General features: G+C 61.6%; 394 protein-coding genes, 11 tRNA genes, 3 pseudogenes and 2 riboswitches (2 of these 410 only partly in view). Of the genes and pseudogenes, 152 read left to right on the top strand and 256 right to left on the bottom strand.

Annotated features, from left to right (window positions below; all coding sequences use genetic code 11):
- The 3 genes from O9Z63_RS13505 to O9Z63_RS13515 form a co-directional block, all read right to left on the bottom strand.
- Positions 1–476 carry the 5' portion of a hypothetical protein gene (locus O9Z63_RS13505; RefSeq protein WP_270125791.1) on the bottom strand. 223 nt of this gene lie to the left of the window's left edge, so only the first 476 of its 699 coding nucleotides appear in the window; the start codon lies at positions 474–476; its stop codon lies beyond the left edge, outside the window.
- A gap of 74 nt (positions 477–550) precedes the next feature.
- Complete coding sequence (locus tag O9Z63_RS13510) at positions 551–1,783, bottom strand: acyl-CoA dehydrogenase family protein (RefSeq protein WP_044016198.1); 1,233 nt, start codon at positions 1,781–1,783, stop codon at positions 551–553.
- A 191-nt stretch (positions 1,784–1,974) separates the two neighbouring features.
- Positions 1,975–4,470: a TonB-dependent receptor gene (locus O9Z63_RS13515; protein ID WP_270125792.1), complete on the bottom strand. Its 2,496-nt coding sequence runs from the start codon at positions 4,468–4,470 to the stop codon at positions 1,975–1,977.
- A gap of 59 nt (positions 4,471–4,529) precedes the next feature.
- A riboswitch (TPP riboswitch) is annotated at positions 4,530–4,636 on the bottom strand.
- 265 nt (positions 4,637–4,901) lie between these two features.
- Between O9Z63_RS13515 and O9Z63_RS13520 the strand changes: the two genes are divergently transcribed.
- Positions 4,902–5,147, top strand: a complete 246-nt coding sequence (locus tag O9Z63_RS13520; protein WP_044016194.1) for a hypothetical protein — start codon at positions 4,902–4,904, stop codon at positions 5,145–5,147.
- 220 nt (positions 5,148–5,367) lie between these two features.
- On the opposite strand, the gene O9Z63_RS13525 is transcribed toward O9Z63_RS13520, so the two are convergent.
- The 4 genes from O9Z63_RS13525 to pnuC form a co-directional block, all read right to left on the bottom strand.
- Positions 5,368–5,784, bottom strand: a complete 417-nt coding sequence (locus O9Z63_RS13525) for a GNAT family N-acetyltransferase (RefSeq protein WP_270125793.1) — start codon at positions 5,782–5,784, stop codon at positions 5,368–5,370.
- A 2-nt stretch (positions 5,785–5,786) separates the two neighbouring features.
- Complete coding sequence (locus tag O9Z63_RS13530; RefSeq protein WP_270125794.1) at positions 5,787–6,662, bottom strand: aldose 1-epimerase family protein; 876 nt, start codon at positions 6,660–6,662, stop codon at positions 5,787–5,789.
- A 150-nt stretch (positions 6,663–6,812) separates the two neighbouring features.
- Complete coding sequence (locus O9Z63_RS13535; protein ID WP_044016190.1) at positions 6,813–7,346, bottom strand: AAA family ATPase; 534 nt, start codon at positions 7,344–7,346, stop codon at positions 6,813–6,815.
- A 68-nt stretch (positions 7,347–7,414) separates the two neighbouring features.
- Positions 7,415–8,050, bottom strand: a complete 636-nt coding sequence (gene pnuC / locus O9Z63_RS13540; RefSeq protein ID WP_270125795.1) for a nicotinamide riboside transporter PnuC — start codon at positions 8,048–8,050, stop codon at positions 7,415–7,417.
- A gap of 117 nt (positions 8,051–8,167) precedes the next feature.
- Between pnuC and O9Z63_RS13545 the strand changes: the two genes are divergently transcribed.
- From O9Z63_RS13545 to O9Z63_RS13555, 3 genes are all read left to right on the top strand, one after another.
- Positions 8,168–8,491, top strand: coding sequence for a rhodanese-like domain-containing protein (locus O9Z63_RS13545; RefSeq protein WP_044016188.1), 324 nt, complete (start codon positions 8,168–8,170; stop codon positions 8,489–8,491).
- Positions 8,492–8,601: 110 nt separating this feature from the next.
- Positions 8,602–11,277, top strand: coding sequence for an ATP-dependent helicase HrpB (gene hrpB / locus O9Z63_RS13550; protein ID WP_270125797.1), 2,676 nt, complete (start codon positions 8,602–8,604; stop codon positions 11,275–11,277).
- Between the two features lie 98 nt (positions 11,278–11,375).
- Entirely contained in the window at positions 11,376–12,170 is a 795-nt protein-coding gene (locus tag O9Z63_RS13555; protein WP_270125799.1) for a DUF2490 domain-containing protein, read from the top strand.
- 48 nt (positions 12,171–12,218) lie between these two features.
- Here O9Z63_RS13555 and O9Z63_RS13560 read toward each other — a convergent pair whose 3' ends face one another.
- Both O9Z63_RS13560 and O9Z63_RS13565 read right to left on the bottom strand, forming a co-directional pair.
- Entirely contained in the window at positions 12,219–13,058 is an 840-nt protein-coding gene (locus tag O9Z63_RS13560; RefSeq protein ID WP_270125800.1) for an FRG domain-containing protein, read from the bottom strand.
- 199 nt (positions 13,059–13,257) lie between these two features.
- Positions 13,258–14,103 (bottom strand): oxidoreductase, encoded by an 846-nt coding sequence (locus tag O9Z63_RS13565; protein WP_269558577.1) that lies wholly within the window; start codon positions 14,101–14,103, stop codon positions 13,258–13,260.
- Positions 14,104–14,382: 279 nt separating this feature from the next.
- Here O9Z63_RS13565 and guaB point away from each other — a divergent pair, with 279 nt between their 5' ends.
- The 8 genes from guaB (at position 14,383) to O9Z63_RS13605 (ending at position 24,802) form a co-directional block, all read left to right on the top strand.
- Positions 14,383–15,855: an IMP dehydrogenase gene (guaB, locus tag O9Z63_RS13570; protein WP_270125801.1), complete on the top strand. Its 1,473-nt coding sequence runs from the start codon at positions 14,383–14,385 to the stop codon at positions 15,853–15,855.
- A 202-nt stretch (positions 15,856–16,057) separates the two neighbouring features.
- Positions 16,058–18,160 carry a PP2C family protein-serine/threonine phosphatase gene (locus O9Z63_RS13575; protein WP_270125802.1) on the top strand — a complete coding sequence of 701 codons (2,103 nt, stop codon included), beginning with the start codon at positions 16,058–16,060 and terminating at the stop codon, positions 18,158–18,160.
- Positions 18,161–18,174: 14 nt separating this feature from the next.
- Complete coding sequence (locus O9Z63_RS13580; protein WP_270125803.1) at positions 18,175–18,504, top strand: STAS domain-containing protein; 330 nt, start codon at positions 18,175–18,177, stop codon at positions 18,502–18,504.
- Between the two features lie 29 nt (positions 18,505–18,533).
- Complete coding sequence (locus O9Z63_RS13585) at positions 18,534–18,950, top strand: ATP-binding protein (protein ID WP_270125805.1); 417 nt, start codon at positions 18,534–18,536, stop codon at positions 18,948–18,950.
- 247 nt (positions 18,951–19,197) lie between these two features.
- Positions 19,198–21,510 (top strand): peptidylprolyl isomerase, encoded by a 2,313-nt coding sequence (locus O9Z63_RS13590; protein ID WP_270125807.1) that lies wholly within the window; start codon positions 19,198–19,200, stop codon positions 21,508–21,510.
- A gap of 289 nt (positions 21,511–21,799) precedes the next feature.
- Complete coding sequence (locus O9Z63_RS13595) at positions 21,800–23,188, top strand: peptidylprolyl isomerase (RefSeq protein ID WP_270125808.1); 1,389 nt, start codon at positions 21,800–21,802, stop codon at positions 23,186–23,188.
- A gap of 120 nt (positions 23,189–23,308) precedes the next feature.
- Complete coding sequence (locus O9Z63_RS13600) at positions 23,309–24,280, top strand: AAA family ATPase (RefSeq protein WP_408613547.1); 972 nt, start codon at positions 23,309–23,311, stop codon at positions 24,278–24,280.
- Between the two features lie 81 nt (positions 24,281–24,361).
- Positions 24,362–24,802, top strand: coding sequence for a hypothetical protein (locus O9Z63_RS13605; RefSeq protein WP_270125809.1), 441 nt, complete (start codon positions 24,362–24,364; stop codon positions 24,800–24,802).
- Positions 24,803–25,044: 242 nt separating this feature from the next.
- Here O9Z63_RS13605 and O9Z63_RS13610 read toward each other — a convergent pair whose 3' ends face one another.
- Entirely contained in the window at positions 25,045–25,938 is an 894-nt protein-coding gene (locus tag O9Z63_RS13610; RefSeq protein ID WP_270125810.1) for an SDR family NAD(P)-dependent oxidoreductase, read from the bottom strand.
- Between the two features lie 222 nt (positions 25,939–26,160).
- On the opposite strand from O9Z63_RS13610, the gene O9Z63_RS13615 reads away from it, so the two are divergent.
- Complete coding sequence (locus O9Z63_RS13615) at positions 26,161–26,733, top strand: GNAT family N-acetyltransferase (protein WP_270125812.1); 573 nt, start codon at positions 26,161–26,163, stop codon at positions 26,731–26,733.
- A gap of 5 nt (positions 26,734–26,738) precedes the next feature.
- On the opposite strand, the gene O9Z63_RS13620 is transcribed toward O9Z63_RS13615, so the two are convergent.
- Entirely contained in the window at positions 26,739–27,890 is a 1,152-nt protein-coding gene (locus tag O9Z63_RS13620) for a hypothetical protein (RefSeq protein ID WP_270125814.1), read from the bottom strand.
- 255 nt (positions 27,891–28,145) lie between these two features.
- Between O9Z63_RS13620 and recA the strand changes: the two genes are divergently transcribed.
- From recA to O9Z63_RS13645, 5 genes are all read left to right on the top strand, one after another.
- The gene (gene recA, locus O9Z63_RS13625) at positions 28,146–29,228 is read left to right on the top strand and encodes a recombinase RecA (RefSeq protein ID WP_270125816.1); all 1,083 of its coding nucleotides are present in this window, start codon (positions 28,146–28,148) and stop codon (positions 29,226–29,228) included.
- Between the two features lie 189 nt (positions 29,229–29,417).
- Complete coding sequence (locus tag O9Z63_RS13630; RefSeq protein ID WP_270125817.1) at positions 29,418–30,215, top strand: DUF3108 domain-containing protein; 798 nt, start codon at positions 29,418–29,420, stop codon at positions 30,213–30,215.
- A gap of 136 nt (positions 30,216–30,351) precedes the next feature.
- Entirely contained in the window at positions 30,352–31,053 is a 702-nt protein-coding gene (locus tag O9Z63_RS13635; protein WP_044016169.1) for a response regulator transcription factor, read from the top strand.
- A gap of 97 nt (positions 31,054–31,150) precedes the next feature.
- On the top strand, positions 31,151–32,254 hold the full coding sequence (locus O9Z63_RS13640) for a sensor histidine kinase (RefSeq protein ID WP_270125820.1): 1,104 nt from the start codon (positions 31,151–31,153) through the stop codon (positions 32,252–32,254).
- 72 nt (positions 32,255–32,326) lie between these two features.
- Positions 32,327–33,040 (top strand): RluA family pseudouridine synthase, encoded by a 714-nt coding sequence (locus tag O9Z63_RS13645; RefSeq protein WP_270125822.1) that lies wholly within the window; start codon positions 32,327–32,329, stop codon positions 33,038–33,040.
- A gap of 102 nt (positions 33,041–33,142) precedes the next feature.
- Here the strand turns inward: O9Z63_RS13645 and O9Z63_RS13650 are convergent, their stop codons facing one another.
- On the bottom strand, positions 33,143–34,585 hold the full coding sequence (locus tag O9Z63_RS13650) for a hypothetical protein (protein ID WP_270125823.1): 1,443 nt from the start codon (positions 34,583–34,585) through the stop codon (positions 33,143–33,145).
- Positions 34,586–34,744: 159 nt separating this feature from the next.
- Here O9Z63_RS13650 and rplM point away from each other — a divergent pair, with 159 nt between their 5' ends.
- The 4 genes from rplM to tsf all read left to right on the top strand — a co-directional run bounded on the left by rplM (position 34,745) and on the right by tsf (position 37,378).
- A complete protein-coding gene (gene rplM, locus O9Z63_RS13655) occupies positions 34,745–35,197 on the top strand; it encodes a 50S ribosomal protein L13 (protein ID WP_044016164.1) in 453 nt (150 codons plus the stop codon).
- A 39-nt stretch (positions 35,198–35,236) separates the two neighbouring features.
- A complete protein-coding gene (gene rpsI, locus O9Z63_RS13660) occupies positions 35,237–35,623 on the top strand; it encodes a 30S ribosomal protein S9 (RefSeq protein WP_044016163.1) in 387 nt (128 codons plus the stop codon).
- Positions 35,624–35,641: 18 nt separating this feature from the next.
- Complete coding sequence (gene rpsB / locus O9Z63_RS13665) at positions 35,642–36,409, top strand: 30S ribosomal protein S2 (RefSeq protein WP_270125825.1); 768 nt, start codon at positions 35,642–35,644, stop codon at positions 36,407–36,409.
- Positions 36,410–36,541: 132 nt separating this feature from the next.
- Positions 36,542–37,378, top strand: coding sequence for a translation elongation factor Ts (gene tsf, locus O9Z63_RS13670; RefSeq protein WP_270125826.1), 837 nt, complete (start codon positions 36,542–36,544; stop codon positions 37,376–37,378).
- A 72-nt stretch (positions 37,379–37,450) separates the two neighbouring features.
- Here the strand turns inward: tsf and O9Z63_RS13675 are convergent, their stop codons facing one another.
- The 8 genes from O9Z63_RS13675 to O9Z63_RS13710 form a co-directional block, all read right to left on the bottom strand.
- Positions 37,451–37,990: a DUF6624 domain-containing protein gene (locus O9Z63_RS13675; RefSeq protein WP_270125828.1), complete on the bottom strand. Its 540-nt coding sequence runs from the start codon at positions 37,988–37,990 to the stop codon at positions 37,451–37,453.
- Positions 37,991–38,143: 153 nt separating this feature from the next.
- Positions 38,144–38,299 carry a hypothetical protein gene (locus O9Z63_RS13680; RefSeq protein ID WP_270125829.1) on the bottom strand — a complete coding sequence of 52 codons (156 nt, stop codon included), beginning with the start codon at positions 38,297–38,299 and terminating at the stop codon, positions 38,144–38,146.
- An 8-nt stretch (positions 38,300–38,307) separates the two neighbouring features.
- A complete protein-coding gene (locus O9Z63_RS13685) occupies positions 38,308–39,351 on the bottom strand; it encodes a DUF3089 domain-containing protein (protein WP_270125830.1) in 1,044 nt (347 codons plus the stop codon).
- 94 nt (positions 39,352–39,445) lie between these two features.
- Positions 39,446–40,582, bottom strand: coding sequence for an SHOCT domain-containing protein (locus O9Z63_RS13690; protein WP_270125831.1), 1,137 nt, complete (start codon positions 40,580–40,582; stop codon positions 39,446–39,448).
- Positions 40,583–40,696: 114 nt separating this feature from the next.
- Positions 40,697–41,422: a hypothetical protein gene (locus O9Z63_RS13695; protein ID WP_270125833.1), complete on the bottom strand. Its 726-nt coding sequence runs from the start codon at positions 41,420–41,422 to the stop codon at positions 40,697–40,699.
- 53 nt (positions 41,423–41,475) lie between these two features.
- Entirely contained in the window at positions 41,476–41,721 is a 246-nt protein-coding gene (locus O9Z63_RS13700) for a hypothetical protein (protein WP_044016151.1), read from the bottom strand.
- A gap of 238 nt (positions 41,722–41,959) precedes the next feature.
- On the bottom strand, positions 41,960–42,958 hold the full coding sequence (locus O9Z63_RS13705) for a YeiH family protein (protein WP_270125835.1): 999 nt from the start codon (positions 42,956–42,958) through the stop codon (positions 41,960–41,962).
- Positions 42,959–43,031: 73 nt separating this feature from the next.
- A complete protein-coding gene (locus O9Z63_RS13710; protein ID WP_270125837.1) occupies positions 43,032–43,937 on the bottom strand; it encodes a LysR substrate-binding domain-containing protein in 906 nt (301 codons plus the stop codon).
- Positions 43,938–44,080: 143 nt separating this feature from the next.
- On the opposite strand from O9Z63_RS13710, the gene O9Z63_RS13715 reads away from it, so the two are divergent.
- From O9Z63_RS13715 to O9Z63_RS13730, 4 genes are all read left to right on the top strand, one after another.
- On the top strand, positions 44,081–46,135 hold the full coding sequence (locus O9Z63_RS13715) for a S9 family peptidase (protein WP_270125839.1): 2,055 nt from the start codon (positions 44,081–44,083) through the stop codon (positions 46,133–46,135).
- 219 nt (positions 46,136–46,354) lie between these two features.
- Positions 46,355–47,014 (top strand): DUF3575 domain-containing protein, encoded by a 660-nt coding sequence (locus O9Z63_RS13720; protein ID WP_270125841.1) that lies wholly within the window; start codon positions 46,355–46,357, stop codon positions 47,012–47,014.
- 161 nt (positions 47,015–47,175) lie between these two features.
- Entirely contained in the window at positions 47,176–48,687 is a 1,512-nt protein-coding gene (locus O9Z63_RS13725; RefSeq protein ID WP_270125843.1) for a M28 family peptidase, read from the top strand.
- 317 nt (positions 48,688–49,004) lie between these two features.
- Positions 49,005–51,500 (top strand): TonB-dependent receptor domain-containing protein, encoded by a 2,496-nt coding sequence (locus O9Z63_RS13730; RefSeq protein ID WP_270125845.1) that lies wholly within the window; start codon positions 49,005–49,007, stop codon positions 51,498–51,500.
- A 264-nt stretch (positions 51,501–51,764) separates the two neighbouring features.
- Here O9Z63_RS13730 and O9Z63_RS13735 read toward each other — a convergent pair whose 3' ends face one another.
- The 4 genes from O9Z63_RS13735 to O9Z63_RS13750 all read right to left on the bottom strand — a co-directional run bounded on the left by O9Z63_RS13735 (position 51,765) and on the right by O9Z63_RS13750 (position 57,759).
- On the bottom strand, positions 51,765–53,912 hold the full coding sequence (locus O9Z63_RS13735; protein ID WP_270125847.1) for an FUSC family membrane protein: 2,148 nt from the start codon (positions 53,910–53,912) through the stop codon (positions 51,765–51,767).
- Between the two features lie 132 nt (positions 53,913–54,044).
- The gene (locus O9Z63_RS13740; protein ID WP_270125848.1) at positions 54,045–55,013 is read right to left on the bottom strand and encodes a bestrophin family protein; all 969 of its coding nucleotides are present in this window, start codon (positions 55,011–55,013) and stop codon (positions 54,045–54,047) included.
- A gap of 115 nt (positions 55,014–55,128) precedes the next feature.
- Complete coding sequence (locus tag O9Z63_RS13745; protein WP_270125849.1) at positions 55,129–57,084, bottom strand: MutS-related protein; 1,956 nt, start codon at positions 57,082–57,084, stop codon at positions 55,129–55,131.
- A 195-nt stretch (positions 57,085–57,279) separates the two neighbouring features.
- A complete protein-coding gene (locus O9Z63_RS13750; RefSeq protein WP_270125850.1) occupies positions 57,280–57,759 on the bottom strand; it encodes a RidA family protein in 480 nt (159 codons plus the stop codon).
- A gap of 126 nt (positions 57,760–57,885) precedes the next feature.
- On the opposite strand from O9Z63_RS13750, the gene O9Z63_RS13755 reads away from it, so the two are divergent.
- Together O9Z63_RS13755 and O9Z63_RS13760 are read left to right on the top strand one after the other, a co-directional pair.
- Positions 57,886–58,680 (top strand): energy transducer TonB, encoded by a 795-nt coding sequence (locus O9Z63_RS13755; RefSeq protein ID WP_270125852.1) that lies wholly within the window; start codon positions 57,886–57,888, stop codon positions 58,678–58,680.
- Between the two features lie 222 nt (positions 58,681–58,902).
- On the top strand, positions 58,903–60,462 hold the full coding sequence (locus O9Z63_RS13760; protein WP_270125853.1) for a DNA integrity scanning protein DisA nucleotide-binding domain protein: 1,560 nt from the start codon (positions 58,903–58,905) through the stop codon (positions 60,460–60,462).
- Between the two features lie 221 nt (positions 60,463–60,683).
- On the opposite strand, the gene O9Z63_RS13765 is transcribed toward O9Z63_RS13760, so the two are convergent.
- From O9Z63_RS13765 to O9Z63_RS13810, 10 genes are all read right to left on the bottom strand, one after another.
- Complete coding sequence (locus tag O9Z63_RS13765) at positions 60,684–61,214, bottom strand: hypothetical protein (RefSeq protein WP_270125854.1); 531 nt, start codon at positions 61,212–61,214, stop codon at positions 60,684–60,686.
- Positions 61,215–61,364: 150 nt separating this feature from the next.
- Complete coding sequence (locus O9Z63_RS13770) at positions 61,365–62,573, bottom strand: M1 family aminopeptidase (protein WP_270125855.1); 1,209 nt, start codon at positions 62,571–62,573, stop codon at positions 61,365–61,367.
- A 72-nt stretch (positions 62,574–62,645) separates the two neighbouring features.
- Entirely contained in the window at positions 62,646–63,140 is a 495-nt protein-coding gene (locus tag O9Z63_RS13775; RefSeq protein WP_270125856.1) for a DUF4442 domain-containing protein, read from the bottom strand.
- Between the two features lie 265 nt (positions 63,141–63,405).
- The gene (locus O9Z63_RS13780; RefSeq protein WP_270125857.1) at positions 63,406–65,391 is read right to left on the bottom strand and encodes a DUF3857 domain-containing protein; all 1,986 of its coding nucleotides are present in this window, start codon (positions 65,389–65,391) and stop codon (positions 63,406–63,408) included.
- A 170-nt stretch (positions 65,392–65,561) separates the two neighbouring features.
- A complete protein-coding gene (locus tag O9Z63_RS13785; RefSeq protein WP_270125858.1) occupies positions 65,562–67,532 on the bottom strand; it encodes a DUF3857 domain-containing protein in 1,971 nt (656 codons plus the stop codon).
- A complete protein-coding gene (locus tag O9Z63_RS13790; RefSeq protein WP_270125859.1) occupies positions 67,519–70,869 on the bottom strand; it encodes a hypothetical protein in 3,351 nt (1,116 codons plus the stop codon). The genes O9Z63_RS13785 and O9Z63_RS13790 overlap by 14 nt, the downstream gene beginning before the upstream one ends.
- A 158-nt stretch (positions 70,870–71,027) precedes the next feature.
- A complete protein-coding gene (locus O9Z63_RS13795; RefSeq protein ID WP_333490315.1) occupies positions 71,028–71,594 on the bottom strand; it encodes a PPC domain-containing DNA-binding protein in 567 nt (188 codons plus the stop codon).
- Positions 71,595–71,799: 205 nt separating this feature from the next.
- Positions 71,800–73,026 (bottom strand): hypothetical protein, encoded by a 1,227-nt coding sequence (locus O9Z63_RS13800; protein ID WP_270125861.1) that lies wholly within the window; start codon positions 73,024–73,026, stop codon positions 71,800–71,802.
- Complete coding sequence (locus tag O9Z63_RS13805) at positions 73,023–73,805, bottom strand: hypothetical protein (protein ID WP_270125862.1); 783 nt, start codon at positions 73,803–73,805, stop codon at positions 73,023–73,025. Before O9Z63_RS13805 ends, O9Z63_RS13800 begins: the two co-directional genes overlap by 4 nt.
- A gap of 86 nt (positions 73,806–73,891) precedes the next feature.
- Complete coding sequence (locus tag O9Z63_RS13810) at positions 73,892–74,464, bottom strand: RNA polymerase sigma factor (protein WP_044016117.1); 573 nt, start codon at positions 74,462–74,464, stop codon at positions 73,892–73,894.
- 201 nt (positions 74,465–74,665) lie between these two features.
- Between O9Z63_RS13810 and O9Z63_RS13815 the strand changes: the two genes are divergently transcribed.
- A complete protein-coding gene (locus tag O9Z63_RS13815; RefSeq protein ID WP_270125865.1) occupies positions 74,666–75,181 on the top strand; it encodes a hypothetical protein in 516 nt (171 codons plus the stop codon).
- 127 nt (positions 75,182–75,308) lie between these two features.
- On the opposite strand, the gene amaB is transcribed toward O9Z63_RS13815, so the two are convergent.
- The 12 genes from amaB to dapF form a co-directional block, all read right to left on the bottom strand.
- Positions 75,309–76,907, bottom strand: a complete 1,599-nt coding sequence (amaB, locus tag O9Z63_RS13820; RefSeq protein WP_270125866.1) for an L-piperidine-6-carboxylate dehydrogenase — start codon at positions 76,905–76,907, stop codon at positions 75,309–75,311.
- Between the two features lie 192 nt (positions 76,908–77,099).
- Positions 77,100–78,605 (bottom strand): Do family serine endopeptidase, encoded by a 1,506-nt coding sequence (locus tag O9Z63_RS13825; RefSeq protein ID WP_270125867.1) that lies wholly within the window; start codon positions 78,603–78,605, stop codon positions 77,100–77,102.
- Between the two features lie 255 nt (positions 78,606–78,860).
- Positions 78,861–79,304, bottom strand: coding sequence for an Hsp20/alpha crystallin family protein (locus tag O9Z63_RS13830; RefSeq protein ID WP_270125868.1), 444 nt, complete (start codon positions 79,302–79,304; stop codon positions 78,861–78,863).
- A gap of 219 nt (positions 79,305–79,523) precedes the next feature.
- Positions 79,524–80,333 (bottom strand): hypothetical protein, encoded by an 810-nt coding sequence (locus O9Z63_RS13835; RefSeq protein ID WP_270125869.1) that lies wholly within the window; start codon positions 80,331–80,333, stop codon positions 79,524–79,526.
- A gap of 132 nt (positions 80,334–80,465) precedes the next feature.
- The gene (locus O9Z63_RS13840; protein ID WP_270125870.1) at positions 80,466–81,659 is read right to left on the bottom strand and encodes a M20 metallopeptidase family protein; all 1,194 of its coding nucleotides are present in this window, start codon (positions 81,657–81,659) and stop codon (positions 80,466–80,468) included.
- Between the two features lie 97 nt (positions 81,660–81,756).
- Positions 81,757–82,317, bottom strand: coding sequence for a sporulation protein (locus O9Z63_RS13845; RefSeq protein WP_270125872.1), 561 nt, complete (start codon positions 82,315–82,317; stop codon positions 81,757–81,759).
- Positions 82,295–82,963 carry a deoxyribose-phosphate aldolase gene (gene deoC / locus O9Z63_RS13850; RefSeq protein WP_270125874.1) on the bottom strand — a complete coding sequence of 223 codons (669 nt, stop codon included), beginning with the start codon at positions 82,961–82,963 and terminating at the stop codon, positions 82,295–82,297. Before deoC ends, O9Z63_RS13845 begins: the two co-directional genes overlap by 23 nt.
- A gap of 107 nt (positions 82,964–83,070) precedes the next feature.
- Positions 83,071–86,478 carry a preprotein translocase subunit SecA gene (gene secA / locus O9Z63_RS13855; RefSeq protein ID WP_270125875.1) on the bottom strand — a complete coding sequence of 1,136 codons (3,408 nt, stop codon included), beginning with the start codon at positions 86,476–86,478 and terminating at the stop codon, positions 83,071–83,073.
- Positions 86,479–86,703: 225 nt separating this feature from the next.
- Complete coding sequence (gene glf, locus O9Z63_RS13860; protein WP_044016101.1) at positions 86,704–87,885, bottom strand: UDP-galactopyranose mutase; 1,182 nt, start codon at positions 87,883–87,885, stop codon at positions 86,704–86,706.
- Positions 87,886–87,932: 47 nt separating this feature from the next.
- The gene (locus O9Z63_RS13865; protein WP_270125877.1) at positions 87,933–89,168 is read right to left on the bottom strand and encodes a glycosyltransferase family 1 protein; all 1,236 of its coding nucleotides are present in this window, start codon (positions 89,166–89,168) and stop codon (positions 87,933–87,935) included.
- A gap of 169 nt (positions 89,169–89,337) precedes the next feature.
- On the bottom strand, positions 89,338–89,853 hold the full coding sequence (locus O9Z63_RS13870; protein WP_270125878.1) for a GNAT family N-acetyltransferase: 516 nt from the start codon (positions 89,851–89,853) through the stop codon (positions 89,338–89,340).
- A gap of 186 nt (positions 89,854–90,039) precedes the next feature.
- On the bottom strand, positions 90,040–90,843 hold the full coding sequence (gene dapF, locus O9Z63_RS13875; protein ID WP_270125879.1) for a diaminopimelate epimerase: 804 nt from the start codon (positions 90,841–90,843) through the stop codon (positions 90,040–90,042).
- A 369-nt stretch (positions 90,844–91,212) separates the two neighbouring features.
- On the opposite strand from dapF, the gene O9Z63_RS13880 reads away from it, so the two are divergent.
- From O9Z63_RS13880 to O9Z63_RS13890, 3 genes are all read left to right on the top strand, one after another.
- Entirely contained in the window at positions 91,213–92,097 is an 885-nt protein-coding gene (locus O9Z63_RS13880; protein ID WP_270125880.1) for a class I SAM-dependent methyltransferase, read from the top strand.
- Between the two features lie 169 nt (positions 92,098–92,266).
- Complete coding sequence (locus O9Z63_RS13885; RefSeq protein ID WP_270125881.1) at positions 92,267–93,223, top strand: Ppx/GppA phosphatase family protein; 957 nt, start codon at positions 92,267–92,269, stop codon at positions 93,221–93,223.
- A 138-nt stretch (positions 93,224–93,361) separates the two neighbouring features.
- Positions 93,362–94,429 (top strand): Ldh family oxidoreductase, encoded by a 1,068-nt coding sequence (locus O9Z63_RS13890; protein WP_270125882.1) that lies wholly within the window; start codon positions 93,362–93,364, stop codon positions 94,427–94,429.
- An 80-nt stretch (positions 94,430–94,509) separates the two neighbouring features.
- Here O9Z63_RS13890 and O9Z63_RS13895 read toward each other — a convergent pair whose 3' ends face one another.
- Complete coding sequence (locus O9Z63_RS13895; protein WP_270125884.1) at positions 94,510–95,343, bottom strand: murein L,D-transpeptidase catalytic domain family protein; 834 nt, start codon at positions 95,341–95,343, stop codon at positions 94,510–94,512.
- Between the two features lie 333 nt (positions 95,344–95,676).
- Here O9Z63_RS13895 and O9Z63_RS13900 point away from each other — a divergent pair, with 333 nt between their 5' ends.
- Positions 95,677–98,049, top strand: coding sequence for an alpha-amylase family glycosyl hydrolase (locus tag O9Z63_RS13900; protein WP_270125885.1), 2,373 nt, complete (start codon positions 95,677–95,679; stop codon positions 98,047–98,049).
- 267 nt (positions 98,050–98,316) lie between these two features.
- Here the strand turns inward: O9Z63_RS13900 and O9Z63_RS13905 are convergent, their stop codons facing one another.
- The 6 genes from O9Z63_RS13905 to O9Z63_RS13930 form a co-directional block, all read right to left on the bottom strand.
- Positions 98,317–99,180: a murein L,D-transpeptidase catalytic domain family protein gene (locus O9Z63_RS13905; protein ID WP_270125886.1), complete on the bottom strand. Its 864-nt coding sequence runs from the start codon at positions 99,178–99,180 to the stop codon at positions 98,317–98,319.
- Positions 99,181–99,603: 423 nt separating this feature from the next.
- Positions 99,604–101,910, bottom strand: coding sequence for a TonB-dependent receptor (locus O9Z63_RS13910; protein WP_270125887.1), 2,307 nt, complete (start codon positions 101,908–101,910; stop codon positions 99,604–99,606).
- 132 nt (positions 101,911–102,042) lie between these two features.
- Positions 102,043–102,429, bottom strand: a complete 387-nt coding sequence (locus O9Z63_RS13915; RefSeq protein ID WP_270125888.1) for a hypothetical protein — start codon at positions 102,427–102,429, stop codon at positions 102,043–102,045.
- Positions 102,430–102,541: 112 nt separating this feature from the next.
- Entirely contained in the window at positions 102,542–103,213 is a 672-nt protein-coding gene (locus O9Z63_RS13920) for a HupE/UreJ family protein (RefSeq protein WP_270125889.1), read from the bottom strand.
- A gap of 4 nt (positions 103,214–103,217) precedes the next feature.
- Positions 103,218–104,543 (bottom strand): tetratricopeptide repeat protein, encoded by a 1,326-nt coding sequence (locus tag O9Z63_RS13925; RefSeq protein WP_270125890.1) that lies wholly within the window; start codon positions 104,541–104,543, stop codon positions 103,218–103,220.
- A 169-nt stretch (positions 104,544–104,712) separates the two neighbouring features.
- Positions 104,713–106,782: a DUF4331 family protein gene (locus O9Z63_RS13930; protein WP_270125892.1), complete on the bottom strand. Its 2,070-nt coding sequence runs from the start codon at positions 106,780–106,782 to the stop codon at positions 104,713–104,715.
- A gap of 424 nt (positions 106,783–107,206) precedes the next feature.
- On the opposite strand from O9Z63_RS13930, the gene hscA reads away from it, so the two are divergent.
- Positions 107,207–109,069, top strand: a complete 1,863-nt coding sequence (hscA, locus tag O9Z63_RS13935; protein ID WP_270125893.1) for a Fe-S protein assembly chaperone HscA — start codon at positions 107,207–107,209, stop codon at positions 109,067–109,069.
- Positions 109,070–109,314: 245 nt separating this feature from the next.
- Entirely contained in the window at positions 109,315–110,532 is a 1,218-nt protein-coding gene (locus tag O9Z63_RS13940; RefSeq protein WP_270125894.1) for an anhydro-N-acetylmuramic acid kinase, read from the top strand.
- A 151-nt stretch (positions 110,533–110,683) separates the two neighbouring features.
- On the opposite strand, the gene O9Z63_RS13945 is transcribed toward O9Z63_RS13940, so the two are convergent.
- The 53 genes and pseudogenes from O9Z63_RS13945 to O9Z63_RS14205 all read right to left on the bottom strand — a co-directional run bounded on the left by O9Z63_RS13945 (position 110,684) and on the right by O9Z63_RS14205 (position 151,717).
- Positions 110,684–111,121: a hypothetical protein gene (locus tag O9Z63_RS13945; RefSeq protein ID WP_270125895.1), complete on the bottom strand. Its 438-nt coding sequence runs from the start codon at positions 111,119–111,121 to the stop codon at positions 110,684–110,686.
- Between the two features lie 76 nt (positions 111,122–111,197).
- Positions 111,198–111,512, bottom strand: a complete 315-nt coding sequence (locus O9Z63_RS13950) for an FtsB family cell division protein (protein WP_270125896.1) — start codon at positions 111,510–111,512, stop codon at positions 111,198–111,200.
- A 128-nt stretch (positions 111,513–111,640) separates the two neighbouring features.
- Positions 111,641–112,912 carry a phosphopyruvate hydratase gene (gene eno / locus O9Z63_RS13955; RefSeq protein ID WP_270125897.1) on the bottom strand — a complete coding sequence of 424 codons (1,272 nt, stop codon included), beginning with the start codon at positions 112,910–112,912 and terminating at the stop codon, positions 111,641–111,643.
- A gap of 173 nt (positions 112,913–113,085) precedes the next feature.
- Positions 113,086–113,877: a LytR/AlgR family response regulator transcription factor gene (locus tag O9Z63_RS13960; protein WP_270125898.1), complete on the bottom strand. Its 792-nt coding sequence runs from the start codon at positions 113,875–113,877 to the stop codon at positions 113,086–113,088.
- 177 nt (positions 113,878–114,054) lie between these two features.
- Positions 114,055–115,104, bottom strand: a complete 1,050-nt coding sequence (locus tag O9Z63_RS13965) for a sensor histidine kinase (protein ID WP_270125899.1) — start codon at positions 115,102–115,104, stop codon at positions 114,055–114,057.
- Between the two features lie 88 nt (positions 115,105–115,192).
- Positions 115,193–117,544, bottom strand: coding sequence for an outer membrane beta-barrel protein (locus O9Z63_RS13970; protein WP_270125901.1), 2,352 nt, complete (start codon positions 117,542–117,544; stop codon positions 115,193–115,195).
- 207 nt (positions 117,545–117,751) lie between these two features.
- The gene (rplQ, locus tag O9Z63_RS13975) at positions 117,752–118,342 is read right to left on the bottom strand and encodes a 50S ribosomal protein L17 (protein WP_044016062.1); all 591 of its coding nucleotides are present in this window, start codon (positions 118,340–118,342) and stop codon (positions 117,752–117,754) included.
- A gap of 216 nt (positions 118,343–118,558) precedes the next feature.
- A complete protein-coding gene (locus O9Z63_RS13980) occupies positions 118,559–119,548 on the bottom strand; it encodes a DNA-directed RNA polymerase subunit alpha (protein ID WP_044016060.1) in 990 nt (329 codons plus the stop codon).
- A 144-nt stretch (positions 119,549–119,692) separates the two neighbouring features.
- Complete coding sequence (rpsD, locus tag O9Z63_RS13985) at positions 119,693–120,298, bottom strand: 30S ribosomal protein S4 (protein ID WP_187314077.1); 606 nt, start codon at positions 120,296–120,298, stop codon at positions 119,693–119,695.
- A gap of 128 nt (positions 120,299–120,426) precedes the next feature.
- The gene (rpsK, locus tag O9Z63_RS13990) at positions 120,427–120,819 is read right to left on the bottom strand and encodes a 30S ribosomal protein S11 (protein WP_022822149.1); all 393 of its coding nucleotides are present in this window, start codon (positions 120,817–120,819) and stop codon (positions 120,427–120,429) included.
- Positions 120,820–120,898: 79 nt separating this feature from the next.
- Positions 120,899–121,276 carry a 30S ribosomal protein S13 gene (gene rpsM / locus O9Z63_RS13995; RefSeq protein WP_044016055.1) on the bottom strand — a complete coding sequence of 126 codons (378 nt, stop codon included), beginning with the start codon at positions 121,274–121,276 and terminating at the stop codon, positions 120,899–120,901.
- 112 nt (positions 121,277–121,388) lie between these two features.
- Positions 121,389–121,505 carry a 50S ribosomal protein L36 gene (gene rpmJ / locus O9Z63_RS14000; protein WP_044016053.1) on the bottom strand — a complete coding sequence of 39 codons (117 nt, stop codon included), beginning with the start codon at positions 121,503–121,505 and terminating at the stop codon, positions 121,389–121,391.
- A gap of 9 nt (positions 121,506–121,514) precedes the next feature.
- Positions 121,515–121,733, bottom strand: a complete 219-nt coding sequence (gene infA, locus O9Z63_RS14005) for a translation initiation factor IF-1 (RefSeq protein ID WP_022822146.1) — start codon at positions 121,731–121,733, stop codon at positions 121,515–121,517.
- A 4-nt stretch (positions 121,734–121,737) separates the two neighbouring features.
- On the bottom strand, positions 121,738–122,508 hold the full coding sequence (gene map, locus O9Z63_RS14010) for a type I methionyl aminopeptidase (RefSeq protein ID WP_044016051.1): 771 nt from the start codon (positions 122,506–122,508) through the stop codon (positions 121,738–121,740).
- Positions 122,509–122,514: 6 nt separating this feature from the next.
- Complete coding sequence (secY, locus tag O9Z63_RS14015) at positions 122,515–123,834, bottom strand: preprotein translocase subunit SecY (protein WP_270125906.1); 1,320 nt, start codon at positions 123,832–123,834, stop codon at positions 122,515–122,517.
- Positions 123,835–123,846: 12 nt separating this feature from the next.
- Entirely contained in the window at positions 123,847–124,290 is a 444-nt protein-coding gene (rplO, locus tag O9Z63_RS14020) for a 50S ribosomal protein L15 (protein ID WP_044016047.1), read from the bottom strand.
- Between the two features lie 13 nt (positions 124,291–124,303).
- The gene (rpmD, locus tag O9Z63_RS14025; RefSeq protein WP_044016046.1) at positions 124,304–124,483 is read right to left on the bottom strand and encodes a 50S ribosomal protein L30; all 180 of its coding nucleotides are present in this window, start codon (positions 124,481–124,483) and stop codon (positions 124,304–124,306) included.
- Between the two features lie 6 nt (positions 124,484–124,489).
- Positions 124,490–125,095 (bottom strand): 30S ribosomal protein S5, encoded by a 606-nt coding sequence (gene rpsE / locus O9Z63_RS14030; RefSeq protein ID WP_044016044.1) that lies wholly within the window; start codon positions 125,093–125,095, stop codon positions 124,490–124,492.
- 6 nt (positions 125,096–125,101) lie between these two features.
- Entirely contained in the window at positions 125,102–125,452 is a 351-nt protein-coding gene (rplR, locus tag O9Z63_RS14035; RefSeq protein WP_044003239.1) for a 50S ribosomal protein L18, read from the bottom strand.
- A gap of 9 nt (positions 125,453–125,461) precedes the next feature.
- Complete coding sequence (gene rplF / locus O9Z63_RS14040; protein WP_044016042.1) at positions 125,462–126,016, bottom strand: 50S ribosomal protein L6; 555 nt, start codon at positions 126,014–126,016, stop codon at positions 125,462–125,464.
- 20 nt (positions 126,017–126,036) lie between these two features.
- The gene (gene rpsH / locus O9Z63_RS14045; RefSeq protein ID WP_044016040.1) at positions 126,037–126,435 is read right to left on the bottom strand and encodes a 30S ribosomal protein S8; all 399 of its coding nucleotides are present in this window, start codon (positions 126,433–126,435) and stop codon (positions 126,037–126,039) included.
- A 186-nt stretch (positions 126,436–126,621) separates the two neighbouring features.
- The gene (gene rpsN, locus O9Z63_RS14050) at positions 126,622–126,891 is read right to left on the bottom strand and encodes a 30S ribosomal protein S14 (protein ID WP_044016038.1); all 270 of its coding nucleotides are present in this window, start codon (positions 126,889–126,891) and stop codon (positions 126,622–126,624) included.
- Positions 126,891–127,448 carry a 50S ribosomal protein L5 gene (gene rplE, locus O9Z63_RS14055; RefSeq protein WP_044016036.1) on the bottom strand — a complete coding sequence of 186 codons (558 nt, stop codon included), beginning with the start codon at positions 127,446–127,448 and terminating at the stop codon, positions 126,891–126,893. Before rplE ends, rpsN begins: the two co-directional genes overlap by 1 nt.
- A gap of 33 nt (positions 127,449–127,481) precedes the next feature.
- Positions 127,482–127,727 (bottom strand): annotated as a pseudogene (gene rplX, locus O9Z63_RS14060) (50S ribosomal protein L24); the annotation flags it as partial.
- A gap of 3 nt (positions 127,728–127,730) precedes the next feature.
- Positions 127,731–128,099, bottom strand: coding sequence for a 50S ribosomal protein L14 (gene rplN / locus O9Z63_RS14065; RefSeq protein ID WP_044003245.1), 369 nt, complete (start codon positions 128,097–128,099; stop codon positions 127,731–127,733).
- A 1-nt stretch (position 128,100) separates the two neighbouring features.
- Positions 128,101–128,394: a 30S ribosomal protein S17 gene (rpsQ, locus tag O9Z63_RS14070; protein WP_052381446.1), complete on the bottom strand. Its 294-nt coding sequence runs from the start codon at positions 128,392–128,394 to the stop codon at positions 128,101–128,103.
- Positions 128,395–128,396: 2 nt separating this feature from the next.
- Positions 128,397–128,609: a 50S ribosomal protein L29 gene (gene rpmC / locus O9Z63_RS14075; RefSeq protein ID WP_044016032.1), complete on the bottom strand. Its 213-nt coding sequence runs from the start codon at positions 128,607–128,609 to the stop codon at positions 128,397–128,399.
- Between the two features lies 1 nt (position 128,610).
- Positions 128,611–129,036: a 50S ribosomal protein L16 gene (gene rplP / locus O9Z63_RS14080; RefSeq protein WP_044016030.1), complete on the bottom strand. Its 426-nt coding sequence runs from the start codon at positions 129,034–129,036 to the stop codon at positions 128,611–128,613.
- Positions 129,037–129,073: 37 nt separating this feature from the next.
- Positions 129,074–129,943 carry a 30S ribosomal protein S3 gene (rpsC, locus tag O9Z63_RS14085; RefSeq protein WP_270125907.1) on the bottom strand — a complete coding sequence of 290 codons (870 nt, stop codon included), beginning with the start codon at positions 129,941–129,943 and terminating at the stop codon, positions 129,074–129,076.
- A gap of 5 nt (positions 129,944–129,948) precedes the next feature.
- Positions 129,949–130,431: a 50S ribosomal protein L22 gene (gene rplV / locus O9Z63_RS14090; RefSeq protein WP_044016026.1), complete on the bottom strand. Its 483-nt coding sequence runs from the start codon at positions 130,429–130,431 to the stop codon at positions 129,949–129,951.
- A gap of 2 nt (positions 130,432–130,433) precedes the next feature.
- On the bottom strand, positions 130,434–130,712 hold the full coding sequence (gene rpsS / locus O9Z63_RS14095; RefSeq protein WP_044003251.1) for a 30S ribosomal protein S19: 279 nt from the start codon (positions 130,710–130,712) through the stop codon (positions 130,434–130,436).
- Between the two features lie 3 nt (positions 130,713–130,715).
- The gene (gene rplB / locus O9Z63_RS14100) at positions 130,716–131,543 is read right to left on the bottom strand and encodes a 50S ribosomal protein L2 (RefSeq protein WP_044016024.1); all 828 of its coding nucleotides are present in this window, start codon (positions 131,541–131,543) and stop codon (positions 130,716–130,718) included.
- A gap of 43 nt (positions 131,544–131,586) precedes the next feature.
- A complete protein-coding gene (rplW, locus tag O9Z63_RS14105; protein ID WP_044016022.1) occupies positions 131,587–131,874 on the bottom strand; it encodes a 50S ribosomal protein L23 in 288 nt (95 codons plus the stop codon).
- A complete protein-coding gene (rplD, locus tag O9Z63_RS14110; protein ID WP_044018638.1) occupies positions 131,874–132,512 on the bottom strand; it encodes a 50S ribosomal protein L4 in 639 nt (212 codons plus the stop codon). Before rplD ends, rplW begins: the two co-directional genes overlap by 1 nt.
- 8 nt (positions 132,513–132,520) lie before the next feature.
- Positions 132,521–133,141, bottom strand: coding sequence for a 50S ribosomal protein L3 (rplC, locus tag O9Z63_RS14115; protein WP_044016020.1), 621 nt, complete (start codon positions 133,139–133,141; stop codon positions 132,521–132,523).
- Between the two features lie 275 nt (positions 133,142–133,416).
- Positions 133,417–133,722: a 30S ribosomal protein S10 gene (gene rpsJ, locus O9Z63_RS14120; protein ID WP_044016018.1), complete on the bottom strand. Its 306-nt coding sequence runs from the start codon at positions 133,720–133,722 to the stop codon at positions 133,417–133,419.
- 21 nt (positions 133,723–133,743) lie between these two features.
- A complete protein-coding gene (fusA, locus tag O9Z63_RS14125) occupies positions 133,744–135,888 on the bottom strand; it encodes an elongation factor G (RefSeq protein WP_044016017.1) in 2,145 nt (714 codons plus the stop codon).
- 102 nt (positions 135,889–135,990) lie between these two features.
- Positions 135,991–136,458, bottom strand: a complete 468-nt coding sequence (rpsG, locus tag O9Z63_RS14130) for a 30S ribosomal protein S7 (RefSeq protein WP_044016015.1) — start codon at positions 136,456–136,458, stop codon at positions 135,991–135,993.
- An 86-nt stretch (positions 136,459–136,544) separates the two neighbouring features.
- The gene (gene rpsL, locus O9Z63_RS14135) at positions 136,545–136,967 is read right to left on the bottom strand and encodes a 30S ribosomal protein S12 (protein ID WP_044003259.1); all 423 of its coding nucleotides are present in this window, start codon (positions 136,965–136,967) and stop codon (positions 136,545–136,547) included.
- A 288-nt stretch (positions 136,968–137,255) separates the two neighbouring features.
- Positions 137,256–137,600, bottom strand: a complete 345-nt coding sequence (locus O9Z63_RS14140) for a DUF3467 domain-containing protein (RefSeq protein ID WP_270125911.1) — start codon at positions 137,598–137,600, stop codon at positions 137,256–137,258.
- Positions 137,601–137,717: 117 nt separating this feature from the next.
- Positions 137,718–142,070 (bottom strand): DNA-directed RNA polymerase subunit beta', encoded by a 4,353-nt coding sequence (gene rpoC / locus O9Z63_RS14145; RefSeq protein ID WP_270125912.1) that lies wholly within the window; start codon positions 142,068–142,070, stop codon positions 137,718–137,720.
- Between the two features lie 345 nt (positions 142,071–142,415).
- Positions 142,416–146,291: a DNA-directed RNA polymerase subunit beta gene (gene rpoB / locus O9Z63_RS14150; protein ID WP_270129274.1), complete on the bottom strand. Its 3,876-nt coding sequence runs from the start codon at positions 146,289–146,291 to the stop codon at positions 142,416–142,418.
- A gap of 288 nt (positions 146,292–146,579) precedes the next feature.
- Positions 146,580–146,957, bottom strand: coding sequence for a 50S ribosomal protein L7/L12 (rplL, locus tag O9Z63_RS14155; protein ID WP_044016009.1), 378 nt, complete (start codon positions 146,955–146,957; stop codon positions 146,580–146,582).
- Between the two features lie 63 nt (positions 146,958–147,020).
- A complete protein-coding gene (gene rplJ / locus O9Z63_RS14160) occupies positions 147,021–147,575 on the bottom strand; it encodes a 50S ribosomal protein L10 (protein WP_044016007.1) in 555 nt (184 codons plus the stop codon).
- A gap of 19 nt (positions 147,576–147,594) precedes the next feature.
- A complete protein-coding gene (rplA, locus tag O9Z63_RS14165) occupies positions 147,595–148,290 on the bottom strand; it encodes a 50S ribosomal protein L1 (RefSeq protein WP_044016005.1) in 696 nt (231 codons plus the stop codon).
- A gap of 18 nt (positions 148,291–148,308) precedes the next feature.
- Positions 148,309–148,752, bottom strand: a complete 444-nt coding sequence (rplK, locus tag O9Z63_RS14170; RefSeq protein ID WP_022822113.1) for a 50S ribosomal protein L11 — start codon at positions 148,750–148,752, stop codon at positions 148,309–148,311.
- Between the two features lie 191 nt (positions 148,753–148,943).
- Positions 148,944–149,510: a transcription termination/antitermination protein NusG gene (gene nusG / locus O9Z63_RS14175; protein WP_270125913.1), complete on the bottom strand. Its 567-nt coding sequence runs from the start codon at positions 149,508–149,510 to the stop codon at positions 148,944–148,946.
- A 12-nt stretch (positions 149,511–149,522) separates the two neighbouring features.
- Positions 149,523–149,717 (bottom strand): preprotein translocase subunit SecE, encoded by a 195-nt coding sequence (gene secE, locus O9Z63_RS14180; RefSeq protein WP_044016001.1) that lies wholly within the window; start codon positions 149,715–149,717, stop codon positions 149,523–149,525.
- A 67-nt stretch (positions 149,718–149,784) separates the two neighbouring features.
- Positions 149,785–149,855: transfer RNA gene (locus O9Z63_RS14185), tRNA-Trp, on the bottom strand.
- A gap of 127 nt (positions 149,856–149,982) precedes the next feature.
- Positions 149,983–151,170 (bottom strand): elongation factor Tu, encoded by a 1,188-nt coding sequence (gene tuf, locus O9Z63_RS14190; protein ID WP_044015999.1) that lies wholly within the window; start codon positions 151,168–151,170, stop codon positions 149,983–149,985.
- Positions 151,171–151,329: 159 nt separating this feature from the next.
- Positions 151,330–151,401 (bottom strand) — tRNA-Thr (locus tag O9Z63_RS14195).
- Positions 151,402–151,489: 88 nt separating this feature from the next.
- A tRNA-Gly gene (locus O9Z63_RS14200) sits at positions 151,490–151,562 on the bottom strand.
- 72 nt (positions 151,563–151,634) lie between these two features.
- A tRNA-Tyr gene (locus O9Z63_RS14205) sits at positions 151,635–151,717 on the bottom strand.
- Between O9Z63_RS14205 and O9Z63_RS14210 the strand changes: the two genes are divergently transcribed.
- Entirely contained in the window at positions 151,696–151,986 is a 291-nt protein-coding gene (locus O9Z63_RS14210; RefSeq protein WP_270125914.1) for a hypothetical protein, read from the top strand. The two genes, O9Z63_RS14205 and O9Z63_RS14210, sit on opposite strands and share 22 nt — an antisense overlap.
- Here O9Z63_RS14210 and O9Z63_RS14215 read toward each other — a convergent pair.
- Positions 151,968–154,367: a M1 family metallopeptidase gene (locus O9Z63_RS14215; RefSeq protein WP_270125916.1), complete on the bottom strand. Its 2,400-nt coding sequence runs from the start codon at positions 154,365–154,367 to the stop codon at positions 151,968–151,970. The genes O9Z63_RS14210 and O9Z63_RS14215 overlap by 19 nt on opposite strands.
- A gap of 290 nt (positions 154,368–154,657) precedes the next feature.
- Between O9Z63_RS14215 and O9Z63_RS14220 the strand changes: the two genes are divergently transcribed.
- From O9Z63_RS14220 to frr, 3 genes are all read left to right on the top strand, one after another.
- Positions 154,658–155,161: a biotin/lipoyl-containing protein gene (locus tag O9Z63_RS14220; protein ID WP_044015995.1), complete on the top strand. Its 504-nt coding sequence runs from the start codon at positions 154,658–154,660 to the stop codon at positions 155,159–155,161.
- Between the two features lie 76 nt (positions 155,162–155,237).
- Positions 155,238–156,023: a UMP kinase gene (pyrH, locus tag O9Z63_RS14225; protein WP_270125917.1), complete on the top strand. Its 786-nt coding sequence runs from the start codon at positions 155,238–155,240 to the stop codon at positions 156,021–156,023.
- 102 nt (positions 156,024–156,125) lie between these two features.
- Positions 156,126–156,689: a ribosome recycling factor gene (gene frr / locus O9Z63_RS14230; protein ID WP_044015991.1), complete on the top strand. Its 564-nt coding sequence runs from the start codon at positions 156,126–156,128 to the stop codon at positions 156,687–156,689.
- 93 nt (positions 156,690–156,782) lie between these two features.
- Here frr and nadD read toward each other — a convergent pair whose 3' ends face one another.
- From nadD to O9Z63_RS14265, 7 genes are all read right to left on the bottom strand, one after another.
- The gene (gene nadD / locus O9Z63_RS14235; RefSeq protein ID WP_270125919.1) at positions 156,783–157,382 is read right to left on the bottom strand and encodes a nicotinate (nicotinamide) nucleotide adenylyltransferase; all 600 of its coding nucleotides are present in this window, start codon (positions 157,380–157,382) and stop codon (positions 156,783–156,785) included.
- Entirely contained in the window at positions 157,379–157,963 is a 585-nt protein-coding gene (gene gmk / locus O9Z63_RS14240) for a guanylate kinase (protein ID WP_044015989.1), read from the bottom strand. The genes nadD and gmk overlap by 4 nt, the downstream gene beginning before the upstream one ends.
- A 9-nt stretch (positions 157,964–157,972) precedes the next feature.
- Entirely contained in the window at positions 157,973–158,191 is a 219-nt protein-coding gene (locus O9Z63_RS14245; RefSeq protein WP_270125920.1) for a hypothetical protein, read from the bottom strand.
- A 96-nt stretch (positions 158,192–158,287) separates the two neighbouring features.
- Positions 158,288–158,938: a sigma-70 family RNA polymerase sigma factor gene (locus O9Z63_RS14250; RefSeq protein WP_270125921.1), complete on the bottom strand. Its 651-nt coding sequence runs from the start codon at positions 158,936–158,938 to the stop codon at positions 158,288–158,290.
- 76 nt (positions 158,939–159,014) lie between these two features.
- Entirely contained in the window at positions 159,015–160,307 is a 1,293-nt protein-coding gene (locus O9Z63_RS14255) for an O-antigen ligase family protein (protein WP_270125922.1), read from the bottom strand.
- A gap of 34 nt (positions 160,308–160,341) precedes the next feature.
- Positions 160,342–161,382, bottom strand: coding sequence for a glycosyltransferase family 9 protein (locus O9Z63_RS14260; protein ID WP_270125923.1), 1,041 nt, complete (start codon positions 161,380–161,382; stop codon positions 160,342–160,344).
- The gene (locus tag O9Z63_RS14265) at positions 161,379–162,140 is read right to left on the bottom strand and encodes a glycosyltransferase family 2 protein (protein WP_270125924.1); all 762 of its coding nucleotides are present in this window, start codon (positions 162,138–162,140) and stop codon (positions 161,379–161,381) included. The genes O9Z63_RS14260 and O9Z63_RS14265 overlap by 4 nt, the downstream gene beginning before the upstream one ends.
- Positions 162,141–162,244: 104 nt before the next feature.
- On the opposite strand from O9Z63_RS14265, the gene O9Z63_RS14270 reads away from it, so the two are divergent.
- The 3 genes from O9Z63_RS14270 to O9Z63_RS14280 all read left to right on the top strand — a co-directional run bounded on the left by O9Z63_RS14270 (position 162,245) and on the right by O9Z63_RS14280 (position 164,656).
- Positions 162,245–163,066, top strand: a complete 822-nt coding sequence (locus O9Z63_RS14270) for a T9SS type A sorting domain-containing protein (protein ID WP_270125925.1) — start codon at positions 162,245–162,247, stop codon at positions 163,064–163,066.
- 65 nt (positions 163,067–163,131) lie between these two features.
- Complete coding sequence (locus tag O9Z63_RS14275; protein WP_270125926.1) at positions 163,132–164,007, top strand: SDR family oxidoreductase; 876 nt, start codon at positions 163,132–163,134, stop codon at positions 164,005–164,007.
- 154 nt (positions 164,008–164,161) lie between these two features.
- On the top strand, positions 164,162–164,656 hold the full coding sequence (locus tag O9Z63_RS14280) for a hypothetical protein (protein ID WP_270125928.1): 495 nt from the start codon (positions 164,162–164,164) through the stop codon (positions 164,654–164,656).
- Between the two features lie 80 nt (positions 164,657–164,736).
- Here the strand turns inward: O9Z63_RS14280 and ahcY are convergent, their stop codons facing one another.
- Both ahcY and O9Z63_RS14290 read right to left on the bottom strand, forming a co-directional pair.
- The gene (gene ahcY, locus O9Z63_RS14285; RefSeq protein ID WP_270125929.1) at positions 164,737–166,056 is read right to left on the bottom strand and encodes an adenosylhomocysteinase; all 1,320 of its coding nucleotides are present in this window, start codon (positions 166,054–166,056) and stop codon (positions 164,737–164,739) included.
- Positions 166,057–166,175: 119 nt separating this feature from the next.
- The gene (locus O9Z63_RS14290) at positions 166,176–166,931 is read right to left on the bottom strand and encodes a DUF4397 domain-containing protein (protein WP_270125930.1); all 756 of its coding nucleotides are present in this window, start codon (positions 166,929–166,931) and stop codon (positions 166,176–166,178) included.
- 185 nt (positions 166,932–167,116) lie between these two features.
- Between O9Z63_RS14290 and O9Z63_RS14295 the strand changes: the two genes are divergently transcribed.
- Together O9Z63_RS14295 and O9Z63_RS14300 are read left to right on the top strand one after the other, a co-directional pair.
- Positions 167,117–167,683 (top strand): hypothetical protein, encoded by a 567-nt coding sequence (locus O9Z63_RS14295; protein WP_270125931.1) that lies wholly within the window; start codon positions 167,117–167,119, stop codon positions 167,681–167,683.
- A 51-nt stretch (positions 167,684–167,734) separates the two neighbouring features.
- Positions 167,735–168,931 (top strand): class I SAM-dependent methyltransferase, encoded by a 1,197-nt coding sequence (locus O9Z63_RS14300; RefSeq protein WP_270125932.1) that lies wholly within the window; start codon positions 167,735–167,737, stop codon positions 168,929–168,931.
- 193 nt (positions 168,932–169,124) lie between these two features.
- On the opposite strand, the gene O9Z63_RS14305 is transcribed toward O9Z63_RS14300, so the two are convergent.
- Positions 169,125–169,736 carry a DNA-3-methyladenine glycosylase gene (locus O9Z63_RS14305; protein ID WP_270125933.1) on the bottom strand — a complete coding sequence of 204 codons (612 nt, stop codon included), beginning with the start codon at positions 169,734–169,736 and terminating at the stop codon, positions 169,125–169,127.
- Positions 169,737–169,876: 140 nt separating this feature from the next.
- Positions 169,877–170,100: riboswitch (cobalamin riboswitch) on the top strand.
- 194 nt (positions 170,101–170,294) lie between these two features.
- Between O9Z63_RS14305 and O9Z63_RS14310 the strand changes: the two genes are divergently transcribed.
- Positions 170,295–172,223, top strand: coding sequence for a TonB-dependent receptor plug domain-containing protein (locus tag O9Z63_RS14310; RefSeq protein ID WP_270125934.1), 1,929 nt, complete (start codon positions 170,295–170,297; stop codon positions 172,221–172,223).
- A 36-nt stretch (positions 172,224–172,259) separates the two neighbouring features.
- Entirely contained in the window at positions 172,260–173,321 is a 1,062-nt protein-coding gene (locus O9Z63_RS14315) for a DUF5074 domain-containing protein (RefSeq protein WP_270125935.1), read from the top strand.
- A gap of 87 nt (positions 173,322–173,408) precedes the next feature.
- Here the strand turns inward: O9Z63_RS14315 and O9Z63_RS14320 are convergent, their stop codons facing one another.
- Positions 173,409–173,678, bottom strand: coding sequence for a hypothetical protein (locus O9Z63_RS14320; protein WP_270125936.1), 270 nt, complete (start codon positions 173,676–173,678; stop codon positions 173,409–173,411).
- A 129-nt stretch (positions 173,679–173,807) separates the two neighbouring features.
- Between O9Z63_RS14320 and O9Z63_RS14325 the strand changes: the two genes are divergently transcribed.
- From O9Z63_RS14325 to O9Z63_RS14335, 3 genes are all read left to right on the top strand, one after another.
- Positions 173,808–174,158 carry a hypothetical protein gene (locus O9Z63_RS14325; protein WP_270125937.1) on the top strand — a complete coding sequence of 117 codons (351 nt, stop codon included), beginning with the start codon at positions 173,808–173,810 and terminating at the stop codon, positions 174,156–174,158.
- Between the two features lie 51 nt (positions 174,159–174,209).
- On the top strand, positions 174,210–174,734 hold the full coding sequence (locus O9Z63_RS14330) for a helix-turn-helix domain-containing protein (RefSeq protein WP_052381442.1): 525 nt from the start codon (positions 174,210–174,212) through the stop codon (positions 174,732–174,734).
- Positions 174,735–175,015: 281 nt separating this feature from the next.
- A complete protein-coding gene (locus tag O9Z63_RS14335; protein WP_270125938.1) occupies positions 175,016–177,337 on the top strand; it encodes a B12-binding domain-containing radical SAM protein in 2,322 nt (773 codons plus the stop codon).
- A gap of 127 nt (positions 177,338–177,464) precedes the next feature.
- Here the strand turns inward: O9Z63_RS14335 and O9Z63_RS14340 are convergent, their stop codons facing one another.
- The 3 genes from O9Z63_RS14340 to O9Z63_RS14350 form a co-directional block, all read right to left on the bottom strand.
- Positions 177,465–178,547: a dienelactone hydrolase family protein gene (locus tag O9Z63_RS14340; protein ID WP_270125940.1), complete on the bottom strand. Its 1,083-nt coding sequence runs from the start codon at positions 178,545–178,547 to the stop codon at positions 177,465–177,467.
- A gap of 113 nt (positions 178,548–178,660) precedes the next feature.
- On the bottom strand, positions 178,661–179,197 hold the full coding sequence (locus tag O9Z63_RS14345; protein WP_270125941.1) for a GNAT family N-acetyltransferase: 537 nt from the start codon (positions 179,195–179,197) through the stop codon (positions 178,661–178,663).
- An 84-nt stretch (positions 179,198–179,281) separates the two neighbouring features.
- Entirely contained in the window at positions 179,282–179,524 is a 243-nt protein-coding gene (locus tag O9Z63_RS14350; RefSeq protein ID WP_270125942.1) for a hypothetical protein, read from the bottom strand.
- Positions 179,525–179,739: 215 nt separating this feature from the next.
- On the opposite strand from O9Z63_RS14350, the gene O9Z63_RS14355 reads away from it, so the two are divergent.
- A tRNA-Gly gene (locus O9Z63_RS14355) sits at positions 179,740–179,812 on the top strand.
- A gap of 75 nt (positions 179,813–179,887) precedes the next feature.
- On the opposite strand, the gene uvrB is transcribed toward O9Z63_RS14355, so the two are convergent.
- From uvrB to O9Z63_RS14375, 4 genes are all read right to left on the bottom strand, one after another.
- A complete protein-coding gene (gene uvrB / locus O9Z63_RS14360; RefSeq protein ID WP_270125944.1) occupies positions 179,888–181,924 on the bottom strand; it encodes an excinuclease ABC subunit UvrB in 2,037 nt (678 codons plus the stop codon).
- 147 nt (positions 181,925–182,071) lie between these two features.
- On the bottom strand, positions 182,072–182,653 hold the full coding sequence (locus O9Z63_RS14365; RefSeq protein ID WP_270125945.1) for a hypothetical protein: 582 nt from the start codon (positions 182,651–182,653) through the stop codon (positions 182,072–182,074).
- 35 nt (positions 182,654–182,688) lie between these two features.
- A complete protein-coding gene (locus O9Z63_RS14370) occupies positions 182,689–184,350 on the bottom strand; it encodes an outer membrane beta-barrel protein (RefSeq protein ID WP_270125946.1) in 1,662 nt (553 codons plus the stop codon).
- Complete coding sequence (locus O9Z63_RS14375; protein ID WP_231569684.1) at positions 184,331–184,912, bottom strand: RNA polymerase sigma factor; 582 nt, start codon at positions 184,910–184,912, stop codon at positions 184,331–184,333. Before O9Z63_RS14375 ends, O9Z63_RS14370 begins: the two co-directional genes overlap by 20 nt.
- A 447-nt stretch (positions 184,913–185,359) precedes the next feature.
- On the opposite strand from O9Z63_RS14375, the gene wrbA reads away from it, so the two are divergent.
- Both wrbA and O9Z63_RS14385 read left to right on the top strand, forming a co-directional pair.
- Entirely contained in the window at positions 185,360–185,974 is a 615-nt protein-coding gene (wrbA, locus tag O9Z63_RS14380) for an NAD(P)H:quinone oxidoreductase (RefSeq protein WP_270125947.1), read from the top strand.
- A gap of 224 nt (positions 185,975–186,198) precedes the next feature.
- Entirely contained in the window at positions 186,199–188,766 is a 2,568-nt protein-coding gene (locus tag O9Z63_RS14385; protein ID WP_270125948.1) for an outer membrane beta-barrel family protein, read from the top strand.
- Positions 188,767–188,873: 107 nt separating this feature from the next.
- Here the strand turns inward: O9Z63_RS14385 and O9Z63_RS14390 are convergent, their stop codons facing one another.
- The 13 genes from O9Z63_RS14390 to O9Z63_RS14450 all read right to left on the bottom strand — a co-directional run bounded on the left by O9Z63_RS14390 (position 188,874) and on the right by O9Z63_RS14450 (position 203,795).
- Positions 188,874–189,617 (bottom strand): shikimate dehydrogenase family protein, encoded by a 744-nt coding sequence (locus tag O9Z63_RS14390; RefSeq protein ID WP_270125949.1) that lies wholly within the window; start codon positions 189,615–189,617, stop codon positions 188,874–188,876.
- A 114-nt stretch (positions 189,618–189,731) separates the two neighbouring features.
- The gene (locus O9Z63_RS14395; RefSeq protein WP_270125950.1) at positions 189,732–190,391 is read right to left on the bottom strand and encodes a DedA family protein; all 660 of its coding nucleotides are present in this window, start codon (positions 190,389–190,391) and stop codon (positions 189,732–189,734) included.
- A gap of 149 nt (positions 190,392–190,540) precedes the next feature.
- Entirely contained in the window at positions 190,541–191,203 is a 663-nt protein-coding gene (locus O9Z63_RS14400) for a spermidine synthase (RefSeq protein ID WP_270125951.1), read from the bottom strand.
- Positions 191,204–191,318: 115 nt separating this feature from the next.
- On the bottom strand, positions 191,319–192,233 hold the full coding sequence (locus O9Z63_RS14405; RefSeq protein ID WP_270125952.1) for a TraB/GumN family protein: 915 nt from the start codon (positions 192,231–192,233) through the stop codon (positions 191,319–191,321).
- 108 nt (positions 192,234–192,341) lie between these two features.
- The gene (locus O9Z63_RS14410) at positions 192,342–193,700 is read right to left on the bottom strand and encodes a PQQ-dependent sugar dehydrogenase (protein ID WP_270125953.1); all 1,359 of its coding nucleotides are present in this window, start codon (positions 193,698–193,700) and stop codon (positions 192,342–192,344) included.
- Positions 193,701–193,735: 35 nt separating this feature from the next.
- Entirely contained in the window at positions 193,736–194,884 is a 1,149-nt protein-coding gene (locus O9Z63_RS14415) for an acyltransferase family protein (protein ID WP_270125954.1), read from the bottom strand.
- Positions 194,885–194,929: 45 nt separating this feature from the next.
- Entirely contained in the window at positions 194,930–195,826 is an 897-nt protein-coding gene (locus O9Z63_RS14420) for an alpha/beta hydrolase (RefSeq protein ID WP_270125955.1), read from the bottom strand.
- A 109-nt stretch (positions 195,827–195,935) separates the two neighbouring features.
- Positions 195,936–196,769 carry a phosphosulfolactate synthase gene (locus tag O9Z63_RS14425; RefSeq protein ID WP_270125956.1) on the bottom strand — a complete coding sequence of 278 codons (834 nt, stop codon included), beginning with the start codon at positions 196,767–196,769 and terminating at the stop codon, positions 195,936–195,938.
- Positions 196,770–196,948: 179 nt separating this feature from the next.
- Positions 196,949–198,346, bottom strand: a complete 1,398-nt coding sequence (locus O9Z63_RS14430; protein WP_270125957.1) for a tetratricopeptide repeat protein — start codon at positions 198,344–198,346, stop codon at positions 196,949–196,951.
- Positions 198,347–198,524: 178 nt separating this feature from the next.
- Entirely contained in the window at positions 198,525–199,550 is a 1,026-nt protein-coding gene (locus O9Z63_RS14435) for an NAD-dependent epimerase/dehydratase family protein (protein WP_270125958.1), read from the bottom strand.
- A 16-nt stretch (positions 199,551–199,566) separates the two neighbouring features.
- The gene (locus O9Z63_RS14440; protein ID WP_270125959.1) at positions 199,567–200,337 is read right to left on the bottom strand and encodes a tyrosine-protein phosphatase; all 771 of its coding nucleotides are present in this window, start codon (positions 200,335–200,337) and stop codon (positions 199,567–199,569) included.
- A 15-nt stretch (positions 200,338–200,352) separates the two neighbouring features.
- The gene (locus O9Z63_RS14445) at positions 200,353–202,812 is read right to left on the bottom strand and encodes a GumC family protein (RefSeq protein ID WP_270125960.1); all 2,460 of its coding nucleotides are present in this window, start codon (positions 202,810–202,812) and stop codon (positions 200,353–200,355) included.
- Between the two features lie 56 nt (positions 202,813–202,868).
- Positions 202,869–203,795 carry a polysaccharide biosynthesis/export family protein gene (locus O9Z63_RS14450; protein WP_270125961.1) on the bottom strand — a complete coding sequence of 309 codons (927 nt, stop codon included), beginning with the start codon at positions 203,793–203,795 and terminating at the stop codon, positions 202,869–202,871.
- A gap of 237 nt (positions 203,796–204,032) precedes the next feature.
- On the opposite strand from O9Z63_RS14450, the gene O9Z63_RS14455 reads away from it, so the two are divergent.
- The 4 genes from O9Z63_RS14455 to hpf all read left to right on the top strand — a co-directional run bounded on the left by O9Z63_RS14455 (position 204,033) and on the right by hpf (position 206,954).
- Entirely contained in the window at positions 204,033–205,172 is a 1,140-nt protein-coding gene (locus O9Z63_RS14455; protein WP_270125962.1) for an acyl-CoA dehydrogenase family protein, read from the top strand.
- A gap of 210 nt (positions 205,173–205,382) precedes the next feature.
- On the top strand, positions 205,383–205,580 hold the full coding sequence (rpsU, locus tag O9Z63_RS14460) for a 30S ribosomal protein S21 (protein ID WP_044015913.1): 198 nt from the start codon (positions 205,383–205,385) through the stop codon (positions 205,578–205,580).
- 147 nt (positions 205,581–205,727) lie between these two features.
- Entirely contained in the window at positions 205,728–206,615 is an 888-nt protein-coding gene (locus tag O9Z63_RS14465; protein ID WP_270125963.1) for a tyrosine-type recombinase/integrase, read from the top strand.
- Positions 206,616–206,654: 39 nt separating this feature from the next.
- The gene (gene hpf / locus O9Z63_RS14470) at positions 206,655–206,954 is read left to right on the top strand and encodes a ribosome hibernation-promoting factor, HPF/YfiA family (protein ID WP_044015909.1); all 300 of its coding nucleotides are present in this window, start codon (positions 206,655–206,657) and stop codon (positions 206,952–206,954) included.
- Between the two features lie 84 nt (positions 206,955–207,038).
- Here hpf and metK read toward each other — a convergent pair whose 3' ends face one another.
- Positions 207,039–208,301, bottom strand: a complete 1,263-nt coding sequence (gene metK / locus O9Z63_RS14475; protein ID WP_270125965.1) for a methionine adenosyltransferase — start codon at positions 208,299–208,301, stop codon at positions 207,039–207,041.
- A gap of 194 nt (positions 208,302–208,495) precedes the next feature.
- Between metK and O9Z63_RS14480 the strand changes: the two genes are divergently transcribed.
- Positions 208,496–209,323, top strand: coding sequence for a phosphatase PAP2 family protein (locus O9Z63_RS14480; RefSeq protein ID WP_270125966.1), 828 nt, complete (start codon positions 208,496–208,498; stop codon positions 209,321–209,323).
- A gap of 5 nt (positions 209,324–209,328) precedes the next feature.
- Here O9Z63_RS14480 and O9Z63_RS14485 read toward each other — a convergent pair whose 3' ends face one another.
- Positions 209,329–209,550: a hypothetical protein gene (locus tag O9Z63_RS14485; protein ID WP_270125967.1), complete on the bottom strand. Its 222-nt coding sequence runs from the start codon at positions 209,548–209,550 to the stop codon at positions 209,329–209,331.
- Between the two features lie 14 nt (positions 209,551–209,564).
- On the opposite strand from O9Z63_RS14485, the gene O9Z63_RS14490 reads away from it, so the two are divergent.
- Complete coding sequence (locus O9Z63_RS14490; protein WP_270125968.1) at positions 209,565–210,986, top strand: hypothetical protein; 1,422 nt, start codon at positions 209,565–209,567, stop codon at positions 210,984–210,986.
- A gap of 12 nt (positions 210,987–210,998) precedes the next feature.
- Here O9Z63_RS14490 and O9Z63_RS14495 read toward each other — a convergent pair whose 3' ends face one another.
- Positions 210,999–213,482, bottom strand: coding sequence for a prolyl oligopeptidase family serine peptidase (locus O9Z63_RS14495; RefSeq protein ID WP_333490316.1), 2,484 nt, complete (start codon positions 213,480–213,482; stop codon positions 210,999–211,001).
- A gap of 139 nt (positions 213,483–213,621) precedes the next feature.
- Here O9Z63_RS14495 and O9Z63_RS14500 point away from each other — a divergent pair, with 139 nt between their 5' ends.
- Entirely contained in the window at positions 213,622–214,200 is a 579-nt protein-coding gene (locus O9Z63_RS14500) for a porin family protein (RefSeq protein ID WP_270125969.1), read from the top strand.
- Between the two features lie 34 nt (positions 214,201–214,234).
- Here O9Z63_RS14500 and O9Z63_RS14505 read toward each other — a convergent pair whose 3' ends face one another.
- From O9Z63_RS14505 to O9Z63_RS14515, 3 genes are all read right to left on the bottom strand, one after another.
- A complete protein-coding gene (locus O9Z63_RS14505; RefSeq protein WP_270125971.1) occupies positions 214,235–214,867 on the bottom strand; it encodes an HD domain-containing protein in 633 nt (210 codons plus the stop codon).
- A gap of 59 nt (positions 214,868–214,926) precedes the next feature.
- Positions 214,927–216,222, bottom strand: a complete 1,296-nt coding sequence (locus tag O9Z63_RS14510; RefSeq protein ID WP_270125972.1) for an APC family permease — start codon at positions 216,220–216,222, stop codon at positions 214,927–214,929.
- 180 nt (positions 216,223–216,402) lie between these two features.
- A complete protein-coding gene (locus tag O9Z63_RS14515) occupies positions 216,403–216,924 on the bottom strand; it encodes a DUF2480 family protein (RefSeq protein WP_270125974.1) in 522 nt (173 codons plus the stop codon).
- An 84-nt stretch (positions 216,925–217,008) separates the two neighbouring features.
- On the opposite strand from O9Z63_RS14515, the gene O9Z63_RS14520 reads away from it, so the two are divergent.
- Positions 217,009–217,161 carry a hypothetical protein gene (locus O9Z63_RS14520; protein ID WP_270125975.1) on the top strand — a complete coding sequence of 51 codons (153 nt, stop codon included), beginning with the start codon at positions 217,009–217,011 and terminating at the stop codon, positions 217,159–217,161.
- A gap of 30 nt (positions 217,162–217,191) precedes the next feature.
- Here the strand turns inward: O9Z63_RS14520 and tsaB are convergent, their stop codons facing one another.
- The 5 genes from tsaB to rpmH all read right to left on the bottom strand — a co-directional run bounded on the left by tsaB (position 217,192) and on the right by rpmH (position 220,934).
- On the bottom strand, positions 217,192–217,887 hold the full coding sequence (gene tsaB / locus O9Z63_RS14525; protein ID WP_270125976.1) for a tRNA (adenosine(37)-N6)-threonylcarbamoyltransferase complex dimerization subunit type 1 TsaB: 696 nt from the start codon (positions 217,885–217,887) through the stop codon (positions 217,192–217,194).
- Between the two features lie 10 nt (positions 217,888–217,897).
- Positions 217,898–218,533, bottom strand: a complete 636-nt coding sequence (locus O9Z63_RS14530) for a hypothetical protein (RefSeq protein WP_270125978.1) — start codon at positions 218,531–218,533, stop codon at positions 217,898–217,900.
- 62 nt (positions 218,534–218,595) lie between these two features.
- The gene (locus O9Z63_RS14535; protein WP_052381434.1) at positions 218,596–220,287 is read right to left on the bottom strand and encodes a S41 family peptidase; all 1,692 of its coding nucleotides are present in this window, start codon (positions 220,285–220,287) and stop codon (positions 218,596–218,598) included.
- A 28-nt stretch (positions 220,288–220,315) separates the two neighbouring features.
- A complete protein-coding gene (gene rnpA, locus O9Z63_RS14540; protein ID WP_270125979.1) occupies positions 220,316–220,759 on the bottom strand; it encodes a ribonuclease P protein component in 444 nt (147 codons plus the stop codon).
- Positions 220,760–220,775: 16 nt separating this feature from the next.
- Positions 220,776–220,934, bottom strand: a complete 159-nt coding sequence (gene rpmH / locus O9Z63_RS14545) for a 50S ribosomal protein L34 (RefSeq protein ID WP_044015888.1) — start codon at positions 220,932–220,934, stop codon at positions 220,776–220,778.
- A gap of 240 nt (positions 220,935–221,174) precedes the next feature.
- Between rpmH and O9Z63_RS14550 the strand changes: the two genes are divergently transcribed.
- Both O9Z63_RS14550 and O9Z63_RS14555 read left to right on the top strand, forming a co-directional pair.
- Positions 221,175–222,911: a M61 family metallopeptidase gene (locus O9Z63_RS14550; protein WP_270125981.1), complete on the top strand. Its 1,737-nt coding sequence runs from the start codon at positions 221,175–221,177 to the stop codon at positions 222,909–222,911.
- A gap of 211 nt (positions 222,912–223,122) precedes the next feature.
- Complete coding sequence (locus tag O9Z63_RS14555) at positions 223,123–223,887, top strand: TolB-like translocation protein (RefSeq protein WP_270125982.1); 765 nt, start codon at positions 223,123–223,125, stop codon at positions 223,885–223,887.
- A gap of 111 nt (positions 223,888–223,998) precedes the next feature.
- On the opposite strand, the gene O9Z63_RS14560 is transcribed toward O9Z63_RS14555, so the two are convergent.
- The 3 genes from O9Z63_RS14560 to O9Z63_RS14570 all read right to left on the bottom strand — a co-directional run bounded on the left by O9Z63_RS14560 (position 223,999) and on the right by O9Z63_RS14570 (position 225,642).
- The gene (locus O9Z63_RS14560; protein ID WP_270125984.1) at positions 223,999–224,238 is read right to left on the bottom strand and encodes a hypothetical protein; all 240 of its coding nucleotides are present in this window, start codon (positions 224,236–224,238) and stop codon (positions 223,999–224,001) included.
- Between the two features lie 218 nt (positions 224,239–224,456).
- Complete coding sequence (locus tag O9Z63_RS14565) at positions 224,457–225,389, bottom strand: PfkB family carbohydrate kinase (protein WP_044015880.1); 933 nt, start codon at positions 225,387–225,389, stop codon at positions 224,457–224,459.
- Positions 225,390–225,568: 179 nt separating this feature from the next.
- Positions 225,569–225,642 (bottom strand) — tRNA-His (locus tag O9Z63_RS14570).
- Positions 225,643–225,905: 263 nt separating this feature from the next.
- Between O9Z63_RS14570 and O9Z63_RS14575 the strand changes: the two genes are divergently transcribed.
- Positions 225,906–227,333 (top strand): DEAD/DEAH box helicase, encoded by a 1,428-nt coding sequence (locus O9Z63_RS14575; protein WP_044015878.1) that lies wholly within the window; start codon positions 225,906–225,908, stop codon positions 227,331–227,333.
- Between the two features lie 155 nt (positions 227,334–227,488).
- Here O9Z63_RS14575 and O9Z63_RS14580 read toward each other — a convergent pair whose 3' ends face one another.
- From O9Z63_RS14580 to O9Z63_RS14590, 3 genes are all read right to left on the bottom strand, one after another.
- Positions 227,489–227,947 carry a hypothetical protein gene (locus tag O9Z63_RS14580; protein ID WP_270125986.1) on the bottom strand — a complete coding sequence of 153 codons (459 nt, stop codon included), beginning with the start codon at positions 227,945–227,947 and terminating at the stop codon, positions 227,489–227,491.
- A gap of 117 nt (positions 227,948–228,064) precedes the next feature.
- The gene (gene upp, locus O9Z63_RS14585; RefSeq protein WP_270125988.1) at positions 228,065–228,757 is read right to left on the bottom strand and encodes a uracil phosphoribosyltransferase; all 693 of its coding nucleotides are present in this window, start codon (positions 228,755–228,757) and stop codon (positions 228,065–228,067) included.
- Positions 228,745–229,689: a GNAT family N-acetyltransferase gene (locus O9Z63_RS14590; protein WP_270125990.1), complete on the bottom strand. Its 945-nt coding sequence runs from the start codon at positions 229,687–229,689 to the stop codon at positions 228,745–228,747. The genes upp and O9Z63_RS14590 overlap by 13 nt, the downstream gene beginning before the upstream one ends.
- 178 nt (positions 229,690–229,867) lie before the next feature.
- On the opposite strand from O9Z63_RS14590, the gene O9Z63_RS14595 reads away from it, so the two are divergent.
- From O9Z63_RS14595 to O9Z63_RS14655, 13 genes and pseudogenes are all read left to right on the top strand, one after another.
- The gene (locus tag O9Z63_RS14595; RefSeq protein ID WP_270125992.1) at positions 229,868–231,721 is read left to right on the top strand and encodes a hypothetical protein; all 1,854 of its coding nucleotides are present in this window, start codon (positions 229,868–229,870) and stop codon (positions 231,719–231,721) included.
- Between the two features lie 166 nt (positions 231,722–231,887).
- Positions 231,888–232,247: a hypothetical protein gene (locus O9Z63_RS14600; RefSeq protein ID WP_270125993.1), complete on the top strand. Its 360-nt coding sequence runs from the start codon at positions 231,888–231,890 to the stop codon at positions 232,245–232,247.
- 70 nt (positions 232,248–232,317) lie between these two features.
- Positions 232,318–234,159: an ABC transporter ATP-binding protein gene (locus O9Z63_RS14605; protein ID WP_270125994.1), complete on the top strand. Its 1,842-nt coding sequence runs from the start codon at positions 232,318–232,320 to the stop codon at positions 234,157–234,159.
- Between the two features lie 105 nt (positions 234,160–234,264).
- Complete coding sequence (locus O9Z63_RS14610) at positions 234,265–234,525, top strand: hypothetical protein (protein WP_270125995.1); 261 nt, start codon at positions 234,265–234,267, stop codon at positions 234,523–234,525.
- A 15-nt stretch (positions 234,526–234,540) separates the two neighbouring features.
- A complete protein-coding gene (locus O9Z63_RS14615) occupies positions 234,541–234,930 on the top strand; it encodes a hypothetical protein (RefSeq protein WP_270125996.1) in 390 nt (129 codons plus the stop codon).
- 79 nt (positions 234,931–235,009) lie between these two features.
- The gene (locus O9Z63_RS14620; RefSeq protein ID WP_044015868.1) at positions 235,010–235,420 is read left to right on the top strand and encodes a hypothetical protein; all 411 of its coding nucleotides are present in this window, start codon (positions 235,010–235,012) and stop codon (positions 235,418–235,420) included.
- 18 nt (positions 235,421–235,438) lie between these two features.
- Positions 235,439–236,041: a D-sedoheptulose 7-phosphate isomerase gene (lpcA, locus tag O9Z63_RS14625; RefSeq protein ID WP_270125997.1), complete on the top strand. Its 603-nt coding sequence runs from the start codon at positions 235,439–235,441 to the stop codon at positions 236,039–236,041.
- Positions 236,042–236,219: 178 nt separating this feature from the next.
- Positions 236,220–237,317, top strand: a pseudogene (locus O9Z63_RS14630) (YifB family Mg chelatase-like AAA ATPase); the annotation flags it as partial.
- 126 nt (positions 237,318–237,443) lie between these two features.
- The gene (locus tag O9Z63_RS14635; protein WP_270125998.1) at positions 237,444–239,207 is read left to right on the top strand and encodes a hypothetical protein; all 1,764 of its coding nucleotides are present in this window, start codon (positions 237,444–237,446) and stop codon (positions 239,205–239,207) included.
- Between the two features lie 92 nt (positions 239,208–239,299).
- A complete protein-coding gene (locus O9Z63_RS14640) occupies positions 239,300–239,938 on the top strand; it encodes a DUF4145 domain-containing protein (protein WP_270125999.1) in 639 nt (212 codons plus the stop codon).
- Positions 239,939–239,994: 56 nt separating this feature from the next.
- Positions 239,995–241,761 (top strand): hypothetical protein, encoded by a 1,767-nt coding sequence (locus O9Z63_RS14645; protein WP_270126000.1) that lies wholly within the window; start codon positions 239,995–239,997, stop codon positions 241,759–241,761.
- A gap of 29 nt (positions 241,762–241,790) precedes the next feature.
- Positions 241,791–243,173, top strand: a complete 1,383-nt coding sequence (locus O9Z63_RS14650) for a hypothetical protein (RefSeq protein WP_270126001.1) — start codon at positions 241,791–241,793, stop codon at positions 243,171–243,173.
- Positions 243,164–244,246, top strand: a complete 1,083-nt coding sequence (locus O9Z63_RS14655; RefSeq protein ID WP_270126003.1) for a DNA adenine methylase — start codon at positions 243,164–243,166, stop codon at positions 244,244–244,246. The genes O9Z63_RS14650 and O9Z63_RS14655 overlap by 10 nt, the downstream gene beginning before the upstream one ends.
- 381 nt (positions 244,247–244,627) lie before the next feature.
- Here O9Z63_RS14655 and O9Z63_RS14660 read toward each other — a convergent pair whose 3' ends face one another.
- The gene (locus O9Z63_RS14660) at positions 244,628–245,644 is read right to left on the bottom strand and encodes a hypothetical protein (protein ID WP_270126004.1); all 1,017 of its coding nucleotides are present in this window, start codon (positions 245,642–245,644) and stop codon (positions 244,628–244,630) included.
- Positions 245,645–245,973: 329 nt separating this feature from the next.
- Positions 245,974–246,219: a helix-turn-helix domain-containing protein gene (locus tag O9Z63_RS14665; protein ID WP_270126006.1), complete on the bottom strand. Its 246-nt coding sequence runs from the start codon at positions 246,217–246,219 to the stop codon at positions 245,974–245,976.
- Between the two features lie 122 nt (positions 246,220–246,341).
- On the opposite strand from O9Z63_RS14665, the gene O9Z63_RS14670 reads away from it, so the two are divergent.
- On the top strand, positions 246,342–246,689 hold the full coding sequence (locus O9Z63_RS14670; RefSeq protein ID WP_270126007.1) for a hypothetical protein: 348 nt from the start codon (positions 246,342–246,344) through the stop codon (positions 246,687–246,689).
- Positions 246,690–246,703: 14 nt separating this feature from the next.
- Here O9Z63_RS14670 and O9Z63_RS14675 read toward each other — a convergent pair whose 3' ends face one another.
- The 5 genes from O9Z63_RS14675 to O9Z63_RS14695 all read right to left on the bottom strand — a co-directional run bounded on the left by O9Z63_RS14675 (position 246,704) and on the right by O9Z63_RS14695 (position 251,396).
- Positions 246,704–246,889, bottom strand: a complete 186-nt coding sequence (locus O9Z63_RS14675; RefSeq protein WP_270126008.1) for a hypothetical protein — start codon at positions 246,887–246,889, stop codon at positions 246,704–246,706.
- Positions 246,890–246,960: 71 nt separating this feature from the next.
- A complete protein-coding gene (locus tag O9Z63_RS14680; protein WP_270126010.1) occupies positions 246,961–248,019 on the bottom strand; it encodes a TniQ family protein in 1,059 nt (352 codons plus the stop codon).
- Positions 248,019–248,906: a TniB family NTP-binding protein gene (locus O9Z63_RS14685; RefSeq protein WP_270126011.1), complete on the bottom strand. Its 888-nt coding sequence runs from the start codon at positions 248,904–248,906 to the stop codon at positions 248,019–248,021. The genes O9Z63_RS14680 and O9Z63_RS14685 overlap by 1 nt, the downstream gene beginning before the upstream one ends.
- A complete protein-coding gene (locus O9Z63_RS14690; protein WP_270126012.1) occupies positions 248,890–250,797 on the bottom strand; it encodes a helix-turn-helix domain-containing protein in 1,908 nt (635 codons plus the stop codon). The genes O9Z63_RS14685 and O9Z63_RS14690 overlap by 17 nt, the downstream gene beginning before the upstream one ends.
- On the bottom strand, positions 250,785–251,396 hold the full coding sequence (locus O9Z63_RS14695; protein ID WP_270126014.1) for a TnsA endonuclease N-terminal domain-containing protein: 612 nt from the start codon (positions 251,394–251,396) through the stop codon (positions 250,785–250,787). The genes O9Z63_RS14690 and O9Z63_RS14695 overlap by 13 nt, the downstream gene beginning before the upstream one ends.
- Before the next feature lie 526 nt (positions 251,397–251,922).
- Between O9Z63_RS14695 and O9Z63_RS14700 the strand changes: the two are divergent.
- Positions 251,923–252,369: pseudogene (locus O9Z63_RS14700) on the top strand (magnesium chelatase subunit ChlI family protein); the annotation flags it as partial.
- Between the two features lie 167 nt (positions 252,370–252,536).
- On the opposite strand, the gene O9Z63_RS14705 reads toward O9Z63_RS14700, so the two are convergent.
- A tRNA-Lys gene (locus tag O9Z63_RS14705) sits at positions 252,537–252,609 on the bottom strand.
- A gap of 238 nt (positions 252,610–252,847) precedes the next feature.
- Here O9Z63_RS14705 and O9Z63_RS14710 point away from each other — a divergent pair.
- A complete protein-coding gene (locus O9Z63_RS14710; protein ID WP_270126016.1) occupies positions 252,848–253,879 on the top strand; it encodes a quinone-dependent dihydroorotate dehydrogenase in 1,032 nt (343 codons plus the stop codon).
- A gap of 208 nt (positions 253,880–254,087) precedes the next feature.
- Here O9Z63_RS14710 and O9Z63_RS14715 read toward each other — a convergent pair whose 3' ends face one another.
- Positions 254,088–255,152 carry an acyloxyacyl hydrolase gene (locus O9Z63_RS14715; RefSeq protein WP_270126017.1) on the bottom strand — a complete coding sequence of 355 codons (1,065 nt, stop codon included), beginning with the start codon at positions 255,150–255,152 and terminating at the stop codon, positions 254,088–254,090.
- Between the two features lie 247 nt (positions 255,153–255,399).
- On the opposite strand from O9Z63_RS14715, the gene O9Z63_RS14720 reads away from it, so the two are divergent.
- The 3 genes from O9Z63_RS14720 (at position 255,400) to O9Z63_RS14730 (ending at position 257,952) form a co-directional block, all read left to right on the top strand.
- Positions 255,400–256,143 (top strand): porin family protein, encoded by a 744-nt coding sequence (locus O9Z63_RS14720; RefSeq protein ID WP_270126019.1) that lies wholly within the window; start codon positions 255,400–255,402, stop codon positions 256,141–256,143.
- 133 nt (positions 256,144–256,276) lie between these two features.
- Complete coding sequence (locus tag O9Z63_RS14725) at positions 256,277–256,942, top strand: porin family protein (RefSeq protein ID WP_270126020.1); 666 nt, start codon at positions 256,277–256,279, stop codon at positions 256,940–256,942.
- 164 nt (positions 256,943–257,106) lie between these two features.
- Positions 257,107–257,952 carry a porin family protein gene (locus tag O9Z63_RS14730; protein WP_270126021.1) on the top strand — a complete coding sequence of 282 codons (846 nt, stop codon included), beginning with the start codon at positions 257,107–257,109 and terminating at the stop codon, positions 257,950–257,952.
- 61 nt (positions 257,953–258,013) lie between these two features.
- Here the strand turns inward: O9Z63_RS14730 and O9Z63_RS14735 are convergent, their stop codons facing one another.
- From O9Z63_RS14735 to O9Z63_RS14750, 4 genes are all read right to left on the bottom strand, one after another.
- Positions 258,014–259,378 (bottom strand): dipeptidase, encoded by a 1,365-nt coding sequence (locus O9Z63_RS14735; protein ID WP_270126022.1) that lies wholly within the window; start codon positions 259,376–259,378, stop codon positions 258,014–258,016.
- 75 nt (positions 259,379–259,453) lie between these two features.
- Positions 259,454–259,900: a hypothetical protein gene (locus O9Z63_RS14740; RefSeq protein WP_270126023.1), complete on the bottom strand. Its 447-nt coding sequence runs from the start codon at positions 259,898–259,900 to the stop codon at positions 259,454–259,456.
- Positions 259,901–259,977: 77 nt separating this feature from the next.
- Positions 259,978–260,619: a glycerol-3-phosphate 1-O-acyltransferase PlsY gene (plsY, locus tag O9Z63_RS14745; RefSeq protein WP_270126024.1), complete on the bottom strand. Its 642-nt coding sequence runs from the start codon at positions 260,617–260,619 to the stop codon at positions 259,978–259,980.
- 181 nt (positions 260,620–260,800) lie between these two features.
- Positions 260,801–266,176 (bottom strand): hypothetical protein, encoded by a 5,376-nt coding sequence (locus tag O9Z63_RS14750; RefSeq protein WP_270126026.1) that lies wholly within the window; start codon positions 266,174–266,176, stop codon positions 260,801–260,803.
- Between the two features lie 293 nt (positions 266,177–266,469).
- On the opposite strand from O9Z63_RS14750, the gene O9Z63_RS14755 reads away from it, so the two are divergent.
- The gene (locus O9Z63_RS14755) at positions 266,470–266,811 is read left to right on the top strand and encodes a hypothetical protein (protein WP_270126027.1); all 342 of its coding nucleotides are present in this window, start codon (positions 266,470–266,472) and stop codon (positions 266,809–266,811) included.
- 79 nt (positions 266,812–266,890) lie between these two features.
- Here O9Z63_RS14755 and prmA read toward each other — a convergent pair whose 3' ends face one another.
- The gene (gene prmA, locus O9Z63_RS14760) at positions 266,891–267,724 is read right to left on the bottom strand and encodes a 50S ribosomal protein L11 methyltransferase (RefSeq protein WP_270126028.1); all 834 of its coding nucleotides are present in this window, start codon (positions 267,722–267,724) and stop codon (positions 266,891–266,893) included.
- A gap of 174 nt (positions 267,725–267,898) precedes the next feature.
- On the opposite strand from prmA, the gene O9Z63_RS14765 reads away from it, so the two are divergent.
- On the top strand, positions 267,899–268,594 hold the full coding sequence (locus O9Z63_RS14765) for a hypothetical protein (protein ID WP_270126029.1): 696 nt from the start codon (positions 267,899–267,901) through the stop codon (positions 268,592–268,594).
- A 26-nt stretch (positions 268,595–268,620) separates the two neighbouring features.
- Positions 268,621–268,935: an OmpA family protein gene (locus O9Z63_RS14770; RefSeq protein ID WP_270129276.1), complete on the top strand. Its 315-nt coding sequence runs from the start codon at positions 268,621–268,623 to the stop codon at positions 268,933–268,935.
- 68 nt (positions 268,936–269,003) lie between these two features.
- Here the strand turns inward: O9Z63_RS14770 and O9Z63_RS14775 are convergent, their stop codons facing one another.
- From O9Z63_RS14775 to uvrA, 5 genes are all read right to left on the bottom strand, one after another.
- Complete coding sequence (locus O9Z63_RS14775) at positions 269,004–269,390, bottom strand: DUF6150 family protein (RefSeq protein ID WP_270126030.1); 387 nt, start codon at positions 269,388–269,390, stop codon at positions 269,004–269,006.
- A gap of 148 nt (positions 269,391–269,538) precedes the next feature.
- The gene (tpiA, locus tag O9Z63_RS14780) at positions 269,539–270,303 is read right to left on the bottom strand and encodes a triose-phosphate isomerase (protein WP_270126032.1); all 765 of its coding nucleotides are present in this window, start codon (positions 270,301–270,303) and stop codon (positions 269,539–269,541) included.
- 56 nt (positions 270,304–270,359) lie between these two features.
- Positions 270,360–271,145 carry a hypothetical protein gene (locus O9Z63_RS14785; protein ID WP_270126033.1) on the bottom strand — a complete coding sequence of 262 codons (786 nt, stop codon included), beginning with the start codon at positions 271,143–271,145 and terminating at the stop codon, positions 270,360–270,362.
- Between the two features lie 80 nt (positions 271,146–271,225).
- Positions 271,226–271,699: a hypothetical protein gene (locus tag O9Z63_RS14790; protein WP_270126034.1), complete on the bottom strand. Its 474-nt coding sequence runs from the start codon at positions 271,697–271,699 to the stop codon at positions 271,226–271,228.
- 248 nt (positions 271,700–271,947) lie between these two features.
- Complete coding sequence (gene uvrA / locus O9Z63_RS14795; protein ID WP_270126035.1) at positions 271,948–274,800, bottom strand: excinuclease ABC subunit UvrA; 2,853 nt, start codon at positions 274,798–274,800, stop codon at positions 271,948–271,950.
- Between the two features lie 162 nt (positions 274,801–274,962).
- Here uvrA and O9Z63_RS14800 point away from each other — a divergent pair, with 162 nt between their 5' ends.
- Positions 274,963–275,934: a hypothetical protein gene (locus tag O9Z63_RS14800; RefSeq protein WP_270126036.1), complete on the top strand. Its 972-nt coding sequence runs from the start codon at positions 274,963–274,965 to the stop codon at positions 275,932–275,934.
- Between the two features lie 6 nt (positions 275,935–275,940).
- Here the strand turns inward: O9Z63_RS14800 and O9Z63_RS14805 are convergent, their stop codons facing one another.
- Entirely contained in the window at positions 275,941–276,633 is a 693-nt protein-coding gene (locus O9Z63_RS14805; protein WP_270126037.1) for an SGNH/GDSL hydrolase family protein, read from the bottom strand.
- Between the two features lie 117 nt (positions 276,634–276,750).
- Between O9Z63_RS14805 and O9Z63_RS14810 the strand changes: the two genes are divergently transcribed.
- The 3 genes from O9Z63_RS14810 to O9Z63_RS14820 all read left to right on the top strand — a co-directional run bounded on the left by O9Z63_RS14810 (position 276,751) and on the right by O9Z63_RS14820 (position 279,195).
- A complete protein-coding gene (locus tag O9Z63_RS14810) occupies positions 276,751–277,251 on the top strand; it encodes a YdeI/OmpD-associated family protein (protein WP_270126038.1) in 501 nt (166 codons plus the stop codon).
- A gap of 129 nt (positions 277,252–277,380) precedes the next feature.
- Positions 277,381–277,983 (top strand): DUF4136 domain-containing protein, encoded by a 603-nt coding sequence (locus tag O9Z63_RS14815; RefSeq protein WP_270126040.1) that lies wholly within the window; start codon positions 277,381–277,383, stop codon positions 277,981–277,983.
- 234 nt (positions 277,984–278,217) lie between these two features.
- Positions 278,218–279,195 carry an ABC transporter ATP-binding protein gene (locus O9Z63_RS14820; RefSeq protein WP_270126041.1) on the top strand — a complete coding sequence of 326 codons (978 nt, stop codon included), beginning with the start codon at positions 278,218–278,220 and terminating at the stop codon, positions 279,193–279,195.
- A 402-nt stretch (positions 279,196–279,597) separates the two neighbouring features.
- On the opposite strand, the gene O9Z63_RS14825 is transcribed toward O9Z63_RS14820, so the two are convergent.
- Positions 279,598–280,284, bottom strand: a complete 687-nt coding sequence (locus tag O9Z63_RS14825; RefSeq protein WP_270126042.1) for a hypothetical protein — start codon at positions 280,282–280,284, stop codon at positions 279,598–279,600.
- Between the two features lie 454 nt (positions 280,285–280,738).
- Between O9Z63_RS14825 and O9Z63_RS14830 the strand changes: the two genes are divergently transcribed.
- From O9Z63_RS14830 to O9Z63_RS14845, 4 genes are all read left to right on the top strand, one after another.
- Positions 280,739–280,960, top strand: a complete 222-nt coding sequence (locus O9Z63_RS14830) for a DUF433 domain-containing protein (protein WP_270126043.1) — start codon at positions 280,739–280,741, stop codon at positions 280,958–280,960.
- The gene (locus tag O9Z63_RS14835) at positions 280,957–281,304 is read left to right on the top strand and encodes a DUF5615 family PIN-like protein (protein WP_270126044.1); all 348 of its coding nucleotides are present in this window, start codon (positions 280,957–280,959) and stop codon (positions 281,302–281,304) included. Before O9Z63_RS14830 ends, O9Z63_RS14835 begins: the two co-directional genes overlap by 4 nt.
- A gap of 106 nt (positions 281,305–281,410) precedes the next feature.
- Positions 281,411–282,214, top strand: coding sequence for a hypothetical protein (locus tag O9Z63_RS14840; RefSeq protein WP_270126045.1), 804 nt, complete (start codon positions 281,411–281,413; stop codon positions 282,212–282,214).
- A gap of 1 nt (position 282,215) precedes the next feature.
- Positions 282,216–282,776 (top strand): 3'-5' exonuclease, encoded by a 561-nt coding sequence (locus O9Z63_RS14845; RefSeq protein WP_270126046.1) that lies wholly within the window; start codon positions 282,216–282,218, stop codon positions 282,774–282,776.
- Positions 282,777–282,818: 42 nt separating this feature from the next.
- Here O9Z63_RS14845 and mfd read toward each other — a convergent pair whose 3' ends face one another.
- Positions 282,819–286,343, bottom strand: coding sequence for a transcription-repair coupling factor (gene mfd / locus O9Z63_RS14850; protein ID WP_408613548.1), 3,525 nt, complete (start codon positions 286,341–286,343; stop codon positions 282,819–282,821).
- Between the two features lie 200 nt (positions 286,344–286,543).
- On the opposite strand from mfd, the gene O9Z63_RS14855 reads away from it, so the two are divergent.
- The 3 genes from O9Z63_RS14855 to O9Z63_RS14865 all read left to right on the top strand — a co-directional run bounded on the left by O9Z63_RS14855 (position 286,544) and on the right by O9Z63_RS14865 (position 289,448).
- Complete coding sequence (locus O9Z63_RS14855; protein ID WP_270126047.1) at positions 286,544–286,756, top strand: hypothetical protein; 213 nt, start codon at positions 286,544–286,546, stop codon at positions 286,754–286,756.
- Positions 286,757–286,983: 227 nt separating this feature from the next.
- A complete protein-coding gene (locus O9Z63_RS14860; protein WP_270126048.1) occupies positions 286,984–287,724 on the top strand; it encodes a metal-dependent hydrolase in 741 nt (246 codons plus the stop codon).
- Positions 287,725–288,440: 716 nt separating this feature from the next.
- Complete coding sequence (locus tag O9Z63_RS14865) at positions 288,441–289,448, top strand: NYN domain-containing protein (protein WP_270126050.1); 1,008 nt, start codon at positions 288,441–288,443, stop codon at positions 289,446–289,448.
- Positions 289,449–289,751: 303 nt separating this feature from the next.
- Here the strand turns inward: O9Z63_RS14865 and O9Z63_RS14870 are convergent, their stop codons facing one another.
- Both O9Z63_RS14870 and O9Z63_RS14875 read right to left on the bottom strand, forming a co-directional pair.
- Positions 289,752–290,234, bottom strand: a complete 483-nt coding sequence (locus O9Z63_RS14870; RefSeq protein ID WP_270126052.1) for a PaaI family thioesterase — start codon at positions 290,232–290,234, stop codon at positions 289,752–289,754.
- Positions 290,235–290,320: 86 nt separating this feature from the next.
- A complete protein-coding gene (locus O9Z63_RS14875; protein WP_270126053.1) occupies positions 290,321–290,773 on the bottom strand; it encodes a GNAT family N-acetyltransferase in 453 nt (150 codons plus the stop codon).
- 147 nt (positions 290,774–290,920) lie between these two features.
- Here O9Z63_RS14875 and O9Z63_RS14880 point away from each other — a divergent pair, with 147 nt between their 5' ends.
- Both O9Z63_RS14880 and O9Z63_RS14885 read left to right on the top strand, forming a co-directional pair.
- Entirely contained in the window at positions 290,921–291,418 is a 498-nt protein-coding gene (locus O9Z63_RS14880) for a YajQ family cyclic di-GMP-binding protein (protein WP_187314205.1), read from the top strand.
- Between the two features lie 108 nt (positions 291,419–291,526).
- Positions 291,527–292,297, top strand: a complete 771-nt coding sequence (locus O9Z63_RS14885) for a TerC family protein (protein WP_270126054.1) — start codon at positions 291,527–291,529, stop codon at positions 292,295–292,297.
- Positions 292,298–292,374: 77 nt separating this feature from the next.
- On the opposite strand, the gene O9Z63_RS14890 is transcribed toward O9Z63_RS14885, so the two are convergent.
- From O9Z63_RS14890 to O9Z63_RS14905, 4 genes are all read right to left on the bottom strand, one after another.
- The gene (locus O9Z63_RS14890) at positions 292,375–293,145 is read right to left on the bottom strand and encodes a J domain-containing protein (RefSeq protein ID WP_270126056.1); all 771 of its coding nucleotides are present in this window, start codon (positions 293,143–293,145) and stop codon (positions 292,375–292,377) included.
- The gene (locus tag O9Z63_RS14895; RefSeq protein WP_270126057.1) at positions 293,142–293,576 is read right to left on the bottom strand and encodes a hypothetical protein; all 435 of its coding nucleotides are present in this window, start codon (positions 293,574–293,576) and stop codon (positions 293,142–293,144) included. Before O9Z63_RS14895 ends, O9Z63_RS14890 begins: the two co-directional genes overlap by 4 nt.
- A gap of 125 nt (positions 293,577–293,701) precedes the next feature.
- Positions 293,702–296,386 carry a T9SS-dependent M36 family metallopeptidase gene (locus O9Z63_RS14900; protein ID WP_270126059.1) on the bottom strand — a complete coding sequence of 895 codons (2,685 nt, stop codon included), beginning with the start codon at positions 296,384–296,386 and terminating at the stop codon, positions 293,702–293,704.
- 170 nt (positions 296,387–296,556) lie between these two features.
- Complete coding sequence (locus tag O9Z63_RS14905) at positions 296,557–297,108, bottom strand: RNA methyltransferase (RefSeq protein ID WP_270126061.1); 552 nt, start codon at positions 297,106–297,108, stop codon at positions 296,557–296,559.
- Positions 297,109–297,430: 322 nt separating this feature from the next.
- On the opposite strand from O9Z63_RS14905, the gene mutS reads away from it, so the two are divergent.
- The 4 genes from mutS (at position 297,431) to O9Z63_RS14925 (ending at position 301,161) form a co-directional block, all read left to right on the top strand.
- Positions 297,431–300,148, top strand: coding sequence for a DNA mismatch repair protein MutS (gene mutS, locus O9Z63_RS14910; RefSeq protein WP_270129278.1), 2,718 nt, complete (start codon positions 297,431–297,433; stop codon positions 300,146–300,148).
- Between the two features lie 277 nt (positions 300,149–300,425).
- Positions 300,426–300,498, top strand: a tRNA-Gly gene (locus tag O9Z63_RS14915).
- A gap of 106 nt (positions 300,499–300,604) precedes the next feature.
- The gene (locus O9Z63_RS14920; RefSeq protein WP_270126063.1) at positions 300,605–301,093 is read left to right on the top strand and encodes an HNH endonuclease; all 489 of its coding nucleotides are present in this window, start codon (positions 300,605–300,607) and stop codon (positions 301,091–301,093) included.
- A tRNA-Leu gene (locus O9Z63_RS14925) sits at positions 301,079–301,161 on the top strand. The genes O9Z63_RS14920 and O9Z63_RS14925 overlap by 15 nt, the downstream gene beginning before the upstream one ends.
- A gap of 62 nt (positions 301,162–301,223) precedes the next feature.
- On the opposite strand, the gene O9Z63_RS14930 is transcribed toward O9Z63_RS14925, so the two are convergent.
- Positions 301,224–301,742, bottom strand: a complete 519-nt coding sequence (locus O9Z63_RS14930) for an XrtX-associated membrane protein (RefSeq protein ID WP_270126065.1) — start codon at positions 301,740–301,742, stop codon at positions 301,224–301,226.
- Between the two features lie 2 nt (positions 301,743–301,744).
- Positions 301,745–302,302: an exosortase X gene (xrtX, locus tag O9Z63_RS14935; RefSeq protein ID WP_270126066.1), complete on the bottom strand. Its 558-nt coding sequence runs from the start codon at positions 302,300–302,302 to the stop codon at positions 301,745–301,747.
- Between the two features lie 255 nt (positions 302,303–302,557).
- Here xrtX and O9Z63_RS14940 point away from each other — a divergent pair, with 255 nt between their 5' ends.
- Positions 302,558–303,550 (top strand): AAA family ATPase, encoded by a 993-nt coding sequence (locus O9Z63_RS14940; protein WP_270126068.1) that lies wholly within the window; start codon positions 302,558–302,560, stop codon positions 303,548–303,550.
- A 14-nt stretch (positions 303,551–303,564) separates the two neighbouring features.
- On the opposite strand, the gene O9Z63_RS14945 is transcribed toward O9Z63_RS14940, so the two are convergent.
- From O9Z63_RS14945 to O9Z63_RS14955, 3 genes are all read right to left on the bottom strand, one after another.
- Positions 303,565–303,810, bottom strand: a complete 246-nt coding sequence (locus O9Z63_RS14945; protein WP_270126069.1) for a hypothetical protein — start codon at positions 303,808–303,810, stop codon at positions 303,565–303,567.
- 196 nt (positions 303,811–304,006) lie between these two features.
- On the bottom strand, positions 304,007–304,759 hold the full coding sequence (locus tag O9Z63_RS14950) for a hypothetical protein (protein WP_270126071.1): 753 nt from the start codon (positions 304,757–304,759) through the stop codon (positions 304,007–304,009).
- Entirely contained in the window at positions 304,756–305,310 is a 555-nt protein-coding gene (locus O9Z63_RS14955) for an RNA polymerase sigma factor (protein ID WP_270126072.1), read from the bottom strand. The genes O9Z63_RS14950 and O9Z63_RS14955 overlap by 4 nt, the downstream gene beginning before the upstream one ends.
- A 280-nt stretch (positions 305,311–305,590) precedes the next feature.
- Between O9Z63_RS14955 and O9Z63_RS14960 the strand changes: the two genes are divergently transcribed.
- A complete protein-coding gene (locus O9Z63_RS14960; RefSeq protein ID WP_270126073.1) occupies positions 305,591–306,415 on the top strand; it encodes a class I SAM-dependent methyltransferase in 825 nt (274 codons plus the stop codon).
- Here the strand turns inward: O9Z63_RS14960 and O9Z63_RS14965 are convergent.
- From O9Z63_RS14965 to O9Z63_RS14980, 4 genes are all read right to left on the bottom strand, one after another.
- Entirely contained in the window at positions 306,412–307,671 is a 1,260-nt protein-coding gene (locus tag O9Z63_RS14965) for a lipopolysaccharide biosynthesis protein (RefSeq protein WP_270126074.1), read from the bottom strand. The genes O9Z63_RS14960 and O9Z63_RS14965 overlap by 4 nt on opposite strands.
- A gap of 244 nt (positions 307,672–307,915) precedes the next feature.
- Positions 307,916–309,097 (bottom strand): glycosyltransferase, encoded by a 1,182-nt coding sequence (locus O9Z63_RS14970; protein WP_270126076.1) that lies wholly within the window; start codon positions 309,095–309,097, stop codon positions 307,916–307,918.
- Positions 309,098–309,221: 124 nt separating this feature from the next.
- Positions 309,222–310,988 (bottom strand): T9SS type A sorting domain-containing protein, encoded by a 1,767-nt coding sequence (locus O9Z63_RS14975; RefSeq protein ID WP_270126078.1) that lies wholly within the window; start codon positions 310,986–310,988, stop codon positions 309,222–309,224.
- Between the two features lie 194 nt (positions 310,989–311,182).
- The gene (locus tag O9Z63_RS14980) at positions 311,183–314,017 is read right to left on the bottom strand and encodes a TonB-dependent receptor (RefSeq protein ID WP_270126080.1); all 2,835 of its coding nucleotides are present in this window, start codon (positions 314,015–314,017) and stop codon (positions 311,183–311,185) included.
- A gap of 147 nt (positions 314,018–314,164) precedes the next feature.
- On the opposite strand from O9Z63_RS14980, the gene O9Z63_RS14985 reads away from it, so the two are divergent.
- Both O9Z63_RS14985 and O9Z63_RS14990 read left to right on the top strand, forming a co-directional pair.
- Positions 314,165–315,064, top strand: a complete 900-nt coding sequence (locus O9Z63_RS14985; protein WP_270126081.1) for a YicC/YloC family endoribonuclease — start codon at positions 314,165–314,167, stop codon at positions 315,062–315,064.
- Between the two features lie 325 nt (positions 315,065–315,389).
- Positions 315,390–315,935, top strand: coding sequence for a DcrB-related protein (locus tag O9Z63_RS14990; RefSeq protein WP_156109206.1), 546 nt, complete (start codon positions 315,390–315,392; stop codon positions 315,933–315,935).
- A gap of 130 nt (positions 315,936–316,065) precedes the next feature.
- Here the strand turns inward: O9Z63_RS14990 and O9Z63_RS14995 are convergent, their stop codons facing one another.
- The 7 genes from O9Z63_RS14995 to O9Z63_RS15025 form a co-directional block, all read right to left on the bottom strand.
- Positions 316,066–317,439 (bottom strand): M28 family metallopeptidase, encoded by a 1,374-nt coding sequence (locus O9Z63_RS14995; RefSeq protein WP_270126083.1) that lies wholly within the window; start codon positions 317,437–317,439, stop codon positions 316,066–316,068.
- 24 nt (positions 317,440–317,463) lie between these two features.
- Complete coding sequence (locus O9Z63_RS15000; RefSeq protein ID WP_270126084.1) at positions 317,464–317,892, bottom strand: VanZ family protein; 429 nt, start codon at positions 317,890–317,892, stop codon at positions 317,464–317,466.
- Positions 317,885–318,265: a glycine cleavage system protein GcvH gene (gcvH, locus tag O9Z63_RS15005; RefSeq protein ID WP_269558813.1), complete on the bottom strand. Its 381-nt coding sequence runs from the start codon at positions 318,263–318,265 to the stop codon at positions 317,885–317,887. The genes O9Z63_RS15000 and gcvH overlap by 8 nt, the downstream gene beginning before the upstream one ends.
- 162 nt (positions 318,266–318,427) lie before the next feature.
- Positions 318,428–325,951, bottom strand: coding sequence for a T9SS outer membrane translocon Sov/SprA (gene sov / locus O9Z63_RS15010; RefSeq protein ID WP_270126087.1), 7,524 nt, complete (start codon positions 325,949–325,951; stop codon positions 318,428–318,430).
- Between the two features lie 155 nt (positions 325,952–326,106).
- A complete protein-coding gene (ruvA, locus tag O9Z63_RS15015; protein ID WP_044015781.1) occupies positions 326,107–326,712 on the bottom strand; it encodes a Holliday junction branch migration protein RuvA in 606 nt (201 codons plus the stop codon).
- 271 nt (positions 326,713–326,983) lie between these two features.
- Positions 326,984–329,263, bottom strand: a complete 2,280-nt coding sequence (locus tag O9Z63_RS15020) for an NADP-dependent malic enzyme (RefSeq protein ID WP_270126090.1) — start codon at positions 329,261–329,263, stop codon at positions 326,984–326,986.
- 174 nt (positions 329,264–329,437) lie between these two features.
- Positions 329,438–330,037: a hypothetical protein gene (locus tag O9Z63_RS15025; protein WP_270126092.1), complete on the bottom strand. Its 600-nt coding sequence runs from the start codon at positions 330,035–330,037 to the stop codon at positions 329,438–329,440.
- Positions 330,038–330,194: 157 nt separating this feature from the next.
- Between O9Z63_RS15025 and O9Z63_RS15030 the strand changes: the two genes are divergently transcribed.
- Positions 330,195–330,677 carry a YdeI/OmpD-associated family protein gene (locus O9Z63_RS15030; RefSeq protein ID WP_270126094.1) on the top strand — a complete coding sequence of 161 codons (483 nt, stop codon included), beginning with the start codon at positions 330,195–330,197 and terminating at the stop codon, positions 330,675–330,677.
- 13 nt (positions 330,678–330,690) lie between these two features.
- On the opposite strand, the gene O9Z63_RS15035 is transcribed toward O9Z63_RS15030, so the two are convergent.
- The 5 genes from O9Z63_RS15035 to O9Z63_RS15055 all read right to left on the bottom strand — a co-directional run bounded on the left by O9Z63_RS15035 (position 330,691) and on the right by O9Z63_RS15055 (position 341,729).
- Positions 330,691–333,219: a TonB-dependent receptor plug domain-containing protein gene (locus O9Z63_RS15035; protein ID WP_270126095.1), complete on the bottom strand. Its 2,529-nt coding sequence runs from the start codon at positions 333,217–333,219 to the stop codon at positions 330,691–330,693.
- 213 nt (positions 333,220–333,432) lie between these two features.
- On the bottom strand, positions 333,433–335,982 hold the full coding sequence (locus O9Z63_RS15040; protein WP_270126096.1) for a TonB-dependent receptor plug domain-containing protein: 2,550 nt from the start codon (positions 335,980–335,982) through the stop codon (positions 333,433–333,435).
- A 307-nt stretch (positions 335,983–336,289) separates the two neighbouring features.
- Positions 336,290–338,107 (bottom strand): PAS domain-containing sensor histidine kinase, encoded by a 1,818-nt coding sequence (locus tag O9Z63_RS15045; RefSeq protein WP_270126097.1) that lies wholly within the window; start codon positions 338,105–338,107, stop codon positions 336,290–336,292.
- 118 nt (positions 338,108–338,225) lie between these two features.
- Positions 338,226–338,684, bottom strand: coding sequence for a BLUF domain-containing protein (locus O9Z63_RS15050; RefSeq protein ID WP_270126099.1), 459 nt, complete (start codon positions 338,682–338,684; stop codon positions 338,226–338,228).
- Positions 338,685–338,828: 144 nt separating this feature from the next.
- Positions 338,829–341,729 carry a TolB family protein gene (locus tag O9Z63_RS15055; RefSeq protein ID WP_270126101.1) on the bottom strand — a complete coding sequence of 967 codons (2,901 nt, stop codon included), beginning with the start codon at positions 341,727–341,729 and terminating at the stop codon, positions 338,829–338,831.
- 338 nt (positions 341,730–342,067) lie between these two features.
- On the opposite strand from O9Z63_RS15055, the gene O9Z63_RS15060 reads away from it, so the two are divergent.
- Complete coding sequence (locus O9Z63_RS15060; protein ID WP_270126102.1) at positions 342,068–348,514, top strand: right-handed parallel beta-helix repeat-containing protein; 6,447 nt, start codon at positions 342,068–342,070, stop codon at positions 348,512–348,514.
- 204 nt (positions 348,515–348,718) lie between these two features.
- Here O9Z63_RS15060 and O9Z63_RS15065 read toward each other — a convergent pair whose 3' ends face one another.
- The gene (locus O9Z63_RS15065) at positions 348,719–349,165 is read right to left on the bottom strand and encodes a DUF2141 domain-containing protein (protein WP_270126103.1); all 447 of its coding nucleotides are present in this window, start codon (positions 349,163–349,165) and stop codon (positions 348,719–348,721) included.
- A 135-nt stretch (positions 349,166–349,300) separates the two neighbouring features.
- A complete protein-coding gene (locus O9Z63_RS15070) occupies positions 349,301–349,540 on the bottom strand; it encodes a Clp protease N-terminal domain-containing protein (RefSeq protein ID WP_270126105.1) in 240 nt (79 codons plus the stop codon).
- 106 nt (positions 349,541–349,646) lie between these two features.
- Between O9Z63_RS15070 and O9Z63_RS15075 the strand changes: the two genes are divergently transcribed.
- Positions 349,647–350,360: a hypothetical protein gene (locus O9Z63_RS15075; protein WP_270126106.1), complete on the top strand. Its 714-nt coding sequence runs from the start codon at positions 349,647–349,649 to the stop codon at positions 350,358–350,360.
- A gap of 5 nt (positions 350,361–350,365) precedes the next feature.
- Here the strand turns inward: O9Z63_RS15075 and O9Z63_RS15080 are convergent, their stop codons facing one another.
- Positions 350,366–350,590, bottom strand: coding sequence for a hypothetical protein (locus O9Z63_RS15080; RefSeq protein WP_270126107.1), 225 nt, complete (start codon positions 350,588–350,590; stop codon positions 350,366–350,368).
- A gap of 327 nt (positions 350,591–350,917) precedes the next feature.
- Here O9Z63_RS15080 and msrA point away from each other — a divergent pair, with 327 nt between their 5' ends.
- From msrA to O9Z63_RS15100, 4 genes are all read left to right on the top strand, one after another.
- Positions 350,918–351,601, top strand: a complete 684-nt coding sequence (gene msrA, locus O9Z63_RS15085; RefSeq protein WP_270126108.1) for a peptide-methionine (S)-S-oxide reductase MsrA — start codon at positions 350,918–350,920, stop codon at positions 351,599–351,601.
- A 158-nt stretch (positions 351,602–351,759) separates the two neighbouring features.
- Entirely contained in the window at positions 351,760–352,566 is an 807-nt protein-coding gene (locus O9Z63_RS15090) for a PAS domain-containing protein (protein WP_270126109.1), read from the top strand.
- A gap of 77 nt (positions 352,567–352,643) precedes the next feature.
- On the top strand, positions 352,644–353,804 hold the full coding sequence (locus tag O9Z63_RS15095) for a methionine aminotransferase (protein ID WP_270126110.1): 1,161 nt from the start codon (positions 352,644–352,646) through the stop codon (positions 353,802–353,804).
- A gap of 229 nt (positions 353,805–354,033) precedes the next feature.
- Entirely contained in the window at positions 354,034–354,843 is an 810-nt protein-coding gene (locus tag O9Z63_RS15100) for an amidohydrolase (RefSeq protein WP_270126111.1), read from the top strand.
- 141 nt (positions 354,844–354,984) lie between these two features.
- Here O9Z63_RS15100 and O9Z63_RS15105 read toward each other — a convergent pair whose 3' ends face one another.
- Positions 354,985–357,282: a T9SS type A sorting domain-containing protein gene (locus O9Z63_RS15105; RefSeq protein WP_270126112.1), complete on the bottom strand. Its 2,298-nt coding sequence runs from the start codon at positions 357,280–357,282 to the stop codon at positions 354,985–354,987.
- 58 nt (positions 357,283–357,340) lie between these two features.
- On the opposite strand from O9Z63_RS15105, the gene O9Z63_RS15110 reads away from it, so the two are divergent.
- Positions 357,341–358,645 (top strand): UDP-N-acetylmuramoyl-tripeptide--D-alanyl-D-alanine ligase, encoded by a 1,305-nt coding sequence (locus tag O9Z63_RS15110; protein ID WP_270126113.1) that lies wholly within the window; start codon positions 357,341–357,343, stop codon positions 358,643–358,645.
- Between the two features lie 167 nt (positions 358,646–358,812).
- Here O9Z63_RS15110 and rfbC read toward each other — a convergent pair whose 3' ends face one another.
- Together rfbC and O9Z63_RS15120 are read right to left on the bottom strand one after the other, a co-directional pair.
- Positions 358,813–359,355, bottom strand: a complete 543-nt coding sequence (gene rfbC, locus O9Z63_RS15115) for a dTDP-4-dehydrorhamnose 3,5-epimerase (protein ID WP_270126114.1) — start codon at positions 359,353–359,355, stop codon at positions 358,813–358,815.
- Between the two features lie 81 nt (positions 359,356–359,436).
- Positions 359,437–360,552 carry a glycosyltransferase family 4 protein gene (locus O9Z63_RS15120; RefSeq protein ID WP_270126115.1) on the bottom strand — a complete coding sequence of 372 codons (1,116 nt, stop codon included), beginning with the start codon at positions 360,550–360,552 and terminating at the stop codon, positions 359,437–359,439.
- A gap of 182 nt (positions 360,553–360,734) precedes the next feature.
- Between O9Z63_RS15120 and O9Z63_RS15125 the strand changes: the two genes are divergently transcribed.
- The 4 genes from O9Z63_RS15125 (at position 360,735) to O9Z63_RS15140 (ending at position 366,461) form a co-directional block, all read left to right on the top strand.
- Positions 360,735–361,547: a c-type cytochrome gene (locus O9Z63_RS15125; protein ID WP_270126116.1), complete on the top strand. Its 813-nt coding sequence runs from the start codon at positions 360,735–360,737 to the stop codon at positions 361,545–361,547.
- Between the two features lie 63 nt (positions 361,548–361,610).
- Entirely contained in the window at positions 361,611–362,939 is a 1,329-nt protein-coding gene (gene hflX, locus O9Z63_RS15130; RefSeq protein ID WP_270126117.1) for a GTPase HflX, read from the top strand.
- A 201-nt stretch (positions 362,940–363,140) separates the two neighbouring features.
- On the top strand, positions 363,141–364,409 hold the full coding sequence (locus tag O9Z63_RS15135; RefSeq protein ID WP_270126118.1) for a M43 family zinc metalloprotease: 1,269 nt from the start codon (positions 363,141–363,143) through the stop codon (positions 364,407–364,409).
- Between the two features lie 333 nt (positions 364,410–364,742).
- The gene (locus O9Z63_RS15140) at positions 364,743–366,461 is read left to right on the top strand and encodes a GEVED domain-containing protein (protein WP_270126119.1); all 1,719 of its coding nucleotides are present in this window, start codon (positions 364,743–364,745) and stop codon (positions 366,459–366,461) included.
- A gap of 144 nt (positions 366,462–366,605) precedes the next feature.
- On the opposite strand, the gene O9Z63_RS15145 is transcribed toward O9Z63_RS15140, so the two are convergent.
- Complete coding sequence (locus O9Z63_RS15145) at positions 366,606–368,636, bottom strand: T9SS type A sorting domain-containing protein (protein WP_270126120.1); 2,031 nt, start codon at positions 368,634–368,636, stop codon at positions 366,606–366,608.
- 332 nt (positions 368,637–368,968) lie between these two features.
- Here O9Z63_RS15145 and O9Z63_RS15150 point away from each other — a divergent pair, with 332 nt between their 5' ends.
- From O9Z63_RS15150 to O9Z63_RS15165, 4 genes are all read left to right on the top strand, one after another.
- Positions 368,969–369,466, top strand: coding sequence for a SixA phosphatase family protein (locus O9Z63_RS15150; RefSeq protein WP_270126121.1), 498 nt, complete (start codon positions 368,969–368,971; stop codon positions 369,464–369,466).
- 163 nt (positions 369,467–369,629) lie between these two features.
- Positions 369,630–371,750 (top strand): polyphosphate kinase 1, encoded by a 2,121-nt coding sequence (gene ppk1, locus O9Z63_RS15155; RefSeq protein WP_270126123.1) that lies wholly within the window; start codon positions 369,630–369,632, stop codon positions 371,748–371,750.
- Between the two features lie 302 nt (positions 371,751–372,052).
- Positions 372,053–372,382 carry an ASCH/PUA domain-containing protein gene (locus tag O9Z63_RS15160; protein WP_270126124.1) on the top strand — a complete coding sequence of 110 codons (330 nt, stop codon included), beginning with the start codon at positions 372,053–372,055 and terminating at the stop codon, positions 372,380–372,382.
- 121 nt (positions 372,383–372,503) lie between these two features.
- Positions 372,504–372,926 carry a hypothetical protein gene (locus O9Z63_RS15165; protein WP_270126125.1) on the top strand — a complete coding sequence of 141 codons (423 nt, stop codon included), beginning with the start codon at positions 372,504–372,506 and terminating at the stop codon, positions 372,924–372,926.
- 130 nt (positions 372,927–373,056) lie between these two features.
- On the opposite strand, the gene O9Z63_RS15170 is transcribed toward O9Z63_RS15165, so the two are convergent.
- Complete coding sequence (locus tag O9Z63_RS15170) at positions 373,057–374,169, bottom strand: DUF6268 family outer membrane beta-barrel protein (protein WP_270126128.1); 1,113 nt, start codon at positions 374,167–374,169, stop codon at positions 373,057–373,059.
- A gap of 139 nt (positions 374,170–374,308) precedes the next feature.
- Positions 374,309–378,202, bottom strand: a complete 3,894-nt coding sequence (locus O9Z63_RS15175) for a metallophosphoesterase (protein WP_270126129.1) — start codon at positions 378,200–378,202, stop codon at positions 374,309–374,311.
- 253 nt (positions 378,203–378,455) lie between these two features.
- On the opposite strand from O9Z63_RS15175, the gene O9Z63_RS15180 reads away from it, so the two are divergent.
- The 3 genes from O9Z63_RS15180 to O9Z63_RS15190 all read left to right on the top strand — a co-directional run bounded on the left by O9Z63_RS15180 (position 378,456) and on the right by O9Z63_RS15190 (position 380,442).
- The gene (locus tag O9Z63_RS15180) at positions 378,456–379,703 is read left to right on the top strand and encodes a Pycsar system effector family protein (RefSeq protein ID WP_270126131.1); all 1,248 of its coding nucleotides are present in this window, start codon (positions 378,456–378,458) and stop codon (positions 379,701–379,703) included.
- A 108-nt stretch (positions 379,704–379,811) separates the two neighbouring features.
- A tRNA-Arg gene (locus O9Z63_RS15185) sits at positions 379,812–379,883 on the top strand.
- Between the two features lie 205 nt (positions 379,884–380,088).
- Positions 380,089–380,442 carry a hypothetical protein gene (locus O9Z63_RS15190; RefSeq protein WP_270126133.1) on the top strand — a complete coding sequence of 118 codons (354 nt, stop codon included), beginning with the start codon at positions 380,089–380,091 and terminating at the stop codon, positions 380,440–380,442.
- On the opposite strand, the gene O9Z63_RS15195 is transcribed toward O9Z63_RS15190, so the two are convergent.
- Positions 380,443–381,096 (bottom strand): response regulator, encoded by a 654-nt coding sequence (locus O9Z63_RS15195; RefSeq protein WP_270126134.1) that lies wholly within the window; start codon positions 381,094–381,096, stop codon positions 380,443–380,445.
- Positions 381,097–381,502: 406 nt separating this feature from the next.
- Between O9Z63_RS15195 and O9Z63_RS15200 the strand changes: the two genes are divergently transcribed.
- Positions 381,503–381,880, top strand: a complete 378-nt coding sequence (locus O9Z63_RS15200) for an STAS domain-containing protein (RefSeq protein WP_270126135.1) — start codon at positions 381,503–381,505, stop codon at positions 381,878–381,880.
- On the opposite strand, the gene O9Z63_RS15205 is transcribed toward O9Z63_RS15200, so the two are convergent.
- The gene (locus O9Z63_RS15205) at positions 381,855–382,541 is read right to left on the bottom strand and encodes a DUF1345 domain-containing protein (protein WP_270126136.1); all 687 of its coding nucleotides are present in this window, start codon (positions 382,539–382,541) and stop codon (positions 381,855–381,857) included. The two genes, O9Z63_RS15200 and O9Z63_RS15205, sit on opposite strands and share 26 nt — an antisense overlap.
- Before the next feature lie 56 nt (positions 382,542–382,597).
- On the opposite strand from O9Z63_RS15205, the gene O9Z63_RS15210 reads away from it, so the two are divergent.
- Positions 382,598–384,085: a nicotinate phosphoribosyltransferase gene (locus O9Z63_RS15210; protein WP_270126137.1), complete on the top strand. Its 1,488-nt coding sequence runs from the start codon at positions 382,598–382,600 to the stop codon at positions 384,083–384,085.
- A 115-nt stretch (positions 384,086–384,200) separates the two neighbouring features.
- Here the strand turns inward: O9Z63_RS15210 and O9Z63_RS15215 are convergent, their stop codons facing one another.
- Complete coding sequence (locus tag O9Z63_RS15215; protein WP_270126139.1) at positions 384,201–384,734, bottom strand: DUF4240 domain-containing protein; 534 nt, start codon at positions 384,732–384,734, stop codon at positions 384,201–384,203.
- 186 nt (positions 384,735–384,920) lie between these two features.
- On the opposite strand from O9Z63_RS15215, the gene O9Z63_RS15220 reads away from it, so the two are divergent.
- Entirely contained in the window at positions 384,921–385,130 is a 210-nt protein-coding gene (locus O9Z63_RS15220) for a heavy-metal-associated domain-containing protein (protein WP_044015727.1), read from the top strand.
- 104 nt (positions 385,131–385,234) lie between these two features.
- On the opposite strand, the gene O9Z63_RS15225 is transcribed toward O9Z63_RS15220, so the two are convergent.
- The 13 genes from O9Z63_RS15225 to O9Z63_RS15285 form a co-directional block, all read right to left on the bottom strand.
- Positions 385,235–386,395 carry an AIR synthase-related protein gene (locus tag O9Z63_RS15225; protein ID WP_270126140.1) on the bottom strand — a complete coding sequence of 387 codons (1,161 nt, stop codon included), beginning with the start codon at positions 386,393–386,395 and terminating at the stop codon, positions 385,235–385,237.
- 133 nt (positions 386,396–386,528) lie between these two features.
- Positions 386,529–388,034, bottom strand: coding sequence for an amidophosphoribosyltransferase (gene purF, locus O9Z63_RS15230; RefSeq protein ID WP_270126141.1), 1,506 nt, complete (start codon positions 388,032–388,034; stop codon positions 386,529–386,531).
- Between the two features lie 67 nt (positions 388,035–388,101).
- The gene (gene purN / locus O9Z63_RS15235) at positions 388,102–388,815 is read right to left on the bottom strand and encodes a phosphoribosylglycinamide formyltransferase (protein ID WP_270126143.1); all 714 of its coding nucleotides are present in this window, start codon (positions 388,813–388,815) and stop codon (positions 388,102–388,104) included.
- A complete protein-coding gene (gene purD / locus O9Z63_RS15240) occupies positions 388,799–390,085 on the bottom strand; it encodes a phosphoribosylamine--glycine ligase (RefSeq protein ID WP_270126145.1) in 1,287 nt (428 codons plus the stop codon). Before purD ends, purN begins: the two co-directional genes overlap by 17 nt.
- 28 nt (positions 390,086–390,113) lie before the next feature.
- Entirely contained in the window at positions 390,114–390,587 is a 474-nt protein-coding gene (locus O9Z63_RS15245; RefSeq protein ID WP_270126146.1) for a DUF6985 domain-containing protein, read from the bottom strand.
- A 40-nt stretch (positions 390,588–390,627) separates the two neighbouring features.
- On the bottom strand, positions 390,628–391,548 hold the full coding sequence (locus O9Z63_RS15250; RefSeq protein WP_270126147.1) for a phosphoribosylaminoimidazolesuccinocarboxamide synthase: 921 nt from the start codon (positions 391,546–391,548) through the stop codon (positions 390,628–390,630).
- Between the two features lie 45 nt (positions 391,549–391,593).
- On the bottom strand, positions 391,594–392,658 hold the full coding sequence (locus tag O9Z63_RS15255) for a phosphoribosylformylglycinamidine synthase subunit PurQ (RefSeq protein WP_270126148.1): 1,065 nt from the start codon (positions 392,656–392,658) through the stop codon (positions 391,594–391,596).
- Positions 392,659–392,660: 2 nt separating this feature from the next.
- Positions 392,661–395,687: a phosphoribosylformylglycinamidine synthase subunit PurL gene (locus O9Z63_RS15260; RefSeq protein WP_270126149.1), complete on the bottom strand. Its 3,027-nt coding sequence runs from the start codon at positions 395,685–395,687 to the stop codon at positions 392,661–392,663.
- Between the two features lie 126 nt (positions 395,688–395,813).
- Positions 395,814–396,431 (bottom strand): orotate phosphoribosyltransferase, encoded by a 618-nt coding sequence (pyrE, locus tag O9Z63_RS15265; RefSeq protein WP_270126151.1) that lies wholly within the window; start codon positions 396,429–396,431, stop codon positions 395,814–395,816.
- A 7-nt stretch (positions 396,432–396,438) separates the two neighbouring features.
- Positions 396,439–396,756, bottom strand: a complete 318-nt coding sequence (locus O9Z63_RS15270; RefSeq protein ID WP_270126153.1) for a hypothetical protein — start codon at positions 396,754–396,756, stop codon at positions 396,439–396,441.
- A 10-nt stretch (positions 396,757–396,766) separates the two neighbouring features.
- Positions 396,767–397,528: an orotidine-5'-phosphate decarboxylase gene (gene pyrF / locus O9Z63_RS15275; protein ID WP_270126154.1), complete on the bottom strand. Its 762-nt coding sequence runs from the start codon at positions 397,526–397,528 to the stop codon at positions 396,767–396,769.
- A 93-nt stretch (positions 397,529–397,621) separates the two neighbouring features.
- Positions 397,622–398,467: a dihydroorotate dehydrogenase gene (locus tag O9Z63_RS15280; protein ID WP_270126156.1), complete on the bottom strand. Its 846-nt coding sequence runs from the start codon at positions 398,465–398,467 to the stop codon at positions 397,622–397,624.
- A 285-nt stretch (positions 398,468–398,752) separates the two neighbouring features.
- Positions 398,753–398,929, bottom strand: a complete 177-nt coding sequence (locus tag O9Z63_RS15285) for a hypothetical protein (RefSeq protein WP_270126157.1) — start codon at positions 398,927–398,929, stop codon at positions 398,753–398,755.
- Between the two features lie 698 nt (positions 398,930–399,627).
- Between O9Z63_RS15285 and O9Z63_RS15290 the strand changes: the two genes are divergently transcribed.
- Positions 399,628–400,170 (top strand): DUF4468 domain-containing protein, encoded by a 543-nt coding sequence (locus O9Z63_RS15290; protein WP_270126159.1) that lies wholly within the window; start codon positions 399,628–399,630, stop codon positions 400,168–400,170.
- A gap of 245 nt (positions 400,171–400,415) precedes the next feature.
- Here the strand turns inward: O9Z63_RS15290 and O9Z63_RS15295 are convergent, their stop codons facing one another.
- The 3 genes from O9Z63_RS15295 to O9Z63_RS15305 all read right to left on the bottom strand — a co-directional run bounded on the left by O9Z63_RS15295 (position 400,416) and on the right by O9Z63_RS15305 (position 405,443).
- Positions 400,416–402,155: a lysophospholipid acyltransferase family protein gene (locus tag O9Z63_RS15295; protein WP_270126160.1), complete on the bottom strand. Its 1,740-nt coding sequence runs from the start codon at positions 402,153–402,155 to the stop codon at positions 400,416–400,418.
- Positions 402,156–402,515: 360 nt separating this feature from the next.
- Positions 402,516–403,403: a DNA/RNA non-specific endonuclease gene (locus tag O9Z63_RS15300; RefSeq protein WP_270126161.1), complete on the bottom strand. Its 888-nt coding sequence runs from the start codon at positions 403,401–403,403 to the stop codon at positions 402,516–402,518.
- Positions 403,404–403,727: 324 nt separating this feature from the next.
- The gene (locus tag O9Z63_RS15305) at positions 403,728–405,443 is read right to left on the bottom strand and encodes a T9SS type A sorting domain-containing protein (RefSeq protein WP_270126162.1); all 1,716 of its coding nucleotides are present in this window, start codon (positions 405,441–405,443) and stop codon (positions 403,728–403,730) included.
- A gap of 768 nt (positions 405,444–406,211) precedes the next feature.
- On the opposite strand from O9Z63_RS15305, the gene O9Z63_RS15310 reads away from it, so the two are divergent.
- The 3 genes from O9Z63_RS15310 to O9Z63_RS15320 all read left to right on the top strand — a co-directional run bounded on the left by O9Z63_RS15310 (position 406,212) and on the right by O9Z63_RS15320 (position 412,351).
- Entirely contained in the window at positions 406,212–407,576 is a 1,365-nt protein-coding gene (locus O9Z63_RS15310) for a sigma-54-dependent transcriptional regulator (protein ID WP_270126163.1), read from the top strand.
- 62 nt (positions 407,577–407,638) lie between these two features.
- Complete coding sequence (locus O9Z63_RS15315) at positions 407,639–411,208, top strand: PAS domain S-box protein (RefSeq protein ID WP_270126164.1); 3,570 nt, start codon at positions 407,639–407,641, stop codon at positions 411,206–411,208.
- Between the two features lie 87 nt (positions 411,209–411,295).
- Positions 411,296–412,351: a flavin-containing monooxygenase gene (locus O9Z63_RS15320; protein WP_270126165.1), complete on the top strand. Its 1,056-nt coding sequence runs from the start codon at positions 411,296–411,298 to the stop codon at positions 412,349–412,351.
- 414 nt (positions 412,352–412,765) lie between these two features.
- On the opposite strand, the gene O9Z63_RS15325 is transcribed toward O9Z63_RS15320, so the two are convergent.
- Positions 412,766–413,125 (bottom strand): T9SS type A sorting domain-containing protein, encoded by a 360-nt coding sequence (locus O9Z63_RS15325; protein ID WP_270126166.1) that lies wholly within the window; start codon positions 413,123–413,125, stop codon positions 412,766–412,768.
- Between the two features lie 176 nt (positions 413,126–413,301).
- On the opposite strand from O9Z63_RS15325, the gene O9Z63_RS15330 reads away from it, so the two are divergent.
- The 3 genes from O9Z63_RS15330 (at position 413,302) to O9Z63_RS15340 (ending at position 416,621) form a co-directional block, all read left to right on the top strand.
- Positions 413,302–414,420: an NAD(P)/FAD-dependent oxidoreductase gene (locus tag O9Z63_RS15330; RefSeq protein ID WP_270126167.1), complete on the top strand. Its 1,119-nt coding sequence runs from the start codon at positions 413,302–413,304 to the stop codon at positions 414,418–414,420.
- 115 nt (positions 414,421–414,535) lie between these two features.
- Complete coding sequence (locus tag O9Z63_RS15335; RefSeq protein ID WP_270126169.1) at positions 414,536–415,645, top strand: type III polyketide synthase; 1,110 nt, start codon at positions 414,536–414,538, stop codon at positions 415,643–415,645.
- A 169-nt stretch (positions 415,646–415,814) separates the two neighbouring features.
- On the top strand, positions 415,815–416,621 hold the full coding sequence (locus tag O9Z63_RS15340; RefSeq protein ID WP_270126170.1) for a methyltransferase domain-containing protein: 807 nt from the start codon (positions 415,815–415,817) through the stop codon (positions 416,619–416,621).
- 155 nt (positions 416,622–416,776) lie between these two features.
- On the opposite strand, the gene O9Z63_RS15345 is transcribed toward O9Z63_RS15340, so the two are convergent.
- Together O9Z63_RS15345 and O9Z63_RS15350 are read right to left on the bottom strand one after the other, a co-directional pair.
- Complete coding sequence (locus O9Z63_RS15345) at positions 416,777–417,685, bottom strand: histone deacetylase family protein (RefSeq protein ID WP_270126171.1); 909 nt, start codon at positions 417,683–417,685, stop codon at positions 416,777–416,779.
- A 200-nt stretch (positions 417,686–417,885) separates the two neighbouring features.
- A tRNA-Val gene (locus O9Z63_RS15350) sits at positions 417,886–417,960 on the bottom strand.
- 200 nt (positions 417,961–418,160) lie between these two features.
- Here O9Z63_RS15350 and O9Z63_RS15355 point away from each other — a divergent pair.
- On the top strand, positions 418,161–418,853 hold the full coding sequence (locus tag O9Z63_RS15355) for a porin family protein (RefSeq protein WP_270126172.1): 693 nt from the start codon (positions 418,161–418,163) through the stop codon (positions 418,851–418,853).
- 78 nt (positions 418,854–418,931) lie between these two features.
- The gene (locus O9Z63_RS15360) at positions 418,932–419,444 is read left to right on the top strand and encodes a DUF6992 family protein (RefSeq protein WP_270126173.1); all 513 of its coding nucleotides are present in this window, start codon (positions 418,932–418,934) and stop codon (positions 419,442–419,444) included.
- A 90-nt stretch (positions 419,445–419,534) separates the two neighbouring features.
- Here the strand turns inward: O9Z63_RS15360 and O9Z63_RS15365 are convergent, their stop codons facing one another.
- From O9Z63_RS15365 to O9Z63_RS15395, 7 genes are all read right to left on the bottom strand, one after another.
- Positions 419,535–420,092, bottom strand: coding sequence for a type 1 glutamine amidotransferase domain-containing protein (locus O9Z63_RS15365; RefSeq protein ID WP_270126174.1), 558 nt, complete (start codon positions 420,090–420,092; stop codon positions 419,535–419,537).
- A 111-nt stretch (positions 420,093–420,203) separates the two neighbouring features.
- Complete coding sequence (locus O9Z63_RS15370; protein ID WP_044015680.1) at positions 420,204–420,713, bottom strand: acyl-CoA thioesterase; 510 nt, start codon at positions 420,711–420,713, stop codon at positions 420,204–420,206.
- Positions 420,714–420,728: 15 nt separating this feature from the next.
- Entirely contained in the window at positions 420,729–421,835 is a 1,107-nt protein-coding gene (locus O9Z63_RS15375; RefSeq protein WP_270126175.1) for a DUF3616 domain-containing protein, read from the bottom strand.
- 66 nt (positions 421,836–421,901) lie between these two features.
- Positions 421,902–422,399, bottom strand: coding sequence for a hypothetical protein (locus O9Z63_RS15380; protein WP_270126176.1), 498 nt, complete (start codon positions 422,397–422,399; stop codon positions 421,902–421,904).
- Positions 422,400–422,542: 143 nt separating this feature from the next.
- Positions 422,543–422,965 carry a hypothetical protein gene (locus O9Z63_RS15385; protein WP_270126177.1) on the bottom strand — a complete coding sequence of 141 codons (423 nt, stop codon included), beginning with the start codon at positions 422,963–422,965 and terminating at the stop codon, positions 422,543–422,545.
- A 195-nt stretch (positions 422,966–423,160) separates the two neighbouring features.
- A complete protein-coding gene (locus tag O9Z63_RS15390; RefSeq protein WP_270126178.1) occupies positions 423,161–425,203 on the bottom strand; it encodes an FAD-dependent oxidoreductase in 2,043 nt (680 codons plus the stop codon).
- Between the two features lie 302 nt (positions 425,204–425,505).
- Positions 425,506–426,939, bottom strand: coding sequence for an aldehyde dehydrogenase family protein (locus O9Z63_RS15395; protein ID WP_270126179.1), 1,434 nt, complete (start codon positions 426,937–426,939; stop codon positions 425,506–425,508).
- A gap of 303 nt (positions 426,940–427,242) precedes the next feature.
- Here O9Z63_RS15395 and O9Z63_RS15400 point away from each other — a divergent pair, with 303 nt between their 5' ends.
- The 4 genes from O9Z63_RS15400 (at position 427,243) to O9Z63_RS15415 (ending at position 431,405) form a co-directional block, all read left to right on the top strand.
- A complete protein-coding gene (locus O9Z63_RS15400; RefSeq protein WP_270126180.1) occupies positions 427,243–427,869 on the top strand; it encodes a DinB family protein in 627 nt (208 codons plus the stop codon).
- A gap of 153 nt (positions 427,870–428,022) precedes the next feature.
- Entirely contained in the window at positions 428,023–428,760 is a 738-nt protein-coding gene (bla, locus tag O9Z63_RS15405) for a subclass B1 metallo-beta-lactamase (protein ID WP_270126181.1), read from the top strand.
- 447 nt (positions 428,761–429,207) lie between these two features.
- Positions 429,208–430,077, top strand: coding sequence for an AraC family transcriptional regulator (locus tag O9Z63_RS15410; RefSeq protein ID WP_270126183.1), 870 nt, complete (start codon positions 429,208–429,210; stop codon positions 430,075–430,077).
- Between the two features lie 215 nt (positions 430,078–430,292).
- A complete protein-coding gene (locus O9Z63_RS15415) occupies positions 430,293–431,405 on the top strand; it encodes a hypothetical protein (protein ID WP_270126184.1) in 1,113 nt (370 codons plus the stop codon).
- 194 nt (positions 431,406–431,599) lie between these two features.
- Here O9Z63_RS15415 and O9Z63_RS15420 read toward each other — a convergent pair whose 3' ends face one another.
- The gene (locus O9Z63_RS15420) at positions 431,600–434,035 is read right to left on the bottom strand and encodes an outer membrane beta-barrel protein (RefSeq protein WP_270126186.1); all 2,436 of its coding nucleotides are present in this window, start codon (positions 434,033–434,035) and stop codon (positions 431,600–431,602) included.
- A 228-nt stretch (positions 434,036–434,263) separates the two neighbouring features.
- Here O9Z63_RS15420 and O9Z63_RS15425 point away from each other — a divergent pair, with 228 nt between their 5' ends.
- Together O9Z63_RS15425 and O9Z63_RS15430 are read left to right on the top strand one after the other, a co-directional pair.
- Positions 434,264–435,376 (top strand): sensor histidine kinase, encoded by a 1,113-nt coding sequence (locus O9Z63_RS15425; RefSeq protein ID WP_270126187.1) that lies wholly within the window; start codon positions 434,264–434,266, stop codon positions 435,374–435,376.
- A 198-nt stretch (positions 435,377–435,574) separates the two neighbouring features.
- Positions 435,575–436,279 (top strand): LytR/AlgR family response regulator transcription factor, encoded by a 705-nt coding sequence (locus tag O9Z63_RS15430; RefSeq protein ID WP_270126189.1) that lies wholly within the window; start codon positions 435,575–435,577, stop codon positions 436,277–436,279.
- Between the two features lie 74 nt (positions 436,280–436,353).
- Here the strand turns inward: O9Z63_RS15430 and O9Z63_RS15435 are convergent, their stop codons facing one another.
- Positions 436,354–437,007: a T-complex 10 C-terminal domain-containing protein gene (locus tag O9Z63_RS15435; protein ID WP_270126190.1), complete on the bottom strand. Its 654-nt coding sequence runs from the start codon at positions 437,005–437,007 to the stop codon at positions 436,354–436,356.
- 226 nt (positions 437,008–437,233) lie between these two features.
- On the opposite strand from O9Z63_RS15435, the gene O9Z63_RS15440 reads away from it, so the two are divergent.
- Both O9Z63_RS15440 and O9Z63_RS15445 read left to right on the top strand, forming a co-directional pair.
- The gene (locus O9Z63_RS15440) at positions 437,234–437,902 is read left to right on the top strand and encodes a head GIN domain-containing protein (protein ID WP_270126191.1); all 669 of its coding nucleotides are present in this window, start codon (positions 437,234–437,236) and stop codon (positions 437,900–437,902) included.
- A 258-nt stretch (positions 437,903–438,160) separates the two neighbouring features.
- On the top strand, positions 438,161–438,739 hold the full coding sequence (locus O9Z63_RS15445) for a pseudouridine synthase (protein WP_270126192.1): 579 nt from the start codon (positions 438,161–438,163) through the stop codon (positions 438,737–438,739).
- A gap of 86 nt (positions 438,740–438,825) precedes the next feature.
- On the opposite strand, the gene O9Z63_RS15450 is transcribed toward O9Z63_RS15445, so the two are convergent.
- On the bottom strand, positions 438,826–439,689 hold the full coding sequence (locus O9Z63_RS15450) for an SDR family oxidoreductase (RefSeq protein ID WP_269558893.1): 864 nt from the start codon (positions 439,687–439,689) through the stop codon (positions 438,826–438,828).
- A gap of 393 nt (positions 439,690–440,082) precedes the next feature.
- Here O9Z63_RS15450 and O9Z63_RS15455 point away from each other — a divergent pair, with 393 nt between their 5' ends.
- Positions 440,083–440,550 (top strand): cold-shock protein, encoded by a 468-nt coding sequence (locus O9Z63_RS15455; protein WP_270126194.1) that lies wholly within the window; start codon positions 440,083–440,085, stop codon positions 440,548–440,550.
- A gap of 93 nt (positions 440,551–440,643) precedes the next feature.
- On the opposite strand, the gene O9Z63_RS15460 is transcribed toward O9Z63_RS15455, so the two are convergent.
- The gene (locus O9Z63_RS15460) at positions 440,644–441,306 is read right to left on the bottom strand and encodes a porin family protein (protein WP_270126195.1); all 663 of its coding nucleotides are present in this window, start codon (positions 441,304–441,306) and stop codon (positions 440,644–440,646) included.
- A gap of 120 nt (positions 441,307–441,426) precedes the next feature.
- Positions 441,427–442,110: a porin family protein gene (locus O9Z63_RS15465; protein ID WP_270126196.1), complete on the bottom strand. Its 684-nt coding sequence runs from the start codon at positions 442,108–442,110 to the stop codon at positions 441,427–441,429.
- Between the two features lie 167 nt (positions 442,111–442,277).
- Here O9Z63_RS15465 and O9Z63_RS15470 point away from each other — a divergent pair, with 167 nt between their 5' ends.
- The 3 genes from O9Z63_RS15470 (at position 442,278) to O9Z63_RS15480 (ending at position 446,219) form a co-directional block, all read left to right on the top strand.
- Positions 442,278–443,762: a TPM domain-containing protein gene (locus tag O9Z63_RS15470; protein ID WP_270126197.1), complete on the top strand. Its 1,485-nt coding sequence runs from the start codon at positions 442,278–442,280 to the stop codon at positions 443,760–443,762.
- A 106-nt stretch (positions 443,763–443,868) separates the two neighbouring features.
- On the top strand, positions 443,869–445,545 hold the full coding sequence (locus tag O9Z63_RS15475; RefSeq protein ID WP_270126199.1) for a hypothetical protein: 1,677 nt from the start codon (positions 443,869–443,871) through the stop codon (positions 445,543–445,545).
- 29 nt (positions 445,546–445,574) lie between these two features.
- Positions 445,575–446,219, top strand: coding sequence for a peroxiredoxin family protein (locus O9Z63_RS15480; RefSeq protein WP_270126200.1), 645 nt, complete (start codon positions 445,575–445,577; stop codon positions 446,217–446,219).
- Between the two features lie 64 nt (positions 446,220–446,283).
- Here O9Z63_RS15480 and lpdA read toward each other — a convergent pair whose 3' ends face one another.
- The 6 genes from lpdA to O9Z63_RS15510 all read right to left on the bottom strand — a co-directional run bounded on the left by lpdA (position 446,284) and on the right by O9Z63_RS15510 (position 451,106).
- Positions 446,284–447,690 carry a dihydrolipoyl dehydrogenase gene (lpdA, locus tag O9Z63_RS15485; RefSeq protein ID WP_270126201.1) on the bottom strand — a complete coding sequence of 469 codons (1,407 nt, stop codon included), beginning with the start codon at positions 447,688–447,690 and terminating at the stop codon, positions 446,284–446,286.
- A gap of 266 nt (positions 447,691–447,956) precedes the next feature.
- On the bottom strand, positions 447,957–448,397 hold the full coding sequence (locus O9Z63_RS15490; protein ID WP_270126202.1) for a hypothetical protein: 441 nt from the start codon (positions 448,395–448,397) through the stop codon (positions 447,957–447,959).
- A 37-nt stretch (positions 448,398–448,434) separates the two neighbouring features.
- Positions 448,435–449,145 carry a carboxypeptidase-like regulatory domain-containing protein gene (locus tag O9Z63_RS15495; protein ID WP_270126203.1) on the bottom strand — a complete coding sequence of 237 codons (711 nt, stop codon included), beginning with the start codon at positions 449,143–449,145 and terminating at the stop codon, positions 448,435–448,437.
- A gap of 54 nt (positions 449,146–449,199) precedes the next feature.
- Positions 449,200–449,640: a hypothetical protein gene (locus O9Z63_RS15500; RefSeq protein ID WP_270126204.1), complete on the bottom strand. Its 441-nt coding sequence runs from the start codon at positions 449,638–449,640 to the stop codon at positions 449,200–449,202.
- An 81-nt stretch (positions 449,641–449,721) separates the two neighbouring features.
- Positions 449,722–450,102, bottom strand: a complete 381-nt coding sequence (locus O9Z63_RS15505; protein ID WP_270126206.1) for a hypothetical protein — start codon at positions 450,100–450,102, stop codon at positions 449,722–449,724.
- Positions 450,103–450,392: 290 nt separating this feature from the next.
- The gene (locus O9Z63_RS15510; protein ID WP_270126207.1) at positions 450,393–451,106 is read right to left on the bottom strand and encodes a Crp/Fnr family transcriptional regulator; all 714 of its coding nucleotides are present in this window, start codon (positions 451,104–451,106) and stop codon (positions 450,393–450,395) included.
- 422 nt (positions 451,107–451,528) lie between these two features.
- Between O9Z63_RS15510 and O9Z63_RS15515 the strand changes: the two genes are divergently transcribed.
- From O9Z63_RS15515 to O9Z63_RS15525, 3 genes are all read left to right on the top strand, one after another.
- Complete coding sequence (locus tag O9Z63_RS15515; protein ID WP_270126208.1) at positions 451,529–452,458, top strand: EamA family transporter; 930 nt, start codon at positions 451,529–451,531, stop codon at positions 452,456–452,458.
- Positions 452,459–452,586: 128 nt separating this feature from the next.
- The gene (locus O9Z63_RS15520; protein ID WP_270126209.1) at positions 452,587–455,331 is read left to right on the top strand and encodes an alpha-L-rhamnosidase-related protein; all 2,745 of its coding nucleotides are present in this window, start codon (positions 452,587–452,589) and stop codon (positions 455,329–455,331) included.
- Between the two features lie 142 nt (positions 455,332–455,473).
- Entirely contained in the window at positions 455,474–455,863 is a 390-nt protein-coding gene (locus O9Z63_RS15525) for a group III truncated hemoglobin (protein ID WP_270126211.1), read from the top strand.
- Positions 455,864–456,030: 167 nt separating this feature from the next.
- On the opposite strand, the gene odhB is transcribed toward O9Z63_RS15525, so the two are convergent.
- From odhB to O9Z63_RS15540, 3 genes are all read right to left on the bottom strand, one after another.
- Positions 456,031–457,692 (bottom strand): 2-oxoglutarate dehydrogenase complex dihydrolipoyllysine-residue succinyltransferase, encoded by a 1,662-nt coding sequence (gene odhB, locus O9Z63_RS15530; protein ID WP_270126212.1) that lies wholly within the window; start codon positions 457,690–457,692, stop codon positions 456,031–456,033.
- Between the two features lie 128 nt (positions 457,693–457,820).
- Positions 457,821–460,670 carry a 2-oxoglutarate dehydrogenase E1 component gene (locus O9Z63_RS15535; protein WP_270126214.1) on the bottom strand — a complete coding sequence of 950 codons (2,850 nt, stop codon included), beginning with the start codon at positions 460,668–460,670 and terminating at the stop codon, positions 457,821–457,823.
- Between the two features lie 294 nt (positions 460,671–460,964).
- Positions 460,965–461,373, bottom strand: the 3' portion of a protein-coding gene (locus O9Z63_RS15540; RefSeq protein ID WP_270126215.1) for an SMP-30/gluconolactonase/LRE family protein. 791 nt of this gene lie beyond the right edge of the window; only the last 409 of its 1,200 coding nucleotides appear in the window; its start codon lies off the right edge, out of view; it ends in the stop codon at positions 460,965–460,967.

Genomic DNA, 461,373 nt, shown 5'->3' on the forward strand with positions numbered 1-461,373 from the left:
CGCGTCCTCAGCGCCCGGAGCGTATCAGCCGGAATAACTCGATGGTTGGGCAGGAACCGTTGTTCCAGCCCAAACCCGGCGGAATACTTCATTTGCAGCCGCATATACGCAGTATCAGCCGGAGCCAACAGGCGGCGGTTGCATAGCTCCTGCAATGTCCAGCCATCTTCCTGAGCAGCGTAGCGATACGGGAAATACCCTACCGCCGGGGTAAGGCTGTGCTCTACCAGTGTTCGACTGATGTAGAAATCGGCGTGCGCCATGCCTTCGGGCAGTATACCGGAGCTGGACTGCGCCAGCAGCTCCCGCACAAACCCATACAGTACGCTGTCGGACACCAGCAGGCGCGGCGCCCCCCACTGCCGCTCCGGCTTTAGCTCCGGCGGCGGCGGATACGCCACCCGCACATACACCGCGCAAAACACGGCCCCCAGCAACAGGGCAGCACCAAAGAAACGACGGGTATCGGCTTGCATAGTCGAGTAGATAACAAATAAAAAACGGCCGCTCTGCTTCCAGAACGGCCGTTTGAAGATACGGGGGCAGACGCTTACTTGAACGCCTGAATGCCGGTAATATCGGCACCGGTGATGAGCAGGTGGATATCGTGGGTGCCTTCGTAGGTCACCACCGACTCCAGGTTCATCATGTGGCGCATGATGGGGTACTCGCCGGTGATGCCCATGCCGCCATGAATCTGGCGGGCTTCGCGGGCAATGTGCAGGGCAATTTCCACGGAGTTGCGCTTGGCCATCGAAATCTGAGCCGAGGTGGCCTTGCCTTCGTTTTTGAGCACCCCGAGGCGCCACACCAGCAGCTGGGCCTTGGTGATTTCGGTCAGCATTTCGGCCAGCTTCTTCTGTTGCAGCTGGAAGCCGCCAATCGGCTTGCCGAACTGCTCGCGCTCCAGCGAGTACTTCAGCGCCGACTCGTAGCAGTCGATGGCGGCCCCAATGGCGCCCCAGGCAATGCCGAAGCGGGCCGAGTCGAGGCAGGAGAGCGGGCCGCGGAGGCCGTCGATGTTGGGCAGCAGGTTTTCCTTCGGGATTTTCACGTTGTCGAACACCAGCTCGCCGGTGGTGCTGGCGCGCAGGCTCCACTTGTTGTGGATTTCGGGGGTAGTGAAGCCTTCCATGCCGCGTTCCACGATGACGCCCTTGATGCGGCCGTTTTCGTCTTTGGCCCACACCACCGCTACCTGGCACTCGGGCGAGTTGCTGATCCAGAGCTTGGCCCCGTTCAGCAGGTAGTAGTCGCCCATGTCCTTGATGTTGGTGGTCATGCCGCCGGGGTTGGAGCCGTGGTCGGGCTCCGTGAGGCCGAAGCAGCCCAGCCACTCGCCGGAGGCCAGCTTGGGCAGGAACTTCTTGCGCTGCTCTTCCGAGCCGTAGGCGTAAATCGGGAACATTACCAGGGAGCCCTGCACCGAGGCCGTGGAGCGCATGCCGGAGTCGCCGCGCTCAATTTCCTGCATAATCAGGCCATAGCTGATGTAGTCGAGGCCGCCACCGCCGTACTCGGTGGGAATGGTGGGCCCGAACGCGCCCACGTCGCCGAACTTGCGCACGATTTCCGACGGGAAGTGCGCGTCCTGCGCCCACTTCTCGATGCTGGGGCTGATTTCCTTTTTAACGAAGTCGCGGATGCTTTGGCGGATGAGCTTGTGCTCCTCGGTCAGCAGGCCGTCGAGGTCGAAATAATCGGTGAAGCCGGCGGCGTTGGTGGAGCCGTGCGCTTTGGCCGCTTTGGCCTGGGGCGAGAGAACGTCAGCTTGCGAAGACATGAGGTAAGGATTGGGTGGGAATCAGATTCAAAGATACAGAATCTGCCAGGTTGGCCGACGAAAACCGTCTGTCATCCTGAGCCGAGCGAAAGACCTTGTGGCGGTTGAACAACCGATGCCACTGCAACATGTTCTGGCGTGGTAAGGTCCTTCGCTCGGCTCAGGATGACAGGCAATTACCCGATAACACCCTACAGCTTCACGCCCACCGACACCAGGAAGTTGCGCGTGGCCTGCGGGTAGTACCAGTTGAAGGTATCGAGGCCGCCGCTGGCGCCGGGGTAGCTGTAGGTGTAGCCGTTGGCCACGTACTCGCGGTTGAGCACGTTGTTCACCAGCAGGCCCAACTCAATCTCCTTCACAAACTGCGGCCGGAGGGCGTAGCGCACCCGGAAATCGAGCACCTGGTAGGGCTTGATGCTGCGGTTGAGGCTCTCGGAGTTGTCGAGGTACTGGCGGCTCACGGTTTTGTAAAGCAGCGCCAGGCGCAGCCCTTTCAGCGGCTGCCCCTCCAGCGTGTGCGCCGACACCGCGCTTGGCGAGTAGGAAATGGTGCTGTTACGCGCGATGAACGTGCTGTCGGAGATTGGCTCCTGGTAGCCCCGGATGCGGTTCTGGCTGAGCGTGAGCGTGCTGCTAAGGCTGATTTTGTCGTTGGCCGACAGAAAACCGGTCAATTCCACACCGCGGCGGTAGCTGCGGGCCACGTTGGTGCGCAACGGCGTGCCCACATCGTTCAGCTGCCCAATGGATACCAGCTGGTTGCGGTAGTTCATGTAGAATAAGTTAGCCTCCAGCCGCGCCACGGCCCGGGTGCCCAGCACGCTGGCGTTGGGCAGGCTGAGGCGGTAGCCGCCTTCCAGATCAGTCAGGCGCTCGGATTTGGGGACGGCGTCGGCCGCAATCCGGTCGGTGAAGTCGGAGCGCACGGGCTCGCGCTGGCCCACCGCGAAGCTGGCGTAGAGCTGCTGGCCCTCGGCCAGCGTGAGGGTGGCGCCGGCTTTGGGGTTGAAGAACGTATAGCGGGCGCGGGTGCGCACGTCCACCACGCCGCGCACGGCGCTGGGGTCGTCGGGCTTGTGCTCGGTGCCATCAATAGCGTACTCGATGTGGCGCAGTTGCAGGTCGCCGTAGACGCCCAGCTGGGGCAGCACCTGCCAGGTGGCGCGGGCGTAGCCGTTGTAGTCAGTCTTAACGGCGTTGTTGAAGTAGTAGCGCTGCCGGATGGCGCCGTTGGAGGCATACTGCGCCCAGATGATTTCGCCGTAATGGTCGCCGTCGTAACGGTTCCAGACGCCGCCCAGCGTGGCCTGCAGCCGGTCGTCGGCCTTGGGCTGGTAGTTGAGGGCGAAGGTGCCGCCGTAGAAATAGTTGTCCAGCCACTTGCGGTCAATCAGGTCGGTGCGCGTGAGCGTCTGGTTCCCAATTACCACGTTGTCGAGGCCGTAGTTGAGGAAGCGGCGGCGGGCCCGGTAGCTTTCGTAGTAGCCGAAGCCGCGGGTGAGGTGCAGGGCCCCGCCCAGGTTCCAGTCCTGGCCCAGTCCCTGCGAGAGGTGCAGCTGGTAGTGGTTTTGCTGGTAGTTGTCGGTCTGGTTATCGTAGGTGTAGGAGCTGTAGCGGCGGCCTTCCTGGCGGACCCGCACGGCATCGGCTTCAGTCAGTTCGCCGTTGTCGATGTAGTTCTGCAGCAGCGTTTGGTCGCCGGTGAGGGCGGGCTCGGGCACGCCGTTCCAGGCCTGGTAGGTTTTCTCGCGGCCTGAGAAGGTGATGAACTTGAGCAGCGTATTGGCCTGCTGGTAGCCGGCCGCGAAGTAGTACGACTTCAAATCCGACGACGCCCGGTTCATGTAGCCATCAGACTTGATGCGAGACAACCGGCCGTCCAGCGTGAAGTGCCCGCTCACCAGCCCGGTGCCAAACTGCACCGTGTTTTTCACCGTGCCGAAGGAGCCGACGCTGTTCTGGGTTTCGCCGTAGGCCTCGCGGCGGTTGTCGAGGGTGCTGATGTTCACGCTGGCCCCGAAGGCCGCGCCGCCGTTCTGGCTGGTGCCCACGCCGCGCTGCACCTGCAGGCTGCTTACCGACGAGGCCAGGTCGGGCAGGTTCACCAGAAACGCCCCGCGCGACTCGGCATCGTTCAGCGGCACCCCGTTGATGGTCATGTTGATGCCCGTGGTGCTCGTGCCCCGGATGCGGATATCGGTGTAGCCTACGCCCGCGCCGGCATCGGAGGTCACCACCACGGAAGGCGTCTGGTCGAGCAGGTAGGGCAAATCCTGGCCGAAATTGCGCTTGGCCAGGTCTTCTTTGCTGAGGTTGGTATAGGCCGTGGCCGTGCGCTCGTTGGCGCGGCTGGCCGTCACGAGGGCCTCGCCGGTGAGCACGCCGCCAGGCTGCAGCGCGGCCGTCAGGCGCTGGGCCTCGGCCTGGCCCTGCAGCGGCCGCACCAGCGGCTCGTAGCCCACAAACGTGATGCGCAGCTCGTGCGCGCCGGCCGCTACGGCCGGGATGGTGAAGGTGCCCGCCGCGTCGGTGGCGGCGCTGGCCGCGCCGTCGAGCAGGATGGTGGCGCCGGGCAGCGGCGTGCCCGTCTGGGCATCGGTAAGCGTGCCGGACACGGGGCCTTGCGCCCATGCCGGACCGGACAGCGCCAGAAGCGCTACGCCGGTGGGTAGAAGATTTTTCAACAGTGAAAACTGGAAAAAGTGGAACGGACCGGGCCCCAGGGGTCGGGGCCTTCGGCTTGTCGCTCGCGGATCGTTTGTTCCCTTCGCCGGCATTACCCGGACAGGTTCAATGGGTATGATCTCAGCCGCGCACCACTCCCGGTACGGGGCACCCCTAAACTATGCCGCAAAGGTACGCGGGCATTCGGCTTTTGCAGCAATACCGGGCATTTTTCGCGGTTTCGGCCGCCGCTCCTGCTCTCAGGCACCACTGCCGGGGCGCATGGCAGGCACGGGCCGGGTACTTTCGTTTTGATTGATTATCAGTTAACTTAGAAAGACCATCGCCCGCCAAAATCCCCGCATTTTCTAAAACAACCGCCCCGCACGCCCCGTTACTTAGTAGGCGGTACCCAGTGAGGCCGCCCGTTCGTTTTTCAGCTCTCCCAGCCATGACTCCCCTTGTCTACCTGCTGCTGTTTCTGGCTCTAGCCATCTATTTCGTCGTGATTCCGCGGCGCCGCTTCCCCAGTCCGCCCCACCCCGACAACGACGACGAAGGCGGCGAACCACTCGACGACGGCCTGCCCGACCTGGACCTGCCCCCCGGCATCACGCGCCCCATCAACGACTGGGAGCCTGACTACAACCGCCGCCCCCAAACGCCCGTGCGCCCCACCGAGCCGCTGATGGTATAAAGCGGATGGGCTGATGATACAATACTAGAGCTAGTTCCCTTCCTTGGAAAATGTCGCGCATCGAGCGAGTGTGGGTTAGGGGTGGTTGATGGACGTCAGATCGATTCTAGGATCTACTTCTAGTTGACGTTCCAGCGCAAGGTCAACCACCCCTAGCCCACACTCGCTCGATGCGCGACATTTTCCAAGGAGGGAAACTAGTTTTTAGCTTTAAACCGCACTACAGTTCCACCCCCATCCGCACGTACGGAATGTCGCCCTTGTAAAACACGGCGCCTTCGGGCTGCAGGTGGAAGCGGGCGTAGAAAGCGGCGCTGTCCTGGCGGGCGTCGCACCAAAGGCGGCGGGCGCCCAGGCGGCGCGCTTCCGCCACCACGTAGCGCAGCAGGGCGCTGCCGATGCCTTGGCGCTGGTAGGTGGGCATGACGGCAAACTTGCGGAACCGCGCCTCGTCGCCGTCTACGAACAGGGAAACAACTCCCACCAGCTGGTCGTCCTGGAAGGCGCCGTAGTGGTAGCCGGCAGCGTCTTCGGGCAGCTGCACGTAGTCCAGCGGCTTATCGGGCCAGAGCACTTCGTGGCGCAGCAGGTAGGTATGGCTGGGCGCAATGGCCCAAATGGCGGGTTCGGCGGCCATGCTTACTCTACGGTGATGCTGTAGGACGTGCTGAACTGCTGGCCGGGCTCCAGCGCCAGGATGCCTTCCTTGTCGGCCAGCTCAACCGGGGCGCCCACGCTGCCGGCAATGCCGTGCCAGGGCTCGATGCACACGAAGGGCGCGCCGGGGCCTTTGGTCCAGAGGCCGAGGTAGGGAAACCCATCGAAGCGCACCCGCACGGCGCGGCCCGACTGGCGGCTGCGCAGCGTGATGTGCGTGAAGTCGAAGTGTTTCAGCACCAGCGCATCCTGCGCAAACAGGTCGTAGCTGAGCGGCAGGGTGGTTTGCTGCTCCATTACGGGCTCGGTCTGGCCGGTGAGCAGGCCGCCGTCCAGCAGGTACCGCTCGAAGCTCACCGGGTGGTCGAACACGAACTCGTAGTCCTGGAACGTCTCGCCGGGCAGCAGCGGGCACCGGAACGCTGGGTGCGCCCCGATGCTGAACAGCAGTTCTGTAGTGTCCACGTTGCGCACGTCCCAGCTGATAGTAAGCTGCGAGCCGGCCAGACGATACGAAATCTGCAAGCTGAACCCGAACGGAAACACGGCGCGGGTGGCCTCGCTGGCCTGCAGCTCCAGCACCAGCTCGGCCGCCGTCTGGCGCACCAGCCGGAACTCCTGGTCGCGGGCGAAACCGTGCTGGGGCAACTGGTAGGCCTGGTCCTGGTGCTGGTAGGTGTCCTGGGGCAGACGGCCGACTATCGGAAACAGCACCGGCGCGTGGCGGCCCCACACGGCCGGGTCGGCCTCCCAGATGTATTCCAGGTTGTCGAGGTCTTTGCGCACAAAGCTGCTCAGCTCGGCGCCGTGGGTTTGCACCTGCACGCGGCACAGCTCGTTTTCGAGGGTATAAGTCATAGGAAGCATACTACGCATCGGCCCAAAGCTGGTGCGGTGGAAGGGTGATATGGCGTATACTGTAGCGCGAACTTTGTAGTTCGCGTTTCGGCACCGTTCGGCTAGCTGTGACGGCGCCGAAACGCGAACTACAAAGTTCGCGCTACTGTGTTAGCCCAGCAGCAGCTCGTCCACGTGGTAGCAGGCCTGCTCGAAGCGCTGGGATGGCGGGCCGCTGATTTCGGCGAAGTGCGAAAGCTGCTCCTGCAGCGTGTGGTGGTAGAGGCGGTAGAACTGCTGCCGCAGGTGCGGGTGCTCCCGCAGCGGGTCGGGCGCCCACGGCAAATCCACGTTCAGCAGCAGCACCAGATGATACTGCTGCTGCTCAATCTGCTCCAGAATCCACTCGGGGCAGTGCCCAAACGCGTGCTCCGACCAGATTTTAATCACCAACAGATCAGTGTCGCAGAAGAACAGCGGCCGGTCTTGCTGGATGGCCTGGATTTCGGCTTCGGCCTCGGCCCGCAGCTGGCCGTGGGCAATATCCTCCAGGTCGGCGAGGGTGTAGCGGTAGCTGGCCCCGCGCTTCTCTAGATACTCCCGGGCATACTCGGGGGCCCAGCTGGTCTGGTAGTGGGCGGCCAGCTGGCGGCTGAGGGTGGTTTTGCCCGTCGATTCGGGGCCGGTGAGAGCTACGCGCAGCATGGATAAGGGGCAACAAGGAATAAGCAAGGAAAGGCAGCGCCAACAGCGTCAGCAGAGCATGTTACAGATCAGGCGCTCAGGCCGGATTGCGCTTGGGCGGCCTGCTCTTTGCGCATCGACCGGTGCCACTCCCAGTAGCCGTACACGGCCAGCCCCAGGTACAGCGCATACAGCACGCTGGTGGGGTAGAGCTGCTTGTACCACAGAATGGGCACGTAGATCAGGTCAACCACAATCCAGAGCCACCAGTTTTCCAGGCGCTTGCGCATGAGCAGAAACTGCGCCGCCAGGCTGCCGGCCGTTGTGAAACTGTCCCAGTGCGGCAGGGCGGCGTCGGTGCGGGTGCTGAGGTAGTAGCCGAAGCCGGCCGTGAAGGCGCCTACAAACGCCAGCGTAGCCAGCCACTCCCAGCGCCGCGTGCGCGACACTGGCAGCTCGGTTTTGCTGCGCCCGCCGTACAGCCATTCGTACCAGCCGTAGAGGCTCAGCACGATGAACATGATCTGCAGCAGCGAGTCGGAATAGAGGCCGGCGCGGTAGTACACCACAATGTAGAGCGCACAGCTGACCAGGGCCACCGGAAAATTCCACAACGACTCGCGGGCGGCCAGCCACACGCAGGCAAAGCCGGTGAGCACCGCAATCCACTCCAAAGGCCCGGGCCCGGCGGCGGCGGTCCAGAACTCGTACAACGTCTGCGTCAAAGGTGACAGGTAACAGGTGAGAAGGCAGGGGCTCGGGCGGGCAGCCCACAAAGGCCGGGGCCAAAGCTAACCAGCCACCGACTAATTTTGCGCTTTCCCCTCACCTGCTCTGCTGCCATGCTGCCCGAACTCACGCCCGAAGACCTGCACGCCCGCCTCGCCACCGGCGAAAACCTGCAGCTCGTGGATGTGCGCCAGCCCGAGGAATACGCCTACTGCCGCATCGAAGGCAGCGTGCTGATTCCGCTGGGCGAGCTGGCCCGCCGCGCCGACGAAATCGACGACACCCGGCCCGTGGTGCTCATCTGCCACCACGGCGTGCGCTCCATGCAGGCCCTGGCCTACCTGCAGCACCGCCACGAGCTGACCAACCTGCTGAACCTGCGCGGCGGCATCCACGCCTGGAGCACGCGCGTGGACCCGTCGGTGGCCGTGTACTAACCCTTGCGTCGGTTCCCGCAGAGGGCGCAGAGGAAGGCGCAGAATGTTCTTCGGCGCCCTCTGCGCTTTCTTCCGCGCCCTCTGCGGGCTCAATTCATCAGAACCTCCCTATGCAATTCCCCGACCTCCCGATAGTAGCCGCCCTGCCCGACCTGCTTGCGGCGCTCAGCCAGCACGAGCGGGTGGTGCTACAAGCCCCGCCCGGCGCCGGCAAAACCACCGTGGTGCCGCTGGCGTTGCTGGAGGCCGCCTGGCGAGACGGAGGCCGGATTCTGATGCTGGAGCCCCGGCAGTTGGCCGCCCGCGCCGCCGCCACCCGCCTGGCCAAGCTCCTGCACGAGCCCGTAGGCGAAACCGTGGGCTACCGCGTGCGGCTGGAAAGCAAGGTTTCCAGCCGCACCCGCATTGAGGTCATCACCGAAGGCATCCTGACGCGCCTCATCCAGGACGACCCGGCCCTGGAAGGCGTGGCGGCCGTCATCTTCGACGAATTCCACGAGCGCAGCCTGCGCGCCGACCTGGGTTTAGCGCTGGCCCTCGATGCCCAGGCCGTGCTGCGGCCCGAGCTGCGCATTCTGGTGATGAGCGCCACACTGGAAGCCGAGCGCATGGGGGCTTGGCTGCAGGCCCCGGTGGTGAGCAGCGCGGGCTTTCTGTTCCCGGTCGAGACGCACTACCTGAGCCCGCGCCAGGCCGCGGCCGGCGGCAGCCGCCCCGCCGAGCGACTGGCCACGCTGGTGCCCACGGCCGTGCGCGAAGCCCTGCGCCAGCACCCCACCGGCGACGTGCTGGTGTTTCTGCCCGGCCTCGCTGACCTGCGCCGCGTGGCCGACAAGCTACAGCCCGCCCTGCCCGACGCCGTGCAGCTGCACCTGCTCCACGGCGAGCTGCCCCTGGCCGAGCAGGACGCGGCCCTGCGCCCGGTGCCGGCCGGGCAGCGCAAAATCGTACTCAGCACGGCTATTTCGGAAACCAGCCTCACCATTGAGGGCGTTACGGTAGTAGTTGACGGCGGCTTTGCGCGGGTGCCGCGCTTCCAAGCCCGCACCGGCTTCAGCACCCTTGAAACCGTGCCCGTCAGCCAGGCTGCCGCCGACCAGCGCCGGGGCCGCGCCGGCCGCCTCGGGCCCGGCACCTGCTACCGCCTCTGGACCGCCGCCGAGCACGACGCCCTGCCCGCCTACCTGCCCCCCGAAATCCTCACCGCCGACCTCAGCGGCTTGGCCCTGGAGCTGGCTCTCTGGGGCGCCGCCCCGCAAAGCCTGCGCTGGCTCGACGCGCCCCCCGCCCCCGCCCTGGCCCTCGCCCACGACCTGCTCCGCCGCCTGGGAGCCGTTGTTGGTGATGGAGTTGTTTCAGGTGATGAGGTGAACAGTGATGAAGTGAATATGAATAGTGATGAAGCTGGTTCATCCCTTTCCACCTTTTCCCCCCATCACCCCATCACCTCATCACCTAAAAACACCTCATCACTTCCACTGAAACCCACGCCGCATGGCCGGGCGCTGGCGCGGCTGGGGCTGGCGCCGCGGCTGGGCCATCTGGTGGTGCGTGGGCACGAACTGGGCCACGGCCCCGCCGCCGCCGCGCTGGCGGCGCTGCTCTCAGAGCGCGACGTGCTACGCGCCGCTGATGCCCATCCTACCCCGCCCGATCTGCGGCTGCGGTTTGAGGCCATTGCCAGCGGGCGGGCGCCGCTGCCGGGCTTGCTGGTGCAGCACAACACCCTGCACCGCGTCCGCGACGCGGCCCGCAACCTGCGCCAGCGCGCCGGAATCCGCGACGCGGCTACCTCAGCGGATGCTGACGCGGCCGGCCTGCTCACGGCCCTGGCCTACCCCGACCGCCTGGCCCAGCGCGAAACCCCGGACCGGGTGCGCCTCGCCACCGGCCAGCGCGTGGCCCTGCCCGCCGAGCATTTCGGCCGCGACGACCAATTTCTGGCCGTGGCCTACCTCGATGGCCCGCCACACCAGCTGCGCGCCGCGCTGGCCGCGCCCGTGAGCCGCCAGGAGCTGGAAGAGCTGTTTTCGGAGCAGATTGAACAAGTGGACGAGGTGCGCTGGGATGCCGCCACCGGCCGCGTGCAGGCCCGACGCCAGCGCCGCTTGGGCGCGCTGCTGCTCTCCGATGCCGCCCTGCCCCAACCCGACACCAACTTAGTAGCGGCCGCCCTGCTGGAGGCCCTGCGCACGGCAGGCGTGGCATGCCTGCCGTGGAGCGGGGCCGCCACGGCGCTGCGGCAGCGGCTGGCGTTTCTGCACACACACTTCCCCGAAACCTGGCCCGACGTGTCGGATGAGGCGCTGGCGGCGGAGCTGGACGAGTGGCTGGACCCACACCTGCCGGGCCTTAGAAGCCTGAACGATGTAAGCCGCCTCGACTGGCCCGAGTTGCTGCTGCAGCGCCTGCCCGGCGGCTGGGCGCAGCGCCAGGAGCTGGACCGCCTCGCCCCTGCCCACCTGGAGGTGCCCAGCGGCTCGCACGTCGCCCTCGACTACACCGACCCCACCACGCCGGTACTGGCCGTGAAGCTGCAGGAGCTGTTTGGCCTCGTCGAAACGCCCGCTGTGGCCGGGGGCCGGGTGCCGCTGCTGCTGCACCTGCTCTCGCCCGGCGGCCGCCCCGCCCAGGTCACCCGCGACCTGCACAGCTTCTGGGAGAAGGGCTACTTCGAGGTGCGCAAAGACCTGAAAGGCCGCTACCCCAAGCATCCCTGGCCCGACAAGCCCATGGAGCACGTGCCCACCAAGCTCACCAAAAAGCGCTTCGAGGCGAATCAGTAGCCGATAAGCCATTCATCTTTCACACAGTTACTTGCAGTTGCAAAAATATAGTTGGTAACATTGGCGTAACAAACATCATAATTTGGCAATATGGGTCTATGACCCCACTTCTACCTGTCCTGTCCTGGAAGCAGATGCTGGCGGTGCTGGCCCTGACCCTGGCAGCAGGTACGGTCGGCTACGCCCAGCGCCCCGTTTCCTCGCCCATTGCCGCCCCTGCCGGCGCCAACACGTGGCTCACGTTCCTCAGCGACGCCCGCCTCAGCCAGCGCTGGGGCCTGCACCTCGACGGGCAGCTGCGCCGCGCCAAAGACGCCTACCAACCGCAGCAGCTGGCCCGCATCGGCTTGAACTACCACGTAGCGCCGGCTTTGCAGCTCACGGCCGGCTACGCCCGCGCCTCGTCCTACTTCTACAACGACTACGCCTCAGCCAGCCCGCTGCCCGAGCATCGCCTCTACCAGCAGGTGCTGCTGCGCGAAGACTCCGGCCGGGTGCATACCCAGCACCGCTACCGTCTGGAGCAGCGCTGGGTGCGCCGCCCCGGCGACGCCCGCGCCACCTACCTCAACCGTATGCGCTACCAGCTGCGCCTGGTTGTGCCGCTCGGCCACAAAGGCAAACTGGAGCCGGGCGCACCCTACCTGGCCGGCGCCGACGAGCTTTTTCTGGGCTTCGGGGCCAGTGCGGGCCGCAATTTCTTCGAGCAGAACCGGGCGTATCTGGCATTCGGCTACCAGTTCACCCGGGCGGTGGCCGTAGAAGCCGGCTACCAGCATCAGATGGTGCAGCCCGCCGCCGGCTACGCCCTGCAGTACCACCACACGTTGCAGCTGGCCCTCAGCTTCCAGCCCGACTTACGGCGCGGCCTGGCGATGGCCTCGGCACTGTAAGGGCGGGCTGTTGCGGCAGCGTTTCAGCGCGCAACGCCGCCCGGCTTCTCACCCCGGAATCTGGTCGTCGAGCAGGTCCTGGGCGGTTTGGCCGGGTGTGGGCGTGTAGTGGCGGTGCAACCAGCGGCTCAGGCCCCCGAGGCCCGGAAACAGCACCCGCTCCGTGATGCCGGCCTGGTCGAGCTTGTCGCGGATTTCCCACTTCAGCCGGGCCGGAATGATGATGCGGAAATACAGCTCCGGATGCTGCTCCAGCCAGCCGTGCAGCGTATCCTGGGCCGTATTGATCAGCGAGAACAGGGCGTACTGGTGCACGATGCGGGCATCCAGCGAAGGCGGCTCCAGAAACAGAAGAAACGGCTCCCGCTGCAGCAGCTCCAGCTCGCGCAGGTTGGTGCAGAGCGGCTCCAGCAGCTCGGGCGTAAACACGTTGGAGCCTTCGTTGCGCAGCGCCTCTCGCAGGCTGGGCGGCAGGAATTCGGCCGTTTTCACATAGTTGATGGCCCAGATGACGCCCGGCTGGTCGTAGGCTTCCAGGTCGTCGGTGGCAAAGTGCAGGGCCACGTAGGGCGAGTAGGTCCAGTCGAGCAGGCGGGTGGGCAGGCCGTGGTGCTGGGCCAGTGCCAGCCAGTTCCACACCGAAGCGCCGGGCAGCGCTGAGTCGCGGGCGTACTTGCGAAAGTTGCGCAGCAGGTGGTTTTCCAGCAGCTGGTACTCACCGCCGAGGCGCTGCAGACTGGTGGTCAGGGGCCAGCTTTGCGTGCGCAGGCCGCGGTACACAAACGGCGAGCGGAACCGCCCGATGCGGCCGTCCCAGGTTTCCTGAAACAGCGCCTGCTGCAAATCAGCCCAGGAAGTTACTTCGACATCGTTGGAGGTGTGGGGCACGGCAGCAGGTTTTGAGGCGGATGATGGCAGGCCCGGGCAAGATAAGCACGGCAGGCCGGGCTCCTAACGAAAAACGCCTGTCATCCTGAGCTTGCAAAGGAGCTTATGCCAACCAAACGACGGCCGCCATAACGACCCGTTCAACTGCAATAAGATCCTTCGCAAGCTCAGGATAACAGGCGTTTTTCTGTCAGATGCCTTACTCGCCGGCCGGGAAGTCGGCCGAGTCGCCGGTTTCGGCTACGGCGGCCAGCTCTTCAATCAGGGCCGTGAACTTCTCGCGGGCGCCTTTCACGGCGGCTTTGCCGAGAGGCAGGTGCAGCGGCGGATTTTCCTGGCGCACGAGGTCGTACATGATCTGGGCGGCGCGGTCGGGGTCGCCGGGCTGGCGGCCGCTGTAGCTCTGGATGCCTTTCAGGTTTTCGCCCACGGTGGCGCGGTAGTCCTCAATCTGGGTGTCGGCGAAGGTAGCCGAGCTACCTGCCCACTCCGTGCGGAAGCCGCTGGGCTCGATGTTGGTGACCTTGATGCCGAGCGGCTTCACCTGCTGAGCCAGGCTCTCACCGATGGCCTCCAAGGCAAACTTGCTGGCATTGTAGACGCCTACACCGGGGAAGGTTTTCAGGCCGCCGATACTGGTGATGTTGAGCACGTGGCCGCTTTTCCGCTCGCGCAGGTGGGGCAGCACGGCCCGCAGCACGTGCAGCGGCCCGAACACGTTCACATCAAACTGCCGGTGCACCTCGGCGGCATCAATCTCCTCGATGCTGCCCAGCGAGCCGTAGCCGGCGTTGTTTACAATAACATCGAGGTGGCCGAAGCGCGCAATGGCGTCCTGCACGCCCTGCTTCACCTGGGCTTCGTCGGTTACTTCCACCACGAAGCCGTGGCCGTTTTCGCCGGCTTTCTTCGTGAAGGCGTCGGCCTGCTCCTGCTTGCGGAACGTGGCCGCTACTTTGTCGCCTTTGGCCAGCAGCAGCTCAGCCAGCGAGGCGCCAAATCCGGTGCTGACGCCGGTGATAAACCAGTTTTTGGTGGTTGACATGGATTTTTTCGAAAGGAATGATGAACGGGCCGGCCCTTCTGCGGGCGGCCCGGGAGGTATAACTCCCGAATGGCGGCGCGGGTTTTTAGGAAGGGCCGCCTGGCCCGGCAGAACCGACGGCGGCGGCCGGGCTTTTGTGGGCGGGGCCTGCGGGCAGGCGCTGCCGGCGGCCCTGCACTTTCGCGGCCTGGGCACAAATACAATCATTACATAATACAGAACCCAACTTTCCGCCGTAGCTTTGTCCGGCAACAAGCACCACCTAACTTCCTTGTTGCCATGGCCGACTACGCTGCCAAAATTGCCTTCGAGGCGCTGACCTACGACGACGTCCTGCTACTGCCCGGTTATTCGGAAGTACTGCCCCGCGACGCCGACCCGAGCGCCCAGCTCACCCGCAACATCCGGCTCAAACTGCCCTTCGTTTCGGCGGCCATGGACACCGTGACCGAAGCCGACATGGCCATTGCCATGGCCCAGGAAGGCGGCATCGGCATCATTCACAAGAACATGAGCATCCGGGCGCAGGCCGAGCTGGTGCGCCGCGTGAAGCGCTCCGAGAGCGGCATGATCCTCGACCCGTTTACGCTGGAGGAAACCGCCACCCTCGCCGACGCCAAAAAGCTGATGCGTACCAATAACATCGGCGGCATTCCGATTGTGGACGGGCAGAACCGCCTCAAGGGCATCCTCACCAACCGCGACCTGCGCTTCGAGAAGGACATGAGCCGCCCCGTAACGGCCGTAATGACGGCCGCGCCCCTCGTGACGGCCAACGCCGGCACCGAGCTGGCCGACGCCGAGGACATTCTGCAGGACTCAAAGGTGGAAAAGCTGCCGGTGGTAGACCCCGAAGGCCGCCTGGTGGGCCTCATCACCTATAAAGACATCCGCAAGCGCCGCCGCACGCCCAACGCCTGCAAAGACGAGCTGGGCCGCCTGCGCGTGGGTGCCGCCGTGGGCGTAACGCCCGACTTGCTGGACCGCGTGGCCGCCCTCGTGGAAGCCGGCGTGGACGTGGTGAGCGTAGACACCGCCCACGGCCACAGCAAAGGCGTGCTCGACGCCGTGCGCAACCTCAAGCAGCAGTATCCCAACCTGGAAGTTATTGCGGGCAACGTGGCCACCGCCGAAGGCGCCCGCGCCCTGGCCGATGCCGGCGCCGACGCCGTGAAGGTGGGCGTGGGCCCCGGCTCGATCTGCACCACCCGAATCATTGCCGGCATTGGCGTGCCGCAGCTCTCGGCGGTAATGGAAGCGGCCCGCGGCCTGGAAGGCACCGGTGTTCCGCTGATTGCCGACGGCGGCATCAAGTTTTCCGGCGACGTGGTGAAGGCCTTGGCGGCCGGCGCTTCTTCCATTATGGTGGGCTCGCTGCTGGCCGGCACCGAAGAGGCCCCCGGCGAAGTGACCCTGTTTGAGGGCCGCAAGTACAAAAGCTACCGCGGCATGGGCTCGGTGGAAGCCATGGAGGAAGGCTCCAAGGACCGCTACTTCCAAGACGCCGAAGACGACGTGAAGAAGCTGGTACCCGAGGGCATCGTGGGCCGCGTGCCGTACAAAGGCTTGGCCGCAGAAGTGCTGTTTCAGCTGGCCGGCGGCCTGCGCGCCGGCATGGGCTACTGTGGCGCCGCCACCGTAGAGGCCCTGCAAACCGCCCGCTTCGTGCGCATCACCGGAGCCGGCCTGCGCGAGTCGCACCCCCACGACGTGCAGATCACGCGGGAGGCGCCCAACTACAGCAGCAAATAAGGCTGGGGGCACTGCCCCTTCTGCAGAAAGCCGGGAAGCCGGGTCGGAGGGAAGCTTAGCCGTAGCCCTCCGGTCGGCCTCCCGGCTTTTCGCATATTGAAGCCGCTGTTTCCCACATAGAAAAGCCGTCTTATCTTAGCGGTCCGTTTTGCCCCCGCGTTTTAAAGATTCTGCGGATCACGGGGGACACTATTCCGCCTCTATGCCCCTTCGCCACCGCTTGCAATCTGCTGTGTACCCGCTGACTATCCTCAGTTGGGTGCTGTTGCTGCTCAGTACCCTCAGCAACACGCAGGGCAAAGCCGCCATCTGGCTGAATGGGCCGTGGCCGGAGTGGGTGACGCTGGTATCGCAGGCCTGTTTTGCGGCTGGTGTGTTTATACACCAGCGCGAGCTACCGGACCCGTTGCGCGGCAACGACTTCGTGGGCCTGTTGCGGCGGCTGGTGCTGGGCCCGGGCCTGCTGGCCACCCTGTGCGTAGGGCTGCACCTGCTGGAGCGCGTCATCCAGTACCAGCTTCCCACCAACGACCGGACACTGTTTGCCCTGATTTACACCATCAACCTGGCGTTGTTTGTGTTCTTCCTGGCCAAAACCAATTACTCCTGGCGCAGCCTAGTGCTGTTCCGGTCCAGCCCCCGCATCCAGCGCGAGTGGGTGTGGTTTGAGGTGCTGCTGGGCGCCACGCTGTTGTTCCGGCTCTTCGATTGGGTGCCGCCGCACCCAGTCGACTACATCATTATTGGTAGCCTGGGGGCTTTTGGTGTGTACCTGAGCGGCAACCAGCAATGGGTGGCCTACCTCAACCGCCGCCAGAAGTTGGAGGCCGTGCTGCTGCAGGTGGCTATGCTGCTCTCGATGGCCGTATTCGTGTCGTACTTCGTACGCATTGCCCAAGACCCCAAGCTGGTGGCCCCGGCGCCGCAGCACGCGTTTCTGCTGCTCACGGTCTTCTTCTCCACCTTCTATGCCTTTATGGGGCTGCTCGTGACGCTGTTCAACCTGCCCACGGCGGGGGTCTTTGAGCAGAAGCGCGAGGAAATCCTGAGTCTGCAGCGCCTCACGCAGCTGATCCAGAAAGGCCAGAGTGAAGAGGAGATTTACCGGATGCTGCTCGACTCGGCGGTGCAGACCGTGGACGCCGACGCCGCCTGGATTATGCTGGAAGGCGACGACGCCAGCCCGCAGGTAGCCCAGAGCTTCCAGATTGCTCCCGGGCAGATGACGCAGGTGTACCAGCTGCTGCAGGAATACAACCTGCACCTGATTGAGTACCTCAACAACGACCTGCCCAACTCCAACGGGTTCCGCAGCCTGGGCATTCCCTACGGCTCGCTGATTGCCATGCCGTTGCGCTCGGCCAAGCGCCGCTACGGCGCCATCTACATGCTCAAGAAAAGCCGCCAGGGCTTCGACCGCGAAAACCTGAGCATCCTGCAGACCTTCGCCAGCCAGACGGTGCTCAGCATCGAGAACCTGCGCCTGATGAGCGTGTCGTTGGAAAACCAGCGCGTGCAGGAAGAGCTGAAAATCGCCTCGCTCGTGCAGGACAGCCTGATTCCGAAAAACCTGCCCATCGACAGCTGGTTTGCCATCAGCTCCTACGCGGCTTCGGCCAAGGAAGTGGGCGGCGACTTTTACGACTTCCTGCATCTGCCGGGCCGCCGCCTGGCCATCCTCATCGGCGACGTGAGCGGCAAAGGCGTGACGGCCGCCTTCCACGTGGCCCAGATGAAGGGCATTTTCCACGCCCTGATGCAGGAAAACCCGCTGGCTCGCAATGAGCGCGACAAGTTTCCGCTGCCCAGCAAGTTTATGGCCCAAGCCAACAACGCTCTGGCGCGCTGCATGGAGAAGTCGGCGTTCATCACGGCTTCGCTCTACATCATCGATTATGAGAACGGCGGCTTCATGTTTGCGCGCGCCGGGCACTGCCACACGCTTTACTACCACTCCATCAAGGAAGAAGTGTCCTACTTCCAGACGGCGGGGCTGGGCTTGGGCATCATCCGCAACGAGTCGTACGAGAAGCACATCAAGAATCAGTTCTACGACTACAATCCTGGCGACGTGATGGTGATTTACACCGACGGCATCGTGGAAGCCCGCAACGCGGCCCAAGACGAGTACGGCGAAGAGCGCCTGCAGCAGATGCTGGAGCAGACCTATTTCCTGGACGCCGACGACATCAAAAAACGGATTCTGGCAGATCTGGGCGAGTTCAGCCACGGCCAGCCCATGCACGACGACCAGACGTTGCTGGTGGTGAAGTTCAAAGCCGCCCAACCTGCCTCCCACAACTGACGTAAGCCCGACTCATGAAAATAACCCAACACTCTTCTGCCACTACCCTTACCCTGAGCCTGGATGGCGAACTGGACGCCAGTTCTTCTGTGTTGCTGGACACGGAGCTGGCCAAGCCTGAAACTCTTCAGTTTCAAAAAGTCCTGATTGACTGCCAAAAGCTGAACTACATCTCTTCGGCCGGGCTGGGTGTATTCATTTCGCACCTGCAGCAGTTTCAGGATGCCGGCGTAAAGCTGGTATTCTTCAACATGCAGGAAAAGGTGCACAACGTATTCGAAATTCTGGGGCTGGATGCGCTGATGACCATCGTCCCCTCAGAAGCCGAAGCCACAGCTATTTAGGCTGCCCCGTATTCCGATAGGTTCGCAGGATGAAAAACGCCCTCCGTATCAGCTGTAGCCGCAACAACCTCAAGGTTGTTCGCGACTTCGTGACGGATTACCTCGCCGCCTATCACCTGGCCGATCTGCAGCTCAACCAGATTGTGCTGGCCGTAGACGAGGTAGTAGCCAACCTGATCATCCATGCCAACGCCGAAGACGAATCGCAGCACCTGGATCTGGCGCTGCGTGTTGAGGGCGAAATGTTCGGCATTGAGATTCTGGACCAGGCCACCCGCTCGTACCGGCCTTCCAGCTACCAGGAGCCCGACCTGCAGGAATTCATCCGGCAGGGCAAAAAGGGCGGCATGGGCATGACGCTGGTCAACCGCATCATGGATCGGGTTGAGTTCACCACCAGCGGCAACTACAACGTGTGCCGGCTCTTCAAACGAATTGCCATCTGAGCGGGCCGCCACCGCCACCGCCGCCCCGCACGCCTTACCGCCTGATTACGAAGCGCCTCCCCTACTGCCAGCAGTACGGGAGGCGTTTGTGTTGGCAGCCACTTTGCCGGCTGCACTGCCGTGGCGGGCGACCTTGGCCGCGAAAGTGCTTTCCCCCGAAAAAAATCCGTAAAATTGCAACAGGCAGATTGCCAGGTTCCGCCTCGTCGGCAGTATTTGCCGCGTATTGCAGTTTCTACTATCTCGTATGCACAAACGCATTTTGTACGCCGGCACTGCTGCCGTCGGGCTACTGGCCGCGTGCCAGGCCACCAAGCCTACCACCGCTTCCAAGCAACCCGTTATTGAAACGCTGGGCACCACGCCGGTTCCGGCCGGAGAGTTTGCCTACGTGTACCGCAAAAACAACGGCACGGCGCCCGAGTACGGCACCCGCCCCAGCGTCACGGAGTATCTGGATCTGTACACCAACTTCAAGCTGAAGGTGCTGGAAGCCGAACAACGCGGCCTCGACACCACCCAGGCCTTCAAGCGCGAGCTGGACGGCTACAAGCAGCAACTGGCCCAGCCCTACCTCACCGAGAAAAGCGTGACCGACCAGCTGGTGCGCGAGGCTTACGAGCGGATGGGCAAGGAAATCAACGCCTCGCACATTCTACTACGCCTCGCCCCTGATGCTGAGCCCAAGGATACGCTGGCTGCTTACCAGAAGATCGTGGCCCTGCGCCAGCGCGTGAGCGGCGGCGAAAACTTCGAGCAGGTAGCCCGCGAAGTGAGCGAAGACCCTTCGGCCCGCGAAAACGGCGGCAAGCTGGGCTACTTTACAGCCATGCAGATGGTGTATCCGTTTGAGTCGGCCGCGTTCAAAACGCCGGTCGGCCAGGTGTCGCAGCCGGTGCGCACCCGCTTCGGCTACCACCTGATCAAGGTCAACGACATCCGGCCGGCGCAGGGCGAAATCAAGGTGGCTCACCTGATGATCCGCTCCACGCCCGGCATGCCCAAAGCCGACTCGGTGACGGCCAAAAAGAAAATCGACGAGCTATACAGCCGCCTCACCCAGCGCAAAGAGCCCTGGGAGAAGCTGGTAGCGCAGTTTTCGGAAGACGCCGGTTCTGCCGCCAACGGTGGCGAACTGCCGCCCTTCGGCACGGGCCGCATGATTCCGAGCTTCGAGGAAGTGGCCTTCAAGATGAGCACGCCCGGCGAGCTGTCGAAGCCGGTGCAGACGCCCTACGGCTGGCACATCATCAAGCTGATTGAAAAGCAGCCGGTGCCCACGTTTGCGGCCATGGAGCCTTCGCTGAAAAGCAAGGTGGCCAAAGACTCCCGCTCGGAGCTCAACAAGGCAGCCTTCCTCAAGCGCGTGCGCCAGGAAAACCAGTTCGTGGAAAACCAGGCCGCCAAAGACTACGTGCTAGGCAAAGCCGACACCGCGCTGGTGAACGGCCGCTTCAAGTACGCGGCCCCCGCTGCGCCTGCCGCCACCGGCAAAGCCAGCAAAAAGGCTGAGGGCGACGCCCAGACGCTATTCAGCATCAAAGGCAAGCCCTACACGGCCGCCGACTTCTTCACCTACGCCCAGCAGAACCAGCGCCCCCGCCCCGGCGCCGAACCCCGCTTCGTGACCCAGCAGCTCTACGACCAGTACGTGGAGCAGAGCCTGACCAACTACGAGCGCGACAACCTGGAAACCAAGTACGAAGACTACCGCATGCTCGTGAAAGAGTACCGCGACGGGATTCTGCTGTTCCAGCTCATGGATGAGAAGGTATGGAGCAAGGCCATCGAGGACACGGTGGGTTTGCAGAAGTTCTTCACTGAAAACCAGAGCAAGTACCAGTGGGACGCCCGCGTGCAGGGCACGGTTATCAGCGCGGCCTCACCAGAGCTGCTGGCCAAAGCCAAGCAGCAGCTCAAAGCCGGCCGCTACGAGCTGACTCGCCTCACGCTGCAGCCCGCCGGCTACTCGCCCGGCACCGATAAGCTCCTGAAAGGCGCCAAGCTCAACCTCGACCGCCTAGTAAGCGCCCTGCAGGCCGACACCAGCCTAAGCGTAACCCTGACCGGCCGCGCCCGCAAAGGCGAAGCTGCCGGCATGGCCCGCCGCCGCGCCGCCGCCGTAGCCACCTACCTCACCGAAAAAGGCGTGGCTGCCGGCCGCATCCGGCAGGTGGCCCAGGCCAAGCCCGCCACCGAAATTTCCACGCTGCAGGTGATGTCCAGCACCAGCACCTCGGCGCTAGAAGAACAGCTGAATGCGCAGAACCCGCTGTCGGTGCAAATCACGCAGAAGGCGTTTGCCAAAGGCGACAACAAAGTGGTAGACGAGCTGATGGGCCGCGGCCCCGGCTCCTACGACGTGCAGAAAGACGGCCGCTTCTACTCCGTCATGATCGACAAAGTGCTGCCCGCCGGGCCCAAAACGCTGGCCGAGGCCCGCGGCCAGGCTACCTCCGACTACCAGAACTACCTGGAAAAAGAGTGGATAGCCCAGCTCAAAGCCAAGAACCCGGTGCAGATCAACCAGGCCGAAGTAGACAAGCTGGTCACGAAATAAGGAAAAAGCCCGGCCCCGGCCGGGCTTTTTTTGTGGCCCGGATTTCCGCCCGGCACCCGGCGGCACCGGGCCGCCAGTGCAGTATAGAAGGGCCTTGGGCTGAAGTCCGGGCTGCGGCCGGGCGCGTGCAACTTCCAGCCTGGTTTGCGGCTCTGTAGCGTGTGGCCTGGCCGGCGGGGGTTGTTTTTGCCGGATAAGGGATTTATGTTGAAATTTACCGGCGGTTTTGTGCGTTCAGCCAACTACCGGGGCCCGGGCTTGCGCGCGGGCCATACCTATTATTGCTTCCATGATTCAGTTCTTTTCCTTGCCCAAGCGGGCTGCCCTGCTGACTGCCGTGTTGCTGGCGGGCACCATCACCTCGGGTTTTGCCCAGCTCGGCATCGGCCGGCCGGCTGGCCGCCAGGTCGTTGACGGCATCATCGCCAAAATCGACAACCAGATTGTGCTGCGCTCCGACCTGGAGGCCATCTACGCCCAGGAAGTAGCCCGGGCCGATGGCAAGCCGCTGCCGCCCGACCTGCAGTGCCGCATCATGCAGAGCTTGGCCCTCAACAAGCTGCTGCTGGCCAAAGCCGAAACCGACTCGGTGGTAGTGGAAGATGCGCAGGTGAAAAGCGAGCTGGACCGCCGCATGAACTACTTCGCCCAGCAGATCGGGTCAGAGAAGAAGCTGGAAGAGTACTACAATAAGCCCATCAAACAGCTCAAGGAAGACCTGCGCCCGCAGGTGCGCGAGCAGCTCACGCAACAGAAGATGCAGGAGCAGATTGCGGGCAAAGTAACCGTGACGCCCCGCGAGGTGCGCCAGTACTTCAGCCGCATTCCCAAAGACAGTCTGCCCTACTACTCCACCGAGGTGGAAGTGGGCCAGATCATCAAGTACGCCAAGGTCAACTCGTCGGCGAAGCAGGCCACGCAGGCCAAGCTCAACGAGTTGCGCGCCCGCATTCTGGCCGGCGAAAGTTTCGAGGAGTTGGCCAAGAAGTACTCCGAAGACCCCGGCTCGGGGGCGCAGGGCGGCTACCTGGGCTTCTTCAAGCGCAAGGAGCTGGTGCCCGAGTACGAGGCCGCCGCGCTGCGCCTGGAGCCGGGCGGGTTGTCGCCGGTAGTGGAGTCGCAGTTCGGCTTTCACCTCATCCAGCTGATTGAGCGCAAGGGCGAGCAGTACAGCACCCGCCACATCCTGCTCAAGCCCGCCACCGGCACCACCGATGCCAACGAGGCGTCGCTGGACCTGGCCAAGCTCCGTCGCCGCATTCTGGCCGACAGCATCACCTTCGCCAAAGCCGCCAAAGACAACTCCGACGACAAAACCAGCGGCGCCAACGGCGGCCTGATTTCCAACCGTGAAGACGGCAGCAGCTACCTGCCCCTCGACAAGCTGGACCCCGCCATCTTCTTCACCATCGACACAATGAAGGTGGGCCACATCACGCCGCCCATGCCCTACCGCACCGACGACGGCAAAGACGCCGTGCGCATCATCTGGCTGAAGTCGAACACGGCCCCGCACCAGGCCAACTTCAAGGACGACTACCAGAAACTGTCGCAGGCGGCCCTGACCGAGAAGAAAAACAAGGCGCTGGATGGCTGGTTCCGCGAAAACCGCGGCAGCGTCTACATCGAAGTAGACCCGCAGTACTCCGGCTGCAACCTGCTCGACGCCACTAATTAGCGCAGAAGTGAGCTGACCGCCCCCCGGATTCCACCGCCGACGCCGTCCGTTTCCGTATACTGGCCTGCGCCGGCTGCCTGCCTGGCGCAGCTATACTTCTCTTCTTCTGTCTCTGTCTGCATGTCTGTTATCAAATTCTCTTCCGATAAGGAAGCCGCCGACGCGCTGGCGCGGGCGTATCAGGTACTGCGCCAGGAAATCGGCAAGGTCATTATCGGGCAGGACGATGTAGTGCAGCTAGTGCTGACGGCCGTGTTTTCGCAGGGCCACTGCCTGCTGGTGGGCGTGCCCGGCCTGGCCAAGACGCTGCTCATCCAAACCATTGCCGACTCGCTGGATTTGTCGTTCAACCGGGTGCAGTTCACGCCCGACCTGATGCCTTCCGACATCGTGGGCTCCGAGACGCTCACCCAGCAGCGCGACTTCCAGTTCGTGCCCGGCCCTATCTTCGCCAACATCGTGCTGGCCGACGAAATTAACCGGACGCCGCCTAAAACGCAGGCGGCGCTGCTGGAAGCCATGCAGGAATATGCCGTGACGGTCGCCGGCAAGCGCTACCCACTGGAGCGGCCGTTCTTCGTGCTGGCCACCCAGAACCCCATCGAGCAGGAAGGCACCTATCCGCTGCCCGAGGCCCAACTGGACCGCTTCATGTTCAATATCGAGCTGGGCTACCCCAGCTACGAGGCCGAGCTGCAAATCGTGAAGAACACCACGTCCGACACCAAGCCCACCGTAAACAAGGTGCTGCACGCCGACGAGATTCAGGCATTCCAGCACCTGGTGCGCCGCGTGCCCGTGGCCGATAACGTGGTGGAGTACGCCGTGGGCCTCGTGCACAAAACCCGCCCCAACACCGCCCGCGGCGCCGCCCGGGCCAGCCAGCTGCTGGAGTGGGGCGCCGGCCCGCGTGCCTCGCAGCACCTGATTGTAGGCGCCAAGTGCAATGCCCTGCTCAACGGCAAATACTCGCCTGACATCGAGGACGTAAAGGCGGTGGCTTTGCCCATTCTGCGTCATCGGCTGGTGCGCAACTTCAAAGCCGAAGCCGAAGGCATTACGGTCGAGCAAATCATCAAAGAGTTGTTGTAATCAACATTTAACCCAAGATGTCAGGCCAAGGCGGGCAAATTTCTCCCGGTTCCTGAACTGACAATTTCTCTACTACCTCCCATGGAAGTCCCCGGCTACTATCAGCAGTTTGAGCGCAACCTCGACATTGTGCTTGATGCCCTGCAGGCAGGCCTGAACCTGCGCACTACGGCCCTCGAAACGTCGTTGCCGCTGGAAATTTACGTGTTGAGCGAGGTGCTGAACCAGGGCGGCGCCCAGTTCCGCCTCAGCACCGAAGGCCTGGCCCGCGTGCAGGAATTCCAGACGCAGTTTGTGGCGCAGAAAGCCGAAACCGACGCCATCATGCGCCGGCTGCTGGAAGACAAGCGCTCCAGCATGCGCACCCCCGAAGGCCGCGTGCTGACCAAGGAAATGCTGATCCGGCGCCTGGAATACTTCAACGAAGCCGCCCGCCAGGTGAACGTGATGCGCAACCAACAGTCCCTGGGCAGCCCTAACCAGCGCAAGTCCGGCATCGGCGCCGAGCTGCAAAAAGGCTAATCACGGATTACTGCGGATTTTTCGGATTAATCGGATTTTGTGGACGATTGACGTTCAATCGAGAGAGGCGCGCCAGCTGGCGCGTCTCTTTTTGTTTTGGAGTAAATGGCTGGATTTGGTGGATGATTGACGTTCAACAAAAAGCGGCGTGCCAAGTGGCACGCCGCTTTTTGTTCTTGGGGATTGTGAAAGCCGCGCCAGTCGGGCGACGTCCACAAAATCCGATTAATCCGGAAAATCCGCTATAATCCGTGATTCATGGTGCCAGCAACTTCCTGACGGATTTCGGCGTGGCCGTCTTTGCCGTGTTTGAGCGGCAGGCTGGGCGAGGGCTGCTGCTTGAGGTGGCTCGGGACTTCCTCGCCGGGCAGGCTCTTGGAGAGCGTTACGCCACCATCCACGAAGTAGGTGGCGCCGGTTACGTAGCTGGCTTCGTCGGAGGCCAGGAACAGGTACACGTTGGCGACTTCCTCGGGCGTGCCGCGGCGGCCCATGGGCACCCCGTTCACGGTGTTCTTTTCCATTTTGCTGTCCATGGGGCCGGTTTCCTTATGGGTCCAGGCCGTATCAATCGGGCCGGGACCGACGCAGTTGACGCGCACACCGTACTTGGCCTGCTCCACGGCCAAGCCCTTGCTGAAGCTCATCACCCAGGCCTTGGTGCCGCCGTAGGGCGTAATCATCGGGGAGCCCATCTGGCCCGCCTCCGAGCCGGCCGACACGATGTTGCCCTGCGTTTTTTGCAGGAACGGCAGCGCGGCCCGCGTCATCATGAACGTGGTGTAGATGTTGTTCTTGATCATGTACTCGAACGCCTCCACCGGGTACTTGTCCAGCTCGGCGGTGGCCGGAAACACACCGGCGTTGTTGACAAGTACATCCAGCTTGCCGAAATCGTCGATGGCCAGCTGCACGCAGTCCTCAGCTTGCTCTTCCACCGACACGTCGCCGAGGTAGCCGACGGCGCGGCCGCCGCTTTGCAGGATTTCGTCTACTACTTTGCGCACCGGGTCGCTGTCGAGGCCGCACACGACCACGGCAGCCCCTTCGGCTGCGAATCTCTTGCTGATAGCTTCCCCGATGCCGGAACCGCCACCCGTTACGATGGCAACTTTGCCTTCCAGTCTTCTTTTCATGATACAGAGTTTTAGAGAGTAGAAACCAGCCAACCAAGGGCCGGCCGGGCCATGCGGCCGCCCCTGCAGCAACGGCTGGCGGGGAGCCACACGGCTCAAAAACAAACGTCGCTTAATGCACAGAGTTATAGCCGGGCTTGGCCTTGGCTGCGCTGCTGGCCGCGTTTTTCAGCCCCGCAGTGCCGTCTGTGCGTAATCAGCAGCAGTCGTTTCCCCCAAATCATGTACGCCGCGCCTGTGCTGCCTGCCGCTCCTTCCACCACGCCCCGCCACACGGCCCGCCTCACACTCCGCCCCTACCAGCCCACCGATGAGGCGGCGTTTTTTGCGGTCCTCGACGAAAACCGCAGCCGGCTGCAGCCGGCCTTTCCGGCCCGCGTGGCCGCCGTGCAGGCCCTGCCCGACGCCGGCCGGGTGCTTCGGCAGTTCCGCCAGGACTGGCAGCAGGGTCGCCTGTACGTGTTCGGCATCTGGCACACCGCCACCGGCGCCTACCTCGGCGACATTAGTCTGCGCCCTTCCTGGAGCGCCCCGGTGAGTGCCGAAATCGGCTATTATCTGGCGGCGGCGGCGGAAGGGCACGGCTACGCCCGCGAGGCGCTGGCCGCCGCCGTGCAGTTCGGTTTCGAGGCGCCGGTGCAGGCCCAGAGCCTCACGCTACGCTGCCGCCCCACCAACCCGCGCAGCATGGCTGTGGCCGAGCACGTGGGCTTCCGGCCAGTAGTGGCGCGCCGCCGCCTGTGGTCGTTGCGCGGCGCCTCCGACATTGTGCACTTCCGCCTGGAGCGGCCGTAGTGGCGCTACTCTCCGCGGATGGTGGTCAGCAGAAAGCTTTGGTTGAAGTTGAAGTACAGCGCGAAGGAAAAGTCGAACTCACTGGTATTGAGATTATACAGCGGCTCCAGGCGGGTGGTCATGATTAGATTGCCGGGCAGGCGGTAGTCTTTCAGGAAGCGCACGACCACCAGCTGCCGATCCTTTTCCAGGTACTGCGGGTCGCTGACGGAGTTGGAGATGGAGCGGTAGAGCGGGCCGCCCAGCGGCGAGATGTAGCCGTTGCCGCGCCAGTAGGCCACCTGCACGTTAGAAAGGCGCGTGTCCACGCCCGCGTTCAGGTACAGGCCGGTGCCGCGCTTGTAAGGCAGTTGATACGTAAAAGAGTAGTCGTGGAAGTAGGTGGCGTAGAGGTCGGCGTGCACGGCCTGGAAAAACCGCGACGCCAGCGGCTTGCGCACCCGCACGCCGCTGGCCAGGTTGAACAGCGTCTGGAGCGGCGTGGCCACGGTATCAATCTGACCGCCGCGGTGCGTGCCCGTGAACTGAAACGGCACCCGCAGCCACCAGCTACTGGAGTCGCCGAGCACGGTCTGCTCCAGAGCCAGCCCGCCGGCCACCTCCTCCTGGAAGTTGCTGAACCGGTACTGCTGGCGCTGCCAGTCCACCCAGGCATCCAGGTTCAGGCGCGGCTTCTGCAGCTTGTACTGCACGCCTTCTTCCAGGCGCCGCGTCATCACCCGCTCGAAGTCAAACATCGGCTCGATGTAGCCGTGGTGCAGGTTGCCTTCGATGTTGCCGAACAGGATGCTGTGCGGGCCGTTCTGGTATTTCACCGTCAGCAGCGGCCGCACCTGCCGCAGGCGGGGCGTGCCGTAGTCCTTCCACAGAAAAATACCGGCCTCCACCCGCAGGTTGGCGCTGGGAAAGTACACCAGCCGCGGCAGCAGCTGCGCCCCAAAGTAGGTGCGGCCGTCTTCAATCTTGTTGAAATACTCGTTGTCTTTATTGAACAGGAAGGCCTGCACATCCAGCCGCAGCTGCCGCGCATACTGCGGGCCCACAGGCAGCGGGTGCAAAAAAGCGCGGTTGTCGAGCTGGGCCCGGGTGGCGCGCGGCAGCAGCAGCCCACCTACCAGCATCAGTATCAGCGTGGTAGAAAGTCGTATATTTGCCAAATATTTTAGCACAGAAAAAGCAGCTCAGATTCAACGAATTTTTTTAGCATTGCGGGCACAAAATATAGACGCGCTGCGTTACCACTAGCCGGCCCGAAAACCACCGGCAACCCCGTTTTCTGAAGCCCCGCTACGGTTTGCGGAGCCCACTGAAAACGCCTACATTCACCAAACCTAAGCATTTCCTAACAACCCTTCCCAATGGCTGCAAGCACCACTGACAAAGCGGACAAAGCTGAAAAAGCAAGCAAAGGCATGACGCTCGGTAACGCCAGTGCCGAGAAAATGAAAGCCCTTCAGCTCACGCTGGACAAGCTCGACAAAGCCTACGGCAAGGGCACCGTCATGAAACTCAGCGACAACAAGGTGATGGACGTCGAAGTCATCAGCACCGGTTCGCTGGGCCTTGATATTGCGCTGGGGGTAGGCGGCCTGCCGAAAGGCCGTGTCGTTGAAATCTACGGCCCGGAATCGTCGGGTAAGACCACGCTCACCATGCACTGCATTGCCGAAGCGCAGAAGCGCGGCGGTGTAGCGGCCTTCATCGACGCCGAACACGCCTTCGACCCGCTCTATGCCAAGAAGCTCGGCATCGACACCGAAAACCTGCTGATTGCGCAGCCCGACAACGGCGAGCAAGCCCTCGAAATCGCCGACCAGCTGATTTCCAGCGGTGCCATCGACATCATTGTAATTGACTCCGTGGCCGCGCTGGTGCCGAAAGGCGAGCTGGAAGGCGACATGGGCGACTCGAAAGTGGGCTTGCACGCCCGCCTCATGAGCCAGGCCCTGCGCAAGCTCACCGGCACCATCAACAAAACCGGCTGCTGCTGCATTTTCATCAACCAGCTGCGCGAAAAAATCGGCGTGATGTTCGGTTCGCCCGAAACCACCACCGGTGGTAACGCCCTTAAGTTCTACGCCTCCGTGCGCCTCGATATCCGCCGCATCGGCCAGATCAAGGAAGACAAGGACAACGTGACCGGCAACCGCACCAAGGTGAAGGTGGTGAAAAACAAGGTGGCGCCGCCCTTCAAGGTGATTGAGTTCGACATCATCTACAACGAGGGCATCAGCAAGGTGGGTGAAATCCTCGACCTGGGCGTGGACATGGGCATTATTGCCAAGTCGGGCTCGTGGTTCAGCTACAACGGCGACCGGCTCGGCCAAGGCCGCGAAGGCGTGAAAACCATCCTGCAGGATAACCCCGAGCTGGCTGACCAGATCGAAGCCAAAATCCGGGCGATGGTGAAAGGCGAACCGGACGCGGCTCTGGCTGCCATCCCGGAGGACCGCTCCACCGACGACGATGACGACGACGCTGACGAAGCGCTGTAAGCAAAGCAGCACCTGCTGCCTGAAAGCCTTCCCGGTGCGCCGGGAAGGCTTTTTCGTGCCCGGCGTCGTATAGTCTGCCAACGGTGCATTCGCAGTATATTTGCTGGCACCGCTTTTGTCTGGGGTTTCGGGAATACTCCCCGCTTTTGTTGCTTTATGAACCGCCGCTGGCTTCTTTCTCCCCTCCTTTTGCTGCCAGCGCTGGCGTTGCAGGCCTTTGGCCCGTCGTCTGATACGCTGCGTAAAATTCCCAACACCAGCTTTCAGTCGGGCGAGGTACTGCAGTACAAGGTGCACTACGGCGTCATCAATGCCGCCGAAGCCACCATCGAAGTAGCCGACGACCTGCACCGCATCAACGAGCGGCCCTGCTACAAAGCCACCGTCACGGGCCGCACCACGGGCTCGTTTGACCTGTTTCTGCGCATCCGCGACACTTGGCGCTCCTACATCGACACGACCAGCATTCTGCCCCAGAAGTTTTTCCGCAACATCGAGGAAAACCACTACCGCAAAAAGGAAACCGTGGACTTCGACCACCTGCGCGACGTGGCCGAGGTGGAAAAGCGCGGCAAAGACAAAGACGATGTGAAGCGCGGCACCTACAAAGTGCCCGACAACGTGCAGGACCTGGTGAGTGCCTTCTACTACCTGCGCACGCTTAACTACGACCAGCGCCGCATGGGCGAGGTTATCCGGGTGCAGGGCTTCTTCGACGAGGAAGTGTTTGCTATGGAGGTGATGTACCGGGGCCGCGAGACCGTGACCACCAAGGCCGGCACCATCCGAGCCATCAAGCTGGTGCCCAAGCTGCCCAGCAACAAGCTGTTTAAGGGCGAAAACGCCGTATCGGTGTACCTTTCCGATGACCGCAACAAGGTGCCGGTGCTCATTCAGGCCGAGCTGGTGCTGGGCGCCGTGAAAGTGGATATGTACAAATACAAAGGCCTCAAGAGCCGGCTCAACCTGGTGGCCCGCAACCAGTAGCGCCCGCAGCGGCTCCCGTAGCAGGGAGCCGTTTTGCGTTTTGGCGCAGATTAACGAAAACGTAACATGCCGAAGGTGCCGCCCGGCGGTACTTTTGCGGCAGCGTAGTCAGTTTCATCTTAAACGCCCCCGCCCCGTGCAAGCACCCACCAACCCCAACGCCTACAAAATCCTTGTTGTCGATGATGACCCCGACATCGTGGAGCTGCTGGAATACAACCTGCGCAAAGAAGGCTATACGGTGGCTTCGGCCCCGGACGGACGCAAGGCGCTGGAAGTGGCTCCCCAGTTCGGGCCCGACATCATTGTGCTCGACGTGATGATGCCCCACCTCGACGGCATTGCCACCTGCCGGCAGCTGCGCGAGCAGCCCAAGTTCAAGGACACCTACATTATCTTCCTGACGGCCCGCTCCGAGGAGTTTTCGGAAGTGGCCGCCTTCGAGGCCGGCGCCGACGACTTCATTGCCAAGCCCATCAAGCCTCGCGCCCTGCTCAGCCGCCTCGGGGCCTTCGTGCGCCGCGACCGGGACCCGCAGAGCACCCAGGATACTATCGAAATCAACGGCCTCAAGATTGACCGCACCGCGTTTTCGGTGTACCAGGAAGGCCGCAAAATCACGCTACCCAAAAAGGAGTTCGAGCTACTAGCGTTTCTGGCTGCCACGCCGCACAAGGTGTTTGGGCGCGAGGAACTACTGCAGAACATCTGGGGCAACGACGTGTTCGTGCTGGCCCGCACCGTGGACGTGCACGTGCGCAAGGTGCGTGAGAAAGTCGGCGACCATCACATCCAGACCATCAAAGGCGTCGGCTACAAGTTCAACACGGATAATTAAATTGTTGATTGTTTAATGGTTAAATGGCTGGTCGTTCTATCATATTTTGGTAGAACGACCAGCCATTTAACCATTAAACACTAACGCCATTAACCTCATGCGTCTCAACATTTCCTCCCGCTCCATTGCTATTATGCTGTCGTTGCTGGTGGCATGCGTGCTCACCACGCTGGCCTGGGTGGGCCCTACCATGGAGCTGCAGCAGGGCGTGCTGGCGGCGGGCATTACGGTGGCGGCGTGCTTTCTGCTGCTGTATCTGATGTTTGAGGCCTTGATTTTCCGCGAAATCAACAACATCTACGCCGGGCTGGAGCACATCAAGCGCAAGGAACTGCGGCGTATGTCCAGCAAGTTCCTGTTCCGGCCGGAGCCGCTCAAGCGCATGCGCGACGAAATCCTGGACATGGCCCAGCGCAAGCAGCAGGAAATCGATGAGCTGAAACGGCTGCAGGCCCTGCGCCGCGAGTTTCTGGCCGACGTGTCGCACGAGCTCAAAACGCCCATCTTCGCGGCCCAAGGCTTCCTGCACACCGTCCTCGACGACGACGATGTGGACGACTTCACCCGCCAGAAGTTTCTGCAGAAAGCTGCCAACAGCCTCGACGCTCTCGATGCGCTGGTGCAGGACCTCGTGACCATCTCGCAGCTGGAAAAGGGCGTGGTGCGCATGCGCCGCCAGGGCTTCGACATCGTGACGCTGGTGCACGAGATATTTGAGCAGCTGGAGCGCAAGGCCGCCCTGCGGCAGGTGCAGCTGGAGCTGTTTCCGCCCGCGCTGCCCGCCGGCAGTTTGCGCGTGCTGGCTGACCGCAACCGAATCCGGCAGGTGCTCATCAACCTCATCGACAACGCCATCAAGTACGGCCGCGAAAACGGCCGCGTGGTGGTGAGCCTCGTGGAAAGCGGCAAGGGCGTGCGCATCAGCGTGCGCGACGACGGCGCCGGCATCCCGAAACAACACCTCAACCGCATTTTCGAGCGGTTCTACCGCATCGACAAGAGCCGCTCCCGCGACTCTGGCGGCTCGGGCCTGGGGCTGGCCATCAGCAAGCACATCGTGGAAGCCCACCGCTCCGCCATCCGGGTGCGCAGCGAAATCGGGCAGGGCACCACCCTGGAGTTCAAGCTGCCCAAGCCCAAAAACCCGGCCCCGCCCTCCCACCACGTGCTGGCCCAGCCCCTGCCCGGCAGCGAGGCCTAGCCGCCGCCTGGCCGGCAGGCTTGCTTTTGCGGAAGGCGTTGCAGCGGGGTTTCGTACCTTTGCGGCCGCCTTATGAAGCTACCCAATTTCCAAGACCTGATTCTGTTCGAAGACGACGACTACGTCGTCATCAACAAGCCCCCGTTCCTGGCCACGCTCGACGAACGGTTTGGCGGCGCGCCCAACATCCTGCGCCTGGCCCGCGAGCAGTACGACGACGTGCAGGCCTGCCACCGCCTCGACAAGGAAACCAGCGGCTCGCTGGCCCTGGCCAAAAATCCGGCAGCCTACCGCCACCTGGCCATGCAGTTCGAGGACCGCAAGGTGAAAAAAGTGTACCACGCCGCCGCCTGGGGCGTGCACGACTACGAGGGCCTGCGCGTAGACCGCAGCATCGAAACCACCACCAAAGGCAAAGCCCGCCTGGCCTACAAAGGCAAGCCCGCCGTGACGCTGGTGCGCACAATGGAGGCCTTTGCCAAGCATACGCTGCTGGAGTGCCAGCCCATTACGGGCCGCATGCACCAGATCCGGCTGCACCTAGCCTACCTGCAGGCCCCCATCATCGGCGACCAGATGTACGGCGGCGAGGATTTCTACCTGTCGTCGCTGAAGAAGAAGTTCAACATGAAGGAGGGCCAGGAAGAGCAGCCCTTCATCAAGCGCTTTGCCTTGCACGCCGCCAACCTCACCTTCGCGAAGCTGGATGGCGAAACCGTGACGGTGGAAGCCCCCTACCCAAAGGATTTCCGGGTGCTGGTCGAGACGCTGCGGCAGTACCAGTAAGCGGCGCCTTGCCGTTGTAAGCGCGGCAGAAACAGACAATCCGGACGAAGCCCTTGTGCTCCGTCCGGATTTTCTGTTTCTGCTAGCTACCCGCAACTGCCGCTATAGCCGCTCAAACACGATAAACCGCACGGAATCAGTGGTGGGCTTGAACCGGTTGCGCGGTATGGCTCCGCGCCAGCGCTGCCGGTACTGCGGGTTGCCCTGCAGCAGCGTGAGCGGCACGCCGTATTCGGTGGGCGCAAACCAGTCGTCCCAGACCACCAGCGTGCCGGCCGGCAGCGGGCGGGTGGTGCGCACTTCGCCCATCCGGCCGGTTTGCCGCGCATCAAACGGGTCGAGGTGCAGGCCGTAGGGCACCACCGGGTGGGCGTAGAGCACCCGCGGCCGGGGATTGGGCAGAGCCTGCGCCAGCTTATCGGCCAACAGCTGGTCGGAGAACCGGGTGAAGTCGCGGTTCCAGCGGAAGCCGGCGCGCAGCCCCAGCAGTACTACCAGCACCGCCACTGCCGCCACGCCCTGCCGCAGCCGGGTCCGGGCCCGCTCGGTGCGTAGCGCCCCGGCCAGCAGGTACACGCCGTTGAGCGCCACCAAAGCCAGCAGCGGCACCACGCCGTTTACCACCCGCATCAGGCCATAAGACGCGAAAATGCCCTTCCACCAGAACACGGAGTGCGCCCCGATGAATACCACCACGCTGCCGTACACCAGCAGCAGCTCAGTGGTAAACAGCCGCGGCTCCCGGCGCCGCAGTGGCTGTGCCCAGGCCCACAGCATCTGGGCGCCCCCCAGCCCCAGCAGCCCAAACTGCACCCAGCCGATAACTTCGGGGAGGTTGCGCACGAAGTGCAGCAACTCGCCGTGGCCGTACTGCGGCGCCACCAGCGGATACGCGTTGCGCGTGAACACCCACCAGAAGTCGCCATACACGAACAAGCCCACCACGCCATACACGACGTAGCCCAGCAGCAGCCCCGGCAGCGCCCGCCACTGCCGCGCCCCCAGCAGGTACACCCCGAACACGCCCAGCAGCAGAAACCCCTCGGAGCGCACGAAGGGCAGCCACGACACCAGCACCGCCGCCCACACCGGCCGCCGGGCTACGGCCAGCGCCACGCTGCCCATCAGCACTACGCTGAACAGCGGCTCGGTCATGCCCGAAAGCTGAATCCGGAAGTAATCGGGCGCGGCGTAGATGAACAGAATCACCAGGGCCGGCCAGGGCAGCCGCAGCCGCCGGGCCACCCCGAAGGCCAGCCACGCGGCCACGGCGGCGCACACGCACTGCAGCAGCATCACGCCGCGCAGGCCAGCCTGGGCGGGCAGTGCGTGCACCAGCACCACCAGCGGCTTCGACCACGACTCCGCGAAGTTGGCCGGGTGGCGGAAGGCGTAGCGGGCGTACAGAAAGTGGTTGAGACTGTCGCTGGTATCGTAGGTGCTTTCGCTGAGAAAGGCGAAAACGACCGAAACACCGAAGAAAAACAGCAGCAGCAGCAGCGCCGGCCGCCGGGCGGCCAAGGCAGGAGAAAGGGTACCGGGCATATCGGGCACGAAGGTAGCCGGGCACCAAACAAGGTGCTAATCAGGCACAAATATTAGCCGGGGCCTTGCAATTAAGGCGAAAGGCGGTAACTTTGTGTCCGTTTTTCCCGGACCGTGTGCCGGTTTCTCCTCATTTCCAAACGCTTACCCTCCTCCCCAATGGATCATCTGAGCTTCAAGACGGTATCCGTCAACAAAGCCAACGCCGATAAGGCCTGGGTCGTGGTTGATGCCAGTGTTGCGCCGCTGGGCCGTCTGGCTAGCCAGATTGCCAACATGCTGCGTGGCAAGCACAAGCCCTCGTTCACGCCGAACTCCGACTGCGGCGACAACGTTATTGTTCTGAACGCTGACAAGCTCTACGTTACGGGCAAGAAGCTGACCGACAAAATCTACATCACCCACTCGGGCTACCCCGGCGGTCAGAAGCGCATCAACCTGCGCGACAAGAAAGCCAAGGATTCGACCCGCGTGATTGAGCACGCCGTGAAAGGCATGCTGCAGGGCAACAAGCTCGGTGCCGAGCAGTTCCGCAACCTGTATGTGTACAAGGGCGACCAGCACCCCCACGAAGCCCAGCAGCCGAAAGCTGTTGAACTGACTAACCTCTAAGCCGATTTCGGCGTCTTTTTTCTTTAATCCCTCCACTTAATGGAAATCTCCAATACCTCTGGTAGAAGAAAAACCTCGGTGGCCCGCATCTACATGCAGGCCGGGCAAGGGAATATCACTATCAACGGCCGGGAAATGAAGGCGTACTTCGCCAACGAACTCCTGGAAAACATCGTGAACCAGCCTCTGGCGACGGTCGAGCAAGTCGGCCAGTACGACATCAAGGTGAACGTGCGCGGTGGTGGCATCTCGGCCCAGGCTGAAGCCATCCGTCTGGCCATCTCGAAAGCCCTTGTAGGCGACAACTCGGAAGTTCGTCCGGCCCTCAAGAAAGAAGGCTTCCTGACCCGTGACCCGCGCATGGTGGAACGCAAGAAATTCGGCAAGCGCAAAGCTCGTCGCTCGTTCCAGTTCTCGAAACGCTAATCCCAGAGGAAACTTATCATGGCTCAGTCCACCACCTATAAAGAGCTGCTCGACGCCGGTGCCCACTTTGGTCACCTTACGCGCAAGTGGGATCCGAAAATGGCGCCGTACATCTTCATGGAGAAGAACGGCATCCATATTATTGACCTGAACAAGACGCTGGTTTCGCTCGACCAGGCTGCTGCGGCTATCCGCAACATCGCCAAGAGCGGCCGCAAGATCATGTTCGTGGCCACCAAGAAGCAGGCGCAGGAAATCGTAACGGAAGAGGCTACCCGCCTGAAGATGCCGTTCGTGACCGACCGTTGGTTGGGCGGTATGCTCACCAACTTCGCTACGGTGCGCAAGTCGCTGAAGAAAATGAGCACCATCGACAAGATGGTGAAGGAAAATACGGCTTACGCGGCTCTGGCTAAGCGTGAGAAACTGATGATGTCGCGCGAGCGGGAGAAGCTGGAGCGTGTACTCGGTGGCGTTGCCGACCTGAGCCGCCTGCCCGCTGCCCTGTTCGTGATTGATGTGAAGCGTGAGCACATTGCCGTGAAAGAAGCCCAGAAACTGGGTATTCCGGTATTCGCTATGTGCGACACCAACTCCAACCCCGAGCTGGTGCAGTTCCCAATTCCTGCCAACGACGACGCCTCGAAGTCGATCCAGCTCATCGTGAGCGTGATGGGCAAGGCTATCGAAGAAGGCCTGTCGGAGCGCAAAGTCGACAAAGAAGACGCCGACAAAAAGCAGGCTGAAGACGAAGGCATCCAGGAGAAGCAGAACGCCGACGAATAGGCTCATCGCCCCTCCATTGAAAAGGGAACATGCGAAGCACTCGGCTCCGGTGTTCCCTTTTCTTTTGTTGGCGCGGGCTCTGCCCCTGCCAACCCTCCAATAAAACCTCTCAACCCCCACATACTCACAACAATGGCAGCAATTACCGCCGCAGACGTGAACAAGCTGCGCACCATGACCGGTGCGGGCATGATGGATTGCAAAAAAGCGCTGACCGAAGCCGATGGCGACTTCGAGGCCGCTCGCGACATTCTCCGCAAGCAGGGCCAGAAGATTGCTGACAAGCGTTCGGACAACGAAACGTCGGAAGGCTTTGTGGCCGTAGCCGTGAGCGAAGATGGCACCACCGGCAAGCTGGTGGCCCTGGCCTGCGAAACGGAGTCGGTAGCCAAAGTGGCTAACTTCCGCGAGCTGGTACAGCGTATCCTCGACGCCGCTGTGCGCATCAACGCTACCTCGAAAGAGGAAGTGCTGGCCGCCAAGGAAGAAGATGGCCTGACAATTCAGGAGCACATCACCGACCTGATGGGCAAAATCGGCGAGAAGCTGGACCTGACTTACGCCACGCTGACCGCTGAGAAAGTAGCCTCCTACATCCACTCCGACAACAAGAAAGGCGTACTCGTAGGCCTGAAGAACGTGGGTGATGCTGACACCGCCGCCGTAGGCCGCGACGTAGCTATGCAGATCGTAGCCATGAAGCCCGTAGCCGTTGACAAAGACGGTGTGGACTCGGCCGTTACGGAGCGCGAAATTGAAATCGGCAAAGAGCAGGCGCGTGCCGAAGGCAAGCCCGAGGCTATGCTGGAGAAAATCGCTCAGGGCAAACTGAACAAGTTCTACAAAGAGAACACCCTGCTCAACCAGGAATTCGTGAAAGACAGCTCGATGACTATTGCCCAGCTGCTCGACAAAACGTCGAAAGGCATGACGGTAACGGACTTCAAGCGCGTTGCTATCGGTGCCTAAGCTTCCCGTTTAGCCGCTTTGAAAAAGCCCCGCCGGCATTGTGCCGGCGGGGCTTTTTTTGTTGCTGAGGCCTTAGTTGCCGGGTTTCGGCTTGTTCATTTCCAGGTGCATGTTGGTCATCATCTCCAGATAGGTTTCCAGAGGCTCCATGCCAATTGCGGCCCGGCGCTTGTTCACGTTTGCAGGGTCGCGCAATGATTTGGGAACGGCTTTGCCAAGCCCAGGCCCTTCATACACGACCTGTGTGCCGTATTCCTCGGGCTGGCCGGAGTTGATGGCTACCCTATCGGCCAGGTAGGCGTAGTTGGTTGGGCTGGCGTTGCGGCGTTTCACTTCCACCAGCATCAGTTGCAGCATCTGCCGCTGAAACTTCGGGTAAGCGTCGGCGTGCTGCACGAGCAGCCAGAAGTTGTTGGCGCTTTGCTCGCCTACCTGCCGGAAGCCCGGGTAGCCAAACCGTTTTACAATGGCTTCCAGCACGGGCTGATGGCGGGCAAAGTTGTCTTTTTCGACTTTGTATAAGTCACGGCCGGCGCTGTCGGGTTGCTGCTCCATAAGGCGTTGCATGGGCCATTGGTCCACGTAAGCCAGGCTATCGAGCGTCTTGCTCAACTTCGGATATAAGACGGCAGCACGTTGGGCGCAAGCGCCTATGGGCAGATACAGCAGGAGCGCAACCAGCAGTTTTCTCATCATGTAGGGTTGATACCGGACAGCACATATACTTTGCATGCGTGCCGTGGCTGTGGCGTACCGGAGTGCTACTTAGCGGAGCGCGGGCTTCCCTCCTGGCCTCTGGACTGCGGTAGTGGCTTTGCTGCTCTTGCGGCTGAATCCTCCTATCAGGTTTTTAGCCAGTACCGATAGCAGTATCAGCACCAGCAGCCCAATCAGGACGCGGGGCCAGTTAATCTTTTTCATAGGGCAGTTTAAGGGCGTGGGGGCTGTTTGGTGAAGGCCTGCACCCGCGCTACGGCGTTGCGGCGCACGTTCAGGTAGAACAGGCCGTAGTCGGCGAGGTGGAAGGAGTGGCGCAGTTCGGGGCGGCCGGGCAGCAGGAAGCGGGGGTAGCCGCTGGCTTTGGGCGGGTGCACCCACAGCACGCCGTTGTGCACTTTGGCAGCCGTGAGGGTGGTGTCAATCCGGTCGAAGCTGGATGGGACGCTGCCGCGGTTGAGGGTGGCGGGGGCCGTGACGGTGTCGGTTTTCCAAGTGAGCGGGTTTGTGGCGAGGGCGCCGTGGTAGGGCGGGTAGTCATAGCCCCACTCGGCCGTGTTCCAGCTCACGTAGCAGCCGGTCTGCAGCGAATCCTGGCAGGGGCGCAGCATCTTGTACCGCTCGGGGCGCACCTCGAAGCCTACCAGGTAAGCTGCCACCAGCTGGCGGCGCAGGGCAGAGTCCTCGTCGAAAAACTCCTGGAGCAGGCGGCGGGCATGGTAGGCACCCTGGCTGTGCCCGGCCAGAATGATGGGCCGGCCCTGGTTGTAGTGCGCCAGGTAGTAGCGGAACGACGCCTTCACGTCCTGATACGCCAGTTCCAGCGCCTGGGAGCTGTTGGCGGTGCTGTCAAAGAAGGCGTAGAGCGTGGCCTGCCGGTAGTGCGGCGCGTAGATTCGGCCGGCGGCGTTAAACACAGACGCCTGCCGCATGATGCTGAGCTTGTCGGTGAACTGGTTGAGGCTGGCGTCGGCGGGGTCGGCGTTCCAGCCTTTAGGCAGAATAAGGGTGGTCAGGTGCAGGAAGAACACGTCGGCCGGCGCGGTGGCCTGCTGGTCGCGCAGGGTGGAGTGGAGCGGCACGGCGTCGGCCGAGTCGCGGGTGGTGGGCAGGGCGGCCCAGTTGGCGGCCAGCGCGTAGTCGGGCACGGGCGGCTCCTTGGTGGCGGCAAATTCGTGGCGTGGCTTGATGAGCTTGATGCAGGAGCCCAGCAGCAGCGGCAGCAGCCACACGCTCAGGCGCCGAAAAAAGGACATGGGAAAAACCATAGCACGTAGCCGTCAAACAAAAATGCGCGCTGCCGGGCCACGGCAGCACGCATCCGGCAGGCGGGCGCAAAGGTACGGCACCTTAGTCGGTGAACGTGTTTTCGAGCAGCTTTTCCTGCCGCAGGTAAATGATTCTGAAGTTCTTGTCGAGGCGCACCCGCACCTGTGCGGCCGTTTGCTGGCGCTTCTGCATCGACTGCCGGAAGGCCGTGCTCCGCTCCCGGTACGTCACCACCCGCGAGCCGTCGCTGACGGCGGGGCTTACCTGCAGGCTGCCGGGCTCAATCCGCGACTCTGCCTCCGTAAACTCGGGGAAGTGCGTGCGGTTCAGCTCGGCCTCAATGGCGGCCGGCGTAGTGCCGGAAAGCGTGTAGAACCGCTCGACGGTAGGCGCGAAGTGCTGCCCGGCACTGAACGGCGCGGCCTGCAGATCGGCGTAGTACGACTCCAGCACCTGCTGGGCCCGGGCCGTAGCAGCGTTGTCCGACATGGCCGGGGCGGTTTCGGCGGGCACCTCAACTGGCGCTTCTTCCGCCGTGTCGGGGTTGGTGGGGGCAGCCGCGGGCGGCAGGGCCGGCGCTACCCGCACAGTTTCGGGCACAGCCGCCGGGGGCAAGTCAATCTGCTCGGCCTGCGGGCCTTCCTCGGGCGTAACGGCCAGCGAGTCGGCGGCGGTGCGCGAGGTGCTGGTCAGCCGCTCCGACTCCTGATTGCCCAGCATCAGGTAGGCCACCAGCGCCAGCAGCGCCAAGATGCCGCCCACGATGAGAATGGTGCTGAGCGGGCTTTTCTGCGGCGCCACATACGGCATGTCTTCCACGTCTTCCACCTGCTCCTGCTCGTAGCCGGGCGCAGGAACGCTATACTGCGCGGCGGCCGGCACGGAAGGCGAGGCCTCGGGCCGACCCGCCACGATGGGGCGGCTCAGCGGCTCGGCCGGCGAGGCTGGCATGGGCGGCATCGGCACCACAGGCTCCGGGGCCGCGTGGTGCGTGACCGGGGGCAGCAGCGGGTCGGCTACCGGCGAAACGGTGGTGGGCTCGAAGGCCGGCGGGGCCGGTGCCACGGGCGGCTGTGTTGCCTCGGGGGTTGGGGCCGCACTTTCGCCGGATAGCAGCTTCTGCTTCAGCGTGGTGAATTCCTGGGGCGTGATGATGCCACTGTCGAGCCATTCTTTCAGCTGCCGCAGTGTTTCAAACGTCGATGAGTCTTTTTCCATGAGGGGAGAGCAGGCGGGAAATGAGGTGCGGCCGGCCCGGCCAGCCTTCTACGGGCAAACGCCCGCCATGCCGCACCAGCTGCAAACTTACGCAGACCGCGCTAGGCAAGTCGCCTACTTCTTGTCGAGGGTGGACAGCCGGTCGCGGCGGCGCTGCAGCCGGACTTTGCGCAGCTCCATCTGCTGGGCATTTACCACGAGCTGGGCCGAATCCTGGCTGGATTTGAGCTTGTTCTCGATATTCTGCTTTTTGAGGGCCTCGATTTTATCGAGGTTGTTCTGGGTGTTGTTACTCAGGCTGACGCGCTCCTTCTCAAGGCGCTCCTTCTCCTTTTCGGTTTCGCGCAGCTCTTTCTCGGCAGCGGCCAGCTGCTCGCGGTAGGCTTTCAGGCGGGCGGCGCTGGCAAAGTTGGTGACGATGTTGCGCAGGGCGGCGTACTCGGTGGGCGTCTTGTCGGCGTCGAAATAGGTATCGGCGTTGAAGGCCGCGAAAACCGCCAGCTCGGTGGTGGAATCGGACGGGGCCGTAACCATGCCGTAGAGGTCAATCAGCTTGCCCGAGATGCTGGAGGCCGGCACCTGCTTGGCCACCATAATGTCGCGCTTGCCCACGCCAAAGGTGCCATTGCCTTTCACCTTGATGTTGTAGGTGTCTTTCAGCCAAGACTGCCAGAAGTCGCGCGTCCATTCGGGCGTGCCGTCCACCTGCACTTTCAGCGCCGAACGCTCGCGCTTTTCGTGGTTGACGGAGCTTTGGCGCACTTCGTAGAGTTGGGCCGAAGCGGCGGGGCCAGCCAGCAGCGAGGCCAGCAGCAGCAGAAGGGAGAAGGTCTTTTTCATATCGGAAGCGAAATACGCAGAGCGGAACAAGGAGTTAGCCGAACTTCGCTCAACTACAGGTCGTGCCGGTCGAAGGCCGCCTGCAAGTCGTTGCGCATGTCGGTGAAGCGGGCCAGCGCCGCCTGCAGAAACTCGCTGTCGAGCAGGGCCCGCACGTCGTCGTCGCTGGTGACGTCCAGCTCGCTCACCTTGTAGGTCTGCTCCAGCGGGCCCTTCTCCAGCTTGATCAGGTACTTCCCGTTCCAGGAGAAAAGCGTGATTTTGGCTTCAGGGTGCGGAATATCGGCGAGCTGGCGCATAGCAGGGGAAGTGAGCTTAAGATGGGCGAAGATACGGTAACTGGGGTGATGTGATTTTTTGTGATGAGGTGATGAGGTGATGAGGTGACAGGTAAAGAAAGAACGTCATTCCGAGCGGAGCGAGGAATCTTGCCAGTGTGGTAAATGATTCTACCACGCTGGCGAGATTCCTCGCTCCGCTCGGAATGACGTTCTGTTTGCTTCGCTTTACCTAACCGCTCATCCCCCCATCACCTTATCACCCCAACATAATCACGTACAGCGACACGCAGGAAATCACCACCCACAACAGCACACCTAGCGTAAACGGCTTCGGCCCGACGGATTTGACAGCCTGCCACGACAGGCCCGCCCCAATGAAGAACAGCGTAACCGTGAGGCCCAAGCGGGCGGCCTGCACCAGCCAGAGGCCTACCGTGTGCGTAGCCGGCACGTAGGTATTGAGTAGCATGGCCCCGATGAAGCCCAGAATAAACCAGGGCAGCTTCACCTTCACATCCTGTTGCTTGAACACCACGGCCGTGCCCAGCGCCACCGGAATAATCCAGAGGGCGCGGGCGAGCTTGATGGTGGTGGCCACTTCCAGCGCCTCCTTGCCGTAGGCTGCCGCCGCCCCCACTACCGACGAGGTATCGTGGATGGCAATGGCGCACCAAAGGCCGAACTGCTGCTGGCTGAGGCTAAGCGCGTGGCCGATGGGCGGAAAGGCAAACAGCGCCAGGGCATTGAGCACAAACACCGTGGCCAGTGCCACCGACATTTCCTCGTCGCGGGCGCGCAATACTGGCCCCACCGCCGCAATGGCCGAGCCCCCGCAGATGGCGGTGCCGCAGGAAATGAGGTGCGTAACAGGCCGGCCCAGCTTCAGCCAGCGGCCGGCCACGTAGCCCAGCACCAGCGTGCCCGCAATGGAAGCCACCGTGAACAGGATGCCCTGCCGGCCCGCCTGCACCGCCGCGTGGGCGTTCATACCAAACCCCAGCCCGATGACGGAGAACTGCAGCAGCTTGGCGGTGTACTTCTTGGTAAGGGCCGGAAACGGGTTGCCCACCGTTTGGGCCAGCACCAGCCCCAAGGCCAGGGCCACCGGCGGCGAGGCCCAGGGCGTGAGGCAGAACGCCAGCAGCGCGGCAAACACCACGCGCGGCAGCCAGAGGTTGGGGTGGGCAGTAGCAGGGGCGGAATCGACGGCCAGCGTGGGGGCGCTGGAACGCGGCAAGGGTAACGTGGATTTCATACTCGGGAAGTGGGTGCTTCGCCTCAAAAGTACGGTTCTCCCTCCCCCACCGATAATCCAAAATAGTTATGCGTTATTCCTTTAGGTTATACTGTAGCTGCACGTAGCGCAGGAACCGCTCGGCCGGGCGCGTGAGGGGCTGGCCCTGCACCCACAAGGCCTCAAACTGCCGGGGCAGCCGCAGCCCCCGGATGGGCACTTCCTCCAGCAACCCGGCGGCCAGCTCCCGCGTGAGGGCCCGCCTCGACACAAACCCCAGCGCTTCGGGGGCGGCTTCGAGGTAGGTTTTGATGGCCTCGGTGTTATCGAAGTAGAAGGCCACGTGCAGGTTGGCAAGCTTGATTTTCTGCTCGCGCAAGGCAAATTCCAGCACTTCCAGCGTGCCCGAGCCCCGCTCGCGCAGCACCAGCGGGTGAGCCAGCGCCTCGGCCAGCGGCAGCGGCTCGGGGGGCGGACCGGCGGGCGTGGCCCGGCGCACGGCCACCAGCTCGTCGGCCAGCAGCGGCTCGTAGTGCAGGTCGCGGCTTTTGGAGCGGCCCTCCACGAAGCCCAGATCGAGCTGGCCGCTGAGGATGGCTTCGGCAATCTGCTCGGAGTTGCCGTTGAGCAGGGTCAGCTCCACCTGGGGGTAGCGGTGCCGGAAGCCGGGCAGCACGGCGGGCAGCACGTACTGGCTGAGGGTGGTGCTGGCTCCCAGGCGCAGGCGGCCGGCCGCCTCGCCGTGCAGCTGGTGCAGCTTTTCGGTAAGCGTTTGGTGGAGCAGCTCCACTTCGTCGGCGTGGGCCAGCAGCAGGGTGCCGGCTTCGGTGAGGCTCACGCGGTTGCCGCGCCGCTCGAACAGCCGCTGCCCGTAGGTGCGCTCCAGCTCCCGCACGTGCTTGGTAATGGCCGGCTGGGTGATGTACAGCTCCTGGGCCGCCCGGGTAAAGCTCAAATGCCGGGCCACCGCCTGAAACACGCGTAATCGAAAATCAGGCATAGTAGCGCATGCTTTAGCTTGCAAGAAGAGGAACGGCCCGGCCGAAGTACCAGCCAGCGGGTAGCAGTCAGGCGCGGGGAAAGTACCTTTGCCCTTCTCCCACCCTTATTGCCCTTGCCTTCGCAAGCTAAAGCATGCGCTACATGAAACGAAACCTATTGACCGCGCTGGCGCTGCTGCCGCTGGCCGCCGCTGCCCAAACCGGCAGCACCTACACCCCCGAGCTGCTCTGGAAGCTAGGCCGCCTGGGCGAAATGCAGGTGTCGCCGGACAAGAAAACCGTGGCCTACACCGTCACGCGCTACAACCTGGCCGATAACAAGGGCCAGTCCGACATCTGGCTGGTGCCCGTAGCCGGCGGCCCGGCCCGGCAGCTCACCAACACGCCCGCCGTCTCGGAAAACACCCTGAACTGGCGGCCCGACGGCAAGCTGACCTTCCTGAGCGGTGAAAGCGGCACCGACCAGCTCTACGTGATAAGCCCCGACGGCTCGGGCAAGCAACTGCTGAGTGAGTTCCCCGACGAGGGCCTGAGCAACCTGAAGCTGGCCCCCAAAGCCAACTTCGTGCTGTACACTCAGGACGTGAAAACCGGCAAATCGGTGCAGGACTGGTACCCCGACCTGCCCAAGGCCGATGCCAAAATCATCGACGACCTGAACTACCGCCACTGGAACGTGTGGGACGACTACAAGGCCTCGCACGTATTCTTCCAGCCCGTGGGGGCCGATGGCAAGCCCACCGGCTACGGCAAGGACGTCATGGCCGGCGAGAAGTTCGACTCGCCGCTGCAGCCGCTGGGCGGCTCCGAGCAGCTCAACTTCGCGCCCGACGGCTACCGGCTGGCTTACACCTCGCGCAAGCTCACGGGCAAGGCCGAGGCCGAAAGCACCAACTCCGACATCTACCTCTACGACGTGCGCTCGGGCCAGACCCAGAACCTGAGCGAGGGCCTGGGCGGCTACGACACCGAACCGGTGTTTTCGCCCGACGGCTCGAAGGTGGCCTGGCTGAGCATGGCCACGCCAGGCTTTGAGTCGGACCGCAACGGGGTGGTGGTGTATGATTTCAAGACCAAGAAGCGCGAGGACGTAACCAAGGGTTCGGAGCAGAGCGCCGCCAACCTGCGCTGGAGCCTTGATGGCAAGACGCTGTACTTTGTGAGCCCGCTGGAAGGCACCGAGCAGCTGTTCAGCGTACCGGCCAAAGGCGGCAAGGTGCAGCAGCTCAGCAAGGGCGCGTTCAACTACAACAGCTTCGAGCTGGCCGGTCCCGGCGTGGCCATCGTCAGCAAAACCACCCAGGCCAGCCCCGCCGACCTGGTGCGCGTAGACCTGAAAACCGGCCGCGAAACCGCCCTCACCACCATCAACCAGCAGGAGCTGGCCGGCGTGAAAACCGGCAAGACCGAGGCCCGCATGGTGCGCACCACCGACGGCAAGCAGATGCAAGTGTACGTCATCTACCCGCCCGATTTCGACCCGGCCAAGAAGTACCCGGCGTTGCTGTACTGCCAGGGTGGCCCACAGAGCCCCATCACCCAGAGCTTTTCGTACCGCTGGAATTTCCAGCTGCTGGCGGCCCAGGGCTACATTGTGGTAGCGCCCAACCGCCGCGGCCTGCCCGGCTTCGGCACCGAGTGGAACAACAGCATCTCGGGCGACTGGGGCGGCCAACCCATCCAGGACTACCTCTCGGCCATTGATAACGTGAGTGCCGAGCCTTACGTGGACAAGGCCCGTCTGGGCTGCGTGGGTGCCTCCTACGGCGGTTACTCGGTGTACCTGCTGGCCGGCAAGCACGAGGGCCGCTTCAAGACGTTTATTGCCCACTGCGGCCTCTACAACCTCACCAGCTGGTACCCCAGCACCGAGGAAATGTTCTTCGCCAAGCACGACATCGGGGCCGCGCCCTGGGAAACCCCGCTGCACAAGAGCTACACCGATTTCAACCCCCAGCAGTTTGCCAAGAACTGGGATACCCCTATCCTGGTGATTCACGGCGGCAAGGACTTCCGGGTGCCCGAGGACCAGGGCATGGAGGCCTTCGGCACGGCGCAGCTGCGCGGTATCCCGAGCCGCTTCCTGTACTTCCCCAACGAGGGCCACTGGATCGGCAAGCCCCAGAACTCGGTGCTCTGGAACCGGGTGTTCTTCGACTGGCTGGGCCGCACGCTCAAGCCGGAAGTGGCGAAGTAAGGCTGTACTCCACTTCTACTTTTCGGTATTCCTGATCTGCTTAGCAGGTCAGGAATATTTTTTTATCCTGAATTTCAGTCGATTAAAACTTATGTAGAAACATACATATAGTTTACCATATGTAAATGGCCCCTTTTTTGAGAAGGCGCTTACAACGCCGGAATGCAGCGAAGGATTCCAAGCGGAGCTACTTTTTTATCCCTTTCTCCTTTCTGCACTATGAAAAAGCTTGTACTCTCGTTCGTATTGTTGGGTGGCCTGACTACCGCCCGCGCGCAGCAGCAGCCGTCCCTGCAGCAAACTCCCACCGCCCCGGCCACTACTTCTGCTGCTGCGGCTACCACTGCCGCCCCAATGGGGGCAGTACCTACGGCCCCAGAACGGGCTCATGTACTGAAAACCAACATTCTGAGCCCCCTATTGGGCTCGGGTACGCTATTCTATGAGCAGGCAATCAACTCCCGGGCTTCGGTGCAGCTGGGCGTGTTTGGCTCTTTTCTGCACGCCGCCGGCACCGAATATGATGGATTTGGCCTGACCCCGGAGTATCGCCGCTACCTGACCGGGGAAGTCCTCAACGGCCTGTACGTGGGTTCCTACCTGCGTGTGCAGCGCTTCCGCCTAGCCGTGGATGTACCCGATAATTCCGGGCAGACGACCAAAGTAACCGGCAAGATGACTACCCTGGGCGGCGGCCTGTTGGTAGGCCGGCAGTGGATTTTTGGCCAGCGCTTCGTGGTAGACCCCTACCTGGGCGTTGGCTACGATGCCGGCCAGCTGCAGGTAAGCACCCAGGGCTACAGCCAGAATGTATTTGGCACCGCCCCCGTCCGTGGCCTGAGCCTGCGGCCCGGTATCAGCCTGGGCTTTGCGTTCTAGCAACCACGCTAACAGGCTGCACCTACAGCGCCCCGTACGCTTCCACGCATAGTTCAAACTTCCAACCCTCAGCAGGCCCTGTTCCATCCGATTTGCCCCGCTCCACCATTGGTGGGCGGGGCTTTTTCGCGTAGCTTTCCTCTTTCACGCTACTTCCTGCCATGAACCACTTCCGCCATACTACGCTGCGCCTACTGCTGGCCGGCCTTGCCCTCACGGCCCCGCTGGCCGGCCACGCCCAGCAGAAACCCGCCAAAGCCACCAAAACGTCTAAAGCCGGCAGCGGCCTTGCTGTCATCAAGGAAGCCGACCTCAAGCGCGACCTGTTTGCGCTGGCCGACGACAAGTACCGCGGCCGCGAGGGCGGCACCCTCGACGAGCTGCGCGCCTCCGCCTGGCTGGCCGAGCAGATCCGGGCCACCGGCATGGAGCCCGCCGGCGACGACGGCACCTACTTCCAGTGGTTCAATCTGCAGCGCACGCGCCTCACCAAAACCAGCACGCTCCGCATCGGCACGCGCCAGCTCAGGCCTAACCACGACGCCATGGTGGTGGCGCCTACCAACGCCAGCGTGAATGCGCCGCTAGTGTTCGTGGGCCTGGCCACCCCCGCCGAGCTGGCGAAAGTGGACTTGAAGGGCAAGGCCGTAGCGCTCCAGGTTTCGGGTGCGCCCACCGACGGCATCAGCTACCGCCGCTACCTGTTCGGGAAGCTGCGCGACCAGGCCGCCGAGCTGTTCAAGGCCGGCGCCGTGGCCGTGGTGTTTGTGTCCGACGACAAGGCGCAGGCCATTTACGACCATTGGAGCCACATCTACGAGCGGGGCCGCTACGGCCTGCCCGGCGACGCCAACACGGCCGTAGTGAACCAGCCGCCGGTGGTGTGGCTGCCCGCCGAGGCCCTGAGCTGGGCCAAGCAGGCCGGTCAGCAGTTCAGCGCCGAGCTGAAGGTGGAGAGCTTCGCGTATCCGTCGGTGAACATTGTAGCCAAGATGCCCGGCACTGACGTCCAGCTCAAAAACGAGTATGTGCTCTTCAGCACCCACCAGGACCACGACGGCGCCCGCGCCCCCGTGGCCGGCGACTCCATCTACAACGGCGCCGACGACAACGCCACCGGCTGCGCGGCGCTGCTGGCACTCATGCGGGCGTACAAGCAGGAGCCGGCCCGCCGCTCGGCGCTATTTGTGTTTCACGGGGCCGAGGAGCGCGGCCTGCTGGGCTCGCGCTACTTCTCCGACAAGCCCACCGTGCCGAAAGAGTCCATCGTGGCGGTGCTGAACGCCGAAATGATGGGCCGCAACGCCGCCGACTCGGCCGCCCTGCTGGGCTCCACCCCGCCCCACCTCAACTCGTCGGACCTGGTGAAAACCGCCCTGGCAGCCAATCAGGAAGGCCCGAAGTTCAAGTTGGACACCGAGTGGGACAAGGCCACGCACCCCGAAGGCTGGTATTTCCGCTCCGACCACCTGCCCTACGCCCGCTTGGGCATCCCGGCCATCATGTACACCTCCCTGCTGCACGCCGACTATCACACGCCCAAAGACGAAGCCAGCCGCATCGACTACGGCAAGCTGCTGCGCATGACCCAGTGGATGTACCGCACCGGCTGGGCCGTGTCCAACCGCACCGCGCCCCCGGCCCGCGAGCCGGGCTTCAAGCTGGAGCGCTAGCACCTGCAGTATAGTGGACAGTAGGGCAGCAGTAGCGCGAACTTTGTAGTTCGCGTCCCCACGCCATCACAACGATACTGTCCTATAATACCACGAACGGCGCGGGGGCGCGAACTGCAAAGTTCGCGCTACTGCCGCCGTTCTGAACCATACTGTCCCACAGTGCCTTGAACGGCGCGGTAGCACGAACTACAAAGTTCGTGCTACCGCGCCGTTCGCTATTTAGATATTTTCCAATCAACTATTTAAATATATTCTAAACAGCCTTACCTTTGCGGCAGAATTCAGCCAACCTCCGGCTGATAACCCTGCTGTTCATGCGTCGTTCTTCCCTGCTTCTCTCTTCCCTTCTGCTTGCGGCCGGCACCACGGCCACTCCGGTGGCCGCCGTAGCCAGCCCACTTCACCTCCGCCACGACGAGCCCGGCAAGGGCGCCACGCTCACCGGCACCGTGCTCGATCCGGCCGGCAAAGCCGTGGAAGGCGTGCTGGTAGCCGTTGGGGAGCGCACGGCCGTAACGGACGCACGCGGCGCGTTTCGCCTCTACGGGCTGCCCGTGGGCGAAGCCACTGTGACGGTGAGCGGCCTGAGCATCCGGCCCATCAGCCAGACCGTGACGCTGCAGAGCGGGCAGCCGCTGACGCTCAAGCTCACGATTGAAGAGGCGGTGCAGCAGCTAGCCGGCGTGACGGTAGCGGCCAAAAGCCTGCGTTTCGCGCCGGAAGTGGATGGCAACACCATCACCGCGGGCAAGAAAAATGAGGTGGTGGAGCTGGACAAGCTCGACGCCAACCTGGTGGTGAACAGCGCCCGCCAGGTGTTTGCCAAAGTGCCCGGCGTGACGGTGTGGGAAAGCGACGGCTCGGGCCAGCAGATCAATGTGGCCACCCGCGGCCTCTCGCCCAACCGCAGCTGGGAGTTCAACACTCGCCAGAACGGCATGGACATCAGCTCCGACCCCATGGGCTACCCGGAGGCCTACTACAACCCGCCGCTGGAAGCCGTGGAGCGCATCCAGATTGTGCGCGGCGGCGGCTCGTTGCAGTATGGCCCGCAGTTTGGCGGCCTGCTGAACTACGAGCTGAAGCGCGGCCCCAAAGACAAAAGGATTCAGTTTGAAACCAGCAACAGCGTGGGCAACAACGGCCTGCTGGGCACCTACAACTCGCTGGGCGGCACCGTGGGCAAGGTGAGCTACTTCGGCTACTACCAGCAGCGCGTGGGCGGCGGCTGGCGCGACAACTCGGAGTTCAACATCCGCAACTTCCACGGTAACGTGCAGTTTCAGGCTACCGACAAGCTGCGGCTGGGCGCCGAAATCAGCCACCTCGGCTACGAGATTCAGCAGCCCGGCGGCCTCACCGACGAGCAGTTCTACAACGGCGACGTGCGTAAAAGCAGCCGCGGCCGCAACTGGTTCAGCACGCCCTGGACCATCCCGGCCTTCACGGCCGACTACCAGTTTTCGGAGCGCACGCGCCTGAGCCTGAAAACCTTCGGCTTGATTGGCGAGCGGAACTCTATCGGGCTGCCCAGCAGCGTGAGCGTGGCCCTGCCCGACAACGAAAACCCCGCCACCGGCCAGGCCGCTGCGCGCCAGCTCGACCGGGACCGGTACCGCAACCTGGGCTCAGAGCTGCGCCTGCTCACCGACTACGACCTGCTGGGCCAGCAGCACACGCTGGCCGCCGGCCTGCGCGTAGCGGCCGCCAACCTGGGCCGCCGCCAGCAGGGCAAAGGCGACACCGGCTCCGACTTCAACCTCGACCTGCAGGCCGCCCGCTACGGCCGCGACCTGAGCTTCCGGACCCGCAACTACGCCGCCTTCGTGGAGAACATCTTCCGGGTGGGCTCGCGCCTGACCTTCACGCCGGGCGTGCGCCTGGAGGTGATTGATAACCAAGGGCGCGGCTACCTCAGCCTGAACGCTGATGGCTTGGAGAACCAGATCCGCCAGGACTCGCGCCGCAAGGTGCTGCTCTACGGTGCCGGCGCCGAGCTGCGCGCCACCGACCAAACCAGCTTCTACGCCAACTACTCGCGCGCCTTCCGGCCCGTCACGTTCGGCGACCTGACGCCCCCGGCCACGTCCGACGTTATCGACCCCAACCTGCAGGACGCCCGCGGCTTCAATGCCGAGCTGGGCTACCGCGGCAGCTGGAAAAATATCCTCACCTTCGACGTGGACGGCTTCTGGCTGCGCTACGACGACCGGATCGGCACCATCCGCCGCTTCGTGCCGGGCAGCAGCACCGCCACCCAGCAGTTCCGCACCAACATCGGCACGAGCGTGCACAAGGGCGTGGAAGCCTACGTGGAGCTGGATCTGGTGCACGCCCTCACCCAGAATTTCGACCTGCCGCACTTTGATGTGTTTGCGTCTTCGTCCTTCGTGGATGCCCGCTACACCCAGCTGCGCACGGCCACGCTCAGCGGCAGCAACCTGCAGGAAGGCGACCTGAAAAACAACCGCGTGGAGTACGCTCCCAAGTACACGCACCGCTTCGGGGCCACGTTTGCCCACAAAGGCTTCTCCACCACGGCGCAGCTGACGCGCGTATCGGAGGTATTCACGGATGCCAACAACACCGTAGCGCCGAATGCTGCCGGCACCACCGGCCGCGTGCCCGGCTACTCCGTCACCGACTTGTCGGCCACCTACCGCTTTGCCAAGCGCTTCACGGTGCGCGGCGGCCTCAACAACGTATTCGACAAGAACTACTTCACGCGTCGCTCAGGCGGCTACCCCGGCCCCGGCCTGCTGCCCGCCGACGGCCGCACATGGTTTGCCTCCTTCGGCGTGAAGTTGTAAGACAAAGTCAGCTCTTAGCAAAACTGCCCGCCTGGCTTGCGCCAGACGGGCAGTTTTGCGTTGCGGCTTTTCTTCAAGGATTGAGTTAGCGAGGTTGAGACGCAATATGTTGCGTCTAATCGTTGCCAGATGTGCGCCAGAAGATGTGCGCTGCCGGATGTGCGCTAGCGGAGCAACATCAGCAACGGCGAGACACAACATATTGTGTCTCTACATTCCGCGCCAGCCTGATAACTGCACTGGCAGGCCCGCCCGGCCTATGCCCTACCCCAGCACTTCCTCGGTGAGCTTGCTGATGTCGCCGCTGACTTTCTGGATGAACTCCAGCTGCTCGGTGAGCTGGGCGTCGGGGGAAGCGGGGTCGGGGCGGCGCGGGATGGGCTCGGGGGCGGACTCGGCAGCAGCTTCGGGCTCGGCGGGGTCGAGGCGGCGCAGGCTGCGGTGCAGGGCCTGCCGGGCCTGGCGCAAGGGCCGCAGCAGCACGTTGGGCTGCTCGGGGCGAGTGCTGCCAGCCAACAAACCCGACGTAATGGAAGCCACGTTCGACGACAGAATGTGGTTGAGCACCACAAACTCGTGCACCTCGGTGGGGCGGTGCTGCTTGCCGCGCGGCTCCGAGAGCATGCGCTGAAACGCCGCCGCCAGGTTGGCCGAGCTTACATACACTTCCTTACGGGCCAGCTTGTAGTCGAGCACGGCCACGGGCGAGCCCAGCAGGCTTTCCTGCAGCGTTTGGAGGTAGCGCAGGTTGGCGCGCAATACCGCCCGCATGTAGTCCTGCAGCTGGTCGGATTCCCAGCGCGGAAACAGCAGGTAGCTGGCCGCAAACGCCAGCAGGCAGCCCATTATAGTGTCGAGCACGCGCTCCTCTACCACCTGCAGGTAGCCCAGGCCCATGAAGTTGAACAGGATCAGCACGAAGGGCGTCATGAACGTAACGGCCACGATGTAGTTGCTGCGCGTGAAGCTGAACGAAATCAGCATAAACACGCCCAGCAGCGCCACCAGCACCATCCGGTCGTCAATCAGCCAAAGCACCAGCCCGCCAATCACGCCACCCAGCAGCGTGCCCAGCACGCGGTTGATGTTGCGCTGCTTGGTGAGGCTGAAGGCCGGCTTGAGCATGTAGGTGATGGTCATGATGATCCAGTAGCTGTGGTGGCCGGGCAGCAGCACCTTGGCCACCACAAAGCCCGCCAGACAGGCCAGCATCATGCGCACGGCGTGCCGGAACACCCCGGAGCTGAGCGTCAGATGGTCGCGGAGCTGGGCCAGGCCGAACTGCTGGTGCCCCACGAAGCGCCCGAACTCCAGTTCCCGCCCGGTAACGGTGGGCGCGGCCGGCGCCTGGGCATCGAAGTAGGCCAGGATGTCCTGCAGGCGCTGGGTGAGGTTGCGCAGGTTCACCAGAATCTTTTTCAGCACCAGCGTGTGGCCGGGCTGGGTGGGATCTTCGAGGGCGTCGATGCGGGCCTTGAGCTGCTCCAGGCCAGCCGTGAGATTCACGCGGGCCGTATGGCCGTGGTTGGCTTCGATGGCCAGCCCAATGCTTTCCAGCTCGGCGGCCATCTGCTCCACCAGCCCGGCAATGGCATCGAGCACCCCGGTGGCCTCGAAGCGGGCGTGCAGGGCAGCGTAATCGAAATACGACACCGTGATATGCTCATACAAATCCACGGCATCCACGAAGGTGAGCACCAGCCGGCGGCCCGTGCCGGTGGACTCCTTCACCATCTGACGGGTTTTGAACAGCAGCTCGCGCACGGCATCCTGCTTTTCGCTCACGGTCACCTGCTGGGCCATCAGGCGGCGGAAGTCGTCGTCGAGCTTGGTGCCGGTGCGGTAGAACTCGGCCTTGAGGCGCAGGAAGCCGGCAATAGCCTGCACACACTCGCCCAGCGCCTGCTGGGCCGGGCGGTAGGGCCGGATCTGGTACCAGAGCAAGCTCACCAGCAGATACCACACGCCGCCGGCCGTCACCTGCAGGGCATACTCTACCAGTTGGCGCAGCGTGAGGCTGCGGTCCATCATCAAGATGACAAGCAGCAGCCCGGCCGAACCGACGGAAGCCGCCCGGTTGCCGTAGGCCAGAAACAAGGTAAACACAAAGCTCAGCACCCCGATTTCCAGGCCCTGCAGCCAGATGTAGGGCTGCAGCAGGCCGGTGAGCAGGGCCAGGCCCGGCAGCAGCAGAATGCCCGCCAGCATGCCGTTGCGGCGGTGCACCACCGGCCCCGGCGAGTCGGTGATGCTGATGCAGAGCGCGCCCAGCGCCACTTCCACGCCGGTGCCCAACTGCCCCAGCCAGCCCAGCACTACGCCCGGCAACAGCACGGCCAGCGTGATGCGCAGCGCGTCGGAAAAATCCTGGCTGAAGAAGAAGTAGCGAACCTTGCGGGCTTGGGCGTTCATGTGGGGGCGGAACCTGAGAGTATCGAGTATTTAGTAGTGAGTATGTAGTAATTGAAAAAATGCTGCAGCACATTCGTTTGCTTGAACTACCACCCGCTGCTTACCAGCTACTCCATACTTACTACCAGACACTTAATACAGAATATCGTCGATGGGGGCCAGCTTGGGCGGCAGGTGGGTTTCGCCCAGCATTTCGCGCAGGTCGATTTCGATGGTGCGGCAGATGGCCGTCATGGGCACGTCGTTCATCTCGTTTTCAAACGGATTCTCGCTGCTGTGGCCCACCATCTCGATGATGTAGAACACCCACGACACCAGCACCGAAAACGGCACGGTCAGCCAGATGTGGTCGGGGCCCATCTTCACAAACTCGCCGATGAGGCCCAGCGGCAGCAGCGCCGCAAAAATCCACACAAACATGAAGCTGTAGAAGGCATATTGGCGCGGAAACGGCGTGTTCTTGATTCGCTCGCAGCCGCCTTGCAGGTTGTTGAACTGCTCGATGCTGGTCATCATGTTCACGTGCTGGAAGTCGTTGAGCAGGCCGCGCTCCTCGCGCAGCACGCGCAGGTCGGCGGCCTGCTGGCGCAGCAGGTGCGCGGAGGGGTTCTGCTTGCGCTGCATCTCGCGGGCCTCGGTGGGGTCCAGAAACGGGGCCACCTGGGTTTCCCAGAGGTCGGGCTGGCGGCGCAGCTGCAGGCGCAGGGCGTTGGCCCAGGCTATCTGGCGGTACACGAGGCGGCGGTGGCGCAAACTCAGCTCGGCGTGTGAGGCCGCCGGCGCCTCCACGCCCGGCGCATCCACCACCGACGTCACGTATTCCAGCGCCTGAATGGCCCAGGTGCGGCTGTAGTTCACGATGCCGCCCCACAGCTGCCGGCCCTCCCAGAAACGGTCGTAGGAGCCGTTGTTTTTGAAGCCGATGTAGAACGACACCGCAATGCCCAGCGTAGCCACCGGTTGCCACGGAATCGACAACGAATGGAAGCCCAGCGGCCCATACACCAGGCAGATCAGCAGCGAATACAGCGTAAATGCCAGCAGCCCCTTCCAGGAGAATTTCCAGATGACGCGCCAGCGCAGATTGTTACGAACGTACATGAAAGAGTAGCTGAGTAAGGGAGTAGCTGAGTAAAGAGGAACGGGGGAATTGAGTGACTGAGTGGAGCAGGCATTCTGCCTTACGAAGACTTTACTCAGTTACTCAACTACTCAGCTACTCGATTTCAATGCCCATCAGCTGCATGAGCTGGCTGGCGTTGAAGGCCTGGCAGGCGCCGGGCGTGAGGTGGTAATCGAAGTGGATTTCGCCCTCGCTGAACGTGCTATTGAAGCTGAAGTTGCGCACCTGCCCGGGCCACTCGCCTTCCAGGGCGGCCAGCTCCAGGTCGTGGGTGCTGATGAGGCCGGCGGCGCGGCGCTGGTGCAGCTGCCGCAGCAGCGCCCGCGCCCCGCGGTGCCGGTCCAGCGAGTTGGTGCCCTTCAGAATCTCGTCGAGCAGGTAGAAAACGGGAAGTTCGTTGTTGGTTGTTGGTTGTCCGTTATTCGATTTTGGCTGGTTGCTTGGGGCCGAGAAGCTTGCGCCGGCAGGCTCCTGCGTCATATGAAGCTCTTCATTCCGCGTTTTCACGCCCGAAGACATGTCCAGCAGCAGCTTGAGGCGCTTGAGTTCGGCGTAGAACGAGGACGTGCTTTCGGCGAGGTTGTCCTGGGTGCGCATGGCCGAGAACAGCTGCGCCGGGCTCAGGCGCAGGCGCCGGGCGCACACCACGCCGCCGGCCAGCGCCAGCACCATATTCAAACCCACGGTGCGCAGAAACGTGCTTTTGCCGGCCATGTTGGAGCCCGTAATGACGGCCGTCTGCCCGTAGCCGATGGTCTGGTAGTCGTTGGTGATGCGCTGGGCCGCGAAGATGAGCGGGTGGCCCAGGGCTTCGGCAGCCACTTCCAGCGGGCCGGCGCTCAGCTCCGGCGTGGTGTAGGTGGGGTTGGCGAACTGCCAGCCGGCCAAGCTCACCAGCGCCTCCAGCTCGGCCTGCACTTCCAGCACGGTGGTCAGCTCCGGGCCCAAATCACGCTTCCAGCGCTCCAGCTGCCACATGGCGTGCAAATCCCAGAGCAGGAAATTGTTCAGCAGCAGCGCCCCCAGCGGATGCTCACGCCCCCGGAACAAACCCGCCACGGTGGTGAGCTGGCCCAGGCGGCGCGTGGCGGCGGTGCCGTGGCTGGCGGCGCGCAACGTGGCGCGCAGCCCGCGCAGCCGCGGCGCCTGCCAGTCGGGCGCGGCTTCATCTTCAAATAGCGCCAGCTGGGCCTGAGTGGCGCGCAACGCATCGTGCATGGCCAGGGCCTGGGCGGCGTATTCGTTGCGGGCGTCGGCGAGGCGGCCGTTGAGCAAGCTCACCACCACCTGCGCGCCAATCAGCCAGAAGTAGCCCTGCCCCAGCACCCAGGCGGCGGCGCTGGCCAGCACCAGCAGCGGCAGCAGCACCAGCAGCGGCTTCAGCCAGGCTTTATCTTGGAAAAAATCGGGGCGGGCCAGCCAGGCGCTGAACTCGCGGGGGTCGGCTTCGTGCTGGCGCGGAAAGTGGCGGGCGCGGGCCTGCCACTCCTGGGTCCAGTTGAGGTCGGGGGCCAGGGCGGCGGCGGCCTGCTGGCGGGCGCGCACCTCGTCGGCGAGGGCCGGGCGCAGCAACCAGCCGGCCAGCCAATCGTGGCCGAGGCGGGTGGAAGCGCGGTTGAGCAGCTGAAACAGCGAGTGGGGCCCGAATACGTCAAGGTCGGCGGCGTACGGGTGCTGGGCGTCGAGGTAGCGCAGGCCGGCATCGAAGCCGCCGAGCTTGCCGGCGAGGCGGTCCAGTTCCTGCTGATTCAGTTGGGCCAGCAGCCGGTGGTGCTCGCGCTGGTAGCCCACGGCCGCGTGCCAGCGCACCATGCCCCAGAAGGCCAGCAGCACACCCACCACAAACGCCAGCCCCGGCAGCACGAACCCGCTACTGAACAGCCACCACGCTCCGGCCACGCCACCCCCAAACAGCAGTACACGCAGCCAGCCGCCCAGCTGATGCCGCCGGGCGTAGTGCTGCTCCTGCGCGGTGTGCGTGGTCAGGTTCTCCGCAAATACCTCGGCGGGCAGAACGGTAATCGGGCGAAAATCGGCGGAAACGGGCACTGGTTGGGTGAATGGTGATGAGGTGATGAGGTGGATTGTGATGAGGTAAAACGCATTACCTCACAGGCCGGGAGCCAAAGGTAGAGAGTTATAAAGGCCCTTGCCGTTTCCGTCACCTCCTCACAGTCTACGACCTTTCAGCTTCCCCTGTCACCATTCGCCTCATTACTTCATCACGATTCATCTCATCACTATTCACCCCATCACCGCAATACACTTCAGCTCGATGGCAATGGGTGTGGGCAGGCGGTTGACTTCCACTGTGGTGCGGCAGGGCTGGTTGGTAGCGAAATACTCGGCGTAAAGGCGGTTGTAGGTGTGGAAGTCGTCCTGCATGTTGGTCAGGAACACGGTCACGTCCACGAGGTCTTCCCAGCGGGCGCCGGCTTCCTCCAGAATGTAGCGCACGTTCTGGAACACGGCGTGGCATTGGCTCTCGAAGTCGTAGGCAAGGATGTTGCCGTCCTCGTCCAGCTCCACGCCGGGCACGTGCTTCTGCCCCCGCTGGCGCGGCCCCACGCCCGACAGAAACAGCAGGCTGCCGGCGCGCCGGGCGTGCGGGTACAGCCCCACCGGCTCGGGCGCGCGGCTGGAGTTGTGCGCCTGCGACGACGACGACGAGGGCGACGGGGTGGCCGGAGTGCCGGCCGATGCGGAAGGAGTGTCAGGTGCCATACGGTAAAAATAGCCGATTTTCGGGCTTGCTGCGTAGAGGCTGAACCCGGGCGGCCCCTGGTGCGGTTGTTGAGCAGGGCCCCGCCGTTCCGGGCCCGCTGTTTCCTGGTTTTTTTCGTCGCTGCTATGCATTCCACTCTCCGCCGCCTGGTCCTGGTGGCTGCCCTGGCCCTGCCGGCCGCCGGGCAGGCCCAGCAGAAGCTCAAGTACCCCAAGGCCCCGCCCGCCGACCAGATCTACGACGCCGTAGCGCAGCCTGCTGTGCCCGTTGGTGGCCTCGATGCCTACGCGCAGTACCTGGCCGACAAGCAGCAGTACCCCACGGCGGCGCTGCAGCGCGGCGCGGCCGGCACCGTCACGGTGACGTTCGTGGTGGAGAAAAGCGGGGCCGTATCTAGTGCCGAAGTGGCCGCGCCCCTCGACCCGGAACTGGATGCCGAGGCCCTGCGCCTCATCAAGGCCGGCCCGCGCTGGACCCCGGCCATGCACAAAGGCGGCAAGGTGCGCCAGCGCGTGACCGTGCCCATCACGTTCCAGATTCCGGCCGGCGCCGATGACGCGGCAGTTACCGGCACAGCCTTCGTGGCCCCGGGCGCGGCAGGCGGCGGCACTACCACCGTCAAGGCCGACCAGCCGGCGCGGCCAGTGGGCGGCACGGAGGCGTTTTTCGAGTGGATTCAGCAAAACCAGAAGTACCCGGCACTGGCCCGGCAGCGCAAGATTGAGGGCCGCGTGATGGTGGAGTTCATCATTCAGAAGGACGGCTCGCTCACCGACGCCAAAGTCCTCAAGCCACTCGGCTCGGGCCTCGATCAGGAGGCACTGCGCCTCATCAAGGCTGCGCCCAAATGGACCGCCGCCACCTACAAAGGCGAACCGGTCCGACAAAAAATGGTATTGCCTGTTCTGTTTCAGCTGTAGACTTCCGTACAGTGGCGCGAAAATCCGTTTCACGACGAGCACCCCGAGTTCCCACGCGGCAGTAGTCGGCAGATACTCGTACTGCTCGTCGCGAAACGAATTGTCGCGCCACTGAATGCTTTTTAAAATACTTGCTGGGGTTATGCGTCTATCCAGACGGCCCCGGCCTCGTTGCCGGGCGGTGGTGCTTGCTACCGGCCCTGCTTTTCCTACCGTACTCGCATGCTTTCCCCGCTCCCGCTGCTTTCTGCGCCTCCCGTAGCGCCCACTTACGAAGCCCCCGTCTCGGATGCGTTCCGGGTGTGGCCCCACCAGGCCCGGTTCCGGCAGGTGGCGCAGGTGCTGGCCGACGGCCTGTTCAGCGCGCTTGATGAAGATCTGGAGCCCTACGTGCTGCTGCTGGCCCTGCCCACGCAGCCCGGCTCGGCCGCACCCGCAGCCTGCCTGGAGCCCGCCCTGTGCGGCCTCGATGCGCAGCAGTTTGAGAACGTGGTGGCGGAAGGACGCATTCTGCAAAGCCAGACCGCCCCGCCCTTCGCCGGCCGCGACGACGTGAGCCCCGAAATGGTGCGCCGCCGCCACGAGGGCCTGGGCGTGCGCAAAGCCGTGCAGGCCGTCCTCGACAAACTCGACGAGCACACCCAGCACCAGCACGTGGCCGGCTGGCCCATCGAGATTCACGGCTTCTTCGTGATGACGGTGCTGCGGGTGCAGCGCAAGCCCCTGCGCGGCTACCCTTCGCTGCGCGCCAACCGGTTCTACACCGATGGCCGGCCGCTGATGCCTTCGCTGCTGACTTCGGCCATGCAGCGCTTCCACGAAGAATGCGTGAAGCTGCTGAGCGAGCCGGAGCCCGGCTCGGGCCTGCTGGTGCGCCCCCGCGAAACCGAGGAACTGCTGCGCGCCGCCGGCAAAAGCCTGCTCGACACGCCCGCCCAGGCCCTTGGCGCCGAGCCAGGCGCGGCGCGGCTGTTTCACACGCTCAACACTATTTCCAGCCTCCGCTACGAAGGGGCCGAGGGCGTGGGCAAGGTGATTCTGGCGCGGCGGCACCACCCGAATCTGGAAGAGGTATTCGCCCTCACCTGCCCCACCCCGCTCACCGACTACCGCGCCGTGCGCAAGCTCCTGGAGATGACCACGCCCGACGTGAGTCTGCTGGCCGACAGCGAAAACGTGTACGCACTGGGCCGCCTGGTGGGCACCTATGACCCCGCCCGCGAAGATGTGTTCGTCATCAACTTCATCAACCACTACGCCTGGGAGTTTCAGCACGATGGCAAGGTGCTGATGCGTACGATTTACAGCCAGCCGAGTTTGCCGCGCTTCCGCGTGAACCGGAGCCGCTTCCGCAAAGACCTCAAGCGCACTTTCCAGCTTACCGACCCGGCCAAGATTGAGCGCCTCTGGGACGTGGTACTGGAAGCCAGCCGCCAGAAGCACGGCACGCTGCTGGTCATCACCACCGAGGCCCTGGCCGAAGCCGACCGCCTCAAGCTGCAGTGCACGCTCATCGAGCCGGTACCGCTCACGCCGCTCATCACCCGCCTCGTCACCAGCATCGACGGCGCCGTGCTCCTCGACCCCGACAGCTACTGCTACTCCATCGGCGTGATTCTGGACGGCAAGGCCTCGGGCCGCGGCACCAGCACCCGCGGCGCCCGCTACAACTCGGCCATCCGCTACGTCGAAACCTCGCCGTATCCGTGCCTGGCCATCGTGGTGAGCGAAGACGGCATGGTGAACGTCATCACCAAAGAGCGGCTCGGCGAGGAGGATTGAGGTGGCGCTAGCTATTCCAAGCTGCGGACTACGATGTTAGAGCTATAGAGCTAGTTCCCCTGCTTGGAAAGGAGGGGTTAGGGGTGGTTGATACCGTCAGAACGATGATTAGAGCTAACCCTAAAGCCGTTCAACGATTGTCAACCACCCTTAGCCCCTCCTTTCTAAGGAGGGGAACTATCTTTTTAACTCTAGCTCTTGTTCCCCGCAGCCTGGAATGGCTAGCTGGCCTTTGCTAGCTTCCGCAGCTGCTTCAGCTCCGTGCTTTTCACCTGGCTCAGCTCCTGGCTGCGGTTGCACAGGCTGGTTTCGTAGTAGGGCGTGATATTTCGTAACTCCCCGCCGTAGGGCGACTCTTTCTGGCTTACGAGGTAAGCATACACCAGTTGCTCGGAGCCGACCTTGAACTGCTTGCCGCACATGGAGCTGGATGTTTCACTGGCAATCCATACCGTCGGGCCCGTAGCCGCCCCTTTCAGCTGCTGCGCCACGGCAAAGGTGTAGCGCAAGGTTTCGCGCCGGACAAGCTGAAACTGCTTTTCCACCGGCCCGGTGTCCGAAACCCGCACGGAGTCAGTCGTCACGACGGTTTCCACGCTTACCACCTTGCCCACGAATATCAGGGCGTCGCGCTGATAAGCAGCCGCAATCTGCTGTTTCTCGGAGACGCGGGCGCCGCTGACACAAGAACAGGCTTGTGTCGTGGATATGCGGATGACAAGGAGCAACACGGCTAGCAGAATCGTTTTCATCGGGAAACAGTAACGGGGTGCAGTTGATGCAATATTGAAGTCAGTATAACCGCCTGAAAGTAGCGCGAACTTTGTAGTTCGCGCCCCAGAACGACAAGCCCCGGAACAGCGTGGGGACGCGAACTACAAAGTTCGCGCTACAGAACCGCGCTACCGGCTCAGTTCGGCCAGCAGCCAATCGCGCGTGGGCTGGCCGGCCAGCTGGCCCACTACTTCCAGAAAGCCGGCCGTGGTGGACACTTTGCGGGCGGCTGTGGCAGCCAGTACCGCATTGAACGGCTCGGCTCCCAGCCGGTCGTGCAGGGCCGCGAGGATTACCGTGCCTTTGTTGTACACCACCCGGCGGAAAACGGCCGGCTCGTGCTGGTAGCGGTTAAAGCCCAGGACCGGCGGCGCACCGGCGGCCGAGGCAGCCAGCTTCGCCAGCTCCTGCCGGTAGCCTTCGGCATCCCCGCTTGCTTGCAGGTACAGCAAGCTGGAATAGGTGGCGAAGGCCTCGTTCAGCCACGCGCTGTCGTCGTGGTACGAGCCGTAGGCCCACCATTTGTGGCTTATCTCGTGGGCCAGAATCAGCAAATCTCCCCGCTTGGCCACGTCAAAATCAGTGTAGGTGATGACGGCGGCGTTGTCGAGCAGGCCGTAGGCTTCGTGGTTGGTGCCGGGCAGGAACACCGTGAACTGCGTAACCGCGTCTTGGCGGCCGATGCTGCGGTTGTAAAACGCCACGATGTCCTGGGTTTTCTGCAGCAGCACCGAATCTGGCCGCCCCGGCGCAGCGGCGGCTTTCACCACCGTGATGCGCGGCGCGCTGCCGGCCACCAGCCGCTCGAACTGCCGCGCCACAATAGCCGTCAGCTCGGTGGCGCTGGTGCTGCCGCGGAAAGCGTAACTGCCGGCCCGCTGCCGGCGCGGCGCGGCGGTGCTCAGCACCTGATAGCCGGCCGGCACCCGCACGGCCAGCTCGTAGTCTACCATCTCATACTCGGCGTAGGGCCGGAACGGCAGCCAGTTGGTGTGGCCGCTCAGCACGTTTACGTCGGCAGTGAAATTGCCTTTGGCCAGGGTGCCAGCATACGTCAGCTCCACCTGGCGGCGGGCCGGGCCGTTGCCGAAGCGCACCGTCACCTGCTGCAGCGTATCCCCGAAAAACGGGTAGAACAGACGCGTGGTGCGCGGGCGCGCGGCGCCGGTGCTGCGCACCTGCTGCAGCTCAAACTGCCGGTTGAGGTTGAGCTTTAGTACGGAGCTGGTGTCAGAGGCCGGCAGCCGGAACGTGTAGTGGCAGGTGAAGCGGTGCGTAGCCGGTTCCAGGTTTAGCTGCACCCGCACCAGCGGCCGGGCCTGGACTGATGCCAGCACGATACAACACAGTAATCCGGTAAGGAATAGCTTCATAAAAACTATATAGAACACGCATAGCTCGCCCGGGCCTTACTTCGCCCGAAACGACCACGTAATCCGGAAGGTAGCCACCACGTCGCCGGCCTCGTCTATGCCGGTGCTGGTGCAGACTACGGTGCGGCCCTCGCCACTGGCGCGGCTGTCGGTAATGGCTTGGGCGATGCGCGGGCCGTCTTGGGAGGTGAAGGCAATCAAACCCACGGCTTTTTTGGTGAACTCCGCTTCCAGCCCCACCACCAGCATCGAGACGCGGCCCTGGCCCTGGATGTGCATCATGGCCAGCATGCCGCTGGCCATTTCGGCGGCCATGCTCAGGCAGGCAAAGTAGATGCTGCGAAACGGATTCTGGGTGAGGTACTTGAACGGCACCGTAATGACGGCCCGCTCCGGCGTGATTTCGCGCAGCCGCAGCCCCGCCAGATACGCCATCGGCAAACTGCGCAGCATGAACAGGCGCAGCTTCAACGGACTGGAAATGGTGCGGCGGAAAGCGGCGGCCGCGGGCGTGTCGGGGAGGGTGTGCATGGTAGTAGCAGGCTGAAGGCGAAGCACTACAAAGAACAGAAAATATTCGGCATGCCGAACAGTGGCGGCACGGCCAGCTGTGGCACGGACTTCAGTCCGTAGCCCGCCGGCACCGGGCAAGAGGCGCAGGCAGGTTTGGGCTACGGACTGAAGTTCGTGCCAAGGCCAGCCATCCTGCGTTAGCCGGCTTGCAGTCGGCAGCCCTTAGGCGAAGGCAGGCGGCCCGGTGCCGGCGGGCTACGGACTGAAGTCCGTGCCACAGGCATCAGCCTTTCTTTTCCAGCACCAGCACCACTTTGTTGAAGTTGGCGGCGGCGTTTACCACGTCGCGGAAGGCTTCGAAGTCCTTTTTGGGCCAGCGGATCTGGCGGTAGGCTTCCGTGATGGTGACCGTGACTGTCTGGCCCTGCACGGCATACTTCGAGGTGAAGTAGTAGAGCGGGTCTTTGGCGTCGGGGCCGGCCTGCACGTTGGCGTTCAGGTCTTGGAGGTTGCGGATCTGGTATCCTGCGGGCAGCTCCAGCGTGATGGTGCGGTTGTAGCGGCGGTTGAAGTCGTTTTCCACGTCGTACTGCCGGGCTTCGGTCTGGTACAACTCCGACTGTGGCCCCAACAGCTCTCCGACTTTGAACAGGTAGCGCTGGCCTGCCTTGTTGAGCAGCGCCGATGATTCCACGCTGGCATCCACCAGAAACGGCTTGCTGAGCGGGCTTAGGCCGGCCTCACCGTTGGTGGCTTTCAGGCTCTGGAAGGTGGCGTCGGGCACGCTGCCTTTCACCAGCTCCTGCAGCACTTCGGTGCGCTTTTCTTCCGGAATCAGCGAGAAAAACGGCTGAATCACCTGGGCATGGTAGCCGCCCAGCACCTGGTGCACCTTCACGAAAGCCTTGTCGAGCTCGGGCGTGAACTTCACGCTGATGTCGAGGTCGTTGGGGCTTTGCTCGGCGGTCAAGGTCGGGATGTCGCGCACGGTGCCCACGGCCGACTCGGTGGAGCCCAGCTTCACGGTGCGCACGAACAGGCCCTTGTTGGCCGTCCAGCCGGGGGGCAGCATGCCGTAGCGGAAATCGGGCCGCGACGGGGCCAGCAGCTGCTTGGTTTCGGGGAAGTAGAAGGCGTAGTTGTCGAGGTAGTTCCAGGTGTCGAAGGTGTCGTCGAACACGACGTCGGAGCGGTCGGAAGTAATTACCAGCTCGTGCTCGATGCCCTGGCGGCGCAGCAGCGCGGCAAACAGGCGGGTAAGGCCCAGCTCGGAGGCGTTTTTGGTGGCCGCAATGCGCTGGATGTTGCTTTCGCCGTCTTCGGCCAGGTTGAAGCTGGTTTTGAGGTAGTTTTCCAGCGCCTTCACGCGGGTTTCGGTGTCGCCGCTGGCGGGCAGCTTCGCGTCTTTCAGCACCTTGTCCACGGCCTTGGTTTCGTCTTTGCTGAGCGAGTACACGGTGCCGTGCAGGTACTGGCTGGCATCGGCCCAGGTGAAGAGGCGCGTGCGGCCGCGCTGGGCGGTGTAGGCCAGCTTGTACTCCAGGCGCATGCGCTCGGCGTTGCCAGAGGCAAAGGATTCCTCGCGGGCAGCGGCCACGTCGGGCAGGCGCAGGCGGATGATGCGCTTGCCGGCCACCACGGTATCGGGGCGGGCGGCGGGGCCGTGGTACACGCGCGCCTCAAAGGTGAGGGCCTCCGGCGAAATCAGCTCAAACGACACGTCGTGGGCCGGCAGGCCGCTTTGCAGGTACTCGCGCCCGAAGAACTTGGCGGGCCGCTCGCGCAGAAACACGTACTCGATTTCCGAGCCTTTCTCCACGCCTTCCACCGCAAAAATCTTGAAGCCCCGGCCGCCGTCCTGGTCCTTGAGCTCCTTCATGTTGCTTTCGCTCACCTCCACCACCTCGCCGCGCGGGCTGATGGTGCGGGCCTTCAGGTACACCAGCCGGCCGCCGTCCTGCGGGATGTAGATTTTGTTGAACTGCTCGATGCCGTCGGAGGTGTTGACGCGCAGAATCCGGTGCTCGGTGGAATAGATCTGCAGCTCCTTGTCGCCGGCGCTGAACTCGTGGGCCGTGAAGTCGCGCAGAATCAGGGCCGGCAGCTTGGCTTCGGCCTCCGTCACGGGCAGGCGCTTGGTGCGCTTGGCGTCCCAGGTGTAGGTGGCGTACTGCAGGGTTTTGGGCGCCTGCTGGGCGTGGAGCGGCGCGGCGGCCGTGAGCAGCAGCAAAGAAGCAGCAGTGGCGCGGGCAACGGAAAGAAGAGTCATAGTAAGATAAAACAGGCGCCCAATGGCGCGGGATTTCCCGATGAATAAAACGGGTCTGGTTTGGTAATCGGCGCGGGCGTCCCAAGGCTGCAGCCCTGGGCTACGTGAGTCCCACTGCCCACCACTAACTAACCCAGGGCTTCAGCCCTGGGACACCTGCGCAGCCGTGCTCAGACCTTCCGGCGCTTGAAAATGACGGTTTCGCGGTAGGCGGCGTTGAGCTTGTCTACGACGGCATTCCACTGGCCGAACTGCTGGGGCTGGAGCAGCAGGTAGTTGATGTAGACTTCCTTGTCTTGCACGATTTTGTTGCCCTGGCGCTCGTATTTCACCTTGAAGCCGAACACCGGGTCGCGCATTTCGGCGACCGGCGGCAGGTACTCCACGTCGTAGCCGGCCGGAATTTCCAGCTCGGTGCGGGTGTGGTTTTGGCTGGCGTACTCGTTCACGCGGGGCAGGCGGCGCTTGGCAGCGTCAATCTTATCGTGGGCGTAGGGCTGCTCCAGGTTCAGGTTCACGTAGATTTCGTCGTCGAGCTTCTGCACGTAGTCCTGCAGGCGGTACTCGTAGTCGATGGTGAGCGGCTTTTCGCGGGTGTCGAGGTGGCTGACGCTGTATTTGTCGACAAAGAACTTGTTGTTGCCGCGCTCCAGCAGAGCCTTCACGTACTTGGTTTCCTCGGTCTGGTCGAGGCCGTCGAGGGCGTAGCTCTGCATCACTTTGGGGTAGCCCAGCAGCTGCAGGCTACCCTTGCCACGCAAACCGCCCTTCTCGTCCAGCACCAGCTGCGACACGTCCGAAACCGGGCTGCGCTCCTGGCTCATCACCGGCACGGGCACCACTTTGCAGTTCTTGCCATCAATGGCCAGCAGCGCCTCCTTGCCCTGAATGAAGGCCGAGGGCATGCCGAAGGGCATGTACTTGTTGGTGGCATCGAGAAACACGTACTGGCCGGGGCTGGCCTCGTAGGTGGTTATCATGTGGTTGTCGACGCCGGGCGTGGCCAGCTCGGAGTAGCGGTAGGGCAGGTCGCGGGTGCCAATCCAGGTGAGGTAGGACTTGATGCCGGCCATGCGCAGCATCTCGCGGGTGAGGTTGGCCATGTCCTTGCAGTCGCCATAGCGCTTGGTATACACCAGGCCGGCGTCGCGCGGGATGAAGCCGCCCATGCCGTTTTCGAAGGCCACGTAGCGGATGTTGTCCTGCACCCAATAGTACACGCGCTGCACCTTTTCCTGCTCGGTTTTGGCGCCCACGGCCAGCGAGTCAACCACGCGGCGCAATGCGGGACTTTCCTGCGGATCGAGCTTGCTCACGAAGCCGGAGTACAAGCTGTAGAGCTCGGGCACGCCGGCCAGCATGCGGCGGGCCTGCCCGTCGGCGGAGGGCACTTCCTCCACAAAGTACACGAGGTGCGGCAGGTAGTAGGCGGCCTCGGGGCCGTCGTCGTCGCGCGGGGGGCTGGGCAGGTCGTCGGCGCTCCAGCGGTACGTAACGGTGCTGCCTTTCTCCTGCTTGCTGAAGTTGATTTTCAGGCCCTCGACATGGAACATGCGGTGGCTGATTTTCACGTTTTTGGGGGCCGTGATGGTCAGCTCGGCGTGGCGCACGGGCACGTAGGAGCCGAAGTAGAACGGCAGCAGAAACCGCGGGTCGGGGTGGCGCACGGTGTAGTCGGTCACGGTGCGGGCGCCGGGCGTCACGGCCGGGAAGCTCCAGGTGGTGGAGCGGGTGTCGTCGTAGAAAATGCCCGACTGCACCTCGAACTTCTCCTTGTAGTCGGTCACCTTCACCGTTCTGTAGCTGTTGCCGGCGGGCACCATGGTGCGGGCATCCAGCTTCTGCACGCGGCTGAAGTGGGAGTTGAACACCTTGTCGTTGGCGTACATGGCCGACTGCGCATCAAGGTGCAGCATGTCCTGGTGGTGGCGGGCCAGCACCACCACCGAGTCGCCCTGCACCGCGAAGGTGAGGTCAGTGCGGTAGTCGAGGTACACGGCCTTTTCGCCCGGAAACTTGGCCTGCATTTCGGCCACCAGCTGGGTAGGCTGCTGAGCGTGGGCCATGTGCGGCGCGGCCACCAGCGTGGCGGCGCCCAAAAGCAGCGCCAGGGCGCCACCAAACCGGTTATTTGCCTTCATACACGTATTGGTTCCAGTACACTTCGGTTTTGGTGGGCTTGCCTTGGGCATCGTAATATACCGTCGGGCCGAGCTTTTCGCCACTGCGGTAGGATTCGGTGCGCTCCAGGGTGCCGTCGGGGCGGAAGTAGCGGCAGCGGCCGTGCAGCTCGCCGTGCAGGTAGGCTTCCTCTTCCATGGGCTTGCCGTCGGCATAAAATCCGGTGAGCGGGCCCGTCAGCAGGCCGTTCTGGAAGGTCATGCGGCGGAACACCTGGCCCGAGCTGTAGTAGGTGGTGCGGAGCCCGTCCATGATGCCGCCCTTCACGGTTTCGTCGGCGGCGGGCTTGCCGTTGGCGAAGGTGGTTTTGAGCGGACCGGCCAGCTTCTCGATGCGCTGCCAGGGCTCGGCGGGGTTGGTGCCGTTGCGGAACGCCGTGAGGTTGCCGTGGTCGTACATCCGCTCCTCCATCAGCTCACCGGCCGGGTTGTAGTAGCGCGACGGGCCTTCGGCGGTGCCGTAGAGGTAGGTCTGCACGGTTTCGAGCTTGCCGTTGGGGAAGTAGAACTTGGTTTCGCCCACCCAGCTGCCGTAGCGGTAGTTCACCACCGAATGCAGCTGGCCCGAGGGGTAATACTCCTTCCACTCGCCGTGCCGCTCGCCGTTGACGTAGCGGCCTTCGTAGAGCGGCTTGCCGTTGCTGTAATAGGATTTGTAGGGGCCGTGGCGCTGGTCGGCTTCGTAGCTGAACTCCACTTCCGGCTGGCCATTGGGATGGTACCAGCGGGCCGGACCGCGGTTTTCGTAGCAGGCCACCTGGGTGCGGTAGTGGGGCTGGCCGCCAGGGAAGGCGAAGGTGAATTCTTTGGTGTCGGGGCGAAGTGCCACGTGGCTGACGGTGCGGCCCAGCGTGTCGTAGGTGGTCAGCTGCAGCTTGCGCCCGAAGCCGTAGAGGCGCGACTCCGTAAGCTTGCCGTTGGGGGCGAAGCTGCGGGTGGGGCCATTTTTCTGGCCCTGGTGCATTTCGTACTCCTCGCTCACCTGACCGTCGGCGTAGAACTCGCGCCAGGGTCCCTGCTGCTGGCCGGCGCGGTAGTAGCCGGTCTGGTAGCGCTGGCCGTCGCGCAGGAAGCTTTCGAAGCTGCCCTCCAGCTGGCCGCCATCGTAGCTGGTTCGCTGCTTGAGCTGGCCGTTGGCATGGTAGTCGAGGGCCGGGCCCTGCAGCTGGCCGTGCTGGTAGTGCCGGATCTGCTGGAGCAGGCCATTGGCGTAGCTCCAGCGCCACTCGCCTTCCATGAAGCCGTCGATGTAAGCGCCGGTGCCGGTCACGCCGGTTTCGGCGCCGTAGATCTGCACGGCCACGCGGCCCTTTTTGGGGATGGGCGTATCCTGCAGGCGGCTGCCGGTGGCGGGGTCGAAGTAGCGCTGCCGCGTGATACGGCCGTGCTCGTACTCCACTTCGGCGTAGAGCTTGCCCTGGTAGGTGTAGTCGCGGAAGGTGCCGTGCAGCTCGCCGGCCTCGTCGAAGCTTTTCTCGTCGCTGGGGCGGCCGTCGGCGAAGTAGCTTTTCCACACGCCGGTCTGCTTGCCGCGGGTGTAGGTGCCGGTGTTCTGCAGCTGGCCGTTGGAGAAGTAGTCGGTGTAGGGGCCGTGCAGCTCGTCCTGGTCGTAGGTGCCGCGCTTTTCGGGCTGGTTGTCGGCGTAGTTCACCAGGAAAGGGCCCTGCTTCTTGCCGCCCACGTAGTTGTACTCATACTCCTTGGTGCCGTCGGGGTAGAAGTGGGTCTGGGCGCCCTCCTGCTTGTCGGCGCGCACTTCCACCTGCATCTTGGTTTTGCCGTCGGGGTACAGCTCCCGGTAAGGGCCGCTCAGGTCGCCGGCCCGGAAGGTGCGGGTGCCTTCCAGCTCGCCGCAATAGCTGAACACCTTCAGCACGCCCTCGGTCTTGCCGTTGACGTACGTGGCCTCGGTGGCGGGCTGGCCGTTGTCGTGGTAGTCGCGCACGAGGCCGTCCAGTTCGCCATTGCGGTAAGTGGCGGTGCGCTCCAGCACGCCGGTGGCGTAGTAGATGCGCCAAGGGCCGGTGCGCTTGAAGTTGGAGCCATAAAGGCCCTGCTGCCGGATGGTGCCGCTCTCGTCCGTGAACAGCCACGGCCCCGTGAAGCGGCGCTCCTCCCCTTCCACCGTGCCTTCGCCGATGCCGTTGAGCACGCCCTTATCATCAAACCAGCCTTTGGCCAAGCTGGGCTTGCCCTCCAGCACGTAGGGCTGCTGCTCCCGAATCTGCAGCAGCGCCGGCGAAATGGCCGTGTAGAATTTCTCGATGCGGCTCTTGTTGCCCTTGATCCACTGGGCGGCCTTCTGGTCGTCGGCGGAGGCCAGGGCGAGGTAGGTGGCGGTGGTCAGGTTGTCGTTGAATCGCAGCTGGGCCACCAACGGGCCGTAGAGGCGCAGCCAGAAGTCGTCGGCAGAGGCAGCAGCCGGGGCCGGAAACTTCTCCACCAGCAGCTGCAGCTGCTTCACCAGCGCTGCGTCAAACTTCACCTTCGACACGTAGTCTTTGCGCAGCGCAATCTTGGAATCGAGCAGGGCATCGAGCTCCGTGAAAGCGGCGTTGGGCGTGAACGGGGCAATCTTGTCGGCTTCTTCCACCACAGCCGTGCGGGTGGCCTGCTCTTCCAGGGCCACCAGCATGTTGTGGCTGCTGGCCGCGGGCTGCAACAGCAGGTACGTGAGCATGCTGAGCATGGCATGGCTGGTGTGGCCCTGCCGGCTGGCCAGGTACGCCAGCTGGTAATGGCTGTTGGCGTGGGTGGGCTTCAGGGCCACACCGCGCTGCAGGCTAACAAAGCCCGGGGCAAACTGCTTGGTGGCTACCTGAAACACGCCCTGGTTGAACCACAGATTCTGGTTGTAGGGGAAGTGCTTGAGGCCGGTATCGTAGGCGGCCTGCGCCTTTTCGGGGTGCTTGAGTTCCTCCTCGGCCCACGACAGCGCCACATAGGGCTGCGGGTCGTGGAAGTGCTGGGCCAGGGCGCGGGTGGCCGCGTCTACGGCTTCCTGGTATTTTTCCAGCGCCACGTAGCTGGTGGCCAGCTCGCTCTGGGCGGCGGCATACAGCGTGTCGCCGGGCGTGATGCTGCTGTACAAAGCAATGGCCCCAGCGTAGTCGCCCTGGTCGTGCAGTTCAATGCCCTGGTTTACGGCCTGCCGCGAATCGACGAGGGGCGGCAGGGTGGCCGCGGCCGTAGTAGCAGAAGTGGTAGCAGCGGGGCGTACGGCCGCTTTCTGGCCCTGCGCGGCCAGGGGCGCGGCGGCCAGTAAGGCCAGCACCGCACCATAAGAAGGTAGTCGCATCAAAAAGAATAGATAAAGAAGGCAATGCATAGCCGCGACCCGCGCGGAGCCGGCAGATATTCCTACAAGTATACGCACGGAAAAGCGACCCTGAAACAGGGGCCGTCCCGGTATCACAATAAATTTTTCAACCCTATATAGCGGCGTCAGAAGGCCCGTTAGCGCGGCGTGGGGCGGGGCTTGCGGGGCTTTTTCGGGGCCGGGTACACGGTCAGCTCGCGGTAGCCGAACGTGGGGTCGGGCTCGCGCCGGAACTCCACGTCTTCGAGCACGCCCAGCACCAGCTCGGCGGTGGTGTAAACAAGGTTGCCATCGAGCAGATGCCCGCCCAGCGTGCGCCCCGTGGAGTCAGACACGGCCAGGTGCAGGTGGCTACCGCTGGTGGAAAGCGTGCCCACCAGACTCACGATTTCGAAGTGGCCACGGTACACGCTGGGGTTTTCCTGGTTGGCCAGCCGCAGGGTAGCCTGCGTAAGGCTGCCCACGCACGTCACGATGGCGCCGGCCTTTATCTGCTGCTGCTCCACGAAGGCGTTGAGCTGCTGGCGCAGATCCTGGCCAGGCGTCAGGCGCAGCGCATAAGTGCGCATGGCAGAAGGCAACGCGGCAGGAGCCGGGGCAGCGGGCTTAATAGCAGGCATGGCAGCAGGAGTTTGGGCCAGCAGCGGCGCGGCCGGCCCGGCTAGCAGCAAGGAAAAGAACAAACCGCAGAAACGAGTACGCATACTACAAAGAACGGCAGTTGTTGGGTGATGAGGTGATGGAGTAATGAGGTGATAGGATGTCATAATAGAGGCGCAGCCGAAGCATCTGGCGAGTGTAGTGACTTTACCACACTAGCGAGATGCTTTGGCTGCGCCTCTACATAACGGATGAGCTGACTTTAGTTCTTCATTACCCCATCACCCCATCACCTCATTCCTTCATCACTCACCGATTAAAGCGGACGTTGCCGTAGCGCACTTTGATGTTGACGTTGCTGGCGGCTGAGCGGCTGCGGCTGGCCACGCCGAAGGTACCCTGCATGTCGCTGGATGCCGGGCCACTTTCCTCGGCCTCTACCCGCACCAGCTTCTTGTCCACGAGCAGCTTGCCGTGCTGGGTGTTCACGTCGAAATTGAAGCCGGCGTCGTCGGCGAAGTTGAGCAGAATGGTGCTGTAGCCGCCGTCGAGGTTGATGACGCGGAAGTTTTTGCCGGTGTTGCGCACCTCGAAGTTGGGGCAGTACTGCACCGTCATGTCGAGGCGGTCGGAGAGCTTGTCGATGCTGAAGCGGGAGTAGCCGGAGGTGCCGCGCAGGTTCTGCACCGTGCCCAGGGCCACGTCGCCGTACTTGCTGTGCACGGTCAGGTCCTGCACCGTCCCAATGTCGATATCCGAGTAGTTGTTGCGCAGATCCACCAGCAGGCCGGCATCCAGGCGCAGCCGCGAGTACGAGGCATCAATGCTGGCGCGCTTGGCGTACCCCACCGAGGCCTGCCCGTTGCCGACGCGCAGCAGGTTCTGCGGGCCGTCGAGGCGGCCGGTGCGCAGCGTGCCGTACTCCACGGCCAGTTCGGTGGCGCCGGTCAGGTCGCCGTTGATGCTCACGTCGCCGAAGGTGCTGAACACATGCAGCGGCGTGTTGCGCGGCACCCACACCGTGTAGTTCACCTCATAGAGCTTGGTGCGGCTCCAGCAGCCGTGCGGCATAGCGCCGAAGCGCGAATTAGCCGAAATACCGCCCGTGGTGGGGTCGTTTTCGAGCAGCTGCACCTGAATCATGTCCTGGAGCTGCTGGGCCTGGGTTTCGGTTTCGGCCCGCGTGATGATGTCCACGTCGGTGCGGATTTCCGGGCGGTTCCACACGTTCACGAGCACGCGGCCGTAGCGGGTATTGAGAGCAAACGGCTTGCCGTTGGCGGCGCTGAACGTGCGGCTCAGGCGGCGCGTCTTCTCCACGGCCGGGGCCGGCGTGGCCTCATCCTGCGGGCCCTGCGGCCCTTGCACACCCTGCCCTTCGGCCGGGCCGCCCTGCAGCGGCAGCGGCGCGGCCTCGGGGCCGGCCTGGTAGAAGTGCGCTTCCACCGACTGCGCGCGCACGGCGCTGCAGCCGGCCAGCACCAAGCCACCCAGCAGTACCGCCTGGTTCAGAAGCTGGCGTAGGGGCTGGCTCATGGCTGGGGCTGGTTGGTGGCGGCCGGCGTGCCCTGCGCCTGATACTCCTGCATCTGCTCCCGGGTGCGGGTTTGCTGGTTGAGGATGTCGAGGCGGATCTGCAGGTTGCGATTCATGGCATCGAGCACCACAGTGGGCTCGGGGTTGCGGTAGAGCTCCTGCTTGAGCTGCCGGTAGGTCGAGTCGAGGCCGGCCAGCTCGCGCTGCCAGTCGGCGGCGGCGCCGGCGGGCATGGCGGCTTCCAGCTTCTGCAGCTGGGCCTGGCGCTCTTCAATCTGCACGGCAAAGTAGCTTTCCATGCGGCGCACTTCCTGCGTGAGGCGCTGGGCCGGCGAGGCCGAGGCCGCCTCTGCTATCGGCTCGGCTTCAAAGCCAAAGGACAGGCCCGCTGGGCTTTCAATACCCGCAGCAGTGGCGGGCGGGGCCACAGTGGCCGTGGTGGCGGTCCAGGCACCGGAGTGGCTGTTGGTGTTGCTCCAGATGGCGCCGAGGCCGGCCAGCAGCAACGCGGCGGTGGCGGCAGCCATGGCCGGGCGCGGCAACCAGGTGGCGCGGCGGGCGGCGGGGGCAGGAGTGGCAGGGGCTTCGGCCGCCGGGTGCAGGCGCACCACCCGCAGCGGAGCAGGCTCCTCGTCGGGCGTGGCGGTAGCAGGGGCAGCGGCGGAATCCGCCAGCTGCGCCTCAATGGCGTCCCACAAGTCCGGGCGCGGCTCAAACACGTCGAAGTCGGCGCGGTGCCGCTCAACGAAATTTTCCAGTCCGGTTTCTTTGTCGTTCATGTTCGGGGTGGTACTAGGGGCACTATGGGGTTCTGCAGCTGCCCAAGGGCATTGTCAGAGGGGAAAAGCAAAGCAGGTAGGTGGTATCAGGCCGTGAGGCCGCGCTGGCTGGCCAGTTCCAGCAGTTTCTTGCGGGCCCGGCTGTACTGCGACTTCGACGTAGACTCCGTGATGCCTAGAATGCCGGCTATTTCGGCGTGGTCATAGCCTTCGAGCAAATACAGAGTCAGCACCACGCGGTAGCCGTCGGGCAGCTCCTGCACGCAGCGGCGCACCACGTCGGCGCGCCAGTGGGTTTCGTCGCTGTCGGCGGCGTAGTCGGACGGCTCAGGGCCGGCGGCGGCATCGTGCTGCTCGCCCAGCGGCACCAGCTGCAGGCGCCGGTTGCGCAGGCAGTTGATGCTTTTGTTGATGACGATGCGCTTCAGCCAAGAGCCAAACGACGAGTCGCCTTTGTAGCTGTGCAGCTCCCGAAACGCACTCAGGAAGGCTTCCTGCAGCACATCTTCGGCCTCTGCGTAGTTGCCGGTGATGCGTAGCGAGGCGTTGAACATGGCCTTGGAGTAGCGCTTGTATATCTCGGCCTGGGCCCGCCGGTCGCCCAGGCGGCACCGCTCTACCAGCGGGGCGTTGATATCGGTATAAGCAAAAGCTTCCATAAGCGAAAAGCGGAAGGTGAAACAGGCGAAAGTCAGCGAATATCCGACTTTCCAAGCGAAGCTGCTACATGCTGGAGGGCAAGCAGGTGAAAGACAGCCGCGTGGTGCCAGGGTTGCACCTGTCCGCCAACATTGCCGCCCGGCGCGGTATGTTTGCAACTGCCTTATCTGCTATTCTTTCCGTTAAGCTATTCTGCCCACATGAAGTTTCTTCCATTCCTGTTTTTTGCCGCTACCGCCCTCGTCGCCTGTAAAAAGGACACCGACGCCCCCGCCATCGACTTCGGCCCCAACGGTGGCATCACTATGCGCGACAAGTTCGATAACCCCCAAGGCACTATCGACTCCACCGACTGGACACTGGACGGCATCTGGAATCAGCAGGAGCAGGATCTGTTCAAGGACTTGGGGCTGGATCTGAACGTCGCTGCCAGCGGCACGATGTCCCTGCTCAGCGCCTACCCCAATCCGGTAGCCTCCCAAGTAGTGTTCGAATACGAAACGCCGCTAGCCGTGACGTGCAGCTTTGTGATAGTGGATGACAAGTATCGGGTGATCAAACCGTTGAAAACATCCATTGTGCAAACCAATACCGGCTTTTACTTCGATATGAGCCAGGACTTTCCACCAGGCAAGCGCTACCGGCTTTATTACGTGTTCCAGAACGGCTCAACGCTCTACTACAAAGGCCACGGCGACATCAAAGTCGGGATGTAGCATAGGCTTCAGCCTGTGCCGACTTGCACTTCGAGTAAAAGCAAAAGGCCGCCATCTGGTTGATGGCGGCCTTTTGCTTTGTGTAACTACGCAGTCTGGCACAGGCTGAAGCCTATGCTACATGCAGCTAGAAATCAAACTTGATACCCTGGGCCAGCGGGAGCTGGGTGCTGTAGTTGATAGTGTTGGTCTGGCGGCGCATGTACACGCGCCACGCGTCGGAGCCCGACTCGCGGCCGCCGCCGGTTTCCTTCTCGCCACCGAATGCGCCGCCGATTTCGGCACCGCTCGTGCCGATGTTCACGTTGGCAATGCCGCAGTCGGAGCCGGTGTGGGCCAGGAAGGCTTCGGCCTCGCGCATGTTCAGCGTGAAGATGCTCGACGAGAGGCCCTGGCGCACGCCGTTCTGGATAGCAATGGCGTTTTCCACGTCGCCGCTATACTTAATCAGGTACAGAATGGGCGCGAAGGTTTCTTCCTGCACGGTGTGGTAGGCGTTGTCGGCCTCCACCAGCGCGGGCGTCACGTAGGTGCCGGTTTCATAGCCGGCGCCGCTCAGCACCTCACCGCCGATGAGCAGCTTGCCGCCTTCCTTCTGCACGGCTTCGAGGGCTTTGGTGAAGGCTTGCACGGCGTCCGTGTCGATGAGCGGACCCACCAGTTTGCCGTCCTGCAGCGGGTGGCCGATGGGCAGGTTGGGGTAGATTTTCAGCAAGCGGGCCTTCACATCCTCAAAAATAGACTCGTGGATGATGACGCGGCGGGTAGTGGTGCAGCGCTGCCCAGCCGTACCCACGGCCCCGAACACGATGGCGCGGATGGCAATTTCAAGGTCGGCGTGCTGGGTGAGGATGATGGCGTTGTTGCCGCCCAGCTCCAGCAGCGCGCGGCCCAGGCGGGCGCCCACCACTTCGCCTACCTTCTTGCCCATGCGGGTGCTGCCCGTGGCCGACACCAGTGGCACGCGGCCGTCGGCGGCCATGGCCGCCCCAATCTCGGCGTCGCCGATAACCAGGTTGAAGATGCCTTCGGGCAGCTCGTTTTCGCGCAGCACGTCCTGGATGATGTGCTGCACGGCCACGGCCACCAGCGGCGTCTTCTCCGAGGGCTTCCAGATGCAGACGTCGCCACAGACGGCGGCCAGCATGGCGTTCCAGCTCCACACGGCCACCGGGAAGTTGAAGGCCGAGATGATGCCCACCACGCCCAGCGGGTGGTATTGCTCGTACATGCGGTGCGCCGGGCGCTCCGAGTGCATCGTGAAGCCGTGCAGTTGGCGCGAGAGGCCCACCGCAAAGTCGCAGATGTCAATCATTTCCTGCACTTCGCCAAGGCCTTCCTGCAGGATTTTGCCCATTTCGTAGCTCACCAGCTTGCCCAGCGGCTCCTTGAACTCGCGCAGCTTGTTGCCAATCTGGCGCACAATTTCGCCGCGCTTGGGGGCCGGCACGGTGCGCCAGGTCAGGAAGGCTTCCTGGGCCTTCTGCACCACCTGCTCGTAGTCGGCGGCGGTGGCAAACGTAACGCTGCCAATGAGCTTGCCGTCGGTGGGCGAGTGGATGGCGCGGGTCTGGGCATTGCCCTGGCCGCCCCACACAAGGCCGGTGCTCCAGGCGGCGTTGGTGGCTTCTACGCCCAACTCGCGCAGCACCTGCCGGATGCCGTGGTGGTCGTGGTCCTGTACGTCGGTGCCGGTGGCGGTAGCTTCTTCGAGGGCTTGTTTCATGAGAAAGGTTGGGTGGGAAATGCGGATTGGTATTCAGCAAATCTAATGAATTGGCGCGGGGGCTACTATTTCCCGCGTCCCGCGTTACCGGGTTTCAACGCAAAAAAGCTCCTGCTACGAGTGTAGCAGGAGCTTTTCAGATATTTCCGGCCGCTGGAATCCTCAGATTCCTCGCTTGGCTCAGAATGAAGGCTACTCGGCCTGCCCGATGGGGTAGTAGGCTTTGCGGCCGTCGGGGTACACGCCTTCTACCAGCGCGCCCTGGCTTTCCTTGGCGGCTTCCAGGTACTGGGCCACGTCCTGGGGCTTGCTCACCTTGTTCTTGTCGATGCGGGTGATGATGAAGCCGTCGGCAATGCCGGTTTCGCGGAAGTTGGAGCCCTGGATGCCGCTGATTTTCGCGCCGCCTTCCAGGCCCAGCTTGTTCATTTCCTGCTTGCTCACCGGGGCCAGCGTAGCGCCTTCATACTTGATAACCTTGGCCAGCTCTTCCCGAATAATGTCGGTGGTGCCGGTGGAGTTGCGCAGCGTAGCCGAGGCAGTGCGCGTGTCGGAGCCGCGGAGGTAGGTCACCTTGATTTTGTCGCCGGGGCGGAAGCGGGCTACCTGCTCCTGCAGCTGCGACGAGGTGTTCACCTTGGCGCCGTTGATTTCCGTGATGATGTCACCTTCCTTCAGGCCAGCATCAGCGGCTGAGCTGTTTTTGCTCAAACCCATCACGTACACGCCGCTCAGCGTGTTGAGCTTCTTCTCAGAAGCCAGCTGCGCGTCTACCTCCCGGATCTGCACGCCCAGCAGGGCGCGCTGCACCACTTTATATTTAAGCAGGTCATCAATCACCTTGCTCACGATGGAGCTGGGCACGGCGAAAGAGTACCCCACAAACGAGCCCGTCTGCGAGGCAATGGCCGAGTTGATGCCGATCAGGTCGCCGTTGAGGTTCACGAGCGCGCCGCCCGAGTTGCCGGGGTTTACCACAGCATCGGTTTGCAGGAAGCTCTCGATGCCCATACCCTGCTGGTCGCGCAGGATGTTGATGTTGCGGCCCTTGGCCGAGATGATGCCGGCCGTGACAGTGGAGTTCAGGTTGAAGGGGTTGCCCACGGCCAGTACCCACTCCCCTACCTTCACCTGGTCGGAGTTGCCGTAGCGAATAAAGGGCAGGTTGTCGGCTTTCACCTTGAGCAGCGCCAGGTCGGTGGTGGGGTCAGTGCCCACCAGCTCGGCCTCGAACTTGCGCTTGTCGTCCATCACCACCTCAATCTTGTCGGCCTTATCAATCACGTGGTTGTTGGTGACGATGTAGCCGTTGGCGGCGATGATAACGCCCGAGCCGGAGCCCTGCTGCGGCCCGCGCTGGGGCTGCTGGTACTGCTCGAACTCGTCGCCGAAGAACTGGCGTAGGAAGGGGTCCATGCGGGCACTGCCGCCGCCCTGGCCCGCTTTGGGCGCGTACTCCGTCATTACGTGCACCACGGCCGGCGTCACGGACGCCGCGGCCGCCGTGAAGTTGAGGCCTTCGGGCACCACGTAGTTGCTGCTGCGCAGCTCACTCGTGTACCGAACATTGGGGTCAGCCGCAATAGCCTGGGGCGCGTTGGGGCGCTCTGGCTCCAGCAGCTTGTACCCACCCACTGCCACGCCCCCGCCAAGTACAGCGGAACCGAGCAGACCGAGCATCATTTGTTTTGCTTGCATGGGTAAGAACAGTGAAAGAAGGGAAAAAGAGGAGAACCGAATTTAGGAAAGTGTGCGTGAACCAACAATGAAGCGGGCTTATGCAACGAAAGATGCGCGCCCGGCAGTATGAGGTTGCATCCAGCAGCCGAGCCGGGGCTTTTAGTCGACAAAACTGCCCACGGTGTCTGCCACTTTCCGCTGTCTACTCTAGCAACACGCGGGCCAACAAAAAAGGCACCCGTCTGGATGCCTTTTTTGCAGAACTCGCAGTGCCTAGCGCACTTCGATGTGATGTTTCGTCACTTTTTTGCTGTCAAAAGGCAGCTGCACGCGCAGAATGCCATCGGTCAGCTCGGCGTTGATGGCCGTTACGTCGACGGTGTCGGGCAGGCGGAAGCTACGGGTGAAGCTGCCGTAGCCGGTTTCGGTGCGGTGGAACTTCGGGGCGTTTTCGGCGGCCTCCGGCGCCTTCCGCTCGCCGCTGATGACGAGCTGGCCTTCCTGGAAATCGATATTGACGGCGTCTTTCGCTACGCCCGGCAGCGCCAGGTGCAGCTCGAAGCCGGCTTCGCTTTCCAGCACGTCGGCGGCCGGCGCGAAGGATTTGGAGGGTTGGTTCACGGCCGGCAGCGTGTCGCGCAGCATGTCGCTGAGCACGGCATTGAAGGCACGCGAAGGACGGAGAGCGGGGCGGTTGTTATACAGCAGAGTTGCCATGGTATGAGATGATGTAGTTGAGTCAGAAGTTGAATCTGTACCGTCAGGCACACCCTTACTCTATAAAATCCATACCAGTCGACTTTTAATGACAAAAAGGCATTAAAAGTATATTCGGCGAATTTCAGCCCTATTCATATTTCAACAAATACCGGCCATACAACCCATCAAGCCTCCTTTCACCCCAATTCAACTCACGACAAAAAGTCACAAATCAATTTAGTGCTGCGTTGGAAGCTGCCGGCGCTCGAACACGGAGCCGCCCTTGAAGAGGGTGAAGCGCAGATCCAGGCCCACGACCGGCGTGATGAGGTTGGTGCGGCCGCCGCCAGTGACGTTGCCGTTGGCATCGGTTTGCACCAATGCGTTGATGTAGGTGGTCTGCGACGCCACCCAGGGCGTGAAATCGAAATGCGGCGACACCCGCACGCCGATTTCGCCGCGCAGGTTGCCGAAGTCGATTACCCGCTCTTTCTCCTCCAGCTCGTCGCGCTGCAGGCGCAGATAGGCAGCAGCTTCGTAGGAGATGCGCGGGCGCAGGGCCAGGTTAGTGCCCAGCGGAAACACCCGGTCCAGGTCGAGGCGCAGGCGGGTGATGGCGCGGCTTTCGGCTCCCTCCTCGGTTGGCACGAAAACCTCTACGCCCAGCCGCTGCCGGAAATTGAAGCCGCCCAGCGTGTTCCAGTGCCGCACGAACAGTTCGGGCGTCAGATTGGTGTAGAGCCCGTTGCGGCTGCCGCCATCCCGCTCAACCTTATAAAAGTCGCTACGCAGCGTAGCGCCGCCGCTCCACTGCTCGTTCCAGAACCGCTCGTAGCCCAGGTTCAGGCCCACCTGTTCCAGGGTAGTGCCCTGAAAGGTGCCGGTGCTGATGGGCCCGCGCACGCCTAGCAGTATGTAGTCGTCGCCGGTCAGGGCCAGCTCGGCCTGTACCTCAGGCAGCAGCAGCGTGCTGCCCACGCTCCGGCGCTGGGCCGTGGCGGCGGTGGCAAGCAGACAGGTGGTGAGCAGTAGAACTTGGTGACGCATAAAAAAACAGCTGTAGCACAGGCTGCAGCCTGTGCCTATTGACAAATAGTAGTGTCCCGCGGTGCGAAGTGCCTTTGTGCGGGAGCGGTAAAGCCAGTAGCGCAAGCTTTGGGTTCTGGCACAGGCTGAAGCCTATGCTACATTTAGCTCGCAGAGCGTGAGCCAAGCCATCAGGCCGGGGCCGGTTTCCAGGGCTTTGGGCTCGATATCGAAAGTGGGCGTGTGCACGCTGGAAGCAAAGCGGCCGTCTTCGGCGCGGGTGCCGAGGCGGTAGAAACAGGCGTCGGCGGCCTGCGAGAAGTAGGCGAAGTCCTCGGCGGCCATCCACTGGTCCAGCTCAATCACGTTTTCCGCCCCCAGATATTGCTCGGCGGCGGCGCGCACACGGGCCGTGAGCTTGGGCTCGTTTTCCAGGTACGGGTAGCCGCGCCGGATTTCCAGCTCGCAGGTGGCGCCCATCGAGTCGGCCAGGCCTTCGCAGAGGCGGCGCAGGTGGCCGTGGGCCTCGTCGCGCCACTCCTCGTTCAGCGTCCGGAAGGTGCCTTCAATGTAGACCTCGTTGGGAATGACGTTGGTGGCGCCGTTGGCAATGACTTTGCCGAACGACAGCACCGAGGGCAACTTGGGGTTGGCGCGGCGACTCACAATCTGCTGCGCCGCCACAATGATGTGGGCGGCCACCAGCACGGGGTCGAGGTTCATTTCGGGCATGGCGCCGTGGCCGCCTTTGCCGCGCACGGTCAGGTAGAGCTCATCGGTGCTGGCCATGTAGCGGCCGGGCCGGATGCCAATTTGGCCGGCGGGCAGCATCGGGAAAACGTGCTGGCCCAGTACGCTGGCGGGCTTGGGGTTTTCGAGCACGCCTTCCTGAATCATCAGATTGGCCCCACCTGGCAGCCGCTCCTCGCCGGGCTGAAACATCAGCTTCACGGTGCCCTCAAACTCGTCCTTCAGCGCCACCAGAATGCGGGCCACGCCCAGCAGCGACGACGTATGCACGTCGTGGCCGCAGGCGTGCATCACGCCGGGGTTCCGGGATTTGTAGGGTACTTCGTTCTGCTCCGTGATGGGCAGCGCATCCATGTCGGCGCGCAAAGCCACGGTGCGGGAAGCTGGGTTGCGGCCCTCGATGAGGGCCACCACGCCGGTTTTGGCAATGGGCTGAGGCTGCAAGCCCAGCTGCCGCAGCTGCTCAGTCACAAAGGCCACGGTGTTGTACTCCTCAAACGACAGCTCGGGGTGCGCGTGCAGATGATGGCGTAGGGCAACGGTATCGGCGGCGTGCTCGGTGGCCAGCGCTTTGATGCGGGAAAGCAGGTGTTGCATGAAACGGGTTGTCAGTGGTTAGTTATCGGTTGTCAGTTGAATACAGATTACCGGTCATTAGAGCAGACCGACAACTATCACCTGACAACCAACAACGCTAGTACGCCGCCTTGTTTAGCACCACCTGCGCCGATTCCAGCTCGGCCTTTGGGGCCAGCGGCCGGATACGGAGCATGGCCTGCTCGGCTTCGAGGCGCGTGAGGTAGTCGCCGATGTAGAGGCGGAACACCGGCTGCCGGAAGGTCAGGTAGTCGGTTTCGTCGGGGTAGCGGCTAATGACGGCGCGGCGGATGCTCATGGCCTGCTCGCGCTCCAGCCCCACGTAGGCCAGAATGCGGAAGCCCTGGGCATACTTCACGTTCTGGTTGGTGAAGGCCTGGTCGCGCAGGCGCTGCTCAATCTGGGCATTCACCTGGTTGGTGGGCGTTACCGGGGTGCGCGTGGCGGCTGGCACAGCCATTTCCTTGGGCGCGGTGAAGACGGGCCGGTAGCGGCTCAGGTCTTCGGCGGGCACGGCTGGTGCGGCCTGGGCGGCGCGGGTCTTGGTGGTATCGGCGGGGGCGGCGGGGCCGGTGGTGGCGGGCGCGGTGGCGGCGCAGGCGCCCAGGGCCAGGAATGCGGGAAGCAGCAGCACGTTACGCAGTAGGGGTTTCATCATGGTCATCAAGCAAAGCCAAGCTGTTGGAGGAGCCCAGCCGGTCGGCGCCGGCCGCAACCAGCGCCAGCGCAAACGCCCGGGCCCGGATGCCGCCGGAGGCCTTGATACGGATAGTGTCCGGCAACGATTGCCGCATCAGCGTAATATCGGCCACTGAGGCGCCGCGGCTGGCAAAGCCGGTGGAGGTCTTCACGAAGTCCGCCCCGGCCTCGGCGCACAGCCGGCAGGCCGTCACGATTTCCTCCTCGGTCAGCAGCGCCGTTTCGATAATCACTTTCAGAATGGCGCCGCGGAAGTGGCACAGCTCGGCCAGCTGCCCGATTTCCTCTTCCACTTCGGCCAGCTCGCCGGCCTTGAGGGCGCCCACGTTGATGACCATGTCCAGCTCCGTGGCGCCGTCGGCCAAGGCCAGATGGGCTTCAAAGAACTTCACCTTGGCCAGCGCGTAGCCTAGCGGAAACCCGATAACGGTGCACACCGGCACGCCGCTGCCGTGCAGTTCATCGGCCGCCAGGCGCACGTAGCAGGGCGGCACGCACACGCTGGCAAACTGCTGCGCGGCGGCCTCCTGGCACAGCTGCCGGATCTGGGCGGGCGTGGCATCGGGGCGCAGCAGCGTATGGTCGATGTAAGGAGCGAGGTTCATAGGGCAGACAAAGGTAGAAGGTATAGCGCGAAACGGACTGGCACCTTACAACAAACGGGCCGCGCTTCCTGCTGGAAACGCGGCCCGTTCTGTGGCTTGTGGCGGCCTTATGCCTCGTCAACCAGCACGCAGCGGTTGTTGAGCAGGTCGTCTTCCACGGTCTTGTATTTCACGTCGCTCACAATGCGGCCGTCCATGTACTGCACGGTCACTTTCTCGTTGCGGTTGGCCACTTTCTGCGAGCGGGCCGGCATCTGCTTTTCCAGAATCTGCGCGTCGTCGGGGCCCATGTCCTCGGGGCCGGCACCCAGCGAAACCGACGACACTTCCTTCTCGGCCGTCAGCTTGGGCATCGGGGCAGGCGTGGGCAGCTCGTCTTCGATGTAGAACTCGGCCTCGTCGGTGCCCTGGGCGCCGCCCTGCACCGGAATGTCGGCGCGGAACAGGAACGACAGGGTGTCTTCGTTCACCTTGCCGATCATGCCTTTGAACAGCTCGAAGCTCTCAAACTTGTACACCAGCAGCGGGTCTTTCTGCTCGTACACGGCGTTCTGCACCACCTGCTTCAGGTCGTCCATCTGGCGCAGGTGCTGGGTCCAAGCGGTGTCGATAGTCGACAGCACCACGGATTTCTCCATGCTCCGGATGATTTCGTGGCCACCCGTGGCCTGCGCGCGGCGCAGGCTGGCTACCGCCGAAACCTGCTTACGGCCATCCGTGAAGGGCACTGCCACGTTCTCGAACGGGGCGTTCTGCTCCAGCAGGCTGTTCACGAGCGGCATGGCGTTGCCGGCAATGTGGTCGTTCTTGCTGTGGTAGTAGCCCAGGGCCTCGTCGTAGAGCTTCTGCGACAGGGTGCCGGCGGCCATGCCCTTCATTTCGGCTTCCGTGATGTAGGTATCGTAGCCGTACACGCGGATGATGGCCAGCTTGAAGTCCTCGTAGTCGCCCGAGATTTTGTGGGCGGCCACGATGTCTTCAGCCACGTCGTAGATCATGTTCCACACGTCCAGCTCCAGACGCTCGCCGAACAACGCGTTGCGGCGGCGCTTGTACACCACTTCGCGCTGGGCGTTCATCACGTCGTCGTACTCGAGCAGGCGCTTGCGCTGGCCGAAGTTGTTTTCCTCGACCTTCTTCTGGGCGCGCTCAATCGAGCTGGTAATCATCGAGTGCTGAATTACCTCGCCTTCTTCCAGGCCCATACGGTCCATGAGCTTGGCAATCCGGTCGGAGCCGAACAGGCGCATCAGGTTGTCTTCGAGGCTCACGAAGAACTGCGAGGAGCCCGGGTCGCCCTGGCGGCCGGCGCGGCCCCGCAGCTGGCGGTCTACGCGGCGGCTTTCGTGGCGCTCCGTACCGATGATGGCCAGGCCACCCGCAGCTTTAGAGGTTTCCTTGAGCTTGATGTCGGTACCGCGGCCGGCCATGTTGGTGGCAATGGTCACGGTGCCGGGGTAGCCGGCGGCGGCTACAATCTCGGCTTCGCGCTGGTTCTGCTTGGCGTTGAGCACTTGGTGCTGGATGCCGCGCAGCTTCAGCATGCGGCTCACCAGCTCCGATATTTCCACGCTCGTGGTACCTACCAGCACCGGGCGGCCGGCCTGCACCAGCGTCTGGATTTCCTCGGCCACGGCGTTGTACTTCTCACGCACGGTCTTGTACACCTTGTCGTGCTCGTCTTTGCGCTGGATGCCGCGGTTGGTCGGAATCACCACCACGTCGAGCTTGTAGATGTCCCACAGCTCGCCGGCTTCGGTTTCGGCCGTACCCGTCATGCCGCCCAGCTTGTGGTACATGCGGAAATAGTTCTGCAGCGTAACCGTAGCGTAGGTCTGGGTGGCGTCTTCCACGCGCACGTTTTCCTTGGCCTCGATGGCCTGGTGCAAGCCGTCGGAGTAGCGGCGGCCCTCCATGACGCGCCCGGTCTGCTCATCCACGATTTTCACCTTGCCGTCGTCGGTCAGGATGTACTGGTCGTCTTTCTCGAACAGCGTGTAGGCCTTCAGGAGCTGGTTTACGGTGTGAACCCGCTCGCTCTTCTCCTGGTAGTCCTGCATCAGCCGCTCCTTCTGGTGCAGCTTTTCGTCGTCCTTGAGGCTGTTGTTTTTCTCGAGGTTGGCGATTTCCGAGCCGATGTCGGGCATGATGAACAGGTGCGGATCTTCGCCCTGGGCCGTAATCAGGTCGATGCCTTTTTCGGTCAACTCGATCTGGTTGTTCTTTTCGTCAATCGTGAAGAACAGCGGCATGTCGGCCTGCGGCATCTGGCGGGCGTTGTCCTGCAGGTAGTGGTTTTCCACTTTCTGCAGCACGGCGCGCATGCCGGTTTCGCTCAGGAACTTGATCAGCGGCTTGCTCTTGGGCAGGCCACGGTAGGCGCGGAACAAAGCCAGACCGGCTTCGCCTTCCTTGTAGCCGTCTTTACCTTCCTTGATGCCTTTGCGGGCTTCCACCAGATACTGCTGCACCAGCTTTTTCTGCTCGTCTACGAGGCGCTGGATGCGGGGCTTGAGCTGGTAGAACTCGTGCACGTCGCCGCGGGGCACGGGGCCCGAGATGATGAGCGGCGTCCGGGCATCGTCAATCAGCACGGAGTCCACTTCGTCGACCATGGCGTAGTGGTGCTTGCGCTGCACCAGCTCGCCGGTTTCGCGCGCCATGTTGTCGCGCAGGTAGTCGAAGCCGAATTCGTTGTTGGTGCCGTAGGTGATGTCGGCGGCGTAGGCGGCGCGGCGGGCATCGGTGTTGGGCTGGTGCTTGTCAATGCAGTCCACGGTGATGCCGTGGAACTCGAACAGCGGCGCATTCCACTCCGAGTCACGCTTGGCCAGGTAGTCGTTGACGGTTACCAGGTGCACGCCGCGCTTGCTGAGCGCGTTCAGGAACGCCGGCAGCGTCGACACGAGGGTTTTACCCTCGCCGGTGGCCATTTCCGAAATCTTGCCCTGGTGCAGCACCACGCCCCCGATGATCTGGACGTCGTAGTGAATCATGTCCCAGGTGATTTCGGCGCCGGCCGCCAGCCACTTATTGCTCCAGATGGCTTTGTCGCCCTGAATCGTGACGTTCTTTTTGCGCTGCGCGTACTGGCGGTCGTAGTCGGTGGCGGTTACCACCAGCTGGCCGTTTTCGGTGTAGCGGCGGGCCGTTTCCTTCACCGTGGCAAAGGCAGCGGGCAGCACCTGCATCAGCACCACTTCCAGGTCTTTGTTGCGCTGCTTTTCCAGCTCGTCAATCTGGTCGAAGAGCTTCTCCTTGGCCATGATGTCGAGGCTGGCGTCGTCGTTGACGCGGGCGTGCAACGCGGCCAGCTGGTCGTCGAGCGGCTTCAGATGGGCGTCGATGCGGGCGCGCACCTCGTTGGTGTGCTCGCGCAGCTGGTCGTCGGAGAGCTGTGCCAGTTTGGCATATTCGGCGTTTACGAGCGCCACATAGGGGATAATCTCCTTCAAGTCCCGGTCCGATTTCGTTCCGAAAATCTTGGCGACGGTTTTCCCTAGAAAGTCAAACATGCTGTTATTTTTAAACTGAAACGCCGGGGCGTACCTCAAATTTACAGTGTTTTCCGGGATTCTCCCGGTCAAATACCGTAAACGCGCCGCCCCGGACCCCAAAACGACAAACCCCGCATCCTCAAAGAGTGTGCGGGGTTTGTTTGATCGGCGAACTTGTCAGGTCCGGCAGCCGGATTAGAACGTCATGCTTCGCTGCGCTCCATCTGCCGTTTCAGCGGCGCTCTACTGCTTGGCCGGGTCGCGGGGCACCAGCTTCTCCATGATGGACGTGGAGCCGAGAATGGCCGGTTTCTGGGCCTTCTGGGCTTCTTCGCTCTTCTCCGTGAGGCGCTTGTAGAGCGTGAGAGCCTGGGCCACTACCTGGTCCATGTTGTAGTACTTGTAAGTGGCGAGGCGGCCCACAAAGTGCACGTTCGGGGTCTGGTCGGCCAGCTTCTTGTACTGGTTGTACAGGTCGGCGTTTTCGAGGCGCGGCACGGGGTAGTATGGGTCGCCCTCGGCTTTGGGGTACTCGTAGACCAGCGCGGTTTTGGGGTGTTTCTGACCGGTGAGGGCCTTAAACTCTGTGATGCGCGTGTACAGGTTGTCGTTGGGGTAGTTCACCACGGGCGCGGCTAGGTGCTGCTCCACGTTCAGGGTTTCGTGCTTGAACTCCAGCGAGCGGTAGGGCAGCTTGCCGTACTTGAAGTCGAAATACTCGTCCACCGGCCCCGTGAAAATCATTTCCTTGAAGGGAATGAAGTCAATGATGTCGTGGTAGTCGGTGTTGAGCATCACCTTGATGTTCGGGTGGTCTAGCATCCGCTCGAACATGCGGGTGTAGCCGTGCAGCGGCATGGCCTGGTAGGTATCGGTGAAGTACCGGTCGTCGCGGTTGGTGCGGGTAGGCACTCGGCTCGTCACCGATTTATCCAGCTCCGAGGGGTCCATACCCCACTGCTTGCGGGTGTAGTTCTTGAAGAACTTCTCGTACAACTCGCGGCCCACTTTGCTCACTACCACGTCCTCGGAAGTCCGGATTACGGGCACGTCTTCAGCTACTGACTCAAAGAACTGCTCTACCTCAAAGCTGTTCAGCGACAGGCCGTAGAGCTTGTTGATGGTGTCGAGGTTGATGGGCATGGGCACCATCTGGCCATCCACGGAAGCCAATACGCGGTGCTCGTAGGGGCGCCAGTCGGTGAAGTTCGACAGGTACTCGAAAACGTCTTTGGAATTGGTGTGGAAGATATGCGGGCCGTATTTGTGGACCAGGATACCGTCTTCGTTGTAATGGTCGTAGGCGTTGCCGGCAATGTGGCTGCGCTTGTCTACAATCAGCACTTTTTTATTTGAGCGGGTGGCCAGCCGCTCGGCCAGCACGCTGCCGGCAAAACCGGCCCCAACAATGAGGTAATCAAACATAGCGTACGGGGTGATGTGGTTGGTAGGGGGATTCGGAAAGGGAATTTTCAGGTAGTAGCGAGCGGGGCAACGGGTACTTTGGCGTACAGGCGGTCCTGCATCAAATCCAGCATCTGCTGCCAGGTCTGGTCCCAGGAAATGGTGGCGAGGTAGTCGTCGGTGCGCTGGCGCCAGTCGGCGTCCTGGGTCTGAGTCAGGGCCTTTTCGATGGCTTGGCCGAAATCAGCGGCGTTGTCGGCAATCTGCACGAGGTTCAGCTCGCCATAAGGGCGCACCACGTCGCGGATGGGCGTGCTGACCACGGGGCGGCCGGCAGCCAAGTACTCGGGCGTTTTGGTAGGCGAAATGAACTTGGTGCTTTCGTTGTCGGCGAAGAGCAGGGTGGCTACGTCCCAGCCCTGCAGGTAGGCGGGCAGCTCCTGGTAGTCTTTGCCGCCGAGGTAGTGCACGTTGGCCTGCCGCGGCAGCGTGGCCGGGTCAATCTTCACCACGGGCCCGATAATGACAAACTGCCACTCGGGGTGCGCATCGGCCAGCTGGCCCAGCAATTCAATGTCCAGGCGCTCATCCACCACGCCAAAGAAGCCAACGCGCGGGTGCGCAATGCCGGCCTGGTCGGCGGGCTCGGGCATGGCCTGGCGGGCCTGGCCGAAGTGGGCCTTGTCGATGCTGCTGGGAAAGGGGTGCGCGTCGCGGTGCTGCTGGCGCTTGGCTTCGTAGAGCGTGTGGCCGCCCGTGAACACCAGATCGGCCTTCTCGAACAGCTCCTGCTCCCGCTCGCGCAGCTCCGGCGGCGCAAACTTGAAGGCGGCCAGCTCGTCCATGCAGTCGTAGACGGTCAGGAGCGGCTTGAAGAAGCGCGACTTGCCCAGGGCCATTGGCGTGTAGTACCAGAACAAGTACTTATCCACGCCCTGCTCGTCGAAATAGCGGCTCAGTACCTCAAACTGGGCCTGGTCGGCGGCAGCTTCATCGGCGCGCAACTTGTGCGGCAGATGCACCACCAGCACCTTCAGGCCCTGCTGGCGCTCCTTCACCTCCATATGCGGCTCGATGAGGTCGTCGGCGTGATAGAAGGCTTCTTCCACGTAGAAGACGCGGCCGTGCTGGGCAAAGCGCGAGAGCAGGTGCTGCGGGCGCTGCCATACAAAATCCCAGTGCAGGTGCGCAAAACACACTAAATCGGGCAGGGAATAGAAAGCAGAAACGGCAGCAGTGGGCGTAGTGGTAGCGGCAGAGTGAGAAGCACGTACTTCCGACTCCGCTGGTGTGGTCAGCGGCATAAGTCCAGATGGGATGAGTAATCGGGGGTACAGGCTTCTAATGGTAGCTTCTGCCTCAACAGCCTGTCGGCCCCTATCGGCTATACGCCCGATTCTCTAAAAGGATATTGTCGACCTAACGCTAACTTACTTGGCATAGTTCAACTAAAACCAATAGTTCGTACTACTTTCAGAGCAAAAGCTGCATTTCCACGGCATCGTGCCAGCCATCGGCGCGGCGCAGCCACTGCTGCCGGGTGCCTACCGTATGGAAACCGGCGGCCGCAAACAGCGCCAGGCTGGCCGTATTGTCGGCGGCGATGGTGCAGTGCAGCTGGTGCAGCCGCAGCACCTGCCGGGCATAAGGCGGCAGCAGCTGCAGAGCGGCCTGCGCGTAGCCCTGGCGGCGGTGGGCCGCCAGCACCACAATGCCCACCCCAGCGCGCTGGTGCAGGGGCTCAAACCCGAAAATATCCACGGTGCCCACGGCCGCACCGGTGGCGGTGGCGCACAGCACCAGCCGCAGCTGCCGCACCTCGTGGAAGTCGGCGGCGGCGCTGTCGAGGTACTGGCGCAACGTGTAGCGCGACACGGGCGCCAGCGTATCGGACACGCTCCAGACCGCGGGGTCGTTTTCCAGCGCGTACAGGAAGTCGAGGTCGTCGGCTTCGAGGGGGCGCAGGAATACGAGGTCGGAACGGAGCATAACGGGGGCCTCCCCCCCTCTTCGATGGAGAGGGGGAACTAGCTGATAGTTTCTTCTAAAGCTAGCTCGCCTCCTTTTACAAGGAGACGGTTGGGGTGGTTGAAAATGACAGAATGTTTTTTAAAACCAGTTTCCCCTCTCTTTTGGAGAGGGGGCTAGGGGGTGAGGTCCGGCACAGGCTGAAGCCTATGCTACATCTATTTTCCCCTCAAACACCCGTGTGGCGGGGCCGATGAGGTAGACGTGCTGGAACGAGCCGTCGGGCTGGGTTTGGAACTCTACGCGCAGGTCGCCGCCGGGGGTGCGCAGGTGCACGGGGCTGGTGGCGCCGTGCTGCGAGGCGGCCAGCGCCACGGCCGTGACGCCGGTGCCGCAGCTCAGAGTTTCGTCTTCCACGCCCCGCTCGTAGGTGCGCACCTGCCAGGGCTGGCCGGGCGCGGCGGGCGCCTCCACGAAGTTGATGTTAGTGCCTTTCTCATGGAACAGCTCGCCGTAGCGGATGGCGCGGCCTTCGGCAAACACGTTCAGCTCGGCCAGCGTGCCAGCCGCCTGCAGGCGCACCACGTGCGGCGAGCCGGTATCGAGGAACACGCCCAGCCCTTCCAGCGGCTGCTGCCCGGCCACGTCCTGCATCCGCAGGTGCACAGTGCCGTCGGCGTCGATGCGGGCCTCGTGGGGGCCGTCGGCGGCCAGGAAGTGGGTCTCGGTTTCGATGACGCCCAGCTGCCGGGCAAAGGCCACGGTGCAGCGCCCGCCGTTGCCGCACATCGAGCCCAGGTGGCCGTCGGCGTTGAAATACACCATCTCGAAATCGTACTCCGGGTGGTTGCGCAGCAGAATCAGGCCGTCGGCGCCAATGCCGCGGCGCCGGTCGCAGAGGTGGCGCACCAGCGCGTGGTCGGCGGCATCGAAGGTCTCGGCGCGGTCGTCCAGCATCACGAAGTCGTTGCCGGTGCCCTGGTATTTGTGGAAGTGCAGCGTGGTGCTCATGGGGCAAAGGTAATGAGGTGATGGGGTGAATCGTGATGAGGTGATGAGGTGAATCGTGACAGGTGACAGGTGACAGGTGACAGGTGACAGGTAAAGGAAGAACGTCATTCCGAGCTTGCGAGGAATCTCGCGTGCTGCTGACGTTGACCTCCCCCCCGGCCCCCTCTCCGGTGGAGAGGGAGAGCCTGACGAGCTTTTTCGGTGAGACTGCTTTCTGGTGATTTCCATACTGGTGAGATTCCTCGCAAGCTCGGAATGACGTTCTTCCTTTACCTGTCACCTGTCACCTGTCACCCCATCACCTCATCACCATTCACCTCATCACGATTCCCTTCATCACCTCATTACCCCCTTCGTACCTTTGCGGGCATGTACACCTTCCTGACCACGAGCCCCTGGGCCGACTACGAGCTGATTGACGCCGGCAACTTCGAGAAACTGGAGCGTTTTGGCCAGCACATTCTGGCCCGGCCCGAGCCCCAGGCCATCTGGGACCCGCACCTGCCGGCTTCGGAGTGGCAGCGCGCCAACGCCACGTTCACCCGCGAAAAGGGCAGCCAGGAGCGTGGACAGTGGAAAATCAAGCCCGGTACGCCCGAGCAGTGGCTAATTGGCTACGAGCGGCCCGACGGCCTGAAGCTGCGGTTTCGGCTGGGCATGTCGTCGTTTAAGCACGTGGGGCTGTTTCCGGAGCAGGACCCCAACTGGCAGTTCATCTACAACCAGACCCGCAAGCGCAAAGCCGCCGTACCGCGCGTGCTCAACCTGTTTGCCTACACCGGCGCCGCCACGCTGGCTGCCCGCGCCGCCGGCGCCGACGTCACGCACCTCGACTCGGTGAAGCAGGTGAACTTCTGGGCCCGTGACAACATGGAAGCCTCCAACCTCGACGGCGTGCGCTGGCTGGTGGAAGACGCCATGAAATACGTGCGGCGCGAGGTGAAGCGCGGCAGCAAGTACCAGGGCCTCATCCTCGACCCGCCCGCCTACGGCCGCGGCCCCAACGGCGAAAAATGGCAGCTGGAAGACGAGCTCAACGAAATGCTCAAGCTCTGCAAGGAGCTGCTCGACCCGCAGGACCACTTCTTCCTCGTCAACCTCTACTCGCTGGGCTTCTCGGCATTGATTCTCGACAATCTGGTGGGCGAAATCTTCCCGGACATGCGCGACAAGCGCGAAATCGGGGAAATCTACCTGCACGATGCCGCCGCTCGCAAGCTGCCGCTGGGCACATTCTGCCGGTTCGCCACGTAAGTTAGCCGGGATTGGGGCCGCGAGCCAGAACGTCATTCCGAGCTTGCGAGAAATCTCGCTCGTGTAGTAATCAACCGGCTCCAACATCAGCACGCCCGCGTTTAAGCCAGCTTGAATCGGCAACCGGTCCCTACCCTTCTATTCCTTCATGACCTCATCCTTCTAGTCCATGTCCGTTCATCATCCTCTGCACCGCCGGCTGGCCCTTATCGACATGGGCACCAACACGTTCCACCTGCTGATTGTGGAGCTGCCCGAGGCGCGCCACGCGCAGCCCGTTACGCTGCTGCGCACCAAGGTGGGCGTGCGGCTGGGCGAAGGTGGCATCAGCAAGGGCCAGATTGCGCCCGAGCCCTACGCGCGGGCCCTGCACACGCTGGCCGGCTTCAAGGAGGAAATGGAGCTGCACCAGGTAACGGACGTGCGCGCCACCGCCACCAGCGCCATGCGCGTCACCAGCAACGGCCCCGAGCTGGTGAAGGACATCTTCGAGCAGACCGGCATTCAGGTGGAAGTCATTGCCGGCGACCGGGAGGCCGAGCTGATCTGCGCTGGCGTGCGCCGGGCCGTGCCGCTGGGCCCGGAAAAGCACCTAATTATGGACATCGGCGGCGGCTCGGTGGAGTTCATCATTGCCGATGAAAGCCAAATCTTCTGGAAGCAGAGCTTTGAAATCGGGGCCCAGCGTCTGCTCGATAAGTTCTTCCCCGACCCCAGCGGCGTATTCCCGCCCGAGGCCGTAGCGGCCGAAAAAGCGTATTTCCAGCAGGTGCTGGCCCCGCTGGCCGCCGCCGTGGCCGAGTTCCGGCCGGTGGGCATGGTGGGCGCGTCCGGCTCGTTCGACAGCCTGGCCGACATGCACCTGGGTTGCCTGCGCGCCGAAGCCGACCTGCCGCCGTCCACAGATCTGCCGTTGGAGAGCTTCCACCGCAGCCAGCAGCAGCTGCTGAGCCTCCCGCACGAGCAGCGCAAGGCCCTGCCCGGCATCCTGCCCATGCGCGCCGACATGCTGGTGGTGGCCGTGGTGCTGATTGATTACGTGCTGGAGCTGACCGGCCTCACGCACCTGCGCACCTCGGCCTACGCCCTCAAGGAAGGCCTGCTGGCTGAAATGCTGGCGTCGTAGCTCAGGCTGTTCCAGATGCACCACGCGTCCCAGGGATGAAGCCCTGGGCTAGTGAGTTTTTTTCCCCAACTACGCTTATCTGCCCCACTTCGTAGCCCAGGGCTTCCGCCCTGGGCCATACGGGCCGCCCCTCTGCCAATGACCACTACCCTCTCCTACAACCAGCTCTTCACGTTTGCCGAGGCCGTTTTCAGCGGTATGGGCTGCCCCGACGCCGACGCCACTCTGGCCACCGAAACCCTGCTCTCCGCCGATTTGCGCGGGGTGGACTCGCACGGCGTGGCCCGGCTCATCGGCTACGTGCGCCTCTGGGAAGCCGGCCGCATCAACGCCACGCCCCGCGTAGGCGTCACCTACGAAACGCCCAGCACGGCCGTGGTGGACGGCGACGGGGGCCTGGGGCTGGTAGTAGGGCCGCGCGCCATGCAGGTAGCCATGGACAAGGCCCGGCAGGTGGGCACCGGCTGGGTGTCGGTGAAGAACTCCAACCACTTCGGCATAGCCGGCTACCACGCCATGCTGGCGCTGGCCCACGACATGATTGGGGTGGCCATGACCAACGCCTCGCCGCTGGTGGCGCCCACCTACTCGCTGGAACGGCTGCTGGGCACCAACCCCATTGCCGTGGCCGTGCCCGCCGGCGAGCAGCCCGATTTCGTGCTGGACATGGCCACCACCACCGCCGCCAACGGCAAGCTGGAAATCGCGCAGCGCAAAAACCTGCCGATTCCCGAAGGCTGGGCCCAGGATGCGGCCGGTGTGGGTTCCACCGATGCCAACGCCGTGAAGAACGGCGGGGCCTTGCTGCCGCTGGGTGGCGCCACTGGCTCGCACAAGGGCTACGGCCTGGGCGCGGTGGTCGATATTTTCTCGGCCGTGCTGAGCGGGGCTAACTACGGGCCCTGGGTGCCGCCGTTCGTGGCCTTCCTGCAGCCCTCGGCCAACCCCGTAGGCCAGGGTTTGGGCCACTTCTTCGGGGCGATGCGCGTGGATGCTTTCCGTCCCGCCGACGAGTTCAAGGCCCACATGGACAACTGGATTACCACCTTCCGCCAGGCCCAGGCCGTGGAGGGCCGCCACGTCCTCATCCCCGGCGACCCGGAGCGCGAAACCTCGGCCGTGCGGCTACTGGAAGGCATTCCGCTGCTGGAGCCCGTCATCCGCGACCTGGAAACCGTGGGCGCCAAGTTTGGCGTGAAGCTGTAACGTCGGCTGTTTGCTACGCTACAACAAAAAGCCCCGCTGACACAGTGTCAGCGGGGCTTTTTGTTGGGTATCGTTACGACTTAGCTATTGGCCGACAGCAGCGTGTTCATCGCCACGTCTTCGTTCAGGTATTTCGAAGAGTACGACTGGTCGGGGCCGTTGAGGAACAGGCAGGTACCGCCGTTGACGGCCTCGATGATTTCGTCTTTCTGGTCCATGGGCAGGGCGGGGCAGCCGAGGCTGCGGCCTAGGCGGCCATATTGCCGGATGAAGTCTTCGCTCACGTAGTCGGCGCCGTGCATGACCACGGAGCGGGCCAGGGCGTTTGTGTTGTAGCCTTCATCGAGGCCCTGCAGCTTGAGGCTGCGGCCGTGCTTGCCGATGTACTCGCCTTCGGTCACGTAGAAGCCTAGGCTGCTCATGTTCGACTCGTTCTCGTTGGAGAAGTTGGTCGCCATGTTTTCGCCGGAGTTGTGGCCGTGCGCTACCAGCGTGTGGAATTTCACCTGTTTAGCTTCCAGATCAAGCACCCAGAGGCGCTTTTCAGTGCTAGGCAGCTCGAAATCCACTACCGTCAGCAGCTGCTTATCGTCGGAGAGCTGGCCGTTGTGCTGCAGGTTAAGGTAGCCGGTCATGGCTTTCTCGAACACGTTGTAGCGCAGACCCTGGCTTTCCACATTCAAGTCGCGGTACAGGTCGTGCAGGCGCTGGTTGAAGAAAGCGGTCTGCAGGTTTTTGGCTGATGGCAGCTTCGCTTCCATCCCCTGAGCTTTTACCTTATTGCCGCTGCCCATTACCGGGCCAGCCAGCGGAGTAGCCATGAACAGGGCAGCTACGAACGGGAGTACCCGGCGCGCCACCCGGCGGGCCCGGCGCTTCAGCCGCTGACGACGAACTACACTCTGATTTTCCATCGACACACTTCAGTTTCGGTTGTAGAAAAGATGCCTTTCACTTGGTAAAAGCCATCCGGTATCCTTATACGCAAACAGCGCGGGACCGGATGACTGCACCGCCGCTGTGGGCACCGGAATACGCATAACATAGCGCTGGCACGATTAATTCCTTGTGGTTGACTGCGGAGCGCGGAAGAAGGGTAGCAACAGCGGCAGCAGCAATATTTTGGTCTGGGGCCTGACAACGGAATTTTATCATTTATCTTGTAGCCCGGCTTTTCCCAAAAAAGCCGGCATGAGCGAATTTTCGCCGCTTCCGACCCGCATCACCAACCAATTCCCCAAACCCATATGCTCAATTGTACAAATGCCTGGTGGCGCAAGCTCACCCTGGCGGCCGCTGCCTTATTAGTGCTGGGCGGCCAACCCGCCAAAGCCCAAAAAGTAGTCCTGCAGGGCTACTGGTGGGACTACTGGAACACCAACTACCCCAACGGCTGGGCTAATTACATTGCCCTGCTGGCCCCACGCCTGAAAGCCATGGGCATTGATGCCGTGTGGCTCCCGCCGAGCATCAAGAATGGCAACCAGGGCAACGGCTACTCGCCCTTCGACAACTACGATCTGGGCGATAAGTACCAGAAAGGCTTCACCGCCACCCGCCTCGGCAACAAGGATGAGCTGCTACGCGCCGTGGCCGTGCTGCACGCCAACGGCATCGAGGTGGTGCAGGACATCGTGCTCAACCACAACGACGGGGCCGGCTCACAAACCGGCGGCGGCGGACAGGATCCGGCCGCCTGGGAAGATGGCTCGACCAGCAAGTACAAGAACTTCCGGTACGTGAGCTACAGCAAGCCCGCCACCGACGAAACCGCCGCCAACTACCTGGCCCGCAACGGCCGCTTCCCCAAAAACTGGCAGAACTTCAACCCCAACCCCGGCAACAACTCCACCTCCGGCGACCAGAACCAGATTCTGTTTGGGCCCGATATCAGCTACTACAGTGGCTCTTACGGCCAGAGCTCCAACGCCACCTTCAACCCCGCGCAGGGTACCGACTACATGCGCACCAACCAGCGCAACTGGCTGGTGTGGTACAAGAAGCAGGAAGGCTTTGATGGCGTGCGTCTGGACGCCGTGAAGCACTTTCCGGAGTTTGCCATGGAGGATTTCCTCTACAATATGCAGAGCAACGCCGGCTGGGCCAATGGCGGCGCCACCATGTACGCCGTGGGCGAATGGGTGGGCGGCAGCGGCCAGATGGACAGCTGGGTGGCCGCCGTGCAGAACCGCGCCGGCACCTTCGACTTTTCGCTGCGCAACGCGCTGTACAGCATCGTAAGCGGGGGCGGCAACTTCGATATTGGCTCGTTGCCGACTTACCAGCAGGGCACGCGGGTGGTGCAGATCAACGGACAGTTCGTGCACCGCACGGTACCGTTTGTGAACAACCACGACACGTTCCGGCCCCAGGTAAGCGCCACCGGCAATTACACTGGCTGGAACACCGGCTCGGAGTTGGCCCCCCACATCGACCCGTTCGACCCGCGCCTCTCGGCCGCGTATGCCGCCGCGCTGGCCGTGGATGGCTCGCCGCAGATTTTCTTCGAGGATTTGTTCAACATCGGCAGCACGGGCAAGCGCTACTCGCATCAGCCCACCAGCACCGTGGAACTGCCCCAGCGCTCCGACATCGAAAACCTGATCTGGTGCCACCAGAACCTGCGTTTCAAGGACGGTGCCTACAAAGTGCGCTGGCAGGCCCAAGACCACCTGGTCATCGAGCGGAGCACCAAGGCCATCATCGGCATCAACGACAACTTCTCGACCTGGCAGAACAGCACGGTTTCGTGTGATTTCGCGCCCGGCACCGTGCTCAAGGACTACTCCGGCGCCAACGGCACCGCTACCGTGACGGTAAGCGGCTCACAGACGGTGAGCATCAACACACCGCCCTGCAACGGCACGGCCACCGGCGGCCGGCGTGGCTACTCGGTGTGGGCGCCCGTGGGCATTGGCACCAACTACGTGCGCGCCGCCATGGCGACCACCCAGGAATGGGAGCTGGCCGACGACCTAGGCGACTCGCACGCCTCGTCCTTGAAGCAGGGCGGGCAGCTGCCGGCCTCGTCCACGGCCTACCGCACGGCGGGCCGCATCTACGTAGAATCGGGCAAGGCCGTCACCTATAACCTGTTCCCAACGGATGCCACCCGCAGCCTCACGGTAGAGCTGGTGAGCGGCACGAGCACCATCGTGAGCAGCAAAACCGGCACCGGTACCCTCACGGGCACCTACACGCCCACCGCTACCGGCTGGCTGACGCTGCGCGCCAAAAACGCTTCCACCTCCAACCCGGCCCAGCGCGCCTTTATCAAGGCCACCTACACCGCTCCGGCCGTCCTCACCAGCACGGCCCTGCGCGAAACCGGCGTGCTGTCCACGGCCAACGCCCGCACCCCGCTGGCCGGCGCCGACCTGACGGTGTACCCCAACCCCACCGCCGCCAACCGCATCGACATGGTGCTGCAGTCGCCGACGGACGTGACGGCCACGCTGCGCCTGACGGACCTGATGGGCCGCCTCGTGCATGAGCAGAAAGTGCGCCTCTACCCCGGCTCCACCGAGCAGCGCCTCCGCATCGAGCGGGCGTTGCCGGCCGGTGTCTACCAGCTGAACGTGCCGGAACTCGGCCTGAGCCGCAAAGTTGCGGTGCAGTAAAATCAGGCTTAATGACTTGCAAAAAAGCGCCTCCGGGAATTCCGGAGGCGCTTTTTTTTATGCTGTAGGGTTTTACGTTGAATCCAGAAGATGTAACGCGAAGTTCCACTTCGCGGAGCGCCAGAGCAAGCAGGGTCAAGCAGCAGCATTTGGATTCATCGGGTGTCGCAAATTGCCGGGCGTCGCGAATTTATCCGGGTGTCGCGAAGTGGAACTTCGCGTTACATCTTCTGGCACCTGCATAAGGCCCGCCATTCACGGCGTGCCTTACCGCCAGCCCCGCGCCGCTAGCTGCCGGGCGGCAGCGGCGGTGCCATCCAGCCACTTCGATTCCAGACCGGGGCCGGCGAGCAGTAGGCAGGAACCTTCGGGCAGGCTCTGGATGATGGCGCGGTACTGGTCGGGGGGCAGGGCGGGGCAGCCGCGGCTGTAGCCAACCTGGCCGTGGCGCTGCAGATGCTGGCGGCTCACGTAATCGGCGGCGTGGAGGACGACGTAGCGGCGCAGGGCGTTGTCGTTCTGGCCTTTGTCGAGGCCGCGCAGGCGGCGTGAGAGGCCGTGGCTGCCGCCGTAGGTGTCTTGGGTGCGGTAGAAGCCCAGCGCCGTACACGCCGACTTGATGGTGTTGGAGAAGCGCCGAGCCCGCAGCCTGCCCGAGCCCCGGCCGTGCGCGACGTGGCTGCGGTACAGCACCCGGCCCTGCCGCAGATCCAGCACCCACAGGCGCTTTTCCGAAGAAGGCAAATCCATGTCGGCTACGGCCAGCACGCCGCCCTGCTGGATGCGGCCCTCTTGGCGCAGTGCGAGGTAGCCGACACAGGCGCGTTCCAGCACTTCAGGCCGCAAATCGGCGGCCTCGGGGCCCAGTTGCTTGTGCAGCAGCTGCACCGCCTGGCGCACCGAATCGGGCAGGGCGGGCAGCGGCGCCACGGGCGTGAGGGCCAGCGAATCGGGCAGCGGGGTAGTTATGGGGGTAGCCGTATCGGTGGGAGCTGGCCCCAGCTGGCTGGCATTCGGCGCGGCAGCGTTGCTGTCGGAGGCCGACACGTTGCAGCCGGCCACCCCCAACCCGATGGCTGCTACGGCCAGCTGCCGCCACTTCTTCCCCCAAATTCCAGGCTCCGTACGCATGGCGGCAAGGTAGGCACACTCCAGCAGCTGAGGAAAGCACGGAAGAAAAATAAACTGCTTTCAAAGCATCAAAAAGCCTCTTCCATGTTTCGGAAGAGGCTTTTTGCTGTCTACACAAACCTACCAGCGCTTACCCGACCGGTAGGGCACTGAGCGCGCCCGAAGGCGGCCCTGGGTATGGCTCTCCATTTCCAGGACTGTCCGCTGGGGCGGCCAGCTAGGTAAAAGGTGCACTTTGGGTGCAGCAACCGCCACCAGTGAACAAGACGAGTAAGAAGAAAAAGCCGCCGAAACAGCGTCGGCAGCAACTATAGTTTTGATGAAGGAAGACATAGCGAAAACATTGAGGGATGGGGAAGAAAAGCAGCCATTATGTGCCCACTCCAGCACTTTCGACACCGGAACGGGCTGCCCACACCTGCGCTAAAACAGCACGCTCACGCTGCCTTTCACGAAAAACGGTGTGCCGGGCGTGTAGTGCAGCTCCGAAACGCCTTCGGTGGGCTCGCCGGGCAGGCGGCTCAGGGTGTCGAACTGGGCCTGGTTCCACTCCACGTTCAGCAGGTTCTCGGCGGTAGCCCCAAGCACGAAGCGGCCCACGGCGTAGCTGGCCACGGCATCGAGCAGGAAATAGCCCTGCGCCTGTACTGTGTTGGCCTCGTTGGCCGGGCGGGTGTTGAGGTGGCGGTAGCGCAGGCTGGCGCTCAGGCCGCGCGGCTGCTTGAGCGTGAGGCCGCCCACGGTGGTAAAGCTGGGCGCCAGCGGAATGTAATTCTCCCCTTTCGGCACGCCCACCAGCCGGCCGTGGGCATAGTTCAGGTCCACATCAGCGAAGAGCATACGGCTGAGCTGGTAGCGCAAAGCCACGTCGGCGCCGAAGCGGCGGGTGCGGCCGGCGCTTTCCGTGAAGCCGCCGTCGCCGACGTACACCAGCTCGTCCTGCAGGTGCAGGGCCCAGAAGGCGGCATTCACCACCAGCGCCGGCAGCGGCTTGAAGGTGCTGCCCACCTCGTAGCCGATGGCCCGGGGCAGCGCCGGCAGCGAGTCGTTGCGGTTCACGACTACGGCGCGGGCATCGTTGGAGTGGAAGCCCAGGCCCGAACGCACAAACAGCTGCGTGTTCGGCGTGAGGTCGTAATAGAGGTTCAGCTTGGGGCTGATGCGCGCCTTGGTGGCGCGGCCCGAAGTTTCGGTGTCCTGCGCATCGCGGTAGCGAAACACGAAGTAGTCGGCCCGAAGGGCGGCGTTGAGCGTGAGTTGCTCGGTGAGCGTGAGCGTCTCGTCGAGGTAGGCGTTCAGGTTCTGCTCGAACACCCGGCCGGCCACGATGGTGCCGGTCACCTGCCGCTTCACGGAGTTGCGCAGAGCCACGTCCACATCATCAATGCGGGTGCCGAGGCCGAAGGTGGAGCGCAGGGCCCGGCGGCCCAGCTGGCCGGTGCGCTCGTAGGTGCCGGTGTAGCCGTAGATGTTGCGGCCGTCGGTTTGCCGGATCTGGTCGCCCTGGTCGGGGTTTTCGAGGAAGAAAGTAAAGTTGGAGTAGAGGTTGAAATTGTAGCGCGAGAAGTAAGCCTGCTGGCGCAGCACGGCATCGTGGGGCAGGGCGGTGGTGAGCACGGCCGTGGCGTTGGTGCGGCTGGTGCTGCCGCCCTCGGTGTCGTCGATGGAGCCGAAGCGCGAAATCCGGCCGTCGCGCACGGCCCGCTCCGGCACCTGCCCCGAGGCATCCCAGCGCGAAGTGAAGTGCGAGCCCAGCAGCATCAACGACGTGCGGTCGGACAGAATACCGGTGTATTTGCCCAGCCCGTTGAAGCGCCGAAAGTGCTGCGGGCTGTCGAAATAGGCGTTGGTGAACGTGTACTCGGAGGCCAGGTAGGCGCTTTCGGTCTGGTTGGACAGCAAGTGCTTGCCGGCGGGCAGCAGATCCAGCAGCGCCACCGCCCGGCGTGTATCAAACCGCCCGATTTCCACCTTGGCCAGGCTGCTTTCCAGGCTGGTTTTGGTGCTGAACTCGCCGGAGCCGGCCGTGGCAAAATCGCCGAAACGGGCCGTGTAGGGGCCTTTGTACACGCGTAGCGCGTCCACGGTTTCGGGTATCACAAAGTGCATGTCGGCGTAGCCCTGGCCGTGGGCATGGCTGACCATGTTCACCGGCAGCCCGTCGATGCTCACGTTGAAATCGGTGCCGTGGTCGACATCGAAGCCGCGGATGAAAATCTGCTCGGCCTTGCCGCCGCCAGCGTGCTGCGCAATCACCAGGCCCGGCACCAGCGGCAGCAGATCCTGCGCCGAGTTCACGGGCCGCAGCACCTGGTCGATGCGGGTGATGGCGGCCAGGCTCTGGTTGGGGTCGCGGGGCTGGGCCACCGTGACTTCGCGCAGATTGAGGGCCACGGCGGGCAGCGCCAGCGCGAGGGTCTGGGTTTCGCCGACAGCCAGCGTGAGGGTCTGGCGGCGGGTGCCGTAGCCGAGGCCGGTGGCTTGCAGCGTGTAGGTGCCGGCCGCAAGTCCACCGAGCCGGAAGTGGCCCAAAGCGTCGGTAGCAGTGCCGGTAGTGCCGGCCGGGCCAGTCAGCTGCAGCCCAGTGCCCGGCAGTGGTTGTCCGGAAAGAGAATCGGTGATGGTGCCGCGTAGCGTGGCCAGGGCGCTAGATTGCGCGGACGCCGGGCGGCTGCTCAGGGCCAGCAGCGCCAGCCCAAGCAGGTAAAGTCGTAAAAAGTAGAGGTGCATAGTGCCACAGCCATGACGGGACCTCTACCGCACGCGAGGCGGGCAGAAGGCACGTCGGGTGATAAGAAGTTGACAGAATCCGGCTTGCCTGGCAAACCGAAAAAGCGGGCACAGGGAGGCCCGCAGCACTTCTTATCCGTGGCGCGGCGGCGCGTAGGGCTGCTGCCCGAAACCAGCCGGCACAGCCGGGCGCAGGCGCGGCGCCTGGGGTTTCGGGGCGTAGATAACTACCGCTACCGGAGCTGGTTCGGCGGCGGTGAGGCAATGCACGTCCAGCCCTTTGAGGGTGCTCAGGAAGTGTAGCGGCGTTTCCGAGGCGCCGGGTTTGCGGGTGGCGTACTGCTCGCCGTTGCAGTGGTCGAAGCAGTCGATTTGCAGGTAGTGCTTTTGCTGGCAGTCGGCGCTGTGCACGTAGGCGGTGGCGCGCTGTGGCACGGGTTCCGGCCGGCCCACGAGGCCCGCGCCAACTACCAGCAGGTAGTTGAGCAGCAGCAGCCAGATGAGGACGGAACGGAGCATATTCGTTGTTTACTTTTTGTTGTTTGGCTGTCATTCCGAGCAGCGCGAGGAATCTGAGTTTGCTTGGTGTGTTTCCTCAGATTCCTCCCTGCGGTCGGAATGACAGCTATTATCAGGCGAAAAACACCCGCTCCACCGTCCAGTAGGCGGCAATGAGGCCGATGACGATGGACGCCGGCACCACCACGCGCTGCTTGTACCAGGGCTTGCCACTGAACCAGTAGCCAACCAGCCCCCAAGCCAGCAGAATCACGGCCACCTGGCCCAGCTCCACGCCCACATTGAAGGCCAGCAACGACTCCAGAAACAGCCGCCGCGGCAGCCCCAGCCCGGTCAGGACGCTGGCGAAGCCCATGCCGTGCACCAGCCCAAAGCCGAACACCACCACCACCCGCCACGGATTCAGCTTGCTGACGAGGATGTTTTCCAGCGCCACAAACAGAATCGACAGCGCAATAATGGGCTCAATAATACCTGGCGGCGGCGAAATCAGCCCGTACATGGCCAGCCCCAGCGTGATGGAGTGCGCCACCGTAAAGGCCGTGGCCTGCACCAGCACCGACTTCAGGCGCGGCTCCAGCAGCGCAATGCTCAGCACGAACAGAATATGGTCGAGGCCCAGCGGCAGGATGTGCTCGAAACCCAGCTTCAGGTAAATCCAGATGGCATCGGCCTGGGAAAGTTTGCTGACGTCTACGCCGTCCAGCGCGTGGGCACTGGCGGCGGCCGGAGCCAGCAGCAACGGCAGCAGCAGTAGCAGGCGGGAGGGTAGCGGCGGCTTCATGCGGTTATCGCGCGGCCAGCAGCTGCTTGCCTTCCTCGGCCAGCTCCAGGCTCAGGTAGGGATTGATGGCCAGGGCCTGCCGGATCAGGGCCTGGCCCTCGGCGGCGTGGCCGGATTTGGTGGCAATCAGGCCGGCGCGACACAGAAGCGTGGGGTTTTGGGAGTTGGTGCGGCGGGCCTGCGTGATGAGCTTGCGGGCCGCAGCGTATTCGCCGCGCTTGTAGTGTACCCAGGCCAGCGTTTCCTGCACGTCGATGTTGTCGGGTCGGCGCTCGTACTCGGCTTTGGCGTGCTCCAGAGCTTTGTCGGGCTCGTTGGTTTTCAGGTAGGCGTAGGCCAGCTCCCGGTCGGCGTAGTGGCCCATCTGCTCGTTATCGTCGGCCTCTTTGGCGTCGGTAGCCAGCATTTTGATGGCCTCGCGGGCCATGGCGTTGGCTTTGGCCGGCTCGTGGTTGAGGCGGTAGAGGTCGGTCAGCTCATCGGCAAAGGCATAGTCCTTCACCGTGGCGCGGGCTTTCAGGAAGTGCGCAATGGCCGCCGGATAGTCGTGGCGGGCTTTGGCCACGCGGCCGAGGCCGGCCAGGGCGTAGGCGTAGCCGGGGCGGGCCGCCAGGGCCGTCTGGTACTGCTGCTCGGCGCGGTTCAGGTCGCCGGTGGTTTCGTAAAGGTGGCCCAGCGTGATGCGCGACCATTCGGTTTGCTCCAGGCCACCTACGCCGGCTTTGGTGGCCATGTCCATGGCCTCGATGGCGCCGGGCACGTCGCCGTGGATTTCGCGCAGGTACGATACCCGGGCGTAGGCCCGCAGGTCGGGGCGCACGGTATTCATCTTGTCGGCCATGCGCACGGCTTCGGGGTAGCGGCCCAACTCTACGTTGGCGTCGCAGAGCAGCCCGTACACGAAGGCGTTGTTGGGGTTGAGCTGCACGGCCTGTTCGGCCAGGGCCAGGCCTTCGGTGAAGTGGTGCTGGGTGAGGCTGAGCGAGGCTTTGCAGCACAGCGCCTCAAAATTGTCGGGTTCCCGGCGCAGAATCTCGTCGAGCAGCTTCACGGCGGCCATGTCGTAGTACGGATGGTCGCCGGTTACGCGGCCTTCCTGCATGTAGGCCTGGGCCAGCAGCAACTGGGCCTTGGTGTCGTCGGGTTTGTCGCGCAGGCGGGCCAGCAGGCCGCCCACGGCTTGCTGGGTGTTCACCCACTCGCCACCCAGCGCTAGGTCGCCGTGCCGGGGCTTGAGGGCGGGAACGGGCTCGGGCTTCCGGAAGAAAACCAGCGCCGCCACCGCCGCCATAAAGCTCAGCAGTAAGATCGGGTAAAGATATTTTCGCACAGAAACGGGAGTTGAGAGTTCGGAAGGAAAGATAGGGCGATGGGGCCGCTGGTTGCGTTGATTACCGCCCAAAAGTTAGCCGGGCTCATCCGGGCCCGGCTAACTTTCTCATTTGGCTGGCAGGCAGAGCACCTAGCCAGGGCCGGATGCTGCGCCAGAACAAAGCAGACTAGCGCTGGTGCGCAATCCGGATGGTTTGCAGCACCGTCGAGCCGTTCGAGAGGGTAGCTACATAGATGCCGGCGGCCGTGCCGGACGGCATGCGCCATGCGTACTCAAAGGCGCCGGGCTTGTGGGCTTTGCCTTTCATCGGCGTGGCAATCACGCGGCCGTTCAAGTCGGTGATGCGCAGCGTCAGGTCCGACTTCACGCCTACTTCGTAGCTGAACGTGGTCTGGTCAACTACCGGATTCGGGTAGGCCACGAAGTTGTCGACGGTGTTGGGCTGCAGGCCGAGGCCGCCGGTGGCGTTGCGCTGCGACAGGGCTACGCGCTGGGCTTTGGTGCCGCTCCAGGGTGTCTGGGCATACGGGAAGCCGGCTTTGAACGTGGTGTCGTTGGCTTCAATACCGGTGCGGAAGCCTACCACGCCCAGCAATTGCGGCGTGAGCGGGCTGGTAGCGGTGGCTGTGTAGTCGTCGTAGAACAAGCCAATGGCGGCCAGTACGGCACCACCTACGGCTTGCAGTTCGATACGCGTCACGTCATCCTCCAGACGGCGGCCGTTCGGGAAGCCGTCCATGTTCGGAATGTTCTGCAGCGTGGCATTGGCGTTGTAGCGCGGATCGGTGAGGCCCAGCACGGCAGCCTGCAGCAGGCCTTCGGAGCTGAAATCAGCCGAGTTGCGCGGCGTAGCGGGCACGGCCATGTTCAGGCGCAGCATGTCGCCGAGTACGGGCAGGAAGTTGTTGATGAACGGCTTGCCGGCCGCCAGCGGGTTGCGGGCCGGCTTGCCCGTGGCCAGCTGGTAAGGCGGCAGGTTGGGCACGCCCGTGTGGAAGATCGGCAGGATATCCACGGAACGCGGCTTGCCGGCGCGCAGCAGGTAGGGGCCAAACGTGGCGTCAGCAAACACGGTACCGGCACGCTGGGTGGCCGTCAGGCCCGATACGCCGTTGGCGCCGTTACGGAAGTCGAATGCCTGCAGCGAGTTGCTCTGGATGCGCAGCGGGGCCAGACCGGGTACGGCCGCGCCGTAGTAGGTGGTACCGTTGGCCGTGCCCTCGGCCATGTACAGGCCGAGTTCAGGGTTGGAGAGGTAGTCGTCGGTGGAGGCGTCCTCGGTGTAGGGCGTGCGCGAATTCCAGCGGTCCTTGCCGCCGATGGGCACGATTACTTCGTTGGTGAGCGGCATACCAATGCGCGACACCTGAATCCAGTTGCCTGAATGGGCCTGCGTGCCGTCGGCATTGAGCGTGCGCAGGGCCGGGCGGCTGGCCGAAGCCCACACGCCAATCACGAAATCAGGGTCCAGAATGTTGGCGGCCTGGGCGGCGGTTTTGCCGTCTTTCTGCAGCAGCGAAATCGGAATCTGCAGGGCAATGGCGTGGGTGTTCTTGCGGGCCAGGCCGTCGCGGGCGCTGGCCGTGCGGATACCACCCAGATCAAAAATACCGCCCAGATCGGCAAAGAACGGGTCGTCGGTCGGGCCGCAGAATACTTTCACGCCGTTGGCCGCCGTCCGGATGGCGCCGGTCATCAGGGCGTCATAGGTGGTGTTGAGGCCGGCAGCGCTGGTGATGGAGCGCGGACCTACGTTGGTAGGCGGCACGATGCCGTTGGTGACCAGCGTGGTGGTAGCCCCACCCCGGATAGCTTCCAGGGTGTAGGTGGTTTTCAGGTTCTGCTGGCCCAGCCGGATGTTGAAGAACGTGGTGGGGTCCTGGTTGGTGCGCGAGAACGTGAAACGGTAGGTGATGTCGTCGCCGGTGGTGGTGGCGCTGTTCTTCACGTGAATCTCGTAGCGCACGTTCTCGCCGAACGTGTTGTAGTTGGGGCCACCCTGGGGCAGCTCCAGCGGAATGTAGTTGGCGATGATGGTCACGGTTTCCGCAGCGTCGGGGCTCCGGAAGGCGTACAGGTCGGTGTTGTCGGCCAACGGGTCGTCGGCAATAAGCGGGGCTTCGCGGTGGCTGGAAGCTTCCAGGCGGGTGCCTTGGCCACTCCAGGCGACGGCACCTACTACAGCGGTGGTAGCGGCGGCCAGCAGCAGAATGGGACGCGTAATGTTTTTTGCCATGATGGATAAGGGGGTTGGAAAGGGTAAGGATGAGGAAACGCAACACACCAGCGGCAACAAGCCGATGGTGGCAAAAAGCAAAGCCAAACGCGCGGTGTGCGGAGCGGGATATAGAGCGAGAACAGGCAGGCCGGAAGCCGGCGGGCCTGTGGTAATTCTGCCGGGAAGGATAAGGTCCGACAGTATTGATTTCTAATTATATAGAGTCCTACGTGAGTAGCTATATAAGCGGTTTGGCAAAGGCGGCAATTATGTACATCTTTTATGAAACCCTTCGCGGCCCCACCTGGGTGGCCGGGGTGCAACACGGCGTGGGCGGGTTTTCTTCCGTACTTTTGGGCCCTTTACGCGCCGGGCCGGTTGTTCTCGCTCACGCCCGTTTTGCCTCACCGTGCGCGCCCCCGGGCGCGCTGTCTTTATCCGCATGGCCAAAGTCGCAATCAACCTCTCCACCGGGAGCATACAGCAGGAAGAAATCATCGTCGGCATCGACCTGGGCACCACCAACTCGCTGGTGGCCTACATCCAGCCCGACTCGCGCCAACCCCGCGCCATCAACGACCAGGGCCGCGGCACCATCGTGCCGTCGGTGGTGCACTTCCCACAGGGCGGCGAAACGCCCATCGTGGGCACCGACGCCAAGCAATACCTGCTCACCGACTCCGAAAACACGATTTATTCGGTGAAGCGCCTGCTGGGCAAAAGCTACAAAGACCTCGGCGAGCACGCCCGCGAGCTGGGCTATAAGGTCATCGACGACAACTCAGAAGGCCTGGTGAAAATCCGGGTTGGCGACAAGTTCTACTCCCCCATCGAGCTGTCGGCCGAGATTCTGCGTGAGCTGCGTGCCCGCGCCGAGCACGCCCTCAAAACGCCCGTCAACAAGGCTGTGATTACGGTGCCGGCCTACTTCAACGACTCGCAGCGCCAGGCCACCCGCGACGCCGGCCGCCTGGCGGGCCTGGAAGTGCTGCGCATCGTGAACGAGCCCACGGCGGCCGCGCTGGCCTACGGCATCGGCCTGAGCCCCGACGACGAGAAAACCGTGGCTGTGTACGACCTCGGCGGCGGCACCTTCGACGTGAGCATCCTGCGCATTCAGCAGGGCATCTTCGAGGTACTGAGCACCAACGGCGACACCTACCTGGGCGGCGACGACCTGGACCGCGCCATTTCCGACCACTGGACCGCCACCTACAGCCTCGCCGACCAACTGCATAATAATGGCTCGCTGCAGCAGGAGTTGCGGCTGCTGGCTGAATCGGCCAAGCGGTACCTTAGCCAGCACGACGACTTCGCCGGTAACCTCGGCGACGACGTGGTGGTACGACTCAGCAAATCTGAGTTCAACCAGCTGGTGCAGCCTCTAGTGGACCGCACCATCACGTCCTGCCGCCAGGCCCTCACCGACGCCGGCCTCACGCCTGCGGACCTCGATGCCGTGCTGCTGGTAGGTGGCTCCACGCGGGTGCCGCTGGTCTACGATTCGGTTTCCGAGTTTTTCCAGCAGCCCGCCAACAACTCGCTCAACCCCGACGAGGTGGTAGCGCTGGGCGCCGCCATCCAGGCCGACATCCTGGCCGGCAACCGCCGCGACGTGCTGCTCTTGGACGTGACGCCGCTCACGCTCGGCATCGAAACCCTGGGCGGCCTCATGGACCCCATCATCCCGCGCAACTCCAAAATCCCAACCAAGGCCGGCCGCCAGTACACCACCAGCGTGGATGGGCAGGTGAACCTAAAAATCTCGGTGTACCAGGGCGAGCGGGATTTGGTGCAGGAAAACCGCAAGCTGGCCGAGTTCGACTTACGCGGCATTCCGGCCATGCCTGCCGGCCTGCCCAAAGTGGATGTCAACTTCATCCTGAACGCCGACGGTATCCTGAAGGTGGAGGCCATCGAGCTGCGCTCCACCACACGCCAGGCCGTGGAAATCAAGCCCCAGTACGGCCTCACCGACGAGCAGGTGGAACAGATGCTGATGGACTCGTTGACTCACGCCCGCGAAGACGTGGCCGCCCGCATGGTGATTGAGGCCCGCACCGTAGCCGAGCAGATGCTGTATCAAGTAGAGCGGTTCGTTGAGAAAAACCAGCTGCACCTCTCCGAAGACGAAATCACGCAGACGGCCGCCGCCACCCAGCGCCTGCGCGAGTCGCTGGAAACCCGCGACAAAGACACCATCCTGAAAGCTGTTGACGAGCTCGAAGCCCTCACCAGCCCCTACGCCGAGCGGGTGATGAACATCTCCATCAAGCAGGCCATGACCGGCAAGAAAATCGAGTAGAAGTAAGCACGCCCCGGTCCGGCAGCTTTTTCCAGCCGTTGGGCCGGTCGCCGCAGGCTGACTTTGTTTGCTCCAGTAGATAATCTCTTGAAAATGCCCTTGCTGATTACAGCAAGGGCATTTCTGCTTTCTTTGCATTCGATGATCTGACTGGCCCTAAATGCCTCATTAGTACTAAACGGTACAAAAAATGTTTCAGCTTCTCTGCGACCACTCTCAGCGGCAGTAAACGGCACAAAAATCCTATGAACGCACACCTCCACCGCCTGTGCCAGCTGGCGCAGCAGCCCAGCCGGCGCATCATCGGCCTGATGTCGGGCACTTCGCTAGATGGGCTGGATGTGGCGCTGTGCCGGCTGCACGGCCACGGCCCGGCCACCCGGCTGGAGCTGGAGCAGTTTAGCACCGTGCCCTATTCCGACGACGTGCGCCGCCGCATCCGGATAGTGTTTGCGGGCGGCGCCACCGGCCAGATCAGCTTGGAACACCTGACGCTCTTCAACCCCTGGCTGGGCGCCCTGCACGCCGATATGGTGCTGGCCTGCCTGCGCGAGTGGCAGCTGATGCCCACAGAAGTGGACCTGATAGCCAGCCACGGCCAGACCATCTACCACGCCCCCGCCCACCAGCACCACCACCCCGATTTCACGGGCCTGAACGCCACCCTGCAGCTCGGCGACGGCGACCAGGTAGCGGTGCGCACCGGCATCATTACGCTCAGCGACTTCCGGCAGAAGCACATTGCGGCCGGCGGCGAAGGCGCCCCCCTGGCGGCCTACGGCGACTACCTGCTGCTCAGCAGCCCCACCGAGGAGCGGCTGCTGCTCAACCTGGGCGGCATTGCCAACTTCACCTACCTGCCCCGCACCGGCCACGATACCAGCGCCGCCTTCAGCACCGACACCGGCCCCGGCAACACCCTGCTCGATGCCGCCGTTCGGGCCCGCTGTGGCCTGCCCTACGATGAGGATGGCCGCCTGGCGCTGGCCGGCCGCATCCACGCGCCGCTGCTGCAGGCCCTGTTGGAGCATCCGTTTTTCGGGGCGGCGCTGCCTAAAACCACCGGCCCGGAGCTGTTCGGCCCCGAATATCTGCAGCAGGCTCAACAGCGCACCGGCACCGAGCAGCTAGGCACTGAAGACCTGCTGGCCACGCTGGTGGAGCTGAGTGCGGCCGGCGTGGCCCGCGCCGCGCAGCAGGTGTTTGGTGAGCAGCCGGCGCTGGCCGTGTACTGCAGCGGCGGCGGGGCCCACAATCCGGCGCTACAGGCGGCGCTGCAGCGCTACCTCCCCTCCTGCCGCTTCGCCACCACCGAGGAGCTGGGCGTGCTGCCTGATGCCAAAGAAGCCATCCTGTTTGCCGTACTGGCCAACGAGGCCGTAGCCGGCCAGCCCGTCTCCATCGGCGCCGGCCGCCAGCGCGTGCCCGCCGTCAGCATGGGCAAGATCTCGCTGCCGGGGTGATTTTGGGTAATGAGGTGACAGGTAACAAGGAAAAGACCGTCATTCCGAGCGGAGTGAGGAATCTCGCCAGTGTAGTAACTGATTCTACCACACTAGCGAGATTCCTCGCTCCGCTCGGAATGACGGTCTTTTCCAATCCAGATTAACCCCATCACTTCTTCACCTCTCCCAGCGGCACGAGGCCGAAGCTGAGAACCTGGTGGGCGGTGGTGTCGCGGAACGTGACGTCTAGCTGTAGGTTGGGGCGCGAGGCCAGCGTATCGCTGCGGAACATGAAGGCCACGAAGGCGCGGGTGCTGTTGTCAGCGCTGATGCGGAAGCCCAGCTTGTAGAGGTCGATGGTGGGCTGGTAGCGCTGCCCTTGTTGATAGAGCGGCTCGGCGGTGGCTTGAAACCGCGCCAACGGCACATTGCGGCTGACTTCGGGCGCGAGCAAAGCGTAGGCGGCCGGGTAGTTGCCGGCCAGCACGGCCAGCAGAAACTGCCGCGCCACCTGAATCTGCGACGATATGGCCACGGGCTCCACGGCCACGTCCGGTACTGGCTGCTGCGCCGCCAGCGGGCCAGCGGCTGCCAACAGAGCACTCAACACGCAGCAAAACCAACGAAACCGACGATTCTTCATATCCTGCATACGGCAAAGGCTGTGCCGTAGCGGCCAGGTGCTATTCTTCGGCCTGCGGCACGAGCACGAATACGTCTTCGCCGGGACGCTTCATGATGTACTTCTCGCGCGCAAATTTCTCCAGCAGCTCAGGGCTGCTCAGCAGCTCGGCCCGCTCGCGCTTCACCACCTCAATGTTGTCGAGGTAGTACTGCTTCTCGGTCTGGAGCTCCTGCAGCTTGGCGTACATGTCATACTGCTTCAGCAGGTCGTTGGCATCAAACACGAACATCCAGACCAGAAAGCCCAGCCCGGTGTAGAAGTAAAAGCTGCGCAGAAAGCGCGGCACGCGCGCCGTCAGATCCGAGAGTTGCATAGCCAAAGATAGAAAACGTAGCGCAGGGTTTCGCCCGGGCCGGGCGCGGCGGCAAAAACAAAGCCCGCCCGATGCAGCATCGGGCGGGCTTGTAATTTACGGCACAGGCTGAAGCCCGTGCTACCAACTTACATCTTGCGGCCGGGGAAGTAAGCTACTTCGCCCAGCTCTTCCTCGATGCGGAGCAGCTGGTTGTACTTCGACATCCGATCGGAGCGCGAGGCCGAGCCGGTCTTGATCTGGCCGGTGTTCAGGGCCACGGCCAGGTCGGCAATGGTGTTGTCCTCGGTTTCGCCGGAGCGGTGGCTCATGATGCTCTTGTAGCCGTTGCGGCGGCCCAGGTTGATGGCGTCAATCGTTTCGGAGAGCGTACCAATCTGGTTTACCTTGATGAGGATGGCGTTGGCAATCTGCTCATCGATACCGCGCTGCAGGCGGTTGACGTTGGTCACGAACAGGTCGTCGCCTACGAGCTGGGTGGTGTTGCCGATGCTGTCGGTGAGGGCCTTCCAGCCGCTCCAGTCGTCCTCGTCCATGCCATCCTCGATGCTGATGATGGGGTATTTCTTGGTCCAGTCGGTCCAGTAGTTCACCATCTCCGACGAGGTCAGCTTGTCGCCGGTGCTCTTCTTGAAGTGGTAGTGGCCATCGGAGTAAAACTCGGAGGCCGCGGCGTCCATGGCAATCATCACGTCGTCGCCGGGCTTGTAGCCGGCCTTCTCGATGGCCTGCAGTACAATCTTGATGGCGTCTTCGTTGCTCTTGATGTTCGGGGCAAAGCCGCCTTCATCACCCACGTTGGTGCTGAAGCCCTGCTTTTTGAGCACTTCCTTGAGGTGATGGAAGATTTCGGTGCCCCAGCGCAGCGCCTCCGAGAACGACGGAGCGCCCACGGGCATGATCATGAACTCCTGGAAGTCGATGCTGTTGTCGGCGTGCGAGCCGCCGTTGAGGATGTTCATCATCGGCACGGGCAGCGTGGTGGCATTTACGCCGCCCACGTAGCGGTAGAGCGGCATGCCGGCTTCCTGCGCGGCGGCGCGGGCAATGGCCAGCGAAGCACCCAGAATGGCGTTGGCGCCCAGGTTGGCTTTGTTGGGCGTGCCATCCATCTCCAGCATGATCTTATCGAGCAAGCCCTGCTCGAACACCGAGAAGCCTACCAGCTCTTCGGCAATCTTGCTGTTCACGTTGTCCACGGCCTGCAGCACGCCTTTGCCCATGTACTTGCTCTTGTCGTTGTCGCGCAGCTCCACGGCTTCGTGCTTGCCGGTGCTGGCGCCCGAAGGAACCGCCGCACGGCCTACGGTGCCGCTTTCGGTGGTCACGTCTACCTCAATGGTCGGGTTGCCGCGCGAATCGAAAATCTGCCGGGCGTGGATTTCGGTGATAATGCTCATGAGGAAAAGTATGGGGTTGAGGAAAAGTACGAGGTGGCCACCCCAGAGCCGGCCGATTGGGCCCGGAGCGGTATTGCGGTGGCAAGGTACTCAATTGCCACTTTTAGGCCAGCTCCTCCCCCGCAGATGCAAAGGCAGCACCGGAAAAAGCGCATGCCGCAACAGTCTGGCCCCTACCCTTCCAGCCACCGGCGGAACTCCGGCGTCTGGGCGGCGCTGGTGGTCAGGGTGAGGTCGGGCTTGCCGCGCAGCCGCACGGCCAGCCGGTTGTTGAAGTACGGCTCCACGCGCTCCACAAACGCAATATTCACCAGCTCCGAACGGTTGAGGCGGCCGAAGCGGGCGGGGTCGAGCTGGCGCTCCAGCTCCGTGAGCGTACCGCTGAGCGGGTAGCGCGTGCCGGCCCCGTCTATAGCAAAGGTCACGCCCTCGTCGGCCTGCACGTAGGCCACATCATCCACCTGCAGCACGTAGAGGCCGTTGCGCATCCGCACCGAAAAACGCTGCTTGTACTGCGGCTGGCTGTTCTGGCGCAGCGCTTGGTGCAGCTCATGCAGCACTTCGGCGCTCAGGGCTGGCGCCGGAGCGGCCGCCGCGCCGGCAAAGCTGCCGCGCAGAAACTGGTACTTATCCAGCGCCTCCCGAAACTGCTCGTAGCTGAAGGGCTTGAGCAGGTAGGCAATGCCGTTGCCCCGGAACGCCGGCAGCAGGTACTGGTCGTAGGCGGTGGTGAAGATGATGGGGCAGCTCACCTGAAACCGCTCGTAGAGGCTGAATACGTTGCCGTCGAGCAGCTCGATGTCGGAGAACAGCAAGTCGGGCATGGGGTGGGTCTGCAGCCACGCCAGGGCCTTCTCCACGCTACGTAGAACGGGCGGCGCCTCGGCGGCCAGCCCGGCCTGCTGCAGAAACTGCACCGTCTGACGCGCCGCCAACTCTTCGTCTTCCAGAATCAGAATGTTCATAGCGGGGATTTCACGGATAAAGAAAGTCGGGTAGTCTGAAGCCCAAAGAACGTCATGCAGAGCGGAGCGACGCATCTCGCGTGCTGACGTTGAAATGGTAATCTGACGTCAGCACGCGAGATGCTTCGACAAGCTCAGCATGACGTGCTGTCTGATAGGCTAACGCACACCTCATCCTCACGCCGCCGACCACGCCCGCGCCTGCCGCAGCACCGGCACCACCACCCGAAACTGCGCCGCCGTAGCTTCCACCTTGATTTCCCGCCCAAATAGCAGCCGGTACCGCTCCCGCAGGTTGGCCAAGCCCAGGCCGGTAGAATCGACGGGCGTGAGCTTGGGCCGGCGCAGGTGCTGCACGCTCAGCTCGGTGTCGGACGCCTGAATCTCAATCAGCAGCGGAGCATCTTCGTCGCCGGCGTTGTGCTTGATGGCGTTTTCGACCAGCAGCTGCAGCGTGCCGGGCACCACCAGCAGCTGGTGCAATGCGGCGGCCTCGGGCAGCGTCTGCTGGAACGCATAAGCCGCCCCGAAACGGTGGCGCAGCAAATACACGTACTCGTCCACAAACTGCAGCTCTTCCGCCAGGGTCACGAAGTCGTCGTCTTTGTGCCGGATCAGGAAGCGGTAGAGGTTGGCGAAGCGGCTCAGGTACTCGTTGGCCTCGGCGGGGTCGTGCTGGATGAGGCCGCGCAGCACGTTGAGGTTATTGAACAGAAAGTGCGGGTCGAGTTGAGCCTTGAGGTTGCGCAGCTCGCTCTCGGTCTGGGCCTGCTGGGTTTGCAGCAGACGCTTCTGCACATCAAAATAGCGCTTGCCCGCCATCAGAATGCCCAACATACCGTAGCTCTGGGTATGCCGCATAATGGTGGACAGGATAGTACCAGCATTCCAGTGCAGGGGCTTTTCATCGAGTAATAACCCGTAGCCCAGCCAATAAAGGTGGGCATCGAGCACCACAAACACCATCAGCGCCCCCAGCACCACCCAGGCACTGCGGCGGGCCAGCGCCAGCGGCAGCAGCCCAAACACCAGCAGGTACACAGCCAGCGTATCGAGCCCGATGGTGTAGAGAATAGTAGGCGCTGCGCGCGCCAGCCCGAACTGTTGCAGGTAGCTGAAAAAGATGATGGGCGCGGCCAGCAGCCAGTACACCAGTACCAGAAGCAGGTCGGAACGGCTGGGGCGTTGGAAGGTGAACGGCATGGCGAGAGGCGTAGGGAGTGTCATACCAAGCAGAGCGAGGAATCTGAGTGAAGGCATTCGACGATGCATCCCAGATTCCCCGCTCCGCTCGGGATGACAGGATGGAAAGATGCTATTCTTTGTCGGTTTTCACGCGGCCGCGCTCCTCTTCCAACCCCGTGCTGCGCTTGCGGGCCGCCTGCAGCTGCTGGTTGCCCAGCTTCCAGCTCAAACTCAGCCGCGCCTGTCGGCTCTCGCCGTAGCTGCGGAACTGCACGTCCAGGTCTTGGTAGCGCACGGTGCCACGCTGCCGGTTCGAGAACAGCACGTCGTTCAGGCCCAGCCGCAGGGTGGCCCGGTCCTGCCACAGCGTTTTCTGCAGCCCCAGGTTCAGCGAGCCAAAGCCCCGGAAGTTGATCAGGCCATTGATGCCCGCGGTCTGGTAGAAGCCCGAGGCCTCCAGCTTGACATTCTGCGGCAGCTGCACGTTGGCCTGGCCGTAGAACGTGGCCGCCGTGCGGCCCGCCCGGTATGTGCTGCCCAGGTAGCTGCTCAGGTACTCGTTGTAGAACACCGTCACGCCAGCGTAGCCGGTCAGCAGCTTGCGGTAGGTGAGAGGCAGGTTCAGGGTGGCGTTGTAGCTGCGCAGGTTGTCGAGGTTGGCCGATGTGGAGTAGATGGCGCTGTCCTCGGTAGCCGTTACCAGGCTGATGGCGTCGCGGGTGCGGCTGTAGCCCAGCACAAAAAACGGCTGCTTCTGGTAGGTCAACGCCAGCTTGTAGGTGCCGGTGAACTGCGGCGTCAGCAGCGGGTTGCCGCGCTGCGACGTGTACGGGTCGAGGTACACCAGATTGGGGTTGAGGTCCTGGTAGCTGGGCCGGCCAATACGGCGACTGTAGGCCAGGTTCGCGCCCAGCACTTTGGTCAGGGGCTTGTCCAGACTCACACTCGGAAACAGCTGCCCGTACCGCCGGCGGATGCTAGTGGCTGCCCGGCCTTCGGCCACCGTGTACTCGCCGCGCAAACCGGCTTGCCACGTCACGCCCAACTGGGTACCCTCGGCCTGCACATAGCCGGCCCGGATGCTTTCCGTATAGCCGAACCGGTCGGCCCGGTCGGCGGCCCCGCCCGTCAGGTCCAGTTGGCTCTCGATGTCGGCCCGGCTGAGCTTGGCGCCCAGCAGCAGCGTAGTGGTAGCCGTGAGCGGCTGCCGGTAGTCTACTTTGGCCGAAGCCAGCCCTATGCGCGTCTGCTGGTCGTTGCGCAGGGTTTGTTGCTGCTCGGTATCACCGGTTCGCACCAGGTTGGTCAGCAGCCCCAGGCTGCCGGCCGCATAGCGCGAGTAGTCCACGTCGGCGGTCAACTCGCGGCCCAGCGTGTCGAGCAGCACTTTGTAGTTGAGGTTAGCGGGGTACGACTCGGTGCGGCGGCGCGTATCGTTTGCCGTCAGGACGTTCACGCCGTTACTGGCTTCGGTGCTGCTCTGCGCATTGAGCTGCGTCCGGTTGAGGTACCCGTTCACCAGCACGCCCAGCGTCTGGCGGTGCGGCAGGCTGTAGTCGGCCCCGACGCGAAACGTGGGCACGTGCGCCATCCGCGGCTGGTAGCTTTGCTGCGCGTACCGGATGCCGGCTGTGGTGTCCAGGCGGCCGGTATTGAGTTGCTCGTAGGTGTGGCGGTAGTTGTAGCTGGTGGTGCCGAATACGTTCAGGGCCCCGGCCCGGTGATTGAGGTCGAGCAGTATACCAGTTTTGGCAAAGCGCCCATACGCCGCGTTGGTCGTGAGCGTGCCGTTGATGCCCAGGTTGGTGTTTTTCTTCAGAATGATGTTGATGATGCCCGCCGTACCGGCGGCATCGTGCGTGGCGCCGGGCTGCGTCAGCACCTCAATCCGCTCGATGGTGCTACTCGGAAAGTCCTTCAGCACGCTCACCACATCCATGTATTGCGTGGTGCGGCCGTCAATCTGAATCAGCACGCCCTCCTGCCCGGCCAGACTCAGGCGGTTGTTGAGTACCAGCAGGCCCGGCACCTTTTCCAGCACCTCCAGCGCCGTAGTGCCGGCCGTGAGGCTGCCCGCCACATTCACCACCAGCTTGCCGGCCGTCATTTCCAGTAGCGGCTTCTGCCCCACCACCAGCACTTCCTTCAGCGCCAGCGCCGCCGCTGCCAGCCGCACATCCGGCACCGCCACGGCCCGACCTGCTACCTCTACCACCGCGCTCCGCCCACCGCCATACCCCACCGCCGATACCACCACCCGGTACCGCCCCGCCGGCACGCCCGCCAGTTGGTAGCGCCCGGCTTCCGAGGCCTGCGTGGCCTGCACCACTACCGAATCGGCCAGTTGCCGCAGCAGCACCGACGCGAAGGGCACTGCCTGCCCCTTGGCGTCTACTACCCGTCCGCTCACGGTGGCCGTTGGTTGTTGGCCGGCGGCTGTCAGCGCGAGTAGCAGCAGCAGGCAGGAGACAAAAGCTTTCATGGTATCAGGGTGCTGAAGTGAAACGAACACCCAAAACACGCCCAACAAAGCCGCCAACGCAGGTCCTATTTCCCGAAGCCCGGCAAAATTCCGATAAAGCCCGCAAAACCGCCCGCGAACCAAATCGGCTGCTCCTGCCCCTGTGCCCAAAAGAAAAGGGACGCCCCGGTTGGAGCGTCCCTTTTCACTGTTATACTTCCGGTCCGACTACTCGGCGGCTTTCTCCTCGCGGGTCTCGCCGTCTTTCAGGGTTTCAGTAGCCGTATCCTCGGGGGCCGAAACCTCCGTGGTGGCAGCTTTGGCCTTCTTGGCGGGCTTCTCAGCTACTACTTCAGCCGAAGACTCGCCTTCGCCAGCCGTGGTAGCCTTTTTCTTGCCGCGCGAGCGACGGGTAGTGGTTTTAGCCTCACCAGCGGTTTTGGCTTCCAGCAGGGTTTCGTTGTAGTCAACCAGCTCGATGATGCACATCTGCGAGTTGTCACCCAGACGGGTTTCGCTCAGCTTGATGATGCGGGTGTAGCCGCCGGGACGGGTAGCAATTTTAGCTGCTACGTCGCCGAACAGCTCTTTCAGCACGTCTTTCTGCTCCAGTACGGCAAATACGAGGCGGCGCGAGTGCGTCGTGTCGTTCTTGGCTTTGGTCAGCAGGGGCTCTACAAACTTGCGCAGGGCTTTGGCTTTGGCAACGGTCGTGGTGATGCGCTTGTGCAGGATCAGCGACGAGGCCATGTTCGAAAGCATGGCGTTGCGGTGCGAGGCCGTGCGGCCGAGGTGGTTGATGGTTTTACCGTGACGCATAAAAAAAGAGATGTGTAAGCTTGCGGACGACGACCACGGCGGAAAAGCTGCTGTGAGGCACCTTTCTCATTAGAACCGTCGCCCCTTCGGGCTCACTGGTTATGAAAGTGTGAAAATGGAGTGCAAAGGTACGGAATGTACAGGCATAAAAAATGTGCTGAAGTGGAATATGTGACCAGCACATCAACCACATTCAGCACATTTTCTGTTTGCTGTCTATTCTTCGTCGAGCTTGTACTTGCTCAGATCCATGCCGAAGTTCAGGCCTTTCTCTTCTACAAGGTTTTCCAGCTCGGTCAGCGACTTCTTACCGAAGTTGCGGAACTTCATCATGTCGGCCATGTCCAGCTGCACCAGGTCGCCGAGGGTTTTGATGTCGGCGGCTTTGAGGCAGTTGTAAGCACGTACGCTCAGGTCCATATCCGCCAGCGGCGTCTTCAGAACTTTGCGCATGTGCAGCGTCTCCTCGTCCACCGTCTCCTCTTCTTCGGCTTTAGCCGTTTCGAAGGTCATGGTGCTGTCGGAGAACAGCATGAAGTGTTGAATCAGGATGTTGGCAGCGCCTTTCAGCGCATCCTCCGGGTGGATAGAGCCGTCCGTGTGAATCTCGATGAGGAGCTTCTCATAGTCGGTCTTCTGCTCTACGCGGGTGTTTTCGATGCTGTACTTCACGTTTTTGATCGGCGTGAAGATGGCATCAATGGCAATCTGACCGAAAACCTGATCGGCCGGCTTGTTTTCCTCTGCAGGAACGTAGCCGCGGCCTTTCTGGATCGTGAATTCAAATTCCAACTCGGTGCTGGCGTCCACGTGGCAGATCACCAGGTCCGGGTTCAGCACCTGGAAGCCGTTGGTGAACTTGCTGATGTCGCCGGCCGTGAAGGTTTCCTGGCCTTTGATGCGCACCGTAATCTTGTCCTCGATGGCGTCGCTCACCTTCTTGAAGCGAACCTGCTTCAGGTTGAGGATGATTTCGGACATATCCTCAATCACGCCTTCGATGGTCATGAACTCGTGCAGTACGCTGCTGGTGCGAACCGACGTGATGGCATAGCCCTCCAGCGACGACAGCAGGATGCGGCGCAGAGCGTTGCCGATCGTGACGCCGTAGCCTTTCTCCAGCGGTTTGAATTCAAACGTTCCGTAGAAGTCGTCGGATTTCTCCATCACCACCTTCTCCGGCATTTGAAAAGCTAAGATTGACATAAGTGGGGCGGTTTTTAGTATTGAGTAATGGGTAGTGAGTAAAAAGACCTCTCAGAGCGTCTTGATACCCATTACCCAATACCTGAATCCAATTAAAAAGGTCGAAGCAAGGAAACGGCCCGGGCGTCCGGGCCGTTCCAAGAATTACTTCGAGTACAGTTCGACGATGAGCTGCTCGGTGATCTTCTCCGGTATCAGCTCACGGGCGGGGGCGTTGAGGAACTTGCCCACCATGTCTTTGCCGTCCCACTCCAGCCACGAGAAAGCACGCGCGTTGCGGGCGCTCAGGCTCGTGGTAATAGCTTCCAGCGACTTCGACTTCTCACGTACGGCAACAACGTCACCAGCGCGGAGTTTGTACGAAGCAATGTTTACTACGTCACCGTTCACGGTGATGTGCTTGTGCAGAACGAGCTGACGGGCAGCACGGCGCGTTGGAGCAATGCCCAGACGGTATACCGTGTTGTCGAGGCGCGATTCCAGCAGAGCCAGCAGGTTGTCGCCGGTGATGCCGGGCAGCGTAGCCGCTTTGTGGAACAGGTTCTCGAACTGCTTTTCCAGTACGCCGTACATGTACTTCACTTTCTGCTTCTCCATCAGCTGGACAGCGTACTCGCTCTGCTTCTTACGACGGCCACGGCCATGCTGGCCGGGAGGGTATGCTTTCTTGGTGAGTGCCTTGCTTGGGCCGAAGATCGGCTCATTAAAGCGACGGGCAATCTTGGTTTTAGGACCAGTATAACGTGCCATTTCGGGGTTGTTGAGTGTTGAGGGGGTTGAACCGCGCGTGTCGGGCCTCGGAGGCGCACCTTGCAGGGGTGAAAAGGCGCATCAGAAACCCGACACCGGTGGCTGGCAGCGCCAGCCTGTTCAATAAACTAAACGCGACGACGTTTGGGAGGACGGCAGCCGTTATGGGGCAGCGGCGTCACGTCCTTGATGGTCGTTACCTCAATACCCACGTTACCCAGCGTACGAATAGCCGACTCGCGGCCAGCGCCCGGGCCCTTCACGAACACTTCAGCTTTGCGCATGCCCAGGTCATGAGCTACTTTACCGCAGTCGGTAGCAGCCATCTGAGCGGCGTAAGGCGTGTTCTTCTTGGAACCGCGGAAACCCATCTTACCAGCCGAAGCCCAGGAGATAACCTGGCCGTTGTTGTTGGTGATGGAGATGATGATGTTGTTGAACGAAGCCTTAATGTGTACCTGGCCTACTGGTTCTACAACGACAACGCGCTTCTTGGCTTTGTCTTTTCTCTTTTGTGCCATTTGGTTATCGCAAAAATACGCGGGAGGTGTTGTTGCCTGCCCCGAACGTATCAGAGCAGGCAACGATTCCCACTACGGGTTATTTAGTAGCCTTTTTCTTACCGGCAACGGTCTTACGCTTGCCCTTGCGGGTACGCGAGTTGTTCTTGGTACGCTGACCACGAACTGGCAGACCTTTGCGGTGACGCAGACCCCGGTAGCAACCGATGTCCATGAGGCGCTTGATGTTGAGCTGCACTTCGGAGCGCAGCACACCTTCGGTTTTGAATTCGGCAGCAATTACGCTACGGATTTCACCGGCTTCCGCTTCCGTCCAGTCTTTCACCTTCTTGTTCAGGTCTACACCTGCTTTGGTAAGGATCTGCTGAGCAGATGGACGGCCAATGCCGAAAATGTAGGTCAGCGCGATTTCACCGCGCTTGTTGTCTGGGATGTCTACCCCTGCAATACGAGCCATGTGTTGAGTTTGGGTTTTTGGCGAGTTAGGGTCTTGGGGACCTGGTTTCGGTTAGGACAGTTTTCCTTCAAAAACCAAGTCCTCAGGACCCGAGTCCCCAACTTCCAGTTGTCTAGCCCTGACGCTGTTTGTAGCGGGGGTTCTTTTTGTTGATAACGTAGAGCTTGCCGTTGCGGCGGACCAGCTTGCAGTCAACACTACGCTTCTTAACCGAGGTTTTGACTTTCATGTCGTCGGGTTATTTGTAACGGTACACAATTCGGCCCTTCGACAAATCGTAGGGCGACATTTCCAACTTTACCTTATCTCCCGGCAGAATCTTGATGTAGTGCATCCGCATCTTGCCCGAGATGTGGGCAATCAGCTGGTGACCGTTCTCCAGCTCCACGCGGAACATGGCGTTGGAAAGGGCTTCCAGAATGACTCCGTCCTGCTCAATGGAAGTTTGTTTGGCCATAAGGCTACTGTAAGGCTTTTTCTATGTATTCGAAGGAGGTGAGTATTTCCGCCTTGTCTTTTCGTACTACTACCGTATGCTCGAAGTGCGCGGAAGGCTTGAAGTCTTTGGTCCGGATGGTCCAGCCGTCCTTCTCCTGTATCACGCTCTTCGTACCCAGATTCACCATCGGCTCGATAGCCAGTGTGAGGCCGGTCTGCAGCTTCAGTCCCGAGCCACGCTTGCCGTAGTTCGGTACTTCCGGCCGCTCGTGCAGCTTCTTTCCAATCCCGTGGCCGACCAGCTCCCGAACCACTCCGTAACCCTGCTTCTCAACATGGTTCTGAATGGCAAAGCTGACGTCGCCCATCCGATTGCCCGCCACTGCCTGCTCGATACCGAGATACAGCGACTTCTTGGTTTCTTCCAGCAGCTGCAACACCTCCGGTGCTACTTCCCCAATTGGGTAGGTGTAGGCACTGTCGGCGTGGTAGCCGTTGAGTAGCACTCCGCAGTCCACCGAAACAATGTCGCCGCTTTTCAGCGTGTAGTCGCCCGGGAAACCATGCACCACTACCGAGTTGGGCGAGATGCAGAGGCTGTATTCGAATCCATTGTATCCCTTGAAGGAAGGACTTCCACCATGGTCCCGGATAAACTCCTCGGCGCGCTGATCCAGCTCTCGCGTTGTAATTCCTTCCCGGATCATGCCGGCCACTTCTCCGTGGGCCTGAGCCAGCACCTTCGCGCTGGCCCGCATGAACTCTATTTCTTCTTCGGTCTTGTAAACAATCATGGGTGCTTACGAAGCCAGAGCAATGTTCTGCGAACGGCCACGCACTTTACCGGTTTTCATCATGCCATCGTAGTGGCGCATCAGCAGGTAGCTTTCCACCTGATTCAGCGTATCCAGCACTACCCCTACCATGATGATGAGGGAAGTACCGCCATAGAAGGCCGAGAAAGGCCGCGTGACGCCACCCAGCAGCGCAAGCGCCGGGAAGATGGCAATCAGCGCCAGTGCCACAGCACCAGGCAAAGTAATGCGGGTCAGAATCTCATCAATGTGCTCCGACGTATCGCGGCCGGGTTTCACCCCGGGTACGAAACCACCGCTACGCTTCAGATCATCCGCAATCTGGTTGGGGTTGACACTGATGGCTGTGTAGAAGTAGGTGAAGACAATGATGAGCGTTGCAAACACCACGTTGTACTGCCACGACGTGTAGTCCGAGAACTTCACGCCAATGTAGCTGGCCAGGTCGCTGTCGTTCTGCCAAACCGAAGCCACGATAGCGGGCACGAACATCAGCGACTGGGCGAAGATGATCGGCATTACGCCGGCCGCATTCACTTTCATCGGGATGAACTGCCGCTGGGCATTCAGTTGGGCGGTGCTGCCTACCTGCTTGGCATACTGCACCGGAATCCGGCGAACAGCCTGCGTCAGCACGATAACTGCCATTACCACGAGGAACAGCACTACCAGCTCAATCAGGAAGATCAGCGAGCCACGCATGCCCTTGGCAGCAGCCTCACCAATAATGGCACCGGGCAGGCGCGATACAATCCCGATCATGATGATCATGGAAATACCGTTGCCAATACCCTTGTCCGTAATCTTCTCTCCCAGCCACATGCAAAACAGCGTTCCAGCCGAAATGATGAGCATCGTGGAGATAGTGAAGAACGTACCAGGCTCCAGAATTGCATCAGCGCTGATGGTGGCAATGAAACCGACCGACTGCGCCATTACAATCGGAATTGTAAGGATACGCGTGTACTGGTTGATTTTTTTGCGGCCCGACTCTCCTTCTTTCTGCAGCTTCTGGAAATAAGGAACTGCAATGGTGAGCAGCTGCAACACGATAGAAGCCGAGATGTACGGCATGATACCGAGTGCGAAGATGGAAGCATTGCTGAATGCGCCGCCAAGCAGCGTATCCAGAATACCAAACACCCCCGAAGCTCCACCGCTTTTCAGACGAGTAGCGTCGACGCCCGGCAGCACCACGAAAGAGCCTAACCGGTAGATGGCAATGAAAAACAGCGTATTGAAGATCCGCATACGCAGATCTTCAATCGCAAAAATGTTCTTTATCGTTTCGATAAACTTTTTCATCGCCACAAGAACTTACAGCGTCACGGCTTTGCCACCTGCTTTCTCAATAGCTTCAACAGCCGACTTGGAGAATGCATGAGCATGAACTTCTACAGCGGTGGTGAGTTCACCACGGCCCAGAACTTTGATTTTGGCGTTTTTCGAAGCCAGACCTGCCTGCACGAAGAAGGCATTGTCGAACGTCGTAGCACCGCCTTCGGTCAGACCGGCGAGTACGTCCAGGTTAATGGCTTTGTACTCTACACGGTTGATGTTCTTGAAACCGAACTTCGGTACGCGGCGCTGCAGGGGCATTTGGCCACCTTCAAAGCCCGACTTCTTGGAGTAACCCGAACGGGACTTGGCACCTTTGTGGCCACGCGTCGAGGTGCCGCCACGGCCGGAACCCGTACCACGACCAATGCGCTTGACATTGCGGGTAGAGCCTACGGCAGGTTTGAGATTGCTGAGATTCATTTTCGGGAGATTCCTAGAGTTCGGTTACTTCCAACAGGTGCTGAACGGCTTTGATCATGCCAGCAACCTGGGGCGTGTTTTCCACGCTCTTGGTGCTACCCATTTTGCCGAGGCCCAGGGCCTGCACGGTACGCTTCTGACGCTCGGGGCGGTCAATAACGCTTTTTACGAGTTTGATTTGGATCTGCGCCATCGTCTCTTAACCGTTAAAAACTTGAGCGAGGGTGATGCCACGAGCCTGTGCAATCTGCATGGGGTCGCGCATTTTCAGCAGGGCGTCGAAGGTAGCCTTTACCACGTTGTGGGGGTTCGACGAACCTTTCGACTTGGCGAGTACGTCTTTGATGCCGGCGCTTTCGAACACGGCACGCATAGCACCACCAGCAATTACACCCGTACCAGCAGCAGCTGGCTGAACCAGCACGAAGCCGCCCGAGTATTTGCCTTCCATGATGTGGGGAACGGTGTGCTTGTACAGCGGCACCTTCACCAAGTTTTTCTTCGCGTCGTCAATGCCTTTGGCAATGGCGTCGGTTACTTCGTTGGCTTTGCCGAGGCCATAGCCTACGGTGCCGTTGCCGTCACCTACTACCACGATGGCCGAGAAGCTGAAGCGACGACCGCCTTTCACTACTTTGGCTACGCGGTTGATAGCAACCACTTTTTCTTTCAGATCGGAATCGCCGGTGCGAGACTCTTCTTTCCGGTCATTGCCGCGACGGTCATTGCCACCACCACGACGGTCATTGCCACCGCCGCGGTTATCGCCGCTACCACCACGAGGGCCGTTGTTAAATTCTGCCATGATGATTTAGAAATTGAGGCCGCCTTCGCGGGCTCCTTCTGCCAATGATTTTACGCGGCCGTGGTAGAGGTAACCGGAACGGTCAAATACCACTTTCGAAATTCCTTTTCCTGTAGCACGGGCAGCAAGTTCTTTGCCGACTGCGGCAGCGAGGGCGACTCCGTTGCCCCCTTCCACCGATACGTGCTTCGAGGAAGCAGACGCCAGCGTGTGACCGGTCGTGTCGTCAATAATCTGAGCATAAATGCCCGTATTGCTGCGGAACACCGACAAACGTGGACGCTCGGACGTGCCAGCCACCTTAGTGCGGATGATGCGCTGGATCCGTTTTCTTCTAGTTGCTTTATCGAAAGCCATGGTGTGATGTTATTTCGAAGCTGTTTTACCAGCCTTACGACGAATCTGCTCACCCACGAAGCGCACGCCTTTGCCTTTGTAGGGCTCAACTTTGCGCAACGAGCGAATTTTAGCGGCCACCTGGCCCAGCAGTTGCTTGTCAATGCTGGTCAGCGTAACGATAGGGTTTTTACCTTTCTCGGTTACAGCCGTAGCAGTTACTTCCTTCGGCAGCGCCAGGAAGATGTTGTGCGAGTAGCCCAGCGACAGTTCCAGCGTAGTACCAGCCATAGCGGCTTTGTAACCTACACCTACCAGCTCCAGCTTCTCTTCCAGACCGTTGCTCACGCCGCTTACAGCGTTGTTGAGCAGGGAGCGGTAGAGGCCGTGCATGGCTTTATGACGCTTCTGTTCGGTTGGGCGGGTCACTACCAGCTGGCCGTCTTCGGTCGCTACGGTAATGTCGCGGTCAACCGGAACCACCAAAGTGCCTTTTGGGCCCTTCACGGTTACCGTGTTTTCGTTGCTCACTTCAATCTGCACGTTGGCGGGCAGGCTGATGGGCAGTTTACCAATGCGTGACATAGTCTCGTTTTCCTTTCAGATTAGTAGACGTAGCACAGCACTTCGCCGCCCACGTTTTCAGCTTTCGCCTCTTTCTCCGTCATCACCCCTTTCGAAGTCGACAGGATGGCGACACCCAGACCACTCAGTACGCGCGGCAGGTTCTCCACGTGGGCGTACTGACGCAAACCGGGCGTGCTTACACGCTGCAGCTTGGTGATGGCGGGTTGTTTGGTTACCGGGTTGTACTTGAGCGCGATTTTAATCGTGCCTTGTACTGCGGCATCATCAAAACGGTAGCTCTGAATGTAGCCCTTTTTGTAGAGCACCTTCGTGATTTCCTTTTTGATGTTGCTGGCCGGGATTTCCACTACCCGGTGATTTGCCTTGATGGCATTGCGTACCCGGGTCAGGTAGTCAGCAATTGGATCTGTGTTCATGTGACTTAGTAAAAGCGCCACCCTTTTTTAGGGAGCCGCAAAGATATGAAAATTTCGCCGCCGCAGAAATGCGGCAGCGAAATTTTCGGTTAAGACTTCTTGACTCGAATGCGGCCAATGGTTTCTCTCGGCAACCTGCCAAGTAATGTTGCGTCAACAGCCGAGGCTATCTGGCAACGGGTCGAACTACCAGCTCGACTTGGTTACGCCGGGGATTTTGCCAGCCAGCGCCATTTCGCGGAAACGTACCCGGCTGATGCCGAACTTACGCATATAACCACGGGGGCGGCCGTCAATCATGTCCCGGTTGTGCAGGCGCACGGGCGAAGCATCTTTCGGCAGCTTGTCCAGACCTTCGTAGTCACCGGCGGCTTTCAGCGCTTTGCGCTTCTCAGCATAGCGGGCAACCGTAGCGATGCGCTTACGCGCTCTTGCTTTCGCGGATTCCTTAGCCATTAGTCGTTTTGTTTCTTGGCGTTAGCGAACGGCATACCGAAAGCCTTGAGGAGCTCATAGCTCTGCTCATCGTTTTCGGCCGTCGTTACGAAGGTAATATCCATACCCGAAATCGACTTGATCTTGTCGATCGAAATTTCGGGGAAGATGATTTGCTCCTTAACGCCCAGGGTATAGTTACCGCGGCCGTCAAAGCCTTTGTCGTTGATGCCTTTGAAGTCACGAACGCGGGGCAGAGCGATGGACAGCAGACGGTCCATGAACTCGTACATCCGCTCGCCACGCAGCGTTACGCGAGCGCCGATTGGCATGCCCTCGCGCAGCTTGAAGTTCGAAACCGAACGCTTGGCGATGGTAGCTACAGCCTTCTGACCAGCGATGGTCGTCAGCTCGTCTACGCCGTTATCCACCAGCTTTTTGTCGGCTACAGCCGCACCAATACCGCGGTTGATGCAGATCTTGGTGATGCGTGGAACCTGCATGATGCTCTTGAACTGGAATTTCTCCTGGAGCAGCGGCACCACTTCTTTCTGATATTTCTCTTTGAATCGAGCCATTGTCGTCGTACCGGGTTAGGCGTTTGTCGAGGCAATTGCTTTCACGTTGCTCACGTGAATACCCGCTTCGATTTTGGTAATGCCACCCTGGGGGTTCTTCGCACTGGGTTTGTTGTGCTTGGTCACCAGGTTCAGGCCTTCCACGATAACACGCTGCGTCGAGCGGTTCACCGACTTGATAACGCCGGTTTTGCCTTTTTCGTCGCCAGCAATCACCTGTACGGTGTCGCCGGTTTTCACATGCAGTTTCGCGGGTGCTGCTTTCGTTTTCGTTGCCATTGCTTAGAGAACTTCAGGAGCCAGCGAAACGATCTTCATGAACTGCTTCTCGCGCAGTTCACGGGCCACGGGGCCGAAGATGCGGGTACCGCGGGGCTCGTCGTTATTGTTGAGCAGTACGGCAGCATTGTCGTCGAAGCGAATGTAAGAACCGTCCTTACGACGTACTTCTTTCTTCGTACGAACAACCACTGCTTTCGATACAGTGCCTTTTTTAGCGTTGCCGGAAGGAATAGCCGATTTGATGGCTACTACAATCTTGTCGCCTACGCTGGCGTATTTCTTGCCCGTGCCACCGAGGACACGAATGCAAAGAACTTCTTTGGCGCCGCTGTTATCAGCGACGGTCAGACGGGATTCTTGCTGTATCATCTTACTTGGCGCGTTCTACGATTTCTACCAGTCTCCAGCGTTTGTTCTTGCTCAGCGGACGCGTGCTCATGATGCGTACCGTGTCGCCTTCGCCGCATTCGTTGTTCTCGTCGTGGGCCATGAATTTGGTCGACTTGGTAACGAACTTGCCGTAGATCGGGTGCTTCATTTTGCTTTCCACAATCACCGTAATGGACTTGTCCATTTTGGAGGAGGAAACGCGCCCGATGATTTCTTTCCGCAGGTTCCGCTCTTCCGTAGCGGAGGTAGCCTGCTGTTCTTCGTTGCTTGCCATCGTTAGTTAGCAGTGTTATTAGCCTGCTCGTTCTCGCGACGGGTCAGCTCGGTCAACAGACGGGCGACGTTCTTGCGGCTTTGCTTCAGGCGAATCGGGTTTTCCAGGGGCGAGATGGCGTGCGCGAAGCGCAGCGTCTGGCCATTGGCTTTTTCGGTCTTTACTTGCTGGTTCAGTTCTTCCAGCGAAAGGGCGCGGATATCGGCGTTCTTCATCTTACTTGCTTTCTACGTAGTCGCGACGAACAACAAACTGAGTCCGAACCGGCAGCTTCTGGGCTGCCAGGCGCAGCGACTCCTGCGCCACTTCCAGCGAAACGCCGTCTGACTCGAACATGATAGTGCCGGGCTTCACGCAGGCTACCCAATACTCGGGCGAGCCTTTGCCTTTACCCATCCGCACTTCAGCCGGCTTCTTGGTGATTGGCTTGTCAGGGAAAATGCGGATCCAAACTTGCCCTTCGCGTTTCATGGCGCGGGTCATGGCGATACGGGCTGCCTCAATCTGGCGAGCCGTAATCCAAGCCACTTCCAACGACTTAATAGCGAAAGAACCGAAGTCAATGGAGCTGCCGCGGTAGGCGAGGCCTGATACGCGACCCTTTTGCATCTTGCGATACTTGGTCCTTTTCGGTTGTAACATGATTTATTGAAATTGAATTTCTGAAGAAAAGAAACGACTAGCGACGCGGAGCGCCACCGCCCTGACCACCACGGTTGGCACCACCTGGGGCACCACCGCCACGGCGCTGGCCACCACCGGCGGCACCTGCACCGCCGCGGTTATCGCCGCCACGGTCGTTACGGTCGCGGCGCGGGCCACGGTCGCCACCACGGTCACCACGCTCGCCGCGTGGGCCACGGTCGCCGCCACGGGTGTCGTTGCCTTGGTTAGCAGGAACTTGGTTAGGCGACAGGTCGGGCTTGCCGAACACTTCACCACGCATGATCCATACTTTGATGCCGATCTTGCCATACACGGTCTGAGCTTCCGACAGAGCGTAGTCGATATCGGCGCGCAGCGTGTGCAGCGGCGTACGACCTTCTTTGTACTGCTCGGAACGGGCAATTTCAGCACCGCCCAGACGGCCACCGCACTGGATCTTGATGCCTTCGGCACCAACGCGGATAGCAGCCTGAATGCTCATCTTCATGGCACGGCGGAACGAGATACGAGCCTGCAGCTGCTGAGCAATGCTCTCACCTACCAGCTTGGCGTCGAGTTCCGGACGCTTAATTTCGAAGATGTTGATCTGAACGTCCTTGCTGGTGATCTGCTTCAGTTCGTCTTTGATCTTATCCACTTCAGCGCCACCCTTACCGATTACCACACCCGGACGAGCCGTGTTGATAGTAATGGTGATGCGCTTCAGCGTACGCTCAATCACGATGCGGCTAATGCCACCTTTCGGGATACGAGCCATGATGTATTTGCGGATTTTTTCGTCCTCCACCAGTTTGTCGGCAAAATCCTTGCCGCCGTACCAGTTCGAGTCCCATCCTTTAATGACGCCCAGACGGAAGCCAACCGGATTTACTTTCTGTCCCATAGTGCTTATGCGGTGGCTTCTGCCTTGGTTTCAGTGGATTTCTTAGCCGAGCTACGACGCGTGGTCTTTGGCTTGGCTTCAGCGTTGGCTTCGGTGGTCTTCGTTTCAGCAGCTTTCTGGGTAGCAGCTTTGCTGCCCAGACGCTCTACTTTCGTGTCAATCACCAGCGTCACGTGGTTGCTGCGCTTGCGGATGCGGTGGCCACGGCCCTGAGGGGCGGGGCGCAGACGCTTCAGCTGACGGCCTTCATCCACGAAAATCTCTTTGATGTAGAGGTTAGCGTCTTCGATGCGCTCATCCTCGTTGTGCTGCTGCCAGTTGGCAAGAGCCGAGAGGAGAAGCTTCTCAACACGGGCAGCGCCCGAGTTGGCTTCGAATTTCAGCAGGCCCAGCGCACGGGTCACTTTCTGACCACGAACCATGTCGGCCACCAGGCGCATCTTGCGCGGCGAGGTGGGTACGTTGCGGAGTTTAGCGGTTGCTTCCATGATTAGCGCTTGCCTTTATCTTTCTTGGCAATGTGTCCACGGAAGTTGCGGGTTGGAGCAAACTCACCGAGCTTGTGTCCTACCATGTTCTCCGTAACATATACCGGGATGAACTTATTGCCGTTGTGAACGGCGAAGGTGTGGCCAACGAAATCAGGCGAAATCATCGAGCGGCGCGACCAAGTCTTCACCACCGACTTTTTGCCGGACTCATCCATTGCCGTTACTTTCTTCTCGAGCCGGAAGTCAATGTACGGCCCTTTTTTTAGTGAACGTGCCATTGCTTACTTCTTGCCTTTGCGGTTAACGATGAGCTGCTCGGAGTACTTGTTCTTGTTACGGGTCTTCTGACCTTTCGCGAAGATACCGTTACGGCTACGTGGGTGACCACCCGACGATTTGCCTTCGCCACCACCCATTGGGTGATCGACAGGGTTCATGGCTACACCACGAACACGTGGGCGACGACCCAACCAGCGGTTGCGGCCGGCTTTGCCCAGACGAACGTTCATGTGGTCGCCGTTGGATACCGTGCCTACCGTGGCCATGCACGTAACAAGCACCATGCGCATCTCGCCGGAAGGCAATTTCAGCGTGGCGTACTTGTCTTCGCGGGCCACCAACTGAGCGTAAGTGCCAGCCGAACGAGCCATAGCGGCACCGTTACCGGGCATCAGCTCGATGTTGTGGACGATGGTACCGAGCGGGATTTCGCGCAGCGGCAGGGCGTTGCCTACTTCGGGAGCTACACCCGAACCCGACACGACCGTAGCACCTACCTCAACGCCGGCTGGGGCGATGATGTAACGCTTCTCGCCATCGGCGTACTGAAGCAGGGCGATACGGGCCGTACGGTTCGGATCGTACTCAATCGTCTTCACCGTGGCCGGCACCGAGGCCTTGTCGCGCTTGAAGTCGATGATACGATACTTGGCTTTGTGCCCACCGCCGATGTAGCGGTTGGACATTTTGCCCGAGTTGTTGCGGCCACCGGAGTTTTTCATGGGTGCCAACAGCGACTTCTCCGGCGTCGACGTCGTAATCTCGTCGAAGGCCGGTGCAATGCGGAAGCGCTGACCCGGTGATGTTGGTCTTAGTTTTTTGAGTGCCATTACTCTTGCTTAGGAAATGCTCTTATGCAGAAAAGGGCGCAGCTTAGATGCCGCTGTAGAAGTCGATAACCTCGCCTTCCTTCACCGTCACGATGGCTTTCTTGCCATGTGCGCGGCGGCCCGATACCGAACCACCTTTGGTGAACTTGGACTTCACTTTTCCATTGGTGCGGATCGTGCTGATGCCCGTTACCGTCACGCCATAGAACTGCTCGATGTCCTTTTTGATCTGAACTTTGTTGGCGCTACGCTCTACTTCGAAAACGTATTTGCCTTGCTCGTTCAGGCCCGTGGCCTTCTCGGTCACGATGGGTTTTTTCAGCGTGCTCATTATTCAGCAGTGGTATAGAGTTGTTCCAATGCCGTCAGGCCAGCTTCCGACAGCAGCAGCGTGTCGGTGTTCAGCAGGTCGTGGGTGTTGAGCGCTACGGGCGTCGACACTTTTACCTTCTGGATGTTGCGGGCCGACAGAACCACGTTCTTGTCTACTTCGCCGGTCACCAGCAGGGTCTTCTTGCCGTTGTTCAGCTTCAGACCTGCGAGGATGGAGAGGAAGTCTTTGGTCTTAGGAGCCGACAGGGAGATGTTCTCCACCAAGGCTACTTTACCGTCTTTCGCCAGCGTCGAGAGAGCCGACAGACGAGCAAGACGTTTGGTCTTTTTGTTGAGCTTGAAGCCGTAGTCGCGGGGCTCAGGACCGAAAATCCGGCCACCACCTACGAACACACCCGATTTCATCGAGCCAGCGCGGGCGCCGCCCGTGCCTTTCTGCTTCTTCAGTTTCTTGGTGGTGCCGTGCACTTCGTTGCGCTGCTTCGACTTGTGCGTGCCCTGGCGCTGGTTGGCCAGATACTGCTTCACGTCGAGGTACATCACGTGCTCGTTCGGCTCCAGACCGAAGATGGCGTCAGACAGCGTAACCTTGCGGCCGGTGTCTTCGCCTTTGATGTTATATACTGACAGTTCCATCTTCAAGGTTATTTTTCCAGGACCACGAAAGAGTTCTTGGCACCGGGAATCGAGCCGCTCACCACGATGAGGTTTTTGTCGGCTACAATGCGCATCACCTTCAGGTTCTGCACTTTCACCCGGTCGTTGCCCATGCGGCCACCCATGCGCATTCCTTTGAATACGCGCGAAGGCCACGAGCAGGCACCGATAGAACCGGGGTGACGGCCGCGGTTGTGCTGACCGTGAGTCTGGCCACCAACACCGGCGAAGTTGTAACGCTTCACAACGCCCTGGAAACCTTTGCCTTTCGACGTACCAACTACGTCAACAAATTCACCTTCCTCGAAGAGGGAAGTGTTTACTTCGCTGCCAGCAGCGAAGTTGGCTACTTCATCCGTGCGGAACTCAACGAGTTTGCGCTTAGGAGTAGTTCCGGCTTTGGCAAAATGACCCGCCAGTGCTTTGGTGGTGTTCTTTGCTTTTTTCTCGCCGTAACCGAGCTGGATGGCCGTGTAGCCGTCCGTTTCGATGGTCTTAACCTGCGTCACCACACACGGACCTGCTTCGATGAGCGTGCAGGGAATGTTCTTCCCGTCCGGAGTGAAGAGGCTTGTCATACCGATTTTTTTACCGATGATGCCAGGCATTCTGTTTGGGTTTAGTAAAAGACGCACACGAAAACGCCCGAGTGGCGTTTTCGGAATGGGAGTGCAAAGCTAGGAAATTGTTATGTTATATAATAGCTACCTTCTGAAATATTTTCAGTGTCACCGCTTTAGCCCTTCTTTCCCCCTCTCCTACCCGATACCCGCGCGGCAGAAATTGGCTTTTACCATTTCCGGGCTCTGCCATAAAGTGAAACACCCCACCGGCTCCGCAGAACCAGTGGGGTGTTTCGGTAATGAGCTGACTAAATCAGTCCTCAGACTTTGATTTCAACGTCAACGCCGCTTGGCAGCTCCAGCTTCATCAGTGCATCTACGGTTTTCGACGAAGTCGAGTAGATGTCAACGAGACGCTTGTAGGTGCAGAGCTGGAATTGCTCCCGGCTCTTCTTGTTCACGTGGGGCGAACGGAGCACGGTGAATTTTTCCTTGATGGTCGGCAAGGGAATCGGACCGCTTACGATAGCGCCCGTAGCCTTCACCGCCTTCACAATCTTCTCCGACGATTTGTCCACCAGGTTGTGGTCGTAGGATTTGAGTTTGATGCGAATCTTCTGGTTCATGTCTATTGAATGAAAGCGGTGTTAGCGAATGGCGTTGCCCTTCTGCTTGGCAATGATGCCTTCAGCAAGGTTGGTTGGTACCTGGTCGTAGTGCGAGAAGGTCAGCGAAGCCGAAGCCCGACCCGACGAGATGGTACGCAGCGTAGTTACGTAGCCAAACAGCTCCGACAGCGGAACGTCAGCCTTGATTACGTTGGCGCCACCTTTGGTGTCCATGCCTTTCATGATGCCGCGGCGACGGTTCAGGTCACCGGTTACCGAACCCGTGTACTCGTCGGGCGAAACTACTTCTACTGCCATGATTGGCTCGAGCAGTTTCGGACCAGCCTGCTTGCCAGCCTCACGGAAACCACCACGGGCAGCGAGTTCGAACGACAGGGCGTCCGAGTCAACATCGTGGTAAGAACCGTAGAACAGACGCACACGCATGCCTTCGATGGGGAAGCCAGCCAACGGACCGTTCTTCATAGCTTCTTCGAAGCCTTTCTGAACTGGTGCGATGAATTCGCGTGGGATAACACCACCGGTGATATCGTTTACGAACTCCAGACCTGGTTTCTCTGGGTCGGTCAGTTTCGGACCGAGTTCGAACACGATGTCGCCAAACTTACCACGACCACCGGTCTGCTTCTTGTAGGTTTCGCGGTGCTCTACCGACTTGGTTAGAATCTCTTTGTACGCTACCTGAGGAGCGCCCTGGTTGATTTCCACCTTGAATTCCCGACGCATACGGTCGATGATGATTTCGAGGTGAAGCTCGCCCATGCCTTTCAGTACGGTCTGGCCCGTCTCGGGGTCGGTCTGTACTACCAGCGTTGGGTCTTCCTCAACGAGTTTGGCAATAGCCATACCCATCTTGTCCATGTCGGCCTGGGTCTTAGGCTCGATGGCGTAACCGATTACCGGCTCAGGGAAGCTCATCGACTCCAGTACTACGCGCGACTTCTCGTCGGTCAGCGTGTCACCGGTTTTGATGTCTTTGAAGCCTACACCCGCAGCAATGTCACCCGCTTGGATTTTGTCAATCGGGTTCTGCTTGTTGGAGTGCATCTGCATGAGGCGCGAGATACGCTCTTTCTTGTTCGTGCGGTTGTTGTGCACGTACGAGCCAGCGTCCAGCACGCCGCTGTAGCAGCGGAAGAAGCACAGACGGCCCACGAAGGGGTCGGTAGCAATTTTGAACGCCAGGGCCGTGAAAGGCTCCGAGTTGTCGGGGTGACGCTCGATTTCTGCGCCCGTGTCGGGGTCGGTACCGATGATGGGGGGCATGTCCAGCGGCGACGGCAGGTAGGCCATTACGCCGTCCAGCATCGACTGTACACCTTTGTTTTTGAAAGCCGAGCCGCACATTACGGGCGAGAACTTCATGTCGATAACCGCTTTGCGGATTACGACCATCATTTCTTCGCGGGTGATGGAGTCCGGATCGTCGAAGAATTTCTCCATCAACGTATCGTCGTACTCAGCTACGCTTTCAACCAGCTTCTCGCGCCACTCGGCTACGGTATCCACCAGATCCTCGGGAACCGGGATTTCGTGGTACGATTTGCCTTGGGTAGCGTCGTCCCACACAATGGCTTTGCCAGTGAGCAGGTCAACTACGCCTTTGAAAGTGTCTTCAGCGCCGATTGGAATCTGCAGAGGCACGGGGTTAGCGCCCAGCTTCTCTTTGATTTCGTTTACAGCTTTGAAGAAGTCAGCACCGGCACGGTCCATCTTGTTGACGAAGCAGATGCGGGGCACCTTGTACTTGTCAGCCTGACGCCATACGGTTTCCGACTGGGGCTCGACACCGGATACGGCGCAGAACAGGGCCACAGCGCCGTCGAGCACACGCAGCGAACGTTCTACTTCTACCGTGAAGTCAACGTGGCCGGGGGTGTCGATGAGGTTGATCTTGTACTGCTTGGTGTCAGCAGTCGGATCACCCTGGGCATCGGTGGGGTAGTTCCAGAAGGTAGTAGTAGCAGCCGACGTGATGGTGATACCACGCTCCTGCTCCTGCTCCATCCAGTCCATCGTGGCGGCACCTTCGTGCACTTCCCCGATTTTATGGGTCTTACCGGTATAGTAGAGAATGCGCTCCGACGTGGTGGTTTTACCAGCATCGATGTGCGCCATAATCCCGATGTTCCGGAGGTATTGCAGATCTTTATTAACAGCCATGTCTAGTTGAATGAGTGAATGTGTGTTTGGTGAGCAGGCAGCTACCGAGGTGTGGAATTAACCAAATCAAGGGGCGGCCCATTCACTTAGGCACTCATTTATTTAGAAGCGGAAGTGCGAGAAGGCCTTGTTGGCTTCAGCCATCCGGTGCGTGTCGTCTTTTTTCTTCACGGCAGCACCTTCACCTTTTGCAGCGGCGATGATTTCGCCAGCCAGCTTGTCCTTCATGGTCTTTTCGCCACGACGACGAGCGTATTGAATCAGCCACTTCGAGCCAACAGCAATACGACGGTCAGGACGTACTTCGATCGGAACCTGGAAGGTAGCACCACCTACGCGGCGGCTCTTCACTTCTACGGTCGGCATTACGTTGTTGAGGGCTTTACGCCACATCTCCACGCCGCTTTCCTTGGTGCGCTGCTCAACAAGCTCGCAGGCATCGTAGAAAATGGTGTAGGCAAGGTTTTTCTTCCCGTCGTACATCATGTAGTTGACGAAACGGGTAACCAGCGTCTCCTTGAACTTGGGGTCGGGCAGGAGGATGCGCTTCTTTGGTTTTGACTTTCTCATGGGTGTAGAAATGAGCTGAGGCAGCGGGCAAGTGGGATAAGAACCATGTGCTATCCAGCACTGCGCGCTACCTCACTCGGTTTCAATTACTTTTTCTTCTTAGCAGGAGCGCCTTTGCCGGCTGGAGCAGCCTGGCCTGGCTTCGGACGCTTGGCACCGTACTTCGAGCGGCGCTGCGTACGGCCGTTCACACCGGCGGTGTCAAGAGCACCACGGATGATGTGGTAACGCACACCGGGAAGGTCTTTCACACGACCACCACGAATCAGCACGATGCTGTGCTCCTGCAGGTTGTGGCCTTCACCGGGAATGTAGGCGTTAACTTCTTTGCCGTTGGTGAGGCGCACACGGGCCACTTTACGCATAGCCGAGTTCGGCTTCTTAGGCGTGGTGGTGTACACACGGGTGCAAACGCCACGGCGCTGCGGGCACGAGTCAAGAGCCGGCGACTTCGACTTCGTCGTCAGCTTCTCGCGGCCTTTTCGTACTAACTGGTTGATGGTAGGCATCTACGGAATGTTTTGTCAAGGAGGGTTCTCTCCCAAAAATTAGGCTTGCAAAGGTAGAAAAGTCAGGGTGAAATAGCAAACGAGTTGGAATAGTTTGTTTTAGGTAATCATCCGGTGCGGTTTTAAGCGCCCTGCAAGCCCAAAATTCACCTTCCTGCGCCAACAGCCGCTGCCAACTGTGGCTTCCCGTTGTCCATCGGCTTCCATGGCGCACCAATTGCACCTAAAAAAGTCAGGGCTTCTATCTTCCCGATAAAAGCCCTGACCAGCGTGGTACTATTCGAATTATTACGCCTCCCCTATCTTCCCGCCGAAGCCCATCGGGTACATCGGCGAGTCGTTTTGCTGCTTGATGGGGCCTTTGGCCTGCTCGTAGCGTTCCAGGTTTTCGGCCAAAGCGGCCTGTAGGCGCTTGGCGTGCTCGGGCGTGAGGATGATGCGCGCCTTTACTCTGGCCTTGGGTACGCCCGGCATCAGCCGGATGAAATCGATAACGAACTCGCTGCTGCTGTGCGCAATCATGGCCAGGTTGGCATACTCGCCCTCGGCAATGTCTTCCGACAGCTCGATGTTGATGGCGTTCGGGTCTTGCGGCTGGGCCGCGTCGGCGTCGGGATGGTTGGGTTGGTTCATTGGAAGAGTTTACGGGAACGGCTGCCGTGTTAGTGGGCCGAATGGTTAAAACTACCGAAAAAGAAAAAGCCGGCCAGATTTCTCCGGCCGGCTTCTCTTACTTAAGCAACTACAAGCTTACTCCGAAACGGACTCGCGGCGCGAGGCACGGGCGGGGCGCTTGGTAGGCGCAGGCGTCTCGTCGGCTTTGGCGGCCTGTTGGGCCTCCAGCTCCTCTTTCGAGCCCACGATCTGACGCGTGTATTCGCGCAGACCGGTACCGGCCGGAATGAGGTGACCTACGATTACGTTCTCCTTCAGGCCCAGCAGTTCGTCGGCCTTGCCACGGATGGCGGCTTCCGACAGCACCTTGGTCGTCTCCTGGAAGGAAGCGGCCGAGATGAACGACTGGGTGCCCAGCGACGCCTGGGTGATACCCTGCAGCGTTGGACGGGATACCGAAGGCTGTGCGTCGCGCACTTCCACCAGGGCCAGGTCGCGGCGGCGCAGGCTGCTGTTCTCGTCGCGCAGGCGACGAGCCGTTACAATCTGGCCGGGCTTCAGGTTGGTCGAGTCGCCGGAGTTCGTTACCACCTTCATGTCGATGATGGTATCGTTTTCCTCCATGAACACGATTTTGTCGATAACCTGGTGCTCCAGGAACGTCGTGTCGCCGGCGTCGAGAATCACAACTTTCTGCATCATCTGGCGGACGACCACCTCGATGTGCTTATCGTTGATTTTCACACCCTGCAGGCGGTATACTTCCTGAATCTCGTTCACGAGGTATTCCTGCACGGCGCCAGGGCCCTGAATGCTCAGGATGTCGGAAGGCGTGATGGCCCCATCCGACAGCGGCGAGCCGGCGCGGATGAAGTCGTTGTCCTGCACCAGAATGTGCTTGGACAGCGGCACCATGTACTTCTTCTTAACACCGTCTTTCGACTCCACGAAGATTTCGCGGTTACCACGCTTCACCGTACCGTAGGTTACCACGCCGTCGATTTCAGCTACTACAGCTGGGTTCGAGGGGTTACGGGCTTCGAAGAGCTCCGTAACACGGGGCAGACCACCGGTGATGTCGCGGGTTTTGCCCACGGCACGCGGAATCTTGGCCAGAATCTGACCAGCCTTGATTTTCTCGCCGTTCTCGACGTTGAGGTGGGAGCCTACCGGAATGCTGTATGCTTTCTGGCCTTCCACATCCCCTTTTTTGCCGGGACGAACGATGATGGCCGGGTTCTGATCCTTGGCCTTCGATTCGATAATCACTTTCTCGCGGTGACCGGTCTGTTCGTCCGACTCCTCGCGGTAGGTGATACCCTCGGTGATGGCATCGTACTGAATGGTGCCATCAAACTCGGCCAGAATAACGGCGTTGTAGGGGTCCCAGTTGTTCAGCTCGGCGCCTTTCTCCACCTCCTGGCCTTCGTCCACGAGCAGGAACGAGCCGTACGGAACGTGGTTGGAGATGAACACCTTGCCGGTGCCTTTCTCCACGATGCGAATCTCGCCCGAACGACCCATTACCACTTTCACCATCTCGCCGTCGGCGTTGGCGGTTTCCACGGTGCGGATGTCTTCGAACTCGATTACGCCGGCAAACTTGGCTTTCAGGCTGGCTTCAACGGCAATGTTGGAAGCCGTACCACCTACGTGGAAGGTACGCAGCGTGAGCTGGGTACCAGGCTCGCCGATGGACTGCGCAGCAATTACGCCAACAGCCTCGCCTTTCTGCACCATGCGGCCCGACGACAGGTTGCGGCCGTAGCACTTAGCGCAGATACCACGCTTGCTTTCGCAGGTCAGTACCGAACGAATTTCCACCGACTCGATGCTAGTAGCATCGATACGACGGGTGATGTCCTCGGTGATTTCCGTACCGGCCGTCAGAATTACTTCGTCGGTCAGCGGATCCACGATGTCGTGAACAGCTACGCGGCCCAGGATACGCTCGGCCAGCGGCTCTACCACGTCCTCGTTGTCTTTCAACGCGAAGGTTTCGATGCCACGCAGCGTGCCGCAGTCGTTTTCGTTTACGATTACGTCCTGCGATACGTCTACCAGACGACGCGTCAGGTAGCCGGCGTCAGCCGTCTTCAGAGCGGTGTCGGCCAGACCCTTACGGGCACCGTGGGTCGAGATGAAGTACTCGATTACATCGAGGCCTTCTTTGAAGTTCGACAGAATCGGGTTTTCGATAATCTCGCCTACCGAACCCTGCAGCGACTTCTGCGGCTTCGCCATCAGACCCCGCATACCGCCGAGCTGACGAATCTGCTCGCGCGAACCACGGGCACCGGAGTGCATCATCATGTAAATCGAGTTGAAGCCCTGATCTTCTTTTTCAAGACGACCCATGAGGGTTTCAGTGATTTGGTTGTTGATGCGGGTCCAGATGTCGATAACCTGGTTGTAACGCTCGTTGTCGGTAATCAGACCCATCTGGTAGTTCTGAGTAACGGCCTTCACGTCGTTCTGCGCTTGCAGAACCAGGGCATCCTTCTCTTTCGGAATCTGGATGTCGCCCAGACCCATCGACAGACCACCTTTGTAAGCCGACTGGAAGCCCAGCGTCTTGATGTCGTCGAGGAACTGTGCGGTGCGGGCCATACCGGTCCGCTTGAACACCATCGAAATGATCTGCTGCAGCTTTTTCTTGGTCAGCAGCTCATCCACGAAACCTACTTCGGTTGGTACGAGCTGGTTGAACAGCACGCGGCCGGCTACCGTCTCGATGATCTTCGTTACGAGGTTATCGTCCTCGTCGCGAACCTGCGTGCGCACTTTGATGTAGGCGTGCTTCGACAGCTGACCTTCGTTGATGGCAATCACCACCTCTTCGTCGGAGTAGAAGATGCGGCCTTCGCCCTGGATCTTCTCGTCGTCGGTGCTGCGCTTGCCTTTGGTTACGTAGTACAGACCCAGAACCATGTCCTGCGACGGTACCGCAATCGGGGCGCCGTTGGCTGGGTTCAGGATGTTGTGCGACGCCAGCATGAGCATGGAGGCTTCCAGGATAGCGGCCGGTCCCAGGGGAACGTGCACAGCCATCTGGTCACCGTCAAAGTCAGCGTTGAAGGCCGTACAAACGAGCGGGTGCAGCTGGATAGCCTTGCCCTCGATGAGGCGCGGCTGGAACGCCTGGATACCCAGACGGTGAAGCGTAGGAGCCCGGTTCAGGAGCACTGGGTGGCCTTTCAGCACGTTCTCCAGGATATCCCATACGACGGCGTCCTTGCGGTCCACAATCTTCTTAGCCGATTTCACCGTCTTCACGATGCCACGCTCGATGAGCTTGCGGATGATGAACGGCTTGAACAGTTCGGCCGCCATGTTCTTGGGCAGACCGCACTCGTGCAGCTTCAGTTCAGGACCTACCACGATTACCGAACGACCCGAGTAGTCGACACGCTTACCGAGCAGGTTCTGACGGAAGCGGCCCTGCTTGCCTTTCAGCATGTCGGACAGCGACTTCAGGGCGCGGTTGCCTTCAGCGCGCACGGCATTCACCTTACGCGAGTTGTCGAACAGCGAATCCACAGCTTCCTGCAACATGCGCTTTTCGTTCCGCAGAATCACCTCGGGAGCCTTGATTTCGATCAGGCGCTTGAGGCGGTTGTTGCGGATGATGACGCGACGGTACAGGTCGTTCAGGTCGGAGGTAGCGAAACGGCCACCGTCCAGTGGAACGAGCGGGCGCAGTTCCGGTGGAATCACCGGCACCATGCGGATAACCATCCACTCAGGCTTGTTCTCGATGCGGGTCGAGGCGTCGCGGAACGCTTCCACTACGCGCAGACGCTTCAACGCTTCAGCCTTACGCTGCTGCGAAGTCTCGTGAGCGGCAGAGTCACGCAGCGAGTAGCTCAGTTCGTCCAGGTTGATGCGCTCCAACAGGAGATGCAGGGCATCGGCACCCATGCGGGCGATGAACTTGTTGGGGTCCTCGTTCGGCAGCATCTGGTTCTCCCGGGGGAGCTTGTCGATGATGTCGAGGTATTCGTCTTCGGTGAGGAAGTCGAGCTGCTGCACGCCTTCGTCGCCTAATACGCCAGGCTGTACAACTACGTACCGCTCGTAATAGATGATTTGGTCGAGCTTCTTGGTGGGCAGGCCCAGCAGGTAGCCGATTTTATTGGGCAGGGACTTGAAGTACCAGATGTGCGCAACGGGCACCACCAGTTCGATGTGGCCCATCCGCTCCCGGCGTACTTTCTTCTCGGTCACCTCCACGCCGCAACGGTCGCAGATGATGCCTTTGTAGCGAATCCGCTTGTATTTGCCGCAGTGGCATTCCCAGTCCTTCACGGGACCGAAAATCCGCTCGCAAAACAGGCCGCCCATCTCGGGCTTGTACGTCCGGTAGTTGATCGTCTCGGGTTTCACAACCTCACCGTTCGACCGCTCCAGGATGGATTCGGGCGAGGCCAGCGAAATGGTGACTTTCGAGAAGTCCTGTACCAGTTTCTTGTTTTTTGCAAACGCCATGTAGGGTAGCTGTTGTTAGCTGGTGGCTTTTTTCTGTCCGTTGGTTCCGCCCATCTTAAGAGGGGTCGGAAAGAACGTAACAGTTCGACTCTGCGAAAAGTGCTCTGCGGGTCGGATAGGTACGCCGCGCAGTAGTTCTTCGCCAGGTCTGGTAATCGGGCGACTCAGCAGGCTGAGTCAGGGTTGCGGCCAGTTGCCGCCGGAGGTTGATGCCGTTCTGACCATATCTCGGAACGACGCCGGCAGCGGCTGTTATCGGTTGCCCGAACCGCGGGTACTCTCTATAAGCAAGACTTGAAAAGTGGCTGCCGATACGTGCGTACCAGCAGCCACTATTGTCAAACCTTAGTCAAGCGTGATTTCCAGGGCCAGACCACGTAGCTCATGGATGAGTACGTTGAACGACTCAGGGATATTCGGCTTGGGCAGCACGTCGCCTTTTACAATGGCTTCGTACGCTTTGGCGCGGCCTACCACGTCATCCGACTTCACGGTGAGGATTTCCTGCAGCACGTTGGAAGCACCGAAGGCCTCCAGTGCCCACACTTCCATCTCACCGAAGCGCTGACCACCGAACTGGGCTTTACCACCCAGCGGCTGCTGCGTGATGAGCGAGTACGGTCCGATAGAACGGGCGTGCATCTTGTCATCCACCAGGTGACCCAGTTTCAGCATGTAGATAACACCCACTGTTACCGGCTGGTCGAAACGCTGGCCGGTGAGGCCGTCGTGCAGGTACGCGCGGCCGAAGGTCGGCAGCCCGGCTTCCGTCAGTTCCTTCGATACTTCCTCTTCGGTAGCACCGTCGAAAATCGGGGTAGCGTAGGTGCGGCCCAGCTTCAGGCCGGCCCAGCCCAGTACCGTCTCGTAAATCTGACCGATGTTCATCCGGCTTGGTACACCCAGCGGGTTGAGCACGATGTCCATCGGAGTGCCGTCGGGCAGGAAAGGCATGTCCTCATCGCGCACGATGCGGGCTACTACCCCTTTGTTACCGTGACGACCAGCCATCTTGTCACCCACCTTCAGCTTGCGCTTCTTGGCGATGTACACTTTGGCCAGCTGTACGATACCGGCGGGCAGCTCGTCGCCAACCTCCAGCGTAAACCGGTCACGCTTGAAGCGGGCCGTGATGGTGTTGCGCTTCTTGGCGTAGTTTTTCACCAGCTGCGCTACCATGGTGTTCACACGGGCATCGGCAGTCCAGCCTTCCAGCACGAGGTCTTTGAACATGTTCACCTCCTCGGGCACGGCGTAGTTGCTCTCGTCCTTATAGGGGTTCTTCTCGGGGAACAGCGCTTCCGTGATGTTCTTCTTCCCGAATTTCACACCCTTGGTCAGGATTTCGTCGCCGAACTTATGCTTGATACCCTGGGAGGTTTTGCCTTCCAGGAGCTGAATCAGCTTCTCAATCATAATGGACTTGATGCCGCGGAGCTCCTTGGCGTACGAGTCCTTCAGCTCTTCCACTTCCTTCTTCGACTTGGCCCGCAGGTTTTTGTCTTTTTTCGGACGCGAGAACAGCTTAGTACCGATAACCACACCCTGCAGGGACGGTGGCGCCTTAAGGGAGGCATCCTTCACGTCGCCGGCTTTGTCGCCGAAGATGGCGCGGAGCAGCTTCTCTTCCGGAGTCGGGTCGGTTTCGCCCTTTGGCGTAATCTTACCGATCAGGATGTCGCCTTCCCGCACCTCAGCGCCCAGACGGATGATACCGTTGTCGTCGAGGTTGCGCACGGCTTCTTCGCTTACGTTCGGAATCTCCGAGGTCAGCTCTTCTTCGCCGCGCTTGGTTTCGCGCACTTCCAGCTCAAACTCCTCAATGTGAATCGAGGTGAAGATGTCGTCGCGCACTACTTTCTCCGAGATGACAATAGCATCCTCGAAGTTGTAGCCCTGCCACGGCATGAACGCCACCTGCATGTTCCTGCCCAGAGCCAGCTCACCTTTGTTGGTGCCGTAGCCTTCGCACAGCACCTGGCCTTTCACCACCCGCTCACCGTTCTTCACGAGCGGCGTCAGGTTGATGCAGGTGTCCTGGTTGGTACGACGGAATTTGATCAGGTCGTAGGAAATCTTCTCAGCGTCGAAGCTCACGAGGATGTCGTCTTCCGTCAGGTCGTATTTCACGACGATGCGGTTGGCATCTACGTAGTCGATTACGCCGTTGCCTTCAGCTACTACCAGCGTGCGCGAGTCGGTAGCTACGCGGCCTTCCAGACCGGTGCCCACAATCGGAGCCTCGGCTTTCAGCAGCGGAACTGCCTGGCGCTGCATGTTCGAGCCCATCAGTGCCCGGTTAGCATCGTCGTGCTCCAGGAACGGAATCAGTGAAGCAGCTACCGATACAATCTGGTTCGGGGCTACGTCCATGTAGCTGTACTCGTCCGGACCAACCACGGGGAAGTCACCCTCGAAACGGCCTTTTACCAAGTCGTTGATGAAGTTGCCTTCGTCGTCGATCCGGGCGTTGGCCTGCGCGATGTGGTGGGTGTCTTCTTCCTCAGCGGTCAGGTACTTCACGTGCTCGGTAGTATCCACCTTGCCGTTCTCTACCGTACGGTAAGGCGTCTCGATGAAGCCCATCGAGTTAACCCGGGCGTGCACACACAGCGACGAAATCAGACCGATGTTCGGGCCTTCTGGCGTTTCGATGGTGCAGAGGCGGCCGTAGTGCGTGTAGTGAACGTCACGTACTTCGAAGCCAGCCCGCTCGCGCGACAGACCTCCCGGCCCCAGTGCCGATACGCGACGCTTGTGCGTCACCTCGGCCAGTGGGTTGGTCTGGTCCATGAACTGCGACAGCTGGTTGGTGCCGAAGAACGAGTTGATAACCGACGACAGCGTCCGGGCGTTGATCAGATCAACCGGCTTGAAGTCCTCGTTGTCACGCACGTTCATGCGCTCCTTGATGGTACGCGCCATGCGGGCCAGGCCCACGCCGAACTGGGCATAGAGCTGCTCGCCCACGGTGCGCACGCGGCGGTTGCTCAAGTGGTCAATGTCATCGACAATGGCCTTCGAGTTGATCAGACCGATCAGGTATTTCACGATGAGGACGATGTCCTCATTGGTCAGTACGCGGGCGTCCCAACCAGTGTCAATACCCAGTTTCTTATTGATACGGTAGCGGCCTACGTCCCCGAGGTCGTAGCGCTTATCCGAGAAGAATAGCTTTTGGATGATGTCGCGGGCCGTCTCTTCGTCGGGAGCCTCCGTGTTCCGGAGCTGACGATAGATTTGCTCCACGGCTTCTTTCTCCGAGTTGGAGTTGTCCTTCTGCAGCGTGTTGTAAATGATTGCGTAGTCGGCAATGTTTACGTTCTCGCGGTGCAGAATCACCGACTTGGCCCCGGCGTTCAGGATCGTGTCAATGTCCTCCTCCTCGATAGTAGAGTCGCGCTCCAACAGTACCTCGTTCCGGTCGATGGAAACCACCTCCCCGGTGTCCTCGTCCACGAAGTCTTCCGTCCAGGTGCGGAGCACCCGGGCGGCAAGCTTGCGGCCGACGGCTTTCTTGAGATTCTTTTTATCGGCCTTCACTTCCTCCGACAGCCCGAACAGGTCGAGAATGTCTTTGTCGGTGCCGTAGCCGATGGCGCGCAGCAGCGTCGTAACCGGGAATTTCTTCTTCCGGTCGATGTACGCGTACATCACGTTGTTCACGTCCGTGGCAAACTCAATCCACGAGCCTTTAAACGGGATGATCCGGGCCGAGTACAGCTTGGTACCGTTCGTGTGCTTGCTCTGAGCGAAGAATACGCCCGGCGAACGGTGCAGCTGCGATACGATAACGCGCTCAGCGCCGTTGATAACGAACGAGCCCTTTTCGGTCATGTAGGGAATGTTCCCTAGGAACACTTCCTGCTCAATCGTTTCGAAATCCTCGTTGTCCGAGTCATTGCAGACCAAGCGCAACTTGGCTTTCAGCGGAACCGAGTACGTGAGGCCGCGGTCAATGCACTCGTCAACCGAGTACTTGGGCGGGTCAACGTGGTAATCGAGGAAGGTCAGCACGAAGTTTTCGCGCGAGTCCGAAATCGGAAAGTTTTCGGCGAATACTTTGAACAGACCCTCATCGGTACGGTTCTCGGCAGCCGTTTCCAACTGGAAGAAATCCATGAACGAGCGAACCTGCACGTCCAGGAAATCCGGATACTCAATAACCTTTTTAATCTTGGCGAAGTTGATCCGCTCGTCAGCAGCTTGCAGCTTTTGCAGACCTGACTGTGCTTTCGGTGTAGCCAATGTATGTGGGGTTAGGAAATGGACACTGGGAGAATCCGGTACAGGGCCACCACAGGGCAGTGGCCTTGAAAAATTTCAAAAGTTGCGGGCGCACGAAAGCGCAAAGCAGAACCTTGCGCTTGTGGCGTCCGTAGGCACGAAAAGCCGCAAAGCGGCGTGCAAACGAACTTCCGGCTAGTTTGTTGCCTACAAACAGGAAAAGACCTGGCTTAGTTGCCAGGCCTCTCCATATTTGCTGGTTTTAAGAGCAGGCAGCAGAAATTACTTAACTTCTACTTCAGCGCCGGCTTCTTCCAGTTGCTTCTTCAGCGACTCAGCTTCATCCTTAGCAACACCTTCTTTCAGTGGCTTAGGAGCGCCGTCAACCAGTTCTTTGGCTTCTTTCAGGCCCAGACCGGTCAGGTCTTTCACCAGCTTCACAACAGCCAGTTTCTGGCCACCGGCAGCTTTCAGGATCACGTCGAACGTGGTTTTCTCCTCAGGAGCGTCAGCAGCGGCAGCGCCACCACCGGCCATCATTACGGGAGCAGCAGCAGCGGGCTCGATGCCGTACTCGTCCTTCAGGATGGTAGCCAGTTCGTTTACTTCTTTTACCGTCAGGCTAACGAGCTGCTCGGCGAATGCTTTCAAATCTGCCATTTCTGTAGATTGTTAAAAAGGGGGTTGTTGGAGGAAATTGAAGTTGAAAAAGATGAGCAGCGGTTAGCCTGCAACCTCTTCTTTTTCGGAAAGCGTTTTGAGGATACCAGCCAGTTTGTTGCCGCCGCTCGACAGAGCAGAAATAACATTCTTGGCAGGCGACTGGAGCAGACCGATAACGTCACCGATAAGCTCGTTTTTGCCTTTCAGCGTGCTCAGCGTGCTCAGTTGGCTAGCGCCAACGTACACACCAGCATCAATGTAGGCACCTTTGAAGGCGGGCTTAGGCTCTACGTTCTTGCCGTAGTTCTGCGCCTTGTAGAAGTCTTGCAGCAGTTTGGCAGGAGCGTTACCCGACTCTTTCGAGAACAGGATGCCCGACTGGCCAACCAACGCCGCGTCCATCTCCGACGTGTCGCCACCGAGGGTGTCGAGTGCCTTGCGGATGAACGTGTTCTTGTAGACTTTGAACTCCAGGCCGCGGTTGAAGCACAGGCGACGGAATTCGTTGATTTTCGCCACCGACATTCCCGAAGCATCGGCAATGTAGAACGCGTTGTGCGATTGGAACTTCTCGCTCAACTCGTCGACGAGGGCTTGTTTTTCTTCCCGGATCATATCGTCGTGTTGATTTAAATTATGCGGAAGTTACCGACGTGTCAACCGGAACAGCAGGCGACATCGTGCTCGAGAGCGTGATGCTCTTGATGTACGTGCCTTTAGCCGAAGAAGGCTTCAGACGAATCAGAGTCTGAATTACTTCGATGGCGTTTTCAGCCAGCTTCTGGTCATCGAACGACACTTTACCAACCGAGCAGTGAATGATACCGGTTTTGTCAACTTTGAAGTCGATTTTACCAGCTTTCACTTCCTGCACCGCTTTGGCTACGTCCGTCGTTACCGTACCCGACTTCGGGTTAGGCATCAGGCCACGGGGACCGAGCACGCGGCCCAGACGACCCACTTTAGCCATTACGGCCGGCATGGTGATGATAACGTCGATGTCAGTCCAGCCTTTTTCGATCTTGGCGATATAGTCGTCCAGACCAACGTAGTCAGCACCAGCTGCAGTAGCTTCGGCTTCTTTGTCGGGCGTAACGAGGGCCAGAACACGAACGGTTTTGCCGGTACCGTGGGGCAGCGTAGCTACGCCACGTACCATTTGATCGGCTTTGCGGGGATCCACGCCCAGACGAACGTCGATATCTACCGAGGCGTCAAATTTGGTATAGGTGATGTCCTTTACCACTTTGGCCGCTTCTACCAGATTCCGAACTTCGGTCAGGTCATGCTTAGCAAGGGCTTCCTTGCGCTTTTTGCTTACTTGTGCCATGTCTACTCCGTCGTTAGATTATTCAGCGAAAGGAGAAGTGCCCGACACAGTGATGCCCATGCTGCGAGCCGTACCGGCTACTTGCAGCATTGCCGACTCCACTTTGAAAGCATTCAGGTCTGGCATCTTCGTTTCAGCGATGGTGCGCACCTGGTCCCACGACACGGAACCTACCTTGTTACGGTTAGGCTCTTTCGAACCGCTCTGGAGCTTGGCAGCCTCCATCAGGAGAACCGGCACCGGAGGGGTCTTCACAACGAAGTCAAACGACTTGTCGGTGTACATGGTGATGAGTACAGGACAAACTTGGCCGGCCTTATCCTGGGTGCGAGCATTGAACTGCTTGCAGAATTCCATGATGTTAAGGCCTTTGCTACCAAGTGCAGGTCCAACCGGCGGCGCAGGGTTTGCGGCGCCTCCCTTTATCTGAAGCTTCAGATAACCTCTAATTTCCTTGGCCATTTGGTTTGTAAGGCTTCGGGCGCTGCATCGTAACACGCATTGCCCTCAGTTTTTTGATTGCTCCGAAGTGGAAGCACCACCGGTCCGGAGCGGATAACCGATGACGTTTGCTTGGCAGTAGGTGAAACTTGAGCTAGAGACAGTCAGAGGCGTGGCATCCAACTGTCCCTAGCTCAAGTTCGCTCTATCTACTATGACTCTTTTTCGACCTGCGTGTAGCTCAGCTCCATGGGCGTGCTACGGCCGAATATTTTCACGATTACGTTGAGCTTCTTACGCTCTTCGAAAACTTCCGAAACAGTACCAAGCATGCCGGCGAAACCACCGTCGACGATTTTCACCAGCTCGTTTACTAAGAATGGCGTTTCGAGTGTGGCCGTCTGCTCTTCTGCTTCGTCTACAATGCCGAGGATATTGTTTACCTCCGACAGACGCAGCGGAATTGGCTTGGTGTTCTGGTTGGCAGCCTTGCCTTCTTTGTCGCTCAGGAAACCCAATACACCAGGCGTGCTGGTAATAATGTGGTCAACTTCACCGTGCGACAGATCGGCGTGGATGATGATGTAGCCGGGATACAGATTCCGCTCCCGTACGCGCTTCTTACCGTTGCGCATCTCATACACCTTCTCGGCCGGAATCAGTACCTGAGGTACCAGATCAGAAAGACCGTGCCGGCCAATTTCCGTTTCGAGATAGGTCTTGGCCTTTTTCTCCTGTCCGCTCACCGAGCGGACCACATACCATTTCAACTCTCCCATCTTCGCTGCCGATTAACGGAATGAGTTGTAAAACGCTTCCAGACCAGTTTTAAAAGCCACGTCCATCAACCCAACAACAGCAGCGAATACCAGCGAACCGATGAGCACTAGGCCAGCGCTCTTCTGGAGTTCCTCGAAGGAAGGCCACGTTACCTTGTAGCGCATCTCCTCGACGGTGTCGCGGAAGTAATTCGGTTTCTTGTCCATTGCTCGTCGCCTGGTTAGTGGCTTCTGATTACTCGCAGGCTGCGGACCTAGCAACCTGTATTCAATGCACGGGCGGAGAGATTCGAACTCCCATCAAAGGTTTTGGAGACCTCTATTCTACCCTTGAACTACGCCCGTGTATGCGTCCGTCACCAGCTTGCTACTGGATTGGGACTGCAAATGTATGGAACTCTCTTTACAAAACAAATCCGCCTCTGAAAAAATCAGAGGCGGATTGCATTGATTTCCTAAAATCTAGGGAAAACTACTCGGTGATTTCGGTTACCTGACCGGCACCTACCGTACGACCACCCTCACGGATAGCGAAACGCAGGCCTTTTTCCATAGCTACCGAGTTGATCAGCTCAACCGAGATAGTTACGTTGTCGCCGGGCATTACCATTTCTACGCCTTCGCCCAGCGTGATGATGCCGGTTACGTCGGTGGTGCGGAAATAGAACTGAGGACGGTAGTTGTTGAAGAACGGCGTGTGACGGCCACCTTCCTCTTTCGACAGCACGTACACCTCAGCTTTGAACTTGGTGTGGGGCTTAACCGAACCTGGCTTGCAGATAACCATACCACGACGGATGGCTTCTTTCTCAATACCACGGAGCAGCAGACCTACGTTGTCGCCAGCTTCACCACGGTCAAGGATTTTGCGGAACATCTCAACGCCCGTTACGGTCGACTTGAGGTTCTCAGCACCCATACCGAGGATTTCAACTTGCTCACCCGAGTTGATGATACCACGCTCGATACGGCCGGTTGCTACCGTACCACGACCCGTGATAGAGAATACGTCCTCTACTGGCATCAGGAAGGGCAGGTCGGTCAGACGAGCTGGGATTGGAATGTAGCTATCTACAGCAGCCATCAGCTCTTCGATCTTGGGAACCCAAGTAGCGTCGCCGTTCAGGCCACCCAGAGCCGAGCCCTGAATAACTGGAATGTTGTCGCCGTCGAAGTCGTAGAACGAAAGCAGCTCACGGATTTCCATTTCCACCAGCTCGAGGAGCTCGGGGTCATCCACCATGTCCACTTTGTTCATGAACACTACCAACTGAGGAACACCTACCTGGCGAGCGAGCAGGATGTGCTCACGCGTCTGAGGCATTGGGCCGTCAGTAGCAGCTACCACGAGGATAGCACCGTCCATCTGGGCAGCACCCGTTACCATGTTCTTCACATAGTCAGCGTGACCGGGGCAGTCAACGTGAGCGTAGTGACGGTTTTCGGTAGCGTATTCTACGTGCGAGGTGTTGATCGTGATACCACGCTCTTTTTCTTCGGGAGCGTTGTCGATCGACGAGAAGTCACGCTTGGCGGCCAAACCTTTGTTCGCCAGTACCATGGTGATAGCAGCGGTCAGGGTGGTTTTGCCGTGGTCGACGTGCCCGATCGTACCGATGTTCACGTGCGGCTTGGAACGATCAAAATTTTCTTTGGCCATTGTAAGTGAGATTAAAGAACTGTGTTGTGAGGAGGAAAACGCGACTTGCTTATACTGAAAGAAAGCGAAACGCAGCTCCGCTTAGTGGGGACTGCACGTCGCTTTTCTTTTCAGACTGGCCCAAACAGAGCAGCCGCGCTGCACCGCCGGTATAATGTGAGCCATTTATGGGATTTGAACCCATGACCTCTTCCTTACCAAGGAAGTGCTCTACCACTGAGCTAAAACGGCTAATACTGTAATTCGAAACAAAGATACGACGGGAGAAGTACAATCGCCGTTGCGGCTGTATCTGTTTTCCGCAGCTCTGCGAATGTTGAGCGGGAGACGAGGTTCGAACCCGCGACCTGCAGCTTGGAAGGCTGCCGCTCTACCAGCTGAGCTACTCCCGCGTAGTGTAAATAAAGAAACCCGTAAGCGGCCAATAAGCTTGTTGTCTTCCGGGTTTCTCTATTCAGCAATCGTGGGGGGAGAAGGATTCGAACCTTCGAAAGCTTACGCTAACAGAGTTACAGTCTGTCCCATTTGGCCGCTCTGGAACCCCCCCGATTGTTATTTCCTCGTCGTTTACGAAGAAATTTTCGCTTCAACCTTTCTGCCTTGGCTGGCTACTGTGTCGAATTGAGTTGCAAAATTAGGGGCTTTCTGATGCAAGTCAAGCGCTGCCCCAAAAATCGTTTAATATTTTTTCTGCCCGCCGCTGAAAATCCGGGCAAATCCGGCTCTAACCTGCTGATTGCTTTTGTGAAACAGGCAGCCACACTAGCTGAAGAAATTTTCACGTTTTTTTTCGGTGGCTACTGCATCATGGCGTAGTAGGCCTTCACCTGCTCGTCTTTCTCTTTGCTCCGGATGTCCTGTAGCGTGGCCTTGAGGGTGGGCATACTGGAGGCCAGAATGCTCAGCCCCCGGTAGGCACCCAACCGCACAAAGGTGCTGGGCGCAGTGCGGGCGAGGCTTTCGAGGCGCTGAATACCCTTCTCCCGCTCGATGGGAGGCATACGGAGCATGAAGGTGGCAAAGTCGGGCAGGTAGCTGCGGTAGAGGTCGGCGTCGCTGACGTCGGGCAGGCGCCGCATGAACCACTGGTACTGCTCGGTGCTGCTGCCGTTGAGCGAATAATACGTGGCAATGGATGTCAGGACTTCTGCATTCTGGCTTTCCTGCATGGCTGCCACCTTCTCCTGCGAGTCGGCAGTTGGCGTCTTGGCCAGGGCCTGGATGCCGGCACTGACTACTTTGTACGAACTGTCGTTGAGGGCCGTCAGGAAGGCGCTGGAATAGTTTTCGTTGGAGAAAGAGGCTAACGCATTAAGGGCGGTAGCGCGGACCTGGCTGCTTTTGTCTTTCATGGCTACCTGCTGCAGATCCTGGCGTACGGCATTGCCTTCGGGGCCTTTGTAGCGGCGTAGCGCCTGTACGGCCGCCTGGCGCACGGCCCAGAAGGGGTCGTTGAGGGCGCTGCGCAGCAGGGTGCTAACCGGCAGTTCGGCACTCTTAACCTTCAGCTGCGTGACGGCCTCGTAGCGCTGCAGGTAGCTTTTAGCGTGGGTGTACTGGTACATCAGCTCGTCCTGGGTGCGCTCCTCTTCAATTTCAGCCAATAGCTGCGCCTGGCTGTCGAATTTCACCAGGCTGGGGCGTTGGGAGGAAGGCAGCCGGAACGTCTGGTCGGCTTTAGTGACGGTGATGCGGTGGTCGGTGGGCTGGTTGTTGGCCCACACCGTAACCGTGACGGGCAGCCGGTAAATAGGCGTGAAGGTGGAATCCTGCAGCTGCTGCACGCGCATGCTCACTTGCCCATTGGCAAAGCTGTGCGTCACTTTCAGCTCAGGATGGCCGCGCTGCATAAACCACTGGTCGAAGAACCACATGAGGTCCTCACCGGTGGTTTCCTCGAAGGCGATGCGCAGCTTGGCTATTTCGGAGCTGGAAAATTTATTCTGGGTGAGGTAGCGGTTCAACGACGCAAAGAAGGCGTCGTCGCCTACATAATTACGCAGCATGTGCAGGACGCGGCCACCCTTGTCGTAGGAGTGCCGGTCGAACATGTCTTCCTGCTTGGCGTAGCGGTAGCGGATCAGCGGCTCGCGCTTGCTCTGGGCTTCTTCGAGGTAGCGGTTTAGCTTCTCCTGCTGCACCAGGCCGGCTGCATCGGCGCCGTACTTGTGCTCGGCCCAAAGCAGTTCCGAATAGTCGGCGAAGGACTCGTTGAGTGGCAGGTTGGCCCACGACTCGGTGGTTACATAGTCGCCGAACCAGTGGTGAAACAACTCGTGCGCCACCGTAGACTCGGCATCGTAGCCGACATCGGCCAACTCCCGCGGCGCAAACTGCACCAGGCTTTGCTCGAACGTGACGGCCGTGGTGTTTTCCATCGCGCCCGACACAAAATCGTGCACGGCTACCTGGGTGTACTTCTCCCACGGGAAGTCGACTCCCAGCTTTTTGGAGAAGTAATCCAGCATCTGAGGCGTGTTGCCGAACACGGCCCGGGCGGTGTTGCTGAACTTCGGATCGACGTAATAGTCTACCGGCTTGCCCCGCCAGGTGTCGCTGATGACGGCAAAGTCGCCCACGGCCAGCATGGCGAGGTAAGGCGCGTGCGCCAGGCTCTGCTTCCAAGTGTCGGTGCGGGTACCATCATTGTTTTTGCGTGAGGAAATCAGCAGGCCATTGGAGAGGGTTTTCAGCCCCGATTCTACCGTGAGGCTGATTTCCTGCGTCATGCGCTGGTTGGGCCGGTCGATGGTCGGAAACCAGCAGGAATTGCCTTCCGTCTCGCCCTGGGTCCAGAGCTGGCGCGGTTTGGTTTTGTCGGTACCCAAAGGATTGATGAAGTACAGGCCTTTGTCCTGGGTGATGGCGGCGCTGCCGCCCACTTCCAGCTCGTTGGGTTTGGCCACGTACTGAATCCGCACCTGGCAGGGCTCGGTACGCGCATACGTCCGGTCCAGCGTAATGGTGAGCTTCTTCTTGTCGTAGGTATAGGTCAGGTTCTTCTCTTTCCCACCATTCACCAGCTTCACACTTTTTATATCGAAGCCTTTGGCATCCAGCACGAGCTGGGTTTGGGGGTAGAAATGAGGCTTTACGGTAAGTGTGGCCGTACCCAGCAGCCATTGTTTGGCCCAGTCAAAACGGACGTCGAGCTTGGTATCGAGCAGGTCGTGGAGGATAGTGGCGGCGGGCTGCACCGGGTTGGTAGGAGGCAGCCACGAGGGTACTACAAGAATAGACGGTGCCGCTTCAGGGGCCGGAGTCGATTCGGATTTCTTGTGCGTGGCTGCTTTGCTGCCTGCGGGCTTCGTGACCTTAACAACCTGTGCAGGAGCTTGAAACTGACACGCAAGGACCAGTCCCAGAATGCTGAGAACCGAATATTTCATGCGTTGATGCGATAGGTATATGGGTCCTCAAGTTCCGAAATTATTTGAGATTTGGCCTATCTTTAAGCCCATTTCCGCCCCCCTCCTCCCCCTTCCCTATGCTACAGGTTAGCACCAGCCCCACCCAAACTTGGGCCGTAGACTATCGTGCCACCGGCGCCATCACCCTAGACGGCCAGCCGTTTGCCTGGGATCTGGTGGAGCTAGAACCGGGCCGCTTCCACGTGTTGCACGAGGGCCGCTCGTACGTAGCCGAAGTGGTCAGCGCCGATTACGCCACCAAGTCGTTTCAGCTTAAGCTCAACGGGCAGTTGGTGGAGGTGAGCGCCAAAGACCGGTTCGACCTGCTCCTTGACAAGCTGGGCATGAGCAATGCCGCCGCCAGCAAGGTGAACGAGCTGAAAGCGCCCATGCCGGGCCTGATTGTCGATATCCGGGTGGCGCCGGGGCAGCAGGTGCAGAAAGGCGACCCGCTGCTGGTACTGGAGGCCATGAAGATGGAGAACATCCTGAAAGCCCCCGGCGACGGCACCGTAGGGGCCATCAAGATTGGCCTGCGCGACAACGTAACCAAAGGACAGGTCCTGATTCAGTTCAGCTAGCCGGCGCTGGGCTCCGGGTTTTGCGCCCGCTGGCCGGGCGCACCTCACATCGTTTTTACACTTAATTCCTCCGACGTTGAAGTACACCCGAATTCTGCTTAAGCTAAGCGGCGAAGCCCTGATGGGCCAACAGCAATACGGCATCGATGCCACCCGGCTGATGCAGTATGCCGAGGAAATCAAGAAAGTAGCTGCCACCGGCACGCAGGTAGCGGTAGTAATTGGCGGCGGCAACATCTTCCGCGGGGTGCAGGCCGAAGCATTCGGCCTCGATCGGGTGCAGGGCGACTACATGGGCATGCTGGCCACAGTCATCAACTCCATGGCCCTGCAGAGCGCCCTCGAAAAGCTCGACGTGAATACGCGCCTGCTCTCGGGCGTTACCATTCAGCGGGTGTGCGAGCCCTACATCCGGCGGCGGGCTTTGCGCCACCTGGAGAAAGGCCGCGTCGTGATTTTCGGGGCCGGCATCGGCTCGCCGTACTTCACCACCGACTCGGCCGCGTCGTTGCGGGCTATCGAAATTGAAGCAGACGTGGTACTGAAAGGCACCCGCGTAGACGGTATTTATACCGCTGATCCGGAAAAAGACCCCACTGCTGTCCGCTACCCTACCATCACGTTTGATGAGGTGATGGCCAAAAACCTGAACGTGATGGACATGACGGCCTTCACGCTCTGTAAGGAAAACAACCTGCCCATCATCGTTTTCGATATGAACAAGGAAGGCAACCTGCAGCGCCTCATTGAGGGCGAAACGGTAGGTACGCTGGTGACGATGGACCACCCGCGCCCGACGGAAGCCGACACCAAAACCAGCGGCCTGCAGCCTTCTCTGGACACTCCTTCTGAACAAGCTTAACGGGAGTAAAAAGTACGCCCGGCGCGTTCAGCCCACTCTTTTGCGTTGGCCACGCGTGCCGTTTTTACGTTTTACTTCTCAATTCTTAATTCCCTCATACACATGGACGAAGAAATTCAGTTTTACCTGAGCGAAGCCGAGGAATCGATGGCCAAGTCGCTGCAGCACACCGGCCTGGAACTCAGCCGTATTCGGGCTGGCAAGGCCTCGCCGGCAATGCTCGACTCGCTGCGCGTAGATTATTACGGCACACCCACTCCTATTTCGCAGGTGGCCAACGTCTCGACGCCGGATGCGCGTACGCTGTTCATCAAGCCCTGGGAGAAAAACATCATTGCTGAGGTGGTGAAAGCCATCAAAAACAGCGACCTGGGCCTGAATCCGCAGTCGGATGCTGAGGGCGTGCGCCTGAACATTCCGCCCATGACGGAAGAGCGTCGCCGCGACCTGGTGAAGCAGGTGAAGCAGGAATCGGAAAGCGGCAAGGTGCGCATCCGCGGTATTCGCAAAGACGTGAACGAGTCGTTGCGGAAGCTGCAGAAGGATGGCGCCGCCGAGGATGCCATCAAGGATGCCGAAGCTAAGGTGCAGAAAGCCACCGACAGCTACATCGTGCAGATTGACAGCCTGACCAGCAAGAAGGAATCGGAAATCATGACCATCTGATCCGGTACCGTAGCTTATCAAAAGGGAAGCCTCCCGTTCTGCTGGCCCAATGTGGCGACAGAACGGGAGGCTTCCCTTTTTGATGATGAGCTTTTACTGCCAGTAGCCTTTCGCTGCAATCAGTTGCTGCACCGCATCGGGCACCAGATACCGGATGGACTGTCCCTGTCGCAAACTCTGTCGGATAAACGTAGCCGAAATATCCAGCAGCGGCGCTTCCATCACCTTGATAGTTGAGCCAGCCACGGCACTTGCCTCTACCGGGTGGCCGGGGCGTGGGTACACGTAAATGGCAAGTTCCTGCCGGATACGGTCGGCGTCGCGCCAGCCATCCAGCCCCAGCAGGTTGTCGCTGCCCATGAGCAGCACAAACTCCTGGCCGGGGTGCAGCCGCCGGATTTCGTCGAGGGTGGTGATGGTGTAGCTGGGCTTGGGCAGGCGCAGCTCAATATCCGTGACGGACAGCAGGTCGTTGTCGGCTACGGCGGCTTGGGCCAGCGCCAGCCGGTCCTGCTCCGGCAGCAGATCCTGGCCCACCTTGTAGGGGCTCTGCGGCGACACCACCAGCCACACCGCCGACAAATCGGTATGCGTGGCCATGTGCTGCGCCAGAATCAGGTGGCCGACGTGAATAGGGTTGAACGAGCCAAACAGCAGCCCGATCTTGCCAGAGGTGCCTGCTTTCAGACTCACAGGATAGCCGATTCGGCCGTGATGAAGTCGCGCACCAGCTTTTCGGCCTGGGCGGTGGCTTCGTTGAGGTCGTCGTTGACGACGGTGACGTCAAAACGGTCCTCAAACGTCAGCTCAAAGTTGGCTTTGTAGAGCCGGGCGGAGATGCTGGAGGCCGAATCGGTGGCGCGGTGGCGCAACCGCTCTTCCAGTACTTCGATGGAAGGAGGCTTGACAAAGACGGCCAGCGCACGGTCTTTGTAAAACTCCTTGATGCTCAAGCCGCCTTTCACGTCTACATCCAGCACGGCGTGCTTGCCGCTTTCCCAGATGCGCTCAATCTCCGATTTCAGCGTGCCATAGAACGCGCCTTCATACACTTCCTCCCACTCCACGAACTCGTCGTGGCGGATTTTCTCCTGGAATTCCTGGACGGAGATGAAGTGGTAGTCTTTTCCATTGGCTTCGGTGCGGCCGCGCTTGTCGCGCGTGCAGGCCGAAATGGAAAAGCTCAGGTCTGGAATGGCCGCCATCAGGCGGTGGACGATGGTGGTTTTGCCGGCTCCGGAAGGAGCTGAAAAGGCAATGATTTTACCCTGCATCGGGCAAAATTAGGCCATTTCTGTTTGCAAACGAGACATTATGGTTTGCGGCAGCGAATTTGGGGCGCCTTTGCGGCCAACATGGGTCATGAGAAACCCAATAAACACCCGTTGTTTTTCGATGCTATCGAAGCAGGGCGAGCAATCATCGGCGTGGTGCACGATGTACTGCTCGTCGGCTTCGGTGGGCTGCTGGCCCACAACTAGCTGGTCAAGTATCGTATTCACACGGTCACAGTCAGCAACGGGCGCGGACGCCTGCTGGGTGGAGGATGGGGATTGGGTAGAGGTGTTTTCCATGGTGCAACCCGTTGCGGTTAGCGGTTAGTAATTGGCGGTATCGTCCTCCGGCTCTGCCTCCGTACTGCCGGAGTCGGCACCGTAGCCCATCGATTGGGCGTACTTCTCAAGCTTGTCCTTCAGAAAATTCCGGGCCCGGTGCAAACGGGAGCGGACCGTGCCGATAGGGATGTCCAGCACTTTGGCCATCTCCTCGTAGGTGAACCCTTCCAGGTCGCAGAGGATGATGACGGTGCGGAAATCCACGGGCAGCGAGTTGAGTGCGCTGGCCACTTCGTCGCCGATGAGGTCACGCACGGCTTGCTGCCGCATATCAGACGAGGTACCACCCGCGTCGCTGTCGGACTCGACGTCTTCCGAATTGTAGTAGCCCTCAATTTCGCTGTAGTCGACCTTGGCGGGTTGTTTACTCTTCTTCCGGAAGTCGTTGATGAACGAGTTTTTCAGGATGCGAAACAGCCATGCCTTGGCGTTGGTTCCCTGCTCGAAGTACTCGAAGAAGCGGTACGCCTTCAAATAGGTCTCCTGCACAAGGTCGTTGGCGTCGTCCTCGTCGAGGGTCAGACGGAACGCGAAATTGTACAGAGAGTCGATTACAGGCATTAATTCGGCCTGAAACCGGCGGTCTTTTTCTTCTTTACTAAGCTTCGGAACCCGTTCGGGAGAGTCGCTCATAAGGGGGGCGCGGCAAAGTACGGCGGGGGTGAAAAAATCCGCCATGTAAACAAATGTACTGATTATCCTATCTCGCTCAAGCCGCTTGCGCCAGGAGCGTACTGCGGGCCTGCCGCTCGGTGGCTACAACCAAAAAGCCGTAGAGAAACACGAACAGGCTGAAGCCGATCTGCATCTGTAACAGAGAATCGACCAGATTGGCGATGCCCATCATCAGCAGGAAATGTACAACGTACGCGTTTTGGCGGATGGCAGGTTGCAAAAATGGCCCGAATAGCACGAAAAGCCACAGCACCAAGCCTATAATACCGCCACCTACCAACGCTTCCAAGTATTGATTGTGGGTCATCACCCAGTTTTTGGGCAGCAGGCCGTAGTCCTGGTAGCTGTACTGGTCCAGCATGGCGGCGTCCACATCGGCGGGGGCCACGCCCGCAACCGGGTGCTGGCCGATGATGACGGTGGCTGTTTTCCAAGCAGCGAAGCGCTTGGCCAGGGAGTAGTCGTTGATGTCGCGGCCGGTGCGGTACTGGGCGAGGTCGTCGAGGGTGACGTTGACGCGCTGCTGGATGGGTTCCAGCGTGTAGTAGGTAGCTAGGGGCACGCCCACCAGTGCCAACAGCAATAAGGCGCCCAGCACATAGCGGCGCTGCAGCGCAATCAGCAGGCCCACATCGAGCAGCAGCATGCCGTAGAGCACCATCAGCCCGGTCCGATATGCCAGCACGTGCATCACCACGAACAGAATAGCCGAGCACGCCAGCAGCGCCTTACGCACGACGGGCAGCGCCAGCCCGCTGCGCCGCATCAGGAGCGCAAAAAAGAATGCCAGCGCCAGCATGATGCTGAAATGGATGTGGAAGATGCCCGTAATGGCCGGCACGTTGTGGCCGATGCTGATTTCGTAGTTGGCCGCTTCCGGGTCGAGCAGGTAGCGGCCGAGCGTACCCAGCGCCAGCAGCGTGCCCAGCCCCACGAACAGCAGGCCCACCCCAAACCGCTGCCGCAGACTAAGGGGCACGGCCACGGCAAAGGCCAGCGGCACGACTACCAAGGGCAGCTTGCGGTAGACCTCGTGGCGCCAGATGTCGGTTTCGGAGGTGTAGACCACGCTTAGCAGCCAAAATAGGTACATCAGGGCCATGCCCAGGACGGTTTGTAGGCGGGTGCAGGCCCGCAACTGCTGGCGCAGGTGCGGCTGGGCCAGCACGGCCAGCACCCCCACCACCGAGCTAAGCGCTACGAGGGCCCGCGACGCAAACAGCCCCGTAACAGCAGCCAGGCTTCCCAGCAGCAACAGGTATTGCGACAAACGACCATCAGCGTAGAGCTGGCGCAGGGAAAAGGGCAAAATGGAAGTTACAGGCATAAGCAATGAAATGAGCGGAGCGCAGGGCACTCCCTCAGCTTGACAAGATAAGCGGCTGCCAGGCAAGAATCCGGCCGGCCACCTCGGCAGCAGCCAGCTCCTTGATGCAGGTGCAGGCCGCGGGCTGTTGGCGGCAGTCCTGGCAGTCGGGCCGGTCGAACACGGCGTATTCGGCTAAGGGCCCCAACGGCGCCCAGCGGCCCGGGTGCATCGGCCGGATGGGCGGGTACAGGCCCAACGCGTGCCGGCCCAGCGCTGCGGCTAGGTGCAGGGGCCCGGTGCTGCCTGCCACCAGCCCATCGGCAGCGCCAATGAAGGCCAGAAACTCGGGCAGCGGGAGCTGGCCGGTGAGGTCGGCCGTGAGGTAAGGCTGGTGCTCCTGCAGCCACTCGCGCAGCTCCTCGCCTTCGGCAGCCGTGCCGGTGATGAAAACCCGGTGCCCAGTCTGGTGCAATAGCCGGGTCAGCTGGCCGAAGTGCGCCAGCCCCCACTCGCGGGCACTGCCCCGGCTCCGCGGGTGCAGGATAACATTGAGCTGGCTGGGTTGGCGGGCCGCCAGCAGCTTCTGCAGAGTGGGCCGCAACGCTACAACGGGCCGCAGCCGCACTAATTGTGCGACTTCCGGCAGGCTGAGCGCAGTAGAAGCTCCCAGACCGTGCAGCAGCTGCAGGTTGAGCTGGGCCTCGTGCAGCGGGGAGTGGCGGCGGCTGAGGGCTACTAGGTGGTTGCAGGTGAGCCAGTGAAACCAGCGGCTGCGCGTACCGATGCGGTGCCGGATGCCGGCTTTGCGGGCCAGCTGCGCTATCGTTTTGTTGGGGAAGACGTGCAGAATGGTGTCGGCGGCGGTGGCGCGCAGGGCAGCTACCTGGCCGGCGGCGGGCAGCTGCAGTAGCTCATCGAGGTTGAGGAAACCGTCGAGCCAAGGGCAGGCGTCGGCTATGGCTTGGGTGTAGGTGCGGCCCAGCAGCAGCACCCGGCAGCCCGGATACAGCTGTTTCAGGCGGCCCGCTACCGGCAGCGTAAGCACCACGTCGCCGATGGCATCGGTACGGCTAACAAGGAAGGTGCGGCTCATGCGGCGGCTTTGGTTTTCAGCTTGGCAAACTTCAGAAATACGCCCCAGGCCGAAATAACGGCAATGCTCAGGCCGGCAAACCCATCCAGAAAGCCCAGCCGGAAAAAATAGCCGTGCACGAACTTCCACCAGGGCTTGAGCAGCAGATGAAACAACGTGACCCGGCGCCGGCCGCGCAGCCACAGCTCATCGGCCGCAATGCTAGTGAACCGGTTGAGCTGCTGCACATGCTGCTCGACGGAGGTGTAGGAATAGTGCAGGGCGTCGCCCTGCAGAGCCGAAATTGGTTGCCCGGGTTGCATTTCGTACCGCTCGTGCAGCAATAAACCTTCCCAGCGGCCTAGGCGCCGGTCGTAGAGGCGCAGTTTACGGTCGGGGTACCAGCCGCCGTGGCGCACCCAGCTGCCGCAGTAGTTGGTGAGGCGGGCCAGGGTGTAGCCCCCACCCTGCCAGTTGGCGGTGGCCTGCCGGATGCTCTGGCGCAGCTCTTCGGTCAGCACTTCGTCGGCGTCGAGCTGCAGCACATAGTCGTGGCGGGCTTGGGCGGTGGCGTAGTTTTTTTGCTGCACATAGCCTTCAAAGGCATGCTGCACCACGCGGGCCCCCAGCTGCTGGCAGATGGCCACGGTGCGGTCGGTGGAGAAGCTGTCCACCACCACTACATCGTCGGAGAGGCCGCGCACGGCTTCCAGGCAGCGGCCGATGTTAGCTTCTTCGTTGAAGGTGATGATGACGATGGAGAGCGGAACGGCAGGCATAGGCCGGCAAATATCGGGGTTTTGCCGTGGAGGTAGCCGCCGTGGGTTACCGGCGGGCAGGCCACGGTATAGAATGTATCCATTCATCTATCCCGTAACCTGTTATGATGCGTCCATTGATTCTGTTGCTGTTATTACTAGGGCTGCTGACCGGCTGCGAGGCGCCTACCACTGAGTTTGATGTCTTTGCGCTACCCCGGCCCGTGAACCTGGCCCGCGTACTGGGGCCGGCGCCGGTGCTGCTGGGGGAGCAGGATACCCTGGCGCTACGCCTGCAGTTCGATGCCGCCACCGGCTTCACAAGTTTTGCACTGGCGGGCGATTCTGCTGATGAAAACTGGTTTACGGCCCGAGCCTTTCGGTTTCGGGGGCTGTACTACCTGGTAGAAGAGCAGCCTGATTCTGGATACTGGGTGCACGCCGTGCGCATCCGGCGCGGGCAGGTGCAGGGACTGAGCACCGGCTACCATCAGATGCTGGACCTGAGCCAGGATGCCCGGCAAGGCCGCTGGCCGGGGCTGGTGCGGTTCCGCGCCTTAAGCGGCGACAGTATGCGGCTGCGTTTCGACCGGCGGCAGCTCCGTGCCTTCTATGCGGCCGAAGTCGACAGCTTTGCCACGTACCGAATAGCCACGGCGCCGGCTGCCAAACCCGGCCCCGCTTCTGCACATACTACCAGTACTGCCCAATCCATAAGCCTCTACCCCAACCCGGCCAGCACCACCGCTACGGTGAATTTCGGGGAAGCCGCCGCCCGGCAGGTGCAGCTCTACAACGAACAGGGCCAGCTGCTGCAGGCGTACACGGCTGCGTCTTCGCAACTGGCTCTACCGGTAGCTGATTTGCCCAATGGCACCTATCTAGTGCGCGTGACTGAGGCCGGCAAGGCCCGGCCGGCTACACTTCGGCTGCTGGTGGCCCACTAGGCACTACGGCTTCAACTTCGCTCCCCACGCTGCGTATAGCCGCTCGGTCATTCAGCCTTTTCTATATGAGCGAAGTATCGCAGTCTATTGCCCTCGTTACGGGTGCCACGTCGGGCATCGGTGAAGTAACCGCCCGCGAGCTGGTCCGGCAGGGCTACCACGTGGTACTGCTGGCCCGCAACGCCGAAAAAGCCGCCCGCACCCGCCAGCAGCTGCAGCAGACCGCCCAGCCCGGCACCCGCGTAGACGTGCTGCTCTGCGACCTGTCGGACCTAGGCCAGGTGCGGCGGGCGGCTGAGGAGTTCAACCAGCGCTACGCCCGGCTGGACGTACTGGTGAACAACGCCGGCCTAGTATTCGGGGCCGAGCGAGAGGAATCGGTCAATGGCCACGAAATGACGCTGGCCACCAACCACCTCGGCCCGTTTCTGCTCACCAGCCTGCTGCTGCCGAAGCTGCGCCAAAGCCCGGCCGCCCGCATCGTAAACGTAGCGTCCATGGCCCACAAGTTCGCCAAGCCTGATCTGGCCGACCTCGATGCCACCCGCAATTACTCGCCCATGCGGGCCTACGCCAATTCCAAGCTGTTCAATATCCTGTTCACGCAGGAGCTGGCCCGGCAGCTGCGCCAGCGCGGCATCTCCAACGTCACCACCAACAGCCTGCATCCGGGCGTGGTGGCCAGCAACTTCGGCAGCAACTCTACGTGGCTCACGCGGGCCTTCTATAAGGCCGCCGCGCCCTTCATGACAACTTCCGAAGACGGCGCCCAGACCAGCATCTACCTCGCCACCTCACCCGAGGTAGCTAGCATCAGCGGCGGCTACTTCGCCAAGAAAAAGCCGGAGCCCGTGAAATCGGGCTTCAATACCGCGGCAAACGTGCAGCAGCTCTGGCAGCAGTCGGAGCAGATGGTAGGGCAACCGTTCTTTGCAGAATAGCGCCCATTCTTCTAAACACGCAAACGGCCAGTTCCTGTAGAGCTGGCCGTTTTTGTTAATTGTGGTGGCGTGCGGCAGCCGGTAGCTAACACCGCGCGTAGGCGAACAGCATTTTACTGCTAATTTGACACCAACTTATATCCTGCTTTACGCTATGCTTTCGCTACTCTGGACTGGTCTGAATATTTTCTTGTTATTGCTGATTGCATACGCCTGGTTCCGGGTGCTCAGGGTGTTGCGCCGGCAAATTGGCTTAGGGCTGGCAGTGTTGTTCATGTTGAGTCTGGCGCTCAGAGGCAGCAGCTCCACGTCGGACACCAAAGCCAGGAATCTGCTGGAAAACGGGCGTTTGGAGCATCCGATAGGCAACTGGGGCAGTAGTGCCAGTATTCCACTCAACCCCAATAACGAGTTGTGCCTACGGTTTGAGGGCGTCCGCACAGATTCCACCTTACGGGTTCATGGAATGTACAGCAGCATTTCGGGCCTGATGCTGGGCCACGAATGGAAACCACTAGCTGGTATGGCGAATACCAGGAAGCAGGGCGTTTCCTACGAGATATTCTTAAGCCACGAATGGAAACTACTGGGCATTGGCTTGTATGTAAGCAGCGAAGAATACACCGGTATGGCGCCCCTTGCAAAATAACTCGCCGCTCTTGAGCACAACAAAAACCCCGCCCGGCGCAGTGCCGGGCGGGGTTTTTCTATTCAGGAAGCCGGAGCCGCTTAGTAGCGGTACAGGTCCGATTTGAACGGGCCTTCTACGGGCACCTTGATGTAGTCGGCCTGCTTGGGCGTCAGCTCGTCCAGCTCCACGCCAATTTTGGCGAGGTGCAGGCGGGCCACCTTCTCGTCGAGGTGCTTGGGCAGGGTGTACACCTGGTTTTCGTACTGGTCGGCGTTCTGCCACAGTTCCAGTTGGGCCAGCGTCTGGTTGGTGAACGAGTTCGACATGACGAACGAAGGGTGGCCGGTGGCGCAGCCCAAGTTCACGAGGCGGCCTTCGGCGAGGATAATCACCTCTTTGCCTTCGATGGTGTAGATGTCAACTTGCGGCTTCACCGTGTCTTTGGTGTGGCCGTAGTTTTTGTTCAGCCAGGCCATGTCAATTTCATCGTCGAAGTGACCGATGTTGCAGACAATGGCTTTGTCCTTGAGGCTGCGGAAGTGCTCTTCCGTCAGGATGTCGCAGTTGCCGGTGGCCGTTACCACGATGTCGGCTTCTTTCACGGCGTTAGCCAGCTTCTTCACGGCAAAGCCGTCCATAGCAGCCTGCAGGGCACAGATCGGGTCAATTTCGGTAACGATAACGCGGGCGCCGGCGCCGAGCAGCGAAGCGGCCGTGCCTTTTCCTACGTCGCCGTAGCCAGCCACTACAGCCACTTTGCCAGCCATCATCACATCGGTAGCGCGGCGGATAGCGTCCACAGCCGACTCTTTGCAGCCGTACTTGTTGTCGAACTTCGACTTCGTTACCGAGTCGTTGACGTTGAACGCGGGCAGCGGCAGGGTGCCGGCTTTCACGCGCTCCAGCAGGCGCAGTACGCCCGTGGTGGTTTCTTCCGAAATGCCTTTGATGCCAGCAGCCAGCTCAGGGTACTGGTTCAGCACCATGTTGGTCAGGTCGCCACCGTCGTCGAGGATCATGTTCAGGGGCTGACGATCTTCACCGAAGAACAGCGTCTGCTCGATGCACCAGTTGAACTCCTCCTCGTTGAGGCCTTTCCAGGCGTACACCGGCGTACCGGCAGCCGCAATTGCCGCGGCGGCGTGGTCCTGGGTGGAGAAGATGTTGCACGACGACCACGTCACGTCAGCGCCCAGGGCCTGCAGCGTCTCGATGAGCACGGCAGTCTGGATGGTCATGTGCAGGCAGCCAGCGATGCGCGCGCCTTTCAGCGGCTGGCTGGCGCCGTATTCTTCGCGCAGGGCCATCAGACCCGGCATTTCAGCCTCGGCCAGACGGATTTCCTTGCGGCCCCACTCAGCGAGGCTCATGTCTTTTACTTTGTACGGAACGTAGGCCGTGGTCTTGGTCTCCACCATGATGCTGATTTTTTTTGCTAGACAACTACAAAGGTAACCAAAATGTTAGTGGCGCTATACAACAACAACGCCTGCCTCCATTGGGGCAGGCGTTGCAGATCAGGCAGCTAACAGCCGTATTAGTTATGCTGAATGATGACTGCCTGTGGCTGCTGTGCCGCCGGCACACCTGCCCCGGCAATGCCACGCACCACCACGGTATAGATTTTACCGGCTTCGTAGTTTTTGACGCCGGTACCGGTGCCCGTGCCATCACCGACGGCAATTACCTGCGAACGGGGCGTGCCCGCCGTCACTGATAGGTTCAGGGAGGCGGCATTGATGGCAATGAAGCCCGAGGCGGCCCCAAATGGCACATCCGTCGTGACGTCGGTGCCGGCGGTACCGGGCAGGGCCGAAGGCACCGTGAGGCGAACTGGCGTTGGGGCGTTCAGGGCCAGATGCACGATGCGCACTTTCGCCTGGCCGGCGGCCGGGGCCGTCAGGTCGTCAGGCACGGTGAGCACCGTGGGCGTAGAGCCGATAGTGGCGGAAGGCGAGAAAACGAACGAGGAGTAGTTCTGGTCTTTGGAAACGGCAAGCGGGGCCGAAGTCAGCACCTGCGTGCCGCTGTTGATGCGCAGAGTGGGCGAGCCTGCGTTTACGGTGAAGTAAGGGCTGTTGGCGCCGTAGTTGAGCTGGGCCACCTGCTGGTCGGCTACGAAAGCGGTGATGGGCACATTGGATACGGCCGCCGCGTGTACAACCAGCACCTTGCCTTGCTCGGGCGCAGGCGTGCTGTCGTTGTCATCATTGCCACAGGCAGAAAAGGCCAGCGCGGCCGGCAGCACAGAGGCTAGAAATAGCTGGCGCAGAGAAGGAACAACGGTTTTCATAGTCGGTTTCAGGTTGAGTGAAAGCTAATTGTACTGCGGACAGAACGTATCGGTAAGGGCATTTGTTGAGTTGGCTCTGAAATACCGCCCGGCACATAGTTGATATAGCTATGATGCAGACTGTTATATTTGCTTTCATGCACCGTTCCGAACTTTTAGTGGCTGGAGTATTCCGCCCTTCTCTAGTGTTATTTTTAGGCCTGTGGGCAGGCACTGCTTTTGGGCAGTCGGGCACGGTAGTGCGCCTGAGCCCGGAAGACAAGGACCGGGGCCGCAACGGGGTGCAGAAGAACTTCTATTTCACCACCAAAGAGCAGCCCACCGACGACGATTACCAGAACGCCGGGTACTTTGGGCAGCGCCTGCGGCCCTACCTGGCCGGCAACCAGGAAGCGTTGGACAACCTCAACCGCTACCGCCGCCAGAAGTGGATTTTCCTGGCCGAGCGCCTCACGTTTGTGGGCGGGGTGGCGGTGTACGGCTCCCAGACCTTCAGCGGCAGCGGCGACCAACACTATTTCAGCAACCCGCAGAAGGTAACGCTGGGCGTAGTGGCAGGCAGCTTGCTGGCCAACATCTTCATTACGCGCCACACCAACGAGCATTTCGTGCGCGCCGTGGAAGCCCACAACGCCGGCCTGTCGGCAGATGGGCGCACGGGCCTGTGGCAGCGGCTGGCACCGACCGGCATGGGCGTGGCGGCTTCGGCCACGGGCCAGCCGCTGCTGGCGTTGCGCTGGCAGCTGCGCTAAGCGCCGGCCCGGTGGGCCAACCCCTGTTTACTAGTTTCGTAGGAGTACCACATGGAATTTCCGCTTCCCGCGGCGTCGCGTCAGTATGTGGCTAAGCACCTGCACGACGACCCCGCCCAGCTGGCGCTGCAAGCCCGCAAATACCCTGGCCTGCCCGTTCCGGAGCTGGTGCGCCAGATTCAGGCCCGCCAGAAAGCTCGCCTGAAAGTGCCCGCCTGGGCCGACAACCCCGACCTGGTTTTCCCGCCGACGCTGTCGGTGGAACAGGCTTCGTCTGCCCGCACCGCCGCGTTTAAGGCGGCGCTGGTGAGCGGGCAGCGCCTGGCCGACCTCACCGGCGGCTTCGGCGTAGACGTATCGTATTTTGCTGAAAGGATTCCGGAAGTGCACTACGTGGAGCGCAACGCGGCCCTGGCCGATGTGGTGCGCTTCAACCTCACGCACCTGGGCATCGAAAACGTGCAGTTTCACACGGCCGACGCGGTGCAGTTTCTGCGCAACACCCCGGATACGTTTGATTGGATATACCTCGACCCCGCCCGGCGTGACACGGCCGCCCGCAAGATTTTCCGGCTGCAGGACTGCGAGCCGGATATTCTGCGCCTGATGCCGCTGCTGCTGCACAAGGGCCGCCGCGTGCTGCTCAAAACTTCGCCCATGCTTGATATCGAGCAGGCTATTCTGGAGCTGCGGCAGGTGCGGCAGTTGTGGGTGGTGGCCGTGGATAATGAGTGTAAGGAAGTGCTGTACGAGCTAGGGCCCGAGCCGGCCGTCGACCCGGAGCGCCACACCGTGAACCTGCTCCGCACCGGCCAGCAGCAGGATTTCCGCCTGAACCGGGCCCGCGAGGCCCGCGCTGTGCCGCGCTACGCCGAGCCGCAGCAGTATCTCTACGAGCCCAACGTGGCCATTCTGAAGGCGGGCGGCTTCCGCAGCATCGGGACGGCGTTTGAGCTACTGAAGCTGCACCAGCACAGCCACCTCTACACCTCCGACACGCTGCACCCCGACTTCCCGGGCCGCATCTTCCGCATTCGGGCCACCGAGAAGTACGACGCCCAAGCGTTGCGCGCCCACCTCGGCCCCGAAGTCCGCGCCCACGTCACGACCCGCAACTTCCCCGACACGGTGGCCGAGTTCCGCCACCGCACCGGCATCCGCGAAGGCGGTGACCTGTACCTGTTCGCCACCACCAACCTGGAAGGCAAGCTGATGGTACTGGTGACCGAAAAGCACAACGGCTTTTAGCCTAATTCTTTAAGTTGTACCGCGAAGTTTCACTTCGCGAAGCACCGGGAATTGCAGAGCAGTTTTTTCAGCCCTGATGTTCCGGCGCCTCGCGAAGTGGAGCTTCGCGGTACTTGTTTTTGGCCTGCTCAACAGCAACTAGCGCCGTCCACAAAATCCGTGAAATCCGCTTAAATCCGGGCTAATCCGTGATTCATTTAGCCTTGCTGGTCCAGGGGCTGCCGATGATGCGGAAGCGCCAGGGTAGGCTGGCGGCCTCTTCGCCGGCGTAGGCGAGGCCCACGCGGGGGCTGCTGAGGACGTCGGCTTCCGGCACCTGTTCGGCGTGGTCTTCAATCCAGAGCGTCTCGCCTTGCAAATCGGTGCCGGAAAGGGCCGGCGTGACGCCCAGCGCCTGGGTGAGCAGGCCGGGGCCGGCGGTGAGCTTGGCTGAGGCCGTTTCCAGCCCACGACGCCGAAGCATGATATCCAGCCCCACCAGCGGCTCGATGGCACGGATCAGGACGGTATCGGGCTTGTCGGCGTCGTTGGTGCTGATGTTGAACAGCGTGTGGCGCTGATACACCTGGTACAGGTAGGCGCGGCCGCCGGGCTCGTGCAGGGCGCGGCCGTGCGGGCCGCGGCGCTTCAGGTGCAGCTGCATCGACAGGTCGCCTTGGTGTGAGTAGGCCTCGGTTTCCACGATACGGCCGCCGGTCAGCTCGCCGTTGAGGCAGCTGAACAGGTGCTTGCCCAGCAGGTCGCGGGCAATCTGTACGGGGTCGGGGCGGCGGTAGAAGTCGGGCGGGAGTTTGGGGTGTAGCATATTTCGATGTAGCATAGGCTTCAGCCTGTGCCGGCCAACGGGGCAAGAACAAGTTTCGGTTTACGGTTGAGCTGATACGTTTTCTGCAGGAATTGTGGCGGCCGACCGGAGGCACAGGCTGAAGCCTATGCTACAATCTGCTACCTTTGAGGCGTAGAGGTGGCCGGACCCCGATTGCGGGGCGAGGCTGAAAAGGGAATCCGGTTCAAAGCCGGAGCTGTCCCCGCAACTGTACGCTTCACGAGTCGGCGCGCCTCAGCTGCCACTGTTTCCGAGAAGGTAGCTCCAGATGGAGTTGCCGGAGAAATGGGAAGGCGGCGCGTCAGAAGCAAGCCAGGAGACCTGCCTTTGCATTTCCCCATGTTCAGCGCCCTCGGTGGAAGGGCGGAGAATGATAGCAGTGGTGGCTTTCGGGCCGCCGGATTTTCCTGTTTTCGGCCTCGGCTGCGGCCTGGCTTTCGGCAACGAAGGCTGGCGTCGGAGTTCTGAACTGAATTTTCCTTGCCCGAAAATTTGGTTCAGCTAATTACCCTTCGTTTTGCGGCACGGCTCCGGCCGGTGCCCTTTCTGCTGCTTGGCGCAGCCTGCTGGGCCGCGCCCGCCACGGCCCAGCAGATGCCGCACGCCCTCGACTCGGTGCAGATGCTGCCGGCAGTGCGCGTGCAGGGTTTGCCGGCCACGCGCTTCGCCACCGGCACCCGCCGCACCACCCTCGACACGCTGGCACTCCGGCAGGCCGGCGCCGGCACGTTGGCCGATGCGCTGTCGTTGCGCACGCCGCTTTACCTGAAAAACTACGGCCCGGGCCAGTTGGCCAGCATCACGCTGCGCGGCACCTCGGCGCGGCATACGGCAGTGCTGTGGCAGGGCTTCAACATCAATCTTCCTTCGTTGGGCGAAGCCGACTTTGCGCTGCTGCCGGTAAGTGGCGCCACGCAGGTGGCGGTGCAGCATGGGCCGGCCGGCGCCACCTACGGCACCGGCGCCATTGGCGGCACAGTGCTGCTGACTTCGCCGGTACGGTGGGGGCAGGGGTTGCAGAGCCGCGTGCAGTTGGATGGCGGCAGCTTCGGGCTGGGCGCCGGCTCGGGCGAGGCCACGTTCAGCAACCAGAAACTTTCCATCCGGACAGCCGCCTCCTACCGCACGGCTCAGAACGACTTCCCGTACCGCGAGCCGGTGGGCCGCGAAAATGGCCGGCTGGTGTACGGCCCGACGCAGCGCCAGCAAAACGCCGCGCTGCGGCAGTGGAGTGTGGCCCAGGATGCCACGCTGCGGGTAGGCGAGCAGGGAGAACTCACGGCCGCCATCTGGCTCACGGATGCCGACCGGCAGATTCAGGCCGCGCTGGGCTCGGTGAACCGCCACGCCCAGGAGCGGGACCAGAGCCGCCGCCTGCTGGCCGGCTACCGCCACGTAAGCAGCCGCCACGAAACGAGCGTGCGCGCCGCCTGGTTCGAGGACATCATCAATTACCAGGACGACGGCGTGCGCAGTGATTCCCGGGTGCAGACCAGCCAAGCGCAGGCCGAGCACACGTTCCGCTTTGCGCCCACGCTCAGTTTGCGGCTGGGAGGCGAAGCGCAGCATTTCGTGGCCCACGTGGACGGCTACGAGGCGCCCACCGTGACCGAAAACCGGTTCAGCGGCTTCGGGCTGCTACGCTACGACCCGCTGCCGCGCCTGCAGCTCAGTTTGAACGTGCGGCAGGCCTTCATCAGCGGCCGGCGGCCTCCGCTCACGCCCACGGCCGGCGCCGAGTGGCTGGCCTGGCAGCGCGGCACCCAGCAGCTCAGCGTGAAAGCCAGCGCCTCGCGCAGTTACCGCGCCCCCACCCTCAACGAGCGGTTCTGGTATCCCACCGGCAAGCCCGATTTGCGCCCCGAAACCAGCCTGGGCTATGAGGCCGGCCTGCGCCACGAGGTGCGCCCCACTCCCACTCTGCTGCTCCAGACCGAGCTAACCGCCTTCCGGCAGCGTGTAGACGACTGGGTGCAGTGGCTGCCCACCGACCTGGGCTATGCGCCCAACAACCTGCGGCAGGTGCTGGCCCAGGGCGTCGAAGCCAGCAGTGAGCTGAACTGGAAGCCCGGCCGCTACACCCTGGCCGCCCGCGCCGCCTATGCCTACACCAGCTCCCGCAAAGTGCGCGGCTACGCCCTCGACGAAGACCCGGTGGGCCAGCAACTGGCCTACGTGCCGCTGCACACCGCCGCCTTCAGCACCGACCACAGCTGGCGCGGCTGGCTGCTGACCAGCGCCCTCACCTTCACGGGCTTCCGCTACACCACCGCCTCCGGCACCGATTTCCTGCCCTCTTACCTGCTACTCAATGCCCAACTGGGCCACGAGTTCCGGGTGGGCCGGGCCTGGCTGACGCCGCTGGTGCAGGGCTTCAACCTTGGCAACCTCCGCTACCAGAGCTACCAGAGCCGCGCCATGCCCGGCCGCTCGTGGGTGGCCAGCCTGCGCGTAGCGTGGCGCTGACTTCGTCTGTTTTCATCTTCCATTTTTCCCTTATCCATGTTCCATTTTCCTATGGCTACGCGCCGCTACGCGCTGCTCGGCGCCGCCTCTTTCCTGACTCTGGCCGTTACGTCCTGCGACCCGGACGACGAGGTAACGCCCGTCACGCCGCCCGTCACCACCCAAACGGTGTACGTGGTGAACGAGGGCCCTTTCCTGACTGGCAGCGGCTCGGTGAGCGTGTTCAGCAAAGCCACCAAAGCGGTGCAGAAAGACCCGTTCCTGGCCGCCAATGGCCGCGGCGTGGGCAACGTGCTGCAGTCGATGACCATTGTGGGCGACAACGCCTACTTGGTGGCCAACAACAGCAACTGGGTGGAAGTCGTGACGCTGGCCGATTTCAAGTCGGTGAAGAAGATTACGGGCCTCTCGCAGCCGCGCTACCTGGTGCAGGTGGCGCCGAATAAGGCCTACCTCACGGAGTGGCAGGGCAACTTCACAAGCGGCTACACGGCCGGTCGCGTGTCGGTGCTGGATCTGACCACCAACACCGTGACGAAAACCATTCCGGTGGGCGTCAACCCCGAGCAGCTGACCGTGGCGGGCAGCAAAGTGTACGTGGCCAACTCCGACGGCAACACGCTCACCGTCATCAACCCCACCACCGATGCCGTGGAAGGCACCGTGACCGTGCCGGCCGGCCCCAAAAACGTAACCACCGACGCCAGCGGTAACGTGTGGGTGCTTTCCGACGACTACACCGAGCCGCTGGCTTCGCTGGTGCGTTTTAGCCCGGGCACGCCCACCCAGCAAACGCGCATCACGTTTCCGGAAGACTACCGCAACGGCAACCTGCGCATAAACGGCGCCGGCGACAAAATCTACGTGGGTTTGGCCACGGGCGTGTATCAGCTGCCCATCACGGCCACCAGCCTACCCGCCACGCCGCTCATCCGGCGCAGCTTCTACGGCCTCGGCATCGACCCGCAGGACAACACCATCTACGCTGGCACGGGCAGCTTCTCGGCCGACGGGCGGGTGGTGCGCTTCTCGGCTACCGGTGCGCCTGTCGATTCGTTTGCGGTGGGCATTGCGCCCAATGGCTTCCTGTTCAAATAAGCGGCACATAAACCGCCTGTTTTTTACGCAAACGGCCGGCCCTGTTCAGGGCCGGCCGTTTGGCGTTGTATCGTTGCGTAGCGCAGGTTAGTCGGCAATGCCGTCTTTGTCGCGGTCTACGGCGTCGGCGGCTTTTTCATACTGCTGGCGGCCGGTGGGGCTGGCAGTGGTGTCGCGCTGCAGGCCGGCCGTAGCCGAGTCGGAGGTCGTTGGCTGGCCGGGGTCGGGGTCTTTGGTTTTAGCAGCACCGGTTTCCACGTTGGTATCGCCGGTGGAAGTACCGGTGTTGCAGGCGGTGAGCGAGGTGGCCAGCAGCAGGGCGGCGGCCAGCATGCCGGGGAGCGAAGGGCGTTTCATAGAGGACGGGATGAAGGTGTAGCGGTTCGGATGCAAGGTAAGCGAATGTTGGTACGGCGTCAATGGGCCCGCGTTGCAGCTGGCGCGTGAGAGCCGGAAACGGTATATTTGCTTTCCTGCCGCTTTACTATGCCCCAACCTTCGCTTTCCACTCTTCTTTCCACGCAACTGCTGCGCCGCGCCGGCATCATGGCCGGTGTGAGCTTCGGGCTGGCGCTGGCGCTGGTCGGCTACCTGTTCGGGTTTGCCGACGATGATTATTTCACCCGCCTGTTCCGTGCTTTTTTCGTATTTTTCTGGCTACTGTCCGTAACCTTTCTAGCAGTAGTTCCCTTTGTGAGTTGGGCCGCGGCCAAGTGGCTGGCGCAGCCGGAAGGCACCCCGCCCGCAGAAGCCAGCCGCAAGCCCCGAAACGCCCCGGCTTCGACAACCGTTCGTAAACCTACGCGTACAGTAACGCGGTCAGAAAAAACTTTATAACCCGTGAAAACAACGCTGCTTCATATCAAGAACATGGTTTGCCCACGTTGCGTGGAAGCCGTTCGTACCGTGCTCGAAAAAGCCGGCTACCACCCTACTGAAGTTACGCTGGGCCAGGCGCTGCTGGAAGAAGACACCCCGGCCGACCTCGCCGCCGTGGCTCCCCTGCTGCGCGAAGCCGGCTTCGACGTGCTGATGGGCCGGGCTGAGCAAATGACCGAGCAAATTAAGGCGGCCCTGGGCGAGTACCTGGAGCACCTGCGCACGGCGCGTATGCCCCTCACCACTTCAGCATTCCTCACCGACCGGTTTGCCGCCACGTACTCACACCTGAGCAAGGTGTTTTCGCGCACGGCCAACCTCACGATTGAAAAATACCTGATCCGCCTGAAAATTGAGCGGGTGAAGGAAATGCTGAGCTACGGCGAAATGACGCTTAGCGAAATTGCCGACCACATGCGCTACAGCTCCGGCCAGCACCTGAGCAACCAGTTCCGCCAGGTGACCGGCTACTCCGTCAGCGAATTCCGCCGCGAGCTGCTGCCCAAGCGCATCGCCCTCGATCAACTGGCCTAGCGCCTCGTGCCGCCCCGTTGCGGTGCGGCTTTATAGCTACTTGACTTTTATGGCCGGGGTATCGAACAGGAAGCTGTTGGATACCCCGGTTTTTTTGTAGCTTGTGTTGAGCAGTAGCAGGCTTAGAATCCTGCATGTTGCGTAGGGAATAGATGGCTCTAAGCCATGTTAGGTCGGACAGTCACCACATCAGAGGCTGTCTGCTTCCTGCAACTTATCCGCAACGCATTGGACCGTACCTTTGCGGGCACCTTTGCTGCCGGTTGGCGGTTGTTGTTCCCGTGCCTACTTCTTCGCTCCGCATCCTGCTCATTACGCCGCCGCTCACGCAGCTCAACACGCCCTACCCGGCCACGGCCTACATCAAGGGATTTCTGGGCGCGCGCGGCTACGCCGTCACGCAGGCCGACCTGGGCCTGGAGCTGGTACTGAAGCTGTTCTCGAAGCCGGGCCTGACGCGGGTGTTCAACGCCATTGCGGCCGGCTCGTTTTCGCTCTCCGACAACGCCCGCCGGATGCTGCGCCTGCGCCAGAGCTACCTGAGCACCATCGAGCCGGTGGTGCGCTTTCTGCAGAACAAGGACAACACCCTCGCGCCCCGCATCTGCCACAGCCGTTTCCTGCCCGAAGCCAGCCGCTTCGACAACATCGCCGACCTGGAAACGGCTTTCGGCACCATGGGCCTCACCGACCAGGCCCGGCACCTGGCCACACTCTACCTCGAAGACCTCGGCGACCTGATCAAGGAAACCGTGGGGCCGCAGTTCGGCTTTTCGCGCTACGCCGAGAAGCTGGCCATGTCGGCCACCACCTTCGATGCGCTGCAAGAGGCGCTGCAGGCCCCGCCCAACCTGCTCGACCAGATGCTGCAGGAGTTGGTGGATGAGCTGGTGGCGCGGGTGCAGCCCGACGTGGCCGGCTTCACGGTGCCCTTCCCCGGCAACCTCTACGGCGCCCTACGGCTGGCTGGCCGCATCAAGCAGCTCAGCCCCGCCACCCGCACCCTGATGGGCGGCGGCTACCCCAACACCGAGCTGCGCCAGATCCGGGAGCCGCGCTTCTTCGACTACATCGACTACCTGACCCTCGACGACGGCGAAGGCCCGTGGCTGCGGCTGCTGGAGTATTTGAATAGCAAACAAGAACGTCATGCTGAGCTTGTCGAAGCATCTCTACCGCTGGCTAGTGTATCATTTGGCAACGAAGCGGTAGAGATGCTTCGGCAAGCTCAGCATGACAGTTCAAGAGAGCAGACGGACGTTCAGGAAAGTCAGCCTCTACCCTTCCAACGCACCTTCCTGCGCAATGCGGCCGGCGAGGTGGAGTACATCAACCAGCCGTTTCCGGATATTCCGCATCCCGAGGTGGGCACGCCGGACTACTCCGATTTGCCGCTGAGCGAGTATCTGTCGGTGATTGAGGTGCTGAACCCTATGCACCGCCTCTGGAGCGACGGGCGCTGGAACAAGCTTACGGTGGCGCACGGCTGCTACTGGAAGCGCTGCTCGTTCTGCGACGTGACGCTGGACTACATTTCGCGCTATGAAACCGCACCCAGCGCCTTGCTGGTGGACAGAATCGAGCAGATCATTGCCCAGACCGGCCAGACCGGCTTCCACTTCGTGGATGAGGCCGCGCCGCCGCTGGCCTTGCGCGATTTGGCCATCAAGCTGCTCAAGCGCCGCGTGAACATTACGTGGTGGGGCAACATCCGCTTCGAGAAAACCTTCACGCCCGACCTGTGCCGCCTGCTGGCCGCCTCAGGCTGCATTGCGGTGAGCGGCGGCCTGGAAGTGGCTTCCGACCGCCTGCTGGCTCTCATGGAAAAGGGCGTCACCATTGCGCAGGTGGCCCGCGTCACGGATGGCTTCACGCAGGCCGGCATCATGGTGCACGCCTACCTGATGTATGGTTTCCCAACGGAAACCGCCCAGGAAACCGTGGACAGCTTGGAAGTGGTGCGGCAGCTGTTCGAGGCCGGCATTGTGCAGAGCGGCTACTGGCACCGGTTTTCAATGACGGCGCACTCGCCCGTGGGCAAGGACCCCGCGAAGTACCAGGTGGCCGCCACCGGCCCCGAGCCCGGCCCCTTCGCCTGGAACGACCTCTGGCACGACGACCCCACTGGCACCGACCACGAGCAGTTCGGCCCCGGCCTGGCCAAGGCCCTCTACAACTACCTGCACGGCGTGGCCCTGCACGAGCCGCTTGGCTTCTGGTTTGATTTCCGGGTGCCCAAGTCCACGGTGCCGCGCCAGCTGATTCAGAAGGCCCTGCAGGAGCCCGGCAAGCCGGATTTCGCCAAGCAGAACCAGCGGCTGTTCTGGCTGGGCAACGCGCCGGAGCTGCGGCAGGAAAACGGAAAGAAAGGCCCGCGCGCGGTGCTCACCTTCTACGAGCAGGCCGAAGACTTCGAAGTATCCGTACCGCCTGCCCTCGGCCCCTGGCTGCACGCCCTGCTCACTCGCCTCACCACCGACTACGACACCAAAGTGCTGCTAAAGGAAGTGGCCCAGAGCTTCCCGGCCAGTCACTCGTTCGAGCGGTTTCTGGAGTCGGCGGCATGGCTGACGCTGCGCGAGAAGGGGCTGCTGGTGCTGTAGTAGCGCGAACTTTGTAGTTCGCGTCCTCGCGCCATTTGCAGGCTTGCCTGTTGCGTCTTCGTATAAATAGGGCCGCTCCAGCGGCGCGGGGGCGCGAACTGCAAAGTTCGCGCTACTGTGTGGCCGGCTATTTCAGCCAGTCCTCAATGGCGGTGAGGTAGCCGGGGGCGGCGGCGGGCCAGGTCCATTTGCCATCGGGGCTGGTGCGGCCGGGCAGCACGAAGCGGGCATTGGCTTTCGGGAAGATGCGTACCTGCGTGGCGCGGCGTCCGCCCACGGCATTGCGCAGGCGGCGGGCACTGTCTTTCACGTTCAGGGAGGTGTCGGCGGCGGCGTAGAGGCCCAGCACCGGCACCCGGCGCTGGCCGAGCTGCTGCAGCGGCCGGGCCTCGTCGGCAGACGTTACCGACACGTTTTCCAGTACCATGAACGCCGCCCGCGGCTTAGCCAGTGTGGCGGCCGGCACGGCGATGGCAGCGGCAGCGCCCCGGGCCCACATGCCCACCCGCAGCGTATCCACGGCCGGGTGCCGGCGCAGGGCCTGCACCGTAGCGGCGGCGGCCTGCAGCGCCACCGAGTCGGCCGGGGAGCCGGCGGCTACGGCCACTACCGTCGTCACGAAGCCCTGGCGGGCCAGTTGGTCGGCGCGGAGGCGGGCGGCGGCTTGGTGGGTGTCGTCGGCGAACAGGGCTATGGCGGGGTGGTTGCCTAGCGTATCGGTGGGCACCAGCACCAGCAGGGCCAGCCGACTGGCGGGCACCTGCAGCGTATCCAGCTGGTAGGGGCGCGGCTGGGCCTTGCCCCGACGCACCCACACAAAGTCCGTCCGGATGCTGTCGAGCGTGAACACGCCCCGTAGAAAGTCCCCCTCGCGTACCGCCGACACCTGCATGCCGCCGGGCGTACCATCCTGCTCAAACAGCAATTGTGGCTCAGCATAGCGCGCCGTTTCCACCGGAAAGCTCAACCCCTCCTCCTGCGGGAAGCGCATATCGGCCTCCAGCTGGCCGGCACCGGTTTCGCGCAGCTCCAACACGGCCGCCAGCTCGGTACCCTGGTACGCCACGGTGCCCTCGTAGTGCCCAGTGGGCAGGGCCACAGCGGCCCCACTGCCCGCATCCGACGAGCAGCCCGCCAGCAAGGCCACGGGAGCAGCCCACAGCAGGAATCGGGACCAGAAAGAAGCGGTGGCTGGCAGAGGAAGGTTCACGCGAACAACTAAGTGGCAGGTAGGCAAAGGTAGAGCAGCGTCGGCATTCGGTTTTCGGCAGGCGTTGCCGGCCTGTGTTCTGCCGGCAGGCAGCCGAATGCGCAGCGCGCAGTTTACAGGCCTTTGCGCAGAATCAGGTCGTTCTGCACGTCGTTACCGAGCAGAAATTCGTGTTGGCCGGCGGCCTTGAAGCCGAAACGACGGTAGAACTCCAGCGCCCGGTCGTTCTTTTCCCACACACCCAGCACCACGGCGCGGCACTTCTGCTCACGGGCTTCCTCGATGGCGCGGCGCATCAGGGCGGCGCCCAGGCCGGTGCCGGTCCAGTCTTCCAGCACGTACAGCCGCTCAATTTCCAGGCGCTCTTCCGGCACTTTGCCTTCCACCTGCCCCAGCGTAGAGTGCAGGCGCAGCTTGGCGTAGCCTACCAGCTGCTGCTGCATGCGGGCCAGCAGAAAAACAGTATCGGGCTCGTTCAGCTCGGCCAGCTGCAGCTCCTGGCTGAAGGTAGCGTCCAAGTAAGACGCCATATCGGCGGGGTCGTTGGCGGCGGCGAAGGTGTCGTGGAAGGTCTGGCGGCCCAGGCTGGCGAGCTGGGCGGCTGCCTCGGCAGTGCGTTTGGCAACGGTGATGGTAAGCGGCGAAGACATGGTGGCTGGATTCGGGCTGGATTCAGGAAGACGGCAAAGGTACGCCGGCCGAAATTGCGGGCCGCTACCAGCCGGCCCCGCGGGCTAGCCCTGCCTGTCGTTTTCCGGGCGCCAGGTGTGCCAGCCATACCGCAGCAGCAGTCCGCTGCCCAGCAGCAGCAGCAAACTCATCAGAAACTCGCGGTTGTAAATAGCGGCCGGGCCGGCCTGTTTATACGCGTAGTACGTGAGGCCCATCCGAAGAAAAAACGCGACCAGCAGCATAAAGCCGGCCAGCACAGTCATCATCCCTACAATACGACGCGTAACGGGTGGCAACGGAGGCATAGGCAACCAGCAGGGGGCTAAAGTGAGACGCAAAAGGCGCAACTACCCAGATAAACCAGGATTTCGGGCAGGTGTTGGCAGTGGCAATAACAGCGTCTGCGCCAATTCAGTGCCCTTTGTGCCCCGGCCACCCGCTCCGGCCGCGGCAGCAGCGCCACACGGCGGTTGCAATTTGATTTCTGCCGCGTATTTTTGCCTCACCAAGCAGTACACAAGCGAGAGTAGCTCAGTTGGTAGAGCATCAGCTTCCCAAGCTGAGGGTCGCGAGTTCGAACCTCGTTTCTCGCTCATTCACAAAACAGCCCCGTAGCAGAGATGCTACGGGGCTGTTTTGTGAATGAGCGTTCTGAGGCGCGGCGCTTCTTACTCGCGCTTGGTTTTGAGTACCTGCTTGAGGGCGGCCAGCTCGTCGCGGAGCTTGGCGGCGGTGAGGAAGTCCAGGTCCTTGGCGGCGGCTTCCATTTGCTTTTCGGTTTGCTTGATGAGCTTTTCCAGGTCGGTGCGGCCCATCATGGCCACTACCGGCTCGGCGGCAATAGCCAGTCCGCCGTCGGCCTCGGGACCCACGTAGGCTGTGCCCTCCTGGATGCGGTAGTCCGACAGCGAAGTCTGCTCCATGATGGCCTCGCGGCTTTTGCGCACGGTGCGCGGCGTGATGCCGTGCTCCTGGTTGTAGGCCAGCTGGGTGGCGCGGCGGCGGTTGGTTTCGTCGATGGCGCGCTGCATGGAGCCGGTCATCCGGTCGGCGTACATGATGACTTTGCCCCGGTCGTTTCGGGCGGCGCGGCCCATGGTCTGGATCAGGCTGCGCTGGTCGCGCAGGAAGCCTTCCTTGTCGGCATCCAGAATGGCCACGAGGCTCACTTCCGGCAAGTCGAGGCCTTCGCGCAGCAGGTTCACGCCGATGAGCACGTCGATTTCGCCGAGGCGCAGCTGGCGCAGGATTTCCACGCGGTCCAGGGTTTTCACGTCGGAGTGCACGTAACTGCTCTTGATGCCCAGACGCTCCATGTACTTCTGCAGCTCCTCGGCCATGCGCTTGGTGAGGGTCGTCACCAGCACCCGGTCGCCCATCTTCACGCGGTTGTCTACCTCGTCCAGCAGGTCGTCGATCTGGTTGACGCTGGGCCGCAGGTCGATTTCGGGGTCGAGCAGGCCGGTGGGCCGGATGATCTGCTCCACCACCACACCGTTGGCCTGCGCCAGCTCGTAGTCGGCCGGCGTGGCACTCACGTACACCGCCTGCCGGTACATGCTCTCGAACTCGTTGAACGTGAGCGGGCGGTTATCGAAGGCCGAAGGCAGGCGGAAGCCGTACTCGATGAGGGCCGTTTTGCGGCTCCGGTCGCCGCCCCACATGGCCCGGATCTGGGGCATGGTGGCGTGGCTTTCGTCGACCACCAGCAGGAAATCGTCGGGGAAGTAGTCGAGCAGGCAGAAGGGGCGGCTGCCGGGCTGGCGGCCGTCGAAGTAGCGCGAGTAGTTCTCAATGCCCGAGCAGTAACCCAGCTCCCGAATCATCTCTAGGTCGAACTCGGTGCGCTCCATGATGCGCTTTGCCTCGGAGTCGCGCCCTTCCTTCTCGAAGTAGGCGTGCTGCTGCACCAGGTCGAACTGGATTTCCTTGATGGCCTGGTTGAGGGTGTCCTTGCCGGTCACGAACAGGTTGGCAGGGTAGAGCGTCACCGATTTTTCGTCGGAAAGCTTCTTGCCGGTCTGCGGGTCAATCTTCTGGATGGCCTCGATTTCGTCGCCGAAGAAGAACAGCCGGTAAGCGTGGTCGGCGTAGGCCGGAAACACGTCCACGGTATCGCCCTTCACCCGGAACGTGCCGCGCGTGAACTCCATTTCGGTGCGCGAGTACAGAATCTGCACGAACTGGTAGAGCAGGTTGTTGCGCGAGTATTTCAGGCCGGGGGCCAAGTAAATCACGTTTTTGCTGAACTCCTCGGGGTTGCCGATGCCGTAAATACACGACACCGAGGCAATTACAATCACGTCGCGGCGGCCCGAAAGCAGCGTGGACGTGGTGTGCAGCCGCAGCTTTTCGATTTCCTGGTTGATGGCCAAATCCTTCTCGATAAAGACGTCGGAGCTGGCAATGTAGGCCTCGGGCTGGTAGTAGTCGTAGTAGCTGATGTAGTACTCGACGGCGTTGTTGGGGAAGAACTGCTTGAACTCGCCGTAGAGCTGCGCGGCCAGGGTTTTGTTGTGGCACAGCACCAGAGCCGGCTTGCCGGTTTCGGCAATGACGTTGGCCATGGTGAAGGTTTTACCCGTGCCGGTGGCCCCGAGCAGCACCTGCGCCGGCTCGCCGTTGTTCACGCCCTGCACCAGTTGGGCAATGGCTTTGGGCTGGTCGCCGGTGGGCTGGAATTCCGAGGTGAGTTGATACTTCATGCAACAGGAAAAGAGGACACCGGAACGCCCGGCCGCCGGCTAGAAAGCCAGCCTAGCATAACTGCGTTAGCAAAGTGTAGGTTTCCCGGCAAACAAAAAAACCTATCCGACGGGCGAACAGGTTTTCTCATGATACGGCAGCAGCGGCTAGCCGCCGGGCTGAACCCGGGCAATTTTGTTGATTTCAGCCCACTTCACCAAGCTGTTCTGCGGCAGCAGCTGCGCCCAGAACTTCTCGGCGCACAGCGACACGCCCAGGTGGCACGATTTCACCATGGTAGCCTGCTCCTGCAGCGCCAGCCGCTGCACGGTGGCCAGCCAGTCCTGCTGGTTGGCTTCGGTCATATCCATCAGGCGCGGAATGACGGTGAGGGCACGGGTCTGGTAGTGCAGATACACGTTGCCATCCTTCACAGCTTTCCAGGGGCCTGTGTTGATGTAGGACTTACGGTTCAGCTCCCGCACCACGTAGTCAATGCTGTCGGCGGGCAGGGCGGAAATGTACACCGGCCCCATCACCGATTTAATGACGAACCTATTGCTGTTGAAGAGCTGGAAAGTCTGCGGAAGCGTGGTGGTTTCGTGCATCCCCACCAGCAGCTCGCCGGCCACATACGTACCGTCGGAGCACTCCAGGGGCGGGCAGATCGGAATTTTCGGCTCCACAGGTTCCTGGCGGTTGCACGAGGCCACGGCCCCGGCTAACAAAAGCAAGTAGAGGCAGCGCATAGCAAGTAAAAATTGAATGGTTCTTACTCCTGAGGTTAGCGGCGGGCTACGGCGGTAGAAGTGGCGTTGCCGAATTCCACGCTGGCTTCCAGGCCCACGGAATAAGGGCGGCTGCGGCGCGTAAAGCGTTCGGCGGACTGGTCGTTCAGGCTGTTCAGGCCGGCTTCCACTTTCGGGCCCAGGGCCAGCCGCCAGGTAGCGTTGGCTGGCTGATACCGGACACCAGCACCGCTTTGCACCGAGCCCAGCACCTTCCGGTACGGCGAGGTGGCGGAGGCCAGCGTGTAAGTAGTGGTAGCTTCGGGCACGCCTTCCAGCTCGGTGCGGGACTTCAGCAGCACGTTCACGGCGGCCCCTACTTTGGCGTAGAGCGCCCATCCTTTTTTCGGGTTGGTGGCGTAGCGCACATTCACCGGCACGCTGGCCGTCTGGTAGCGGTAGCGCACGTTGCGCAACGACAGATCGGCGTTGGAACGCACGGCACCACCACCCTGGTTACGGTCGGCGGTGAGGCTGGAGGCCAGCGTGGATTTGCCGTCGAGGAAGGCCCACGAGCTGGCGGCCGTAGCCTCCTGCTGCCCGGCCGCCAGGCCGGTTTCCACGGTCCAGTTGTTGTTGAGCGGGTAGCTGGCCAGCATGGCCACCTGCTGCCCCAAGCCGGATTGCAGCGTCGACCGATACTCGGAAGCCGCCATTTCGTAGGCCTGCGCCTGGAAGGTAGCCGGGCTGAAGCTCACAGAATTAGACGAGCTGACAGCAGAAGCCCGCGAATAGTTGATGTTGGGGTTGAAGGCCGAGGCGGCGTAGCCGGCGCTCAGCTTCCAGCGCCGCCGACGGGCTGGCACGGGCTGCTCTTCCTCTTGCTGTTGGGCTGGCGAAATCAGCTTTTTGGGTGCAGCAGCAGCCAGCAGCATGCTGGAAGCCGCCGGAGCCGCGGCCACGGAAGTCAGCATATCGGGGCGGCCGAAGCCGGTAGCACTATTGCTGCCGAAGCCCGCCGCCCGGCTTAGTACCGACTCGATGTTGCGCCCCGACGACCACGACGTGGAACCCACAACCACCGTGTAGCCCGCTTCCTGCATCAGCGAGGAGCCCGGCAGAACAGCAGCGGCCTGACGCCCCTCATACAGCCCGAAATGCTGCCCGAAGGCAGATACTGGTAGGTAGGCGCTGGCACGGTCGGCTACCGGAGCAGCCTGAGTAGCCTGCGGAGTAGCCGACACGCTAGCCAGCGTATAGTTGGTGGCCGACGCGGCGCCAGTAGCCGGGGCGGCACCCGGGGTTGCGGTGGGCTGACGGAAGCTGTTGGCGGCCACGCCGGCCAGGCCGGGCTGCAGACCATAGCCACCGGCCTCGTACGTGCGGCCGGCTACGGCTGCGCCAGCTGGGGTACCGCTGTTACGAAGGCCGGCAGCAGCCGGGGCGGGAGCAGAAGCCACGCCGGTAGCATTTGGTTGCAGCGTCAGCCAGGTGCCGCCGCCGGCCAGCAGCAGCAGCGAAGCCGCCGCGGCCCAGCGGTAGCCCAGCAGCCGGCGGCGGTAGGTATCGTTCTGCTGCACCAGCAGCTCATGGTCGAGCTGCTCCCAGAGGCTGGCCCGCGGAGTTACCTCCGCCTCGGCAAACTTCTGCCGGAACAGGTGCTCCAGGTCGCCGGTGGGGCGTGGGTCGGGGGTATGGTTAGGATCGGAAAGTGCCATTCTTGGATTGCGCATCAAGGCGCTCGACTTTAGACTTCAAAATTGCCCGGGCACGGGAGTACTGCGATTTGCTGGTGCCTTCGGAAATGCCCAGCATCTCGCCGATTTCCTTGTGGCCGTAGCCCTCGATGGCAAACAGGTTGAACACCATCCGGTAGCGGGGGGCCAGCTCCTGCACCATGGCCAGCAGGTCTTCGAACCCGTAGTTGGAGAGGGTGAACTCTTCGCCGGCCAGCTCCTCGGGGTAGTCGCCGTCGCTGACGGCTACCAGCGGGGCGTTGCGGCGGTGCTGGCGCAGCGCGGCATTCACCATAATGCGGCGGATCCAGAACTCCAGCGGGCACTCGCGGCGGAAGCTGCTCAGGTTCTTGAATACCGTAATGAATCCTTCCTGCAGCACATCCTCGGCCTCAAACGTGGTCTGGGCGTAGCGCAGGCACACGGCCATCATGCGGCCCGCGAATCGCTCGTAGAGGTACTTCTGCATCAGCCGACTGCCGGCCAGGCAGCCATCGAGCAGCTCAGCCTCGCTGAGTTGGGCAGGCGGGATAAGTGGGCGCACGGCAGCGGGGGGAGGCGTGAGAGCTTCAGGTGACGAAGCCGGCGCACCGGCCAGCAAACTCCGCAGCCCGCTCATGGGCTGCAGCGCCGACGACAGCGCCCTCACTTGCCTAGCCGGCCAGCGGCGCCGGTGCCGTGGATAGCGAGCAGGCCCTGAGGTAGCGTACGCTGGGTAAATAAGGAGAGCATAAGTCGGGAACAGAGAATCGAAAGATAGCCAGCTGCGGCACAGGGCCGCAACACACACAAGAGCTAGCGGGGCCACCGCGCGGTTGCATGCTGGAGTAGATATCTGCAAAAAAAGTTACCGCCCGGACTGCTCCCAGCCTGATAACCTTGCTTTCCGGAAGCGAGTATACTGGCTAGCCGGCTCGCGTGTAGCTACATGCAAGCTACCATTCGCCTGCTTCCTCCTCTAATTTACTTCATTCCCCCAACCATACAGCCTATGAAAACCCTGATTCTGTTCTACTCCACGTACGGCCACGTATTTAAGCTTGCCGAAGCCATGGCCGAAGGTGCCCGCGAAGTGGAAGGCAACGAAGTAGTCATCAAGCAAGTGCCGGAGACGCTGCCGAAGGAGCTGCTGGACCAGATTGGGGCCACAGAAGCGCAAAAGGCCTTTGCCCACATCGAAGTAGCCACTCCTGAGGAGCTGGCCGACTACGACGCCATTGTGGTGGGCGTGCCCACCCGCTACGGCAACATGTGCGGCCAGATGCAGGCCTTCTGGGACTCTACCGGCGGCTTGTGGGCTAAAGGGGCGCTGGTGGGCAAAGTGGGTGGCGCGTTCGTGAGCACCGCTACGCAGCACGGCGGCCAGGAAACCACCATCCGGGCGGTGCATACCATGCAGCTGCACCACGGCTTTGTGCTGGTGGGGCTGCCCTACGCGTGGCAGGGCCAGATGGGCCACCACGAAGTGACGGGCGGCACGCCCTACGGCGCCAGCACCGTGGCCGGTGGCCAGGGCGAGCGGCAGCCCAGCGGCAACGAGCTGGAAGGAGCCCGCTACCAGGGCCGCCACACCGCTGAAATTGCCAAAAAGCTGAGCGTGAAATAATAGACTTTTTCTTGTTACGTTTGTAACAGAAACTGTTCCGCACACCTCTGCAACATTAGCCGGCCGCTCCGAAATGAGCGGCCGGCTTTTTTTATGCGCCTGATTTACTGCCGGCGCAGGTTACTATTTCTTTAAAGCAGACCCCGGGTGCAACCTTCTGCTGCCGGGCCGGACTTTGCGGCATTGTTGCTTATACACACCCGCCAGTATATTCTTCCTACTCTATGAAACACGCCCTACCCCTGCTACTGAGCACGCTGTTGGCCACGCCGGCCTTGGCCCAGACGCCGGCTGCCCCTCCTACCGGCGCCCGGCCGGCCGGTGCTACCCCACCCGCCGCCGCGCCGCGCCTGGCGTTGCCCGAAACGCCCAAAGGCGCGGGCCGCATTACGGGCACCGTGCTGGATGCCACCACCAAAAAGCCCGTGGAGTTTGCCACAGTGGCCCTGCTGCCCGCCACCGGCGAGCGGCCCCTGGACGGCACCACCGCCGACGAGCGCGGCCGGTTTGTGCTGAAGGGCCTAGCGGCCGGCGCCTACCGGGTGCAGGTGAGCTTTCTGGGCTACGGCGTGCGGGTGGAGAACGTGACGGTGGCTGATGGCCCCGTGGATTTGGGCAGTCTGCTGCTGACGTCCACGGCCCAGAAGCTGGGCGAGGTGACCGTGACCGGCGAGCGGGACGTGGTGGAAACCAAGCCGGACCGCCTCGTGTACAACGCCGACCGCGACCTGACCAACACCGGCGGAACCGCTGCCGACGTGCTCCGTAAAGTGCCCCTGATCAGCGTGGACCCCGACGGCAACGTGGAGCTGCGCGGCACCTCCAACGTGCGGGTGCTCATCAACAACAAGCCCTCGGGCATCGTGGCCAGCTCGGTAGCCGATGCCATGAAGCAGATTCCAGCCGACCAGATCAAGACGGTGGAGGTGATTACCACGCCCGGCGCCAAGTACGACGCCGAAGGCACGGGCGGCATCATCAACATCACGCTCAAGAAAAACAATCTGGAAGGCACCAACGGCAGCATGGGCGTAGCGGCCGGCACGCGCAGCTCCAACGCCAACGCCTCGCTGAACGTGCGGCGCGGCAAAATCGGGATTAACAGCTCGGCCAGCGGCTTCGCCTTCTACAGCCCCAACCGTAACGACCTGACGCGCAGCGTGCGCGACGCGCAGGGCACGCTGGTGCCTTCCCTGCGGCAGGAAGGCGACGGTTTCACGATAGGCGGCGGCGGCTTCGGGCGCCTGGGCTTCGACTACGACCCCAGCAAGGAGCACAATTTCAACCTGAGCGTGCAGGGAAACCTGTTCCGCAACCAGGGCGACTACGACCAGTTCAACCAGCCGGCCGCGCTGCCCGATTTCACCCGCGCCACCGACCGCGCCTTCCGCACCCAGAGCTACGACGCCAGCGGCTCCTACACCCGCACCTTCGAGGGGCAGCCCAAGCGCGAGTGGAGCGTGCTGGGGCAGCACACCCGCAACCGCAACACCCAGCACTACGACCTCGACCAGTTTCCGGGCCGGGCCACCGAGGGCGAGCGGACTTACCGGGAAGGCAGCGACAACCTGAGCCGCAACCTTGAAACCACGCTCCAGACCGACTACACGCATCCGTTTTCGGAAACTGCCACCCTGGAAGCCGGAGCCAAGGGCATTCTGCGCCGCGTGAGCAGCCAGTACGATGTCCAGATTGACCCCACCGGCAACAGCCCGCTGGTGCGCAGCGCGGCCCGTTCCAACACCTTCGACTACGACCAGAACGTGCTGGCCGCCTACGCCACCTACGGCTTCAGCTTGAGCAAAAAGCTGACTTCCCGGCTGGGCGCCCGGCTGGAACGCACCGACATTACGGGCCGCTTCACGCAGGGCGAAGCCAGCCGCTTCACCCAGAACTACACCAGCCTGCTGCCCAACGTGAGCTTAAGCTACCAGCCCGGCAAGCCCGGCCAGACGGTGCGGCTGGCGTATTCGCAGCGCATCCAGCGGCCCCAGATTTTCTACCTCAACCCGTTCATCAACGCCTCCGACTCGCTCAACATCAGCTACGGCAACCCGCGCCTCAACCCCGAATTCACGGACAGCTACGAGCTCAACTACACGACGTTCGTGAAGGGCGTGGTGCTTAACGGCTCGGTGTACACGCGGCGCACCGGCAATGCCATTGAAACGGTGCGGTTTGTGGATGAGCAGGGCGTGCAGAACCAGACGTTCCGCAACATCGGGCGCAATGCCACCTACGGGGCCAGCCTGTTCGGCTCGTTTAAGCCGGTGCCGCTCTGGGATTTGAGCGGCAACCTGAACTTCTACTACGTTTCGCTGAACAGCCCGGCCCTGGACGTAACCAGCACGGCCTTCCGCAACAGCGGCCTGATGTACAGCATCAATATCAACTCCAGCTACAAATTCGCCAAGGCCGGCGACGACACCGCCACGCCGTGGCGGCGCGGCCTGAGCATTCAGGTCAACGCGGGGCTGAACTCACCGCGCATTCAGCTGCAGGGCCAGCAGCGGGCCTGGGCGTTCTACTCGATGGGTTTGCGCAAAAGCCTGCTCCAGGACAAAGCCGACCTCACCCTGAACGCCGACAACTTCCTGCAGGCCACCCGCAACCTGAACACCATCCTGGAAACGCCGCAGTTCACCCAGGAAAGCAACAACTACATCTACCTGCGCGGGGTGCGCCTGGCCTTCAACTACCGATTCGGCAAAGTATCCACCCAGGCCCCGAAACGCCGCAAAGGCATCCAGAACGACGACGCCAAACAAGGCGAAGGCAGCGGCCAGCAGTAGGTGGATTGTTGGGTTGGCGGGTTGGTGGAGTGACTGTCATGCTCTGGCTGCGCCTCTGCATGACGTGCTGGAAACGCCACCAACCCGCTAATCCAGCAACCCAACACTTACCGGTTCCAGATTTTCCAGGCTTCCTCGGCCTGAATGCAGAGCATTTCGAAGCCGTTTTTGGTGTGGGCGCCGGCCGCCTGGCCGCGCTTCATGAACTCGGTTTCGCTGGGGTTGTAGATGAGGTCGTAGAGGTAATGGCGGGGCGTGAAGGCCGCGTAGTTGAGCGGGGGGCACTGCTCGGTATCGGGGTAGGTGCCTAGCGGAGTGGTGTTGATGATGAGCGAATGGTCGGCCAGCACGGTGGGCGTCAGCTCCTGGTACGTGAGGCCGCGGCCCATGGGATTTCTCGATACCACCCAGTAGCTGATGCCCAACTCACGTAGGGCCACTTCCACGGCTTTGGAAGCGCCGCCGCTGCCCAGCACCAGCGCCCGCAGACCTGCAGGCACCGGCTGCGGCAAAAACCCGCGTAGCGAGTCCCGAAAACCAATGTAATCGGTATTGTGGCCGATCAGGCGGCCTTCGGGCGCAAACTCGATGACGTTGACGGCGCCGACCCGCGCCGCTGAGGGCGCTACCTCGTTGAGAAATGGCCACACCTGCTCTTTGTACGGTATCGTGACGTTGAGGCCGCGCAGCTCCGGCTCGCGGGCCAGCAGGGCCGGCAGGGCCGTAATGGCCGGCAACTCAAACAGCTCGTAGCGGTGGTCGGATAAGTCGAGGTTGGTGAATTTCTGACTGAAATACGTTTGGGAGAAAGAATGCTTCAGGGTCAGGCCGATAAGTCCGAAGGCAGGCATAAGGCAGGCAGGTAGTTTCGGGAGTCAAGCAACAAAAAAAAACCACCCCGGCCAAAACGGCCAGGATGGTTTCCCGGAATGTTAGCATCGGATCTGCGCACAGCCCAGCCTGCGCTAGGCAGCCGGCTGCTTGGCCGCGTCGCGTCGCGACTTGAAGAACTCAACCACAGCCGGCAGCACCGACACCACGATGATGCCAATCGTGAACAGCCCGAAGTTCTGCTGAATCCAGGGCAGGCGGCCCAGGAAATAGCCGGCGCCGGTCAGCAGCGTCACCCACAGCACCGCGCCCACCACGTTATAGCTCAAAAACTTGGTGTAGCTCATGGTGCCTACGCCCGCAATGAAGGGCGCAAACGTGCGGATGATGGGAATGAAGCGGGCAATGATGATAGTTTTGGCGCCGTGCTTCTGGTAAAACGCCTGGGTGCGCTCCAGGTGCTCCCGCTTCAGAAAGCGGGAATTCTCGCGGAACACGCGCGGCCCCAGGTAGTCGCCGATGTGGTAGTTGAGCGTGTCGCCGAGCACGGCGGCCAGAATCAGCAGGCCAATCATGGCCCAGATATTCAGGGGGGAGCCGGGCAGCGCGGCCAGCGAGCCAGCCGCAAACAGCAGCGAGTCGCCGGGCAGGAAGGGCAGCACCACCACGCCGGTTTCCACGAAGATGATCAGGAACAGGATGGCGTAAGTCCAGGCGCCGTAGTCCTGAATGATTTCAGCCAGGTGCTTATCGAGGTGCAGAATGAAGTCGAGCAGATGCTTCAGAATTTCCATGCGGAAGGGCGAGGTGGTAGAATAGAACTACAAAGAAAGCGGAAAGCCGCCGGAGTATCGCCGTGGCCCGGCGGCCGGCCCCGGGTTTGGGGCGGTCCGTCGGGGAGAGGCACCGCGCCTGATACGGCAACGGCGCCTTCATGGTCGCGCTACGCCAGCGGCTTTTCCAGAATCAATAAGCGGTTCAGCAGCTCCACTTCCACTTCCTTCACCCGGAAGCCCAGCTGGGGCAGAAACTCGGCCAGCTCCTGCCCTTGAATACTTAGGTGAGCAGCCGTAAGCGTGTTGGCCAGCACCCGGCCGCCGGGCGTGAGCAGCCGCCAGACCTGCTGCCAGAAGTCCTCGGTGCGGAGGCCGGCCGGCAGGTCGAGGTCAATGAACAGGTCGATAATAATCAGGTCGAAGGAAGCGGCCGGGGCCGTGCGCACCCAGGCAAAGGCATCGGCGCACACGATGGCCAGGTCGGGGCCGGGCTGAATGTTGAACTCCGTAGCGGCCAGCTGGATGATGGTGGGGTCGAGCTCGATGGCGGTGAGGTGTCCGGCGGCGGGGTGCTCCTTGCGCAGGGTTTCCACTACGGAGCCGCCGCCCAGCCCCAGCAGCAGCAGTTGCCGGGCTGTTTCGGGCGCCACAAACAGCAGCCCGTAGCGCAGCACCCGCTGCAACGAGCCGTAGGAATAGTTGGCGTGGCGCGTATCCAGCAGCTTGCGGCCCCGGTACCACGTCACTTCCAGCGGCCCGTTGATGGCCGACGTGGTGGTGCGGGTCAGGGGAATCAGGTAGCTCAGGTAGCGGCGGAGGAAGGTCAGCATGGTGGCGCAAGGTAAGACGGCCACCTCCGGAAGCGCAAAAGTCCGGGCCCCGGCAGGCAGCACGAGTCTGTGCTGCCTGCCGGGGCCCGGACTTATCAGGCCGGGGCGACGCTGCCTACTGAACGGCTTTCACCTGGTAGCCCTGCTGGCGCAGCAGCGCCAGCACGCCCTTCGGCCCGCCGAGGTGGGCGGCGCCTACCGCAAAAAACGTAGGCTGGCCGGCGGCCATCTTCTCGATGCCGGCAATCCAGCGCTGGTTGCGGTCATCGAGCAGCAGGCCGTTGTACTCGGTGAAGCCGAACAGGCTTTTGCTGCTCATTTCGCGCAGGGCTTCCACCTGCTGCGTTTTGTAGAGGCCCACCATCTGCTGCATCTCCTGCTTCATGGCAGCCTCCTGGGTTACCATATCGGTCAGCATCTTGCTTTGGGCGGCGTACGGGATTTTGTCGAAGACGCCGAGCTGGTCCTGCATGGTTTCCAAACCCAGCACCTCTTTTTTCTGCTCCTGGGCCATTTTCATGAACGCGGCCTCGTAGCTGGCAGGCTGGCAGCCCATCAGGGCCGGCATCAGCATTGAGCCCAGGAAAAACGGCTTGATGGACCCCACCTTGTCGATGGGCAGGCCGGCTTTGGCCTGCAGGTAGGTGCCAAAGGCAGCGTAGTCGGCCGGCGACATGAGGGTCTGCAGGGTCTGGCCGCCGCTCATCAGCATGCCGGCCTGAGCCTGCTGGGCCATCGTGGGGTCGTCCATGTCCATTTCCAGCACCACCTGCTTGCTGTTGCCCACAGCCTGCTTCACGGCTTCCGACACCTGCATATCGGCGGGGCAAATCATGTGGATGGTGCCAAACACGTAGGAAGGCGCGCTCAGGCCCTTGCCTGATACTTCCCACAGCAGCGAGTTGGCAGTGGCGGCCGTAGCCGTGGGCTGGGCCTTGGCAGACGCTTTGGTGGTTTTTTTCTGGGCCGAAGCAGTGAGCGAGGTCAGCAGCAGGGCAGCGGCGAAGGCGGTTTTGCGAAACAGACGCATGAGGAGAAAAATAAGAGAGGGAAGATACTGGCTGAATCGCCTGACCTGGCCATTCATTACAGCATCTCCCCTCTTTTTTTCAGTGCGCGGCTTTCGGCCGCAGGCCGGCTAGCTTTTGCTGGCCGCCACGCGCCACACTTTGTTGCCGGCATCGTCGAGCACCAGCAGCGAGCCGTCGGGCATCGTCGTGACGCCTACCGGGCGGCCGTACACTTCTTTTTCGCCGGCGTTGGCAATGAAGCCGGTCACGAAGTCTTCCATCTTGCCGGCTGGCTTACCGCCCGCAAACGGCACGAATACCACCTTGTAGCCCGAAAACTCCGAGCGGTTCCAGGAGCCGTGCTGGCCCACGAAAGCCCCCTGCTGGTAGCGGGTCGGGAACGTCTGGCCTTTGTAGAATGCCAGCCCCAACGAAGCCGTATGCGGCCCCAGCGCCACTTCGGGCACCAGCGTCTTCTTCACCAGATCGGGCCGCTCGCCTTTGCGGCGTGGGTCTTCCTTGGGGCCGAAGTAGGCGTAGGGCCAACCGTAGAAGGCGCCGGGCTGCACGCTGGTGAGGTAGTCGGGCACGAGGTCGTCGCCGAGTTCGTCGCGCTCATTCACGGCCGTCCAGAGCGTTTTGGTGCCGGGCGCCCAGTCCATGCCCACGGGGTTGCGCAGGCCGGCGGCGTAGATTTTCTCGCCGCTGCCGTCGGGGTTTATCTCCAGGATGTTGGCCCTGCGCTGCTCGTTTTCCATGCCGTTTTCGCCCACGTTGGAGCCCGAGCCCACGCTCACATAGATCTTCGAGCCATCGGCATTAGCCAGCAGGTTGCGGGTCCAGTGGTTGTTGTAGCCGCTGGCGGGCAGCTCCAGAATCTTCTGGCCGGGGCCCGTGATTTTAGTCTGGCCGGCTTTGTAGGCGTAGCGCACCACGCCATCGGTGTTGGCCACGTAGAAGTAGTCGCCGAGTACCAGCATGCCCAGCGGCTGGTTGAGGTTGGCTAGGAAGGTTTCGCGCACGTCGGGCTTACCGTCCTTGTTGGTGTCGCGCAGCAGCGTAATGCGGTTGGCACTGGTTTCCTTCAGAGATTTCGAGGTATCCAGCTCCAGCTTGGCGGCCACCTTCTTCTTGAAGGAAGTCGGCACCGTGTTGGACTCGGCCACCAGCACGTCGCCGTTGGGCGTGATGTAGGCCCAGCGCGGGCTGTTGAAGCTGCCGGCATACTCCGTAATCACGAAGCCAGCGGGCACTACCGGCGTTTTGCCGGCCGGCCAACCAATCACCTTGCTGCGCTTGGTAGCCGACTTGGTGGCGTAGGGCTCGGGCAAAGCCGGCGCGGTGGCAGTGGGCTGGATAGCAGAATCGGGCGTAGCTACCGTCTGGGCAGGCGTGTTGGCGGGCGTATCGGTGGCGGGCTGGCCCTGGTTGCAGGATGCCAGCAGCAGCAGGGCCGCTACCGGCCCCGGAAAAGTCAGGTGTTTCATGTCAGAGTAGAATACGGAACCCGTTTCTACCCGCTTTAGCCTGATATAGTTACGTCGGCGGTGTTCCGGGCGACGGATGCCGGGGCAGCCGGGCGGCCCAGCACCCGCCGCAGCCAACGGTTGAGGGGCTCTTCCAGCAGCCGGTACAACAGAATGGAGCCTACGTACAGCAGCAGCACGCACACTATCTGGTTGCCAACAACTTCGTACAGCAGCTGCTGAAACACGCCCATATGGATCAGGTAGAAGGCGTAGGAGCTTTTGCCCAGCAGCACCAGCGGCCCGCTGCCCAGCAGGCGGCGCAGCCAGGTGTCTTCCTGCACCAGCCCCCACAGCAGCGGCCCGATGCCCACCAGCGGCAGCACCATATTGTTGATAAACATGCCCGGCCAGGTCATCACCCCGAAGGCATACTCCTCGGGGCCGTGCAGCCGGCTTAGGGCCGCCACGCAGGCCAGCATGCCGGCCAGGCCCACGTAGGTGAGGCCCTGAAACGGCAGCTGCCCGCCGCGCTGCCGCAGCCACCAGGCCAGCGCCACGCCCGTGAAAAACTCAGCGGCCCGGCCCAGGTACACGAACTGCAGCAGGAAATCGAAGGAATCGAAGAAGCCGTGCCAGGGCTGCGGCCGCCCGGCCAGCACCAGCGCCCCGCCCACCGCCAGCAGCACCAGCGGCAGCGCCCAAAGCCAGTGCGCGCTGCGCCGCACCAGCCAGAAAGCCAGCGGCGCCGACACGTAGAACATTTCCTCGGTGGTCAACGACCAGCCCTGCGCAATGCCGGTGTAGAGGTACTGCTGGAACAGGCCCCGCAGAAACGTGATATTGAGCACGTACTGCTCCAGCAGGTTGTCGGCCGTGTCGCGCCCCAGGTAATAGCATAGAACGAACGTGGCCGTGGTGAGCAGAAAGTACAACGGGTAGATGCGGGCAAAGCGGTTGGCGAAGTAGGTCCGCAGTTGCAGCCGCTCCTGCCCCAGGTAGCGGTAGCCAATCAGAAAGCCGCTGAGCACGAAGAAAATGGTGACGCCGATGTGCAGCTCAGCCGCCAGCGTATGCACCGTCCAGCCGAATTTCTCCGCCGAAAACGGGTTGAAGTGGTGCACAAACACCAGCCCCGCCGCCACGGCCCGCAGGCCCGTCAGGGCCGGAAAGTATTGTCTGGACTCGGGCTGTGCTGTAGGCATTCGGAGAGGATATAGGCTTTAGGAATAGGCGAACCGGCCGGCTAGCTACCGGCCCAGCAGAAACCGGAGCGGCACGGCTACGCGCTGTTGCCAGGCGGCTTCGTTGTGGGCGGCACCGGCGTACTTGCGGGTCAGCCAGCGCTGGCGCGGGTAGCGCACGGCCCGCAGCAGGCTGTCCACGCGCTGCTGGTGAGGCTCGTACCAGGCATCGAGGGTGGTGGTGCCGTAGTCGAAGTAGAGGCGCGGACGCAAGCGTCCGGTGAGGCGGGGCTGCAGGTAGACCAGCATGGCCGTGGTGAAGTCGGGCGTGCTTTCCTTGAGGCTCAGGGGCCAGTGCGTGGAGAGGCAGGCCGCGCCGCCAAACACCTGTGGGTACTCCATAGCCGCGTACAGCGAAATCAGCCCGCCCATGCTGCTACCGGCCACAAACGTATCGAGCCGCCGCGGGCTGGTGCGGTACTGGCTGTCGATGCGCGGCTTCAGCTCCTGCACCAGAAACTTCAGGTAGTCGTCGGAAAGTGGAGTGCCGGGGCGCTCCTGCGCCAGCCGGGCGCGGCGGGCTTCGGGCATGGCGGCATAGGGCTTGGCCGGGGCGTACTCGCGGAAGCGGCGGTCGGTATTCCAGACACCCACCACAATGCAGGCCCGCGCCTGCTTGGCCCCAATCAACTGCGTAAGCACGCTGTCGACTTCCCAGGCAGTACCGCCGTAGGACGTGGCGCGCTCAAACAGGTTCTGGCCGTCGTGCATGTACAGCACGGGGTAGCGGCGGCCCTGCTCGTAGCCGGGCGGCAGCCACACGCTCACGCGGCGGGGCTGCACAAACCGGGAAGTCACCAGGCCAAGCTGTTCCAGCCGGGCCGGCGAAGGCGTGGCGGGTTGGGCCGAGGAGGAAAAAGCCAGCCACAACAGCGGCAGCAGCACGAGCAGGCGCAGATTCATGCCGCAAGTATAACCACAAGCCCCGCCCCGATTGCCACCAAACGCCAAGTGGCTGCCTCCGTTGCCGGAAACAGCCACCCGTAAGTTGCGTTGAGCAGCCGGAAAAGGCCTAGCCGCGCGGCATCGACGTGCCGGGGCGGCCGACTGGCTTCACCTCGGGCTTGAACATATCGTCCACGTTGTCCATGTCGAGGAAGTCGGTGAACGTGTCGCCGCGCAAGCCCAGGCGGATGGTTTCCAGGCTCACGATTTCGTTGGGCGCAATGTTGCCCAGGTTCACGTTGGGACCCAGCAGCTTGATAAACCACACCTGCTGTGCTTTCTGCGGGGCTTCCCACAGGATTTTCTCGAACGGAATCTGGGTCAGGATTTCCTCAACCAGGCCCGAGCGCACCTCGCCGGTGCTGCGGAACAAACCCACGTTGCCGGCCTCGCGGGCTTCGCCAATCACCTTCACGGCGCCGGCTTCCAGCTCCGTTTTCATCTGCGAAATCCACTTGTAGGGCGGAATGATCTTCTCGGCATCCTTCGAGCCTACTTCGCTCAGCACCTGCACATCCTGGGCCAGGGTGCGGATGTACTCCAGCTTTTTGTCGTGTACTAGGTCAATCGAGCCGTCCGATACTTCGGCGTATTCCATGCCGTACTCTTCCAGCAGGCGGCGGTAGTCGTCGAACTGGTTGCGGATGATGAACGCCTCGAACAGCGTGCCCCCGAAATACACCGGAATGCCGGCTTCCTTGTAGGCCGCCAGCTTGCGCTTGAGGTTGGGCGTCACGAAGGACGTGGCCCAGCCCAGCTTCACGATATCGGTGTAAGGCGCGCCCACTTCCAGAAAGTCTTCTACTTCGCGCACACTCAGGCCTTTGTCCATTACCATGGTAAAGCCTTGCTCGCGGGGCTTGGCAGTGCGTTCAGGAAGTTGTGAGAGGTTGTAGTTCATGCTGAAGGGTCTTGGTTAGATTGGGTTTGAGGGCCTGACCAGCAGGCAACACTCCCGGCCCGATGAAGGCAATGCGGCAAAAGTAAGCCCGAATTTTATAACAGAAGGCCTGAGAAGACGTCGGGCGGCAGCGCAACCCATCCTCTTCCCAGGCCTTCAGTACCCGGCTTACGGCTTATTTATTTCCGATACTGGTCGATCAGGCGGGCCAGCGCCTGCTGCGACTCCAGCTCCGGGAAGTACTCAAACAGCAACTTGTGCTTGTCGAAATCCAGCACCAGTGCGTTTTCCAGCGTTTCGTAGGCGTCGCGGAAGCGACCGGCGGCCAGCTGGTAAGCGCACAGCCGGTAGTGCAGCTCGGCTTCCAGCGGCTGCACTTCCACGGCGTTGCGCATCAGGTCAATGGCGCCCTGAAAATTGCCCTGCTCGTAGAGGATGATGCTCCAGTTCAGCCACACGTCTTTGCTGTCGGGGGCCACTTCGGCCGCCTTCTCGTAGGCGTCCAGCGCACTCACCACGTTGCCGACTTGGTACTCGGCCGCCGCCAGCGCCATCCAGTATTCCACGCTTTCGGCGTAGATGCCCACAGCCTTCCGGAAGAAGTGCGTGGCCTCGAGGTAGCGCTCCTGCTCGTTCATGATGATGCCGATGCCAAACCAGGCCTCATCCATCTCCGGCTCCAAGTCGATAGACTTCTGGTAGAAGCGGCGGGCGGCGTCCCACTCGCGCAGCTTCTCGTGGCACTCGCCAATGTTGCAGAGCGCCTCCGGCGTCGGCTGGCCCTCAGGATAGCTCAGTTCAAACTCCCCAATGGCCTCCCGGTAGCGCTCCTGGCTGACATACACGCTAGCCAGATAGGCGTGTGCCTCCAGAAACTTGCCATCCACCAAAATGGCATATTCGAAGGCCGCCACGGCCTTGTCCAGTTGCTCCAAGCGGTAGTACGCCTGCCCCAGGTTGTACCAGGCAATGGCCGAGTACGGGTCGTCGTCGGTGAAGCGCTGGAAAAACGGCAGGTTTTCTTCCAGCCGCTCGCTCACCTCCAGGCAGTACAGCAGCTCCTGCACCGCCACGTCGTTGTCGGCGTTGATGCGCAGGCTTTTCTTGTAGTACTTGGCCGCGCTCTTGAACTTCTGCCAGCTTTGGTACGCAAGGCCCAGGTTGAAGAAGATGTCGTCGCGGTCGGGCGCGCGCTCAGCAGCCTGCAGGAAGAACGCCACGGCTTCCGCGAATTCGCCTTTCTGGGTGGCAATGATGCCGCGCGTTACCGCCACGTCCGGGTTGTCGGGGTCGAGGTGGGCTACGTTTTCAATCTGGCTGCTGGCTTCCAGGTACTCGCCTTTCATGGCCAGTACCTGCGAGCGGTCAATCAGGAGTTCGGTGCTGAAAGGGTATTGGGCAATGGCAGCCTCACAGGCCTGCAAGGCCTTGTCGTACTGCGTGTTGGTGGTATAATGGTCGATGATGTTCTCAAAATCGGCCAGGTCGAAAAAGACGGGCTCGTTCTGGGCCACCATCCGCTCGAAACGGCGCACGGTGTCCAATACTTCGTCCCGGTCCTCATAATTTTCATTCATTCTCATGCAGCTACAATCAAGTGCCGGTTATCCGTCAAAACGGCAGCCCCAGCGGGCTTCCCTCCGGCCAAACCCGCTTCAATACGGGTTATGGCCTAATATACAACAACCGCACCGGAGCCGGGCAGGTTCGCATGGCGTCATACCACGTGAAAAATAGTCGCCGGCGGCTTCCGGCTTACTGGCCGCTACCCTGCGTGTGGGCTGGCTGCTGGCGGCGCTGCAGTTGCTCGCAGCACCACGCTATGGTTTCCTGCAGCGGCCGAAAGAGCCGCCCGGTGGCCTGCTGCACCTTTTCGGCGCGATACAGAACGGGGCGGCGGCCAGCCCGGGCCGTGTCTTTGGTGATGAGCGGCCGAGCACCGGTCAGCACCGACCGCAGATGCTCCAGCCGCCAGATGCCTTCCGCCACCCAGTCGGGAACGGCCACGGTAGGCGGCCGGCGCCCGAAACAGGCTGCCGCGCGGGCCAGAAACTCTTGTAGCGGCAGGCTACCGGCACTCAGCACGTAGCGCTCCGCCGTCAGCTGGGTATCGAGCGTGAGGTAGAGCATACAATCCACCACGTCGCGCACATCCACAAAATTGACGCTGCCTGGCGTGTAGAAGCGGTGCTGCTGCCAAGCGTACCGAAACAGCCGGGTGCTGCTCCGCTCCCAGTCGGCCGGCCCCAGTATCACCGACGGGCACACGATTACGGCCTGCAGCCCTTCGGCCACGCCGCGCCACACCTCCAACTCCGCCAGGTATTTGGATGTGGCGTAGGCTCCATGCTCGGCGCCCAGGTCCCACTTAGTGTTTTCATCTAGCAGTTGGGGCTGGCTACCGGGCACTACGCTCGTCTCGGTAGCGCCACCACCCAGTGCCGCCACCGACGACACCTGGCAGAGTCGCACGCCCGGCTGGCGCAGGCAGGCATCCACGATGGCCGCTGTGCCCTCTACGTTCACCTGCAGCAGTGCCTCCTCGTCCTGCGGAGCGTAGGACACCAGCCCGGCGCAGTGAAATACGTGGGTGATGCCCTCCAGCGCAGTGGTCAGCAACGTCGTATCCCGTAGATCTCCTTCCACCCAATCCACTCCTTCGGCACCAGCCAGCGCCGGTATCTGCTGCCGATAGAGGGCGCGCACCCGCAGGCCACGGGCTACCAGCGCCGGAATCAGAAAACTTCCTATAAGGCCGCTGCCGCCGGTCACGAAAATCATGCAGTTCTTCAATCCGTTACAGCGTGTTGTTGAGCAGCGGCAGCGCCAGCAGTTTGCGCATGTATTCAGCCGGCAACACCTTGTCGCGCAGCGTAGCGGTGTGCTTGAGGTTGTGCGCGTCCGTGCCGACCATATCCACCAAACCGGCATCAACCAGCTTCTCCGCCACCCGTTTCGCACCAGCCGAGTAGTAGCCGGCCAGCGAATTCAGATTGACCTGCAGCATAGCACCGTTTTCACGCACCTTCACCAGATCCTCAAACCGACCATAGAAGTAGGTGTACCGCTCGGGGTGGGCCAGCACGGGCTGGTAGTTTCGGCTTTGCAGCTGGAAGATGGTTTCGGCGAGGTTCAGCGGCTCGTTGATGTAGCTAGTTTCTACCAGAATGTAACGCTTCTCGCCCCCGAAGGTCAGCATTTCGTCGCCGCGCTCAAGCCGCGGGCCAAACCATTCGTCAAGGTAATATTCGGCGGCGCACTCCAGCGTCATATCCTCCAGGCCAGCTGCACTGGCTGCCTGCCGCAGCGCTCGTAGCGCCCCTCGGATACCGTCAGGCGTATTCTTATAGAAGTCGCCCATGATATGGGGCGTCATGATCAGCTTACGATACCCCAGGGCGCGCAACTCCCGCAGCAACTCCAACGACTGCTCCAGGTTTTCGGCCCCGTCGTCAAGGCCGGGCAGCACGTGCGAGTGCATGTCGGCACCCAATTCTGCAAGCCCATCGGCAGCCAAAGCCGGCAAGGTAGCCGCACTGCCAAAGAGCTTCTGAAAGAAGGATGCCATAGCCGCTGTCCGGATTTAAGAGAAGCGCTTGCGCAGGCGCGCCAGCTTGCCGTCGGCCGGCTTAGTTTCTTCGTAATAGCCCTGTCCGTAGCCATATCCATACCCATAGCCATATCCGTAGCCATACAGGCCGCTGGAAGTAGCATCATTGAGGATAACGCTCAAACGGGTGAAGTTATTCGCCTTGGCCAGTTTGTTGATGTTCTTCAGGAAGGCCTTTTTCGAGTAGTTGGCCCGCACAATATAAATCGGAATATCGGCCTTGCGCATGATCAGGATGCCATCCGTCACCAGCCCAACCGGCGGCGTATCGATAAGAATGACATCGTACATCTGGTGCAGCTCTGCCAGCAGCTCATCAAACCTGCCGCTCAGAATCAGCTCCGACGGGTTAGGAGGCGTTGGTCCGGCCGAGATGAAGTCCAGCGTGGGGATAGAGGTATGCTGGATACACTCTGCAATGGAATGCTTGTCGATGAGAATGGTGCTCACACCCTTCACGTTCTCCGCACCGAAAGCCAGGTTGACCTTAGGCTTGCGCATATCCAGGTCCAGAATCACAACGCGCTGCTCCGATAGCGCAATAATCCCCCCCAAGTTTACCGACACGAATGTCTTGCCCTCCCCAGAGATGGTAGACGTAACCGAAATCAGCCGCTTCTTTTTGGCAGAGCTGATAAAGTCCAAGTTGGTGCGGATAGAGCGGATGGATTCAGAAATAGCTGATTTCGGGTTCTTGTCCACCACCAGCTTCGACACGCTCATCTTCTCCTTGTCATAGGTCGGAATAACTCCCAGCACCGATGAGCTGGTAGCCCGCTCCAGTTCCCGCACATTTGTAACTGTGTTGTGCATCAGATAACGTGTAGCCATCAGCGCCAATCCCAAGACAATACCACTTGCCAAGCCAATGGCGTACACCATCAATTTAACAGGTGAAATAGGTGCACTCGGTAAGCTGGCCGGCGACAGAATCTGGAAGTCCGGAGTAGTACCAGCCTTGGCGATATTGAACTCCACCTTTTTGTTCATCAGCATCAGGTACGATTCCTCGTACAGCTCCAGCGGACGGTTCAAGCGGGCTAACTCTGTAGCTTTCTGCGGCAGGGTCTGCAATTCAGAATTAAACAGATTTCGCTGCCGATCCAAGGCTGCCAATTGGCTGCGCAGCAGCTCTTGGCTCTGACGCATTGTACGGCGCACATTGCCCTTCACGAAGTTGAGTTGCTCCCGCTGCTGCTGAACAGCTTCGGTGGTTTCCTTATAAGAGCGAAGCAGACGACGTAAATTCCACTGCAGATCATTCAGTTCTCCCAACTGCTGGGATAATTGGCTGTTTTCCAGAATAGCCAGCGCCGGAATACTCTGCTCCACCGTCAGGTCTTCACGTGAGGTTATGGTGCCGCGCTCAGCCAAATCAGCCACCTCATTAAGTAAGCGAATCTTTTCTGATAGTTTAAGCCGCTCCTCTTCCTGCTTTTCCAGGCGAGCAGTGATTTCTCCTATGCTAGCCCGTACATCATACGTTTTGTTCTGCCGGGCGAAGTCCTGCAGATTCTCTTCCGCCTGTGCTAGGCTCTGCCGGTTTTCCGTGAGCTGCTGATCCAAAAACTGCAGCGTCTGGGCGGTAGCAGTCTGCTTTTGAGCAATTTTCTCCTGCAGATATACTGTGTCTATCTTATTAACGATAGCACGGGCTTTTGAGGGATTAAAGTCCTGAAAGGATATTTGAATAGTATTTGCATCCGGATTGACGATTTCAACCAGCAGGTTCTTATCCAAGTATGCATTAATTGCACCTTCGTCATTAATAGTAAAGAAGTAGTTACGCTCGAGCAGTGAGGCATCCATCTTCCCTACGGGCAGGATTCGCAACGTCATGCCGCTTATTCTTACGGACTGGTTCAAAGCGTAGTCGCCACCTCGCTCCTGCCCGTCTTTCTGGTAGGAGAGGTGAAAGAGTTGCGCGTCCTTGAAACGTAGGCTAAACTTGGTATTGAAGAGGATTTCCCCTTCGTACTGCACCCGAAAAGGGGAGGCACCATACAGCTCACTTTCCAGCACGGTCCCTTCGGCATAGTAGTTTACGTCCAAATCCAGCGAGTCGCGCAGACGCCGGTAGATAATATTGGATTTGATAAGTTCCACTTCTCCAGAAAGCTTGTTCAAGCTCTCAGCTTCCTTCATTACTCCACCCAATCCCAGTGTTCCGGCCTCAGTTTTTTCGTCGATCTTTAAAAGGGATGATGACTTGTATACAGGCTTAGTATAGCGAAGAAACAGCCAAGACCCAGTCAGGCCCAGGCCGATCAGCAGCAGCAGCCATAGCAGGCTCCGCCGGACTACCATCAGCAGCGTGTCAAAGTCAAGTCCGCCTCCCTCATCTGCTGGTTCCGACTCCACAGGCGCATTGCTTGCCCCGCCTGTAGCATTTCGGATCAGACTTTCCAGCTCGGCGTTTTCATTAACAGCCATTTACGAGAATAAGAGGTTGAGCGAATCAGAAAAAGCAGGGTGTACCTAGTTAATGGCTAACGCGTAAGTGAGATGATCAGACTTACGGTGGTTAGCAGGATAGATGACAAACCCAATACGGGTGCAGCATCGTTCAATGCATCATAGAAGGGACGACGAATAGGCTCGATATAGATGATGTCATTGGGCTCCACCTGCAGGTTGGCCCTACGCATTCCATCAATAGTTGTCAGGTCCACTTGTTCGATCTGTGGGTTTTTTAGGTTGCCTCGGATGATGCGAATATTGGAGGCCTTACCTCCTGACCTGTATAGGCTTCCGGTGCCACCGCCACTTCCGTCGATTCCGCCCGCTGAGGCCAATACCTCCAGCAGGTTCATGTTGTCATTTACAAGTGGCACGATTTTCCCCCCTGGTGAACCCAGTACGATGACCCGGTTGTTGGTCACGCGGGTAGTCACGAAAACTCCTTTGTAGAATTCGCTGTACTTGATCTGCAGGACGCTATCTGCTTGCAGCAGGGTTAGTCCCGAGATGCGCACCCGGTTTACGAGCGGTAACCGGACATAGCCATCCGTCTGCACCAAGAATTCCGACTCGCCGGCCGAGCTTTGCGCAGCGCCTCCGCCTTGCGCACCGCCTCCACTCTGGCCACTATTTCCCAATGTCCGGCTGCCATTAGCCCCGGTAGACAGCATTCCGGCAGGTGCCCCAAAGCGCAATTCACCGTTCGGATCGATAATTCGCTCACCTTCATTGGTGTAGACCCGCACCGAGAGCTGATCGTTGTTCTGAATGGTGTAGTTGCGGTTCACGCGGTTCACCACCCGGCGGATACGGGTTGTGTCGAGGCCTTTGCCATTGTCCAGCTGAAACATCACGCGCTGATTGTACAACCGATCAGTGCACGACGACACCAAGGTCAGAAAGGGCAGGCATAGCAGCCAAAACAGCGTTAGGTGGCGAGAAACAGATGGACGCATGCAGGCTAAGGGAGCCGGAAAAGTGAACGGATGGGCCGTGGCGAGGCTACATCCAGAGAAAGTGGTTTCTCTGAAAAACCTTCAAAGTTAACCGATTTAGCGGCCTCTTTCAAAATTGAGGTAGGCTCCCGTAATTCTGCACGCGGATTGGGGCAACCAAAATCGTACTTTCGCGGACCCAAAGCCGGGCTTTGCCGGTTATAGCTCTACTTCTCACCACCTTTCATTCTCCCACCCATGGAATTGGTTGCTACCGAAAACCAGACAATGATTGCTCAGATGGTGCGCGACTTCGGTGCGCAGCATATCAAACCCCACATGATGAAGTGGGACGAAAGCCAGGAATTTCCAATTGACGTGTTTCATAAACTCGGCGAAATGGGTCTGATGGGCGTTCTGGTTCCGCAGCAGTACGGTGGAGCTGGCTTTGGCTACACCGAGTACGTGACGGCTATTGCCGAGTTGTCGAAGATTGACGGCAGCATCGGCCTGAGCATGGCGGCGCACAACTCGCTGTGCACCGGCCACATTCTGCAGCATGCCTCCGAGGAGCAAAAGCAGAAATACCTGCCGAAACTGGCCTCCGGTGAGTGGATTGGGGCCTGGGGCCTGACGGAACCCAACACGGGCTCCGACGCCGGCAACATGCGCACCGTGGCCATTGCCGATGGCGACGACTATGTGCTCAACGGCGCCAAGAACTTCATCACCCACGGCAAATCTGGCAACGTAGCCGTGGTGATTGCCCGTACCGGCGAAGTCGGCGACTCGCATGGTATGACGGCTTTCATCGTGGAACGCGGTACCCTGGGCTTCGCGGCCGGCCGCAAGGAGGACAAGCTGGGCATGCGCGCTTCCGAAACCACGGAACTGATTTTCACGGACTGCCGCGTGCCGAAGGAAAACGTCATTGGTAAGGTAGGCGATGGGTTTGTACAAGCACTGAAGGTGCTCGACGGCGGCCGCATCAGCATTGCGGCACTGAGCCTCGGCATTGCGCAGGGCGCTTATGAAGCGGCGCTGCAATACTCCAAGGAACGTCACCAGTTCAACCAGCCCATCAGCAACTTCCAGGGCATTGCCTTCAAGCTGGCCGATATGGCTACTGAAATTGAAGCAGCCTCCTTGCTCACGTACCGCGCGGCCGATATGAAGGACCGCGGCCTGAACGTGAACCGCGAATCGGCCATGGCTAAGCTGTACGCTTCCGAGGTATCGGTGCGGGTGGCGAATGAGGGCGTGCAGATCTTCGGCGGCTACGGCTACACCAAGGACTACCCGGCCGAAAAATACTACCGCGACGCCAAGCTGTGCACCATCGGCGAGGGCACCAGCGAAATTCAGAAGCTCGTTATTGCCCGCACGCTGCTTAAGTAAGCAGCACAGGGGCCGTAGCGTTTTCGGCAAATACGTACTCGCAAGACACCTTCTTGCTGGAGGTGCTTTTCGGGTACGTGTTTTTTTTCCGGCAGTGAAATCAGTGAAAAAGAAGCGGCGTCCAGGATTTTGTGGAATCCGTTTTTAATCTTCCAACTCTCTGATTATCTTTGCGGCCCTTCATAGAAGAGTTTTCAACCCCACTGACATATGATCATCGTACAAATCAAGGAAAACGAGTCGGTTGACCGCGCCCTCAAGCGTTTCAAGAAGAAGTTTGAGCGCACGGGCGTTCTGAAAGAGCTGCGTCGTCGCACCTTCTTCCAGAAGCCGTCGATCACCAACCGTAAGCAGAAGCAGAAGGCCATCTACAAGCAGGTGACCTACGGCAACGAGGCTAACGCCTAGCACTCTGCTGCTTCCCGGGTTAAAAACCGGCTGATGCCCACTTGTGGCGCGTCAGCCGGTTTTTTCGCGTCCTGACAATCCGGATTTTTTTCTTCCCCTGAAATCCATACATTGGTTATCCGGCCCTAGCGGCCGGCTCTCTGATGTATGGATTTGTTTTTTGCCTACCTGCGGTCGGAACGACGCTACAGCCCCAACACGCTGCTGTCGTACCAGACCGATTTGCGCCAGTTCTCCGATTACCTGCGGGCGACGTACGAGCTGGAAGAACCGGCCCAGGCCGACCACACGCTCATTCGCTCGTGGGTGGTGACGCTGATGCAGCAAGACCTGGATCCGCGCACTGTCAACCGCAAGATTGCCTGCCTGCGCTCCTACTACAAGTTTCTGCTGACCACGGGCGCCATCGGGCGCAACCCCATGCTGCGCATCAAGGCTCCCAAAATGGCCAAGAAGTTGCCCGACTTCGTGCCTGAAGACAGTCTGAATGGGTTGCTGAACTCTTTTGAATTTCCTGACACTCTCGCAGGCCGGCGCGACCAATTGATTCTGGAGCTGCTGTATGGCACTGGCATCCGCCTGTCGGAGCTGTTGGGCATCCGGCCCGATGATGTGAGTTTGGCGGCGCGCACGGTGCGCGTGACGGGCAAGGGCAACAAACAGCGCATCGTGCCGCTGAACCCTACGCTGGTAACCGTACTGACCAGCTATATAGCGTTTCGGCAACGCGAGTTTGGGGCGGAAGGCAACGCCCACTCCGCGCTCCTCGTTACGGATAAGGGCGAACCGTTGTATGAAAAGCTGGTGTATCGGACTGTGAAGCACTATTTGAGCCAGATTACCACGGCGTCGTCGCAGCAGCACCCGCACGTGTTGCGGCATTCGTTTGCCACGCACCTGCTCAATAAAGGGGCTGACCTGAACGCCATCAAGGAATTGCTGGGCCACGCCAACCTGGCGGCCACCCAGGTATACACGCACTTATCCATTGACAAGCTGAAATCTGTTTTTGAACAGGCCCATCCAAAGGCCTGAGTTGTGTTCCTTTTTCTTACCTCCCAAACCCTACGACCGATGAAAGTACAGATGCATTCGGTGCACTTCGACGCCGACCAAAAACTGCTCGATTTCATCCAGAAACGCCTCGACAAGCTCGAAACCTTCTATGACCGCGTCACGGAAGGTGAAGTGATTCTGAAGCTGAACAACAAAGACGGTATTGCCAACAAGACCGTGGAAATAAAGCTGCTCGTACCGGGCGCCACGCTGTTTTCGCAGGAAGACGCGCCTTCGTTTGAAGCCGCCGCTGATGCTGCCTCTGAAAGCCTGAAACGCCAGATCACCAAGCACAAAGAGAAAATCTTGGCGCACTAAGCGTATCGTATTCACAAATAAAAAGCCCCGTCTGATTCCTCAGACGGGGCTTTTTGCGTTTTACGGCACAGGCTGAAGCCTATGCTACAGGCCGAATTCGGCTTTGATCTTGTCAACGTAGTCAAGCTTTTCCCAGGTGAAGGTTTCCACGGTGCGGGTGTTGCCGGCGGCGTCCTTCACCTCTTTGGTGCCGGGCTGGCGGCCCATATGGCCGTAAGCGGCCGATTCGCTGAAGATAGGGTTGCGCAAGCCCAGGCGCTGCACGATGGCGTAGGGGCGCAGGTCGAAGAGGCGCTGCACTTTTTCGGCAATCTGGCCGTCGGTGAGCTTCTCGCCGTGGCCGTTGCTGGCCTGCGTGGTGCCGTAGGTGGTCACGAACACACCCACGGGCTGCGCCACGCCGATGGCGTAGGCTACTTGCACCAACACTTGGTCGGCTACGCCGGCCGCTACCAGGTTTTTGGCGATGTGGCGGGCTGCGTAAGCGGCCGAACGGTCTACTTTGCTGGAGTCTTTGCCCGAGAAAGCACCGCCGCCGTGGGCGCCTTTGCCGCCGTAGGTGTCCACGATGATTTTGCGACCGGTGAGGCCGGAATCGCCGTGGGGCCCGCCGATAACGAATTTGCCGGTGGGGTTGATGTGGTAGATGATGGCGTCGGTAAACAGGCTCTGCACCTCGGGGCTGAGCTGGGCTTTCACGCGGGGCACCAGAATGATTTTGATGTCCTGCTCGATCTGCCGGAGCATGGTTTGCTCGTCCTGGTCGAACTCATCGTGCTGGGTGCTTACCACGATGGTTTCGATGGCCTCAGGCGTGTTGTCGTCGGCGTAGCGGATGGTTACCTGGCTTTTGGCATCGGGGCGCAGGTAGGTCATTTCCGTGCCTTCGCGGCGGATTTTCGACAGTTCCTGCAGCAAACGGTGCGAGAGGTCGAGGGCCAGCGGCATGTAGTTGGGCGTCTCCTTAGTGGCGTACCCGAACATCATGCCCTGGTCGCCGGCGCCCTGCTCTTCGTCGCTGGCGCGCTCTACGCCCTGGTTGATGTCGGCCGACTGCTCGTGCAGGCGGTTCATCACCTCGCAGGTATCGGCGTTGAACAGGTACTCCGGCTTGTTGTAGCCGATGCGGCGAATTACCTCACGAACAATTGGCTCGGCCTCTACATGGGCCTTCGACTTGATTTCGCCGGCTACCAGCGCAAAATCCGTGGTGACCAAAGTTTCGCAGGCTACTTTGGAAGCAGGGTCCTGGCGAAGATACTCGTCGAGAATAGCGTCAGAAATCTGGTCGGCTACTTTATCGGGGTGGCCTTCCGAAACAGATTCGGAGGTGAACAGGTACGGCATCAGCTTGTAGGGTAGAGTACGCGAGGGGCCGGCAGCCCCTGCCCTGCGGTTGGAGCAGGGCTACAAAGCTACTATTTAGTTGGGAGTTGCCGGCTATCCTGTTGGCGCGGGGCCTGCAGATGCTGCCAGCCCCGCGGCTAACCCCGGCAATGCGTTTTCCGTTGTAGCGCTACTCTCCCCTACTCTATTCTACCATGAAGAAACTGACTACTCTGACTCTGGCCGCCGGCCTACTCGCGCTACATGTGCCCCAGGTCCAGGCCCAGCAGGCCCGCTCGCCCTACCAGACCCGCTTCGCCGTCGACGGCCCCATCACAGCCGGCCTGGGGGCCCTCAGCATTACAGGGCTGCTGCTGGTACAAAAAAAAGACGGCCTGACGGACGCCCAGCTGGCTGCCCTCAACAAAAACGACATTCCCAAGTTCGACCGGTTTTCGGCGGGCTACTACAGCGACCGGGCCCAAACGGCGGGCGACCTGATTGTATATCCTTCGCTGCTGATTGCGCCGGGCCTGCTGGCGCTGGACCAGGACGTGCGCAGCCGCTACGGCCAGGTGCTGGGCCTGTACCTGCAGAGCATGCTGGCCGCCGATGCCACCTTCACCATGACCATCGGCAACGTGACGCGCTATCGGCCATTTCTGTATGGCACCGAAGGCGGAGGCGACCGGAACAGCAAGATTTCCACCAACTCGTTTTTTGCCGGCCACACGGCCCACACGGCGGCCGCCACCTTCTTCGCCGCCAAAGTCTATCACGACTTCCACCCCGATTCCAAAGCCAGACCATTCATCTGGACTGCGGCTGGCGTGGTGTCGGTGGCAGAGGCCTATACCCGCCTGGAAGCCGGCAAGCACTTCCTCTCCGACAATATTGTGGGGCTGGCTGTAGGTGCCACGGCGGGCATTCTGGTGCCGCAGCTGCACAAGAAAACAGGCAATACGTATAGCATCAGCCCGGTGCAGGGCCTCAACGTGAATGGCTACTCCTACTCCGGTTTGTCGTTGACTAAGCGGCTGTAAGTATCCTAATATTCGTTTTTACTTTCCATACCCCGGCTTGCCTTGCTGGCAAGCTGGGGTATTGTTTTTGGGCGTACACGAACGGGTTGCTGAGTGAGTTGCATCACTCCTCTATTACAGGCCGGGCCGCCGTCCACATGCACCCGCACTTTGGGCTTGGCAAAGCAGATACAGGCAAAGCATTTATCTTGCTGCTGAAAACTAGCCTGCGGCATCCAAGCAGGCATATCTGTTAAGAAGAATGCGTATTTTATCAGGAATAGCTGCCACTACGGGCGCTATACTATTGGCAGCTTCCGGGCTGCAGGCCCAGAGCTACATGCCGGGCTACATTGTGCCCACAGCCGGCGACACGGTGCGCGGCGAGCTGGAAAACGAGTTCTGGGAAGCTACTCCGGCCACGCTCCGGTTTCGGTCCGCAGCGGCCACCGAGCCTCAGGCATTGCGCACCGCCACGCTGAAGGGCTTTGGCTTTGTGCAGGGCCGCTACTGGCGCCGCCAGTACCTGACGTATGACTCCCTGGCCGAAACCCATACTAATATGGTACAGCCCGGCCCCCTGCGCACGCGCATAGTGTCCGACTCGGTGATGACAGAAGTGCTGGTAGATGGGGTAGCCACGCTCACGGCCATGCGCGGTGCCACCCCGCACTACTTTGTGCAGCGGCCAGGCCGCGCCCCGCTGGAACTGGTGGCCCGCACCAGCATCCAGACCAGTCCTGATGGCACCAACTACGTGCACTCCTTCAACAATTACCGGGAGCAGTTGGGCATCTATTTCGCTGACTGCCCGGCCTTGGCTGCCTCCTGGCGCGCACTACGCTTCGAGCCGCAGCAGTTGCAGCAGGCTATTAGCCGCTACAATACGCAGTGCCAAGGCCAGCCCGGCGACCTAGCATCGGGGGTGCCAGCCAAGCGGCCGCGCCTGGAGTGGGGTATACTGACTGGCGCCGCCTACACCCGCACCACCCTGTCCGATGGCCGGTCGCAGGGCCTGGCAGACAGTTCGCCAATCGACGCCCTTCAGGTGCAGGTTCTGCGGCTGGAGCCGTACTACCTTAACAATGTCCGGCTGGAAAGTGCGTTGCGGCCGCTGGGAGGGCTATACGCCGACCTGCTGTTTGCGGGCCGACGCTGGGCCATTCATACAGAAGCCACGGCTCGCCCGCTGGCTCCTCTGCGCTACGAGACGGCCACCGGCAGCCCGGCTTTCCCTACTAAAACCTACGAGCTACGCGGGCTTCAGGGGGCGGTAACGCTAGGGCTACGGGTATTGCGCCCACTGGCAGCCGGCCAACTGCTGGCAGGACTGGGTGGGAGCGTGCTACTCACGAAGTTGAGCCGCAACCAAGCCGAATATCCGGGTGTCAGCAGCCGGACGGCAGGCGGACTGATGCTGCCAGTGCGGGGCTCCCTGGGGTATCCCACTCGCCAGGCCGGCGGCTACCTGGAAGCAGGCTACCGCCAGGGCCGCTTCACCGCCACCGCGTCAGTACGGGCCCACTATGGCAACGTAAACGACGATACAGCCGTGGAATCAATAGTAGCTGATATCCGGACCGGCCGGTCGCTGGGCGTAGTGATGCCTAAATATTCGCTCAGCAGCTACCAGACCTCACTAACGCTGGCCCTGCGCCTCAACCGCAACACCGACCAGCGTTAGCCTAGTCCTGTCTTAGTTGCCGCCGCTACTGGCGCCACCCGTGGCCGGGCTGCCGGGCTTCAGGTTGGTTTCGAATAGCTTCAGGATGCGCTTGTACTCGTCGGTCCAGGAACTGGGCTCCACGAAGCCGTGGTCTTCGACGGGGTACACGGCCAGCTCCCAGTTCTCCTTTTTCAGCTCGATGAGGCGCTGCGAGAGGCGCACGATGTCCTGGAAGTGCACGTTGGTATCCACCATGCCGTGGCACATAAGCAGGGCGCCTTTCAGGCCGTTGGCGTAGTAAATCGGCGACGAGCGGGCGTAGGCTACCGAGTCGTTGTAGGGCTCGTTGAGGATGTTGTCGGTGTAGCCGTGGTTGTAGTGGGCCCAGTCCGTGACGGAGCGTAAGGCGGCGCCGGCCCGGAACACGTCGGGTTGCGTGAACATGGCCATGAGCGTGATGAAGCCGCCGTAGCTGCCGCCGTAGATGCCGATGCGCTGGGCACTCACGCCGTATTTCTCGGCCAATAGCTTAGCCCCATCGACGTGGTCGGTGAGGTCTTTTCCGCCCATGTAGCGGTAGATGCCGGTGCGCACGTCGCGGCCGTAGCCGGCCGAGCCGCGGTAGTCTATGTCGAGCACCGTGTAGCCTTTATCGACCAGCAGATTGTGGAACATGTACTCGCGCGAGTACTGGCTCCACCACTTATGCGCGTTCTGCAGGTAACCGGCGCCGTGCACGAATATCACGGCCGGGCCCTGGGCGGTGGGGTTGGCGGGGCGGTAGAGGCGGGCGTACACATCGGCGCCGTCGCGGGCCTTGATGGTGATGATTTCGGGGTCGCGCCAGGCGTAGCTCTCAAACTCGGGCGTGGTGCTGTGGGTGAGCTGGCGCATTTTGGCGCCGGGCTTGTTGTCCATCAGATACAGTTCCCAGGGCTTGTTGGTGTAGCTGTAGCGCACGGCTAGCTGCCGGCCATCCGGCGATACGGTAGCCTCGTTGGCGCCGTCGCGGGTGGTGATTTGGCGCAGCGTACCGCCTTCCAGCGGCAGATGGTAGAAGTGCTGCACGCCGGGGTGGGTGGCGTTGGCCGTGAGGTACCACGTCTTTTTGTCGCGGCTGAGCTCGGCTTTCTGTACCTCAAACTTGCCGCTGGTCAGGGCCTTTTTCTGGCCCGAAGTCACGTCGACGGTATAGAGGTGCGAGTAGCCGGTTTCTTCGCTCTGGAACCAGATGCGGCGGTTGTCGGGCATCCAGCCCACGTTACCGGCCCCGTACCCGATGCCGGGCCCGTTGATCCAGGCTTCGTCGCGCTGCCGGTCCAAGAGCGTGATTTTCTGGCTGACCGGGGTCAGTGCCACAATCCAGCGGTCCTTGTTGTCGGCGGAGCGCACCACCAGAAACGCCCGCTGCCCATCTTCCGACCAGAAGGGTCCGAACGGCTGCACACGGCGCAGCTCGGTGGCGGGCTTGGGCTGGCTGGCTTTGGTAGCGGCTGCCTTCGCGGAATCGGCGGGCATGGGGGCCTTGGCGGGCAGCTGGTACTCTTTGCGGTAGGCGGGCTGCTCGTCGAGGCCTTTTAGCTCGCGGTAGCCAAGCACGAAGGTGGTGTCGCGGGCCAGGTCGTACACGCCCAGCTCGTAGGCCGTCTGGGGCGCGCCCACCTTGGTGCGGGTGCTGATATCTTCGGTGAAGCCGGAAGCCGTGACGAAGCTGGGCACCAGCGCCACCTTTTCGGAGGCCGGCTCCTGCACCAGCGTGTAGGTCACGTAGCGGCCATCGGGACTGAGTTGGAGGTTGTCAATGGACTGCTGGCCAATCCAGATGGCTTTGGGACGCAGGCGGGCCAAGGCCTTCTGCTGCCGCTCTCGGGCAAGGCGGTCCTGGTCTTTCTGCCGGATTACGTCGAACAAAGCCAGCTGCTGCGCCCGCAGGAACCGCTCCGATTTATCGGTAGGCTGGCCGTTAGCGGGCTTGCTGCCCTTGCGGAAGTCGGTGCGCTGGGTGGTTTCGCCGGTGACGGGGTCCCAGGTGTAGAGGTTCTGGGCGCGCACGTAGCTCACCATGCGGCCACGCATGGCAAACGTGGGGTCGGTTTCGCGCTCGGCCGTGTTCGTGACGCGGCGCACCTTCCGGGTTTTCAAGTCCAGCAGGTAGATGTCGCCCTCCTTCTCGTACACCTTGCGGGTATAGGCCTGGTCGTACTCGCCGGAGCTGGCGGGCAGCTCCCGCTGCTCGCGCGGGCTCACCTTGCGCGGGGCGCCGGCGCTGCCGGCGGCCACCTGGTACAGCGAGTCGCGGCGGTTTTTCTCGGGGTTCCAGTTGAAGTAGATGGTGCGGCCATCCTCGCCCCAATACACGTTGGAGGGCGCGGTGCCCAGCCACTGCGCCTGGTCGCGCATGATTTTCTCGACGGTGAGCGGGGCCAGTCCGGCGGAAGGCGCGGCGGGCATCTGGGCCAGCGCCGGGGCCGACACGGCCAGCAGCAGCCCTAAAAAGCGTAGTTGGTGCATCATCAAAGCTACAATTCGAATTGAAAGAGTGCCATAGAGACACAATTGCAGACGCGGCGTTGCCAGCCCCATGTAATGAGAACCACTGTTGGCCGGCGCTTCATTATTGGAAGGAAACAGCCATGAATCCTATCTTCCGCCCATGAAAAACCTATTCCTATCCGGTGCTACCTTCCTACTGAGCACTATTTTTATATCCGCCAATGCGCAAAACGTCCGGTGGGGCGTAAAAGTCGGCGTCAATTACGCCGGTGTCACTTCGCCTAACTACGAGGGGCCACAACGCCGTTGGGCACCCGCTGTGGGAGTATTCGCCCAGGTGCCGCTATCTTCCGACGGGTTTCTGATCCTACAGCCCGAGCTCCTGTACTCACAGAAAGGCTCAAGAATCACCTATGCTAGTGGCACGTATACCGACCGATTTCACTACCTGGATTTGCCCATCTTGGCCAGAATCAATGCAGGCGGTTTGTTCTTCGAGGTAGGGCCACAGATTAGCTACCTGGTGGCTGTCCGCAACGAAGGTCCTACCGGCACCTTCACCAATACAGAAGGCGCTAACCGCCTACAGGCGGGTGGGGTAGCCGGCGTGGGATATCAACTGCCCATGGGATTGGGCCTGGGCGTGCGCTACACCCATGATTTGGTGCGCATTGCTCGGCAAGGCCCGCGCAACTCAGTATTCCAGGCGCAACTAAGCTACCTGCTCGGCAGTCGATAGCCTGATGAGCGCGCCACAACGCTACTGCTAGCCCTTACAACGTCCGCAGCTCCTGCGCGAGGTTGCGGCGGGCGGCGGCATCGAGCTGCTCCCGAAAACCGGGCGTGTGGTAGAGCACCGGCGCCTCCAACAGCTTCTGCAGCACCTTGCGGCGGCCGCGGCGGTAGAGCAGGCCCGGCACCAGGCGGTACTCCTGCCGCACCTGCCGGGCATATTCCTGGTAGCGGGCTTCGGAAGCACCCAGGATGGCCAGATCCGCATCCAGAAAGAACAGCAGGTCCGGGTCGTCGGGCGGCTGGGGCTGGGTGTGGTCGTGGGTGCGCTCAATCAGGAAGGCCACCCGCGCTTGGCGTTCGGCAGAGAGGGAAGTTGTTGCCAGAAATTCGCGAGCCAGCTCGGCACTTTTTGCTTCGTTGTCGGAGCGCAGTGCCTCGTACACGGCATCGTGAAACCATACGGCCAGTTGCACTACCGCCGGATCGTGCAGCTGGGCGGCGGCTTTGTCCACGGCGTCCAGCAGCGCCCGGATGTGGGTGAGCGTATGGTAGTGACGGCCTGGGGCCTCGTATGCCTTGGTCAGCTGCGTGAGCATGGCGGTGCGGGCGGCTTCATCGGGCAGTAGCGGGGCCGTGAGCTGGTGCCAGCGGTTGGCGAGGGTGGTTTCCATGTGGCAAGGCAGGGAATAGGCGTTTCTGATGTGACGAAGCCGGCCGGCAGTGGGCCGGCTTACCGCCGTCGGCTCAGCGCGTAGGGCACCAGCCCCGCCAGCACCGTCAGCAGGCCGTAGAGCGACTCGGTGGGCTTATCGTGGATGATAAACCAGAGCGTCCAGGCGCTGAGGGCCAGGAACAGCAGCGGCGTGACGGGGTAACCCCAGGCGCGGTAGGGCCGCGGCAGATTCGGCTCGCGCCAGCGCAGCACAAACAGCCCCAACACCGTCAGGAACGTGAACAGGTTGAGCACGAAGCCCGCATAGAGCAGCACTTGCTCGAAGGTGGCCGTGAAAATGAACAGCAGTGTGAGGCCGGTTTGCAGCAGCATGGCCCGCACCGGAATACCCGCCGCGCTCAGCTGCGCCAGCGGCCGCAGCGGCGGCAAATCCTCCCCCATCACCTGCACGATGCGCGGCCCGGCAAAAATCATGGCGCTGATGGTGGACACCAGCAGGGCCGCAATCAGCCCGCCCATCAACCGCCCGCCCAACGGCCCAAACAACTCCGTGCCCGCAATGAAGCCGACTTCGGCCTGCCCGGCCAGCTTGCTGATGGGCGTGGAATACAGGAAAACGAAGTTCAGGGCCACGTACAGGGCCAGCACCAGCGCCGTGCCCGTGAGCAGGATGCGCGGCAGCGTGCGTTGCGGCTCCTGCACCTCGCCGGTGGCGTACACGGCCGCGTTCCAGCCCGAGTAAGCATACGACACGTACACCAGCGCCACCGCAAACGCCGGGCTCAGCAGCTCGCGCCCCGCCGCCGCCGACGGCGCAAACGACAGCCCCTGCGGCACAGCCACCACCAGTCCCACGCCCACAAACGCCACCAGCACCAGCACCTTCACGGCCGTCACGACGAGCTGCAGGCGGCTGCCGGCACGGCGGCTGCTGGCGTGTACCGCCGTGAGGGCCAGCACCACGGCCACCGGCAGCAGCAGCGGCGGCAGCCCCGGCCACACGCTGCCCGCGTACTTGCCCAGCGCCATGGCCGCCAGCGCCGTAGGCGCCGCAAACCCCACCGTGCTTGACACCCAACCCGACAGAAACCCCACCGCCGGGTGGTAAATGCGCGACAAATAGTGGTACTCGCCGCCGGAGCGGGGCAGCGCTGTGGCCAGCTCGCCGTAGCTGAGCGCCCCGCACAAGGCCACCAGCCCGCCCACCGCCCACAGCATCAGCAGCGCAAACCCACTTTTGATGTCCGTCACCTGGAACCCCAGGCTGGTAAACACGCCGGTGCCCACCATATTGGCTACCACAATGGAAATGCCGGTCAGGACGCTGATTTTGTAGGGGCTGGCTTGGGGCATACGGCGCAAAAGTTGTGGGCCAAAGATGCACAAACCCCTGCTGCCGCTGCGTAAGCCACCAGCCAAAAAGCAAAAGCCCGGCAGCAACGCTACCGGGCTTCAGAACTAATACCAAATCGTCAGGCTCCCCCTCTCTTTTGGAGAGGGGGCCGGGGGGTGAGGTCCGGCACAGGCTAAAACCTATGCTACACTAACCTTCGGCTTTTTATACAGCGGCACGGTGCTGCACGGCTCGCCATACATCACGCTGCTCACCACGGGCAGCAGCTTCTGCATGATGGCCACGTAGGCGTAGGTTGGCACGGGCCTCTCGCCGCAGCCCTTCACCACCACTTTAGCGTCGCGGTAGTCTTCGGCATTGATGGCGGCAATGGCTTCCTGAAACAACTCCTGCTCCAGCGCCTCCAGGCTGCCGAACACGTAGCGGTGGGCGTGGCCCTGCAGCTTGCTGGCCAGCAGCATGTAGGCCCAGGTGGGCACAATGGCATCGGCCGAGCAGATGATGGCTACGTTCTTGCCGTCGTACTGGCTCCAGTCGTGAGTTTTCACGAACTCGCGCAAATCCTTTTCGCGCAGCATCAGGCCGTGAAACAGGTTGTCCTTGATGTCGTACACGACCCGCTCGCCGGGGTGCAGCAGTTCCTCCAGGTTCAGCGACGTGAGGGCGCTGCTGGCGACGCGGTTGACGAATAACGGTTCCATGAGAAAGGCAGGATAAACAAGCGAAACAAAACTTCAAACAAAGCAACAACCGCAAAAAGTTGTTGACCGGTCAGACTCCTCACCATGAAAACAAAAATCTGCGCCCATTGTCAGACCGAGGCGACCACACTATACCGCATCCAAACGCCAGCCGAAGGCAAAAGCTGGATTTTCGTCTGCGAAAGCTGCTGCCTGAAGGCCAAACCACTGCCCGGCTACCGCTACGGCGGCACCTAGCAGGGCTACCGGCACTAGCGCCGGTGCAGCTCAGCTTTTCGGGGTAGTGGTGTACACCTCCTTCAGGTAAAACGGCTCGTAGTACGCCACGTCGCGGAACTCCTGCCGGGCGTAGGCTTCCACCGCCAGCGCACCCACAGCCACGGCCGAAGGCTCGATGCCGGTCAGAAACGCCACGTTCGGGTTTCCTGCCGCAAGTGTCTGGAATTTGGCCGCGCCGTTTCCGAAGCATAACACGCGGTGGTGGGTGGTTTGTTCGGCTAACGAGGTTTCATCGAGGATGAGCGGCGTGGGGGCCAGCACTTCGGCCCCATCAGGGCGATAGAGGGCAGTGTAGACTTCCATGCGGCGCGCGTCCAGCATGGGGCACAGCAGCAGGTCTTCGGTGGGTACGGTGGCAGCGGCTATCTGCCGGGCCAGCGCCGCCAGGGTGCTCACGGCCAGCAGCGGAATATCAAGCGCGTAGCACAGCCCCTTAGCGGCAGCAGCCCCAATCCGCAGCCCCGTGTAGGAGCCCGGCCCGTCGCTCACGGCTACGGCCGCCACGTCGGCCAGGGTGTGCAGCATGTTTTCCAGCAGCTGGCTGATGAGCACGCTCAGGTGCGAGGAGTGCGACTTTTCCAGCCGCAGCTCCGACTGCCCTACTAGCCGGCCATCGTCCAGCCGGTGCAAAGCCACAGAACAAACAGCGGAGGACGTTTCGAGGGAAAGGATGAGGCTAGGCATGGGGCAAAGATTATTCAGCCACAAAGTTCGGGTTACGACTGATATAATCTTCTATTATCTCTTCCAATGTGAAGTCGTGCTCGTCTTTATCGAATTCCTCAATGAATGTGCTCAACTCCGCAGTGGTGAACACCGGGCTGATTAACACCTCATAAATGTCCGCCGCAAGTAATTCTTCCAGAATTTGCCTATAGCTGCCTGTCAGTTCCTCCATACATTGATCGGGCCCCTCGTCGCAACTCCACAACTCATAGCAAGTGACAGTTCGGGCCTCCAGAGAAGTCAGAAACCACTCTTGTGCCTGCTGATTTTCTGACCACGAAGTAGTATGGTCACGAAAGCGCCACATGAAGCCGTTTCGGAAATCAGAGACATCCACGAGTTTCTCCTGAAACAACGGTACTCCCCATTTTTCACGCCACGTCTCAAACAACTCTTCGGCTACACTCCCGCCGATCTGCTGCCGAATAAACTCTGCGCGGCTTTTTGCGACCTCTGAAGCCATGGCTTCCAGGCGCTCAGCTAAGACTAATCCCTTATCTGATGATACTGTCAGATGAGTTAAGTGTTCATCGTATTGAATAGCTTCCGCAATAATAGGTTGGCTACTCAATAGTGATTCAAAGTACTGTTGTCTGTCTTCCATTTACTTTAGGTCATAAAAAAAGCAGGCCCGAAGAACCTGCTTTTTCAATTTTCAATTAATCTCTACTTCGCCGTGCCGGCCCCTTTGGTGGCGCTGGCGGCGCGGCCGTTGGGGCGGAGCAGAGCGGCGTAGCGGTTGGGGTCGTTGAGCACGCTCATGGCCATCAGGATGTTGGGGTCGTCGTCGAAAGTGGCTTCAATCTGGCCCTTCTGGAAGTAATAGCGCGACACGATTTCCTGCTCCAGCAAGTCCTTGATTTCCGGCTTGAAGCGGGTTAGGTCATTGCCTTTGTTGGTGCTCACCTTGCGGCGCATGGCCTCCAACTCGGTTTTCACGTCGTCGTAGTGCTTCTCCTCCTTCACCTTTTTGGTGAGGTCGTTGATGGCCTTTTCGGCGTCGGTGCTGTAGCTGATGTCCTTGCCCTTGAGGTAGTCCGTGAACTTGGCGTAGTCGGCATCCGAGAGCTTGAACTGCCGGGCCGGCGCAATGGTGGCGTGCTCGGCGCGGTAGCGGGTGGCGTAGTCGAAGAGGTAGCTCTTCTGCAGCAGCACCCGCGTGATGTCGGCAATTTCGCGGTCCTGCACTTCCACGTCGGGCGCCACGCCGCCGCCGTCGTACACGGTGCGGCCGGCCTGCGTTTTGAAGGCCGTGCGCAGCGAGTCGGGCACCTTGCCCAGCGTGCCATCGTCGGCGCGGTGCGCGTAGTCGATTTCCTGGATGCAGCGGCCGCTCGGGATGTAGTATTTGGCCGTCGTCACCTTCAGCTGCGAGTTGTAGCTCAGCGGCCGGGTGGCCTGCACGAGGCCCTTACCGAACGTCCGCTCCCCTACCACCACGGCGCGGTCGTAGTCCTGCAGCACGCCCGACACGATTTCCGAAGCCGACGCCGACCGGCTGCTGGTGATGATAACCACCGGAATCTGGGTGTCCAGCGGCATATCCAGCGCCTTGTATGTCTTGTTCCAATCGGAAACCTTGCCCTTGGTGCTTACGATGTCCAACCCCTTGTCCACGAACAGATTGGAGATGTTCACCGACTCGTTGAGCAATCCGCCGGGATTGTCGCGGATATCGAACACGATTTTCTTGGCGCCTTGCTCCTTGAGCTTGGTGAGGGCCATGCGCACTTCCTTGCCGGCATCCACTGTGAAGCCCGACAGTTGGAAATAGCCGATATCGTTGGTGAGCATGCCGTAGTACGGCACGTTGTCCACCTGAATCTTGTCGCGCGTGATGTTGATTTCCACCGGCGCATCCTGGCCGTAGCGTGTCACCATCAGTTTCACCAGCGAGTTGGCCTGCCCCTTCAGCAGCTTGCTGATGTCGGAGTTGTTCTTCTTCTCAACATTGACGCCGTTGATAGTCAGAATCTCGTCGCCGGGCAGCAAACCGGCTTTCTGCGCCGGGTAGCCTTCGTAGGCGGCCTGCACAATGGTTTTGCCGTTGCGCTTCACTACTACCGCCCCAATACCGCCATACTGGCCGGTAGTCAGGGTCCGGAAGTCCTCGATGTCATCCTCGGGGATGTAGTTGGTATAGGGGTCCAGCGACTTCAGCATGGCGTCGATGCCCGTCTTCACCAGCTTGGCCGGCGGCACCTCATCCACATAATAGGTATTCACCTCCTTGAACAGAGTGGCGAAAATGTCGAGGTTCTTGGCGATTTCGAAGTACCGTTCGTTGTCGGAGCGGAAGGAAACCAACAGCGCGGCCCCGCTCAGGAGGGCACCGGCCACAATAGACTTGTTGCGCATAGACAGGGGAAGGAGCAGAAAAACAACCCTACACAGCAGACGCCTGCGCGCCGTGCGGGGTTGCGTCAGTCAGCAAACGCTCCAGCCCTGAAATTAATTTTTTTTCCACCAGCGCGAAAGGCTTTTTTTCCTTCCCGGTGTAGATAATGGCCAGCAGCCCGACGCCGTGGCCGCCCGCAGCCTCCGTGAGGCGGTGCTTATTGAGCCGATACGCCTCGCGCATGAGGCGCTTGAGGTAGTTGCGGTCGACGGCGCGCTTGAAGCTGCGCTTGCTCACGCTCACCAGCACCTGCGGGGGCGTAGCGGTATGCGTTTCGGCGGGCCGCCACACCAGCCGCAGGGGGTATAAACCAAAAGAAGAACCCTGTGCGAAAAGCTCATCAATGAGTTTTTTTCGGCACAGGTGTTCTTCTTTCGAAAACGAATAGGAGCGCTCCTCCGGCAACGGGTGCGGGGTAAGGAGCTCAGCCACAGCAGTTGGCAGCAGCCTAGCGCTTGTGACGGCCTTCGTCGGATACGGTCAGGCGCTTGCGGCCTTTGGCACGGCGGCGGGCCAGCACGCTGCGGCCGTTAGCGGATTCCATGCGGGTGCGGAACCCGTGCTTGTTGCGGCGCTTACGCTGCGAGGGCTGAAAAGTACGTTTCATGGTATGTCTGGTGACTCAATTACAGGTAGGGCCGGCAAAGGTAAGCGGTTGAGTTGGAAACAACAAAGCCTCGGCCGCCTTTTTCCGCAGCCGGCTGCCGGCATCTGCCCGCCGTTCAGAGCCTTGACGTGTCCTGAAGGCTGGTTTTCAGGGCCGAAAACCCTGTTATTTATCCGCTTATTTCGGCCGGATAGCCCTACCTTTGTAATGGGTTTTCAGCCCTTTCCGCCCCGCGCACCCATGATTCACTACTCCGTCTCGTTTGAGAACCCGCTGACCTTTTATGTGCAGCTGCACATGACGTTTGAGGTACCCACCGACGGCCCCGCTACGGTGGAGCTACAGCTGCCGGCGTGGCGCCCGGGCCGCTACGAGCTGCAGAATTTCGCCCAGAAAATTCAGCAAGTGGAGGTTTCCGACGCGGCCAGCCACGAGCTGCTGCCCACGCGCAAGCTCACCAAAGACCGGTGGGAAGTGCGCGAGGCAGCCGGCCGCACCGTGCGGGTGAGCTACAACTTCTACGCCCACCAGATGGATGCCGGCGGCTCCTGGCTCGACGAAAGCCAGCTGTACATGAACCCCGTGCAGGGCTTCATGTACGTGGAAGGCCGCCAGCACGAGCCCTGCCAGGTGCAGCTGCACCTGCCCGAGAACTGGCAGCTGGCCTGTGGCCTCCCGCAAAGCGGCCCCAACGTGCTGCAGGCCCAGAACTTCGACCACCTCGCCGACTCGCCCTTTATTGCCAGCCCCACGCTGCAATACCGCAACTACGAGGTGCAGGGCCTCCCCTTCTACATCTGGATTCAGGGCGAGTGCCCCGTGGACTGGCAGCGGCTGGTGGCCGATTTCCGGGCCTTCAGCCAGGAGCAGCTGGCCCTGTTCGGCGCGTTTCCGGCCCAGGACTACCACTTCCTCAACCAGATTCTGCCCTACAAGCACTACCACGGCGTCGAGCACCTCAACTCTACCGTTATTACGCTGGGCCCGGCCGAGCTGCTGATGACCGAAGGGCTGTACAAGGAGCTGCTGGGCGTGAGCTGCCACGAGCTGTTCCACGCCTGGAACATCAAGAGCATCCGGCCGGCTGAGATGCAGCCCTACGACTACAGCAAGGAAAACTACTTCCGCACCTGCTTCATTGCCGAGGGCGTCACGACGTACTACGGCGAGTACCTGCTAGCCCGGGCCCATGTGCGCACCGCCGAGCAATATTTCGCGGAGCTGAACACGGTGCTGCGCAAGCACTACGACGATTACGGCCGCTACCACCTCTCCCTGGCCGACGCCAGCATGGACCTGTGGCTGGACGGCTACAAGCCCGGCATTCCGGACCGCAAGGTGTCGGTGTACCACAAGGGCGCGCTGGTGGCGCTGCTGCTCGACCTCACGCTACGCCGCCTCTCCCAGCACCAGCGCAGCCTCGACGACGTGATGCGCCGCCTCTACGAGGAATTTGGCAAAACCGGCATCGGCTACACCGAAGACGACTACGTGCGCATCGTGACGGACGTGGCCGGGCGCGACATGACGGCCTATTTCGACAAGTTCATCTACGGTACGGCCCCGCTGGAAGAGCCGCTCGACAAGGCCCTGGCCTTTGTGGGCTGCACGCTGCGCATCACCGAGAATATGTCGGCTTCTGAGGGCCTGTTTGGCTTCCGGACCGTGACCCGCAATGAGCGTACCGAAGTGACGGACATCCTGCCCGGCTCGCCGGCAGCGGCGGCTTTCACCGTCGATGATGAGCTGGTGGCCGTGGATGGGCGCCGCGTGGACATGAACCTGCAGAGCCTGCTTTCCGCCGACAGCGAACATCCGTACGAGGTTAGCGTATTCCGCCAAAACCGCCTGCTCACGGTGCCGCTGGCGGCCCGCAGTGGGGAGCGGTTCTGGCAGAAAATTACCATTGAAAAGCTGCCGGCCGCCACGGCGGAGCAACAGGCCAGCTTCCGCAGCTGGCTGAAACAGGATTTCTAGCACTTCAGGCTCACGGGTCAGTCGGGCAGCCTGCGTTGGTTTCCTGCTGACACCTTTTCTGCTTGCCGTATCACGTAACGCCAAGATCTATTTCCTAAGTACCGGGCACCCAGCCCTGAAGCGCCCTATGCACCCACAACTAAGCTCTAATTCCTGACTCATGTTCCGGCTTCGCGCACTAGTAGTGGTTTTGCCGCTGGCAGTGCTTGTATTGAGTTGTTCTTTTCGTGGCCCGGCCGAGCGCGCCCAGCCCGGCGTGTCCGTGACGGCGCCCGTGGCGCGGCTGCCCCGCCCTATTCCGCCGCGCATCTACCGCCTCGGCCACCTCGACACGCTGGTGCAGGTGCCGGGCCGGGTGCTGCCCATCCATCAGGCGTCGCGGGGCACCTACGAGCGGCTGCCGCAGCCCATCCGGCTGCCCGTGCCGCCCGCTTCGGCGGAGGAAGAAGAAGCCTTCGACTTTGAGGCAGAGGAGCGCAACCGCCTGCGCACGGCCGGCAAGAGTGTGCGCCGCTTGGGCAAGGTGCTGTGGCTCTACCCCACCGCAGCCAAAGCGGTTCAGCTGCGCAACAACCCCGCCGACAACCCCGACACCAACATCAGCTACGAGTATCTGGCCACACTGCCCGCCATCCGGCAGTGGCTGGTGGCCGTGCACCTCTATGAGGGTGGCTACTCCATGCTGGTCGACCAGCGCACCGGCCGCCGCACGCGCGTCTGGAGCGCCCCGGCCGTGGCCCCGGACGGCCGCCATTTCGTGTGCGGCAACTCCGACGTGCTGGCCCGCTACGAGCCCAGCGGCCTGCAGCTGTGGTCGGTGGACGGCAGCACGCTGCGCCTGCTGTGGGAGCGCCAGACCGAATGGGGCTGTACTCAACCGCGCTGGCTCGACAACAAGACCATCCTGTTCGAGCAGGACTTCTTCGACAACGGCGACGTGGACACCCGCGTGGTGCGCCTGACGGTAGTGCCGTAGACTGGAAATCAGCAATAAAAAGTGAGAGGTGAGACTTTCGTTCTGCCGGCCCGATTGGGTTTCAGAACGAAAATCTCACCTCTCACTTTTTTATTGCTGCTTACTACAAGCCTAGTCACCCTGGCGGCCGGGGCCTTTGCCGCCGCCGTCTACCGACATGGGCTTGTTGCCCTGTGGGTTGCTGCGGATGTTGTTCACGCCTGCGCCGGCCGAGTTGCCGTCGGTGGTGTTGCCGTGGGCCGATACGTCGGTGGTGTTGGGGCTTTGCACCTGCGTGCTTTTCTTCTTGGTATTGGCAGCCGGGTTGACGGACGTTTTATCGTTGGTCAGGTCGGTTTCTTTTTTGCTCATGCTCATGGCCGTGGGGGTTACGGGTGGATGAATACTCCTTCTACCCTGCCGCTGACCGTGGGGTTGCGCAAAATTCGGGCACGAAAAAGCCTCAGCCGATAAGGGCTGAGGCTTTTAGCTAGTAGAAGGTCATTCCGAGCAGCGCGAGGAATCTCGCTAGTATGGTATAACTACTACTCTGACGAGATTCCTCGCGCTGCTCGGAATGACCTTCTACTCTACGAAGCCACCGTGGCGGCCGGGGCTACGGCTACCAGGTCGGCGAACTGCTGCTCGCGGGCTTCGATTTCTTCCTGCGTGAGGTGCAGCAGCCGCTCGGTGCCGAACTTCTCCACGCAGAACGAGGCCATGGCCGAACCGTGAATCACAGCACGCTTCATGTTCTCGAAGCTGATGTCGTCGGTGGCAGCGAGGTGGCCGATGAAGCCGCCCGCGAAGGTGTCGCCAGCGCCGGTTGGGTCGAATACTTCTTCCAGCGGCAGCGCCGGAGCGAAGAAGATCTGCTTCTTATCGAAGAGCAGCGCGCCGTGCTCGCCTTTCTTGATGATGAGGTATTTGGGGCCCATTTCCAGAATAATCTTGGCGGCCTTCACCAGCGAGTGCTGGCCGGACAGCTGACGGGCTTCCTCGTCGTTGATGCTGAGCACATCCACCATTTCGATGGTTGTTTTCAGCTCGTCCAGCGCAATGTCCATCCAAAAGTTCATCGTGTCCATCACGATGAGCTTGGGCCGATTCACAAGGCGCTGAATCACGAGGCGCTGAATCTGGGGCGTGAGGTTGCCCAGCATCAGATATTTGCAGTCCTGGTAGGAATCGGGCAGGATGGGGTCGAAATCGGCCAATACATTCAGCTCCGTCACCAGCGTTTCGCGCGAGTTCAGGTCGTTGGCGTACTTGCCCGACCAGAAGAACGACTTCTCGCCCTGCTTGATCTGCAGGCCGGTGGTGTCGGCGCCGTGCTGCTGGAGCAGGTCGATGTCGGATTGCGGGAAGTCGTCGCCGACTACGGCCACCAGCTTCACCGGCTTCACGGAGTAGCTCGCCGACAGCGAAATGTAGGTAGCCGCGCCACCAATGATTTTGTCGGTTTTGCCAAAAGGCGTTTCCAGGGCGTCGAACGCCACCGTACCGATTACGACCAGACTCATATTCAGAGAGGAAAAAAGTGATTCATACAAGAGACTTCTGCCTTGCAACGCCGCAAATATCCAAATCCTTCCGCACTACCGCCGAATTTATTGCACCTGCGGCCGCCTGCCCACCCGGCGTAACTACCTGATTAGACAAAGAAAAAGCCTCTGACGCAATGTCAGAGGCTTTTGCAGTGGGTAAATAATGGGGCTCGAACCCACGACCTTCGGAATCACAATCCGACGCTCTAACCAGCTGAGCTATATCTACCGTGTTTGTTTTGGAGCAACAAAAGTAGTGCACGAAAGTGCATTTGCAAACTTTGATGGTAGTTTTTTTCTGGATGGCACGATAACCTGCTGTCATCCTGAGCAGAGCGAAGGACCTAATTACGACTGAGCACGCGGTTGTCAGACCTATTATTCGGGCGTGATAAGGTCCTTCGCAGGCTCAGGATGACCGTGGATTATCGGTTCACGGAAAAACGCCGCCTATATTCCCCGTACCTTTGCGGCTTGCAACACCCTTTTGACATGTCCGATACGCCGCAGGTGCCCGCCTTTTCCGATTTCAAGCTCAACAAGCAGCTACTCACGGCCGTAGCCGAGGCGGGCTTCACGGAGCCCACGCCTGTGCAGGCGCAAACCATTCCGCTGCTGCTCGCCGGCCACGATATCCTGGGCATTGCCCAGACCGGCACCGGCAAAACCGCCGCCTTCGGCTTGCCGCTGCTGATGAAGGTAAAATACGCCCAGGGCACTCACCCGCGGGCCCTGGTGCTGGCCCCCACCCGCGAGCTGGCCATGCAGCTGGAAACTCACCTCAAGAAGCTGGCCGTCTACACCGACCTGCGCATTTTCGCCATCTACGGCGGCCTGGGCCCGAAAACCCAGATTGAAACCATTGCCGCCGGCGTCGATATTCTGATTGCCACGCCGGGCCGTCTGCTGGAGCTCTACCTCAAAGGCGACCTAGTGCTGAAGGAGCTGAAAACGCTGGTGCTGGATGAGGCCGACAAGATGATGGACATGGGCTTCATGCCCCAGATCCGGCGCATTCTGGAAGTTATTCCCACCAAGCGGCAGAACGTGCTGTTCTCGGCCACCATGCCCGAGAAGGTGTCGGTGCTGAGCGAGGAGTTTCTGGAGTTTCCGGTGCGCGTGGAGGTGACGCCCGCCGCCACCTCGGCCCAGACCGTGACGCAGGAGCTCTACGAAGTGCCCAACCTGCTCACCAAAATAAACCTGCTGGAGTACCTGTTTCTGGACTGGGACACCTTCCACCGCGTGATGATTTTCACGCGCACCAAAGAGCACGCCGACAACGTGGCCAGCTTCCTGGCGCGCAAGGCGCACGGCGAGGTGCGCGCCATCCACGGCAACAAGGGCCAGAACATGCGCATCAACGCCATGGAGGCCTTCAAGGCCGGTGACATCCGCTTTCTGGTAGCCACCGACGTAGCCGCCCGCGGCATCGACGTGCCGCTGGTAAGCCATGTCATCAACTTCGACGTGCCGCTGATTTACGACGACTACGTGCACCGCATCGGGCGGACGGGCCGGGCGCAGCACACGGGCGCGGCCATCACCTTCGCCAACGAGGCCGAAATGCACCACATGCAGAAGATTGCCGAGCTGATCCGCCAGGAAATTCCGCTGGTGCCGCTGCCGCCCGAAGTGGAGGTGATGCCCACCATGTTTGAGGAGCAACAGGACATGGACCGCGAAAAAGATGAGCGCCGCAAGCGCGAAGACCCCGAGTTCAAGGGAGCCTTCCACGAGCGCAAAGAGTGGATCAAGCCCGGCGTCACGATTGACAAGCGCACCGGCCGCCCCTTCGTGGCTGGCCCCAACCGCAGCACTAAAGGCAGCAAGTTCAACTCCACCAAAGGCAGCGACTCGCGCCCCGGCAAAAAGGCCGTGAAAGCCGCCCGCGCCAAAGCCCGCACCAAGCGCAAGTAAATACTGCCGTTGCGAGAACGGAGCAGCGCTTCTTTCTCGCTTAGCACTCACTTCCCCATCAGAAAGCCCTCCGACATTAGGTACAACCTAGTGCCGGAGGGCTTTCTGCTTAAAGTCGTGGCGCGCTTGATGCGCGGAATGCCGGCAAGGCTAGCCTAGCGGTAATGGTCGAAGATGGGCAGGTGGCTGAACTTGACAGCCAGCAGCGTGAAGGCCGCGCCCCACAGCACCGCGCTCCAGAACATGTGCAGCATGATGCGCAGGCGCGGCACATGCAGCTGCGTGGCAATGACGGTGCCCCCGATGGGGCTGAACAGAATGGGCGTGAGAAAAGCAATGCCCGCCATGCCAAACCGCCGAAAGATGCCCACAATGCGGCGGCTCTTGCGGCTGAACAGCGGTTTGCCCTTGGCCTCGCGCCGCCGCCGTTGGTGCAGCGCCCACATCTTGCCCACACTGGAAATCAGTACCACCGTCGTCATCATGCCCGCCACCGACAGCAGCCAGATGAGCAGCACCGGCAGCCCGGCCGCAATGCCGGCCACCGGGGCCGCCACAAACTTGACCATGCCCAGCAGGAAAACGGAAGCGTATTTAAGCAATTGAGGCAGCACGGCAGCAAGGAACACAAGCAGGAAGCGAATCCTAAAAATACGACGAACTTCGGGAAGAGGTGCGTTATCATTTAAGGAAGAAACGCTGGAATGCGTTCCGTATGGCTGGGCAAGAAGTTACAGCTTGCTGCCGTACGACAGGTCGCCGGCGTCGCCGAGGCCGGGCACGATGTAGGCCTGTTCGTTGAGCTTTTCGTCGATGGCGGCCACCCAGAGGGTGGCTTCCGGAATTTCGCGCGTCACGTAGGCTACGCCGTCGGGCGAGGCAATGACGGCGGCAATGTGCACCTGGCGCGGCGTGCCGAAACGCAGCATGGCCCGGTAGGTCTGCACCAGGCTCTTGCCCGAGGCCAGCATCGGGTCCACCAGAATCAGCACCCGCTCATCGAGGCTAGGAGCCGACAGGTAATCGACCTGCACCTGCACCTGCGAAGTGCCCTCGATGCGGTAGGCGGCCGCGAAGGCGCTCGGCGACTGGTCGAAGTAGTTGAGGAAGCCCTGGTGAAACGGCAGGCCGGCGCGCAGCACCGTGGCCAGCACCGGGAAGTCGTGCAGCTGCAGGCTTTTGGCTTCGGCCAGCGGCGTTTTCACGGTTTTCTCCACGTAGCTGAGCTGGGAGCTGATGCGGTAGGCAATGATTTCGCCGAGGCGCTGCAGGTTGCGGCGGAACCGCAGCGAGTCGCGCTGCACGTCTACGTCGCGCAGCTCGGCCAGAAAGTGGTTGGCGATGGACGGCTCGGCGCACACTACGTGCACCCGAGGGTTGTCGGCGGCGGCGGCATCGGCCGGGAGAGAGGTCAGCGCATCCATTGCAGGTACCAGGGGCGTTGGGAGGTGAAGGAAAGGGCCGCGTAGGGAACGGGCGTGGCCCCGAAATTGGCGAAAAAACGGGCAATGGACGGTATCATGCCGCCCTCGAAGTCGAGCACCAGCCCAGGCGTGCCGGCGTGCTGCTGAATCACGTAGTCGAGCAGCAGCAGCGGGGCGCCGGCTTTGCGGCCGGCCGGCGAGGCCGCCGCAAACAGGTACACCAGCTGCGTGCGGTAGCGCACAAACAGGGCCGCCGCCAGCAGCTCGCCGGTTTCGGGGTGGCGCACCTGCAGCGGCAGGGCCTGGCCTAGTGGCTGCAGAAAGGCATACAGAGCTTGTAGCTGCCGGTAGTGTTTGGGCTTGAGGCCGGCCGCCTCGCCGCTGTGCTGCCGGAACAGGGTCAACACTTCGCGGATATCGGACAGCGGCGCCACCATCAGCGGCGCGGCTAGCTGGCTGTTAAGGCGCAGGCGGCGGCGGTAGTCGGCGGCGTAGCCGGCCAGCAGCGTGGCATAGCTCGGGGCCAGCGGCAGATGGTAGGTAAGCCGCTCGGTGAGCTGGAAGCCGGGTGGCGCGGCGGCCAGCTGCTGGCCAGTGTGCAGCTGCAGGTAGCCCTGGGCGTAGTGCCCGGGCAGCAGCGGCAGGTAGTCAAGCAGCTCGCGGTGGCGGCTGGCGGCGGTGGTTAGTAGGCCCAGCTGCTGGGTGAAGGTCGGCTGGTAGAGGGTGCGGCCCCAGGGACGGCGCTGCACGGGCAGCGGCAGCACGCTCAGGTAGTCGCCGGCGGGGCCGGTTTCCACTACGGCATCCCAGCGGCCGGCGGTGGCCGCTAGCCAGCCGCTTTGCGCGTAGGGCACCGGCGGCGTGGCCCGGGCCACGCAGGCATCCCAGGCAGAAAGGTCGAGTTGAGGATGGCGGAGCAGCAGCAGGGGCACGCGCCAAAGGTACACGCGCCGGGCTTTGGCCCGCAACCCACCCGGGCAATGCCGGCCGCGGCGGCACGTTTAGAGAGGCACACTTCCCTCGCAGCCAGTGCCGTCGGCGTCCGACTGTTGCGCCAACTGCGTAGGTTTGCGACTTGGCTGCCGGATTTGCGTATGCGGCCTACCTCCTATGAAAAAACCTATCCTCCTTCTGGCCCTGAGCGCCTTGCTGCAGCAGGCAGCCTTCAGCCAAAGTATGTCGCTGCAGTTCGATGGCACGGTGCCGCCGCCGCCTGCGCCCGACAACCTCGCACTATCGCCTAACTATACGCAGGGCTCTACCACCGTGCCGCTCGATGCCGACGTGTACCGCATGATTGACCGGTACGCCATTCTCTACGGCACCGACTCTATCTACCAGCTGCATACGTCCGTGCGGCCCTACCCGCGGGCGGCCGTGGCGCGCCTCGCCGAACGGATGCTGGCCGACAGCGCCAACCTCTCGGCCCAGGACCGCTTCAATGCCGAGTACCTGCTGCGCGACAACTGGAACTACACCTCCCGCGCCACCGCCGTAAACCGGCGCCCGCAGCCGCGGCTGAAGTATTTCTACGAGCGCCACTCCGACCTCTACAGCGTAGCCACGCCCGACTTCACGCTGCGCGTGAATCCGGTGGCAGGCCTGAGCCTCGGCAACTCCGACGGTTCCAAGAGCTACGCGTTTCAGAACACCCGCGGTATTCAGCTGGAAGGCACCATTGATAAGCGCCTGGGCTTCTATACTTTTCTGGCCGACAACCAGATGGCCGTGCCCGAATACGTGCAGCAGCGCGTGGAGCGCGACCTGGCCGTGCCGCACGAGGGGTTCTGGAAGCCGTTCAAGACCACGCCTGGCCAATACGACTACCTCTCGGCGCGGGGCTACCTCACGTATGCCGCCGGCCGCCACATCAACATCCAGCTGGGCCACGACCGGAACCAGATCGGCAACGGCTACCGCAGCCTGATCATGTCGGACTACTCGGCGCCGTATCTGTTCCTGAAGCTGAACACGCGCATCTGGAAGTTCAACTACCAGAACCTGTTTGCCCAGATGGTATCCGACGCGCCTAATGTAGACGACTCCTACGAGCGCAAGTATCTGGCCATGCATCACCTCAGCCTCGATGTGCGGCCCAACCTGAACATCGGCGTGTTTGAAAGCGTGGTGTTTAGTGGCTACGAGGAAGTACAGGACATAATATCCCCACCTGGAACGAACCCTCCTGTATACCAGACCCGGCAGCGCCGCCGTGGCTTCGAGCTACAGTACCTGAATCCCATCATTTTCTACCGTGCCGTGGAACAGGGTGTGGGCTCCGAGGACAACGCGTTGCTGGGCCTGGATTTCAAGTGGAACGTGAAACAGCAGCTGCAGCTCTACGGCCAAGTGGTGCTCGATGAGTTTGTGCTGAGCCAGATCCGGAGCGGCAACGGCTGGTGGGCCAACAAGCAGGGCATTCAGCTGGGCGCCAAATACGTGAACGTGGCCGGCATCCGCACCCTGGACGTGCAGGGCGAGTTTAACTACATCCGCCCTTACCTCTACCAGCACGAAGACAAGTACCGCAACTACCAGCACTACCAGCAGCCGCTGGCGCACCCCATGGGCGCCAACCTTTGGGAGCTGATTGGGATTGTGAGCTACCAGCCGCTGCCGCGCCTGAACGTGGTGGCCAAGGGCTTCTATGTGAAGCAGGGCCTCGACCCGCTGGGCCAGAACTTCGGCGGCAACCCCAACCTGCCTTACACCAACCGCCCGCTCGACGCCAACGGCAACATTCGGGAATACGACTTCCGCGTCGGCGACGGCGCCACGTCCTACTTGTTCCATGGCGACCTGACCGGCACCTGGCAGGCGGCCCACAACCTCTGGCTCGACGGCAAGCTCATCGTGCGCAACCGCACCCTCGACCAGGCCGTGCCCTACGCCACCGCCGGCACCACCGCCCTGGCCTCGCTGGGCTTGCGCTGGAACATCGCCCAGCGCCTGCACGAGTTTTAAGCCGAACGACAACCCAGCACGTCATTCCGAGCGAAGGCGGAGCCGGAGCCGAGGAATCTCGCCAGTGTAGTAGCATCATTTACTACACTAGCAAGATTCCTCGGCTTCGGCTCCGCCTTCGCTCGGAATGACGTTCTTTTACACCATCAACTCATCACCACACTCCATGCGTCACGAACCCGAAGCCCTGCTGCTGTACCGTCCTGTCAATCAGCAGGAGCTGGATTTGATTGCGGCTTCGGGGTGGCTGGAGTTTCCGCCGCGCCTGCCGGAGCAGCCGATTTTCTATCCGGTGCTCAACGAGGAGTATGCCACCCGCATTGCCCGCGACTGGAACGTGCCCTACTACGGCGTGGGCTACGTGCTGCGCTTCGCCGTGGAGGCCGAGTACGCGGCTACCTTCCCGGTGCAGAACGTGGGGCTGCGGGAGCACAACGAGCTGTGGGTGCCCGCCGAAGAACTGGCTGAGTTCAACCGCCACATTATCGGCCAGATTGAGGTAGTAGCTGTTTTCGGGGCAGAGTAAGTCCCGGCGGGCCCGGGGTGGCGGGGCACAGGCTAAAGCCTATGCTACAATGCTACCTTTGTGGCTACCGATGAAGACTTACCTCCGCATTCTGCAATACGCCCGGCCCTACGCCGACTTTCTGCCGCTCTACCTGCTGCTCACGGTGCTGACCATTGTGTTCAGCATCTTCAACTTCACGCTCATCATCCCGCTGCTGGACGTGCTGTTCGACACCACCGACAAGTCGCCAGTGCCCGCCGCGCTGCCGGGTTTCTCGCTGTCGGCGGAGTATTTCAAGGACACGTTCTACTACCATTTCGGGCAGGTGATTGCCGAGCGCGGCAAGCTGGGGGCGCTGTCGTTTGTGTGCGTGTTTGTGGTGGCCTCGGTGTTTTTCAGCAACGTGTTTCGCTACCTCAGCCTCCGGCTGATTGCCCGGGTACGGGCCCGCGTCATCCGCGCCCTGCGCCTCGACCTCTACCACCGCATCATTCAGCTGCCGCTGGGCTACTTCAACGGCGAGCGGAAGGGCGACCTGATGTCGCGCTTCACGTCCGATGTGCAGGAAGTGGAAACGTCGGTGGTGAACACGCTGACCGGCGTAATCCGGGAGCCGCTCACCATCATCTTCTACTTCATCGTGCTATTCAGCATCTCCCTGAAGCTCACGCTGTTTACACTGGTACTGCTGCCCATTTCCGGGGGGCTGATTGCGAGCCTGTCGAAGCGCCTGCGCACGCAGGCCAAGCGCAGCCAAAGCACGCTCGGCTCCATGCTGTCTGTGATTGACGAGACGCTGGGCGGCATCCGGGTCGTGAAGGCGTTCAACGCCCAGGCCTACATCACGGGCAAGTTCGAGGACCAGAACGACCAGTACGCCCGCACCTCGCGCCACATCGACAACACCCGCGACCTGGCTTCGCCGTTTTCGGAGTTTGCGGGCGTCACGGTGGTGGCGGGCCTGCTGTATTTTGGCGGCACCCTGATTCTGGGCGGCGAGTCCAACCTGTCGGCGGCCACGTTCATCGGCTACATCGTCATCTTCTCGCAGGTGCTCACGCCAGCCAAGGCCCTGTCGTCGTCGTTCGGCAACATCCAGCGCGGGCTGGTGGCCGGCGAGCGGGTGCTGACCATCATCGACACCGACCCCGTGCTGCGCGACAAGCCCGACGCCCAGGTGCTGCCCGAGTTCAGGCACCAGATCGAGCTGCGCAACCTGCAGTTTGCCTACGCCGACGCGCCGGTGCTGCAGGACATCAACCTGACCATTGAGAAAGGCAAAACCGTGGCTCTGGTAGGCCCCAGCGGCTCCGGCAAAAGCACCCTCGCCGACCTGCTGCCCCGCTTCTACGACCCCACCGGCGGCCAGATCCTCATCGACGGCCACGACGTGCGCGACTGCACCATCCACTCCGTGCGCGAGCAAATGGGCATTGTCACGCAGGAAAGCATCCTGTTCAACGACACCATCCTCAACAACATCCGCTTCAACACCGAAGCCACCGAGGCCGAGGTGATGGAAGCGGCCCGCATTGCCAACGCCCACGACTTCATCATGGCCACGCCCGAGGGCTACCACACCCTCATCGGCGACCGGGGCGGGCGGCTGTCGGGCGGGCAGCGGCAGCGCCTGAGCATTGCCCGCGCCATCCTGCGCAACCCGCCCATCCTCATCCTCGACGAAGCCACCTCGGCCCTTGATACCGAAAGCGAAAAGCTGGTGCAGGAAGCCCTGACGCGCCTCATGCAAAGCCGGACCTCGCTGGTGATTGCCCACCGGCTGAGCACCGTGCAGCACGCCGACGAAATCATTGTGCTGCATCAGGGCCGCATTGCCGAGCGCGGCACCCACGACGAGTTGCTACGCCAGCCCGGCGGCCTCTATCAGCGCCTCAGCCAGATGCAGGCCACCAACGCAGCGCTGGTGTAAGTTTTTGTTGCGCGTGATTCGTTTTTTGTTGTTCGTAGTGAGGAATGCGTAGTTTGCTTTGATTAAAACGAATTACAAACCACTAATCACAAACAACGATAACGAATGGCTACTCCTACTCCTCAGGTTCCGTGGTATAAGTCGCAATGGTTTTGGGTGCTGGCCCTGGTGATGATTGGTCTGCGGTTTGGTTACAAGTACTGGCGCCAGGAGCAGCAGACAGATTCGGCCACCCGCATGGAGCAGCTCACCGAGCGGAGTGCAGCGCTGGAAGACCGGATCCGGGCCAGCCAGGCCGCCAGCACCGCCCCCGTCGTGGTAGCCGATTCCACCGTTTTGGCCGATACGGCCGCCGTGGCGCGCTAAGGCCCGGCCGGCGGTATGGCGACTTCTTCAGAAAACACGCGCCGCTGGGTAGCCACCCTGATTGTGCTGCTGCTGCTGGCTCAGGGCGGCACGTGGCTGTGGCGCAAGTTCCGGCAGGTGCAGCAGCAGCCCGTCCGGCAAGCCACCGAGGCCGCCCTGCAGCGCAAAATAGCCGCCAGCATGGCCTACGACACTGCCCTGCTCCGAGCCGACTCGCTGCTGACGGCCGCCGATACGCTGGCCGCCACCCGCCTGCTGGATTCGCTGCGCCGCCAGCCCACCGACAGCCTCTTTCCGATTGAGCGCCAGAAGCTACGGCAGCTGCAGGCACGGCTTGCCGGCGCCCGGCCCTCAGCGGCCGGTTCGGTGCCGCTTCGGCCGGAGGCTGACAGCTTGGTAGAATGAGCGAACCACTATATTTAACCCGCCTGCGGCGTTTTCGCGTACACGGGCCCATTGTTCACTCACCTAGCTCTGCCACCTCATGCTTGCGCTGAAACGTCTGGTCACCATTCTGGTGATGCTTTATGTCCTGCTGGCTCTGTTGCTCATCCTCAGCCCCGGCTCGCGCGACGGCCTGATGGCCGTGACGGCCGGTAGCAACGCCGCCGGCTTCTACTACGCCCTGTTCGTGACGGGCGCCGTGCTGCTCACCCTGCAGCTCATCACCGAAAACCTCGACAGCACTCTGCTGCGCCGCAACGTGGCCGCCCACGAAGGCAAAATCAACGAACTGAAGGCCCGCCTCTACGACCAGCAGCTGGAGCAGCGCAGCCCCGGCCTGGGCGCGCCCCGCACCGGCACCACCGTGCATCCCGAGGGCTACGTAGTGCCGGCCCCCGTGCCGCCCGACGCCCCCCGCCCCACCACCCGCGACGAGGCGCCGCTGGCGTAGCCGGCTTATCTTCGCGCCGTGAATACCCCCGTTTCCCTCCCCGACCTCATCCGGGCGGAGCTGACCGAAGCCCGCACCGTGCTCGACCGTTTTCTGGCGGACCCTACCAACCTCACGGCCATCGAGCAGGCCGCCCGCCTCATGGCTGGCAGCCTGCGCCAGAAAGGCAAAATCCTGAGCTGCGGCAACGGAGGCAGCCTCTGCGACGCCCAGCACTTTGCCGAGGAGCTCACCGGCCGCTACCGCCAGAACCGCCCCGCGCTGGGCGCCATTGCCCTGACGGAGGCCTCGCATATGAGCTGCGTAGCCAACGACTTCGGCTACGACCACGTCTTCAGCCGCTATGTGGAGGCCCTGGGCCGCCCCGGCGACGTGCTGCTGGCCATCAGCACCAGCGGTAACTCGCCCAACGTGCTGCGCGCCGCCGAGGCCGCCAAAGCGGCCGGTATGCAGGTAGTGGGCCTCACCGGCAAGGACGGCGGCCAGCTGGCGGCCCTTTGCGACGTAGAAATCCGGGCCCCGCACCACGGCTATGCTGACCGGGTGCAGGAAATCCACATCAAGGCCATTCACATCATGATTATGCTCATCGAGCAGCTGGTGGACGAACAGGGCAGCTAGCCCGTTCTGTCTGCTGGCTTCCGGCGGCGCTGCCGCTGCTGTATCCTTCCGCCCGTAGCTTCTTCCCGGCCCGGCCTAACCCGCTGAGCCGATAGAAGCTACGGGCGAATTTGTATGCGCCGGGATGTAGGAATTCGGCTATATTGCTACTCCACTTTATTGTTTACCGACGGATCCTATGCTTACCAAAACCTTCGGCTCGGCCGTGCAGGGAGTAAACGCTTATACCATTACCATTGAAGTAGTTGTATCGCAGGGCACCAATTTCTACGTGGTGGGTTTGCCCGATAATGCCATCAAGGAAAGCCAGCAGCGCATTGAGGCCGCCCTCAAGTTTCGGGGGCTGCGGATGCCGCGTACCAAAGTAGTCGTGAACATGGCTCCGGCCGATATCCGCAAGGAGGGCTCGGCCTACGACCTGCCCATTGCGCTGGGCATCCTGCACGCCTCGCAGCAGCTCAGCACCGAGCAACTGGGCGAGTACATCATAATGGGCGAAATGGCGCTGGACGGCGCCCTGCGGCCTATTCGGGGCGTTCTACCGATTGCCATTCAGGCCCGCAAGGAGGGCTTCAAAGGCTTCATCCTGCCCCGCGAGAATGCGCGGGAGGCCGCCATCGTCAACAACCTCGACATCATTCCGGTGGACACCATGCAGGAGGCCATCGACTTTTTCGAGGGCCGGCTGGCCATTGAGCCACTGGTGATGGACACGCGTGATGCCTTCCAGCTCGATGCCAACCAGTACGCCGCCGATTTCGCCGACGTGCAGGGCCAGGAAAACATCAAGCGGGCCCTGGAAATAGCGGCGGCCGGCGGCCACAACGTCATCATGATCGGGCCGCCCGGCGCGGGCAAAACCATGCTAGCCAAGCGCCTGCCCACCATTTTGCCGCCGCTGGCCATTCAGGAAGCCCTCGAAACCACCAGGATTCATTCGGTGGCCGGCAAGCTGGGCGCCAATGCCTCGCTGCTGGGCACGCGCCCCTTCCGCGCCCCGCACCACACCATCTCCGACGTGGCGCTGGTGGGTGGCGGCGGCAACCCGCAGCCGGGCGAAATCTCGCTGGCCCACAATGGCGTGCTGTTTCTGGATGAGCTGCCGGAGTTCAAGCGCACGGTGCTGGAAGTGATGCGCCAGCCGCTGGAAGAGCGCCGCGTGACCATCTCGCGGGCCAAGGTCAGCATCGACTTCCCGGCCAATTTCATGCTGATTGCGAGCATGAACCCCTGCCCCTGCGGCTACTACAACCACCCCGAGAAAGAGTGCGTGTGTGTCAAATATAAAAGTCGATGATAAACTATATTAGTCGGTGATAATTCCAAAATGTTATCACCGACTATTAGACATTCTTTAACCGACCTTCGTCAAACTATACAACTATACTTACCACACGTCGCGATGGCAGCACCTATTACGATTAATTTACCCGACGGCGAATGGACGTGTCGGTGGGTCAACGATTTCTGCTACAGCAAAGACCGATTCGGCAATGGCATCAGCGTAAGCTGCGTAGTGAGCTACGTCAATGCGAGAGGTGATGTCAAAAACATCTTTTCTCCGCTCAACGTCCTGTACCGAACAGTAATTGGGAACAAATTACTCGTTAGGAATAAGACAGCACACGTAATAGTTAGTAATCCGGCACAACAACGCGTGCTCTATCAGACAGCGGTTACAGAGGAGTGTTTATCGCAAACTGCCTCTTGCTTCTTCAATCATCTGGGCCTAACCTACGAACAGCATAATCAAGCTCTCGTTAGCAGTTCACCGTTTCAGACGCTGATGCGGGAATTGCAGCTTCCTACCGGGTTTGGGTACACCCCCGTTCACTGCCTGCCCGCTCCTGATGGCAGCAGTGTAATCCGGAATGTTATCATTCCCAGTTACGAAGTGCTACGCTACTTCTTCCTGCAAGGTAATACGTTACCTGACCTCCTTTTGTCATACTTTACCGGCCGAGCACAAAAAGGGAAGCGCATATGCCAAGGAATTCCCGAACTAGTCGCTCATCCGACCGGCGAGCCCCTCGTGGTGGTGCGCAACGGGGAGCGAGTTGCTTTTCTGCAAGTGAAAGAGGGGCTCAGTAAGGCAGAGGTTTCGTGTCTGGCCCGCATCGCTTTCATCCCCTGGGCCGCTGACTGCCTAGACAAGGTGCGCGAAGGCCTGTTGTTGAGCAGCGCCCGGCCCGACAACCTCCCCGATAGGTGGCACGCGTTCAAATCCCTGCGCACCATCCTTCCCCAGAGCCGGCCGTTTATGCTCGCTGCTTGTGGCCGAGAATTTTCCTGGCAAGGAAAGTCCTACCTCCTGGTAGACCAGATATATGATACGCAGGAGAAGATGCCCTTCGACAAAATCAGCTACCTCCCTTTGGGTGACCATCGCAGCAAGTCGATCCCGCTCAACCCGGCGGCGGCTCGGGAAAACCTGTCTCCCCGCACAAAGACGCAACCGGCCGCGTCGGCCCGGCTTACGGCGGACGAGTTAGGAAATACCAACCAGCCGACTAGCCTGATGGATTCGGTAGACACCGTTTCCGTATTCGGCGAGAAGCCCCCAGTGATCAAGCTGCCTAAAAGAGACCAAACTGGCCGTTATCATACAGTCGGCATCTCCCAAGAGGAAAGCGAACTGCTCTCCTTGTTGGAGCAAGGACTGAAAGATGCCGGACCCGGGCGCGTACGGGTAGAGGCCGGCATACCCGACACGCATAGTCAGGTTAGAAATTTATTCACGGCCTTGCAGGTACTCCCTACCTACACGTGTGCGTACCTCAACCTAGACCAGGACCCACCGATTTTTCAGGAGCGCTATTATCTGAACCGTACCCGGCCCGGCCTCCCCCATGCCGTGATGCTCGGACGCCTGCAACCGCGCTCGGGCTCCACTCAGGCAACCGTCTATGTGGTGTGGGCCAGCACCATCCGGTACGCCCTGTTTTACACCCCTACCCTGCAACCTCTCGACTCATCGGTGCTGAACCACCTGCATACGGAACTATTTGGCAAAGCAGGCCTGGATACAAACTTGATGCAGCAGCACCTGGAATTGTGGCATCGATTCAACCCGGCCGACCTACGTGTGGAAGGCTTGGTTAGTAAAATAGAAGGCGACCTACGGGAAATCATCGACGGCAGAAAATCGCGAACAAGAGTGCGGTAGCGACTATTTTCTTGGCGTAATCCCCTGGGTAGAGTAAGGCCAATAGCGTGCCCTGCTCCGCTTATCACCTTTCCTTATCCCTGTTCAATCCCATGTCAACAACCCCTGTTACCCTATCCTGCGGCCACTGCAGCAATGTTTCCTTTATGCCTATCGTGGGAAATGTACAGGACTTCGAAGAGCGCGGCGATGCCACCCACGGCTACGATGAGCATGGCGAGGTGTACACGGTTCTGAAGTGTCCGGCCTGCTTTAAAATAAACATTGCCTCCTACTACTGGAGTGAAAGCATGGAGCCCGATGAGGTCGTCCGTTACGAGCAGCTCTACCCACAGGAGAAGAACATTCCCATTGGCCTGCCGGACAATATTTTACGGGCGTTAAAAGCTGCCGAAAAAGTTAAAACTATTGACGCTCACGTCTACGCTTTTTCCCTCGGCCGAACATTGGAATTGGTGTGTATGGACAGAAATGCGCAGGGAAACACCTTGGCTGAGATGTTGAAGGACCTAGCCGACAAACACGAGATTCCTGAAAAGCTAGTTGATGTCGCCAAAGGCCTTCGCCAACTCAGAAATGTCGGTGCCCACGCCGGATTAGGCAATTTGAGTGAAAGCGATTTGCCCATTGCCCAGGCGCTCTGTTACGCGCTGCTGGAATACATTTACAGCGCGCCACACCTTGCTGCCCAAGCGGAAATAGCGCTCGCTAAAATCCGGGCCAGCCACTAGCTGGTTACCCCACCTCCCTGTTTTTCATTTCCTATTTACTCTGTAAACAACGCACAATGGCTCGCATCGATTATGCCTCCTGGGAAGAGCGCAAATTTGTTACCGCTCGTCTACGACTGGACGCGCAAAACTTACGTCTCCGTAGCAACCCCGTCGTACTCTCTCCCCGCAACATTATCCAGTATATGTTCGACTATGAGAAAGTACTGTATTTAGCCCGGGCGATTGCGTTGAAAGGCTACTTTGTCAACGAGATGCCGATTGTGGTGCAAGAAGGCGGAAACTACGTCGTGATTGAGGGCAATCGTCGCATAACCGCCTGTAAAGTACTGCTGGACCCGAAGCTCGCACCGGATAAGTACCAAGAACACATCCAGTATCTGGCAAGTACTTTCAACACGGAATCTTTGCGAAAGATGAAGTGCGTTATTGCCCCCTCCCGCGATGACGCGCGGGTCATTATTCAGAACCGGCACACCGGCGGCAGCCAGATAGAGAAGTGGGACGGGATGAAGCAGGACATGTGGTACATCAACGATATTACCCGGGGCTCCACCGTCGATGAGATCGCGAAAATCTATCTGCAGAGCAAAGGAAAAGTGCTCAGCTCCATCCTTCGCTACAAGCTCTATGCGGAAGCCAAACAGGTTGCTGGGTTATCCGATAGTGCGTACCGCTTTGTGCATAGCGATGAGCGGTTTCCTATTTCTACGCTATGGCGCTTTCTTTCGAGCAAGCAAGGCATCGAGTTTTTAGGCCTTGAGTACACCGCCGCTGGAGATATTGAAATTTTATTGCCTCCCGAGGAATACAACAAGCGGTTTGCGGCCATTTTGGAGGATTTGGCCAAAGGCAGCAAAGAGGAACGGGCAAAGGCCGGCAAGGGCAACAAAGAAGGCATCAACTCCCGGGAACTCAATACTGAAGCCGATATCGTCCGGTACGTCTCCGGCTTGGCGGAAGGCGGCCGCTTTGATCCGTCCATCGTACCCCGACCAGCCGATAAGGATGCCATTGATGTCGGCAAGCTGTCGGAAGATAACTCGGAAGAGTCCTTGGACGAAACCACTGACTTTCGATTTGAGGACGACAGCGAGGAAGAAGACGCGGCCGCCAGCGCGGTGCCTGATGCCCAACCGGCAGCAGGTGATGATGTGCCACCACCCGCCACCACCAAGCCCAAAAAGGCCCGGAAGGCCACTTCCCCTCCACCCGCTACTTCCTCACCGGCTCCGCTCATTAGCGAGGCATTCTCTTGTCAAACCACCGTTCCTAAGATAGACGAGATTTTTGGAGAGCTAAAGACCATTGCCCTCGATAAACCGAATGCGATTGCCGTCCTGTTCCGCACCCTGATGGAACTGCTGCTAACCAAGTATGTGGAGGAAAACCAGCTAGACGAGGCGCTGCGCACGAGCCAAATACAGGAATACGTTACGAGCAACCGGAAGATTGAAGAAAACCTGATCAGATACCTCAAGACCCGTCACGGTATTGATGAAACGCCAGAAGACATCAAGCGCATTCTAAAGTTGAGAGAAGAGCTTCCCGAACGTTGGAAACCGTCTCTGGGATTTATGTTGAAGTACTTCAATGACCACGCAACGGAACTTATCGCTCACCCCAGCATCCGCGAAGCCTTTCAAGGCTATGTCCGGCAGCAGAACACGGTCACCCAGAGTGAATTTAATCTATTTGTTCATAACCCGTTCTTCATCGCCAACCCTACCGTCCTACAGGAATTTTGGAGCAATTTTGCTCCTTTTATCACCTTCCTTATCAAAGGAATAACCGAAAAGCAAGACCCAACGGACGCAGCATAATAATCCTGATTTAACGTTTAGCTGAATCTATGCCACGTTTACATGCCCAAAGAGTTACGATCCCCATCCACAAAATCGGGGTGGACGAGCGCAACCCACGGCTCCCACCCCAGCAAAGCCAGCGCGAAGCCATCCGGGCAATGATCGAGCAGCAGGGCGAGAAAATTGTGCACTTGGCGGCCGACATCACCGAACACGGCCTGAGCGAGGCTGAACGCTTTATGGCCATCGTACCCGACAATCAACGTTTCCCTTATGTCTCGCTGGATGGTAACCGTCGGCTAGTAGCACTCAAGCTGCTGCAAGAGCCTACTCTCGCTGACGGTGTACTCTCTGGCCGGTGGTTTTCGCGCCTGCTAAAAATAGCCGAACTCTTTGCGAAGGATCCCATTAAGGAAGTGGAGTTAGCTGTATTCGATAGCCGCGAGCACGGTGCGCTGTGGGTGGCACGGCGGCACTCGGTCAATCTCAACGGCATCGGCCAAGATCCCTGGGACGCCATGGAAAAGCATCGGTTCGATGCCTGGCGCGGGGTCGCCTCGCGCGAGTGGCAGGTTCTGCAGTTTGTGCACGAGCATGGTAACCTCTCGCCGGCCGACGTAAAGCGCCTGCCCAAAGTGCCTATGAGCACCCTGTTGCGCCTGATCGGCGACAGCTACGTGAAAGAGCAACTCGGCTTGGAATACCGCAACAACCTAGTCGTAACGAACCTTCCCAACGAGGAAGTTATCAAGCCCCTGCGGCGCATCATTCTGGACTTACTCGACCGAAAGGAGGACGTAACGACCCTCGATAGCAAGGCGGACCGAAAGCGCTACATCGACAACCTAGCTTTGACCGAGAAGCCCAGCTCTACTGCCTCTCTCACCCACTTTCACCGTCTGGGCCAGAAAGAACGTTTCGTAGCTCCCCCCGCAATAGCTTCCAAGGCCTGCCCTGAGCCGCTCCCAGTTGCGCCCAAATCCGCGTTCCGCAAACTTATCAATGAGCGAACCACCATTGCCCCCAGCTCGTGCCAACTCGCTATCGGTCAGCCGCGCATTCAGGATATCTACCAGGAATTGCAACAATTGGATATTACCGCGCACGCTACGGCTGGAGCGGTGCTGTTGCGCTTGTTTGTAGAGCTAAGCCTAGACCATTTTTTGGCGCGGCTGACCGAGCGAATAGAGGCAACAACTTCGGTGGCCGAAAAGCTGGAGGCTGCTGCTAAATATTTTAGCGCTAATGGTTCGCTCGGTGAAGACGAGTGCGTATATATGCGCAAAATTTCGGATAGGAATTCTGTACTTTTGCCTAACGTAGACTCTCTTTCCGTCTATGTGCATACCCAAGTTGCGGCGCCCTTGCCCGCCGATCTACGGCAGCAATGGGATGCACTGCAGCCTATTTTACGCCTTATTTGGTCCTGAACGACATGCCTGTCCAACCATTCCCGTCGCCCCTCCGCTACCCCGGCGGTAAGCTCAAGGTAGCGAACTACGTAAAGCTGCTGTTTGTGCTAAACGACCTGATGGACGGACACTACGCCGAACCCTACGCCGGGGGCTGTAGTGTCGCGCTTTCCCTGCTGTTTGGACAATACGCCTCCAAAATTTTCATAAATGATATAGACAAAGATATATATGACTTTTGGTTTACAGTGCTTAATGACCCTGATGGACTGTCCAAAAAGATTCGCGATGCCAAGCTCGACATGGACGAGTGGAACTCACAGCGCCGGTTTCTAGACAATAAAAAGGACGAGCATAGCCAATTAGAAAGAGCATTCGCTGCCTTTTATCTCAACCGCACTAATCGCTCCGGCATTATCAGAGGCGGGGTTATTGGGGGTAAGAATCAGACTGGGAAGTGGAAAATAGATGCTCGATTTAATAAGGACAATCTGATCCAGCGAATTGAAAAAATAGCAAGGCAAAGGGACCAAATTGAGATTTCAAATCTCGATGCCCGCATTTTCCTTCGAGACGTTGTCCCTACTATGGACAAGCGCAGTCTAACATACTTGGACCCACCTTATTATGACAAGGGCCAAGGCCTTTACACCAATGCCTATGATCATGATGGGCACGCTGATGTTGCTGACGATGTTGCGAAATTGAAGTCACCCTGGTTGGTGTCATATGATAATATAGAGAAGATCAAGGAACTATATACAGGTCATACTTCTATAGAGTACAACCTGTATCACAGTGCTGCAAACCATGTAGCGAAGGAAGAAAAGGATACTGAAGCAGATGCTACGCCAAGTGTCGAGTCAGAAGCGATTTTTAAGGAACCCATCGCTGAAGAAACAGCAGTCGGCGAGGACTCCCCGACTGAGCATGTTCCTAAACCTCGCCGTAAAGGCAAAGAAATCATGTTTTTCTCTCCTGGATTGATTTTACCTGAAGGAATTACAGACCCTTCCGCCATTTCTGTCAAGAAACTGCACGCGCTATCAAAGGAATGTAAAGAGATGCGACAACTGTCTTTGATGTTTTAAGGTAAAGTAAGCTGTTTGGCTAAGGCAACACAATTCCAGCCGTTTTCAGCAGGTGCTTGTTACCACCAGCTACTGTTCTGTTTATAAGCAAAAAGCCTGCACATCATGTGCAGGCTTTTTGCGTGTATTACATGCGATACGGATCACCGTATGCGGCTTATGGGATGTAGCTCTTAAACTAGATCCCCAATGGTCTAGTGGAGAGTTGAGCGAAGGGAGCCGATACGGCCTTGCTTAGCACCCAAGCGGCCCTGTCGAGAGCCGATACGCCCTTGCTTGACATTCCCAAAACGGATGTTCCATGCTTGATTTTTCATGTCAAAACCTGTTAATGAGTGGTTTGGAAACATAAATATAAGGCTTCATGGCTTAACTGTTGATCTAAGCCGTTATCTTTTTCAACGTAAAAACAAACCCTTGGTTGGGCAAAATACCTCCTTGTGCTCTATAGCTTCTCCTGTTTTCTTGTAGAAGAGGGTCTGGTACTAGCTCGGAAGCAAGGGATGAAAATACATGAAAGTCATAGCCAGCAGGAAAGTTTGCTTCCAAGGTTGCATTGACAACTGGGTAACGGGTGAAGAAGCTGTCGTTTATCGGCAGGACATTATAAGCAGTTTCGTAAACCTGACTTATCTGAACAGTACCACCTCGCAGTATCGGAAAGCTTATAAGCACTTCAGAGCCGCCAGAACCGGACTCGGTAACAACCACCTTTCCATCGCATGCCGTCTTCTGCCTGGGATTATCAGGGTCTGCTACTAGTTCATCATATTTAAAAGATAGAACCGGCTTGTCATCTTGCCTGCAAATAAATTCTTTTAAAAAGGCTACACCACTTGCGTCATCGCACACTGCGATAATTTGCTCAGTGCGATCAGCACCCGTACCATTATAAAGATGATAGCGATCGGTCTGGCGCAAGGATATATTTCCGTTAGGCAATTCCACAAAATCATAAGTCCACCTTATATCTTTTCTTACCATTCCATTCTTGATAATATCCCGCTTAATTATCTCAAATATCTCTTCATCTACCAGCGTGCGGAACACGGATGAGAATACGTTCTCTCTTATCTCCGCATTTATTGCATCCAATTGAGCAGCTCTCTTGGCAGCCAATGAATCCTCAATACCTTTTATAAAAAAAAGCGAAACGATCAGGGAAAAGCATAGTGTCAAACAAGCATCTCCAGTTAAATTAAACAGCGTACGTCCATAGGGTGTCACAAAGTCTATACTATCTTTTGATACGCCATTGATGATAATGCGCTTTTCCACTACGAACGACTCATAGGCGAGCGATGCATATACTTTCATGGCAACCCCTAAGAAGAATAGGACTACAACAATCCCTATCTCCTTACTACCATATCCTCTTTCTTCTAAAAATCTTGGCATCTTCTATGCTGGCACTTCTTAACTTGAGGAAAAAAGTGATAAAACAAATACTCTATTGATTAATAAATTATTTGTTTTTCACCTGTATTTAAGCAAACTCTTCTCTTTTATGATGCATACTCATTTATTGGAGATACAACAAGAACATAGTTTATCTAATTCAGTATAGGTCAATTTATTGAAGAAATACTTAATTTTCTAATGTAAACAATCACAATATATCAGCCATATGATTTACCATGCATGAATCAGTTTACTACTGACAATTTTCAAATAACCCCTAATGATAGTTTCATCCTCGATTATTGTATTTGTAATCCTTATAATCTTTAGGTCAACTTATTGGTGTTTAAGTAGTCTTCAACGTGTCGAAGCAAGTCAGAAGGTTGTAGACTCATCGCCGCGGCTAAACGAAAAATGGTGGTAAGCGAGGGTTGTTTACTCCCCGTCTCCAGTTGGGAGATATACGTGCGGTCCAACTTTGCCTCATCGGCTAGTACCTCTTGGGACATACCCCGCGCTTTGCGCAGCTGCTTGATGCTCAGCCCAAATGCCGTTATTGGTTCGCCGCCCATATGAGCGGCAAGCTATCGGCCGTCGATAGTCACCTGTTGTTGTCAGTAGTCTACAAAAAAAGAGATAAATTGTGCTTCCTCACCGACAGAGGCGACTACACTATTTCCTTCTACTGTCACCCGTGTACAACGACGTACCTCTTCTCACGCACTTCATCACCAAAGTGCTAAGCCCCGACAAAGGCCAGCAACTTTTTGAAGTAGAAATCATCGTTCGCCGGGCTACGGCATCAGAACCCGTCATCGACGCGCAAAGCCCGCGTGCATTGGAAACTGGCCGTAGGGCCTCTGCCTACGTCTATTCCTTCTCCACCAACCTGAGCGAGGATAACAAGCGGGGCCTCGACAATCTGACGTATTGGGCCGCAGGCCCGAGAAAGTCGAAAACCTACATTATTAACCAAGCGTTGGCCCAGTATCTTAGCCAATACAAGGAAGCCCAGCAGCCGGTCCCCTCAGATGAAGGCTAAGAAACAAAGCTGCATTAGCGGACTTTTTTCACTAGGCGCTTCTTCTGGGCGGCGGGTAAAGCTATCTCCTCCATCCGAGTATCATTCTGCTTTTTGCTCTGCGCAATGAACAGGGATATTTCCCGCAGTTCCTTCTTGGTCGGCGGCTTGGATTGAATCAGCCCGGCGTTCTCGGGTTCGTCGTCACGAAGAGTGTTCATGCACAGAAGGAGAAAGAGAAAGTGTCATTACAGTACGTTGAAACCAGCGCTCTGGTGGCCTCAGTTACACTTTAGTGTTCGAATTGACTCCAGCTTCTATTCCTGGCCGAGAAGAAATGTTCAACCAGGACGCTACTGAACCAGAAGGGCATTTCCTCGGCCATATCCCTGCGTATCGTATAGCTCTTTATTTGATTGTCGTGCATGACGCGGATGAACCGTGCGGGCCAATCTTCCAGCAGCCACATGGCCTGCTCCAGTAAGTAGATACGTCTTGCAATAGGCAGTTGCTCGAAGGCTCCTCCACCCGAGGGCCATGTCACTGGTTGGCCCATCCGAAGTCGTACGTCAACCTGCAGCCGCAAGGCCTCCCCGAACGGGCAGGATAGTACCCTGACTATTTGACGCAGTACCCGGAAATACTGGTGCGGATAGGGCACGGCTTCCTTCCATCCTTCCCGACTGACGCGGTATAATGTGTAATACCGGCTCAGCTCTTGGGCAGGAACCGGTTGCATGGGAGCCTGGCTCAGATCAAAGGCACACTTATAGCAAGTGGAGAGGAGCTGTTCAGCGGCGTTCTGGTGCCCCATGTCGAGGCGGAAGAAATTTACGGGGGCACCACAAGCGGGGCATTCCTCTCGTAGATAGACGCCGCATGTAGGGCACACCACGTAAAACGCCAGTCGCCAACTGGTTCGGTAGTAGGGGTTGGCTCCATCCCGCTGCAGGCACCCGGGACAGTACACCAGTCCGTTTCCCTGGCGTGTACGGTGTACAATACCCACGGGCATCAACCAACTGGTGGGTCCTCGCTTAACATGGAGCAACTGGGTTCCGGTCAGGCGCTCGACAGCGGGGGCTAGCATCGTCTGGGCAATGCGATGAGGGTCCGTTAGGGTGCGGACCACCAGAGTGTTCAGCATGTGGGGCGGGGCGAGCTTATCAATGTCCCGCTTCCACACCACGATCTGCGGCCAGAGGTAGTGGGAAAACAACTGCACTTTCACCCGATGGGCCTGTGCCAGCCGCACTAACCAGCTCGACAGCAACTCGTCCTCGCTCGGATGAAACGTGCAGGGCAGAATGCGCCGCTCCAATAGGGCGTCCGGTGAGAGTATAGGTGTCATCAGGCCGAAACGCCTTGAAAGCGGCGGCGTTCCGAGGGAAGCACGTAATCAATCTGGTCCAGTAGCTTCAGATCAATGCGCTCCTTGCCCGCGCGGATGGCTGTCACGGCAGCCGTAGTAATGACGGCGGAAATCTCGCCTATCGTCCCCTCGCTCATGGCGTAGATGCGTTCGGCTAACGCCGGCTCAGTCAGGCGCGACGCCTCGCGCAGGGGCAGCAGCCGCTCGAAGCTGGCCAGCAGGCGCAAATACTCCTCGGTATAGTGCCACCGAGGCAGGAATTTCTGCACAAAGCGGTTCGCCATCTGCGGGTCCGCACTCATGGCGTTGCGCGCTTCCATCGTACCCGCCGCCACAATGACGATTTGCAGCTCATTAGCCATCCCCTTCAGCACGTTCAGAAAGACCCGCTGGCTGGTGCTGCTGCCCGCCAACAGGTTTTGAATCTCGTCAATGATGAGCATCCGGGTATCCAGGTGCTGCAGAACGTGAAAGACCTGCCGCTCCATGCGGTCCAGCCGGTCCGCCTGCCGGTAGGGCGCGTTGAGCTGGTCCAGAAGCTTACGATAGAACTGCTTCTCGTCAGGCTTGGGCGGGGCTTCCACCGTAACGACCGGGCGAACCAGCTTTTCGTCGCCGAGCGTAGCGTACGGCTTGTGCAACTGACAAAATTTTTTGAGCAACAAGGTCTTGCCATTGTTCGTCTCCCCCACCAAGAGCAAGTTGGGCATCCGGGCAATCTTGGGATGGGCCAGGAGTTCCTCCAGTCGCTCTAGGATACGCTCTGCGGCCGGGTACTTTATCCAGCGATTCGACTGGATAAATTGGATGCGGGTGGGAGTATCACTCAGCGCAACGGGATGCAGCGCCTCAATCAAATGCTTCATATTCTAGTTCGTCGAAGGGTTGAATAGGTCCCGTAACCAGCGGTAATGAGCGGGCCAGCTCATTAGGGGTAGAACCGTCCGGGGTCAGCTTGGCCGAGACCATTTCCTGCCGGATGCTTTTAGCGCGGCTGCTTTCCGTCTTAGCCTGCCGGCGCTGACGACGCACGCGCCGGGTCTGACTCACGGCCTGCGCTTCGATTTCCCGCAGCTTCTCATACGCACTGAAGAGCGCTTCCTCGTCTACTGCCGTTACCCCTTCACTCTCCAACTGTCGCAGCACCTGCTTGTGCTCCCACAGAGTCATAGGTGGGCGCAGCAGGTCGCGGTACGGAATCTCGAAGTAGCCCTTCGCCTCGGGGTCGTAGAAAAACAGAACGCTGATGTCGCGCGGGTCCCGCTTGAAGATGAACTTGCGCTTGCGCTTATTCTTTGGGGAATCTCCTTCCAGCGCGTGGACCCAGGGGCGGAGCACGTCGCTATAGTAGTGGATATAATCCAGCACGACCCCGTACTCCTGAACGGTGCGCTCGAAGTAGGGCAGAAAGTCGAGCTTGACCCGTAGCTCGTCCTGGAAGCGAGGCGGCAGGCCGGTCTTTTCGTAGATGCCGTCCTCGAACACCTCCAGCGGTGTTCGGCCTAACGCAGTGTGCACGCGTTTGTGGTAGATATTCACGATCAGGTGCAGCAGCCACCGTTCAAATTCGCCCAGCGTAAGGGCTGCCTTGTCGGCGGATGGGTACTCGCCCCGCTGCTGTGGGTTAGAAAACGTCGTGCCCGGCAATTCATGAATTTCATTGGCAAACGTGCCCAGCAGCCGCTCAATATGGCCGCCGTAGTTGGGCTTGCGTACGGGCCGCCACTCCAGGTCAATGCCGTACTCCTCACAGGCGCGCTTGAGCATGTTGCCCCGAAACTCCTTGCCGTTGTCGGCGTAAATCTTTCGCATCTTACCCCAGCAGGGCCACTCGCCTAGCACGTCCAGCCGATGCAGCCAGGCTTCCTTGGGCAGCAGGCTGTTGGCGACACACATGCCGACGCCCAGCGCACCCGGTGTCTCAAAAGATATGTAGAGGCCGACCACCAAGCGGCTGTAGACGTCGATAGCCATTGTAATCCAGGGCTTGCCCAGCGGTGTGCGCGTTTTGTCGTCCACCAGGATGACGTCGCCCGGCGTGTGGTCGATTTGTACGACCGCCAAGGGAAAGTCAGCTCCTGGGTATTTTCCTTCGTGTGGACGAAACTGGTCGTCGGCTGCCTTATGCCCGTGCCGGAAGCGAAGTGCCTTCTCCTGACGAATGGCCAATACCCTGTTGCGCACGGTACCCACGTGCGGCGGGGTCAACCCGTGCCGCCGGCAGCGGGCGGTCACATCGTGATATACTCGCTTGAGCGGAAAGCGCTGCTTGGTTTGGTGTACCTCCTCCACGGAGGCGCGCACCAGTGCTTCCACCTCAGCAGAGAGCCGGGTTTTGCCTTCGCCCCCACTGGAACGGCTCGGAATCAACTGGGAAACCTGCCCGGTGGCCTCGAACTGATTCATCCACCGGTAGAGCGTTGCCGGACCGATCCGATGCCGGCGCGCCGCTTCCTGCACCAGTTGCCCATCGCCCCGGCGGGCTAAGAGCGGCTGAATGATGGCCAGCCGCTTCTGGGCCTCGGCCCATTGCTCGTCTGAGACCAGTTCTAAGGGAATAGCTGGCACCGTTGCGGCTTCGGCCGCCGGGGACGGCGGTCGCAGGTGCGCGATAGGCGCGCGGAGCAAGCGTCCCGAAATCGCGTCTTCCAGCACCACCGTTTTTAGGTTGCCCGTTAACTGGCGAATCTGGTACGACTTCCCGTGGTACGTGACCTCGCTGCCGAGTTGCAAGGAGAATTCCGTTACGACATCCATAGTTCGGTTTGTAAGGACAGTTCAACGGTCAAATCACAATGAATCAGGCGCACGGCCACCAAATGCCAGAGCGTGTACAGCAGTTCGGCTCGCTTCGTCCGGTCGGCGGTGGCCATCAGCAATAATTCCTCCGCCGTCGTCAGTTGAATGTCCTGCATGAGACGCATCAACAAACCTTGGTCCGTCTGCCTGATCTGTACCTCGGGGCCAGTGTATTGCCGCAGGAAGCGCACGTTGGCGAGGTACTCGGTGCGGATTTCGCGCTCCGTAATCAGCTTAAACCGCCAGCCTTGCCGGTCGGCATAACGCAGGGCAGCCATAAACCGGGGCTTCAGGGCAGCCCAGTTCTGCCGCAACTCGTCGCGGTACTTTACCTCATACAGCGTGGGCCGGATCGCGCTGGACACGGCCAAATCCTCGCGGTAATACACTAGCACGTCGGGCGTGTAGTGTCGCACCACCCCCTCGTGCATGTACTCGATAGTAACTGGCTGCTCGCAAAAGAAGTCAACACCGTGGTCGAAGTCCAGCAGTAGCAGTAGGTCGCGTTCCAGCGCAGATTCATACTGGGGTGAGCGGCCGACTTTGGGGCTGCTCAACTGACCGCGAATGGAGCGGGATGACGGAAGAATAGCGCGAACCGGGTTAAAGCGTGTAGTAGACATCAGGGATGGTGGTCAGGAAATAAGAGATCAGCATGTATGAAATCGGCTGATGAACGACATACTTAGTGATGCAGCTACTTTCGCCACCTCTCTATCCAGCATAGGGAGGACGGGTTTAGTTGAAATTCCACAGCTGCTCGATTTGACTTGGTGAAAAATTTAATAAAACCCTCAATCATATGGAAGCTACTGTATTAGGCTCAATAATTGCTAAGCGCTGCCCCAAAAAAGTGAAAGCAACGATTCCAGTGCACATGTTGCGATAAAGCGTGAGCTTACTGATAGCACCGACAAAGAATGGGGGCAGGCAAGAGCTTGCCGGGCTATTTTGTAAACTGTAATCATCGACTACAGGTAGTTTCCAATCTAGTATCATCAACTCTTGTAAAATTCTCATCGACTTTTAGTGCGAAAGTGCCTAAACTATAGTCTCGATTATCATCGTCTTCTGTATTTGACAGTGTGCGGCCCCGGCGTGGTGCAGCGCTACCTCAACAAAGTCAGTGGCCCGCTCCTCGACCGGATTGACCTGCACGTGGAAGTCACACCCGTCACGTTCGACCAGATGACGGAAACGCGCAAGGCCGAGAGCAGCCAGGCCATTCAGCGCCGCGTAGATGCGGCCCGGCAGGTGCAGGCCCGCCGCTTCCAGGATTTCCCCGACATCCACTCCAACGCCATGATGCCGCCCCAGATGGTGAAGGACATCTGCGCTATCAACGACGCCGGCCGCACGCTGCTCAAAACCGCCATGGAGCGCCTCGGCCTTTCGGCCCGCGCCTATGACCGGATCCTGAAAGTGGCCCGCACCATCGCCGACCTGGCCGAAGCCGAGGAAATCCAGCTGCCCCACCTGGCCGAAGCCATCCAGTACCGCAGCCTCGACCGCGAAGGCTGGGCCGGCTGAATCACGGATTCAAACGGATTTTTCGGATTTCGCGGATTTTGTAGTTGGCGCGGGGCCGGATGCCGGGCAAGTTGGGGGTGGCTGCACGACCTGGACTTGCAGGGACTTTGGCTTCCAGTAGGCAACAATAAAAAACCCTCACTGCGTGTCGCAGTGAGGGTTTTTAGTGATCCCGCTGGGATTCGAACCCAGGACCCATACATTAAAAGTGTATTGCTCTACCAGCTGAGCTACAGAATCAGTTCCCGTTGCAGTGGCCTTGGCTTCCTGCTGAAGGGATGGCAAAAGTACTAGGTCATTTCACTTCCTGCAAGCTTTTTTCTGCCTTTGCGGTCAGGCAGCCCGTGTTGCACACCCGATTCAGCTAGTTTTCAGGCATATATCTTTCAAAATAAATTTTTCAGGAGCTGTTGCCAGACCGCGTGTCCGCTAACGGAATAAGTGGGAGCTTTGTCTTCCGGAAACGCGCTGGTCAGCCATGTACAAAGCCCTACTCAAGCCCCTGCTCTTTCAGCTCGACGCAGAAAAAGCGCATCATCTGGTGTTCGATAACCTGCGGCGCACCCATCGGGTGCCGGGCGGGGCTGCGCTGCTGCGCGGGCTCTACGACTTTCAGCATCCGGATCTGGAGCGGGAAGTGTTCGGGCTGCGGTTTCGCAACCCGGTGGGGCTGGCCGCCGGCCTCGACAAAAACGCCGAGCTGCTGCCGGAGCTAGGCGAGTTGGGCTTCGGGTTCGTGGAAATCGGGACGGTGACGCCGCGGCCTCAGCCGGGCAACCCCACGCCGCGCCTGTTCCGGCTGCCGCAGGACGGGGCGCTGCTCAACCGCATGGGCTTCAACAACCACGGCGCCGCCGCCGCCGCCGAGCGGCTGCGCGGCCCGCGCCCGGCCGGCCTGATTGTGGGCGGCAACATCGGCAAGAACAAGGACACGCCCAACGAGCAGGCGGCCCACGACTACGTGGCCTGCGTGGAGGCGCTGCACGCCGTGGTCGACTACTTCGTGGTGAACGTGTCGTCGCCGAATACGCCGGGGCTGCGGCAGCTGCAGGAGCGCGAGCCGCTGATCCGGCTGCTGCAGCAGGTGCAGGAGCGCAACGCCACGCTGCCCTCGCCCCGCCCGCTGCTGCTCAAAATAGCCCCCGACCTCACCGACGCCCAGCTCGACGATATCCTGCTGATAGCCCGCGAAACGCAGCTCAGCGGCCTCGTGGCCACCAACACCACCATCAGCCGCGACGGACTGCAGACGCCTGCCAGCCACGTGCAGAGCCTGGGCGCCGGCGGCCTGAGCGGCCGCCCGCTGCGCCAGCGGGCCACGGAGGTGGTGCGCTACCTGCATCAGCACAGCAAAGGCGCGCTGCCCATCATCGGGGTGGGCGGCATTCACTCGCCCGAGGACGCGCAGGAAAAGCTGGCGGCCGGCGCCTCGCTGGTGCAACTGTACAGCGGCTTCGTGTACGAAGGCCCCGGCCTGATCAAGCGCATCAATCAGGCGTTGGTGAAGTAGCGGGTTGCTGGGTTGGTGGAGTGGTGGGTTGAACGTCATGTTGAGCTTGCCGAAGCAGCTCTACCGCTTCTTTGGGTTGCCATGACCAATGGCAGCACGCGAGATTCCTCGCGCTGCTCGGAATAACATTCCAGCGAAGCGGTAGAGCTGCTTCGACAAGCTCAATATGACGTTGAACCCACCACTCCACCAACCCACACATCCACCATTATAGCTTCACGCCCACTTTCCACTCGATGACGTCGGCGGAGCCGCGGTGTACTTTGAGGTCGACGGCGCCGAAAACGTGGTCGGTGAAGTGGTATTTCAGGCCGATCCGCTCGTAGTAGAACTTGTTGGATTTATAGGGATTGTAGATGTAGAAGCCTAGGTGCGTGACGACGGCCAGACGGCCGAACAGCAGTTCGTGGCCGATGAGGGCCCCGGCCTTTTTCACGTCGGGCAGGTTGTCGGTGGTGCGGGCGGTGTCGCGCAACTCCGGCACCAAGCTCCGGTCGTAGAAGCCTTCAAGGCCCACCAGCAGGTTGCTTTTGCGCCCCACGCGGCGCCCACCCAGCACCGACACCGAGTGCACGAGGTACTTGTGGCGGTCGGTGGCGCTGCGCTGCTTGAAGCCCAGGCTGGTGCTCAGGTTGAGGAAGTTCTGGCCCAAGTCGGCGGGGGTGTCGTCGGCGGGCGGAGCCAGCGGCACGAAGGGGCGCTGCTGGTGGTAGTTGAGCCCTAGAAACACGGTGGGCAGGTTGATGCCGAAGTTGGGCTTGGTGGTGGCGCCGTTGGAGTAATGATTTAGCCCCAGGCCCACCAGCAGCCCCAGGTGCTCAGCCACGGCCATATCGTACTCTAGTCGCATCTGCAGCGTAGCGTTCAGGCGCGAGCTGACGATGGTGTTTTTGTGGTTGGTTTCGAGGCTGAACGGGTTGGTGAAGTAGGCCAGGCCGGTACCCAGCCGGAAGTTCAGTTCGTGCCGGGGCGAGTACAGAAACCGTTTGTTGAGGTAGATGGTGGACGCGTAGGACTGGCCCAGCACGGGGTTGTGATAGTCGTAGTAGACCAATGCCAGCCCGATTTTGGGGTAGCGGTACCAGGCGTGCCAGGGCTCCGAGCCGTTGGTCTGGCGCTGCAGGTTCAGCTCCAGCCCCGTGGGGTGCGACACGGCCAGATGGCTGATGGCCGGAGTGTGGGCGATAATAAAACTACCCTGCGCGTAGGCCCCGATAACCAGCGGGCCGGGCGGGGCCTGCTGGGCCTGCAGCGGGCCGACCAGCAACAGCAAAAATACCCCTGTGAGCTTCAGTATCAATCGACTAGAGAACGGCATACGACAGCAAAACGAGCACGAAAATAGGCAGCCTAACTGCCGCGGCCCGCACGTATCCGTCAGATTAATTTTTCAGGCCAACGCAACATTTCGGGTACTTCCTTCGCTAAGAGGCCCTGAAACGGCCCCACTGATGGCCATTGGCCCGGATTTGTGTTGTCGTCACGTGTTTGCCACCTCCACCCCCTCCTCACTCATTCTCATGAAAAAGTCTCTTGCCCTCACGCTGGCCCTGGTGTCAGCTGCCGCCGTTGCTCACGCCCAGGATGCAGGTGGTTTCCGCATCGGTATCAAAGCCGGCGGTACCTACTCCAACGTTTCCGGCGACAATGTGAACCTGATTACCGGCAACAACTACAGCACTGACCTGGGCGACTACAAGCTGGGCTATAACGGTGGTATCAGCGCCATCATTCCGCTGAGCAGCGACGGGTTCTTCTCGTTCTCGCCAGAGCTGCTGTACAACCGCAAAGGCTACGAAATCTCCACCACCCAGAAGTCGGGCCTGGCCACCAACGTGAAGTCGTTTGAGCAGGAGCAGCAGCGCGTGCTGCACTACCTCGACGTGCCCCTGCTGGCCCGCATCAACGCCGGCGGTCTGTTCTTCGAGCTGGGCCCACAGGTAAGCTACCTGTTCGGTTCGAAAACCAAGTCGCAGACTACCACCAAGTACACCGACGGCACCAAAGACAAGGTGGAAGACAACGGCGGCTTCCTCGACTACACCGGCGTAAGCCGCGACGACGCATACAAGTCGGATCTGGCGCAGTTTGACATCAGCGGTGTAGCTGGTGTGGGCTACATGACCGATGGCGGCATCAGCCTGGGCCTGCGCTATGCACGTGGCTTCAACTCGCTGATTGACACCAAAAATACCGACAACGAGCCGAAGGCTTTCAACAACGCTTTCACGCTGCAGCTGGGTTACCTGATTCCTACCAAGTAGGCAACTGGCACAATACACTCTGAAAACGGCCGTTTCTTCCCGCGAAGAAGCGGCCGTTTTTTTGCTACCACAACCCGCCTGCCCGCCTGGCTCGTATAGCAGGCACTGTGGTTTACTTAACCTTTTTTACCCCATGAAAAAGACTTCTGTTGCCTTGTTTGCCCTGCTGCTGATGGGCGGCGCCTCCGCCCACGCGCAAGGCATCCGGTTCGGCCTGAAAGGTGGTGCCAACCTCTCCAACATCTCCGGCGACCTCACTGAGGAGGACCGCTACAAGAACAAGGTTGGCTTCCATGGCGGCGCCATGCTCAACATTGGCCTGCTCGACGACGGCTTTCTGTCGGTGCAGCCGGAAGTGCTGTTCTCGCAGAAGGGTTTCACCTACGCCGACGATGAGTTTACCATCGGCAGCACAAAGGTGAAATACGACGGCGACCGGACCTATAATTACATCGACGTGCCGGTGCTGCTGAAAATACGCGCCGGCGGTGCCTACTTTGAGGCCGGCCCGCAGTACAGCTACCTGCTGAAAGTGAAGGATGACTCGAAGGTGTCCATCAACGGCAACACGGCCTTCCAGCGCCAAGGTGTAGCCGACCTCGACAACGTGAACCGCAACGAAATCGGGTATGCTGCTGGCCTTGGCTTCCAGGCTGATAACGGCCTGATCCTGGGCCTGCGCTACAACGGCTCGTTCACGGATTTCGGCAAAGATGGCTACACCGGCGACGCTGACGTGCGCAACGCCCGCAACTCGGTATTCCAGGCCTCGGTAGGTTTCCTGCTGCCCGGCAACTAGCCGGTAGTCCTCCCCCACCCCCAAAAAAGCCCTCTGCCCTTCCCGGCAGAGGGCTTTTGCTTTTTATATCCTTTCCAACAGATACTCCTGGCGCTCTTTTTGCAGCCGTAGCGTAGCGGCTCGTCGGAAGACCGGCCGGATAGGCTATCAGGTATTTTGTAAGGATGAGAAAAAAGCTACTGCTGCTATTCGTGGGCCTGGGCGCCACACAAACGGTGAGTGTTGCCCAAACCGTGAAAATTGGAATCAAGACCGGACTAAGCCTCTCCAGCGGGGTCGGCGCGGACGTAGGGCAGAGCCGCCTCCGGCTGGGCGGGCACGCCGGTGGCATGGCCCGGCTCCGGCTTACTGATCGGCTGGGCGTACAGGCGGAAGCACACTATGCGCTCAAAGGCGACCAGTCCAGGCAGTACGGCCCCAGCATTGGCCACCGGCTGGCTTACTTGGATGTGCCGGTGCTGGCGCAGTACACGCTGGACGACCTTTTTGTGGAGGCCGGCCCGCTCGTCAGCCGCCTGCTTACGGCGCAGCCCAACGCCCCTGCCCTGGGCTCGGCCGGCAAGACGCCATTCAACCCCTACACTTATGGATTTGCCGTAGGTTTCGGCTACCAGGATCCGTCCGGCGTGCAGATGGGTTGGCGCTACTCCGCCGACCTCACGCCGCTATACCGCGACGTTGATTTTTCCGGCGACGTCGTCCGGACAAACATCCGCAACAGCGCGCTGCAGTTTTACGTGGGGGCTTTGTTTGAGCCCAAACAGGTGAAGCGCGCTAGCGTCGCGACAGGCACCGCCCTCTGGCGCGGCAGCAAATCGTTGGCACGCAACAGCACCCGCCTGGTATTCATCACCACCCCAACGCTGCTTTTTCGGGGCGGAAGCTTTCTGTTGTATCGAGGCCCCCGCAAGCTGCTACAAGCTATAGGCAAGATCGGGCGCGCACCCGCTGCACCCGCCACGCCACAGCCGGCCGCTCCGGCGGCTGGCACGGCGCCGGCTGCGCCCTGAAACCGAAAGGCCGCTCCCACGATGGTGGGAACGGCCTTTCGGTTTCAGGGCAGTCTAATCTTTACGCCTTCATGGCCGCGGCGTAGTTGCGGTAGAAGTGCGGGATGGTTTCGATGCCTTTCAGGAAGTTGAACACGCCGTAGTGCTCGTTGGGCGAGTGGATGGCGTCGGAGTCGAGGCCGAAGCCGAGCAGCACCGTGTCGAGGCCCAGCTCGGTTTTGAACATGGCCACAATCGGGATGGAGCCGCCGCCGCGCGTGGGGATGGGGCGCTTGCCGAAGGTGGTTTCCATGGCGTCGGCCGCGGCTTTGTAGGCCACTGAGTCGGTCGGCGTCACCACGGGCTCTCCACCGTGGTGGGGCTTCACGACCACCGTCACGCCGCTGGGGGCAATGCTTTCGAAGTGCTTCTGGAACAAAGCCGTGATTTCGTCGGAGGTCTGGTGGGGCACCAGGCGCATCGAAATCTTGGCGTAGGCCTTGGAGGCAATGACGGTTTTGGCGCCCTCACCGGTGTAGCCGCCCCAGATGCCGTTCACGTCCAAAGTGGGCCGGATACCGATGCGCTCCACGGTGGTATAGCCTTTCTCGCCGTACACATCGTTGAGGCCGATGCTTTGCTTGAACTCGTCGTCGGAGTGCGGCACGCGGTTCAGCTCGGCGCGCTCGGCGTCCGTCAGCACGGCCACGTTCTTGTAAAACTCCGGGATGGTGATGTGGTTGTTTTCGTCGTGCAGCGAGGCAATCATCTTGCAAAGCACGTTGATAGGGTTGGGCACGGCCCCGCCGTAGATGCCGGAGTGCAGGTCGCGGTTGGGGCCGGTCACTTCCACTTCGTGGTAGCTCAGGCCGCGCAGGCCCACCTCAATGCTGGGCGCGTCGTTGGCGAGCATGCCGGTGTCGGAAATCAGGATGACGTCGGCCTTCAGCTTTTCCTTGTTGGCGCGCACGAAGATGCCGAGGTTATTGGACCCGATTTCCTCCTCGCCCTCAATCATCACCTTGATGTTGCAGGGCAAGCCGCCGTCCAGGTTCATCATTTCCAGGGCCTTCACGTGCATGTACACCTGGCCTTTATCGTCGCAGGCGCCGCGGGCGTAGATCTTCTCGTCTTTGATGACTGGCTCGAACGGCGGCGAATCCCAGAGCTCATACGGGTCGGCGGGCTGCACGTCGTAGTGGCCGTACACGAGCACCGTGGGCAGGCTGGGGTCAACGATTTTCTCGCCGTAGACGATGGGGTTGCCGGCCGTGGGGCACAGCTCTACCTTCTCCAGCCCTACTTCCTCGAAGCGGGCCTTGAGGTACTCGGCGGCTTTCAGCACGTCGCCGTGAAACTTGGGGTCGGCCGAAACCGAAGGAATACGCAGCCAGTCGAGCAATTCGCTCAGAAAACGGTCCTGGTGCTGTTCGAGGAGAGAAGCCATGCGGGAAGCGGGGTTAGTGGGAATGCGGGGGTAAAGGTAGTTGAGAGGCAGCATATGCCGTAATTGAAGCAATAGCTACTTGCTTATATACATATCATTAGCCTTTATAACGTTCATCATACCACCATATAAATATATTTTCATTACCTCAGGATCATAAAATACATTTTCGTGATACTCAACGGTATCACCATTAGCTCTTATTTCCATAATAGGTTCGTAACTTTTTAGATTGCTATTCACAAAACTCGTGATATAATTAGACACTTTAGCCTTTTCACAGAGACTATGCTTTATCAGAATAGAATCCCCATATGCATTTATCACAGCACATGGCCGTATTATATCAATAAATTCTCTACGCATAAAGGAAGACATTTCAATACTTGTAGTATCATTTGACTTACTTATTTCAATATAATAAACAGCATCTTTTAAATTATTCCTCTTCATATATGATTTAATTTCATATTTAACGTATTCGCTTTTAAATTCTGGATATCTATCTAAATCTGTTTTCATATCCGCACAGGACATGCACAAAAGCAATAAAATACTAAAGACCTTAGGTGACATATTACTATTTTATGAAAAGGCAATTACTTCCGCTTCCACGGCAGCGGCACGCGGCTCTCGGTGCCGGCGCGCAGCCGCCCAATGTTGGCGCGGTGGGTGTAGACGAGCAGCGCCGCCAGCACAAAGCCGAACCACACCAGCAGCGGATTCTGCGGCCGGAACGCCGGCAGCAGCTGCAGCAGCGCAAACGCAACCCCGGCCGACATGCTGCTCAGCGACACGTACTGCGTGGTAGCCAGCACCGCCAGAAACACCAGCACGCACACACCCACCGTGGCGGGCGCAATGGCCAGCATCATGCCCAGCACCGTGGCCACGCCCTTGCCGCCCCGGAACCCCGCAAACACCGGGTAGATGTGCCCCACAATGGCCAGAATGCCGCAGGCCAGCTGAAAATACAGCAGCTGCCCAGGCGTGATGGCGCCCTGATTGAGCATCACCTGAGCCAGCGAGGTGGCGGCCCAGCCCTTCAGCACATCAATGGCCATCACGAAGGAGCCCGGCTTCTTGCCCAGTACCCGGAAGGTGTTGGTGGCACCGGCGTTGCCGGAGCCATGCTCCCGGATATCGAGGCCGAAGAAGCGCTGGCCCACCCACAGGGCCGTGGGGATGGAGCCAAGCAGGTAGGCGGCCAGCAGCAGGCCGAAGATGATAGCAAGATTCATGGGCGGGGAGAAAGGAACAGGGCCAAAGATAGAAAGTGCTGCATACGCTTCCGCGCGCCAGTTGGCCAACGGCGTGTAGGGCCGTAGCAAGGAGGCTAGGCAAGACATACGCTGCACGGCACAGGCTGAAGCCTGTGCTACAACGCAAAACGCCCCGGCCGGGGGCCGGGGCGTTGGTTGCTTAGGAGTCGCCGAAGGGGTCGTCTTCTTTGTTTTTCTTCTTCTTGGCGTCCTCTTTGGCTTTCTTCTCTTCTTCTTTCTTCAGTCGCTCGGCTTCCTTCTTGGCCTGCTTGGGGTCTACGGCAGGCTCCTCGTCGGCAGGGTCGGCGGCTACGGGCTCGGCGGCTTTCTTGGCCTTCTTGCCGGTGTCTTCTGCTGGCTTCTTGCTGGTGTCTTCCACTGGCGTTTCGTCGGCCCCGAAGGCGGCTTCCTCCTTCTTGTTTTTCTTTTTCTTCTCGACCGGGGCTTCCTCAATCGGCATGCCGTCGGCGTCGAAGGCGGGCTCGTTGCCTTTCTTCTTTTTCTTCTTGCTGGTATCCTGGTCGAAGTCGAAGTTGCCGGTGCTCTGCGCGCCCGACGATACCGGCGCCTTGATCTTCTTGGGGTCTTCGCGCAGGTAGTCTTTTCGGAAGTGCGTCAGGTACTGCTGCACCTCCTGGTCGTCGCCGAGGAAGAAGCCGTACTGGGTGGCCGTGTTGTAGTCGCCCTTGGCGGCGCGGCCCACAATCTCGTCGAAGGAGCCGTGCTGGGCCTTGGCCAGCAGTGCCGTGCCCGAGTACTTGAGGAAGTACCAGGTCTGGGGCTCAGCCTCCAGGTAGAGGTTCACCTCATCGGTGTTGTTTTCGCCTTTCCGGATTTCAATGTAGCCGTCAATCAGCGCGTTCAGATCCTTCTTGCCGACACTCACCAAGCCAATCTTGCCCACCGAGTACCAAGCCTTGAACTTCTCGTTCCAGCGCAGATTCACCTTGTTGAGCACCACCGTGTGCAGCATTTTGGGCGAGAGTTTCTGCAGCGGCTCGTACTTGCCGCGGCGCTCGGCGTAGGTCTGCACGCCCTTGTTGCCAATGAACTCGGCCAGCTTATACAACTCGTCCTGGGTGCCGTCGAGGGCCTCGGGGGCGCCCTTGGTGTTGGTGGCCATATCGGCGGCCATGGCTTCCACGGCTTTCTCCGGCAGGTTGATGTCGAAGGTCAGGAAGCTGTTGATGGAGTAGCGGTTGCTGTCGGGGCGGGCGGTGCCCACGCCCGAGGCCGTTATGCCGTAGTCTTTGCTGGAGTTGATGAAGTTGAACTTGCCGCGGAAGCTCAGCGCCGACGTGGAATCCGTGAAGCTCATCACCGAGCCCTCATACTGATTGGGGTCGGCCAGGTCGTGGTTGGCAATGGTGTACACACCTTTCTTCTGGTCGAAGGCCAGCGTGCCGCCCGCCTGGAAGAAGTTCCGGTCGATGATGTCGGGCTTGGGGCCGGCGAAGAGCGGGTACACCTTGCCCGTGCCGTCGGACAGGAACAGGCCCGTGAACAGGTTGTCGTCGGCGGCCTTCACGCCGGGCTCCGGAATCCGCAGCCGGATGGCCTTGGGGTCAATGGAGTCCTGCACCGCAAACCACTCGGCGGCGGTAGGCACCTTACTGAACTCCAGCCGCGCCTGCCCGTCGAAGATGAAGCCCTTACGCTTGGAGCTCATATTGACGCCGCCGCGGTAGGCAATGCGTGGGGCCAAGTGGAACTTGTCTTTGGCATCAATGGTGGCCACGGCCGTGGTGGGCGGCGAAAGCGGGGCGTTGCCGGTGTCGTCGTTGCGCTTGAGCAGGCCGCCTTTCTTTGCAGCCACCGGCTTAGCGCCTTTCGCCGAGCCCATACCTACCGCCGCCGAGTCGATCTGGAAGTTGGCGAACTTAATGGCGAAGGAGTCGGCGGAGGCGTTTTTGTAGCTATACAGGGCGTTGCCGGTGAAGGCATTGCGCGACAGCACCTTGATTTCGCCTTGGTAGAGCTTGTGGAACTTGGCCAGCGTGTCCATCACGATGCCCGCGTTCTGGAAGGTGCGCATCTGGGCATTGGCCAGGATGTAGACCTTGCTGGAGTCCGGCGAAATCCAGGCGTCGGCGGAGGCAATGTAGGGCACGCCGCCGGCCACTAGGCGGTAGCGGGCCAGGTCGTACTGGCCGGTAGCGGCCCGGAACTTCAGGCCGTTCTGGTCTTTGCGGGTCGAGTAGAAATAGGAGCGCGTGGAGTCGGCGCCGGGCGCCACCTTCAGTTGCACCAGCTTCTTCTTGAAATCCCAGACCCCGCCCGACAGCGTGGTTTTGTAATCAGAATACGGCAGGTCGATGCTGGACTTGGTGTCGTCGGCTTCGCGGGCAAAGACGGTGTTGCCGTTCTTCACGTCGTAGGCGAAGGCCACGTTGTTGGCCGTGAGGGCGGGCTTGTTGGGCTCCGCCGACTTGATGCTGAGCGTGGAGCGCTTGCCGCTGTAGCTGGTGGGCTTGAAGGCAATCTGAGTGGCGCGGATGAAGGACTGCGGCCCTTCAATGCGGCCGTCGCCGTAGAGGCCGCCCGGCGAGAGGGTGGCCACGCCCTTGAAGCCGTACTGGTCGCCGTAGAGCAACATGGGCTTGCCCGCGGTGCCGGCCTGGGTGCTCAGGTACATCGAGTCCTGCTTCACGGCCCACTTCATCTGGTAGCCGGGCGGCAGGTTCACCTTCGTAAACTCGGTGCCGTTCAGCGGCCCCGGCAGAATGGTGCCGGCCTTGCCCACCGTCACCACGGAGTCTTTGTAGAAGATAAACTGCTCGGAGCTGAGCGTGCTGGTCAGGTACTTAATGTCGCCAATGCCCTGGATACCGCGGTTGCTCATCTTCACCTTGTTGAACAGGCGGCCCTTGCCGCCATACACCGGCACGCCTTCCTTGGGCAGATCGTAGGTGAAGCCCAGCGAGCCGTCTTCCTGCAAACTGAGCTTGGTTTTGATGTCGGGCACTATGCCGCCGCTCACGAACGTGCCCTTGAAGCCCACCGCAGAGCGGTTTTTGTTGTTGAGCGAGTCGAGTTTGAAGGGCGGAATGTCGAAGTACACCGTGGTATCGTAGGCGCCGCCCAGCACCTCGGGCTTGTCGAAGTACACATAAGCGCCGGTAGTGGCGTCAAACGACGGATACGCGCCCAGCTTCTTGCGCCCCGACTTGTTGTTGGGGTGGTTGATGTAGAGCTTGCCGGTGGAGGTTTTCTTCTTGTTGGTGAGGGTGAAATCGGTGTCTTTGCGGGCCTTCATCACCGAGCCTTTCGAGTTCTTGCCCTTCACGATGATGGAGTCAATCTGGGCCAGGTCGATGAAGAAGCCGTCGTAGTCGAACCGGAACTCCTTGCCTTTGAACACGAAGGCCGAGGCCACCACCGTGCCGTTGAACAGCACCCCGCGGTTTTTCTGGATGCGGATGATGCTGGAGTCGGGCTTCACGAACACCGTCACGGAGTCGTCGGAGAAGTTGAAACGGTCCACGCCGCGCACAATCAGGTCGTTGCTGGTGAGGTTGAGGGTGGCGTTCTTGCCCGACGGCGACAAACTCTTGATGGCAATGTGGTCGTAGTCTTTCTTGCCGCGTGAGGAATTCACGTAGTGCAGGGCCTTGGGCCGCAGCGTAATCTGCTGGGTCTGGGGGTTCCAGTCCACGTAGCCGTCGCGGGCGAGGCCGGCGGCGGCGGAGCGCACGTTTTCGGGCTTGAGCTTGCGGAAATCGGCCACTTCCTGCACCGTGAAGCGCTTGCGGTTGCCGTTTTCGGCACTGAAGCCCACCACCATCTGCAGCGGGTGCAGCTTGTTGATGGCCTTGATCTGCTGGTAGCGGGTGTTGGTATAGAACTCCTTGCTCTCGAAGTTGGCCGTCACCTGGTTTTTGGCCGTCAGGATGGAGAACTGGATATCGGGCGTCCGGATGGGCCAGGTCAGCATCTCCGCCGTGATTTCCATCTGGTGGTATGAGTCGTAGTAAGGCGTGGTTTTGTAGAGGCCGGCCTCGCGGGCCAGTTGCAGAATCTGGGCCTTCTTGTTGAACTTCAGCTTCACGCCGGGGTGAGTGAGCGAGTCAATCTTGTCCTCAAAAATCGACACCGAAGCCCGCTCTGCCGTGATAACCGAGTCGCCGAGCACGTAGGCCCGGCTGTCGGCCCGGAATTTGGGCTTGCCGTCCACGTCCACGAAGATGCGCGACAACGAGCCGTCCAGCGAGGCCGACAGCGTGCGGCTGCCCGCCAGCGAGAAGCCCCCATAGTAGCGGATGTTGTCGCCGATGTTCTTGACGCGGGCGTCGTTGGTGAGCGAGATAAAGCGCGGATAGCCGGAGTCGGCGGCGCCCGGCTTCTTCTTCACGCTCTTGTAGGATAGCGCGCCTTTCACCGGTGATTCCAGCACCGCCGGGTACGTCAGCGTCACGGGCTCGGCCGTGAACTCGGGGCGGTTGAGGTCGAAGTCGTAGGTGCTGAGGTCGGCCGTAACGGGGTTGCCGTTCACCTGCCAGGCATACTGGCCGCCGTAGCCTACAAACTTGCCGGTGAGGGGCAGCACGGCCCCGCTGGTTTTGGTGATGGTGACGGAGTCGGCGCTGCTGGAAATGAACAGGTCGGCATCCTTGAGCAGCAGCACCGGGCCGCGCGTGGGCGGGGCCACGTAGCTGTCGAAGTAGGGCGCGGGCTCATACACCGGCTCCGGCGCGGGCGTGGCGGCGGGGGCGGTGCCGGCTTTAGCGGGCGCGGCTTTAGTGGTTTTCTTGGGCGTGCCCCAGCCGTCGTTGCTGTCGCCCCAGCCGCTGCCGCTGCTGCTCCACAGGTCGGCAGTGTCCCAGCCGTCGGAGCTGCGCTTTTTGGCGGGCTTCTTGGCGGCCGGCTTGGCGGCGGCTTTGGTGTTGAGCGGCTGCGTAACTACCGGCGCCGAAACGGGGGCGGGCGCCGGAGCCGGCGCGGGCGCCATGCTGGGCATGTCCTGGTCGTTGTAGGCGAAGGAGAAGCTGCCTCCTACCACCCGCAGCGAGCTGTAGCGCGAGCTATACAGCACCTTGGTATCCAGAAACTGGGCCGTGCTGCTGATGAACTTGGCCGCTTCCGGCCCCGGGTCGCGGCGCACGGTTTTGGTCAGCACGTCCAGCAGCTCGTCGGTCTGGCGGTCGGTGAAGTTCTGCACGGTAGCACCGGCCACAATGGCCCCGAACAAGGCCTCCAGGTGCGGGCGGGGCTTGTAGCCCAGGGTCTGCATCTGCTGGGCCAGCGCCACAATGGTGCCCTGCTGGGTGGCCGTGAGCTTGTTGCTGCCCCACAGCTGCTGCAGCTTGGCGGCGGTGTTTTTGGCGGCCGCGTTGTTGGTGGCCGCCATCATCAGTTGCACATCCTGGATAAACTGCGCGGGGTCGGCGGAGAGCTTGCCGTTAAAGCGCGGCACGGCGGCCGGGGCGGCGGCAGGCTGCTGGCGGGCAGGCGTTTGCGGCTTGGGTTGCTGGGCCAGGGCGGGCATACTCAATGCCAGCAGCAGGGCGCTAAGCCACCCGAAAGCGAATTGCTTCATAGGAAAATTCGTCGGAACCTGATAAGTCGCCTACAATTTCGTTAATAGTCGGCATACTCGGAGGCATGGCGGCACCCGCTCCGGTATTTTGCTGGTTTCGGACTATTTAGCTCGCCTACCGTCCTAAAATCAGCGGCAGTGCCGAACTGATTTTGAGCCCGCCCGACGGCAATAAATAATGCAACAGACACACAAATTTCTTGCAAAGTTTACCGCCCAGCTCAGCTAAAACGGTATCTTTCGGAATGTATCTGCGTATCTTATAAGCAGAACTTTCTCCTTTGCCTTGTCTTATGCTAAACGCTGCTTCCCGGCTTTCTGCCCTCGCCCCGAACGCGCTGCTGCGCGCCGTTCAGACGCTGCGCGACGACATCACGCAACGCCTGGGCAAGTCTTCTGCTACCGTATCGGAGTGGAAGGAAATGCTGCTACTCGTCGACCCTGAAGTGCAGGTGCGGCCTGAGTGCGGCACCATCATCGTGCGCCGGGGCAAAGCCGCCCTCGACCGGCTGGCCCGCCACTTCCTGGTGTCGCCGCAGGATGTGCTGCCCGTGCTCAGCCGCAAAGCACTGGTCCACGAAAACCCCGTAGACTACGGCCTTTCCGACGAGGAATGGCTGGCGCTCTGCCTGTAATCTTTCCCTGACCTTCAACACAAAAGGCCCGCACTACCGAGTAGTGCGGGCCTTCTTTTTGGGCGGCCGCTGGGCGCGCCTAAGCCTGATAGAAAATGGCCGATACCCAGTGGTTCTGGGTGCGGTGGCTGCCGTAGCGCAGGCCGTGTTGCTCGGCCGCCGCCCGGATTAGGGCCAAGTCTTCCTCGTAGAAACCCGAGAACAGAATGGGGCAGCTGGGCTTCAGGTACTGGCCGTAGGCGCCCATGTCGTCGAGGAGCACGTTGCGGTTGATGTTGGCCAGGATGATGTCGAACGGGGCCTCGCCTTCCAGGGCGGTGATGTCGCCGAGGCGGGCTTCCACTTTGTCCTGCACGTTGTTTTCGAGGGCGTTGTCGGCGGCGTTTTCGGCGGTCCAGGGCTCCACGTCCACGGCCAGTACGTAGCTAGCGCCCAAGTGCACGGCCATAATGGCCAGGATACCGGTGCCGCAGCCCATGTCCAGCACGCGCTTGCCCTGATGGTCTACGTCGAGTTGGTTGGCAATCATCAGGGCCGTGGTGTCGTGGTGGCCGGTGCCGAACGACATGCGGGGCATAATCACGATTTCGTACTCCAGGTCGGGCCGGGCCTCGTGGAACGGCGCCCGCACCGACACCTTATCGGCAATGACCAGCGCCTCGAAGTTCTTTTCCCACTCGGCGTTCCAGTTCTGGCGCGTAATCACGCGGTGCTCGTAGCCCAGCTCGCCCTGGCCCTCGTAGCGGCTCATGATTTCGGTTACGGCGTCGGCCGCAAACTGGTCTTCGTCGATGTAGGCGCAGAAGCCCTCGTCGTTGTCTTCGAAGGTGGTGTAGCCTACTTCGGCCAGCTCGGCCACTAAGATGTCGGCCAGCTCCCGGGGGGCCAGCACGCGCACTTCAACAAAATCCATAATCAGGAAGGAAAAAATCAGGGTTAGCCGGCCGGGCCGGGCTGCAAAGTTCGCAGGAAAATCGGGCCGGGCCAATGCGGCCGGTTAAACCGCCGCCATATTCATTCATCTATCATTTTATATAAATATCACTTCCTTTGAGCCACCAATCTTACTCTTTCCAACCACCGTTTCATGAAAACAACGATTCGACTCGTAGCCTCCTGTGCTTTGCTGGGCCTGCTGGCCTCCTGCGGCAAGAAAGACAACGCCGAAGACACCACTGCTACCACCGAAACCAGCCCAGCCGCCACTACTGAGGCGCCAGCCACCACCGAAGCCCCCGCCGAAGCGGCGGCCACCACCACCGCCCCGGGTGCCACCTTCGACCTCAGCACCGTGCCCGTAAGCAGCGCCAGCCTGGGCGCCTGGCCCTACCTGAGTGGCCTGAAAGGCTACCACACTGCCTACGACAGCGACAGCACCGGCTTCGACTTCGACCGCGCCTACGTGTACGACGGCAAAAACCTGGTGGCCGTGGAAGGCCGCATCGTAAGCCGCCACTTCCGCCCCGTGGATTCCGAGAAACCGGCTTCGGAGCTGATGCAGCAGCGCAACTACGAAAACCTGATCAAGAGCCTGGGCGGCGTGAAAGTGTCGTCGGGTGAGGTGTCAGAGGACGCCATCAAAGTTGTTGGCGAAGACGAGTACGAGAAGCATGACACCAACATTTCCGGCCCTACCGACACGTACGTTATCCGCCAGAAAGACAAGGAAGTGTGGGTGCAGATGCAGCCTAGCGGCTCCGACTACGTGCTCAACGTCATCGAAAAAGCCGGCATGCAGCAGCAGGCCGGCGTGGTGAATGCCGCCGACATAAAAAAAAACTAGACGCCGACGGCCACATAGCCCTCTACCTGAACTTCGACACGGATAAGGCCACCCTGCGGCCCGAGGCCGCGGCCGGCGTGGCAGAAGTGCTGGCACTGCTACGCCAGAACCCGCAGCTGCGCCTGGCCGTGCAGGGCCACACCGACAACGCCGGCACCCCGGCCCACAACCAGCAGCTTTCCGAGGCCCGGGCCCGCACCGTGGTGGCAGCGCTAACCAAAGCCGGCACAGCCGCCAGCCGCCTGCAGGCCACCGGCCTCGGCCAGACCAAGCCGCTGACTGACAACGCCACGGAAGACGGCCGCGCCAAAAACCGGCGCGTGGAGCTGGTGAAGCTGTAGGCCGTACGCCCAAAAAAGAAGCCCTTGCTCAACTGAGCAAGGGCTTCTTTTTTGGGCGTACGGCCCAGCTATTGCTTGCGGCAGCCGGCAAAGGAGCGCACTTTGGTGTAGCTGATGCTGAAGTCGGCCAGGCCGCGGTTCGGGCTCACGAACAGCACGTAGTCGGCGAAGTCGCGGGTTTCGGTGAAGTACCACAGGCCGGGCTTGTCGGCGAAGAGCTTGTTGCTTTCCGGAAACACCAGCACGTCGGCGAAGGCCTCTTCCGGTTCCTCATACACCGCCCCGAAGCAGAAGCCGCGGCGGTTGGGGTCGCGCTCCAAGTACACCGAACCGTAGAGGCGGCACGGCTCCAGCGAAGCTGCTACGGCCGGCGGCGCCACAAACGGCGCCCGCGGCTGCGGCGCGGCAAAGGGGTTCAGCGCCAGCAGGCCGGAGAGTATCAGGGTGGAGAGCATAGTGTAAGGTTAGGATTTGTCTTCCCGACAATTATCCGGCCGAAATAAGTCCGTTGATGTTACGGACGGGCTGCGTGTCAAGCAATAACGAGGAATCCGGAGGCCCATTGTGAGCACCCCAGATTCCTCGCGCTGCTCGGAATGACAGTTAGAACGACTTGATGATTTCGGTGAAGTCGCGCGACTTGAGGGCGGCGCCGCCGATGAGGCCGCCGTCTACGTCGGGCTGGCTGAACAGCTCGCGGGCGTTCTGGGCGTTGGCCGAGCCGCCGTAGAGGATGGTGGTGCTCAGGGCCGCCTCGGCGTCATAGGCGCGTGCAATCTGCTCGCGGATGAAAGCGTGCACCTCCTGCGCCTGGGCGCTGGTGGCCGTTTTGCCGGTCCCGATGGCCCAGATGGGCTCGTAGGCAATTACTACCTGGTCGAACTCTTCATTGCTGAGGTGGAACAGGCCGTCTTTCAGCTGCTTGCTGATGTAGTCGAAGGTTTCGTCGGCTTCGCGGGTTTCCAGGCTTTCGCCCACGCAGAAGATGGGCTTGAGGCCAGCGGCCAGGGCAGCTTTTAGCTTCTGGCTCAGCAGCTCGTCGTCCTCGCGGAAATACTGGCGGCGCTCCGAGTGGCCCAGAATCACGTACTCCGCACCCACCGACTGCAGCATCTTGGCCGATACCTCACCGGTAAACGCGCCGCTTTCCTTCTGGTGGCAGTTTTGGGCACCCAAATGGAACTGGCCGCCCGTGGGCAGCTGCTTGCCGATGGAAGCCAGGAACGGAAACGGCGGGCAGATAACCACCTCCACCGCGGAGCCGGTTACTTCATCCTGCACCATGTTGGTGATTTCAGACACCAGCGCTAGGCCATCCTGGAGGGTCATGTTCATTTTCCAGTTGCCGGCAACGAGGTTCTTGCGCATAAGAAGAAGAAGACGAGTAGAAAGGGAAGTTGTTGAAGGGCCAAATTACGGACAATTCAGACGCCCAGCGCCCGGCGCCGGCGGCGCGAGGCCAGCACGAAGCTGCCCGCCGCCACCACCACGGCGCCCGCCAGCGCGGCCCAGGCCAACTCGGGGTACTCGGGCCGGCGCGCCACCCAGATGGCCAGCAGCGCCCACGCCCCTACCAGCGCCGGGGCCTCGTCGCGGAATTCGCGGCTCAATAGCAGCCCCAGGCCCACCACCACGGCCAGCAGCAGCAGCGTCAGGAGCACCGTGAGGTTTTCGGCGGTCTGCCAGCCCAGCTGCCGCAGACCAATGGTGATGTTGATGGTGGCGGCCACCGAAATCCAGCCCAGGTACAGGGCAAACGGCACGCTGGCCCAGCGCGGCGCGCTGTGCCCCAGCACCCGCCGCCGCGCCCGGCCATACACCACAATCAAGGCAGCCAGAATCACGAGCATGGTGGCTACGCTGGGCAGAATGTGCTCAAAGGCAAACAGCACCACCCAGCCGGCCGTGGCCACACTGGCCAGCGTGAGGGGCTTGGCTACAGCGTCGGGCAGGGTGAGCTGGCGCTGGGCCGGCAGCAGCTGCCACACGGCGTACACCGTCAGGGCCAGAAAAATCAGGCCCCAGATGCTGAACGCGTAGCCGGCCGGCGTGAGCAGCGTCGGGTACTTGGCCGACACCTCGCCCATGTTCTGCCCGTTGAACGGAAAGGCGTTGGAGTAGTAGTTGAGGAAGATGTTGCCGAAGATGGCGGCGGCGGCCAGCCAGCGCCAATGGCGGCCGGCAGCGGCGGAGTGTGAGGGAGCAGACATACAAGCAAAGAAAGCAGGCTTCCGTCTACGGCCACGCTACCGCAATGTTGACGCCGGCCCGCGCCACGCTCAGGGCCCGTTCAGGGCACGCGCAGCACGCTGGCCGAAAAGCGGGCCGGGGGCTGCTGCCACTCCTGCCACAGCTGCTGCCGGTGCGGCGCCTCGCCCAGCAGCCAGTTGAAAGCCGACTCGGCATCCAGGAAGAAATGTAGCGCAAACGGCGGCTTCAGGGCCGGCTCGTGCACCGGGGCGGTAGCCACCAGGTAGTTGTGCATATCCGTCGGGAGCACCAGGGCCAGGTGCTGCACGGGCGTGGTGGCCATGGCCGCAAACCACTCCTGCGCAATCCAGGTCTGCTCGGGCAGGCCCAGCGGCGGCACGCCCAGCATATCCACCAGCCAGTTGGTGACGTGCTTGCGACGGCTGAACGCCATCAGCCACTCCAGCGCCGGCCGGAAGCCCTGCACCTGCTGCCCAGCCCGCCACGCCACGCGCAGCAACCCGGTAGCGGCGTCATGCTGCACCCGCAGCATCGGATTTTCCATAATCATCATAGCCCGCTGCGCATCCGTTTATCCCTATATAAGATACTTGATTTGGCGCATTTATCAAGCAGCTATGGCCGTAAAAAGCACCGCCCCCAACCGGCACGAAGCTGGTTGGGGGCGGTTGGAAGTTGAACGGTGTAGAGACGCAATATTTTGCGTCTCGTCGTTGAACGGTACCGTTAAACGATTAAAGTAACAACATCAGCAACAACGAGACTTCAACTATTGCGTCTCTACATCGTTCAGCCAGCTTTCTACAGCTTCTCGGCCAAGAAACGGGCGGTGTGGTTGGTGTCTTTGTGCTTCACCATTTCCTCGGGCGTGCCTTCAAACAGCAGGTGGCCGCCGTTGATGCCACCCTCGGGGCCGAGGTCAATCACCCAGTCGGCGCACTTGATGATGTCCATGTTGTGCTCGATGATGAGCACCGAGTTGCCCTGCTCCACCAGCGCGTTGAGGGCCGTCATCAGCTTGTTGATGTCGTGGAAGTGCAGGCCGGTGCTAGGCTCGTCGAAGATGAACAGGATTTTATCGTTCTGCAGGGTGTTGCCCTTAGTCAGGAACGAGGCCAGCTTCACGCGCTGGGCCTCCCCGCCCGACAGCGTGTTGGCCGACTGCCCCAACCGAATGTAGCCCAGGCCCACATCATCGAGCGGCTTGAGGCGCTCCACGATTTTGGGCTGATCCTTGAAGAAGGTGATGCTGTCCTCGATGGTCATGTCGAGCACGTCGTTGATGGCCTTGTCCTGGAACTTCACGTCCAGCACGTCCTGCTTGAACTTGCGGCCCTCGCAGGCTTCGCAGGTCAGGTAGATGTCGGCCATGAACTGCATTTCAATCTTCACCTGACCCTCGCCCTGGCACACCTCGCAGCGGCCCCCGTCAATATTGAAGGAGAAGTGCGAGGGTTTGAAGCCCCGGGCCTTGGCCAGCGGCTGATCGGCAAACAGGGTCCGGATGGCGTCGTAAGCCTTCACGTAGGTTACCGGGTTGGAGCGGCTGCTCTTGCCGATGGGGTTCTGGTCGACGAACTCGACGTGGGTTACCTGGCCGTTCACGCCGGTGAGGCGGTCGAACTTGCCGGTAGCCTCGCCCGCGCCGCCGCCCAGCTGCTTGAGCAGGGCCGGGGCCAGAATCCGCCGAATCAGCGTGCTTTTGCCGGAACCTGATACGCCCGTTACCACCGTCATCACGTTCAGCGGGAACTTGACGCTCACGTTTTTGAGGTTGTTTTCGCGGGCGCCGGTCAACTCCAGGGCGTTGCGCCAGGGGCGGCGGGTTTTAGGCACTTCCACCGCCATGCGGCCGCTCAGGTACTGGCCGGTGTAAGTGTCGGAGATCAGCACCTCGGCATACGTGCCCTGAAACTGCAGGATACCGCCACCCGAGCCGGCCTCGGGCCCGATGTCGATGATCTGGTCGGCCTGCTCCATCATCTTATCCTCGTGCTCCACCACAATCACGGTGTTGCCGAGCTGCTGCAAGGAGCGCAGCACCCCAATCAGCTGCTCGGCATCCTTGGGGTGCAGACCAATCGAGGGCTCATCGAGAATGTACATGGAGCCCACCAGCGCCGAACCCAGCGAGGTAGCCAACGAAATCCGCTGGCTTTCCCCGCCCGACAGCGTGCTGCTGAGGCGGTTGAGCGTGAGGTAGCCCAAACCCACGCGGTTCAGATACTCCAAGCGGTTGGTGACTTCCGTCACGAGGCGCTCGGCTACCTTGGCTTCGTGCTCGGGCAGGTCGAGGGTCTGGAAAAACTCCAGGGCCCGGCTCACCGGCAGCAGTACCAGATCGGTGATGCTCTGGCCCTGAATCTTGACGTACTGGGCGTCTTTGCGCAGGCGGGTGCCCCGGCAGTCAGGGCAAGTGGTGCGGCCCCGGTAGCGGCTCTGCAGCACCCGGTACTGGATTTTGTGGGTCTGCTCGCTCACCCACTTGAAGTAGGTATCGAGGCCGTCGAAGTACTTGTTGCCCTTCCAGAGCAGGGTGCGCTCGGCTTCGCTCAGCTCGTTGTAGGGCCGATGAATGGGGAAATCGAACCGGATGCCGTTTTTGAGCAGGGGCTTCAGCCACTCGCTCTGCTTGTCGGTGCGCCAGGGAGCAATGGCACCCTCGTACACCGTCAGGCTCTTATCCGGAATCACCAAATCCTCGTCAATGCCCAGCACCGAGCCAAACCCCTCGCAGGTCTGGCAGGCGCCGTAGGGGTTGTTGAAGGAGAAGAAGTTGACGCTCGGCTCCTCGAACACCACCCCATCCAGTTCGAACCGGTCGGAGAATTGCTTGGTGGTGGGTTCTGTGGCGGTGCTGGCCCGCTCGCTGACCAGCAAGCTGCCGTGGCCCTCGAAGAAGGCAGTTTGCACGGAATCGGCGAGGCGGAAGGTCAGGTCTTCGTCGCCGGGGATGATGACGGCGCGGTCAATCATGATGAAGACTTCGCCCGTTACTTCGGGCTGGCCTTCGGCAATCAGCTCTTCGATGAAGGCGGTTTCGCCGTTCACTACTACCCGGCTGTAGCCTTTCTGGAGCAGCAGATCCAGCTCCTTGCTCATGGGGCGGCCGTCCTGGGCGGGCTGCAGGGGGGCCAGCAGCATCACGCGGGTATCGGCGGGCAGGCGCATGAGGTAGTCCACCACGTCGGCCACGTTGTCCTTCTTCACCTGCTCGCCGCTGATGGGCGAGTAGGTGCGGCCCACCCGCGCAAACAGCAGCTTCAGGTAGTCGTAGATTTCGGTGCTGGTGCCCACCGTGGAGCGGTTGTTCTTGATGCTGACCTTCTGCTCGATGGCAATGGCCGGCGAGATGCCCCGGATGTAGTCCACGTCGGGCTTGTCCATCCGGCCCAGGAACTGGCGGGCGTAGCTGCTGAGGCTCTCCACATACATGCGCTGGCCCTCGGCATACAGCGTATCAAACGCCAACGAGGACTTGCCCGAGCCCGACAGGCCCGTCACCACAATGAACTTGTTGCGCGGCAGGGCCACGCTCAGGTTCTTGAGGTTGTGGACGCGGGCGTTTTTGATGAGGATAAACTCGCGCGGGTCGAGCTGGTCAATGGGATCAGCCGCGGGGGCGGCTACTTGCAGAGCGGAATTGTCAGCCATAGAACGGGTAAACAGCCGGGGCCCGGGGTTTGGTTTCCCTGGGCGCGGTTTAGGTCAGGCGAAGGTACGGGGGATTGAGGCGGGGCGGAACTAGTAAGGCAACAACAGCCGGCAGGCGGCCACAAATTCTTAACATTGCATTACGCCCTTTATCCTCTCCTGATGTCCACTACAAGTCCGTTAGCTTCTCTCTATACCGTTTTACAAGCCGTTCGCACCAGTGCCGAACTCAACGCGCCACTACTCCGCAAGAATGAGGCAGCTACTCGCACCGTTCTGATTGACCCTATACTGCGGGTGCTTGGCTGGGATACAGCAAATGTGCTCATGGTAGAGCCTGAGAAAACTATCAACTCATCTTGGCGTGCGGATTATGCTTTACATAACAGCGAGGGCAAGATTTCCTGTCTTATCGAGGCAAAATGCTTGAACTCCGATTTGCAACATAAGTCAGTAGTACAACAGGTACTAGGCTATGCCTTTGGATTTGGCATCACGAAAATAGTTTTGACAGATGGAATGAAGTGGCACTTCTATGATGATTTCAAACCCGGTGATACCCCTCTTACAGCTGGCTTCGACATCAAAAAAGACACTTTAGCCACATGTGCGCTGCTATTGCTGACATGGCTGGATGCCGCCCATAGCGGACATGGCATCAACATACCTATTTCTTCCGCACCGAAAGCCGCTTTTGCTTCTCCAAGTATTGCCCACATCCCGGAGCAGCCAAAGCCTCAGAAAGAAGCAACTGACCAAACAGCCTTTATATGCCTGACTCACCTTACCACGCTTTCTGCCTTACCTGAGCAGAAACCCAGACAACTCCGACTGCCTGATGGCTCAGTGTTGGCCATTAAGACTTGGAAGGATATTCTGATAAAAACCAGCCTTTACGTTCTCCAACACCAGCCAACTGTTACTATACCCTATCCCGACAAAGCCGGTAAGAAGAAGTCTTTGTTCGGTTGGGAGAAACCCGCCGCCGGCATTGGTTACAAGGAAACCGCCCTGCACGGACGCCCCCTATTCATCTACACTAATTACAGCGCGCCTGACTGCGTGGCAAATACTTTGCACGCGCTGAAACTGCTGCCCGGCAAAGAGACCGAAGCAGTTGCTGTTGCTTTTTAGCAAGCCCTACTTCTTCAGCCCCTTCCCTACTACCCGCGTCCACACCCGGTAACCGGCAGGTGTCATGTGCAGGCTGTCTGATACGTAGAACTGCGGCTGCGGGCGGCCGTTGTGGCCCAGCAGCGGCGTGGCGGTATCCACGTAGCGCAGGTATTGCGGGTGGGCGGCCACGTACTCGCGGATGAGGCGGTTGGCTTCCTGCACTTTCGGGTAGAGCGCCCAGCGCGAGGGGCTGGGCTTGATGGCCAGAAATACCAGCGGCACCTTGGGCAGCTTCTGCTGCATCAGCTGCTCAAACGCCAGAAACGACTGAAACACTTCCTGCGGCGTAGCGCCGGCCCCAATGTCGTTATCGCCCTCGTAGAGCACCACCTGCCGGGGCTGGTAAGCCACCACCAGCTTCTCGAAGAAGTACAGCGCGTCTGGGAAGCGGGAGCCGCCGAAGCCGCGGTTGAGCACCGGGCGGCCCGGGAAGTCCTGGCGCAGCGTTTCCCACTTGCGGATGGATGAGCTGCCGTAGAACAGAATGGGCTTGCGCAGCGGCGGCGTGAGGCTGTCCTGGCGGGCGAAGGCGCGCAGCTCTTGCGTCCACTGGGCGGGGTTGAGGGGCGGCACGGTGGCCGACTGGGCCACACCTTGGCCGGGAGCCGCCAGCAGCAGGCCGGCGGCAACGGCCAGCCAGCGCATCGAATTCAGCATAAACATACAAGAAAGAGGAAGCCGCGTGGTAACTATGTATCCAGTAGTCGGCCGACACGTACCAAAGGCTGCATCTTCCACCTTTTGCGCCGGCCCGGCGAGCGGGCCGCCTGCCGTATGCCCATCGAACTTTTCATTGGCGACGTGACGCTGGAACGGTTTCCCGGCAAGGGCGGCTGGACGTATGCGCCGCTGCCGGCCACGGTGGCGGCTCCCAGGTCGTGGTTCAACCAACTGCGGGTAAGCGGGCAGATTGACGACTTTGCACTCGAAAATGCCACGCTGATGCCGCTGGGTGGGGGCCGGCTGTTTCTGCCGGTGCGCGCCGCTATCCGCAAGCAAATCGGCAAGGAAGCCGGCGACGTGGTGCGCCTGCAGCTGCTGTGCGCCGACGAAGAGGCGCCCCTCACGGTAACATCCGCGGATTTCACGGAGTGCTTGGCCGAAGTGCCCGGGGCGCTGGCCTGCTACGCGCAGCTGCCCGCCGCCACCCGGCAAACCTGGGTGGCGTGGGTGGCCGCCGCCCCCACCGACGAGCAGAAAGTAGCCCGCATGGAAACCGCCTGTCAGCGCCTGGCCGCGCACGCCGGCCCGGGCCCCTGCGTGCCCCCAGCCTGACGGCAAGCACCCTGAGCACTACGAATCCGGTGGATGGCAGCGGGTTGGGAGCAGGCCCCGGCGCAACTTCCGGGTGGCGGAGCGGGTATAGCCAACGTATCTGTTACTTCCCACCAGCCTTTCTTCGCCATGAAAACCACCGCCAATATCTTCCTCTTCCTGCTTACCGTGCTGGTAAGCGCCTGCTCGCCCTCGGTGGCCGTGCAGCAGCGCCCCGGCACCGACTTCTCGCAGTATAAAACCTACGACTGGGCCACCACGGAGGTAAAATCGGCCAGCTCGGCCAACCCGATTTACAAGAGCAGCCTCAACGACCAGCAGATTCAGAGCGCCATCAGCTCGGAGCTGGCCAAGCGCGGCATCCGGCAGGCCACGGGCCGCACCAAGCCCGATTTCTACCTGACCTACCACCTCTACATTGAGGAGGCCGAGCGCACCGTAACCAACCCGCAGCCGGCCGGCTTCGCCTACCCCTACTCTTTCGCGTACCGGGGCCGCTTCCTGCCTATCAACTACGGCTACTTCTACTCGTCGCCGTACTACAACACCGGCACCCGCACCGAAACCTTCACCGAAGGCACCATGATTCTGGACTTCGTGGATGCGCGCAGCAACAACTTGGTGTGGCGCGGCTCGGTGGCCGACGCCGTGGGCAACCCCGGCCGCATCGGCGAGGAATTCTCTAAATCGGCCAAGGATATTCTCGATAAGTTTCCGGTGGAGAAGCTGTAAGCAGCTTGCTTCCGAATAACAAGCCAGAGCCGCAACCTGTCGCGGCTCTGGTGCGTTTGGGCCGGGCCGGTTTGCGGATACTAAAGCTAAAAGCTAGTTCCCCTCCTTGGAAAGGAGGGGAACTAGCTTTTTAGCCTTAGCTGGCTGCTCCCGCCACTCACCCTGCGCCGAGGCTGAACGGCGTAGCTTTGCGGGGCGGGCGAAGGTTGCCCGCTTACAAGTGAGCGGGCATCTATGAGCTTATTGCAGGTTGCGGGGATTTCGGTGCAGGAAAGCAGCCACACGGCGCTGCAGGACATCAGCTTTGCGCTGCCGGAGGGGCGGCGGCTGGCCATTGCGGGCGAAACCGGGGCCGGCAAAAGCACTTTGCTGCAGGTGGTGGCCGGGCTGGTGCAGCCCACGGCCGGCACCATCACGTTCGATGGGCGGCGCGTGCGCGGGCCCCACGACGTGCTGATTCCGGGGCATCCGGGCGTGGCGTATCTGTCGCAGCACTTGGAGCTGCCGCACTCGCTGCGGGTGGAGCAGGTGCTGCGCTACGCCAGCCAGCGGCCGGCCGCCGAAGCCCAGGCCCTCTACGAGCTCTGCCGCATCGGGCACCTGCTGGCGCGCCGCACCGACCAACTGTCGGGTGGCGAGCGGCAGCGCGTGGCGCTGGCCCGGCTGCTGCTGGGCGCCCCGCGCCTGCTGCTGCTCGACGAACCCTTCTCCAACCTCGACCGCGCCCACAAGCAGCAGCTCAAGGCTGTGCTGGAGGATATCGGGGCCGAGCTGGACCTGACCAGCATCCTCGTCTCGCACGACCCCACCGACACGCTGGCCTGGGCCGAGGAGCTGCTGGTGCTGCAGGCGGGCCGGCTGGTGCAGCAGGGCGCGCCCCAGCAGGTGTATCAGCAGCCCGCCAACGAATACACCGCCGGCCTGTTCGGCGACTACAACCTGCTGACCGGGGCGCTGGCCGCGGCGCTAGCGCAGCAGGCCGGCCTGAAGCCCCGCCGCAAGCCGCTGCTGGTGCGGCCCGAGGCCCTGCAGCTCAATCCGGAGGGCCCGGGCCTGGCCGGCACCGTGCGGGCCGTGCGCTTCATGGGCAGCTATTCCGAAGTGGACGTGGCCCTTAAAAGTGGCTGCCTGACCGTGAAAACAGCCGCCCCCACCGTAGCGCCCGGCGAGGCCGTAACAGTGGGCGCCGCGGCGGCGTGGTATCTGGGGTAGAGACGCGAATACGCGTCTCGTCGTTGAACGGCCCGGGGCCGTACTTGCCCGGGCGGCACCACTGTAGAGACGCGTATTCGCGTCTTGTCGTTGAACGACCGGTGTGGGGCCGTGCTGCCCAGGCGGCGCGGACGAAGAGACGCGAATACGCGTCTCTACACTGGTACTAGACCCGCAACGGCCGCTCCTGGGCAGGAGCGGCCGTTGCGGGTTTGCCTGGAGAAGGGCGCACGTCAGATTAGAGTTAGAAGCTAGTTCCCCTCCTTGGAAAGGAGGGGCTAGGGGTGGTTGATGAACGCTAGAACGATTACTAGAATTTATTTCTAAACACCGTTCAACGCTTGTCAACCACCCCTAACCCCTCCTTTCCAAGGAGGGGAACTAGCTTTTTAGCTTGTCGCGCTAGCTGATAGCTTTGGCTGGCTGCTCGGTGCGCTGGGCGGTGTTGATGGTTTGGCGGGCCGACTGGTAGGCGGTGTAGAAGCGGGGCTCGGGGCGCTGGTAGCGCACCAGGTACTTATCGAGGCGGTTGCGGAGCAGGGCTACGGCGGCGCGCAGGTCGGTGGCGAGGGCCTGGGTGTGGGCTTTGCCGTCGGCGGAGGCGAGGCGGGGGGCCGACTGGCCGGCCTGGAAGGCGGTGAGGGCGGCGACCAGCTCGGTGAGCTCCTGCTGCGTGACGCCCTGGTTCTGGAGGGCGGCGAAGTGGGCGGTGGCCTGCTCGTGGATGTTTTTACTGATGCGGGCCAGGTCGTTGTCGGGGGCGCGGCGGAGCTGGCGCTCGGTGTAGTCGGCGTCGGTGTGGAGGCGGATGTCCTGCTGCTCGTCGGCGTGGGCGAGCAGGGCGGCGGCTACTTCGGCGGCGCGCTGGGCCAGGTGCTCCTTGGTGGCCTTCTTCACGGCCCCGGCGCTGCGGGGGGCGGCGGCGCTTTGCTGGGTGGCGGCGGTGGGGTCCAGGTCCTGGACCAGGGCGGCCAACTCGGCGCGGGCGGTGCCCAGGGCTTTGTTGGCGGCATAGACCTCGGCATACTGGTCGAGGACGGCGAGGGTGGCCTGCATCATAGTGAGGCGGGCGCGTTGTTTATCGGTCATAAGAGCATAAGTGTTAAGTACCTGCGGAAGATAAGCGGTGGCCGGGAGCATCTGCCAAGCTGAACGGCAACTTTTTTTGCCGAAGTGGCAACGCCCGCTGCCGCCCTGACAACGCCCCCCGCCCCGGTGGCAACGCCCGCTGCCCGCGTGACACCTGGCGCTGACCGGGTGGCAAGGCCCTCGGCCCCCGTGACAAGGCCCCCTGACCCGGTGGCACCGCCCGCTGCCCCCGTGACAAGGGCCGCTGCCCCGGTGACAACGCCCGGTGGCGGGCTGACAAGCCGGGCTAACCGGGTGGCATCCGCTGGTAACGGGGGCGCGACGCCCTCAGCCCGCCGCCGCAGAGGCTGTAGCAGCGGCGGGAGTGGGTGTGGTGGGCGTGAGAGGTGTACCTGAAGCAAGTATTGAGAACTATTTTCTCAATATTCCGCACATTTGAGAAAGCCCTAGACTTATGGACTACTACGCACAGATTTCTATCAACCCTGAGGTACGCTTCGGGCGGCCGTGCATTACGGGCACGCGCATCAGCGTGGCCGATGTGCTGGGCTGGCTGGGCAGCGGCCAGACAATACCGGAGATTCTGGAGGACTTCCCGGAGCTGACTCAGGCGCAGATTCAGGCCTGCCTGCTCTACGCCGCCGACCGGGAGCGGCATCTGCGCATTGCCGGATGAAGCTGCTGCTGGACGAAAACATTTCCTACCGGGTAGTGGCCCTGCTGGCCGAGGCTTTCCCCGGCTCGGAGCAGGTGCGGCGACTGGGCCTGCTGGGCAAAACCGACCGCCTCATTTGGGATTATGCCCGTCAGCATGAGTTCGTTATCGTCACCCACGACGACGATTTTGTGGAGCTGAGCACGCTTTACGGTGCTCCGCCGAAGGTTCTGTTGCTCCGGGCCGGCAACCTGCCCACCGCCGCCCTGGCCGCGTTGCTGCAGCAGCATCAGGCTACGATAGAAGCTGAACTGGCCTCTGGCACTGATACGTATTGCCTGACACTGTATGGGGAGCTACGGTAATCGTGGCCCTAGCGGTGCAGCCCCATTTTGCTATGCATTTTTTAAAGCAAGTGTTGCGTTCGTAAACTTGCAATCCTAACTCCCAACATTCTGACTAACTATTAACATGCAGAAGAAATATTATATTGTAATTGGATCTTTGATTTTACTGCTTCTTATATCTTGGTTTGAATACCTTAAGACAGTTTATAAAGTAGGTATTCAGTCCACATTAATTAATGTGGGGTTTAATGTCCTGATGGCTATTTTAACAGGTTTAATTATTGGTATATATTTTGACATTTCTTCGAGAAAAGAAATATTCAATGATATGTTGAGAAATTTTAATATATCAAAAGAAGTTATAAATGCAGGTATAGTAAAATATTATAGTAATTTTTCCGATTTTGATCTTAGAAATTCGGTAGCCAATTGTAGTGATGTTATTATTTATCTTACATATGGCCAAACAGTATTTAACAATATACGAGACTCATTAACTTCTGTTGCAGGAAAAAAGAACGCTACGATTACTTTGTTTATGTTTCATGAAGACAATCCATTTATAGATGGACTCGGCAATCATTGGGGCGCTAATGATCAAAGCTATGCAGCTGCACGCATCAAGCAAAGAGTTGTAGATTCTCAACAAACTTTGTTTACGTATTTCTCAGATATGAAAGCAAGGAAAAAGCTAAAGGCGAAAGTTAAAATATATATAATGAAAAGGCATCCTGTTTTCTATTCCTTTTATCGAATGGACGATTACATATTATTTTGCCCATCCAAAATATCGGTTGATAAATCAGTAAAGCCTATTGCAATATATGTTAAAGATACATTGGATAAGGGAAGTATTTATAAAAAGTGTATGGAAGAGATAAAAAGCATTATTGATGATCCTACTTCGTACGAACTAAAGCAATTCTAACATGGCTCAGCAAAAGAACATTTGCTTTATAGATTTTGAAACGACTGGAATAGATATTTACAAAGACGAGCCAATAGAAATTGGAGCTTTAGTTGTAGATGGTGAATTAAATATTATAAATAAATTCTACTCTAGAATATCCTTGCCTAATAATGCAATAATAGATAATAGTGCTTTTGATATACATGGAATTAAATATTCAGATCTTTACGAATCTCCATCTCAAGAAAATGTTATTAATTTATTTTTCGAGTCTATGGGAACTGATTATTGCTTCGCTTCATGGAACATAAGCTTTGATGTTGGATTTTTTAAAAAAATATGTTATTACAATAATATGATAGATACATTTAATAAAATAAATTACAGGCATATAGACGTGCAGTCTATTTCTCAGGTTGCAAACAGATTAAATATTTTTAACAAAGAAGTGAACTCTTTATCTGAATGTGTTAATTATTTTTCCTTAAAAAGAAAAAAATATCACAATGCATATGAAGATGCTTTGCTTTGCAAAGAGGTTTATGAGAATATTATAAATAAAATACAAGCAATGATATAGAAGGCAGAGGAGCACAAATACCCCCGCCTTCTATACTATTGCTTACACCCCCACCGTTTCCTCACTCACCAGCTCGCTCAGGATCCGCTTGGCGGCCTGGACGCTTTTCACGTCTTCGAAGGAGATGATGAGCTGTTCTTTGCGCTCCTTCATGGAGGCGGAGCGCGGGTGGGTCTGCACGTAGCTGAGGATGTTGCCGAAGGTGGCGCCCTGGAAGTAGGGCTCGTTGTTGGTGGCCGGGATGAAGCCTTTGAGCAGGTTCTTCTTGAGCGTGAGCTTTTCGAAGCCGGTCTGGCAGGCCAGCCAGCGCAGGCGCACGATGTCGGCGAGCTGCTCCACCTCCTGGGGCAGCGGCCCGAAGCGGTCCACGATGCCGGTGAGCAGCTTGCGTAGCTCCTCGGCGTTTTTGGCCCTATCGAGCTTGCTGTAGAGCTGCAGGCGCTCCGACACGCTGCTCACGTAGCGGTCCGGAATGAGCACCTGCAAGTCGGTTTCGATGTTGCACTCCTTGGGACGGCCGGTGCCGGCGGCTTCCTGCAGGCGCTGGGTGGGGTCGCCGAGGAACAGGTCGCGGAACTCGGTTTCCTTGAGCTCCTGCACGGCTTCGTCGAGAATCTGGTGGTAGGTTTCAAAGCCTAGGTCGTTGATGAAGCCCGACTGCTCGCCGCCCAGCAGGTTGCCCGCGCCCCGGATGTCCAGGTCGCGCATGGCCACGTTGAAGCCCGCGCCCAGGTCCGAGAATTCCTCCAGGGTGCTCAGGCGCTTGCGGGCGTCGGAGGGCAGGCCGGCCACCGGGGGCGTGAGCAGGTAGCAGTAGGCCTTTTTGTTGGAGCGGCCCACGCGGCCCCGCATCTGGTGCAGGTCGGAGAGGCCGTGCATGTGGGCGCGGTTGATGAGGATGGTGTTGGCGTTGGCAATGTCGAGGCCCGATTCGATGAGGGTGGTGGCCACCAGCACGTCGTAGTCGCCGTCCACGAACTTCATCATACGCTTTTCCAGCAGGTCGCCGTCCATCTGGCCGTGCACGTAGGTCACGCGGGCATCGGGCACGAGGCGCAGAATCATGCTGGCCTGCTCCTCAATGTCCTTCACGCGGTTGTGCACGAAAAATACCTGCCCGCCCCGCTTCAGCTCCCGCGAAATGGTGTCGCGGATCAGCAGCTCATCGAACACGTGCAGCTCCGTCTGCACCGGCTGGCGGTTGGGCGGGGGCGTGGCAATCACGCTCAAGTCGCGGGCTCCCATCAGCGAGAAGTGCAGGGTGCGCGGAATAGGCGTGGCCGAGAGCGTGAGCGTGTCCACGTTCACCTTGATTTCCTTGAGCTTGTCCTTGGTTTTCACCCCGAACTTCTGCTCCTCGTCAATCACCAAGAGACCCAGGTCCTTGAACTGCACGTCCTTGTTGGTGAGGCGGTGAGTGCCGATGAGGATGTCGGTTTTGCCGTCGGCCACCCGGCCCAGGGTTTCCTTGATCTGCTTGGTGGTTTTGAAGCGGTTCACGTACTCCACCGTCACGGGCAAGTTGCCGAGCCGCTCGCGGAAGGTTTTGTAGTGCTGCATGGCCAGGATGGTGGTGGGCACCAGCACGGCCACCTGCTTGCCGTCGGCCACGGCCTTGAAGGCGGCCCGGATGGCTACTTCCGTCTTGCCGAAACCCACGTCGCCGCACACGAGGCGGTCCATGGGGTGGGGCACCTCCATGTCGCGCTTCACGTCCTCGGTGGCCTTGGCCTGGTCGGGGGTGTCCTCGTAGATAAAGCTCGATTCCAGCTCGGCCTGCATAAAGGAGTCGTGGGCGAAGGCGTGGCCGGGCGCGGTTTTGCGCTTGGCGTACAGCCGGATCAGCTCGGCTGCAATGTCCTTCACCTTTTTCTTGACCGATTTCTTCTTGTTTTCCCACTCCGGCGAGCCCAGCTTGCTCATGGTGGGCGGCGTGCCCTCGGCCCCGCTGTACTTGGCAATCTTGTGCAGGGCGTGGATGCTGACGGTCAGCACGTCGTCGTCGCGGTACACCAGCCGGATGGCCTCCTGCAGCCTGTCGTTGATTTCTACCTGGGTGAGGCCGGCGAAGCGGGCAATGCCGTAGTCCTGGTGTACCACGTAGTCGCCGGGTACCAGGGTGCGCAGCTCTTTTAGCGTGAGGGCCTTTTTCTTGGAGAACTTGCGGGTTTCCTGGGCCCGGTAGAACCGCTCGAACAGCTGGTGGTCGGTGTAGATAGCCAGGCGCAGCGTCTCGTCGATGAACCCTTCGCGCAGCCCCAGCAGCAGGTGCTGAAACTGCACGTTGTTGTCCAGCTCGTCGAAGATGGTGCGCAGGCGGTCGGCCTGGCGTACCTGCTCGGCGGCAATGATGTTGGTGTAGCCCTTGGCCTGGTTGTCGTGCAGGTTCTTCACGATGCGGTTGAAGTCCTTGCCGAAGCTGGGCTGGGGCTTGGCGCTGAACTGGAACTCCTCCGCGCCGGCCTTGAAGTGGAACCGCTTGCCGAACTCCACTACCGCAAACCCTTCCAGCAGCTTGCGTAGCGTCTTGGCCGACTCAAACAACTCGGCCGGCTTGCTCACCACCTGGGTGCCGCCCGCCACCGCCAGCAGCTCCTGGAAGCCCGCCTCGGCCTTGTCGAAGTACTCATCCACCACGTCCAGCGTCTGGCGCACGTCCTTGGCCCACACGGCGGTGTTTTTCGGGATAAACTCCAGAAACGCCTCCCGCGTCTCCTGTAGCAGCTTGGTCTGCACGTTCGGGATGATGCTCACCTGCTGCCGCTTCTCCACCGACAGCTGGCTTTCCGGGTCAAACGTGCGAATCGTCTCCACCTCATCCCCGAACAGCTCGATGCGGTAGGGCAGCTCGTTGGCGTAGGAGAAGATGTCCACGATGCCCCCGCGCACGGCAAACTGGCCGGCCTCGTACACAAAGTCGCTCCGCTCGAAGTCGTACTCCGCCAGCATGTCGCTCACGAAGTTCACGTCCAGCTTGTCGCCCACCTTCACCAGAAAGGTGTTGGCCACGAGGCTTTTCTTGTTGATAACCTTCTCGAACAGGGCCTCGGGGTATGTCACGATGAGCACACCGGCGGTTTCTTTGGCGCTGGCCTTTCCGCGCTTCTTGCCCTGGCCGTCGGTTTCTGCCGCGTCGGCCGCGTCGTCGGCGGCCTGTTCGGCGGTGGTTTTGGGGCCGCGGTGCGAGTTCAGCTTGTTCAGCACCTCGGCCCGCATCAGCACGTTGGCGTTTTCCGTCTCGTCGAAGCTGTAAGGGCGCTTGTAGGAGGTGGGGAACAGGAGAGGCTCCTCGTCGGGAAGCAGGTGCTGCAGGTCGGCCAGGAAGTAGGCGGCCTCGTCCCGGTCGTGGAGGATGAACAGGTGGTGCTGATCGGGATACTCCTGGTGGACGGCGGCGGCCAGCACGGCATCCTGGGAGCCTACGAGGCCGCGCAGGTGCAGGCGCACGGGCGCTTCGGCCTTGTCGGCGGGCCGCAGGGAGCGACGGGTGGCGGGGTTCAGGCGCGCGCCCAGCGTCATGCCGGTGGGGTCGAGGGCGTAGAGCTTCAGTAAATCGGTGACCTTCAAAACGAGTATCGGCTAGGGAGGAGGCAAAGGTAGAAGCCCGGCCGAATGAAAATCCGGTCGGGCGAGGCAGGCTGACAGGCGCCAACAGGGCGCGGTACTCAATACCACCGGGCGGCCCCGAAAGTTTCCGTCCGACTTGCGCCCGGTTGCCGTATCTTCCGGGTTCATGCAGCTAATGTAGCCCGGGGGGGCATAGGGCAATGGCAGATACGCACAACCAACCAGGCAGCGACGAGTGGGACAACCTGCTGCATCACCTCCGACAGGTGCGCCAGCAGGTGCAGGAACAGGGCCCGTTGCCCGAGCAGGCCAAGGCCGAAGCCACCGACGCCTTCCGGCGCGGCCTGGCCTTGCTGGAAACGCAGGTCCAGGACATCCGCGGCCACCTGAAAGGCAGTTCCGGCAAGTGGTAGGCCGGGCCATACCTCTTACAGTATAGGGCTACGAACTGGTATCCGTGCTTCTGAGAGCAGGGCACCTACTTTATAGCCGGAAGCTACCCGATACTCTTTCCGGCACTGTAGCCCAAGGCCGCAACCTGTTATGCTTCCTGCCGCTTTCCAGGCACTGTGGAAGACGGGCGGGCGCGGCTATTGTTGCACCTTTGCGGGCAGTTTTCGCCCTTTATACTCTATCTTCTTTGCGCGGTTCTTCTCACCTGGCCATTGGCCTGATTACCGGCGTTGCCGTCGCGGGCCTGGTGCCCGGCATCCCCTTCTCCCCAGCCGGTATTGCGCTGGCCGGCTTCTCGGCCCTCGCCCCCGACCTCGACCACCCCAGCTCCCGCCTCAGCAAGCGCCTGGGCTTCGCGCAGGCCTATGTGCGCTGGGCCTTTGTGGTGGTGGCGCTGCTGCTGGCCGCCTACACCCACTTCATGCTCCCCATCGGCCCCGACCGGCGCATGGGCTTCACAGCGGCCCTGGCGTTCGGCCTCATCGGCGCGGCTATGCAGGGCGACTCTACGCGCCGGCTGGCGCTGCTGTTCACGGGCCTGTGCACGGTGGTGGCGGGGCTGTACACCGGTTTTCTGTGGCTGAGCATGCTGGGCTGCTTCGTGGCCATTGCGCCCTTCACCAGCCACCGCTCCTGGACGCACACCATCTGGGCCGCCGCCCTCTGGACCTACATCGGCCACCTGGCCAACCAGAGCCTGGGCTGGCACGGCGTGGCGCTGTTTGCCGGCGGCGGCTACGTCTCGCACCTGCTGGCCGACACCCTCACCAAAGCCGGCGTGAAGTGGCTGATGCCGCTGCTGGACACGTCGTTCAAGATTCCGCTGATCCGCACCGGTTCGCCCAGTGGCAATATGCTGGAAGTAACTATTTGTGTAGGATACGCCATGCTGGTGCTGGGCCTGGTAGCCGGCAGAATTGAATTTTAGGTATAAAATCATGTGCATACATACGTGCAGGTAGTTTCACTGCCTGCATTTTACTGTCTAGGCCGGCGGCAGAAACTGCTGTGCGCTGCCCCCTGCCCTATTCACTTCGGCTCTGTAAATAGAGGACACTTATTATCAGCAACATACACCCTAATAGTCGGGTTATAGCACGTAGTTGGTTCATACAGCCTTCATATAACGCCACGTACTATGCGGCTGGCAGAGCGCTTTGCCGTATGCATTACCCGGCCGGCTGAATACTGCCAGACGTGCCGGGTATAATTTCGGCGGGTAATGGCCGGTTTTGTTAGATTAGCGCCGAAATGCACTTTGCATATATGATCATACGTTCAGGGATACGCCTATGTAAAATATATTTTATTTAATATTACAGTCGCTTTTCCGGTTCGCTGCCCCCGTCAGGCAGCACCGGCGGCCAATACTTGGCTTCTGTGGAAACAGCGACGTGGTAGGGGAGCAGCCGGCAGATCAGGCAATAGCGGATGGTGTTCAGGTAGCTTTAACTGGTATTTTGTCTGGTTTGGCTTGCAATCCTGGGCAGGCACCGAATATAGTCTATCATGCAGGCAGCTAAAACAATAGGTATCGTATCTTTGGCATCAGACTATGCCAGCAATGGCTATGACTGAAAACAAATTAACTGCCCCCCTACCCCCCACACACACCTTTTTTACTTACCCTTCAACCCTTCTTGTATGAACCAGATTAATAGCCCTCTGATCAGGGTCGGCGTCTTTTATGACGGCAATTATTTTTTGAAGATCAGTGATTACTACTACTTCCAGCATGAGCGTAAGGCCCGGATTAGCCTGGAAGGTCTGCACGAGTTTATTCGCCATCAGGTAGCAGAGGAAGAAGACGTGGACGTACGTCTGAGCCGCATCATCGACGCCCACTTCTTCCGCGGCCGGTTATCGGCCACGGAAGCACGCGACAAGGACCGCCTCTTCCACGACCGGCTGCTCGACGATATTCTGATGAATATGAGCATTGCTACGCACTACATGCCCCTGAAAACGCGCGACGGCCGTCTGCAGGAAAAAGGCATCGACGTGTGGCTGAGCCTAGAGGCGCTGGAGCTGGCCCTGCACAAAAGCTACGACGTAGTGGTGCTGATTGCCGGCGACTCCGACTACGTGCCGCTCATCAAGAAGCTCAATACCATTGGCACGCGGGTAATGCTGCTCAACTGGGACTTCAAATACGTGGATTTCAAGGGCGAAGCCCGCGTGACGCGCGCCTCGCAGCACCTGCTGGAGCAGGCCACCTACCCGGTACAGATGCACGAAATCATCGACCAGGGCCTGGCCGATGCCGACGAGCTGATCGAAACCATGTTTGTGAACACGCCCGAGCCCGCGCCTTACCCGGCGGCGGCCAAGCCAGTGCGCCCCACCGGCCCCACGGCTGCCGGCCCGGTAGGCACCGTAGGAATCAGCACCATCAAGAACCTGAAAAACGGGTTCGGTTTCGTGGTGATGCCGCCGAACAACCTGTTCTTCAGCTACGCCGACATGGCCGAAGGCGACTTCAACGAGCTGCGTGAAGGCGACTGGGTGGAATTCACGGTGGGCCGCAACCACCGCGACGAGGACTGCGCCCGCAACGTACGCAAAGTAGCCGCTCCCGCTATGGAAGAAGGCGACGAGTACGACGAGGAGGAAACCGAGCACGAGTCGGCCGATTCGTCGGAGCACCTGTAGGCCCTACGCTTCTCGGTGCCCATACAGGCAACCCCAAAAAACGCCAGCCGCTCCATCGAGCGGCTGGCGTTTTTTATTGGATTAAGCAGTTGCCCCAAGCTGTGGACTATGATCCTAGTTCTAGTTCCCCTCCTTGGAAAGGAGGGGTTAGGGATGGTTGATGGACGCCAGAACGATGACTAGCTCTAGTATTGTTCTAGCGCGCGTCAACCACCCCTAGCCCCTCCTTTCCAAGGAGGGGAATTAGCTTTTAATCCTAACCCTTATTCTCCGCAACTTGGGTACATTATCAATCAATACTCCCTACTCCTGCGGCTCGGCATCCGGGAACAGGAGGCGGTGGAAGTCGCGCTTGTCGGCGGGGTAGCGGTTGAAGGTGCCCATGCCGCGAGCTACCACTAAGCCCCCGTCGCGGGCGGGGCACTCGATGGTGGCGCTGCTGACGAGCAGGGTTTTGCCAGCGTGCTCCACCCGGGCCCGGGCCACCAGCGTATCGTGCAGCCGCACGGGGTGCAGGTAGTTGATCTTGAACTCCACCGTCGAGACCAGCTCGTCGGCCGTGAAGGCCAGCGACAGGGCCGCCGCCCCCAGCGCCGCATCCATCAGCCCGGCCAGCACCCCGCCGTGGCAGGTCCCCGGCGACGACAGATGCTCGTTGCGGATGGTCATGTGGTACTCGGCGTCGCCGGGGCTGTGCACGGTCAGGGTCATGCCGTTGGTGCGGCCGTAGGTGTTGATCTGGTTGTAGATGGCCACGAGCGTGGCCACGTCGGGAAGCTGTTCCATAGAGACGGTGGCAAGTAGGCCGACCGGGCAACTCACGCCCGGCGGCACAGCAGGCAATATACAACGCGGCCCTGTGGGCCGCTCGCTCAGCGCGTGGGTGCCGCCAGCTCTTTGTGCATCAAAAAATGCGCGACGGTGTCAAACAGCGTGTGCGAGGGCGCCTGCACCGTGTAGCCGAGCCGGATGTAGAAGGGTACGGCCGCCTCGCGGGCGTGCAGCACCAGCCGGCCGTAGCCGCGCTGCCGGGCGGCCGCTTCCAGATGCCCCAACAGTTGCCGGCCCACGCCCCGGCCCTGCCACGCGGGAACCACGGCCATAAACCGGACTTGCCCCGTGCCGGGGCCGGCGGCCTGCAGCATGGCCACGCCGGTAGCATGGCCGCTGTCGTCCAGGGCCAGGGCGTGCACGGTGGTGGGCAGGCCGTCTTCAGGCACGCGCTCCGAGCCTTCGGGCTGCTGCCAGGGCTGGCGCAGCACTTCGTAGCGAAGGCGGTAGTAGGCCGCCCATTCGGTGGGATTCTGGGGAGTTTGCAGGGGCATGGCGGCGGAGGTATGCGGGTGGGCCGGCGCAAGGATACTCAAAAACAGGAGCCCGGCAATAAGCCCCGCCTTCCTACCTTTACGGCCCGCGCCAACCGCCGCGCCGGTTTGGCGTACTGCCTTTCATTTCCTCCTTTTCTTCTTCCCATGGCCTCCTTCGATATCGTCAGCAAAGTAGATCCGCAAACCCTGGAAAACGCCGTGAATACGGCGCAGAAAGAACTGCAGACCCGGTATGACCTCCGCGACACGAAAGGCGGCATCGAGCTCAACAAAAAAGAGAACACCATCCAGCTCAGCTCCGAAAACTCCATGCGCGTGAAGGCGCTGGAAGACATTCTGCTGGGCCGCGTGGTGAAGCAGGGCATCGATGGCACGGCCCTCGACTTCTCGGCCGAAGAGCAGGCCAGCGGCCAGCTCATCAAGAAAACCATCAAGGTGCGCGCCGGCCTCGACAAAGAAGTGGGCCGCAAAATCAGCAAGGCTATCAAGGATGCCAAGCTGAAGGTAGACGTGCAGATGCAGGACGACCAGATGCGCGTGACGGCCAAGAAAATCGACGAGCTGCAGGGCGTTATTGCGCTGCTGCGCCAGCGCTCCGCCGACATCGGCCAGCCCCTGCAGTTCGTGAACATGAAAAGCTAGAATGGCTTAGTGGCGGCCTTGCCCGGTGGCGGCTCCGTGGCCCGATACCGGCCCATGTAACTGCCAGTTCCCCATTCAACCAATAAGCAGTTCAACCTTTTTGACTTTATGCACTTCGACTTTTCGGTTTTTTCCAACCCGCAGACCTGGGTCAGCCTGCTTACGCTGACGTTCATGGAAATCGTGCTGGGCATCGACAACATCATCTTCATTTCCATTATCGTCAACCGCCTGCCGCGCGAGCAGCAGCAGCGGGGCCGCAGCATCGGGCTGCTGCTCGCGCTGCTGTGCCGCATCGGGCTGCTGCTGAGCATCAGCTGGATTGTGGGCCTGAAAGCGGCGCTGTTTACCCTTGATCTGCCCTGGATGACGGAGCCGTTCGGAGTGACCGGGCGCGACCTAATCCTGCTGGGCGGCGGTCTGTTCCTGATCGGCAAGAGCACCACCGAAATTCACACCAAGCTGCAGGGCGAGGAAGAAGAAACCGAAGCCGGCAAGGCCGGAGCGTCGTTTGGGAGCATCATCTTCCAGATTATCCTTATCGACATCGTGTTCAGCTTCGACTCCATCCTGACGGCCGTGGGCCTTGTGGATAACGTGCTGATCATGATTCTGGCCGTGATTCTGTCGATGGGCGTAATGCTGGCCTTCTCGGGCGTGGTGGCCGATTTCGTGAACCGCAACCCCACCATCAAGATGCTGGCCCTTTCCTTCCTGATTATGATTGGGGTGATGCTGGTGATGGAGGCCTTCCACAAGGAAATCGAGAAAGGCTACATCTACTTCGCCATGTTCTTCTCGCTGATTGTAGAAGTGCTCAACATGCGCCTGCGCAAGAAAACCGAGCCAGTCCACCTGCGCGACTCGCAGTACGACTAACGACAGAGCAGCCTTATGCAAAAGCGCCCGCAACTGTAGTTGCGGGCGCTTTTTTTATGGGCAGTAGCCAGAGGGTGTCACGTTGTCAAAGCCAGCAGCAGCGCAATCAGGCCAACTACACTAGCCACTATACTCAGGTTGACAACGGCTCCGGCCGACAGCTGCGGCCACTGCGCCGTGGCGGCCAGCAAGGCCAGCAGGCCCACGAAAAAGACCATGCTGCCCATTTCCGGTTCCAGCGGGAGCATCCTTCCATCGGGCAGGCGAGCCTCGTGCACAAACCGAAACAGCCAGGATACGCGCAGCTGAAATGCCGGCACATCATTCGGCACCTCCAGCGGAGTTACGAACGAGCCATTTGACGTGCTGATGCTGTAGCGCAACATGGTGTCGGGGCTGCGCTGCACCGCTATGGCGTCGAAGGTGGCCGTGACGGTGCGGCGGGGGCCGTAAAAGTCGAGCAGTACCAGCAACGGCAGCACCAGCAGTAGTTGGCACCAGCGGCGGGCCGGTGCAACATAAGGGCCGTAGTCGAAGCGCTGGGTTTTCAGGATAGTGCGCCACTGGCCCCGCCGGAACTCTACGGGCGGCGGGCGGCGGCTTGCCTCGGGCGAAACCGCCGGAGCCGTGGGCCGGTGGTGGGCCCGGGCCAGGGCCGCGTCATATGCCGCGCGGCGGGCAGGGTCGCTGAGCGTCTCGTAGGCCTCATTAATGGCTAAGTAGCGACGGTGCTGCGCGGGGTCGGGGGTACGGTCGGGGTGGGTGCTCAGCACAAGACGGCGGTAGGCCCGCCGAATGTCTTCGGGCGACGCCTGCGTACTTAGCTCTAATACGGCGTAGTAGCTCACTGGCTAGCGCTCAGTTCGGCCACAGCAGCGGCCTGGTCCTGCACGCGGCGGGTAGCCAGCTCCAGCAGGCGGCGGTTCAGCTCGGAACGGTGCTGGCGGTAGTAACTCAACTCGGCCGCCGTAAACAGACCACATATCAACCCGATGACGGTGTAGCGCAGCTTGGTGTTGCGGGTAAGCAGCTCCGCCAGCAGCCGGGCCTGCTCTGTAGCAGACGCAGCGGCCAGGGCAATGTGGTGGTCGCGCACGAAATCGGCCACGGTGGCCAGCAGCACGTCGTTCTGCAGCTTCAGCAGCGGGCGCAGGGTGTGGTGGAGGAAGTCGGCGGCGGTAGCGTCGCCGGAGGCGGGCAGCACCTGCGGCAGCTGGGGGCGCAGAGCCAGCAGGGCCGCATCGGGCCGGGTTGGTGGGGAAGCAGAATCAGGCAGCATCGGGGGCAAAAAGCAAAGAGGAAAAGAGAGCAACAAAAAACCCGCCCGACTGGCTGTCGGGCGGGTTCTTCAGCTGATGCGGCAGGCCGCGCAAACCACCGCCACGGCGGCGCTTGCGGGTGCTCTTAGTGCTGCACCGATACTTTCTTGGTGATGGTGCCTTCGGAAGTGGTAACACGCACTACGTACACGCCATTGGCCAGTTCGGCCGTGTTCACCTGCACACCGTTCTGCTGCAGCGAGGCGGCCGAAACCGACTGCGTGCGTACCACCTGGCCCATCAGGGTCAGCAGCTGCACCGATACGGCGGATTTGCTGCTCACCTGCGTGCGCACCAATACCTGGTCGCGGGCGGGGTTGGGGTACACTTCCAGCATCTGCTCGCTCAGGCGCTTGCTGGTGCTGAGCACCGTGGGCAGCGAGAAGCCGGCCGTATTGTCGGTGGCGCTGGTCGAGAGGCCCTGTACAGCGTTGAAGCCCATGCCCCGACGAGCGAACGTACGCCAGATCAGGTCAGAGTTGGCGGCACCGTTCAGCACGGAGTCAGCCTTCAGGATGGCGTTGCGGCCGTCGAGGAAGCCCGGGCCGCAAGGCTGCAGTTTGAGGCCTTCCATCACGAGACGCATAGCAATGTTGTTGCCACCGGTGCTGGCCGTCAGGTCGGCGTTGTAGCCGTAGCGGCCGATCAATGCCCAGTTCAGGTCCCACAGTGCGGTGCACCACACGTAGCCGATGGCGTGCTGCTGGCCAGTCGCGGCGCCATAGCCCGCCGTGCCAATCAGCGCGTACGTCGCCGGGTTGATGCTCATGTCGGTGCTGTAGCGGGTAGGGCGAATGCCAGGGCCCGTGGTTGGCTCCGACGAGGCATACGTACCGATGCCGCGGCCTGTAGTGCCTACGTCACCTACCTTGGTGGTCAGCCACAGGCCGAAGTAGTCGCTCCAGCCCTCACCCATCTGCTCCGCATTGGTGAGGCAGTTGGAATTGAGGCGGCCACCGGTGAGGCGGTTGGAGATGCCGTGGCCGTATTCGTGGGCAATGATGCCGTTGTCGAAGTCACCGTCGCGGCGCGGCGTGGAGCCAGCCGTGATGGTAACGGTCTGGCCGGCATCAAGCGCAGCCTTCAGGCGCATGCCTTCCACATTGCTTACAAACACCGAAGGAATGCGAATGCCCACCGAATCCGGGGCAGTGCCGGCCATGGTCAGCAGCGCCGTTGCGCCGGCAATGCTATCCATCACCACCACCATTTTAGCGCCGGCGTTCTGGGCGTTCTTGATTTTGACCGAGAAGTTGCACTTACCGCGCCGGATCAAGGCAATGTTGCCGTTGATGGCGGCAGCATTCACGAACGTGGGGTTGCAGCCACGCGTCGGTTGGGCCGAGCCGTCGTCTACGGCTACCAAGTTACCCGTAATGGGCGATGCAAACTGCTCGATCCGACGACCGTTTGAACCTTCTTGGGCCGTCAGCGGGCCGGCCAACGTAGAGGGAGCCGTCACGCGCACCTGCACATCGCCCGTCCACTCGTACATCTGCATCCGAGGAGCAAATCCATCGTTGGGCGTCGAGAAATTGGCGTTGTTACGGTTGGGCGTGGGCAGGCCTGCACCGTCCTGGGCCTGGGCCTGTACCGGGTCGTTGCCGCCTGGCGTAGGCACACCGCCGGTGCTGGTGTAGTTCTTCACCTGGAAGTTACCGGCCGCTTCCGTGAAGCCTTTGGTGGCCATCACATCGTGCACGATGTTGCTCCAGTAGAACAGGTTGGTTACTGCGGCCTCTTTGTAAGCATCGGGCTGCAGCGTCTGATCGAAGGGGAAGTCGAAAATCTGGGTGGCGCCACCTTCCGGGCTGGTGCCTTTCTTGTAGACGTTGGTGTTGTCGCGGTCCAGGTAGGCATACACGTTGTTGCCTTTGGCGTTGGTGGAGTCAGCACCGGCCACGCCGTTCACATCGTGCCAGCCAAACGGCGAAAATGTCGTGTTGGCAGGGTTCACCAGCAGCTGACGGGAGCCGTGGATGGGGCTTTCGATGGTGAGCGGAATAACGTTGTAGGAGTTGGGGGCCGTTACCTTACTGGCCGTGGCGGCCGGAGTCAGCACCTGCTGCCAGTTGCGCGAGGCCAGCGTCTTCTGCGTCATCTCGGCAAACGAAACCGGCTCCGAGATGCTATAGTCGTCTTTGGCCAGCAGAACGCCGGTCTGGGCGTCTACACGCACGTTCCAGTAATGCTCGCCATCCAGCGGAGCCAGCGTTACGTCCCAGGCCAGGGTCAGCTCGCCGTTGGCCGTGGGCTGGTACATCAGCTTCACCGGAATCTTCTCCAGCGAGATACCGGCGTTATTGAACGTCATGCCTTCGGCCGGCTGGCCGGCGGTTACCACGTTCAGCGACCGGGGAGCGGGCATGTTCAGGGCGCGGGCGGCGGCGGCCACGGCCTGCGCCGGCGTGAGGCCAGGCGCCGTGGTGCGGGCCTTGGCGGCAGTGCCCGCCACGAAGTTCTGGTGCAGCGCCACCACCTTACCGTTGTCGGCAACCGTGACGTTGGCTACGGCACCTGCTACCTCAATGCCCTGGTAGCGCTGGCGCAGATACACGTGGGTGAGGCCGGTGCTGGCGTCGGTGAAGTTGCTGGTTACGGCCGGGCTGGCCAGATCCTGCTCGCTCAGGCCCTGGCGGGCGGCAGTGGTGCTCAGGGCAGCCAGCGCCCGGTTGAGAGGCGCCTGTTGGGCGGCCGCCAGAGCCGGAATGGCCAGCATAGCAGCAACCGCCAACGCGCGGGTGCTTGGCAAAGTAAACGTTTGTTTCATCCGGTTAGGAAAGTAGAAATGAGGGATGGGCAGGGTATTCAAATGAAAAAGTCATCGAAAAATCGATGACTCGTTTCAAATCTACACAGTAAATCCGGTTTTTTTTATCGATCTGCTGCTACCCCCAAATTATACTTCCCGTGGCTAGGCTGATGCCCTCCCCCCGGCAATTATCTATCATATTGCATATTAGCCATATTCATCCGGCTGATAAACTCCCACAGCACCACCCCGGCCGCTACGCTCACGTTCAGGCTGTGCTTGGTGCCGAACTGCGGGATTTCCACGGCGGCGTCGCACAAAGCCAGCACCTCATCCTCCACCCCGAACACCTCGTTGCCCATAACCAAGGCGTAGGGCTGGCCGGGGGCTACCGCAAATTCGGGCAGGGGCACGCTGCCGGTGGTCTGCTCCACGGCAATCAGTTGGTAACCGGCGGCCTTCAGCTGCTGCAGCGCCTCCAGGGTAGTAGGGGCGTATTCCCAGGCCACCGACTCGGTGGAGCCCAAGGCCGTTTTGGTGATTTCGCGCTGGGGCGGGCGGCCCGTAATGCCGCACAACCAGATTTTTTCCACCGCAAAGGCATCGGCCGTGCGGAAGGCCGCGCCCACGTTGTGGAGGCTGCGCACGTTATCGAGCACTAGGGTGAGGGGGAATTTTCGCGTATTTTTGAAGTCTGCCACCGTCAGCCGGTTCAGCTCTTCCATCGAGAGTTTGCGCATGCCCGCAAAGGTAGGAACGCCCGGCCGGGTGGCGGCTGTTAGGGCTGTGTCACTCGGTATTGTTGTCAAAAATAACGTCATGCTGAGCGAAGCCGAAGCATCTCGCGTGCTGACGTTATAACACTATTCTGACGTCAGCACGCGAGATGCTTCGCTCTGCTCAGCATGACGTGCTGGTATACCGAACAGCTATGCTGCCCCCTGCACGCCCCCATATTCCCGAATCCCGTTTTCCGTGAGAACCAAAGCCGCCGACCCCAATAAAAAGCCCATCCGCACGCACGGCACGCTGGGGCCCGCCCCCGTGGTGGATACGCCGCTCATGCGCCAGTACTACGAGCTCAAGCAGGCCCATCCCGGGGCCGTGCTCCTGTTCCGGGTGGGCGACTTCTACGAAACCTTCGGCGAGGATGCCGTTACGGCTTCGCGCATTCTGGATATCACGCTCACCAAGCGGGGCGCGGGTACGGCTTCCGAAACCCCGCTGGCTGGCTTCCCCCACCACGCCCTCGACAACTACCTGCCCAAGCTGGTGCGTGCCGGCCAGCGTGTGGCCATTTGCGACCAGCTCGAAGACCCCAAGCTGGCCAAGGGCCTCGTCAAGCGCGGCATCACGGAGCTCGTCACGCCCGGCGTGAGCCTGCACGACAACGTGCTGGAGCGCCGCTCCAACAACTACCTCTGCGCCGTGCATTTCGGCAAGCACGAGGCCGGCGTGAGCTTCCTCGACATTAGCACCGGCGAGTTTCTGGTGGCCCAGGGCACCATCGACTACCTAGGCAAGCTGCTGCAGAACTTCCAGCCCGCCGAGGTGCTGTTCTGCAAAAAAAGCCGCCGCGAGTTCGAGGACCACTTTGGGCCCGACTATTGCCACTTTGCGCTGGAAGAATGGGTGTTCGGCCACGACTACGGCCACGACCTGCTCACTCGTCACTTCAACACTACCTCGCTCAAAGGCTTCGGCATTGATGGGCTGCGGGAGGGCATCACGGCGGCCGGCTGCATCCTGCACTACCTGGCCGAAACCAAGCATACCGACGTGGGCCACATCGGCAGCATCGGGCGGCTGGAGGAAGATAAGTACGTGTGGCTTGACCGGTTTACGGTGCGCAACCTGGAGCTGGTGCAGGCCCAGCACCCCGGCGGCGTACCCCTCATCGACATCCTCGACCAGACCGTGACGCCCATGGGTGCGCGCCTGTTGCGTAAGTGGGTGGTGCTGCCCCTCAAGGAGCCCGCCCAGATTCAGCGCCGCCTCGATACGGTGGAGGCCCTGCTCCAGACGCCCGAGCTGCTGGAAAACCTGCTGCTGCACCTACGCCAGATCAACGACCTGGAGCGGCTGATTTCCAAGGTGGCCGTGCGCCGCATCAACCCCCGCGAGCTGCTGCAGCTAGCCCGCGCTTTGGAAGCCATCAGCCCCATCCGGGAGCAGCTGGCCGCCTCCGGCATCCGGGCGTTGCAGAAGCTGGCCGACCAGCTCAACCCCTGCACCGCGCTGCGTGAGGAAATCCGGGCTAAAATCAAGGAGGACGCGCCCATCCTCACCAACCAGGGCGGTGTGCTCAACGACAAGGTGGATGCCGAACTGGACGAGCTGCGGGCCATGGCTTTTTCGGGCAAGGATTACCTGTTTCAGCTCCAGCAGCGCGCCATTCAGGAAACCGGTATTTCGTCCTTGAAAGTGGCCTACAACAAGGTATTCGGCTACTACCTCGAAGTCACGAACTCGCACAAAGACAAAGTGCCGACCACTTGGATCCGGAAGCAGACGCTGGTGAATGCTGAGCGCTACATTACGGAGGAGCTGAAAACCTACGAGGAGAAAATTCTGCACGCCGAGGAGCGGCTGTTCGTCATTGAGCAGCGCATCTACAACGAGCTGGTCCTCACGGCCGCCGAATACGTGGCCCAGGTGCAGCAGAACGCCCGCGCCATCGGCGTGGCCGACTGCCTGGCCTCCTTCGCCGCCACCGCCCGCCAGCACCGCTACGTGAAACCAGTGGTGGACGACAGCACCCTGCTCGACATCAAGGCCGGCCGCCACCCCGTGATTGAGCGCCAGCTTCCCCCCGGCGAGCAGTACATTCCCAATGACATCTGCCTCAACCAGGACGACCAGCAGATTGTGGTGATTACGGGCCCCAACATGGCCGGTAAATCGGCCCTGCTGCGCCAGACGGCCCTGATTGTGCTGCTGGCCCAGATCGGCTCCTTCGTGCCCGCCGACGCGGCCCATGTGGGTGTCATCGACAAAATCTTCACCCGCGTAGGCGCTTCCGACAACCTGAGCAAAGGCGAAAGCACCTTCATGGTGGAAATGACCGAAACCGCCTCCATCCTCAACAACCTCTCCGACCGCAGCCTGGTGCTGATGGACGAAATCGGGCGTGGCACCAGCACCTACGACGGCATCAGCATTGCCTGGGCCATTGTGGAGCACCTGCACAACAACCCGCGCTTCACGGCCAAAACCCTGTTTGCCACCCACTACCACGAGCTCAACCAGCTCGCCGACGACTGCCCGCGCGTCCGCAACTACAACGTGGCCGTGAAGGAAGCCGACGGCCGCATCCTGTTCCTGCGCAAGCTGCGCGAAGGCGGCTCCGAGCACAGCTTCGGCATTCACGTGGCCCGCATGGCCGGCATGCCCGCCTCGGTAGTGCTGCGCGCCAGCGAAATCATGCACCACCTGGAGCAGGAGCGCACCTCCACCGGCGTCGATACTGACGCCGCCACCGAATTCGATGATGTATTGGCCGGTCTGGAAAGTGAGCCGACTGGCGGGAAAGTAGTGCATCTGAACGGAGCCGTACCAGTTGCCACGCCCGAACCGGCCCGTCGGGGCCCCAAAGCCCAGCCCGCCGCGGCCGTGCACAACGCCCCGCGGCCTAGCCTCCAGCTCAGCATGTTCGAGCCCGCCGACCCGGCCCTGGAGAAAGTGCGCGAGCTGCTGGAGCGCCTCGACGTGAATACGCTCACCCCCATCGAGGCCCTGCTGAAGCTGAATGAGCTGAAGCTGGCCGCCAGCGGGAAGTAAGTTTTTGCTATAGCTGACTCATTTTTTCGCCCCGCCCACTCCGGTTTTTCTCTGTTCGCAGGGAAATACACCGGCATCGGGCAGGGCGAAATGCGTCTGGCCGCGGCACTGGCAAGAGAACGGGGGGATTTTTATTGAAATTTTTCTCCCTGAAAATCAGCTGACAAAGCCTTTTTCTGAGTCGAGTAGCCACTTTTTTTAGAGCGTGTGCTTGACTTCAGGGATTCTTCTTCTACCTTTGTCACATCAAAACGCCACTACGGCGCCAAGATCAAAAGCGAGAGTAGCTCAGTTGGTAGAGCGCGACCTTGCCAAGGTCGAGGTCGCGAGTTCGAACCTCGTCTCCCGCTCAAAAAGGATGTTTCTTCGGAAGCATCCTTTTTTTGTTTTATGCCGGTGCGGTTGCCGCCTGGAAAACTCGGTTTTGTATCTTCAGCAGCCAACTGCTACCCGGATATGAAACCCAGAGTCACAGACGCCGCATTTGCCGGAATCGTTGCCGAGTGCCTGTCAGTGGCGCAGGTACTGGGGCGGCTGGGACTGGTGCCCGCTGGTGGCAACTACAAAACCGTGCACGCCCGCATCCGGCGGCTGGGACTGGCCACCGGGCATTTCACCGGGAAAGCCTGGAACCAGGGCGAGCGACACCGGAATTTCGGTAGGCAGTATAGTTTAACAGAAATTCTGGTTGCGGATTCTCCTTACGCTTTCACGCATGGCTTGCGCAACCGGCTCCTGAAGCAAGGATACAAGGCACACCGCTGTGAACGATGTGGTCTGGAGGAATGGCTGGCTGAACCGATTCCGCTGGAACTGCACCACCTCAACGGTGTAAACAATGACCACCGATTGGAAAATTTGCAGTTACTTTGCCCTAATTGCCACGCGCAGACAGGTAGCTACCGCGGCAAGAATCAACTAAAACACTCAGCCAGAGTGGTGTAATGGTAGCCACGAGGGACTTAAAATCCCTTGTCTTCACGGACGTACGGGTTCGAGTCCCGTCTCTGGTACAATGCAAGAGCTGCCTTTTCGGAATGTTCCGAAAAGGCAGCTCTTTTTGATTGCTAGGCTACTACTGCCGGGAGGACGGCCTGTACCACCGCAGCAGGGAAACCAGAATAACGATGGGCAGCGGCGAAACGAGAAAATCGATGAGGCGGCGCCCGAGCTGATACACCCAGGGAACGTTGCCGGTGAGGCGGCCGGCCAGCAGCAGCAGGATGTAGGCAGCAATTACGCCGCCGTAGAGCTTCAGCACTAGCGGCAGGCGGTAGGTGGGCAGCAGCAGGCGCAACAGCAGCAGCGACAGACTCAGATAGAGCAGCGCGTAGGTGGCTACCACCGGCAGACTGCGCTTTACTACTTCACCGCTGATGCTCTGCTGCAGGCGGGCCAGCTGCTCGGAAAAGCCCAGCGCGGTGGCGGCTTTCTGCCAGACAGGGCCCAGAAAGGCGAATATCGTCTCATCGTATATGCCACACAGGAACAGCAGCACAATAAGCACCGCCACCGCTACCAGGCGCAGGGCTCGATGCGCTGTGCGGGGCGGGCGGGTGGCGGCTAGGGCGGTGGTACCAACGGGTGCAGCCATTCCTAATATGCGGGAGAAGGGGCTGCTACCACGGCCAGACGGCGCGCCCACCACATCCAGAGCAGAAAGATGCAGCCATACACGATGAACGTGAACGTGTAATGGTGGTTGAAATCGACGGAGCGGTGGGCATACAGATGGTTGAGCGCCAGCGCGGACACCCGCAGCACGTTCAGCGCATAGATCAGCAGGATACCCGTTGGGATGAACCACAGCTTGCGCACTACCGGCCCCGGATAGGCCAGCACAAACCCGGTGAACAGCGCGTACAGCACCAGCCCGTTGCAGGGGTTGCCGACAAACACGGCCGGTTTCTGCTCAATCAGCAGCAGCTGCGGGCTGCTGGCGTTGAGGCTGGCCGGAAAACCCAGCACCTGCAGCAGCCAGGTGGAAGCCTGCGCAATGTTTCTGGACAAGGCCGGGTCTAGCTGGTTGGCGTCGCGGAGCCATTGTTCATAGCCAAAAAACCAGATCAAGTACATGCCAACGGCCAGCACCAAAAAGCGCCGCAGCGAGTGTACAGATACAGCGTTGGAGGGAGAGGTAGAAACGGTGTCCATGCAGTGAAAATAGCAGTTTGTTCCGCAATCTGCCGGAGCAGGTACGGCGGAGTGGCTCGGTAGCGGGCAACAGAAGCGTTGCTTAGGGATACGTAGATGCCGAGGGCACTGGCTTTAGGGCCGACACCTTTCCCCGAAGTTTTCTATGCTTGGGGCCGGCCAGCCTGATGAGCAGGAAGCACAGCGGCATTTGGCGCGTATGTACAGATGCTACCCACTTTCTTTACCTTTAACCTCACTCCTATTCTTCCGCGTATGATGCCGTCGTCTTCCAGCCCAAGCACTGCTCCTCCCGATTATCAGCAGAAAATCAAGCAGGTATTCGCGGAGATGGGCAAGGTGGTGGTGGGCCAGCAGTACATGATCGGCCGGCTGCTGATCGGGCTGTTCACCGGGGGTCACATCCTGCTGGAAGGCGTACCGGGTTTGGCCAAAACCCTCACCATCAGCACCCTGTCGAAGGTGCTGCATCTGCATTTCCAGCGCGTGCAGTTCACGCCCGACCTGCTGCCTTCCGACCTAGTGGGCACCATGATCTACAACCAGAATCAGTCGGTATTTGAAGTGAAGAAGGGGCCGATTTTCGCCAACCTGGTGCTGGCCGATGAGGTGAACCGCTCCCCGGCCAAGGTGCAGAGCGCCCTGCTGGAGGCCATGCAGGAAAAGCAGGTCACTATCGGCGAAACCACGTACCCGCTGGATCTGCCGTTTCTGGTGCTGGCCACCCAGAACCCGGTGGAGCAGGAAGGCACCTACCCGCTGCCCGAGGCCCAGGTAGACCGGTTTATGATGAAGGTGTTTGTGGACTACCTCAAGAAAACCGACGAGCTGGAGGTGATGCGCCGCATGGCCAACATGAGCTACGTGGGCGAGGTGAGCCCTATTCTGACCAAGGAAGACATCTTCGGCATCCGGCAGCAGATTAACCAAGTGCAGATTTCCGAAACGCTGGAGAAGTACATCATCGAGCTGGTGTTTGCCACGCGCCGCCCAGCCGACTACGACCTGCCTGAGTTTCAGCAGTACGTGCAGTTTGGGGTGAGCCCGCGCGCCAGCATTGCGCTACACCGCGCCGCTAAGGCCGTGGCTTACTTCGATGAGCGCGACTATGTGCTGCCCGAAGACATTAAGGATGTAGCCAGCGACGTGCTCAATCACCGCATCCTGCTCACGTATGAGGCCGAGGCCGACGGCATCCGGACCCAGGACCTGATTGAGGCCATCCTGCGCAAAGTACCCATCAGCTAAGCCTCAGGCGGGCCTCAGATGCGTGATACCACGTTTTGAGTAGCCACAGGAGCGGGCGGCGTGGCCGCCGGTACCGCCACGGCGCCCGGCGGTAGCGCCCGTGCCGCGCCAGGCGCATGCAGGCCGCCGGCCAGGCGGGCAATCAGGAGCAGGCAAAACAAGGCGCCGCACATTACCCAGGTCCAGTCATCTGGTTGAGGAGCGGCAATGGCAGGCAGCGTGCGGGCAGTGGATGGTTCGGAAACAGGGCGGACCAGCATATCCATAAATCCGGATGAGAGTGAAACAGCTGAAGAAGCTTCAGTTTTCGCGTAGCAAACAAGTGGCCGATGCCCTCAGCGGGCACCTCCAGTAGGTGGTATTCTGCCAGACAGTGTTTCCGGCTGAAAGGCTTCTGCGTGGCCAGCTTTTTTTATGGCCACGCCGCTTTTCGATTAACTCAGCTCCCTGCGCAGCTCAGAAGCTGGGCTGGCCCGTAGTCCGGACGCGGCGGGGGCTGACCAAATGCCGCATCCACTGCCCCACCGCCGACAAACGCCGCCGGATGCTGCGGCCCTTTTCGGCCCGGCGGTGCGTGGGCTGCCGGAATTCAGTGTGAAAACCGCGCGGGCTTTCTGCTTTGGTCGCGTCAGTGGTTGGCTCTGTACCTGCCACTACCGGATCGGCCGACGCCGTGCGGCTGCGAGGCGCCGTACTCAGGGCGGCATTGCTATCGGCTTCCGGTACGGGCAATATAATGTCGTGCGCTTCGGCGGCAGCGGCCAGCGTGGTAGATTGGTAGGTTAGCTGATCTACCGGTGCTGCCCGCTCAGCCAGATTGCTGGGCACAGCCCGGAGCTGCCGCCTGGGGCGGGCAGCCACAGCCGAGGAGGAGCCGGCTGGGGTTGAGGCTAGCGCGGTAGGGGCCAAAACGTCCGGCAAAGAGGTTGGCTGCACAGTCTGCACCGGCGCCACTTGCGCCGCGGCTGGTTTGGCCGCCGGCAGAGTAGCGGCAGGCCGGGGCAGCAGCCACCCCGCGGCCACACCCGCCAGTGCAATGGCCGGCAGCAGCAGCTTCAGCGGCATCAACGACTTAGCAGTGCCGGGCAGACCTCCAATCCGGCCTTCGACGCCTTGCCAGACGCGGCTGGCGGGCGGCAACTCAAACTCGCTGAATGCTTCACGCAGGTGCTGGTCCAGCAGCTCTTCTTCGGGGTCGTCGTAGCTCATAATCGCAGGAAGGTGTGGTGGTGCTGGTAGAGGTGCTGTAGCTGTTTGCGGGCTTTGCTGAGCTGGGCTTTGGAGGTGCTTTCCTGGATGCCCAGCAGCTCACTGATTTCACTGTGCGAGTACCCATCCACGGCGTAGAGCAGCAGAATCATTTTGCAGCCGTCGGGCAGCTGCTCGATCAGGGCCAGCACCTCGGCTACGTTCAGGCGGTCGAGGGCGGCGGCAGCAATGGCGGGCTCGGGCAGTTCCACGGGCTCGGCCTGGCAGCGGCGGCGCAGCTTGCCGCTCTGCCAGTGGTTGATAGCCGTCGTGACGACCACGCGCCGGATCCAGCCTTCCAGCGAGCCTTCGGCCCGAAAGTCGCCCAAGTGCGCGAAGACCTTCACGAAGGCATCCTGCAGAATGTCCTCGGCTTCGGCCAGGCAGGTGGCATACCGGCGCGCCACCCCCAGCATACGCGCGGCGTAGCGGGCGTAGAGGGCACGCTGCGCCGCCGGTTCGCGGCGTTGGCAACGGGCCAGCAGGGCGTCGAGGTCAGGAGAAGCCGGCATGCAGAACGAAAAGCGCCCGGGCGGTGGTGGGGTCGCACAGCAGGGCAGACAGGAAAGACCAGTAAAAGGCTGCCGGCGCAAACTCGGTTAGGGCACAGGCAGAATATCTGTCAATTTAACTATCTGTCTTTCAGTTTTATAAAACACACGATAACTACTATATTTTCTATGATATGCCCAGCCCAAAGCAGCGGCGCCACACAGCAACGAAGTGCTGCTGCGCCTTAGTAGACGGGTGCGAACAGACGTAGTAGCTTTGCAGCTCATTCATCCGTTGCCTGTGTCCCGTCTTACCAAAACCCTGCGCGGGCTGGCCAGCCTGGCGCGCAACCCCTGGCTGCTCAACCACGTGCTGGCCGCCGATACCGCCGGCTGGCAGCAGCGCGCCCGGGCCCACGGGCAGCGCGGCCTCACGGCCCAGGGGCTGCCGACCGTGCCGCTCACGCACTTCCTCTCCCCCACCGCTACGCACACCGTGCGGCCGTTTGCGTTTCGCGAAGGCGGCTCCCTGCCCACCGACCTGCTGCTGCTGCGCGCCCTGGCCGGGCAGGTACCAAGCTGCCGCTACTTCGAGATTGGGACGTGGCGCGGCGAAAGTGCCGCTAACGTGGCCGAGGTAGCGGCCTCGGTGCACACCCTGAACCTGTCGGCGGCGGAGATGCGCGAGCTGGGGCTTAGTGAGCGGTACATCGACCTGCACGGCTTCTTCTCGCGGCCGCTGCCCAACGTGCAGCACCTGCACGGCAACTCCGCCACCTTCGATCTGGCGGCGCTGAGGCAGCAGTTTGATGTGGTGTTCATCGACGGCGACCACCGCTACGAGGCCGTGCGTACCGACACGCGCCGCGTGTTCGAGCACCTGGTGGGGCCGGAAACCGTGGTGGTGTGGCACGACGCCAGCCGCCAGCCAGGCGAGCCGCGCTGGGAAGTACTGGCCGGCATCCTCGACGGCCTGCCCGCCTCCGCCGCCGGCCAGCTGGTACAGGTGGAAAACACGCTCTGCGCGCTGTACTCGCCGCACCCGCTGCCCACCCACACCCCCGACCCGCTGCGCGACCCGGAACAGTGGTTTGAGGTAACGCTGCAGCCTGTAGCGGGCCGCTAGCGCGCCCGCAGCAGCTCGCGCAGGTACACCACGTCGGCGGGGCCGGGCAGCCACTGGGCCCAGCCGGCGCCGGTAGCCTGCCGGAATTGCACCAGCAGGTAGGCCGTGGAAGCCACGTACGATAAGGACGTGGCCATGGCGGCCCCCGCAATGCCCAGCCGCGGAATCAGCAGCCAGCAGGCCGGCACCGTCACGGCCAGTCCCACCACGGTAGCCCAGTTGTTGACGCGGTAGCGGCCCAGGCCGGCGAAGTAGCTGCTGCAGGCCACGTTCAGGGCCACAGCTACCACGCCCGGCACCAGCCACCCGATAACCGGCCGCGCCGCCCCAAACTCCGGCCCAAACACGCCCGCCAGCAGCGCCGACGGCAGTAGCGCCAGCACCACCACGGCGGCGGCCGTGGCCAGCACCGCCAGCCGCGCCACCCGCAGCGCCGGCGCCAGCTGGGCCTGCTTGTCGTCGGCGTGTACTAGGTCAACGTACTGGATGAGGGCGGCACTGCGTGGAATCAGCCAGATGGCTTCGGCCAGCGCCACGCCCACGCTCAGCACACCCACGGCCCGGGCATCAGCAAAGTGCGCCACGAAATAGTAGCTGAGGCGGTAGTTGGCGAAAGCCAGGATGTTGGACAGGTGCGCCCCGCGGCTGTGGTGGCTGAGTTCCAAGGTGGTTTCGCGCAGCCCGCGGCCTCCCTCCCACCGGTCAGGCAGGCGGCGCAACAGCCCGAAACTGACCAGCAGCGGCAGCGCGTAGGCGGCGTACGCGGCATAGTAGTAAGCCGGCACCGCACGCCAGCCCAGGCCGGCAAACGCCAGCAGCAGCAGCCCCGCCAGCAGCGCCACCTGCGCAATGTTGAGGGCGTTGTAGGCGGCTTCCTGCTTGCGCCCCAGCAGCAGCGAGATATTAATGGACAGAAACGCCTGCAGCAGCGCCAGCCCCCACAGGTGCCCCAGGTAGCTCAGCGGCCCCGGCCGCAGCACACCGGCCAGCAGCGTGCCCGCCGTGCACACCACCACCGCCCAACCGTAAGCCGGCACCAGCAGATGCCACACGTTGCGGCGCGGCGCCAGAAAAATCAGTGACGAGCCGCCCAGCAGCCCGATGAACAGCAGCAGCGCCGCGCAGTCCGTCACGAACAAGCTCACGCTGCCCCGCCCCGCCGCGCCCAGGTAGCGCGCCGTCAGCCACACCACCGCAAAGCTCAGCAGCGACGACGACAACCGGGTAGCAAACGTGTGGAAGATGCGGCGGATCAATTTTGGGTGACAGGTGACAGGTGACAGGTGACAGGTGACAAAGGTAGCTGACCCCAGTTGCGGAGAAGGCTCCGGTCCGGCGGCTATTTCAGCCGTCGGGCCGGTCATCGAAAGCGCATGAGGCACGGCTTGTTGAATGCGGCCACCCGACCCAGTACAGACATCAGTACGCGAGATGCTTCGCTGCGCTCTGCATGACGTTCTTATCATCCCCTTTTCACTTCATCACCTTTCACCTCATCCCCTAATCACCCAAAACCACATCATACCAAGTCGCGAACTGCTGGCCGACGGCTTGCTGGCTGAAGTGCTGCTCGGCGTGGCGGTGCAGGGCGGCGGCGTCGAACTGCTGGGGATGTTCGAGGACGTTGGTGAGGGCCTGTGTGAGGGAGTCTTCGTCGGCGGGAGCTACCAGGAAGCCGCGGGTGCCGTCGGGGGGCAGCAGCTCGGGCACGCCGCCAACGTGGGTGGCCACGGCCGGCAGCCCGCTGGCCTGGGCCTCGATGAGCACGCAGGGCAGGTTTTCGTAGTTGCTGAACAGCACGAAACAGGCGGCACGGCGCATTTCGGCGGCCACGGCTTCGGTAGGGAGCTTGCCCAGAAACGTCACGGTGCCATCCTGCAGCAAGCCCAGGTCGGCGGCCAGCTGGCGGAGCTGGGTTTCGGCGGGACCGTAGCCGGCAATGCGCAGCGTCAGGCCGGGGCGGGCGGGGCGCAGGCGGGCCACCACGCGCAGCAGGCCGCTCAGGTTTTTGGCCTGCTCGTTGAAGGCGGCCACGTGCAGCAGCCCCTGCCGCGCCACAGGCGGCTCGGCCGGCCGGAATAGCACCGTATCCACCACGTTCGGAATCACCACCGTGCAGGCATTACGGATACCCAATTGCCCCAGCGCCCCGCCTAGGTTCTTCGACACGGTGTGTAGCCCCGCCGCGGCCCGCACCACCTGCTGCGTCAGGCGCCGCCGCAACGCCCCGATGCGGTGCGCGTTCTGGGGCAGATACAGCGTCCAGTGCTCGGTAATGACGTACGGAATGCGGCGCGTCAGCTGCAGCCACCACGCAAACAGGCCGGTGCGCAGCAGCACATGCACGTGCACCAGCTGCGGCGGCGCGCCCCAGTGCCGCACCAGCTGCCGGTAGCCGCGCCCCAGGCACCAGAAGTACAGGGCCAGCTTCAGCACTTTGTCCAGCGCAGCCAGGCCAGTGGGGCGGGCGCGATAGTAGTAGCGCAGCGTGGGCACAGGGCCGGTCAGGTCGGCGTCGCACTCGGTGAGGGCGCCAAGCGGGCCGCGGGCTACGGCGGCAAACAGCACGGCCACCTGGGCGTGGGGAGCAATGGCCGCTACGTGCCGGCCCACGAAGTCGCCATCCTGGTCGTCGTAGCGGTTGGGGTACCACTTGGGCAGCATCAGTACGCGAAGCTTCATCGGGGCGCAAGCTACAGGTTTCGGCGTTGATTCAGGCTGTGATGTTGCGGCCGCAGCGCAGGCCATAAACGCAAAAAAAGCCTGCTCCACTACGGAGCAGGCTTTTTCGCAAGTTGTGGCGAGACTACTTGGCTACCACGAAGCGTACCGACTGCGTGCCGGCTTCGGTGGTAACGGCGGCCACGTACAGGCCGGCGTTCAGCGAGGCAGGCAGCTGCACCACCTGGGTGCCGGCCGCGAGCTTGGCGGCGTTGGTCACTAGGGCCACCTCGCGGCCCGTTGCGTCGAGCACGCGCACCGTTACGGCGCCGGCTTTCTTCAGCTCAAACGAGAGGCGGGCGGCGCCTTCCGTGGGGTTGGGCGCCACGCTCAGGCCCTGCAGCTGCTCAGCGGCGGCTTTGTTGGCCAGCACCTGGCCGGGCACGTTGTAGCAGGTGTTCTGGGGGTTGAAGTTGGTCCAACCCGTAGCCCAGTTGCCGGCAGGCGTGTTAGGCGCCCCGAAGGCGCCCCGGAAGCTCACCACGTCGAAGGTGCTGTTGGGGCCGCCGTTGCCGGCGCCGGTCAGCTTGGCGTTGGTGAAGGCGCCGCCCGAGTTCAGGATGGAGGCCGCCGGAAGGGCGAAGCTAGGAACGCACTGCGCGTTGTTGCTGCAGTTGCCTTCGAAGTTGAAGTTGTCGCCGTTCAGGCCCAGGCCGGCTACTGCGCGGGTGGTGTCGTTGCCGGCAGCCACAATGGGGTTGATGTTGAAGCCGGCAAGTGGCGTTACGCCGGTACCGTACGTGGAGCGACCAGCCCGGTTAGCCAGGGTGGTGGAGAAGGCCGTCGTCGAAATAACGTTGTTCGACAGCACCAGCGAGCCGCCTTGGGCATTGCTCTGGGTGTAGTTGGCCGAGTTGCTGTTCAGCTCTACACCGAAGCGGCGTCCGGCAAATACCGAGTTGAAGATGCTCTGGGCCGAGTTCCGACGGATCAGGGCGCTGGCGCTGTTGTTGAACGGCGAGGCCGGCGTGGTCGAGGTCGGGAGCAGGATGGTCATGTTGGTGAACACGGCCGAAGTCTGCGGGCCGTTGGCCGTGCCGGTAGCGTCGTTGTCGCTCTCAAAGCCATTGGACACGCCGCCCGAGGCATTGTCGCCGCGACCGGGATTGCGCAACCCTAAACCGTACTGCACGCGGCCCGAGAAGCCGTTGTCGGTGTCGAAGTCGTCATCGGTACCAGCCAGGGAAATCAGGTACTTGGCATTCACGGTGCCGCCAAACCACTCAAACGAGTCGTCGCCGGAGCCAGTCACCTGAATGTGGTCGATGGTGGTGCCATAGCCCACGCCACCCAGCGTCAGGCCGTTGATTTCGTTGTTGGGCTGAAATGCTACGCCGGGATATTCGATGCGCACATACTGCAGCGTTCCGGAGTTGTCGGCTGGGTCGGTGCCGCCAAACGTAGCATTCACGCCGCCCTCAATCGTGGGGTTGCCCGACAGGTTTACGGGCGCACGGCCGCAGAGGATAATGCCACCCCAGTCGCCGGGAGCCCGGGAGCCGGCCGGCTGGTTGGACGTAAACACAATGGGCTGAGTGGGCGTGCCCACGGCATTCAGCCGCGCGCCCTGCCGGATAACCAGAGCGCCTTGGTTGGCCAGGTCGCCTTTGATGATGGTGCCCGCCTCAATAGTGAGCGTCGCGCCGCTGTTGACATATACGCAGCCGTTGAGCACGTAAATGTTGTTGCGGGTCCAGGTGGTGTTCTGCGTAATCTGAAAGCCGGTTTGCTTGTCGGGCGTGCCCGTACCTACCAGTATCACATTGGAAGCCGTAGTGGGGCACTGCGCCTGCGATGCGAGCGGAACAAGGGTGGCCAGGGCCAGCAAGACCGGAAGTACAACTTTTTTCATGGTAGAGAAGAAAAAAAGAGAGTGAAGACAAACGCAATAGAGGCCGCGCTTTGCGCCTGACAAAGGTCGCCTCCGAGTTTCTGGGCTAGGTTACCGCTGGGTAGCCTCTGTGTTAAGTTACTGTTGCCCCCGGGGCCTCTAAAAGCCGGCTGCCCCGGCTGCTTCCGTTTAGAGGAGGCAACCGGGGCAGCTGTTTAGAAGCGGTAGGTAAGGCCGAGGGTGGAATAGCTCCCGCGCCGGTAGCTGGCGAAGGATGCTTGTTTTTCTATCCCGTTTATCCGGCCGTTGCGGTCCAGGTCGTAGTACATCCGGGTTTGTTGGTTGAGCAGGTTCTGGATGCCCGCCCGCAGCTCCAGGTGCGAGCCGATGCCTTTGGTCACCGACATGTCGATGATGTGGCGGGGCAGATCAAACACCGAGTAGTTCAGGTTCCGGTCGCCCACAAACGCAATGCGCGGCCCGATTACGTTGTACTGCACCGACACCTGCCATTTGCCTTCGTCGTCCTGGTAGAAGGTGCCCAGGTTTACCACGTAAGGCGACTGCCCCTGCAGCGGGCGGTCTTCCAGCGCGAAATCCTTGTTGTCAGCCAGCGTGGTATCGAGCTGTACGCGGCTCTTGATCAGCGAGGCATTCATCACAAACGAGAGACGCTGCAGGTACTTGTTTTCCGACAGATCCAGCAGCGACTTGCGCAGCTCAATCTCGGCACCCACATCGTAGGCGCGGGTGGCATTCTGGTAGGTCAGCAGCAGGTCAGTGCCGGTCGTCGAGCGGGTTACCTGCTCGATGGCATCCAGGAAGCGCTTGCCAAACACACCCACCGAAATCATCTCCGAGCGGCTGGGGTAGAATTCGTAGCGCAGGTCGGCGTTGTAAATCTTAGCCGTGCGCAGGTCTTTGTTGCCCTGGATGAAGAAGTTGTTGCTGACGTCGTAGTAGGTGTAGTTGGCAATTTCGCGGAACTCCGGACGGTTCACCGAAATGCTGGCCCCGGCCCGCAGCAGGCTGCGGTCGTTGAAGTTGAACGTGGTATTGAGCGAGGGCAGCACGAACGTGCGAATCTCCTCGTAGCTGTCGCCGCCACCCGGCTGCAGGCGCCGGCGGTTGTACTCCACCCGCACACCACCCGTCACGTTGAAGCGGTCCGTGAGTGGCGCCACGGCTCCCACGTAGCCCGCCACCAGCCGGTTGTTGCCGGTGTAGCGGTCCTGTGGCTGCGTAGCTTCGCGCAGCACAAAGCCCCCGTTGGCATTAATGTTCTGCGGGCTGAAGATGGTCGTCAGTGGCAACTCTTCCAGCGAGGAGTCGAAGTTGCGCGACCGGTCGTAGTTGAAGTAGCGGCTGTCGTAGCGGCGCTCCTTTTCCTCCATGTAGTAGCCCACGCGCAGCTTGTACTGGTTGGCGCTCAGCGTATCGCGGCCGTTGATGCGGTGCTCATACTGCGCGCTCGTCATGTAGGTATTCTCCTTCATGGTGGAGTAGAAGCGCGAGCTGGTAGTAGGGTCGCGGTTCACGACCACCCTGTACGGGGCCGGATTCGCATCGCCAGGGCGGTTGGCATCCAGCTCCCGCTCCTGAATGTTCTGGCGGTAGTCTGGCTCGTTGCGGTTCACGTAGTTGTAGCCGGCCGCCCAGATGAGGGTGCCCGCGCCGGTAGCGCCTAGCGTGTGCGTGCCGCCCAGCTGCCCCGAGTAGATGGAGCGGCTCTGGTAGTGCAGCGCGTAGTTGTTGCGCTCCAGCAGCGGGTCCGAAATAACCCCGCGGCGGTTTATCACCTCATCGGTGCCGTATTGGTTGAAGAAGTTGCGCAGCTCCAGCTTGTGGTTGTTGTTGAGCCGGACCTGGTAGTTGTGGATGATGCCCAGGCGTGCGGCCGATACGCTGCGCGTGTCCACATAGTCGAAGAACTTTCCGGGCAGCACGTCCGGAGCCGCAGGATTGTAGGCCGTGAAGCGCTGACGGGTGGCATTGTATTGCTCCTGCGTGTTGGAGTACGATACCGACGTCACGTTGCTCACGTACACGCTGCCAATCTCAAACTTGCGGTTCACCCCCAGCGACACCCGCAGGTCGGGCCGCGACGTCACGAGGCGCGGTACAAACTCGTTGCGCAGGTCGTTGCGTAGCGCCGAAGTCTGCTCGTTGTTGCTGGGTACTGCCGACTGCAGACCACTCAGCACGCCGGGCATGCTGCGCTGCCCATTATCGGTGCCCAGGAAGTCGGTGCCGCTGTGGTTGCTCTGCAGGAAGCCACCTTGAAACGTGTTGGTGCTGCGGGCCCAGCTGGAAACCGTGAGGCTGGTGGAATTTTCCAGTACGGCATTCTTGGTGTACACCTTCACCACGCCGCCCCCGAATTCGCCCGGCAGCTCCGGCGAGCCGGACTTGAAGATCAGCACCCGGTCAATCACCGAGCTGGGCAGGATGTCAAACGAGAACGAACGAGTGTCGACCTCGGCCGAAGGCGTGAGGGCGTCGTTGAGCAGTACTGTGTTGTAGCGCTCGGCCAGGCCCCGGATAACGATGAAGTTATTGCTCTGCACCGTCACGCCCGGAATGCGTTTTACCACTTCAGCCGCGTCGCGGTCCAGGGTCTTCACAATCTGGTCGTTGCTCATGCCGCTCACCACCACCTCGCTTTTCTTGAGGTCCTGGATCATGGCTACCTCGGTGCCAGTCTGCTTCTGGCCGGTTACGGTTACCTCGCCCAGAGCCGTGGCGTTTTCTTCCATGGCGCCGTTGAGCGTGGTGGGCTGGCCGGCCCGTACTACCACCGCCGGAAACGTCAGCGGCTTATAGCCGATATAGGTCATGGTGATGTTGTAGGTACCGGCATCCAGCTTCAGCTCGTAATGGCCCTCCACATCTACCGGTGCGGCCTGCGTAGTGCCCGTCACGAGCACCGTGGCCCCGATGACGCCTTCGCCGGTCTTTTTATCGGTGACTTTGCCAACCAGGGACCCTTGCTGCGCCAGCGCCAGGGTGCTGAACAACAAGCTGAAAATCAGTACTAAAAAACGGGGCATACAGGTAGTTTTCGTTTGCACTGCAAAGCTACCGGGGGCCTGTTATGCTAATATTGCGTGGGCGTTATGCTTATGTTATGTGAAAGGTAAGTATCTCACATTCTGAAACAAACCGCTACTTTTGCGGCCGTTTTACCCCGTTCGTCTATGCTCCAGTCCATGACCGGCTACGGCGTCGCGCACCGCGACACCGACCGCTACTCCGCCACCGTCGAAGTTAAATCACTGAATTCCAAGTCACTGGATCTGACGCTGCGGTTGCCGCGCTTTCTCCAGGAAAAGGAGCTGGAAATCCGGAACCTGGTAGCCAAGAGCCTGGTGCGCGGAAAAGTGAACCTGAATTTCGATTTTTTGCGGGTGCGCGCCGCCGGTACGCAGAGTGCCGTCGTGAACCAGGCCGTGCTACAGCTGGCTTATGAGGAGCTCACGCAGCTGAGCGCCCGCACCGGCGCTTCGCTGGAGCAGCTCACGGCCATTGCCAAGGCGCTGCCTGGCGCCCTACGCATGCCAACGGAAGCAGCCGCAGCCCCCACCGAGGAGGAAGACGAAGTGACGTGGGACGAGCTGCAGCCGCTGGTGCTGGAAGCGTTGGAGCGCGCCAACGAGTTCCGCCGCGCCGAAGGCCAGACACTCACCACCGAAATCCTGAGCTACCTCGACAGCATCCGCATCCAGCTGGCCGAGATTGAGCGCCACGACCCGCACCGCGTGGAGCAGGTACGCGAGCGGCTCCGCTCCCACCTCGCCGACCTGGCCACCAGCGAGCAGTTCAACGCCTCGCGCTTTGAGCAGGAGCTGATTTACTATATCGAGAAGCTGGATATCGCCGAGGAAAAAGTGCGGTTGGTCAGCCATCTGCACTACTTCACCGAAACGGTCTATCTGCCGGAGCCCACCGGCAAGAAATTAGCGTTTATTTCGCAGGAAATCGGACGGGAAATCAACACCATCGGTTCCAAGGCCAATGACTTTATCGTACAACATTTGGTTGTGGGAATGAAGGAGGAGCTGGAGAAGATCAAGGAGCAAATCAACAACATTCTGTAGGCGGGCGCTACCGGCGTGGCCTGATTGTTTTGAACTTTGGCAATAAAATCCTGCATAGGACAATTGCTATAAACAACTGATATTTTCAGGCGGTCTGAATTTATTTTTTCTCGTTTTCACACTGCCTTTTACCTCAATAATTACCCTGATTAGCCCATAGCGGCCCTTTTAGCCAAACTGTGTTAATCCGGGATAATTATTTTCTCACAAATCATTTGCTTGTCAGGGTTTCCTGCGTAAATTGTGTTATCCGAACAGACTACCTGATGATCAGTCTGTCGTAAAAACCCTAAGTTGATTTTCATCTTTTTTCAGCCCCATGTATATGAAAAAAGTAATACTCTTGCCTGTTTCTCTGTGCCTGATGCTGCTGCTGACGGCCTTTCGCCCCTTTGCTGAGGTTGAACTGATTAAGAAGCGCGTGCTGAGCGAGCGGGTCGAAATCCTGATTCCGAAAGGATTTGAGGTGATGAGCGAGCAGCAGATGGACTTTAACTACGCTAAAGCCCAGAGCCGCCCGAGCGTTATCTACACCAACAGCAAGGAAGCCAGCATCTCCTTCACCTACACCGACAATACTGCCGATCAGGACATGATTGACATGTATGCCGACAACTTCTACAAGACCTACTCCAAGCAGTTCAAGGAGGCCAAGTGGTTTGCCAACGGCGTGAAAGAAGTAAGCGGCCGCAAAGTGGGCTACCTCGAGCTGATGAAGCCTGAGCTGGGCCACGAGGTATATCAGCTGATCTTCTTCACCGACGTGGAAGGCAAGCTGCTCATGTGCACCTTCACCTGCGCCGACCGTCAGAAGCCGGAGTGGGAAACGGTAGCCAAGCAGATTATGAGCTCGTTCAAAACGAACGGCTAAGCCCTCACTGCTTTCCAGCAGCTGAAACTCCTGCAACCAATGGCCCGGCGCCAATGGTTGCAGGAGTTTTCTTTTGTGGCCTGTTGAGTGTGGAAAACTAACTACAGTGGCGGACTGCAGCTGCCAATAGCTACTGCGCAGATCTGCCGCCCAGCTCATCCAGAAACTCACGGAGCAGTCCGAAGAGGTTGGGGAAGGCGGTGAGCGGCAGAGTGGCGGCCTGGTCCTGCACGTCGTGGTAGGCGGTGGGGCCGCCGCGGGTGTAGAGGAAGAAGGCGGGAACGCCGCGCTCGGAGAAGGGGAAGTGGTCGGAGTTAGCGGCCGGGCCGCGGGCAGCCAGCGCGGGCAGGGCCTGGCGGCGGGCGTTGAGAACCTGCAGCCGGGCAAACGGCGTGGGCAGGGTGCGGCCATTCACTACGGTAGCGCCCTCCGAGCCGGTGCCCACCAGATCGAGGTTCAGCAGAAAGCGGATGCGGGCCAGCGGTACCAGCGGATGCTCCACGAAATAGCGCGAGCCCAGCAGCCCGGCCTCCTCGGCCCCGAAGGCCAGAAACACCACCGAATAGGCCGGCCGGTTTTCGGGGCGGCTGTAGTGGGCGGCCAGCTCCAGGAGCATAGCCGTGCCGCTGGCGTTGTCGTTGGCGCCCGGGAAATAGGTGCGGGCGCCCATGCGGCCCAGGTGGTCGTAGTGCGCCGTAACAACCAGAAACGAGTCGGGCTGCAGGCGGCCGGGCACGAAGCCCACGATGTTCTGGGTGGGATACTGTGGCTTGAGCTCGGCATCTACGCGCGCCTCCACCGTCGCGGCAAGGCTGCCAGGTCCTCGATATTCCGCTTGGCGCCACACTGAATCCAGCACCTGCAGCCGCATCTGCGGGGCCTGCTCGTCAGCCAATGATGCCGTGAGCTTCGGGACCAGGGTCAGACGCAGGGCAGCAGAATCGAGGTGCTGGCGGAGAGGCTGGGGCAGCTGGGGCAGGCGGCGCTCGTCGGCGGCGCGCAGCACGTAGCCACCTGAGTACCAGCGGCGGCGCAGGAGTTGCTGTTGGGCGGCGGTATCCGTGAAAACCAGGGTATCGAGGCGGACGATGGGTACGGTGGAGAAAGGGCCGCCCACGTGCCCGCTGCCGGAATTGGGGGCGGCAATAAACTCTGTACCGGCGCGCAACGGCCGCGAATGGCCGAGCACCGGAAAGCGCAGCATGCCCAGACTCAACTCCAGCTTCAGCGCCCCCGGAAACGTGTTAATATCGAGGGTGAAGGGTTGCGTGTAGTCGGGGGCCAGCGGCTGCAGACCCAACTCCCGGAAACGCCGGCGCAGGTAGTCGGCGGCCTTCTGCTCGCCCTGGCTCACGTAGCCGCGGCCATGCATGGCGGGGGCCGTCAGGGTTTCGATGGTGCGCCGCACGCGGGGCATGTCCTGCGCCACGGCCGTTCCTGAAGACAGCGCCAGCACGAGGCCTGCCAGCGCCATATTGCGACGGTTCTTCGGAGAGTAGGTCATCAGCCAAACAGAAGAAAGGGCGGGCTACTGCCACCAGCGGCGGATGGCGTAGGCCAGCCCCAGGCCCAGGGCCGCTCCCAGCGCGTCGCTGATGGCGTCGGACCACTCGCCGTGGCGGCCCAGGGCCATGGTCATCTGCAGCAGCTCAATCAGCAGGCCAAAGGCCACGCAGCCCAGCAGCACTACCGTATAGGCATGCCGCCGCAGCGCCGGCCACCGGGTCTGGCGCCGCGCCGAAAACACCACCAGCGCCGCCAGCACCACGAATACGCCCGCGTGAGCCGCCGTATCGAAGGATATCAGCTCCCAGGGCGGTACCACCGGCATGTCGGCGGAGGGTGTGAGGGTGAGCACCAACACCAGCGCCGCCCAGGCCAGCGGCAGGCCCACAAGGGGCCGGCGGCGAGGCCTGGGCGGCGCGGATTGTTGGGTCAGACCGGGAAGGCTAGGCACCTACCAGCTCGCCATATACTTCGGCCGACAGCAGCGCGTCCAGTTCCGAAGGGTTGGCAATTGACATTTTAACCATCCAGCCGTCGCCGTAAGGGTCGGAGTTGACGGTTTCGGGGCTGCCGTCGAGCTGGCTGTTGATTTCCAGTACGGTGCCGGTGATGGGGCTGAACAGGTCGGAAACGGTTTTCACGGCTTCCACGGTGCCGAAGACCTCGTTCTGGGCAACTTCCTTGTCGAGCGTATCGATGTCAACATACACGATGTCGCCGAGCTCTTTCTGGGCGTGGTCGGTGATGCCGATGTAGGCAACGTCGCCTTCCACACGAATCCATTCGTGCTCTTTCGTGTACTTCAGGTCAGCGGGCAGATTCATAACAGTGCGGGGGTTGGGAAGAAGAGGAAGAAGCCGGGCAGCGCCGCGGCTGCTCAAAAGTAGCAGTTTAATGGCTGAATTGTTTAATGGCTGAATGGCTAGTCGTTCAGGAGTTTTTTGAACAACCAACCATTCAGCCATTAAACAATTCAACCATTTATACTACTGCGACAGGCTGTAGCGAAGCTGCAGGCCGCCCTCGGTGGTGGAGTTCTTGAACGAGTTCTGCACTTGCGGGTCCGTGACGGTGCGGGCGAAGAAGAACTGCAGGTTCAGGCGCTGGTTGAGCACGTAGTCGATGGTGGGGCGCAGCTGCATCTGGCGGGTGCCGTTGGTGGTGAGGCCGCGGGACCGGCCCACGGAGGGCGCAGTGCCGGTGGGGTTGTCGGGGTCCACCACGTCTTCGATGCTGCGCTGAATGGTGGTGTTGTCGCGGATACTCAGGTCGAGGCGGGCGGTCAGCTCGTTGCGCAGGATGCGCTGCTCGCCGCCGACGCGGAAGGGCAGCTTGAAGCGGTTGGTGGCGTAGCCGAAGCCAATCACCAGCTCCTGGGTGTGCAGCTCCGTGACCTGGGCGTTGGTGGTGTTGAGGCCGATGGCCCGCTCGGTGCGCAGCTCCACGCGGCCCGTAATCTTCTCCAGCGTCTGGAAGTTCACGCCAATCAGCGGCGAGAGGCGCTCCGCAATGCTCACCTGCCCGATGATGTAGTACGGAATGTACTGACCCGAGGCGTTGGTGATGGTGCTCAGACCCTCCGGCTCGGCAGCGTAGCCCGAAGCTGTGGTGTAGCCGGCCACCGTGTACACCGACGAGTAGGCGTGAGTAAGCGAGATGGAGCGGAAGTAGCGCTTCACGAAGGGCAGCTCGGCCAGACCGTTGTAATCGACGCGCCAGTTGGGGATGGGCAGCAGCTCGAACGGCTTGAACTTCTCGGCCTTGTAGCCATCCGACGACTTGCCGCGGTAGGCATCCAGGAAGGCCGGAATCAGCACGTCCTGCGAGTTGTAGCCGTATGTGCCCGTGCCGGTAGTGTTGGCCGTGGCCAGCCGCTGCTGCACAATACCCCGGTTGTTCACAAACCGGTCGAACGCCTTGGAATCCTCGCCCTCATTGAACCGGTCGCCGAACAGGGTGCGGATGCTGATGAAAGAGGTGCTGAACGTGCCAGAGCCCAGATTCTGACGCGGGGCCAGGTTGCCGGTGGGCTGCAGCGTGATTTCGTCGATTTCGTTGCGGTAAAACACCTCGCGGTTGCGGGCCAGCTGGCGGCGGCCCTCCAGCTGAATATTGAAGTCGCGGAAGGGCTCCAGCGAGGTGCGCAAGATCAGGTTTTCGGTGAGCAGCGAGCTAATGGGCGTGTTCAGGAACTGGCTCTGGTCGGTGTACCAGCCGCGGCTGGCGGCCCGCTCGTACAGGGCATCCAGGTCGTACTGCTTGCCCAGCAGGAAGGGCACGCCCGGCGCGTCGAAGTCGGAGTTCATGCCGAAGAAGCGGGTGCGCGGCAGGTAGCCGGGCAGCAGCGTGCCGTTGGAGCGGGTGTAGGTGAAGTTCAGCGAGCGGGCCGTCATCAGGGACCGAAGCACGGCCTTGAGGAAGCGCAGCTCGGGGCCTTTAGCCGTGTCGGCTGGGGCCTCGGTCTGGGCGGCGGTGGCGGCGCGGTCGAGGGCCGTGGGCAGACCGGGGCGGCGCTTGCCGGGGCTGGCGTCGTTGGCGCCGGGGGCCGGGGCGTTGTTGATGATGTTGAGGAAGCGCACCTTGTTGTAGAGCTTCACCAGATCAATCTTGCCGTTGGCGCTCAGCTCGCCGTTGTTCTGGATGGTGTTGCCTAGGTCAAGCTTGGCGGTGGTGGTGTCGGTGGGATCGGGCGAGCCGTTGGGCAGGAACCGCACCGGGGCCGGGGCCCGCAGCGCCGTGGAAGCCGCCTGCCAAGTGTAGTTGGCGGCGTAGCGCGCATCCGCCGACAGCCAGTCGGTGAGCGGGAACTTGTCGAGGGGCAGGCGGTAGGTCAGGGCCACCGTCTGGTTGAAGTTGGTGGTGCGGCCGCCGCGGCGGAACAGGTTTTCGCGCAGCTGCCGGCGGTTCTCCTGGGCCTCCGGCGAGTCCCCGATGGTGCGGCCCTGGCCTTCGTCAATCACCGCGCGGTTGTTGGCGGTGTAGTCGATGGTCAGCGCCTTGGTGAGGGCCCACTGCAGGTCGTAGATCCGGTTGAAGTAGAACGACTTCTGGAACACGCCCGGAATGCCATTGGTGGTAGGCAGCGTGCCCGGCTCCAGCACGCGCTGCAGAAACCGCTCGTTGTAGCGCCGGTCGATGTCGGCCCGGAACGAGAAGCGGGTGGGCAGCGGCGTGAAGTTCACGTCCTGGAAAATCTTCAGGTACGGGTTGTCTAAGGCCTTAATCTTGGCCAGCGGGGTGTAGGTTTTGGGCGTGAGCTGGTAGAGGTAGGCCAGCGCGCCGGTGTAGGTGCGGGTGTAGTCCCGGTCGGTGCGGATGTCGGTGTGGGTACGCTCGGTGATGGAGTAGCTGGCCGCGAAGTTCTCGATGTCGTAGGGCATCGGCTTCTTCTCGGGGTTGGTGCGCTCCTTGCGCACGTTCAGCACCGAAATGCTGCGGCTGGTGGTCTGGTCGATGACTTCCTTGCGGTACTCGGCCTGCTTCTCCGTATCAATGGAGTTGTCGGGATTCCTGAATTTGTTCAACGACTGTTCCAGGCGGGTATCGGGGTCGAGCGGGTCGTACTCGGGGGCGCGGGTTTCATTGCCGGCCTGCACCAGCACTGGAATCCGCAGGCCCAGCTTTTCGGGGAACAGCTTGTCGGCGGCCACCGTGGCATTCACGTCGCCGCGGGTGATGCTTTCCAGGGAGCGTTGCTGCAGCTTGTCCTGCAGGCCGCCAAAGCCCACCGAGGTGTAGCTGCCGGTGGCCGTGATGTTGGCCAAGTCGGCGAGCTTGGTGTTGAAGCGGGCGGTGGCGGCCCAGCCGTTCTGCTTGTCGAAGTCGAACACCCGAAACTCATCGGCCCAGAGGCAGAAGGATTTGGTGTTGCCGTCGTTAGTGGGGTTGAACAGGCCGATCATGGCACCCTGCACCGAACTCAGGTCGGGGTTGCCATACACGGTAATACTGGTGCCGTTGGCGAAGGTTTTGGTGTAGGGGCCGGTGTAGCTGGCCGTGCCTTGATTTACGGCCAAGTTGCGCTCAGCCTTCACATCAATGAAAGTCTGCAGTGAGAGCTGGATTTCGTTGGCTGCGGGCCAGATTTCGGCCTGGGTAGTAGCGGTGCGCGGCGTAATCTGCAGCGGCAGGCGATACTCGTAGTAGTTCTGGTTGTAGTCGGTGCCGAGGCGCACGAAGGCCTGCACCTGGCCGTCGCGCACGGTGGCATCGTCGCTTTCAGCGTGCAGGAACAGCCGCAGCTGCTTGTAGCGCAGCAGGCTTAGGTTGATGTTTTTGTAGGCGGCCTGCCCGAAACCGTCGCGGAGCTGGTCTACGCACAGGCGCAGGCTCTGCTCGTTCTGCTGGCGGTTCACGGTGCCGGAGCCATACTCCTTGTCGCGCTGAATGTTGGGCGGCAGCACGTACGGAATGGCCCCCTTTGAGCCGTCCACTGCCGGGCCGTTTTCCTCCAGGCTCACGGTGCTGATGTTGAACGAGCGGGCGGCGTCGCCGCAGTTCAGGCAGGGCTGGCTGGTTTCCGAAATCGGCTGCAGGTAGCGGCGCCACTGGTTGGCAATGAACTGGGGCTGCACCATACGCAGCACCACCGGCTGCTGCCAGTTCGTGAGGTACATGCGCAGGAAGCGGATACTCTTGAACCCGAACGGCTGCCCGTCGGCGCTGCGCACGGCGCTGTACTGGCGGATCGGAATGCGGAACTGGTACCAGTTCACCGCGTCGCCGTTCACCTGCTTGGTGATGCGGTCCACCACGTAGTTGTTGCCCACGGCAATGTCGCCGGGGTTGGCGCCCAATTCCAGCTGGTACTCGTAGTAGCGCTCGGTTTCCGAGATGACGTTGTCGCGGTTCAGGTCTTCCTTGTCGGGGAAAGCCGTGGACGAAAGCTGACTGTTTTCCTGCGAGTTGCCTTCCAGGCCGTTATACTGCTTATAGCGGCCCAGCAGCTTCACGTCGTTCTGGTCGTAGAATGGGTCGAGGTGGTGGCGGAAGTTGTCGCCGGAGGGGTCGGCGTAAGCTTTGTTGAAGAAGGCCGTTTCCTCGGTGTCGGTCAGGCCGTCGAGGCCCACGTCCTGGCGGGCGCGGCCGCCGGGGGCGTTGCTGAAGGCGTCGGTCAGGAACTGCTGGCGCGTTACGCGGCCCCAGGCAGTCGGGCGCGTGTCTGTCGCCACGTTGGCATCCTCAGTGGGCAGGCCGTTCTCGAACTCGTACTGGTTGTTGTCGCGTAGTACGTCCTCGCTCACGTTGCCGAGGTTGATGACCAGGCGTCCGCCGGTGGTGTTATTGACGGGCGGGTTTTCGCTGTCGTTGATTACCCCTCGCTCCCCCCGAATAAATGGGTCCATCAGCCAGAACTCCAGGTACTCCACGTTGGCGTTGTCGAAGTCGGTGTCGAAGGTGATTTCGCGCGAAATGGCGCCGAAGGTCTGCGGTGCCAGGCCAGCTGGCAGGGTTTTGCCGTCGGCCCCAATGGCGGGGTTGTAGTTATATGGGCCACGCTCCGAAGGATAGTAGGCCATGTCCAGCGAGTACTCGAAGCCGTTGCCAGTGGTGCCCAGGTCGCGGTTCGGGAAGATTTCGTTGCGCGTGATACCGCGGGTATAGTGGTTCCGCAACTCGGCCGCTCCAATGTTGCTTGGCTTGCTGGGGCCGTCGGTGTAGTAGGTCTGGTCGATGGAGTACCAGGCCAGCTTGGCGCGGCGGTAGGCCGAGGTGATGTCGTTGGCGTCGAAGTTGGGGAAGGTGCGGGGCGTGGAGCCCAGGCGCCAGGCCACCGCCGAGTTCAGGCCGCCTAAGGTGTAGGGCGTGCGCGCATTCTCGAAGTCGTCGAGGTAGCTCACGCCGTTCTCGCCGTTGCCCAGCTGCGACTTGCCCGGCAGCAGCTGCGCAAACTCGCCACTAAAGGCCACCGACGACGGCTCCTTGGTGGAGATGAACGGCAGCATGTCCAGGTACTTGGTGAGGGCGCGCGAGTCGCGGCGCATGTTCACGTCGAAGCCGTAGATGGTGTTGTTGCCCGGCTCGTCGCCGATGTTCACGCGGTTGATGCCCGGCGCCTGGTTTTCGCGCAGGTGCAGCACCGTGGCCCCAAAGTTCACGTCTTGGTTGAGGCGGTAGTCGAAGCGGGCCCCGAGCAGGCGGCGCGGTTGCACCTGCACCAGCGCATTCTTCTCAAACTCCACCCGCAGCTCGTTTGCCGAGTTGAGGTAGGCCGGGTTCAGGATTTTCACCTTGGCCTGGTCGTAGAACACCTGGTAGTCGCGGCCTTCTTCCAGCAGCACCGAGCCGGCGCGCACCCGCACCGAGCCCACCGCAATGCCCAAGCCGGGCAGCGTAATCTCGTCGGTGGCGGTGGCTTGGAACCGGCCGCGCAGCACAAACTTGTCTTTCTCGGTCACCTGCTGGGCGTCGCTCTGCACCTGGTTGTAGAGGGCGTCGTAGACGTACTTGCGGGCCAACAGCCGCTCGTTGGCGGGGTCCGAGCCGGGCGTCACGCCCAGCGTATCAAACTGGCTGCGCAGGTAGTTGCCGAAGGGCTCCACCACCGGAAATATCACCTTGCCCAGCTCCGGGTCGATGGTGATGCCGGGGAAGAAGTCGAAGTTGCCGTCGGCGTTCTGGTCGTTGTTGGGGTTGACGTTGTCGAGGTTGAGCACCTCAATCAGCGGACGGTTCTGAATGCGGGCGCCTTCCTTCAGCGAAATCAAGTCCACACCCGTCACGTCGTCCTTGTAGATGATCTGGAGCTGGAAATTGTCCCGGTTGAGCTGCGAGGCGTTCAGCGGGTACACGTTCTTCATCATCAGGTCCCAGGTCGGCAGGTTCCGGGTGAGCAGGTTGGTGTTCTGCGGGTTCTGGCTGGGGTCGGCGAGGCCCACGGCGGGGTTGGTGGCCTTCAGCAGCTTCAGAAACACCACTTCGTCCTGGCTGCGGTTGCCGTAGTCGTTCACCACCTCCCCTACTTTGTAGGTGCGGCCGTTGTAGAGGTACTCGTAGCTGACGCCCAGTACCTGCTCGGGCAGCAGCTGGGTGTTGAGGCTCAGGTAGCCCAGCTGGGCATTGAAGGTGTACTCGCGCGGGTCGAGCTTGCGGGCCCGCACGTGCTCGAAGTCCACGTTTTTCACCAGCGGCTGGCCGGCCACGTTGCCACCGCTCAGGTAGTTGTCCACGGTCAGCTCGCCGCGGGCCTGGGCGTTGGGGGTCAGCAGCTGCTGGAGCTGGTTGTTGGTGTTGTTGGCGGCGGCGGTGGGCAGGGTGCCGGGCAGCAGCAGCGGGCTGCGGTACACGCGGCTGGCTTCGCCCAGGTCCATGAGCGGCACCACGTTGCGCAGGTTGTCGCTCTGGCGGTTGTCGTTGGTGACCCACACTTCTAGGTAGCGGATTTCGATGCCGCTCTGCACGGTGGGCAGGTTGCGCAGGGCCAGGTTGTACCGGTCGCGGAAGAACTGGCTCAGGAAGAAGTGCCGGTCTTTTTCGTACTGGCTGGCCTTAATTTCAAACTGCCGGCTCTGGCCGCCATTCTGCACGCGCACTTCGTCGGCCTGGCCGCGCAGGGTGCTGGCCACGGCCGTCACGCTCATGCGCCCAAACTGCAGCTGGGTTTTAACCCCGAACAGGTTCTGCCCGCCCACAATCAGCGAGTTGTTGAGCGGCAAACTCACGTTGCCGAGGTCCACCTTCCGGATGATGTCGGTGTCGAAGCCCGTGTAGTCGAGCTTCATATTGTTCTCGAAGTCGAAGGCGGCCTTGGTGTCGTAGTTGAAGTTCAGGCGCAGCTTCTCCCCGATCTGGCCCGTCAGGTTGAGGTTCATGTTCTGGTCGAACTGAAACTCGCCGATGCGCTGCTGCCGGAGCGTGAGCGTGGGGTTCTGGTTGCGGTTGAAACGCGCGCCCATCCGGATGGTCACGGCGCCGGCCGGCCGGATATCCACGTAGGAGCCACCGAAGATGCGGTCGGCCATGGGACCGAGGTAGATCTTGGGAATCAGGCGGCGCGAGGCGGCCGAGCCGGAGTCGCCAACGACGCCGCCCGCCGAACGATTTCGGAAATAGTCTCGTACAGCCTGTTGTTGTTGCCAGCGCGAGTACTCTTTGAAGGTAAGGCGGCTGGGGTCGCGGAAGTCCACGTCCTCTCCTATCCGTTCCTCCACATCAAAATACTGCAGGCTGTCGTCGGGCGTGATGACCTGCTGCACGTTGCCGGGCAGGGGCAGCACCAGCGGCGAGCGGCGGCGTTGCGGCGAAAACGGCGTGCCCACCCTATCGGAGGGGGCCACGCGGGGCCGGCGGCTGGAACGGTAGCGGCTGGTGTCGGGCAGGGCCGTGCGCGGCGTATCGGGCCCGGGCATCAGCCAGGGCCGGGCTACGTTGGTTTCAGGGAGCCACGACCAGAGCTGGCGCAGCGAAAAAGCGGCCGACCCGGCAGTTTCGGCCTGCGACCACCAAGCACCCAGCAACGACGCAAAAACAACAGCAACGGAGGCAGTGAGGGACTTCTTACCGGAGTTCAAGTGCTACAAATAAAAAAGGATGCAGGTGGCGCTTAGTCGTGAGTATCGAGTAGTAAGTATGGAGTAGCTAGTGCAGGCAGAGCAGACTGCCCGCCGGGCTCACTACTTCCCACTCCACACCGACTACTCTATACTCACTACTATCTACTCAATACTTAATTGGACTTAAGAGCAAACTTAATCAATTCCTCCACGCTCAGATCGTTGCCGTAGCGCTTCTGGATCTGGTCGAGGTTTTTCTCGGCGGCAGCCCGGGCGAAGCCCAGGGTCACTAAAGCCGACAACGCCTCACTGCGGCTGGTATTGTGTGCGCGGGCCAGCGGTACGGTATCCACGCCGGCTTTGGCCAGCAGTTCGTCTTTGCGCAGCTTGTCGCGCAGCTCCAGAATCACGCGCTGCGCCGTTTTGGGGCCCACGCCCTTGATGCTCTGGATGGCGCGCACGTCCTCGTTCACGATGGCTTGGCGGATTTCGCCCACGCTCATGCTGCTCACCATCACGATGCCCGTGCCCGGCCCGATGCCTGACACCGAAATCAGCTGCATAAACAGCGCCTTCTCGCTGGGGTCGAGGAAGCCGTAGAGTGTGTGGGCGTCTTCCTTGATGTGCTGGAAGGTGTAAAGCTTGGCCTTGTCGCCCTCGGCGGGCAGCTTGCTGAACGTGCTGAGCGAAATCCGCACTTCGTAGCCAATGCCGCTCACGTCGAGAATGGCCTGAGCGTGGTCTTTATAAGCGAGCTTTCCTTCGATGTAGGCAATCATATGTGGAGCGTAGAAGCGGAGAAACTTAAGTGGTAGGGCAACACCAGCGGCCGGGTTTTCTATCCCGCAACCGGTGGCATTATTGGCGGAATAAATTACGCCTTGCGACGCCCTGCAGGAAGGGGAAAAACTGGCGGCAAGTGCGAAGCCCGGCAGGACAAAAGAACGTCATGCCGGCTCGCTCTGGCAAGTTCAGCATGACGTTCTACAGACCTTAAGCAATCTGTTGCTATTCTTTTACTTATCTGGCTTCAGCACGCCAACGGCCCGGCTACAAACCGCGGTTGGTCTGGCTTTGCTGGGCGTCGACGACGGCAATGGAGGCCATGTTCACGATTTCGCGTACCGACGCACCCAGCTGCAAAATGTGCACCGGCTTGCGCATGCCCATCAGCACCGGCCCGATTACCTCGGCGCCCCCGATTTCCTGGAGCACTTTGTAGGCAATGTTGCCGCTAATCACGTTCGGGAAGATGAGCGTGTTGGCGCCGCCTTTGGCTGCCAGCTCCGAGAACGGGTACTGCTCGCGCAACAGGTCGGGGTTGAGGGCCGTGTTGGCCTGCATCTCGCCGTCCAGAATCAGCTCGGGGTAGCGCTTTTTGGCCAGCTCGGTGGCGCGCCGGGCCTTGTCGGGCAGCTCGCCGGGGTTGGAGCCGAAGTTGGAGTAGCTGATAACCGCCACCCGCGGCTCGGCGTCGAAGAAGCGCACGGCCTCGGCCGTGAGGCCGATGATGTCCACCATTTCCTCGGCCGTGGGGTCGATGTTGACGGTGGTATCGGCGAAGAAGAACGGGCCTTTGCGGTGCTGGATGATGTACATGGAGGCCACGCGCTTTACGCCTTCCTCCACCCCAATCACCTGCAGCGAAGGCACAATGCTCTTGCCGTAGTCTTTGGTGAGGCCGGTAATGAAGGCGTCGGCCTCGCCGGTTTCCAGCATCATCGAGCCGTAGTAGTTCCGCTCGCGCAGCAGGCGGCGGCCTTCGTAGAGCGTGATGCCCCGGCGCTGCCGCTTCTGGTAAAGCAGGTTGGCATACTCCTCACGCTTGGCGTCTTCCTCCAAAATGTCGATAATCTGGCAGCCGTGCAGGTCGAGGTTGTTAGCCTGAGCAATGGTTTCCAGCTTTTTGCGGTTGCCGAGCAGGACGGGCACCGCAATGCCCTCATCAAACAGAATCTGGGCCGCTTTGAGGATTTTGTAGTTGTCGGCTTCGGCAAACACCACGCGCTTGGGGTTTGCACGGGCCGCCGACGTGATGCGGTTCATCAGCTTCTGGTTCACGCCGAGGCGGCCGCGCAGCTCGTCTTCGTAGGCGGTCCAGTCCTCGATGTTGCGGCGGGCCGAGCCGCTTTCCATGGCGGCGCGGGCCACAGCCGGGCTTACCGTCGTGATGAGGCGCGGGTCGAGGGGCTTGGGGATGAGGTAGGTGCGGCCGAACGCCAGCGTGTTGTCGCCGTAGGCGCGGTTCACCATATCCGGCACGGGCTCCTTGGCCAGGTCGGAGAGGGCGCGCACGGCGGCCAGCTTCATGGCCTCGTTGATTTCGGTGGCCCGCACGTCCAGCGCCCCGCGGAAGATGTAGGGGAAGCCGAGTACGTTGTTGACCTGGTTGGGATGGTCGGAGCGGCCGGTGGCCATAATCAGGTCGGGGCGGGTAGCCAGGGCCAGCTCGTAGGCAATTTCGGGCGTGGGGTTAGCCAGCGCAAACACGATGGGGTTGTCGGCCATCTTCAGCAGCAGCTCGGCGGGCAGCACGTTGGCCGCCGAAAGGCCCAGGAACACGTCGGCACCTTCCATGGCCTCGGCCAGCGTGCTGACGGGCCGCTGGGTAGCGAAGTGCATCTGCAGCGGGGCCAGGTCGGTGCGGCTGGCATTGATGACGCCGTCTTTGTCAAACACCACCACGTTTTCCAGCCGCAGGCCCAGCGCCAGGTACAGGCGCAGGCAGCTGATGGCCGCCGCGCCCGCGCCGCTCACCACCAGCTTGATGTCCTCGATGCGCTTGCCCACCACTTCCAGGCCGTTGAGCAGCGCCGCCGACGAAATGATGGCCGTGCCGTGCTGGTCGTCGTGCATGAGCGGTATGTTCATCTTGTCGCGCAGCTCCGTTTCGATGCGGAAGCACTCCGGGGCCTTGATGTCCTCCAGGTTGATGCCGCCGAACGTGGGCTCCAAGGCCTTCACGATGCGGATGAACTCGTCGGGGTCGGTGGCGTCGATTTCGATGTCGAAGCAGTCGATGCCCGCGAATTTCTTGAACAGTACGCCCTTGCCCTCCATCACCGGCTTGCTGGCCGCCGGCCCGATATTGCCGAGGCCCAGCACGGCCGTACCGTTGCTGATAACGGCCACCAGGTTGCCTTTGGCGGTGTATTTATAGACGTCGTCGGGGTTGGCGGCAATGGCCAAGCAGGGCTCGGCTACGCCCGGCGAGTAGGCCAGCGCCAGGTCCAGCTGGGTGCTGACGGGCTTGGTGGGCACTACCTCAATCTTGCCGGCGGGGCTTTGGGAATGGTAGTCGAGAGCGTCCTGCTTGTTGATTTTGAGCATGAGTCGGATTCCAGGGTGAAACGCCGCCGCCGAAGCCGCAGCATAGGCAAGTTGGGGCCAAATCCGCCGGAATCAAAGTTTACACAGCTCGTCTGTCGTTGCGGCGCTGGAGGAATCTAGGTAAACTGGTTTGCGCACCTGTTCCTCGAATTCCTCCAGCGCCGCAATCAACGCTTACCGCAGCGGCACTTCCGTGAAGGTACCATAGACGCGCAAATCGCCGGAGCGGCGGTTATCGACGCCAGTGGTCAGGAACGTGAACGGGTCTTTGCTGTCGGCCGCTTCCACGGTGTAGCTGCCGCTGATGAGCTGGCGGTTTGCATCGTAGCTGCTGATGATAAAGGAGCCCGTGAGGCGGTGCGTGTTGCCGGTTACCAGATTGCCGATGGCGGCACTGCTGGGGGTAGGCCGCAGGTAGCGGACCTGTACGTCGCCCGCGCCGGGGTCGGGCTGCGAGGCCAGCGCGTAGGTACCGGCCAAGCCAGACTTCTGGCGGCTTTTGGCAATCGTGAATTCAATCTGGTCGACGGGGTTTGCCTGGCTGTTGCTAAAGGTCACCACGAGCCGGTCGGCAAGCTGCTGGCCGCTGGGCTTGTCGGCGAGGTGGTTGATGCCGCGCGTTTCGTCGGGATTGGTGTAATGAAACGTCATGTTGAGGGTGGCCGCCTGCGCCGGCGCGGCGGGCTGGGGCTGGTCGTCCTGGTCTTTGTGGCAGGCAACGGTAAAGAGCGTAGCAGAAGTAAGGAGCGTAAGAAGAAAGCGCTTCGTCAGCATAACCGGGCGCATAAATGGATGTGGCTGGCCGGATTCCAAGAGTTGTGCCAGACTTTGCGAAAATAGTTCCGAAGTGCAACGTTTTTTTCAGTTGGTGTACTCAGCGGACCTGAAATGACATTGCTGTTCGCACCACTCCGTTGGTTATTTTGCCTGCATGGAACCAACGCACACCTTTCAGGCGCAGCTGGAGCCCGGCGGCCCCAGCTTCATGCCCACCCAGATAGTGGTAGTGCCGCCGCTGATGCTGGAGGCGCTGGGTGGCAAGGCCACGAAGCGCGTGACGGGCACCGTGAATGGCCACGCCGTGCGGCTGGCGCTGCTCCCGCTGCCTGGCGGCGGCCGCTACCTGATGCTCAGCAAAGACCTGTGTCGCGCCGCTGGCATCCAACTGGGCCAGCATCTCACGCTCAGCCTCGCCCCCGACCCGCAACCCGACTACGTGGAGCTGCCCGCCGAACTGGCCGAAGCCCTAGAAGCCTGGCCCGAAGCGGAAGCCAGCTTCGCCAGGCACTCGGGCAGCATGCGCCGCGCCATGGCCCGCCACGTAGCCAGCGCCAAGCAGGCCGAAACCCGCGCCCGGCGCGCCGTGGAGCTCACCGAGCGGCTGGCCCTGAACGGGCACCCGTTCCGGAAGTAACGCTTCTGCCTTCTTATCGGGCCGAAACCGTGAGCGAGGCACTGCCCAGCGCTGGCTGGCCAGTGGCGCTGATTCCTTCGGCGCTGACGCGGAACGTGCCGCCCTGGTCGGCGGTGTAGAAGGTGAAGCGCGCTGTGCCCGAGGCCGGTACCTGCAGGCGCGGCAGCCAGTATAAGGCAGTAGCACGCGGGTCGGGCAGGGCAGCGCTCGGTGCCTTCTCGTAGCGGGGTGCGTAGAACTCGCGGGCCCGATAGTAGGCTGGCAGCTGGCGCACTGCCACGCCGGCAGCAGGCTCCTTGCTGTAGTCGTAGTTGAAGTTGCCGCGCTTGGTGAATACGGCAATAACTCCTCCTGCTGCCCGGCTACCATAAATGGCTGCCGAGGCTCCTTTCAGCACTTCAATGCGCTCTACCGTGACGGGGGCAACCCCCATCAGGCCTTCCGCATCAGAAATCGGCATACCATCAAGCAGATAGAGCGGCTGGCTGCTGCCAGCGATACTGGAAGCCCCCCGGATCAGAACATTGTAAGACGAGTTGGAGCGGGTTATCTGCAAGCCGGATACACGACCCTGTAATAGTTGGAAGATGTCGGAAAAAGATGCAGTCGATGGAATATCACTCAGCTTCAGCACGTAGTCAGCGTTATTGTGCAGTGAAAAGACAGACTGTTCCGGCGGGGTAGCGCGGCTCTTCACCGTGACGTTGCGTAACAGAATGCTACGGGTGGAATCGGGCAGGTACTGCCGCTCCAGAACCTGCTGGCGGCGGCTACGCTGGCTGTAGGCAGCCAGCTCGGGCGCGGCGGCAGGCAATACCTGCAACGGCAGCGGCAACGGTGTGGCGGGCAGCGGCCACAGCTCATCAAGTTGAATCAGCACATCGGTGCTACCTTTCTCGGTGCGGGCCTGCAGGAGCACCTTGGCGGAGTCCTGCCCGGAAAATCCCTGGTACAGAAACCGGCCTGCATCATTGGCCTGACTGACATTAACGCTTTTGTTGGCCTGCTGATACAGAGTCAGGGTGCCATTGGGTATGGGCTTGCCGTTGGTGCGTACCAACCGGCCGCCCAGCGTCAGGGTTTGTTCGGGCAGAAAGCGGTAGGCGGCTGCCGGCGACGCATCAGAGGCCAGCAGCTCACGCCATACAAAGCGGCTCCAGCCCTGCGTGAGCAGCAGGTGGTCGAGGGCAAGCCGCGTTTCGGGCGTGGGGTTGCGGAAGTAGTAGCCGGGATTTTCCACGTAGCCTTTAAGCTCCGAAGTCAGCAACAGGTGCGACTCAATGGTGCCAGTGGCAGGCAGACCGGCCTCATTTGCCACGGCCACCGATAGTTCGGCGCCAGTGGGCAGGCCGGCGGCATTATGTACTTCTACCTCCAGCGTCACAGCCTCACGTGCGCCATAGCGGGGCCGGTCAGGGCGCACAGTTACGCGCAGGGCATTCGGATCAGGCACAAAGGCCAGCCGCTCAGCACGGGCAATCTGCTGCTCATCAAACAACGTGAGGTGCAGTACGCCAGCCGGCAGCTTGTCCTTAGACAAGGTGGCCGAAAATATTTCGTCGCCATTAATCTGGCCCTGGCCGGCATATACCAGTACCCCACGCACGTGGGCCAGCAGCCGTAGCGCCTGGGTCCTGGCTGCCGCCCCAGCCGCCGCCCGATGCCGGATCAACACCCGTAGGGTATTGCCGATTTCACGTACGTTCATCACCCAGCCAGCGGGTTGCACTGCTGGCAGCGGATAGTCTGCCGCAGTGCCAGTAGGCAGCAACACACGGGCATGGTAGCGGCGGCAAGCAGTAGGACTGAAGCTAAAAGCACTCATCCCCAGTGCCGATGTGCTGAAGCTGCCCTGGACCTGGTTCTGGTCGTCGAGGATTTCGCCCCTCACGGCCAGGCCGGCACCGGTGGCATCCACTGCCTTTACTCCAACCACTGTGGATAGGCCCGCCACGTAATCGCCACCTTCCGGGAAAAACTGCACGTCGGGCCGAGACGAAGCCACCGGGCGAGCCACACCACGCCGGGCAGGCACCGCTGTGCCAGCTGAAGCACTGGCCGCGTCAGGTGCGGCTGGTGCTGTCTGCCACACGGGCACGCGGCGCGAGAAAAACAGCTGCTCACCAGCGTTGCGCATCCAATGGGTGTAGGCACGCACCGTGTAGACACCTTGCGCCAGGGTATCGGGCAGAGCCAGGTCGCCGTGCGCAAGGCCGCCGCGCAACGCCAACGTGCGGCGCAACAGCACCCGCCGCCCTGAAGGGCTCACCACATCCACATACAGCACCCGGCTCAACGAGTCAAGCTGATGTGAGTTGGCATTGGCCACATACGCCTTGAACCACACGGTTTCACCGGCCACGTAAGCCGCCTGGTTGAGATGCAGGTAACTGATTTCGGGTTGTGCTTCGGTGTAGAAGTCTTTAAGTCGAGTAGCTAAACGCTGTATGGCCGGATCAGGATTCTGGAAAGCCGTGAAAGCGGCAAGCGCCCCCAATGACAAGCAGGCGACCGGAAGCAGGCGAGAAGAGAAGGACGGCATAGTGGTATAGTTATAAAGAATACTCTTTAACAACGAAGAAACTCTGAAATCCCTGCACTATAATCTGGCCGAAGTGATGCAATTAAGCACAAGAAAGCAGACAATTCTATGAAAGCGCTCTGTGTTACAACCGAATACTGAACGCCAGTGGAAGTAGTCTCCACAGCCCGGCGCCAACGGCCGGGCGCATGTATGAGGCGAGGCACCCAGCAGCTACCGGTCGGCCACCACCAGCACGGCGCTGCCCGTCACCGGCTGGCCAGTGGCTCCGATGCCTTCCACCCGCACGCGGAACGTGCCGGGCTCGTCGGCGGTGTAGAACGTGAAGCGGGCCGGGCCGGAAGCGGGCACTGGCAGGCGCGGCAGCCAGTGCAGCGTGGTCGCCCGCGGGTCAGGGCGGTTGGCGGCCGGGGACTTCTCGTAGCCGGGCGCGTAGAACTCGCGGGGCCGGTAGTAGGCCGGCAGCTGATACACCACCACGCTTTGGTTGCTTTTTTCCTGGCTGTAGTCGTAGTCGGGGTTGCCGTGCTTGGTGAATACGGCAATCACGCCTCCCATTCCACGCATCCCGTAGATGGCTGCTGAAGGACCTTTCAGCACTTCGATCCGTTCGACCATCGACGGCGGAATACCCTGCAGGCTTTGCGTATTGGGTAGCTGAATACCATCGAGCAGCAGCAATGGTCCACCTCCACCAGTTAAGGTGGAAATGCCCCGGATCCGCACTCGCACGGCATTAGCGCTATCGCTACGGAATATATCCATCCCTGATACCCGCCCCTGCAGCAGCTGAAAAATGTCGGTGGCATTGTCGGCAGCCGGAATGTCGCGCGTACGCAGCACGACATCAGCGCTCAGATGGATCGAGCGGGGGTCGTGCCGGGGTGGAGTGGGGCGGCTGCCTTTCACAGTCACGTTACGCAGCACAATGCTGCGGCTGGAATCAGGGCGGTACTGCTGCTCCAGCACCTGCTGGCGGCGGCTGCGCTGGGCATACACAGCTACCTCGGCGGGTGGGGCAGCGGCCGAGGCCAGCAGCGGCAGCGGCGTGGGTTTGGCCGGCAGCGGCCACAGCTTGTCCAGCTTCACCATTACATTAGACCCACCCTTTTCGGTGCGGGCCTGCACCAGCACCCGGCTGGAATCCTGGCCCGAAAAGCCGGTAAACGTAAACCGGCCGGTGGCATCGGTCTGCCCGACGGTTACGCCTTTGCTGGCTCCCTGGAATAGCGTAAGGGCACCATTGGGCACGGGCTTTTCATTGAGGCGCATCAGCTGGCCACTCACCGTCAGGGTCTGCTCGGGCAGAAACTGGTAGGCGGCGGCCGGCGAAACATCGGAGGCCAACAGCCTCCCCCATACAAAGCGGCTCCAGCCCTGCGTGAGCAGCAGGTGGTCGAGGGCCCGCCGCGTTTCGGGCGTAGGCTGGCGGAAGTAGTAGCCGGGATTTTCCAAGTAGCCTTTCAGCTCCGAGGTCAGCAGCAAATGTGACTCTACATCGACATCAGTGGTGCCGGTGGCCGGTAGGCCCTCCGCCACCGACGCCACCGACGCCGACAGCTCGGCGGTCACGGGCTGGCCGGCGGCCGTGCGCACGTCCACCGTCATCGACACCACTTCGCGCAGGCCGTAGGTGGTTTTTTCGGGCTGCAGACGCAGGCGCAGCGGCGCCGGATCAGGCACAAACGCCAGGCGCTCGGCCCGGGCAATCTGCTGGTCGTCGAAGAGGGTGAAGTGCACGATGCCGGCCGGCAAGTCCGCTTTGGGCACGGTGGCCATAAAGGTTTCCGACCCCTGAATCTGGCCGGCACCGGTGTACACCACGGCGCCGCGCACATGTCCCAATAGCCGGAGCTTCGTTGGCGCCTGCATGGCTCCTTGTGGTGGCTGGTAGCGGATAAAAACCTGCAGATCGGGCCCGGCGTCGCGCACGTTCAGCACCCAGCCGTCGGGCCGCACGGCCGGCAGCGGGTAGTCGGCCGTAGTGCCCGCCGGCAGTACTACGCGGGCAAAATAACGGCGCCCTGCAACGGGCGTAAACGATACGCCTGTCATCCCCAGCGCAGAAGTACTGAATGTAGCATGCGGCTGATTCTGGTCGTCGAGAATGGTGCCGCGCACGGCTAGCCCAGTGCCAGTAGCATCCAACGCCTTCACGCCTACTATCGTGGCCAGCCCGGCCACGTAGTCGCCGCCTTCTGGGAAAAACTGTACATCGGGACGGGCGGCAGTGGTAGATTCCCGGCGGTTAGCACTCATTTCCTTGGCCATCAACCTGCTGCTGGCCCGTGATGAAGACACAGCCTGCCACACCGGTACCCGCCGCGAGAAAAACAATTCTTCGCCGCTGTTGCGCATCCAGTTGGTGTAAGCCCGCAGCGTGTAGATACCCTGGGGCAGGGAGTCAGGCAGCATAATGTCGCCGTGGGCCAGTCCCCCGCGCAAGGGCAGCATGCGGCGCAACGCCACCTGTTTCCCCGAGGGACTTATCATATCCACATAAAGCACCCGGCTCAGCGAATCGGGTTGATGCGTGCTGCCATCCACGACATACGCCTTGAACCACACGGTTTCACCGGCCACATACGCCGCCTGGTTAAGGTGCAGATAGCTGATTTCGGGGTTCCCCTCAGCATAGTAGGCCTGCAGGCGGGTCGCCAGGCGCTGCATCACCGGATCGGCTTCCTGAAAAGCTGTAAAAGCAGCAAGCGCCCCCAATGACAAGCAGGCGACCGGAAGCAGGCGAGGTAAGGATAACGGCATAGACGAGTTGGATTAGACGACCCAATTTGCGGAGGATGTAGCGCGGCTGGCCTAGCCTCTAAAACTTGGGTTAAACAGGATAAAAAACGGTCGATAAATTCTAAAACATCCTCAGCAATAATTCCGCCTAAGTGTCTGGCAGCCGGCACCAAGATTCCGGCATTAATTCTAATCTTCTCTTTTACAAACAAATAATAAACTCCAGCGACCCGAACATCAACACGTTAAACTAAGCACCTACCACCAGCCGTACACCGACTTCCAGCAACGCAGTGCTTAATGGTAAGACTTGATGCGCAGCAACGCGCTAGCCATTGGGTACTGTCCAGTAAACCGTGAAAGTCGTGCCTTCACCTAACGTGCTGGCTACTTCCACGTGGCCGCCCTGGCTGCTCACAATCCGTTGCACCAAGTACAAGCCAACCCCTGTGCCATCGACGTGCGTGTGCTGGCGGGAGAAAAGCTGAAAAATCGGGTGGGCCGCATTCTCCACGTGCATACCCAGGCCATTGTCGCGCACTTCCAGTGCCAAGTGGCCTTCGGCAGTAGCAAAGCTGCGCAACACGATGTGCGGAGGCCGGATTGGGTGGCTGAACTTCAACGCATTACTCACCAGGTTGTGCACCACGGAACGCACATTGGCCCGGCTGTAGCGGAGGCTTGGCGCTTCGCTAACCTGCACATCTACCCGGGCGCCGCGCTGCATAATCTCGGGGCGTAATCCCAGTAGAATTTCCTCCAGCACCAGCGCCAGATCCAGCACTTCCACCGGGTCCTGCTGCTGCCGCTGAGTGCGCACAGTGGTAGCCAGGTCAATCAAAGTAGTATCCAGCTGCACCAAAGCCGAATCCACCATCTTCAACATCAGCTCCTGCTCGGAATCCGTGAAAGTGACTGAGCGCCGCAGTTCCTCAAACAAGCCCCGCAGGTTGTTGGTAGGCTGCCGCAGGTCGTGGGAAGCGGCGTACACGAACGTATCGAGGTTGTGGTGAGCCCGCGAGAGTTCATCGTACTGGGTTTGCAATACCTGCCGCAGCCGGTACTGCTCCTCAATGTCGGAACAGGTGCCAAACCAGCGCGGCCCGTTTTCGGCGTTGAGCTGCCGGGCCCGGATGGTGTGCCAGCGGTACACGCCGTCGTGGCGCCGCATCCGGTATTCGCCTTCAAACTCCTCGCCGCTGGCTACGCTCTGCACCCAGCGGCGGGCGGCAGCGGCCTGCTCATCGGCCTGCAGCAGCCCCACCCAGCCGGTTGGGCCCAGCTCGGCTTCCGTCAGGCCAGTGTACTCGTGGGTGTAGTGGTTGTAGTAGTCAACCAGGCCTTCGGCTGAAGCCGTCCATACCAGCTCCGGAATGCTGTCGGCTAGGAAGCGTAACTCTGCTTCCCCCCGGCGGCGGGCTTCGCTCAGCTCCCGCTCCTGATGGACTTCGGTGAGCGCACCGTGCCAGGATACCGGGGCGTCGGGCGGATGGACTTCGGGCAGCGACCGGCTAAGCATCCAGCGGTACATACCATCGTAGCGGCGCAGCCGGTACTCGAAGTTCCAGCCCGCTCCTGCCCGCCGGCCGGCTTCGGCTTCGTACAGCACACGCAACCGATCATCCGGATGAATCAGCAGTGGCCAGATGGCCGTCAGGTCGGCGGTGGGCGGCTGGCCGGTGAAGCGGTACCATTGCGGGCTGACGTAGGTGACTTTGCCGGCGGCATCGGTGGTGTAGGTAATGAGCGGAGCCGTTTCGGTCAGTACCCGCAGGCGGGCATCGAGGTGGCGGGTGGCCAGCAGCAGCTCGTGGGCACGCTGCCGCGAGGACTCCTGCTCGCTGACATCAACGGCCAGCAGCAGCAGCCCGGCAATCTGGCCCTGCTCGTCGTGGTAGGGCTGCACCGACAAGTCGTAGCAGTGGTGCGGGCCACAAGCCAAAGCCTTGGCCAGATAGTGTTCCCCAGCGCTAAAGATGCGCGGCAGCACATCCAGCAGCACCGTGGGTAACGCCCCGGGGTGGTCGGCCACGCGCTGGCCTAGCTGCCCCTCGCCTACCAGCTCACGCATCCGGTCGTTGACGAAGGCGTACCGCAGGTCAGGGCCGGCCAGGGTAGCTACGCCCGCTGGCAGTTGGCGCAGCATCTGTTCAAATGGAAGATTCGGTGTCAAGCAATGTCAGCAAGGGCCCTCACCAGCCCTCAAGCCAGCACGAGCTAATTAAGAAATGAGGCACATCATCCACGCCAGCGCAGGCTGCTGCTTAATTCGGCGAGGCCTGCACGTGCGAATACGGCTGCGACGGATCGGGGCCAAACACCGCCAGCCGCACCAGATCCAGCAGCATGGCGTCGGCAATGGGCAGCGACTCCGGCGCGGGCGGAACGTAGTGCGGCATTAGAAATCCCTGCAGCGTCTGGAAACTGGCAGTAGCCAGTGGATGAAAGGCCATGGACCAATCAGCAAAACTGCGGGCGGCAATAGGCCGGTCTACCAACTTGCGCACGTGCGAGTGGCGGCCGTCTGAGGCAATGCGCTCAAACAAGCTGTCCACAATGGCCACTTCCCCCTCGAATAGCTGGGCAATATTGCCATGGCTATAAAACAACACCCCTGTAATGCCGTTGCGGGCATTATCGTGGCGACTTTGGTCGAGCAGGTGCTGTAATTCACTGTCCGTCAGCGGGTGCACTGCACGGCTCATGTATACGATATGCTTCATGCTGCTAAAATAGAATGCTCATCGTTTTACTCTAGTGAGATTCCGCTAGCATAAACTCCCTGAGGCCAGCTCAAGTTTCAAGTGGCCGCCATTGCCTCGCTACTGCAGTGCGCACCATCAGGCCGGCTGCCCAAGCCGAGCCGCTTACAACCGAATGCTGAATGCCAACGGCTCAAACACCAGCTCGTTGGTGTAGGTATCCACCACCAGCCGCACGCCGGCTTCCAGCGGCGTGCGCAGGCGCAGCACGTTGAACAGCGCCGCCACGTCGAGGCCTACGTTGCGGTAGTTGCCGCGGCCCGACACGCCGGTGCTGCGGCCCTGCGCCACATCCAGAAACCCGGTGGCCCGCAGTCGCTGCACGTACAGCAGCCGCCCCACCGACCAGTGCGGAAACGCCAGCGGCAGATAGTAGTCGGCGGAGGCGGCGCTGAGCTGGTCGAAGCTCACGTAGCCTTCGCCGCGGGGGAAGCTGATGGCCGAGGCAAACTGGTACTGCCGCTGCTGCTGGCTCTGGTAGCCGGCACGCAGGCGCAAACTGTGGTGCTTGCCCAGGCCGGGCACGTACACGCTGCCCTGCGCGCCCCACTGCCGGGCCTCCAGCCCCACCCCAAACGGCGTGGCGCGCGAGGTGAACAGGGCCGTGGCGCCCCAGCGCGGGGCCACGTCGCGGGCACTCATTTTCAGCTGGCGCACGAAGCTAAGCGTGGTTTGCAGCGCGTGCACCGGCCGGCCGGGGCCGGGCTCGGAGCGGAACCGCACCGGCAAATCGTAGCCGCTGACCTGCTCCAGCAGGTAGTAGCTGCTCAGGCTCAGGGCCGACAAGTATTTGGAGCGGGTGAGCGTGAGCGGCAGCCGCAGGCCGGCCGTGAGGCGCGTGGTCTGCCAGCGGTCGGCGCGCAGGCTGTCGAGGGGCTGGTTGCGGGCCCGGTCGATGTAGAGGGCGGCGTTGCGGCCACCGTGGTTGATTTCGGCGTCGAACACCGGGTATTTGCCCTGGTAGCTGAGGCCGCCGAACACGGCCCCGGTGCGCTCATTCTGGTCGTAGCTGACGCCGGCCACGGCCTGGGTGGTGCTGAGCAGGTCCTGCGAGCGAAGGCCGAGGCTGACGCTGTTGCCGGTGGGGCTTTGCACCACGCCCCAGCTGAACACATTGAAGGCGTGCCGCAACACCGAGTAGGGCCGCACCGGGTAGCGCGTGGCCGAATCCTGGCGGGAAGCACTGCCCAGCCGTGGCACCACGGTGGCGGCGCCCGGCTCGCGGGCAGCCAGTGCGGCGGCGTAGGGCTGGCCGGCATCGGCGGCTTGGAGTGACGCGGGCGGTACGGCACGCCAGGTGGCCGGCTGCAGCAGCATCTCGGTGATGCGCGCCCCGGTGGCCCGGAAATCGTGAAACGCCAGTTGCTGCCCATCCGGCGACACGGCCGCCTGATAGGCACCCAGCGGCCGGCTCGTCACCTGCCACACCTGTCCGGTGCCGGTATGCACGGCATACACGTTATCAATGCCCGACTGCGGCGAGTTGTAGAGCACGTAATCGGCCCAGGGCTGGGGGTTGGTCAGGTTGACGTTGGCCACGGGCAGCAGGGCCCGCACCGCGCCGGTATTCAGGTCGGTTTCCTCCAGGGTTTTGCCGGACGGCTTCAGCACCACCGCCACCACCCGCCGGCCGTCGGGCGTGAAGCGGGGCTGCAGGTATAAGTCGTTCTGGGGGTTGGGCAGGGTCTGGAGCACGGCGCCGGTGCGGGCGTCGAGCAGGTGCAGGGCGTGGTGGTAGGCCGAGTCGGTTTCCACGGCTATCAGGCGCGTGCCATCGGGCGAGAGCGAGGCAGCGGTGTAGCGGTGGTGGCGGCCGAGGCGCGTGAGGCGGCCGGTGGCCAAGTCCAGCACCTTCAGCTCGGAATGGATGCGCTGGCCCCAGCGGGCGTCGGGCTGCAGCTCCGGCCACACCACTTTGCCGCCGCCCACGCTCAGCTGCTCGGGCAGGTTCAGCAACCCAGGCACGAACAGCTTCCGCTCCTGCCCGCGCCGGCCCAGCAGCACCAGCTGCGCAATGTCGCCGAGGCCGGATTTCAGGGCTAGCACGGTGCTGTCATTCACATATTGCGGGTACTGATACTCGGTGAACACCGGGCCCTGGTACTGGCCGGCCAGCTCCTGCGCCGCGGTGGGCTGTAGCTCCCGCTGCTGCGCACGCCACGTGGAGTCCAGCTCCTGCATCGTGCGCTGGTAGAGTTGCTCTACGCGCAGGCCGGTGGTGCGCTTCAGGCCCTGGGAGAAGGAAAACGGGTAGAACGGAAAACGGTAGTAGCGGGTCAGGGCCCGGTCCCAGACGTCGGCGCCGTAGTGGGTTTTGGCGTAGGAAGTGAGGTAGTAACCCAGCACGTACCAGTTGGGCACCTGGTCGCGCAAAGAGCCGTTCACGGCTTTCTGGTAGCTGTAGGTGCGGCCCGCCAGCAGATTGGCCCGCAGCCCGGCCCCGAACTCCGGAATCCGGCCCCGGCCGCTGCGCGTGAGGGCCGTTTCGGTGCCCACGGCGTCGCCCTCAAAAAACCACTGCGGCACGCCCACGGCCGCCACGCCCAGCGCCCCGTCGCCGAGCAGAGGCCTCAGCAGGCGTCCTATTCCCTGGCGGCCCTTCTCAAACTGCGCCACGTGCCGGTACTCGTGTACCACCAGCCCATCCAGCCAATCCACGGTGCCCAAGCCCATGCCCTGCTGCGGGGTGCTGAAAAACTCGGCGTGGCGCGGCAGAAACGTCACGAAGCCATTGCTCACGCTGGTGCGGGTCTGCATCACCACCGCAATAGGCCGCGGGCTGACACCCAGCGTGGCCGCGCCGGGCCCGTGCACCTGCTCCAGCTGCCGGGCCGTGCGCTGGGCGGCCTCCTGAAACCCTAGCGGGTACAGCACCCGAAAATGCGGCGTCCGGACTTCCTGCCAGCGCAGGGCGGGCGGGTTCTGGTCGAGGATAGGAAGGCTTTGGGCAGTAGCGGCGGCCGAGGCCAACAGCAGAAGAAAGCTAAGCCAGGAGAGAAAACGCATGCAGGAAATATAGGGGGTAATCAGCCAATGATCGGCAGGCAACAGCCAACCAACTGTGGCACAGAAATCTTCCCAAAATGAAAAAGGTACCTTTCGCTACGTCCGGCCTTCGCTAAAGCGGCGCTTTTACGCAGCTCAACTAAAAAATAATGTAACTATTTATATAATAAATTTTGATTATAACACAATAACATCGTTTTGAATATTCATTTTCTTCTCTTTGTGATATAAACGCCTGTGCACAAAGTGTGCATTCACAAGGCCTTGCCTTTTCATCATCATTTTACGTCCATCATATGCGAACAAGCTTACGTTTCATTTTGAGACTGGCCTTGCTGATGCTGCCGCTCCTGCCGGGAGGGCCGCTGCTGGCCCAGCCTACTGGCTGCGTCTCCCGCTACAGCACAGCCGGCGTAGAAGCCGGTGGTGCGGCCGGACTGTACGCCGAGTTCTACTCGGGTACTTTCCAGACGCAGCCCGGCTTCAGCGAGGCCAGCCCGCTGACGTTCTTCGGCACAACGCCCGGCCAGACAGCTACCGTAACACAGGTGAACTTCCGGAACACCACCGGCGCTGGTTACGTGTCTTTCCCAGTGACGCAGCCTACGGCCGGCGGCACGGCAGCCGTACCGACCACCTTCAGCGCCCGGTTCCGGGGCAGTGTCTACCTGCAGGCCGGCGCCCCCTACACGTTCTACCTCAACTCCGACGACGGGGCGTATCTGTTTTTGGGCAAGGAAGCCACGCTGGCCGCTCCTACCCCCGATAACGCCTTCATCAAAAACGGTATCGTCCACACCGACGCCACCATACAGCGCCTGTTTACGGCTCCGGCCGATGGCCTCTACGACCTGCAACTGGTGTATGGGCAGGATATAGCTGCTAGCGTCGTCCGCCTCGACTATTCCGGCGGCCCCGGCAACCTGGCCCGTACACGGGTCCAGACTGCCCTCTGCGCCGGCCCTTCCGGCCGCAGCTACGCGGCCAACCTGGCTCCTACCGCCAACGACCGGACCCAGACCGGCAACCTGTTCTCAGCGGGCATAGCCTACACGCTCACGCCCGGTTTCGATGGTTTCGACCAGGATGGCACCGTTGACGCCTACACGATTGTGAGCCTGCCGGCCAACGGCACGCTCAGCTACAACGTGAATGCCACCGGAGCCGCTAACTACCAGCCGGTTGTGGCACCCTTCATGGTGACTGTCGCCAACCTGGGCCGCCTGCGCTACACGTCTTCCAACAGCCAGACCGCCTACACCGACCTGATTCAGTACCGGGCCGTGGACAATAGCGGCGCCACCAGCACCAATACGGCCACCTACACGCTGCCCGTACGCGCTCCGCTCATCGACCTGGCCACCACGCTGGGCTCGCCGGCTACGGCGCCGCAGGGCAGCCTGGTGTTCTTCACGGCTACGGTGACCAACAACGGCCCTGAGGCTTCGCCCGCCACCACCGTTACAATTACGCTGCCGGCCGGTCTGACGGGCATTTCGCTCTCCAACAGCGGCACCTACAACGCCAGCACCGGCCGGGCTACGTTCCCGGCGTTCAACCTCAATTCCGGCACTACCACCACGCGCAGCATTGCCTTCTCTATGCCGGCCCAGCCGGTCAGTGGCTCGGCTACGTCTGTGCAGGCAGGCTACCGCGACACCAATACCAACAACGATACCGGCACGGCTTACACCGCGCCCACGCAGTCGGCCGACGTGTCGGTGGCTATCAACGGCCCTACCCGCGTCGTAACCAGCCAGACGGTGGCTTACACGGTAGTAACCTCCAACCTGGGGCCCAGCACGGCCACCAACGTGGGGGTAGAAGCGCGGCTGCCAGCTGGCCTGTCAGGCGTGGCAGTGTCTGACGGTGGCTCTTATAACACCACCAATGGCCGCGTGACGTGGCCGGTGGTCAACACCCTGGGCGTCGGCAATTTCCTGGCCTACACCATTCGCTTCAACGCCTCCGCTACGGTGGGCACGGTGTACACCGGAACCGGCCTGGCTACCAGCGGCACCGCCAACGGCGACCCGGCCCCGGCCAACAACGACGGCACCAACAGCACCGCCCAGATCAGCACTGAGGTGATCAGCACGGCGGCCGCCGCCACGGAATGCGTGGACCCCGAGAATCCGGCCGCCGGCTTTGCCGCCGTTCCGAACACGTACTATGAAGGCTTGGGCACGCTGGCCGCGGGCAGCAGCTCGTTTTCGCTGGGTAACATCCTGAGCAGCGGCAGCCAGCAGCCGCTGGCCCCCGGCGACCTGCTGGTGGTGATGCAGATGCAGGGCGCAGAGCTGAACACCGCCGACGCCGACACCTACGGTGACGGAATTGATGGCAACAACGTGGCCGCCGGCAACCTGCAGAACAACAACTTCCGGGCGGGCATCTACGAGTACGGCATCGTGACGAGCGTTAGCAACGGCGTTGTGACGCTGCGCACGCCCCTGATCAACAGCTATGTTTCCAGCGACGCCACGGCCACGATGGGCCAGCAGCGCTACCAGATTATCCGGGTACCCCGGCTGACCTCGCTCACCCTGACCGGCACCGTTTCGGGGCCGCGCTGGAATGGGCGCACGGGCGGCGTGGTGGTGCTGGATGTGAATGGCACCCTCAACTTCAACGGCCAGACCATTGACATGGCTGGCAAAGGCTTCCGCGGAGGCGCCGGGCAGGTGTTCGGTTCCAACTCGGGCGGCATCAGCACCACCAGCTACCGCCACAGCAGTGCTGTGCCTACCAGCGCCAACAAGGGCGAAGGTATTGCCGGTACGCCCCGCTACGTCAACGACCCCGACCAGTTTGCCGCCTACCGGGCCGGCACAGCTCCCAAGCCTTTCCTCGATACGCAGGAGAGCGGTCTGCTGCCCGCGGCGCTGGCCGATGGCTACCCCAACGGCGACCGTTCGCGCGGGGCTCCGGGCAATGCCGGCGGCGGCGGCCTCGATGGCCGTCCCTCGGCCAATGACCAGAACACCGGCGGCGGTGGCGGCGGCAACGCCGGCCGTGGCGGCCGCGGTGGCAACGGCTGGGACTCCAACTCGCCTACCGGCGGCTACGGAGGCGCCGACTTCACGCAGGCCACGCCCAGCCGCATTGTGATGGGCGGTGGCGGCGGGGCCGGCACCACCAACAACGGCACTATTGCGGCCGTGGGCACCTACCCGGCCAACGCCGGGATTCCGGCCGCCGCAGCTACCGCGCCCGACGGCACCAGCATCGGGGGCTTCACCAGCTCGGGTGCGGCCGGCGGCGGCATCGTCCTGATCCGGGCCGGCAGCGTGGCCGGTACCGGCACCATCAACGTCAACGGAGCCAGCATGCCGTACGTAGCCGCCAACGACGGCTCGGGCGGCGCCGGCGCCGGTGGCTCGGTAGTTCTGCTGGCCAACAGCTCCAACGGCAACGCGGCCAGCCCCGTGCTGCAGAACATTACGGTGCTGGCCGATGGCGGCCGCGGCGGCTCGAACACCGGTGGCGGCTCGCCGCACGGCCCGGGCGGCGGCGGCGCCGGCGGCATCATCTTCGCTTCGTCGCGGCTGAACGCGGCTACCTCGTCTAACCCCGGCCTCAACGGCACCACCTTCGGCTTCGAGTCCTACGGCTCGGGCGTGGGCGCGGCCGACCTAGGCCAGGCGCAGGTGGGCATCACCCGGGCCGACGTGCCCAACCAGCTTTCCGGCTGCCCGGCCGACATCGTGACTACCCTCACCACGTCGACCACCAGCCTGGCTCCCGGCGGCAGCGTTACCTTCACCCTGACGGCGCGCAACGCCGGACCGGGCACTGGCCTCAACGTGGTACCGACGCTCACGCTTGTGCCTAACCTCCCGGCGGGTGCCTTCTCCGACCTGGGCGGCGGTACTTACGACGCCGCCACCGGCATCGTGACGTTCCCGGCCACGGCGCAGCTCCTCAACGGGGCTTCCCTGACCTACGCCGTAACCTTTACAATGCCGGCCCAGACGGTACTGGGGCAGGCGGCCTCTACGGCCGATGCCGACCAGGACCCGCGCACGGCCAACAACGACGGCACCAGCCCCAACGCGCAGGTGCGGGTAGAGCCGCTGTTCACGATTGCCGGACGCATCTTCGACGACGTAAACTACGGCGGTGGCCTTGGCCGCAATTACACTACGGCCGAAGCCTCGGCCCTGAACTCGGGGGTACCGGCCGGCACTTCCGGCGTGGCCACGGGCAGCGCCGGCACGGTGGTAGAGCTCTACAGCAATACCGGCGCATTGGTAGCCGCTACCACCAGCGGCCCCGACGGCCTGTATGGCTTCAATAACATTGTGTCCAGCAACGGCACCACCTACACGGTGCGGGTAGTGAACAGCACGGTACAGCCGGCCCGCCAGGCCAGCGCCGCCGGTCTGCTGCCCGTGCAGACCTTCCGCGTCAGCGGCGGCACCGACGACCTGCAGCGCGTGGGCGGCGAAGCCCCCGAGCTGGAAGATGCCGCCGCCAACACCGGCGCCCAGACCCTGGCAGCCCTGACGGCCAGCGGCCGCACGGCGCAGTCGGTGGCGACGGTTACGTTTGGCTCCACGGCCCAGATTTCCGGGGTCGACTTCGGGTTCAACTTCAGCACCATCGTGAGCACCCGCGACGCGGGCCAGGGTTCGTTGCGGCAGTTCATCCTGAACTCCAACGCCCTGTCCAACCTGCAGCTTGACCAGGCAGCGGCCAGCAGCGGCGGCGCCAATCCGGCTGCCGGCGTGGAAACCAGCGTGTTCATGATTGCCGACGGCCAGGCCCGCGATGGTCTGCGCGCTGGCCTCAGCAACCAGCTGACCAACGGGGTGGCCCGCATAGTACTGAACACGGCGGCCAGCGGTACGCTGCCCGCCCTCACCGATGCCAACACCACCCTCGACGCCCGCACCCAGACCCAGAACGTGGGCAACACCAACCCAACTGTGCTGGGCACAGGCGGTACGGTGGGCGGCTCAGTAGCAACTGCTACGGCCCTTGGCCAAGTGGCTGGCCCCGAAGTGGAGCTGGTAGGCATTGCGGGCCAGAGCGGCTCCGACTACGGCCTCACCCTGAGCGCCGCCAACCAGTCGGTGGCCGGGTTTGCCATCTACGGCTTCGGCCGGAGCAGCGGCACCACCACCGGCGCGGGCATATACGTGACCGGCAACGCCCAGACCGGCACCGTACTCAGCCAGAACGTGCTGGGCAGCAGCGCTACCAGCTTCCAGGCTCCGGCCGGCGGCAGCCCCGGCAGCGGCATCTACCTGGCCAACTTCTCGACGGCCACGCTGGGTAGCGTGTCGGCTACCATCACCAACAACCTGATCGGGTTCCACGGTGGCAGCGGCATCGAGAACCTGGCCAGCGGCTCGCCTACCACGCTGCTGATCACCAACAATGAAATCCGGGGCAATGCCCTGCTCAACTCCGCCGCCGATGGTATTCACATGGGCAACTACGGCGGTACGGTGCGTGGCAACCTGCTCGCGGCCAACCAGGGCATCGGCCTCGACCTGGCCGGCACTACCGGTAGCGTGAGCATGAGCGGCAATAGCGTGCTGGGCAACGGCTTGGGCAACACCGCCACGGCCGGCATCCGCCTGGATGGCACCGCCAACTCGGTGCTGCAGAACGTGCTGTCCGACAACCAGGGAGCGGCCGTGCTGGCCCTGTCCGGTACCAGCGTCAGCCTTATTAGCCAGAACAGCATGTCCGGCAACGGCACGCTGGGCATCGACCTGCTCAGCAGCGCCGACAACCCCGACCGGGGTACGGCTGCCTACGCCAGCCTGAACGACAACACCGACAGCGACGCCGGCGCCAACACGCTGCTCAACTTCCCGGTGCTCACCCAGGCCGTCACGACCGGTGGCAACCTGGTTCTGACCGGCTATGCTCCGGCCGGAGCAGTGCTGGAGTTCTTTGTGCCGTCTGTCAACGCCCCGGGCTTCGGCCAGGGCCGCACCTACCTGTTTAGCCGCACGGAAGGCACCGCCGGCAACAACAGCGCCACCGACCGCGACGCCAGCCGCGGCAGCTACAGTGGTATTATCCACGGCGTGAACCAGGGCCAGGAGAGCAACGCCAACCGTTTCCTCTTCAGCATTCCGCTCACGGAGCTCACCCAAGCCCAGCGCGACCTGCTGGCTGCCGGCACCTACCTGACCGCCACAGCCACCGTGGCCGTGAGTGCCAACCGCACCACGTCGGAGTTTTCGGGTACCATCCAGGTGCAGCCCAACACGCCGCTGCCCGTCACGCTGGTTAGCTTCGCCGCCGAAGCCGCCGGCCCGGATGTACGCCTGAACTGGCGCACGGCCCAGGAAGTCAACAATGCCTACTTTGAGGTAGAGCGCAGCTTCGACGGACGGACGTTTGTGGCAGTTGGCCGCCTGGCCGGACAGGGTACCAGCAGCCAGCCCCGCAGCTATAGCCTGCTCGACGCCGCAGTTGCGCGCCTGGCACCAGCCGCCGTGGCCTACTACCGCCTGCGCCAGATTGATACCGACGGCACCGCCGCCACCACCGACGTGCGGGTAGTACGCTTCGGCGTGACCGGCAACCTGAGCGTGTTCCCGTCGCCGACCAGCGCCGATGCCACGCTGGACCTGCGCAGCCTGCCCCAGGGCAGCTACCAAGTGCAGGCCTTCGACGCCGCCGGCCGCTTGGTGTACAGCGGCCGCGCCAACGGCCAGACGTATGCACCGCTGCCAGCCGCCCAGTGGCCGCAGGGCGCCTACCTGATCCGGGTGACCGGCACCGGCAGCACCCACACGCTGCGTCTGGTACGCCAGTAAACCCTGCTTTCCAAGCGACAAAAAAAGCGCCGGCCCTGTGGTCGGCGCTTTTTTTTGCTGCTGAAGCAGTGCGCCCGGTGCCGCAACTTCAACTATCACCTGGCCCACACAGGTCCATAAAAAGCCAACAGCGCCGGCCCGACCTGCTCAGATAGAGCGGCCAGACTGGCGCTGTTGGCTTTTGGCAGTGCCGCTAGCGAGGCGCTACTTGGTGAGCTTGATGGTGACGACACGCGGGCCGCTCACGGTGAACTTGCACTCGTTGAAATCGGGCGGGGCCAGCGTGGGGCGCACGTTGTTGGAGAAGGCAAAGGGCTCGGTGGGAATGCCCACAAAGTTCTTGTCCAGCTTGTCGTTGTTGTTCATGTCCTGGGTGATGGCCACGGCCCACTCGCCGTTGGGCAGGTCTACGGGCAGCGTAATCTGGTTTTGGCCGGCCGGTAGCACCGCCTTTTTGAACACGTAGCCCTGAGGCTTGAGAAACTGGTCGCGCAGGTTGTAGAAGTACAGCTTCACTACCGACTGCGTGGAGGCCAATGCCGAAACCACCACCGTAATGGAAGACGTTCCTGCCGGGTTGCCGGCCGAAGCCGGGGCGGCAGCCAGCAAACTGCCGGCAGCAAACAGGAAGGCACGCGTCGAAACTATCATAGACCTAACAAAACAACAGTGGAACAATGCAGGCCCAACACGCGGCACTTCTAAAAAAGTGCCTTCACCGGCCAACCGGCCCGGCTGCGCATAAAGGGTCATCAATATAGCCAGAAACTGTGGGTTTGCCTTATGCTACCGGCCGGGGCGGCCCGGCTCCGGGAGGCGCGCCAGCAGCACGTCGAACGTGAGCCCGAAGTCGGCGCTGAGCAGGGCGCCGCGGCCGGTGGGCTCGGCCAGTATAGCCAGCAGCAGATGCTCGGGTCCGATGTAGTCGTTGTACAGGCGCAGCGCTTCTTCGCGGCTGCGCCGGATAACGTGCTTCAGGCTATCTGAAAACGGCAGCTCACGCTGGCTCTTCCACCACGAAAACATAGATTCGGTAAGGTTTTTGAACGAATAGCCGGCTCCTGCCAGCCTGGCCAAGATACCGCGCTGCGGCCGGCCTGTAGTTATGTACCAGCCCGCTTTTCCTGTTTCTATGCCTCGTTTCTACAAGCCGCTGCTGCTGGCAGCTACTCTCCTGCTGGCCGCCGGCTGTGCGCGCCACACGTTCAGGGACACCATGGTGGAGGCGCCCGCCCTCACCACGCACCGCACGGTGGCCATCATGCCGTTTGAAGTGGCGCTGGACCGCCTGCGCCTGCGCGACATCCGTTACGCCGGCCCCACCCCCGACCTGAGCGAGGCCGGCCTGCGCCGCGTGCAGCAGGAGTGGACCGCCGCCCAGCAGCGCGACGCCCGCCAGCTGGGCTATCAGCTGCAGCGGCTGGTGCTGGCGCAGCTCGTGGCCCAGCAGCCGGCCCGCGGCTACACGGTGGCGTTTCAGGATGTGCAGGAAACCAACCGGCGCCTGCTGGCGGCGGGCATCAGCTACGAGAATCTGCCCGAGCACAGCATGGAAGAGCTGCGCCAGGTGCTGGGAGTCGACGCCCTGCTTTCGGGCCAGACGCTGCTCTACCAACCCCTGCCCAACGGCCTGAACCTGGCCGCCCGCGTGCTGCTGCCCAGTGAGCTGCCCATCGCCATACCCTCCAACTCGGCCACCACCAACCTGATGTTGCACGACTGCCACAGCGGCCACCTGCTATGGCGCTTCGACTATGCCCGCGCCGGCAGCTCCTCACTCAAGCCCGAGCGCCTCAGCAAAGACCTGGTGCATGCCGTGGCGCCCAGCCTGCCCTACCGCCGGTAAGCACGCTAGGCGTCCCAGTCGTCGAGGCCTTCCTGCTGGGCGCCCAGGCAGATTTCGTCGAAGAGCATTTCTATCTGATAGGGGTCGGTATTGGGGTTGAGCACCCAGTTGCTGAGGGCGTGGCAGTACACTTTCAGCATTTCCGGCCGGCCAATCTTTTCCACTACGTCCTTATGAAAGGCGCGCATCCGGGCGGCCATTTCCTCGCGCACTCTGGGGTTGTCCGGCATACTTCCGGCCGGAAAATGCGTATCATCTGAATTTGTCATAATCCACTATTTATTTAAACAAAATGATGTTACGATGTTCCGGGTAAAGGGTTTTTGCGCGGGTTGCTGAGCGGGCTGGTACCAGCACCCAGCCGGCCAGCCGGGCCGCCGAAAACCTTCCCGGCCCTGCCAGGATATAAGGGGGCCGGGCGCCGGCTGCACCTCCTGTGCGCCAAGGGAACGGCAGAGGCTGGCGGCACTGTTCAGCCAATGGCCGGTCAGTCCGGCCGGCTGCTTTCTGCGTATATTCATTTTCCTGCTTGTTTCCCCGTTCTCCTCTGTTCCGTTATGTTGTCATTTCTGAAGAAAAACCCCTACCTGCTGGCCCTGCTGCTGCTCACGATGGCCTGCTCCCAGCAGCGCCCCGCCGACGCCCAGACCCTGAGCCGCTCCACTGCCGGCGGCTTGCCCACGGCTGCACAGGCGAAGGGCCTGGCCGTAGCCACCTTTGCGGGCGGCTGCTTCTGGTGCACCGAAGAAGTATTTGAGGAGCTGAAAGGCGTGCAGTACGTGGTGTCGGGCTACGCAGGTGGCAAAGAGGCCAACCCCACCTACGAGCAGGTAGGCAGCGGCCGCACCGGCCACGCCGAGAGCTTCCAGGTGTATTACAACCCCAGCCAGATCAGCTACCAGCAGCTGCTCGACGTGTTTTTCCTGGCCGGCCACGACCCGACTACCCTCAACCGCCAGGGTCCTGATGCCGGCGCGCAGTACCGCTCGGTGGCCTTCTACCGCACCGCGCAGGAAAAGCAGCTTATTGAGGCCACCATCAAGCGCGTGAATGCCTCGAAGCACTATCCCAACCCCATCGTGACGCAGGTTACGGCCTTCACTAAGTTCTGGCCCGCCGAAGACTACCATCAGGGTTACTTTCGCCTGCACGGCGACAACCCGTACGTGCAGTCGGTATCGGTGCCCAAAGTGCAGAAGTTCCGCAAGGCCTTCCCGCAGCTGTTGAAGAATCCGTTATAGTCTCATTGCCTGCCTGAATAGGCCTGCCGCAGCGGCCGTATACAGCGTATGCGGCCGCTGTTGGCTTCCGGGCCTCTGCTTGGCAATAGATGAATGGCTATATTCTATTAGTGACTGTATCTTGCGCCTTCGCTCCGCTTGCTCTCCCTTCCACACCTATGCTTTGGTCTGATACCACCGAAACCGCCGCCGCCCGCACGCTGATGCGGGATTTGCAGCCAGTGCCCATGCTGGATGCGCTGCCGCACCTGGCGTGGCTCTCCACGCCCGATGGCACCGTTATCCATTGCAACCGGCGGTGGCACAGTTACACCGGTGCCCCGGCCGATGCCCTGGCCGATGGCGGCTTCGTGGACTACCTGCACCCCGACGACCGGGCCGAAGCCGCCGATGCGCAGCTGCGCCACCTGCCCAACCGCAAAACCATGGAGCTGCACCTGCGCTGGCGGGGCCACGACGGCCGCTACCGCTGGTACCTCGACCGGGTGGTGCCGCTGTACGGGCACGATGCCAAGCTGCTGGGCTGGCTGGGCACTTCCACCGACATCGACGAGCAGAAACGCGCCGAAATTCAGGAGCGCCGCGGCCGGGAGCTGTTTGAGCTGATGGCCCGCGCCACCAACGACCTGATGTGGGACTGGGACATGACCTCGGGGCGTATGTGGTACAGCGAGGCCTTCTGGCAGCTGGTGGGCTACCCACCCCGCCCCGACACCGAAACGGTGGCCTTCTGGCTGAGCCTGATTCATCCGGACGACCTGGAGCGGGTGCAGAACGGCGTGCAAGACGACCTGACCACCAGCGCCAAGCTGCTGGAATCGGAGTTTCGCCTGCGCCGCTCCGACGGCCACTACCTCACCATCCAGGACCGCGCCTGCGTGATTCATGATGCGGCCGGCCTGCCGGTGCGGATGGTAGGCGCCATGCGCGACGTGACCGAAGAAGCCGCACTGCGCGAACAGTAGCCCCCTTAACCGGCACCCTGGTGCAGAATGGCGGGCGCTCCGTATTTTCGGGCTCATCCTGAAGGTTTCCGCTGCCCATGCCGTTTCCCGCTCCTGCTTCCAAGCTGCCCGACATCGGGACCAGCATCTTCTCTGTCATGACGCAACTGGCCCAGGAGTGCGGGGCCATCAATCTGGCGCAGGGCTTCCCCGACTATGACCCGCCGCTCCCGCTGCAGCAGGCACTGGCCCGCCACGCCACCACGGCCAGCCACCACCAGTACGCGCCCATGCCGGGGCTGCCGCGCCTGCGCGAGGCCATTGCCCGCAAAACCACCCGCGTCTACGGCATTGCTGCTCCCGACCCGGCCACCGAAATCACCGTTACCTGTGGCGCTACGGAGGCGCTGTACGCGGTGCTGGCGGCCGTAGTGCATCCCGGCGACGAAGTGCTGGTGCTGGAACCGGCCTACGACCTCTACGGCCCGGCTATCCGGCTGCAGGGCGGCGTGCCGGTGTACGTGCCCCTGCCAGCCCCCTACTTTCGCCCCGACTGGGACCAGGTGCGGGCGGCCTTCTCGCCCCGCACCCGGCTGATTATGCTCAACTCGCCCCACAATCCCAGCGGGGCCGTGCTGACGACCACCGACCTCGATACGCTGGCAACTCTGCTGCGCGACACTTCCACTATGCTGCTCAGCGACGAGGTGTATGAGCACATGGTGTTCGACGGGGAGCCGCACCGGAGCGCCCTGCAGCACCCCGAGCTGCGGGAACGGGCCTTTGTGCTGTCGTCGTTTGGCAAAACCTACCATGCCACGGGCTGGAAAATGGGCTACTGCATCGCGCCGCCGGCCCTTACGGCCGAAGTGCGCCGGGTGCACCAGTTTCTCACGTTTGCCGTGAGCACGCCCACCCAGCACGCCCTGGCCGACGCCCTGGAAACCGACCACCTTCACGACCAGCAGCTGCCCGCTTTCTACCAGCACAAGCGCGACCTGTTCCGGGAATTGCTGGCCGATTCGAACTTCGAGCTGCTGCCCGTGCCCGGCGGCTACTTCCAGCTGGCGCGCTACTCGCGTATTTCCGCGCTGCCTGATGTGGAGTTTGCCCGGCACCTCACCCGGGAGGCCGGGGTGGCCGTGGTACCGGTATCGGCCTTCTACCATAACGGCCACGATGCCGGCCTGATTCGCTTCTGCTTCGCCAAACAGGAGGCTACGCTGCGGGCGGCCGCCGAACGGCTGCGGGCGTTGTAGGCAGAGAAGTTTGCCTGATTTTTACTCTACTGCCCCTGCTGCAATCTGCCGCAGGGGCTTTTTCGTATGTAGCCGAGTACCATCTTCTTGCGCACAGGCTGGATATTGGGTAAAGCAAAAACATTATTATATATTTCATATTATTTAATTTCAGCCTGAGCCACTGGTATGCACTTGCCGGCCGCCCCGCCGCTTTGCGTTCTACTACACACCCATTGCACCGCTCCCTATGCCCGACCTAACCGTTTCCTTTATCCAAACTTCGCTGCAATGGCACGATCCGGCCGCTAACTGGAAAGAGCTGCAACGGCACATCGACGAAATTTCGGTGGCTACCGACCTGATTGTGCTGCCGGAAATGTTCACGACCGGCTTCAGCATGGATGCCAAGCATCTGGCCGAAACAATGGACGGCCCCACGGTGGTCTGGATGCGACGGCTGGCCGCCGCCCGCAACGCCGTGATTACCGGCAGTATTATTATCCGCGACGAGGCCAACCAGTACTACAACCGCCTGCTGTGGGTACGCCCCGACGGCAGCCTGAGCTACTACAACAAGCGCCATCTGTTCTCGATGGCCGGCGAACACACGGTATACACTTCCGGCAATGAGCGTCTGATAGAGGAATGGCGCGGCTGGCGCATCTGCCCGCTGGTATGCTACGACCTGCGCTTCCCGGTATGGAGCCGCAACCCCATGCACGAGCCCTACGACCTGTTGCTGTACGTAGCCAACTGGCCCGCCTCGCGCCGCACCGCCTGGATGACGCTGTTGCGGGCCCGCGCCATGGAAAACCTGGCCTATACTATGGGCGTGAACTGCGTGGGCATTGATGGCAACAGCCTGGCCTACGCCGGCGACTCGGCGCTGCTGGACATGCGGGGCGAATATCTGGTGGAAGTCGGCAACCAGGAAACCGGCATCACCCGCACGCTGCGCCGCGCCGATCTGGAGGCTTTCCGGGAGCGTTTCCCTGCCCTGCAGGACGCCGACCCCTTCGAGCTGCTCCAGCCGTCAACTGAGATAGAGCAGCGTTAGGGCAGCACTTTCGTCAAACTGCACCCGTACCCAAGCATAAAGCCCTCCGGCAGCAGAGTTACTCTGGCGCCGGAGGGCTTTGTGCCTGGGTATGGGTGATGAGAAGCAGGTGTGCGTCGTTCCCACGACACCTTACCCAAGCTATTCGCTTACAACCAGCCGCTGCACGCCCAGCTGGCCATCCGGCGTCTCACAGCGCACTACGTACACGCCGACGGCCAGCCCGCGCAAATCCAGCTGGTGGCGGCGGCTGGGCACGGCCACGGTGCGCACGGTGCGGCCGGTGAGGTCGAGTAGCGTGAGGCGGGCCGGGCGGGCGGTTTCAACGGTTGTGGCGGCGGCGGCCGGATTGGGGTACACGCTCAGCGGCAGAGTCTGCGCGGCGGCGGGCCGGGTGCTCAGCACCCGGTTGCGGGTGCCCGCCGCCAGCACGCCCCCGGCCTCCGTCCCGATAAACAGCTCGGGACTGCCATCTGCATTCACATCAGCGGCGGCTAGGGCGAAGTGGTTGGGCGTATGTGCGCCGAGGTAGCCATCGTCGTAGCGGCCCAGGGCGGCGTTGTAGAACAGGCTGGACCGGTCAATGAAAATGCCGGATTGGGCCCGCAGGTTGGCAAACAGCCGAACCTGGCCGCTGGCGTCCACGGTCAGCAGGTCGGGCGTCCCGTCGCCGTCGAAGTCGGCCACCACTGGCGAGAGATTGGCAGGGCGCGCGCCCGTGGCGGTGCGCAGCTGGCCGAAGTCGGCATTGGCCAGCACGAAAGCCGTTTCGGGCGTGGCGCTGCCGCTGTTGCGGTAGTAACGCAGGGCCTGGCCGGGCATATCGGAGCGGGTGGAATTGGTGGCGTAGAGCAGATCGAGGAATCCGTCGTTGTCTACGTCGAAGAAGGTGGCGTTGTCATCGAGGGCGTTGGGCAGGTTGCTGATCAGGCGCAGGTCGTTGGTATTGAAGCTGGCGGGCTGGCCGGCCAGGGCGCGGTTAGGGTAGTAGCCTACAAACCCCCGGCGCCCCACGGCCGTGTAGCCGGCGCACACCAGGTCGGGCGCGCCGTCGCGGTTGAGGTCAGCCACCGTGGGCCGCAACGCCCCAAACTTACGGGCCGATAAGCCCAGGAAATCCTCCGTGATGAGCTGATAGACGGGCCGGGCCGCAGTGCCAGTATTGCGGTAGTGCGCCACCGAGGCCACCAGCGGGCTGGCCGGTGTCAGGCGCTTCACTCCGGCCACCAGCAGATCCAGCCGGCCGTCGGCGTCCACGTCCAGGAAAGCGGGCGCGGCCTGCGAGCTAGCTTCCAGCATATCCTGCTGCAGAAAGCCGGTCTGGCGCGGCTGCAGGTTGTAGGCCGGGCCAGTGCCGATGTTCTCATAAAGCAACACCGTGCGGCGCGTGTCCACACTGTCGAGGTTGTCGAACAGATTGGGCGCGGCCAGCAGATCGGGACGGCCATCGAAGGTCAGGTCTACCACGTAGCCGGCCGGGAAAAACGGAATCCGGATAGGGGCGGCGGTAGTGGGGAAGTTGGCGTTGGCTGCCGTCATCCGGGCAAGCTGGGGCGTGCCCTCGTTCAGGGTGGAAACCAGCTCGGGGCAGTAGTCGCGGCCCATCAAGGCATCCTGGTCGCCGTCGCCATCCAGGTCGAGAACCGTGAAGCTGCTGCTGGACGAATGCTGCGGCCGGGCCTCGCGGCATAGCACCGGCGTGGCACTGAACACATACGAGCCACACTCGCCAAGGCAGTTGCGAATGTTGCCCCAGGCATCCGTCGCCTGCCGGAACGCCAGCCCTCCGCAGGCATCGGTGGCCGTGTTCTGGTAGTGATACACCGAACGGTTGGTATCCCAGTCCACCACCAGAATATCGAGGCGGCCGTCGCCGTCCACATCGGCAATGGCGGGCATGTTGGTGCCGGTGTTGATGTTGACCGTGATGCTGCTGCCCGGTAGCGCGGCCCGGATCTGGGGCGTCACGAGTTGAAACGACGGCAGCCCGGCGGCGCCGGCCACGTTGCGGAACACGCGGATGTCGGCGCCGTTTTCGGCGGAGGTGAACAAGTCGGGGCGGCCGTCGCAGTCGTAGTCGCGCAGCAGAGCCCAGTTGAGCAGGCCGGCCGGAAACAGCGTCGCCAGCTCGGGCGCGTACTGCCAGCGGCGGGAGCCACCGGGCGCGGCGGCGTTGCGGTAGGTGAGCACCCGGCGCGTGCGGCGGTCGAAGATGAACAAATCCTGCCGGCCGTCGGCGTCGAGGTCGATGCCCGAAAACTGAGGCGAGTCGAGGCCACCGGCCCAAGCGTTGCGGAGCGTGTCGGCGCCCTGCACTACCTTTGCCACCTCCCGAAACTCAAAGCCAAAAGCCGTATTTTGCGCAGTTGCCCGGGTAGCCGAACCGGCCCAGCCAAAGCTCGTCAGCACCGCAGTAGCGAGAATAAACCGTCGAAACATAGAAATACCTTTTTTCTTGTAAGACACGAAAAGCAAGCTCCAAGTTACCACAAACCCCATGGAAGATATTGAGGCGCTCTACGACCGGTTTCGCGCCTGCACGGCCGTCAGTACCGACTCGCGGCAGCCGCAGAACGGGACCCTGTTTTTCGCCCTGAACGGCCCCAGCTTCCGCGGGGCCGACTTCGCCCCGCAGGCCATAGCGCAGGGCGCCCGCCACGCCGTCACGGACGACGCCACGCTGGCGGCGCAAAACCCCGAGCACTACACCTACGCCCCCGATCCGCTACTGGCTTTGCAGGCACTGGCCCGGCACCACCGCCGCCAGCTCATCATTCCGGTGCTGGCCATCACGGGCTCGAATGGCAAAACCACCACCAAGGAGCTGGTGCACGCCGTGCTAAGCCGCCGCTACAAAGTGCAGTACACGCGCGGCAACCTCAACAACCACATCGGGGTGCCGCTCACGCTGCTCAGCATCCGTAGCGGCGAGCATGAATTGGCCATTGTGGAGATGGGCGCCAACCACCAGGGCGAAATTGCGCTGCTCTGCGAGCTGGCCGAGCCCACCCACGGCCTCATCACCAATATCGGCAAGGCCCACCTGGAAGGATTTGGCGGGCAGGAAGGTATCCTGAAGGGCAAGTCGGAGCTGTTCCGGTTTCTGGCCAAAGTAGGCGGCACGGCTTTCGTCAACACCCTCGACCACCGCCTCGCCGGCCTCGCCGACCTGGTGCCCGGCCACGTCACGTACCCCGGCCCCACCGACACCTACCCGGCCACCCTGCTCAGCGCCGCCCCGCAGGTCGTGCTGCGCCTCGCCGACGGCACCATCGCCGAAGCTCACATCACCGGCGACTACAACTTCCCGAACTTGGCCGCCGCTGCCGCCGTGGGCGCTTATTTTGAGGTACCGACCCAAGAAGTGGCCGCCGCGCTGGCCGCCTACGCACCCACCAACAACCGCTCGCAGCTGGTGCAGACCGGCCGCAACGAAGTGGTGCTGGACGCCTACAACGCCAACCCCAGCAGCATGGCTGCCGCTCTGCGCAGCTTTGCCAACCGCCCCGGTGTGTCGAATGCGGCCAAAGTGGTGATTCTGGGAGACATGTTTGAGCTGGGCGACGAGAGTTCACGCGAGCATCAGGCCCTGGGCCACCTGCTGGCCGAGCTGCCCCTGGGCACCGTCGTGCTCATCGGCCCCGATATGGCCCGCGCCGCTGCCGTCGATCCGTCGTTCCGCTACTTCGCCACCAAGCCCGAGGCGGCCAGCTGGCTGCAGCAACAGCCGCTGCAGGGCCGCCAGATTCTCATCAAAGGCTCCCGCGGCATGGGCCTGGAAAGCCTGCTGGACATGGTGTAGCTGTCATTGCGAGCAAAGCGAAGCAATCCTTCCTCTCGCAGCAGACACTTTCCTTAATAAAAAAGCCCTCCGGCAGTAGTGTAGTACACTAACGCCAGAGGGCTTTGCATTCAGGGTTGCTTTGCTTGCTGAGAGGAAGGATTGCTTCGCTTTGCTCGCAATGACAGTTAAAATGGAGAGTTGAACTCGGCCAGCGTGGGAAGCACTTGGTCTTTGGCGGAGATGGTGGGGTTCTGCACGCCCCAGTTGATGCCCAGCGTGGGGTCGTTCCAGAGCAGGCCGCCTTCCGATTCGGGGGCGTAGTAGTTGGTGCACTTATACAGGAACAGCGTGTTGTCTTCTAGGGCCGTGAAGCCGTGCGCGAAGCCTACGGGCACGTACAGCATGTTGAAGCGCTCCGAATCCAGCTCTATCGACAGATGCTGACCGTAAGTGGGCGAGTCGCGGCGGATATCCACTATCACATCGAGTGCGCGGCCGCTGGCTACGCGCACCAGCTTGGCCTGGGCGAAGGGCGGCTTCTGGAAGTGCAGACCCCGCACCACGCCCCGGTCGGAGCGCGACTGGTTGTCCTGCACCCACTCGCCGCTGATGCCGGCTTCGGCCAGCCGCCGCTCACTGAACGACTCGAAAAAGGCGCCTCGGACATCCCCGAATACGCGCGGCAGGATTTCCACTGCCCCGGCAATATCAAAATACTTAAACTCCATATAACAGCTGCTAGTGGCCGGTTCCGCCGAATTTCGGGCCGCAAGTTAGGCAGATTTTGCGGGGGCCAAACGGCCTTGTGGTTACCGTTTTCCTACGGCGGCTACTTCGCGCAGGTACTTGTCCAGCACTATCCGCTCGTCGAACTTGGTTTCGGCGAGGTGGCGGCCGGCGCGGCCCATCTGCTCCAGCTCAGCGGCGGGCAGGCGCAGAATCTGCAGCATCTTGGCGGCCAGGTCGGCGGCGTTGCGCACCTCACAGAGCAGGCCGTTCTGGCCATCCACTACGGTTTCGCGGCAGCCGGGCACGTCCGTCGTGACGATGGGCTTGGCCATGGCGGCGGCTTCGAGCAGGGTTTTGGGCGTGCCTTCGCGGTAGCTGGGCAGCACCACGCAGTCGGCCTCCCGGATCTGGGCGGCCACATTGTCGGAGGTGCCCAGGTACTCGACGTGGCCGGCTTTCAACCACTGCTCAAACACGGCGCGCTTCACGCCCACGCCGCCGCTTTCATCCACGCCGCCTAGTAGCTGCACCCGCGTGCCGGGCACGGCTTCGCGCACCAGACGGGCGGCCTCAAAGTATTCTTCCACGCCCTTTTCGTAGAGCACGCGCGCAATCATCAGGAACACGAAAGGCGTGTTGCGCCGGAACGTGGCGGCGGGCTGGAACTTGTCGGTGGCCACGCCGGAGCCGGGCAGCAGGTCGGTAATGGCGGGCTGCACCAGTTGGTGCTGCAGAAACAGCTGCCGGTCGTCGTCGTTCTGGAAAAACACCTTGCGCGGAAACCGGAACGCGAAGCGGTAGAGGCCCAGCGCCACCTGGCTCACCAGGTTTTTCACGATAAACACCGTGCCCAGGCCACTCACGTTGTTCACGCTCGGGATGCCGGCCAGCTTGGCGGCCAGCGTGCCGTAGATGTTGGGCTTGATGGTGTAATGCAGCACCACATCGGGCTTTTCGCGCTTATAGATGGTGTAGAAGCTGCGCGTAAGCAGGGCATCCTTCACGGGGTTGGTGCCCTTGTTTTCCATCAGAATGGGTACGTAGCGGCAGCCCAGCTCGGTTTCGAGACGCTCGGAGTAGGCATCGGGCGGGGCAATGGCCAGCACCTCGTGCCCGGCGTCCTGCAGGGCCTTTACCAGGCTGCGGCGGAAGTTCCAGATGTTCCAGCTTGTATTGATGACCAGGGCAACGCGCATTCTTCGGGGTAACAGGTGAGGGGCAAACAGACCGGGCGGGCCGGCAAAGGTACCAAACGCCCGGCCGGCCTATACGAGCCCAAACTTTTTTCGGCTGTTGGCACTTGCTTCGCCCCGCCCCGCCGACCACTAGCAGTTGCCGGCACCCGTATCTTTGCCGCTCCTCCTGACCGTTCTCCCTGATGCTGAATATCGTTTTGTGGCGGCTGCACGCCGTCGTGGTGGTGCTGACGCTGTTGTTTTTCCTCTACAAGCTGGTGCTGCTGCTCACGGGCCGCCAGGAGCAACTGCGCCGCCTGCGCGCCCGCACCCGCTGGGCCGACAGCCTGCTGCTGGGTGCCGGCCTGCTCACGTTTGCGGCCGCCTACCTCACGTACACGGGTCCCAAAATACCGTGGGCCTGGGTCAGGGCAGTGTTCTTAACGATTATTGCCCTGAGCTTTGTCCGGGCACTACGGCAAGAGCGCCGGGGGGCAGCCCGCCTCTTCCTGCTGGGCTTGGTAGTCAGCTACGGCCTTCATACGTACAGCGCGCTCGTCATTCAGGGGCCGCAGCAGCCCAACGTGCTACGGCAGGCGCTGCTGGGAGAAGCGCCTAATGCGGTGGCCTTGTCGGGCACTATACCCACCGCCGCCGGCCTGCCCGAAACCACCGCCACCCCTGATGCCGATGCACCCGTAGAAAACGCCCCGGCTGGCCTGTCCGACGCCGACGCGGCCGCCATTGCCGACGCCACTTCCGATGAGCCGGCAGCCACGCCCAGCCCGGAACTGGCCGCCGGGCAGGCCCTGTTTGCCAAGAACTGCGTAGTATGCCACGGGCCCGACGGCCAGCGCGGCCTCAACGGCGCCCACGACCTCACCAAAAGCAACCTCAACACCGCCGGCCGCGTGTACCTAGTCACGAACGGCCTGGGCAAGATGCCGGCCTTCCAGGGCAAGCTCACCGACGCCCAGATTCAGCAGGTGGTAGCCTACTCGCTTACGCTGCGCTAAACCTTCGGCCGCGCCACCTGCTTTTTACACACTCGCCCCCTCCCACTCTCTTCCTCTGACTATATGGCCAAAGAAGCTAAACGCCGCCAGAACAGCACCCGCCACCCCGGCGCCGTCGACAGCGCCAAGGGCCGCGCCGGCCGCATTCTGGCCAAAGGCAACAAAGACGCCACCTACGAAACCTCCCTGGAGCAGGAAACCGCCGTGCTGGTGGCCGTGCCCGACAAGCGCCAGGCCGACGCCCGCACCCAGGAATACCTCGACGAACTGGCCTTCCTGGCCGAAACGGCCGGCGTCACGGTTACGCGCCGCTTCGTGCAGCGCCTCGACAAGCCCGACATCCGCACGTTTGTGGGCGAAGGCAAGCTCGAAGAAATCAAGGCCTACGTGCAGCACAGCAACACCAACGTGGTCATCTTCGACGACGACCTCTCGCCCTCGCAGCTGCGCAACCTGGAGGCCGAGCTGAAGGTGAAAATCGTGGACCGCTCGCTGCTCATCATCGACATCTTTGCCCGCCGGGCCAAGTCCGCCACGGCGCGCACGCAGGTGGAGCTGGCGCAGTATCAGTACCTGCTCCCCCGCCTCACCGGCCTCTGGACTCACCTGGACAAACAGCGTGGCGGTGGCGTAAGCCAGCGGGGCCCGGGGGAAACGGAAATCGAGACGGACCGCCGCGTAGTGCGGGAGCGGATCGACTTCCTGAAAGAGAAGCTCAAAGACCTCGACAAGCAGAGCCACACCCAGCGCAAAAGCCGCGGCGGCGTGGTGCGGGCGGCGCTGGTGGGCTACACCAACGTGGGCAAAAGCACCATCATGAACCTGCTGAGCCGCTCCGACGTGTTTGCCGAAAACAAGCTGTTTGCCACCGTCGACTCTACGGTGCGCAAAATCGTGTTCGACAATGTGCCGTTTCTGCTTTCCGACACCGTGGGATTCATCCGCAAGCTGCCCACCCGCCTGATTGAGAGCTTCAAGAGCACGCTCGACGAAATCCGGGAAGCCGACCTGCTGATTCACGTCGTGGACATCTCGCACCCCACCTTCGAGGAGCAGATGGAGGTGGTGAATGCCACGCTCAAGGACATCGAGGCCGCCGACAAACCCATGCTGCTCGTCTTCAACAAGATTGACCAGTACCGTGCCGACGCCCCCGCCGACGCCGTGCCCGACTTCGAGGGCATGAACCTCGACGAGGACCTGCCCGTGCGCCCCTCGCTGGCGCAGTTGCAGGATACCTACATGGCCAAGCTCCACGACCCGGTGATTTTCATTTCGGCGCAGGAGCGCGAAAACATTGAGGAGCTGCGGGCCCTCATCACGCGGCACGTGCGCGAGATTCACATGGCCCGCTACCCTAATTTTGTTCCCGGCTTCAGCGTGGAAGAATAACGTTTCCGCTACGCCGCATGCTTAGCCCTGGCCCTCTGGCCAGGGCTTTTTTTGTGCCGACTGGTGAAGCAGGACTGGCCCGCCCGGCACTGGTTTACCGGGCATCCGTTTTTCCATCATCACAAATTATCATACTTTTTATTGAATATTTTTCAATAAATTACTTCCATTGCCGCTCCCACAACCAATCAAACCAGAGAAATGAAGAAAAACATCTACTCACTCGCACTTGCCTTCTTAGGTCTGACTACCGCCGCTTTCGGGCAGGAACTCCGCCTGGGCAATGCTGAATTGTCTCCGGCGCTGCCCGGCCGCTCCTGCGCTGCCATGGAGGTGCTGGCAGCCCAGATGCAGGCCGACCCCAGCCTGGCCCAGCGCATGGCCAACGTAGAAGCCCAAACCCGGGCCTTTGAGGTGTCGCCGGTGTTCAGCCGCGCCACGGCGGGCGTAGTTAGCATTCCGGTAGTGGTGCACGTGGTGTACAAGACGGCGGCTGAAAACGTGTCTGCCACGCAGATTCAGGCTCAGATTGACGTACTGAATAAGGACTTCGCCAAGATGAATGCCGATGCCAGCCTGGTGCCGGCAGCCTTCGCCGGCCTGGCGGCTAACACCAACATTCAGTTTGTGCTGGCCAAGCGCGACCCCAACGGCAACGCCACCACCGGCATCATCCGCAAGCTCACCAAAACCACTTCCTTCAGCAGCAACGATGCCGTGAAGAACGCCAAGCGTGGCGGCGACAATGCCTGGCCGGCCAGCTCCTACCTCAACCTGTGGGTGTGCAACCTAGGCCAGGGCCTACTCGGCTACGCCCAGTTCCCGGGCGGCGCAGCCAGCACCGACGGCGTCGTGATTCTGTATTCGTCGCTGCCCGGCGGCACCTCGCGCCCTTACGACAAAGGCCGCACGGCCACGCACGAAGTAGGCCACTGGCTGAACCTGCGCCACATCTGGGGTGATGCCAGCTGCGGCAACGACCTGGTGAGCGACACGCCCACCCAGCAGGCAGCCAACTACGGCTGCCCCAGCTACCCCAAGGTGTCGTGCTCCAACCAAGGCGACATGAGCATGAACTACATGGACTACACCGACGACGCCTGCATGTACATGTTCTCTACCGGCCAGAGCACCCGCATGAACGCCCTGTTCGCGGCAGGCGGTGCCCGCGCCTCGCTGGTTACGTCGTTGGGCGGTACGGCCCTGCGCCAGTCGGCTGCTACGGCCGAAGCCCAGAGCAAGGTGCGCCTGTTCCCGAACCCGGTGGCACAGACGCTGAACGTGTCGGTGCCGGCTGAGCAGTTTGGCAACTGGAGCGTGAAAGTATTCGACCTGCGCGGCTACGAAATGAAGCAGGCAAGCTACGACAACCAAGGACACATTGGCGTGGCCGGCCTGCCCCAGGGCCTCTACCAGGCCGTTCTGACCGACGGCACCCAGACGATTCGCCAGCGTTTCGAGAAAGAATAGCGTAATTAGCGCTGCTTCCGCCAGGTGTTGCAGCGCCCCGGCAGCATAGCCCTTCCGATTTCCATTTGCTCACCAGCCCGAAAAGCCCGCCTTATGGCGGGCTTTTCCTTTTTCCGGCCCACCCACCGGCCTCTGCAGCTGTCACATACTCATAATGCAAAAACAAACGCTTGTTCGGCTTTGCCGCTTCAGTATTTCTCTTAGCCAGAGTAGCACTGCAAGGGCATTTTCGGGGATTATTTGAAATACGGAAGATGAAACGCTTAATATTTTGACATATTTTCAATAAGTTAGCCGAACCGTTCCCTTTTCCACAACCAAACTCATTTTCTGATGAAAAAAAACCTTTACGCAGTCCTGCTGGCTGCCCTGGGGCTGAGCCTCAGCACCGAAGCAGTAGCACAGCGCCAGTGCGCCTCCATGGAGGTGCTGGAGCGCCAGATGGCCTCCGACCCCGGCATGGCCCAGCGCATGCAGAACATTGAAAACGTAACGCGCCAGCTGGAGGCCAACCCGGTAGCGCAGCGGGGCACGGCCCTGCTCGGTACCATTCCGGTGGTAGTACACGTGATTTACAGCAACGCCAACGAGAACATCTCCGACGCGCAGATTGCCTCGCAGATTGCGGTGCTGAACGAAGACTTCCGCAAGCTTAACTCCGACGTGAGCAAGACGCCAGCCGCCTTTGCCGGCCTCGCCGCCGACGCCGGCCTGCAGTTTGTGCTGGCCAAGCGCGACCCCAACGGCAACGCCACCACCGGCATCGAGCGTAAATCGAGCACGAAAACCACCTGGGGCACCGCCGATGCCATGAAGAGCACCGCCACCGGCGGCCTCAACGCCTGGCCGGCCAGCCAGTACATGAACATCTGGGTATGCAACATCGGCGGCGGCATTCTGGGCTACGCGCAGTTCCCGGGCGGCGCGGCCAGCACCGACGGCGTGGTTATCGGCCCGAACTACTTTGGCCGCACCGGCTACCTGTCGGCCCCGTTCAACCTGGGCCGCACGGCCACGCACGAAGTAGGCCACTATCTGAACCTGCGCCACATTTGGGGTGACGCCAACTGCGGCAGTGACTTGGTGAGCGACACGCCCACCCAGCAGGCCGACAACTCCGGCTGCCCGGTGTTTCCGCGCCGCACCTGCGGCAATACCACCAACGGCGACATGTTCATGAACTACATGGACTACACCGACGACGCCTGCATGTATATGTTCTCCACCGGCCAGAGCACCCGCATGAACGCCCTGTTCGGCAGCGGCGGCAGCCGGGCTTCGCTGCTCACCTCGCTGGGCGGCACGGCTCCCAGCGGCGGCGGCGGCACCACGCCTCCTCCCACCACCGTTACGTACTGCGCCAGCAAGGGCACCAGCGTGGCGTATGAGTTCATCGACTACGTGAAGCTGGGCACCATTGCCCGCACCTCGGGCGCTGACGCCGGCTACTACAACGGCACCGCCTTGAGCACCACCCTGGCCGCCGGCTCTGCCCAGACCATCAGCTACAGTGCCGGCTTCGCGGGCACGGCCTACACCGAGTACTTCAAGGTGTACATCGACTACAACCAGAACGGCCTGTTCACCGACGCTGGCGAGCTGGTGGTGAATGCGGCCGGTAGCTCTTCGACTGCCACACGCACCAGCACCTTCACGGTGCCTACCACCGCTAAGTCCGGCAGCACCCGCATGCGTGTGGTGATGAGCGACGCCTCAGCTACCACCAGCTGCAACAGCTACAGCTACGGCGAAACCGAAGACTACACCGTCACCATCTCGGGCGGCACGGCCCGCACCTCGGCCCGCCTGGCTTCCACCGACTACAGCGTGTACCCGAACCCCGCTACCAGCGTGCTCAACATTGCCCTGCCCGCCGACCGTGACTTGAGCGCCGTAAGCGTGAAAGTATACGACGTACGCGGCGCCGAGCAGCGCCAGGCCACCTACAGCCCCGAAGGCCAGCTCGACGTATCGGGCCTGAGCAAAGGCGTGTACATGGTCACCATCACCGATGGCCAGCAGGTGTCGCACCAGCGCTTCGTGAAAGAGTAACACTTGAGTTGCTGGTTGTCAGTTATCAGTAATTCTTGTGGATTGCCTGACAACTGACAACCAGCAACTGAAAACCAATACCTGCCAACAAAAAACGGCCGCTCCTGCAGGAGCGGCCGTTTTTTGTTGGCAGGTTGCCGGGTGCTACTTCTGGAAGCGCTGCGTCAGGACGGAGGTGGCAGTCTGCACCTGGAGCAGGTACCAGTTGCCCGCCGGCAGCGGAGTGGTGTCGAGGTGGAAGCGAGCGGTGGAGGTTTCCAGGGAGCGTTGTTCCTGGTACACCACCCGGCCTGTGGCATCGAGCACGCGCAAGGTGAGCGGGCCGCTGGCGGCTGCGGGCAGCAACAACGTCAGGCGCGGGCCGGCCGGATTGGGGTATAGCGTCAGGCTACCTGCCTTGGCACCGGTCACCACCTCCACGGGACTGTAGCTGCCTTGGCCATCCGTATCAATCTGGTGCAAACGGTAGTAGGTGGTAGCGGCCAGTGGCTCCGTATCGAGGAAGCTGTAGCTGCGGCGCTGACTGGTGGTGCCGGCCGCGGCCACGCGCCCCAGGTTTTCGAAGACACGGCCATCGGCGCTACGCTGGATATCGAAGTAAGCGCTGCTCTTTTCTGAGGCAGTTTCCCAGTTCAGGCGAACCTGGCCAGCTTGGCGTACCGCCACAAAGCGCACCAGTTCCACGGGCAGCGGCGTAAGCACCACCGTGGGCGTAGACGCGCAGGCCGTAGCCGGATTGTAGTTGATCTGCACAGCATTACCACGCGCCAGCAACCCCACTGCGTACGAGTTGACCAGCTTTCCATCACCAGCATTTGAAAACCAGCGGTGGCTGGTGGCGGGGGTATTGCTACCGATAGGATTGATCAGCGGGGTAGAAAAGCCCGGCAAGAGTAGCGAGTCGTTCCAGAAGATGAAGTCGGCGGCTCCCTGCGTGCCGGGGCGCACGTCCTGCACCGAAATGCCGGTGGTGGGCGCCTGCTCGCAGTCCCAGATGGGGAAGTTGACGGGCCCGACCCCGCTAGAGAACGTCACGCTCAGCGTGGTCTGGCTCATAGCTACGCCGCTGTCGGTTTTGCCATCCCAAGTGAATGTGTTGTTGCCAATCACGGTGGGCTTCTCCAGCACCCGGTCTTTGGTCCGGTCGTACTGCCCGTCGGCATCCCCATCAATAAACACTACCCCAAAGCCCGCCTGATCGACGGTGAGCGTGAAGGTGGTGACGCCGCCCGAGCAGGCAGTCGTGACGGTAGGATTGGTGGGCCGGGGGCTGGTGAGGTAGATGGCCGGGTCGGGGTCGTTGACGAATAGCTTGTATTCGGCGTAGCCCAGATTGGTGGTCTGGCTTTTGCGCTTGTCCTTGAAGTTGCCGGGAGCCGTGGTGCCGGCGCTGTTGGCCACCAGAATCACGCCAAAGGGCTGAATACCGGCGTAGCTTACGCGCTTCACAAAGTAGCTGTCGGCGAAATTCGGGTTAGGAATCAGCGGATACAGCGCAAACGACGACGACAGGGCATTGGGACCGGCAGCGGCCGTAAACGACCAATGCTGCGAGTACAGGCGGCCGGACTTTTCACCGGTGGCATCGCGCACGGTGAAATCCCAGAGGTCGTACCAGGCCTTGTTTTGCGTGGTTGCTACAGCCCCGGTGGCCGTTACTTCCATAAACTCCACCCAGAAATCCTGGTCGGCGCCGGTGGTATTGGTGTAGCTGAGCGGATTGTAGCCAGTGGTAGGGCCGCCCGTGTAGTTGGGGCCGGCGGCAGCCTGTTCGGGCGTGGCAATCACGCCAGGCCCAGCGGCTAGGTTAGGCTGTTCCTGCGCGGTCGGGGCCGGGCTGATGGGCTCCAGGAAGTTGGTATTCACCACCACCTGCGGGTTGGTAATGGACGCGTACTTGAGCTGCAGGCGTAGCCGGCCCACGTTGCCGCCGGTAGCCTCATTCGTACGCACACGCCGCACGCCGTAGTACAGCGTTTCGCCGGCTTTCACCCGGATATAGAGACGCTGATTTTCTGGCGAGTTTTCCTTCAGGAAGTACCGGGAGTTGGAGTTGGCCGCGTTGACGGCTCCGTCGTTATGCTGCAGATAGCCGATGTAGTTGTTGGTGCCGGTGGCCATGCCACGCGTGCCAGTGCCGGGTGTCAGATTTTTAGAGCCCTCGGCGTGTGCCAACAGCACTCCCGTTACTGCTACTGCCAGGGCTACTGCCCGGCGGCAACTATTTGTAAAACGTACACGCATAAGACCTTCGAGAAAAAAGCGTGAGAAAAAAAGCTAATGTAAATCCCGAGCCGAGAAATTTTGTCTCAGAACGATTCACCTTACAAACATAGCCGGTCCAAGCCGCACAAGCAGCGGCATTTCCATAAGGCTGACCATTTTCCAGTTGAAACACTGCCGATTAGCGTTCAATCAAGCGTAGACCCGGTATCTTGCGGCATCCTGCGCACAACCTTTTGCTGACACCCAGGGTAAGAGGCGTGCTTTCTGCTAACTGCTGGCTTATGAAAATCTTGTACCTGATGCGCCACGCTAAATCCAGCTGGAGCTTCGACGACCTTTCCGACGAGCAGCGCCCCCTCAACGAGCGGGGCCGCACCGACGCCCCGCGCATGGGGCAGGCCCTGGCCGAGCGCAACATCAAGCTGGATCTGCTGCTGGCTTCCACGGCCGTACGCTCCCTCACTACGGCTGCGCTGGTAGCCAAGGAGCTCGAGTATCAGCACGACAAAATTGTGGTGCGGCCCGACATCTACCACGCCGACCCGATGACGCTGCTGCGGGTGGTGCGCGAGTCGCCGGACGAAGCGCAAAGCGTGCTGCTGGTGGGCCACAACCCCGGCATTACGGAGCTGGCCAACCTGCTTTCACCCAGCCCGCTGAGTGAGGAGATGCCCACGGCCGCCATTGTGTGCCTGCACTTTCAGGTGGAGCGCTGGGCCGAGGCCGACACCCAGAATGCCGAGTTCTATTTCTTCGACTGCCCGCGGGATTCGAATTGAATTAAAAATTGATGCAAGGTCGTCATGCAGAGGCGGAGCCGAAGCATCTCGCGTGCTGATGTTTCCCTGCTAACCCAACGTCAGCAGGCGAGATGCTTCGGCTCTGCTTGATGCGCAGAATGCTCTGCATGACGCTCTTACTTGACCTTCCCCCCTCCTCCTCATGGAAAAGACCGAAAAGAAGCCGGCAACGGCGAAACCTGAACTGCTGAACCGGGAGCTGAGCTGGCTGGCTTTCAACCGCCGCGTGCTGCAGGAAGCCCAGAACCCGCAGGTGCCCCTGCTGGAGCGCCTCAAGTTCATGGCCATTTTCAGCTCCAACCTCGACGAGTATTTCAAGGTGCGGGTGGCCACGCTGCGGCGCCTGGTGAAGCTCAAGAAAAAAACTCGCGCCAAGCTGGGCGAAGACCCGGCCGGGCAGCTCAAAGACCTGCTCGAAGAGGTGGGCCGCCAGCAGCAGGAGTTCGGCGAAACCTTCCGCAACAGCCTGCTGCCCGCTCTGCGCGAGCAGCACATTCACCTGGTGTCGGAGCATGATCTGAGCGAGGAGCAGCAACAGTGGGTGCAGCAGTATTTCGAGCAGAACGTGCAGGACTTGCTTTCGCCCGTGATTCTGGACGAGAACCTGCACCACCTGTTCCTGAAAGACCAGACCGTGTACCTCACCTTCCACCTCACGGAGCCCGAGGCTAGCGGCAAAAAGAAAAAGCACACCGAAGACGAGCGGGTGATGGTGATGGAGCTGCCCACCAAGCGCCACGGCGGCCGCTTCGTACAGCTGCCCGCCATCGGCGACGAGCGGTACGTGATGTTCCTCGACGACGTGATTCGGTGCTGCGCGCATACGCTGTTCCCCAAGTTCGGGAAGGTGCAGGTGCACGCCGTGAAACTCTCCCGCGACGCGGAGCTCGACATTCAGGAAGAGGTGTCAGGCAACCTGATGCTCAAGATCAAGAGCAGCCTGCAGAAGCGCGAAACCGGCTACCCCGCCCGCCTGCTCTACGACCCGGCCATGCCCAAAGCCGTGCTGAAGGCCATGATGCAGAAAACCGGCATCGGCAAAGACGAGCTGGTGGAAGGCAGCCGATACCACAACTTCCGCGACTTCTTCGGCTTCCCCGACCTGGGCCTCTCGCACCTCGTGTACGAGCCGCACCCGCCGCTGCCGCACCCCACGCTGCCGCGTACCGGCAAGATGCTGCCCGCCATTGCCCAGCGCGACCATCTGCTCAACCTGCCCTACCAGTCGTTCGACTACGTGACGCGCCTGATTACCGAGGCCGCCCAGGATCCGCAGGTCAGCGGCATCAGCATCACGCTCTACCGCGTGTCCAGCAAGAGCGAGGTGGCCAAGGCCCTGCTGAAAGCCGTGAAAAACGGCAAGCAGGTGACGGTGGTAGTGGAACTGAAAGCCCGCTTCGACGAGGAAAGCAACATGTACTGGGCGGAAAAGCTGCAGAAGGCCGGCGCCAACGTCATCTATGGCATCCCCGACCTGAAAGTGCACAGTAAGCTGCTGCTCATCACGCGCGCCGAGGAAGGCCAGAACCGCCTCTACGCCTACCTGAGCACCGGCAATTTCAACGAGGTAACCAGCAACATCTACGCCGACCACGGCCTGTTCACCGCCGACCCGCGCCTGACCAGCGAGGTGGGCGAGGTGTTCCGCTACTTCAATGACCGCCTCGACAAAACCGGGCAGTTCGAGCACCTGCTGGTAGCGCCTTTCGAGCTACGCGAGAAGCTCAACGCCCTCATCGATGCCGAAATAGCGCGGGCCCGCAAGGGCGAGGACGCCTACATCATTCTGAAGCTGAACGCCCTGCAGGACGAGCGCATGATCCTGAAGCTCTACGAAGCCAGCGCGGCCGGTGTGCGGGTGGAGCTGCTGATCCGGGGTATCTCGTGCTTGGTTCCGGGCCGGGCGGGCCAGAGCGAAAACATCACCCAGCGCGGCATCGTGGACCGCTACCTCGAGCACGCCCGCCTCTACGTGTTCGGCAACGGCGGCGACGAGAAGCTGTACGTGGCTTCCTCCGACTGGATGGCCCGCAACCTCGACCGCCGCGTGGAAGTGGCCTTCCCCATTCTGCAGGCCGACCTGCGGGCGGAGGTACGCCACATCCTGGATCTGCAGCGCCAGGACAGCGTGAAGTCCCGCGACTGGCAGAACAACTTTGTAGGCCCCACCACCGAGGTGGCCGCCAACGCTACCGCCGTGCGCGCCCAGTTCGATACCTACGCCTGGCTGAAGAAGAACAGCCGCCGCCGCAAAACCGCGTAGCAGGCGTGTGACAGCCTAGAGCGTCACACCCAGAACGTCATGCAGAGCGGAGCGAAGCATCTCGCCAGTGTGGTAAAATCACTACACTAGCGAGATGCTTCGCTCCGCTCTGCATGACGTTCTGGTGTTCCATCGTAACGCCCGGCAAACCGGCTCTTCACACGGAAGTAACACAGGAACAGTACCTTTGCTGTGCGGGCGGCAACAACCAATGCCGCCCGCATCAGGTAAAAGACCCTGCCGGTCAGCCCATCAGGGGCGTGGCAGGCGGGTTTCCGTTCCACATTTTTCACTTCCACACCATGCTATATTCCACTACCTCCCCCACGAGCGCCGTCCTCACCCCTACTTACCACGAGTTGAAAGTATGGCCCGCCTGCTTTGCGGCCGTACTCGATGGCCGCAAAGCCTTCGACGTGCGCTTCAACGACCGGGACTACCAGATCGGCGATGCGGTGCTGCTGCGCGAGTATGAGCCCGAGAGCGAACAGTACAGCGGCCGAAGTACCGAGCGCTGGATCAGCTATCTGATGCAGGGCGGCGCGTTCGGCCTCGAAAACGGCTGGTGTGTGCTGGGCTTGGCCGAGCACCCGCCCCTGCCGGCCGGCGTCAGCGACACCCGCCTCTGGTAGCGGCCACTGATTCTTGTGTTCCTGCGCCTTCTGCCAGCCGGTAGGAGGCGTTTTTTTGTCTCCCCTAGTCCCCTGCGTTGCAGGCAGTAACCCGACTAACCAACTGTCGTATAGGGGGCCTATGACTTTCTCCGCCAACCTCCAGCTACACTACCGCCCCGACCTGGGCATGCTCACGGCCCGTTGGCTGGGCGAGTCGGAGCTGGGGCAGCTGCAGCAGGAATATGGCGCCGTGCAGCAGGAGCTGGTGGCACACGGCACCCGCCGCCTGCTCCTCGACATCCGGCGCCGCGACACGCCCAACGCTGCCGCCACGCAGTGGTTCAGCCAAGTGTGGCTGCCCGACCTCAAAGCCCGCATGGCCCCGGCCACGCTGCGGCTGGCCTACCTGATTTCGCCGCTTCGGGCAGAGCAGCTCCGGGCCGATTCCGCCGCCGCGCTCAATCTGGAGCGGGCCGCCGCCGAGGGCCAGTCGCACGCGCTGGATCTGTTCTATGACGAAGGCGAAGCCGTACGCTGGCTGCTGGCCGACACGCTGGCCTGAAGCCGCTGGCTTCCGCCAACCGTTTCCGCCCTCCTCAAACAACCGGGCCGCCGTTGGCCACCAGCGCTTCCTGAAGAAGCAATGGTGGCCAACGGCGGCCCGGTTGTTTGGAGGTAGTGGCGCCCGGCGCTTACTGCTTCTTCAGGAACTTGCGCGGCGGCACAATAAACAGCTCCAGCGAGGCGTAAGGGGCCCCGGCAAACTTGCTGTCGATGATTTTCTCGCGGTCGGCGTTGGTACGGTCGAAGGCGTCGAAGGCGTAGTTGTAGCGGTAGCCGGCTTCGGCCCCGAACCAGAGGAAGTCGTAGATTTCCCGCTCCCAGCGGCCCCGGAACTTCACTTCGGTTTCGCGCAGCTCCAGCGTGCGCAGCGGCTGCTTGTCGGACTGGTTCTGGCGCACCAGCGGGTTGTTCAGCTTCACGATGTAGTTGAAGCCATCGACGGTATAGCCGGCAAAGAACAGCGACTTGGGCGAGGCGTTGTAGCGGGCCGTGATGCGGGCCGGGAACAGGGCCTCCACGCCCCAGCGGCTGTTAAACGTGCGGTTGTAGAGCACGGCCGGGTAGATGCTCTGGCGCCCGAAGGTGTAGCCCAGCTGCAAACCCACGCCCCACGAAAAGTTGGGGCTGCGCTTCCAGCCATACAGAAACTCCGACGACACGCGCAGGTAGTCGCTCACGCTTAGCGCCGACGAGGTGTAGTCGCCGCTAAGCTCACCCTTCACCCGGAAGATGTACCAGTTCACCTCGTTTACGGGCCGGATGACGGCCAGCTGGGCGCCCAGGGTCTTGAGGGCCTTGTTTTCGATGTTGTCGTAGAGCTCGTAGCGGGTAGGCGTGCTCCGGAACTGGAACTCTTCCCGCTCGTAGTTCACGCCCATAATCAGCTTGAGGTGGGGGTGGTTGAGCATCGGGATATAGCCCTTAATCACCAGCCGGGCGTTCTTCTTGGCATCAGCCGAGAAGTCGCTCAGGCCTACCACCTGCGCATTGGACGTGACGCCAAAGGTGGGCATCCGCTCATAGTGGAAAATCAGGCCCTTGCTGGGGCCCATGCCCACCACCGACGGCGTGGCAAACTCCTGCCGGTCGATGGCGCCGGAGGCCGTAGTGTCGCCGGGCGTAGCGGCCGGGCGCGGAAATACCGGCGTGGGCGACACAGGCGGCGTTTGCTGGGCCAGTGCCGGGATGCCCCCCAGCAGTGCCAGCAGCGGCAGCGTACGGCGGATAGAAGACAAAAGCATGAAAGCGAATAGTTACGTGGGGTGGTGAAGGGGGTAGGACGGCAACGAACAGCGTAGCACGAAGCCTCTGCCTCATTGCCTGGGGGTGTCGCTCAGTGATACGGTTGCCTTAGCTCCGCGTACCGCTGAGCGACACCGCTTAGAACAGGAAGTCGAAGCCGACGAATACCAGGTTTTCTTCCCCTACGGAGTAGGTGGCGTTGATGACGGCCTGCTTGAGCACATCCACCCAAACACCACCACCCACAGCCGTGTGGAAGGCTTTCACGCCGGTTTTCACGTCGTAGTCGGAATACACGCGGGCAGCATCAGTCAGGCCCAGGATACCGAACTTGCCAGGCACCAGGTAGGCATTGAACTCGAAGAGCTGCACACGCACCTCGGCGTTGGCGAATACGGAGCTGCGGCCGGCGTAGCGGGTGCGGCGGTAGCCGCGCAGGTTGGTGGTGCCGCCCAGCGTATTGGCCTGGTAGAAGCGGTAGTCGCCGAAGTTGCGGGTGCCGCCGATGCGGCCGGCCCAGGTCAGCTGAAACGGAAAGTTCGGCGACAGGTAGAAGCGGAACTCCGAGCTGGCGCGGCCATACTTGAGTTTCTCGGCGTTGAGCTGGTAGTTGTACTCGATGGCGTTGTACCAGCGCAGCCCGATACGGGGGTTTTTCGGCGACGAAGCCGCATCAATATTCAGGTAGGCGCGGCCGCCGAGGTAGCGGTTCATCTGGAAGTCGGAGCTACGGATACCGAGGCCGGCACCCGACACGCCGTTGTTGTTGTCGTCGAGGCCGCGGGCAATTTCGCTGCCGATGGGCAGGCGGCTCACCCGGAACTGGTCGTACTGCGGGCCAAAGCCAAGCTTCAGGAAGCTGAACACGTCGCGCTCCAGCACGGGGCTTACGTAGAGGCGCGAGAAGCGCACCCGGTACGTTTCGTTGATGTCGCGGTTGCGAACCCGCCCATCGTCCTTGTCCAGAATGTTGCGCGAGTCGTTGCCTTCGCCGAAGTAGTTATACAGCAGCTGCGGGCCGTAAAGCTGGGCATTCACGCGCAGGTCGTACTTGCCAATCACGTCCACGAAGTGGCCCAGGTAGCGCACGTTGTAAGCCTGCTGCGACGGAGAATAGTTGGCCGCCAGGCTCTGCTCGGTGGAGTAAGGCTCTTTGCGGAAGCCGTAGGTGCGGTACACAGCCCCGCCGCCCAGAAACAGCCGGTCGTCGACGTTGTAGCCGAAATACAGCGTCGGGCCAAAGTAGTTCAGGGTGTAGTCTTTGCGGTTGGAGCGGTTGTGCACGTCGTAGCGGCTCACGTCGATGCCGGGCTCGGTGCGCAGGCGCGTGTCGCGGCCGGGCGTTATCACGTTGCCAGTATCGGCATCGTAGACGTGGGTGTAGTGGCGGAAGCCGGCCACGTTCGAGCGGTCCGTGATGGAGTCTTTGTCGGTGCCAGCAATGATGCGCAGGCGCGGGCCGCTCTTCACGTCGCCCTTCACGTCGTAGATATCCTCGCCCTCGAAGCCATAGAGGCGCAGCTCCTTGGTCACGCTGTTCTCGAAGGTGCGGTCGAACAACACCTTGGTCAGCTCGCCTTCCTTGTTGATTTTCTGCACCGTCACGCGGGTTTTGTCGTCCTGGAGACGCTCCACCACAAACTTCTCCCGCTTTTTGGAGCCTTTCACTTCAGCCACCTTATTCAGCATGGTGTAGTAGTCGGCGGCCACTTCGGGCAGCAGGTCGCGGCGGTTTTTTAGCTTGGCAATGATTTCGGGGCCGTGCAGGTCGTAGATCTGCTTGGGCCACCGCTCCCGGAAGGCCTTCTCAATCACCTCGTCGGTGAGGGCCGCCTTCATCTCCTCGGCTTCCTTCACCCACTGCTCGCGGCTCACGGACGCCAGGTACACCCGGTCGTTGCTGAGGGCAGTCAGGTTGAGGCCCTTCCAGTCGGCGTAGTCTTTGCCGAAGTTCTGGAAGTTGCGGATGGCCCACTTGCGCGAGGCCAGGTACGGGAACAAACCGTCGCCTTTGAAGAAGGCCACGTCCCGGTCTTCGGGCACGGCCGTGAATTTCCGGTCGCCGTCCTTGTCCTTTTTCTCGGCCCAGCGCCACTGGTCTTCGTGCCGGTCCCAGTCGCCGATCCACATATCGAAGAGGCGCGAGCGGGCAAAGGCTTTTTCGTTGACGCGGTTGTCGTTGTCGTCGGTGATGCGCTCAAACACCTTGTCGGTGCCTACCAGGTTTTTGGCGTTGCCGAGCGAGGCTACGTTGTCCTGGTTTTCGTTGGCGTCTTCTTCAATGGCGCCGGGCTTGTTGGCAAACTGCTCCAGGTACTGGCCCAGCAGCGGGTCTTGCGGAATAAAGCGCAGCTCGGGGTTGGTGTGCAGAATGCCGGCTGCCGTCGCCAGCGGTGGCACTGGCAGCGACGAGAACGGGTGCTGGGCCGAAATCTGGTCCTGCAGAATGTCGGCGGCAGCGCCGGAGCGCAGGGCTTCGGGCAGCACCGCCGAGGGGTCTTTGTTGAGGCTGCGGATTGTGAACAGGCGGCCTTCCTCGTTGCGTACTTTCAGCGAGGCCGTTTGCTTGCCACCCCCAATTTTGTAGGGCGTCAGGCCACCTTTCTCGGTAGCGAGGTCCAGCACTGGGAAGGTTACGGGCGTGGCCCACTCCTGCCGGTAATGCTCGCCAAACAGAAACTTATGGAAGCTGCTGCGGTCGGCGTAGCGCGGGTTTACGGCTATGGTCACGGTGGAGTCGCGGAAGTCAGGGCGCGGGGCGGCTGGCGTTGCGGCCGGGCCGTTTTCAGCTACCACGGGCTGCGCGTACAGCGGCGTGCGGAACACCAGGCGGCCGGTGTCGCCGGTGCCTTCCGGAATCCAGAATTCCACCCAAGCCTGGCCGTCGTTGTAGTAGTTGACGCGGGCAAAGCCTTTCTCTTTGTCGGAGAAGTTGGCATCGGCGTCGCGGCCGGCGCGCACGTGCTGGGTTTTGCAGCCCGAGCCGCTCACAATCTGGTGGTAGGTGGGTGCCTTGAAATACTGCAGGTTGTGCTCGTGCCCGGCCGCGTAGATGATGTTGGGGTGCTTGGCGAAGATGTCTTCCAACCCCTTCTTATAGGCCTGGTAGAGCGGATGCGGAATGTCCTGCGAGATTCCGCCGTATTTGCGCGCAAACGGATACACCGAGCCGATGATGGGCAGCGGCAGGAAAGCATACTTATACACAATGCTCAGCGGAAACAGGTGGTCGCCGAGCGTGAAGAAGCCGCCGTGGATGCCGTCGGACAGAATCGGGTGGTGGCCCACCACCATGATGTTCTTGTCCTTGTTCTGGTTGATGATGTCTTCGAGCTGCGTGAAGAAGTCCGTCTCGTTGGCTACGCCGCAGCCGCTATTTGAGCCGTACGGCCGCTCGCCCTCGCCCTGCAGAAACCACTGCGAGTTGATGGCAATCAGCACCACGTTGTCCTGCAGGCGCACCTCAAACGGGCCCGGGCAGGCATCGCGCGGAATGAAAAAGTCGCCGGTGTAGGAAAACGCCGCCGAGTCGTTGGTCATGAAGTTCTCCACAAACCGCTGCTGGCGGTTCACCTGGTCTACGGCCCCCACGCGGCCCTGCTTCCAGTCGTGGTTGCCGGGAATCATGTACTTCTCGCCCTGGTAGCCGCGCAGCACGTTCAGCTGGTCGATGATGCGGCGCTCCGACTCCTTGCGGTCGAAGGCGCCTTCCTCAGGCATGCCGTACTCGTAGATGTTGTCGCCGAGGTAGATGGCGGTGCTTTTCGGGCCGGCAGCCATGATCTGCTTGCGCAGATAGTTCAAGGACGGCTCGCCGCCTTTATCGGCCGCAATCGGCTTGCCCACGTCGCCGATCAGGAATACGGAGTAGCGGATGGTGGCGCTGTCGGGTGGCGTACTGGCCTCCCACTTCTCGCCGCCGTGGTTGTAGTTGGGCCGGGTGGGGTGCGGTGTCTGGACGGGCTTCTGTGCCCAGGCCGGGGCACTGCACGCTGCCAGCAACAGGCCGCAGGAAATTAAAAAATGCTTCATAAAGAGCCAGTAGAGAGAAAGAGCAGGTGCAGAGGGCGGCCGGGAGCTGCAGCGCGCCGCTGGTAGTTAGCAGAAATACGAGTAACTTACCCAAACGGCTGCCGCAGTCTGGTCAGTTAAATGGTCGGGTGCCTGCCGTACGAAAACTCTTGGTGTACGGTTGAGACTCTTTTGAAAAACCCCACCGGCCGATTCGCGTTGAAAGGCGGTTGGGAGGCGGAAACCGTCCCTGTTGCACCCCCTTTTCTCTTCCATGGAACCCACGGAAACGCTCCGGCCTGCCAAGGCTGAAAAATCAGAACTCCTGAAACAGGCCAAGGCCTATGTCACGCAGCTTTTCGAAGAAAAACTGCCCAAACAACTGGTATACCATTCGCTGGACCATACGGTGGCCGTGGTGAAGGAAGCCCGTAAGCTCGGCGAAGATAGCGGCCTGAGCGCGCCCGACCAGGAAACCCTGCTGCTGGCCGCCTGGTTTCACGACACCGGCTACACCGAAGTGTACGACGGCCACGAATACCGCAGCATGGAGCTGGCCAAGGCCTGGCTCACGCAGCAGCAGTACGCGCCCGAGCGGATTGCCCTGGTGCAGGACCTCATCCGGGCCACCCACCGCAACGAAGCCGGCGAAACCGAGCTGCACCAGCTGCTGATGGATGCCGACATGAGTGGCATGGGCCGCGAAGACTTTTTCGCCAACGCCGAGCTGCTGCGGGCCGAGTGGGAAACCACGCTAGGCAAAACCTACTCCAGCACCGAGTGGGCCGAGTCGCAGCTGGACTTTCTGCATTCGGCCAAGTTCCACACCGACGCGGCCAAGAGCCGCTACGGCGAACAGTTCAAGGCCAACCTGAAGGAGCAGCGCGACCTGCTCAAGAAAACCGAGAAAAAGAAGAAGAAGAAAGACGAAGAGGAAAACGGCACCTTCGCGGAGCCCAAGCGGGGCATCGAAACGATGTTCCGGACCATGTACAGCAACCACATGAAGCTCTCGGACATGGCCGATAAAAAGGCCAACATGATGATCAGCCTTAACGCGGTGCTGCTGTCGGTTATCATCACCTACCTGGGTGCCAAGGCCGGCACCAAGTCGGGGGTGCTCAGCCCTACTATCGTCAACAACCCGGTGCTCACCATCCCCATCGGGCTGCTGCTGGCTACGGCGCTGGGCTCGGTGGTTTCGGCTATTCTGTGCGCGCAGCCTGATGTAACGAGCTTCAAGTGGCTGAAGAAAAGCCCGCAGATTGCCACCAACCGCCGCGTAAACCTGCTGTTCTTCGGAAACTTCAGCAAGCTCAGCCTCGACGATTTCCAGAGCGGCATGACCGAACTGATGGGCAAGAAAGACGCCCTTTACACTAACATGGTGACCGACATCTACTACCTCGGCGACGTGTTGACCCGCAAATACCGCCTGCTGCGCATCAGCTACACCATCTTCATGGTCGGGCTGATCCTTACGGCCCTGTCATTTGGCATTGCGCTGCTGTATAAGATGTAGTAGCGGGCCGGTTTTGGAGGCATTGAGGTGCCAGGCGCCGGAGCCTGATACTTCGGCCAGCACCTCAACGCATCCAACCCAGCCTATCTCCTCCTATCTTTGCGCTACGGCTGCGTAGTTCAACGGATAGAATGAGGGTTTCCTAAACTTTAGATGTGGGTTCGATTCCCGCCGCGGCTACATAAAGTCCTTTCCTCACGCTGGTGCGGGAAGGACTTTTTTGCATTATAGGCCTATGCTACCTTACTATTTCAAAAAAAACTGCTGGTATTTCCGAACAGATTGCAACATAAGAACTATTGTGTAAGATATTTACGTATAGTTCGCCGCTCTGAGTGCCCTGCTTATACACCTGTTGCCTAGTACCCTTTAGTAGTTCCGCTCAATGGAATCATTGCTTTTGTCGACCTCCGGCTCCAACCGGCGGGTTTTTCTGTATGCCGTGTCCGATGGCATACCGCTGTTCTTTAAACACAACGAGCTCCTGCAGACCGATGGCTACCGCCTGCTGTGGTGGGGAGGCCCCGACAGTGTGACGGAGAAAGAGGCCTCGCAATGGGTAACACGCTGTGAGCCTGCCCCCAACCAGTACTTCAACTACGCGCCGGCCGCTACCGACCCCTGCCTACCCACGGCCCTGGAGTCGTTCTGGTCGGCAGTGGGACATATTTGCCAGAAGCTGGAGTACGCCACCGGCACTGCCCCGCACGAAGTGCTGATTGGCGAAATTGCGGGCTAGCTACTGCCCCAGCAGGCCGTTGGATACCGCAAATTTGATGAGGGCGGCGGTATTCTTGGTCTGAGTTTTCTCGATGATGTTCTGTCGGTGCGTCTCGATGGTGCGCTTGCTGGTGAAGAGCTGGTCGGCTATTTCGGCGTTGGTGAGGCCCTCCGCAATAAGATGCAGCACCTCCAGCTCCCGCTTCGACAGGTCCCCGGTTTTGAGCCGGCTGCCTTCCGACACCGCCACGGTGGTGCGCACAAGCTTGTTGAGCATGTCCAGGCCCAGCTCGGTGCACAGAAACGGCCGGCCGGCCGCTACGGTCCGGATGCCGTGGGAAATTTCGGTGATGTCGGCATTTTTGAGCACGTAGCCGTGGGCGCCGGCTTCCAGCATCCGGTGCACGTAGTTTTCGTGGTCGAGCATGGACAGTACCAGCACGCGCAGAGCCGGGTACTGCTCCCGCAGGTACCCCATCGTGGTAAAGCCGTCCATGACGGGCATATTGCAATCCATTAGCACCACGTCAGCCGACGTATGCTCCAGCAGGCTGAGCAGCTCCTGCCCGTTGCCGGCTTCGCCTACCACTTCCAGATCCGGCTGCAGCGTAAGCAGCGCTCTGATACCGTCGCGCAGAATGGTGTGGTCGTCAGTGAGCAGAACTCGAATCATGGTAGCCGATAGAGAAGTGGTTGCACCAGTGCAGGGCCATACGCCTGGCTTTTGAACTGCGGAACATGCCACGCGGCATTCCATCCACAGAACGCATGGCACGCAGCCCGGATAGCAGGACTTGCCCGTGTTGCTTACGCAGGCCAAGCAGCACCGGGGAGTGTTTTCCGGATTTTATGGAACGAAGCTACCCTCTGGGCGGACAATTACGCATAAACACGTACCTGACGGCAGTATTTAAATACGTATTTACCGCTTTTTTAAGCGCCCCATCCATTATACTTTTACAGTATTAAGTGTAATTATGTGAATTCACCGGAGCGAAGCCGTTTACAGGCCGTTGCAAGTGAGTTGCATAAGGGCCGAGTGTTCCGCGCACTGCGGATCCTGCTAACGTGCTGGAGGTATGATGAATGTGTACCGGGAGATTCTACCCGATAGTTACCTGTTGATCCTGAGTGGCCAGGCGTCTGCCGACGACCTCCTCACCCTGCAGCAGGCGCTGAACCGGGCGGGCGCCAGCGGCAAAGCCAACATCTGGCTCGACTGCAGCGCGCTGGCCAGCATGCCGGCAGCCGCCATAGGCCTGCTCAGCGACTATCACCTGCGGTTTCAGCGCCGGCGTCTGTCGCTGGTATTGTGCCATCTCACAGATGCCGCCGCCGCTACCCTGCAGCTACTGCCGTGGGCGTTGCGCCCGCCGGTGGTGGCAACGCTGCTCGAAGCCGCCACCTATTGCCGCTCGCAGCCCCGGATGGCTACACCACGCCGGCCAGCCCGTTGATGGTGAGGGCCACCACCGCTGTGTTGAGCCCGAACGAGAGCACACCATGCAGCAGCGCCAACCGCCGGATGCTGCGGTCGGTGATGCTCACGTCGGCGGTCTGGGCCGTCATACCCACCACGAACGAGAAGTAGGCGAAGTCCAGGTAATCGGGGTCCGGCCCATTGCCGGGAAAGGCCAGGCCGCCTTCCGGCCGGCCGTCGTTGTCGTAGAACAAGTGGGCGTAGCGCAGCGTGAACAGCGTATGCACCAGCAGCCAGGCCGTGAGCACGCCCACCGTTCCTACCGCGGCCTGCGCCAGCTGCAGCGGCCCCGGGCCCTGCCGCACGGGGGCCAGCAGCCCCACCACGGCCAGCAGACTGGCGCTGCACGCCACCAGCACTATCCCGAAAGAAGCTACCCGGCCCGGATCTTCGCGCGTAGCCACCCGGCGGATGTGGGCCACATCTGCCGACACCATAATCCCCCAAGTGAGCAGCACGGTGCAGAGTGCAAACCCGTCCCAGGCCAGAAACAGGCGCATCATGGGTGGCCACGCTGCCGGGGCACCCGCGTAGAGCAGCCCGGCCGGCAACAGCCCGACAGACAGACGTTTCCAGGCCGCCAGCAACTCCAGGCGCTGAAACAGGGGCCGACTGACACGGGGAGCAGAAGAGGGCATAGCATCGACGGATTGAAATATTCTGCGTAAGCTACGGCATCTCAACCGTTGCCCGCATGAACTCAGCCCCGCTTTCCGGCCTGTACGCACCCTCCCTCAGCCTCCTCACCGACCTCTACCAGGTTACCATGGCCTACGGCTACTGGCAGCAGGGCTTGCAGGACCGCGAGGCCGTGTTTCACCTGTATTTCCGCAAGGCCCCCTTCCAGGGCGGCTATGCCGTGGCCGCCGGCCTGGCCTACGCCGTCGATTATCTGCAGAACCTGCGCTTTTCCGAGGACGACCTTGCGTACCTGGGCAGCCTGAAAAGCAGCAAGGGCACGGCCATGTTCCCGGCCGAGTTTCTGCAGTATTTGCGGGAGCTGAAATTCACCTGCGACGTGGACGCTATTGCGGAGGGAACGGTGGTGTTCGGCAACGAGCCGCTGATTCGGGTGCAGGGGCCACTGCTGCAGGCCCAGCTGGTGGAAACGGCCCTGCTCACGCTGGTAAACTTCCAGACGCTGATTGCCACCAAAGCTTCCCGCATCCGCGAAGCCGCCGGCTCCGATACCGTGCTGGAGTTCGGCCTGCGCCGCGCCCAGGGCGTAGATGGCGGCCTGAGCGCCAGCCGCGCCGCCTACCTGGGTGGGGCCGATGCCACCAGCAACGTGCTGGCCGGGCAGCGCTTCGGCATTCCAGTGAAGGGCACCCACGCCCACAGCTGGGTAATGGCCTTCGAGGACGAGGAAACCGCCTTCACCGCTTACGCCAAGGCGTTTCCGGATGACTCAGTGTTTCTGGTGGACACCTACGACACGCTGGAAGGCGTGCGCCACGCCATCAAAGTAGCCCGCGAGATGCGCGCCAACGGCCACGAGCTGGGCGGCATCCGCCTGGATTCAGGCGACCTGGCCTACCTCAGCCGCGAGGCCCGCGCCTTGCTTAACGAGGCCGGGTTCAACAACGTGCGCATCGTGGCCAGCAACGACCTGGAGGAAAACCTCATCACCAGCCTCAAGCAGCAGGGTGCCAAAATCGACACCTGGGGCATCGGCACGCAGCTCGTTACGGCCTACGACCAGCCGGCGCTGGGAGGCGTGTACAAGCTGGCCGCCCTGCGCAAACCCGACGACTCGGGCTGGGACTTCACCATCAAGCTCTCGGAGCAGTTGGCCAAAACCAGCATCCCCGGCATTCTGCAGGTGCGCCGCTACGAAACCGACAAAGGCCAGCCCCGCGCCGATATGCTCTACAACGTGGCCGAGCCGTTGCCCGAGCAGCTCACGCTGGTAGACCCGCTGGACGCCACCCGCCGCCGCGCTGTGCGCCCCGAGGCCCCGTTCCGGGAGCTGCTGGAGCCCATTTTCCGCCGGGGCGAGTTGGTGCACACGCTCCCTACCCTGCAGGAAAGCCGCGCCCACGCCCAGCGTCAGGTCCTGAGTCTCGACCCCAGCATCCGCCGCTTCCTCAACCCCCACACCTACCCCGTGGGCCTGGAAGAGTCGCTCAATACGTTCCGCACGAAGCTGATTCTGGAGAAGCGGCCGGTGCGGCCGGCGTAAGCGCCACGGCTGCTGTAGAGACGCGACACTTCGCGTCTCCTCGTTGAACGACCGGCAAAACATATAAAACAACCTCAGCAACGACGAGACGCGAAGTGTCGCGTCTCTACAGCACTTACGCCACGCCGAACTTCTTCCACAGCTTCGGCAGCAGCTTGGGTAGCTGGCTTTCGGTCCAGTCTTCGCCTTTGGTTTCGGAGCCGAGGTCATAGTCCAGCCCCTGCGCGCTTGCTATGTTGCGCGGGAAGGTGTTGTCTTCCTCGGTTTTGCCGGTGCGCTTCTCGAAGGCTTTGGTAGCCACGTACAGCAGTTCCTCGAAGTTCTGGTAGCCTTCGTCCATGACGCTGGCCAGGGAATCGGCGTTCTGCAGGGCGTTGGTGAAGATGATTTCGCCCTGCCCGATCAGCCAGCAGCGGAAGTACAGGTAGGGGTCGTCTGAGACGTAGCCGTCGATGATTTTCTGGGCAGCTATGATGTTGAAGTGGTCAGCCTCCAGCAGGTATTCGCGCAGGCGACATTCAAACTCGACAATCTGCTCCGGCGCCAGCTGCGCCAAGTGGCTGATAAGGGTGGCTTCCTGCTGCTGCTGGTCGCCATGGGCGGCCGTTTTGGCGGCCTCAATGATTTGCCAGAATTCTTTCTTATCCATAGTACCGAAGTGCGTAGCCTGCGCCACGAAATACGGCAAAATGCTGCACACCACCCGCCGAAGCCTGTACTTGCCCAACCGCAGGTGGCGGCTACTTTTACTCCCGCTACGTTGTTGTAGCAGCACATTCCTCGTTGCCGGCTGCTTTTGCGTAGCAACGGCAACAGCCAAAACTCCCCTTCCCATATGCCTACCCTTCAGTTCAAAACCAGCATCAACTGCGCCAACTGCCTGCGCGCCGTCACGCCCTTCCTCGACGCCGAGCCCACCGTGGAAACCTGGCGCGTGGACACCGACAACCCCGCCAAAATCCTGACCGTGGAAGGCGCCAACCCCATTGCCGAACAGGTGATGAAAGCCGTGTCGCAAGCCGGGTTCGATATCGAGCCGGCGTAGTGTAGGCTGCTGTAAAGCGAAGTTCCTCTTCGCTAGGCGTCAGAACGAGCAGCACCGCATCGTTCCAGCACCTCGCGAAGTGGAACTTCGCTTTACATTCTTCTTTAGCCCTCGTAGCGCAGCTCGCCGGCTTCCACGCGCAGCGTCACGCCGGGCTCGGGGGTGATGCGGCCGGCTACCTGGGCCTGGTAGCCCTGGGCGCGCAGGGTTTCGGCTACGGCTTCGGCCTGCTCGGGCTCGGTTACCAGCAACATGCCGTTGCCCATGTTCCAGTAGAGATAGGCTTCCTGGGGCGTAATGCCAGCCAATTCGGCCAGCTGCTGCATGGCAGGCAGGGGCTCGAACAGGTTGTCCAGCTCCGCCCCTACCCCGTTCTTGAGCACCCGCTTGAAGTTATCAGCAATGCCGCCGCCGGTGATGTGCGCCGCCGCGTGCAAAGGTAGGCCCGCATCGAGCACCGCCGCCACGCCGGGCGAGAAGATGAGCGAAGGCGCCAGCATTACCTCGCCCCAAGTGGTAGCATTGGCCGTGGTTAACTGCTGGTTGCTTGCCGCTTCACCTGCCGCTTGCGTGCCGGCAGCTTCGTTGTACGGCTGTTCGTGCCACTTCTCTCCGAAGGCCTTGGTGAGGGCGCGGCGGGCCAGGGAGTAGCCGTTGGAGCGGAAGGAGGGCGAGTGCAGGGCCACCACGGCCTGGCCAGCTCGCACGTTGGCGCCGCTCAGGGGGCGCTCCAGGCTCGGGTGCAGCACGCCCACGGCAGTGGAGCACCAGTTGAAGTTCATTTTGGCGCCGGGGTAGCCGCCGATGCGGTTGCCCAGCTCGGCAATTTCGCCGCCCGTTACCGCAATCTGGCTGAACTGGGCCGCATCGTGCAGGCCGCGCATGAGCTCATCTACTACCTCGTAGTTGAGCGTGTTCACGTCGATGATGTTGGAAAGGTTGGTGGGCACGAATCCGGCCACGATGAGGTCGTCGGCCACCATGGCAATCAGGTCGTAGCCCAGCGTGTCGTAGCGGTCCAGGCGCTCGGCCACCTCAATCTTGGTCCCGATGCCGTCGGAGCCGATACCCAGCCGCTCAGCCCCGAAACGGATTTCGTTGGAGAAGCCGCCCGCCAGATCCTGGGCCGGCTCGCCGGGCTTGCCGGCGCGGGTGCTGAAGGTTTTCTGGGCCCAGTGGTAGGCGTTCTTGGAGGCAGCGTTGCCTTCTTCGATGGAGTAGCCGGCGGTGGCTTTGAAATTGGTATCGGCGGAAGTCTGGCTCATGGCAGAGGGAGTAGAGACGCAATATTTTGCGTCTCGGCATTGCTGATGTTGTTTGGACTGCGCGGTCCTGGTCGTTCAACGATGAGACGCAAAATATTGCGTCTCTACACCGTGCAATCGAGTCTGTGGGCTGTTAATGCTCGGTCGGCTCGGGGGCTTTTGCACTCACGGATGGAATGACGTCGGGGCCTTTTTTGTCGGAGCGGTGGCTTTGGCGTTCTTCCTGGATGTGGCGCAGGTACTTGGTCACGTCGCCTGTCGGGTACTGGCCGGTGAAGCAGGCGAAGCAGCTGCCGCCGTGGCCTTTCTCCTCGGAAAACAGCGCCTGCAAGTCCTCCACCGACTGGTAAATCACCTTATCGGCCTCGATGTAGCGGCAGATTTCTTCCTCGGTGTAGTTGGCCGCAATCAGCTCGGTGCTCATGGCCATATCGATGCCGTAGATGCAGGGCGCAATGATGGGCGGGGCGCTACTGATGAAGTACACCTCGGCGGCCCCGGCCTCGCGCAGAATGCGCACGATGCGCCGGGAGGTGGTGCCGCGCACGATGCTGTCATCCACCACGGCCACCTTTTTGCCTTCCACAAACTCGCGGATGGGGTTGAGCTTTTTCTTGACGATGTCCTCGCGGCCGGCCTGGCTGCTTACGATGAAGGAGCGGCCCATGTGGTTGTTCTTCACCAAAGCCCGGCGGTAGGGCACGCCAATGGCCTCGGCCAGCCCCGACGCCGAGAAGTAGCCCGACGACGGCACGTCAATCACCATATCCGGCTGAATGCCCGACTCGATGACCTTTTTGGCCAGCATCTTGCCCAGGCGCACCCGCTCGCGGGCCACCAGCCGGCCGTGGATGGTGGAATCTTCGCGGGCGAAGTAGATGTGCTCGAACACGCAGAAGTTCTTCGGCTGCTCCTGCGGGTTTTTGTGATGCACCTTGAAATCCTTGTCGATGAATACCGCCTGGCCGGGGCCGACGTTTTCCACGAACTCAAACCCCAGATAATCAAAGCAGGTGCTTTCGGAGGCGAAGGCGAAGACGGGGCCGCGCTCGGTTTCGCGGCGGCCCAGTACCAGCGGCCGGATGCCCAGCGGGTCGTTGAAGGCCAGCAGGCCGTGGCCGGCAATGATGGTGATGGTCGCGTAGGCCCCCTTCACCAGCTCCTGCGTCGTCTCCACGGCGTCGAAAATGTCGATAACCGAGAGGTTGTCGAGGTTTTTCAGGCGCAACTCCGAGGCGAAGGTGTACATAATCAGCTCCAGGTCGTTGCTGGTTTTGGGCAGCACGTGGTACTTCTCATGCAGGCGCTTGGCGGCCGAGCGGAAGTTGATGACGTTGCCGTTGTGCACCATCGACAGCCCGAACGGGTAGCTGGTGGTAAACGGCTGCGCCAGCTCGGCATCACCGGAGCCCTGGGTGGTGTAGCGGGCGTGCCCGATGCCGATGTTGCCCTTCAGCTTCTTGAGCTGCTTGGGGCGGAACACGTCGGAGATGAGCCCGTTGCCCTTGCAGAGGTGGAAGTTGTCATCGAAGGTGGCAATGCCGGCGGCGTCCTGGCCGCGGTGCTGGAGCGCGGTGAGGCCGAACACGATATCGTGCGCAACATCATCAGGACCGTAAAAACCTACTATTCCGCACATGTTGAGTTGTCAGTTGTCAGTTGCCCGTTGCCGGGCCGCTGGGGGTGGTGGGTGGGGTGGTGATGTTCTAACGATTCGCCTCACCCCCCGGCCCCCTCTCCGGCAGAGAGGGGGAGCCAGACGACAATGGCGTTGAATGAACGGTGGCCGCAGCCGCTTGGGGAACTGCTGTTGGGGCCAGTTGCTGCTTGATGAGTTCCGCCAGGGTTTCGGCGTACACGCGGTGCTCCACGGCCAGGCCGCGGCGCTCCACTTCGGCCAGGGTGTCGGCTCCGCGCAGGTCAACCGGGTGCTGGGCCAGGATGGGGCCGGTGTCGAGGCCTTCGTCCACCAGGTGCACCGTGATTTTGGTTTCGGGCAGGCGGTTCTCGAAGGCCCACTCATAGGCGTGCAGGCCCTGGTGCTGGTGGGTGTCGGCGGGGTGGATATTGAGGATGCGGCCCGCAAACGCCCGGATAAACGTGGGCGACAAAATGCGCATGTAGCCGGCCAGCACCACGTAATCGGGCTGGTACTGGCGCAGCACATCCACCACCTCGGCATCGAACTCGGCCCGCTTGCGGCCCTGGCTGCTGCGGCTGGCGGTGGGGCAGCCCAGCCCGGCGGCCGTGGCTAGTCCGGGTGCGGCGGGCACGTTGCTGAACACCACGGCTACTTCGGCCAGGTTCTGCAGCACACCGTGTTGCACGGCATTTACCAGGGCCACCATGTTGGAGCCCCGGCCCGACAGCAGAATGGCCAGGCGCGCTTTGCGGGTGCTATGGTTACCAGTTGCCTGCAAGGGTCGGTTCCGGCCGCTGGCCGATGTCGGTGCGGATGTACACATCCTGGAAATTCACTTTTTCTGCTTCGCGGTACACGTGCTGCACGGCGTCCTCCAGCTCCTCGCCGTGGCCCACCAGCACCAGCACCCGGCCGCCGTTGGTTACCAGCTCGCCGGTTTCGGTGCGCTTGGTGGCGCCGTGGAAGGCCAGGATGCTGGGATGCAGCTGGTTGAGGCCGGTGATGGGGAAGCCGGTGGGGAAGCTGGCGGCGGGGTAGCCGCCCGAGGCCAGCACCACGCCCACGTAGTGGCCGCGCCGCTGGCGCACCACCGTTTGCTGCAGCGTGCCGTCGAGGGTGGCCTCAATCAGCTCCAGCAGGCTGCTTTCCAGGGCGGGCAGCAGCACTTCGGCTTCGGGGTCGCCGAGGCGGGTGTTGTACTCGAGCAGCTTCGGGCCCTGGGGCGTGAGCATGATGCCGAAGTACAGGAAGCCGTTGAAATCGAACTGCTCGTTTTGCAGGCCGCGCAGGGTGGGGTCCACAATGTCGGTGCGGATGGCGGCCAGCACGTTATCGTCGCAGAAAGGGACGGGGCAGTAGGCGCCCATGCCGCCGGTGTTGGGGCCCTGGTCGCCGGCCAGCAGCTGCTTGTGGTCCTGGGAGGGGCTGAGCAGGCGGATGCGGTTGCCGTCGGTGATGCCGATGATGCTGATTTCGGGGCCGGTGAGCTTTTCTTCAAGCAGGAAGCTAAACCAGCCGCTGTGCAGGCGGGCCAGGTCGTCGAGGGCGGCGTGGGCTTCGTCTACCGAGGAGCACACATACACGCCCTTGCCGGCCGCCAGCCCGTCGAACTTCACCACCACCTGCCCGCTGAGCTCGGTGGCTTTGGCGCGGGCGGCGTCCAGCTTGTCGCTGCGGAAGGGCCAGGCCTGGGCTGTAGCTACGCCGTGGCGGCGCATGAAATCCTTGCTCCACACCTTGGAGCTTTCCAGCGTAGCCCCCGCCCGCCCCGGCCCGAACACCCGGATGTCGGAGCCCTGGAAGAAGTCGGTGACGCCCGCCGCCAGCGGGGCCTCGGGGCCTACCACCACCAGCTTTACGCCGTGCGCCTGGCAGAAAGCCTGGATGGCCGGGAAGTCGGTGGCGCTGATGTGGGGGTGACTGTTCGGAATGCCGGCGTTGCCGGGCAGCACGTGCACGGTAGCGCCGTCGCGGGTCAGTTTCCACGCCATGGCGTGTTCACGGGCCCCGCCGCCGAGGAGTACTATGGATTTATTGCTGGTGCTCACTATCGTGTGGTTGATAAGTCAGGGAAGATCAGTCGTAGAAGGAAAAAGCTTCCGCTTCCCCCCCTACCTCTACGATATTCCAATTACGAAACTGCAGCCCAAAACCGTGCTCTATTTCCCACTGGCAGGCGAAGCTCAGCCCAAACCGACCGATTTCCGGCTCTTCGGGAAAATAGATGATTTGCAGTTGGTACAGCGCCTGCAGCTCCGTGGCATCGGCAGCCGTCAGCAGTTCGTCTTCTTCATTATAGATGTCGCCGCACATCTGGCGCATCATCTGGAAATGCTCGAAGGCGGCCTCCGCTACCGACTGGTTCAAGCCGGGCAACTGCTGCAGCACGGCTTCAGCCGCCGCGGCCATTTCCGGCGTGAGCGTCTGCACCTCCCCCGACAAGTCGAACATCAACCTGACCAGGGGTTTCGACGGCACGAAGTCCAGCGGCACATCGGCCATCAGTCCTTCTGTTTCATCGAAGCGTACCGTTTGTTTCCAGTTGTTCATGCGAAGATGCGTACCCACGCCGTGGAGTGGACCAGTGGTATTAGGCTTCTTGGATGATACCGGCGCGCACCAAGTTGCTCACCATGCGAGCCTGCATATCGTCGTCGGAGGTGGTGGGCAGCGGCGCGCCGGTGATACGCTCGTAGATATCGAGGTAGCGGCGGGTGGCCTCGGCCGAAACTTCGGGCGTGAGGGCGCGGGGGTACTGGCCGTCCTGCTTGTGGGCAATCAGCCACTGGCGCACGTACTCCTTGTCCATCTGCTCGGCGGCTTCGGGGTTGCGGGCGTAGTCGTCGGCGCTCCAGAAGCGCGACGAGTCGGGCGTGTGGATTTCGTCAATCAGCAGCAGCTCCCCGTTGCGCAGCCCGAATTCATACTTGGTATCCACCAGAATGATGCCGCGCTCAGCCATCCACTTGGAGGCAAAGTTGAACAGCTCCAGGGCCTTCACTCGCATCTGCTCGTACAGCTCGGCCGTCACCCAGCCTTCGGCCACCAGGTTCTCGGGCGTAATCTCCCGGTCCGATTCCTCCTTGGTGGTGGGCGTTACGATGGGCTCGGGAAACTGCTGGTGCTTGGTCAGGCCGTCGGGAACGGTTACGCCCGAGAAGCTGCGCTGCCCCTGCTGGTAGCCGCGCCACATGGAGCCGGTGAGGTAGTGGCGCACCACCATTTCCACCCGGATGGGCTCGGCCTCCTGGGCCAGCGTCACGTTAGGGTCGGGCAGGCTGATGACGTGGTTGGGGATGATGTGCCGGGTTTTGTCGAACCAGAAAGCCGCCAGCCCGTTGAGCACGGCCCCTTTGTGCGCCACGGGCGTTTCCAGCACCGAGTCGAAGGCCGACAGGCGGTCGGTAACCACAATCAGCCGCTCACCCGATGGGGCGCGGAACGAGTCACGGACCTTGCCACGGTGCAGGAGTTCGAGCTGAGGCGTTTCGAAATGGTTGAGGGTATTCATTCTGAAGTCAATATCCACCGGCCAGGCCGGCAGCTGATGGATGCGTTAGGATGAAAACTCGTGCGACACCGACGGGGCCGCGGCGGCCGTGGCCTGGGCCTGCACGTGCTCCACAATGTTGCGGAACAGCCATACCCCATCACCCTCCTCACTCAGGCCGGGAGTAGCGCGCTTGCGGCGGGCCCAGTCGGGGTGGTTATAGAGTGAGAGGAAAGCCTCGGGGTGGGGCATCAGGCCGAACACGCGGCCGGTGGTGTCGGTCAGGCCGGCGCAGTTGAGGTCAGCGCCGTTGGGGTTAAAGGGGTACACGTCGGTGGGGGCCCCGTCGAAGTCGGCGTAGGTGAGGCAGTTCAGGCCGCGGGCCTCAATGGCGGCGCGGGTGGCCTCGTCCTGGATGATGAGGCGGCCTTCGCCGTGGCGCACGGGCACTTCCAGCGTCGTCAGGCCCTTCAGGAACGGCGTGGTGGCACGGGGGTTGACGGTGAGCTTCACCCACCGGTCCTCATAGCGGCCCGAGGCGTTGTGCGTGAGGGTTACTTCGGGCGTCACGGTGCCGCTCAGGTCGGGCAGCAGGCCCAGCTTCACTAGCACCTGGAAACCGTTGCAGATGCCCAGCACGTGCTTGCCACCAGCCACAAACTCCTTGATGTCGTCGAGCAGCGTGCGGCCCTCGGCGTTGCGGCGGTAGCGCAGCTTGTTGGCCAGCACCACGCCCGAGCCCAGGTCGTCGCCGAAGGAGAACCCGCCGGGAAAGTTCAGGATGTCGAAGTCGTGGATGCTCACGTGGCCGTGCAGCACCTGGTTCAGGTGCACGATGGTGGCCTCGGCCCCTACCAACCGGTAGGCGGCGGCAAATTCCTCCTCGCAGTTGATACCAAAACCGGTCAGGATAAGCGCCCGAACTTTTGAGTTGTCAGTTGCCAGTTGCCGGTTGTCAGTTGGCTGTTCTTCCTTGCTTTTCAGGGGCTCGGTGGATTCGTGGCCGGGGTCAACGCTTTTGAAGCCGGGCAGCACAATCTGGCCTTCCCGGGTTACCACTTCGTGGCCGGGGTCGTCGTGCTGGGGGCGCGGGGGCGTGTGCTGGTCCGGCAGTTGGGGAGTCTGTTCCATGATTAATGCGCGGTTTCGGGGTGGCCGAAGCCGATAATGCGGTTTACCGGACCGTTGGTCCACTCGTGACGCAGGGCCGCCGTGCTGGCCGAAATAACGGTTTTACCCGCCTGCCGCACCGTCAGCTGCCCATTCGGCGTTACCCGACCCAGGCGCGTGGCGCGGCCGCCAAAGTGCTGCTCGAAGGCCACCACATCCTCGGGAGCTACCGTGGCCACAAACCGGGAATGCGACTCCGAAAACAGCTGCACGTGCACCGGCAATCCTACCGGCAGCTCCACCTCGGCCCCGAAGCCGTGGCCAAACGTGGCCTCGGCCAGGGCCACCGCCAGCCCGCCGTCCGACAGGTCGTGGCAGCTCTGAATCAGGCCTTGGTCGTTGGCCTCGCCCATGAGAATATACAGGGCTTTGGCCTGCTCGAAGCGCACCTGGGGCACGTTGGCGCCCAACTCGCCGAAGAGCTGGTAGAACTCCGAGCCGCCCAGCTCATCGTAGGTTTCGCCCAGCAGGTACACCACGTCGTCGGCCTGCTTGAAGTCGGAGGTGATGGTGCGGCGCACGTCGTCCAGCTTGGCGGTCATGGAGTACAGCACCGTGGGCGGCACCGAAATCTTCACGCCGTCGGCCTTAAAGTCGTTCTTCATCGAGTCCTTGCCCGAGGTGAGCGGGATGCAGTAGGCCGCCGTGGCGTCGCGCAGGGCCTGGCACATGCGCACCAGCTTGGCCAGCTTGTGCTTGCCATCGGGGTTGCCCACGGGGTCATACACCGAGTCGGGCACGCAGAAGTTGTCGTTCACGGACCAGAAGTTGCCGTCGCCGTAGCTGAGGTTGGGCAGCTTGCCGCCCACGGCCACAATCTGGCGCACGGCCTCGTCGAACGCGCCGGCCGACATATGGTAGGCGTCCAAATCACCGAAGCGGGGCAGAATACCATTGCTCACGGCCACGCCTTCCCAGCTCTCGAAGTTGAAGCGCACCACGGCCGCATCCTGCGGAGCCTGGCCGGTAGCGCCCATCAGGGGCTTGATGATGGTGCGGCCCTTCACCTCGTGGTCGTACTGCCGAATCACCGACTCGCGGGAGCAGATGTTGAGGCTACCCAGCAGGCGAGTTAGGGCGTCGGTGTAGTCGGTGGCAGCGGCCAGCGCGGGCTCCTGCGCCGTGGGCTTGCGCCACTCGGCTTCCAGCACTTTGCGCGGCACGCCGTCGTGCAGGAAGTGCATATCCAGGTGGGCCACCGGCTCGCCGGCGAAGCGCACGTCGAGGTAGCCGTCGGCGGTGAAGTAGCCGATATCGGTCAGTTCCACTTCCATTTCCCGGCCCAGGGCCAGCAGCTCGTCCAGCTTGGCGGGCTCCACGGCCAGCGAAAACCGCTCCTGCGACTCCGAAACAAAGATTTCCCAGGGCCGCAGACCGGGGTACTTCAGCGGCACGCGCTCCAGCTCCACCACGGCCCCGCCGCTGATGGTTGCCAGCTCGCCGATGCTCGATGACAGGCCGCCCGCGCCGTTGTCGGTGCTGCACTTGATGAGGCCGCGGCGCGTGGCCAGCAGCAGGAAGTCCATGGCCAGTTTCTGGGTGATGGGCGAGCCAATCTGCACGGCCGTGGCGGGCGAGGTTTCGTCCAGCTCAATGCTGCTGAAGGTAGCGCCGTGGATACCGTCTTTGCCCACCCGGCCGCCGGCCATGATGATGCGGTCCTGCGGGTCGATGTTCTTCTCCCACGAATCCAGCCCGGCCAGTTGCATGGGCATGACGGCGCCGGTGCCGCAGTACACCAGCGGCTTGCCGGCGTAGCGGTCATCGAACACGATGCTGCCGTTCACGGTGGGCACGCCCGACTTGTTGCCGCCGTCCTCGATGCCCTTGCGCACGCCCTCAAAAATGCGGCGCGGGTGCAGCTGGTTGCTCAGCAAAGTGCCATCAAACTCAGGGTTACCGAAGCACAGCACGTTGGTGTTGAACAGGAGCCGCGCGCCCCCGATGCCGGTGGCCAGCGGGTCGCGGTTGTTGCCCAGAATGCCCGTAATGGCCCCGCCGTAGGGGTCGATGGCCGAGGGCGAGTTGTGGGTTTCCACCTTCCACACAAACAACGACTCGGGGTTGATGCGCACGGCCCCGGCGTTGTCCGAGAACACCTTAATCAGCCAGTCGTTGCCGTTGGCGCGCAGCTGGCGGTCCACCTCGGCGGTGGCGTCTTTGATGTAGGTTTTAAACAAGGAATCCACCTCGAACTCCTCGCCCGTATCGGCATCCCGGTACTTAATCAGAGCCGAAAACTCCTTGTGCTTGCAGTGCTCCGACCACGTCTGGGCAATGATTTCCAGCTCGCAGTCCGTCGGGTCCTGGGGCAGGCCGGCGGCCTGGCGCTCTTCCCGGATGCTGGTATAATGGTCGCGCACGGCGCGCATTTCCTCCAAATTTAGGGCGTAGAGGTTGTCTTTCGACAGCTTCAGCAGCTCCTCATCCGAGAGGCCCACCAGCCCCACCGTCTCCGTAACCGATTCGGCCCCACCGCCCGGCCGCGGCGTGTAGTCGCGGATCTGGGCAATGGGGCCGACTTCGAAGCGGTTGATGAGCTTGTTGCCCAGCAGCTCCTGCGCAAGCTGGCGCAGACTACTTTCGGGCAGGGCTTCTTCGAGGAAGTAAAGCCGTTTCGAGAAAATGTGCTGGGTATGAGTGTCGAGCGGCTCGTTGAGGAAGTCGCCGAGGGCGTTCTGAGCCGAAATGCCTTCGTCGTCGGTGACGCCGGGCAGCTTGGCCACGAGAATGTAGCTCTGGTAGTGGGCGTCGTGGCGGAACTCGTCGAGGGCTACCTCATGCAGCACCGGGTCCTGGAGGCAGTGGGTGGCGAAGTCGCGCAGCTGCTGGTCGGTGAGGGGGTAGCGCACCGTGTAGAGGGCGGTGCTTTGCACGCGGCCGGTGTGCAGGCCGAGGTGGCGGTGGGCCGCTTCGGCTACGCGCTGGCCCTCGCCGTCGTGTTGGCCGGGCTTAAGCAGCAGCTGTATGGTTCTTTGGGGAGATTCCAAAAGATGAATGGTTATCTATTTTTCGGGTTTCCCACGCCTGGCGAAATTGCCATCGTGAGGAAGCATACCCGCCCGGGGTACGCCGAAAATGCCTTGCCGCGGGGCCGGTTGCCGCCGTCGGTAGGTTTAAGAAAACGCTTTATCGGGCCGACTGCCCGGTTTCACCACCGGAATGTTTGCCCGGCACAGCGGGCACTCATCGGGTGCGTAGGTAGCCGCCGTGACCGGCAGCAGGGCAAAGTTCGGAAAAGAAAGGTCAGCTTTCCCACTGGTGCGGTCAATTAAACTGGCCACGGCCAAAACTTTTGCCCCCAGGCTCGTCAGTACCCGCGCTACCTCGTTGGTGCTCTTGCCGGTAGTCACCACGTCCTCGGCAATGATAATTTTCTGGCCGGGCTCGATGGTAAAGCCGCGCCGCAGCGTCATCTGGCCCGCATCGTCGCGCTCCGTGAAAATGCCGGGTACGCCCAGCTGCCGGGCCAGCTCGTAACCAATCACCACGCCGCCCATGGCCGGTCCCACCACCACATCGGGCTGCAAGCCGGCCTCCTGAATCCGGCGGGCCAGCTCGGCTGCGGCCGGGGCGGCCAAATCGGGTCGGCGCAGGAACCGGGCGCACTGCACGTAGGTATCGGAGTGCAGGCCCGACGACAGCCGGAAGTGCCCGCGCAGCAGCGCATCTTCCTGCAACAGCTGCTGCTCCAGGGTTTCGGGGGTGAGGGGGGTGGTGTGGGGGGAAGTCATTAACTGTTTATTCGGGTCCTTCAGTGGAAATAATGATTGGCTCAGAGCCAATCGAGAGTGACAGTAGGAAGTCCACTTCCTCAGCATCGACGGCAATGACCAGCACTGGATATTCTTCCCGTGCTTTTCGAGCATACTCAATCCGTTTGATCTTCATTGGCAATGCTAGCGTGCCATTCAACGGAATACGAGCATACCATCCTTCCTGCAGTGTTCCTTCTACAATCTGCCCTATCAGATAGAACTCATTGCGTCGTGGAATAGCGAAGCTGTCTATTACGTTGAATCTTCCTCGGAATGACTCACTATTAGCCGCTGGCACCATGTGTAAGCAGTTACACCGTCACCGGCCGCAGCTGATTCATCTGCTCCACCAGCTCCCGGGCGGCAGCGGCGGCATCCGTAGCCTGCCAGAGGGCGCGGGAGGTATTGATGAGCAAGCCGGTGCCATCGGGGCGCAGGCCGGCGCGTAGCGTGGCGGCCAGGTCGCCGCCCTGGGCACCTACGCCGGGCACCAGAAACCACTGTTCGGGGCAGAGGGCGCGCAGGCGGGCCACGGCCTCGGGGTTGGTGGCGCCTACCACCAGCCCAATGCCGCCGTGCTGCTCATCCAGCTGCCGGGCCACACGGGCGGCGCAGTCGGCCAGGGAACCGCCGCGGGTGAGGGCCACGTCCTGCAGGGAGTGGGTGGGCTTGTTAGAGGTTTTGGCCAGCGCAAACACCAGCTTGCCGGGCCGGGCGAAGGGCACAATGGCGTCGTCGCCCATGTAGGGGTTCACCGTCACGCCATCGGCCCCAATCACGTCGTAGGCAAAGCGGGCGTAGTGGTCGGCGGTGTTGGCTATGTCGCCGAACTTCCCGTCCAGAATCACCGGAATGCCCTCCGGCACGCGCTGCACGGTTTCGCGCAGCAGCTGCACCCCGTTTTCCCGACTCAGGAAGAAGGCCAGGTTGGGCTTGAAGGCGGCGGCGTAGTCGCTGGTCTGGTCAATTACCTCGGCCAGGCGGCGGGCTACCTGGGCATCGTCGCCCACGGGGTCGAGCCCTACGCAGAGCAGCGTGTGGGCGGCTTGTACTCGGTTCAGGAGGGTTTGCATGGGCAGAGTGGGATGTAGCACGAAGCCTTTGCTTCGCTTAGGGTGGCTGATGCTGTTCAACTACACGCGAAGCGAAGGCTTCGCGCTACTGCGCTATAGGCTGGCCGGAACCAAGTGCCCGCACTCAGCGGCGAGACGGGCCGAGAGGCCGGGCTCCAGCCACTCGCCGCTGGCAATCTGCACGGCCGAGGCCCCGCAGCGCAGGTAGTCCGTCACGTGGCTGGCCGTGAATATGCCGCCCGTCCCGAAGATGGGCAGCGTAATCCGTTCGTCGTGTGCCAGCTCCCACACGCAGCGCAGGGCCACGGGGCGCAGGGCCTCGCCCGAGAGGCCGCCCACCACGGGCGCGGCGGTGGCGTCGTCGGGCAGGTGCAGGGCCTTGAGCAGGTTGGTAGCGGCCAGAGCGGTGGCCCCGCCCTCCTGGGCCCCCAGGGCCAGGCTGCGGATGTGCTCGGGCCAGGGCGGCAGCTTCACCACCACGGCAGCCTGCGGCGGCAGCTCGTTGCGCACGGCCTGGGTGGCCTCGCGCACGAAACGGGCCGTCAGCTCCTCCCCTTTTTCGGTGGCGGGCTGGGCAATGTAGACCTCCACGCCGGCAATCAGGTGGCCCACTTCGCGGGCCAGGAAGCGGGCAATTTTGCGGAAGCCAGGAATGCCCGGGGCCGTGATGCTCACAAACACCGGCACCCCGAAGCGGCACAGCGCGGGCAAATGCTCCTGCACCAAAATCTCGGCGCTTTCGGTGCGCATGTGGGTGGCGTTGAGCAGCGTCTGCTCGTTCACCTGCCAGATGCCTTCCTCGTATAGCCCGGGCTTGGGCTCCATGGTCACGGTGCGGGTGAAGATGGCGCCCAGCCGCTCGTAGCCCGTGCCTTCCAGCTGCCAGGCCGCCGCCGACAGACATACCGGGTTGCGCAATGTGAGTTGTCCGAGTTGCATAGGTTCAGAAATAGAAAAATCCATCGGTCGGCGGGGGCAATTCCCCTGCTGTTCGTCAGAACTGGCTTCAAAAAACATACCACCCGAAACGGGGTGGTCAACCACGGACTGACTGACGCCAGAATCCCCTCTGATCTTCCATCACCCCGCTGGTTGAGCCACCCCTACCCAGCCTCCGGAGCCAGGTTTTGTCGGGTTTGCGCTGGTGTTGTACGGCCGGGCCAGCCGCGGCATTCCCGCTACCCAGGCCCTCTGTGTGGGGCCGGGCGCTTCAATGCAAAACAGTTAGATGAGGTCGTCATGGCTGATCGGAAAAGCAGCAAAGGAGCGGATGTTAGTCTGGCCGAGGATGAACCAGGTCAGGCAGTGGCCGTCAGCCTGCTTATCCCTGCAGAGGCCCGGGCAGGTGGCAGCATAAGCGGCAGCTACCATTTGCGGGGCGGACATGGTAGTGTCGTTCAAATGGTAGTTGCCAGTAGGGAGTGAGGAATGAGAAAATGCGAAGGTGCCCGGCGGACACAACCCAGCCGGGCCGAACCGGCCGGGCACAAAAAAACCGCCTCGAAAACCGAAGCGGTGAAAGCAGCCAAACCAATAAAAGCGGAAGAGTCGACAGGGGAAACGACCTTGCGGTCATCTCGCAGGACGGCGTTTCGCTCAGTCCCGCGCTTCATCAAATGATTTTGATTGAGTTGAAGCACGTCGCAAAAGTACTAACGCATCTTATTGTCGCCAAACAGAATCAGAAAATATTATTCAATCCGCCACCCTGCTATGCGCAGCCTATTATTCCCTATTTCTAGGTAAAAGCGCCTTACACTCTTTAACATTTCACTGACTGTCAAAATCTTATACCCAGCCATTTCGGCATAGTTCTCTGCCTCCATTTAAACATATCTGTCCTAGCTGCTTTTCACCGGCTAGTCCCAAGTTGGCACGCTTCATTCGCACGAATTAGAAAAATTATATTTCTAAAAATACGCTCTATTTACTGTAGCAGGCAACGCGGCGGTTCTTGCCGGCAGACAATTTCCGGTAGTTGCCAATATTGCGGTGCGTGGGCATCATTCTTAACAAAATCACAATCACTTTTACCTGATCCAATCTCGAAGACAAGTTGTATTTTTGCGGCATCCGCCACTCTATCTAAAAACTACTCCATGAAAAAACTGGTACGCATGTTTCTGTTAGGCGGATTACTGGCAGCCAGCCAGGCCGTGCACGCCCAGGACGGCCAGATTGGCTACAGCGAGCGGGTGCCCGATGACAGCTCGGACAAAGCTGCCTTGTATAAGCGCGCAACGGAATGGGTGGAAAACCACTTCACGTATGCCCCCAAAAGCATAACGCGCGCCGATGCGGCTAAAGGCGAGGTCCGCGTGGAAGGCACCGCCAGCGTGAAAACCGCCACTCCTTCCGGCCAAATGAAGGAGCGGCCGGTACGCTTCGAGTTTATTTTCCATGCGCTGCCAACCGGCTACGACTACAGCGTAGGCGGTTTCCAACTGGTGCCAGACGCCAGCAAACCCGCTGAAACGGTCAACTTCGACGAGTTTGTGGCCCAGCTGGCCACCGAGCGCACCAACGACCGCACCCACAATGACCGCCGCGTAACAGCCCAGGCCACTTCCCTGGCCAGCGAAATTGCCATGGCTTTCCGCTCGTTCATGAATAGCCGCCCTGCCGAAGGAGGTGTGGAATAGGGCCCTGTCTGCCAAGTAGCAGGATATAGGTACACCATAGTCAGGGATGCTACGCAGCCGAACGGGCGTTGTGCATCAGCACCATTTCAGCCGCCGATGACGCGGCAGCATTCATCCGCAAGGCCGGATATCGGGGTGTAGCCAATGGCGGCACTCCAGTATCCGATCTTGTTATTTTTGCACTTTTATCATACACACTATAGTCCTTACGTTATACATATACACCCTTCTATCTCGCCAAACTTCTATATAGAGGCGTTGTAGCGGCTTAGCAACCGATGGGTGCGGGCCGGCAATTCCCGCGCATCCAGCAGCAATAACCCGTCGAGAGTGTTGCTGAAGCGGGGGTCGATGTTAAAGCCGAGCAGTCGGGCATTCTGCTTCAGGTACTGCCGCAGCAGCACCGGCACGCCACTGCCGCCCGGCTCCAGGCCGCTTACCAGTTCCTGCAGGTGCTGTAAATCGTCGAGGCCGGCCTGGAGCAGCGCCGGATCGGTTGTAGCATCGAGCGGCCGGTAGCGGAACTGCTTGCGGGCCCGCACGTGCCGGGCCAGCCCGGCATCGAAAAAGTGCCGCTGCAGGTACTCCACCATCACTGCCTTGGAAGCCATGGAGAACCGGTTGCTGATACTGACCGGGCCCAGCAGGTACTGGTATTCCGGATGCGTGGCCAGGTATTCGGCAATGCCTTTCCAGAGCAGGGCCAACGGCAGGGGCTGGCGCTGATACTCGGCGCGCACAAACGAGCGGCCCAGCTCCAGCGACTGCCGCAGCACCGGCACAAACGCCTTTTTCAGCTGAAACAGCGAGTGCAAATAGAAGCCCCGGCGGCCGTGCTGCCGCAGGATGGCCCGGCCCATGCCCAGCCGATACGCCCCTACCAGCTGTCGTTTTTCGCGGTCGTACAGAAACAGGTGCCGGTAGTAGTCGTCGTACTGGTCCAGGTCGGTGGGTTGCTGGGTGCCTTCGCCCTCGCTGCGAAAAGTCAGCTCGCGCAGGCGCCCAATTTCGCGCAGCACATGCGGTAGCTCTGCCTTCTTGGCCATGTACACTTCCCAGCGGCCGTGGCGCACCAGGCAACGGCCGGGGCGCAACGCGGCTATGTCGGCCTCCAGCAACTCGGCCGAGGTTTCGGTTATCACGGCCGGTACAGGCAGGGGCGGCAGCAGCGCCGCAAAGCGCCGCTCGGGGGTTGAGCCCAAAGCATACACCCGGGCCCGCAGATAGGAAAGCTGCTCGGCAACCGGCAGCCGGCCCAGCTCGGCCGGCACTACCGGCCGGCCAATGCGCACCTGAATGGTCTGGCCGCGCTTGTTGAGCAGCTCCGCCGGTAGCCGGGCCGTGCGCAGCAGCGGATGGAGCAGCCCCAGCATGCTGAAGGTGGCGCTGTTCTGCCCACTCAGCCACAGTGGCACCACGGGCACCCGCACCATGGCCAGCAGCCGCCCGGCCGTGGGGTGCCAGGCGGGGTCGTGGGGCGGCCCGAACAACTGCGAGCGGTGCGCAACCTCGCCGGCCGGAAACAGCAACAGAGGCACATCATTGTGCAGGTGGCGCAACATCTGGCGCACGCCAGGAATGTTGCGGCCAGCGGCCTGCCGCTCGGGGCTTACCAGCACCAGCTGCTCGGCCAGGCGGGGCAGCAGCGGAGCCAGCAGCTCGCTGGCTACTGCCCGCAGCTGCGGCCGCACCTTGCCCAGCACGTGCAGCACTACCAGCCCATCGAGCAGCCCGCACGGGTGGTTAGCAATGGCCACGAAAGCCGTAGTCGGTAGCCGGTGCAGTTCGGCAACATCGTAGCGCACCGTGATGTGCAGCTGCCGCAACAGCTGATCCACGAAATCCAGCCCGTTGAGGTGGCTGCTTTGCGCATACAGCTCCTGCAGCTTGCGCAGCTGCACCATCTGCTCCCACACAGGGCGCAAAAACTCGCGCGAACGGCGCAATGGCGACGGGAATGGAAAGGAAGGAGGCTGTAATTCCATGCGATAAGCAGCTAACCCCGGCACTGTCCGGGCATAGTACCCAAACTTCCGAAACACAGATTAGCCGCTCGTTATGCCCCTATTATCAAACCATTAAGGTTGCCCGGGGTGGCCGTAAATGCAGAGAGCCGCGTTGCAGCGCGGCTCTCCATCTCCTTCACATTTTCCACTTACTTCACTCACTACAAATGTACGACAGGGAGGCGGCTGATGTTGAGGTAAAGCACAGAATAATGAAATGTTAATATGCCAGCTAACTCCCTGAGGTTCAAAATTTGCCCTGAAAGCAAATACCCCGGCTAACACGTGTTAGCCGGGGTACGAAACATCCAAAACCGGAGTCCGGACGAAGCCGGGCCGTTAGTTGGTCGGGCCGTTGTCGACGCGGGCCTCGATGGTGGCCTGCACCGTGCTGCTCACCGCCGATAGCAGGTTGTAGCCGGTAGCCTGCTCAATGGCATCCACCGAGGTGCGGTAGCTGCCCCAGGTGGTGGCCACGGACTGGTCGTTGGGGGTGTTGATGGCAATTACGCGGGTGGCGGTGGTTACGCGGCTGGCGTCGGAGGTACCGTTGGGCATCACCACAACTACTTTCCAGCAACGGTTGGGCACCGTGATTTTGCCGCCGGCAATGGTGGTAGCGTAGCCATTTACACCGGTGCCGCCGGTGCCGTAGCTCCCGCAGATGATGTAGAGCTCGTTGCCAGCATCCACCAGCGTACGGCAGTAGTTTTCGAGGCCGGCCCAGGTGCGCTGGTTGTTGTTGGCTGCCTGGGGCATCATGTTCGTCATCAGGAACGTGGCCGAATTATCGGCTACGGAGCCGGTGCGGTCGGCGCTGGGGCAGTTGTGGCCCCGGTCGAAGCCCGAGCCGGTGTAGCTGCTGGTAGTAGCCTTAAACCACGTGCTGGGCAGGCTGTTGTCGGCCGCAAAATTATCCTGGCGGGGCGTGGTGCCTAGCCAGGCGCTGCTTAGGTGCCAGCTTACCCAGTTAGGTACTGCCCGGTCGCGGTGGTAGGACATGACATACTGGGGCTTCACCAGCAGGTAATTCCAGTATTGGGCCGCATCCGTCACCGCGCCACTGGGGTTGCCCAGCGCCAGGTGGCTGTCACGCGTAGCCGTGGCATCGGCCGAGGCCTGCACAACCGATGGCGCCTGTGGCGCCACCAACTCTTCTTTCGAACAAGCGGCAGCCAGTGTCAGCAGGGTGCCCCAGGTGAGTAAACGAATACCAGTACGCTTCATGCAAAGAGGTGTGTGGGAGAAAAGAAAGAAAAGGAGCAGAAATCACCGGCCGGCATACAGGCATAATCCAGACGATGTGACAAAGATTATGCTTTATCTGCGGGCCAGTATTAAGCCAATATTATCATTTTATTCACTAAGCTCCTTCTTTATTGAAAAAAATTCAAAACACCTTATCGTCCTCAACATTTACTTATTCCACTATCAGACCCCTACATTGTCGTTTGAGTGGCTGCAGGCAAACAGAAAAGCCGTCGGCAAGGCCGACGGCTTTTTCTGCTGTATTCTACACACCAATTGTTACTCAACTTAAGTAGCTGTTTATCAGTTGCCCGTCACGACGAGACGCTGGCTGCCGATGATCTGGCCCTGGGACCCGGCCACTACCACATGGTAGATACCGGCTGGCAGGTCCTGGCCCGATAAGGTCAGCTTGTCGGCGGGCAACTGGCGCAGCAATACGCCGCGCATATCATAGACCTGCAGTGTAGTGGCTGCGGGTTCATTGCTGCCAGCCAAACTCACGCGCACGGTGCTGGACTGCGTGGCCGGATTCGGATACAGCGCCACTGCCGTTTGCTTCGTGTTTTTCCAGGATACGGCCACTACCGGCGAATATTCTGGGGTGCCATCAACGTCAACCTGGCGCAGACGATAGTAGAGGGTGGTAGCCTGGGTGGCCGCGGCCGTTTCGTCGCGGAAGGTGTAGCTGCGGCCGTTGCTGGTGCCGCTGCCAGCCACGCGGCCCACCGCCACAAAACCGGCGGATGGCTTCTCGGCCCGCTCTATTTCAAAGTACTGATTGTTGCGCTCCGAAGCCGTACGCCAATCCAGCTGCACGGCCGGGCCCACAGCCTGCACCGTGAAGGCCACCAGCTCTACCGGCAGCGGGCCGGGTGCTGTGATAGTGAGCGGGAAACCCGACAGCTTATCCTCGGCAAACACCTGATAGACCAGCGTACGTGCCAATACAGCTGCCGTTGAAGCCACCTCCACTTCCACTTTGGCAAAATCCTGAGTGGTATTGAAGTACACTTCCACCTGGCCGTTTGTGAGCAGAGATTGGTTGAGCAGGTTACTTCCGCTGGCCGTTTCGAGCAGTTGGCCAGCGGCGTTATAGGTGCGCAGCGTAAGGGCGTTAAGCAACTGCGTGTTGAGCAACCCTGTACCCTGCCGGATGACGGCGCCCGCGGCGTTGCCCGCCTGCCCGGCTCCATTGAGATTTACCTGTAAGGCAGTACGTGACAGTCCGCCTACCAGCCCTGAGCGAATCACTGCGAAGTTGGTAAGATCCGCATCAGCGGCCCGCTCCCCATTTACAATGGAGGTAGTATCGCTAGCTACTTGCAATACTCCGTTGCGACGACCCTGAAACTGCCCTGCTCCGCTGGCAAAGTCCGAGCGAATAGGGTCTTGGTCGAGGAAAGCAGAAGGCTCTATACCGAAGCCATAGTACACTTTCAGGTTGTCGAGCACACCCAGCAAGCTGCTGCGGGTAAGCTGCACCTCATCGAAGGCCCGATTCGTGGGAAAACTCACTTGGTACTTGTTGTTCGGCAAAGCGGTGACCTGGAGCAAGCCTAGTCCCGAAACGGTTTCGCGTGGTTCTCCGCCCAGGAATGTCCTGATCTGCAGGCTGCCTAGCGCCTGAATATCGGCCAGTCCCTCCCGGCCTACCACAAAGCCAGCATAGAACCCGCGGGGCACAGCTGCTTCCAATTTCACGCGCAACGTATTGGGGCAACTCACGCTTGCCACCGCGTTGAATGTGGCAAAGTTATCCAGGTTGGTATCAACGGCCAGTTCCGGGTTGGCCACATCGGAGTTCACGCATACCGTCACGCCATTGTCTACTACTTGCGTGCTGTAGTTGGTGCCGAGTGCGGGAGAAGTAAAGCGTGAAACCACACCACGGGCCGTTTCCACAATGTTGGCATCTACACCATAGGCGTAGTAAACGCGCAGGTCGTAGCCAACACCAATCAATGTGCGCGCTTCAATTCGAATACGGTTGAATTGCTTTTCCGTGATGAACTCCACCCGTTGAGGGGATGAACTACTAAGTAGAGTGCCAACCAGCCTCGCACCTGATACCGTTTCTTGCACAGTACCGTTCATATAAGTGGTTATTGTGAGAGCATCAGTCAAAGAGAGTGCACCATCTGCACTCACAACGAACCCAGCACGGTAATTTCTGGGCACGATAGCACTCATGTTGAGTTGGATTGAGGCCGATGCTCTTATAGCTAGCAATGGCAAATTGAGCGTGGCATATGTTGTAGGATCCTTGCCTACAGCACTGTTTGGGTTTTGCACTTGAGTGCCCAAAGATGCGTCGGTATCCTGCACAGAGCTACCGTAATAAGCAGGGCCGGCAGCCCAGGCATTGGCAAGCGTCATTAGCCAGACGAAGGCTAACGCAATGGTTCGAAAGTAGATAAGGCGTGTCATGGTAGTTGATCAGGTCAGAACAAGGCGACATACTCTGCTCGACATTGTGCAATACAAGACCGCTGCCATGCTGTGCCACTAATCACTTACCATTGATAATCAAATAGTTACAATTATTAGAAATATTATATATTATCCCAATTATAGATTAGTATTCCCAATTAGGGAATAAATGGTAAAGCCCGTTTTTCCCTGTTATACTCGCACCTTTCTGCTCCTTTTCATCTCCGCCCTCGCTATCGAAAACCAAACAACCAGCCTGCACAGCTATCCAAATCACCCTGGTTCTCAGGGTCTGTTTGCGGGGCCTGTGGTCTGGTTGGCTTCGCTACAGTCGGTTACGCCTTGCTGCTATCCATGTCTGCTACCTCCCCCATCCATATTTTCATCGTCGAAGACAACGCCTGGTATGGCGAGCTGCTCGAATACAAACTGGGCCAGAACCCCGATTACCAGATCCAGCGTTTCGTAACGGCTCAGGCTTGCCTCGACCATCTGAGCGAGAAGCCGGACCTGATTACGCTCGACTACAACCTACCCGACGGCAAAGGCGACGAAGTGCTGCGCCAGATAAAGGAGCGGCTACCAGAGGTGGCCGTCATTATCATTTCGGGGCAGGAAGATGTCCGCACGGCCATTGGCCTGCTGCGCCAGGGCGCCTACGACTACCTCGTGAAAGACGAGGAAACTGCCGACCGACTCTGGAACTCGGCGGGCAACGTGCGCAAACAGATTCAGCTGCGCCGCGAAAACGAGCGGCTGCGCGAGCAGATCGGCATCAAATACGACCCGACCCGTGCCATTCTGGGAAGCAGCCCCCAGATGCGCCAGCTCAACACGCTGATTGAAAAAGCCGCCCGCACCAACATCACGGTTTCGGTGAGTGGCGAAACCGGCACGGGCAAGGAGTTGGTGGCCAAGGCTATTCACTACCTGTCGCCCCGGCGCGAGCATGGCTTTGTGGCGGTGAATCTGGCTGCCATTCCGCGGGAGTTGCTGGAAAGCGAGCTGTTCGGCCACGAGAAAGGCGCCTTCACCGGGGCCGTCAGCCGCCGCATCGGGCGCTTCGAGGAGGCCAACCGCGGCACGCTGTTTCTGGACGAAATTGCCGAGATGCCGCTGGAGCTGCAGGCCAAGCTGCTGCGGGTGCTGCAGGAGCGCGAGGTATCCCGGGTGGGCGGCGGCGCCCCCATTCCGTTTGATGCCCGCCTGATGGTGGCCACCCACCGCGACTTGGCCGCCGAAGTGCAGCAGGGCAACTTCCGCGAAGACCTCTACTACCGCCTGCTGGGCCTGCCGATAGTGCTGCCGCCGCTGCGCGAGCGGGGCCAGGACGTGCTGCTGCTGGCCGACTCCTTCCTCAATGAGTTTTGCCAGCAAAACAACATGGCGGCTTGCCGGCTGTCGGAGGAGGCGCGCAACCTGCTGCTACGCTACCCGTTCCCGGGCAACGTGCGCGAACTGAAGGCCGTGGTGGAGCTGGCTGCCGTGCTGGCCGAGCACGACGTCATTCAGCCGCAGGACCTGTCGCTGCGGGCCCAGAACAGCGGTGGCGGCGGGCTGATGCCGGCCAATGAGTCGTTGCGGACGCAGGTGGCCACCATTGTGCAGCGCTACCTCGATGCCCACCAGGGAAATATTCTGCAGGTAGCGGCCAAGCTGCAAATCGGCAAGTCCACCATTTATCGTATGGCTCAGAACAACGAGGTGCGGCTGCGGTAGTTACCTGCCCGGCGGAACAGTCGCTCCTGCCTTCCGCGACGCTTCCCTTTGAGCTGTAAGCCATGACATCAGGTTCCCTCTCTCTTCGCCAGCTGCAACGGCGGCTGCGGTTCACGCAGAACGCCCTGCAGGCTCAGCAGCAGGAAATGCAGCAGTTGCGCGAGGAGCTGGCCCAGCAGAACGCCGCCGCCGCCAACCAGGTAGCGGCTTTGCTGCAAACCATGCACACCGGCCTGCTGGTAGCCGACCGCAACCGCCGCATCACGCTGCTCAACCAGAACTACTGCGACCTGCTGGGGCTGCCGCAGCCGGCAACCCACTACCTGGGGGCCTCTATGGAAGAGCTCTGGATAGTGTCTGGACAACAAGTGCGCAACGCCGAAGTGCTGATAACCGACACCGTGGCCGCCATGCGTGGCCAGGAGCGCAGCACCCTGCTGATGGAACTGCTAAACGGCCGTATTCTGCAGCAGGAATACCTGCCGGTAGTGGCCCAGGGAGTCACGCAGCTATACCTGCTGAGCTACGAAGACGTAACGCAGCAGCAACAAGTGCTGGCGCGCGTGCGCGAGCTCTCGCGCCTGGCCGAGCAGAGCCCCTCCCCCATTATCTGCTTCGGGCTGGATGGCGAAGCGCTCTATGCCAACTCGGCGGCCAACCATGTGCTGCAGGCCCTGAGCCAGCCGCAGTGGCAGTCCGACCGCACCTTCCTGCAGCAGCAGATAACGGAGGCGCTGCAGGAGGGTGCTTCGCGGGTAATAGAGCGCCCTCTCGATGAGCGGTTCTACCACTGGACCATCGTGCCGCTGCCGGCCGAGCAGGCGGCCAATGTCTACCTGACCGACATTACGGCCCGGCGACAGGCCGAATCGGAGCTGCGCCACAGCCAGCGCTTCGCAGCCCGCATCAACGACACCATTCCGGCCATTGTGTACCTGTTCGACGTGCAGCAACGCCGGATGGTATACCTCAACCGACAGATGGAGCACGTCCTGGGCTACACAGAGGAGGATCTGAAGTCTTTTGGCCTCGAGATCCTGCAGCACCTCTTCGATCGGCAGAGCTTGGAAGCGGCGACCAGCAAACAGGGTTTTCTGGCCGGTATGACGGACCAGCAGCTCAGCACCGGCGAGTACCGCGTGCGGCACCGCGACGGCAGCTGGCGCTGGATCTGGGTGCGGAGCCGGGTTTTTCTGCGCGATGCGCAGGGCCGGGTGCAGCAGATTCTGGGCAGTGCCGAGGATATCACAGAGCGCAAGATAACCGAGCAGGCCCTGCGCCAGAGCCAGCTGCTGATGGAGCGGGTGGCGTATACGGCACCCAACCTCATTTACATCTACGACCTGCAGAACAAGCGCAACCTCTACTGCAACCGCTCCATTGAGCACATATTGGGCTACACCGGGGCCGAAATACAGGCGCTAGGCAGCAATGTGTTGCCACACCTCATGCCGCCCTCACAGGTGAAGCTGCTGGAAGACCACTACGCGCAGGTGGCTCAGCTGGCCGACGGCCAGATGCTCACGCTGGAGTATTTCCTCAACCACCGCAACGGCTCGGTGCGGTGGATGCGCGTGACGGACACGCCCTTCGAGCGTGATGAAAACGGCCGCGTGCTGCAGCTGGTGGGCGTAGGCGAAGATATTACGCGCTGGAAAGTGGCCGACGAGCAGCGGCGCACAGCCAACCGCCGCCTGGCCGAGCAAAACCGCCTGTTTCGGCAGGTGATTGATACGGCGCCCCACCTCATCTACCTCAAAGACCGGCTGGGCAACTACCTGCTGGCCAACAAGGCCATTGCCGACCTGTACGGCATGACCCCGCAACAGATTGTGGGCGCCCAGCCGGAAACCCTGCCCAACGCCCCGGGCGAAGGCCAGCGGTACCGCCGACAGGACGAAGAGCTGTTGCGCACGGGCAAGGAAATGGTGCTGGAGGAAAGCTTCATCAAGCCCGATGGCGAAATCCTCTGGTTTTACAGCATTAAACGGCCCTTTTTGCTGGCCGATGGCAGCATGCAGATTCTGGGAATTGACACCAACATCACCGAGCTCAAGCGTACCCAGCTCGACCTGCATGCCGCCAAGGAAGCGGCCGAGCAGAACGCCCAGGCCAAGCAGGACTTCCTGGCCAATATGAGCCACGAAATCCGGACGCCGCTGAACGGCATTCTGGGCATTGCCGGGCTGCTGGCCAAAACCCCGCTCGACGACCAGCAAAACCAGTTTCTGCGCCACATCCGCTACTCGGCCGACCATCTGCTGGTCGTCATCAACGACGTGCTGGCTATGGCGGAGCTGGGCGCGGGCAAGATCCGGCCCGAAAACATTGCGTTCGACGTGCGCGACGTGCTGACGGCCAGCCGCGAGTTGCTGCTGCCCCGGGCGCAGGAAAAAGGCATTGCACTGGAGCTGGATCTGCCGCCGGCCGCAGTGCCTACCACCGTGCTCGGCGACCCGCACCGTTTGCGCCAGGTGCTGCTCAACCTGATTTCCAACGCGGTGAAGTTCACGGCCCACGGCCGGGTGCTGGTGTCGTGCCAGCCGCTTAGCCTCTCGGCCGAGCAGGCCACGCTGCAGTTTAGGGTGGTGGATACGGGCACGGGCATTGCGGCTCACCAGCTGCAGCAAATGTTCGAGCCCTTCATGCAGGCCTCGTCCAGTACGGCCCGCGAATACGGCGGCTCCGGCCTAGGTTTGAGCATTTCGCGGGGTTTGGTGGAGCTGATGGGCGGCACGCTCACGGCCGAAAGCCGCCTGCACGAGGGCAGCACGTTCTCCTTCACGCTGAGCTTCCGCTATGCAGCCCAGGTCGCCGACGCGGCCGTCAGCCGGCCTGCCCCCGCCCCCAACTACCGGCGCCTGGGTGCCCGCCGGGTGCTGCTGGCCGAAGACAACGCCATCAACCAGTTTCTGGTGGAAGCCTTGCTGGGCGGCTGGGGCTGGACGTTGGACACCGCCGGCACCGGCCCCGATGCCCTCACGCTCTTCAACCAGCACCGCTACGATGTGGTGCTGATGGACATTCAGATGCCGGGCATGGACGGCGTGGAAGCCACCCGCCAGCTCCGCCAGCACCCCGATCCGGAGCGCGCCGCCACCCCCGTACTGGCCCTGACGGCGCACGCCCTGCGCGGCGAGGCCGAACGGTTTCGGCAGGCGGGCTTCTCGGGCTACCTGTCCAAGCCGTTTCAGGAAGAGCAGCTGTTTCAGGCCATTGCCGGGGCGCTGGGCCAGCGGCCGGCGGTGCTGGTAGCCACGCCCGACGCGCCGGAGTCAGAGCCGACCGCCGCGCTTTATAGCCTGAGTGGTATCCGGCGGCTGGCCCACGGCAACGAGGAGTTTGTGCGGCGGCTGGCCCAACTGTTCATCCAGACTACGCCGCCGGCCGTGCGGGAGCTGGAGCAGCACTTGGCCGCGGCCGATTTCGAGCTGCTGGGCGCGGCCGCTCATCAGCTCAAAAGCTCCCTCGACGGCCTGCAGATCCGGAGCCTGCACGGGCCTATCCGGCGCCTGGAGGCTGGCCGCAAAGAGCCACTTGATCTGCAGGAAGCCAAACAGCTGGTAGACCTTGTGTGTAAAGTAACGGAGCAGGTGATGGACGGCCTGCGCCTGGATTTCCCCGGACTGTAGGCGCCTGCCCCGGCGCTGCCCACCAATGGCCACGCCGCCAGCCTGTATCTTCGCCCGCTTTCTGTCTTTACTCCTGTTGGCTGCCGCATGACTCCTGTTTCGCTCGATACGCTCATTATTGGGGCCGGCCAGGCGGGCCTGGCGGCGGCCTACTACCTGCAGCAGCACGGTGTAGACTTTGCGCTGCTGGAAGAGCGCCCGGCCGTGGGCGACATCTGGGCGACGCGCTTCGACGCATTGCGGCTGTTTTCGCCGCAGTGGGCCAGCGGGCTGCCCGGCCGGCCCTGGCCGGGGCACGCGCTGCACTACCCGTCCAAGGATGAGGCCGCCGCCTACCTGCGCGACTACGCCGCACACTTCGGGTTCAGGGTGCATACCGGGCAGAAAGCCGTTTTGCTGACTGCCGACCCGGCCGGCGGCTACGTGGTGCGCACCCACACCGGCCAAGCCTACCAGGTCCGGCGCGTGATTGTGAGCACCGGCGCCTACTCCGCCCCGCGTATTCCTGCGTTTGCCGCCCAGTTGCCGGCCAGCGTGCAGCAGCTCCACAGCAGCCAGTACCGCAACCCCGCGCAGATAGCCGCCACCGGCCCCGTGGCAGTAGTAGGCAGCGGCAACTCCGCCCTGCAGATTGCCGCCGACCTGGCCGGCAGCGGCCGCCCCGTATTTGCCGCCTTCGACGACCAGACGCCGGCCTTCCCCAACAACCAGGCTACCTGGGTGCTGCTGAAGGCTACAGGCATGCTGCGCGTGTCGCGCTACAACGCTGCGGGCCGGGCCATGATGCACCGCCCCGAACCCATAGTGCTCGGCGACCTGCAGCGCCTGCGCCTATTTCCGAACGCGCAGTTTATGGGCCGGGCCACCGGCGCCACGCCCGAAGGCGCGCTGCAGGGCCGTCGCGCCACCACACCGCCGCTGGCGGCCGTAGTGTGGGCCACCGGCTTCGGCCCCGGCTTCGACTGGATCAGGCTGCCCGTTTTTGAGGCCGACGGCACGCCGCGCCACCGCTACGGCCTCACAGAAGCCCCGGGCGTGGCCTTTCTGGGGCTACCCTGGCTGAACAGCCGCAGCTCGGCCCTGATGGGCGGCGCCGGGCCCGATGCGCACCACGTGGTGGAGCGCCTGCTGGCCGTTTCCTAAGCGGCGGCTGGCCCGATAGTGCCTGTCTTTTGCGGTGCCTGCCCGGCCGGTATATCTGTTTTCAGGAAGGCCCGAATTATACTGCAACTACTGTGGGGCTTTCGTAGTTGTATAAGCAGTTCCCGACGCCGTCATCCGGCTTGCCGATATGCAAAGACCTCGGGGTTTTTTCGCTGTTTCTAACGCACTGTAGCATGTCACTTCTGATTTTTCTGGGCGTAGCGCTTGCCACGGCCCTGGTTGTCCGTAACACCTCCACTCAGCCTAAAATGTCGCTGAAGCCAATTCCGGTTCGCGCCAGAAACCGCCGCTAGCCGGCCGGTTTTCGCATAAAAAAAGAAGCCCCGTCTGGTTGCAGACGGGGCTTCTTTATGGCGTTTAGGGCGAGGTCAGGGGCGCGACGCCCGCTGCACTTCAGCGGATAACGAGCTTGCGCATCTCGCTGGCGTTGTCGCCTTCGAGCTTCACGTAGTAGAGGCCGTTGGCAAACTTGCTCAGGTCCAGTGTTTTGGTGAACCGGTCGTTGAGCTCGGTGATGGTTTCGCGGTAGATAACCGAGCCGATGACGTTGAGCACCCGCAGCTCCAGCTTACGGCCCTCGAAGCCATTGATGGCAATGTGGACGATGCCGGTGCTGGGGTTCGGGTAGATCAGCAGGGTGCGCTCCTCGGCTGGCCGCGCGGGGCGGGCAGCGGGGCCTTTGGCGGCCTGGCTCTGCAGCGTGCTGCCGGCCAGTAGCAGGAACAGCAGAAAATAGCGTAGGAGTGGCATCATAGTGAACTGTAAAGCAGGGGGATGGGCGCGAGCGGAATACTTGGTGAAACGATCAGCGCTTAATTAGGTTTGCAAAGATATTAAGCTATTCCCGAATAGATCGATAAAATATAACTCCTCTTCGACCAACCGCCCTTTTTTAGCTTCTTTTTCAGCCTCTTACCGCACAAATCAAGTTGGACGTTCTCATTATCGGTGGTGGATTGGGCGGGCTGGTGGCAGCCCTGGACTTGCGTATGCGCGGCTACGCCGTGACCGTGGTGGAGCGGCAGCAGTATCCGTTTCATCGGGTGTGCGGCGAGTACATTTCCAACGAGGTGCTGCCGTATCTGCGGCGCCTTGAGGCCGACCCGGCGGTGCTGCAGCCGGCGCAGCTTACCCGCTTCTCGCTTAGCTCGCCGGCCGGCCGTACGCTGTCGGTGCCGCTGGACCTGGGCGGGTTTGGCGTGAGCCGCTACACCCTCGACCTGCACCTGTGCCGGCTGGCGGAAGCCCGCGGCGTCACGGTGCTGCAGAAAGCCACCGTCACGGCCGTGGCCTTCGAGGCGGCCACCGACAGCCACACCGTCACGCTGGCCGATGGGCGGCAGTTGGCGGCGCGCACAGTGCTGGGCGCTTTCGGCAAGCGCAGCGCCTTTGACAGGCAGTTGCAGCGGCCGTTTTTTCAGCAACGCTCGCCCTACATCGGCGTCAAGCACCACCTGCGCCTGCCCGGCTACCCCACCGACCTGATTGCGCTGCACAACTTCGCCGACGGCTACGCCGGCATTTCGGCGGTGGAAGACAACCGGCTGTGCTTCTGCTACCTCACCACGCGCCAAAATCTGAAGGCACAGGGCACCATTGCGCAGCTCGAAGCCAACGTACTAGCCCGTAACCCGCACCTGCGGCGCATCCTCACGGAGGCCGAGTACCTGTATCCGCAGCCCGAGGTCATCAACGAAATATCCTTTGCGCCCAAGTCGTGCGTGGAAGAGCACATGCTGCTGTGCGGCGACGCGGCGGGCCTGATTACGCCCCTCTGCGGCAACGGCATGGCCATGGCCCTGCACGGCGCGCAGCTGGCCGCCACCCACCTCCACGACTTCCTGCGGGGCCGCACCACCCGCGCCACGCTGGAAACCCGCTACCGCCACGACTGGCAGCGCCACTTCGGGCAGCGGCTGCGGGTGGGGCGGCTGGTGCAGGGCCTGTTTGGGCAGCCGGTGCTCAGCGAGGCCGTGGTGGGCGGACTGCGCTACCTGCCGGCCGCCGTGCGGGCCCTCATGCGCCGCACCCACGGGCAGCCATTCTAGGCTTTCCGGCCCCCGGCCCGTATACGGCTCCGCCGGCGCCGCAGCGCCGTGTAGTATTTCCGCTTTCCGCTCCCTGCCTCTTCCACACGCTACCTAATTTCGTATACTGCAGTCAATGATCAGCTATTTGAGTGCCATCGGCACTGCCAACCCGCCCCACCGTCTTCTACAAGCCCAGATCGGGGATTTCATGGCCCGCGCCCTGCAGTTCGATGATGCTGACACCCGCAAGCTCCGGGCCCTGTACCGGGTGTCGGGCATCGGGCACCGCTACACCGTGCTGCCCGACTACGGCCGCGCCAATGGCGACTTCACCTTCTTCCCGAACACGCCCGACCTGGAGCCGTTTCCGTCGGTGGGGGCGCGCATGCGGGTGTACCGGCAGGAAGCGCTGCCGCTGGCCGCCGCCGCCGCCGAAAGATGCCTGCAGCAGGCCCCGGAAGTGGCCGCCAATACCATCACGCACCTGATTTCGGTGAGTTGCACCGGCATGTATGCCCCGGGCCTCGATATTGAGCTGGTGAACCGGCTGGGGCTGCGGCCCGACATTCAGCGCACCTGCGTGAACTTCATGGGCTGCTATGCGGCCTTCAATGCCCTGAAGCTGGCCGACGCCATCTGCCGCGCCGATGCCGGGGCCCGCGTGCTGGTGGTATGCACCGAGCTGTGCACCATTCACTTTCAGAAGCACCACGAGGAAGACCACCTGATTTCCAACGCCCTGTTCGGCGACGGCGCGGCGGCGGCGCTGGTGGTGGGCACGCCCACGGGCAGCCGGCCGCACCTAGCCATGGAAGCCTTCCACTGCGGCCTGGAGCCCGACGGCCACGCCGACATGGCTTGGCACGTCAACGACTTCGGGTTTGAGATGACGCTGTCGTCGTACGTGCCCAAGCTGATTCAGCGTGGCATCCGCAAGCTCACCGACGATCTGCTGCGCAACCTGCCGGTGCAGCTGGCCGACATCCGCCACTTTGCCATTCATCCGGGCGGGCGGCGCATTCTCGAAACCATCGAGCAGGAGCTGGGCCTCAGCAAGCAGGACAACGCCCCGGCCTACCACGTGCTGCGCGAGTACGGCAATATGTCGTCGGCGACGGTGCTGTTTGTGCTGCGCGAGCTGCTGGGTGGCTTCGCCGCCGCCGACGCCGGGGCGCCCATTTTGAGCTTCGCCTTCGGCCCCGGCCTCACGCTGGAAGCCATGCTTCTGCGGGTGGTGGTATAGTGGAGTGATGGGTTGGTAGGATGGCGGATTGGAACGTCATTCCGAGCTTGCGAGGAATCTCGCGTGCTGACGTGGGCCTCACCCCCCGGCCCCCTCTCCCGTGGAGAGGGGGGAGCCTGACGAGTTTTCAGTGAATTACTACGCTGGCGAGATTCCTCGCAAGCTCGGAATGACGTTCTTCCCTCGTTCCCGCCTACCCCGCCACCCCGCCAACCCACCCATCCTCCAACCCACCATCATGCCTGATTTCTCGCGCCGCGCTATTGAGGAGGAGCTGATGGACGACCTGTCGTTGGCCTCCGACGCACTGCGGCGCAACCTCGACGAGTTGGAAACCATCAACACCTGGCTGGGGGGCTATGCGCCGGTGCTGCACGCGCTGGAGCAGCTGCGCCCGCAGCTGCCGCCGGGCCGTCCCTTGCGCCTCGCCGACCTGGGCAGCGGCGGTGGCGACACCCTGCGCCACATTGCCCGCTGGGCCCGCCGCCGCCAGATTCCGGTGGAGCTGGTCGGCATCGACGCCAACCCGTTTATGCTGCGCTACGCCGCCGATAAGGCCCGCGACTACCCGGAAATCAGCTTTCAGCAGCAGGACATCTTCTCCGAACAGTTCCGGCAACAGCCCTTCGACGTGCTGACGTGCAGCCTGTTTTGCCACCACTTCTCTGACGAAACGCTAACCGAAATGCTGGCCAGCTGGCAAGAACAGGCCGGGCTGGCCGTCATCATCAATGACCTGCACCGCCACCCGCTGGCCTACTACAGCATTAAGTGGCTCACACGCCTCCTGCGCGGCTCCCACCTCGTGCAGAACGACGCCCCCCTGTCCGTGGCCCGCGCCTTCACCGGCCCCGATTGGAAACGGCTGTTACAGCGTGCCGGAATCCGGCACTACCGCCTGCGCTGGCGCTGGGCCTTCCGTTGGCAGTTGGTTTTGACTGGGACGAGTGGATTGGAGTGGATTGGAGTAGATTGAACGTCATTCCGAGCGGAGCGAGGAATCTCGCTTGCTGACGTTGCTGCACAACCCGGCGCTCCAGAGCGGTTGTCGGAACAGTGTCAGGCAGGCATAGGCCAGCGAGATGCTTAGGTGGCGCGTTCCATCACCCTACCAATCCACCAACCCACCATCTAGCTCCACAAATCCGCTGCCACGCGGAAGGTATTGGCGTGGGCTTCCACGATGTCGATGATGCGCGGGGAATAGCCGCCACCCATGCACACTACCACCGGCAGGCCGTGGCGGTGGCACAGCTCCAGCACAAACTCGTCGCGGAGGCGGCAGCCGGCGCGGCTCAGGGCCAGGTGGCCCAGCTTGTCGGTTTCCAGCACATCCACGCCGCTGAGGTAGAACACGAAATCGGGCTGCTGCTCTTCCAGCAGGCGGGGCAGCGTGTCGTGCAGCAGCGCCAGATACGCGGCATCGTCGGTGCCGTCGGGCAGCGGCAGGTCCAGGTCCGACTGCTCCTTGCGGTGCGGGTAATTGCGGGCGCCGTGCATGCTGAAGGTGAACACCCGCGGCTCGTGCCGGAAGATGGCCGCCGTGCCGTTGCCCTGGTGCACGTCGAGGTCCACAATCAGCACCTTGCGCACGTTGAATTCCGGGTGGGCCAGCAGGTAATCGGCGGCGGCGGCCTGGTCGTTGAGCAGGCAGAAACCTTCGCCCCGGTCGTGGAAGGCGTGGTGGGTGCCGCCCGCAATGTTGAGGGCCACACCGCCGTGCAGGGCCCGGCGTGCGCACTCCAGCGTGCCGCCCAGAATGGTTACTTCGCGCTCAAACAGCTGCGCACTCCACGGAAAGCCGGTGGCGCGCTCCTCGTGGCGCGTGAGCTGGCCGTCGCGCAGGCGCTGGTAGTAGTCGGCGGAATGAGTGCGCAGGATATCGGCTTCCGGGGGCGGCTGGGGCACGAAAAAAGCGCTTTCCGGCACTGTGCCCTCGCGCAGCAGCTGCTCCGGCAGCAGCTCATACTTGAGCATCGGGAAACGGTGGTTTTCCGGCAGCGGATGCGCGTAGAGCGGGGCCCAGGCAATGGAAAGCATAGAATGAGACGATAAAAGAATGTCAGGCAGAGGCGCAGCCGAAGCATCTCGCGTGCTGACTCCGGATTAGTAACTCAACATCAGTACGCGAGATGCTTCGGCTGCGCCTCTGCCTGACGTAGCTCTCCGCAATAGTTACCTGCCAAAAACGAAAATAACCGCCGGTGGGGCGGTTATTTCGGATTCGGGGAAGGAATGCGTGGGGCGTACTGGGCTCGAACCAGTGACCCCTACCTTGTCGAGGTAATGCTCTGAACCAACTGAGCTAACGCCCCGCAATCCTTCTGGCGGCGGCCGGAAAGCGCCAAAGATAGCAGCCGTTTTTACACTTGCTGCTTTGCATCCCATAAAAATTTACAACCTCGATGCGGTGGCCGCGTATCCTTGCCTGCTGCTGCCGCTAAAGCGGCGGCAGAAAGCACCGGCCCCAGCCGGCCATTCTGTTCCCCCAGTCCTCCGATTTCTAACTATCCTCATGAACAAACTACCTGTACTCCTCGCACTTGGCTGCGCTTCGTTCACGGCCGCTCAGGCCCAGCAGACGCCCGGCGGCTCGATGTCGTCTACCAGCTACTCGCCTGGTACCAGCGACTCGCGCAACAACGGTTTCGGCGTAAAAGCCGGCTTCAACTTGGCTGACCTGCGTGGCGGCGACAAAGGTGCTTATAAAGACCTTTCGAGCCTGAAAAGCTACCACGCTGGCCTGTATGCCCAGTTCGGCCTCAACGACAAAGTGTCGATTCAGCCTGAATTCCTGTTTACCCGTAAGGGCTTCGACGCGCAGCAGTTCTCTATCTCGGGTTCGAACGTAGGCCAAGCTAATGGCCAGGTACGCGAAACCCGCCTCGACTACCTGCAGGTGCCCGTGCTGTTCGTGTATAACTTCCTCGACAACGTGAGCCTGCACGTAGGTCCGCAGGCTTCGCTGCTGGTGAAAGCCAAGTATGCCGGCGAAGAGCGCCAGATTTCCAGCGTTGGCCTCAACAGCCTGGAGTATGGCGTAGTGGGCGGCTTGGAGGCCCGCGTCGGCCCGGCCCGCGTAGGTGCCCGCTACGACTTGGGCTTGTCGGACATCTACAACGACCCTAAAGACGCCGGCGCTTCCGCCTACGACAACGTGAAAAACGGGGTCTTCCAGGTGTACTTGGGAGTTGGCATCAATAACTAAGCACCCGCTTTCGGGTTATTTGCCTCGAAAAGGAAGCCAGTGGCTTCCTTTTTTAGTGTCTGAACTTCTTTCCTGCGCATGACTGCCGACAGCCTCCTACTCACCGCCAGCCTCGATGCCCTCAACCACGCCCGCGAGTTGCTGGCCGAGCGCGGCATGGGCGTGCTCGGCGCCTGGGCCCTGTTGAACCTACTGGTGAGCGGCTACCGCGTGATGCACACCGACCCACGCGCCGAAGCCCGCTACTTTCATCTGATGAACGTGGGCTGGGCCTTCGTGAATATGGGAATTGCGGTGTGGGGCCTGCTCCACGCCAACCCCAACCACGTGGCCGGTCTGCCCCTGGCCGACAGCCTGGCCGCGCAGTTCACGATGGAGAAGATTCTGCTCTTCAACGCAGGCCTCGATGTGGCCTACGTGGTGTGCGGCAGCTGGCTGCGCGCCCGGGCCGCCACAACGGTGCCGCCCGAAAAGCTCCTGGGCTACGGCCGCTCGCTGTGGCTGCAGGGCGGGTTTCTGCTGCTGTTTGATGTGAGCTTCTACCTGCTCTACCACCGCTACGCCAACGAGCTTCTGGCTTTGGTTTCGTAGCAGGCGGGTACTCCGCACAAAAAAATGCCCCGCTGACAACTGAGGTCAGCGGGGCATTTTTGCCAGTGGCGGCCTGAGGCCACCGAGGACTTATTGCTTGCCTACCAGGGCTTCCTTGATCTTCTCGTTGAAATTGGGAATGTCCTGCGGGTTGCGGCTGGTGATGAGGTTGCCGTCGACTACCACGGTTTCGTCAACCCAATGGCCGCCGGCGTTTTTGATATCGGTTTTCAGACTGGGCCAGCTGGTGAGCTTCTTGCCGCGCACCGTGTCGGCCTCAATGAGAGTCCAGGGGCCGTGGCAGATGGCGGCTACCGGCTTGCCGGAGCGCACAAACTCGCCGATGAAGCTGATGACGGCCGGCTCGGTACGCAGAATATCGGGGTTCATCTGGCCGCCGGGCAGTACCAGCGCGTCGTAGTCGGCCACCTTGGCGTCGCCGATTACTTTGTCCACGCTTACTTTGTCGCCCCAGTCTTTCTCGTCCCAGCCTTTGATAGAACCGCTCTTCAGCGAAATAACGTGGGTTTCGGCGCCTTCGCCTTCCAGAAACTTCTTGGGTTTCTCCAGCTCCGACTGTTCGAAGCCGTCGGTGGCTACAATGGCGATGGTTTTTCCTTTGAGGCTGTCGCTGCCAAATATAGACATGGGTAGTAGTGTAAGTGGTTGGGAGGAAAGAACAGAAAAGGCCAGCTGCGTAGCGCAACCGACCTTTTCCTTAACGGCAGACAGCCGACCGGGTTGGTATAAGATCCGGCCTTATTCTTCGCGGCGCAGCTGCTTGAACTGTTTGCGCACGGCCTTCACCCGCTCGTCGAATCCGTCGGGGTCGTAGTCGACGTGCTCCACGTCCAACTCGCTAAGCATGTCCATCAGGGCCGCCGAGTGCTCGGAGCGGGTGCCGGCCCGCGCCGACACAAACGCCATTTCCGACCACAGCAGCGCCTTGAGGCGCTGGCCGTCTTCGCTGAGCATCTGCATCTCCACCACCAGGTTAGAGTTATCGAAGTGGATGAGCTGGGTGCGGATGCGCACGACTTCGCCGTGGTTGGCCGGGCGCAGGTAGCTGAGGTGGTGCTTGGTAATCACCCAGGCCGCGTTCTGCTCGCGGGAAAGCTCGCCCAGGTTCAGGGCATAGTGCTGAATGGTGTGCTCTTCGCGGGCGTTCAGGAAGTAGTCGAGGTAGCGGGCGTTGTTGAGGTGGCCCAGCATGTCGCAGTCCTGAAAATGGATGCGGTGCGTGGTTTCGGGCGTTTGAACGAGGGGCATGAAAACTGAAACTGATTAGGAAGGCAATGAAAAGCTGTCGGCCACGACGTAGTGCGGCTTGGGCTTGCGGGCGTCGGTGGGGCTGTCGAACACGATGAGGATGTGCTGGTCGTCGAGCAGGGCCATGCCCTCGGCCTTGTCTTGGCCGGAGGTGGCACCGGAACCGTGCGGAATGTCGTAGAGGCGCTGCAGCTTATCGGCCCCAATGAGGCTGTCCTGCTCGCAACGTAGGGCATCGGGCCAGCAATATACCGCAATGGTACCGTCGAGGTCCATGGTGGGGCCGGCCAGCAGCAGCAGGTCGGAGCCGCGCTGGCGTAGCTCGCGCAGCCCCATGCCGTGCAGGTCGAGGAAGTGCTTCTTGTAGTATTTCTCGGTGGCGCCGGGCACCACGTCGAGGCGCAGGCGGCCGTGCTTGTCTTCGCGCGGCAGCACCTCCAGCACCACCGCCCAGCCCCGCAGCACCGGCCCGCGCAGGCCAATAAACAGCCGCCCATCGGGCGCCACCGCCAGCCCTTCGATATCGAAGCCGTTGTCTTTGCCGGGGATGTTCATGAATGCTTTCAGATGCACATCCTGAGCCAGCAGGTCCAGCAGGTCGTTGGACTCGTCGGTGCCGCGCAGCTGGGCGGCGTGCAGGGTGCGGGTGGGGTCGGTGGGGTGAGGGGCTTTTTTGTGCAGCTCGTAGTCGCCGGTTTCGGGGTTGAGCAGCAGCGGCACCCGCGCCAGCAGGTAGCGGCTGGCCTCCTCTTCTACCTTGGCCAGCTTGGCAATCTGCTTGGCGGTATCGGCGTCGGCAGGGTCTGGCTTCTTGCGCTTGAGGCTGTGCGAGCCGATAATCCAGAGGTAGTGGTCAGCTTCGCCCAGGCCCTCGATGTCGATTTCTACATTCTCCTCCTCGTTGGTGAGGTCCAGCAGGTCAGCCAGCTCGTAGCGGCAATGCTCGCCAAACTCGTGCGGCCCGGTCAGGCGCAGGCGCTCGATGCTGGTGCGCTCATCGCAACTCAGCCAGAGGTTGTCACCGGTGCGCAGCACGGTGGAGAGGCCGTCGCGCACGTGCTTGCCGGCCTCGTTGAGGCTGAGTTTGGGATTGAAATGAAGCTGGTAGGGCTGGCGGCGCATAACGAAACAGAATAGTGGCTGCCCGTGCCAACGCGCCCGCCGCCGGAAGGTTTTGGCGGGCCCAGCCTAGCGGCAGCTGCGGCGCAACTGCTCCAGCCGGCGTACCAAGTCTTTCACCACGGCTTCATCGGTGGTGTAGAGGCTCATGGTGGTCGTGGTATCCGTGTTTTTGGAGTGGCGTTTCACGCGCAGCTCGTAGCTACGGCGGCCATCATCGTCGGTATTGGGGGCGTAGCTGAGGGCCGTTACGTCCTGCCAGTCGAACCCCATCTTCAGCTCAAACCGGCCGTTATCCAGGTTCACAGCCCAATCGGAGCTGCCTTTGCTGACGCTCACTGCCACCGGCTGGCTCATCTGCACGTCGGCCTTTGTATCACGGATGGTTTGCTGCACGTGGCAGCCACTCAGCTCCAGCTTCACTTCCTGCGACGGTTTGCGCGGGTCGTGCAACAGGTGGTTGAGTTGCCGGGCCAATGCCTGGCGGTCGGTAGCCGATATGGTTTGGGCCGCCGCCGTGCCAGCCGGCACCAGCAAACTCGTAAGCAGGAGGAAAAGCAGTTTCATGGCAGTGTGCTCTACAGGCGTGAACCCACGAATGGGCGGCCGGAACAGCCGGCCGCATCTGCAGATGCAGCCTCCTGACAATCAGTTGCCTGACTAGCAGTTTTATCCAGAAAAATTCCTCTACCAGCTGCGGCCTCAGGCTGCTAGTTGGTCTTACGCGTCTGGCGCTGGGCCTGCATCTGGCGCTGCTTGGCTTTCAGCTGCTGGTACTGGGTGGGCGTGAGCACCTGCTGCAGCTCCTTGTCAGAAGTGGTAATGATGCGCTTCTGTTCGGCCAGCAGCGCCGGGCGGTTGTTGGCGAACTGCTTCTGAGCGGCATTGGCCTGCTCCGCAACCCCCGACAGGATGGCCCGCACCTTCTGGCGCTGCTCGGCGGTCAGGTTCAGCTCCTCGGTCATGATGTCGGTCATGTCGCGGGCGGCGGTGGGTGCTACCACGGGCGCGGGCGCCGCCGGCGGCGCCACGGCTACCGATCTAGCTTCGGGAATGGCCTTGTTGCGGCGGGCGCATCCTACCGACAGCGTAGCCAGCAGCAGAAGCGAAAAAGAGAGTTGAGAGAGACGCATACGGCAATAACGAAAACAGGCGTGTGCCTCGCATACGCGAAAAAGCAGGTTTTCGATCATCGATTGCCAGCTATATTCTGCGCTAAGCCCGGCCGACGCCTGCAGTTCCAAAGCGAATAGCCCCGTTTCCACGCTCTACGAGCTGCAGCATAGCACCCTTTCCCACCCAGTGCTGATGCGGCCAACCTGTCGCCGTTAAACGGCCCCAACGGCCGCCACCCGCGCAGGCGCCACCGGCACGGCCGCCTTCATTTGCTGGGCCGTGTAGTGGGCCAGCGCCATTACGGTCAGCATCGGATTCACGCCGCTGCAGGCCGGGAAGGCCGAGGCATCGGCCACGAACAGGTTTTTCACTTCATACAGCTCGCCGGTAGGGCTGGTGGGGTGCGTGGCCGGGTCGCCGCCCATGCGGCAGGTGCTCATCTGGTGGGCGCTGTAGAGCCCGAACTGGTTGGGCTTCCAGCTCAGGTGCGCGAGCTGGTCCAGCACTTCGGGGTTCTGCGGCTGGCCGTCTTTCACACGCAGCAAGGGCAGTGTACCGTGAGGCAGCAGCACCGTGTGGGCGCCGGCCGCGGCATGAATTTCGGCGGCGGCCCGCACGCCGGTCAGCATGTTGGCGCGGTCGTGCTCGGAGAGGGTGTAGTCGATGATGGCCTGCCCGTGCTTGTCGATGCTGACGCGGCCGCCGTCCCGGTCGCGGGTGAGCACAATGAACGAGCCCAGGTGGTCGGCCTGCTGCATGAGCTGCTTGTGCTGGCGGCCGTTGAGCCAGGGCATCACCATGCTCATCAGGCCCACGTGGGCGGGCGGCGTTTCCAGCTTGGCGCCGTAGTTGGTGCCGTTGAGCATCGTGAAACAGTCGTTGACCACCGACATACTGGGCCCGAACCACGGCTGCATCGGCTTATCATACATCCCCGATACCACTACCGTGGGGTGCAGATTGAGGTGGCGCCCGATGTGCGGATGCTGCAGGCCACTGCGCAGCAGCAGCGCCGGCGTCTGAATGGCGCCGCCGGCCACCACCACCCGCCGGGCCCGCACCGTCACGCGCACCGGCCGGCCGTCGGCGGTGGTGTGCACGGCCTCGGCCCCGGTGGCGCGGCCGTCGGTTATCGTGACGCGCTCCACCCGGGTGTCGGCCAGCAGGCGCGCGCCGTGCTCGAAGGCCTGCAGCAGGTAGGTGTTGAGTGTGCCCTGCTTGATGCCGTGCGCGTCGCCGAGGGTGGTGTAGCCGAGGGCCTGAAAGTGGGCATCAGAGTCGGTGAGGCCTTTTTCGTTGCGCGGAATCAACTTCACCTCCTGCCCCAGCCGGGTAGAGCCGTCCCAGAGGGCCTGGTTCTGGCCGTTGTGGCGGGTGTAGTCGATGTTCACGCTCAGGGCGCGGCTCACGGCGTCGAGGCTTTTCTTGAATTCCAGCGTGGCCACGTGCGGCAGCTGGTGCTCGCGCGCCCACTCCTGCAGCACGTAGTCGGGGGTGCGGAAGGCGCCGGCCCAGTTGACGGTGGTGCCACCGCCCAGGCAGGCGCCGGCCAGAATGCCAATGCTGCCGTCCTGGGTGCTGAGCGCGCCTTTAGCGTCGTAGAGCTTGCCCAGCATGTCTACTTCGCGCTGCGTGAAGTCGCAGCCGTGGCAGTGGGGGCCTTTTTCCAGCACCAGCACGTCGTGGCCGGCGGCGGCCAGCTCCCCGGCCACCACGCCGCCACCCGCGCCGCTGCCAATCACCAGCACGTCACAGTCGTAGGTTACATTCTGAGTTGGCTGCAGCGTTTGGATGGGTTTGGCGGTGTCCACGGGCAGATCGGCGGGCAGTGGGCCGGAGTAGCCGATACTGTCCCAGACCGGGTTGCGGCCGCCGGCTTCGGCGCCGCCGTAGAACAGAATCAGCAGCAGCTTGCGCAGCGCGTGGAAGCCTTTGCGCAACTGCGGCACGTTGCTCTGGGCCCAGCTTTGCAGCATTTTTTCGCGCTGGGCGGGTTGCAAACGCACAAACGGCCGCAACGGCCCAAACCACGTCAGGCCCAGTGTGGGCGAGTCGAGCAAGCCCAGCAGCTTCAGAAACTCCTGCCGCGCGGCGGCGGGCTGCTCGTCCAGTATCTCCCCAATCTGACCCACGTCGACGCCCTCGGAGCCGCGCCGCTGCCAGAAGGCCGCGTGCTCCGCAGGCCCGTCCACGGCAGGAATAAAGGTATCGGCGAGGGCGCGCAGGGTGGCGCGCTGGGCTTCGGTGAACTGCATGGCACTGCGAACGTCAGGGTGGGAAGCCGGCAGGCGGTAGTCGGCCCGCCGGCTCCCAAAAGTTCGCGCTTTTTCCGCAGAAATACTCGGCTTGCATACGAAAATTGGTGAATCGTGATGAGGTGAACCGTGACAGGTAAAGAAAGAACGTCATTCCGAGTGGAGCGAGGAATCTCGCGTGCTGACGTTGGATTATCACTGCAACATCAGCACGCGAGATGCTTCGGCTGCGCCTCTGCATGACGGTCTTTCTTTACCTGTGACCTGTCACCTCATCACCCCATCACCTCATCACCCAAAACTCACAGCCAGCGCAGCAGCAGGCCTACCATGCGCTTTACTTTGGGGGTGTAGGGAGGGTAGAACTGTTTGATACCGGTCATGCCAGTGCGCTGTTTCAGTACCGACTTTTCGTTGCTGAAGGCCAGGAATCCGGCGTGGCCGTGGGCGCGGCCCAGGCCGCTGTTGCCGGCGCCGCCAAATGGCAGCTCGGGGTGAGCTAGGTGCAGCACCGTTTCGTTGACGGCGGCGCCGCCGGCCGGGATGTTGCCGAGCAAGTAGCGCTGGTTTTCCTTGCTTTGGGTGAAGACATACAGCGCCAGCGGCCGGGGCCGGGAGTTCACCTCGTCGGTGACGTCCTGCAGGGTGCGGAAGGTGCGCACCGGCAGCAGCGGCCCGAAGATTTCTTCCTGCATAATGCGGCTATCGGCGGCCACGTTCTGCAGCACAGTGGGCTCGATGAAGCGCTGGCTGGCGTCTACATGGCCGCCGAGGGCCAGCGTGGCGCCGTGCAGCTGAGCATCTTCCAGCAAACCCGCCACCCGCTCGAAGTGGTGCTGGTTGACGATGCGGGCAAACGAGTCGGAGGCGACGACGCCCTCATTGCCAGCATCGTAGAAGCGGCGCACCACGGCCCCGATTTCGTGCAGCAGCGGCTGCTGCACGCTTTCGTGCACCAGCAGGTAGTCGGGCGCCACGCAGGTCTGGCCGGCGTTGATGCCCTTGCCCCACACGATTTTCTCGGCGGCGTCGCGCAGGTCGGCGGTTTCGTCCACGATGGCCGGGCTTTTGCCGCCCAGCTCCAGCGTGACGCTGGTGAGGTGCTCGGCGGCGGCGCGCATCACCACCTTGCCCACCTGCGGGCTGCCCGTGAAGAAAATGTGGTCGAAGGGCAGGCGCAGCAGCTCGGTGGCCACGTCCTTATCGCCTTCCACCACCGTCACCTCGGCCGGGTCGAACAGCTCGCGAGCCATGCGGCTCAGCAGCCCGGCCACGGTAGGCGTCATTTCCGAGGGCTTGATGATGACGCAGTTGCCGGCGGCCAGCGCCGAAATGAGCGGGTCGATGGCCAGGTAAAACGGGTAGTTCCAGGGCGCGATGATGAGGCAGACACCTTTGGGCTCGACCTGCACCCAGCCGCGCGCGCCCAGCAGGGCCAGCGGCGTTTCGGCAGGGCGGGGCGCCATCCACTCCTTGAGGTGGCGCAGCGTATGCTTGATTTCGGTCTGGGAAGGCCAGATTTCCGACACGTCGGTTTCGGTGGTGGGCTTGCGGAAGTCGGAGTAGAGCGCCTGCTGGATGGCGGCGCGGTTTTCCGTAATCCAGTGGCTGAGCTTGCGGAGGCGGGCGGCGCGGGCGGCAACATCTTCGCGGCGCAGGGCGGCGCTGCGGGCTTGCTGCTGCGCAAACAGGCGGCCAAGGGCCACGGAAGCAACGGATTCGGGGGCAGACTCCATAATGACAGAGGAAAAAGAGCGGAACAGGTGAGCGGTGTGAGTAGTACGTACGGCCGGCGGCGGTGGCCGGCGCGGCGCGGCCCGCCGGCGGCCTGATAAGCGCGCAGGCCCCCGGCTTGTTGGCCGGGGCTGTCTGCGCCGGCGCCAGTCAACCAGCCGGCCACTGGCCCCGGCCGACTGCAGCAGGCGCGTAAACAAGCAACAAAAATCTATTTATCAAGCTATTATATATAGAAAAGCCTGATAAAATGCCGGCTGGTTTGCCGTAGTTTTGCCCACCCAATCTGCTACTTTCCTGGAAATATGCTTGATCTTCACCCGCTTGCCGCAGTGGCTACCCACCACCAGCGCCATGCGGCAACGGCCCCAGGGTTGGTGGGCACGTTGCAGCCGCGGCGCCGCGGCCGGCGGCGGCGGCCGGAGCCAGCCACGGGCACGGCGGCCGGCAGCAGCCCAACGCCAACGCTACCGCCCGCGGAAAAGCCGCTGGCAGAGGCCCTGGCCCGGTTGCAGCACCTGCTGGACTTGCTCAACCACCATTTCCCCGACTACGACGAACTGGAGCTGAGCCGTCCCCTGCAGCCCGGGGGCTGGTCGCGGCGGCAGTTGCTGGGGCACCTGCTCGACTCGGCTACCAACAACTACCAGCGCTTCGTGCTGTGCCAGCTGGGGCCCGAGCCCTTCCGGATGGTGTCGTATCAGCAGGATGGCTGGGTGGCGTGCGGCGCCTACCAGACGGCTCCCGCCGCCGAGTTGCTGCAGCTTTGGACTTTGTACAACCGGCAGCTGGCCCGGCTGCTGGCCCAGTTCACGCCCGCATCCCTCCAGCACCGCTGCGAGTTCGAAAACGGCTACACCGTGACGCTGGGTTGGGTGGTGGAAGATTACGTGGTGCACATGGAACACCACATCCGGCAGATTATCGGCTGAGCAGGCGCGGGTTTCGGCGGCGCGGGCACTATCCGGGGCGGTGCGCCGTTAGGGAAGCTTGTTCATTGATTTTTCTGAATGTTTGTTCTGTTTCCGCGCCCCTTGCGCTGCGTACGCCGGCTGATGCTGCCGGCGCTTTTGGCTTTATTTTCTTTGAATTGGGCCCTGGCCGGTCCGCCGCCCCGCCCCCGGCCGGCTGCCCTGCATCTGCAGGTGCGGCGCGTGGCCCCCAACGTATTTGTGCATACTTCCTACCACCGCTACGCCGGCAAAACCGAGCCCGTGGCATCCAATGGCCTGATTGTGAGCACCAGCAAAGGCGCGCTGCTCATCGACACGGCCTGGGACCCGGAGCAGACGCTGGAGCTGCTGCGCTGGGTGGCCGACAGCCTGCACCAGCGGGTGCGGCTGGTGGTGGTATCGGGGGCGCAGGAGGCGCGGCTGGGCGGGCTGGCCGTGCTGCAGGCCAACCATATTAAGGTGTACAGCACGCCGCTCACGGCCAAGCGGGCCGGCCGGCTGCCTTTTGGGGCGCCTACGCCGGCCATCAAGCCCTACACGCTGATCCGGGCGGGCCGCACGAAGCTGGAGCTGTTCTTCCCCGGCCCCGGCCACAGCCCCGACAACCTAGTGGCGTGGCTGCCTAAGCAGCGGGTGCTTTTCGGCGGCGACCTAGTGCAGGACGCCACGGCGCAGCTGCTGAGCAGCACGGCCGAAACCAATCTGAAACAGTGGCCCGCCACGCTCCGCAAGCTGCAGGCCCGCTATCCGCAGGCCGAAGTGCTGGTACCCGGCCGCGGCCAATGGGGCAGCCCCGATCTGCTGGCCCACACGCTGCTCCTGCTGCGCAATGCTCCACGCAAGCCCCAGACGGCGCTCAATGGCCGGTAGCAAGGCGTACGGCGGCCTCATCATCAATACCAATAGGCTGAAAACGAAAAAAGCTGAGACCTAACGGCCTCAGCTTTTTTAACGTCCGTCGACGAAATCGGCGAACGGGCCAGCGGCAAAATTCCCACCCAATGCCGCTGGATATTGGTGGCAGACAGCGCCGGCGCACTCTCTGCCTGCTGGCTTGCGCCAGCTATATTCTATCAGAAAAGACGGATAAGCTGCGTTTCAACTTCTCCCCCGTCCGCTTCTTAGTGCTCTTGAAACCAGGTCATTGCTGCCGAAAAAAGCCGGCCGAAACCGACGACCGGCAGCAGGCCTGAATCGTGACACAATTTCGGCAGTTAATCAGGGGGTTACTACGTCGTAGTTAGCCGATGCAGGTGCTGCATTGACTTAATGTGTTAATTTCGCAAGAAGTATCAGCCAGTAAAGCATTACTCCGCCATGAAACTGCAGTTTGAGCCCATCCACCCGACCGCCGACAGCTCTTTCACGCTGCTGCACTACACCCAGGTGCAAAGCGCCGGCCTGCTCTGGCACTACCACCCCGAGTACGAGCTGGTGTACATTCCGCAGGGCAGCGGGCGGCGGCACATCGGGCAGCACATTTCGCGCTTCGAGGAAGGCGAGCTGGTGCTTATTGGGCCCGACCTGCCGCACCTCACATTCAGCTATGGGCTGCCGGCCGGCACGCCGTTCGAGGAAATAGTGGTGCAGCTGCGCTCCGACTTCCTGGGGCCGGAGTTCTGGCAGCACCCCGAGCTGGCCGATATCCGGCAGCTGCTGGCCCGCTCGCACGAGGGCCTCTCGTTTGGGGGCATGACCCGCGCGGCGGCCGGCGACCTGCTGCGCGAGCTGCTGCACGCGCCGCCTTTCGCGCGCCTGCTGCTGCTGCTGCAGGTGCTGCAGCGCCTGGCCCAGGCCGCCCCCTCCGACTACACGCCGCTGCACGCCGGCGCCGGCAGCCAGGCCCTGAGCGGCAAGGAGCAGCAGCGCCTGAGCCGGGTGTACCAGTTTGTGGAGCAGCACTACTTCCGGGCCAGTCTCTCGGTGCAGCAGGTGGCGGAGGTGGCACATTTATCGGTGCCGGCCTTCTGCCGCTACTTCAAGAAGATGACGCGCCTCACGCTCACCGAGTTTCTGCAGGAATACCGCGTGGGCCAAGCCTGCCGCAGCCTCATCGACGAGGAGCTGTCGGTGACGGAGGTGTGCTACGCCAGCGGCTTCAACAACCTGTCACACTTCAACAAAACCTTCCGGCGCTACACCGGCTACAGCCCCACCGAATACCGCAAGCAGCGCGCAGCGGCGTAGGCAGAAGTACCGGCAAGAGGCACGTCATTCCGAACTTGCGAGGAATCTCGCGGGCTGACGTTGAAGTAGTAATCATGCGTCAGCACGCGAGACGCTTCGGCTACGCCTCAGCATGACGTTCTGGTGGCGGCGTTTTATCGGCTGGGCACCATGGGCGGAACGCAGGCCGCCGGCTAGGTGTATGGCAGATGATGCCTGCTTTCCCTTTTTCCAACGTGCCGCTTGCCGGATTCCGCTGGCTGCGCCTAGCGCTGCCGCTGGTGTGGCTGCTGCTGGGCGCCATGCCGGCCGGAGCTCCTAAGACCCTGCTGCTGCTGCCCGCGCCGCTCGGCATTCAGGCCGCCACTTTCTCGGTGGTGGATGTGCGCGACGACCGGGCCGACCGCACTGCCGTGGCGTGGCTGCTGCCGGCCCCGACGCGGGCAGGCACGCCAGCCGGCCCGCCCCTCGCCACCGACCTGCAGGGCGGAGCGGCCGGGGCCCTGCGGCAGTTTGCCCGCCAGAGTCTGCCGCGCACGGCCGGGCAGCGGCTCATCATCATCCGGATAAAGGAGCTGCGGGTGCAGGAAACGGCCGTGTCAGGCGGGCAGGCAGAAGGCCGGGTGAGTGTGCGGCTGGCGTTTGAGTGGCAGCGGCCCGATGGCCCGCCGCTGCTCCTCACTGAGTATCGTGGCGGTGCCCGCTACGGCCGCCCGCTGGCCAGCCCGGCCGTGGTGGAGCCCACCCTGCGGCAGGCCCTGGCCGATGCCCTGCGTTACCTCAACGGCTGGCTAACCCAGGCCGCCGACCATGACGTGCGCCTGGCCACGGCCGTGCAGCCTACGTTTCGCTACGACCAGCGCCTGACCGAGCCCGACACGCTGTTCTATGACCCCGCCCGCCCGCTGCGCTGGTCTGACTTCACAGGCCGGCCGCGCCCGGGCGACTACGCGGCCACGGTGTTTCCGGGGTTTGCCTATAGGGGGCAGCCGCGGGTGGTGCGCGGCGTGGTGCAGCTGGGCCTCACGCTGCAGGTGTTTGTGGTGCGCAGCAGCTCCTGGGTGGGACTCGGCCAGCAAACGCCCTACAACCTCAACCATGAGCAGCGCCACTTCGACATCGTGCGGCTGGTGGCCGAGCGGTTCCGGCGCAAAGCCACCGCCGACAGCCTCACGGTGGAAGACTACAACAGCATCCTGCAGCTGCAATACCTGAAATCCTTCACCGAAATGAACCGCCTGCAGGACCAGTACGACCTGGAAACCCGCCACGGCCAGGACGCGGCCACGCAGGACCGCTGGAACCGCCGGATTGATGCCGAACTGCGCGGCTACGGCGTCATTCAATAAAGCAGGCTGCTCCGGACAGGCAAAAAGCCCGTGGTGTGTAACACACCACGGGCTTTTTAGATAGGCATAGCATAGCCCGATACAAACACCTTACTACTTGATAAATACCTTTCTTACTAGGCTATAAAGACTGGATAATGGGAGCGGGCGGCGGCTACCGGATACTCCGGGCCTGGCTACCTGCCCATAGGCGGCTAGTTCTCCATGCGCGACTTCTCGGCCTCGATGCCGGTGCTGCGGCGCTGGCTGCCTTTCACGCGCTGGTTGCCGAACTTGTAGCTGAAGTTGAGCTTCACAAAGCGGCTTTCCGCTTTATCGAGGTTGCGGGAGTTGAGGCCGGCGGCCAGCACCTCGTAGCGGTTCTGCTGGGTGTTGAACACGTCGGTTACGTTGAGCGTGAGCGTGGCGGCATCCTTGAGCAGCGACTTGGAAACACCCAGCCCCGTGTTGAAGCGGGCTTTGAACGCAAGGCCGCCAAACGTCATCGGCGACATATACATGGCCGAAGCTTCCATCTTGAAGCCGTGGGGCAGCGTGAGCGTATGGTTGCTGGACAGGTAAGTGGAAGGGCGGGCATTGTTCAAACCCAGAGCCGGGCTGTTGACGCGGGCGTACTCCAAGCCCAGGGTCGTGACGGTCATCCACTTGCCGCTGAGCAGAGGCCTCATGAGCGTGGTGCTGGCCGACACCGACTCGGCGCTGCGGAAGTTGCGGAAGGAGTTCACCACAATCTGGGTGCCTTCGAGCTGGCGGTAGCTGTCGATGAGCACGTTGGTGTGGTGGCCGTAGCTGATGGAGGTGCTCAGCAGGTTATTATAGGAGTGAGTGAACTCGAAGTTGTGCGAGAAGGACGGACTGATGCTGGGGTTGCCCTGCACATAGCGGTACTGGCTCACGTAGGTCACGAAGGGGTTTACAATGCCGAACGCAAACCGGTCAATCTTGCGGCTGTAGGCAAAGCCGAGCTGCACCTTCTCCGACTTGTTGTACTGCGCCGACACGCTCGGGAACAGGTTGAGGTAGTGCCGGTCGGTGCGCTGGCCGGTGGTGAGCGAGGTGCCGGTGGTGTTGGTTTGCTCGGCACGCAAACCTAGCTCTACTACCACCTTGCGCACCGTGTGCCCCACGGTGGCGTAGGCCGCGTTGATGTTTTCGCGGTAGATGAAGTGGTTGGTTTTGCCCAAATCCACCGTCCAGGGCTGGCCGGCCGGGGCCTGCTCCCAGCGGATGTCATTATCGGTGGTGGTGAAGGTGGTTTTCAGGCCGGCCTCCAGATGGGCGCGGCCCAGGGGCTGGGCATAATCGGCCGAGAAGGAGCGCACCGAGTTGCGGGCCGGGGAGTTGTCGCGCAGCAGGTCATAGGGGCCGGTTGGCTGCAGGCTGCCGTCGAAGGTGCGGGTGGTGTAGTCGTTGTGCCAGTCTTTGCGGTAGCCGAAGTAGTCGGCGTTCAAACTCAGGGTGCGGCCAGCGGTGTCGAGCTTAGTTTTGTAGTACACATTCAGGGTCGGACTCAGGAACTGCGCCGCGCCCGTGGTCTGCACGTGCGAGGCCGAGAGCAGCGTATTGTCGCTGAGGCGGGCCAAGTTCTGAGCGTCCCGGTCGCGGGTATTGAGCATGCCTTTCAGCAGCACGCCGGCCGACGACTTTTCGCTCAGCACGTAGTCCAGGCCCAGCTTGGCGGAGTTGTTCTGGTTGTGGCGCACCTCCCGGCCGTTTTCCCGCAGCTCGCGGCCCTCGCCAAGGCGGCGGAAGGCGCTGGTGGTGCTATACACCTGGTTTTCCTGCCGGTCGAGGCTGCCGTACACGTTCAGGGCGGCGGTGCGGTGGTTGAGGCTGAGGCCGGCGTTGTAGCGGCCGTACTCCCCGGCGCCCACGCCCACCGTGGCCGTGCCGTTGGTGCCCAGCTTGCGGCCTTTGGTGGTGATGATGTTGATGATGGCGGCCCCATTGGCATCGTAGCGGGCCGAAGGGTTGGCAATGACTTCCACCTGGTCGAGGGTGTTGCCAGGCATGGCTTCCAGCATCGTTTTCAGCTCCGCACCGCTCAGGTTGGTAGGCTTGCCATCTAGCAGCACCGCTACCTTCTTGCCGCGCAGCTGGAAGCCGTTGCTTTGGTCCAGCACGCCGGGGGCGCGGCCTAGCACATCGTAGGCGCTGCCGCCGGCCGCCAGGGGACTGGCCGCTACGTTCAGCACCAGCTTGCCGGCACGCTGCTCAATAAAGGGCTTGGTGGCCGTCACGGTCACGCCCTTCAGGCGCTGGCCGGCTGGCGCCAGCAGCACGGGCGCCAGCATGGCGGGCTGGCCGCTGCCTACTTCCACGGCCACTGGTGCCGCCGTTTTGTAGCCGATGTAGCGCACCAGCAGCTGATAGCGGCCGGCCGGCACCTGCTCGAAATGAAACGCACCGTGCTCGTTGCTGATGGTGCTGAGCACCGGAGCAGTAGTGGCGGGCTGCAGCACCACCGTAGCGAAAGGCAGCGGCTGCTGGGAGAGACTGTCGGCGACGGTGCCGCGTAGGGCGGCAGCGGCGTGCTGGCCGGCCGACGCCGAGGCGGTTTGGGCGGTAGCTACGGCGGGTACGGCGGCCAGAGCAGCAACGAGGAGCAGGGAGGCGGAAACGTTTTTCATGGACTTGGAAGTGAGCAGTGTGTCGAGGGAAAACCCAACCGCCAACCGGCTGGGAATGGGACAAAGCAACAGCCTCTCACTGCGTTTCCAGCGCGTTTTTCGACCACTCCCGCCCCCGACCCGACCAAGTAGCCGGCCCGGATTTTTGGTCGAAAAAAACACCCCCATTGGTCGAAATCCGGCCTTGCGCATGCTGCAGGCGGCCGGAAAATCCGCCAACTTGGCCCCATGCAAATGCCCCGCCTCACCCCCACCGGCCCCGACCGGCCCAGTCGTTTTCCACTTGTGTTTGAGGGGCTGGTATGGCTGCTGTATGTGGGCCTCTACAAGTACAACTTCTTCATGCAGGAGGCCGGGCGCCTTGTGCCGCTCACGGAGCGCGCCAATTTCCCCTACCCACAGCTAATGCTGTTTGCGCTGCTGTCCACGCTCTACATTGTGCCCTACTACCGCGGGCTGCTGCCACTGCTGCTGCGCCGCCGGCGCTACGTGCTGCTGGGCGTGGGGGCCTTGCTCTACACATGGTGGGGCATCAAGCTGAACTTGGTGCTGGCCCACGGCCTGTTTCAGTACATACCCAGCCCGCCCCAGTTGGCGCGCTACTACCTGCAGGAGTACCTGGAAGCCGCTGCCACCCTTCTGGGCCGAGCCCAATACCACATCAGCCTGCTGTTTACCGATTTGCTGGCCTTCAGCTGCGTGGCGTTTGTGCGGCTGGCCTTCGAGCACGAGCAGCGCCGCCGCCACCTCGAAAAAGACCATCTGGCCCTGCAGATGGAGCAGCTCAAGGCCCAGCTGCAGCCCCACTTTCTGTTCAACACGCTCAACAGCATCTACGGCCTGAGCCTAGCCGGCTCGCCCGAAACGCCGCGCTTCATTCTGCTGCTCTCGGAACTGATGCGCTATGTGCTCTACGACAGCGGCAAGGCGCAGGTGCCGCTGGCCGAGGAGGTAGAGTTTATGGCCAATTACTTCGAGCTGGAGCAGCGCAAGTACGCCGGGGCGCGGGTGGAATTCCGGGCCGTGGGCGACACGGCCGGCGTGCAGGTGCCGCCGCTGCTGCTGCTGCCGCTGGTGGAAAACAGCTTCAAGCACGGCCGCCACCACTTCTCCGACGCGGCCACCGTGCAGGCCACCCTCAGCACCACGCCCGGCCGCCTGCACTTTCTCATCGAAAACGACATGCTGCCCGAAGCCCCCGCCGCCTCGCCCAAGCGCAGCGGCGGCATCGGCCTGCAGAACATCCGCCAGCGCCTCAACCTCTACTACCCCAACGCCCACGAGCTGCACCTCACCGAACAAAACGGCCGCTACCGCGCCGAGCTGACGCTGCGGGTGTAGTGAGCACAACGGACTACAGCACGTCATTCCGAGCTTGCCGAGGAATCTCGCGTGTTGACGTCTGATTACAGCTGCAACAAAGCGGTAGAGATGCTGCGGCTGCGCACCCTGGCTCGATGCGCCACATGCTCAGCATGACGTCCTATATCACCTCATTACTTCATCACCCCATTACCTCATCCCCTCATCACCTATCCAATGACAAATACTCCCGCTCCTGTTCGCTGCCTGATTGTGGATGATGAGCCGCTGGCCCATCAGGTGCTTACCCAGTTCATTGGCCAGACGCCGGGGCTCACGCTCACGGGCAAGTGCCGCAACGCCATGGAAGCCTACGAGCACCTGGCCCAGCACCCCGTGGACCTGCTGTTTCTGGATATTGAAATGCCGCTCGTGACGGGCCTGAGCTTCCTTAAAAGCCTCACCCACCCGCCCAAAACCGTGCTGACCACCGCCTACCGCGAGTATGCCTACGAGGGCTACGAGCTGGACGTGCTCGACTACCTGCTCAAGCCTTTCAGCTACGAGCGGTTCATGAAGGCTGTGGCCCGCCTGCCCGCCACCCAGCCCGTGCCGCCCGCCGACACCACCGAGGAAAAGTACCTGCTGGTGAAAGAGCGCCAGGGCCTGCTGAAAGTCCCGCACCGCGACATTGTGTACGTGGAGGGTTGCAAGGACTACGTGAAAATCACGACGGCCACCAAAAGCTACCTGCTGCACCACACCATGAAGGAAATGGTGGAGGTGCTGGGCCCGGCCTTCGTGCGGGTGCACCGCTCCTTCATCGTGGCCGCCGCCCACATCCGCATGCTCCAGCCCGACAACGTGCTGCTGCTCGACAACACGCTGCTGCCCATCGGCAACTCGCACCGGGCCGATTTGCTGGCATTTTTCAAAAAATAGGCCGCCGCTGCCACACAAAAAGCCCCCGCACCAGACTGGTACGGGGGCTTTTGCGTGGTAGGAGCCGCGGAAAGCTAGTCTTTCACTTTCACCTTGCCGTCGTCGGCGTCGCGCTTCACTTTGGTGCCGTTGGAGTACTCGGTTTTCCGGTCGCCATCCTTGTCGATTTTCACCGTGGTGCCGTTGGAATACACGATTTTGGTTTCGCCGTTTTTCTTCTTATCGTATTTCACGATGCTGGGGCCCGAGCGGCGGGAGGGGGCGCTACGCTCTTCTTCCACCACGCGGGTTTCCGTTACGGTGTAGGGCGTACCGGCGTAGTAGGTGCCGCGGTTCGACGAGTACGTGTTGTACTGGTTGGGGTCCGTAACGATGGTTTTCACTTCCCGGTCGGTGTCGTCGTTCACTTGGCGGATGGCGGCGTAGCGGCCAGTGGTATCGGTGGCGTAGCTGGTTTCAATCTCGCCGAGGCGGCGGCCACGCGTGTAGTAGGTTTTCTCGATGCGCGTCACGACTACCGTATCCGTCAGCTTCAGGTCTTCGGCAATGCGGTTGGCGAGGCGGTCGGCGTCGGTGCGGTAGGTGGTGGTGTCGACAGCATTATCGACAACTACGGCCGTATCGGCCGAGGGCGTGGTGGCCGCGTCAACGGCCGCGGGCTTGTCTTGGGTGCAGGAGGCGGCCAGCAGCGTGGCAGCAGCCGAGACAAAAAGCAGGGTCTTGTGCATAAAAGGGAGGTCTGTGAAAACAGCATATAGCCTACTGGCTATAATGGGGCCTGTTACGGCTGGGGTTGCGGCGAGGTTGCAGAGGGGCCGGCCCGGGGCTTGCAGACGCCCAACCGGAAACGGAAAAACAAAAACCCGAGCCGATAGGCAACGCCCGGGCCCGGGCCTGCATCTGGCCCTGTATACGCCATCGGCAATCCTTCCTCCACCTTTATCTTTCCTGCTCATGCATACCGCTTCCCTCTTCCGTTCTGCGGCCGTAGCCGCTCTTTTCAGTGTGGCGGCCGTGGCTGCTGCCCAGGCCCAGCAGCTGCGCAAAGTGGGCTCGTTCGACAAGCTGCGGGCCAGCGGCGCCTGCGACGTGGTGCTGGTGCAGGGCGCAGGCACCGAAGTGAAGGTGCAGGCCGAAGCCGACGTGGAAAAATACATCGTGACCGAAGTGCAGAATGGCACGCTGCAGATCTACCGCGACCGGAATGCGCCCAGCCAGCTGTTCAACAACAAGAAAGTGACGGTGTACGTGACCTGCCCGCGCCTGACCGGCATCGAAACCAGCGGCGCCTCCGACATCAAGAGCACCTCCACGTTCACGGCCGACAACTTCACCATCCGGGCCAGCGGCGCCTCCGACGTGACGCTGCGCCTCGACACCAAGGCCCTGACCGTACACGCCTCCGGCGCTTCCGACATCAAGCTGGCCGGCCGCGCCGAGCGCCAGCAGGTGCAGGTGAGCGGCAGCAGCGACTACCGCGCCAACGAGCTGCAAAGCCGCACCGCCGACGTGCAGGCCTCCGGCGCCTCCGATGCCTACGTTTTCGTGGAGGAAAGCCTGACTTCCCGCGCCTCCGGCGCTAGCGACGTGCGCAACAAAGGCAAAGCCCGCGTGACCCGCTAAGCCACTGCACACGAGAAACAGGGGGCGTCTGGCGCATTGCCGGGGCCGGTGTACAGTAGCGCGAACTTTGTAGTTCGCGCCCCCGCGCCGTTTGCGCCACCCACGGCCGTTGGCTGTTGCCCCTGGCCGTGGGTGGCGCAGGCAGGTCGGCAGCGGCTTTCGTAGCTTCGTGCCGCCGATGCGCCGAGCTGCTACCAGCCTGGTTGGCGTCGGCCGGCCGGCTTGGTTTCAGCTGGCTGCTTTCTGTTTTTCTTCTGCATGAACCACCGCCATTTCGTGTTGCACAAGCCGTTCGGCTACCTCAGTCAGTTCCGGAGCGAAGACGCCCGCGAGGCCCGCAAAAAGAAGTTTCTGGGGGCGCTGCACGACTTCCCCGAAGGCACCATGTCCATTGGCCGCCTCGACGAGCACAGCGAAGGCCTGCTGCTGCTCACCACCGACGGCCGCGTGAGCGAGCGGGTACGCCGCAAAGACGTGGAAAAGGAATACTACGCCCAGGTAGACGGCCTCATCACCGACGAAGCCGTGGCCTTGCTGCAGCAAGGCGTGGAAATCAGCATCCCCGAAGGCAAGTACCTGACGCTGCCCTGCGCCGCCTTCCGGCTGGAACAGGCCCCCGACCTGCCGCCCCGCACCCGCAAAATCCGCGACGAGCGGCACGGCCCTACTAGCTGGGTCAGCATCACCGTTACCGAGGGCAAAAACCGCCAAGTGCGCAAAATGACGGCCGCCGCCGGCTTTCCTACGCTGCGGCTGGTGCGGGTGCGCATCGGCAGCATCGTGCTGGGTGGCCTGCCGCCCGGCGAGGTGCTGGAGGTAGACGAGCTGAAGTGGTAAACCCGGGCGGACTATGAATCCTGCATCAAAAAACCCATTCCCCGGCAGAGGAATGGGTTTTTAGCTTTTGCTCGTGCCTCAAGAAATCAGGCATTCACCACGCGGCCCCCATTCGGGTGCAGCGTCTGGCCCGAAAAGTAAGAGCCATCTTCCGAGGCCAGAAACACGTAGGCCGGCGCCACTTCCGACGGCTGCCCGGCGCGGCCCATCGGCGTGTCGCGGCCGAACACAGCCACTTTGAGCGCGCCCGCCGACGACGGAATGAACGGCGTCCAGATGGGGCCCGGCGCCACGGAGTTCACGCGGATGCCTTTGGACGCCAGCTGCAGCGCCAGCGCCCGGGTGAAGGACGTAATGGCGCCCTTCGTGGACGTGTAGTCGATCAGTTGCTCGTTGCCGGCAAAGGCATTCACCGACGACGTGTTGATGATGGAGTCGCCCTCTTTGAGGTGCTCCAGCGCGGCCCGCGTGATGCGGAAAAACGACTTGATGTTGAGCTCGAAAATGGAATCCAGCTCTTCATCCTTGATTTCGGTGAGGGAGTCGTGCCAGTTCTGCTCGGCGGCATTGTTGACCAGGATATTGAGGCCACCCAGCTCCTGCACGGTGCGGCGCACCACTTCGGCGCAGAAGGCGGGCTGCTTTAGGTCGCCGGGGAGCAGCACGCAGCGGCGGCCTTCGGCCTCCACCAGGCGCAGCACTTCCTCGGCGTCTTCCTGCTCGCGCGGCGTGTATACGATGGCAACATGGGCACCCTCGCGGGCAAAGTGCACGGCCACGGCCCGCCCGATGCCGGAGTCGCCGCCCGTAATGAGGGCTACCTTGTCGCGGAGCTTGTTGGCGCCCTGGTATCCTTCGCGGATGTACTCGGGCTGGGGCGTCATTTTGGATTCCAGGCCCGGCTGCTCACTCTGGTGCTGGGGCGGAAAAAGGGATGGTTTATCGGACATCTGAAGGGGATAGACAGAAGAATATGAGTTGCTGTCTAACGTCGGCACAGGCCATGCAGTTATGGCTCAGCTTCTGCTGCCGTAACCTGCTTCCGCCGTGGTGCCCTACCGCCGGCCAGCTGCCTAATGCATATTCCCGCCGCCGGCCATGCCCGAAGCTGCCGCGCCCTCCGTATCTTTGGCAATTAGCGGCCCCGGCCGCGTGCTGTTACGCAATTATTTTTATACCTTAACTGTGGCTCTGCAGACGGCCTTACCAGCCCCTGCTGTTGAGGAGCCGGTTTTGTGAACCATACGGGCTGAATATCGGTTTTTACCTATTATGTAGCTATCGTACCCCCACTTTCAACATCTCCACACGCCGTTCGGCAATAATATCACCACATACCACGCATGGGCAAATCGCAGGCAACCTTCGGCAAGAAGGAAAATGAGAAGAAGCGGCTGAAGAAGCGCAACGAGAAAGCAGAGAAGAAAGAAGAGCGCCAGGCCAACGCCAAGAAGGGCCAGGGCCTGGATGAAATGCTCGCCTACGTAGACGAGAACGGCAACATCACGTCGACGCCGCCGGATCCGACCAAGAAGAAAAAGGAAATCAAGGTAGAGGATATCCGCATTGGTGCCATGCGCCAGGAGGATATGGAAGAAGAAGATCCGATCCGCAAGGGCCAGGTTACGTTCTTCAACGACTCCAAGGGCTACGGCTTCATCAAGGACTCTGTAACACAGCAGAGCATCTTCGTGCACGCCAACGGCCTGTCGAGCGGTACCACCATCAAGGAAAACGATAAAGTAAGCTTCGAGGTGGAAATGGGTCCCAAAGGCCCAAGCGCCTTCAACGTGAAGCTGGGCGGCGAATAAGCCTTCGGTTTTCGACTATGCGCAAGCGGCCGCAGCTCCTCGGGAGTTGCGGCCGCTTGGCATTTTGGGCGTTCGGTACGCGGCAAGCCGGTTTCAGGAGCGCGGGCGTAGCTGGTAGCTGATGGATGCCTGCACCGACTGGCTACGCAGGTCGCCGCTGTAGCCCGGCGTGCGCGGGTCCTGGCGCTGCAGCGGCAGCAGGCCGGCCGTGTCCCGTAGCCCGATACCAAATCCCGACGGTAGCTGCACGCCCAGACCGGCGCACACGCCTACATCGAACCGGCGGTACCGGTCAGTGGCTTCGCGGTCGATGTTGGCATAGAAGTTTCCGGCCAGGGTGCCGTAGAACTCGGTGCCCACTTCCCGCGAAGCCAGCTGCAGGCTGGCCTGGGGCCCGCCTTCCACGTAGAAGCTGCCGAAGCGGGCGCGCAGCAGCACGGGCAGCTGCAGATAGCTCTGGCTGAGACGGTAGCCAGCGGCGTAGGTGGGATCAGCAAAGATGCTCTCCTGCAGGTGCAGCTGGGTGCGCTGGCGGCTGAACTGCAGCTCCGGCACCACCGAGAAGCGCGTACCCATCTGGTGCTCGTAGAATACGCCCACCTGATAACCGGCTTTCGCGTCGGCGCTGGCCCGCTGGCCCTGCTGTGGGGTTTTAATGGCCATCGTGGTAGTGTTGGCGCCGGCGCGCACACCCAGTTGGGCGTGGGCGCTGCCGGCCAGCAGCAGCAGGGCGCTTAGTAGCAGTTTCGGATTCATGTCTAACAAGGAATACAGTGGAACATACTTCTCTCTACCAGAACACCGAATCTGCTTGCATATTGCATAGTGCGCTGACGACACATCTCTACACACCAGCACAGGAGCTACGAGGGCAGCCTATTTTCCAGCACTCCGCAACTGGTAGCTGATGGACGCTTGTACCGTTTGGCTGCGTCGGTTGATGGTGAAACCGGGAGCCGACGACTCTTTGGAGTTGAGTGGCAGTAGACTGGACGTGCCTCGTAGCCCAATGCCGAAACCCGCTGGCAGCTGCATGCCTAGGCCGGCGCATAAGCCCACATCGAAACGGCGGTAGTTGTTAGTGGCGGTGCGGTCGAAATTCTGCTGGGAAGAGCTGGGATTGTAGGAACTGGTTATTACTGTGGTGCCGGCTTCGTGGGAAGCCAGCTGCAGGCTGGCCTGAGGGCCGCCTTCCAGGTAGAAGTTGCCAAAACGGGCGCGCAGCAGAACGGGCAGGTGCAGGTAGCTTTGGCTGAGACGCGAATCGGTAGAGTATGTCGTCACGCCTGCAAAGCCATTCCACGACTCCACCGAGTGCAACTGGGTGCGCTGGCGGCTGAACTGCAGCTCCGGCACCACCGAGAAGCGCGGGCCTAGCTTGTGCTCGTAGAATACGCCCACCTGAAAGCCGGTTTTGGCGTCGGCGCTGGCTTGCTGGCTTTGTTGAAGGGTTCTGGTGGCAATAGTGGTAGTGTTGGCCCCGACGCGCACACCTAGTTGGGCGTGGGCGCTGACGGCCAGCAGCAGCAGGCCGCTTAGGGCTGTTAGTTTCTGATGCATGGTAGCAAGAAAATAAGAAGAAGGGATAGTGTCTTCTACCAGAGCCCCGGAGGTAGCGCCTGGGTTGCATGGCACCGCCGTGAAATAGTCGGCGCGCAATCTGGTGGGGGAAACGGTCTGGCGCAGATTGCTTTCTTTGGCCTGCAAACCTTCCCTTTCAGCGGCTTATGTTTCTGCGTTACGTGCTTTTGTGGATGATGCTGGCGTTGGGCGCGAGCCGGCAGGTGGCGGCGCAGGCGTCCTACCTCACCCGCATCCCCGACCCCAAAACGCTGGGCCAGACCTACGTCAGTGACCCCGACCGCCTGCTGCAGCCCGCCACCGTGCGCGACCTGAACGAGCTGCTACGGGCCCTCGACCAAAGCCGCCGCGCCCACATCGACGTGGCGCTGACCCGCAGCATTGGCGAGGAAGTGCCCAAGACGGCCGCCACGGCCCTGTTCAACCGCTGGCAGATTGGGGACCGGGAGCTGCGCAACGGCTTATTGCTGCTGATAGTGGAAGATCAGCGCCGGGTGGAAATCGAAACCGGCTACGGCCTCGAAGCCGACCTGCCCGACATTCTGTGCTTCCGCGTGCAGCAGCGCTACATGGTGCCCTACCTGCGCCAGGGCCAGTACGATGCCGCCGTGCGCCAGGGCGTGGCCGCCCTGATCCGGCAGCTCACCACCGGCCGCCTGGAGCCCGCCGACTCGCTGGCCACCGCCTCTACGGACGATGCCCTGGCCCTGACCGACGACCCGGCCGCCCCCGAAACTGCCATTTACGCCAGCTCCGAGCCTGGCTACCCCACCGCCTGGAGCACGGGCGAGGCCATCGGCGTGGGGCTGGGGCTGGTGTTTCTGCTGGTGACGGGCGGGCTGCTGCTGTTCAACCTCAAGCCCACAGCCGGCTTCCGCTGGGGGCTGGGGCTGGCCGTGGCGGCGTTGGTAGGGCTGTGGTTTTGCACCTTGCTGCTGGACCTGGCGGTGCCGGCCGGCGTATTGGTGGCGTTGTGCTACGCGGTGCCGCTGCTGGGCGCGCACGTCTACCTGTGGCAGGTGCAGCAGCGTATGGCGGCCATGGCCGGCCAGAGCCGCCACGCCCGCTACGTATTTCTCAGCGAAGCCCTGCACGGCCTGGGGATGCTGCGCTACGTGTTTCCGCTGGGGCTGGTGTGGATGTGGCCCCGGCAGCAGCGCCACCTGGCCGCCCTCCGCGACGAGCCCTACGCCTGCCCCTCCTGCGCCCACCCCATGCACCGCCTCGACGAAACCCAGGACGACGCCACCCTGCAGCCCGGCCAGGTAGCCGAGGAGCGGGTAGCCTCCGTGGACTACGACGCCTGGCAGTGCCCGGCCTGCCAGCAGCAGCTGCTGCTGCCCTACGCCAACCTCGCCACCGACGCCAAGGCCTGCATCATGTGCCGCTACCACACCGCCCAGCCCCAGCCCGACGAGGTAATGGAAGAAGCCACTACGTCGCATGGCGGCTGGGGGTGGCACGTATGGCACTGCGCCTTCTGCCAGCACACCCAGCGCACCAAGTACACCACCGCGCGCCTGTCGTCGTCGGGTAGCTCGTCGGGGTCTTCGGGGTCGTCGTCGGGGGGCTCCTGGTCGAGCAGCAGCGGCGGTAGCTCGGGCGGCGGCGGGGCTGGCAGCAGTTGGTAGCGGGCGGCTTTGCGGTGGCTTATGAGGCGTTTTCAGGTGGGGCGGCAAAGTCGTATGTTGCACCGCTTTACGGGGCGGCCTGGTGCCGCCCGTGCTTTATTGTGCTATGCTTCCTTTATTCCGGCGCGGCCTGCTCAGTGGCCTGTTGTTTTTCCTGCTTCTTTCCGCGGCCCTGGCCCAAACGGCCCCGCCCGATCCAGAGCTGAATGCCTTCTACGATCAGCTCAACGCCTACCGCACCGGCCGCTACCAGCCCCTGCCCGATCTGCAGGCTCTGCGGCTGCCCTCCACGTTTTCGGGGGCCGAGCTGAAGGCGCTGCGGTTGCAGGACCGCCACATTGTGCGCATTGATCTGGTGTACACGGCCTTCCGGCTCAACCCCGCCTTCAACCAGCGCCAGCTCAACCTGAGCCGCATCCGCAACCTGGCTGCCGCCGTGCCGGGGCTGCTGCAGGATGAGTCGGTGACGTGGACGCTGGTGGAGCAGACCGGCTGCAACAGCCCCGCCGAGTGCCAGCCGTTTTTCCACGGCTTTGTGGTGTACGTGGCCCCGCACGCCACCGCCGCCACCAGCCGCGCCGACCTCGACAGCCTCACGCGCAAGCTGCGCCTGCTGGAGAAGAAGCGCCCCAAAATCAGCAAGAAAACCCAGGGCAAAAAGGTGGCCTGCAACCTGCCCGCCGGCCGCTTCACCAACCGCCAGATGGCCCGCAGCCTGCGCCGCCTCTACAAGTGCCCGCAACGGGAGGCGCAGGTGGTGAAGTTCCAGCTGACCGTGGCCGCCGACGGCACCATCCGGACGGTGCAGGTGCTGCCCACCGCCCGGCCCGTGTGCGTGGCGGAGCTGGAAGCAGCCATCCGCAAAAGCGTGGCCTTCACCTCCGGCTTTCCTATCGACCGGAAGATGTTCGGCTTCACGGCCAAGGGCATTATCCGGTTGCCGCTGGGGCCACTGCAGCTGCTGGGCGAGGCCGATATGGGCTTCACCAGCTTCGCCCTGCCCGATTCCTCGGCCCGGCTGTACCGGGTGGCGCTGAAAAAGAAGAACAAGCAGCACAAGAACGACTACTGCGAAGCGCGTATCACCAAGAAAGGCGAGCTGCTGGCCGCCGCCGATACCGCCGCCACCGAGGAACTGCCCCTGCCCGCCGATGCCAACGTGGTCAGCCGCGTGATGCAGCGCCACCCCGAGTGGAGCAAGGAAGTGGTGGTGACCGACGTGACGGGCAGCATGTTCCCCTACACCTACGACCTGCTGGCTTGGCTGCAGCTCAGCGCCCTCGAAGACGAGAAAACCTTCGTGTTCTTCAACGACGGCAACGACCAGCCCGACAAAGACAAGCGCCTGGGCAAAACCGGCGGCCTCTACCACGTGAAAACCGACAGCTACGAAGCCATCAAAAACAAGCTTATCGAAACCATGAAGGCCGGCGGCGGCGGCGACGCGCCTGAAAACGACGCCGAAGCCCTGCTCTACGCCCAAAAGCTGGCCGCCGCCCCCGACTCGGCCGAGCTGATCCTGCTGGCCGACAACTACACCTTCCCCCGCGACGCCAAGCTGCTCAAAAACACCACCGCCCACGTCCGCATCATCCTCTGCGGCGTCCGCGACTACATCAACCCCAAATACCTCGCCCTGGCCCGCAAGCACGGCTTCAGCCTCCACACCATCGAGGGCGACATCGAGAACCTAAGCAAGCTGCTGGAAGGCGAAACCATCACCATCCAGGGCCAGCAGTACCAAGTGACCAAGGACGGATTTAAATTGGTGCAGAAGACGTGAGCGAGCCAATAACCAATGTATAGCAGCTGATGAAGCTTCGATTTTTACTGCTCCTGTTTTGCTTTGCTTCATGCTCGCAGCAGGATGATTTCGCCACAGCTTTTGCGAAATGCAAGGCAAACAACAAATTAGCTACCCTTAATGATTCGGACGCTAATTTACTGGCACAAGGCGCGGTGTATGATTGTATAAAAGGAGCAAATGGCCCTGCTATCACTGCCACTTCTATTGACAATACAGTCATAAATACTACAGCTAATAATGACCAAGCAGTAGCTCTGTATTATTGGTCAATTCCGCTACCCAACGCTCCAGAACACCATTCTGAATCAGTTTATAGGAATATAGAGGCCATAAATATTCTATCTGAGAAGTATAAAGGCCGCGTTAAATTCGTTGGATTTTCGCCTAACAACTCCAACTCGGTGAAAGCCTTTATCCTTCAACATCCTTTCAATTTTCCACAAGTGGCAAACGCAGATTCTTTATGGGCCCCACTATTTAGCGAGCCAGTTGGCGGCCCACCCATTGGTGGACCTTTTATTCTATTTATAAATACGGATGGCAAAGTCACCTATGCATTTTCAGGAACCTACACTAATGCAGCAACAACGATAGAGAGATACAAGCCGGTGTTAGAGGCCTGTTTAACCAATAGCGTTTATAGTGACTGAACGCAAAAGCGGCTGCAACTCCTGGGAGCTGCAGCCGCTTTGGTTTCTAGCGTAAGCGCCGGAATTACATATGAATCGCGCGGTTTTCGGTAGCCGCCAAGCAGGCTTCCTTCATGGCTTCGGCGTAGGTGGGGTGGGCGTGGCTCATGCGGGCTACGTCCTCGGCGGAGGCGCGGAACTCCATGGCCGTTACGGCTTCGGCAATGAGGTCGGCAATGCGGGGGCCAATCATGTGCACGCCCAGGATTTCGTCGGTTTCCTTGTCGGCCAGCACTTTCACGAAGCCGTCGAGGTCCATGGAGGCGCGGGCGCGGCCGGAGGCACGGAACGGGAACGAGCCGGTTTTGTAGGCTTTGCCCTGCTCCTTCAGCTGCTCCTCGGTGTAGCCCACTCCCGCCACTTCGGGCCAGGTGTACACCACGCCGGGAATGAGCAGGTAGTTGATGTGCGGCTTCTGGCCAGCAATGGTTTCGGCCACAAACACGCCTTCTTCCTCGGCCTTGTGGGCCAGCATCGCGCCGCGCACCACGTCGCCGATGGCGTAGATGCCGGGCACGGAGGTTTGCAGGTGCTCATCTACTTTGATGCGGCCGCGCTCTTCCATCTGCACGCCGGCGGCTTCCAGGTTCAGGCCCGCGGTGTAGGGCGCGCGGCCCACGGCCACCAGGCAGTAGTCGCCCTCAAACTTCACTTCCTCGCCCTTGGGGTTGGTGGCGGTTACCGTCACGGTGTCGCCCTCGCGAGTAGCGCCGGTTACCTTGTGGCTCAGGAAGAACTCGATGCCGATTTTGCCCAGGATGCGCTTGAGCTCTTTGCCAAGGCCGCGGTCCATGGTCGGAATCAGCGAGTCCATGAACTCCACCACCGACACTTTCGCGCCGAGGCGGGCGTACACCGACGCCATTTCCAGCCCGATTACGCCGCCGCCAATCACAATCATGTGCTTGGGCACTTCGCGAATGTTCAGGGCCTCGGTGCTGGTGATGATGCGCTCTTTGTCCTGGCTGATGAAGGGCAGCACGGTGGGCTTGGAGCCGGTAGCAATGATGACGTTCTTCGTCTCAATCTGCTGGGCCTCACCGCCGGCCGTGGGCGCAATGCTGATGTGGTTCTTATCGACAAACGACCCAACGCCGTGGATGACGTCGATTTTGTTTTTCTTCATCAGGAACTGAATCCCGTCGGTATTGGCCTTCACCACCCCGTTTTTGCGGTCGATGAGCTGGTTCATATTGATCTGCAGGTCGCTCAGCTCAATGCCGTGCTCCTTGAAGGTGTGCGCGGCGTTGTGGTAGTGCTCGGTGCTGTCGAGCAGGGCCTTGCTGGGAATGCAGCCCACGTTGAGGCAGGTGCCGCCCAGGGTGTCGTACTTCTCGATGAGGGCAGTTTTGAGGCCCAACTGGGAGCAGCGGATGGCCGCCACATAGCCGCCGGGCCCGGAGCCGATGACGGTAACGTCGTATTGGTTCATGCTAGGGTAAATTCGGTGAGAATCAACTGGGGCGAAGGTACGGAAGGGGAGTTTGGGATGCAGGGAAATTGTGCGGCACCCCCGCCCCGCCCCCATCACCCCAACGCAAAAGAGCCCCTTCCCCACGCGTGAGAAAGGAGCTCTTTTGCGTCGCCGCCGTTCGGACGACCCGTAGCGCGAACTTTGCAGTTCGCGCCCCCGCGCCGTTGCAACGATTGTCGTTCGGAGGCGCGAACTACAAAGTTCGCGCTACTGTGCGCCAGGACCTACGCGGCCAGCTGCCCTACCTGGGCCCGTAGCACCTCCCGGGCAATGCCCAGGTTGGTGGTTTCGGAGGCCACCACCAGATAAATAAACCGGCGGCCGTCGGGCGTGAGCTGCAGCAGGTGCAGCTGGCTGGACAGCGTAATCAGGATGTCGCCCAGCTGCTCGTCGGGCGAGAGCTGCAGCGCGGCCATGGCCTGCCGCTTGAGCTTCACCACCTGGGCGTTGAACGCGGCCCCCGTGGCCGGGTCGATGGCGGTGGTGGGGGCGTGGGCGGCCAAGCTGGCGCCCGAGGCCACCTCCACCACGGCCACGGCCAGCAGCTCGGGCAAGGCCGCCCGCACCTGAGCTACTACCTGTTCCGCAAGCGGGTCGGGAGGGGGCGGCAGCTCAGCGCGCTCAACCCGACGGGGCGCTTTTCTACGGTAGTTTTTGGGTTTCACGCAGGCAGGGTACTACAAACAAATGACGCCGGAAGGCCTAAAACTGCCACCAATGGCGCTTTTTCTGCTGCTGCTGCTGGGGCAGCAGCGTTACGTTGGAAGTGGTGCTTTTCTGCACGGTCAGCTCCTCATCCTGGTAGCCGCCGTAGCCATACTTGAGCGTGGCGGTACCGGCTGGCACCTGCATCAGGTACTCGCCGTCGGCGTTGGTCGATACGCCGTGGCGGCTGCCGGGGTGCAGCACGGTGGCGCCCACCAGCGGCGCGCCATTCTCGTCCAGAATCCGGCCGCGCACCGTCATGGTGCGGGAAGCCATCAGCGAGGCCGAGGCGGAGGTGGTGGCGGCTTCGGCCGTTGTAGCCGCTTCGGTTGGGGCGGCGGCCGTTTCGGTGGGCAGGTTGTCGGCTACGGGCGTGCGCTCGGTGGGCAGGTGGGTGCCAGCAAATACCATGGTGCCGAGCAGGGCCGCCGAGGCTACCAGCGTGGTGGCCCGCCGCCGGAAGCGCACGGGCTCGGCCCGGATATGCTGGATTTGCTTTTGCACCCAGGTAGGCGCCGCCACGGCTTCTGCCGCGTGGAGCTCCTGCCAGCGGGTTAGGGTTTCATGGGCCTGGTCGTCGTCGCGGCCCAGGTAGCTTTCCACGGCCTGGGCCGAGGACCGGCTCAGGTCGCCGTTGAGGTAGGCGTCGCGGTACACGGGCAGCAGCTCGCCGGTTTGCGGATCGAAAGGAGAAGCAGTCAGTTTCATACGCGTAAGAAGGATAAAGTGAGAAAAAACGAACGACGCTGTCTTTCCCCTGAGCTAGCCTTCGCAGGAGCGGATGACGGCGCGGGCAATGCCCAGATTAGTGTCGCGGCAATCGACGGCCACGTACAGGAAGCGGCCGTTGGGCAGCAGCCGCATCAGGTGCAACTGCTGGCGGAGCGTTATCAGAATTTCCTCCAGCTGTTCGTCGGCGGGCAGGCCCAGTGCCTGCAGGGCCCGCAGCTGCTGGCGCACTACTTCGGAGTTGAAAGCCAGCACCTTCGGAAGCTGAAACTCGCGGGAGGTGGCGTAGGTGGCCAGCGCCTGACCCGACTCGATGGTAACCACGGCGGCGGCCAGCACTTCGGGCAGGCCAGCCAGCACCTGCTGCAGCTGCGCGGCGGCGGCCGTGGCAGGCGGGCCGGCATCGGCGGGCACCACCTTGCCCAGGGCCGGGCCAGCCAGGGCCTGGAGGCGTTGAAGAAACGGAATCTGCATGGGAGCCGATAAAACGGGCCGGCCTCCGGTGAAGCGCCGGGGCCGCCGCCCGGCGGGCGGCGGCGCGGTGGGCTGGGTGGGTTAGTTGAGCTGGTTGGCGTGGCTGCGCAGCACGTCGCGGGCAATGGCCAGGTTGGTATCGCGGGAATTCACTACCAGATAGATAAACTTCGAGCCGTTGTCGTTCAGCCGGATCAGGTGCAGCTGGTTGGTGAGCGAGATAAGAATATCCTGAATAGACTCTCCCTGCAGCTTCAAGGCCGACATAGCCTTCTGCTTCTGCTTCACTACTTCCGTGTTGTAGGCGGCGGCGGTGTCGGGGTTGAGGGCCGGCGAGTTGGAGTGCGAGGCCAGGCTCATGCCCGAATTGACGTCCACTACGGCAATGGCCACCAAGCCCGGCAAATCGGTGATGACGTCCTGGACTACTTTGCCTGCGGGGTTGTTGACTGAATACGCCATGGTACTAAGAGGGGGAGGATAAGAAAGAAGAGAAAAGCCGGCTGCCCGCCGGCCGGGTCAGCTACTCCACAAACTTCCTCTATTGTACCGCCTGAAAAAATGACGTCTCTTAGCTCTGAAAATGATTTTAATTAAATTTTTCCCACGTTTATAAGCCTGGGAATCATTATGAGAATATTTTAGTACAATTTAATTAAATATCAATAAACTGCAATACCCACTTACTCCGCAGCAGCTTTCAGCCGCCAGATTTTCTGAAAACTGCCCAAGGCCCAGCCACGTGGCCGGCCCTAGCTGTGCGGCGCGCACATTTTCTGCAGGCGTGGCAAATCCAGCACGATGATGCGGCTGCCCTGGGTGGCAATAATGCCTTCTTCGCGCAGCTCCGACAGCAGGCGGCTGGCGGTTTCCTTGGCCGTACTGGTAATGGCCGCCAGGTCGTCGCGCGAGATAGGAATGCTGAATTGGTCGGGGGTTTCCGGGCGGAAGAAGTTGTAGAGCAGCAGCAGGGCTTCGGCCAGCCGCTCACGCACGGGCTTGTAGGCGGTATGCAGCATCTGCTGCTGGGTTTCGCTCAGCACCTCGGAGAGCCGCCGCAGCAGCGCGTGCGAAAACTGGGAGTTTTGCTCCAGCAGGCTGTAGAAGTCGGGGCGGGGCACCAGGCACACCACGCAGTCGGTGAGGGCCACGGCGGTGGCCTCGTAGCTGCCGCCGGTACAGAGCGGCTGAAACCCGAGCACGTCGCCTTCCTTGCGCAAACTCAGGATCTGCTCTTTGCCGTCGCTGCTCAGCTTGGACATCTTCACCCGGCCCTGATGAATGCAGTACAGCCCGGCCGGCCGGTTGCCTTCCTGAAAAATGATCTGGCCGCGCTGGTATTGCTGCGACATTTTGCTGCCTGAAATCAGGCTCAGCTCACTCAGCTGGCACGTGCCCAGCAACGACCGGCTCACACAGCGGCAGTCCTGGCAATTGCGGGGGGCGGAAGAAGCTAGCAGAACCATATGCGTATAGGTTGATGCATTGACATAAAGTAGGTTGTACCTGCCGCAGCCGCTGTGCGTACCGCGCGGCCGTTCGCCGCCCCAGCAGGCACCCTATATGCTGGCGGCGCCTTGCTTAGAGCGGCAGCACATACCTACAAAAATACAAATATTAAATGTTGAGCTTATTCATTCAACAGCTTTTTTTACGAATCATTAACCCCCACTTACAAGCTCTTTACGCAATTCACCTGCTTCCTGTTCGCCTTCCACACCACCCTTGTTTTCCATAAATAAGACAATTATAAAGCACTCAACCCGAAAACGCGCTTCTACGCCTACGGAACGACTCAAACTCTTCCTGTTTTGAGAACCAGCCGGCCAGGACCAGCGTGCAGGAACCGGCAAACAGGCGTAGGTTTGTGCCCTTCTTCAGCTGCCCCATGCCTACTCGTCCCCGTCCTTTGGTTTTAGTTGCGCTGCTGGCGCTGTACCTGATCTGGGGCTCCACCTACCTAGCCACGAAGGTGGCGCTGGGGGCTTGGCCACCGTTTCTGCTGTCGGCGTCGCGGTTTCTGCTGGCGGGTGCGCTGCAGTACGGAGCCATGCGGCTGAGTGGAGCCGCCGCGCCCAGCCGCCAGGAATGGGGCCGGGCCGCCGTGGTGGGCTTCTGCCTGCCGCTGTTTGGTAACGGGGCCACGGTTTTCGCGCAGCAATACATTCCGTCGGGAATGGCGGCGCTGCTGGTGGCCACGGTGCCCATGTTTCTGGTGCTGCTGGGCTGGGCCACCGGCCTCACGGCGCGCCCGACGGGCAAGGTGCTGCTGGGGCTGGCCCTGGGGTTGGGCGGGCTGGGGCTGCTGATGAGCCAGCGCAGCGCGGCGCCGGTGCTGATGCCGGGCCACCCCGGCATTGGGGTGGCGGCGGTGCTGCTGGCGGCCTTCATGTGGTCGGTGGGCTCGTTGTATTCCAAGAAGAAGCCCATTGCCGGCTCGCCGTTTCTGGGCGTGGGCATGCAGATGCTGTGCGGCGGCGGGTTTCTGCTGGTGGCGGGGCTGCTGCACGGCGAGGCCGCGGCCTACGACCTGAGCGCCGTGCCGCTGAAAGCCTGGGGCGCGTTTGCCTACCTAGTGGTGGGAGGCTCGTTTGTGGCGTTTTCGGCCTACATCTGGCTGCTGCGGGTGGTGGAGCCGGCCCTGGCGGGCACCTACGCCTTCGTGAACCCCGTGGTGGCGGTGCTGCTGGGCTGGCTGTTTGCGGGCGAAACCCTGAACGCCGGCATGCTGGGCGGCGCGGCCCTGATTGTGGCAGCCGTGGCCCTGGTAGTGCTGGGCGGCCGGCCGCCGAAAGTGAAGGAGGTTCAGGAGGCGTAGGGTGGAACCCGTGGGCTACGGAGCAGTATTCCAGACATACGCCGGTTGAATGGCGTAGAGACGCCATAGTTGGCTTCGTACGCCACTGCGTGCTGCATCCGCCACGGCGTTTACCGTTACTTTCGGCTATGTCCCGACTTTCCTGCTTTACCGGCTTCCTGCTCGGCCTCGGCTTTCTTGCTGCCTGCCAGATGACCAAATCCACTTCCTCCCCTACCGCCGGCGCGCCGGCTGCGGCGCCGGCCGCGCCCGTGTGGCAGTCGGCGGCCTACACCGTCTACCGCGACTCGCTGGTGCAGGGCCGCTTCACGGCGCGGGCTCTGTCGCGCCAAGTGCTGACGAGCAACTACCAGAGCCCGGCCAACGCCTTCCAGAGCCCGCAGGTTAGCTTCAAGTTCAGTATCAACGGCAAGGACAACGAAATGCCGCCCGGCCAGGACCATCTGTTTCTGGCGCTGCCAGCCGCCGGGGGCGCGGCCCTCGAAACGCCGGTTATCGTGTTCGGGCAGCAGTCGGTGGATAAGCGGCCGGTGCCGGCCAACCAGTACCTGGCGCCCAACACACCGCTCACCATCCGGCTGGATCTGCGGCCCATGCTGGCTGCGTTCAAGAAGCAGGGCTACTACACGCTCTACAATGGGCAGAAGCTCTATCAGGCCGATTTCAAGCACGTCTTCTTGGCCGGCAACACCGCGCCGCTGAGCTGGGACTTCGACAACCTGATCAACAAGCCGCCGCTGGAGCTGAAAGACCCCGACGGCAACGGCATCTACGAAACCACGGTGGTGCTCAACGCCCACTCCGACCAGAAAAGCACCGCCGCCCGCTGGCAGGCCACGCTCGACGTATCGGCGCTGCCGCAGCTTACTTCCGATTTTCCGCTGCTCGATGCGCTGTATAACATGGCGCTGGAAGAAGCTAAGCGCGCCGTGGAGCCCGACGGCACGTTCCGTACCGGCCAGGAGTGGGCTGGCGTCTGGACCCGCGACATCAGCTACAGCATCATCTTGAGCCAAGCGCTGCTGCAGCCGGAAGCCGCCAAAACCAGCCTTCTGCGTAAGGTGACGCCCGAAGGCCGCATCATTCAGGATACGGGCACCGGTGGCGCCTACCCGGTTTCCACCGACCGGATTATCTGGGCCACGGCGGCCTGGGAAATCTACCTCAGCACCGGCGACGAGGCGTGGCTGCGGCAGGTGTACCCTATCATCCGGCGCACCATCGAAGACGACGAGCAGGTGGCGTATGATGCGCAAACCAGCCTCGTGCGCGGCGAATCGTCGTTTCTGGACTGGCGCGAGCAGACTTACCCCAAATGGATGCAGCCCGCTGACATCTACCAGAGCGAAAACCTGGGCACCAACGCTGCGCACTACCAAGGCAACATCGTGCTGGGCCTGATGGCTGAAAAGCTGGGCGAAACCGCCGTAGCGCGCGACGCGCAGGCTCGCGCGGCCCGCATCAGGCAGGGCATCAACCAGCACCTGTGGCTGGAGGACAAAGGCTACTACGGCCAGTTTCGCTACGGCCGCGTGCATCAGCAGGTGTCGCCGAAGGCGGAGGCGCTGGGCGAGACGCTAGCGGTGCTGTTTGGGATGGCTGAAGGCAGCCGCGCCAGCACCGTGGTGGCCCGCACGCCCGTTATGGACTACGGCGTGCCGTGCATCTACCCGCAGATTTCCGGCATCCCGCCCTACCACAACAACGCCGTGTGGCCCTTCGTGCAGAGCTATTGGGGACTGGCGGCGGCCAAAGTCGGCAACGAAACGGCTTTCCTGGAGAGCCTGATGGCCGTGGCCCGGCCTGCGGCGCTGTTTCTCACCAACAAGGAAAACTTCGTGGCCAGCAACGGCGACTTCGCCGGCACCCAAATCAACAGCAGCAACATGCTCTGGAGTCTCTCGGGTGCGCTGGGGCTGGTGTACAAGGGGCTGTTCGGCATGGATTTCCAGCCCAGTCAGCTCACGTTCCGGCCGTTTGTGCCGCAGGCGCTGGCGGGCACCCGCCGGCTCAGCAACTTCCGCTACCGGGGCGCCGTGCTGGATATCGAAATGACCGGTTTCGGCCAAGGCATCCAGCGGATTACGCTGGATGGCCAGCCACTGCCCGAAGCCACGCTTCCGGCCACGCTCACCGGCGCGCACACCGTCCGGATTGAGCTAGCCAATACGCCGCCGCCGGCCTCGTCGCAGAACAAAGTAGCGCACCACGTAGCCCCGCCCACGCCGGCCGTGCGCTACACAGCCGGCACCCTGGCCTGGCCCGCCGTGGAGGGCGCCCGCGCCTACCAAGTGCTGCGCAACGGTCAGTTTGCCGCCCGCACCACCGAAACCTCCTACCCCGTGCCCGCAGGCCAGCCGTTCAGCGAGTACCAGGTGGTAGCCATCGACGCCCAGGGTTTTGAAAGTTTCGCTAGTGAGCCGGTGTTACCGGAGGCTGCCCGCTACACGCAGGTGGTGGAAATTGAGGCGGCCGCGCCCCAATCAACCAAAGCGTACAAGGGGTATCAGGGAAAAGGCTTTGTGGAAATCAGCAAGACGATGAACCGCCGCCTTGCAGTGCCGGTATCGGTGCCGGCGGCGGGCGTCTACGCGCTTGATTTTCGCTACGCCAACGGCAACGGCCCCATTAACACCAGCAACAAGTGCGCTATTCGCACGCTGCGCCTCGGGACGCAATTGCTGGGCACGGTGGTACTACCGCAGCGTGGCGTGGATGAGTGGTCGAACTGGGGGTACTCCAACCCCCTTATGGTGCGGTTGCCTCGTGGCAAGTCGGTACTGACCCTAACCTTGGACCCGGCCAACGAAAACATGAACGGTGCCGTGAACGAAGCAATTTTGGACCAGTTGCGCCTGATTCGCGTCCAATAATGTCCCAGATAGGGATAAAACATCCTATAAATATAACACAAGAAGGAAAAGATAAAATTTTCTCCGTTACATAGCGAATGCCACGTAACCTGCGTAAATTCGCTACGTAGTTGGAAGCCCACCCTGTCATCCTCCTTTGTCTATGCAAACCTCTGCCCCGCTCCACGACATTCAGACCGAAGGCGACATCAAGACGCTCGTTGACACGCTGTGCCACAAGGCTACGCAGGACACGCTACTTGGTGCCAGCTTTGGAGCCGCTGCCCGCATTCACTGGCCCCACTACCTCACGTCGCAGTACCGCTATTGGAGCAGCACGCTGCTGGGCCAGGGCGTTACCGAAGGCGAGCCCCTGCCGGAGCAGGTAGCCCTGCCCCGCAGCGGCGCACACGTAGAGCACTGGCTGAACCTGTTTTCTTCCACCGTAGAAGAGTATTTCACCGGTTCCAAAGCCGAGGAAGCCAAGCAGTTGGCCCGCCAGATGGCCACCCGCCTCAGCGCCTCCCGCACCCGCGAGCTGCCGGTCGACTAGCATCACAGATTTACCGGATTTCGGTGACGGAGCTGATCCGAAAAACCGGAAGCAGAATAGATGATAACATACAACACAAAAAGGGGCTTGCCGACCGGCAAGCCCCTTTTTGTGTTTAATCGTCACCGAAATCCGAAAAATCCGGCTAATCTGCAAAATCCGCGATACTAGACGCCCAGCAGCAAGCGGGTTGGGTCTTCGAGCAGTTCTTTCACCCGCACCAGGAACGACACCGACTCGCGGCCGTCGATGATGCGGTGGTCGTAGCTCAGGGCGAGGTACATCATGGGGCGAATCACCACCTGGCCGTTTTCGGCAATCGGGCGCTGCACGATGTTGTGCATACCCAGGATGGCCGACTGCGGGGCGTTGATGATGGGGGTGCTCATCATAGAGCCGAACACGCCGCCGTTGGTGATGGTGAACGTACCGCCGGTCATCTGCTCGATGGTGAGCTTGTTGTCGCGGGCCAGCGTGGCGAGGCGCACGATTTCCTTCTCAATGCCATCAAACGACAGCTCCTCAGCGTTCCGGATTACCGGCACCACCAGCCCTTTGGGGGCCGATACGGCAATGCTGATGTCGCAGAAGTCGTTGTATACGATGTCGGTGCCATCAATCTGGGCATTCACGGCGGGCCACTCTTTCAGCGCCACGCACACGGCCTTGGTGAAGAACGACATGAAGCCGAGGCCCACGCTGTGCTTCTCCTTGAACTTGTCTTTGAACTTGTTACGCAGGTCCATGATGGGCTGCATGTTCACCTCGTTGAAGGTGGTGAGCATGGCCGTTTCATTTTTAACCGATACCAAGCGGCGGGCGACAGTCTTGCGCAGGTTGCTCATCCGCTCACGGCGCACGTTGCGGTTGCCGCTGGCAGCCGGAGCCGCCTGGGGTGCCGCAGCCGGTTTGGCGGCAGCGGGAGCAGCGGCCGGAGCCGGAGCAGCAGGCTTGGCCTGGGCGTTCTGGGCATCTTCTTTCGTGATGCGGCCGTCGCGGCCCGAGCCCTGCACGTCGGCGGGGTTGATGCCTTTCTCACCGAGGATTTTGCCGGCCGCCGGCGAAGGCGTGCCGGTAGCGTAGCTGGTGGTTGCCGAAGCAGCCGGAGCCGCGGCGGCCGGAGCAGTCTGGGCAGCGGCTGGTGCAGCGGCGGGAGCCGAAGCCGGAGCAGCAGCACCGCTGCCGCCTTCGATGCGGGCAATGGTAGCACCGATACCGATAGTTTCGCCTTCCTTGGCGGCGTGGCGCAGGATGCCGGTGCCTTCGGCGGGCAGCTCAAACGTGGCCTTGTCCGATTCCAGCTCGGCAATGATTTCGTCGCGCTGCACCTGGGCGCCGTCTTCCTTCAGCCACTTGGCCACGGTTACTTCCGTGATGGATTCGCCCACGGCCGGAATAGTCATTTCCACGGTAGCACCACCGCCGTTGCCGGCGGGAGCCGCAGCCGGAGCGGCGGCACCGCCGGCAGGCTGGCCGCCGTAGCCGGCCTGGTCGCTGGCGGTGGGGTTCTGCTCGCCCTGGCTTACCGGGTCGGCAGCGGGAGCGGCGGGGGCGCTGGCAGCCGGAGCCGCAGCGGCCGGCGCGGCAGCCGCACCGGCACCGTCGATTTCGGCAATGGTGGTGCCGATACCGATGGTTTCGCCCTCGGCAACGCGGATTTTCAGCACGCCGTCGGCCTCGGCGGGCAGCTCGAACGTAGCTTTATCGGATTCCAGCTCGGCCAGAATCTCGTCGCGCTTAACGGTGTCACCGTCGGCTTTCAGCCACTTGGCAATGGTTACTTCGGTGATAGACTCGCCGACGGCGGGGATTTTAATTTCCAGACCCATAAGTGGGAGTTTTGAAGGGTTTCGGTGGGGAATGTCGGGGAAGTTGTCGTTCCGACGCAGGAGGAATCTGGGTGAAGCCTTTGTCCGTTTTCACTCAAATTCCTCGCGCTGCTCGGAATGACCCAGGACTAGTCCTGCTTCTTAGCTACTTCGGCGGTGGCTTTGATGTTGTCGTCGGCCACGGCTTCCTTGGGCTTGTCGAAGGCGCGGGCCACGAGGTCCTTCTGCTCCTTCACGTGCACCTTGTTGTAGCCGGTAGCCGGCGAGGCCGAGGGCTTGCGCGAAATCACGTCTTCCAGCTCGCGGCGCATGAAGCGCAGCAGGTAGTTCCAGTAGCCCATGTTCTCGGGCTCTTCCTGCACCCAGTACACCTTGGCTTTGGGGTACTTGGCCAGCTCGGCGTCGAGCTGCTTTTTGGGGAAGGGATGCAGTTGCTCCAGGCGCACAATGGCCACGTCGGTGCGGCCCGACTGCTGCTGCTCGTCCAAGAGGTCGAAGTACACTTTGCCCGAGCACAGCAGCACGCGCTTCACCTTCTTGGCGTCGGCGTACACGTCGCCGAGCACCTCGCGGAAGTGGCCGGAGGTGAACTCCTCCACCGGCGACACGCACAGCGGGTGGCGCAGCATCGACTTCGGCGACATCACCACCAGCGGCTTGCGGAACTCCCAGTTTAGCTGGCGGCGCAGCGCGTGGAAGAAGTTGGCCGGCGTGGTCATGTTGGCCACGATGATGTTGTTTTCGGCGGCCAACTGCAGGAACCGCTCGGGGCGGGCGTTGGAGTGCTCGGGACCTTGGCCTTCGTAGCCGTGGGGCAGCTGCAGCACCACGCCGTTCATGCGCTGCCACTTGCTTTCCGACGACACGATGAACTGGTCAATCATGGTCTGGGCGCCGTTGGCGAAGTCGCCAAACTGGGCTTCCCAGATTACCAGGGCCGTGGGGTTGGCCATGGCGTAGCCGAATTCAAAGCCCAGCACCGCGTACTCGCTCAGCAGCGAGTTGTAGATGCTCAGCTTCTCCTGGCCTTCGCCAATGTAGTTGAGCGAGTTGTACGGGGCCGAGGTTTCGGCGTCGTGCAACACGGCGTGGCGGTGCGAGAACGTGCCGCGCTGCACGTCCTGGCCACTCACGCGCACAATGTGCTTCTCGTCGAGCAGGGAGCCGTAGGCCAGCAGCTCGCCGGCAGCCCAGTTCAGCACGCGCGTCTCGAAGAACATCTTCTTGCGCTCCTCCATCAGCTTTTCAATCTGCTTCAGGGGGCGGAAGCCTTCGGGCAGCGTGGTCAGGGCCTTGCCTACTTTGGCTACCACTTCCTCGCTGATACCCGTTTCCGGCGACTTCTCGAAGTCCTCGGGCTTGCTGCGGCGCAGGGTGCGCCACTCGTTTTCGAGGGGCTGGTAGTTGTAGGGCAGCGGCTTCTGCTTCACCATGTCCAGGCGGGCCTGCAGGGTGTCGCGGAACTCCTTGTCCATCTGCTGGGCCAGCTGCGCATCCACGTCGCCGCGCTGCACCAGCATGGCGTTGTACACCTCGCGGGGGTTCTGGTGCTTGCTGATGAGGTTGTAGAGCGTAGGCTGCGTGAACTTGGGCTCGTCCGACTCGTTGTGGCCGTGGCGGCGGTAGCACACCATATCAATGAAGATATCGGCGTGGAACTGCTGGCGGTACTCGGTGGCGAGGCGCACGGCAAACACCACGGCCTCGGGGTCGTCGCCGTTCACGTGCAGCACCGGCGCGTCGATGATCTTGGCGAGGTCGGTGCTGTAAATCGAAGAGCGGGCGTCCTCGAAATCGGTGGTGAAGCCCACCTGGTTGTTAATCACGAAGTGCAGCGTGCCGCCGGTGCGGTAGCCTTCCAGCAACGACATCTGGGTCAGCTCATAGCCGATGCCCTGGCCGGCCAAAGCTGCGTCGCCATGGATGAGGATGGGCAGAATCTGGTGGTAGTCGCCGCCGTACTGGTGCTCAATTTTGGCGCGCACGAAGCCTTCCACCACGGGGTTCACCGCCTCCAGGTGGGACGGGTTAGGGGCCAGCTTCAGGTTCACCTTCTGGCCGCCCTCAGCTTCCACCTCCGATGAGTAGCCCATGTGGTACTTCACGTCGCCGTCGCCCATGGTCAGGTCCGGTACGGCAGTGCCCTCGAATTCCGAGAAGATCTGCTCGTAGGTTTTGCCCATGATGTTGGCCAGCACGTTCAGACGGCCGCGGTGGGCCATGCCAATCATCACCTCCCGTACGCCCAGCTCCGAAGCCTTATTAATAATAGCGTCGAGAGCCGGGATGGTCGATTCGCCGCCTTCCAGCGAGAAGCGCTTCTGGCCCAGGAACTTCGTGTGCAGGAAGTTCTCGAATACCACGGCCTCGTTCAGCTTCTTGAGGATACGCTTTTTGTACTCCACGCCGGGGTTGAAGCTCAGCGAGTCCTTCTCCACTTTCTCGCGGAACCAGTCGAGCACCTGCGGGTCGCGGATGTACATGTACTCGAAGCCGATGGTGCGGGTGTACACCTTTTGCAGGGCGGCCACAATCTCGCGCAGCGTGGCTTCTGAGCCCAGGCCCAGCACTTCGCCGTTCTTGAACTTGGTGTCGAGGTCGGCGTCGCTCAGGCCGAAATCGGCAATGTTGAGGCGGGCCTTTCGGTCCTTCCGCTCGCGCACCGGGTTGGTTTTGGCCACCAAATGGCCGCGGCTGCGGTAGGCGTGAATGAGGTTACGCACCTGCGTTTCCTTGTCGGCCGCCACCGTGTCCACGGCCCGGACGGCGCCGGCCTGGTTGGTGCTGGCCGAGGTGGTCAGCACGCCTTCGCCATCGGCCTGCGGCATCCCGTCCTCGGGGTACTGCTGGGCGAAGTCGAAGCCTTCAAAGAATTTCTGCCAGCTCGCATCCACCGACTGCGGGTCGGCCTTGTAAGACTGGTACAGGTTGTCGAGGTAGTCGCCGTGGGCGTTGGCGATATAAGAGTTGGCGTCCATGCGGTGGGAGCTGGTGGTGTCAGGGGGTAAAGGTAAATAGCCTGATCAGGAAGTAAAAACCGATATGCGCATGTACAAATAAACCTGTTAATCAACCATATAATTACACCTGCGTTTCTTACACAGGTACCGATGTCCAATCTATCAAATAAATACAAAAGCCGCTCCCGTTGAACAGAAACGGCTTTCGGCAAAGCAGTAACGCGAACTTTGCAGTTCGCGCACCCGAACGACTACCGTTGTTACGGCGGCGCAGGGACGCGAACTGCAAAGTTCGCGTCCCTGCCTGCGGTGCTACTTCAATGCCATTTTGAAGATGTAGTAGGGCTGGTCCTGCTGGCCAATGCCCTTGTTCCAGGTGGCGGTTTTGTGGATGGCCGAGGTGGTCACGTACAGCGTTTTGCTGTCGCCGGAGAAGGCAAACGTATCAGGCCACTCCAGGCGCGGGTCCTGCACCACCGTTTCGATTTTGCCGGCCGGCGTGCGGCGCTTGATGGAATGGTCCTCGAAGGCTGTCAGGTACAGGTTATTCTGGGCGTCAATTTCCATTCCGTCGCAGGCGGGCACCTTGCCCAGGTCCTCAATCTGACCGGCCAACTGGGCATCGGTGAGGGCGGAGTTGCGCAGGGCCTCGGTTTTGATGCGGTACAGGTTGTAGCTGGTCAGGGGCTTCCAGTAAAGGTACTGCCGGTCCTGGCTCAGG

This window comes from Hymenobacter yonginensis (assembly GCF_027625995.1).
GTDB classification, from domain to species: domain Bacteria; phylum Bacteroidota; class Bacteroidia; order Cytophagales; family Hymenobacteraceae; genus Hymenobacter; species Hymenobacter yonginensis.

Coding starts and splice junctions, on each gene's coding strand:
- O9Z63_RS15055 (WP_270126101.1), bottom strand. CDS start 341,729: ATGCGTTTTCTCTCCTGGCTTAGCTTTCTTCTGCTGTTGGCCTCGGCC.
- O9Z63_RS15430 (WP_270126189.1), top strand. CDS start 435,575: ATGACAAATACTCCCGCTCCTGTTCGCTGCCTGATTGTGGATGATGAG.
- rpsN (WP_044016038.1), bottom strand. CDS start 126,891: ATGGCTAAGGAATCCGCGAAAGCAAGAGCGCGTAAGCGCATCGCTACG.
- O9Z63_RS14800 (WP_270126036.1), top strand. CDS start 274,963: ATGTCCACTACAAGTCCGTTAGCTTCTCTCTATACCGTTTTACAAGCC.
- O9Z63_RS15505 (WP_270126206.1), bottom strand. CDS start 450,102: ATGGCGTATTCAGTCAACAACCCCGCAGGCAAAGTAGTCCAGGACGTC.
- rpsM (WP_044016055.1), bottom strand. CDS start 121,276: ATGGCTCGTATTGCAGGGGTAGACATCCCAGACAACAAGCGCGGTGAA.
- O9Z63_RS15445 (WP_270126192.1), top strand. CDS start 438,161: ATGAACCACCGCCATTTCGTGTTGCACAAGCCGTTCGGCTACCTCAGT.
- O9Z63_RS13755 (WP_270125852.1), top strand. CDS start 57,886: ATGCATTCCACTCTCCGCCGCCTGGTCCTGGTGGCTGCCCTGGCCCTG.
- xrtX (WP_270126066.1), bottom strand. CDS start 302,302: ATGGACACCGTTTCTACCTCTCCCTCCAACGCTGTATCTGTACACTCG.
- O9Z63_RS14735 (WP_270126022.1), bottom strand. CDS start 259,378: ATGGCTTCTCTCCTCGAACAGCACCAGGACCGTTTTCTGAGCGAATTG.
- O9Z63_RS13730 (WP_270125845.1), top strand. CDS start 49,005: ATGCGTCGTTCTTCCCTGCTTCTCTCTTCCCTTCTGCTTGCGGCCGGC.
- O9Z63_RS14635 (WP_270125998.1), top strand. CDS start 237,444: ATGGCAGCACCTATTACGATTAATTTACCCGACGGCGAATGGACGTGT.
- O9Z63_RS15075 (WP_270126106.1), top strand. CDS start 349,647: ATGCCTCGTTTCTACAAGCCGCTGCTGCTGGCAGCTACTCTCCTGCTG.
- O9Z63_RS13545 (WP_044016188.1), top strand. CDS start 8,168: ATGCTGCCCGAACTCACGCCCGAAGACCTGCACGCCCGCCTCGCCACC.
- O9Z63_RS14250 (WP_270125921.1), bottom strand. CDS start 158,938: ATGAGCGACTCTCCCGAACGGGTTCCGAAGCTTAGTAAAGAAGAAAAA.
- O9Z63_RS15040 (WP_270126096.1), bottom strand. CDS start 335,982: ATGCCGTTATCCTTACCTCGCCTGCTTCCGGTCGCCTGCTTGTCATTG.
- O9Z63_RS13580 (WP_270125803.1), top strand. CDS start 18,175: ATGAAAATAACCCAACACTCTTCTGCCACTACCCTTACCCTGAGCCTG.
- O9Z63_RS15280 (WP_270126156.1), bottom strand. CDS start 398,467: ATGCAACTCGGACAACTCACATTGCGCAACCCGGTATGTCTGTCGGCG.
- fusA (WP_044016017.1), bottom strand. CDS start 135,888: ATGGCTGTTAATAAAGATCTGCAATACCTCCGGAACATCGGGATTATG.
- rpmH (WP_044015888.1), bottom strand. CDS start 220,934: ATGAAACGTACTTTTCAGCCCTCGCAGCGTAAGCGCCGCAACAAGCAC.
- O9Z63_RS13555 (WP_270125799.1), top strand. CDS start 11,376: ATGACCCCACTTCTACCTGTCCTGTCCTGGAAGCAGATGCTGGCGGTG.
- O9Z63_RS15165 (WP_270126125.1), top strand. CDS start 372,504: ATGACTTTCTCCGCCAACCTCCAGCTACACTACCGCCCCGACCTGGGC.
- hflX (WP_270126117.1), top strand. CDS start 361,611: ATGGCCAAAGAAGCTAAACGCCGCCAGAACAGCACCCGCCACCCCGGC.
- O9Z63_RS15135 (WP_270126118.1), top strand. CDS start 363,141: ATGAAGAAAAACATCTACTCACTCGCACTTGCCTTCTTAGGTCTGACT.
- rplR (WP_044003239.1), bottom strand. CDS start 125,452: ATGGCTTTCGATAAAGCAACTAGAAGAAAACGGATCCAGCGCATCATC.
- O9Z63_RS13980 (WP_044016060.1), bottom strand. CDS start 119,548: ATGTCAATCTTAGCTTTTCAAATGCCGGAGAAGGTGGTGATGGAGAAA.
- O9Z63_RS14440 (WP_270125959.1), bottom strand. CDS start 200,337: ATGGCATCCTTCTTTCAGAAGCTCTTTGGCAGTGCGGCTACCTTGCCG.
- lpdA (WP_270126201.1), bottom strand. CDS start 447,690: ATGAACCAATACGACGTTACCGTCATCGGCTCCGGGCCCGGCGGCTAT.
- rpsS (WP_044003251.1), bottom strand. CDS start 130,712: ATGGCACGTTCACTAAAAAAAGGGCCGTACATTGACTTCCGGCTCGAG.
- O9Z63_RS14410 (WP_270125953.1), bottom strand. CDS start 193,700: ATGAAACACCTGACTTTTCCGGGGCCGGTAGCGGCCCTGCTGCTGCTG.
- O9Z63_RS14865 (WP_270126050.1), top strand. CDS start 288,441: ATGAACCAGATTAATAGCCCTCTGATCAGGGTCGGCGTCTTTTATGAC.
- metK (WP_270125965.1), bottom strand. CDS start 208,301: ATGCCGTACCTGTTCACCTCCGAATCTGTTTCGGAAGGCCACCCCGAT.
- O9Z63_RS15220 (WP_044015727.1), top strand. CDS start 384,921: ATGCCTACCCTTCAGTTCAAAACCAGCATCAACTGCGCCAACTGCCTG.
- purF (WP_270126141.1), bottom strand. CDS start 388,034: ATGTGCGGAATAGTAGGTTTTTACGGTCCTGATGATGTTGCGCACGAT.
- O9Z63_RS14940 (WP_270126068.1), top strand. CDS start 302,558: ATGATGCCGTCGTCTTCCAGCCCAAGCACTGCTCCTCCCGATTATCAG.
- O9Z63_RS13680 (WP_270125829.1), bottom strand. CDS start 38,299: ATGAAAAAGATTAACTGGCCCCGCGTCCTGATTGGGCTGCTGGTGCTG.
- rplA (WP_044016005.1), bottom strand. CDS start 148,290: ATGGCACAAGTAAGCAAAAAGCGCAAGGAAGCCCTTGCTAAGCATGAC.
- O9Z63_RS13890 (WP_270125882.1), top strand. CDS start 93,362: ATGACCACTACCCTCTCCTACAACCAGCTCTTCACGTTTGCCGAGGCC.
- O9Z63_RS14420 (WP_270125955.1), bottom strand. CDS start 195,826: ATGAATCTGCGCCTGCTCGTGCTGCTGCCGCTGTTGTGGCTGGCTTTT.
- O9Z63_RS14485 (WP_270125967.1), bottom strand. CDS start 209,550: ATGCCTGCTTGGATGCCGCAGGCTAGTTTTCAGCAGCAAGATAAATGC.
- O9Z63_RS15100 (WP_270126111.1), top strand. CDS start 354,034: ATGCCCGACCTAACCGTTTCCTTTATCCAAACTTCGCTGCAATGGCAC.
- O9Z63_RS13845 (WP_270125872.1), bottom strand. CDS start 82,317: ATGATGAAACCCCTACTGCGTAACGTGCTGCTGCTTCCCGCATTCCTG.
- O9Z63_RS13780 (WP_270125857.1), bottom strand. CDS start 65,391: ATGACTCTTCTTTCCGTTGCCCGCGCCACTGCTGCTTCTTTGCTGCTG.
- amaB (WP_270125866.1), bottom strand. CDS start 76,907: ATGAAACAAGCCCTCGAAGAAGCTACCGCCACCGGCACCGACGTACAG.
- O9Z63_RS15090 (WP_270126109.1), top strand. CDS start 351,760: ATGCTTTGGTCTGATACCACCGAAACCGCCGCCGCCCGCACGCTGATG.
- O9Z63_RS15325 (WP_270126166.1), bottom strand. CDS start 413,125: ATGATGCCACTCCTACGCTATTTTCTGCTGTTCCTGCTACTGGCCGGC.
- O9Z63_RS15480 (WP_270126200.1), top strand. CDS start 445,575: ATGAAGCTTCGATTTTTACTGCTCCTGTTTTGCTTTGCTTCATGCTCG.
- O9Z63_RS13525 (WP_270125793.1), bottom strand. CDS start 5,784: ATGGCCGCCGAACCCGCCATTTGGGCCATTGCGCCCAGCCATACCTAC.
- O9Z63_RS14785 (WP_270126033.1), bottom strand. CDS start 271,145: ATGTCTGCTCCCTCACACTCCGCCGCTGCCGGCCGCCATTGGCGCTGG.
- O9Z63_RS15215 (WP_270126139.1), bottom strand. CDS start 384,734: ATGGATAAGAAAGAATTCTGGCAAATCATTGAGGCCGCCAAAACGGCC.
- O9Z63_RS13520 (WP_044016194.1), top strand. CDS start 4,902: ATGACTCCCCTTGTCTACCTGCTGCTGTTTCTGGCTCTAGCCATCTAT.
- O9Z63_RS14740 (WP_270126023.1), bottom strand. CDS start 259,900: ATGAAAACAGATTTAGATAGATATCCAGAATTTAAAAGCGAATACGTT.
- O9Z63_RS13715 (WP_270125839.1), top strand. CDS start 44,081: ATGAAACGAAACCTATTGACCGCGCTGGCGCTGCTGCCGCTGGCCGCC.
- O9Z63_RS13690 (WP_270125831.1), bottom strand. CDS start 40,582: ATGGAAAAAGACTCATCGACGTTTGAAACACTGCGGCAGCTGAAAGAA.
- O9Z63_RS14880 (WP_187314205.1), top strand. CDS start 290,921: ATGGCCTCCTTCGATATCGTCAGCAAAGTAGATCCGCAAACCCTGGAA.
- secA (WP_270125875.1), bottom strand. CDS start 86,478: ATGTTTGACTTTCTAGGGAAAACCGTCGCCAAGATTTTCGGAACGAAA.
- O9Z63_RS13965 (WP_270125899.1), bottom strand. CDS start 115,104: ATGACACTCCCTACGCCTCTCGCCATGCCGTTCACCTTCCAACGCCCC.
- O9Z63_RS14905 (WP_270126061.1), bottom strand. CDS start 297,108: ATGCGCAAACTCTCGATGGAAGAGCTGAACCGGCTGACGGTGGCAGAC.
- rplO (WP_044016047.1), bottom strand. CDS start 124,290: ATGAATCTCAGCAATCTCAAACCTGCCGTAGGCTCTACCCGCAATGTC.
- O9Z63_RS15195 (WP_270126134.1), bottom strand. CDS start 381,096: ATGATTCGAGTTCTGCTCACTGACGACCACACCATTCTGCGCGACGGT.
- rpsJ (WP_044016018.1), bottom strand. CDS start 133,722: ATGAACCAGAAGATTCGCATCAAACTCAAATCCTACGACCACAACCTG.
- O9Z63_RS15250 (WP_270126147.1), bottom strand. CDS start 391,548: ATGAATACCCTCAACCATTTCGAAACGCCTCAGCTCGAACTCCTGCAC.
- O9Z63_RS15375 (WP_270126175.1), bottom strand. CDS start 421,835: ATGCGCCGCCAGCCCTACCAGCTTCATTTCAATCCCAAACTCAGCCTC.
- O9Z63_RS14140 (WP_270125911.1), bottom strand. CDS start 137,600: ATGAACCAACCCAACCATCCCGACGCCGACGCGGCCCAGCCGCAAGAC.
- O9Z63_RS13905 (WP_270125886.1), bottom strand. CDS start 99,180: ATGCGTACGGAGCCTGGAATTTGGGGGAAGAAGTGGCGGCAGCTGGCC.
- O9Z63_RS14995 (WP_270126083.1), bottom strand. CDS start 317,439: ATGACCTACTCTCCGAAGAACCGTCGCAATATGGCGCTGGCAGGCCTC.
- O9Z63_RS13870 (WP_270125878.1), bottom strand. CDS start 89,853: ATGCTCCGTTCCGACCTCGTATTCCTGCGCCCCCTCGAAGCCGACGAC.
- O9Z63_RS13640 (WP_270125820.1), top strand. CDS start 31,151: ATGCGTCTCAACATTTCCTCCCGCTCCATTGCTATTATGCTGTCGTTG.
- O9Z63_RS15450 (WP_269558893.1), bottom strand. CDS start 439,689: ATGTCCGATAAACCATCCCTTTTTCCGCCCCAGCACCAGAGTGAGCAG.
- O9Z63_RS14970 (WP_270126076.1), bottom strand. CDS start 309,097: ATGAAGCTTCGCGTACTGATGCTGCCCAAGTGGTACCCCAACCGCTAC.
- O9Z63_RS15225 (WP_270126140.1), bottom strand. CDS start 386,395: ATGAGCCAGACTTCCGCCGATACCAATTTCAAAGCCACCGCCGGCTAC.
- O9Z63_RS15030 (WP_270126094.1), top strand. CDS start 330,195: ATGGAACCAACGCACACCTTTCAGGCGCAGCTGGAGCCCGGCGGCCCC.
- O9Z63_RS14345 (WP_270125941.1), bottom strand. CDS start 179,197: ATGTCTTCGCCGCTTACCATCACCGTTGCCAAACGCACTGCCGAGGCA.
- rplW (WP_044016022.1), bottom strand. CDS start 131,874: ATGAGCACGCTGAAAAAACCCATCGTGACCGAGAAGGCCACGGGCCTG.
- O9Z63_RS13685 (WP_270125830.1), bottom strand. CDS start 39,351: ATGTCCTTTTTTCGGCGCCTGAGCGTGTGGCTGCTGCCGCTGCTGCTG.
- O9Z63_RS15200 (WP_270126135.1), top strand. CDS start 381,503: ATGATGAATGTGTACCGGGAGATTCTACCCGATAGTTACCTGTTGATC.
- O9Z63_RS14975 (WP_270126078.1), bottom strand. CDS start 310,988: ATGAAAAAAGTTGTACTTCCGGTCTTGCTGGCCCTGGCCACCCTTGTT.
- O9Z63_RS15190 (WP_270126133.1), top strand. CDS start 380,089: ATGGAATCATTGCTTTTGTCGACCTCCGGCTCCAACCGGCGGGTTTTT.
- O9Z63_RS14675 (WP_270126008.1), bottom strand. CDS start 246,889: ATGAACACTCTTCGTGACGACGAACCCGAGAACGCCGGGCTGATTCAA.
- O9Z63_RS13840 (WP_270125870.1), bottom strand. CDS start 81,659: ATGCAACACCTGCTTTCCCGCATCAAAGCGCTGGCCACCGAGCACGCC.
- O9Z63_RS14575 (WP_044015878.1), top strand. CDS start 225,906: ATGTCCGATACGCCGCAGGTGCCCGCCTTTTCCGATTTCAAGCTCAAC.
- O9Z63_RS13970 (WP_270125901.1), bottom strand. CDS start 117,544: ATGAAAGCTTTTGTCTCCTGCCTGCTGCTGCTACTCGCGCTGACAGCC.
- O9Z63_RS15365 (WP_270126174.1), bottom strand. CDS start 420,092: ATGTCTATATTTGGCAGCGACAGCCTCAAAGGAAAAACCATCGCCATT.
- O9Z63_RS14710 (WP_270126016.1), top strand. CDS start 252,848: ATGTACAAAGCCCTACTCAAGCCCCTGCTCTTTCAGCTCGACGCAGAA.
- O9Z63_RS13790 (WP_270125859.1), bottom strand. CDS start 70,869: ATGCGACTACCTTCTTATGGTGCGGTGCTGGCCTTACTGGCCGCCGCG.
- O9Z63_RS14810 (WP_270126038.1), top strand. CDS start 276,751: ATGCCCATCGAACTTTTCATTGGCGACGTGACGCTGGAACGGTTTCCC.
- O9Z63_RS14610 (WP_270125995.1), top strand. CDS start 234,265: ATGGCTACTCCTACTCCTCAGGTTCCGTGGTATAAGTCGCAATGGTTT.
- O9Z63_RS14755 (WP_270126027.1), top strand. CDS start 266,470: ATGCTAAACGCTGCTTCCCGGCTTTCTGCCCTCGCCCCGAACGCGCTG.
- O9Z63_RS14435 (WP_270125958.1), bottom strand. CDS start 199,550: ATGATTTTCGTGACCGGCGGCAGCGGCCTTATAGGAAGTTTTCTGATT.
- nusG (WP_270125913.1), bottom strand. CDS start 149,510: ATGGGAGAGTTGAAATGGTATGTGGTCCGCTCGGTGAGCGGACAGGAG.
- O9Z63_RS14790 (WP_270126034.1), bottom strand. CDS start 271,699: ATGATGATTATGGAAAATCCGATGCTGCGGGTGCAGCATGACGCCGCT.
- O9Z63_RS15175 (WP_270126129.1), bottom strand. CDS start 378,202: ATGAAGCATTTTTTAATTTCCTGCGGCCTGTTGCTGGCAGCGTGCAGT.
- glf (WP_044016101.1), bottom strand. CDS start 87,885: ATGTTTGATTACCTCATTGTTGGGGCCGGTTTTGCCGGCAGCGTGCTG.
- tpiA (WP_270126032.1), bottom strand. CDS start 270,303: ATGCGCAAGAACCTCGTTGCCGGCAACTGGAAAATGAACATGACCCTC.
- O9Z63_RS15390 (WP_270126178.1), bottom strand. CDS start 425,203: ATGCAGTTCACCGAAGCCCAGCGCGCCACCCTGCGCGCCCTCGCCGAT.
- O9Z63_RS15070 (WP_270126105.1), bottom strand. CDS start 349,540: ATGTTTTCGTGGTGGAAGAGCCAGCGTGAGCTGCCGTTTTCAGATAGC.
- O9Z63_RS15355 (WP_270126172.1), top strand. CDS start 418,161: ATGAACAAACTACCTGTACTCCTCGCACTTGGCTGCGCTTCGTTCACG.
- uvrA (WP_270126035.1), bottom strand. CDS start 274,800: ATGGCTGACAATTCCGCTCTGCAAGTAGCCGCCCCCGCGGCTGATCCC.
- infA (WP_022822146.1), bottom strand. CDS start 121,733: ATGGCCAAACAAACTTCCATTGAGCAGGACGGAGTCATTCTGGAAGCC.
- O9Z63_RS14645 (WP_270126000.1), top strand. CDS start 239,995: ATGGCTCGCATCGATTATGCCTCCTGGGAAGAGCGCAAATTTGTTACC.
- O9Z63_RS14260 (WP_270125923.1), bottom strand. CDS start 161,382: ATGAGCCGCACCTTCCTTGTTAGCCGTACCGATGCCATCGGCGACGTG.
- plsY (WP_270126024.1), bottom strand. CDS start 260,619: ATGAATCTTGCTATCATCTTCGGCCTGCTGCTGGCCGCCTACCTGCTT.
- O9Z63_RS15345 (WP_270126171.1), bottom strand. CDS start 417,685: ATGCTTTCCATTGCCTGGGCCCCGCTCTACGCGCATCCGCTGCCGGAA.
- O9Z63_RS13920 (WP_270125889.1), bottom strand. CDS start 103,213: ATGAAGCCGCCGCTACCCTCCCGCCTGCTACTGCTGCTGCCGTTGCTG.
- rplV (WP_044016026.1), bottom strand. CDS start 130,431: ATGGAAGCAACCGCTAAACTCCGCAACGTACCCACCTCGCCGCGCAAG.
- O9Z63_RS13835 (WP_270125869.1), bottom strand. CDS start 80,333: ATGCGTCACCAAGTTCTACTGCTCACCACCTGTCTGCTTGCCACCGCC.
- rpsL (WP_044003259.1), bottom strand. CDS start 136,967: ATGCCTACCATCAACCAGTTAGTACGAAAAGGCCGCGAGAAGCTGACG.
- O9Z63_RS15440 (WP_270126191.1), top strand. CDS start 437,234: ATGCATACCGCTTCCCTCTTCCGTTCTGCGGCCGTAGCCGCTCTTTTC.
- O9Z63_RS13830 (WP_270125868.1), bottom strand. CDS start 79,304: ATGGCAACTCTGCTGTATAACAACCGCCCCGCTCTCCGTCCTTCGCGT.
- O9Z63_RS13895 (WP_270125884.1), bottom strand. CDS start 95,343: ATGGAAAATCAGAGTGTAGTTCGTCGTCAGCGGCTGAAGCGCCGGGCC.
- O9Z63_RS13900 (WP_270125885.1), top strand. CDS start 95,677: ATGCTCAATTGTACAAATGCCTGGTGGCGCAAGCTCACCCTGGCGGCC.
- O9Z63_RS15035 (WP_270126095.1), bottom strand. CDS start 333,219: ATGCCGTCCTTCTCTTCTCGCCTGCTTCCGGTCGCCTGCTTGTCATTG.
- O9Z63_RS15395 (WP_270126179.1), bottom strand. CDS start 426,939: ATGGAGTCTGCCCCCGAATCCGTTGCTTCCGTGGCCCTTGGCCGCCTG.
- O9Z63_RS14220 (WP_044015995.1), top strand. CDS start 154,658: ATGCTACAGGTTAGCACCAGCCCCACCCAAACTTGGGCCGTAGACTAT.
- O9Z63_RS14835 (WP_270126044.1), top strand. CDS start 280,957: ATGAAGCTGCTGCTGGACGAAAACATTTCCTACCGGGTAGTGGCCCTG.
- O9Z63_RS14665 (WP_270126006.1), bottom strand. CDS start 246,219: ATGGGCGGCGAACCAATAACGGCATTTGGGCTGAGCATCAAGCAGCTG.
- O9Z63_RS13950 (WP_270125896.1), bottom strand. CDS start 111,512: ATGCAACTCTCGGATCTGACGGCGCGCGTGCCGCGCTTTCTGCGCAGC.
- dapF (WP_270125879.1), bottom strand. CDS start 90,843: ATGAGCACCACGCTGCACTTCCACAAATACCAGGGCACCGGCAACGAC.
- O9Z63_RS13805 (WP_270125862.1), bottom strand. CDS start 73,805: ATGAACGACAAAGAAACCGGACTGGAAAATTTCGTTGAGCGGCACCGC.
- rpsH (WP_044016040.1), bottom strand. CDS start 126,435: ATGAACACAGATCCAATTGCTGACTACCTGACCCGGGTACGCAATGCC.
- O9Z63_RS14920 (WP_270126063.1), top strand. CDS start 300,605: ATGAAACCCAGAGTCACAGACGCCGCATTTGCCGGAATCGTTGCCGAG.
- map (WP_044016051.1), bottom strand. CDS start 122,508: ATGATTGTTTACAAGACCGAAGAAGAAATAGAGTTCATGCGGGCCAGC.
- O9Z63_RS14365 (WP_270125945.1), bottom strand. CDS start 182,653: ATGCGCTGCCTCTACTTGCTTTTGTTAGCCGGGGCCGTGGCCTCGTGC.
- secY (WP_270125906.1), bottom strand. CDS start 123,834: ATGAAAAAGTTTATCGAAACGATAAAGAACATTTTTGCGATTGAAGAT.
- rplQ (WP_044016062.1), bottom strand. CDS start 118,342: ATGCGTCACGGTAAAACCATCAACCACCTCGGCCGCACGGCCTCGCAC.
- tuf (WP_044015999.1), bottom strand. CDS start 151,170: ATGGCCAAAGAAAATTTTGATCGTTCCAAGCCGCACGTGAACATCGGT.
- O9Z63_RS14275 (WP_270125926.1), top strand. CDS start 163,132: ATGAGCGAAGTATCGCAGTCTATTGCCCTCGTTACGGGTGCCACGTCG.
- O9Z63_RS15125 (WP_270126116.1), top strand. CDS start 360,735: ATGCTGAATATCGTTTTGTGGCGGCTGCACGCCGTCGTGGTGGTGCTG.
- O9Z63_RS14725 (WP_270126020.1), top strand. CDS start 256,277: ATGAAAAAGACTTCTGTTGCCTTGTTTGCCCTGCTGCTGATGGGCGGC.
- rpsQ (WP_052381446.1), bottom strand. CDS start 128,394: ATGGCAAGCAACGAAGAACAGCAGGCTACCTCCGCTACGGAAGAGCGG.
- O9Z63_RS13650 (WP_270125823.1), bottom strand. CDS start 34,585: ATGCCCGGTACCCTTTCTCCTGCCTTGGCCGCCCGGCGGCCGGCGCTG.
- O9Z63_RS14280 (WP_270125928.1), top strand. CDS start 164,162: ATGCTTTCGCTACTCTGGACTGGTCTGAATATTTTCTTGTTATTGCTG.
- O9Z63_RS15210 (WP_270126137.1), top strand. CDS start 382,598: ATGAACTCAGCCCCGCTTTCCGGCCTGTACGCACCCTCCCTCAGCCTC.
- O9Z63_RS13815 (WP_270125865.1), top strand. CDS start 74,666: ATGAAGTTTCTTCCATTCCTGTTTTTTGCCGCTACCGCCCTCGTCGCC.
- O9Z63_RS13865 (WP_270125877.1), bottom strand. CDS start 89,168: ATGCCGCTGACCACACCAGCGGAGTCGGAAGTACGTGCTTCTCACTCT.
- O9Z63_RS14350 (WP_270125942.1), bottom strand. CDS start 179,524: ATGCCTCCGTTGCCACCCGTTACGCGTCGTATTGTAGGGATGATGACT.
- O9Z63_RS15170 (WP_270126128.1), bottom strand. CDS start 374,169: ATGCTTTTGTCTTCTATCCGCCGTACGCTGCCGCTGCTGGCACTGCTG.
- hrpB (WP_270125797.1), top strand. CDS start 8,602: ATGCAATTCCCCGACCTCCCGATAGTAGCCGCCCTGCCCGACCTGCTT.
- O9Z63_RS13785 (WP_270125858.1), bottom strand. CDS start 67,532: ATGAAGGCAAATAACCGGTTTGGTGGCGCCCTGGCGCTGCTTTTGGGC.
- O9Z63_RS15180 (WP_270126131.1), top strand. CDS start 378,456: ATGGAACCCACGGAAACGCTCCGGCCTGCCAAGGCTGAAAAATCAGAA.
- O9Z63_RS14395 (WP_270125950.1), bottom strand. CDS start 190,391: ATGGAAATTCTGAAGCATCTGCTCGACTTCATTCTGCACCTCGATAAG.
- O9Z63_RS15370 (WP_044015680.1), bottom strand. CDS start 420,713: ATGCCCCTCGTTCAAACGCCCGAAACCACGCACCGCATCCATTTTCAG.
- rpsC (WP_270125907.1), bottom strand. CDS start 129,943: ATGGGACAGAAAGTAAATCCGGTTGGCTTCCGTCTGGGCGTCATTAAA.
- O9Z63_RS14565 (WP_044015880.1), bottom strand. CDS start 225,389: ATGAGTCTGGTCGTAATCGGTACGGTGGCGTTCGACGCCCTGGAAACG.
- O9Z63_RS15290 (WP_270126159.1), top strand. CDS start 399,628: ATGAAAAAACTGGTACGCATGTTTCTGTTAGGCGGATTACTGGCAGCC.
- O9Z63_RS15500 (WP_270126204.1), bottom strand. CDS start 449,640: ATGCAGATTCCGTTTCTTCAACGCCTCCAGGCCCTGGCTGGCCCGGCC.
- O9Z63_RS13800 (WP_270125861.1), bottom strand. CDS start 73,026: ATGAGCCAGCCCCTACGCCAGCTTCTGAACCAGGCGGTACTGCTGGGT.
- O9Z63_RS15315 (WP_270126164.1), top strand. CDS start 407,639: ATGACATCAGGTTCCCTCTCTCTTCGCCAGCTGCAACGGCGGCTGCGG.
- wrbA (WP_270125947.1), top strand. CDS start 185,360: ATGAAAACCCTGATTCTGTTCTACTCCACGTACGGCCACGTATTTAAG.
- O9Z63_RS14895 (WP_270126057.1), bottom strand. CDS start 293,576: ATGCTGCCTGATTCTGCTTCCCCACCAACCCGGCCCGATGCGGCCCTG.
- O9Z63_RS15525 (WP_270126211.1), top strand. CDS start 455,474: ATGCAAACCTCTGCCCCGCTCCACGACATTCAGACCGAAGGCGACATC.
- O9Z63_RS13645 (WP_270125822.1), top strand. CDS start 32,327: ATGAAGCTACCCAATTTCCAAGACCTGATTCTGTTCGAAGACGACGAC.
- O9Z63_RS15510 (WP_270126207.1), bottom strand. CDS start 451,106: ATGGTTCTGCTAGCTTCTTCCGCCCCCCGCAATTGCCAGGACTGCCGC.
- O9Z63_RS15045 (WP_270126097.1), bottom strand. CDS start 338,107: ATGCTGCGCCAACTGCCAGCGGGCGTAGCTACCCTGGCCGGCCCTGAC.
- O9Z63_RS15150 (WP_270126121.1), top strand. CDS start 368,969: ATGAAAATCTTGTACCTGATGCGCCACGCTAAATCCAGCTGGAGCTTC.
- O9Z63_RS15095 (WP_270126110.1), top strand. CDS start 352,644: ATGCCGTTTCCCGCTCCTGCTTCCAAGCTGCCCGACATCGGGACCAGC.
- eno (WP_270125897.1), bottom strand. CDS start 112,912: ATGAGCATTATCACCGAAATCCACGCCCGGCAGATTTTCGATTCGCGC.
- O9Z63_RS14680 (WP_270126010.1), bottom strand. CDS start 248,019: ATGACACCTATACTCTCACCGGACGCCCTATTGGAGCGGCGCATTCTG.
- O9Z63_RS14730 (WP_270126021.1), top strand. CDS start 257,107: ATGAGAAAAAAGCTACTGCTGCTATTCGTGGGCCTGGGCGCCACACAA.
- O9Z63_RS14875 (WP_270126053.1), bottom strand. CDS start 290,773: ATGCCCCTGCAAACTCCCCAGAATCCCACCGAATGGGCGGCCTACTAC.
- O9Z63_RS15320 (WP_270126165.1), top strand. CDS start 411,296: ATGACTCCTGTTTCGCTCGATACGCTCATTATTGGGGCCGGCCAGGCG.
- O9Z63_RS14270 (WP_270125925.1), top strand. CDS start 162,245: ATGATGCGTCCATTGATTCTGTTGCTGTTATTACTAGGGCTGCTGACC.
- O9Z63_RS14505 (WP_270125971.1), bottom strand. CDS start 214,867: ATGGAAACCACCCTCGCCAACCGCTGGCACCAGCTCACGGCCCCGCTA.
- O9Z63_RS13880 (WP_270125880.1), top strand. CDS start 91,213: ATGTACACCTTCCTGACCACGAGCCCCTGGGCCGACTACGAGCTGATT.
- O9Z63_RS13930 (WP_270125892.1), bottom strand. CDS start 106,782: ATGGCAAAAAACATTACGCGTCCCATTCTGCTGCTGGCCGCCGCTACC.
- O9Z63_RS14290 (WP_270125930.1), bottom strand. CDS start 166,931: ATGAAAACCGTTGTTCCTTCTCTGCGCCAGCTATTTCTAGCCTCTGTG.
- O9Z63_RS14255 (WP_270125922.1), bottom strand. CDS start 160,307: ATGCCTGTAACTTCCATTTTGCCCTTTTCCCTGCGCCAGCTCTACGCT.
- O9Z63_RS14495 (WP_333490316.1), bottom strand. CDS start 213,482: ATGATGCACCAACTACGCTTTTTAGGGCTGCTGCTGGCCGTGTCGGCC.
- O9Z63_RS15065 (WP_270126103.1), bottom strand. CDS start 349,165: ATGATAGTTTCGACGCGTGCCTTCCTGTTTGCTGCCGGCAGTTTGCTG.
- rplC (WP_044016020.1), bottom strand. CDS start 133,141: ATGCCTGGCATCATCGGTAAAAAAATCGGTATGACAAGCCTCTTCACT.
- O9Z63_RS15425 (WP_270126187.1), top strand. CDS start 434,264: ATGCAAATGCCCCGCCTCACCCCCACCGGCCCCGACCGGCCCAGTCGT.
- O9Z63_RS15020 (WP_270126090.1), bottom strand. CDS start 329,263: ATGCTCAAAATCAACAAGCAGGACGCTCTCGACTACCATTCCCAAAGC.
- O9Z63_RS13600 (WP_408613547.1), top strand. CDS start 23,309: ATGTCTGTTATCAAATTCTCTTCCGATAAGGAAGCCGCCGACGCGCTG.
- O9Z63_RS14265 (WP_270125924.1), bottom strand. CDS start 162,140: ATGCCTGCCGTTCCGCTCTCCATCGTCATCATCACCTTCAACGAAGAA.
- O9Z63_RS15475 (WP_270126199.1), top strand. CDS start 443,869: ATGCTTCCTTTATTCCGGCGCGGCCTGCTCAGTGGCCTGTTGTTTTTC.
- O9Z63_RS15460 (WP_270126195.1), bottom strand. CDS start 441,306: ATGAATCCGAAACTGCTACTAAGCGCCCTGCTGCTGCTGGCCGGCAGC.
- rplP (WP_044016030.1), bottom strand. CDS start 129,036: ATGTTACAACCGAAAAGGACCAAGTATCGCAAGATGCAAAAGGGTCGC.
- gcvH (WP_269558813.1), bottom strand. CDS start 318,265: ATGAATCTGCCCGCTGACCTGAAGTACACGAAAGAGCACGAATGGATT.
- guaB (WP_270125801.1), top strand. CDS start 14,383: ATGGCCGACTACGCTGCCAAAATTGCCTTCGAGGCGCTGACCTACGAC.
- O9Z63_RS14385 (WP_270125948.1), top strand. CDS start 186,199: ATGAAACACGCCCTACCCCTGCTACTGAGCACGCTGTTGGCCACGCCG.
- O9Z63_RS14870 (WP_270126052.1), bottom strand. CDS start 290,234: ATGGAACAGCTTCCCGACGTGGCCACGCTCGTGGCCATCTACAACCAG.
- O9Z63_RS14690 (WP_270126012.1), bottom strand. CDS start 250,797: ATGGATGTCGTAACGGAATTCTCCTTGCAACTCGGCAGCGAGGTCACG.
- O9Z63_RS15050 (WP_270126099.1), bottom strand. CDS start 338,684: ATGAAGCATATCGTATACATGAGCCGTGCAGTGCACCCGCTGACGGAC.
- tsf (WP_270125826.1), top strand. CDS start 36,542: ATGGCAGCAATTACCGCCGCAGACGTGAACAAGCTGCGCACCATGACC.
- O9Z63_RS14650 (WP_270126001.1), top strand. CDS start 241,791: ATGCCACGTTTACATGCCCAAAGAGTTACGATCCCCATCCACAAAATC.
- O9Z63_RS13695 (WP_270125833.1), bottom strand. CDS start 41,422: ATGAAAAAGACCTTCTCCCTTCTGCTGCTGCTGGCCTCGCTGCTGGCT.
- O9Z63_RS14465 (WP_270125963.1), top strand. CDS start 205,728: ATGGATTTGTTTTTTGCCTACCTGCGGTCGGAACGACGCTACAGCCCC.
- O9Z63_RS13960 (WP_270125898.1), bottom strand. CDS start 113,877: ATGAACATTCTGATTCTGGAAGACGAAGAGTTGGCGGCGCGTCAGACG.
- rpsD (WP_187314077.1), bottom strand. CDS start 120,298: ATGGCACGTTATACTGGTCCTAAAACCAAGATTGCCCGTCGCTTTAAT.
- O9Z63_RS13940 (WP_270125894.1), top strand. CDS start 109,315: ATGAACGCACACCTCCACCGCCTGTGCCAGCTGGCGCAGCAGCCCAGC.
- O9Z63_RS13810 (WP_044016117.1), bottom strand. CDS start 74,464: ATGGAAGCTTTTGCTTATACCGATATCAACGCCCCGCTGGTAGAGCGG.
- O9Z63_RS14430 (WP_270125957.1), bottom strand. CDS start 198,346: ATGAATGAAAATTATGAGGACCGGGACGAAGTATTGGACACCGTGCGC.
- O9Z63_RS13775 (WP_270125856.1), bottom strand. CDS start 63,140: ATGCACACCCTCCCCGACACGCCCGCGGCCGCCGCTTTCCGCCGCACC.
- O9Z63_RS13565 (WP_269558577.1), bottom strand. CDS start 14,103: ATGTCAACCACCAAAAACTGGTTTATCACCGGCGTCAGCACCGGATTT.
- O9Z63_RS14560 (WP_270125984.1), bottom strand. CDS start 224,238: ATGAGCAAAAAAGAAACCGACCTGACCAACGATAAAACGTCCGTCAAC.
- rpsE (WP_044016044.1), bottom strand. CDS start 125,095: ATGGCAGAATTTAACAACGGCCCTCGTGGTGGTAGCGGCGATAACCGC.
- rfbC (WP_270126114.1), bottom strand. CDS start 359,355: ATGGAGTTTAAGTATTTTGATATTGCCGGGGCAGTGGAAATCCTGCCG.
- O9Z63_RS13575 (WP_270125802.1), top strand. CDS start 16,058: ATGCCCCTTCGCCACCGCTTGCAATCTGCTGTGTACCCGCTGACTATC.
- O9Z63_RS14535 (WP_052381434.1), bottom strand. CDS start 220,287: ATGCGCAACAAGTCTATTGTGGCCGGTGCCCTCCTGAGCGGGGCCGCG.
- O9Z63_RS15060 (WP_270126102.1), top strand. CDS start 342,068: ATGCTGCCGCTCCTGCCGGGAGGGCCGCTGCTGGCCCAGCCTACTGGC.
- rplE (WP_044016036.1), bottom strand. CDS start 127,448: ATGGCTCGATTCAAAGAGAAATATCAGAAAGAAGTGGTGCCGCTGCTC.
- O9Z63_RS14445 (WP_270125960.1), bottom strand. CDS start 202,812: ATGGCTGTTAATGAAAACGCCGAGCTGGAAAGTCTGATCCGAAATGCT.
- O9Z63_RS13595 (WP_270125808.1), top strand. CDS start 21,800: ATGATTCAGTTCTTTTCCTTGCCCAAGCGGGCTGCCCTGCTGACTGCC.
- O9Z63_RS14815 (WP_270126040.1), top strand. CDS start 277,381: ATGAAAACCACCGCCAATATCTTCCTCTTCCTGCTTACCGTGCTGGTA.
- O9Z63_RS15300 (WP_270126161.1), bottom strand. CDS start 403,403: ATGAAGCGTACTGGTATTCGTTTACTCACCTGGGGCACCCTGCTGACA.
- O9Z63_RS14550 (WP_270125981.1), top strand. CDS start 221,175: ATGATTCACTACTCCGTCTCGTTTGAGAACCCGCTGACCTTTTATGTG.
- O9Z63_RS15465 (WP_270126196.1), bottom strand. CDS start 442,110: ATGCATCAGAAACTAACAGCCCTAAGCGGCCTGCTGCTGCTGGCCGTC.
- mutS (WP_270129278.1), top strand. CDS start 297,431: ATGCGCCAGTACTACGAGCTCAAGCAGGCCCATCCCGGGGCCGTGCTC.
- rplF (WP_044016042.1), bottom strand. CDS start 126,016: ATGTCACGCATTGGTAAACTGCCCATCAGCCTGCCCGCCAACGTGCAG.
- O9Z63_RS13530 (WP_270125794.1), bottom strand. CDS start 6,662: ATGACTTATACCCTCGAAAACGAGCTGTGCCGCGTGCAGGTGCAAACC.
- O9Z63_RS14820 (WP_270126041.1), top strand. CDS start 278,218: ATGAGCTTATTGCAGGTTGCGGGGATTTCGGTGCAGGAAAGCAGCCAC.
- O9Z63_RS14840 (WP_270126045.1), top strand. CDS start 281,411: ATGCAGAAGAAATATTATATTGTAATTGGATCTTTGATTTTACTGCTT.
- O9Z63_RS14930 (WP_270126065.1), bottom strand. CDS start 301,742: ATGGCTGCACCCGTTGGTACCACCGCCCTAGCCGCCACCCGCCCGCCC.
- O9Z63_RS14950 (WP_270126071.1), bottom strand. CDS start 304,759: ATGAGCTACGACGACCCCGAAGAAGAGCTGCTGGACCAGCACCTGCGT.
- O9Z63_RS13710 (WP_270125837.1), bottom strand. CDS start 43,937: ATGCCTGATTTTCGATTACGCGTGTTTCAGGCGGTGGCCCGGCATTTG.
- O9Z63_RS15255 (WP_270126148.1), bottom strand. CDS start 392,658: ATGGAACAGACTCCCCAACTGCCGGACCAGCACACGCCCCCGCGCCCC.
- O9Z63_RS14530 (WP_270125978.1), bottom strand. CDS start 218,533: ATGGAAGACAGACAACAGTACTTTGAATCACTATTGAGTAGCCAACCT.
- O9Z63_RS14685 (WP_270126011.1), bottom strand. CDS start 248,906: ATGAAGCATTTGATTGAGGCGCTGCATCCCGTTGCGCTGAGTGATACT.
- O9Z63_RS15380 (WP_270126176.1), bottom strand. CDS start 422,399: ATGAAACTGCTTTTCCTCCTGCTTACGAGTTTGCTGGTGCCGGCTGGC.
- pyrF (WP_270126154.1), bottom strand. CDS start 397,528: ATGCAAACCCTCCTGAACCGAGTACAAGCCGCCCACACGCTGCTCTGC.
- O9Z63_RS14825 (WP_270126042.1), bottom strand. CDS start 280,284: ATGACCGATAAACAACGCGCCCGCCTCACTATGATGCAGGCCACCCTC.
- rpsG (WP_044016015.1), bottom strand. CDS start 136,458: ATGAGAAAGTCAAAACCAAAGAAGCGCATCCTCCTGCCCGACCCCAAG.
- O9Z63_RS13915 (WP_270125888.1), bottom strand. CDS start 102,429: ATGCTCCGTTCCGTCCTCATCTGGCTGCTGCTGCTCAACTACCTGCTG.
- O9Z63_RS15455 (WP_270126194.1), top strand. CDS start 440,083: ATGGGCAAATCGCAGGCAACCTTCGGCAAGAAGGAAAATGAGAAGAAG.
- rpmJ (WP_044016053.1), bottom strand. CDS start 121,505: ATGAAAGTCAAAACCTCGGTTAAGAAGCGTAGTGTTGACTGCAAGCTG.
- O9Z63_RS13705 (WP_270125835.1), bottom strand. CDS start 42,958: ATGAAATCCACGTTACCCTTGCCGCGTTCCAGCGCCCCCACGCTGGCC.
- odhB (WP_270126212.1), bottom strand. CDS start 457,692: ATGGGTCTGGAAATTAAAATCCCCGCCGTCGGCGAGTCTATCACCGAA.
- O9Z63_RS13740 (WP_270125848.1), bottom strand. CDS start 55,013: ATGTACGTTCGTAACAATCTGCGCTGGCGCGTCATCTGGAAATTCTCC.
- O9Z63_RS14600 (WP_270125993.1), top strand. CDS start 231,888: ATGCGTCACGAACCCGAAGCCCTGCTGCTGTACCGTCCTGTCAATCAG.
- rplB (WP_044016024.1), bottom strand. CDS start 131,543: ATGGCACTCAAAAAACTAAGACCAACATCACCGGGTCAGCGCTTCCGC.
- O9Z63_RS14490 (WP_270125968.1), top strand. CDS start 209,565: ATGCGTATTTTATCAGGAATAGCTGCCACTACGGGCGCTATACTATTG.
- O9Z63_RS14945 (WP_270126069.1), bottom strand. CDS start 303,810: ATGCTGGTCCGCCCTGTTTCCGAACCATCCACTGCCCGCACGCTGCCT.
- O9Z63_RS14805 (WP_270126037.1), bottom strand. CDS start 276,633: ATGCTGAATTCGATGCGCTGGCTGGCCGTTGCCGCCGGCCTGCTGCTG.
- O9Z63_RS14845 (WP_270126046.1), top strand. CDS start 282,216: ATGGCTCAGCAAAAGAACATTTGCTTTATAGATTTTGAAACGACTGGA.
- O9Z63_RS15105 (WP_270126112.1), bottom strand. CDS start 357,282: ATGTTTCGACGGTTTATTCTCGCTACTGCGGTGCTGACGAGCTTTGGC.
- O9Z63_RS13605 (WP_270125809.1), top strand. CDS start 24,362: ATGGAAGTCCCCGGCTACTATCAGCAGTTTGAGCGCAACCTCGACATT.
- O9Z63_RS14320 (WP_270125936.1), bottom strand. CDS start 173,678: ATGAAACGCCCTTCGCTCCCCGGCATGCTGGCCGCCGCCCTGCTGCTG.
- O9Z63_RS15310 (WP_270126163.1), top strand. CDS start 406,212: ATGTCTGCTACCTCCCCCATCCATATTTTCATCGTCGAAGACAACGCC.
- O9Z63_RS15080 (WP_270126107.1), bottom strand. CDS start 350,590: ATGCCGGACAACCCCAGAGTGCGCGAGGAAATGGCCGCCCGGATGCGC.
- O9Z63_RS13590 (WP_270125807.1), top strand. CDS start 19,198: ATGCACAAACGCATTTTGTACGCCGGCACTGCTGCCGTCGGGCTACTG.
- O9Z63_RS14480 (WP_270125966.1), top strand. CDS start 208,496: ATGAAGAAACTGACTACTCTGACTCTGGCCGCCGGCCTACTCGCGCTA.
- rplD (WP_044018638.1), bottom strand. CDS start 132,512: ATGGAACTGTCAGTATATAACATCAAAGGCGAAGACACCGGCCGCAAG.
- hpf (WP_044015909.1), top strand. CDS start 206,655: ATGAAAGTACAGATGCATTCGGTGCACTTCGACGCCGACCAAAAACTG.
- O9Z63_RS14765 (WP_270126029.1), top strand. CDS start 267,899: ATGAAAACAACGATTCGACTCGTAGCCTCCTGTGCTTTGCTGGGCCTG.
- O9Z63_RS13610 (WP_270125810.1), bottom strand. CDS start 25,938: ATGAAAAGAAGACTGGAAGGCAAAGTTGCCATCGTAACGGGTGGCGGT.
- rpoC (WP_270125912.1), bottom strand. CDS start 142,070: ATGGCGTTTGCAAAAAACAAGAAACTGGTACAGGACTTCTCGAAAGTC.
- O9Z63_RS15420 (WP_270126186.1), bottom strand. CDS start 434,035: ATGAAAAACGTTTCCGCCTCCCTGCTCCTCGTTGCTGCTCTGGCCGCC.
- O9Z63_RS15360 (WP_270126173.1), top strand. CDS start 418,932: ATGACTGCCGACAGCCTCCTACTCACCGCCAGCCTCGATGCCCTCAAC.
- secE (WP_044016001.1), bottom strand. CDS start 149,717: ATGGACAAGAAACCGAATTACTTCCGCGACACCGTCGAGGAGATGCGC.
- O9Z63_RS15245 (WP_270126146.1), bottom strand. CDS start 390,587: ATGAACAACTGGAAACAAACGGTACGCTTCGATGAAACAGAAGGACTG.
- rpsU (WP_044015913.1), top strand. CDS start 205,383: ATGATCATCGTACAAATCAAGGAAAACGAGTCGGTTGACCGCGCCCTC.
- O9Z63_RS14775 (WP_270126030.1), bottom strand. CDS start 269,390: ATGCTCTCCACCCTGATACTCTCCGGCCTGCTGGCGCTGAACCCCTTT.
- O9Z63_RS15535 (WP_270126214.1), bottom strand. CDS start 460,670: ATGGACGCCAACTCTTATATCGCCAACGCCCACGGCGACTACCTCGAC.
- O9Z63_RS14985 (WP_270126081.1), top strand. CDS start 314,165: ATGCTCCAGTCCATGACCGGCTACGGCGTCGCGCACCGCGACACCGAC.
- O9Z63_RS15295 (WP_270126160.1), bottom strand. CDS start 402,155: ATGGAATTACAGCCTCCTTCCTTTCCATTCCCGTCGCCATTGCGCCGT.
- O9Z63_RS14855 (WP_270126047.1), top strand. CDS start 286,544: ATGGCAGATACGCACAACCAACCAGGCAGCGACGAGTGGGACAACCTG.
- O9Z63_RS15385 (WP_270126177.1), bottom strand. CDS start 422,965: ATGCGTCTCTCTCAACTCTCTTTTTCGCTTCTGCTGCTGGCTACGCTG.
- rplJ (WP_044016007.1), bottom strand. CDS start 147,575: ATGATCCGGGAAGAAAAACAAGCCCTCGTCGACGAGTTGAGCGAGAAG.
- O9Z63_RS14660 (WP_270126004.1), bottom strand. CDS start 245,644: ATGCCAAGATTTTTAGAAGAAAGAGGATATGGTAGTAAGGAGATAGGG.
- O9Z63_RS15410 (WP_270126183.1), top strand. CDS start 429,208: ATGAAACTGCAGTTTGAGCCCATCCACCCGACCGCCGACAGCTCTTTC.
- O9Z63_RS15335 (WP_270126169.1), top strand. CDS start 414,536: ATGATCAGCTATTTGAGTGCCATCGGCACTGCCAACCCGCCCCACCGT.
- O9Z63_RS13750 (WP_270125850.1), bottom strand. CDS start 57,759: ATGGCACCTGACACTCCTTCCGCATCGGCCGGCACTCCGGCCACCCCG.
- O9Z63_RS13725 (WP_270125843.1), top strand. CDS start 47,176: ATGAACCACTTCCGCCATACTACGCTGCGCCTACTGCTGGCCGGCCTT.
- hscA (WP_270125893.1), top strand. CDS start 107,207: ATGGCCAAAGTCGCAATCAACCTCTCCACCGGGAGCATACAGCAGGAA.
- rpsB (WP_270125825.1), top strand. CDS start 35,642: ATGGCTCAGTCCACCACCTATAAAGAGCTGCTCGACGCCGGTGCCCAC.
- O9Z63_RS14980 (WP_270126080.1), bottom strand. CDS start 314,017: ATGCCCCGTTTTTTAGTACTGATTTTCAGCTTGTTGTTCAGCACCCTG.
- rplM (WP_044016164.1), top strand. CDS start 34,745: ATGGATCATCTGAGCTTCAAGACGGTATCCGTCAACAAAGCCAACGCC.
- O9Z63_RS15270 (WP_270126153.1), bottom strand. CDS start 396,756: ATGGTGCCAGCGGCTAATAGTGAGTCATTCCGAGGAAGATTCAACGTA.
- O9Z63_RS14595 (WP_270125992.1), top strand. CDS start 229,868: ATGAAAAAACCTATCCTCCTTCTGGCCCTGAGCGCCTTGCTGCAGCAG.
- O9Z63_RS13615 (WP_270125812.1), top strand. CDS start 26,161: ATGTACGCCGCGCCTGTGCTGCCTGCCGCTCCTTCCACCACGCCCCGC.
- msrA (WP_270126108.1), top strand. CDS start 350,918: ATGTTGTCATTTCTGAAGAAAAACCCCTACCTGCTGGCCCTGCTGCTG.
- O9Z63_RS13585 (WP_270125805.1), top strand. CDS start 18,534: ATGAAAAACGCCCTCCGTATCAGCTGTAGCCGCAACAACCTCAAGGTT.
- O9Z63_RS15110 (WP_270126113.1), top strand. CDS start 357,341: ATGGAAGATATTGAGGCGCTCTACGACCGGTTTCGCGCCTGCACGGCC.
- ruvA (WP_044015781.1), bottom strand. CDS start 326,712: ATGATTGCCTACATCGAAGGAAAGCTCGCTTATAAAGACCACGCTCAG.
- O9Z63_RS15520 (WP_270126209.1), top strand. CDS start 452,587: ATGTCCCGACTTTCCTGCTTTACCGGCTTCCTGCTCGGCCTCGGCTTT.
- recA (WP_270125816.1), top strand. CDS start 28,146: ATGACGCTCGGTAACGCCAGTGCCGAGAAAATGAAAGCCCTTCAGCTC.
- O9Z63_RS14455 (WP_270125962.1), top strand. CDS start 204,033: ATGGAATTGGTTGCTACCGAAAACCAGACAATGATTGCTCAGATGGTG.
- O9Z63_RS15470 (WP_270126197.1), top strand. CDS start 442,278: ATGTTTCTGCGTTACGTGCTTTTGTGGATGATGCTGGCGTTGGGCGCG.
- gmk (WP_044015989.1), bottom strand. CDS start 157,963: ATGCAGGGTAAAATCATTGCCTTTTCAGCTCCTTCCGGAGCCGGCAAA.
- O9Z63_RS15025 (WP_270126092.1), bottom strand. CDS start 330,037: ATGCTGACGAAGCGCTTTCTTCTTACGCTCCTTACTTCTGCTACGCTC.
- O9Z63_RS13720 (WP_270125841.1), top strand. CDS start 46,355: ATGAAAAAGCTTGTACTCTCGTTCGTATTGTTGGGTGGCCTGACTACC.
- O9Z63_RS13885 (WP_270125881.1), top strand. CDS start 92,267: ATGTCCGTTCATCATCCTCTGCACCGCCGGCTGGCCCTTATCGACATG.
- O9Z63_RS15435 (WP_270126190.1), bottom strand. CDS start 437,007: ATGCACAAGACCCTGCTTTTTGTCTCGGCTGCTGCCACGCTGCTGGCC.
- O9Z63_RS14640 (WP_270125999.1), top strand. CDS start 239,300: ATGTCAACAACCCCTGTTACCCTATCCTGCGGCCACTGCAGCAATGTT.
- O9Z63_RS14425 (WP_270125956.1), bottom strand. CDS start 196,769: ATGAACTACAACCTCTCACAACTTCCTGAACGCACTGCCAAGCCCCGC.
- O9Z63_RS14405 (WP_270125952.1), bottom strand. CDS start 192,233: ATGCGTCTGTTTCGCAAAACCGCCTTCGCCGCTGCCCTGCTGCTGACC.
- rplN (WP_044003245.1), bottom strand. CDS start 128,099: ATGATACAGCAAGAATCCCGTCTGACCGTCGCTGATAACAGCGGCGCC.
- upp (WP_270125988.1), bottom strand. CDS start 228,757: ATGGATGCGCTGACCTCTCTCCCGGCCGATGCCGCCGCCGCCGACAAC.
- uvrB (WP_270125944.1), bottom strand. CDS start 181,924: ATGAAGTATCAACTCACCTCGGAATTCCAGCCCACCGGCGACCAGCCC.
- O9Z63_RS14415 (WP_270125954.1), bottom strand. CDS start 194,884: ATGCCTACAGCACAGCCCGAGTCCAGACAATACTTTCCGGCCCTGACG.
- O9Z63_RS15495 (WP_270126203.1), bottom strand. CDS start 449,145: ATGAAACTGACTGCTTCTCCTTTCGATCCGCAAACCGGCGAGCTGCTG.
- rplL (WP_044016009.1), bottom strand. CDS start 146,957: ATGGCAGATTTGAAAGCATTCGCCGAGCAGCTCGTTAGCCTGACGGTA.
- rpsK (WP_022822149.1), bottom strand. CDS start 120,819: ATGGCACAAAAGAGAAAAGACAAAGCCAAGAAGCGCGTTGTCGTTGTA.
- tsaB (WP_270125976.1), bottom strand. CDS start 217,887: ATGCCTAGCCTCATCCTTTCCCTCGAAACGTCCTCCGCTGTTTGTTCT.
- O9Z63_RS14720 (WP_270126019.1), top strand. CDS start 255,400: ATGAAAAAGTCTCTTGCCCTCACGCTGGCCCTGGTGTCAGCTGCCGCC.
- O9Z63_RS14515 (WP_270125974.1), bottom strand. CDS start 216,924: ATGGAACCGTTATTCGTCAACCGCGTCGCCAGCAGCGCCCTCACGTCG.
- O9Z63_RS13535 (WP_044016190.1), bottom strand. CDS start 7,346: ATGCTGCGCGTAGCTCTCACCGGCCCCGAATCGACGGGCAAAACCACC.
- O9Z63_RS13910 (WP_270125887.1), bottom strand. CDS start 101,910: ATGCACCTCTACTTTTTACGACTTTACCTGCTTGGGCTGGCGCTGCTG.
- O9Z63_RS14620 (WP_044015868.1), top strand. CDS start 235,010: ATGCTTGCGCTGAAACGTCTGGTCACCATTCTGGTGATGCTTTATGTC.
- O9Z63_RS14400 (WP_270125951.1), bottom strand. CDS start 191,203: ATGCTGACCTTCCTCCGCCGCTACCTGAGCTACCTGATTCCCCTGACC.
- O9Z63_RS14900 (WP_270126059.1), bottom strand. CDS start 296,386: ATGAAACAAACGTTTACTTTGCCAAGCACCCGCGCGTTGGCGGTTGCT.
- ppk1 (WP_270126123.1), top strand. CDS start 369,630: ATGGAAAAGACCGAAAAGAAGCCGGCAACGGCGAAACCTGAACTGCTG.
- O9Z63_RS14305 (WP_270125933.1), bottom strand. CDS start 169,736: ATGCTACACCCCAAACTCCCGCCCGACTTCTACCGCCGCCCCGACCCC.
- O9Z63_RS15205 (WP_270126136.1), bottom strand. CDS start 382,541: ATGCCCTCTTCTGCTCCCCGTGTCAGTCGGCCCCTGTTTCAGCGCCTG.
- O9Z63_RS14955 (WP_270126072.1), bottom strand. CDS start 305,310: ATGCCGGCTTCTCCTGACCTCGACGCCCTGCTGGCCCGTTGCCAACGC.
- O9Z63_RS13760 (WP_270125853.1), top strand. CDS start 58,903: ATGCTTTCCCCGCTCCCGCTGCTTTCTGCGCCTCCCGTAGCGCCCACT.
- deoC (WP_270125874.1), bottom strand. CDS start 82,963: ATGAACCTCGCTCCTTACATCGACCATACGCTGCTGCGCCCCGATGCC.
- O9Z63_RS14520 (WP_270125975.1), top strand. CDS start 217,009: ATGAAAACAAAAATCTGCGCCCATTGTCAGACCGAGGCGACCACACTA.
- rpsI (WP_044016163.1), top strand. CDS start 35,237: ATGGAAATCTCCAATACCTCTGGTAGAAGAAAAACCTCGGTGGCCCGC.
- O9Z63_RS14315 (WP_270125935.1), top strand. CDS start 172,260: ATGTTCCATTTTCCTATGGCTACGCGCCGCTACGCGCTGCTCGGCGCC.
- O9Z63_RS14450 (WP_270125961.1), bottom strand. CDS start 203,795: ATGCGTCCATCTGTTTCTCGCCACCTAACGCTGTTTTGGCTGCTATGC.
- pyrE (WP_270126151.1), bottom strand. CDS start 396,431: ATGACTTCCCCCCACACCACCCCCCTCACCCCCGAAACCCTGGAGCAG.
- ahcY (WP_270125929.1), bottom strand. CDS start 166,056: ATGGTGGAGACCAAGACCACGGCCTACGTTCCGTACAAAGTAAAAGAC.
- O9Z63_RS14390 (WP_270125949.1), bottom strand. CDS start 189,617: ATGCCTGCCTTCGGACTTATCGGCCTGACCCTGAAGCATTCTTTCTCC.
- rpmD (WP_044016046.1), bottom strand. CDS start 124,483: ATGGCGCAGATCCAAATCAAACTCGTAAAAAGCGTTATTGACCGCCCC.
- rplK (WP_022822113.1), bottom strand. CDS start 148,752: ATGGCCAAGGAAATTAGAGGTTATCTGAAGCTTCAGATAAAGGGAGGC.
- O9Z63_RS14830 (WP_270126043.1), top strand. CDS start 280,739: ATGGACTACTACGCACAGATTTCTATCAACCCTGAGGTACGCTTCGGG.
- O9Z63_RS14750 (WP_270126026.1), bottom strand. CDS start 266,176: ATGAAGCAATTCGCTTTCGGGTGGCTTAGCGCCCTGCTGCTGGCATTG.
- O9Z63_RS14605 (WP_270125994.1), top strand. CDS start 232,318: ATGAAGACTTACCTCCGCATTCTGCAATACGCCCGGCCCTACGCCGAC.
- O9Z63_RS15400 (WP_270126180.1), top strand. CDS start 427,243: ATGCTTGATCTTCACCCGCTTGCCGCAGTGGCTACCCACCACCAGCGC.
- O9Z63_RS14370 (WP_270125946.1), bottom strand. CDS start 184,350: ATGGCACTTTCCGATCCTAACCATACCCCCGACCCACGCCCCACCGGC.
- O9Z63_RS13700 (WP_044016151.1), bottom strand. CDS start 41,721: ATGCGCCAGCTCGCCGATATTCCGCACCCTGAAGCCAAAATCACGCTT.
- O9Z63_RS14300 (WP_270125932.1), top strand. CDS start 167,735: ATGGAATTTCCGCTTCCCGCGGCGTCGCGTCAGTATGTGGCTAAGCAC.
- O9Z63_RS14510 (WP_270125972.1), bottom strand. CDS start 216,222: ATGCCCCAAGCCAGCCCCTACAAAATCAGCGTCCTGACCGGCATTTCC.
- O9Z63_RS13825 (WP_270125867.1), bottom strand. CDS start 78,605: ATGCAAGCAAAACAAATGATGCTCGGTCTGCTCGGTTCCGCTGTACTT.
- O9Z63_RS14500 (WP_270125969.1), top strand. CDS start 213,622: ATGAAAAACCTATTCCTATCCGGTGCTACCTTCCTACTGAGCACTATT.
- O9Z63_RS15140 (WP_270126119.1), top strand. CDS start 364,743: ATGAAAAAAAACCTTTACGCAGTCCTGCTGGCTGCCCTGGGGCTGAGC.
- O9Z63_RS14990 (WP_156109206.1), top strand. CDS start 315,390: ATGAAAAAAGTAATACTCTTGCCTGTTTCTCTGTGCCTGATGCTGCTG.
- O9Z63_RS15120 (WP_270126115.1), bottom strand. CDS start 360,552: ATGCGCGTTGCCCTGGTCATCAATACAAGCTGGAACATCTGGAACTTC.
- O9Z63_RS13795 (WP_333490315.1), bottom strand. CDS start 71,594: ATGCGTACTCGTTTCTGCGGTTTGTTCTTTTCCTTGCTGCTAGCCGGG.
- O9Z63_RS13510 (WP_044016198.1), bottom strand. CDS start 1,783: ATGTCTTCGCAAGCTGACGTTCTCTCGCCCCAGGCCAAAGCGGCCAAA.
- O9Z63_RS14615 (WP_270125996.1), top strand. CDS start 234,541: ATGGCGACTTCTTCAGAAAACACGCGCCGCTGGGTAGCCACCCTGATT.
- O9Z63_RS15340 (WP_270126170.1), top strand. CDS start 415,815: ATGACGTTCTTCCCTCGTTCCCGCCTACCCCGCCACCCCGCCAACCCA.
- O9Z63_RS14885 (WP_270126054.1), top strand. CDS start 291,527: ATGCACTTCGACTTTTCGGTTTTTTCCAACCCGCAGACCTGGGTCAGC.
- O9Z63_RS13765 (WP_270125854.1), bottom strand. CDS start 61,214: ATGAAAACGATTCTGCTAGCCGTGTTGCTCCTTGTCATCCGCATATCC.
- rpmC (WP_044016032.1), bottom strand. CDS start 128,609: ATGAAGAACGCCGATATCCGCGCCCTTTCGCTGGAAGAACTGAACCAG.
- frr (WP_044015991.1), top strand. CDS start 156,126: ATGGACGAAGAAATTCAGTTTTACCTGAGCGAAGCCGAGGAATCGATG.
- O9Z63_RS15515 (WP_270126208.1), top strand. CDS start 451,529: ATGCCTACTCGTCCCCGTCCTTTGGTTTTAGTTGCGCTGCTGGCGCTG.
- prmA (WP_270126028.1), bottom strand. CDS start 267,724: ATGGATTTTGTTGAAGTGCGCGTGCTGGCCCCCCGGGAGCTGGCCGAC.
- O9Z63_RS14325 (WP_270125937.1), top strand. CDS start 173,808: ATGCCCCAACCTTCGCTTTCCACTCTTCTTTCCACGCAACTGCTGCGC.
- O9Z63_RS13735 (WP_270125847.1), bottom strand. CDS start 53,912: ATGAACGCCCAAGCCCGCAAGGTTCGCTACTTCTTCTTCAGCCAGGAT.
- O9Z63_RS15160 (WP_270126124.1), top strand. CDS start 372,053: ATGCTATATTCCACTACCTCCCCCACGAGCGCCGTCCTCACCCCTACT.